A 434,183-nucleotide genomic window follows, 5' to 3' on the forward strand; every position below is an offset into this window, starting at 1 on the left:
GGCGGCGACCAGGCCGGACTTCATCGCCGTGTGGATGCCCTTGATCTTGGCGAAGTTGAGGGTGCCGGCGTCGCAGCCGAGTAGCAGCGCCCCGGGCATGGTCATCTTGGGCAGGCAGTTGGCGCCGCCCTTGGCGATCGCCCGCGCGCCGTAGGCGACCCGCTTGCCGCCCTCGAGATAGCGCTTGAGCTGCGGGTGATGCTTGAGCCGCTGGAACTCGTCGAACGGCGACAGATAGGGGTTGCGATAGCTCAAGTCGACGATCAGCCCCACCATCACCTGGTTGTCGTCGCCATGGTAGAGGAACCAGCCGCCGTGGCCGTCACCCCCGGCCGCCTTGTCGCTGAGCGGCCAGCCGGAGCCATGCACTACCAGGCCCGGCTCGTGCTGTTCGGCGGGGATGTCCCACAGCTCCTTGAAGCCGATGGCGTAGTGCTGCGGGTCGCGGCCGGCGGCGAGATCGAAGCGCTCGATCAGGCGCTTGCCGATATGCCCGCGGGCGCCTTCGCAGAACAGCGTGTACTTGGCGCGCAGCTCCATGCCCGGCATGTAGTTGGCGCCCTCGCTGCCGTCGGCGGCCACGCCCATGTCGCCGGTGACGATGCCGCGCACGATGCCGTCGTCGTCGATCAGCGCCTCCTGGGCGGCGAAACCGGGGAAGATCTCCACCCCCAGGGCCTCCGCCTGCTCACCCAGCCAGCGGCACAGGTTGCCGGCGCTGATGATGTAGTTCTGGGTGCCGTGGCCGACGTTGTGCAGGCTCTTGGGGACCAGCGCGCCGGGCAATTTCTGCGCCTTCTCTGCATCCTTGAGCAGATAGAGATCGTCACGCGTGACCGCGGTCTTCAGCGGCGCCCCGCGCTCGGCCCAGTCGGGGAAGAGTTCGGCCAGGGCGCGCGGCTCGAGCACCGCACCGGAGAGGATATGGGCGCCGACCTCGGAGCCTTTCTCGACCACGCACACGGAGAGTTCGCGCCCCGCCGCCTGGGCCTGCTGCATCAGCCGGCACGCTGCTGCCAGTCCGCTCGGCCCCGCGCCGACGATGACTACATCGAAATCCATGGATTCGCGTTCCAAACCGATTCTCCTTGCTAGCGCTACGGTATTGTCGGCCCGGCCCTCGCGCCGGCCGCGGCCTGTTATGGGGCTTGTGCCCGCGCGTCTCGACGTTATGACGCCGCGCGCTTTGCTTATGCCAAGGCGCGGCTTCGGGCCGCGCTCGATAATGGGCTATCATCGCACTTTTACGCCGCCGTTGTCCCTGATCCGGCCGCGCCGCCGCGGGATGGGACCACTGGCGGATTGACCCCGGCCACGTTTGACGCGAGTCTGTTTCGCGTCAATCGGTTTGGTGGAAGCGTTGCGCGTGTCTTGCGTGACGGCGGGCTTTTGCCTGCCGTCAGGTCAGTGACGTTTTCCGCCTCGCGCCGATCTTTTCTTCAGCCTGCGAGGACATCCATGAAAGTACTCGTCGCGGTCAAACGCGTCATCGACTACAACGTCAAGATCCGCGTCAAGCCGGATCACTCCGATGTCGACCTGACCAACGTCAAGATGGCCATGAACCCGTTCTGCGAGATCGCCGTCGAAGAGGCGGTGCGTCTCAAGGAGCAGGGTGTCGCCAGCGAGATCGTCGCTGTCACCGTCGGTCCCAAGGCCGCGCAGGAGCAGCTGCGCACGGCGCTGGCGCTGGGCGCCGATCGCGCCATTCACGTCGAGACCGAGGCGCGGGTCGAATCGCTGGCGGTGGCCAAGCTGCTCAAGGCGGTGGTCGATGAAGAGCAGCCGGACCTGGTGATCCTGGGCAAGCAGGCCATCGACACCGACAATAACCAGACCGGCCAGATGCTGGCGGCACTCACCGGCATGCCCCAGGGCACCTTTGCCTCGAAGGTCGACGTCAAGGAAGGCAGCGTGGACGTCACCCGCGAGATCGACGGTGGTCTGCAGACGGTGGCACTGACGCTGCCGGCGGTGGTCACCACCGACCTGCGTCTCAACGAGCCTCGCTACGCCAAGCTGCCCGACATCATGAAGGCCAAGAAGAAGCCGCTCGAGAGCAAGACGCCGGAAGCGCTGGGTGTCAGCGTCGAGAGCGGACTCGAGCTGCTCGGGGTCGAGACCCCGGCCGAGCGCAAGGGCGGTGTGAAGGTCGGCTCGGTGGATGAGCTGGTAGAGAAACTCAAGACCGAAGCGAAAGTGCTTTGAAGGGAGCGGCTGGCATGAGCATTCTGATTCTCGCCGAACAGCATGATGGCGAACTGTCAACGGGCACGGCGCACGTGGTTGCCGCGGCACGCGCGATCGGTGGTGACATCGACGTGCTGGTCGCCGGCGAAGGGGTCGACGCCGTGGCCCAGGCCGCTGCCGGTCTCGACGGCGTCAGCCGGGTGCGGGTGGCCGACGACGCGGTCTACGCGCACCAGTTGGCCGAGCCGCTGGCCGAGCTGCTGGTGGCACTGGCCGATGACTACACCCATGTGCTGGCGGCCTCCAGCACCACTGGCAAGAACGTGCTGCCGCGGCTGGCTGCGCTGCGCGACGTGGCCCAGATCTCCGATATCCTCGAGGTGGTCGGCGCCGACACCTTCAAGCGGCCGATCTACGCCGGCAACGCCATCGCCACGGTGCGCTCGAGCGACCCGCTGAAGGTGATCACGGTGCGCACCACCGCCTTCGACGCCGTGGCCGAGGGCGGCAGTGCCGCGATCGAGCCGATCAGCGCCGAGGTGAGCAACGCCAGCAGCTGGTTCGTCGGCGAAGAGCTGGCCCAGAGCGATCGCCCCGAGCTGGGCAGTGCCAAGATCGTCATCTCCGGTGGCCGCGGCATGGGTAGCGGCGACAACTTCAAGCTGCTCGAAGGCATCGCCGACAAGCTGGGTGCCGCCATCGGCGCTTCCCGCGCTGCGGTCGATGCCGGTTTCGTGCCCAACGACATGCAGGTGGGGCAGACCGGCAAGATCGTCGCCCCGGAGCTCTACATCGCGGTGGGCATCAGCGGTGCGATCCAGCATCTGGCCGGGATGAAAGACTCCAAGGTGATCGTGGCGATCAACAAGGACGAAGATGCACCGATCTTCCAGGTGGCCGATTACGGCCTGGTCGGCGATCTGTTCGAGATCCTGCCGGCACTGGAGCAGAAGCTGTAACCCGCGGCTGATCGGGGTTCGAAGCCGGCGCCTCAGGGCGCCGGCTTTTTTGTGCGCGCGAGTCTTCAGGAGATGAAGGTAGGGCTTGGATTCTGATTGATAATTGTTCTTGTTTGTACTAGGTTGTCGTCCTCTAGATCGGTGCCCACTTTTCGACGCTGTCGCACCGCTTTGAGACGGTGATCGTCACGTCTTCAGGCCCACTCCCACGGCTTCAGGCCCAATCGTAAGGAGATCGCGTGGTGTTGCATTCCCCGCGTCAGCGAAGCCACCGCCGGCTCACGGCGCTCTGCTTCGTCGCCGCGAGTCTCGTCGGCGTGGCCGCTCAGGCCCCGGCTCAGGACTCGCTCAGTCAGGCCAGCATCGAGGCGCAGCAGACCCAGGCCGCGCTGCAGCGGCGTATCGACAGCGCCGACGACGCCACGCGCGAAGCCCTCGAGCGGCTGCGGCGTGCCACCCGGCAGGCAGACCGCCTGGAGAGCTACAACGCCGAGCTGGCGCCGGTGGTGGCGGATCAGGCCCGCCGCATCGAGTCGCAGCAACAGGCGCTGGCGCAGATCTCGACCACGCGCGAAGCGCTGCCGGGCGAGATGCGCGAGATGGTCGAACAGCTGCGCGGGATGATCGAGGCCGACATGCCGTTTCTGCGCCAGGAGCGCCTGGCGCGGGTCGATACCCTCGAACAGATGCTCGCCAGCGATGAAACCTCCCAGGCCGACAAGCTACAGAAGATCTTCTCGGTGTGGCGCACCGAGCTCGACTACGGTCGCCAGATGGACCAGTGGAGCGGCCCGCTGACGGGTGAGCGTGCGCCGGGCGCGCAGGCCGGTAGCGACTATGCGCGCCAGGTCGATTACCTGCGGGTGGGGCGCACCGGCTTTTACTATGTCACTCCCGACGGTCAAGTCGGTGGCGTGTGGAAGGTCGCGAGCCAGCGCTGGGAGCCGCTCGATCGCGGTCAGATCGACGAGGTGCGCCGGGGAATCCGTATCGCCCGTGACCAGGCCGCCCCGGCACTGCTGGCGCTGCCGGCGTCCATCAGTGTGGTGCCCGGGCAGTCGCCGCAAGCGGCCGGCGACGAGGCTGGACCAGGCGATGCCCAGACCCCGAGCGCGCCGCAGGAAACGGCACAGGAGTCGGCATCATGAAGCAGCATTCGTTCGTTTCCCGTGGGCAGTCGCTGCTGATCGCGCTGATGCTGGCGGCGCCGGTAGCCCAGGCGCAGGATCCGGCCGCACCCGATGCCCAGGATGCTACCGCCTCCCAGTCTTCTTCCACCCAGGCTCAGGCCGAAGCGCCGAATACGCTGCAGCAGGTGCTGGCGCGCTTCCAGGCCGACAGTCGGGAGGCCGAGGCCCGCGACGATGCGCGTCTGGCCGCGCTGGTGGATGACCGCCAAAAGCTCGATGCGGCAGTGGCGGACGCCGAAAGGCGGCTTTCGGCAGCGCAGGCAAAGCGCGAAGAACTGGAACAGCGCCAGCGCGAGCAGCGCCAGACGCTGGCTGACCTGGGGCAGCAACGTGGCGGCGATGCTGCCGATATCGAGGCGGTGTCGCAGGTGATCAAGCAACAGGCCGGTGAGCTGCGCGATGCGCTCAGCGATAGCTGGCTGACCCTGGGCGGTGCGGCGCAGCTGCCGCCACGGCTGGATGATCGTGGGTTGGTCGATATCGATACCCTCGATCGGCTACGCGGTGATCTCGCTGCGCTGATCGCGGAGAGCGCCCGCGGCGTAAGCTTCGAGGCGCCTGTGGCGGCGGCCAATGGTGATGTTAAGGTGCGCCCGGTGGTGCGTCTGGGCGACAGCGTGGCCTTCAGCCAAGGCGATCTGCTGGCGCGTGACAGCGACGCCAAGCTGCCGCTCGATGTCTTCCCGCGCACGCCCGGCGATGTTCGCGCAGCGCTGCGCGACTTCCAGGCCGGGCAGGGCGAGCGCTTCTTCTTCGATCCCACCGACGGCGAGGTGCTGCAGGCAATCGCCCAGCAGCCCAGCCTGTGGCAGCGCTTTCAGCAGGGCGGCTACGTCGGCTACGTGATCGTCGGGCTGGGCGCCATCGGCCTCCTGGTGGCACTGGCGCAATATCTCTATCTGCTGCGGGTGAGTTCACGCATGCAGCGTCAGCTGCGCGACCCTGAGCGGCTGCGTGATGACAACCCCCTCGGGCGGGTACTCGGGCGCTTCGGTGCGCTGGGCCCGAGTCACGCCCCGGAGGCCCTCGAGGCGCGTCTCGACGAGGCGCTGCTGGCGGAGCAGCCGCGTCTCGAGCGCGGCCAGCCGATCGTCAAGCTGATCGCCGCGGTGGCACCGCTGTTGGGGCTGCTGGGAACGGTCACCGGGATGATCATCACCTTCCAGTCGATCACCGTGTTTGGCACCGGCGATCCGCAGCTGATGGCCGGGGGGATCAGCCAGGCGCTGGTGACCACCGTGCTGGGCTTGATCACCGCGGTGCCGTTACTGTTCGTCAACACCGCGCTGAGCAGCCGTAGCCGGCGGCTTGTCGGGCTGCTCGAAGGGCGCGCCAGCGCGGTTCTGGCCGAGCACCTGGAAGCTGCGGGCCAGGATCAGGAGAGCCATCGTGGCGTTCACGCTTGAGCCGATCCGCTGGCTGATCGACGCCGGCGGCGGGGTCCTGGTAGTGATCATGCTGGTCGCCATGGCGCTGTTCGCGCTGGCGCTGGAGCGTCTGATCTACTGGCGCGTCACTCACCGCCGGGCGCGCCGAGCGCTGATCGATGCCTGGATCCAGCGCCGTGACCACGTCAGTTGGAGCGCGCTCACCCTGCGCGAGGTGTGGACCCGGGAGCTACTGGCCCGGCTGCGCCAGCCGTTGCCCTGGCTCAAGCTGCTGGTGGCGATATGCCCGTTGCTGGGGCTGCTGGGTACCGTCACCGGGATGATCCAGGTGTTCGATAGCCTCTCCCTCAGCGACAGCGGCCAGGCGCGGGCGATGGCCGACGGCGTTGCTCGTGCCACGCTGCCCACCCTGGTGGGCATGGCCGTGGCCGTGGTCGGGCTGCTGTTCGTGTCCCGACTGGAACAGATCATTCGGCGTGAGGACCAGCGACTGCACGATCGCATGGCTCGCGCGGTGGAGGATGCCCATGCGTAGGCGGCGCCTGCGGGAAGCGAGCGACGACGCCACCGGGATCGACCTGACCCCGATGCTCGATGTCGTCTTCATCATGCTGATCTTCTTTATCGTCACCACCAGCTTCATCAAGGAGAGTGGGGTCGAGATCGAGCGGCCGCAGTCGAGCGAGGCGACTGCACGCCCCGACACCCAGGTGTTGGTGGCGATCACCCAGGATGGCGCGGTGTGGGTCGACGGCGAGGCGGTGGACGCCCATCGAGTCGGCGCCAAGGTGGCGGCACTGGTCTCCGGCGATGGCAGCGTGGTGGTCCAGGCCGACCGCCGCTCGACCACGGGTCTGCTGCTCGAGGTGATGGATCGCATTCGCCAGGCCGGGGTCGACAATGTCGCTGTCGCAGCCAATCGGGACGCGGGCTGATGCGCAGGCTCGTGGGTCTGGTCGCCGGTGGCGTGCTGGCGCTGGTGCTGTTTTATCTGCTGGCGCTGCTGGTGGCACCACCCGCGCCGGAGGATCAGGAGATCGTCAGCGCTGCACCGATCGCCATGGTCGACGCGCCGGAGCAGGCGCAGACAGCACCGGCGACGAGCGCAGCAGCGCCACCGCCTCCGCCGACCGCTCCGCCGCCGCCCCCGGCAGCAGCACCGTCACCGGCGCCGACACCTAGCCCGATCTCTGTGCCCGAACCCGAGGTGGCGCAGCCGCAGACCCCGGCGCCGACGCTGGACGCCTCGTTGCCCGAGCTGAGCGAGGCGCGGCCGACGCCGCGACCCAAGCCGCAGCCGCAACCACAACCTCAGCCACAACCTGAATCGCGGCCCGAGCCCAGTCCGCAGCCTAGCCCGTCGCCGGCGCCCAGCACTGCCCAGGCACCGGCTGCGCAGCCGGCACCCAAGGGTACCCAGGCATCACCGCGTGACGTGGGGCAGCTGCAGCCGACCAGTCGGGTCAATCCGACCTACCCGGTGCGGGCGCAGCGGCGTGGCCTGGAGGGCTACGTCGAGGTCAGCTTCGTGATCCAGCCCGATGGGCGCGTGGATAGCGGCAGCTTGCGGGTGATCGACGCCGAGCCGGCTAACGTGTTCGACCGCGCGGTGGAGGAAGCGGTAGCGCGCTGGCGCTTCCCGCCGGCGGACGACGTGCGCCGTGCCACCCAGCGTATCGAGTTCAAACTGCAAGGTTGACCATGGACGCGTCACAGACTGTCATTCCGCCCGCGGGGCCCGCCCTGGCTGTCACTACGGCCGCCGACGCCGTTAAGGGACGGCAGTGCCGGTATGGCGCTGCACTCCTGCTGCTGGCGTTACTGGTGACCACGCCGGTGATGGCCGAAGGGCCGGCCTTGAGTTCCAGCATGATTGCTTCGCTCGAGTCGCTGCAGCAGCAGTTGGCCGCGGGCGACAACGCCGCGGTGGCGTCGCGGGCCGAGGCCGCCGCGGCGCGTCTCGATGGCGGTAATGCCGCCGATCGCTGGGCCCGGGCGCTGTTTCTGCAACTGGAAGCCAGCGCTCTGGCTCGCCAGGGGAAGAGCGCCGTCGCGGCGCAGCGCCTAGCCTCGGCACGCGCTATCGACGAGGTGCCGGCGCCACGGCGGCTGGCCTGGCTGCGCCAGGAGGCGCAGCTGCGTCTCGCCGCCGGGCAGCGCGAGCGCGGGGCTGATCTGCTCACGCGCTGGGTCGAGGCCAGCGGCGGCGACGCCGAGTCGCGCTGGTTGCTGGTGCAAACGCGCGCTGCCCTCGGCGAGTGGCAGGCGGCAGCAAACTCTCTTGATCGCCTGCGCGAATCGGGCAGCGCCTCCTGGGATGCCGAGCAGCGCCAGCTCGCCAGCACGGTCTATCAGCGCAGTGGGCGTTTCGATGACGCCCTGACACTGCTGGGTGACGATGCCGATTCGCCGCAGGTGTGGCGGCGCGCGGCCGGGCTGGCGCAGCGGGCAGGCGACCCCGGGCGCGCGGCGGCGATCTGGGAGAGCGGCTGGCGTCGCGGCGTGCTGACCCGGCCGCAGGATCTGGTGCAACTGGCCGAGCTGCATATCGCCGGTGGAACACCCGCTCGCGCGGGGGAGTATCTGGCGCGCTGGCTGGCGGACGGCGAGCTGCCACGTTCCGAGGCCAATCTACGCCTGCAGGCGCAGGCGTGGAGTGCCGCGCGCGAACATGACAAGGCCCTGGCGGCGTGGCGCGCACTGGCCAATCGGACCGGGAGCGAGGCGGACTGGCGCCAACTGGCCGAGGCCGCCTACGCCTGGGGCGAGTGGCAGGTGGTACTCGACGCCCTGGGTCATATCGTGCCCGCCGACGACGTTGACCGGAATAAAGTCGACCGAAACCAAGTCGACCGGAACGAAGCTGCGCAGAAGACTGGGAGTAGTGATGCGTCGGGGCAGGCTGCCCAGGGGCGCGACTGGCTGCTGATGGGCGTTGCCGCGGTCCAGCTGCAGCGCCCTGAACTGGCGCGCCGGGCGTTGAAGCGGGCGGCGGCGGCAGGGGAGAGCCAGGCCCAGGCTTGGCTGGTGTCGCTGGGCCAAGGCTAGGAACCCCTGCATAAATGCCTGCACGGACTCGGCGTCCCCAGCGCATGACTACGTTGCCCGGTACTCGAAGGCTCGCCTAACCCCATGTTATGTCTCGCGTGACGCGTTGCCTTCGGCAACTTGCCCTGACGGGCCGCCCTACGGGCGTTCTCTACGCGCTGCTTCGAGTCTGCGTTCCGTGCGCCTTGCCCTTCATCTCGTTCGGCGATTTATTCAACGCTTCCCTAGGCGCTCACTCGAGCGTGAAGTCGCTCCACACCGGGGCGTGATCCGAGGGTTTCTCCATGCCGCGCAGCGCGTAGTCGACGCCGGCGGCGCGGGTGGCTTCGGCCAGCGGGTCGGTGACCAGGATGTAATCGATACGCAGACCCCGTTTGGGCTCGCGATCGAACCCCTTGGAGCGGTAGTCGAACCAGCTGAACAGGTCGCTGCTGTCCGGGTGACACAAGCGGTAGCTATCCTTCAGCCCCCACGCCTTGAGCCGCTCGAGCCATTCGCGCTCTTCCGGCTGGAAGCTGGTCTTGCCTTCACGCAGCCAGCGCTTGCGGTTCTCCTCGCCGATACCGATGTCGATATCCTGAGGTGAAATATTGAAGTCGCCCATGATGGCCAGGCGCTCGGCGGGGTCGTGGCGCGCCTCGAGCAGGGCGCTGAGCCCGGCATAGAAGGCGCGCTTGTGCGGGAACTTGGTCGGGTGAGCGACGTTCTCGCCCTGCGGGAAGTAGCCGTTCCACACCGTCAACGGGCGGCCGTCGGGGCCCGTCAGCGTGGCACCGATCAGTCGCCGCTGGGCGTCCTCCGGGTCGTCGGGCAGGCCGTAGTGGACCTGTTCCGGGCGCGCCTTGGTCATCAGCGCGACCCCGTAGTGCCCTTTCTGGCCATGGATGTGGACGTGATAGCCGAGGGCCTCGACCGCTTCGCGCGGAAACTCGCTGTCCTGGACCTTGGTCTCCTGCAGTCCGATCACGTCCGGATCGTGGGCCTCGACCAGCGCCTCCAGCTGATGCAGGCGGGCGCGAATACCGTTGATGTTGAACGAGACCAGGCGCATCAGTCGGTATCCTTATCGCTGGTGTCGGATTTGTGCAGTGGCAGCGGCGCCACGCTCTGGCGCTTCAGCTTGCGCTCGGCCTGGGCCTTGCGCTGTTGATCCTTCTTGGACACGTAACGGCGCGAGGAGGTGACCTCGTCAGGGTTCTCATGTCGCCAACGACGATAGTCCTTGCGCTTACCGGTGCGGATGCTGACCTTGTCGGCCAGGGAGCGGGTCTTCTTTCTGCGAGTCATTCACGCGGCCTTTGCTAGCGGCGCCCGCGGCCTGAGTGCCGGGGCGTTGTCGTCTCATGCCACCCATTCTAACAGGCCCCAACGCGGCTGACAGGCCGGGCTCGCCGCCCGGCTGGCGACGTCACGCACCCAGGCTGGTACACTAGGGGCTTGCCCGCGCCGACGCCGGGCCTTGGCCTGCCGCCAGCGGCGGCACCAGGCGGTGGTGTCGGATCGAGCGCCAGCACTGCTTCGGCGGCTCTCCATACCCGCGCGGGCTTCACCGTCAATCGAATTCGGACATTCGTCATAACTATGAGTGAGTCGGACAACACCCAGGCACCGGCACAGAACCGCAGACCCAAGCGGCGTCGACGCAAGCCTCGTAAATCGCAGTCGCGCAACGCCAACGGCTGGTCGCTGGATCAGTTCCCGGTCGCGCCCGTGGCCGGCCGCTGGCGGTTCCACGATTTCGATCTGCCGCTGGCGCTGATGCGCGCCATCCACGCCGAGGGATTCGAGTACTGCACCCCGATCCAGGCCGAAGCGCTGATGCACACGCTGCTCGGCGGCGACGTGGTGGGCAAGGCGCAGACCGGTACCGGCAAGACGGCCGCGTTTCTGATTTCGATGCTCGCCTATTTCCTCGAGGAGGAGGCTCCGGACGGCCAGAAGCCGGGGACGCCGCGGGCACTGGTCGTCGCCCCCACCCGCGAGCTGGCGCTGCAGATCGAGAAGGACGCCAAGGCGCTGGCGCGCTTCACCACGCTCAACGTGGCGAGCGTGGTCGGCGGCATGGATTACCAGAAGCAGCGCGAGCAGTTGGGCAAGAACCTGGACATCCTGGTGGCCACGCCGGGCCGGCTGCTGGACTTCCAGCAGAAGCGCGACATCGATCTCTCCCAGGTCGAGGTGCTGGTGCTCGATGAAGCGGATCGCATGCTGTCGATGGGTTTCATCCCCGACGTCAAGCGCATCATCCGCTACACGCCCAAGCGTGAAGAGCGCCAGACCTTTTTGTTCTCGGCGACCTTTACCCCGGATATTCTCAACCTGTCCGAGCAGTGGACCCACAATCCGGCCCACGTCGAGATCGAGGTGACCACCGAGAACGCCGCCAACATCGATCAGCGCGTCTATCTGGTCAGCGACAGTGACAAGCGCCGGCTGCTGATCAACCTGCTCAAGCAGGAGTCGATGGAGCGCGTGATCGTCTTCGGCAACCGCCGCGATCTGGTGCGTGAGCTCGATGGACTGCTGCGCGAGGCGGGCATCAACGTAGCGATGCTCTCCGGCGACGTGCCGCAGAATCAGCGTATCAGCACGCTCGAGAAGTTCCGCGAGGGTGAGATCCAGGTGCTGGTGGCGACCGATGTCGCCGGGCGCGGCATTCATATCGAGGATGTCAGCCACGTGGTCAACTACACCCTGCCCGAGGACCCGGAAGACTACGTGCACCGTATCGGTCGTACCGGTCGCGCCGGCGCCAAGGGAGTCTCGATCAGCTTCGTCGGCGAGGAGGACGCGTTCTCGCTGCCCGAGATCGAGGCCTATATCAAGGATAAGCTGCCGTGCGAGCAGCCGCCGGAGTCGATGCTCGTCTGAGGAAACACTGAATAAATGCCTGCGCGAGCGAATCGCTTCGTTGCGTGGTACTCGAAAACTCGCCTAACTTCATGTTATGTCTCGTTTTCTGCGTTCCATGCGCCTTGCGCTTCATCTCGCTCGCCGATGTATTCAGCGCTTCCCTGAGCGACCCCGAACCGACCGCTCTCCCCCGTGAGCGGTCACCTTGCCTTCCCCACACAGGCCGGCCCGTCCGGAACCCGCATGCTCGACGAGACGCTCAAGCAGGAGATTCAGGACGCCTACCGACGTACGCTCGAGGGTCTTGAACTCACGCCGCGCTATGGCCAGCGGCTGATGATCGCAGAGATCGCGCGCACCCTGGCCGGGATCGAGCACGACGATCAGGGGCGGCGTACCTCTCAGGAGCACGTCTGCGTGCTCGAGGCGGGTACCGGTACCGGCAAGACGCTGGCCTATCTGCTGGCGGCGTTGCCGGTGGCCAAGGCGCGCGGCAAGCGGCTGGTGGTGGCGACCGCGACGGTGGCGCTGCAGGAGCAGGTGCTCAATCAGGATCTGCCACGGCTGCGCGAGCACAGCGGGCTCCATTTCGACTACGCCCTGGCCAAGGGGCGCGGGCGCTATCTGTGCGTCGCCAAGCTCGACCAGGCGCTGGAGGGCAGCGAGCCCAATCCCACGCTGTCGCTGTTCGAGCAGACCATCGCGACCGATGCCGGTGGCGACTTCCCGCAGCTGATCCAGGAGATGGCCGACACCTATGCCTCGGGCAAGTGGGAGGGCGACCGCGACAGCTGGCCGGTGGCGATCGATGACCGCGACTGGCGCCGCCTGACCGTCGACCATCGCCAGTGCACCAACCGTCGCTGCGGTCATTTTGGCGCCTGTGCCTACTTCCGCTCGCGGCGGAATCTGGAGCAGGCCGACATCGTGGTCGCCAACCACGATCTGGTGCTGGCGGATCTGGCCCTCGGTGGCGGCATGGTGCTGCCGCCGCCGAAGGAGTGCATTTACATCTTCGACGAGGGGCACCATCTTCCGGACAAGGCGCTGGATCACTTTCACCACCGCTTCGCCGTCAATGGCACCCTGCGCTGGCTGCGCACGCTGAAGAAGTCGCTCACCGAACTGAATACCGCGCTCGCCGCCCAGCCCACGCTGGCGCGTCTGCTGGCGGCCTTTCCCGAGCGCATCGCAGCGCTCGAGCCGAGTCTGGGTGAGGCCTACGCCATGGGTCATCAGATCGCCGGGCTCGAGCAGGGCGCAGGCGACGAGACCCGGCATCATCGCTTCGTCAACGGCCGTGCGCCGGCACCGCTGGTGGCGCTGGCGCAGCAGCTGGTGATTCCCTTCGCGGCGCTGGCACGCGACCTGGAGACGATGACCGAGATCCTGCGCGAGAGCCTGGATCCGGACAAGTCCACCGGACTCCCCCGCGAGCAGGCCGAACCCTGGCTGCCGCTCAGCGCGCTGCTCCACGGGCGCGCGCTGGATGCCCACGCGCTGTGGCAGGCCATGGCCAGCGAGGACCCGCCGGATCAGAAGCCCCAGGCGCGCTGGCTCACCTTCGAGCGCTTCGGCAGCGAGCCCGAGCTGACCTTCTCGGCCAGCCCGGTCTCCGCCGCCGAGACCCTGGCGCGCCACCTGTGGGGAGCCTGCTACGGGGCGGTGGTGACCTCGGCCACGCTGACCGCGCTCAATCGATTCGAACGTCTCCAGGAGCGTGCCGGTCTGGCCAATCGCTACCGCTATCAGCGCCTGCCGAGCCCGTTCGATTACTCCCGCGCCACTCTCAGCGTGCCGCGCGAGGCGGTGGAGCCCGGCGATCCGGTGGCCCACGACCGGGCCATCGTGCAGTTCATCGAGGGGCGCGAGGACGACGAGGCGATCCTGGTGCTGTTTTCGTCGCGCAAGCAGCTCAAGAGCGTCGCCGAGGCGCTCGGCGAGCCCTGGGCGTCGCGCCTGCTGTCCCAGGACCGCCTGCCAAAGCGCGAACTGCTCGAGCGCCATCGCAAGGCGGTGGACGCGGGGCAGGGCAGCCTGATCTTCGGGCTGGCGAGCTTCGCCGAGGGGATCGACCTGCCGGGGCGCTATCTCACTCATGTGGTGATCACGCGGCTGCCGTTCTCGGTACCGGACGATCCGGTAGGGGCGACGCTGGCGGAGTGGATCGAGAGCCAGGGGGGCAATCCGTTCATGCGCATCTCGGTGCCGGACGCCTCGATCAAGCTGGTCCAGGCCTGCGGTCGGCTGATTCGCAAGGAGAATGACAGCGGGCGTATCTCGCTGCTCGACCGCCGGGTGCTGACCCGACGTTACGGCAAGGCGCTGCTGGATGCGCTGCCGCCGTTCCGGCGCGAGATCGAGGGGGTGGTCAGGGAAACCTCCTGATCCGGCAGTTGCTGGCGCCAGTCTGCGCAGCGCCGTTCACTTTTCGTTGCCCTGAAGACCATTTTTCGAGGCTCTGGATTTCGGGGCTCTGGATTTCGAGGCTCTGGAACCCGCTTTCGATACCCTGAAACGCCGACGCCCGCTGTGATCAGCGGGCGTCGGCATGTCAGAACCGGGCTTTTCAGCTTTCGGGCGCGAGTCGCGCCTTGAGCGTCGGTGCGAGCTGCTCGGCCATCTGGGTCAGGCTGCGCTCGGTGGTGGGCCAGTCGATGCAGGCATCGGTGATCGACACGCCATACTCGAGCTGGCTGCGGTCGGCGGGAATCTTCTGCGCCCCCCAGCCGATGTTGGATTCGATCATCAGGCCGATGATCGAGCGATTGCCATCGAGGATCTGGTGAGTCACGTTCTCCATCACCAACGGCTGCAGTGCCGGGTCCTTGTTGGAGTTAGCGTGGGAGCAGTCGACCATCAGATTGGCCTTGAGACCGGCCTTGGCCAGCTCCTGCTCTGCCAGGGTGACGCTGACGCTGTCGTAGTTGGGTTTGCCGTTGCCGCCGCGCAGGACCACATGGCCGTAGGCGTTGCCGCGGGTACGGATCACCGCGACCTTGCCGGCCTGATCGATGCCCAGGAAGTTGTGCGGGCTGGCCACCGACTGCAGCGCGTTGACCGCCACGTCCAGACTGCCGTCGGTGCCGTTCTTGAAGCCGACCGGGCCGGAGAGCCCCGAGGCCATCTCGCGATGGGTCTGGGATTCGGTAGTGCGGGCGCCGATCGCCGACCAACTGATGCAGTCCTGCAGATACTGCGGCGAGATCGGGTCGAGTGCTTCCGTGGCCAGTGGCAGGCCGATCTCGGCCAGATCCACCAGCAGGCGGCGGGCGATGTGCAGCCCCTCTTCGATCTCGAACGAGTCGTTGAGATGGGGGTCGTTGATCAGGCCCTTCCAGCCCACCGTGGTGCGCGGCTTCTCGAAGTAGACGCGCATCACGATATAGAGGCTGTCGCTCACCGCATCGGCCAGCTTACGCAGGCGCCGGGCATAGTCGCGGGCGGCCTCGGGGTCGTGGATCGAGCAGGGGCCGATCACCACCAACAAGCGCGGGTCCTCGCGGTCGAGGATGCGCTGGATGGTCTGGCGGCCTTCGATGACCGTGCGCTCGGCGGCTTCGCTGAGCGGGATGTGCTGCTTGAGCACTTCGGGAGATATCAGAACGTCCTGCGCCAGGACGTTGAGATTGTTGACCTGCTGTTCCGACATGCTGGGCCCGTTGAAATCTGCGATGGTTCGCGCGTGGACGCGTGGGAGATGGCGCCGTCGAGCGACGCGCGTCTGCGTGTAGAGCGCGTACTATGGCGGCTTGGAAGGACAAAAATCAACTTTCCGCAGGCCGTAAAGGCGGACGACACGGCCGTCGACGACTTGATGGCGGGCGCCAAAACGGCAAGACTGGCAGGCTTTCACCGCGTGCCGCCTCCGGCTTTCTGTTAAATGCCGGGGTTCTGTTATAAGTTGCACGCCTGTCACTGAATCGCGAGTCCCACGGCTCCAGGTTGAATCATGAGCGTATTGTCACCGTCATATCTCGATCGTCACCCGCTGGTTCCCCGATGCGCCGCGCCCATGAACCGGTGGAGTGCCTGAATGGGTGCCAGAGAGACCGATCAGCAGCTGGTCGAGCGCGCCCAGAAGGGAGATACCCGGGCCTTCGATCTTCTGGTCAAGAAGTATCAGCACAAGATTCTGGGGCTCATCGGCCGCTACGTACAGGACCATGCCGAGGTCCAGGACGTGGCCCAGGAGGCCTTCATCAAGGCCTATCGGGCCCTCGGCAGCTTCCGAGCCGAAAGCGCCTTCTATACCTGGATGTACCGTATTGCCATCAACACTGCCAAGAACTACCTGGTCTCCCGCGGCCGGCGCCCGCCGGGCAGCGATCTCGACATCGCCGATGCCGAGGTGGTCGACCAGAGCGGGCGGCTCTCTGACATCGAGTCTCCCGAAGCGTCGATTGCCCGCGATCAGCTCGAGTCGGCGGTCTTCGCGGCGATCGACAATCTACCCGACGATCTGCGCACGGCGATCACCCTGCGCGAGTTCGACGGGCTCTCCTATGAGGATATCGCCACCATCATGGAGTGTCCGGTGGGTACCGTGCGCTCGCGTATCTTTCGCGCGCGGGAGGCGGTCGACAGGCATATCCAGCCGCTGCTGGAGCGGGGGGATTCCAGTGTCGCCAATGACGGCTGAGGCGTGTGCAGCGGGCGACGTATTCGATCTGCAAATAAACATGAATCGAAAATGAACTGTCGTGCGCCTGCGGCGTCATAGAGTGTGAAAGAGACACTGATGTCGTTGCCCGGCGACGCTGCCGGCGGCGATCACGGGCAAGGCACTGGCCGAGTGTGAGGGTGTGACTATGAAGCAGTTACGAGAGTCGTTTTCCGCGTTGATGGACGACGAGGGCGACGAGTTCGATCTCCGGCGCGTCTTCAAGCAGATGGAGACGGCTTCCGGCGAGGCGGACACCTGGCGGCGCTACCATCTGGCGCGCAGCATGATGCAGCGCGAACGCGAGGCGGTGGTGGATATCGATATCTCCGCTGACGTGATGGCGGCGATCGCCGATGAGCCGGCCCCTGGTGTGGCCGAGGCGCCGACGGCGTCTCGCCGTCACTCGTTCTCCTTCATGGGCGGTGCGGCGGTGGCCGCGGCGGTCTCGCTGATGGTGATCACTGGCGTGCAGGTCTACAACGGCTTCGGCGGTGATGCCGCCGTACCGGCCGACATCGCTTCCAGCGGTGAGTCGCTCACGCCGGCGGCTGGCGCGCAGCCCGCTTTCGCGCTTCCTTCCGGCGGCGGTGAAAGTGGCGTGATTCCGGCATCGATGCGCGCGCCGGCCTCCAGCGGCATGCCGATCTTCTCGATGGCAGGCGCCGGCACTGGCGGTGGCGAGCAGCGCGGGCTGATGACCATCGGTGATGACGTCATGCTGCCGCTGTTCAGCGCCAGCGGCGACGCCGGCCTGGATCAGGAGCAGGGCGCTTCGCTGCAGTCCTACCTGGCGCGACGCACCCTAGGTAACGGTGACCTGGGGTTGCTGCACGGCTCCGGCAACTACGCCAGCCAGCTTCACGCGATCGACGCCTCTGCCACGCGCTAAGGCGAGGCTTTCGGCGCCAACGGGGCGCGGCCGTCGCATGACGGCCGCGCCCCGCGCGTTTCCAAGTCGCGGGCGCGAGCCCTTACGTTGCCGGATATCTTCCCCTCCCAACGGCAACCGGCGCGCGCCGCGGCGGTAAAGAATCTTTACATCTCGTTGAACTCTTCGGCTTTTTCCGCATCAATGAAGAGGGTGGCGGCGGCATGAAGCCACCGGCGCCGTGTCCTGGGCGGGGTTCATTGTGACCGCGTTATCTCTCGCCGGGGCCGGCCATCGCAAACGTATGGCTCGCGACGAGTCTTCATGGTGTTAGGAGTGTTTAATGGAACGTATGACAAGATGGTTCGCTCCCTGGCTGGTGCTGATGATCGCGCTGCTCTCGACGCAGGCGGCTCGCGCCAGCGATCTGCCGGACTTCACCGCGCTGGTCAAGCAGGCGGCGCCGGGCGTGGTCAACATCTCCACGACCAGCACGGTCAGTGCCGCCGATGATCCCTTCGGGCAGCAGGATGTTCCCGATATCTTCCGCCGCTTCTTCGGCGACCAGATGCCACCGATGCCCGGCGCGCCGGGGGCAGAAGAGGAGCGCAAGTCGCTCGGTTCGGGCTTCATCATTCGCTCCGATGGCTACATTCTGACCAATGCCCACGTGGTCAAGAACGCCGACGAGATCATGGTACGCCTGAACGATCGGCGTGAACTGCCGGCCAAGCTGGTGGGCTCCGACCCGCGTACCGATGTGGCGCTGCTCAAGGTCGATGCCAAGGATCTGCCGACGCTCAAGATCGGCAACTCCGATGACCTTCAGGTCGGCGAGTGGGTGGCGGCGATCGGCTCGCCGTTCGGCTTCGACCACTCGGTCACCGCGGGCATCGTCAGTGCCATCAATCGTACCCTGCCCAGCGACACCTATGTGCCGTTCATCCAGACCGACGTCGCCATCAACCCGGGCAACTCCGGTGGCCCGCTATTCAATCTGGATGGCCAGGTGGTGGGTATCAACTCCCAGATCTATACCCGCAGTGGTGGCTTCATGGGGCTCTCCTTTGCCATTCCGATCAGCGTGGCGATGAACGTGGCCGATCAGCTGCGCACCGAAGGTCACGTCAGCCGCGGTTGGCTGGGCGTGGTCATCCAGCCGGTGTCCAAGGACCTGGCCGAGTCGTTCGGACTCGACGACACCAAGGGTGCGCTGGTCTCCGACGTCAGCGACGACAGCCCGGCCAAGAAAGCCGGTCTCAAGGCCGGCGACGTGATCTTGAGCGTCAACGGGGATGCCGTCGACGACTCCACCACGCTGCCGCGGATCATCGGCAAGTTCGCCCCGGGCGCGGAGATCAAGCTCAAGGTCCTGCGTGACGGCGACACCCGCAACATCGACGTCACCGTGGGCGACTGGCCCGAGTCGCTGAGCGCCGACGGCTCGTCCGGCGGTCAGTCGACCAACGACCAGACCAAGCTGGGTATCGCCATCAGCGATCTGAGCGCCCAGGAGAAGCAGCAGCTCGAGGTCGGCAGCGGTGTCCTGGTGCGTCGAGTCGATCCGCGCGGTGCGGCGGCCGCCGCCGGTATCCAGCCGGGCGACGTCATCGTCAGCTTCGATCAGAAGCCGGTGGATAGCGCGGATGCGCTGATCAAGGCGGTCAAGCAGGTCAAAGGTGATCGTGCGGTGCCGGTGCGCATCTCACGCGACGGCAACTCGCTGTTCGTCGCCCTGCGGCTCAAGGCTCACGACAGCAAAGAGTGACGCTCCAGCCGCGCATGTGCCCGACGAGCCCCGCCCCCGGCGGGGCTCGTCGCGTGTGGCGCGGCAACGGCGCACGCGGTCGCTGTCCTTGGCACAGCCATGTCGGTACAATGCCGCCATTTCGTCATCAACCGCGTAATGCGTAACCCTTCGGGGCGCGACCTTCTGCGCGTACAACGACTGGTAAGGACTCAATGGCAGACGCCGCAAGCAACGAACAGCTCAAGTACATCCGCAACTTCTCGATCATCGCCCACATCGACCACGGCAAGTCCACGCTGGCCGACCGCATCATCCAGGTGTGCGGCGGGTTGAGCGAGCGCGAATTGAAAGAGCAGGTGCTCGACTCGATGGATCTGGAGCGCGAGCGCGGCATCACCATCAAGGCGCAGTCGGTGACCCTCGACTATCAGGCCGAGGATGGTCATACCTACCAGCTCAACTTCATCGACACCCCGGGTCACGTCGACTTCTCCTACGAAGTGTCGCGTTCGCTCTATGCCTGCGAGGGTGCGCTGCTGGTGGTCGATGCCGCGCAGGGGGTCGAGGCGCAGTCGGTGGCCAACTGCTACACCGCGATCGAGCAGAACCTGGAGGTGCTGCCGGTCCTCAACAAGATGGACCTGCCCCAGGCCGATCCGGACAAGGTGGCCCACGAGATCGAGGAGATCATCGGTCTCGACGCCCACGATGCGGTGCAGGTGTCGGCCAAGAGCGGGCTCAACATCGACAAGCTGCTGGAGCGCCTGGTGCGCGACATCCCGCCGCCCAAGGGCGACCGCGAGGGCCAGCTGCAGGCGCTGATCATCGACTCCTGGTTCGACAACTACCAGGGCGTGGTGTCGCTGGTGCGGCTGTTCGATGGCACCCTCAAGAAGGGTGACAAGATCCACATGAAGTCGACCGGGCGCGATTGGGAAGTGACCGATATCGGCTTCTTCACCCCCAAGCAGCACTCCACTGGCATCCTGCGCGCCGGCGAGGTGGGCTTCGTGATCGCCGGTATCAAGGATATCCACGGCGCGCCGGTGGGTGACACCATCACCCACGCCAAGACCAAGGACGTACCGCGGCTGCCCGGTTTCCAGAAGGTCAAGCCGCAGGTCTACGCCGGCATGTTCCCGGTCAGCTCCGATGACTACGAGGACTTCCGCGACGCCCTCGAGAAGCTCGCGCTCAACGACGCCTCGCTCGACTACGTGCCCGAGAACTCGGATGCGCTGGGCTTCGGCTTCCGCGTCGGTTTCCTCGGTACGCTGCACATGGAGATCATCCAGGAGCGGCTGGAGCGCGAGTACGACCTCGACCTGCTGACCACGGCACCGACGGTCATCTACGAGTTGCTGATGGACGACGGCGAGCTGGTCTACATCTCCAATCCTTCGAAGCTGCCCGACCTGGGTAACGTCGACGAGATGCGCGAGCCGATCGTGCGCGCCAATATCCTGGTGCCGCAGGAGTTCGTCGGCAACGTCATCAGCGAGTGCGTCAATCGGCGCGGCGTGCAGCTCGACATGCAGGTACTGGGCAACCAGATGCAGCTGGTCTACGAGCTGCCGATGGCGGAAGTGGTAATGGACTTCTTCGACCGTCTCAAGTCGATCTCCAAGGGCTACGCCTCGCTCGACTACAGCTTCGAGCGCTTCGAGGCGGCCAAGCTGGTGCGTCTGGACATCCTCATCAACGGCGACCGCGTCGATGCCCTGGCGCTGATCATCCATCGTGACCACGCCCATGCTCGTGGGCGCGTGCTGGTCGAGAAGATGAAAGAGCTGATCCCGCGGCAGATGTTCGACGTCGCGGTGCAGGCGGCGATCGGCGGGCACGTGGTGGCGCGCTCCACGGTCAAGGCGCTGCGCAAGAACGTCACCGCCAAGTGCTACGGTGGCGATGTCACGCGCAAGAAGAAACTGCTGGAGAAGCAGAAAGCCGGCAAGAAACGCATGAAGCAGGTGGGGCGTGTGGAGATCCCCCAGGATGCGTTCCTCGCCGTTCTCAAAGTGAATGAGTAGGAAACGGTCTCATGGATTTTTCGTTGTTACTGGTGGTGGCGGTCGCCATCACGGGGCTGGTGTGGTTACTCGATAGTCTTTTCTGGCGCCGTGCCCGTCGTCAGCGTCAGCGCGCCGCCGCCGAAGAGAAGGGCAGTAGCGAGGCGGTGACCTACAAGGATCCGTGGCCGATCGACTACGCGCGCTCGTTCTTCCCGGTGCTTTTGATCGTGCTGGTGCTGCGCAGCTTCGTCGTCGAGCCGTTCCAGATCCCCTCGGGTTCGATGCGCCCGACCCTCAAGGTCGGTGACTTCATCCTGGTCAACAAGTTCGCCTACGGTCTGCGCCTGCCGGTGATCAACACCGAGATCGCCGATCTCGGCGAACCCCAACGCGGCGACGTCATGGTGTTCCGCTTCCCGGAAGACCCCTCGGTCAACTTCATCAAGCGGGTGATCGGGCTGCCGGGCGATCACATTCGCTACGAGAACAAGCAGCTCTACGTCAACGGCAAGCCGGTACCCAAGACCCTGGTCGACGCCGACCCGGCGCAGGCCCCCGGCGAAGAGCTGCTGCGCGAGCAACTGGGGCAGGTCGAGCACGACATCTACAACAACCCGAGCATGCCGGGGCCGCAGATGCGCGAGATCGTGGTGCCCGACCATGAGTACTTCATGATGGGCGACAACCGCGACCACTCCAACGACAGCCGCTACTGGGGCTTCGTGCCGGAGGCCAATATCGTGGGCAAGGCGTTCGCAGTGTGGATGCACTGGGACGGCGGTCTGCCTAGCTTCAGCACGGTGCGCCAGATACACTGAATCGCATAGCGCGAACCGCCCGCGGTGGCTTTTAGAGTTCACTGCAGTCGCGGTATCGCCACGGCGGGTCGACCAACGACCCGACCACGATGCACTCGTAAAGCGGGCGACGGGGCTACCCGCGCCCGCTTTGCGTCGGACAATGAAAATGGGAATGACGTGAGTGATCCTCTGCAAGGCTTCCGGCGACGTATCGGTCACGAGTTTCGTGACCCGTCGCTGCTGGAGCTGGCTCTGACGCACCGCAGTGTCGGCGGTGCCAACAACGAACGGCTCGAGTTCCTGGGTGACTCGATCGTCAATTTCGTGATCGGCGAGGCGCTGTTCAAGCGCTTCCCGGCGGCGCGCGAAGGGCAGCTCTCGCGCCTGCGCGCCGGACTGGTCAAGGGCCAGACACTGGCCGAAGTGGCGCGCGAGTTCGATCTCGGCGCCTGCCTGCGGCTCGGTTCCGGGGAGATGAAGAGTGGCGGCCACCGGCGCGACTCGATCCTTGCGGACGCGCTCGAGGCGGTGATCGGTGCGATCTATCTCGACGCCGGCATGGATGTGGCACGCAGCCGCGTGCTGGCGTGGTTCGGCACTCGGCTCGAGGCGATCGATCTGCACAACACCCAGAAGGACCCCAAGACCCGGCTGCAGGAGTTTCTGCAGTCGCGCCAGCAGGCGCTGCCCCGCTACGAGGTGACCTCGGTGGAGGGCGAAGCGCATGCCCAGACCTTCAGCGTCGAGTGCCATATCGCCATGCTCGGCGAATCGCCGACCCTGGGTGAAGGCACCAGCCGGCGTCTCGCCGAGCAGCAGGCGGCGGAGCTCGCGCTGGCCAAACTCGAACCTACCAAGAGCAAGCGCGGATGACTGAGACCTGCGGCTTCGTGGCCATCGTCGGGCGCCCCAACGTGGGCAAGTCGACCCTGATGAACCGGATTCTGGGACAGAAGGTCTCGATCACCTCACGGCGGCCGCAGACCACGCGGCACCAGATCATGGGGATCAAGACCGTCGACACGGCGCAGTTCATCTACGTCGACACCCCCGGCATGCACCTTCAGACCCGGGATCGCAACAAGGCGATCAACCGCTTCATGAACCAGGCGGCGTCGCAGGCGCTGCGCGACGTCGACTGCGTGGTGTTCCTGGTCGACCGCACGCGCTGGACCGACGAGGACCAGGTGGTGCTCGACAAGCTGGTCCACGTCGAGGCGCCGGTGATCCTGGCGGTCAACAAGGTCGACTGGCTCGAGGACAAGGCCTCGCTGCTGCCGTGGCTGGAGTCGCTCGCGGCGCGCCGCGACTTCGCCGCGATCCTGCCGCTGTCGGCCAAGCATGGCACCAACGTGCCGGAGCTTGAGGCCGAGGTGGCCAAGCGCCTGCCGGAAGGCATGCACTACTTCCCCGATGACCAGATCACCGACAAGAGCCAGCGCTTCCTGGCCGCCGAGCTGGTGCGTGAGAAGGTCATGCGCCAGCTCGGCGACGAGTTGCCCTACCAGATGACGGTGGAGATCGAGGAGTTTCGCGACGAAGGCCGGGTGGTGCATATCAGCGCCTTGATCCTGGTCGAGCGTCAGGGCCAGAAGAAAATCCTGATCGGCGACAAGGGCGAGCGGATCAAGAAGATCGGCACCGAGGCGCGCCAGGAGATGGAGCGCGCTTTCGATGCCAAGGTCATGCTCAACCTGTGGGTCAAGGTCAAGCGCGGCTGGTCGGACGACGACCGCGCGCTGAAGAGTCTCGGCTACGACCTCGACTAGGGTAGGCGCATGCAACCCCAGCCGGCCTACCTGCTGCACAAGCGCGCCTATCGCGAGACCAGCGCGCTGGTCGACGTGCTCACCCTGGAACATGGCCATATCCGTGCCGTGGCCCAGGGCGTGCAGCGTGCCGGCAGCAAGTCCCGCGCCAAGCTGCAGCCGTTTGCGCCGCTGCATCTCACCTGGATCGGCGAGGGCGACCTCAAGCGTCTGCGCATGATGGAGACTACCCAGAGTGCGGTGCTGCTGGCCGGCGAGGGGCTGCTGTGCGGGCTCTACGCCAACGAGCTGCTGACCCGTTCGCTGCCCGTGGGGCTGCCGGTGGGCGAGGTCTTCGCCATCTATGCCTGGACCCTGGAGCGTTTGACCCGGCCCGCCGAGCGCGCCACGGCGCTGCGCCGCCTGGAGATCACCCTGCTCGAGACGCTCGACGCCGAGCCGGTGTTCGCCGATATCGACGAGCGCGCGCTCGACCCCGCCACACGCTACACCTACAGCCCGTCGAGCCGGCGTTTCTCGCCGGTGGCGGCGGACGCGCCGGGCTGGGACGGGCGCACGCTCAAGCTGCTCGCCCGCGGCGACTGGGACGCCCCCGGTCTGGCCGGGCTCAGCAAGGCGCTGACCCGGGCTGCGCTGGCGCCATTGCTGGGGCCGCAGCCGCTGCGCTCGCGCGAGCTGATGCAGCGCCTGAGCCAGCGCCGACGCGGGCTCTCCTGACTCTTGCGTGGGCGTTGGTTCGCCGACCTCGCGTGCCCCTTGCGCTGGCCGAACGCGCCGCTCGCCGCATCCCTTGACTGCACCCCCACGCCTTAACCACAGGAGTTACCTCCCATGCTCACCACCCGCATCCAACTGGGCGTCAATATCGATCATATCGCCACCCTGCGTCAGGCCCGCGGCACTCGCTACCCGGACCCGGTGCAGGCGGCGCTGCTGGCCGAGGAGGCCGGTGCCGACGGCATCACACTGCATCTGCGTGAGGATCGCCGGCATATCCAGGAGCGCGATGTCGAGCTGATCGCGGCGGTGCTCAATACCCGCATGAACCTCGAGATGGCGGTCACTGAAGAGATGATCGCGCTGGCCGAGCGCCTGCGCCCGGCGGATGTCTGCCTGGTGCCGGAGAAGCGCGAGGAGCTGACCACCGAGGGCGGTCTCGACGTGATCGGTGGGCGCGACGCGATCGCGGACGCCTGCCGTCGGCTCGCCGCCGTGGGGTGCCGGGTGTCGCTGTTCATCGATCCGGAGCCGGATCAGATCGCCGCCGCCCAGGCGGTGGGGGCGCCGCTGATCGAACTGCATACCGGCGCCTACGCTGAAGCCCGTGGCGATGCCCGCGGCGTCGAGTACGCGCGTCTCGCCGCGGCGGCGGAGCTGGCCAGCGAGCTGGGGCTGGTGGTCAACGCCGGCCACGGTCTGCACTATCACAATGTCGAGGCGATCGCGGCGATTCCCGGAATCCATGAGCTCAATATCGGCCACAGCATCATCGCCCGCGCGCTGTTCGTGGGGCTCAAGGAGGCGGTGGCGGAGATGAAGCGACTGATGGTCGCCGGCCAGGAGGCCGGGCTGGTAGCACAGCTCGAGTCCTATGATGAGGACCACGACCACGACCACGACCACGACCACGACCACGCTCACTGAGGCAGGCGTTCCCGCCCGATAAGGGCCGTTCGGTGAGCAGGGCGCCGACCGCGCGCGTCAGCGCGGCGTGGGACGCCGCTCGGCCCAGGCGGCGAGCTGGTCGCAGGCATGGGTGAGCTGCATCCACTCGCGCCGGCAGTCGGCCAGCGGTGCCTGCTGCAGGCGGGTCTCCAGCGCGCTGCAGGCGGCGCTCAGTGCGGGCACACCGCAGTAACGGCAGCCGCCCCCGAGCTGATGCACTGCCTCCCTGAGGGCGTCGGTATCCGCGGCCTGCCACGCCTGCGCCAGCGTCAGGCGGTGGTTCGGCAGTTCGCTCAGCAGCAGGGCCAGCAGTTCGTCGGCCAGCGCTTCGCGGCCGCCGCTCAGCTGCAGGGCGAGGTCGGGGTCGACCACCGCCAGCGCCGGCTCGTCGGCGGGCTCGCTGACGCCGGGCAGGTAGCGCATCAGCAGCGCCCGCAGCTGACGCTCGTCGATCGGTTTGGTCAGCAACTGCTGGCATCCGCCGGGCCCCTGCTCGGGCAGCTCGGCGCCGGGGCTGGCGCTCATGGCGACGATCGGCAGGTGCGACCAGCGCCCGCCAAGGGCACGCAGACGGGCAGTGGTCGCGGCGCCGGAAGCGTCGGGCAGGCGCAGGTCCATCAGCACCAGGTCGATGGCGTGGCCGGCGGCCAGCGCCAGCGCCGCTTCGGCGCTGCCCGCCACCAGTGAGCTGGCGCCGACGATCGGGAGCAGCGCATCCAGGTAGTGCTGGCTCAGCTCGTCGTCGTCGACCACCAGAATGCGCGGCTGGTCGCTGTTCGCCTGGCGCCCGGCGGCATCGAGCATGCCCGCCAGGGTGCGCCCCAGGAGATAGCGTGAGATCGGCAGTCGCAGCACGCTGCTGCCGACCGGCAGACGCCACGGCAGCGGCTGGGTCGGCTCGGCGTTGACCACCAGCAGGCAGGGTCTGGCCATGGCGTCGAAGCGGCGCTGCCAGGCGTCGCGCGCCGCCGGCTCGAGATCCTGCTGATCGAGCCCGATCAGCGTCAGCGCCGGCGGCTCGCGGTCCTGTATCAGAGCATCGGCGTGGGTGATCGGCTGCACTCGGGCCGACCAGCGCTTGAGCGCGTAGGCGAGCAGATGATCGAGGCGGGTATGGCGCTGATAGAGGCCGATCCGCGCCTGGCCGAGGTCGAACTCGGCGGGCCTGATGAACGGCTCGCAGGCGCCCAGCGTGACGCTGGCGACCACGCTGTTGCCGTGTCTGCCATCGTTGCCGAGACGTAGCTCGCCCTCCATCTCGCGCGTCAGCCGCCGGCACACGGCGAGACCGCTGCCGCGCCCCGCGGTCTCCATGGGTGCGGCCAGGGCTCGGCGCAGCTGCTCGCGGTCGCTACCCTCGGCACAGCCGGCATCCTTGACGCTGAGCGTCAGGCGTACGCGCTCGGCGTCGCGGCTCGCCAGCGTGACACGTGTCACCACATCACCTGCGGCGCCGTACTTGACTGCGTTGCTGATCAGATTGGTCAATAGCTGACGCAGGGCCACCGGCTGGCCTATCAGGCGCGGTGGCACGTCGTCGTAGACCATGCCCAGCAGGGTGATGCCGCGGGCCTGCGCCAGCGGCGTCTGCAGGCAGTTAACCTCCCACAGCAGATCGGCGATATCGAAGGTGGTCTCCGTCTGCCGGCGGCGCTCGTCGCCGAGCACGTGATCGACGGTATCCAGCAGACCGTTGGAAGCCAGATGGATATGCCGCAGCCACTCGCGCTGACGCGCGTCGAGGGGGCTGTTCTCGAGCAGCCGGCAGAGCCCGAGCACGCCGGAGAGCGGGGCACGCAGTTCGTGACTGACGTAGGCCAGATCGCTGATCTCATTGGCGGAATCGGGCCAGCGAGTGGGTGGGGCATCCGTCGCGATGGGCGCGGGGGGGATCGCTCCCAGGGCCGTCTCGCCGGGCGCGCGCCCGCCGTTGCTCGGGTCGCCAGCTGCTCCGGCGCGCCGATCCGCGGCGTGGTGCAGCGAAGCCCCGTGGCGTCGCCGGGCCACGCCTGCGCCGAGCAGCAGCAGTAGACTCAGACCCGAGAGTGACAGGGTCAGGATGTGGTAGCGCGAGCGCTCATCGATGTCGACCGCGTCGGGGCTCAGGCGAATGTCCAGCCACAGGCGCTGCGGTAGCTGTGCGGGGGTTAGCCAGTCGATCGGCAGCAGCCAGCGCTGTGCGGACTCCGCGTGCCAGCCACGGGCATCGGCGTTCAGCGGGCGTGGCGGCGGACCGGGAGCCTCGCCGCTGTAGTCGACTTCGCTGCCGTTCGTGTTGCGCAGGGTGACGTTGCGGATGTCGGGATCGTCCGAGAGCTGCATCAGGAGCCGGTGAAGGGTGGCGTGATCCTCGTCGCGAATCGCCTCGGTGAGCGTCGGGACCAGCACGCGACTCATCGTTCCCAGGTGTTCTGGCACCCGTTGGCCGCGCGCCTGCTCGAGCTGCCACAGATGGCGCCCGCTCAGGATCAGGACACCGATCACCAGGATCAGCGCAAGACGTGTCAGCCAGCGTGAGAGCATCGGCGGCAACGAACCCCATGATGTCGATTAGGTTGCATCTATCGGCCGATACGGCGCGATCCGTAGCGCGCGCAGGCGAGATGCCCGCCTGACGCTCGCCGCCAGGCGCCGATCGGGTCGCCCGACCGAGCGGTACACGGCTGCCTATTGAACCATCACTACGCGGCGTTGCGAATTCGTTTTGCGTTTTCCAGCGCGTCGCGGCAGGCTAGCGCTGCCCGCCAGGCGCGTGTCCTGCGACCCTCGTGGCAGCGCTGGCCGGTGGTGTGGCGGCCCCGGCTAGTGGCGTGCGACGTCGCGACCCAGGCGGCGCGTCGTGTTCGATATACGCTGCGTTCGATATACTGGGACGATGTTTTTCGCGTTCACCGCCACCGGCGGTGACGGCGCGTCATCTATACCGACTGCTAGGACATCTGCCATGGCATTTCCCACGCTCGCGCAAACCGTCGGCAATACGCCGCTGGTGAGGCTCGCTCGCATCAACGCCGGCCGCGACAACACGCTGCTGGCCAAGCTCGAAGGCAACAACCCGGCGGGCTCGGTGAAGGATCGGCCGGCGCTGTCGATGCTGCGCGAGGCGCAGGCCCGCGGCGATATCGCCCCCGGCGATACGCTGATCGAAGCCACCTCCGGCAATACCGGCATCGCGCTGGCCATGGCGGCGGCGGTGATGGGCTACCGCATGGTCCTGATCATGCCGGAGAACGCCTCCAGCGAGCGCAAGCAGGCGATGGCCGCCTATGGCGCCGAGCTGATCGGCGTGAGCAAGGAGCAGGGCATGGAGGGCGCGCGCGATCTCGCCAATGCGATGATCGCCCGTGGCGAGGGCAAGTCTCTCGACCAGTTCGCCAACGTTGACAACCCGCTGGCGCACTATCGCTCCACCGGCCCCGAGCTGTGGGAGCAGACTGCCGGGCGCATCACCCACTTCGTCAGTTCCATGGGCACCACCGGCACGATCATGGGCACCTCGCGCTATCTCAAGGAGCGCAACCCGTCGATCGAGATCGTCGGCCTGCAGCCGGCGGACGGCGCCAGCATCGCCGGCATCCGGCGCTGGCCCGAGGCTTACCGCCCGAGCATCTTCGAGCCTGCCCGGGTCGACCGCATCCTCGATATCGAGCAGCACGAGGCGGAGCATCACATGCGCCGGCTGGCGCGCGAAGAGGGCATCCTGGCCGGCGTCTCCTCCGGCGGAGCCCTGGCCGGAGCGCTGCGCATCGCCGAGGAGGTCGACAACGCGGTGATCGTGTTCATCGTGTGTGACCGTGGCGATCGCTATCTCTCCACCGGCCTTTACGCCCCGGACGCCTGAGATGGCGATGCTGGGGAAACGCCGCACGCCGGTGCGCAAACGGGAAAGCATGGCCGCCGCCAGCGGGAAAATCGCAGCGCCGGGGTTGTATATCGAGCGCCTGGCCCACGACGGTCGCGGCGTGGCGCGTGCGGCCAGCGGCAAGACGGTGTTCGTCAGCGGCGCGCTGCCCGGCGAGCGGGTCGAGGTGGCGGTGCATCGTGAGCGGCGGCGCTTCGATGAGGCCCACGTGCGCCAGCGCCTGGTCAGCGCGCCCGAGCGGGTCACCCCGCCCTGCGTCTATTTCGACCGCTGTGGCGGCTGTGATCTGCAGCACATGGATATCGCCGCCCAGCGCGAGCACAAGCGCCGGGTGGTGGGTGAGCTGCTCGCCCGGCAGGGCATCGAATCCCCCGGCGAAGTGGGGCTGATCGCCGGCGCCGATGTCGGCTACCGCCGGCGCGCGCGGCTCGGCGTCAAGCGTGACGGCGAGGGGCGCATGCATCTCGGTTTCCGCGCCCGCGGCAGCGACCAACTGGTCGATATCGTCGGCTGCATGGTGCTGACACCGGCGCTCGCCGCACTGCTGGCGCCGCTGCGCGAGCTGCTCGCAACGCTGGCCGTGCCGCGCCATGTCGGCCATCTGGAGCTGCTGTTGGATGACCACGCCGTGCCGGTGGTGGTGGTGCGCCAACTGCGCGAGGTGAGCGAGGACAGTGAGCGCTGGCGGCGCTTCGGCGAGCGCCATGGCGTCGCGGTGGCCCAGCTGCAGGGCCGTGAGCAGCCGCAGCTGCACTGGCTGGGCGCGTCGCCCACGCTGGCGGTGAGGGTGCAGGGCGCCGCCCATGCGGTGACGCTGGCGCTGGCGCCGGGGGATTTCGTCCAGGTCAACGCCGAGATCAATCAGCGTCTGATCGATACGGTCCGCGCCTGGCTGACACCGACACCGCGCATGCGGCTGCTCGATCTGTTCGCCGGCATCGGCAACTTCTCGCTGGCGCTGGCCGGCGAGGTGGCGGCGGTGACCGCCGTCGAGGGCAGCCAGACGATGGTCGAGCGCCTGCGTGCCAACGCCGACGCCAATGCGCTTCCCGCGGTGACGGCGGTGCAGGCGGACCTGAGTGCACCGGACTCGGCTCTGGAGGCACTGCTGGCGGAGCACGACACCTTGATTCTCGACCCGCCGCGGGATGGCGCCGATGCGCTCTGCCGGCGGGTGGCGCAGAGCGAGGTGGCGCAGGTGCTCTACGTCTCGTGTGACCCGGCCTCGTTGGCGCGTGATGCGGCGCATCTGGTGGCCGGTGGCCTGGTGCTGCGACGGCTGGCGATCGCCGACATGTTCCCGCACACCGCGCATCTGGAGTCGCTGGCGCTGTTCACGCGCCCGGAGGTGGCGCTCGGGGCCGGCGGTACCGATCACGATTGACTTGAATCAACGCGCAAGCGACTAGACAGCTATTATCACGAACAACGGAAGCCCGGTGTCGCGGGGCCTGCCGTTCAGCGGCAGGCGGCGGCATCAAGGGGCTCCAGGAGGCGAGGACAGGCATGGTCAAGGTGCGTGAGGATCAGCCGTCGGTCGGCCCCGGCGGTATCGATCTCGAGGGATGGCTCGAGCGGTTGAACGACGAAGTGACGCTGCGTGACCCGCAGCGCATGCGTCAGGCGTGCGAGCTGGCGCGCGCCGTGGGGGAGAACCCGCAGGCGACGGCTCAGGAGAGTGTACCCGGGCTGAGCCTGCTCACCGGTCTGGAGATGGCCGATATCTTAAGCCAGCTACGGCTCGATCAGCCGACGCTGGAGGCGGCGGTACTCTATCGCAGCGTGCGCCGGGGCCTGATCAGCGTCGAGGGCGTGGCCAAGCGCCTGGGGCGGGAGGTTGCGCAGCTGATCGAAGGCGTGCTCAGCATGGCCGCGATCAGCCAGCTGCAGGCGCCCAAGCAGGGGCTCTCCCAGCACAACCAGCAGGAGAACCTGCGCAAGATGCTGGTAACCATGGTCGACGACGTGCGCGTGGCGCTGATCAAGATCGCCGAGCGCACCTGTGCCCTGCGTCAGGTCAAGGATGCCTCGCGCGAGAAGCGCCTGCGGGTGGCGCGCGAGGTGTTCGATATCTACGCGCCGCTGGCACACCGGCTCGGCGTCGGCCAGGTGAAGTGGGAGCTCGAGGACCTGGCCTTCCGCTATCTCCACGAGAGCGAATACAAGTCGATCGCCAAGCAGCTGGCGGAGAAGCGCCTCGACCGCGACCGCTACATCAAGGAGGTGGTCGCCACCCTCGAGACGCTGCTCGAGCGTCAGGGGATCAGCCAGTACCAGGTCGACGGCCGCGCCAAGCACATCTATTCGATCTGGCGCAAGATGCAGCGCAAGCACATCGACTTCTCCCAGGTCTACGACGTGCGTGCGGTGCGCATCCTGGTGCCCGAGATCGCCGACTGCTACACCACGCTGGGGGTGGTGCACTCGCGCTGGCACCATGTGCCCAACGAGTTCGACGACTATATCGCCAACCCCAAGAAGAACGGCTACCAGTCGCTGCACACCGCGGTCTTCGGCCCCGAGAACAAGGTGCTGGAGATCCAGGTACGGACCTTCGCCATGCACGAAGAGGCCGAACTCGGGGTCTGCGCCCACTGGCGCTACAAGGGCACCGATCTCGATCCCAAGAGCCGTAGCTACGAAGAGAAGATCGCCTGGCTGCGCCAGGTACTGGAGTGGCAGGAGGAGGTCGGCGACGTCGGCGACTTCCGCGAAGGGCTCTCCAGCGACGTGGCCCCGGATCGTATCTATGTGTTCACGCCCGATGGTCACGTCATCGACATGCCGCAGGTGGCGACGCCGATCGACTTCGCCTACCGCGTGCACACCGAGATCGGCCATCGCTGCCGCGGGGCCAAGGTCGACGGGCGCATCGTGCCGTTGACCTACCTGCTCCGGACCGGCCAGCAGGTGGAGATCCTCACCGCGACCAAGAGTGCCCCCAGCCGTGACTGGCTCAACCCCAATCTGGGCTACGTGCGCACCTCGCGGGCGCGGGCCAAGATCCAGGCGTGGTTCAAGCAGCAGGCGCGCGAGCAGAACCTGGAAGAGGGCAAGGCGATCTTCGATCGTGAGTTCCGGCGTCTGGATATCGAAGGCATCGATCTCACCCGGCTCGCCGAGACGGTCAACTACACCAGCGCCGAGGACATGTACGCGGCGATCGGCGCCGGCGACCTGCGCATCGGCCAAGTGCTGCACCAGGCGCAGCAGAAGTTCGGCGAGAGCGACGACCAGGAGCAGCTCGACCGTCTGCTGACCAAGCCCAAGCGCCAGCCGTCGCGGGAGGCCGGCGACGGTATCACCGTCCTCGGCGTGGGCAACCTCAAGACGCTGATGGCCAACTGCTGCCACCCGGTGCCCGGCGATCAGATCATCGGCTACATCACCCAGGGGCGCGGGGTCACCATCCACCGCCAGGACTGCGCCAACGTGCTGCAGCTGCGCAGCGAAGAGCCGCGGCGCATCGTCGACGTCGAGTGGGGCGACCGCGCGCGAACCCAGTATCCGGTGGATATCGAGATCGAAGCCTGGGACCGCTCGGGACTGCTGCGCGATGTCACCCACGTGCTCTCCAGCGACCGGATCAACGTCACCTCGGTGAATACCGCCACCGACAAGCACGACAACATCGCGCGCATGCGCATCACCCTCGAGGTCGATGGGCTCGAGGCGCTGGAGCGTATCTTCTCGCGTATCCAGCAGTTGCCCAACGTGATCGATGTCAAACGCCTGCGCCAGGGACAGATCCAGTGAGCCTGACCGACGAGAGCACCGCGACCCAACGCTACACCCTCGACGATCTGCTGACGCTGATGGCGGTGCTGCGCGACCCCCGTGACGGCTGCCCGTGGGACCTCAAGCAGGACTGGGACTCGATCGTGCCGCACACCCTGGAGGAGGCCTACGAGGTGGCCGACGCGATCGAGCGCCGCGCCTTCGCCGAGCTGCCCGGTGAGCTCGGCGACCTGCTGTTCCAGGTGGTCTATTACAGTCAGTTCGCGCGCGAGGCGGGGCGCTTCGAATTCGCCGACATCGTCCACACCCTGACCGCCAAGATGCTGCGCCGCCATCCGCATGTGTTTCCCGACGGCACCCTGACCTCGCGGCGCAGCGATGGCGCCGTCGCCGAGTCCGAGGTCAAGGCGCGCTGGGAAGCGCTCAAGGCCGAGGAGCGCGAGGCGCGTAGCGCTCAGGCGACGCAACGCCCCTCGGCGCTGGATGACATCCCCGCCGCGCTGCCGGCGCTGACCCGCGCGGCCAAACTGAGCAAGCGCGCCGCCGGCCAGGGCTTCGACTGGCCCGACGAGCACGGCGTCATCGACAAGATTCGGGAAGAGCTGGCGGAAGTCGAGTCGGCGCTCGCCGACGGCGATCGCCAGCACGCCCAGGCCGAGGTGGGCGATCTGCTGTTCGCGGTGGTCAATCTGGCACGGCGGCTGAAGTGCGACCCCGAGCAGATGCTGCGGCGCACCAACCACAAGTTCGAGCACCGCTTCCGCCACGTCGAGGATGGCCTGGCACAAGAGGGTGTCACCCCCGGTGATGCCACGCTGGCACAGATGGAGCGCCACTGGCAGGCGGCCAAGGCGCGAGAGCGCCAGCAGGACTAGCCGCGGGAGCGCCAGCAGCAATAGAGGCTGGAGTGCCAGCAGGACTGGCCGCGGGAGCACCAGCATAAATGGGCGTGCGCTAGCCGAACGCGACCGCGGCGCTTGCCCCCGGCAGGAGAATCAGTGCGCGAGGGCGCTTGCCAGGTGTGCCTCGCTTGTGGCTATTCTGGATCATACTGTCTGCGTCATCCGGCTTGTTGCCGGCGCATCTGTCGTCGTCAGGCCGGGCGTCGCCATCGCCCATCGCCGCCCGCAGAGGAACTTTCATGAGTTCAGAGCAAGACACCAGGACGTCGGACCACGACACTTCGCTGCACGAATCGCTCAGGGAAAACGTCAGGCTGCTGGGTGATAGCCTGGGCAGAACCATCGCCAACGACATGGGCGCCGATTTCGTCGATCGCATCGAGGCGATCCGCGCGCTGGCCAAGCAGGGGCGCCAGCGTGCCGAGGCGTCCGATCGCCACGCGCTGATCGACTATCTGCGCGCGCTGCCCGATGACGAGCTGCTGCCGGTGACCCGCGCCTTCAACCAGTTTCTGAACTTCTCCAACATCGCCGAGCAGCACTATCGAGCGCGCTTTCGTCGGGTCGAGGACTACCGCCCCGGCACCCAGCCCGATCTGGGCGAGCTGATCGGACGTATCGCTTCTGCCGGCAAGTCGCCCCGCGAGATCGTCGATGCGCTGGCCGGGATGCGTGTCGATCTGGTGCTGACCGCGCACCCGACCGAGGTCATCCGGCGCACGCTGATCCAGAAGTACGATGCCATCGACGAGTGCCTGAGTCGGATCGAGACCAGCGCTGAACACCCCGAGGTGCTGCAGCGCGCCCAGGGACGGCTCGAGGAGCTGATCGCCCAGTCCTGGCATACCGACGAGATTCGTCATGAGCGGCCGACACCGGTGGACGAGGCCAAGTGGGGCTTCGCGGTGATCGAGAACGCGCTGTGGCAGGCGGTGCCGACTTTCCATCGTGATCTCGATGCGCTGCTGCTCGACGCCACCGGCGAGCGCCTGCCGCTGGACGCCTCGCCGATCCGTTTCGCCTCGTGGATGGGCGGTGACCGCGACGGCAACCCCAACGTCACTGCGGCGGTCACCCAGGAAGTGTTGCTGCTGGGCCGCTGGATGGCCGCGGATCTCTACCTGCGCGATCTCGAGCAGCTGCGTGCCGAGCTGTCGATGTGGCAGGCCAGCGACGCCCTGCGCGCCGAGGTGGGCGACGATCCCGAACCCTACCGCGCCCTGCTCAAGCAGCTCACCACCCGGCTGGAGGCGACTCGCGCCTGGGCCCGCGCCCGGCTCGATGGCGAACCGGTGGCAGATGCCCCGATCATCGAGACCCGCGCCCAGCTGCATGCGCCACTCTTGGCCTGCTACCGCTCGCTGTGTGACGTCGGTCTGGAGACCATCGCCAACGGTGTGCTGCTCGATACCCTGCGCCGGGTCGGGGTGTTCGGGGTGACTCTGGCCAAGCTCGACGTGCGCCAGGATGGCTCGCGCCACGCCCAGTGCCTCGACGAGCTGACCCGTCATCTCGAGCTCGGCAGCTATCTGGAATGGCCGGAAGCGCAGCGCCAGCAGTTCCTGCTCGACGAGTTGGCCTCGCCGCGGCCGCTGGTGCCGCCGCGCTGGACCTGCTCCGCCGAGGCGCGCGAGGTGCTCGACACCTTCCGCGTGATCGGTCGCGAGCAGCGCGAGGCGCTGGGTACCTACATCATCTCGATGGCCCAGCAGCCCTCCGACGTGCTGGCGGTGGCGCTGCTGCTGAAGGAGGCCGGCGAGGGCCTGAATCTGCCCATCGCGCCGCTGTTCGAGACCCTTGACGATCTCGACCGCGCCGGCGCGGTGATCGAGCGGCTGCTGGCGCTGCCGGGGTATCGGGCGATCGCCGGTGACTATCAGGAAGTGATGATCGGCTACTCCGACTCGGCCAAGGACGCCGGCCAGCTAGCGGCGGCCTGGGCCCAGTACCGCGCCCAGGAGCGGCTGGTCGAGGTGTGCCGCGAGGGCGGCGTGGCGCTGACCCTGTTCCACGGCCGTGGCGGTACCGTGGGGCGCGGCGGCGGCCCGGCCCATGCCGCCATCCTGTCGCAGCCGCCGGGTTCGGTGAACGGCAGTCTTCGGGTCACCGAGCAGGGCGAAATGATCCGCTTCAAGTTCGGGCAGCCGGATATCGCGCTGCGTTCGATGGAGATCTACACCTGCGCGGTGCTGGAGGCGACCCTGCTGCCGCCGCCGGCGCCGCAGCCGGCCTGGCGCGAGGAGATGGATCGCCTGGCCGATGTGGCCCACGCGGCTTATGTCGGCGTGGTGCGCGAGAATCCGGACTTCGTCGACTACTTCCGCGCGGTGACCCCGGAGAGCGCCCTGGGCCGCTTGCCACTGGGCTCGCGCCCGGCCAAGCGGCGTCAACAGGGGGGCATCGAGACGCTGCGCGCGATCCCCTGGATCTTTGCCTGGACACAGATCCGGCTGATGCTGCCGGCCTGGCTGGGCAGTGGCGAAGCCTTCGCCACCCGGGTGGCCGAGGAGGGCGGCCTGGCCCGGCTGCGCGAGATGCGCCAACAGTGGCCGTTCTTCCGCACCTACCTGGACATGCTGGAGATGCTGCTGGCCAAGTCCGATGGTCAGATCGCCGCCTACTACGAGGAGCGGCTGGTCGATGCCCCGGCGCTGCGCGAGCTGGGCGGGGCGTTGCGCCAGCGTCTGGTCGACCTGGAAGCGGTGCTGCTGCAGATCCTGGATCAGCGCACGCTGCTCGAGGATACGCCCCTGATCCGTCAGGCGATCGAGGTGCGCAATCCTTACATCGACCCGCTGCACGGGCTGCAGGCGGAGCTGTTGCAGCGTAACCGCGATGCCGACGGCGACATCAGCCCGGCGCTCTCGCGGGCGCTGATGGTCACCATGGCCGGTATCGCCGCCGGACTGCGCAATACCGGCTGAGGCGTGGCGTCGGGCCGGGGCGAGGTGATCGCCCCGTGGGCTGGGCAAAGGGAGATCGCCGATGGAGTTCAAGGACTACTATGCGGTACTCGGCGTCGAGCGCGACGCCACCCAGGAGGAGATCAAGCGCGCCTATCGCAAGCTGGCGCGCAAGTATCATCCCGATGTCAGCCACGAGGCCGACGCTGAGGCGCGCTTCAAGGCGCTGGGCGAAGCCTACGAGGTGCTCAAGGATCCGGAGAAGCGCGCCGCCTATGATGGTCTCGGTGGGCGTGAAGGCGAACGATTCGAGGCGCCGCCCGACTGGGATGCCGGCTTCGAGTTCAGCGGCGGCGGCTATACCCATGGTGAGAGTGCCGATTTCAGCGACTTCTTCGAGACGCTGTTCGGCCGCCGTGGCGCCAGGGGCGGATTCTCAGGCTTCGACGCCGCGGGCGGTTTCGAGCGCGGTGGTCGGGCCCACGGGCACGCGCTGCACGGCGAGGACCACCACGCCAAGGTGTTGATCGAGCTGGAGGATGCCTATCAGGGGGCCACGCGCACGTTGTCGCTGCAGCGCGCCGAGTTCGACCCGCAGGGGCATCTGCGCCCGCGCGAGCGCACGCTCAAGGTGCGGATCCCCAAGGGCGTCAAGGCGGGGCAGCGCATCCGCCTCGCCGGGCAGGGTGGTCCTGGCGCCAACGGCGCCGCCGCCGGCGATCTCTATCTGGAGGTGGAGTTCCGCCCGCATCCGCGCTATCGGGTCGAGGGACGTGACGTCGCCATGACGCTACCAGTGGCGCCGTGGGAGGCGGCGCTGGGCACCACGCTGTCGCTGCCGACGCCGGGCGGCGAGGTGACCCTCAAGGTGCCTGCCGGTTCCCGCGGCGGGCGCCGTCTACGCCTCAAGGGGCGAGGCATTCCCGGCACGCCGCCCGGCGATCTCTACGTCGATCTGACGCTGGTGACACCGCCGGCCGACAGTGAGGCGGTGGCGGCCGCCTATCGCCAACTGGCCGAGGCCAGCGCTTTCGACCCCCGTGCCGACCTGGGAGGTAACGGATCATGACGCGACATCTCTCATCTGCCGATGCCGACTCGGTGCTCGAGGGGGACAACCTCGACGAGCGTCCGCTGCTGACCCTGGGCGAGCTTTGCCGTAGCTGCACCGTGCACGCCGAGTGGGTGATCGAGCTGGTCGACGAGGGCATTCTCACGCCCGCTGGGCGCCAGCGTGAGCAGTGGCGCTTCTACGGCAGCAGCCTGGCCCGCGTGCGCACGGTCCGACGCCTGCAGCGCGACCTGGGGGTCAACCTGGCGGGTGCCGCGCTCGCCCTGGAGCTGATGGAAGAGCTAGAGACGCTGCGCCGGCGCCTCGATGGCGGCCCGGGCTGAGCCCCCGCTCAGCGTCAGGGCCACTCTACGTGTATGGCCGCCGCGCCCCGGGGGCCCCGGCGGTCAGCCTGGGGTGGCGTGATAGCAGGCGCGCAGCCCAGGTACCGCGAGGGCGTGGGTATCGGCGAGCGCTAGCAGTGGCGCGAGAATGGCGTCGCGCTCGGTGCGACGCCCGGCCAGCACGTCCTGGAGCATCGACGAACGGTTGCCAGCGGTGGCCTCGATCACCGCGCTGACCCATCCCTGCCACCCCGCGGCCGGGGGCGCTATCTGTGCTGCCGCCATCAGCTGCGCGATCTCCGCGCACAGCGCTGCGACCTCGGCGCGGAGCGGCGGCTCGGCGAGGGCACCATTGAGTACCCGATGGCGTGCCGTCAGCGTATTGATCACGGCGTTGACCGCCAGCTTGTGCCACAGCTTCTCATCGATGTCGTCGCAGGCGCTGGCTGCCAGGCCTGCGCGGGTGAGGGTCGCGGCGACCGCGGCCGCCATGGCGCGATGCTCTCCGGCCAGATCGCCGAGCCAGGTGTGGCCGGCTGCTGCGTGGACCACCCCGGTTGCCGGCAGCGGCCGGCGATAGGCCGCTTCGGTGGTCGCCGCGCACAGCACCGGGCCCGGCCACTCTCTGCTCAGACGCGGCTGGACGCTGAAGCCATTCTGCAACAGCAGCAGCGGAGTAGCCGGTGCCAGCCGGGCCTGCGCTAGCGCCTGCTCGGCATCGAACGCCTTGGTGGCGACGATCACCAGCGCCGGCGCCGCCGCGGAGGGCGTTAGCGTCCGAGTCTGCCAGTTGCCGTCGGCCGTCTGCAGGTGTACCTGATTCACCGCCCCCTGGCGCCCGCGCAGCATGATCTGCCCGCTATCGCTCGCCGCGGCGAGGCGCGCCGCGAACAGTTGCCCCAGCGCCCCCGCGCCGAGTACCAGCCAGGGCCCCGACGTCACGAGCCGGACCCCTGGGTGCGGCTGCCGCGGCGGCTACGCGGCTTGCGGGTGGTGCCCGTGCCGCTCTTTGTGTCGGTACTGCTCTGGGTGCCAGTACTGCTCTTGGTGCCGCTACGCCGACGCGACTGCCCGCCGCTGCCGCGCTTGGCCGTGTGGCGTTTGCCGCGAGCCGGTTTGGCGGCCTCTGGTGCGGCGCTCTGGCGTGCCGCCTTGAGCGCCTGGTCGAGCTTGCCCGCACTGGCCTGACCGAGCAGCTGGCGCAGGTCCGTGAGCAGGGCGTCGACGAAAGGCTGCGCCGCGGCATTGCCCTCGGCGATGCGGGTCAGACGCTGCTCCCACAGTGCGGTGCGTTCCGGCTGCGAGGCCGCCGGCGGCAGCGAATCGATCAGGGCGTGACCAGTCCGCGAAGCGCGCAGCGCCTTGGCCTCGCGCACCAGATAGCCGCGGGTGAGCAGGGTCTCGATGATGCCGGCCCGCGTCGCCTCGGTACCCAGGCCGTCGGTCTCGCGCAGGGTGCGCTTGACCTCGGGATCATCGACGTAGCGTGCGATGTTCATCATCGCCTTGATTAGACTGGCATCGGTGAACGGCTCTGGCGGGCGCGTCTCGCGGCTTTCGACCTCGGCGCCCAGCACGCGGGCCGTCTCGCCCTGGTGCAGCGCGGGCAGCGTAGGTACGTCGTCGCGGGTGGTGAACAGCGGCTTCCAGCCCGGCTCGAGGATTTCGCGCCCCTTGGCCTGGAAACGCTCGTCGAGAATCTCGAACAGCGCTCGGGTCTCGAAGGTCTCCAGCGGCGGGTAGAACTGCGCCAGCACGTTACGCGCGATGAGCCGGAACAGATTGGCTTCGTCGCGGGTCAGGCGTTCGACATCGGCCGGGCGACCGCTCGGCGCCAGGGCGTGGTGAGCGCCGACCTTGGCATCGTCCCAGGCTTTGGAGCGCCGGGTGAAGTCGGCCCCGCGCACCCACTGTGTGAGTGTCGCATCGTGCTGGCAGGCGCTCGCCAGGGTGCGTGCCGCCTCGCCGTGGTGAGCCGCCGGCAGATAGCGGCAGTCCGAGCGCGGGTAGGTGATCAGCTGGTGCCGCTCGTAGAGCGCCTGACACACGTCCAGCACCCGCTTGGCGGAGAGCCCGAAACGCCGCGCGGCGTCCACCTGCAGCGCCGAGAGCGAGTAGGGCAGGGGCGCCGCCTGGCGCTGGCGGCGCTGCTCCAGCGTCGCCAGCCGGCCCTGACTGCCGGGCAGGCGCGCGGCCAGGGCCTGAGCGGGACGCGGGTCGAGCAGGCGGCTCTGGGCATCCAGCGGCTGGTTCTCGCCGGGCAGCCACCAGGCGCGCAGCTCGCCGGCGGCGACCGCGAGGTCTGCCCATAGTGGATAGAACGGATAGGGTTCGAAAGCGGCGATCTCCCGGTCGCGGCGCACCACTAGCCCGAGTACCGGGGTCTGCACCCGGCCCACCGAGAGCAGGCCGTCGTAACCCGCCTGGCGGCCGATCAGCGTCCACGCCCGGGTCAGGTTGATGCCATACAGCCAGTCCGCCCGCGAGCGCGCCTCGGCGGCGGCGAACAGCGGCTGATAGCGCTGGTTGTCCTCGAGCCGGGCCAGCGCCTTGGCCACCGCCGGGCGGTTGAGATCCTGTACCAGCAGGCGCTGCAGCGGGCCGCGCCAGCCCAGGTAATCGAGCGCCTCCTGCACCAGCAGCTGGCCCTCGCGGTCGGGGTCGCCGGCGTGGACCACGCTGGTGGCGCGCTTGAGCAGTTTGCGCAGCACCGCGAGCTGACCACGGGCCTGGGGGCGCGGTACCAGCTGCCAGCGGCCCGGCACGATGGGCAGGTCGTCGAGCCGCCACTGCTGGTAGCGGGGGTCGTAGGCCTCCGGCGGGGCCTGTTCCAGCAGATGGCCCAGACACCAGCTGACGCAGGTATCCCCGGCTTCCAGATAGCCTTCGCGGCGTACCGCCGGGGCGGGCAGGGCCGCGGCGATGGCCCGGGCCAGGCTGGGCTTTTCGGCGACGATCAGACGCATGCGCGGTTCACTTCTCCAGGTGCCGGCGGGCGCGTACCAGGGCGCGGTACCACTGGCGGTGCGGTGTGCCCACCGCCGGTGGCGCCATGCTCAGATAGCTGACGTTGGGCGTTTCGCTGCGCTCCAGATTGACGTTGGTGAGCATCGTCAGGGTGGCCTCGCGGGCACCGTACTGGCGCTGCAGAAAGGCCATCGCCTCCGGTTCCAGCGCCACCCGATAGTGACGCACCAGCGCCAATGCCAGGGACTCGGCGGTACGCGACAGGTCGGTCTCGATCTCGCGTACCATCGCCGAGCCCATGGCCGCCTTGGCCGCGGCCGAGAGGTTGGGTTCGAGCTGGCCGAAGTCGGCCGCGTTGGAGCTGTTGATGGCGCGCTGTACCGCCGGGCGCGATAGCTGCACGTGGGGCTCCAGAGCGAGGAAGATCTCCACTGCCACACGCTTGGCGGTATCGACGCCGACGCTCAGCTGGGTGTCGCGCTCGGCCTGGCGCAGGCGATCGCGGAAGGTGCCGATGTTGGCCTTCTCCATATAGCGGCCGAGCAGCTTGCACACCTCTGCCTTGGCCTCGTCGTCGAGGGCGATCTTGCTCTCGCGAATGCGCAGACCGCGCCGCCCCGGCCCCAACCGCAGGCGGGTGGTGCTGTCGGAGAGGTTGGCGCTGAGCGCTTCCCAGCGCTCGGCCATGCGCAGGCGGTGAGCATGGCTGCGCCCGACCGACTCGTAGGCGCTGGAGACGCTCTTGTAGAGCTTGATCGCGTTGGTCAGCACCTCGGCGTTGTCGCGCAGCGTCTGGCGCTCCTCCTTACGCCCGTTCTGGATCGCCCGCACCTGGGCGTCGATACGCGCGCTGAGGTCGTCGATCGCCGCCACGCTGTGGGCGAGCAGGGCATCGGCGCGCTGGCCGGAGACGCTCTCGGCCAGCGGCGTGGCGGAGCGTTCGGTGAGATAGGTGTTGAGCGCCTTGAGTCGCGAGAGCCCGGTGGCCTGGGCGATGCGGTGGCGGGCGCGCGCCTCCTCGAGGTTGTCGAAGGCGCGCGCCAGCTTCCAGCGCCCGCGGTACTCGAACGAGAGCACCGGGATCTGGCGGCCGCTGATCAGTTCGAAGGCCAGAATCACCATCTCCTCGACGTCCTGCAGCGTCATCAGCAGGTCGTTGTCGTTCTCGATCGCCGCCATCACGCGTTCGATGAAGTTCTCGTCCCGCGCTACGCCATAGCGCGGGTCGGGGGCGTGCCCCTCGAAGCGCTCGCGCAGCAGGGTGATGGCCTGGGGCGCGAGGTCGAACAGCTCGCCGAACTGCGGTTCGATACGCTCGCGGTAGGTCGTGAAGAGATCGCTGATACGGGCGTGCAGGCCGACCCGGCGGTAGACCTCGATCTGGCCGATCAGGCGCGCGCTTTCGGGGTCGTCGAGCAGCTCCAGCGCGGCCAGCTCGACGCCCGCCGGCGACAGGTCCTGCTTGCGCAGCAGCATGGCCGCGGCCTCGCGGCGACGGGCGTCGCCGTCGAGGCTCTCGACGATCAGGTTGCGCGTCGCCAGCAGCAGTTCCGGCAGGGTCTTGATCACCCGCTCGATGCGCTGCGAGGTGCGCTCGACGCGTCGCCCGCGGGTCAGGTGATGGGTCAGGTTGGCGAGTACGCCGAAGATGCCGGTGATGACCGTGAACGAGATGAAGAAGATGTAGTTCTCGATCGTCGGCGCCTTGCCGTAGCCGAGCAGATAGCCGCCCCAGGCGCCGAGCAGGGTCACCGGACCGGCGGTCCAGAGGATCTGCAGCAGGCTCACGGTCCACGGCACTTTTTCCACCGCGGCGGTGATACGGCGGATCTCGTCGCGCCCTTCACGCTCCAGGCGCACCTGGGGGGTGTCGCTGGCGGTGGCGTGGGATCGGCGGCGAAGCATGGGGGGAATCAACGAGAGCAAGCTTGCTCCTTGCAAACAGCGGCGGACACAGCGGGCGGCGGCTAACTTAGCACCCCAGGTCGAGCCTCGCCAGCGCTGTTGCCGAGCATGCTAGGATGGGGCCAACCGGACGGAGGAACGCCATGCTGACTGCTTGGGTCGAACAGCTGCTGGGCTATGCCAGCGGCGCCCTCGAGACAATTCGCGACAACGAACACTACCCGGCACTGATGGCATGGGCGCGCACGCAGGGCGCCGAGCATTGCGGCGGCAGTCTGGACATGGCACAGGCGCTGGCGCCGATCATCTGGAACCAGACGCCGCTGGTGCGGCGCCAATTCGACTGCGAACCGCTGGCCGAGCCCAGGCCCGATGAACCCTGCTGGTGCGATTCGGGGCGCGCTTACCGCGACTGCTGTCGGCGGGTGAGCCTGCCGAGTGGGGTGCCGGCGCATCTGATGTGGATGCTGTCGCTGCGTGAATGGCGCGGCGAGACGCTGAAGGCCGCGCTGGAGAGCCGCAAGGCGCCGGCGCAGGCGCTGCTCGAAGCGGGTATCGTATCCGCCGAAAGCGGCAACAACGGCCGCGCCCAGCAGATTCTCGAGTCGCTGTTCGCCGGCGAGCGTGACTGGCAGGCGCTGGCCGAGCAGATCGAGCCGGCCTTCGAGATCCTGATCGACCTCTATCAGGAGCGCGGCTTCCTGCGCAAGCGCACGACGCTGATCGAACGCGTCATCGCCAGTGGCCCCGATTTCCTGCGCGCCGCGGCCTACGAGCGACTGTGTCTGATGCATCTCGACAGCGGAGACCTGGCCAGTGCCCGCGAGGCGTTCCAGAGCGCCCAGCGCACTCTGCCGGACTCGCCGTCGCTGGCCTATATCGAAGCCATGGTGCTGCTGCATGAGGGCAACGTGGGCAAGGCGCGCCAACGCGCGGCGTTCTGGTGGCGGCGGCTGGCACGCCAACACCAGGCCGACCCCGATCAGCTCGACTTCATCGCCGAGCTGGCCGACGACCCCGAGTCGACCCTCGCCGAACAGGTGATCAACTCCGAGGAGGCACTGGCCGGGCCGCTGACCGCGCTGCAGGCGCTGCTGCACACTCAGCAGCGGCCGCCGCGGCTGGTGCTGTCGCGTTCGCCGGAGGGGGCGCTGCTCTACGAGCCCAGCCGGCGCGAGGCATCACTCTACGCTGGCTGGATCGAAGCCTGTGAGATCGAGATCGACGAGGACGCCGCGCTCGGATTCCTCGGTGACCCCTGGGTCACTGCGCCGCAGTGGCTTCAAGGGCTGTGTGCCAACCCCGAGTGGCTCGGCGCGCCCAAGGTGATGCAGGCATTGACCCTGGCGCTGGCGAGCCGCTTCGGCAGCCTGCCATGGATGGTCGATACCTTCTTCACCCCTTTGGCCGAGCGCTACGGCGCCTGGCTGACCCAGCTCGAGGATGCCGGCGGCACCTTCTCCTGGCACGACGCTGACAACGCCACGCTGCTGCGCACCGGCCTGGCGCTGGTGATCGGTATGGAGCGTGGCGCCGGGCCCCAGGCGCGGGCGCTGGCGCAGCGGCTTTTAGCGCTGGACGCCGAGGATAGCCTGGGCCTGCGCGAGCTGGTGATCGATCAGCTGCTGCGTGAGGGCAACGACGACCAGGCGCTGGCGGTGAGCGAGGCCGGACCGGAAGGCGCCGACATGCTGGGTGTGCAGATGGGGCGGGTGCTGGCGCTCTACCGTCTGGCGCGGCATGACGATGCGCGTGCGGTACTCGGTGAGGTGTGTGCCGCCAACCCCTATATCGTGCGCGTACTGTGCGAGGATCGCCCGCGCCCGGCGCGCTTGAGCGTCGATATGCCTGAGCCTGGCACCCGCGCCGAGGCGTGGCAATACCGCCAACTGATGCGCGATCAATGGGCGGCCTCGGACGGCGCGCTGGAGTGGCTCTCGCGTCAGCCCTGCGCGCGCGCCGGCGAGGGCCGCCGCAGTCAGTGATCGCCGAGGAGGCCGGCCGCCGCTTCAGCGCGCCGGCGTGTCGCGTGCCCCGCCGAGTGCCGGCAGGCGCCGGCCCAGCCACCAGGCCAGGGCGATCGCCGGGACTCCGAGCAGCCCGCTCAGCACGAAAAAGGGGGCGAAGCCCAGGTGGGCCACGGCAACCCCCGAAAAGCCGCCGATGAACTTGCCCGGCAGCGTCATCAGCGACGAGAACAGTGCGTACTGAGTCGCGGTGTAGGCGCGTGAGGTGAGGCTCGACAGGAAGGCGATGAACACCGTGCTGGCGAGGCCGTTGGCGAGGTTGTCGCCGGTGATGGTGAGTACCAGCAGCGGCAGGCTCTTTCCGCCCAGAGCCAGCACCGCGAACGCCATGTTGGTCAGCGCCACCGCGATACCGCCGATCACCAGCATGCGTGCCAGGCCGTAGCGCACCACCAGCAGCCCGCCGAGCACGCCACCGCCAATGGTCATGGCGACGCCGAACACCTTGGTCACGCTGGCGATCTCGCTCTTGGTGAAGCCCAGACTCAGGTAGAGCGGGTTGGCCATCGCCGCCATCACGATGTCGCCGATGCGGTAGATTGCCACGAACAGCAGCAGGGCGAAGGCCAGGCGCGCGTAACGCTGGAAGAAGTCCGCCACCGGACAAGCCACGGCGGCGATCAGCCATACCCCGGCGCGGCGCTGCCACTCGGGGCGCGAAGCGCCGGCGCGCAAAAAGCGCCTGACCCGTGGATGGAACAGGACCCGGCCCAGCCCCTGCTGGCGCGGCGGCTCGGGACGCAGCAGCACCGTGAGCATGCCGATGCCGACCAGCGCGGCCATGCTCAGATAGGCCACCGACCAGGACGCGGCGTCGGCGATATACAGCGCCCCGGCGCCGGCGACCACGATGCCGATGCGGTAGCCGATGATATAGGTCGATGCCATCGCCGCCTGGATCTCGGCCTCGCCGGATTCGATGCGGTAGGCGTCGATGACGATATCCTGAGTCGCCGCGCCGAAGGCGGTGAGCAGGGCAAAGGCGGCGACCAGCGGCAGATGTCCCAGCGGATCGACCCCGGAGAGCCCGAACAGCCCGGCGGCGATCAGCGCCTGCCCCAGCAGCATCCAGCTACGCCGCTGGCCGAGGGCACGCCCCAGCAGCGGCAGGCGCACGCGGTCGACGATCGGCGCCCAGAACAGCTTGATCGAGTAGAGCATGCCGATCCAGCTGAAGAAGCCGATGGCGGCGACATCGACGCCGCTGTCCTCGAGCCAGGCGGTCAGGGTGGAGAACACCAGGAGATAGGGCAGGCCCGCGGAAAACCCCAGAAACAGCAGGGTGATGACCGGGGCGCGCAGATAGACCCGGCACGATGTCAGCCAGTCGCGTGGCTCGCGTTGCATGCAACCTCCAGACAGGGTCCGCCGCGTCGCGGGCGGACGTGGTGACGCGAAAAATGCTACTCTAGCCGATCGTGTCGCGTCTGGCGCGGGGGATCTGATGACCACGCTTCCCTGCCCGGGCACGCCACGGGATTATGATCGCGATCAGGAAGACGAGCATGACCACGGAGTCGACGAACGACGGTGACGCGCTGCCTCGCTGGTATGTGATCCAGTGCAAGGGTGGTGAGTCGTTTCGCGCCAGCGAACATCTGGACAACCAGGGCTACGAGGTGTTCCACCCGGTGCTGGAAGTCCAGAAGCGCCGCCGCGGCAAGCTGGTCTGGGTAGCCGAGCCGCTGTTTCCCCACTATCTGTTCATTCGCCTCGACCGCCTCGCCAGCAACTGGCGCCCGATTCGCTCCACCCGTGGCGTGCTGCGGCTGGTCGGCTTCGGCCACGAGCCGGTGGCGGTGCAGGATGCACTGATCGCGACCCTGCGCGACCGTGTCGCTGCGGATACCAGCCGCGAGCGCGCCAATGTCTACTACCGGCGTGGCGACCTGGTCGAGATCACCGACGGGCCGTTTCGCGCCCTGCAGGCGATATTCGACGCCCAGAAGGGCGAGGAGCGCGCCATCGTGCTGCTCAACCTGCTGCAGCAGACCCAGCGGCTGGAGCTGCCAGTGGAGGCGCTGCGCAAGCCGGTTTCCTAGGCACTGGCTGAAAAGGACTGCGCTCGCTGACTTGTCGTACAAACCCCAGGGTTGGCAAGCAAAGCCGCCGATATTCTCTCTTTCCAGGAACGATCTTCAGCCACGACTTTCAGGAACGACCCATGACGGCAATGACCATCACCCCCGGACGTGTCGCCACGCTGCACTACCGCTTGAGCGATGCCGACGGGCGCACCCTCGATGACTCCCGCGCGCGCCAGCAGCCGCTGAGCTATCTGCACGGCCACGGTAACCTGTTCGCGGCGCTCGAAGCGCACTTGGCGGATGCCGCGCCCGGCGCGCAGATGCGTGTGACGCTGAGCCCGGCGCAGAGCTATGGCGAGCGCGACGAAGCGCTGGTCAGCGAGACCGCGCGTAGCGCCTTTCCCGCCGACCAGCCGCTGCAGGCGGGCGCGCGCTTCCAGGCCCAGGGGCCGGAGGGGCCGCATACGGTGACGGTGATCGCCGCCGGCGCCGACAGCGTCACCGTGGACGCCAATCATCCGCTGGCCGGCCAGACGCTGAGCTACGAGATCGAGATCCTTGAGGTGCGCGAGGCCACCCGTGCCGAGCGGGTCAAGGGGCATCCGCTGCCGCCGGGCACTTCGCACACCGAGGTCGAGGACCGCAAGCAGGTCTGATCCGACGCCGCTCGCGCGGCGCTCAGCGAACTACCCACCAGCGCTGGTACCACGCCGCCATCACGCGCTCTGGATAGGTGGTGCGCCCAAGGCTGCCGTTGTACCGGGCCAGGGCGCGGGTCCAGTCACCGTTCTCCCGGGCCAGATAGTGGGCGAGGATGGTACAGCCGTAGCGCAGATTGGTGGCGGCGTCCTCCAGATCGTCCCCCGGGCGGCCGATCTCGGCCTTCCAGAACGGCATCACCTGCATCAGCCCGCGCGCCCCGGCGCCCGAGCGGGCCGCGGGGTGAAAGCGACTCTCGACGTCGATCAGTGCCAGCACCAGCGCCGGTGGCAGGGCGACGCGACGCGCTTCGACGTAAATGCGCTGCAGCAGGCGCAAGCGCGCCTGGCGATCGGGGTAGGCAGTGGGGTGACGCCGGGCCAGGCGCGACTGCATGTCGAGCAGCCACACCTGGGCATCGAAGTTATCGCCGCTGTCGGGTTCGGCGGCCATCGCCCGTGCCAGCGCCTGGATCAGCGCCGGATCGGGCGGTGTGTGCGCCGGGTCGATGTCCGCGGCGGGCGCGGCGAGTCGGGAAGGAGGCGATGCCGCGGCCTGGGCCGCGGCGGCAGGCAGCGGGCCGGCCGCCAGCAGCAGCGCTGCCAGCGTGCCGGCGAGGGCTCGCCGGGTTAGGCGATGATCAGCCCAGGCGCTCAGCGAGGAACGCATCGAGATCCTCGACGGCGACCATGGTGACTTCGCTGTCGCGGCGCCCCTTGTACTCCAGCTCGCCGTTGTCCAGGCCGCGGTCGCCGATCACCAGGCGGTGGGGGATACCCATCAGTTCCTGATCGGCGAACTTGACCCCGGGGCGCAGGTCGCGGTCGTCGAGCAGCACATCGATACCCGCGGCGGTGAGGCGGGTGTAGAGCGCCTCGGCAGTATCGCGCACGCGCTCTGACTTGTGCGCGTTCATCGGCACGATCGCCAGTTGGAACGGGGCGATGGCATCGGGCCAGATGATGCCGCCGGCGTCGTGATTCTGCTCGATGGCGGCGGCGACCACGCGGGTGATGCCGATGCCGTAGCAGCCCATGTGCAGGGTGGCGGGCTGGCCGTTGTCACCCAGCACGGTGGCGTTCATCGCCTGCGAGTACTTCTGGCCCAGTTGGAACACGTGGCCGACCTCGATGCCGCGGGTGATGGCGAGGGTGCCCTGGCCGTCCGGCGAGGGGTCACCTTCGACCACGTTACGCAGGTCGGCAACCTCGGGCAGCGGCAGATCGCGCTCCCAGTTGATCCCGAACAGGTGCTGATCGTCGATGTTGGCACCGGCGCCGAAATCGCTCATCAGGGCTACGCTGCGGTCGACGATCAGCGGCATCGGCAGCCCCACCGGGCCCAGCGAACCGGGGCCGGCGCCCACCGCGGCGCGAATCTCGCTCTCCTCGGCCATGGTCAGCGGCGCCTTGACCTGGGGTAGGTGCTCCGCCTTGATCTCGTTGAGCTGATGGTCACCACGCACCATCAGGGCCACCAGGCCACCCTCGGCGCCGTGCACGATCAAGGTCTTGACCGTCTTTTCGATCGGCAGGTCGAACCCTTCGACCAGCGCCGCAATGGTGCGTACGCCGGGGGTGGGCACCTGACGCAGGCTCTCCTGCGGCGCCGCGCGCTCGGCGCCGACCGGGGGCATGGCTTCGGCCTTCTCGATATTGGCGGCGTAGTCCGAGCCGGTGGAGAAGATCACCGCGTCTTCACCGGAGTCGGCGAGGACGTGGAACTCGTGGGAGCCGGTGCCGCCGATCGAGCCGTTGTCGGCGAGCACCGCGCGGAAATCGAGCCCCAGGCGGGTGAAGATGCGCACGTAGGCGTCGTACATCTTCTGGTACGAGCGCGCCAGCCCGGCCTCGTCGACGTCGAAGGAGTAGGCATCCTTCATAATGAACTCGCGCGAACGCATGACGCCGAAGCGCGGGCGGATCTCGTCGCGGAACTTGGTCTGGATCTGATAGAAGTTGGTCGGCAACTGTTTGTAGCTCGACAGCTCGCGCCGCACCAGATCAGTGATCACCTCTTCATGCGTCGGGCCGACGCAGTAGTCGCGCTGATGGCGATCCTTGAGACGCAGCAGTTCGGGGCCGTACTGCTCCCAGCGGCCGGACTCCTGCCACAGCTCGGCCGGCTGCACCGCCGGCATCAGCACCTCCTGGGCGCCAGCGAGATCCATCTCCTCGCGCACGATGCGCTCGACCTTGCGCAGGGTACGCAGGCCCACCGGCAGCCAGGTGTAGAGCCCCGAGGTCAGACGGCGGATCATGCCGGCACGCAGCATCAGCTGGTGGCTGATGATTTCCGCATCCGCCGGCGTTTCCTTGAGGGTCGAGATCTGTAGTTGGCTGGCGCGCATGGCGTGTTCGTTCCTGTATTCAGCAGCGGTGTCCGGGACCGGCGGTGAGCCGGGTGCGGCACGGCGATGAGTCGATCGTGAGCCGGCCAGTATAGAGATGGCAGCCGCCCACGGGGAGGGGGCCGGGTAAAATCCCTGGGCGTCGAGGCGAGTTCGGCCTAGCCACAGGTCTAGCTACCGCTCGGCGAATTCTTTTCTATAGTGAAGGCAGGGTCGCGACCGACATCGCCCGCCGGGCGAGCGGTGGCATTCACGGAAGCCGTCGTTGGCGACCCGCGGCGGTGTGGAGAGGCGCGTCATGATCAACCATGTCTGGGGACTTCTCACGCATCCCAATCGCGAGTGGCAGGAGATCAGCAGCGAGAACGAGACCGTTTCCCACCTCTACGGCCATCACGTGCTGCTGTTGGCGGCGGTGCCCGTCGTCTGCTCGTTCATCGGCACCACGCTGGTGGGTTGGCACTTCGGCACGTCGGAAACCGGCCTGGCGGAGCGCGTGCAGGTGGCGCCCTCCACGGCGGTCCTGCTCGCGATCATCTTCTATGCGCTGATTCTGGCTGCGGTCTGGCTGATGGGTAACGTGGTGCACTGGCTGGCCCGGCGCTATCCGTCGCGGCCGAGCCTCAACCGCTGCGTGGTGTTTGCAGGCTACATGGCGACACCGATGTTTCTGAGCGGTATCGTCGCCCTCTATCCCATCGTCTGGCTGTGCCTGCTCGCGGGTATCGTCGGTCTCTGCTACACCGCCTATCTGCTGTTTGCCGGGCTGCCGTCGTTTCTCGGCATCGACCGCGGCGAGGGCCTGCGCGCCTCCAGTGCGGCGCTGGCGATCGGTATCCTGGTGCTGGAGGCGCTGCTGGCGCTGACCGTACTGCTGTGGAGCTACGGCGCTGCGCTGGTGTGAGTAGGAAGACGCCAGACGCTGGCCTCCTGCTTCTGGCTTCTGGCTCCTGTCTCCCAAGACGCCCGCCACTATAGGCGGGCGTTTTCGTGCCGGCCGGCGGTGGACGTCGAAAGCGCGTTACTTTAGGTTAACGCTCGATCTATACAGGTCAGCGCTCGATCTCCACCGCAGGATTCCAACGATGTCACTGCTCGACCCCAGGCGCGCCGTCGCCACCGCGCTCATCGTCTGTCTGACACTGTCGCTCGCCGGCTGCGGCACGCTGTTCTATCCCGAACGCAAGGGCCAGCTGCCCGGGCGTATCGACCCCGGCGTGGCCATCGCCGACGGCGTCGGGCTGCTCTTCTTCATCGTGCCCGGCGTGATCGCCTACGCCATCGATTTCTCCAACAACACCATCTATCTGCCCAGCGAGGCGGGGGCGGGTATCGATGCCACTCATCTCGACGACCCTGCCGACACCGCCCAGGTCGATGCGCTGCTGGCCTCGCGCGGGCTGCCGCGGGGCTGGCAGGCCGAGGTGGTGCGGGTCGAACGCCCGCGGGACCTGGGCCAGGCGCTGGCCTGGATCGAGGCCTCCCGGGTCGATCTCGCCGCACGCTGAGCGTAGATATCGGTAGCCGCGTCACGTTTGGCGCGGCTGGGCTCTGCTAAGCTCTCAGGCAGGGGCGCGGCGGCGCTCCGACGCTGCCCCGCCACGGTTTGGGGCGGCGGATAATCGCCAACCGGGCTGGCCGCCGCGCTCGACGCCGTCTTGAGAGAGAGCGCATGCGCACCTTCGAGTGTCACTGCTGCCAGCCGCCGACTCGGCTGTTCTTCGATAATACCCGCTGCACCGTGTGCCATGCCGAGGTCGGATGGTGTCCGGTGTGCTCGAGCGTGACCGCGCTGATCCCGCAGGGGGTAGACTATCGCTGCGCCAATCCGGCCTGTGGCGCGACCCTGGTCAAGTGCTTCAACTACGCTCACCACGATGTCTGCAACCGCCTGCTGACGCCGGCGGACGCGGCACGCTACCACGGCCTGTGCGACTGCTGCCGTCACAACACGGTGATTCCCGATCTCTCCATCGAGGGCCATCGCGAGCGCTGGGCGGCGCTGGAGGCGGCCAAGCGACGGCTGTTCTATACCCTGGACCTGATGGGCCTGCCGCACCCGGCGCCTCAGGATGGCGTGGCTCTGCCGCTGCGTTTCGCGTTCATGGCCGATGCGCTTCCCGATGCCGGCCTGTGGCGCAGCGCCGAGGGCAGCGACAAGGTCTATACCGGCCACGCCGAGGGGCTGATCACGATCAACCTCAAGGAGGCCGACGACGTCGAGCGTGAGCGCCTGCGGGTCGACCTCAACGAGCCTCTACGCACCCTGATCGGGCACTTTCGTCACGAGATCGGCCACTACTACTGGGATCTGCTGGTCAAGGGGCAGGACGAGGCGGCCTGCCGCGCCGTGTTCGGCGATCACGACACGCCCACCTACGCCGAGGCGCTGGAGCGCTATTACGCCGAGGGGCCGATGCCCGATTGGCGCGAGCGCCATGTCTCGGCCTACGCCACCATGCATCCGTGGGAGGACTTCGCCGAGACGTTCTCGCTCTACGAGGATGTCGTCTCGGTGCTGGACACCGCCGGCGATCTGGGACTGACCCGAGCCGCTCCGGAGAGCGGCATCGATGCCATGATCCTGGCCTTCCAGCGGGTTGGAATGGGGCTCAACGAACTCAATCGTGAAATGGGACTTCTCGACGTGGTGCCGGTGATCATCACCCCGGCCATCCGCGACAAGCTGGCCTATGTCCACGATCTGGTGATCCGCGCGGCGACGGCGCCGCGCGGGTGAGGGTGGGGCTCAATCGTCGTCGTCGCCGAGGTCGCGCTCCTGGGTGCTGGCACTCTTGACCGGGCGCACCACGAAGTAGGCGCTGGCGATCGCTTCGTGCAGATTGTTGAAGCCGATCTGGAACTCGTCGATGAGCTGGTGCAACTGCTCCGGGGCGCGGGCCAGGGTCTGGACGTCGGCCTCGGCGACCTCGGCGCGCACCAGCGTCGCCACTGCCAGCGGCCGGTCGTGGTTGGGCAGGGTCTGCAGCTCCCAGCTCACTTCCTCCAGGCTGCGCAGCACCGAGCGCGGCAGGTCGTGATCCTGGAGCAGAAAGCGCAGCACGTCGGGTCCGCGCACCCGCAGCCTGACCGCCTGGCGGTACATCTGGTAGGCGGTCAGCGACTTGAGCACGCTCATCCACTGCAGGTGCTCGAACGGGATCAGCTCCTCGGGATTGCGTGGCAACAGGTTGTCCGAGCGCACGTCGAGGATCCGGGTGGTCATGTCGGCGCGCTCCAGATGCCGCCCCAGCGAGAGAAAGGTGCGCGCCTCGGTGTGGCTCAGGGTGCCTTCGATCAGCCCGGTGAGGGTCTGGCAGGCGCGTACCACGCTCTTGAGGAAGGCATCGCGGTGACGCGGCTTGAGCCCGTTCTGGGTCTGCTCCTGGATCTCCAGATAGCACTGATTGATCTCCTCCCAGATCTCCCGCGGTACCACGTCGCGGGTGGTACGCAGGTTCTCGCGGGCGTTGGCCAGGGAGGAGAGGATCGAACCGGTGTGCTCGCGGGACAGGCACAGGAAGTCGATGACGTTGCGCTCGCTACGCTCGCTGTAGAGCGCGTCGAAGGTCTCTTCGCTGCCGGTGATGTCGATCAGGGTCGACCAGCTCAGCGCAGCGCGTGCCGGCATGTCGAGCATCAGGTTGCTGTTGACGCTGATCAGGCGTGCGGTGTCCTCCGCGCGTTCGACGTAGCGGGCCATCCAGTACAGGTTTTCGGCGACACGTGACAGCATGGCTCAATCCTCCTCGGTATCGACGATCCAGGTGTCCTTGCTGCCCCCGCCCTGGGAGGAGTTGACTACCAGTGAATCCTTTACCAGCGCCACCCGGGTCAGCCCGCCCATGGTGACGTGGGTCTCCGGCCCCGAGAGGATGAACGGGCGCAGGTCGACGTGGCGCGGCTCGGGTGCGCCGTCGAACAGGGTCGGTGCGGTGGAGAGTGCCAGGGTCGGCTGTGCCATGTAGTTACGCGGATCGGCCTGGATGCGCTCGGCGAAGGCAGCGCGCTCCTCGGCAGTGGCGCGTGGGCCGATCAGCATGCCGTAGCCGCCGGATTCGTTGGCCGGCTTGACCACCAGCTCGTCGAGATGCTCGAGCACGTAGCGGCGCTCGTCGTCGAACATGCACAGGTAGCTGGGCACGTTGGGTAGCGTCGCCTCCTGGTCGAGGTAGTAGCGAATCAGCTTGGGTACGAAGGCATAGACCACCTTGTCGTCGGCGACGCCGGCGCCTGGGGCGTTGGCCAGTGCCACCTTGCCGGCGCGCCAGGCGCGCAGCAGGCCCGGCGTGCCGAGCATCGAGTCGGGGCGGAACGCCTCCGGGTCGAGGAACAGATCGTCGATCCGCCGATAGATCACGTCGACTCGCTTGAGCCCGTCGACGGTGTGCATATAGACCACGTCCTCGTCGTCGACGATCAGGTCGGAGCCCTGAACCAGTTCGACCCCCATCTGCTGCGCCAGATAGGCGTGCTCGTAGTAGGCGGAGTTGTAGATGCCGGGAGTCAAGACCACGATCTGAGGCTCGTCGCCGGGGCGCGGCGAGAGGCTGGCCAGGGTGTCGTAGAGCTGCGCCGGATAGTCATCCACCGGCAGGATGCGCCCGGTCTGGAATAGCTCCGGCAGCACGCGCTTGGTCACGTTGCGGTTCTCGAGCATGTAGGAGACGCCGGAGGGGACGCGCAGATTGTCCTCGAGCACGTAGACCGTACCGTCGCCATCACGCACCAGGTCGGAGCCGCAGATATGGGCCCAGATCCCGTGGGGTGGGTCGATACCGCGGCATTGGGGGCGAAAATTGACCGACTGGGCCAGAATCTCGCCGGGCAGGATGCCGTCCTTGATCACTTTCTGATCGTGGTAGAGGTCGTCGATGAACAGGTTGAGGGCATCGACGCGCTGCTTCAGGCCAGCCTCGATACCGCGCCACTCGCTGGCGGGGATGATGCGCGGCACGATGTCGAACGGCCAGGCGCGGTCGATGGTGCTGCCTTCGGAGTAGACGGTGAAGGTGATCCCCATGGTGCGGATCGCCACTTCGGCGGCCAGCTTGCGTTCGTTGAGCTCGCGCGGGGTGAAACTCTCCAGCATGTCGCATAGCGGCGCCGCGGCTTCGCGTGGCGCGCCGTTGGCGTCGATCAGTTCGTCGTAGAATTGCTTGCCGGGATACTGCTGCCAATCCACATTGCCCATCGCTCAAGCTCCTGCCGGCGAATCGGTCTGGCCGGTCGTCGTGTTGTTGTAGCGTTATGGCTTGCTGCCGGGCGCGATTCGATCGCCGGCGGCCCAGGTCGCCTCCTGCGACGGATGGGCTGGGGCGAAGAGCTGCCACCTTCCTTTCTGGCGCCGCTCTCTCGGTGCGTTGTCTCGGCCCGTTCCTTCAGCATAGTGAGCGCCAGGCCAGGCTGTCACCTGCGTTGTGCGATGAAGGTGACTGAGTTTTCTCGCCGTCGCGGGCCAGGCGGTGGGTGAGCGATCTGCGGCGCGCAAGACTGCAGCGACAGCACCGCCGGCCGATAAAGCGATCAGAGGTGACGCCGGCGGGTGGTGCGATTAAGCTGGCGCCAGGGCGCGCGGGCTAGGTGCGCGCCGCCGTCGGCCTGGCGTAGCGGGTCGACGCCCTGCGTGAAAATGGACGGGCCGCCCCTGGGTGGCTCGCGTGGTCCGGCAGGAGGCCGGACTCGATGCTGGCCGGATGTGCCCGTGCAAAGGTAGCAAGGCGGCGATGGCTGAGACCGACACCCGCACCACACCCTGGCTCGGTGACTATGAGACCGAGTCGGGCTTTGATCTACTGGTGACCCCGCGCGGTTCGCTGCGGCGACGCTGGCAGCCGCTGCTGGCGGCACTCGAGCGCCTCGACGGCGACACCCTGGCCCAGCGGGTCGAAGAGATTCAGCGCCTGCTGCACGAAAACGGCGTCACCTACGGCCGTTCGGCCGACGACCCGGAGAGTTTGCGCCAATGGCGGCTCGACCCGCTGCCGTTGGTGATCACGCCGACCGAGTGGCAGCATCTGGAGCGCGCGCTGCAGCAGCGCATGCGTCTGCTCGATGCGCTGCTGGCGGATATCTACGGCCCCCGGCGCATGCTCGAGGAGGGTGTGCTGCCGGCCGATGCGCTGTTCGCCAATCCGGGCTTTCTGCTCGCCTGCGACCGTCTCTACGGCAAGCGTGGGCCGGCGCTTTCCCTGCTCGCGGTGGATCTGAGCCGCGATAGCGACGGCCGCTGGTGCGTGCTCGCCGACCACCTGCAGACACCCACCGGCATGGGCTTCGCGCTGGAGAACCGGATCGCCATGGCGCGTGCCTTTCCCGGTGTCTATCGCAACGCGCCGCTGCGTCGTCTGGCGGGCTTCCTCGAGCGTCAGCACCACGCCCTGGGCGCACTCTCGCCGCTGACACTCAACCAACCGCGTATTGCGCTGCTGGCCCCGGGATCGGCGCACGCCAGTCATTTCGAACACGCCTACCTGGCCAACTATCTCAATCTGGCGCTGGTCGAGGGCAGTGATCTGGTGGTGCGCGATGCGCGGGTATGGATGCGCACCCTGGGCGGACTGGAGCCGGTGGACGTGCTGCTCAAGCAGATCGGCGATGCCTGGAGCGACCCGCTGGAGCTGGAGGCCGACTCGCTGATCGGCGTGCCCGGGCTGCTCGCGGCGATTCGCGGTGGGGGTGTCGGGGTGGCCAACCCGCCGGGTGTCGGCGTGCTGGAGAATCCACTGATCGCGGCCTATCTGCCGCGTTTGTGCGAGCGCCTGCTGGGCGAACCGCTGGCGATCTCGGGGCCCGAGTCGCACTGGTGCGGCGAGGCGGCGGGCCTGGCCTGGGCGCTTGCCGACTTCGAGCGGCTGCGCTTTCAGCGCATCGACGCCGGCCACGCGATCAGCGAGCCCAAAAGCCTGGCGCCGGCGGCACAAGCGGCGCTGCGCGCGGCGCTGGTGGCGCATCCCGAGCGCTATGTGGCGTCGCGTCCGCTGGAGGGGGCCACGGCGCCATTCATGACCCACGTCGGCGCCGGGCTGACGCCGGCGACCTTCAATCTGCGCTGCTTCGTGCAGGCGCGCTACGACGATCAGCGCCGGCCGGCGGGCTTCGAAGCGATGCCGGGGGGCGTAGCGTGGCAAGGGCTGCCCGGGGCGGCAATGGCGACGAGTCAGTGCGTCAAGGACGTGTGGGTCAGCGCTACCTCGCCGCAGCCCCACGTCAGCCGGCTGCGACGCGCGTCACAGCCGTTCGTGGTCACCCGTGACGGCGCCGACCTGCCCAGCCGGGTGGCCGAGAGCCTGTTCTGGTTGGGGCGCTACGGTGAGCGTCTGGACGGCCACGCCAGGCTGCTGCGTGAAGCGATCTATCGCCTGATGGAGCAGGATCAGGAAACCCTCGCCGACCCGGCGCTGGATGATCTGCTGCGTCTGCTGGGGCTCGAGCGGGGTCCGGCCGATTCCGCTCAGAACCGCTTCCAGCACGATCGTGAGCAGCTTCTGTCGCTGTTCAAGGAGGGGCATTCTGAGGCGCTACCCAGCTTGCTGGCGCGGCTGGTGGCCAACGGCCGGGCGGTGCGCGACCATCTCGGCGACGACGCCTGGCGGGTATTCAACCAGCTGCATCAGGAGGGCGTGCGGCTGCCGCAGGCGGGCATCCATGAGGGGCGACGCGCGGTGGAAGCGCTGATCACCCAGTCGGCGGCGTTCTTCGGCTTCTGCAACGAGACCATGCCGCACCATTACGGCTGGCGTTTCCTCGATATCGGGCGCTTCATCGAGCGTGCCATGCTCACCCTGCGTCTGCTGCGGGTGGCGCTGATCGAGGCGCTCCAGGTCGCACCCGAGAACGACGGTGGGCCGGCCGCTGGTGATGGCCTGTGGGAAGTGGTACTGGCGACTACCGACAACGCGAGCGCCTACCGCCGACGCTACCGCAGTGAGCTCTATCCGGCGGCGATTCTCGATCTGCTGCTGTTCGATGAGGGCAATCCGCGCTCGATCGGCTATATGTTCAAGCGTCTGGAGCGCCAGATCGCGCATCTACCCCAGCCGCAGGATACGCCCTATCGCAGCGACGAGGCGAGGCTGTTGATTCGCGCGCGGGCCGCGCTGCATCTGGCGGATCTCGATTCGTTGGCCGAGAGCGCGCTGATGCCGCAGGCGAGGCAGGCTCTGGCGAGCCTGCTGGACGCCCTTGCCGAGCCGCTGGCGGCACTGTCCCAGGCGATCGAGTATAGCCACTTCAGCCATGCCGAGGCGCCACGCCAGCTGATTCCGATGCAGGCACCCTGAGCACACCGTGAAGGGCGGAGTGCTTGGCTTTACGACGTGTCGGACGTGATTCTCGGGCATCCAGACAGGCGTCTCGGGTGTCGCTAGAGAGAAGTCTTGGGTATCGCTAGAGAGAAGTCGCGGGTGTCGCTAGAGAGGGAAACGGATTTCATGCGCTATCGCGTCAGCCACAGCACCCGTTACGATTACGCCGCGCCAGTCTCGCTGTGCCACAACGAGGCGCGCCTGACGCCGCGGCGCTTGACCTGGCAGCTCCCCGAACCGACCCGCCTGACGGTGACGCCGGCGCCGGCCGTACTGCAGACGCGGCGCGACGCGTTCGGCAACGAGGTCAACTACTTCAGCGTTCAAGAGGTGCATCAGAGCCTGACCGTGACTGCCGAAACCTGCTTGACCGTCGACGCTCGCCCGCAGCCGCCTTCAGTCGGCGCCTGGGAGGCAGTGCGCGCGGCCAGCCGCGAGCGGGTGGCGTGCCGGCTCTATCAGCTCGACTCGCCATTCGTCACCCGCCACGCGGCGCTTTACGACTTTGCCGCCATCAGCTTCACGCCGGGGCGGCCGCTGCTCGAGGCTGCCGCCGAACTCAATCGGCGCATCTTCGAAGATTTCATCTACGATCCCGACTACACCACGCTGGCGACACCGGTGCTCGACGTGCTCGAGGCGCGCCGCGGTGTATGTCAGGACTTCGCCCACCTGATGGTCGGCTGTCTGCGCTCACTTGGGCTCGCTGCGCGCTACGTCAGCGGCTATCTCGAAACGCGACCGCCGCCGGGTCAACCACGGCTGGTGGGGGCGGATGCCTCCCATGCCTGGAGTGCGCTCTATCTGCCGGGCTGGGGGTGGCTGGAGTTCGATCCGACCAACGGTACGCTGCCCGGTGAGCGGCATCTGATCACCGGCTGGGGCCGCGACTACGGCGACGTGCCGCCGCTGAAAGGGGTGATGAGCGGCGGCGGCTCGCATGTGCTGGAGGTGGCGGTGGATGTGGAGCCGTTGACCACCGACCCCGCCTAAAATCTTGATCTGCGACGAAAACCGGCGATACCCAGCGCCAGCATGCCCGCGACCAGCCCCCAGAATGCCGCGCCGATACCGAACAGGCTCACCCCGGAGCCGGTGACCAGGAAGGTGATCAACGCTGGCTCGCGCTGGGCCTCCTCGCGCAGCGCGCGGTGCAGGCTGCTGGCGATGGTCGGTAGCAGTGCCAGGCCGGCCAGGGCCAAGACCAGCTCCCGCGGGAGGGCGTCGAACAGGCTGCCGATCGAGCCGCCGCATACCGCCGCGAGCAGATAGAAAAGCCCCGCCCAGACCGCAGCCGGATAGCGCCGTGCCGGATCGGCGTGGACGTCACCGCCCATGCAGATTGCCGCGGTGATGGCGGCGAGGCACACGCTGAAGGCCCCGAAGGGGGCCAGCAGCAGCGTGGCTATACCGGTCCAGATCATCAGCGGCGATATCGGGGTGTCGTAGCCCGCAGCACGCAGCGTGGCGACGCCGGGCGCGTTCTGCGAGGCCATGGTGACCACGAACAGGGGCAAGCCGATGCCGAGCAGGCTGGCGAGACTGAAATGGGGCATGACGGCTGACGGCAGCGCGAACGACCAGCGTGCTGCTGCGGTATCGATCTTGCCCAGCGCGGCGGCGCACGCGAGCCCTAGTGTCAGCACCAGCAGGATGGCGTAGCGGGGCAGCCAGCGCTTGGCGATCAGATAGGTCGCTAGCATCACCAGCACCAAAGTGAACTCGTGGCCCAATGAGACGAAGGCATCGACACCGAAGCGCAGCAGCACCCCGGCCAGCATCGCCGCTGCGATCGACTGCGGGATCACCTGCATCAGCCGAGCGAACCAGCCGGTGATGCCGCAGATCAGCACCAGTAGGGCGCAGAACATGAATACCCCGATCGCTTCGTTGAGCGAGCTGCCAGGCAGGCTGACCGCGAGCAGCGCGGCGCCGGGTGTCGACCAGGCGGTGAGAATCGGCTGGCGGTAGCGCAGCGAGAGCCCGATCGAGGTGATGCCCATCGCCAGCCCAAGCGCGCTCAGCCAGGCCCCGATCTGGCTCGGTGAGGCTCCCGCAGCGGCGGCCGCCTGGAAGATGATGATCGCAGAGCTGCTATAGCCGACCAGCACGGCGACGAAGCCGGCCGTGGCGTGGGCGGGGCTGCTGTCGCGCCAGAAGTTGGAGTGGGGCATGGCGAGGATCTCGAAAAGGATTCGTGCGTTATAGCGCACGAGCTCTACGGAAGCAATGTGCGCTATAACGTACATTGCTTCTGGCACGTGCATTGCTTCTGACACGTGCATTGCCGAAGATAGCTGTGCGAACCGCCATGTAACCTAAGAGGGTGTTTACAAAATGCCTGCGCTCGACGATACGGCGTTGAAATCGACCTCAAAGTACTCATTTACACCACGTAAACTCCGTCTTTTCGGCCGATTTCGCCTTGTCTCGCCTTCGCTCGTCGAATTTGTAAACACCCTCTAAGAGGAGTTGTCATGGAAGCCGATCTTGCGGCGCTGGGTCAGCGACTCAAGGCGCGTCGCCAGGCTTGCCGGCTGAGTCTGGACGGTGTCGCCCGGGAGACCGGTGTGAGCAAGGCGATGCTGGGGCAGATCGAACGCGGGGAGTCGACTCCCACGGTGGCTACGCTGTGGAAGATCGCCAGTGGCCTGCGCGTCCCGATGAGTTACTTTCTGGCCCCCGGTCTGGCCCCGGCCAGCCGCTCATCGATCCCCTGGCACCAGGATGCCTCCGGTATGACGGTGCAGCCGCTGTTCGCCTTCGATCCCGGCCTGGGATTCGAGATGTTCGTCATCGATCTTCCGCAGGGCACGCTGAGTGAGTCGCCGGCCCATGCGCCGGGGATCGTCGAGCACGTCGTCGTTATCGAGGGCGCCATGGAGCTCGCGATCGAGGGGCAGTGGCATCGTCTCGAGGCCGGCGATGCCATGCGCTTCGCCGCAGACCGGCCCCACGCCTATCGCAATCTCGACGCGTCTAGGGCGCGAATCCACGACCTGATCCACTATCCGGCGGGCATGTGAGCGTGGTCAGACGTGCATCCTGCAGGGCCTCGGGACGGTACTTGGCGAGCAGCGCCCAGGCGATCACTGCACTCTCGATGTCAGGCTCGCCGCGGTAATCCGACGCTCGGAAGTGCATCTGGAAGGCGCGCAGCACCGCTTGGGTCCGCGCATCGCGCTCGCCGCTGACGGGTAGCGCATAACCGTAAGCGGCAAGCGCCCGCTGCAACTGAGTGAGTGTCGGTGGACAGTGTTCAAAGCGTTGCCGATAGCGGGCGACGCTATCGGCATCCGGCCAGGCGCCGATGCCGGCGGCGTAGAGGCGCTGCCAGGGAAAGGCCGGGCCCGGATCTATCTTGCGTTCTGGGGCGATATCGGCGTGACCGACGATCGCCGTGGGCGGCAGCCGATAGCGCCGAACGATGTCGCCGACCAGCGCAATGACGGCCGCGATCTGCGCCTCGGAGTAGGGCTCCCAGTGCTGCACCGCAGCGTCGTGGTTCGGGCCGCGATTGACGATCTCGATACCGATCGATGAGTCGTTGAGCTGAGTGCGGTCCTCCCAGGCGCTGACGCCGGCGTGCCAGGCGCGCTTTTGCTCGTCGACCAGCTGCCACACCACCGGCTCGCCACCCCGCTCCTCGGGCATGCGCGCGACCACATAGTGCGCGCTGACCCTGGGGCCCATCAGCGTTTTCAGTGCGCGCGGCGCCTCGGAATCGGTGTAGTGCAATACCACGTAGCGCACACGTTCATTGAACGCGCTCGACTGCTGGCGGCGATCTGCCACATAGCCGTCGCGCTGCGCCAGGCCGGAACTGGCACAGCCGGCGATGACGGTGAACAGAGCGGCGAAGACCGCCAGTTGCCAGGTGCGTGCAGGCAAGGTCTTGCATCTCGGAGATATCACGGTGTGTCATTTTCCAAGCTGAAAGTTCCAGCGGTAGTAGTTCCTGGGGGCCGATGTCTGATATTGGCGGCAGTCGGCCGCTAAGGCGCATGGTAGTCGTCTAGCATAGCCCTGGCGGCAACGCTCTACACCAGTCGGTATGCGGGCTTTGCCCATGGCAAAAAAATATGTACCAAATGGTCCACTCGATGGGGTCGAGCGGTATGAGAAAGTTCATTATACAGCGCTACCTGAGTTGCTTTATCTACGTTGCACGGTGGGTATCCGGAAAGCCGCTTATTAACCAGTGGTAAGCAAAAAATATCATTGCAAAAGGGTTGCATGTTGCGATTTTAGCGCAATAATGTGAGGGCCAATCAATCTGCAACGGAACTCAGAATGTCTCTTCTCAGTGACTACGTCAAAAAGGAACAGCTCCTTAAGCAGTTAGAAGAAGAGCTGAAGCGTATGGAAGGTGACCAGCGCCTCAAGGCCGAGCTCGAATTCAAAGAGAAGCTCGAGGCCCTGATGGCGGAGTATGGTAAGTCCGCTTCCGACGTCATCGAACTGCTCAGCCCGCGTCCCAGCAGTGCTGCTGCCAGTACTCAACCCGCAAGCGCTGGCGGTCGTCGCAAACGCAAGCTCAAGATCTACAAGAACCCCAATACGGGTGAAGTGGTCGAGACGCGTGGCGGCAACCACAAAACGCTGAAAGCGTGGAAAGAAGAGCACGGCGGCGACACCGTGGAGTCTTGGGTCGTGCGCACCGAAGAGTGATCCGATTCGACGCCCGGCGAGTGTGGCAGGCAGCTGGAAAGCCTTCTGACACAGCCTTGGCCGTGCTCGAGCAGGTCGCCAGAGAAAGAGCGTCTACCCGATAAGGGTGGGCGCTCTTTGTTGTCAAGCCTTTTCATGTCGTCTCGCTTTTCCAAGACCTTACCGCATCCTTGCCGTCAGTTGGGCACTGAAGCGAACCCCATTTAGGGTGTCTACGCGATAGATGATTTCGCGGCAGAATTCCGCTATGCTTTTCGACGACCCGCTGAAAGCCTGTTGTGGGGGCCGCGTTCGCTCCCGTTTGCGCACGCTCCTGTCTAGAGTGGTTTGTTTAGAGAGGTTCGTCCGGCCGTCACAGGCGTGTTCCTGTTCGGGTCATTCATCTCAACTGCCTACACCTGACGGTGTCTGGCCATTGCTGCCAACGATCGTTACTCTATGCCACGCCAACACATGAACGAACGCGATAAACTCCGTAAGTTCCGAGAATTGGATGATGCTTTCGCGCAGGCGCTACGAGAGCTCGACGGTGGTTCACGTCAAGCCTCTTCGTCCCCCGTCGATGAACGCCCACGGTTCGAAGATCGCCTCCATGCGCTGATGTCGGAGTATGCACTGAGCCAGCAATGCGTGCTCGATATGCTGACGACACTGACCCGGTTGAAATATCTTTCTTGAAGTGCGTACGTGCCGTTTTTAGCCTGATGTGACTTATCTCGCGCTGTTTCCGCCTGGAAACGTAGCGTTGCGTTATGTGAGAGCGTGGCGTTACGTGATGTTATGTGGATACGTAGCGTCGCGGTATGCAAAAACCGGGATTGCGACAACATTTACCGAAGTCCCTTATGCGATTGTCGCGAGTTAAAGTATTCCGCGACGCTAGGTGGCGTTTTATGCAATTGTCCAATAGTTTTAAGCATGTCAGCGCCTGCCTGCCAGCGAACCACTGCCTGCTGGTCGATCCTCTTTCGGCGTTCTGCCAATTGGCCTCGTCGAACCGCCGATAGCGTAGGCCTAGCGGGCGGTGTCTCGCGGTTTCGATCTGCCCGGAGCGCGCCACGCAGACCAAAACCCTTTACCATTGGCACCAGCTATCCTGTGCTCGATGGTCGTCGCGGTAGCGGTATCGCGGCGCTCGGGCGCTCTCATTCGAAGTCGAAGGAACCGCAATGCGAATCACGATTTTCGGCACGGGCTACGTCGGCCTGGTCACGGGGGCCTGTCTGGCGGATGCAGGTCACGACGTCATGTGCATGGATATCGACGAACACAAGGTCGCGCGGCTCAAGCGTGGCGAGATTCCGATCTACGAGCCCGGGTTGGAAGCGCTGGTCACCGAGAACGTGGCCCACGGGCGGCTGACCTTTACCACCGATGTCCGCCAGGCGGTGGCATTCGGGACGCTGCAGTTCATCGCCGTAGGCACGCCGCCCGATGAGGACGGCAGCGCCGACCTGCAGTACGTGCTCGCCGTGGCGCGCTCGATCGGTGAGCATATGGACGCCTACAAGGTGGTGGTCGATAAATCCACCGTGCCGGTGGGCACCGCCGATCGCGTGCACGAGGCGATTGCCGAGACCCTCGCCGGGCGCGGCGTCGAGCTGCCGTTCGATGTCTGCTCCAACCCCGAGTTTCTCAAGGAGGGCGCTGCGATCGAGGACTTCACCCACGGCGCGCGGATCGTGGTGGGGACCGACGCCGAACGCGTCAAGGCGCTCATGCGCGAGTGCTACGCGCCTTACAACCGGCGCGCCGAGAAGCTGATGTTCATGGACGTGCGCAGCGCCGAGCTGACCAAGTACGCCGCCAACGCCATGCTGGCGACCAAGATCAGCTTCATGAACGAAATCGCCAACCTGGCCGAGCGCTTGGGCGCCGACGTCGAGAACGTGCGCCGGGGGATCGGCAGCGACCCGCGTATCGGCTATCACTTCATCTATCCGGGCTGTGGCTACGGCGGCTCCTGCTTCCCCAAGGACGTCCAGGCGCTGTCGCGCACCGCGGCCCAGATCGGTTATCCGGCACAGCTGCTGGAAGCGGTGGAAGCGGTCAACGAGCGTCAGAAGGCCACGCTGTTCGCGAAGCTCGAACAGGCGTTCGATGGCGCCCTGGCGGGCAAGGTGGTGGCGATCTGGGGACTAGCATTCAAGCCCAACACCGACGACATGCGTGAAGCGCCGAGCCGAGCGCTGATGGAAGCGCTGTGGGCCGCCGGTGCCAAGGTGCGTGCCTTCGACCCCGAGGCGATGGAGGAGTGCACCCGGCTTTATGGCGAGCGCGACGACCTGACTTTGGTCGACGCCCGTGACGAGGCGGTGATGGGGGCCGATGCGCTGGTCATTTGCACCGAGTGGAAGTCTTTCCGGACGGTCGATTTCGCTCAGCTCAAGCGGGAACTCACCACGCCGGTAATCGTCGATGGCCGCAATCTGTTCGACCCGCTGGCGGTGCGCGACGCCGGGCTGCTCTATTTCGCTGTGGGGCGCGGCGACTCGCTCGCGCAACAGGCGCCGCGCGCACGGTGATCGCGTGGTGATAGAGAGAGGTACCGCGACCGGCAGGTCGCGGTGGTCTCGACGTCAGGCGGGCTCGGCCTGAGATATCATAGATTTATTATCTATCGACCCACTAAGGACGTCAGCACATGTTGATTCCCGTGGTGCTCGCCGGCGGCGCCGGTACCCGGCTGTGGCCGATGTCGCGGGCAAGCTTTCCCAAGCAGTTCCTGCCTGTGGTAGGGCCGCGCAGCATGCTGCTCGAGACCCTGGATCGCTTCATCAGCCTCGAACCTGCTGATCCTATCGTGGTCTGCCAGGAAGCGCATCGCTTCGTGCTCGCCGAGCAGCTGCGCGAGGCGGGCTGGCGCGCGGAGATTCTGCTCGAGCCGGCGCCGCGCAATACCGCGCCGGCCATTGCCCTGGCCGCGCTGCAGGCGATGGTGCGGGATCCCGACGCCATGCTGCTGGTACTGCCGGCGGATCACGCCATCCGTGACCCCGAGGCGCTGCGCGCGGCGCTGGGGCCGGCCCAGGCGGCGGCTCGCCAGGGCCGGCTGGTGACCTTCGGAGTGACCCCAACCCGCGCCGAGACCGGCTACGGCTATATCGAGGCCAGCGAGTCGCCGAGTGAAGCATTCGCGGTGCCGATCCAGCGCTTCGTCGAGAAGCCCGACGCCGCGACCGCCGAAGCCTATCTCGCCAGCGGCCGCTATCTGTGGAACAGCGGCATGTTCCTGATGCGCGCCGACCGCTATCTGGAGGAGCTGGGCGCACACCGTCCGGACATGCTCGATGCGGTGACCGCCGCCTGGGAGGCGCGCCAGTCGGATCTCGATTTTCTGCGCGTGGCACCGGCGCCCTTCGCCGCCTGCGAAGCCGAATCGGTGGATTTCGCGGTGATGGAGAATACCGCCGAGGGCTGCGTGGTGGCGCTCGACGCCGGCTGGTCCGATGTCGGCTCGTGGCAAGCGCTATGGGAGATCGCCGACAAGGATGCCGCGGGCAATGCGCTCAGTGGCGACGTCATCACCGAAGACGTGCACGGTAGTCTGATCCGCGCCGAGAGCCGCCTGGTCACGGCAGTGGGGGTCGACGATCTGCTGATCGTGGAGACCCCGGATGCGGTGCTGGTGACCCACCGCGAGCAGGCCCAGGAGGTCAAGCGGATCGCCGCGGCGCTCAAGCGCGACAATCGCAGCGAGTGGGATCTCCACCGTCGCGTTCATCGCCCCTGGGGCAGCTACGATGGCGTGCATCGCGCCGCGCGCTATCAGGTCAAGCATATCTGCGTGGCGCCGGGTGGGCGCCTCTCGCTGCAGCAGCACTTCCACCGCGCCGAGCACTGGGTTGTGGTGTGCGGTACCGCACGGGTGACCTGTGGCGACGACACCTTCCTGCTGACCGAGAACCAGTCCACCTATATCCCGCTGGGGGTGGTGCACCGGCTCGAGAATCCGGGCAAGATCCCGCTCGAACTGATCGAGATCCAGAGCGGCAGCTATCTGGGCGAGGACGACATCGAGCGTTTCGACGACGTCTATCGGCGCGACTAGACATCTATCGGCGCGACTAGACGTCTTCGGCGGGCCGTTTGGTGTCGACGGCCCGCGTCTCGCCGTGGCTGGAGGCGCCGCTGCGCTCGGCGGCCGCGGTCAGGTGGTCGACCATCTCGCGCGCGATCAGCGGCAGCGAGTCGTAGTCGCGCATGCCGATCACCAGTTCGCGCTCGGCCCAGGTGTCGCTCAGCGGGACCGTCGCCAGCGACAGGCTACCGCGGTAGGCCGAGACCGCGCGTGCCGGCAGAATGCCCACCCCCATGCCGCGATCGATCATGCGGCAGATCCCCTCGAAGCTGCGCACCTGGATGCGCATGCGCAGCGCGCGCTTCAGGCGCTGGGCGTCCTGCTGCAGCAGACTGTGCAGCGAGGAGTCCTGCTCCAGCCCGATGAAGTCGTAGTCCAGGGTCTCGGCGAAGGCGATGCTGGCGTGCCCGGCGAGCGGATGGTCGCTGGCGGTCACCAGTGCCAGGCGGTCGCGGCGATAGGCGCGGGTCTGCAGCTCGGCGGCGGGAATATGCGCTGAGAAGATGCCGATATCGGTGAGCCCTTCGCGCACCGCGGCGATGATCTCGTGGCTCAGGCGCTCCTGCATGTCGATGCGGATCTGCGGGTAGCGCCAGGTGAAGTCGCTCAGATCCTCGGGCAGGAACTCGATCACCGCTGAGGTGTTGGCGTGCATGCGCACATGCCCGCGGACCCCCACGCTGTACTCGCTCAGATCCGCGGTCAGATGGTCGAGGCTATCGAGCATGTGGCGTGCGTGGTGCAGCAGCGCATGCCCCGCCGGGGTCAGCTCGACGCCGCGGGGGCGTCGGTAGAGCAGGGCGGTCGAGAGCTGCGTCTCGAGATCGCTGATGCGTTTGCTCACCGCCGCCAGCGCCAGGTGCTCGCGCGCCGCCGCCCGGGTCAGGCTGTGCGAGTCGGCGATGGCGATGAACAGGCGCAGGGTGGTGAAATCGAGTCGCTTCATGATGGGCCGCAGGCTGGCGATGGGCCCCCGAGCCTAACTCAGCTTTCGCCTTTGGCGAAGCCTTGCTTGACGATTGCGCAATTGTCGCCGTCGCCGGGCTACGCCATGCTGGCGGGCATCCGCGGCCGGCGCGCGCCACCCTTTATGGTGCCGGCGCCTGTCGCTGCCAATCATGGGAGAAGGCGATGTCGGCAAGCGACGGTGCCCAGGCTCTGGCCGGGCTCAAGGTGATCGAACTGGGACAGCTGATCGCGGGCCCCTTCGCCAGCAAGCTGCTGGGCGAATTCGGCGCCGATGTGATCAAGATCGAGCCGCCCGGCACGGGGGACCCGCTGCGCAAATGGCGCGTGCTGAAGGACGGCACTTCGCTGTGGTGGCACGTGCAGACCCGCAACAAGCGCTCGCTGGCGCTGGACCTGCGCACGGCCGAGGGGCAGGCGGTGGTGCGCCGACTGGTGGCGGAGGCGGACATCGTGATCGAGAACTTCCGCCCCGGCACGCTGGAGCAGTGGGATCTGGGCTGGGAGGCGCTGAGCGAGCTCAATCCGCGGCTGATCATGGTGCGCATCTCCGGCTATGGCCAGACCGGTCCCTACCGCGATCGCCCGGGCTTTGGCGTGATCGGTGAGGCCATGGGCGGCCTGCGCTATCTTTCCGGCCACCCGGACCAGCCCTCGGTGCGGGTCGGTATCAGCATCGGCGACTCGCTGTCGGCGCTCTACGGCGTGATCGGCGCGCTGCTCGCGCTGCAGGAGCGCCAGCGCAGCGGTCGCGGCCAGTATATCGACGTCGCCCTCTACGAGTCGGTCTTCGCCATGATGGAGAGTCTGCTGCCCGAGTACGACGCCGCCGGCGTGGTGCGCGAACCTGCCGGCAGCGCGCTGCCCGGTATCACCCCCTCCAACGCCTATCGCTGCGCCGGCGGCGAATACGTGCTGATCGCCGGCAACGGCGACAGCATCTTCAAACGCTTGATGCAGGCGATCGGGCGTGACGATCTGGCCGCTGACCCGCGCTTCGCCCACAACGACGGTCGCAGCCAGCACGCCGAACTGATCGACGGTGCGATCGAGGCGTGGACCCGTCAGCACCCGCGGGATCAGGTCCTGGACACCCTCGAGAACGCCCAGGTGCCGGTAGGTTACCCCTACACCGCCGAAGATATCGTCGCCGACCCGCACTATCTGGCCCGCGAGATGATCGAGCGCGTGCGCCTGGATGACGGCGCCGAACTCAAGGTGCCCGGGGTGCTGCCCAAGCTGAGCCGCACGCCGGGGCGTATCCACGGCGGCGGCCCGGCGCTGGGACAGCACACCCAGGATGTGCTCGACGAGCTCGGCATCGACCGCGAAACCCAGGCCAGAATGCGCGAGCGGGGGGTGATCTGATGGCTCGCCATACGCTGACGCCGGCCAGCGGCATGCCGCGGGGCAGCGAGCGGGTGACGCTCAACGAGGTAGCACCCCGCGATGGCCTGCAAATCGAGTCTCGATTCGTGCCCACGGCGGAGAAGATCCGCTGGATCGATGCGCTGTCGCGCACCGGAGTGGCCAAGATCGAGGCGACCTCCTTCACCTCACCTAAAGCGATTCCCACGCTGCGCGATGCCGAGGCGGTGATGCAGGGGATCGAGCGCGTCGCCGGGGTCGATTACGCCGTCCTGGTGCCCAACGAGAAGGGCGCCGAGCGTGCCCTGGCGGTGGGTGTCGACGAGATCAATCTGGTGCTCTCGGCCAGCGATAGCCACGGCCGTGCCAATCTACGTATGAGCGCCGAGCAGTCGCTTTCACGCTTCGCCGGCATTGTCGAGCTCACCCGCGACAGCGGGGTCCGGGTCAACGCCTCGATCTCCACCGCCTTCGGCTGTCCGTTCGAGGGCAGGGTGGCGCAGCGACGGGTGATGGAGATCATCGAACGCCTGCTGGCGCTGGGCATACAGGGCATCAGCCTGTGCGATACCACCGGCATGGCCAATCCGCAGCAGGTCGCGACCCTGTGCGGCGCGGTGCTGGCGCGCTGGCCGTGGCTGGCGCTGACCCTGCACGTCCACGACACCCGCGGGATGGGGCTGGTCAACGCCTTCAGCGCCTGGCAGCAGGGGGTGACGCGCTTCGACGCTGCCCTGGGTGGCCTGGGCGGTTGCCCCTTCGCGCCGGGGGCCAGCGGTAATGTGTGCACCGAGGATCTGGCCCACATGTTCGCCCAGATGGGCGTGGAGACCGGCGTCGATCTGGCGCGCCTGCTCGCCGTGGCCGAGGCGCTGCCGGCGCTGGTCGGCCATGCGGTGCCCGGCCAGGTGGTCAAGGCCGGTACCGCCGAGCGGCGCTATCCGCTGCCCACGGGGAGCGAATAGCGAGTCGCGCTGGCCCGGGCGTCGGCGGCGCGATTCAGTCGCTGCCCACGGCTGCGGCATCGCGCACGTGCACCGGCTGCCCGTTGGCCCAGGTAGCAGCCACGGTGCGGTCGTCACCCAGCATCATCAGCGCGAACAGGCGCTCGGCCAGCGTCGTGGCACCGCTCAGGCGGCGCGACAGCAGCGGCGTGGCGTCCGGGTCGAGTACCACGATATCGGCCTCGTAGCCGGGCTGCAGGCTGCCGATCTTGTCCGCCAGATGCAGCGCGCGGGCGTTGCCCAGCGTCAGCCGATAGAACCCCTGCCAGCCGGTCAGCGGCTGGCCCAGCAGTGCTCCCACCTGATACGCCCCCTGCAGCGTGCCGAAACCCGACAGCGAGGTGCCGGCGCCGACGTCGCTGGCCAGCGAGGTGGCCAGCCCGGCGTCGCGGCAGGCCAGGCGGTCCATCAGCCCGCTGCCGAGGAACAGATTCGAGGTCGGGCAGAAGGCGATGTTGGCACCCGGGTCGGCCAGACGGCGGCGCTGCCCGTCATCCAGATGGATACCGTGGGCGAAGGTACTGCGCGGGCCCACCAGGCCGTAGTGTTCGTAGACCTCGAGATAATCGCGCCGCTCCGGGAAGAGTTCGGCGACCCAGGCGATCTCGCCGCGGTTCTCCGACAGATGGGTCTGCAGGTAGAGATCCGGCGCGCTGCGCAGTACCCCGCCCACGGCGTCGAGCTGCTCGCGGGTGGAGGTCGGGGCGAAGCGCGGCGTCAGGGTGTAGGCGAGACGGTCGCGGCCGTGCCAGTCGGCGATCAGCCGTTCGCTGTCGCGCACGCCGCCGAGGGTATCGTCGGTGAGCGCTGCGGGGGCGTTGCGGTCCATCAGGACCTTGCCGGCGAGCATGCGCAGCCGACGCCGCTGGGCGGCGCCGAAGAAGCTATCGACCGAGACCGGATGCGACGAGCAGAACACCTGAGCGGTGGTGGTGCCGGCGCGCAGCAGCTCGTCGAGGAAGCGCTCCGCGGATTGCCGGGCGTGCTCGGCGTCGGCGAAGCGGCACTCGGCGGGGAAGGTGTAGTCGTTGAGCCAGTCGAGCAGTTGGTGGCCGTAGGAGGCCATGATATCGAGCTGCACATAGTGGACATGGCTATCGATGAAGCCTGGCATCATCAGCTTGCCGCGGTAGTCGACCACCTCGATCTCCGGCGGCAGCCGGGCGGCCAGGGCGGCGTAGTCGTCGACGGCGTGGATATGCCCGTCGACGATCCAGATCGCGCCATCCTCGAGATAGCGCGTGGTGTCGGGCAGCGGGGTGTTGTCCTCGCCGGGATCGTCGAGGCAGGTGAACAGGGCGCCGCGGAGCAGTCGGTGCGATTGGGTCATGATGGCAAGGTCATCGTCAGCGGGCAGAGGGGAAGGCATCCCGCAGCGTGGCCGCAGGAATGCCGCGATGGTGATCGTCGTCCGCCTCGGCGGGCGGCGTGGAGAGCGCCAGCAGCTCGGCGGCGACGCTGATGGCGATCTCCTGGGGGCGCTTGGCGGCGCTGGCGGCGAGGCCGATGGGGCAGCGCACCCGCGCCAGATCGGCCTCGCCGAGCCCGGCCCGCCCCAGCGCCGCGCGAAAGCTCGACCACTTGCTGGCCGAGCCGATCAGCCCCAGCGAGGCGAGATCGGCACGCGGCGCCAGGGCAGCCACCAGCCGGCGGTCGAGGGCGTGGTCGTGGGTCATGATCAGCACGTGGCCGTCTCCGACCAGCTCCGCCAGCGCGGCGTCCGAAGCGTCGGCATCGACCGTGTGACAGTGCACGCGGGGGCCGCCGGCGGCACCCTCGAACGCCGTGGCACGGCTGTCGAACCAGTCGATCCGCCACGGCAGCGGTGCCAGTAGAGCGACCAGCGCCTGGCCCACGTGGCCGGCGCCGAACAGGCTCAGATGCTGCTCGGCGCCGGGGAAGTGCTCGATCAGCACCTGCACGCAGCCGCCGCAGCACTGGCCCGAGCGGGCGCCGAGCACGAAGGTCTCCAGATGCGTCTGCGGCGTGGCGGACGGTGTCGCTAGTGCTTCCCGCGCCAGTGCGATCACCTGCTGCTCGAAGTGGCCGCCGCCCAGGGTATCGATCACCTGCCCCGGCGTGATGACCAGTTTGGCTCCGGGCTCCCGCGGGGTCGAGCCGCTGGCGGCGACGATGCTCGCCAGCACGTGGGCCTCGCCCGCCTGCTGCAGGCGATGCAGTGCCGCATGCCAGGGCTCCGGTGCCCACCCGTTCTTGGCCTTGTCGGGGGTGGGTATCATGGCTCGTCTCGCCGGCGCAGGGCCTCGGCCGCCAGCAGCACGCGCTCGGGGGTGGCCGGCGTATCCAGGTCGGGGCTCTCGCGGTAGTCGACCAGGCTGGCCAAGGCGTCGCGCAGCGCCGACCACACCGAGATCGCCAGCATGAACGGCGGCTCGCCCACTGCCTTGGAACGATAGAGGCTGGCCTGGGAGTTGGGGTGGCCCTCCAGCAGCTCGACGTTGAACACCGGTGGCAGGTCGCCGAAGGTGGGAATCTTGTAGGTCGCCGGACCGTCGCTGAGCAGGCGGCCCTCGGCGTTCCACTTCAGCTCCTCGCTGGTCAGCCAGCCCATCCCCTGGATGAACCCGCCCTCCACCTGGCCGCGGTCGATAGCCGGATTGAGCGAGTCGCCGACGTCGTGGAGCACGTCGACGCGCTCGACCCGGTACTCGCCGCTCAGGGTGTCCACGCGCACCTCGCTCACCGCGGCGCCGTAGGCGAAGTAGTAGAACGGGCGCCCCTGGCCGCTGTCGCGGTCGTAGTGGATCAGCGGCGTGGCGTAGAAGCCGGTGGCCGAGAGCGAGACCCGGGCCAGATAGGCGGCCTGGATCAGCTCGCCCCAGGCGACCCGATGGCCGGCATCGCCGTCACCGGCGACCAGCGCGCCCGCCTGCAGTGCCAGCCCCTCGCGGTCCCACTGGAAGTGCTCGGCGGCGAAGTCGAGCAGCCGCCGGCGTATCTGAATCGCTGCATCGCGCGCCGCCATGCCGTTGAGATCGGCGCCGCTGGAGGCTGCGGTGGGCGAGGTGTTGGGCACCTTGTCGGTGCGGGTGGCGCTGATCCGCACCGCCGCCAGATCGAGCCCCAGCTCCCGTGCCACCACCTGGCAGATCTTGGTATGCAGGCCCTGACCCATCTCGGTGCCGCCGTGATTGATCATCACGCTGCCGTCGGTATAGACGTGGAGCAGGGCGCCGGCCTGGTTGAGGTGCTTGGCGGTGAAGGAGATACCGAATTTGACCGGGGTCAGCGCCAGGCCACGCTTGACCACCGAGCTCTGGCGGTTGAACGCGGTGATCGCCTCGCGGCGCTGCCAGTAGTCGCTGCTCTGGGTCAGGCGTTCGACGATGTGGTGCAGCAGCGGGTGCTGGTCGACGCGCTGGCCATAGTGGGTGGTCTCGCGGCCTGGGCGGTAGAGATTGCGCTGGCGGATGGTCAGCGGGTCCTCGCCGCGATGGCGAGCGATATCGTCCATGGCCCGCTCGATGATCATCATCCCCTGGGGGCCACCGAAGCCGCGAAAAGCCGTGTTGGAGGCAGTGTGGGTGCGCGCGCGATGCCCGGTGACGCGTGCCGCACCCAGCGAGTAGGCGTTGTCGGCGTGGAACATGGCGCGGTCGACCACCGCCTCGGAGAGATCCGGTGAGTGGCCGCAGTCGCCGATCAGCTCGATGTCGCCGCCGAGGATCACGCCGTCGTCGTCGATACCCAGGCGGTAGCGGTTGTGGAACGGATGGCGCTTGCCGGTGGCACGGGTGTCCTCCACCCGGGGCAGGCGCAGGCGCACCGCGCGCCCGCTGCGCCGGGCGAGCAGCGCCGCCATGCAGGCCCAGGGTGCGGCCTGGGTCTCCTTGCCGCCGAAGCCGCCGCCCATGCGCCGGTTCTCCACCGTCACTGCATGGAACGGGATATCGAGCACCTCGGCGACCAGCTTCTGGGTTTCGCTGGGGTGCTGGTTAGAGGTGTGGACGGTCACGCCCTCGTCTTCGCTGGGGATGACCAGGCACGCCTGCCCCTCGAGATAGAAGTGCTCCTGACCACCGACGAACTGACGCGCTTCCAGCACGTGGGGCGCCTGCGCCAGTGCCTGGTCCCAGTCGCCGCCGACCTGGCGGTGGGAGGGGCGCACGAACTCACCGGCCGCGGCGGCGGCGACCGCATCGAAGCGTGGCGTCAGCGCTTCGATCTCGACCACGGCGGCGCGCACCGCACGGCGTGCCGCGGCATAGCTGGTGGCTGCCACCGCGAACAGCGGCTGGCCGACATAGCTCACACTGGTCTCGGCGAACAGCGGGTCGCCGGGAAAGACCGGGCCGATATCACGGTGTCCGGGAATGTCGCCGGCGCTGATGACGTCGACCACCCCGGGGCTTTTGGCCACGGCGTCGAGATCGAGCCGGAGCAGGCGGCCGTGGGCGACTTCGCTCAAGCCGACCATGGCATGCAGCGCTCCCGCCGGCGCGGGGAGGTCATCGATATAGTGGGCGCGTCCGGTGACATGCTTGACCGCACTTTCGTGGCGTGCGGCCTGCGGCTGGCGTGACGCGTCGTGGGTGGGTGCGATGGCTTCCCGCGCCAGCGGCTCGTCGCCCTGCACCGGGGCTTCGGCGGCGGGCGCCTGCGGGCGCGTCTCGGCGCTGGAGTGACTGGCCTGCAGACGTTTAGTGAGCGTACGCATCGAGCGCCACCTCCTGAGTATCGTCGCGGCTCGGGTCGAGGATCAGCGCCCAGCGCTCGAGCAGGTTGGTGGCGGCGGTCAGGCGATAGTCGGCGGAGCCGCGCACGTCGTCCAGCGGCGTCAGCGCCGCACGCAGGGCCCGCTTGGCGTCGGCGAAGGTCGCCGCCGTGGCCGGCTGGCCTTCGAGTGCAGCCTCCACCGTGGGCACCCGCAGCGGGGTCGCCGCCATGCCGCCGAAGGCCACGCGCACGTCGTGCAGCCGCGCTCCGGTGTGACGCCAATGGAAGGCGCCGAGCAGGGTCGAGATGTCGTCCTCACGGCGCTTGGAAAGTTTCCATACCCGCAGCTGTGCGTCGTCCTCGGGTCGCGGCAGCCAGATGGCCACGATGCACTCGCCCGGGCGCAGGGCGGTCTTGCGGTAGTCGAGGAAGAACGCCGAGAGCGGCAGTTCGCGTTCGCCCTCGGGGCCTGCCAGTCTCAGCCGCGCCTCGAGTGCCAGCAGTACCGGCGGGGTGTCGCCGATGGGCGAGGCGTTGGCGATATTGCCGCCGACCGTGGCGCGATGGCGAATCTGCGCCGAGCCGAGGCGTTCGAGCAGATGGGCGAAGGCTGGGTAGTGGGTCTGCAGCAGTGGCTCCCACTCGCGGTAGGTGACCGCTGCACCGATCCACCACCCCTTGTCCTCTGCCTCGATGCGGCGCAGCTCGGCGACCTGACTGAGATCGATCACCTCGGGCCACTGTTCGAGCCGTTGGGTGACGCCGAGCCACAGATCGGTGGCGCCGGCCACCAGCGGCGCCTGCGGATGTTCGCGGCGCAGTTGCTTAAGCTCGGCGAGATTCTGCGGCGTGTGGTAGTGCGTGGCGCGGCTGGCGCGACCGAGCGCGCGCCACGCCGTCTCGAGCTCCGGGTCGTCAGTCCAGCTCGGCCGGCTGTCCGGCTGCGTGGCCATGGCATGGGCGGCATCGCGGATCGGGCGGTAGCCGGTGCAGCGGCAAAGATTGCCGCCCAGCGCGGCTTCCAGCGCCTGGGGCGCGAGCGGGGCGGCAGGCGTCTGGCGGCGCGACTCGTGCAGGGCGAACAGCGACATTACGATGCCGGGGGTACAGAAACCGCACTGACTGGCATGGCACTCGACCATGGCGGCCTGGGCCGGATGCAACGCCTCTCCCCGCGCCAACCCCTCCACCGTGACCAGATGGCAGCCCTGAAGCTGATGCGCCGGGGTAATGCAGGCGTTGGCGGTACGCCACGCCGCCGGCGAGTCGGGGTCGGAGATCGCCACGGTACAGGCGCCGCAGTCGCCGGAGGCGCAGCCCTCCTTGGTGCCGCAGTGGCCCAGCGTCTCGCGCAGCAACGCCAGCACGCTGGTAGCGGGGGCTGCCTCCACGCACTGGCGTCGGCCGTTGAGGAAGAATTCGATCATCGCTCACCCCTGGTGGTGTTGTCGTTGTCGTTGTATTGGACGTCAGGCGGCCAAGCCGGCGGGAAGACCGAGCGGTGCGTGACGAGAGTCGGTAAAAACTGACCGATCGGTCAAGTCGCTACAGGTTCTCCGATCGTACGCCCCTAGGCAAGAGGGTTCGGGTAAGATTGCGCGTGGACCTTCGACGATTCAAGGAGAGCGCGTGAGTGATTCGATTGCAGCGGAACCGACGGTTCGCGAGCGCAACGAACGGCGGATCTTCGACGCCGCGGAGCTGGTCTTCGCGCGCCACGGCTATCGTGGGGCCAGCATCCAGGCGATCGCCGCCGCCGCCGAGCTGCCCAAGTCCAATGTGCTCTATTACGTGGGCAGTAAACGCAGGCTCTACGTGGCACTGCTGGAACGCACCATGGCGCGCTGGAACACCGCCCTCAGCGATATCAGCGAAGACGATGATCCGGCCACGGTGATCGAGACGTTCATCCGCAGCAAGATGGCGCTGAGCCAGACGCACCCGCTCAGCTCGCGGCTGTTTGCCAATGAAATACTGCAGGGAGCGCCATTTCTGCAGGAGACCCTTGCCGGCAGCATGCGCGAGTGGGTCGAGTCGCGTGCAGCGATCTTCCGGCGCTGGGCCGAGCAGGGGCGCATGGATCCGGTGGACCCGGTCTGGCTGATCTTCCTGATCTGGTCGGCGACCCAGCACTATGCTGATTTCGAGGCGCAGGTGCTTGGTATCACCGGGCAGGCCGGTCTGGCGGACGCCGATTTCGCCGCCGCCACCGACTGTCTATGTCAGGTCATTCTAAAGGGGTGTGGGCTGACGCGTGGGTGAAAGACCAGAGGGATAAAAACCAGAGGTGTAAAAAGGGGTGCAACAACGACATTGGGGAAGTCAAGCAAGGCCGCGAAGGGGAAACGACGGGAACAAGACGATGAGGCATCGAAAAACGATACGACGGAAGCGAGTCCCTTCGCACTCGACCTCCTGTCGAGTCTCGACCTTGAGCGCCGGCAAGCTCCTTTTGCTCTGGATCGATCCCTGGGCTCTCCCTGGCGCGATCCCTGCCAAAACGCTGCGTCCCTGAGCGGGTTCCTTGGGTGGCATCCTGCCACGGCCATTCTAGCCGAGCGATGAGTCCGTTCGCTAATGACTTTTTCGTTTAAAATCCAATAATTACAAAAAGAAACAGTGCTCGGTAAACGCTTTCTCCGGGCGCCGGGAAGCCGTTGTTTCGGTTAAAGAAAATTCTGCCAACAGTTCTCGTGAGGGGCGCCGTATGGTCCTTGCGCCGCTCACTTCGTGCGGCTCCCCTCGTTTGGTTCTATTCAAACGGTCTGCGCGTGCGGTCCCGGTGACGATCGGCCATTGGGGCGATTCATACCGGCGCTTCGAAGGCGACACTGCGAATCAGCGCGATCACCTCCCGCCCCGGTGTCAGCTGCATCTCGTCGCAAGCCTGCCGGGTCAGGCGCGCGCGCAGCGACTGCTCGCCGACCGTCAGGCGTAGCTCCTGGGCGCTGGGATCGTGGGTCGAAGGGGCGGTGTCGACGATACGTGCGGCGAGGCCGTTGCGATAGCTGGTATCTGCTGGCATCGCCAGGGCGATGGCGACGTCGCGCACGCCGATGCGCAGACGTACCTCACCGCCGAGCGGCTGGTCGATACGCGGCACGCGCAGTGTCTGGCCATCGGCCAGGGTGATCCGGGTCAGCGCGTAGTGTGCATCCTGGGCAGTGATGTTGCCGCACAGGCGTGAGGCGGCGTCGAAGCCGCCCAGGCGACCACCGAGGTCGAGCCGCTGCAGCAGCGCATCGAGCGAGCCGTGCGCCACCAGGCGCCCGCTGTCGATCAGCGCCAGATGGTCGGCGATGGCGGTGATCTCCTGGGTGTCGTGGCTGACATAGAGCACGGGAATGTCGATCTCTCGGGTCAAGCGCATCAGATAGCGCAGCAGCTCCTGCTTGCGCTCGCCATCGAGGCCGGTGAGCGGCTCGTCCAGCAGCAGCAGGCGCGGCTGGGTCAGCAGCGCACGGCCGATGGCGACGCGTCGGGCTTCGCCGCCGGAGAGCGTGCCCGGTAGGCGCTCGAGCAGCGGCTCGATACCCAGTAGCGCGACCAGATCGTCGAAGCGCCCACGGCCTGCCCGCGGCATGCCGTAAGTGAGGTTGCCGCGCACTCGGTAGTGGGGGAACAGGCGCGGCTCCTGGAACACCACGCCGAGTCGACGGCGATGCACCGGCACCGCGATGCCGCGCTGGCAGTGGGTCAGCCACCGCTGATCCAGGCGCACATGCCCGGCGTCCGGGCGGTCGAGGCCGGCGATCAGACGCAGCAGGCTGGTCTTGCCGCTGCCGGATTCCCCGAACAGCGCGGTGACCCCGCTCGCTGCCACCTCCAGCTTCATCTCCAGGGTGAAATCGCCGAGGCGCTTGCGCAGGTCGAGCGAGAGCGCATTGCGGGAGGTCATCGGTCACGCTCCTGCAGGCGCCGCCGGGCGCGGCGAGCGAGCCACTCGGAGGCGATCAGCGAGAGCATCGCGATGGCAATGGAGATCGCGCACAGTCGCGCGGCGGCGGCCTCCTTGCCGGGGGTCTGGATCAGCGTGTAGAGCGCCAGCGGCAGGGTGCGGGTCTCGCCGGGAATGTTCGAGGCGAAGGTGATGGTGGCGCCGAACTCCGACAGTGCGCGGGCGAAGGCCAGCACGCTGCCGGTGAGCAGGCCGGGTAGGGCGAGCGGCAGGGTGATGGTGAACAGCACCCGCCAGCGTCCGGCACCGAGGGTCGCCGCGGCGGCCTCGAGCTTGGGGTCGACCGCTTCCAGCGACAGCCGTACCGCGCGCACCAGCAGGGGAAAGGCCATGACCCCGCCGGCCACGGCGGCACCCTGCCAGGTGAACGGCAGGGTGATGCCGAGACTCGCCTGCAACCAGTGCCCGAGCCAGCCCTGGCGGCCCAGCGTCAGCAGCAGCAGATAGCCCACCACCACCGGTGGCAACACCAGCGGCAAGTGGATGACACCATCCAGCAGTGACTTGCCACGGAAGTCGTGCCGCGCCAGCAGCCAGGCCAGCGCGATCCCGGGGATCAGGGTCCAGCCCACCGCGCTGCCAGCGATCTTGAGGCTCAGCGCCAGCGCCTGCCATTCGGCGTCCGAAAGCACCCGGTTCAGTCGCCGGTGAGCGGGGTGAAGCCGTACTGGCTGAAGATCTGGCGCGCCGCGTCACCGGCCAGCCACTGGCGCAGCGCCTCGGTGGCGGCGCTGGGCGATGGCGTGACCACCGCCATGGGATAGGTGATCGGCGTATGGCTGGCGTCGGGAAAGACGCCGATCTGACGCACGCCGTCGCTGGCCTTGGCATCCGTCTGGTAGACGATCCCCAGCGGCGCTTCGCCGCGCTCGACCAGGGCCATGGCTGCGCGCACGTTGTCGCCGCTGGCCAGGCGTGCCTGCAGCGCCGGCCACTCGCCCAGGGACTCGAGCGCCTGCTTGGCATAGATACCCGCCGGCACGTGGTCGGTATTGCCCACCGAGAGCCGCTCGTCGGGGCCCAGGCGGGTGGCGATAGCGGTGCCATCGCCGGGGGTGAAGGGCGCGATCTCGCTGTCGCGCGGGGCGATCAGCACCAGTCGGTTGGCGAGCAGATCGATACGCTGGTCGACCGTGGCGCCCTGATCGGCGAGCCAATCCATCCACTGCTCGTTGGCCGAGAGGTAGAGATCCGCCGGGGCGCCGTTGGCGATCTGGCGCGCCAGGGTCGAGGAGGAGGCATAGACCGGCACTACCTCGACATCGTGCGACTGCTCGTAGCGGGCGATGGCGCTGTTCATGGCATCGGTGAGCGAGGCCGCGGCGAACACCTGGATGCGCTCGGCGGCGCTGGCGTTGAGCGGAAGCAGTGTCAACAGCAGGGCGCCGAGGGTGGCGGCGGTGCGCAGCGCGGGCATGGCGTTCTCGCTATGTATGTTTGGAAATAACGGGAATGACTATAGACCAGCCGGGCACGAGCGTCGACTCTACTCGCCGGCAGCGAGTAGGGTCGGCAACCGCTGCCCGCTCAGGACTCGGGGGAGGGAGCGTGCGGCGAGCGCAGCAGTCCACGCAGGGCCGCGCTCTCCGGCGCGGCGTCGAGGCGCTGCAGCAGCGCGTGATAATGGGAGATGAGCTCGCGGGCCAAGGGGGTCAGGGTGGCGCCGCCGCGCTGGCTGCCACCGGAGCTGGTGTCGACCAGCGCGGCGTCGAAGTGACGGCTCATGGTCTCCAGCAGCTGCCACGCCTTCTTGTAGCTCAGACGCATCTCGCGGCAGGCGGCGGCGATCGAGCCGTGGCGCTCGATCGCCTCGAGCAGCGCGATCTTGCCCGGGCCGAGCACGATGTCGCGCTCGGCGACCAGACGCAGCTGGAGCTGGGGACGGGGATGATGGGTGCGGGTCATCGAGGTCAAGCCGTGGCTGGGGAGCGAGGACCTACCATAGCACTCGGCTCCGGCCAGACCAGAGCCGAACCAGGCGAGCGCAGCGTCTGGCGCTGCGCTCGCGATCGAGTTCAGGCGGTGCTAGCGACACTCGCGGGGCTCGACAGCCGCCAGCGCAGCCAGTCGATCACCACGAACAGCACCAGGCTCGCCCCCATCACCGGCAGCGCCAGGCCCAGCGCCAGCGCCACCAGCAACACGCCCAGACGCGGCCCCCAGCCGAGCTGTGCGAACAGTGCGCTCAGAGTCTGCGGCGCGGCGCGCGTGCCGCTGGCCGGACGCCGCTGCCACCACATCCGATAGCCCCAGCAGATCAGCGTTGCCAGACTGCCGGCTACTGCCACCAGCACCAACTGATTGGGCAGGCCGAAGAGCACGCCCATATGCAGGTCGATGCCCCAGCGGGTGAGCTTGGCCGCCAGCGGGAAGGTGGAGAAATCGGTACGGTCGAGTACCGCGAAGCTGTGCGGGTCGAGCGCTACCTGGTCTACCTCGGTGGGCCACTCGCGGCCGATCTCGCGCACTTTCCAGGCGCGATCCGCTGCCGGCGGCGGCTGCAATTCGATCTTGCCCGCCATCAGGCCGGCATGGCGGGCTGCGGCCAGCGCGCGGTCGAAGTCGGCGCCGGTGACGCCCGAAGATGTCATGCCCATGCCGCCCGCAGCGTGGTGATGCTCGGCGTGGGGGTCCGCGGCGGCGGCGTCCTGCCCTTTCAGCGTCGTGGAGACACTTGGCGTACCCCAGCCCCAGGCATGGCGCAGTTCGGCGATATTGCCGCCGGCCCATTTCGACCAGGTGAGCCCGGTGGCGGAGAAGAACACCAGCCCCAGCGCGGCGACGATGCCCAGCGTGGCATGGCGTTGGCGCCGACGCTGCGGGCTGGCCGCCGGGGCGCGGCGGGCGCCACGGCGCTGCCACCACAGCACTACGCCACCCAGCGCCAGCAGCCACAGCCAGGAGGCGGCGAGTTCGCTATAGATGCGCCCGGGCTGCCCCAGCAGCAGGCTGCGGTGGAACTGACTGATAGTGGTGCGCAGCGGTAGCGAGCCGCTGGTGCCGTAGGCGGGCATGTCGCCACGCACCGCCAGTGTCACCGGGTCGATGAACAGCGCGCGTTGCTGGAATTCCCCTACGCTGGGGTCATCGAACATCACCCGGGTGGTCTGGCCCGCGGCGGGCGCCGGGCGCACCGCGGCAGGGGCTTGGCTGATGCCAGCCGCGGCCTGGGCGGCTGTGATCTGGCGCGCTAGCGGCTGCGCCTCACCCTTGCTCTGGGTGGTCAAGGCGTCGTGGTAGACCCACTGTTCGAGCTGCGGGGTCAGGGCGTAGGCGATGCCCGAAAGGGCTGCGATCAGCAGAAAGGGTCCCACGAAGAGACCGACGTAGAAGTGCAGCCGCGTGATCATCGCGAGCAGCAGTTGACGAGTGCGGCGGCGCTCGGCCGCTGCCATGGGGGTAGACATGGATATCTCCGAATTGGCGACGTCGGCAGCGCAGCATTGGCGTGCCGACAGAGCCCGACGCAATGCGACGGCGGGCGCTGGAAGTCAGCTCAAGACGAAGGCGCCGGGTGGCGCGCGGGGAGAAAAACGGGCGTGCGGGTCGGGCGGCGCCGCCAGCGGCGTGGGCGCTGAGACGCTGGGGGCGGCGGGCGACACGATGGGCGGCGGTATCACCGCGGGCGTGGCAATACCCGGGGCGTGCAAGAACAGCTCGCAGTAGCCGCAGGCCGCCAAGTGCCAGTGGTCGCTGGCACTGAAGCGCGATTCGGCGCGCATCCCGTGGCCGCCGCTCATGGCGGCGGAGGGCGCGGCAGCGTGATGCGTCGGCGCCTGCAGCGCGTGCAGCGGCATGCCGCCGTGGGCGGGCATCTCCATCAGGCGCTGTGACTGGCTCACCAGCGGACCGACGAACGCCATCAGCATGGCGAATAGCGCCAGCCAGGTCAGCGGTCGGTAACAGTGGTGCCACAGGCGGGTCATGGCCGGAGTCCGTCGCGTCGTCGACCCGCGACTCTAGCGTGTCCGGGCGGTGGCGCCAATCATCGGCGCCAGGGTGTGTAACTATGTCGCAGGCACGGGCTGCTCAATGCGTCACCATCTGGCCGTCGAGGCGATAGCCGTGCTGGTAGATACTCTGCAGACGTACGCCGTGGCGGCCGTCCAGCTCCAGTTTGCGGCGCAGGCGGCTAACGTGGGTGTCCAGGGTTCGCGTGGAGAGACTGCCGTTCTGCCCCCACACGACTTCGAGCAGATGCGCCCTCGACAGCAGCTCTCCGCTGTGGGCGAAAAACAGGCTGATCAAGCGATATTCCCGTTCGGTCAGGGAGACCGGGCTATCGGATAGCAGTACCTGACGCTGATCCGCATCCAGCGCGTAGGGTCCCAGGCGGTAGCGCTCGCGCTCCCTGTTCTGATCCAGCCGACGCGTCAGGGCGTTGACCCTGGCCACCAGCTCCAACGGCCGCAGCGGCTTGCCCAGGAAGTCGTCGGCACCCAGCTCCAGCGCCTTGACCACCGACGACTCCTCGTCATTGGCGGTGATGAACAGGATCGGCCCCTGCCAGCCATCGTGGGTACGCAGATGACTCAGCACATCCATACCGCTGGCATCGGGGAGATACCAGTCGAGAATGATGAGATCGAACCGCTGGCTCTTCAGCGCGCGCTGGAACTCGCTGGCACGGGCATAGGTGTGCACGTGATGACCGGCGCCCTCCAGGCAGATAGTGATGAATGCCTGCTGATCGGGATCGTCTTCCAGCACGCCGATGTGTATCGATGAACTCATGCGACAACCTGTCCTTGAATGATCGTTATCGTTCTCGATCCAGTCTGCCTTAGCGACATACAAGTTCCCAGTCGAACTGGAGAGTGCGAGAGTGCATTACGCTCACGTTTAAACCTTTATCGGCAAGATGCCGATAAAAGTGTGGGTTTGCCAGAACGATATCGCTACTTGGTCGCCGGCTCCCCCGAATTCTGTCTGACATGCGCCGCCATGGGCATGGGCTCGATTGACCGCGTACCGGAGATGGCCCCTCGTGTTACACAACTCAGTGATGTCTCGCTGGAAAGACGTGCTGCCGCTGACCCGTCGATTCTCCGCGGTGATCGTGGTCACGCTACTGTTTCTCGTCAGCACGGTCACCACGGCTGGCATCACCTTGTTGCGCCAGCATACTGGCGGGGAGCATTCGCTGGATGATGTGATGTGGGCGGCCCATCAGTTGAACCGTGATAGCTACAGGGTTGCTCTGCAGATAGAGACGTTGTCTTCCGAGCCCGACTGGGTTGCCCTGCAGCGACAGGTCGATAGCCTGGCGCAACAGGTCGCCAAGCTATCGCTTGAGGCGTCGCTCGAGGCGAGCGAATCGGCGTCTTCCGATGCTGCCGGGCGCGGGGACCTGGCACTGGGCCAAGCGGTGGGGTGGCTGAAGGCGGAGCTGGCCTCGCTCGCATCGCTGCCGTTCTCCCGTCGTCTTGCGGCGATACCCGAACTCCGCAGCATGACCGTGCCCATCCTGTGGGCTTCGCAGGCCCTGGCAATGCGTACTCAAGCCCGGGCCGAGTCGCTGCACCGTTCCGAGCACCATCGACTGTCGCTGCTCTATGTCTTCGTGATGGGCCAACTGGTCATGACGCTGCTCTCTGCGGCCTTCCTGGTCCGAGCGCTGTGTCGCGAGGCGAAAGCGTGGAAACGTCAGCTGCGTGAACTCGAGAGCCAACGGGAGGCGTTGAACGAGGCGCGCCAACGCGCGGAGTCCGCCAGCGTCGCCAAATCGGAATTCATGGCCATGATGAGCCATGAAATACGCACGCCGCTCAACGGGATCGTCGGTATGGCGGATTTGCTGGATGCCGAAATAGGCTCGCGTCAGGGAAAGCACCATCTCGCTGCCTTGAAACAGAGTGCGGGCAGCTTGCAGGTCATCATCAACGATATTCTCGACTACTCGAAGCTGGAAGCGGGTACGCTGGTTCTGGACCTTAGCGCCTTCGATCTCGAGGCGTTCGTCGCCCAGGTTCGTGATGCCTATCGTTACGCCGATACCGGCGTGGCGTTCTCGGCCGCACTCGCTGCCGGACTACCCAGACGCGTCATGGGAGACGTGACGCGTCTGCGGCAAGTGGTGGTGAACCTGCTCGACAACGCATTCAAATTCACGCCGTCTGGCCAGGTGACACTGAGCGTGTGTCGAGAGGGCGAGGGCTGGCTGCGGTTCGAGGTGAGTGACACCGGCTGTGGTATCCCGGCGGAGAAGCGAGATCGCCTGTTCGCGCCATTTTCACAAGTCGATAGCTCGATCACCCGGCGGCATGAAGGTACCGGGCTGGGACTGGCGATATGCAAACGCCTGATCAAGGCGATGCAGGGAGAGATCGGCTTCGAGAGCCGGGAGAATGAGGGCAGTCGCTTCTGGTTTCGCCTGCCGCTGATCGAGGTATCGGCCGAGGATGCCGAGGCAGCAGCGCCAAGACCGCATGATTGGGCCTCGATGGCGCTGCAGCGCTGCCATGTGCTGCTGGTCGAAGACAATCCGATCAATCAGCAGGTGGCCAAGGGGTTGATGGAGTCGCTGGGGCTGCGGGTGACGCTGGCCGACAACGGCAGCACGGCACTGTCACTGATGGCCAGCCAACACGACTCGTTCGATCTCGTTCTGATGGATATGCAGATGCCCGTACTGGACGGCGTGGAGACCACGCGACGCTGGCGTGCCGGCGAGCAGGGCCGGCGTCTACCGATCGTGGCGCTGACCGCCAACGTCATGCCCGAAGATCATCAGCGCTGTTTCGACAGCGGTATGCAGGGGGTGATCACCAAACCCTTTACCCGGGTGAGTCTGCAGCGGGAGCTCGCCAAATATCTACCGAACCACGATGCCGGCGGGCCTGGCGAGAGGCCGATGGCCTCCCCCGGGGTCGATGCGCCGGCATTGCCCCCGGCGGTCGATGTACACGCTGGGGATATCTGTGAATCGACATTGCAGGAGCTTTGCGCATCGCTACCGCAGACGGCGGTCGCCTCGCTCTATCGGCAGTTCTTCCAGCGCCTGTCGGCCCGGTTCGATGCCCTGCGCCAGGCGCTCGAGACTCAGGATATCTCGGCCCTGCAGCGCGAGGCGCACGCCTTGAAGGGAGCGGCGGCAGCGCTGGGATGCCAACGGCTTGCCGCCCTGGCGGCGGGCTGTGAGGGCTTGGCCAAGCAGCGTGCCAGCGAGGGACTGCCTGGTGCTGTCATGGCTCTGATCGACAGCGGGGCGCCAGCGCGGGCGGCCGTGCTCGCCCGCCTGGACATCTCGCTTCCCGAGCTCACGGCCTCGGCCGCGCGGGCGTAAACGGGGTGATCAGATGATGGCACCAGTGGATGAAGTCTTCCTCGGCGAGCGGGCGCGCCAGCCAGAACCCTTGTCCCAGATCATAGCCGGCGGACTTGAGCAGTGCGTGTTGCCCGGGGTTTTCTATGCCTTCAGCGACCACGGTCATACCGAGCCGATGCCCTAGATCGAGGATGGAGAGCGCGATCGCCTCGGCGCGTTCATCCTGTTCGAGACGCGAGATGAAGCTACGGTCGACCTTCAACTCATCGAACGTGAGCCGATGGAGTTGCATCAGCGACGAGTAGCCGGTGCCGAAGTCATCGAGTGACAAGCGACAGCCGCGCTGACGCAGTCCGCTGAGAACATGCTTGGCATAGCCCAGACAGCCCAGCGTGGTGGATTCGGTGACTTCGAGAATGAGGTTTCCGGTAGTGACGCCGTAACGTGCCACCAAGCGATCGAATGTCTCGAACAGGTCGGCGGACCGGATCCATGCCGCGGGCACATTGACCGCTAGGCTGAGATGCCAGCCCAGCCGGCGCCAGCGTTGTAGCTGACGGCAGGCGAGACCGAGCACCCGCCAGGTCAGCTCGACCATCATCTCATGGCGTTCTGCCAGGGGAATGATGACATCCGGAGAGATGACGCCACGACTCGGCTCCTGCCAGCGCAGCAGCGCTTCGACGCCGACCACGCGGTTGAGACGCAGATCGAACTTCGGCTGGTAGACCAGAAACAGCTCCTCCTCGGCCAGCGCCCGCGACAGATCCTCCGCGGTGGGCGCACTGGGTCTGCTGGTGGCCGGTATCAACCAACCTTCTAGCTCCGCGATCAGCTTCGACTTGTGCAGAAAGCCGAGCATGTCGAGACCGCGCTGTTTCCCGTAGCGGATGATGCGAGTGGCAATGTCCTGGTGACAGCCACTGATGACGAGAATGCTGGCGCCGATCTTCAGGTCGAAGAGGTACTCCAGAATATCGAGCCCGGTAAACTCACCCAGGGAGAAATCCAGCAGTATCAGGTCTACCTGCAGTCTGTGGGGGGATCTCGCCAGCTCCTCCAGGCCCGTGGCGGTATCCACGCAGTAGCCGCGCTGGACCAGCAATTGCTCACACAGAGAGCGAATGTCGGCGTCGTCATCGACGACCAAGGCGAGTTTGCGCATGCTGCCTCCCGGAAAAAGCGGTGGCAAACATCGCTATCGAGGCGATGTCTGCCGGTGGCGATATCAGAAGGAGGCCCACTCTTCTTCAGTGCTCACGGGGCTTTTCGCCGATGGGCGCGTGGGATGCTGAGGTGCGACTGGCGCCGCGGGGGCTCGCCGAGGCGCGGGCAGGGTGGGGGCGTCTGCCGTGTCGCTCAGCTTGAAGCTCGCGAGCAGATCGTTCAGCAGCGCAACCTGGTCGCGCATCTCCGAGGCGGCCGCCCGCGACTGCTCCACCATCGACGCATTGTGCTGGGTCATGCTGTCGAGATCGGAAACCGCCGTATTGACCTGACTGATACCCACGCTCTGCTCCTTGGTGCCGGCGCTGATCTCGGCGATGACGTCGTTGACGCGTCTGGCGCTCGTCATGATTTTCTGCATCGCGTCACCCGCCTCGTCCACCAGTTTCGCACCGCTCTGGGTATGCGAGACCGAGGTGTCGATCAGCTCGCGAATCTGAGTCGAGGCGGCGCTGGAGCGGCTGGCCAGGGTCCTGACTTCCTGCGCGACCACCGCGAAACCGCGGCCGTGTTCTCCGGCGCGGGCCGCCTCCACCGAGGCATTCAGCGCCAGAATATTGGTCTGGAAGGCGATGCTGTCGATCATACTGATGATATCGCTGATCTGGGTCGAAGACTGGCGAATATCGTTCATGGTAGCGATGACCGACTGCATGGTTTGCTGACCGGCTTCGGCATCCTCCAGGGTCTCTTGTGTCAGGATGATGGCCTGCTGTGACGAGTCCGCCGTATTTTTGACCGTGGCCGATATCTGTTCCATGGAAGCTGACGTCTGCTGCAGATTCGATGCGGCCTGTTCGGTCTTGGCGGCCAGATTGGTGCTGCCATTGGCGATTTCATTGGCGGCGACATTGACCGATTCCGTGCTACTTCTGACATCCTGGAGGACGCCATCGATACGCGCGATGAAGTCATCGACGCGGTTGGCGAGATCGCCGATCTCATCCTTTCTTTCACTGGCGATACGCGCGGTGAGGTCGCCATCACCCTCGGAGATTTCGCGAACCCGGGCGGTGATCTTACGCAGCGCCCTGGACATCAGTACCGGCCCCGCGAAAGCCAGCGAGATGGCACCCACCAGCACGACGAGGCTGAATATCAGAACGAACAGGCCCTGGACGTCTGCCCACCCCAGCACCTCTTCCTCGACGGCGTGGACCTTCTTGAGTGTGGCAACCTCCGCAACGTCGAGGAGCTCACGCATATCGTTCAGGGTAGCGATAGAGGCGTTGTCTGCCTGATTTATCGCTGCCGTCGACTCGCCGCTCTTGTGTAGTCTCAGCGTTTCCGCGGACGCTGCCGACCAGGCGGAATAGCGTTGCGCGAAGTCTTGGGTAGCCTGGACGATATCCGGATAGTCTTGCATCAGTTTCTGGAAAGCGAGCATCCGGTCCTTGACCTGTTGAGCGTTCTCGCGATACGAAGCTTCCAGTTCAGCCGCGGCGGGCGAATCGGCGGGCACCAGGAGATAGGCCAGCTCCGCCGCCCTGGCTTGGTAGATATCTCTATCGGCGTTGAGTACCGTATTCGTTGCTTCGTTGAAGGTATCGCTGAATTCCATGAGGCGGAATTTCAGCGCTTCGATGAGTCGATAATCCGCGGCACCGATGATGATCAGTGCGATAGGCACCATCAAGAAAGCCAGCGTATATTTCACTCGGATTTGGTGCAGTTTTTCCAACATGGCGTAGGCCCCCTGCGTGAGTAGTGAGGGGGAAGATAAGGCCCGCTGCCATCATTAGTCGACTAGTGTTCTCGAATGTTTACACTTGTTGACAAATTGGCTTTTCCCACCGCTTCCCGGGGATATCGTGAAGCGCTTTCTGCCGGAAATTTTTGCCGGTTGCAATTCTCGCTTTTGGGCGCGCGTCACCCGCGAACATCTCGTCTTTAGTCGGCAATGGCGTGGCCCTCATGGCCCAGCAGCCAACGCTTGCGCTCGAGCCCGCCGGCGTATCCGGTGAGCCGGCCGTTGGCGCCGATCACCCGATGACACGGCACCACGATCGACAGCGGATTGCGGCCATTGGCGGCACCCACCGCGCGGGTGGCACTGGGGCGGCCGATGGCTTCGGCTTGTGCGGCGTAGGAGCGGATCTCGCCGAAGGCGATGGTGGTCAGCGCCTGCCATACCCGGCGCTGGAACTCGGTGCCGGCGGGCGCCAGCGGGAGATCGAAATGAGTGAGTTCGCCGGCGAAGTACGCGTCGAGCTGCTGCGCACAGCGGCCGGTCAGAGTGTTCGGCCTGGCGTCGGCGCAGGGGGCGGTGACGAAGCCGACCCAGGTCAGGCCTGCCTCGCTGGCGCGAATCTCGATCTCGCCCAGTGGCACCCCAGCGGGTGGGGTGTAGCGCTGGCACGCCTCGGCGTGATGGGGGAGCGGGCAGGGGGCGACGAAAGAAAGCGGTGTGTTCATATCACGGTATCCCACAGTTGTAGCGTGAGGTAGCTGCGCCAGGGCGCGGCACGGGCGGGGTCGAGCGGCTGCGGCTGATGCGCTAGTGCGCGACGCAGGCCGACATCGCCATCGAGCCAGACGTCGGGGTCGCTGAGGCCACGGAAGGCCGCAACCTTGGCGGTCCAGGGGCCGATGCCCTTGAGCCGCTGCCAGCTTGCGGGGTCGTCGCCGAGCTCACCATCCCGATAGGCGGTGGCGAAGCGCTTCAGCGTCTCGCGCCGCGCCCCCGGCAGCTTGAGGAAGGCCAGATCGCTGGCGGCGATCGCCGCCGGCGTGGGGAAGCGACGGCGGCCGGCATCATCCTGCTCGCCCAGCTGGTCGATCAGCTGCTGCAGTAGACGGGTGGCGGCGGCAATCGAGATCTGCTGGCCGAGCACCGCACGCACGCCCGCCTCGAATAGATCCCACACCCCGGGCAGACGCAGCCCCGGCCTCGGCGTGAGCCCCGGCAGCGCCGCGGCGAGATGGCCTTCGATCGTCTGGGTATCGGCATCCAGATCGAGCAGCCGGCGCAGGCAGCGGACCACCTCGTCGAGCGCGGCGAGATCGCTCAGCGCCAGGCTGACGGCGAAGGCGTGGCGCTCGGGCAGGTGGCGCGCTGTGAAATGGCCGGTAACCGCGCCCAGGCGGAAGGTGCGTCCGAAGCGCTCGTCATCGATCCACTCCAGCCCGGTGAGCTGATGCAGGGCGTGGAAGTGGCGCAGACGTGACCAGGCGTAGGGCGGGCGATAGGTGAGCGTCAGTGTCAGTGGCGCCTGTGGATCGCCGCGCCGGCGGCGCACCGCGCTGGGGCTGAGGTGCAGCTGGCGCTGGAAGGCGTCATTGAAGCGGCGCAGGCTGCCAAAGCCGCTGGCGTAGGCGATATCGGTGATCGGCAGGGCGGTGTCATGGAGCAGTTGCTTGGCGAACAGGCACTGGCGATAGAGCGCATAGGTCTTGGGCGATACCCCCAGATGACGCTGGAACAGCTGGCGCAGATAGCGCTCACCGATGCCCAGACGCTGACACAGCGCGGCCACGCTGCCGCGCTGCAGGCTACCGGCATCGATCAGCGCCAGCGCCCGGCTCAGGGTGGTATGGGTGCCGCGCCAGGCAGGCGAGCGAGGGGCACTGTCCGGGCGGCAGCGCAGGCAGGGACGGAAACCCGCGGCAGCGGCGGCGATAGCCGAGCCGAAGTAGCGCACGTTCTCCTCGTGCGGGGGCATGACCGGGCAGATCGGACGGCAGTAGATACCGGTGGTGACGACACCGATGAAGAAGCGACCGTCGAAGCGCGCGTCCCGGGCCAGGCGTGCCCGCCGGCACTGCTCGGGGGCGAGCGAGAACGGCGCTTCGAGCTCGCTCGTCTGGGGAGGCGAGGCGTCTAGCCGGGCGGCGTCGGGCAGAGACGTGCTGGCGTCGGTAACGTCGAGTGGAGATGCGTGGTGCATGGATACGAGTCCGGCGAGCCGCAGGTGACCCCAGTGTAGCGCCTGGGAGCGCGCGAACTCGCCGGATTCGGCACCCTAGTCAAACGGCTATCCTTCAGGGCTCATCCCATACTCGATCGTAGTCCTGCCAGTAGTGCCCCATCTCGCGGTCCTGGGTCAGCCCGTAGAGGGTGTAGCGTCGCGCCAGGCGCGCCCCGCCGTCACGCGTCAGCGGCTGCCAGGCGATGGTGGTGGCGCTGCGGCTCGAGGTATCGAAGAAGGCGTCGAACGGAATCGAGACGTAGAAGCCCTTGTCGAAGCTGCCCTCGCCGTAGTCGTCGCCGGCGTCGGTGAAGGTCGACCAGGCGCCCACGCGGACCCCGGAATCGAACTGGCGCGAGAGATCGAAGGTGACTCCCAGATCGCCGGCCAGATAGCGCCCCACGCTGACCTGGGCGAGCACGTCCTCGACCCCGGTCTCGATATAGGCGGTGGCGTGCCCGGTCCAGGTCGAGTAGTCACGCAGGCCGAAGCGCTGGTCGAAGTCGCGCTGTTTGACCCAGTTGAGATCGACGCCGAAGGCGACCCGGCTGTCGAAGGGGCGATAGAGCACCTCGCCGCCGCCGCCGGCGTACATCATCTCCAGCAGGCCGGCGTAGGCCATGCCGTACCAGTTCTCGCCCAGGCGCGCGGTACGCGTGTACTGCAGGTTGTAGATGCCGAGGCTGGTCTGGTCGAGATAGTCGCCGATATGCGTGCGCACCCGCGGCAGTTTGGAGTCGGCGATATAGTCGTAGCGGTCCAGGTTGTCGAACAGGTTGAGCGCCAGCTGGCCGCTGAACCAGCCGTTGGCGTCGGTGCGGTAGTTGGCATCGAGCTTGGCGTAGAGCTGGTAGAGGAAGCCGTCCGGGCCACCGATGTTCTGGTTGAGACCCGGCGCCAGCTGCCAGTCGAAGCCTGCGAGATCGTCGGTATAGAGCCGCTCCCCATCCGGTGCGCTGTCGTCGGGCTGGGTCAGGGCAGAGGCGTAGAGTCCGTAGTGATACTGCTGATCATAGGCGGCCGAGGCGGCGGCGCGACGAAAGGCGTGGCGGTCGTGAACGTCGTCGCGCAGGCCCATGCCAGCGCTTTGCCAGCGGTAGCGGTAGGTGTCGATGTCGTCGGCGGTGTGGTTGTTGAGGATGCGGTTGGCGCGCCCTTCGCTGACCAGCAACGAACGGTAGCGGGTGGCTTCCGCCTCGACCACCAGCTCGTCATCGCGCCGGGTGATGCGATGCACGCGCATCCCGGCATTGGCTTGGAGGTCGCGGCTGACCGCCTGCCAGTCGTCAGTGCTGCGCGGCGGCGGCTCGGCCACCGCGACCGGGCGCGGGTCACCGGTCTTGGCCTGGCTCGCGCCGGCCAGATTGGCACTCAGGGTGAGGCCGAGCATGGCGGTGTCGCCACGCTCCCAGCCCGCCGCTAGCGCGAGACTGTCGCTGAGGCGCCAGCGCGCGCCCAGGTTGAACGGCGAGCGCTGACGCTGAGGGTTGTCGAGGGGCTCCGAGCGGTAGTCGTTGCCGTCGTACTCGAGCTGCAGCGTCAGCGGCTCCCACGGGGTCTGGTACTCGACCCCGCCGAACACGCCGATATCGCCGCTGAACAGATCGCCGAATTCGAAGTCGCCGGCCTCTTCCGGGTTCTCGCTGCGGCGCGAATCGAAGCGTCCGGAGAGCGCCGAGAGCGGGTTGCCGAGCCCGCCGCCGGCGCCGAGATAGCCCCAACCCAGGCCCAGGGTGAAGTCGAGGTCGTTCCAGCGCTTGCTCGCCACCAGATATTCGCTGCCGAACAGCCCGGTACCGCCGAAGTCGCGAAAGCCGAGCGCCAGCGCCGGGGTGTAGCGATCTTCCTGATGCAGTCTGAATTTGAAATCGATGCCCTTGTCGAGGTAATCCCGCTCGGCGTCCCCGGAGGCGCGGTAGTCGCGGTTACCGATCGAGGTATAGCGGAAGCCCGCCTCGAGCCAATCCATCGGCTGCACGCTGACCTGATAGCGCGAATAGGGCGAGACGTGGTTGTAGTGCAGCGAGATTTCGCCCAGCGGCGCCATGCGTGCGCTGGGTGTCTGCATCAGGCCGACACCCCCGAAATCGCTCTGGGACGTGCCGAGTTCGGCCACGGCGTGGGGGGCGGTGGCGAGCAGCAAGGGCAGCGAGAGCCCCATGGCGGGGGTCGCGCGGCGTAGCGTGCGGGAACGGCGGGAGGTTGGAAGCATCATGCTCGGAGCGTCGTCAGTCGGTGGCGGTAGTAGCGCCTGAAGCGGCGTCGGGCGTGAAGGTGTGGCAGGTGTCGCCGGGCAGGCGCGTGGCCAGGAAATCGGGCAGGCTGGCATCGACCCAGCGCGCGCTCACTCCATTCAGGGGCAGTTGCAGCACCACGCGGCTACCCGGCACCAGCGTGGCCGATTGGCGATTCCATGCCGCCATGCCCAGCCGACGTATCCCACCACGTGGGTCGACCAGCGCCAGCTGCTCGCTCTGGGCGCGGGCGGACTCGGGCAGCGCCTCCAGCAGCGCCTCGGTGGTCATGCCGGGGCGCCAGTCGAGCCGCGTCACGCCTTGCGGGGTCCACGCTTCGACCCAGTCCGGGGTCTCGCACCAGCCGAGGCGGTCGAGATCGGCCAGTGCCGGCATCTGGCGCGTGTGTGCCATCAGCCAACTAGGATCGACCCGGCCCGGAATACGTCCGGGCGCTTTGGTGGCTAGCGCCCGCGACCACTCATCGAGTCCGCTGGCCAGCGCTGGCTGTCGCTGCAGTCGGGCCTGCATGGCGAGCCCGTCTAGTTCGGCGCGTAGGCGACGTTGCGTCTGGCGGGTCGAGCTATCGGTGCGCTCGGCACCCACATAGGCGAATGGCCAGTTCACCCGATCGTGGCGCGATAGCGCCGACCACGCCTCCAGCAGTGTCGTTGCCGTAGCCGTTCGGCCCTCGATCTCGATGGTGACGGGGGCCTCGTCGGCCGGCGGCGCGGCCGCGGCATCCAACGCGAGTGCACCCAGCGCCAGCAGGCCCAGCGCAAAGGGGAAAGGGGATCGCATGTGTCGGTCATGTCCCTGACGGTGGATAGGAGCAGCGTGCCGATCCTTCGGCATGTCGTTCACCAGGGGCGGGCGATCTGCCAGGTCAGTGTCGGTGCGTCCGGCCACGGCTGGCCCGCATAAGCCCACAGCCGCCGATCCTCGGGATCGCGCCATAGCGTCGCCTCGGTGATGGCGCCGCCAGCCCAGTGTGATGTTTCCTGGCAGCGCGCCAGTCGGCGCCGTGTCAACGGTAACTCGACGGTTGCCGGTGCCGCGCAATCGAGCGCTACCCGGGCGCTGTCCTGATGCAGATTACCTTCGGCATCCTGCCACTGGCGCTCGATCCGGTAGTGCACTTCGCTGCCAGGCTGACGCCATGGATAGGGCGGTGGCGATGCCTCGTTGGCGTCGAGAATGCGCGTACCCAGCAGCTCGTCGCGCAGCCCGGCGCTGGCCACCGGATAACCATCCTCGAGCGCCAGCGTCGCACCATCGCGGAACTGCCAGTAGGTGGTACTGGCCTGCTGGCTGGCCAGTACCACCAGCCCGCCGTGGCCGGCCAGGTCCAGTGCCAGCGAGGCGTAGGGCAAATCCGCGGCCTGGGCCGCCAGGTCGGGCCCGCGCAGGCTGGCGACGACGTCACTGGGCGAGCGCTGGCTGCCGATGGTGCAGCCCGACAGCACTAGTGCCATGCCGATGAAGAAGACCGCCCGAGGGCGGCCTTCCCGGCAACGCTGAGCCAATACGCTCATCAACGTGTGCCAGTCGTACCGGTGGTGCCGGTGGTACCGGTACCACCACTTCCATCGCTGCCACCAGCGGCGGCCAGCGCGCCCACCGAAGAGGCGGTCGTGCTGGCGCCCATGGCCGAGGCCGTAGACGCGCTGGCGGCGGTGCCCACGCCGGCTGCGCTGCCCGTAGCGACTTCCTGGGCTGCAGCGAGCGAAGAGACCGCCATGAAGGCGACTGCCAAGATGGCTCGCTTCTTCATAGGTAGCTCCTACTAGTTGAGTGGAAAGATAAACGAGTGCGATTGACGCCTCGCCTGTGGTCCGAAGACCGAGGACATTCTTGCCAATATTATGCTGCGGGGCAATCGGAACTTGTCAAATATTTGGGGGCGGGAAGTCTGCTAATAGCGAGGCCGTTTAGGTAGGTGATTTCATTATCGAAAGATGACGATAGTGTGAGGAATAAAATGCGGATTATTGTTGCTAGATCGTAACGATGGGCGCGCTGAGTGCGATCGCAAAGTGAGCTGAATCGTGTCTTTTAGCAATGTTTGAACGTGATTTGTAAAGCGCTAAGCCAACTTGTCAGTGATTGGCGACAACCTTGCCGTTGCGTGCAGGCATGCACCAAAAAGGGCTGATTCGCGGGAGAGGTTGCGACATTATCACGCCGTGCTGCTAGAGGGAGTACGACCAACGTCCAAGCCGTCTGGCGTGGCTCCTGGCGGGGGCAAGCTATTGAAAATCGGCTGCAATAGGGGTCTGTTCGGTGGCTTTCTCCAGTGCTTATGGGCGAGTGGCGAGCTGCTCGAGTGCTCGGGTGCTGCCCCCAATAGGTGCTTCTCGCAGATAACCTGTCGCCATTTCGTTACAGCTGGCTAACGCGAAGAGCAGTGTCAAATACGCAAGAAAATGATTTTTCACTGGTGTCATGCAGTCTTGCCGCCTGCTACGTAATCCTAATGTTTCCGAGGTGTGTCGTTTCATGAAGTTGGCACGACTTTGGCATTGCTTGAATGGAAGCGGGTTGCCGCCAAGGATAGCCAAGCTTAAATCGTGCCGACTTGGGAGATTCATCTTGTAGAAAGGCTTCGGGGAATGCCATGACAACCTCGGGGCGGTAGCGTGTTTAAATTTAAATTCGTCGGGTCTGTGTCGTTTTGACCCGTCGTTTTGACCCATTGAGTCAATGTGCATGTGTCGGACAAAAGGCACGAGTGACGTCGAGCGACAGGGATGGCGCGAATGGCAGAGGCGAGAGGGATGAGACGCAAGAATCGAGAGGTGGGTACGGTCGAAGTCGGGTTGTCGCTAGCTGGGGCGATCAGGTCAGTGGCTGGCAGCGGCCGAGGCCTCGCTGCGTTGCTACTGGTCACCAGCCTTAGCGGCTGTGCTTTCGCCCCGGGCGGTCATATCGGCTATGAGACCGATTCGGCGCCCATCGACGATCTGGTCGATGTCGAGCCGATTACGCTGGGGCTGATTCGTACCCAACAGGCCGGCACGGTGGATGCCGCAAAGCCCGATCCGGCAGCGCTGAGCCGCGCGGCCGAAGGCGCTGGAGATACGTCGTCAGCCCCGTCTTATCAGTATCGTGTCGGGGTGGGCGATGTGCTCTCGGTGACCGTCTATGACCATCCTGAGCTGACCATCCCCGCCGGTGGCGAGCGCCCCAGCACTGAGTCCGGCAGCACCGTCGGCAGCGATGGCACCATCTTCTATCCCTATGTGGGTCGAATGAAGGTGGCTGGGCGCACCGTGGACGCGGTGCGCGACGAGCTGCAGCGGCGGCTGACGGCGTACATCGCCTCGCCTCAGGTCGACGTCAAGGTGGCCGGCTTCAACTCTCAGAAGGTCTATGTGACCGGTGAGGTCGACAAGCCCGGTGTCATGCCGGTCACCAACGTGCCGCTGACGCTGCTCGATGCCATCAATCAGGCGGGCGGCATGCGCGAGAGTGCCAACTGGCATGACGTGGTGCTGACCCGTGGCGACGAGATCGAGCATATCGATGTCCACGCCATGCTCCAGGACGGCGACCTCAGCGCCAACCGCCGCCTGCGGGACGGCGATGTGGTGCACGTCCCCGACCTGGGCAACCAGAAGGTGTTCGTGATGGGCGAAGTGGTCGACCCGGTCTCGCTGCCGATGGGCAATTCGCGGCTGTCACTGACCGATGCGCTCTCCCAGGCCGGTGGTATGAACGAGGCCGAAGCCGATGCCAAGGGTATCTTCGTGATCCGCCAGGCGCCGGCCGCCAGCGGCAAGCTGGCGACGGTCTATCAGCTCGATGCGCGCAATGCCACGGCGCTAGTGTTGGGCACCCAGTTCATGCTCCAGCCCACCGATATCGTCTATGTCACTGCGGCGCCGTTGAGCCGTTGGAACCGGGTGATCAATCAGCTTACCCCGACCATTACCTCGGTCTACCAGGTGACCCGGGCCACGCGTGATTTCGATGAACTCAGGGACGGTAATTGATCGATGTTTCAGCGCATTCTGGTGGTCTGTATCGGCAACGTATGCCGTAGTCCGGTGGCCGCGGCGCTGCTGCGCCAGCGCTTCCCTGGGCGCCGGATCGAGTCCGCAGGTCTGGGCGCACTGGTCGGCCAGGACGTCGATCCTCGCGCCCGATTGCTGGCGGAGCGCAACGGTCTGACCCTCGACGCCCACGTCGCGCGCCAGCTCGATGCCGACATGCTCAAGGACGCCGAGCTGATCCTGGTCATGAGCGAAGGGCAGCGCCGGGCGGTCACCGAGCGCGACCCGGCCGCGACGGGCAAGACGCTGCTGTTCGGGCGCTGGCTCGCCGAGCCCGAGATCCCCGATCCCTACCACAAGAGCGAGAGTGCCTTCGCGCACGTCCACGGTCTGTTGGTGAGCGCTGCCGACGGCTGGATCGGCAAGCTGCCGGAACGATGAAAGGATGCAAGGACCCACGATGACTCACGCCTCGAACGCTCAGTCGGGCACTCAAGCCCCGACGCCCTCCGCGAGCGCGCCGCGCAGCCACGAAGAGATCGATATCCGGCGTCTGTTCGGGATTCTGGTCGATCACAAGAAGTGGGTGCTGGCGAGCGTCGCCGCCTTCGCCCTGCTGGGGCTTATCTATGTCAGCGTGGCGACTCCGATCTATCGCGCCGATGCGCTGGTACAGATCGAGAGTTCCTCACCCGGCAGCAATCCGCTCAAGGAGGTATCGACGCTGCTGGGCCAGGAGCCGCCGACGCTGTCGGAGATCGAGATCATCCAGTCGCGCATGGTCCTTGGACGTGCAGTGGATCTGCTCAATCTCGATATCTCCGTGGCCCCGGTGACGCTGCCGGTGATCGGTGGGCTGCTCGAGCGCCAGCATGTCTCTCGGCCTGGTTTCGCCGCCGGCTGGCACTACGCCTTCAGCGGCGAGTCTATCGCGGTCAGCGAGATGCCGGTGGCCGATGCCTATGAGGGGCAGCCGTTCCGCCTGCGGGTTATCGACAGCTATCACTATCGCCTGTTCGATGCCGACGGCAACGACCTGGGCGAAGGCAAGCTGGGCGAACTGAGCAACTTCGCCGACGGCGGGGTGGCGCTGCGGGTGACCTCGATCGACGCCGGCGCCGGCGCCACCTTCGAGCTGCGCCACGGCTCGCGTCTCGCCGCCATCAATGCCCTGCGCGGGCGCCTTACGGTGGCCGAGGCGGGCAGCGAGACCGGCATTCTGAGCTGGAGCCTTACCGGGCCCGACCCGCAGGAGACCGAGAAGACCCTCAACACCATTGCCGATATCTATTACTCGCAGAACGTTCAGCGCCAGTCCGAGGAGGCCCGTAAGAGCCTAGAGTTTCTCGATGGCCAGGTGCCCAAGATCCGCGCCCAGGTCGATCGCGCGGAGGAGAAGCTCAATCGCTATCGCGAGTCCCAGGACAGTGTCGATCTGTCGCTGGAGACCAAGTCGGTGCTCGACCGTCTGGTCAATCTGGAGGCTCAGCTCAACGAGCTGGATATGAACGAGGCCGAGATCGCCCAGCGCTTCACCAAAAGCCATCCGACCTATCAGGCGTTGCTTGAGAAGAAGGCCCAGCTCCAGCGTGAGCGCGCCAATCTCGACCAGCAGATCAAGGCGATGCCCAAGACCCAGCAGGAGATCCTGCGTCTCAAGCGTGATGCCGAGGTCAACAACGAGATCTACGTGCAACTGCTCAACAAGGTGCAGGAGACGCGGATCGCCGAGGCCAGTACCGTGGGCAACGTTCGCGTGCTCGACTCGGCCCAGGTCTTGGCAACCCCGGTAGCACCCAACAAGCCGCTGCTGCTGGCGGTGGCGGTGATCGTCGGCCTGATCGTCGGCGTCGCCGGGGTGTTCCTGCGCGCGCTCTTCCATCGCGGTATCGAGACCCAGGAGCAGATCGAGGAGACCGGCCTGGCGGTCTATGCGACGGTGCCGCTGTCGGACGAGCAGCGCAAACTCAATCGCCGCGAGCAGCGCGGGCGCCGTGGCACGCGCCGCGATCCGCGCTACCCGCAGGGGCTTTTGTCGCTGCGCAATCCGGCGGACGTCACGGTCGAGGCCCTGCGCGGCTTGCGCACCAGTCTGCACTTCGCGATGCTCGAAGCGAGCGATAACCGCCTGATGATCACCGGCCCCAGCCCCGGCGTGGGCAAGAGCTTCGTCAGCGTCAATCTGGCGGCTGTCTGCGCCCAGGCCGGACAGCGCGTGCTGGTGATCGACGCCGACATGCGCAAGGGGCAGGTGCACAGCGTCTTCGGCGCGACCTCGGAGTCGGGGCTGAGCGACGTGCTCGGTGGCCGTCTGACGCTGGATGAAGTGATCCGCGACGTCGATGAGTGCGAAGGGCTCAACTACGTGGCTCGGGGTATGGCACCGCCCAACCCCTCGGAACTGCTGATGGGGTCGCGCTTCAGTGCCTTCCTCGCTGCGGCGAGTGAACGCTTCGACCTGGTGATCGTCGACTCGCCGCCGATTCTGGCGGTCACCGATGCTGCGATCATCGGCAAGCAGGTCGGCACCTCGCTGATGCTGGTGCGCTTCGAGCGCAATCCGGTCAAGGAGCTGGAGCTGGCGATCGCTCGCCTGCGCACCGCCGGGGTCGAACCGCGCGGCGCCATCCTCAACGCGGTCGAGCGCAAGGCGTCAACCGCCTATGGCTACGGCTACTACCACTACAACTATCAGTGATCCCGCGAGCCGCCATGAAACCCACCACCGTCGATGTCGCCGGAGCTCGGAGCCTGTCTCGTCCGGCGCGGACAAAGGCTGCGAGGGCATATCCATGACGCCTGCGTTCGCGGTGATCCGCACCCGGCTGCGCGGTGAGCTCGTGGTCAACCTCTGCCGCACCTTCGCTGCGCGCGGTGTGGCCGCTCTGGGCACGGTGATGCTCGGGGTGGTGCTGGGCCGTCTCTATGGAGCCCAGGGGGTGGGGCTGTTCGCGCTGGCGCAGAGCTTGATATTCGGTGCCGGCATCATCGCCTGCTATGGCCTCAACGGCTCGCTGATGCGCTATGTCAGCCAGGATAGCGACAGCCCGAATGTACGCCGCTATCTGCGTTGGGCGCTGCTGCGGGCACTCATGCTGAGTGTGCTCTTCGCCGTGGCGATCTGGCTGTTGCGCGCACCGATCGCCGGCGTCTTCGCCGCACCCACCCTGGGTGAGATGCTGCCGGCGATCGCCGTGGCCACGCCTGCTTTCACGCTCTCGTTCGTGCTCGCCGGATTCCTCAAGGGCGCCAATATGCCGGCGCGTGCCAGCCTGCAGGAGAATGGCGCCATCTCGCTGTGGGCGGCAATCGCCATTCTCACGCTGGTGCTCGTCGGCGAGAGCCGTTCGCTGGTGCTGGCCAGTTGGGCCTTCTGCGCTGCCGCCTGGCTGGTCTTTGCCCAGGGCGCGCTGCACACCCTGCGCTGGTTGCGTCGGCATGCCACGGTGGTCAGCGGTGCGCCGGACCTGGCTACGCTGGCCAGCAAGGGCGCCTTCTTTGCCACCGCGCAGAGCTTCATCATGCTCAATCTGTCGATGTTCCTGCAGCAGGTGCTGGGGATGTTCATCGCCGGTGCGCTGTTGAGCCACGTCGACCTGGGGCTGTTCAAGTCGGCGGAGCGGGTGGGCATGATCATCAGCTTCATCCTGCTGGTGATCAATGCGGTTTTCCCGCCGCGCTTCTCGCGGCTCTATCACCAGGGTGACCACCGAGGGCTGGCGCGGCTGGCGCGCCAGAGCACGCGTGTGGCTACGGCCATGGCGCTGCCGCTGGCGCTACTCTGCCTGCTCTTTCCGACCTGGGTGCTGGGCTGGTTCGGGCCCGAATTCGGCGCCGCGGCATCGCTTCTACGCATCATCGCCATCGGCCATCTGGTCAATGTCGCAACCGGTTCGGTGGCTTTCCTGCTGACCATGACCGGGCGCGAGCGGCTGATGCGCAACATCTCGCTGATCTGCGCCACCCTGGGACTGATCGCCTTTCTGGTGCTGATCCCGCTGCTGGGTGCGCTGGGGGCGGCGTTGTCGCTGGCGCTGGTGCTCTCGTTGCAGAACGTCGTCGCGGCGATCTTCGTCTGGCGCGACATGGGCATCGTCATGCTGCCGTTGACGCTGCCTGGGCGTGCGGCGGCCGCTGACACGCCGCGCCGCCACACCCATCCGTGATCAAGACCCATACGTGAGTGAGTAAGACAAGGAGTCTCTCGAGCATGTGCCGATACCCCCACGCGACAGGCAGGGCGATGGAAACGCCCGTTACCTCGTCTGCCGGCGCCTCCGACATTGCCACCGATACCGCCTCGGCGACCGCGACCGAGGCGCCCGAGAATGGTCGCGATGCGTCAGCATGTTTGCCGTTGGCGGCACTGTTGCAGGCGGTGCACGCCGCCGGCGAGCGGGTCATGGCGATCTATCGCGGCGACGCCGAGGTCACCTGGAAGGCCGACGACTCGCCGCTGACAGCGGCCGATCTGGCCGCTCACGAGGCGCTGGTACAGGCGCTCGAACGGCTCGCACCGGGGTATCCGGTGGTCTCGGAAGAGGCTGCCGACGTCACGTTCGAGACCCGTCGCGGCTGGTCGCGCTACTGGCTGGTCGACCCGCTCGACGGCACCAAGGAGTTTCTCAAGCAAAACGGTGAGTTCACCCTCAACGTGGCGCTGATCGAGGCGGGGGTGCCGGTGTTTGGCATCGTCCACGCCCCGGCGCTGCCGGCCGGGCCCACCACCTGGTGGGGCGGAGAAGAGGGCGCCTTCAAGCAGGTCGGAGCGGGCGTGGTCGAGCAGATCCGCGTGCGTGCTTTGCCCGATCCGGCGGCCGAACCCTGGGTGGTGGTGGGCAGCCGCTCCCACGCCGCCGAGGCGCTCGAGAGCTTCTGTGACGGGCTGCCGGCACATCGCCTTACCAGCCTCGGCAGCTCGCTCAAGCTCTGCCTGGTGGCGGAGGGGAGCGCCGATCTCTACCCGCGGCTGGCCCCGACCTGCGAGTGGGACACCGCCGCCGCCCAGGCAGTGGTGCTGGCGGCGGGGGGCGAGGTGCTCGAGGCCGAGACGCTGGCGCCGTTGCGCTGCACCCAGGGCGAGAGCTACCTCAATCCTGCCTTCATCGTCTGCGCACAGCGCGATGAGCGCTGGGAAAGCGCGCTGCAGCGCGCACTGTGACCGTGGCGTGTGCCGCCGCTCGCGATGGCGCGAGTGCCGGCACGCGCGGATAGGGACATCAAACCGTACGGAAACCCTCATGCTGGAAATCACACCGGAACGTCAAACCCACCTCAAGCAGCTCGAGGCGGAGTCGATGCACATCATCCGTGAGGTCGCGGCCGAGTTCCGCAACCCGGTGATGCTCTACTCGATCGGCAAGGACTCCTCGGTGATGCTGCATCTGGCGCGCAAGGCGTTCTATCCGGGGACGCCGCCGTTTCCGCTGATGCACGTCAACACCACCTGGAAGTTCAAGGAGATGATCGAGTTCCGCGACCGCATGGCGGCGAGCGTGGGCATGGAGCTGATCGAACATATCAACGAGGAGGGGCGCGCCGCCGGCATCAACCCCTTCGATCACGGCAGCGCCAAGTACACCGACATCATGAAGACCCAGTCGCTGAAGATGGCGCTGGACAAGTACGGCTTCGATGCCGCCTTCGGCGGCGCGCGACGCGATGAAGAAGCGTCCCGGGCCAAGGAGCGGGTCTACTCCTTCCGTGACAAGCACCACCGCTGGGACCCCAAGAACCAGCGCCCGGAGCTGTGGCGGCTCTACAACGGCAAGGTCAACCAGGGCGAGTCGATCCGCGTCTTCCCGCTCTCCAACTGGACCGAGCTGGATATCTGGCAGTACATCTACCTCGAATCGATCCCCATCGTGCCGCTCTACTTTGCCGCGCCGCGCCCGGTGGTCGAGCGTGACGGCATGCAGGTGATGGTCGATGACGAGCGCCTGCCGCTGGAACCGGGCGAAGTGCCGGAAGAGAAGTGGGTGCGTTTTCGCACCCTCGGCTGCTACCCGCTCACCGGGGCGGTGGAGTCGCGGGCGGCGACGCTGCCCGAGATCATCCAGGAGATGCTGCTGACCCGCACCAGCGAGCGCTCGGGCCGGGCCATCGACCGCGATCAAGCCGGGTCGATGGAGAAGAAGAAACGCGAGGGGTATTTTTAAATGTCACATCAGTCTTCGCTCATCGCCGACAACATCGAGCAGTACCTGCACGAGCACGAGAACAAGGACCTGCTGCGCTTCATCACCTGCGGCAGCGTCGATGACGGCAAGTCGACCCTGATCGGGCGCCTGCTGCACGACTCCAAGATGATCTACGAAGATCAGCTCGCCGCCATCACTCGCGACTCCAAGACCAGCGGCACCACCGGTGACAAGGTCGACCTGGCGCTGCTGGTCGACGGCCTGCAGTCGGAGCGCGAGCAGGGCATCACCATCGATGTCGCTTACCGCTTCTTCTCCACCGACAAGCGCAAGTTCATCATCGCCGACACCCCGGGGCACGAGCAGTACACCCGCAACATGGCCACCGGCGCCTCCACCGCCAGCCTCGCGGTGATCCTGATCGACGCCCGCCACGGGGTGCAGACGCAGACCCGCCGGCACAGCTTCATCGCCGACCTGCTGGGTATCCAGCACCTGGTGATCGCGGTCAACAAGATGGATCTGGTCGACTACGCCGAAGCGCGCTTCGACGAGATCGTCGCCGAGTACCGCGCCTTCGCCGAGAAGCTCGACGCCCGCGATATCCGCTTCGTGCCGCTCTCGGCGCTGGAGGGCGACAACGTCGTCAACCCCAGCGAGCAGATGGATTGGTACGCCGATCCGCCGTTACTCGAGTTGCTGGAGACGGTCGAGATCGCGCACGACGCCAACCTCTCCGATCTGCGACTGCCGGTGCAGTACGTCAACCGCCCGCACCTCGACTTCCGCGGCTACTGCGGCACGCTCGAAGCCGGCATCCTGCGCCCCGGTCAGGCGGTCAAGGCGCTGCCCTCGGGCAAGCGCTCGCGGGTGGCGCGCATCGTCACCTTCGACGGCGACCTCGAAGAGGCGTATCCCGGGCAGGCGGTGACGGTGACCCTGGAAGACGAGATCGATCTTTCCCGCGGTGACTGGCTGGTGGCGGCGGATGCCGAGGTGACCCAGGCCAGCGCGCTGGAGGCGGACATCGTGTGGATGCACGAGAACGCCCTCGAACCCGGTCGGCTCTACGACTTCAAGCTGGGCACCCAGGAAGTGGCCGGGCGAGTGGCCGAGATCGACTATCAGATCGACGTCAACAGCCTGGCGCAGCTGCCGGCGGAGCAGCTGGCGCTCAACGCCATCGGGCGCTGCCGGGTGGAGCTGACCGCGAGCGTGCCGCTGGACGACTACCGGCGCAGCCCGGGGACCGGCAGCTTCGTGGTGATCGACCGGCTGAGCAACGTCACCGTGGGCGCGGGTCTGATCCGCGGCGCGGCGGCGGGCCGCGAGGTGAGCGGCGAGGTCGACTGGCAGGCCTTCGAGGTCGAGTTCAACGCGCTGATCCGCAAGCACTTCCCGCACTGGGAAGCCAAGGACTTGCGCACCGTGCTGCGCGGCATCGGCGACTGAAGCGCGCCGCGACACCGCTAAACCCCACCGCTATGCCAAGCCTCCGGCGCGTCGCCAGACGCCGCCGGAGCGCCTCGATTCACTGCGATCACTCATCGACGGGAGTGCCATGAGCCTGCTGATACAGACCCGCTATCGCCTGAAAAAGAGCCCCCTGGCCAAGTCCTTGATCCTGGGCGTCAACGACCGCCTGCCGCTGGAGGTGAAGGATCGCCTCTATCGTCATCTGGTCGACCCCTATTCGGAGCATGAGGAGAACAACGATGTGGTCTTCGTGCACGTGCCCAAGACCGCCGGCAACAGTATCTTCCAGGCGCTGTTCGGGGTGCCGGCCCACGGCCACGATCCGGCCGAGCGCTATCGCCGCTTCGATGCCGAGCGCTTCGCGCGCTACTACAAGTTCGGCTTCGTGCGCCATCCGTTGGATCGTCTGGTCTCCGCCTACGTCTACCTCGAGAAGGGCGGTATCGGCCGCTACGACCGCGCCTTCCGCGACAAGTATCTGCGCGGCGTGTCCGGTTTCGATGATTTTCTGCGCCGGCTGGCGTCGCGGTCGCGCTATCGCCGCCGGGTGATGCGCTGGGTCCACTTCCGGCCCCAGGCCGAGTTCCTGTGCGACGCCGAGGGCCAGCCGCTGGTCGACTATGTCGGGCGCTACGAGAACATCGATGCCGATTACCGGCGTATCGCCGCCGATCTGCGCATCAGTCGGGTGGCACCGCTGGAAGTGGTCAACGCCACCGCGCGCCGGGACTACCGCGACTACTACGACAGTGAGCTTACCGCGATCGCCTCACGCCTCTATCGGCGCGATTTCGAGATCTTCGGCTACACGCCCTGAGCGCCGCATGACCCCTTCGTACTCATGGACCCGAGACATGCTGGTCATCGATGCCAAGCGCGTTTTCGTGGCGCTGGTGGCGATCTTCGCCATCGCGCTACCCAAGTCGGGTGTCGCCCTCGGCGGCATTCCGCTCAACACCATCTATCTGCTGATCGTGGTGACGTTCCCGATCCTGTTCCTCAAGGCGATGCTGGGCACTGGCAAGCTCTTTCGCCAGGATCGCTACGCCTGCTACGTGTGGCTGCTGGTGCCGTTCTGGCTGCTGTTTCTGGCGGTCACGCTGCTCAACGGGATCGCCAGCGTGGGCATCTACTTCGGCTACGTGATGGCGCTGATCGTGGTGCCGGTATTCGTCTATGTCTGGTCGAAGCGCCTGGGACCCGAGCAGATCGCCTATCTGCTCGTCTGCCTGCGCCACTGTATCCGTTTCGCCGTCGTCTTCGGCCTGGCGCTGTTCCTCTACAAGATCGCCACCGGCCAGTACTTCTCGATCCCCATGCTGACCACCACCTATGGGGCCGAGCTGACGCTGGAGGCGAAGATGAACGACCGCGGCGGCCTGTTCAAGCTCTTCTCGACCTACAACAACGGCAACATCTACGCCGTGTGCATGATCATGCTGCTGCCGCTCTACAGCGTGATCGAGACCCGCCGCCTGTGGGTACTGGGGCTGATGCTGACGATCATGCTGACGCTGTCTCGCACCGCCTGGGCGCTGCTGCTGGTCTACTGCATCTTCGAATATCTGCTCTTCAATCGCGCCATCTCGGTCAAGAAGCTGATCCTGATCTGCTTTGCGCTGTGCCTGGTGGTGCCGGGCATCGTCGGTCTGCTGGGGCTGATGGGGCGCGACGTCACCTTCCTGTTCGACAGCGATCTGGGGGGGCGGGCGGGGTATCTGCAGTACTTCTTCGACGCCGGACTGATCTCACACACGCCGCTCTACTGGTCCTACGAGATTCCCTACGTTTCGATCGCCGAGTTCGTGGGGCTGATCGGTCTGCTGCCGTTTTTGTTGTTCTTCTCCAACGTGGTCATGGCGCGCAGTCTGTTCGACCCCTCGCGCCCCGTGAGCCGCAGTGCCTGTATCGGCTGCGTCATGTACTGGGTGGCCACCTTCTCCGATGCGGCACTGGTCCTGGTGCCGACCTTCATCATCTTTTCTTTGCTGGTAATGCTCTCCTTCAGCGAGTGATCCCATGAAAATCATGCATGTATGCGAGACGGTGACGGGCGGCATCGCCACCTATCTCAACAATGTCGCGGGCGAGCAGCTGCGCCATCCCGATGTCAGCGGGGTCTCCATGGTGCTGCCGGCGGCGCAGCGTGAGGAGATCGCGCTGGGGGATGCGGTGCGTATCCACGACTTCCCCGGCGAGAGTCGGCCGCAGCGTCTGCGCCATCTGGCCACACGGCTGTCGGCGGCGGTGGCGGCCGAGAGGCCGGACGTGGTCCACGTCCACAGCACCTTCGCCGGGCTTGTCTGCCGCGGGCTGCCGCTGTCGCTGCGCGGTGCCAAGCTGGTCTATCAGCCCCACGGGGTGGCCTTCGATCCGCACCGTGTCGGCGGGCTCAAGCGCCGCGCGATCCAGTGGGTGGAGCGTGCACTCTATGCGCGCAGCGATGCGCTGGTGGCGATCTCCGAATACGAGCAGACGCTGCTGAACGCGGCGGGCATGGGCGAGCGCACGCTGCTGATAAAGAACTGCGTGCGCGACACCCGCGAACCGCGTGTCGGTGTCGACAAGGAGGATTTCTACCTGTTCATCGGACGCTTCGACCGCCAGAAGGGGTTCGATCGTCTCTATACCAGCTGGGGTGAAGCCCATGGCGAGCTGCGAGTGGTCGGTGGCAGCGTGGTGGATGCCGGTACGGCGTTCGCGCCCAAGGCGAACATGCATCTGCTCGGCTGGCTCGATAACGCCAGCCTCGACGGCCTGATCGCCCGGGCCAAGGCGCTGATCGTGCCCAGCCGCTGGGAGGGATTCGGCCTCGTGGTCCTCGAGGCCTACCGTAACGCGACCCCGGTGATCTGCTCCAACCGCGGCGCGCTGCCGGAGCTGGTGCGCGATGGCGAGACCGGCCAGGTGTTCGATTTCGACGATTTCGCGCCGTCGCTGGACGCCGCGCTGGCGCGCTTCGAGGCGGGCGACCGCGAGGCCATGGGGCGTCGCTGCCGCGAGCGCTACGAGCGTGAATTCTCGCCCGCCAGCATGAATTCGGCGCTTCTCAAACTCTACCGCTCGAGCGAGCACTGCTATGTATAGTCGGATCCTGATCAATATCTCCAACCCGGAAGACTACCGTTTCTTCAAACGCGTTTTCGCCGCCCCCGGCGCCCAGGCGTGCCGCGTCGATTTCGTGGCCAACAACCTGATCATGTACGTCTACCTGAAGCTCAAGCGCGAGACGGTGTTCATGCCGCGCCGCGGCCATGGCCGGCACTGCCGCGAGGACAACTTCAGCATCAAGACCGGGCGGCTGACGCAGCGCCAGGCGGATCGGGTCTATTCGGGCTTCGCCGATTTCATCGAGCGCGAGCAGCCGCGGCGCGGCTGGGAGCTCTACATTCTCCCCAGCGGCCGGCTGGCGTCGCAGTCGGCGCTGACCGCCCACGCCCGCGCCCAGGGGATCGATGTGCTCTATACGGGTTACGGCAATATCGGCAACAAGACCTTCGCCGATCCCCAGGGCACCGATATGCAGTCCTATCTCTACGCCCATGTGGAGCTGCTCGACGACTATGCGGTCGACCTCGATGCCTTCCGCCGCTGGAAGCGCGACTACACCCAGGCGCGCATGCAGAAGCACGTGATCGGGCAGGCGCGCAAGCTGGACCTGAAGACGGTACTGCAGAAGTGTGTGCAGGTGGCCGGTTGCCGGCTCGAGGCGCTGCTCGGGCTCGCCGGCGAGAACGCCTATGGGCTGTCGGAACTGGCCAAGCTGCGCAAGGCCGATGACGTCGCGCTCGACACCATGGATTGGCAGACACCCTATCTGTTCTTTCCGATGCAGGTGAGCACCGACGCCCAGATCATTCTCAATTACCCCCAGGGCAGCGTGATCGATGGGCTCAAGCGGGCGATACAGATCGCAGCGGAAAGGGGGCTTAAACTGGTGATCAAGCCGCATCCGGCGGAGATCAATCAGGCGATCCCGGCGGTGCTGGCGCGGCTGCGCCGCGAGCATGGCTTCAAGATCGTCAACGAGAACACCTTCCGCCTGCTCGATGGCGCCGAGTCGGTGGTGACGATCAACTCCACCGTGGGGCTCGAGGCCAAGCTGCTCGACAAGCCGGTCACCTTCCTCGGCAACACCTTCTATGCGCAGTTCGACGAGCGCCGCCTGGCGGCCTATGTCGACCATTACCTAGTGAACGAAGACTATTTTCGGGATACTCCGTTCAGCGCGGCGAACTTCGCCAAGCTGATGCAAAGAGCCCGATTGCCCATTCTGGATCGAAGCGAGGTAGCTTGATGAAATCCGTACCCATTGCCGGTCTGACGGTAGCGAACGATGCCCCTTTCACGCTGTTCGGTGGCATCAACGTGCTCGAGGACAGGGAGAGTACGTTGAAGGCGTGCGAGACCTACGTCGAGGTCACGCGCAGACTGGGCATCCCCTATGTGTTCAAGGCCAGTTTCGACAAGGCCAACCGCTCCTCGATCCACTCCTTCCGCGGTGTCGGTATGGACGAGGGGCTCGAGATCTTCGCCGCGGTCAAGCGCGAGTTCGGCGTGCCGGTGATCACCGACGTGCATGAAGTCGCCCAGGCGGCACCGGTGGCCGAGGTCGCCGATATCATCCAACTGCCGGCGTTCCTCGCCCGCCAGACCGACCTGGTGGTGGCGATGGCGCGCACCGGTCGCCCGATCAACGTCAAGAAGCCGCAGTTCCTGAGCCCGGGACAGATGAAGAACATCGTCGACAAGTGTGCCGAGGCGGGCAATCAGCAGATCGTGCTGTGCGAGCGCGGCAGCTGCTTCGGCTATGACAACCTGGTCGTCGACATGCTCGGCTTCCGCGAGATGATGGACGTCAGCGGCAATGCGCCGGTGATCTTCGACGTCACCCACAGTCTGCAGCGCCGCGACCCGTCGAGCGAGGCCTCCGGCGGACGCCGGCGCCAGGCGCTGGAGCTTGCCCGTGCCGGCATGGCCGTGGGGCTGGCGGGGCTGTTCCTGGAAGGGCATCCGGACCCGGATCGCGCTCGCTGTGACGGCCCCAGCGCGCTGCCGCTGGACCAGCTCGAGCCGTTCCTGGCCCAGATCAAGGCGTTGGATGATCTGGTCAAGGGCTTCCCCTCGCTGGAGATCCGTTGATGGCAGGGGGCGGCCAGGCCGATGCGCGCAACGACATCGAGCTCGTGCTGTTCGATGTCGATGGTGTGCTCACCGACGGCACGCTGCTGATCGGTCCCGAGGGCGAGGCGCTCAAGCCGTTCAACGTCCGCGACGGCGTGGCGGTGGGGCTGCTGCGCCAGCACGGGATCAAGAGTGGGGTGCTCTCGGCCAAGTCGAGCCAGCCGCTGCTCACCCGCGCCACCCAACTGGGCATGGACGTGGTCAAGCTCGGCTTCAGTCGCAAGCTGGAGGCGATCGCTCAGATCAGCGCCGAGTGGCAGATTCCGCCGGCGCGCATCGCCTTCGCCGGTGACGACATCATCGATATTCCGGTGATGCGTCGAATCGGCGTCGCCTATGCGCCGGCGGACGCTCATCCGCTGGTACGCAAGGTCGCCACGTATGTGACCGCCAGCCGTGGCGGCCGCGGCGTGGCGCGCGAGATCGCCGAGGATCTGCTCGCGGCCCGGGGGCTGACCCTGGCCGAGATGTACGCCCATCTGCTCGAGGACGATGACGCGCTGGGCGATCTGGTCCAGTAGTCATCCGCCACGGGCCGCACCCACGACCTAGCGACCCCGTCCCCCACGGCGCCTGGCGCCAAACGGAGGCGGGCATTGCGCCGCCAGCGCCCGCTGGCAGCGGCATCGCCGAGGCAGGGCTGAGATCTTCACTCGGCATTGCCTCGAAAGCGGCCAAAGGGCGCGCCTGCGTCCGCCGCTCGATACGTCGGCGCTGATTCCGGCGCGCATTCATTCAGTCATCACGCATTCATCACCCAGGCATCACCCAGTACGACCCCGCGCTATCTCAGCAGACGCCGCCGGCGCGGCGTGCCTTGCCCGATTACGGGCCGGGTGCGTCGCGGCGTGGCCGGGCGTCTCTCAAGCGGGTCATCCCATCGGTCATTCAGCCGCTCATGAGACACATTCATGAGACACATGGAGGTCCCTATGAATCTGACCTATCTCGATACCGCCCGGCAGGTGTTCGCCAAGGAAGCCGAATCCCTGCTCGAAGTCTCGCGCAAGCTCGACAACGACCTGATCTCCGCGGTCGATGCCATCCTGCGCACGCCGGGGCGGGTGGTGGTGTGCGGTATGGGCAAGTCCGGCATCGTCGGGCGCAAGATCGCCGCTACCCTGGCCAGCACCGGTACGCCGAGCTTCTTCATGCATCCCGGGGAGGCCTACCACGGCGACCTGGGCATGGTCACCGAGCACGACGTCTTCCTGGCCATCTCCAACTCCGGTGAGACCGAGGAGGTGGTCAAGCTGATCCCGTTCCTCAAGGACAACGGCAACTATCTGGTGGGGCTGACCGGCAGCCCCGGTTCGACCCTGGCGCAGGCGGCGCACAGTCATCTCGACATCGGTGTATTGGAGGAGGCGTGCCCGCTGCAGCTGGCGCCGACCTCTTCGACCACGGCCACGCTGGCGATGGGCGACGCGCTGGCGGTGACGCTGATGAAGGCGCGCGACTTCCAGCCTGAGAACTTCGCCCGCTTTCATCCCGGCGGCTCGCTCGGGCGGCGTCTGCTGAGCCGAGTCGAGCACGAGATGCGCAGCGACAACCTGCCACTGGTCGAGGCCGACGCCCAGGTACTCGATGTGATCCAGGCGATGTCCCGCGGCCAGCTCGGCATGGCCGTGGTCCGCCACGGCGAGCGCTGGGGAATCATCACCGATGGCGATCTGCGCCGGGCGATCGAGAAGTACGGCGAGCGCGTGTTCAGTCGCCGGGCGTTCGACTTCATGACGCCGCAGGCGTCGCGGATCGCGCCCACTGCCCGGGTCGAGGATGCGCTGGCGCTGATGGACAGCAAGCAGATCAGTGTACTGCTGGTGTTCGACCACGAGCGCCTGGTCGGTGTGTTCAAGAAATGAAGGAGGCGGGCATGCAGGGCAAGGGAGTGCAGGACATGGGAATGCAGGGTGAGAAAGAAAGCGCGTGCATGAGCGACAACACCGTCTGGCATGCCCATCGGGTGGATCGGGCTCAGCGCGAGGCGCTCAACGCTCAGCGTGCCTGCCTGCTCTGGTTCACTGGGCTCAGCGGCTCCGGCAAGTCGACCATCGCCGGGCTGGTCGAGGAGCGGCTGCACCGGTTGGGCAAGCTGACCTATCTGCTCGACGGCGACAACGTGCGCCAGGGACTGAACGGCGATCTCGGCTTCTCCGACGCCGACCGGGTCGAAAACGTGCGGCGCATCGGCGAGCTGTCGGGGCTGTTCGTGGATGCCGGGGTGATCACGCTGTCGGCGTTCATCTCGCCGTTTCGCAGCGAGCGAGCCGCGGTGCGCCAGCGGCTGGCGGCGGGGGACTTCATCGAGGTGTTCGTCGACGCGCCGCTGGCGACCTGCGAGGCGCGCGACCCCAAGGGGCTCTACCGGCGCGCGCGGGCTGGCGAGATCGCTGACTTCACCGGTATCGACTCGCCCTACGAGGCGCCCCAGGCGCCCGAGGTGCATCTGCACAACGACGGCAGCCGCTCGCCGTCGGCGATGGCACAGCAGGTGGTGGACTATCTCGCGGGCCGGCGCTGCGTATGACAGGCCGAGCGTTGGTGGCGTCTGCGGCGATGGCAAGCCAGGTGCAAGCGGTCATTGAGACTCACGCGTCCAAGGAGAACTACGCGTTCAGGGATAACCACGCGTTCAAGGGAGAACCACGATGAAAAGCCTGAATCCGGTCCGGCGTCTGGCGCCGCTGATGGATGTGATGGCCATAGCGCTGGCGGGCGTGCTGGCCAGCGAGGTGCGTTTCGGCAGTGCGCGGCTCGATAGCGGCAACGCGCTGGTGTTGGTGCTGGTGGCGCTGGCGGTGGTGTTGATCAATCTGTTCGGTGGCGGCTACAGCAAGTGGCGCTCGACCCGGCTGCGCAGCCGTATCTACCGACTCTTGTGGGTGTGGGCGGCGGTGTTCGCGGTGCTCGCCAGCCTGCTCTATCTGTTCAAGCTCTCCGAGAGCGTGTCGCGGCAGTGGCTGGTGTTCACCTTCCTGCTGTCGTTCTGCCTGGTGTGCGCGTCGCGGGCGCTGCTGATGATGCTGACCCTCTATCACAACGCCAGCGCCAAGAACCGGCGCAAGGTGTTTCTGGTCGGTCCCGAGGAGAACCTGCTCGATGTGGCACGCTCGCTGCGCCGCCACCGCGAGCAGGGCTATGCGCTCGCCGGTATCTGCCGCGCGCGAGTGCTGCGCAGCCAGAAGGCTCCGCGCCATCTGGCCCAGCGGGTAGAGAAGTCGGGCGCCGACGAGGTGTGGATCTGTCTGCCGGTCTCCGAAGGGGCCCATGTGCGGGCGATCATGTACAACCTGCGCCATCTGCCGCTGGAGATCCGCTTCATCCCGCACTTCGCCGATATCCCGCTGCTCAACCATCGGGTCAGCCAGGTCGCCGGCAATCACGCCTTCGATCTCAGCGTCAGCCCCATCGCCGGCAGCGCGCAGTGGGCCAAACGCCTGGAAGACATCGTGATCGGCGGCTTGATTCTGCTGTTGATCGCGCCGGTGTGCCTGGCCTGTGCGCTGGCGGTGAAGCTGTCGTCGCCGGGTCCGGTGCTGTTCAAGCAGTTGCGCACCGGGGCCAACGGCCACGATGTCCAGGTCTACAAGTTTCGCTCGATGAAGGTGCATCAGGAGTCCGCCGGCCAGGTCTCCCAGGCGACCCGGCGCGATCCGCGCATCACCCGGGTCGGTGCCTTCCTGCGCCGGACCTCGCTTGACGAGCTGCCCCAGTTCATCAATGTGCTGCAGGGGCGCATGTCGATCGTCGGGCCGCGTCCGCACGCCCTGGCGCACAACGACTACTACAAGGATCTGGTCGAGTCCTACATGCAGCGGCACATGGTCAAGCCGGGCATCACCGGCTGGGCCCAGGTGTGCGGCTATCGGGGTGAGACCGACACCCTGGACAAGATGCAGCGCCGGGTCGAGCACGATCTCTGGTACATCAACAACTGGTCGCTGCTGCTCGACCTGAAGATCATCTTTCTCACCGTATTCAAGGGCTTCACCGGTCAGAACGCATACTGATACGGCGCTCTCGACCTTTCATCCGTTACGTTCGAAGGAGCTGAACGTTGGCTAGACACACAAGCTACCTGTACGAGATTCAGGGCTTGCGCGCGGTGGCGGCGCTGATGGTCGCCGTCTATCACATCTGGATCCAGAAGGTCTCCGGCGGTGTCGACGTGTTCTTCGTCGTCGCTGCTTTCTTCATCGTCGGTTCGCTGACCCGCGGCGGCCCACCCACGCTGGGCGGGCTGTTCGACTACTACGCCAAGACCCTGCGCCGGGTGGTACCCAGCGCGGCGGTAGTGATCGTGACCACAGTGGCGCTGTCGCTGTGGTTGATGCCGGATTCGATGTGGCGCAATCAGATCAAGCACGCCCTGGCCTCGACGCTGTTTCTCGAGAACTGGGCACTGGCCTTCACCGCCACCGACTATCTGCAGCAGGGCTCGCCGCCGTCGCCGTTCCAGCAGCTGTGGGCGCTGGCGGTGCAGGTGCAGTTCTACTGCCTGTTCCCGCTGCTGCTGTGGGTGGCGGGTCGCGTCGGCCGTGACCAGCAGGGCTATCGCCGACGGGTGATCGTCGCGCTGGTGCTGATCGGGCTGCTGTCGCTGGGTTACAGCGTCTACATGACCGCGCGCAACCAGCCGTGGGCCTACTTCGATAGCGGCGCGCGGGCCTGGGAGTTCGCCATCGGCGGTTTGCTCGCCTTTGCGGTGACGCGGATGACGCTGTCGCGTCTGGCGGCCAAGCTGCTCGGCTGGGTGTCGCTGGCGGTGCTGCTCACCTTTGCGCTGTTTCTCGAGGTGTCGTCGTCGTTCCCCGGGGTGGTAGCGCTGATACCGGTATTGGCGGCCTGCGGCATCATCGTCGCGGCGCGCAACCAGTGCGACATCTGGCTGCTCAACAATCGCGGCGTGGTGTGGTTCGGCGATCTCTCGTTCGCCTTCTATCTGTGGCACTGGCCGCTGCTCTCCTGCTATCGCTACGCCACCGGCGGCTTCGACGTCGGGCTGCTGCCGGGGCTGGCGATCATCGGCGGCGCCGCGCTGCTGGCGGGCTTGACCACCTGGGGCTTCGAGAACCCGGTGCGCCGTTCGGCGTGTCTGTCGCGTCACAGGTTCGCCACCTATGCGGCCTGCGCTGCACTGCTGGCGCTGCCGATGGCGGCCCTGGGCGGCTGGTATCATGACTACCAGGGGCGCCGCGCCAGCGCCGAGGCGGCACTCGATCAGTTCCTGCACCACGCCCGGCCGGCAGAGGCAGCAGTCTACCCGCCGACCTTGATCGCCAGCATGGATCTGCCACCGTCGTCCCGGGATGGTTGCCATCAGACCGCGACGGATGCCGAGCTGGTGGAGTGCAGCTACGGTGACCCTGACGCCGACAAGACGGTGGTGCTGGCCGGCGGTTCCCACGCCCAGCAGTGGCTGGCGGCGCTCCAACGGGTGGCGGCGCGCGAGCGCTTCCGTCTGGTCACCCTGACCAAGGGCGGCTGCATGCTCTCCCTCGACGCCGATGCCGACTACATGGCGTACCCCTCCTGCCATGCCTGGAACGAGCGGGTGATCGAGCGCATCCGTCAGATCCAGCCCGACTATGTGTTCACCAACTCGACTCGTGGGCAGGGTTCGGCGGAGTACGTGCCCGAGGGCTATCTGGCGGCGTGGCACGCGCTGGCGGAAGGGGGCGTGCGGGTGCTGGCGCTGCGCGACAATCCCTGGTTCGGCTTCGACGTGCCCGAGTGTGTCGATCTGCACGAGGAGGCCGCGGACGCCTGCGCCAAGCCGCGGGATGCGCTGCTCAGTCGGCGTTCGCCCACCGCTGATTATCACCTCGACAACGTCTACTTCGCGGATATCAGCGATCTCTTCTGCGATGAGCGCCTGTGTCGGCCGCTGCAGGGCCAGGTGCTGCTCTACCGCGACGACCATCACATCACCAACACCTTTTCGCAGCTGGCGGCGCCCCGTATCGCCCACACCTTGGCTCAGGCCGAGGCGGCATTCGCGATGGCGGATGCGGGGCACTGGATCGCCGGCGCTTCCCAGGGCAGTCAACCAGCCGAACCCAAGGAGGGATCATGAGTCTGACACGTCGTCGATTCATCACTGCCATGCTGGCCGTGGCCGCGACCCCCGCGCTGCCCGCGCTCTCCGGGCCAATACGCACGCCTTTGGACCGGCGCTCGACGCGGTCGGCATCCGGCGGCCTGCGAATCGTGGGGGAGGCCAACCGGGTCATGCTCGGCTGAGTCGGCAGGCGGCGCCTTCGCTCTGAGCCACTATGCGCCGTCAACGCCCCGCCGAATGCAAGACGCCCGCCGAATCCGGCGGGCGTCTTGCGTTGGTGCCTGGGTGACTGCGGCCGGCGGTGTCAGTCGCCGCCGCGGGCCACGTCGAGGCCGAAGGCGAGTGCGGCATAGCGCCGGGTGCCTCCCTCTTCCAGTGCCTGCACCTGCACAAGAGAGAAGTCGAGGGTGCGATTGTCACCCGCGTCGAGCTGCAGGGCGTCGCCACCCGACTGCCGATTGAGGGCGAGATCGGTGATGCCGCTGTGGGCCGGGATCAGATTGCGCCCGAGGCGGAAGGCGTGGCCGGGGCGGCGCCCGGCCTGGCGCGCATCGCACACGGCGATCGCGGTCTCGACCCCGGGGACGTCGATGCGCAGGTCGTCGAGATCGAATATCGCGGTACCGGCATAGGCGCTCAGCTGCCCGAGTAGCGGCACCACGCCGGCCGGCTGCGGCACTTCTGAGACGATCGCGCCGCCTTTCCAGTAGCCGTAATCGCTGCGGTTGGTGCCCAGCGCCACCAGCACGTCGCCGTCACGCGCGGGACGGGTGAAGGTGAAGCGGCAATCCTTGAGATAGGGCGACTGGGCGTTGCTGTGGCCGCGCAGGTCCATGACCACGTCATGGTGGCTGACGTTGCGATAAGTGACGTCGGCCCAGGAGTCGACGATCACCGCGCCGAAGCCTTCGCCCTCATAGACGAAGGCGCCGGTATCCAGGGTCACGTCCTGGCTGAAGTCAGGGTCCTCGAACCCGGCCAGGCGGCGGAACAGGGTGCGGCCCAGGCCGGGGCCGAACTTGGGCTCTGCCAGGCGCTCGTGCAGGGTGCCGGCGCTGGCGCTCTGACGGGCGACGAAGTTCTTGATCACGTTGCCGCGGGTGGCATAGAAGATCGAGATGCCGAAGTTGGCTGCGTTCTCGGCGTAGAGACCGTCGAACAGACAGTAAGTGCAGCCCTCGAGGTCGAAGGCGGTGTCGCTTACCTCCTTGGCGCTGCAGCCGTAGACCTTGATGTTGTGGGCGTTGTTGAAATAGATCGCGCCATTGGTCCAGCGGCAGTGGACGTCCTGGATGAAGCCGTCGCGCAGGCGCCGCATCCACCTGAGTTCACCGCCCTTGCCGGGGCGCGCCGAGCCGCCCCAGCCGGAGACGTTGCAGTAGTCCATGTGCACGTGGGAGATGCTGAAGTCGCGCACGAAGTTGAGACGCACGGCACCCGCGCGCCTGCTGTCTCCTGGTGAGAGAGTATAGCGACCGGCACCGCCGGAGAGGTCGCTGATACGGATGCGCTCGCTCAGGTCGTCGGGCACCTCGGGGTTGAAACCCGCGGTCACGGCGTTGTCGCTCTCCGGGTCCTCCTCCCGGGTGGAGTAGCGCCCGTTCAGCTCCAGCTCATGGAACACTTTCAGCCCGCCGCAGCGCACGTGATGAATATCGCGGTAGACCGCGTCTCGCACGCAGACCAGGGCCACCGCGCCGCGGCAGAAGTCGCGCGCCTCCAGGGTGAGGCCGCTGACATGGATATCGTGGCTGAAGGCGGCGTCCAGATCGCCCTGCGGCCGCCCCTCGGCCCAGGCGGCGATCACGTGGGGTTCGCGCAGCAGGAACATGCCATCGCGAAAGCCGCTGGCGACATAATCGCTGACCAGGCGGCTGTTGGCGCGCGCGCCGGCGCCCACCAGACGGGTGCCCGAGCGCAGCGCGATACGCCGCTTGCCCAGATAGAGCGCACAGCCCTGGGGCAGATCGGGCAGATACTTGGTGCGGTAGGGGGTCTTGTCCAGAGTTTCCTGGAACCACGCCGATTCGTCGCTGCCGCTGCCCTCGGCGTCAGTGTAATCGGCGCGAAAGCCGACCTTGAGCAGGTCGATGTCGTCGCCGGGCTGGACATAGGCGGCGCCATCGGCGGCCCACAGGGTGAAGCGATGGAAGTCGTCGTGGTGTGGGTGATCAATGGGCAGCCACGCCATCTGATTGGCCTGCCCGGGGTCGTCAAGGGCGACGACGCGCTGTAGCTGGATATCCAACTCGAAGGGGCGGTCGCGGTAGAAGCTGCGGCAGACCAGCCAGCAGCCGTCGGCGACACGGGCACCCGGCCACTCGCGCAGGGTATCCACGCTGTCGACCACCACCAGGCGCTGATCGAGCGCCTGGGCCAGCGGCTGAGTGCCGGAGGCGGAATGAATCTCGCCTTGATCGAAGAACTGGGCGTGCAAGCGCTGCTGCTGGGTGCCATCGCCCACCTCCACCACATAGTGGCCGTTGGGGGCGGCGAACTGGATGCGACCGTCCGCATCGGCGTGGAACGGGTTGGACAGCGGCTGACCACGGCCATCCTCCAGGCCGGCTGCCAGCGTCTCCTCGCCCTGGGGCAGGACGCTGACGGCAGCGCGTGGCAGCGCTCGACCGTCGGCGCGCTGGGCGAAGAAGGTTTTGACTTCCATGGGGCGCACTCTCGCGTCGTGAACTTGCCGAGCATTATCCGCGACTCGCCGCCCGCGCTCTTTTGCGACTTGGTGTGGTTTTGTCAGCCGGTGATGGAGGTGCGTATCCGCCACCGGCAGTGCCCGCGCTAACGCTGGGGAATCAGAGGCCGAAAAGCTGTACCAGGGGTGGCAGCACGAAGGCGGTGACCAGCCCGGAGAGCCCCATGGCCAGGCCGGAGAAGGCCCCGGCAATGGCGCCATAGGTGGAGAAACAGTAAGCGGTCCCGAAGCCGTGGGCGGCCAAACCCATGGAGAAGCCGCGGATGGCCGGATCGGTGACGCGGCCCAGGCGCAGGACCCAGGGGCCGATGATGCAGCCGATGACCCCGGTGAGCAGGACCAGCCCGGCGGTCAGCGAGGGAATACCGCCGATCTTCTCGGCGATGCCCATGGCGATCGGTGATGTCACCGACTTGGGCGCCAGCGATAGCACGGTGGCGTGGGCGGCACCCAGTACCAGGCTGATACCTACCGCCGATACCACCGCAGTGGCGACACCGGCGAGGGTGCCGGCACATACCGGCCACAGCAGGCGGCGTACGCGCTCGCGCTGGTCGAACAGCGGGATCGCCAGGGCCACGGTGGCGGGGCCGAGCAGAAAGTGCAGGAACTGCGCGCCGGCGAAGTAGGTGGGGTAGTCGGTATGGGTGAGGAGCAGAAAGGCGATCAGCAGCGCGATCGACAGGATCACCGGGTGCAGCAGCGGCGTGCCGCCGGCCCAGCGATTGATGCGACTGGCGATGACGAAGGCGATCAGGGTGGCGAACAGATGCAGTAGCGGGCTGGCGGCCAGATAGACCCACACCTGGCCCAGCGGTAGCGGGCTCATGCCTCCTCCTCCTGCGCTGTGCCGTTGCGCTGGGCGAGCCGCTGCATCACCTGACTGGTCACCCACAGGGTCACTGCTGCCGATAGCACCAGCGTGACCAGCAGGATCCAGAACTCCTGCCGGATCAGCCCGACGTGCTCGATCAGCCCGACGCCGGCGGGCACGAACAGCAGGGTGAGGTACTTGAGCAGGCCTTCACCCATGCTGCGCAGACTGGCCGGAACGCTGCCGCGAATGACGAGGCCGATGAGCAGGATCAGCATGCCGATGACCGGGCCGGGAATCGGCAGCGACAGTGCCAGACTCAGCACCTCTCCGAGAAATTGACAGCCGAGCAGAATGCTCATGCCGATGATCAGGGACATGGTGACCTCTTGCGCGCGTGGTGGAAGACGGGGAACAGGCAGAGCGCCTGGAAAGCGGGCTATTGTACGTCGATTGCGGCGATCACCAAGTGCGTCCCGCCGTCCTCCTGCAAGCGATTGATAAAAAAGATGAAAGAAGCGCTTTTCATTTCCGGGAACGCAAGGTAGTATACGCGTCGTTTCGCAGGGTAGCCCACGGGCAAGCCTGGGCGAAGCCGGAGCGTGGCGCAGCTTGGTAGCGCGCTGCAATGGGGTTGCAGAGGTCGCAGGTTCGAATCCTGTCGCTCCGACCAAATCGAGAAAATGGCCAATCGGATTCGCTCCGATTGGCCATTTTTTTTGTGTCGATTTTTCCGTCCAGCCGTTTTGCCATGCGGCTCTCTTTTTGTCCCTCTGTCCGCTGTCCTTCCATCCCGCTGTATGCCGAGGCGCCGACCGTCAGCCGTCGCGCGTCTTGGCTAGAGCCAGAACGCCTCGACCACCGCCACGCTGATCAACGTCACCAGCACGGCGCCGACCAAGTTGAGCAGCAAGCCGGCCTGGATCATCGATTGGATCTTCATCTTGCCGGTGGCGAAGACGATGGCGTTGGGCGGCGTCGCCACCGGCATCATGAAGGCGCAGCTGGCGGCAATCGCCGCGGGCACGGTGATCAGCAGCGGGTCGACGCCCAGCGAGATCGCCAGCGCGCCGAGCAGCGGCAGAAAGGCCGCGGCGGTGGCGGTGTTCGAGGTCAGCTCGGTGAGAAAGATGATCACCAGCACCACGGCGCCGATCAGCAGGAGTAGCGGTAGCACCTCGAACAGGCTCAGCTGATTGGCGATCCAGTCGGCGAGCCCCGAGCTGCTGATGCTGCCGGCCAGTGCCAGGCCGCCGCCGAACAGCAGCAGGATGCCCCAGGGGAGATCCTTGGTGTCCTCCCACAGCAGTAGCGGGCGGTGCGGCTCGTTGCCGCTGGGAATCAGGAACAGGCCCACCCCGGCGATCAGCGCGATCGAGGTGTCGGAGAGCCAGTCCACGCCCATGTCGTTGAGCAGCGGTCGGGTGATCCATGCCAGCGCGGCGAGCAGGAAGACCACGCTGACGCGCATCTCTGCGGCACTCAGCGGGCCCAGCTTGCTCAGCTCGTCGCGGATCACGTTACCGTCCCGGCTGTCGTTCTTGCCGCTGTTCTCGCTGCTGTTGGCACTTGCCTGCAGGCGCAGATCGAAACCGCCGCGGGTCAGCCACCACCAGGCCACGGCCATCATCGCGAGACTCACCGGCAGCCCCACGGCCATCCACTCGGCGAAGCCCAGTTCGATGTTCTGCTCGCTGGAGAGATAGCCGGCGAGGATAGCGTTGGGCGGTGTGCCGATCAGGGTGGCGATGCCGCCGATGCTCGCCGCATAGGCGATCGCCAGCAGCAGGGCGGTGGCGTAGCGTTCGACCTCGCGGGCGTCGGCGCTGGCGAACAGCGACACCACCGACATGCCGATCGGCAGCATCATGATCGCGGTGGCGGTGTTGGAGACCCACATGCTGATGAACCCGGTGGCGAGCATGAAGCCGGCGATCTGCTGGCGTGGCTTTTGACCCATCAGAGCGAGGATACGCAGGGCGATCCGGCGATGCAGATTCCAGCGCTGCATCGCGATGCCGAGCAGAAAGCCCCCCAGGAACAGATAGATTGTCGGGTTGGCGTAGCTGGCGGCAGTGCTCTTGAGTTCGGCAATACCCAGCGCGGGTGCCAGCGGAATCGGCAGTAGCGACGTCGCGGGGATGGGGATCGCCTCGGTGGCCCACCAGATCGCCAGCAGCAGCGCCAGGCCGACACAGTGCCAGGCGGCGGGCGACATCCCGGCGGGTGACGGCAGCAGTAGCGTCGTCAGCACCCAGAGCGGTCCCAGGATCAGGCCGATCCTGGCGGCGAGGGAGGGGGGCGAATGCGCATCCGTGCGAGTGGCGGTCATGACGTCTCTCCGGTTGACGAAGCCATGGATCGAGCAACGGGATGGATGACCCAGAACCGGTCATGCACCCCATTCCCATGCCTCCAGTCTATCAACGGATCGGCACACTGCACCTGGCATGCCGGCTGTCGCCGAGGGTGCGGTATGTGCGGTGGTCTAATATCATGCGCGCACGCCGCGGTCGTCCTCGGATCGGCCGCCCACCCGCAGCACGGCGACGGCGGTAGCGCCGCCGGTGACCTAGGATGACTGCATGAGCGCATCTCTCTATCCCTCTTTCGACGCCTTGGCGTCGCTCTGCCGGCGTGCCGGCGAGGCGATCCTGAGCGTCGCCGCCGGCGGGCTGGAGACGCGCTTCAAGTCCGATGCCAGCCCGGTGACCGACGCCGATCTCGCCGCCCACCAGGTATTGATGGCGGCGCTGCCGACGCTGGGCGATGCCCGTTTGCCGGTGCTCTCCGAGGAGGCGGCCGCCACCCCCTGGGAGACGCGCCGGCGCTGGTCGCGCTACTGGCTGATCGACCCGCTGGATGGGACCAAGGAGTTCATTCGCGGCTCCGACGAGTACAGTGTCAATGTGGCGCTGATTCGTGATCAGCGCCCAGTGCTGGGGGTGATCGCCAAGCCCGGTAGCGGCGAGGTATGGGCCGGCGGCGCTGAATCGGGCGCCTGGTATCAGCCAGCCGCCGGGGCTGCCTGGATTCGACTCGGCGTCGAGTCGTGCACGCCGCCACGGGTGATGGTGAGCCGCCATCACTGCGACGCGCACACCCGGGCGTTTATCGCGCGCCTGCCCGGGGCCCGGGTGGAGGCCCTCGGCAGCTCGCTCAAGTGCTGTCGCATCGCCGCCGGCGAGGCGGATCTCTATCCGCGTTTCGGCCCGACCAGCGAGTGGGATACCGCGGCGGCGCAAGCGATTCTGGAAGGCGCCGGCGGGGCGCTGGTCGATCCACGAGACTGGCAACCGTTGCGTTACAACACCAAGGCGTCGCTGCTCAACCCGGATTTCGTCGCCTGTGCCGACCCCCAGGGAGACTGGCGGGCGGCTTGGCAGGCGGCGCGGTGAGTGCGGCGTCGGCGAAGACAACCGATCGGCTCAGGAGAGTGTGATGTCTGCATGGGGAGTGAGTGCGCTGGCGCTGGTGGCGCTGGCCGTGGTGGTGGGGCTGGCGCTCTACGCCCGCCGACTGTGGCGCGAGGTGCGGCGACGCGAAGCGTTTCGCCGCGACGAGATCGCGCGCGCCAATCGCAACTGCATCGATAGCCTGGCGGCGATCTCGCAAGCGATGCTCGAACGCCAGGTAGACCTGGTCGAGGGCGCCCTGCGCTGCAAGGTACTGCTAGACATCGTCGATCATCAGTTGGTGACACACGAACGCTTCAAGGTGATTGCCGAGGTCCAGGCGCAGGCGGCGCATCTGCGCACGCACGCGGCACGGCGCGAGCTGACGCCGCGCCAGCGCCACCGCGAGGATCTCGCTCGGGTGGCGATCGCCGAACAGTACCAGACTCGGCTGGACGACGCTGCCCGGGCGTTGCAGACGCTATGTGCCGACTGGCCCGAGAAGGGGGCGGCAATCACGCAAGCGGCGTGAACTTTTCGCCGCTACGCTTTGCCAATCTCGTAAATGATGCTAAAAAAGAACAGTGTTTCCGACGCGGGTTTGCATACCGGCAAGGAATCGACAATGCTGTTACGGAGCTGCAAAGAAAAAGGGACAATGGGAACATTGACCGCTACTCGACTCGATGGGTTCCCATCGCGAGAGATTTCTTTGTCGTTGAGGGAGGTGAATGACTTTCTCCCAACGAAATCGGCTTCTATACTCGAAGCCGCTGGGTAACGCCCGTTACGACTAGCGCTGTGTTAAGAAGGAGTCTTACATGAAAAAATCAACGACTGGCCTGCTGCTGGGCTCTGCTCTGGTAGTCGGTCTTTCTGGTTGTGCCAGTTCTGGCATGGAGTCCACCGGTAGCTCTTCCGATCAGGCGTGGTACAACTCGCCGTTCGTCTGTGGCATCGCTGGTGGTCTGATCGGCGGTGGTCTGGGCTACGCAACCAGCGGTAGTTCCGACGAAGACACTGGCGCAGCCGTGGGCGGCGTTGCCGGCGCGACGGCAGGTGCTCTGCTGTGTGCCGACTACTCCTCCAATGTCGTCGACAGCGACGGCGACGGCGTGCCGGACGATCGTGACCAGTGCCCGAACACCCCGGCCGGCGTCGCGGTTGACGCGGTAGGCTGCCCGCTGGACACCGACGGTGACGGCGTGCCGGACTACATGGACCAGTGCCCGGGCACCCCGGCTGGCGTCGAAGTCAACGCCCAAGGCTGCCCGCTGGATTCCGACGGTGACGGCGTGCCTGACTACCAGGACCAGTGCCCGAACACCCCGGCTGGCGCCAAGGTCAACTCTCTGGGCTGTGAAGAGAGCGTCATTCTGCGTGACGTCAACTTCAAGTTCGATTCCGCTGAGCTGACGCCGCAGGCCGAGTCGATCCTCGACGGTATCTCCCAGAAGCTGATGGCCAGCTCCAACGCCAACGCCAAGCTGCGTATCCGTCTCGACGGCTACACTGACTCCGTGGGTCCGGACGCTTACAACCAGAAGCTGTCCCAGCGTCGCGCTGACTCCGTCAAAGCGTACCTGGTCAACAAGGGCTTCAATGCTGACAACATCATGACCTACGGTCACGGTGAGAGCGATCCGATCGCCAGCAACGACACCGCTGAAGGTCGTGCCCAGAACCGTCGCGTCGAACTGGACGAGTGGAAGTAAGCTCGCCACCAGATCGATGTGATCAAGAGGGCGCCTTCGGGCGCCCTCTGTCGTTGTGGGGCAGGTCTGACCGCTGCATCGACGCCTTTCCCCGCCATACCTGCCCGGACAACCGCGTAATCGATGGCGTCGGTGTCTCGGCGCTGCTACGCTAGTGCCCCCAAACTCGCCTCACGGCGATATCGTCAAGTCGACGCCTTTCCGCCGAACATCGGCCTGCCCGTATGCGGGCTGATCGTGGATAGCGACGTCACCGTATCGAACCGTTCACGTGGTCCTTGGTGTGGACCACCACTGAACATAAGGATGTCTTCATGCCTATTGTCACGCTGCCCGACGGCAGTCAGAGAACCTTCGAACATCCCATCAGCATCATGGCGCTGGCCGAGTCCATCGGGCCGGGTCTGGCCAAGGCGTGCATTGCCGGCAAGATCGATGGGGTCGAGGTCGATGCCGCGGATCTGATCGACCATGATGCCGAGGTCGCCATCATCACCGCGCGCGATCCGGAAGGGGTGGATATCATCCGCCACTCCTGCGCTCACCTGATGGGGCATGCGATCAAGCAGCTCTATCCGGCGGCGAAGATGGCGATCGGTCCGGTCATCGACGACGGCTTCTATTACGACATCGACTTTGGCGAGTCGATCTCGTCGGAGGATCTGGAGCAGATCGAGGCGCGCATGAAGGCGCTGATCGACCAGGATTACGACGTCGTGCGTGAGTACGTCGACAAGGCCGAGGCGCTGGCGACCTTCGTCTCGCGTGACGAACCTTACAAGCAGCAGATCGTCGAGGGGATTCCCGATGGCGAGACGATTCGTCTCTACCATCATCAGGAGTACATCGACATGTGCCGCGGGCCTCATGTGCCCAACACCCGGCACCTCAAGGCATTCAAGCTGACCAAGCTGGCCGGCGCCTACTGGCGGGGTGATTCCGCCAACCCCATGCTGACCCGCATCTACGGCACGGCCTGGGCCGACAAGAAAGCGCTCAAGGCCTATCTCCAGCGTCTGGAAGAGGCCGAGAAGCGTGATCATCGCAAGCTGGCGCGGCGCTTCGACTTCTTCCATATGCAGGAAGAGGCGCCCGGCATGGTGTTCTGGCACCCCCGCGGCTGGACCTTGTGGCAGGTCGTCGAGCAGTACATGCGTAAGGTCTACAAGAGCGGCGGCTATCAGGAGATCAAGTGCCCTCAGGTGATGGACGTGTCGCTGTGGAAGAAGTCCGGCCACTGGGACAACTACGCCGAGAACATGTTCTTCACCGAGTCGGAGAAGCGCGAGTATGCACTCAAGCCGATGAACTGCCCCGGCCATGTCCAGGTCTTCAATTCGGGGCTGCGCAGCTACCGCGAGCTACCGATCCGCTACGGGGAGTTCGGCGGCTGTCATCGCAACGAGCCTTCCGGTGCGCTGCACGGTATCATGCGCGTGCGCGCCTTCACCCAGGACGACGGCCACGTCTTCTGTACGCCCGAGCAGATCGAGCCCGAGGTGACTGCTTTCCACCGTCAGGCGCTCAAGGTCTATGCTGACTTCGGCTTCGACGATATCGCGGTGAAGATCGCGTTGCGCCCGGACAAGCGCCTGGGTAGTGACGAGACTTGGGATCGGGCCGAGGGTGCGCTGCGCGCTGCACTCGCCAACTGCGATGTAGAGTGGCAGGAGTTGCCAGGCGAAGGTGCTTTCTATGGTCCGAAGATCGAGTACCATATGAAGGATTGCCTCGGCCGCGAATGGCAGGTCGGTACCATGCAGGTGGATTTCATGATGCCTGGCCGCCTCGGCGCCCAGTACGTGGCCGAGGATGGCTCGCGCCAGACCCCGGTCATGCTGCACCGTGCCATTGTCGGCTCGATGGAGCGCTTCGTGGGTATCCTGATCGAGCACTACGCCGGAGCTCTGCCGCTATGGCTGGCGCCGGTCCAGGCGGTGGTGTTGAACATCACCGATGCACAGCGCGAATACGCCGAAAATCTCCTGAAACGCTTGCGTGAAGCGGGCTTCCGCGTCGAAGCGGACTTGAGGAATGAGAAGATCGGCTTTAAAATTCGCGAACATACGCTGCAGAAGATCCCTTATCTGCTGGTTGTCGGAGATAAGGAAGTCGAATCGGGTGCCGTTGCCGTGCGTACTCGGTCCGGCGAGGATCTGGGCTCCCTGTCGGTAGAGGCGCTGCTGGCGCAGCTCGAACATGCAGGCAAGCCGGATCAGCACTGAGCAGCAACGTGAATCGCCAAACGGAGATCTAACGATCAAGCGTAATAATCAGCGCGGGCGCCCTCAGGAAAAGCGCGCGCCCATCAATGACCGTATTCGTGCAGACGAAGTTCGCCTTATCGATGCCGAGGGCGAGCAGGTGGGGGTCGTCCCCATGCAGGAGGCGCTGGAGCGTGCCGAGGAAGCCGGTATGGACCTCGTGCAGATTTCCAATGCCGATCCCATCGTCTGCAAGATCATGGACTACGGTAAATTCCTCTTCGAGCAGAAGAAGCAGAAATCGGCTCAGAAGAAGAAGACCAAGCAGATTCAGGTCAAGGAAGTGAAATTCCGGCCTGGCACGGACGAGGGTGACTATCAGGTGAAGCTCAAGAACCTGATACGTTTCCTCGAAGGTGGCGACAAGGGCAAGGTCACCCTCCGCTTCCGCGGTCGCGAGATGGCGCACCAGGACATCGGTCGTCGACTGATGGAACGGATCGCCGGCGATCTCGAGGAGATGGCCGCTGTCGAGTCCTTTCCCAAGATGGAAGGCCGGCAGATGATCATGATCCTTGCGCCCAAGAAGAAGTGATCCGCGGGCAAGTCGAACGGGGTGTGGCGCCTATGTGCCACGCCCGGCCTCGGGTTTTCTAAAGAAATCGGATCGGAGTTCTTACTCATGCCGAAAATCAAGAGCAACAGTGGCGCTGCCAAGCGCTTCAAGAAGACCGCCAATGGCTTCAAGCACAAGCAGTCTTTCCGTAGTCACATCCTGACCAAGAAGTCCACCAAGCGTAAGCGTCAGCTGCGCGGTATGAAGCAGGTCCACGCTGCCGACAAGCAGCTCGTGGCCCGCATGCTGCCGAACCTCTGAGCCCCTTTGGTCGACCTTTTTTAACGTCAGGAGAGTACTATGTCTCGCGTCAAGCGTGGTGTCGTCGCACGTCGTCGTCACAAGAAGATCATGAAGCAGGCCAAGGGTTACTACGGTGCGCGTTCGCGCGTCTTCCGCGTAGCCAAGCAGGCGGTCATCAAAGCCGGTCAGTACGCCTATCGTGACCGTCGTCAGCGCAAGCGTCAGTTCCGCGCGCTGTGGATCACCCGTATCAATGCGGCGGCACGCAACAACGGCCTGTCCTACAGCCGTTTCGTTGCCGGCCTCAAGAAGGCGGGTATCGAGATCGACCGCAAGGTGCTGGCCGATCTGGCCGTTCACGAGAAAGCCGCGTTTACGGCGCTCGTCGAGAAAGCCAAGGCTGCATAAGCCGGTCATCCCCGGCCCTTCGCGGGTCGGAGTAATCGCGTGACCGATCCAGGGGAAGAGCAGCCGCTCTTCCCCTGTTTTTTTCCCATACCCTGTTTTTGAGTGCACTGCAGCAGCGATACGCGGTGCGTCAAGAGAGACAAGCGGAGCTCGACGGATGGATCATCTTCCTGCCCTGGTCAACGAGGCGAGTGCGGCCATCGCCGCGGCCGAGGACGCCCAGGCTCTGGACCAGGTGCGTGTGCGCTATCTGGGCAAGAAAGGCGAGATCACGGCGCTGTTGAAGGGGCTCGGCCAGTTGCCTCCGGAGGAGAGGCCGGCTGCCGGCGAGCGCATCAACGAGGCCAAGCAGGCGCTGCAGCAGGAGCTCGAGCAGCGCCGCCAAACCTTGGAGCAGGCGGCGCTGTCGGCACAGCTCGAAGCCGAGCGTATCGACGTCACCCTGCCCGGGCGCGGCGAGGTCAATGGCGGTCTGCATCCGGTGACCCAGACCCTGGAGCGCATCGAGGCGCTATTCCAGCACATCGGGTTCGATGTCGCCGTGGGCCCCGAGATCGAGGATGACTTCCATAACTTCGAGGCGCTCAACATCCCGGCCCACCATCCGGCGCGGGGCATGGCGGATACCTTCTACTTCGACGCCACGCGGCTGTTGCGCACCCATACCTCTCCGGTCCAGGTGCGCACCATGCAGTCGCAGGAGCCGCCGATCCGTATCGTCTGCCCGGGACGCGTCTATCGCAGCGACTCCGATTTGACCCATACCCCGATGTTTCACCAGGTCGAGGGCTTGCTGGTCGACGAAGGGATCAGCTTCGCCGATCTCAAGGGCACTATCGCCGATTTCCTGCAGGCGTTCTTCGAGCGTGACGATCTGCAGGTCCGCTTCCGGCCTTCCTACTTCCCGTTCACCGAGCCCTCCGCCGAGGTCGACATCCAGTGTGTGATGTGCCGCGGCGAGGGTTGCCGGGTCTGCTCGCACAGCGGCTGGCTGGAGGTGATGGGGTGCGGCATGGTGCATCCCGAAGTCTTCCGTCACTCGGGTATCGATGCCAGCCGCTTCACTGGCTTCGCCTTCGGCATGGGGGCGGAGCGTCTGGCGATGCTGCGCTACGGCGTCAACGATCTGCGCCTGTTCTTCGACAACGATCTGCGGTTCCTGCGCCAGTTCAACTGAGTTCTTCGCCAGTCAAGGAGTATCAAGATGAAGTTTTCCGAAGCGTGGCTGCGCGAGTGGGTCTCTCCTCAGCTCGATACCCAGGCCCTGGCGGATGCCATCACCATGGCCGGCCTGGAGGTCGATGCGATCGAGCCGGTCGGGGCGGTTTTCACGGGCGTCGTGGTCGCGGAAGTGGTGGCCAAGGCGCCGCATCCGGACGCCGACAAGCTCAACGTCTGCCAGGTTCAGGACGGCAGTGGCGAGCCGGTTCAGGTGGTGTGCGGCGCGCCCAATGTCGCCGTGGGCCAGAAGGTGCCGTTCGCCCGGGTCGGCGCGGTGCTGCCCGAGGATTTCAAGATCAAGCGCGCCAAGCTGCGCGGGGTCGAGTCCCACGGCATGATCTGCTCCGCCTCGGAGCTGGGGCTGGAGGAGGGGCACTCCGAGGGGATCTACGTGCTGCCCGCGGACGCGCCGGTCGGCAAGGACTTCCGTGCCTGGATGACGCTGGACGACAGCACCATCGACGTCGACCTGACCCCCAACCGTGGCGACTGTCTCAGTCTGCGCGGTATCGCCCGTGAAGTTGGCTGCGTTACCGCGACCCGGGTGGTGGAGCCAAATATCGCGCCGGTGGTGGCGCGCAGCAATGCCCAGTTCCCGGTTACGGTGAGCGACGAAGCGGGCTGCCCGCGCTATCTCGGCCGGGTCATCCGTGATGTCGACCTGAGCGCGCAGACGCCGCTGTGGATGCGTGAACGCCTGCGCCGCAGCGGTATTCGCAGCATCGATCCGGCGGTCGATGTCACCAACTACGTGATGCTCGAGCTGGGACAGCCGATGCATGCCTTCGATCTCGACGTGCTCGAAGGGGGCATCGAGGTGCGCCGGGCCCACGACGGCGAGCGGTTGACCCTGCTCGACGGTCAGGAGGTAGTGCTGGATGGCACCACCCTGGTGATCGCCGACCAGACCAAGGCGCTGGCGATCGCCGGTGTCATGGGGGGCGAAGATAGCGGCGTCGGCGCCGAGACGCGTCATCTGTTCCTCGAGGCCGCCTTCTTCGCGCCGCTTGCGGTCTCGGGCAAGGCGCGTGAATTCGGACTACACACTGATGCCTCCCACCGCTTCGAGCGCGGCGTCGACCCGGACATCACTCGTCCGGCGATGGAGCGTGCCACCGAGCTGCTGCTGGCGATCGTCGGTGGCACCCCGGGCCCGATCTCCGAGGTGCGCAAGCCGGCGCACCTGCCCCAGCGTGACGACGTCGCGCTGAGCCGCGAACGCCTCGCCGCCTGCCTCGACGTACGCCTGCCCGACGAGGAAATCCAGCGTATCTTCCGCGGCCTGGGCATCACCGCGTCGGCGCCCGGCGACCGTTGGCGGGTGCAGATCCCGAGCTGGCGTTTCGATATCGCCATCGAGGAGGATCTGATCGAGGAGCTGGCGCGTGTCCACGGCTACAACCGGCTGCCCGTACGCCGGCCCCAGGCGCGACTGAGCCTGAAGCCGGCCGACGAGGCGCTGCAGCCGCTGCGCCGGGTGCGCCGCCATCTGGTCTCGCGTGGCTATCAGGAGGCGGTGACCTACAGCTTCGTCTCCCCCGAGCTGCAGTCGCTGCTGCTGCCGGAAGCGGTATCGCCGACCCTGGCCAACCCTATCTCCAGCGATATGTCGGTGATGCGTCACAGCCTCTTCCCGGGGCTGCTCAAGGCGCTGACGCACAACCTCAACCGTCAACAGCAGCGGGTGCGCCTGTTCGAGACCGGGCTGGTGTTCCAGGGCGAGCTCGATGCGCTGACGCAGACGCCGATGATTGGCGGTCTGGTGTGCGGTAGTCGCGACGTCGAGGGCTGGGCCGCCGGGCGTGAGAGCGTCGACTTCTTCGATCTCAAGGGCGACCTCGAAAGCCTGCTGGCGCTCGGCGGCTGCGCCGACGAGTGGCAGTTCGTCGCCGCCAGCCATCCCGCGCTGCATCCGGGGCGTACCGCCGAGCTCTATCGGGGTGGCCAGGCCCAGGGCTGGATCGGTGCGCTGCACCCGTCGATCCGGGCGCAGTTGGGCATCAAGCCGGAGGTCTATCTGTTCGAAGTCGCCCAGCAGGCGGTGCTCGAAGGGCGGATCGCGGCCTTCCAGCCGCTGTCGCGCTATCCGGAGGTGCGTCGCGATCTGGCCTTCGTGGTCGATGCCGAGGTAGGCGTGGCACCGCTGCTGGAAGCGATCCGGGCACGTGCCGGTGAGTGGCTCACCCAGTGGCAGCTGTTCGATGTCTACCAGGGGCAGGGGGTTGCCGAGGGGCACAAGAGCATCGCCCTGGGCTTGACCTGGCAGCATCCTTCGCGCACTCTCAATGACGATGAAATCAATCAGTTAATTGCAGCCGTGGTGGACGAAGCCGAGTCCCGTTTCGGTGCCAGGCTGCGCAGTTGATCTGTCGTCCTGTGCGAAGGAGCGATCATGGGAGCGCTGACCAAGGCTGAACTCGCCGAGCACCTGCATACGGAGCTCGGCTTCTCCAAGCGGGAAGCCAAGTACATGGTGGAGACGTTCTTCGAGGAGATTCGTGGCTGCCTACGCGAAAACGAGCAGGTGAAGCTGTCGGGGTTCGGCAACTTCGATCTGCGCGACAAGCGCGAGCGGCCGGGACGCAACCCGAAGACGGGCGAGGAGATACCGATCTCCGCCCGGCGCGTGGTCACCTTTCGACCTGGGCAGAAGCTCAAGGCCAAGGTCGAAAGCTTCGACGGCGAGCTGCAGGACCCCTGAGCAGGGCTCTCACTTCCAAGACCGCCTGCCGGCGACCCCGGCGGGCGGTCTTGCGTTGAGACGGCGTCGGATGAGCCGCCCCGGGCGGGTGTGCTAAGCTCGCGCCCACGGCGGGCGGCGGCTGGTTGCCCGTGCTTTTCACCCATTCTAGACCTAACCCATATGCCCAGACTGAAGATCTACGTTGGAACCGTCTACGGCGGCGCACTCGATGTCGCCGAGCAAATCTCGCCGCTGTTCGAGCAGGCCGGCTACGAGGTCGCCGTGATCGAGCAGCCGACGCTGGCCGATCTGGTCGACGACCGCCCCGATCTGGCACTGTTCTGCCTCTCGACCACCGGCAGTGGGGATTTCCCCGGCGACTTCGTCGCCTTCGTGCGTGCCTTGAAGGAGACACCGCCGGCGCTGAACGGGTTGCGCTACGGCCTGATCGCGCTGGGCGACAGCTCCTATGGCGACACCTTCTGTGGCTCCGGCCGCGCGCTCGACGAGATCCTTGCCGATCTCGGCGCGCAGCGTCTGGGTGAACGCCTGGAGATCGATGCCATGGAGACCTTCATGGCGGATGACGCCGCGCTGCCCTGGGCCGAGGCGTGGATCGCCGAGCAGGGGCTGAGTGCATGAGTGACACCACCACCTCCGCGCGGGCGCTGACTGCGACCCGCTTCAGTACGCTGCTGGGACTCTGGCTGGTGATGCTGCTCTCGCTGCCACGCTACTGGCTGCTCGGTGATCAGACGCGCCTGGCCCTGCTGGGCGCCTTCGTGGTGGCGGTGAGCGTGGCGCTGGCGGCAATCTGGCGGCTGATGTCGACGGCGGAGCGCGGCCGCTGCCCGCGGGCGATCCGTCATCTGCTGATCTGCCTGGTGGCGGGGCTGATAGTGGTGGCCGGCTGGCATCTATTCAGCGCGGCCGGCGTGGTCTGGGCGGTGACGCTCTCTCAGGGTATGGCGCTGGGGCTGGTGCTGCACGTGGTGCTGCGGCTATGGCGGCGTCGCGGAGAGTAGTAGTACGAAAGGGCGCAGGCGCCAGCTGAGACACCAAAGCCAACGGGCGACGGGGAGATCCCCGTCGCCCGTTGGCGTTCATGGCCTTCTGCCCGCGCGGTGTGTGCCGCGCGGGCGCTGACTCAGTTCGGCGCGGCCAGCGTATAGCAGGGCACGTATTCGCTACCTGGTAACTTCATGCGCCCCTGGGCCACGAAGGAGGTGAGCAGGGCATCTAGGCGCTCCATCAGCTCGGGCTCGGCATGCAGGCGGAACGGGCCATGTTCGGCGATCGCGCGCACCCCCGGCTCCTTGACGTTGCCGGCGACGATCCCCGAGAACGCCCGGCGCAGGTTGGCGGCCAGCTCGTGACGCGGCTGGTCGCGATGCAGCGCCAGGCCCGCCATGGCCTGATGGGTCGGTTCGAACGTCTGCTGGAAGCCGCGCTCGATATTGAGACGCCAGTTGAAATAGAAGGCGTCGTTCTGAGTGCGGCGGAATTCGGCGACATCGTCGATGCCGTGGCGCATCTCGCGGGCGACGCTGATCGGGTCGTCGACGATGATGCGGTAGTGACGACGCACCGACTCACCCAGCGTATAGCAGAGAAACTCGTCGATGCGCTGGAAGTAGTCGCTGGCGCTGGCCGGCCCGGTCAGGATCACCGGGAAGGGGATGTCGCGGTTGTCCGGGTGCATCAGGATGCCGAGCAGATAGAGAATCTCCTCGGCGGTGCCGACCCCGCCGGGAAACACCACGATGCCGTGACCCACGCGCACGAAGGCCTCGAGGCGCTTCTCGATGTCCGGCATGATCACCAGCTCGTTGACGATCGGGTTGGGCGACTCCGCGGCGATGATGCCGGGTTCGGAGATGCCCAGATAGCGACCGCCGCGCCGGCGCTGCTTGGCGTGGGCCAGGTTGGCGCCCTTCATCGGGCCCTTCATGGCCCCGGGACCACAGCCGGTGCAGATGTCGAGTTCACGCAAGCCCAGGTGGTAGCCCACCGCCTTGGTGTAGTCGTACTCCTCGCGGCTGATCGAGTGGCCGCCCCAGCACACCACCATGCTCGGCTCGTGGGCGGTACGCAGGGCGCTGGCGTTGCGCAGAATATGGAATACCGCGTTGGTGGCGCCCTCGTTGGTGTCGAGGTCGAAGCGCGGGTTGTTCTGGATCTCGTTGTAGACGTAGACGATGTCGCGCAGGACCGAGGAGAGCTGCTCACGGATGCCGCGGATCATGCGGCCGTCGACGAAGGCGCAAGCCGGGGCGTTGGAGAGCTTCAGGCGGATGCCGCGATCCTGCTGCAGCACCTCGATATCGAAGTCGTGATACGCCTGCATCACCGCCAGACCATCGTCGGTGGGGGTGTCGCAGTTGAGGATCGCCAGCGCGCAGCGCCGCAGCAGGTCATGCAGACCGCTGCCCGACGTGTCGCGCAGGCGATTGACTTCGGATTGGGAGAGAACTTCGAGGCTTCCTTCGGGGGAGACGATGGTGGAGAGCGTCTCGGGCATGGCCGTTTCCTTGCACAGAGAGCGCCCGCCGGGGCGGGCGACATGAGGGATTATTGGGGAGTACGGTCGACGGCGCGCTGCCACAGTGCGGCGATCTGCGCGCGGTCGGCGTCGCTCATACCGTCCTGGGCGAAAGTGCTCTCGAGCCACTGCCAGTAGGTGGCGTCGAAATCTTCCGCCACTACCTCGGCAGGGTCGTAGTCGGCCATCTCCTGGACCAGGCCGATCTGCGGAATCATGTAGCCGAGAGCGAACAGGTCGTTCTCCGCGGCGTTCTCTTCCATCTCGAGCAGGGTGCGCTGGACGGCCTGGGCGCGTTGCGCGAAGGGATCTGACATAGGGCTCTGAACTATCCAAAAAAGGGGATTACGCATGCTAACACGGGTGTTGGAGCGGCGCAGTGACGCCGGCGGCGGTGCGTCTCGGGGTATAAATTGCTATGATGATTCAGAGGCCATGATAACAATCAGCCGTTATCCAGCCACGGTGGCGCGACGTTCTCGCGCGCCTCGACTCTCTTCTGCCCTGCCCGCGTGAGTGAATCGCGTTTTCCATGTTCAACGCCCAGTATTTTCGTACCTTCATGATGCTCGTCGAAACCGGCAGCTTCACCCAGACCGCGGGCAAGCTCGACATGACCCAACCCGGGGTCAGTCAGCATGTGCGCAAGCTCGAGGAGTACCTCGGGCGCTCGCTGCTCAACCGCCAGGGGCGCAAGTTCTCGCTGACCGATGCCGGCCGCCGCGCTTACGACTATGCGGTCAAGCTGTTCGCCGAGCACGAGCATTTTCGCCACTCGCTGGACGACGACTCCCCTGACAGCGGCGAGTGCCGTATCGCCTCGCCGGGCAGCGTGGGGCTGATGTTCTATCCGTTCCTGCTCGGCTATCAGCAGATGCACCCGGGACTCACGGTCAACTACAGCTTCGCCTTCAATCACGAGATCGCCGCCGACGTGCTGGCGGGGCGCTACGACGTGGGCATCGTCACCGAGGTGGGCAAGCAGCCGGATCTGCACTTCGAGGCGTGGCACCAGGAGCCGCTGTGCCTGGTGGTGCCGGCGGATTTCTCCGGTACCACCTTCGCCGAGCTGCAGGCGCTGGGCTTCGTCAACTACACCGACGGCAATACCAACGCCAGTCTGGTGCTGCGCAACAACTTCGGCGGTGAATTCCGCAGCATGACGCATTTGCCGCGTCAGGGATTCACCAACGAAGTGGGGCAGGTGCTGGACGCGGTCGCCCGCGGCCTGGGCTTCACCGTGGTCTCGCGGCCGGTGCTGGAGACCTCGCCCTGGCAGCGTCAGGTACGTGAGCTGCCGCTGGCGCAACCGGTCTATGACACCCTCTATCTGGTCAGCCGTAGTGACGTCGAGCTGCCCAAGCGCTACCGGCAGCTGCTCGAGACCTTCCGTCAGCAGCGCCTCAATTCGCTCTATGGCTACAGCGAGCTGCCGTCTCTGGAGGACGCCTGACAGGGTGTCCAGCGAGAAGAGATGTCTCGCTAGAAGACAGCGCGCATAGCCCGACATCGGTTCGATGGGTTCCCCAGACAAGGCAACGGCCGCTCGATGAGCGGCCGTTGCTTTTTCACGCGTGCCTCTTATGAGCCTGTCGCTTTTGCGCGTATCTCAGACGGCGTCGCGGTAAGCGTCCATCGGCGGACAGCTGCAGATCAGGTTGCGGTCGCCGAAGACGTTGTCGACCCGATTGACCGCCGGCCAGTACTTGGCTTCCCGCGAGGCCTGGGAGGGGAAGGCGCCGAGTTCGCGGGAGTAGGCGCGCTCCCAGTGTTCGGCGGCCAGGTCGGCCATGGTGTGGGGGGCCATCACCAGCGGGTTGTCATCCTTGGGCCAGGTGCCGTCCTCGACCTGGGCGATCTCCTCGCGAATCGCGATCATGGCGTCGCAGAAACGGTCGATCTCATAGCGCGACTCGGACTCGGTCGGCTCGACCATCAGCGTGCCGGCGACCGGGAAGGACATGGTCGGGGCGTGGAAGCCGTAATCCATCAGGCGCTTGGCGATATCCTCCTCGCCGATTCCCGACGCCGCCTTGAGCGGGCGAATGTCGAGGATGCACTCGTGGGCCACGGTGCCATTGGCGCCGCGATAGAGCACCGGGTAGTGGCGTTCGAGCCGCTTGGCGATGTAGTTGGCGTTGAGGATCGCCAGCTCGGTCGCCTCGCGCAGCCCGCGCGCGCCCATCATCTTGATGTAGGCCCACGAGATCGGCAGGATCGAGGCGCTGCCGAAGGCCGCCGCGGAGACCGCGCCGGCAGCCGGGTCGATCCCCTCCTGCGGGGTCACCACGTGGTTGGGCAGATGATGCGCCAGGTGCGCCTTGACCCCGATCGGCCCCATGCCCGGACCACCGCCGCCGTGGGGGATGCAGAACGTCTTGTGCAGGTTGAGGTGGGAGACGTCGCCGCCGTAGTCGCCGGGGCGGCAGAGGCCGACCTGGGCGTTCATGTTGGCGCCATCGATATAGACCTGGCCGCCATGCTCATGGACGATCTGACAGGCGTCGCGGACGCTCTCCTCGAACACCCCGTGGGTCGAGGGGTAGGTGAGCATGATCGCCGAGAGGCGCTCACTGTACTTCTCCGCCTTGGCCTGCAGGTCGCTCAGGTCGATGTTGCCGTCGCGGTCACACTCCACCACCACCACCTGCATCTGCGCCATCGCCGCCGAGGCCGGGTTGGTGCCGTGGGCCGAGCTGGGGATCAGGCAGATATCGCGATGGCCCTCGCCGTTGGCCTGCTGATAGCGGCGAATCGCCACCAGGCCCGCGTACTCGCCTTGGGCCCCCGAGTTCGGCTGCATCGAAATGGCATCGTAACCGGTGATCTCGACCAGAAAGTCGTTCAGTTCGGTGATCATCTGGCGGTAGCCGGCGACCTGCTCGGCGGGCGCAAACGGGTGGATGTTGGCGAACTCGGGCCAGGTGATCGGGATCATCTCGCTGGTGGCGTTGAGCTTCATGGTGCACGAACCCAGCGGGATCATCGCATGGGTCAGCGACAGGTCGCGGTTTTCCAGGCGCTTGAGATAGCGCAGCATTTCCGTCTCGCTGCGAAAGCGCTGGAAGTTGGGGTGGGTCAGGAAGTCGCTGTGGCGTGCAAGCGCCGCGGGAACGCCGGTGATCGCCTCGCGCTGGGCCTGGCGATCGAGCTCGCTCACCGAGAGGCCGTGCTCGTCGCCCAGCAGCACATCGAACAGCTCGGCCAGATCGGCCGCGGTGGTGGTATCGTTGAGACTCACGCCGACTTCGCCGTCGCCGGGATAGCGCAGGTTGAGCTCGCGGGTCAGCGCGCGCCCCTGGATGCGGTGGCTGTCGACGCCGCACAGGGTCAGGGTGTCGAACCAGCTGTCGTGCTTGAGCGCGACACCGTGCTGAGCCAGGCCCGTCGCCAGCAGCGAGGTGAGACGGTGGATGCGAGTGGCGATGGTGCGCAGCCCCTCGGCACCGTGATAGGTGGCGTAGAAGCCAGCGATGTTGGCCAGCAGCGCCTGGGCGGTACAGATGTTGGAGGTCGCTTTCTCGCGCCGGATATGCTGTTCGCGGGTCTGCATCGCCATGCGCAGTGCCGGGCGGCCACGGCTGTCCTTGGAGACGCCGATCACGCGTCCCGGCAGCGAGCGCTTGAGCGCATCGCTGGCGGCGAAGTAGGCCGCGTGCGGACCGCCGTAGCCCATCGGCACGCCGAAGCGCTGGGAGTTGCCGAGCACGATATCGGCGCCCATCTCGCCCGGCGGCTTGAGCAGCACCAGGCTCATCAGGTCGGCGGCGACGCAGGTCATGATCTGACGCTCGCCGGCGGCCGCGATCAGTGCTTCGAGATCCGCCGGGACTTCACCATCGACCCCGGGATACTGCAGCAGGGCTCCGAACACTTCCTCCTCGGCCAGGCGCGCACGCGGGGCGACCACCAACTCGAAGCCGAGATAGGCCGCCCGCGTGCGCAGCACGTCGAGGGTCTGCGGAAGCACGTCGTCGGCGACGAAGAAGCGTTCGCTCTTGTTCTTCTTGTTGGCGCGTCGGCACAGCGCCATTGCCTCGGCGGCGGCGGTCGCCTCGTCGAGCAGCGAGGCGTTGGCGATCGCCATGCCGGTCAGGTCCATCACCATCTGCTGGAAGTTGAGCAGGCCTTCGAGACGCCCCTGGGCGATCTCCGGCTGATACGGCGTGTAGGCGGTGTACCAGCCCGGATTCTCGAGCACGTTGCGCTGGATCACCGGCGGCAGATGAGTGGGGTAGTAGCCTTGGCCGATGTAGCTCTTGAATACCCGATTCTGACGCGCCAGGCCCTTGAGATAGTCGAGCGCCTCCGCCTCACCCTTGGGGCCGTCCAGCGCCAGTTCCCGCTTCAGGCGGATGCCCTGGGGCACGGTCTGCTCGATCAGCGTCGGCAGCGAGGTCATGCCGAGCGTCTTGAGCATAGCGGTGACGTCTTCACCGCTCGGGCCGTTGTGGCGCTTGAGGAAATCGTCGTGGTTGGCCAGCTCGGCCAGGGTGCGGGTATCGGTAGGCATGGTGCGTCCAGCGGATCGGCGGTGGGAGAGGGGCCACCCGGCGGGGCGGGTGGCCGCGACTGGGGCTAGTGGGTCAGTCGTCCTGATCTGCCTCGGCGGCGACCAGGTCCGCGTAGGCCTCGGCGGAGAGCAGTGACTCCAGCTCACCCTGATCGGCCAGCTTGAGCTTGAGAATCCAGCCATCGCTGTAGGGCGAGTCGTTGACGGTCTCGGGGGCATCCTCGAGCGTTTCGTTGACCTCGAGAATTTCACCGGCCAGCGGCGCGTAGAGGTCGGAGGCCGCCTTGACCGACTCGATGACGCCGAATTCGTCACCGGCGTCGAGGTTCTTGCCTGGCTCGGGCAGTTCGACGAAGACGACGTCGCCCAGTGCTTCCTGAGCGTGGTCGGTGATGCCGACAGTGACGCTGCCGTCGCCGTTGTCCAGCACCCATTCGTGGCTATCGGTATAGAGCAGGTTGTTGGGGATATCGCTCATGAGGGTTTCCTATAAGAAACGTGTTTCGGCACAAGAGACTCTGGCGAGCATTATGCATCAATGTTTCGTCAATTGGCATAGGCCCGCGATCGCTGTGATCACGATCGCCGTCGCCACGTCATAGGTTGGGGCGAGAAGGCGCCGGCGTCCAGTGGCAACCGCCCGCTAGAGCCGCGGGTCGCGCCACTGGCGGCTTGCGCCTGCCGACTTCGCGGCGTGGCGGTGGTCGAAAGAGGCGGTGGTGGGGCGCATGCCTCAGCGCTCGTGCGCCTGGCGGTCGAGAGACGCGTTTCTGATCGACGCTTATGTTTCTTATTGGAAACAAGAACGCTTTTCGCGCCTCACCTTTTCGCATAAGGTTAGCCACATCCTCAGTGTCGTCGCTGCTGCACTTCCGATCCGCCACGGGTCTGATTGTGAAGTCGCAGTACAATCCTCTATCGTTGCAGGGTTTTTTCGACACAAGCGTCTGGCAGGTCGCGCCACGACTGGCCGTCGGGGCGCTGGGCAATAACAATCTCAACAGGGGGTTGCCATGGAACTTTTGACCAATATCTTCGGATCCATCAACGGGGTCGTGTGGGGCCCGTTGATGCTGATACTGCTGTTCGGGGTGGGGATCTATCTCCAGCTGGGCCTCAAGCTGCTGCCGATCCGCAAGCTCGGGCTCGGCTTCAGTCTGCTCTGGCAGGGGCGTCGGAGCGCCGACGACGACCGCAACGATGGCGAGATCTCGCCGTTCAATGCGCTGATGACCGCGCTCTCGGCGACCATCGGCACGGGCAATATCGCCGGCGTGGCGACGGCGATCGCGCTCGGCGGCCCCGGGGCGGTGTTCTGGATGTGGCTCACCGCGCTGGTCGGCATGGCGACCAAGTTTTCGGAGGCGGTGCTGGCGGTGCGCTACCGCGAGACCGACTCCCAGGGTAACCATGTCGGCGGGCCGATGTACTATATTCGTAACGGTCTCGGCCGACGCTGGGCGTGGCTCGGCGGGCTGTTCGCCTTCTTCGGCGCGGTGGCGGCGTTCGGCATCGGCAATACGGTGCAGGCCAACTCGGTGGCGGATGCGTTGACCACCTCCTTCGGGGTGCCGGCGTGGCTGACCGGGGTGATCATCATGCTGCTGGCGGGTGCCGTGATCCTGGGCGGTATCAAGCGCATCTCCCAGGTCGCGGGCAAGCTGGTACCGCTGATGGCGGTGGCCTACGTGGTTTCGGGGCTGATCATCCTGGTCATCAACGTCGATCAGATCGGCAACGCTTTCGCGCTGATCTTCAATCACGCCTTCAATCCGATCGCCGCCACCGGCGGTTTCGCCGGCGCTGCCGTGGCCGCAGCGATCCGTTTCGGCGTGGCCCGGGGCATCTTCTCCAACGAAGCGGGCCTGGGTAGTGCGCCGATCGCCCACGCTGCGGCCCAGACCCGCAACCCGGTGCGCCAGGGGCTGATCGCGATGCTCGGCACCTTCATCGACACTCTGGTGGTGTGCACCATGACCGCGCTGGTGATTCTCACCTCGACCCACTGGCTGGACGGCGAGAGCGGTGCCGGCTTGACCTCGCTCTCCTTCGACAGCGCGCTACCGGGGGTGGGCCAGCACGTGGTCGCCATCGCGCTGGCGGTCTTCGCCTTCACCACCATCCTCGGCTGGTCGTTCTATGGCGAGAAGTGCTTCCAGTATCTGTTCGGCGACAAGCCGATCATGCTCTACCGTATCGTCTTCGTGCTCGCGGTGCCGGTGGGGGCCATGGCCAAGCTGGATTTCATCTGGCTGGTGGCGGACACCTTCAACGCCATGATGGCGATTCCCAACCTGATCGCGCTGGCACTGCTGTCACCGGTAGTGTTCAAGCTGACCCGCGATCACTTCGCCGGCAAGACGGTGCTGCCGGGCGAGGATCTCGAACGCCACCGCGACTGATGCCGCGGGCCGCTGCCTCGCGTAGCGGCCCTGTGGCACGGTTTCCTTCTCGACCCGATCTGGAGAATCCTCATGTCCGACCTCAAACAGACACCGCTTCACGCCCTGCATCAAGAGCTGGGTGGCAAGATGGTGCCCTTCGCCGGCTACAGCATGCCGGTCCAGTTCCCCCTCGGGGTCAAGAAGGAGCACGAGCACACCCGTCAAGCCTGCGGCCTGTTCGACGTCTCCCACATGGGCCAGGTGCGGGTGAGCGGGCCGTCGCCGGCGCAGGCGATGGAGACGCTGGTGTGTGCGGACGTGGTGGGTATCCCCGAGGGCGGTCAGCGCTATGCGCTGTTCACCAACAGTGAGGGGGGCATCCTCGACGACATGATGATCGTCAACCAGGGGGATGCGCTCTACGTGGTGGTCAACGCGGCCTGCAAGGATGCGGACGTGGCGCTGATGCGGGTCGGTCTGGGTACCGAGCACGAGGTGGAGGTGCTCGACCGCGCGCTGCTGGCGCTGCAGGGGCCGCAGGCGAGCCAGGTGATGGATCGGCTGTGCCCCGCGGCCTGCGAACTCAGCTTCATGCAGCATGGACGTTTCGAGGTCGACGGTGACACTCTGTGGATCAGCCGCAGCGGTTACACCGGAGAGGACGGCTTCGAAATCTCGGTCGCCGCCGAGGCTGCCGAAAAGCTGGCGCGCTGGTTCCTGGCGCAGACAGAGGTGGCGCCGATCGGCCTGGGGGCGCGCGATTCGCTGCGCCTGGAGGCAGGGCTATGCCTCTATGGCCACGATATCGACGCCACCACTACGCCGGTGGAGGCGAGCCTCGCCTGGGCGGTGGGCAAGGCGCGCCGGATAGGCGGCGAGCGCGAAGCGGGCTTCCCCGGTGCGGATATCATCCTGCACCAGATGCAGGCCAAGGATCACCGGCGCAAGCGGGTCGGGCTGGTCGGCGAAGGGCGGGCGCCGGTACGCGAAGGGTGCGCGCTCTACGATGCCGACGACAACGCCGTCGGCGAGGTCACCTCCGGCAGCTTCGGCCCCAGTGTCGGGGCGCCGGTGGCCATGGCTTACGTCAAGCCCGAGGTGGCACAGCTTGAGACCACGCTCTACGCCGACGTGCGCGGCAAACGCTTGCCGATGCGCGTCAGCCGGATGCCGTTCGTCGAGGCCAACTATCAGCGCTGAGCGCTGGCGGTCAGGCTGAGCCACGATGGCGCCTCGCCCTATTTATACCGTTATCTTATTTGGTCGCGGATAACCTTTCGAAGCCTCCCATTCGGGAGGCTTTTTTGGTTTCCAGGATAAGCACGCAGGGTAACAGGCCGGGGTGTCAGCGCGGCTCGGCTATCGCTGCTCATGATGAGGCGTGTTGAATCGGCTCAGCCGTGGACGCGGCGAAAGGTGAGGCTGATACGCGGACCGGGGATCGCCCGTGGGGCCAGGGCATGCTGCCAGCGGGACTGAACGCCGGGGCCCATCAGCAGCAGGCTGCCGTGGGGCAGCCAGACGTTGAACGCCCGCCGCCCGGGGCCACGGCGACGCTCACGGAAGCGTAGCGGGCGCTCGGCCCCGAGCGAAACCGCGGCGACGATCGGGTCCGGACCCAGCTCCGGCTCGTCGTCGCTGTGCCAGCCCATGCGCTGCTGACCGTCGTGATAGCGGTTGAGCAGCACACTGTTGAACTCGGTGGTCGGCAGTGCGGCCTGGGCCAGGGCTTGCTGCACCCGCGTGGCCAGTTCGGCCACCGCCGGGTGCCAGGCTGTCGGCACCAGCTGGCTGCCGGAGTAGCGGTAGCTGGCTTCGGGATCACCCATCCAGCACTGGGCGCGGGGGATGACATGGTCGCGCCCGTAGACACGGATGGCCGGGCTCTCCCACGCGACCTCGTGAAGCAGTGTCTCGAGCAGCGCGCTGGCCGCCGCCGGGGCGATGAAGGCGTCCAGTCGGGCCAGCAGCGGCTCGGTCTTGAGCCACTGCCACGCCTCGCGGGATGTGGCGCCGGGGCTCAAAGCGGGGGGAAGATCAACACAGCCAGTGCCTGGCTCGACCAGGCGAGCCCGGCGCCGATCAGGCCACCGATCAGCACATCGCTGAGGTAGTGCAGCCCCAGTATCACGCGTGAGGCGGCGATCAGACAGGCCAGGGGGAAGACCACCGGCAGCAGGCTGGGTGTGGTGGTGGCGGTGAGCAGGGTGAACATCACCGCATGCAGGGTGTGTCCGCTGGGGAAGCTGTAGCGGTCCACCGGCGGCATGCTGCAGCGAATGGTCGAGAAGGTGATGTAGGGGCGCTCGCGGCACAGGCGGGTCTTGAGCAGTCGGTAGAGCAGGGCGGCGACCGCGGTGGTCAGCCCCCAGTAGACAGCGATCAGCCAGCCACGGGCACCGTGCCATAGCGGTTGGCACAGGCACAGCAGCACCCATGCCGGCCAGTCGCCCAGCCGGCTGACCAGCCGGAACAGCCATAGCGTCGGCGAGTGGCGCGAGAGCTCGGCGAAGCGGTGGCTGAGCCGGCTCTCGAAGCGATCGAGACGTTCAAACGTGAGACGTGTAGTGCGCGGCAGCATGCTGTGGCCTCTGGACCTGGATCATGTGGGCGAGAAAGCGATCACCGATGTTGGCCCAGCTCAGTGCGGCGGCGCGTTGCCGCGCCTGCCGGCCGAGCCGAGCGTAGAGGGCCGGCTGGCCGCTCAGCTGACTGGCGGCTTGGATGAAGCCATGGCGATCGTCGGCGGCGATCAGGCGCCCATCGACGCCATCGGTGATCAGTTCCTGGGCGGCGGCGTGCTCGAAGGCGATCACGGCCAGGCCGCTGGCCATGGCCTCGGGCACGACGTTGCCGAAGGTCTCGGAGAGCGAGGGGAAGACGAACAGGTCCGCGCTGGCATAGTGTGCCGCCAGCGCCTCGCCGGTCTGAAAACCGGTGAAGATCGCCTCCGGCAGACGTCGCGCGAGTGTCTTGCGTGCCGGGCCGTCGCCCACCAGAACCTGGGTCAGGGCGGGGTTGCTGCGCTGCATCGCCGCCATGCTGTCGGCGAGCAGCTCGATGTTCTTTTCCGAGGCGAGGCGGCCCACGTAGAGCGCCACCGGCTGGTGCGGGCCGACGCCCCACTGGCGACGCAGCTCGGCGCTGCGTTTCTCGGGCGTGTAGCGGCGCGCATCGACGCCGCGGGCGAGCACCGAGACGCGCTGGTAGCCCTGGCGTTCGAGGTGCTGGCGCTGGGCCTGGGTGGGCACCAGGGTGGCTTCGCAGCGATTGTGGAAATAACGCAGGCCGCGCCGGGCGATGGGGATGCTCCAGCCTAGATGATAGTTGCCGGCGTACTGGTCGAAATTGGTGTGAAAACCGCTGACCACGGGGATCTGCAGATCGCGGGCGGCGTTGAGTGCCGACCAGCCGAGCGGTCCCTCGGTGGCGATATAGAGCGCATCGGGGCGCTCCTCGCGCCACAGCTTCAACAGTCGCCGCCGACACGGCAAGCCGATATGCACGTCGGCATAGATCGGCAGCGACATGCCCCTGACATGCACATCGCGTTCGGCCAACTGGTCACGCTCGCCGCCGACCGGCTGCGGGCGGATCACCTGCAGAGTGACGCCCTTGGCGACGAGGTGGTTGGCCAGGTGGCGCAGCGTGTGCGCCACCCCGTTGACTTCCGGAGACCAGGTTTCGCTGACCAGGGCTATCCGCATCACGATCACTCCCTTGCACGGCGCACGACCGCGTTGGCGGCGCGTGCGACCGTGTTGACCCTTCCTAGATCCTGCGTATCGGCAGTGACGTCAATGCGTCAAAGCGATGACGGTTCCATGACAAACCCCGTTGTCGATCAGCGTAGCACGCGCGCGGGATCGATGGGTTTGCCGCCATGACGTAGATCGAACAGCAGATGGTAGTTATTGGCGTTGTCATCGTGGGCGATGTCGCACACCGGATCGCCGCGGTTCACGCTCTGGCCCTCGCTCACCAGCAGTTTGCTGCAGAAGGCGTAGACGCTCTGCATGTTGTCGGCGTGGTGCAGGATCACCACCTGGCCGAGCTGACGCATGCCGCTGGCGAAGCGCACCTTGCCGGCGTTGGTCGCCTTGGCCTGGGCGGGCGCGGTGGTGGCGAGCAGCATCGGTTGCAGCGTGCCGTTGGCATCGCGACCGAAGGGGCGCGCGATGCGGTAATCGGACAGTGGCCATGCCCAGCCGTGCGCCGAGCGCGGCAGTGGGCCCGGGTCGGGCAGACTGCGGCGCGCGGCTGGGGCGCTGGTACGCGCGCCGCTGCTGCGACTGCCGGCACTGCTCAGTGGCACCTGAATCAGCTGGCCCACGGCGAGATTGCTCGGGTCGAGCCCCGGGTTGGCGGTCTGAACCCGCTGCGGGTCGGCGCCGAAGTAGCGAGCGATGCCGTAGAGCGTATCACCACGGCGCACCTGATAGCGGTAGGGGCCGCCACCGGGGGCGCGCTCCTGGCGCGAGGGCAGCATCAGGCGCTGGCCCACCGCCAGGCGACGTGCATCGACGCCGGGGTTGAAGCGCTGCAGACGCAGCAGCGGAATGTCCGCCTGACTGGCGATCTTGCCCAGGGTGTCGCCGCGCTGGACCGTGATCCAGCCGGGGCCGGCGCGACCGTTGCCACCCCCACCGCTGGCGCAGCCGCCGAGCAGCAGGATCAGGGCCAGGAGTAGGAGGAGAGCGCCGCGTCTTTTTCCTGCCACAGGGTGTTGAGCCATGAATAGAAACGTTCCTTGTATTGGGCATCGTCGTAACGGCCCTCGAGCATCCAGTTCGGTCGGTCGAGGCGTCTGACCACCAGCGCGATCTGACCCTCGCGGCCGCACAGGAAGTCCCAGAAGTCGGGTTGCTGGCGCCGGTAGTGCAGGGTGGCGTCGAGAATGCCGTCGAGGCGTTCACCGAGCAGCCCGATCACCTGCGCCACGCCGCCGGCCTTGGGGCGCAGCAGATGCTCGAACGGGCTCGACTGGGCCTGGCGCTTGGCCGCGGTGAAGCGGGTGCCCTCGACGAAGTTGTAGATCGTCATCGGCATCTCGCGGGCGTGGTCGCACATGCGCTGGGTCGCCTGACGGTCGCGCTCGGCGAGTCTGGGGTTGCGCGCCAGGCGCTCGCGGCTATAGCGGCGCATGAACGGGAACTCCAGCGCCCACCAGGCGAGACCGACGATAGGCACCAGGATCAGCTCGCGCTTGAGGAAGAACTTGGGCATCGGCAGGCGCCCGGTGAGCACGTAGAGCATGACGATGATATCGGTCCAGCTGCGGTGGTTGGCGATCACCAGCCACCACTGTGCCGGCGAGAGGCCCTCTGGCAGCTCGTGGTGAATGCGCGGGCGCAACCAGAGGCGGATCCAGACGTTGTTGGTGCGAATCCAGGCCAGGGCGAGCCAATGCAGCCCGCCGAGCACGTGGAGTCGCGCCCGACGCGTGGGCGTGACCAGCTTGACCGCGGTGAGCGCGATCAGCGGGGTGCCCCAGAACAGGGTGTTGGCGATCAACAGCAGTACGCTGACGAGCCCCTTGAGGGTCGACATGCCATGCTCCATCAAAGACTTGGGGCAATGTTACTGGAATGTCGTCGAACTGCACAGATGACCATGGCGGTGTCCGGGTCAAGGGTCAAAATCGTCATGCCATCGGGGTGAGCGAGTGCCGAAAAACTGATCAATCCGAGCGCGATGCCGAGAGGCTCGGCGAGCGTCGCGGCAGGCCACCGGAAATGCACAGCGTTATCCACAGAAGATGTGAATAATTCGTGGCACGCCGCGCCGGGTGGCGTTCGCGAGTCGGAATAGGGTAGGCAAGTTGTTAGAATGCCGCTCCTTTTGCTTCTGCCTCACCCCGCGTGCGGCGGGATGCAGCTCGCCGGCCGTCGATGGTCGCGTGCCGCCATCGCGCCGTCTCGTCATCTATCGGAGGACGTCTTGCGCTCACTGCCTGCGACACTGCCCATTCTGTTCCTGTGCGAGATCAGTTTCCTGCTCGGCCACGGCCTGATCATGACGCTGCTCGGCGTGCGTATGTCGCTCGAGTCGTTTCCGTCACAGATGGCGGGGTTGTTGATGTCCTGCTTCTCGCTGGGTTTCGTCGCCGGTAGCTACTGGCTCGAGAAGCGCATCCGCAGCGTCGGGCATATCCGTGTCTTCGCCGCCTGCGCGGCGCTGCTCGCGGCGACCGCGATTCTCCACGGCCTGTGGGTCAACCCCTGGGCCTGGCTGGTGTGGCGGCTGTTCGGCGGTGCGGCGACCGCCGGCCTGCTGATGGTGATGGAGTCGTGGGTCTCGGGGGAGTCGACCAACGAGAACCGCGGCCGGGTGCTCGGCTGGTATCTGGTGATCTCGACCCTGTCGCTGGCTGGCGGTCAGTGGATGCTCAATGCCGCCGACCCTGGCACCTTCGTGCTGTTCTCGGTCGCCGGCATTCTGTTCGCACTGTCACTGGTGCCGCTTTCGATCCACCGTATTCACGGCCCGCTGCGCGGTCAGCACAGCGCGGCGGCGAAGATCTCGCTGGCCCAGCTGTTCAAGCGCGCCCCGGTGGGCCTGACCGGGGCCTTCGTCGCCGGGCTGATGGTCCAGGCGTTTTTCGCCATGACGCCTTTCTATGGTCAGGAGATTGGCCTGAGCACCGGCCAGACCGCCCAGTTCATGTCGATCACCACGCTGGTGGCGCTGGTCGCCCAGTGGACCCTTGGCCGGGTCTCGGACCGCTTCGATCGGCGCAAGGTGATTCTGTGCATGGCGATCGTGATGACGATCTCCGGGATACTGATCACCTTCGCCGCGCGCTCCAGCTTCTGGCTGCTGGTGTTCGTGGCCAGTTTCCACACCGCCATGCTGCACACACTCTATTCGTTGAGCCTGGCCCACACCCACGACTGGCTGGAGCCGGAGGAGACGATCCAGGCCAATGGCAAGATCCTGATGTGCTACGGCGTGGGCTCGGTGATCGGCCCATTCAGCGCCTCGCTGCTGATGGATATCGCGGGGCCCGATGGGCTGTGGTACTTCCTCGGCGCTGCGGCCCTGTCACTGGCGGCGTTCATTCTCTATCGCCTGTGGCGGCGCGAGCCGGTCAAGACGCCGCAGGAGCAGGAGCCCTACACGCCGATGGTGCCGCTGGTGGAGTCGACCCACTACATCAACGAGCTCGATCCGCGCCATGGACCGATCCAGTACGAGCTCGACCTCGACGGTCACGATTGGGAAGCCGGGCCAGACAGGGAGGCGGCCTGAGCCGGGTGGCCGGTGCCACACGAAAACGCCCGCGACCGAGGAGGTCGCGGGCGTCGTCTTATCGGAGTCGTCGTATCCGGGTCGTCGTTCGGAGCCGGCGCTGAAGGCGGGCCTGCCGAGGACGTCGCGACTCAGGCGTTTTCCGGCATCAGGGCGTGATCGCGGACGTACTGATCGAACTCGGTGAAACCGCCGATATGGGTCTGGTCGACGAAGATCTGCGGCACGGTCTCCACCGGCTTGCCGATGGTCTTCTCCATGTCCGCCTTGGTGATGCCTTCGGCATGGATGTCGATATAGCGGAAATCGAAATCGTCACGCGCCTGCTTGAGCTGTTCGGAGAGCTCCTTGGCACGCACGCAGAAGGGGCAGCCGGGACGGCCAAAAATGACGGTCAACATCGAGCGGTCTCCTGTGAAAAAGGGGAAGACGGAATCCAGGGTGTGGATTGGTAGAGTCAGTGGGGACTTATTCTTTCGTATTAAACCCCCGGTCGCCAATAGCGTCGGCCTACTCGATCCATTGTGCGGGACTATAGTCCCGCTCTCAGACCCGTCGGCTCGGTGTCATATCATGCCGACGCGATAGTTTTCCGACGCTACGGCGGGGCGATCGACCCCGGGGAGATGCTGCTCCCCGGGACGTGGCTCAGTGCCGGAGCCGGCCACCCGCGTCGGCGTGGCGCAGCAGCTCGCCCAGATCGCGGTGGATGTCCGGCGCGCTCACCAGCAGGTTTTCGCCATAGAGGTCGGCCGGCAGGTTGTCCGGGCAGGCGTAGAGGTGGCCGGTGCGCGCACCCGCTTCGCGGGCGATCAGCAGCCCGGCGGCGAAATCCCAGGGCGAGACGCTTTCGTAGTAGGCGTCCAGGCGAGCGCAGGCGACATGGCACAGGTCGAGTGCGGCAGAGCCGTTACGGCGAATATCGCGGCAGGCGCCGAGAACATGGCTGAGACGGCGCACCAGCGGCTCGCGCTTGTCGCGGCCGTAAGGGAAGCCGGTGGCGACCAGGCTGCGCGCCAGGCTATCGGCCTGGCTGCAGCGGATCGCCTGGTCATTGCACCAGGCGCCCTGGCCACGTACCGCGCTGAAGGTCTCGCCCATGAAGGGGGCGTGGACCACGCCCAGCTCGAGTTCGCCATCCACCGCCCAGGCGATGGAGACCGCCACGTGAACGTGGTCGTAGGCGAAGTTGACCGTGCCGTCGATCGGGTCGACGACCCACAGCGGCCCCTCACGTTCGAGCCGGCTGCGGTCGGGGGAGAGCTCTTCGGTCAGCCGGGCCTCTCCGGAGAAGTTGGCCTCCAGCTCATCGGCGATCAACTGGTCGACGGCGACGTCGACGTCGGTGACCAGTTCGTCGCCGCCCTTGTAGCGGTGGGCGTAGTCCTGGGCGCGGCGGGCTTCTTTGATGCGCTCGCCGGCCTGATGGGCAATGCGAATCATCTGTTCCAGACGCTGGGCGTGATCCAAGTGAAACTCCTGCGGGGTCGAAAGCGAATGAAGGCGGAGAGCCGAGCGGCGCTCAGTGGCGCACCGGACGTTTCTGCAGCTTGCGCTGCAGGGTGCGCCGGTGCATGCCCAGCGCACGCGCGGTGGCCGAGATATTGCCGTCGTGCTCCTGGAGCACCTTCTGAATGTGCTCCCAGGTCACGCGGTTGACCGAGGGCGGGTTGTCGGCGATCTCGACGTCGACGTCGCCACTGTCGCGCTCCAGGGCGTGCAGGATCTCGTCGGCGTCGGCCGGCTTGCACAGATAGTTGACCGCGCCGAGTTTGATCGCCTCGACCGCGGTGGCGATGCTCGAGTAGCCGGTGAGCACGATCACCCGGCACTCGGGGGCCACCGCCAGCAGCTCCGGCAACAGCTTGAGCCCGGAGTCCGACTCCAGCTTGAGATCCAGGGTGGCCAGATCCGGCGGCGCCAGACGCGCGGCCTCGAGCGCCTCGGCCTGAGTATGGGCGACGCTCACCTCATAGCCGCGCCGGCGCATGGCGCGCTCCATCACGAAGCAGAACTGATCATCGTCGTCGACGATCAGCAGACGTTCCTGATCACTCATGGCTATCCGTCCTCGATCCTTTTCTTGCTAGTTGATGCATGGAGCGACGGCATGGCCGTCGGGGCAGGCGGCTGGCGCTCAGGGTAGCTCGCCGGCGGTGACCCGCGGCAGTTTGACCTCGGTCAGGGTGCCGCCCTCCTCGTGATTGTAGAGACTCACGCCGCCGCCGAAGCGGTTGATGGTGGCGTGGCTCAGAAACAGGCCGATGCCCATGCCCTTGCTCTTGGTCGAGACGAAGGTGTCGCCGAGCTGGTCGGCGATCGACATCGGCACACCGGGGCCGTGGTCGCGGATATCGATGATCAGCTCCTCGACGTTCCAGTCGAGGCTGGTCACCACCGCTTCCGGGCTGGCATCGGCGGCGTTGTTGAGCAGATTGATCAGCGCCTGCTCCAAGGTGGTGTCGACCGCGATCCACGGCTGACCGCGGCGGCCGACGATCTCCAGTTGATGGTTCACATCCGGGCGCAGCACCAGCCAGCGCTGGATCAGCGACTCCATCCACGGAATGGCGCGCAGTGTCTCCGGCTTTTCCAGACGGCGGCGGTCGGCATTGGCGACCAGGGTTTGCAGGCGCTGCTTGCAGGTGTCGACCTGGCGGCGCAGCAGCTCGATGTCTTCGAGCAGCTGCGGCTGGTCGGCGGCGTCGTGGCGCATTTCGTTGAGCAGTACCGCCATGGTCGATAGCGGCGTGCCCAGCTCGTGTGCGGTGCCGGCGGCCTGGGTCGCCACGGCGAGAATCTGCTCGTTGCGCAGCGCCGCCTCGCGGGTCCGCGAGAGGGTCAGGTCACGCCGGCGCAGGGCGTGGGCCATCTTGAAGATGAAGAAGCTGAGCAGGCCGCCGGAGAGGATGAAGTTGAGCCACATGCCCACGGTGTGCAGCTGGATGCCCGAGACCAGCTCGGCGCTGGCGAGCTGCGGGACCGGCTCGTAGAACAGCATCATGAAGGTGTAGCTGGCGGTGGCGGCGAAGGCGATGATCCAGGCGTAGGACCAGGGCAGGGTGGAAGCGGCGATCGCCAGCGGTACCAGCAGATAGGTGATGAAAGGGTTGGTCGAGCCGCCGGTGTAGTAGAACAACAGGCTCAGGCCGGCGATATCCAGCAGCCAGTGCAGCAGATACTCGGTGTCGGTCACCGCCAGCGGGCGCCCCAGACGCCACCAGGTGGCTACGTTGCACAGCCCCATGGCGACGATCACGCTGATGATCGGCAACACATGCAGCTGGAACTTGAGCACTTCGATGCCGAAGATGATCGCCGCCAGGAAGCCGGTCCAGGTGATGCCGCGCACGATCGTCAGGCGCACCAGATTGCGATTCGGGGTCGAAAGGGGTAGCGCCTGCAACATGATCTCTCCGCAATCGCGATCGGCGATGTCGCCGCGCCGGTGGTCGAATACCCGCCTATGGTAACGCAGCCAGCGAGCTGGCGTGAGCGCGCAGCACCAGTGTCGGCAGGCCGCGTCGGGTTCGCTGTCCCTCAGCCGCTACAACTCGCCGCCGCCAGCGCGTACAATCGCGCCCATTCTGAACCTCTCGATACCCTTTCTACACTCTCGCACGCGCGGCCCACCGGCCGACGTGCCCTGTTTCGGTCAGCGAACTCTTCATGTCAGACATTCAGATAGCCCAGGAAGCGGCACTGCGGCGCACCTTCGCCATCATCAGCCACCCCGATGCGGGCAAGACCACCATCACCGAGAAGATGCTGCTGTTCGGCAACGCGATCCAGCTGGCGGGCTCGGTCAAGAGCAAGCGCGCCGAGCGCCACGCCACTTCCGACTGGATGAAGATGGAGCAGGAGCGCGGCATCTCGGTGACCACCTCGGTGATGCAGTTTCCCTATAACGGGCGGGTGGTCAATCTGCTCGATACCCCGGGACACGAGGACTTCTCTGAGGACACCTACCGCACGCTGACCGCGGTGGATTCGGCGCTGATGGTGATCGACGGCGCCAAGGGCGTCGAGGACCGTACGATCAAGCTGATGGAGGTGTGCCGCCTGCGCACCACGCCGATCCTGACCTTCGTCAACAAGATGGACCGCGAGACTCGCGATCCGGTCGAGGTGATGGACGAGGTCGAGACGGTGCTCAATATCCAGTGTGCACCGATGACCTGGCCGATCGGCATGGGCCGGGCGTTCAAGGGCGTCTATCACCTCTATGACGACGTCGTGCACCTCTACACCCAGGGCCAGGGCAACCGGATTCCCGAGGACAAGCGCATCGAAGGCCTCGACAGCGAAGAGGTGGATCGGGTGCTGGGTGCGAGCGTGGCCGAGGAGCTGCGCATGGAGGTGGAACTGGTGCGCGGCGCGTCGCACGAATTCGATCTCGAGGCCTACCGCCGCGGCGAACTGACGCCGGTCTACTTCGGGACCGCCATGGGCAACTTCGGGGTGCGCGAGATGCTCAACGGCTTCGTCGAGTTCGCCCCGGCGCCCCAGCCGCGGGAGACCGACGCCCGTGAAGTGGTCTCCGACGATGGCCGCTTCTCCGGCTTCGTGTTCAAGATCCAGGCCAACATGGACCCCAAGCACCGCGACCGGGTCGCCTTCCTGCGCATCTGCTCGGGCAAGTACGAGCGCAACATGAAGATGCGCCACGTACGCATCGGCAAGGACGTCAAGATCGCCGACGCCCTGACCTTCATGGCTTCCGATCGGGCCCATGTCGAGGAGGCCTGGCCGGGCGATATCATCGGCCTGCACAACCACGGCACGATCCAGATCGGCGATACCTTCACCGCCGGTGAGGACATGCGCTTTCTCGGTATCCCGCACTTCGCCCCGGAGCTGTTCCGCCGCGTGCGGCTGCGGGACCCGCTCAAGATGAAGGCGCTGCAGAAGGGGCTGCAACAGCTCTCCGAGGAGGGCGCGACCCAGGTCTTTTTGCCGCTGGACAACAACGACCTGATCGTTGGCGCGGTGGGGACACTGCAGTTCGACGTGGTCGCCCACCGGCTCAAGGAGGAGTACAAGGTCGACTGCCTCTATGAGCCGGTCAATGTCCATACCGCGCGCTGGATCTACTGTGACGATGCCCGCAAACTCGACGAGTTCAAGCGCAAGGCGAGCCTCAACCTGGCCTACGATGGCGGAAACTATCTCACCTATCTGGCGCCGACCCGGGTCAATCTACAAATGACTCAGGAGCGCTGGCCGGATATCACCTTCCGCGCCACGCGTGAGCACTGATAGCGCGAGCACCGATGGCTCGAAAAGCGACAGCGCGAGCCGCTGGCAGGCCAGGCGTGGCCAGCGCTGAGCCATCAGCGACGCCGCTCGCTTGTCGCCCGTCGGCGCCTGGGCCATGCTGTCGGCGTGGGACACGCAACAAGGGAAGGGCGCGCTCGGCCGGCGGGTGCGCCTCGTAGCGCGTAATCGACTCAGTCAAAGGGAACGTCGATGGCTTCCAAGTTTCTCAAGGAGTTCCGCGAATTCGCGGTCAAGGGCAATGTCGTCGACATGGCCGTGGGTATCATCATCGGTGGTGCCTTCACGCTGATCGTGCAGAGCCTGGTCAAGAACGTCATGAACCCGCTGCTGGGGTTGCTGATCGGCGGCGTGGATTTCTCCAACTTCTTCGTCGTGCTCAAGGAGGGCGCCACGCCCGGGCCCTATCTGTCGCTGGCGGCGGCGCAGCAGGCAGGCGCGGTGACCCTGGACTACGGGCTGTTCCTCAACGCCGTGATCAGCTTCGTCATCGTCGCCTTTGCGGTCTTTCTGCTGGTGCGCACCATCAACCGGCTCAAGCGCGAGGAGGCGGTGGCCCCCAAGGCGCCCACCGACAAGGCCTGCCCTTACTGCTTCATGACCATCCCGATCAAGGCGACTCGCTGCGGCCACTGCACCGCTGACCTGCCCAGCGAGGAGCGCACCACGTCCTGACGATGCTGTTCGACGCCCACTGTCATCTCGATTTCGCCGCTTTCGACGCCGACCGCGGGGCTGTTTTCGCAAGAGCCCACGCGGCCGGCGTCAGGCGTTTCATGGTGCCGGGCACGACGCGCGCACGTTGGCCGGCGGTCAGCGCACTGGCGGCCCGTGACGATGTGAGCGTGGGGCTGGGGCTGCACCCCTATTTCATCGATGACCACCGCGACGAGGATCTCGACGCGCTGGAAGAGGCGTTGACGCAGCGAGGCGAGGTGGTTGCCATCGGCGAGTGCGGTATCGATGCCCGCTTCGAAGAGACGCTGCCACGCCAGTGGCAGCTGTTCGAGGCCCAGTTGCAGCTGGCCAAGCAGCACCGGCTACCGCTGGTGATCCATTGCGTGCACGCCAACGACCAGGTGGCCAAGCGGCTGCGGCAGCTGGCGCTGCCCGCGGGGGGGCTGATCCATGCCTTTGCCGGCAGCGCGCAGCAGGCCAGTCGTTTCGTCGATCTCGGCTACCATCTGGGCCTGGGTGGCGCTGCCACCCACGCCCGCGCCCAGCGGCTGCAGCGGGCCATTGCCGCGCTGCCCGACGACGCCTTCGTGCTCGAGACCGACAGCCCCGACATGCCGCCGGCCGGGCGCCACGAGCAGCGCAACGAGCCGGCCAATCTCACCGAAGTGTTGACCCGGGTCGCCGCGCTGCGCCGCCGACCCGAGGCCGAGGTCGCCGCCCAGGCCTATGCCAATACCTGTCGCCTGTTCGCCTGCGCCTAGCCCGCGAGATCATGATCCGCGGCGTTGGCCGCTGTCACGCCTGGGCGGGCTCGCTGGCGGCGGCCAGAGTCTCCGGGTCGAGGCGTTCGAGGGGGTAGGGCAGCGGTGCGCGTGTCAGCTCGCGGCCCTCGACCTGGAGCGGCTCGTCGTCCGCTACCGCAGTGTTGATCACGATCAGCAGCTGGCAGCCGTCGCCGCTGGGGTCGGTCTCCGCCTGGCACACTTCGCCGACACGTTTGTCCTGAGCATCGCGAATCTCGCTGCCGAGCACTGGCGGCGTGTCGCCGGCGAGCCGTGCCACTCCCAGACGGCGCTTCACCTGGCCGCGGAAGTGTGCGCGCGCCACCACCTCCTGCCCGGTATAGCAGCCCTTGCGGAAACTGATGCCACCCAGTGCCTCCCAGTTGATCATCTGCGGCAGATAGCTGTCGCTGTGTGCCTGGGTCAGCCAGGCCAGGCCGGCGGCGATATCGGCGCGCAGCCAGCGGTCGGTACCTTTCAGCGCCACCTCGGCGGTCAGCGCCGCCCATCGTGTCTCGGCCTGATCCGCGGGCAGCGCCACTAGCCAGCGCGGCTGGGGCCCGGGATGGCGCACCACCACGCTGGCGTCGTCATGCGTCATGTGCCAGGCGCTCGAGGGCCAGGTGGCGGCAATCGGCGTGTCGCCGACCACGCCCAGCAGCACGAGATCGTCTCGGGCGGCCAGGCTCATCTTGTAGAACGGCGCGTACTTGTCGAGCTGCTGCTTGAGCGGCGCGACCAGCGAGGCGTGCAGCACCAGCCAGTAGTGCTCGGGTGCCACCTTGAGCAGCTCGGCATTGGCCAGCACCCGCCCCTTGGGGGTGCAGAACACCGTCAGTGGCGCCAGGGTGCCATTGGCATGCTCTACGTTGGCGCTGGTCTGCCCCTGCAGAAAGCGCGCGGCATCGGCGCCACGGCACTCGAGCACCGCCAGATGGGTTAGCGGCACCAGCGCCGGGGCGTCATCCGCTCGATGTGCGTCGTCGGGGAACTGCCAATGCAGCGCGTCGCGTGGCTGGCCGCCCTGGGCTTCGAGATGCGCCGTCCAATCGTGCATCGGGTCACTCCGGTGGTCATGGTGAGTGGGGGTCGCGGATCACGATCACCAGAGGCGATCGGGGCGGGCGCTCATGACGCCCGACAATGGCCCCAACATGGCGGCGATGGTGGCACATTGCAACGCTGGCGAGGCGCTGAAGTGCTATTCTCATCGATGGTTTCGAATTCATTCTGCGGTTAGCGAGTCATCCATGTCCCGAATCAATCTGGCCCTCGAAGGCGTCACCACGCCCGAGGATCTCAATCGTGTCACCACGGCGCTGATGATGGTCGACGGCGTCGAGAGCGTCGATATCGGTCGCGACTGGGCCGAGGTCGAAGGCAGTGCAACTCGCGCTGCGCTGATCAAAGCCGTCAGCGAGCTGAAAAAGGGCTACGTTGCCCGCTAAGACCTCATCAGCGCGATCATCGCGTGCGCCGCCCTTGAAGCGAACGGCTCTGGACCCTACCTAACGATCATGAACAAACCCTTCAAGATTCACTCCAAGTACCGCCCCGCGGGTGACCAGCCGGCCGCCATCGAGGGGCTGGTACGTGGGCTCGGGGCGGGGCTGTCGCACCAGACGCTGCTCGGGGTCACCGGGTCGGGCAAGACCTTCACCGTCGCCAACGTAGTCGAGACACTGCAGCGTCCGACCATCGTGCTGGCGCCCAACAAGACCTTGGCGGCGCAGCTCTACGGTGAGTTCAAGAGCTTCTTCCCCGACAACGCCATCGAGTACTTCGTTTCCTACTATGACTACTACCAGCCGGAAGCCTATGTGCCGTCGTCGGACACCTTCATCGAGAAGGATGCCTCGATCAACGACCATATCGAGCAGATGCGGCTATCGGCGACCAAGGCGCTGCTCGAGCGTCGCGACGCGCTGATCGTGGTCTCGGTGTCGGCGATCTACGGTCTGGGCGATCCCGAGCAGTACATGAAGATGCGGCTGCACTTCAACCGCGGCGAGCAGATCGACCAGCGCCAGTTCCTGCGCCGCCTCGCCGAGCTGCAGTACACGCGTAACGACGCCGACTTTCGCCGGGGTACCTACCGCGTGCGCGGCGATGTCATCGATATCTTCCCGGCGGACGCCGAGGACGAGGGCGTGAGGGTGGAGCTGTTCGACGACGAGATCGACTCGATCCGGCTGTTCGACCCGCTCACCGGCGAGGTGCGAGGTCAGGTGCCGCGCATGACCATCTACCCCAAGACCCACTACGTCACCCCGCGCGACACCATTCTCTCGGCCGTGGATGCGATCAAGCAGGAGCTGGCCGAGCGGCTCGACTATCTGCGTAAGCACGAGCGGCTGGTCGAAGCGCAGCGGCTCGAGCAGCGCACCCTCTACGACATCGAGATGATGCTCGAACTGGGCTACTGCAACGGTATCGAGAACTACTCGCGCTATCTTTCCGGTCGCGAGCCGGGGCAGGCGCCGCCGACCTTCTTCGACTATCTGCCCGACGATGCGCTGCTGTTCATCGACGAATCCCACGTCAGCGTGCCCCAGGTGGGCGGCATGTACAAAGGCGACCGTTCGCGCAAGGAGACCTTGGTGGAGTACGGCTTCCGCCTGCCCTCGGCGCTCGACAACCGTCCGATGCAGTTCGAAGAGTGGGAGAACATCCTGCCGCAGACGGTGTTCGTCTCGGCCACGCCCGGCCCCTACGAGCAGGCCCACGCCGGGCAGGTGGTGGAGCAGGTGGTGCGCCCCACCGGGCTGGTCGACCCGCAGATCGAAGTGCGCCCGGCGTCGACCCAGGTCGACGATCTGCTCTCCGAGATCCGCCTGCGCCTCGAGGTCGATGAGCGGGTGCTGGTGACCACGCTGACCAAGCGCATGGCCGAGGATCTCACCGAGTATCTCGACGAGCACGATGTGCGGGTGCGCTATCTGCACTCGGACATCGATACGGTAGAACGGGTCGAGATCATTCGCGACCTGCGCCTGGGCAAGTTCGACGTGCTGGTGGGGATCAACCTGCTGCGTGAGGGCCTGGATATCCCCGAGGTGTCGCTGGTGGCTATCCTGGATGCCGACAAGGAGGGTTTCCTGCGCGCCGAGCGCTCGCTGATCCAGACCATCGGCCGCGCCGCACGTAACGCCAACGGCAAGGCGATCCTCTATGGTGACCGAGTCACCGACTCGATGCGCCGGGCGATCGACGAGACCGAGCGTCGCCGCGCCAAGCAGATTGCCCACAACGAGGAGCACGGCATCGTTCCGCGTACGGTGACCAAGTCGGTCGCCGATATCATGGAAGGGGCCCAGGCGCCGGGGCGCAAGGGTGGCCGCAAGCGTGCCGAACAGCGCGTCGCCGAAGCGCCTGGCAGCTACACCCGCGACGAGCTGAGTGCGATGAGCGCGCCGCAGCTGACCAAGGAGATCGGCAAGCTCGAGGATCGCATGTTCGAGGCGGCGCAGAACCTGGAGTTCGAGCAGGCCGCCAAGCTGCGCGATCAGTTGCAGACGCTCAAGGCGCGTCTGCTCGAGCTGGGTTGAGAGGCGAGGGTAGTGCATGCCGGAAGGACCCGAGATTCGGCGCGTCGCCGACCGCCTCGGCAAGCTGCTGGTCGACGCGCCGCTGTGCGAGGTGTGGTTCGCTTACGCCGACCTCGCGCAGCAGGCACCAGCGCTTGCCAAAAGCCGCGTGGCGGCGGTGGATAGCTGGGGCAAGGCGCTGCTGATCACCTTCGCCGATGATCAGGTGCTCTATTCTCATAACCAGCTCTATGGCGTGTGGAAGGTGCACCGGCGCGAGCGCGAGCCGGACACGGGGCGTGTGCTGCGGGCGCGATTGGTCACGCCGACCCACGCCGCCAGCCTCTACAGCGCTTCGGACATCTCGCTGTGGACCCGCGATACCCTCGACCAGCAACCGTTCCTGGCGCGCCTGGGGCCGGATCTGCTCACCCATGACGTCAGCCCCGAGCAGATCGTCGAGCGTCTGATGCTGCCAGCGTTTCGCCGCCGCGGGCTGGGCGGACTGCTGCTGGATCAGGGCTTCTACGCCGGTATCGGCAACTATCTGCGCTCAGAAATCCTTTTCTATGCCGGGCTGCCGCCCAAGATCAGCGCCGAGCGACTGTCGCCGCGCAAGCGCCGGCGTCTCGCCGAGGTGATGCTGCGCACCGTCGCCCAGGCGTATCACGAGGCCGGGGTGACCAACCGGCCGACCTGGCGTCGACGTCTGCAGCGCCAGGGGCTCAAGCGGGCGCGCTGGCGGCATGCGGTGTTCAACCGCGCCGGCTTGCCGTGCCACGCCTGTGGCAGCGAGATCGTCAAGCTCATGGTCGCCTCCCGGCGACTCTACCACTGCCCGCACTGCCAGCCCGATTCGCCTGCCGCCTGATCTCCCCCCGGCTTGTCTGACCGAGAAAAGACCTGTGAACATCCAGATTTATACCGTTATCTTGAATCGCCAAAAAACGATCCAACCTGCCGATCGTCATCAATTGCGGTAAGATGCCGGCCACCCGAATACCCGCTACCCACGCCGAACAGTGGGAGCAGTCACCGTGATAGCAGGAGTGCCGTGATGACCGTGATCCGTCAGGAGGATCTCATCCAGAGCGTGGCCGATGCGCTGCAGTACATCTCTTACTACCATCCCAAGGATTTCATCGATGCCATGCACGCGGCCTACCAGCGGGAGGAGAACCCCGCGGCTCGCGATGCCATCGCCCAGATCCTGATCAACTCGCGCATGTGCGCTACCGGCCACCGGCCGATCTGCCAGGACACCGGCATCGTCACCGTTTTCGTCCATGTCGGCATGAACGTGCGCTGGGAGTGCGAGCTGAGCCTGGATGAGATGATCAACGAAGGCGTGCGGCGCGCCTATACGCTGCCGGACAACGTCCTGCGCGCCTCGGTGCTGGCGGACCCGGACGGCAAGCGCAAGAATACCGGTGACAACACGCCGGCGGTGATCCACCACAAGCTGGTGCCGGGCGATCGCGTCGAGGTGCACGTGGCGGCCAAGGGCGGCGGCAGCGAGGCCAAGTCCAAGTTCGCCATGCTCAACCCGTCCGACAGCGTGGTCGACTGGGTACTCGAGCAGCTACCCAAGATGGGTGCCGGCTGGTGCCCGCCGGGCATGCTGGGCATCGGCATCGGTGGCACCGCGGAGAAGGCGATGGCGCTGGCCAAGGAGGCACTGCTCGACCCCATCGACATCCAGGCGCTGCAGGCGCGTGGTGCCAGTAACCGCGCCGAGGAATTGCGTCTGGAGCTGTTCGACAAGGTCAATCAGAGCGGCATCGGCGCTCAAGGGCTGGGCGGTCTGACCACGGTGCTCGACATCAAGGTCAAGGACTATCCGACGCATGCCGCCAACAAGCCGGTGGCGATCATTCCCAACTGTGCCGCCACGCGTCACGTGCATTTCACGCTGGATGGCAGCGGGGCGGCCGCACTGCCGGCACCCAAGCTCGACGACTGGCCCGAGATCACCTGGGAAGTGGGCGAGGGCGTGCGCCGGGTCGATCTGGATACGCTGACCCCGGAGATGGTGCGCGAGTGGCAGCCGGGCGATACCGTGCTGCTCTCGGGCAAGCTGTTGACCGGGCGCGATGCGGCGCACAAGCGCATGATCGACATGCTGGCCAAGGGCGAGTCGCTGCCGGTGGATCTGAAGAACCGCTTCATCTACTACGTCGGCCCGGTCGATCCGGTGGGTGACGAGGTGGTCGGTCCGGCGGGCCCCACCACGGCGACACGCATGGACAAGTTTACCCGCACCCTGCTCGAGCAGACCGGGCTGCTGGGCATGGTCGGCAAGGCCGAGCGTGGCCCGCTGGCGATCGAGGCGATCCGCGACAATCAGGCGGTCTACCTGATGGCCGTCGGCGGTGCCGCCTATCTGGTCGCCCAGGCGATCAAGAAGGCCGAGGTGATCGCGTTCGACGATCTGGGCATGGAAGCGATCTACGAGTTCGAGGTCGAGGACATGCCGGTCACCGTGGCGGTCGATCATCTCGGCACCTCGGTGCATCAGACCGGCCCGGCCAAGTGGAAGGAGATCATTGCCGCGCGGGGCTGAACGAACGCGAGGCAGAGCGGGCGGGCGCCGCGATGGCGCTTGTCCCGATGACGAGAGGGCCCTGGGGCTCTCTCGTTTTTTTTGGGTATGATGGCCGGATCGATCAATTCGACAGGAGTCGGTGCATGGCGCAGGGCAGCGTGGAGTCTCGGCAATGACATGGATCATCGGCACGCTGCTGTTTCTGTGCCACGTGGTGGGCACCATCTCCGCTGTCTTCGCGCTGATGTCCAGCCGTACCTCCCAGGGTGCGGTGGCCTGGATCATCACGCTGGTGCTGTTTCCCTACTTCAGTGTCCCGATCTTCTGGATCTTCGGCCGGCCGCGCTTCTACGGCTATGTGTCGGCACGCGGCGAGCGCGATACCGTGCTGCGCCAGGTACTCAAGCGCTACCGCCCGCACATGGATGATTACGTTTCGCGCCCGGAGGCGGTGAGCGGGCGCATCCGCGCGGTGGAGCAGCTGGCGATGATGCCGATGACCCGCGGCAATCGGGTCGAGCTGCTGATCGACGGCGAGCGCACCTTCGACAGTCTTTTCGCCGGCATCGACCAGGCCGAAGAGTACATTCTGGTGCAATTCTTCATCGTCCGCGCCGATGAGATCGGTCTTGCCTTCAAGCGCAAGCTGATCCATCAGGCCGAGCACGGGCTCAACGTCTATTTCCTGTACGACGAGATCGGCAGCCGCGGCCTGCCCGGTGGCTATCTGCGTGACCTGGAGGAGGCCGGGGTGCGGGTCTCGGCGTTCAACTCTTCGAGGGGCTGGCGCCACCGCTTCCAGGTCAATTTCCGCAATCATCGCAAGATCGTGGTGGTCGACGGTCGCTCTGGCTGGACCGGCGGGCTCAATGTCGCCGACGAGTACCTGGGCCGGGTCGAGCGCTACGGTGCCTGGCGCGATACCCATCTCAAGCTGGAAGGGCCGAGCGTGCTGGCGCTGCAGGAGGCGTTCTGGGAGGACTGGTACTGGGCCACCGGCGATATTCTCGCCCTCGGCTGGCGTATCCATCATGTCGCGGAGGCGGCCCAGCACGTGGCGATCGTGCCCTCCGGACCCGCCGACGGTCGCGAGACCGCGAGCCTGCTGGTCCAGCACGCCATTCACGGCGCCCGCCACCGGCTGTGGGTCACCAGCCCCTATTTCGTACCCGATCACGGGGTTCAGGACGCGCTGATCCTGGCCGCGCTGCGTGGTGTCGACGTGCGCGTACTGATCCCCGAGCGGCCGGATCATCTGCTGGTGTTCCTGTCGGCGTTCGCCTTCCTGCCCGAAATGATCCGTAACGGCGTCAAGATCTACCGCTATCAGCCGGGTTTTCTGCATCAGAAGACGCTGCTGGTCGATGATCACACTGCCATGGTCGGTACCGTGAACCTGGACAATCGCTCGTTCCGGCTCAACTTCGAGGTGACCGCCTACGTGCCCGACAAGACCTTCGCCGCCGAAGTGACAACTATGCTGGAGCAGGATTTCGCGCATAGCCGCGAGGTGACCGAGCGCGAGCTGGCAGCGCGGCCGCTGTGGCGCAAGGTGGTGTCGCGGGCGACCTACCTGCTGTCGCCGGTCCAGTGAAGGCCTTACCGACTCTGATACCCAAGCGCAGCTGCGTCGGCCGGGACCGGCGCGTGAAACCCATCGTCAAGGAGTCCCCTTGAACCTAGAGACCAAATGGCTGGAAGATTTCGTGGCGCTCGCCAATACGCGCAGCTTCTCCGCCTCGGCACGCCAGCGCCACGTGACCCAGCCCGCCTTCAGCCGCCGTATCCGCTCGCTGGAGCAGGCCGTCGGTGCGACTCTGGTCGACCGCTCGACCACGCCGGTCAGCCTGACCCCGGAAGGGCAGCTGTTTCTGGTGACGGCGCGCAACATGGTCGAGCAGCTCAACGACAGCCTGGCCCACCTGCGCGGCCTGGCGATGGACAACGAGGCGCTCGACATCGTTGCCGCCCACTCCCTGGCGCTGGCCTTCTACCCGCAGTGGATCTCGCGACTGCAGAAGGGCGTGGGTGAGCTGCCCACACGGCTGGTGGCGATGAACGTGGGGGATGCCATTCATGTGCTGCGCGAGGGCAACTGCGATCTGATGCTGGCCTATCACGACCCCTACGCCACCATGCAGTTGGATGCCGAGATCTTCCCCTCGTTCTCGATCGGGCAGGTCAAGATGCTTCCGGTGAGCGTGCCCAAGGCCAATGGCGAGGCCAAGTTCTCGTTCGACGGCGAGGGCTCGATCCCGTTTCTGGCCTATACCCAGGGCGCCTTCCTCGGCCGCAGCGTGCGCATGCTGCTGAAGAACGAACCCGCCCGCATGCGCCTCAAGACGGTCTACGAGACCGCGATGGCGGAGGGGCTGAAGGGCATGGCGCTGCAGGGGGTGGGGCTGGCCTGGATTCCTGATTTCTGCATTCGCGAGGAGCTGGCCAACGGCAAGCTGGTGCGCGCCGCGGGTGAGAGCTGGGACATTCCGCTGGAGATCCGCCTCTACCGCTGCTCGCTGGTGCACAAGCCCGGCGTCGAGAAGCTGTGGAAGCGCATGATGAAGCTGCCGAGTGACTTCCTGCGCGCCTGATCCCGGGCGGGAGGCACGCTCGGGGCGCCTTGGGCTGCTAGACTGGCCAGACGAGCGTCGCGCGCTGTGTACAACGCCTGCGCCAGCATGGGCTGGACAGAGTGGCGGGATGGCGCCGCGGGGCCCATGACGACGAGACGGGAAAGGATGCCGTGACGATGGTGAAGAGCGTCAAGTACTGGTTCAACGTGATTCGCGATTCGATCAAGCTGTGGCTCGATCGTAACGCCTTCAGCTACGCCGGGTCGCTGGCGTTCTACACCCTGTTCTCGCTGGCGCCGACGGTGATCATCGCGGTCACCGTGGTGGGGCTGTGGCTGGGCGAGGACGCTGCCCGCGGCGAGATCGTCGCCCGCCTGCAGGATACCCTCGGCCCCGCCGCGGCCAAGGCGATCGAGGATGCCGTCGCACAGTCGAGCATCCAGGCGTCGGGCATTCTGCCCACCGTGGCCGGCTTCGTCACGCTGCTGATCGGGGCGACCACCGTCTTTGGCCAGATGCAGTTCTCGCTCAACACCATCTGGGGCGTGGCCCCCAATCCCGATCGCAACAGCCTGTGGCTGTTCGCCAAGAAGCGCCTGCTGTCGTTGGCGGTGGTGCTGGCGATCGGTTTCGTGCTGCTGGTGTCGCTGGTGCTCGGGGTCATCGTCCAGGCCACCTTCAGCTACGCCGGTGGCTGGGTGCCGGGTAGCGTGATGCTGCTCGAACTGGCGCAGTTCGCGCTCTCGCTGGCTGTGGTGACGCTGTTCTTCGCCGCCATCTTCAAGGTGCTGCCGGACGTGGTGCTCTCCTATCGTGACGTCTTCCTGGGCGCCCTGGTGACTGCGGTGCTGTTCATGCTGGGGCGCAATGCGATCGCCGCCTATCTCGCCCACACTGCCACGGCATCCACCTATGGGGCCGCTGGGTCGGTGGTCCTGGTGCTGCTGTGGGTCTACTACTCGTCGCTGATCCTGCTCTACGGTGCGGCCTTCACGCGAACCCACGTGGTGTCGAAGGGCCGCCGGGTGATTCCACGCAATACCGCGGTACTGGTACGCCACGAGGTGCTGCGCAAGGAGACCGTGGAGCAGGAGGCGCCACCAACACCAATGTCAATGCGCAAGCAGCAGGAGGAGGCCTCACATGACCAAGCGCACGATTCGAGCCCGGGTGAGCGGTCACGTGCAGGGCGTGGGCTATCGTGAGTTCGTGCGCCGCCACGCCGAGCGCTGGGGGCTCACGGGGCATGCCATCAATCAGGAAGACGGTGCGGTCGAGGTGATCGCGTGCGGCGAAGCGACCGCCATTGCCGAGCTGATCGATCTGCTGTGGGAAGGGCCGCCGGCAGCGGACGTGATCGAGGTGAGCGTGGAGGAGGCCACGCTGATCGCCCCGGCGAGTTTCACCACTAGTTGAGGGAGGCGGCCGCCAGCGACGTACTCTATAAGGCGCTTAGAACGCCTTTTACAACCGCTAGACGACATGGGCTTATCCGGCGGCAGGGCGTCGCGAGGGCGCTGTGAACCCCTCCCTGGGCGCTACCTTTGCCATCCCTGGCAAAGGCCCCTCGCTTTGCCCTGCCCCCGGCGCCCATCGCTAGAGCGTTTCGAAATCGGCTGTTAGGTGCCCGCGGTCAGCGTCTCGACGATCCACTCGACCACCGCCGGGCCATCGGCGTTCATGCACACCTCGGCAGTGGCGTCGCGCGTCCAGCGTGCATCCACGAATTCTCGTGTCTGCGGGGCCAGGATCGTCTGCCCTTCGGCCAGCCCTTCGGTGACCACGCTGAGCGTACCGCGGGTGGTGGTGAACAGCTCCGGACGCAGCAGCCAGGCCAGGGCACAGCTATCGTGGGGGCAGCAGCCATCGATACCAAGCGCCTGCTGATAGAAAGCGCGATAGAAGGCGTAGCTCTCTCCCAGTACCCGCCCCAGTTTGCCTTGAGCCTCGACGATCCGCGCCATGCTGTCGGGGTCGAGCACGCAGCGATGGGTGGCGTCGAGCCCCACCAGGGTCAGCGGCCAGCGCGCCTCCAGTACCGCCTTGGCGGCGTGCGGATCGTTGAAGATATTGGCTTCGGCGACCGGCGTTACGTTGCCGCCCTCGCGGATCGAACCGCCCATCACCACCACCTGCTTGACCTTGTCCACCAGCGATGGGTCGAGCTGCAGCGCCGCGGCCAGGTTGCCCAGCGGCCCGACCGCCACCAGCACCACTTCGCCCGGGCGCGCGTTGACCTGTTCGACGATGAACTGGGGTGCGCTCTGGGCCAGCGCCTGGGTGCTGATGTCGGGCAGGGCGATGTTGCCCAGGCCGTTGTCGCCGTGGATATGCCCCGGCGGCGGGTTCTTGGGCTTGACCATGGGTGTGGCGGCGCCCTGGGCGACGGGGATCTTTTGCCCGCCCAGCTCGGCCAGCAGCAGGGCGTTGTGGGTCGCGACCTCGATGGTGACGTTGCCGAAGGTGGTCGTCATCCCCAGCAGCTCGATCTCCGGGTGGGCCAGGGCGATGGCGATGGCCTGGGCGTCGTCGACACCCGGGTCGGTGTCGAAAATGATAGGCGTGGTCATGCTCTCTCTCGATACGGATAACGATGGATTGGCCCCGGCGCTCGCTGCCGGGGCCTCGGGGTCAGGCGCGCTCGATACGTAACGGCGGCAGGCTTTCGAGCGCTGACTCGACCGCTGCGGCCAGCGGAATGCTCGGCGCCGCGCCGGCCTGCTGTACGCACAGGGCCGAGGCCGCGCTGGCCAGTCGCAGGGCCTGTTCGACGTCGTCGCCGCGCTGGCGTGCGGCCATGAAGTAGCCGATGAAGGTATCGCCGGCCGCGGTGGTGTCGACCGCCTCGACCTGGTGCGCCGAGGCGCGGATGCGCTCGCCGGCGAGCTGATGGCAGACGCCGTCGCGCCCCAGGGTGAGCACGATCTCCACCTCGGGCAGACGCTCGGCTAGGGCGTTGAGCAGCGTATCGACCTCGCTCTCTTCGTCGAGCTCGACCAGCGCTGCGGCCTCGCCACGGTTGAGAAACAGAATACGGCACAGCGACAGTGGCAGAGCAGCCACTTCCGGGCCCAGCGGCGCCGGATTGAAGGCGATCGCCAGACCGCGTTCACTGGCCAAGCGGATGATGCGTTCGGCGGCGTTGCACTCATTCTGCATCAGCAGCCAACTGTCGTCGTCGGCGGCGCCGATGAGCGCCTCGAGATGCTTGTCGCTGAAGCCGTGGTTGGCGCCGGGGTAGAGAATGATCGCATTCTCGGCGTCGTCGTCGACCTGAATCAGCGCGTGACCGCTGGCGTCGGCGGTCAGCTCCACATGGGCGGTGTCGACGCCCGCCTTGGTCAGCGGCTCCAGCGCCCAGCGATCGGCCTGTCCCAGGCGGCCCCAGTGGGCCACCTGGCCACCGGCGCGGGCCAGCGCCAGCGACTGGTTGGCGCCCTTGCCGCCGAGCACCTGACGAAAGCCGGTACTGGACAGCGTCTCGCCGGGGCGCACCAGGTGCGGTACGCGATAGACGTAGTCGATATTGATCGAGCCGTAGTTGTAGATCATGGCTAACTCACTGCTGGAGAATCTGGGTCAATGCCGCCAGGCGCGAAGATTGTCGGCGGTCAGGGTCACCACGCGCTGTCGTGCCTCGGGGCTGATCCAGGCATTGTGCGGGGTGACGATGAGATTGAGCGGCTCGTGCAAGGCGTCGAGCAGGGCATGGCCCTCCCGCGGCGGCTCGCTCGGCAGGCTATCCACCGCGAGTCCGCCGAGCCGGCCCTGACGCAGCGCCTCGAGCGCGGCGTGCTCGTCGATGATACCGCCGCGGGCGCAGTTGATCAGCAGCGCCTCGGGTTTCATCGCCGCCAATGCCTGGGCATCGATCAGGCCGCGGGTGGCCTCGGTCAGCGGGCAGTGCAGGCTGAGCACGTCCAGCTCGCCCAGCAGATCGGCGAGCGGCGGGCGCGCGTCACTGGCCTCGTTGCCGGGGCGCGCTGCGAAGGTCACGCGCATGCCGAAGGCTTCACCCAGCCGGGCCACCGCGGAGCCCAGCTCACCGCTGCCGACGATCACCAGGTGCTTGCCGGCGAGCTGCAGCGTGGGCTGATCGAGCAGGCAGAAAATCTCGCTGCGCTGCCAGGCACCGTCGCGCAGCGCGGACTGGTAGTGCGGCAGGCGCGCGGCCAGTGCCAGCATCAGCATCAGGGTGTGCTGGGCGACGCTGGCGGTACCATAGGCGGTGACGTTGCGCACGGCGATGCCACGCCGCTCGGCGGCCTGCGTGTCGATATTGTTGGTACCGGTGGCGAGCACGCAGATCAGAGCCAGATCGGGCAGGGCGTCGATCAGCTCGGCGTCGAGCACCACCTTGTTGACCAGTGCCACCTGGGCGCCGGCAAGGCGCTCGCGGCGCTGCTCGGGGGCGGTCAGCGCATGGACCTCCAGGTCGTCGACCAGCGCGCGCAGCGGGCTGAGATCGATATCGTCACCGAGTGACGCGGCGTCCAGCAGAACGGCTTTCATGCAGGCTTCCTCTCTCCAGCGTGCGGGCCCCGTACTCTCCGTCCGGGCCGGGGCCACAGTCGCCACGTCGCGGCGGGCGACAGCGATTTCCTGAGCCGGTAATATTGCCCGCGACCGGCCGCTGCGCGCTATACTATGCGGCTTTCGAACACGGCTTGGAAAGGGCGCGCGGCAGTGCGTATCGATTCCGGCTTGGAAAGCCCGTGCGTCGCCCCTATTTGCCTGGAAGATCGCCCGGCTGTCTGGATGCGTGTCGGAATGGCCTGGGCGAGCGCAAGGGGCGCAGCGGCTGCGCATCGCGATCATCGATGCCGTTATGCCGCTGCGACGTGGCGCGACTCGATCGCGCATCTTTGAGAGAGTGACACGACCATGCCCATCTACGAGTACGAGTGCAAAGCCTGCGGCCATCGTCTGGAGAAGCTCCAGAAGATCAGCGCCGCGCCGTTGACCGACTGCCCCGCCTGTACCGAGCCGACGCTGTCGCGCCTGGTATCGGCCGCCGGGTTCCGGCTCGCGGGTGGCGGCTGGTACGAAACCGATTTCAAGTCGGGCAGCAAGAAGAACCTCGCCGGTGACAGCGCCAGCAAGCCAGCGTCGAGCGAGAGCGGCAGCGCCAAGCCTGCCGGTGAGAGCAAGGCTTCGGCCTGAGCCATAGCATTCATAACACAGGATCCCTCATGCGCAGTCATTATTGCGGCCAGTTGAATGAGTCATTGATCGATCAAGAAGTCACGCTTTGCGGGTGGGTGCATCGCCGCCGCGATCACGGTGGGGTCATCTTCCTCGATATGCGCGATCGAGACGGTGTCGCTCAGGTGGTGGTGGATCCCGATACGGCGGAGGCCTTCGCCACCGCCGATCGCGCGCGCAGCGAATACGTGCTGCGGATTCGCGGGCGCATTCGCCTGCGTCCCGAAGGCACCCAGAATCCCAACATGCCCACCGGCCTGATCGAAGTGCTGGCCAAGGACGTGGAGGTACTCAATACCGCGGCCACGCCGCCGTTCCAGCTCGACGAGCACGGCAAGGTCGGCGAAGAGGTGCGTCTCAAGTATCGCTACGTCGATTTGCGCCGTCCGGAGATGATCGAGAAGCTGCGCCTGCGTTCACGGATCACCCACAGCGTGCGCGCCTATCTGGAGGGCGAGGGCTTTCTCGACATCGAGACCCCGATCCTGACCCGCGCCACCCCCGAAGGGGCGCGCGACTATCTGGTGCCCAGCCGTACCCACGAAGGCCACTTCTTCGCGCTGCCGCAGTCGCCACAGCTGTTCAAGCAGCTGCTGATGGTGTCGGGCTTCGATCGCTACTACCAGATCGCCAAGTGTTTCCGTGACGAGGACCTGCGCGCCGATCGCCAGCCCGAGTTCACCCAGATCGATATCGAAGCGTCGTTCATCGAAGAGCGCGACATCATGGGTATCACCGAGACCATGGTGCGCCAGCTGTTCCAGGACGTGCTCGACGTGACGCTACCCGAGTTTCCGCGCATGCCCTACAGCGAGGCGATGCAGCGCTACGGTTCCGACAAGCCGGACCTGCGTATTCCGCTGGAGCTGGTCGACGTCGACGACCTGATGCAATCGGTCGACTTCAAGGTCTTCTCCGGCCCGGCCAAGGCCGACGACGGCCGTGTCGCTGCGCTCAAGATCAGCGGCGGGGCCAAGCTCTCGCGCAAGGAGATCGACGACTACACCAAGTTCGTGGGTATCTACGGTGCCAAGGGCCTGGCCTGGATCAAGGTCAACGAGCGCGCCAAGGGGCTCGACGGGCTGCAGTCGCCGATCGTCAAGTTCATGGAAGGCGTGATCGAGGAGCTGCTCGACCGTGTGGGCGCGGAGGATGGCGATATCGTCTTCTTCGGCGCCGACAAGGCACGGGTGGTCAATGAGGCGCTGGGCGCGCTGCGCGTCAAGCTGGGCGAGGATCTCGATCTCTACACCGCCGACTGGGCGCCGCTGTGGGTGGTCGACTTCCCCATGTTCGAAGCCGACGACAACGGCCGCCTGGCCGCGCTGCACCACCCGTTCACCGCGCCTTCCTGCGCGCCGGAAGCGCTCAAGGCCTCGCCGGCTACGGCGCTGTCGCGGGCCTATGACATGGTGCTCAACGGCACCGAACTGGGTGGCGGCTCGATCCGTATCCACGACCAGGAGATGCAGCGCGTGGTCTTCGACGTGCTCGGCATCGGCAAGGAAGAGGCGGAAGAGAAATTCGGCTTCCTGCTCGACGCGCTTAAGTTCGGTGCGCCGCCCCACGGTGGCCTGGCCTTCGGCCTCGACCGCCTGGTAATGCTGATGACCGGTTCGCGTACCATTCGCGACGTCATTGCCTTCCCCAAGACCCAGAGCGCTGCGGACCTGATGACCGACGCCCCGGGCGAGGTGAGCAAGGAGCAGCTGCGCGATCTGCACATCCGTCTGCGTCCCAAGGCCAAGCCGGAGAGCGCCGGCGAATAATATCGCCCGGCGTTCGACGTGCCCCGAACCGGCGCCCCGCGAGGCGCCGGTTCTTTTATGCGTGGCGGCTAGGGGATACGCTGCCGGGTGATACGCCCAATCGCGCGGCATACCCCTCGAGTCGCCCCCGTAGGCGCCGAACGGAAAAGGTGAACCCAGCATGAAGCGCACGACGGAGCGAGCGATGATCATCCGCATGACGCACAGGGGCCAAAGCGCGATGGCGAGGCCAAGGCGATGATTCTGCTGGGTATCGACCCGGGCTCGCGTGTTACCGGCTACGGCTTAATCGACGTCGACGCGACGCGACCCCGCTACGTCGCCAGCGGCTGCATTCGTATCTCCGGTGACGATCTGGCGCAGAAGCTGGCCCAGGTCTATGCCGGCGTCGCCGAGCTGATCGGGCGCTACCGACCTCAGGAGTTCGCCATCGAGCGGGTGTTCATGGCCAAGAATCCTGACTCCGCGCTCAAGCTGGGCCAAGCCCGCGGCACCGCGATCGTCTGCGCCGCCAACCACGGCCTCCCGGTGCACGAATACGCCGCGCGTCAGATCAAGCAGGCGGTCACGGGCACCGGCGGCGCCGAAAAGGCCCAAGTCCAGCATATGGTGACGGCGCTACTCACGCTGGACGCGTTACCCCCCGAAGATGCTGCCGACGCGCTGGCCATCGCGCTCACCCACGCCTACGCGCGTCAGGGGCTGGTAGCGACCAGCAGCCGCCGGCGCAGCAGCGGCAGCGCTGGCCGCAACCGCTGGCGCGACTTCAGGCCGGAGTGAGAGAAGGGGAAGAATCCAATGTGCCAGTCCCATTCACGAGTGACAGGCACGCGGCTATGAGCGGCCGAAGCGCTCTAGCTGCATCTCGCGCAAACGGCTGAGCGTGCGGCGAAAGGCAAATTCGAGGTAGCCCTGGGTGTACAGCTCATCCAACGCCACCTCGGCCTCGATGCACAACGGCACGCGGCGGTCATAGCACTCGTCGACCAGGGCGATGAAGCGGCGCACCGCATCGTCGTTCTGGGCCAGTGCCGGCAGTTGCCGATCGCCGGCATCGACCCGCTCGGCAGCATCCTCGGTGCCACGGGCAATGCGCCCCGCGCGTGGCTCGCCCCCCAGGCGCGGCACCTCGCCCAGCAGGATGGCCGGAAAGCGCCCGCACAGTTCGATGAAATCCGGCGCGGCCAGCGCCTGTTCGCATAGATCACTGAAGCGGCACCACAGCGCTGCCGGGCTGTGGCCCAGATTGGCGATATGCCGATGGCTCAGTTCGACCGGCTCATGGCTGACCACCTGGCCCGCGCTCAGGCGGGCGAACAGCTCAAACAGCGCCTGGGGCTGCTGCACCCAGTAACGCTGCACCTCAGCGCCGGGGTGCAGGCGATGATCCTGCTCACCGTCCACGGCCACCACCTGCATGTGCGCCTCCAATGCGGCAATGGCTGGCAGGAAACGCTCGCGGTTGAAACCGTCGGCATAAAGCTGATTCGGTGGCTGATTGGAGGTGGCCATCAGCACCACGCGCTGCTGTACCACCAGGCTGAGCAAGCGGCCCAGCAACATGGCATCGCCGATATCGCTGACGAACAGTTCATCGAAGCACAGCACGCGCACCTCGCGTCCCAGCTCCTCGGCCAGCAGGCGCAGTGGGTCGGCATTACCGGTGAGCTGGAACTGACGCCGATGCACCCACTGCATGAAGTGATGGAAATGCTGGCGCCGCGCCGGCACACGCAGAGCGTTGTAGAAGGCGTCCATCAGCCAGGTCTTGCCGCTTCCCACCGGGCCCCAGAGATACACGCCGGGCGGGCATTCGCCACGATGCGTGGCCTCGAAGCACCGTTGCAGCGCTGCCACTGCCCGGCGCTGGGCAGCATCGGCGACGAAGCCTGCGGTCAAGGCTTGTTCATAAGCAGCCCGCGGGGATCCCGGTGATGTCTCTGGCGCGTTCAACGCAGCACCCGCCGGCTTTCGTCGAACTGCGTCGGCCAGTCGCGCCGGGTGAATACCTGGCCGGTTTCACGCACCCGGCGCACCTCGGCCAGATCCAGCTCGGCGATCAGCCAGCGGCTGTGCGTAAGGCTCAGCGCTTCGCTCTCGGCGATCACCCCGTTGGCCGGCATGCCGTAGTCCGACGGCACGTAGAGCGCGGCGCGGCCGATATTCTCGTCCAGCGCCGGTGACCAGGGCGCCAGGCCGACCGTGGGTGACTGCAGCACGGCAATCTGGTTCTCCAGCGCGCGCGCCTGGGCGCCGATCCGCACACGATAGAAGCCCGCCTCGGTGTCCGTACAACTGGGCGCCAGGATCAAGTCCACCCCGGCCTCGGCTAGGGTGCGCGCCAGCAGCGGAAACTCGTTGTCGTAGCAGATCAGGATGCCCAGCTTGCCCAATGCCGTGTCGAACACCTTGAGCCCGCTGCCGGCGGCGATCTGCCATTGCTCCAGCTCGAAGCGGGTCATCATCAGCTTGTCCTGGCTGCCCAGGCAGCCGTCCGGGCCGAAAAGCCAGGCGCGATTGCGGTAGAGGCCGTCGTCATCCCGCACGGCTACCGAACCGGGTTGCAGATAGATCTGCAGCCGCCGCGCCAGGCTCTCGCACAGTTCCAGCCAGCGCGGCAGCAGCACCTGGATGCCGGCGATGGAGCCGTGCAGGTCGCTGCGCTGGGCCTCTGGCAACTGGCCCGTGAGCACCATGCCGGCGTATTCCGGTAGCAGCAGCAGCTCGGCACCCTGGTCGGCGGCGGCCTCGCACAGCTCGGTCAGGTGTTCGGCATAGGCTTCCCAGCTCGTCAGCAGATCGATGTGATATTGGCAGGCGGCAACCTTGATCATGAGGTGAGTTCCTTGAGCCAGAACGACATGGGCTTGGCCGACTCCTCGGCTTCGTCCAGATCGCGCCAATGATACTGGGTGTGCAGTTCGGGATGATGACGATAGCCGCGGCGTGCCCAGAAGGCGTCCAGCGGCTGGTAGTCGGCTGGCCGGCGCGGGTGGTCGGCCGGGCGCTGCACGGCGCAGAAGGCGCACCAATCGAAGCGACCCAGCCGCCGCGCATGCGCCTCGCGCTCGGCGAAGAAGCGCACGCCCAGACCACGCCCGCGCCAGGCCGGCAACACCACCGACTCGGCGCAGTAGAAGATGCGCGCAGGATCCCAGCCCGCCGAGAGGAACGGCTGCTGGAATTCCAGGGTTTCATCGGCCAACGGCAGTGCCGTGGACGCACCGACCACGCGGCCCGCGTCCCGCACCAGCACGCACAGGCTGTCCGCGCTGCGCACGTAGGTGTCGAGATACTCGGCCTCATAGTCGAGGCTGCCGTCGTAGAGGTAGGGAAATTCGCGGAAGACCGTGATCCGCAAATGCGCCAGGTCTTCGACATGGGGTGCAATCTGCGGCCCCCGGAGCAGTTCGATATCCATCTGGAGTCGTTCGCCAGCAGCAGGGTGACGCCGGCGGCTATGCCGGCTGGAAGGCGCGAACTTATCATGCGAGCCAACCCATCACTAAGGAAGCGCTGAATAAATCGACGAGCGAGATGAAGCGCAAGGCGCATGGAACACAGAACACGAGACATAACATGGGGTTAGGCGAGTGTTCGAGTACCACGCAACGCAGCGATTCGATCGCGCAGGCATTTATGCAGTGGTTCCCTAACCACGCTACGCAAGGAACCTAGCCATGACCGCCACCGAACTGGTTCAGGCCTACTACGCCGCCTTCAACGCCGGCGACATGCCCGCCTTTCTCGACCTGCTGGACGAGGATGTGGTGCACGACATCAATCAGGGCGAGCGCCAGATCGGCAAGGCTACCTTCGCCGCCTTCATGGGCAAGATGAACCGCTGCTACCGCGAGCGCCTGGCCGATATCGTGGTGATGCAGAACGCCGCCGGCGACCGCGCCGCTGCCGAATTCGTGGTGCACGGTGAGTACCTGGCCGACGACGAAGGCCTGCCGCCGGCCAACGGCCAGACCTACGTCCTGCCGGCCGGCGCCTTCTTCGAGATCAAAGGCGGCAAGGTCGCGCGCATCAGTAACTACTACAACCTCAATGAGTGGGTGGCACAGGTGGGCTGAATATCGCCAGGCAGGGGGCCATGTAGCAGCTAGTCAGCCGATTCGGCGATGCGTATAGTGGACGCCGTCACGGAAAGGACGTTGAATGGAATGATTGGACGCCTGCACGGCACCCTGCTGGAAAAGCTCCCTCCCTGGATCGTGGTCGACGTCAACGGCGTCGGTTATGAACTCGAAACCTCGATGACGACACTGGTCGCGCTACCCGCCGTGGGCGAGGAGGTCCGCCTCTATACTCACCTGAGCGTGCGCGATGATGCGCATCTGCTCTACGGTTTCGGGCGTGACGAGGAGCGCCAGCTGTTTCGCGCGCTGATCAAGGTCAACGGCGTGGGGCCGAAACTCGCCCTGGCGATCCTTTCCGGCATGGATCGCGACGCCTTCGTCGGCTGCGTCATGGAAGGCGACAGCAAGGCGTTGACCAAACTACCGGGCGTGGGCAAGAAGACCGCCGACCGCTTGATCGTCGAGATGCGCGATCGCTTTCCCCACTGGCAGGAAGAGCAGGGGTCGCTGCTGGAGATGCCGCGCCAGCCCGTGGTCAAGCCGCGGGACCCGTTCGCCGATGCCGAGGCGGCGCTGGTATCGCTGGGCTACAAGCCGACCGAGGCGTCGCGCATGCTGTCCGGGCTCGACGAGGGCCTGCCTACCGAGGCCCTGATCAAGGCGGCGCTGGCGCGCCAGATGGCCGGGTAAGCCGACATGATCGAACCCGATCGTCTTATCGAAGCCTCGCCGCGACAGGGTGAGCAGCAGGCCGATCACGCCATTCGCCCGCGCCGGCTGGGTGACTACATCGGTCAGCCGCGGGTGCGCGAGCAGATGGATATCTTCATCTCGGCGGCGCGCAATCGCGGTGACTCGCTCGATCACACCCTGGTCTTCGGCCCCCCGGGGCTGGGCAAGACCACGCTGGCCAATATCATCGCCACCGAAATGGAGGTCGATATCAAGTCGACCTCGGGCCCGGTGCTGGAGCGGGCCGGCGATCTCGCCGCCATGCTCACCAATCTGCAGCCGGGCGATGTCCTCTTCATCGACGAGATTCATCGGCTGTCGGCGGCGGTCGAGGAAGTGCTCTATCCGGCGATGGAGGATTTCCAGCTCGACATCATGATCGGCGATGGCCCCGCGGCGCGGTCGATCAAGCTCGATCTGCCGCCGTTCACGCTGGTCGGTGCCACCACCCGTGCAGGGCTCTTGACCTCGCCGCTGCGCGATCGCTTCGGCATTGTCCAGCGTCTGGAGTTCTACGCCATCGACGAGCTGAGCGAGATCGTCGCGCGTTCGGCGCGGCTGCTCGGGGTGCCCGCCGACGCCGCCGGGGCGCGTGAGATCGCGCGCCGCGCCCGCGGCACGCCGCGTATCGCCAACCGCCTGCTGCGGCGCGTGCGCGACTTCGCCGAGGTGAAGGGCGACGGTACCCTGAGCGCGCTGATCGCCGATCAGGCGCTGAACATGCTCAACGTCGATAGCCACGGGCTCGATCACATGGATCGCCGTCTGCTGCTGGCGATGATCGAGAAGTTCGACGGCGGGCCGGTAGGGGTCGACAGTCTGGCGGCGGCGATCAGCGAGGAGCGCGACACCATCGAGGACGTGATCGAGCCCTATCTGATCCAGCAGGGGTTCATGATGCGCACCACGCGGGGGCGGGTGGTGACCCGTTCGGCGTACACCCACTTTGGCCTGGCGCCGCACGATCAGGCACCCGAAGGGGGCGAGAGCGGGTGAGCGAATTTCTCCTGCCGCTCAAGGTGTATATCGAAGACACCGACGCCGGCGGCATCGTGTACTACGTTAACTATCTGAAATTCATGGAGCGTGCCCGCAGCGAGTGGCTGAATGCCCGGGGCTTTGCCCAGCGCGAGCTGCTAGAACAGGGCGTACAGCTGGTGGTGCATAACCTCAGCTGTCGCTACGCACGCCCGGCGCGGCTCGACGATCGGCTGGAAGTGAGTGCCGTCGTCGAGCAGCTCGCCGCCTGCTCGGTGCGATTCACCCAGGCGGTGCGGTATCGCGGGGATACATTATGCGAGGCGGTGGTCGATATAGCATGCGTCGACACGCAGAGCCTGAAACCCAGGCGGTGGCCACAGGCGCTTCGCGCGGTGCTGACGCCAGACATTCATAGCCAGTGATTCGAGGATTCACGTGAACGACTCCATGTCCATCCCCCATCTGATCATGAACGCCAGCCTGGTCGTCCAGGTGGTCATGCTGCTGCTGCTGGCCGCTTCGGTCGCCTCCTGGGTGGTGATCTTCCAGCGCAGCTTTGCGCTGGCGCGGGCCAAGAAGGCGCAGCGCGAGTTCGACGAGCGCTTCTGGTCCGGCATCGATCTCAACGAGCTCTATCAGGACGTGCCGGAGAACCATGAAGCCCAGGGTGCCGAGCATGTCTTCCGCGCCGGCTTTCGCGAGTTCAATCGGCTGATGCCCAAGACCCGCAGCAGCGAGGCGGTGCTCGATGGCGTTCAGCGCTCGCAGCGCGTGGCACTGTCACGCGAAGAGGATCGTCTCAACGCCAACCTGACGCTACTGGCCACGGTGGCCTCGGCAAGCCCCTACATCGGCCTGTTCGGTACCGTATGGGGCATCATGGGGTCGTTCCAGAGCCTCTCCATGGCCCAGCAAGCCACGCTCTCCACGGTCGCGCCGTGGATCGCCGAGGCGCTGGTGGCGACCGCCATGGGCCTGTTCGCGGCCATCCCCGCGGTGATCTTCTACAACCGTCTCTCTTCCATCGCCAGCCGTCTGCTCGGCGAGTACGAAGATTTCGCCGAAGAGTTCCACTCGATCCTGCACCGCAATCTGCAGGGTCGCGGCAGCAGTCAGTCGGCCTGAGCCGGAGGTGAGTCATGGGTGGACCCTATAGCCGACACCACCGGCGCAAGCCGATGGGCGAAATCAACGTCGTCCCCTTCATCGACGTCATGCTGGTGCTGCTGGTGATCTTCATGATCACCGCGCCCATGCTGACTCAGGGCGTCAAGGTCGACCTGCCGCAGGTCACCTCGGAGCCCATCGATACCCAGGAGCAGGAGCCGATCATCGTCTCGGTCGACAATAAAGGCGAGTACTACATCTCGCTGGGTGACAAGGACAAGCCGGTGACCCTGCAGACCGTGGGTGATCAGGTGGTGGCGATTCTCGAGCGCAAGCCCAACACGCCGGTCATGGTCCGGGGCGACAAGAACGCCTCCTACGGTCAGGTGGTGACGTTGATGAGCACGTTGCAGATGGCCGGCGTGGCGAACGTCGGGTTGATTTCCGAACCGCCCTCGGGTGACAACAAGGGGTAAGGAGTCAGCATGGCGAAGCGAACGCGCCGTGTCGGCTACGGCTTGCCCGTCGTCCTGGCGATCGGGGTGCACATTGTGGCCCTGCTGTTGACGATGTTGCGACTGCCGGAGAGCGAGCCGATCCCTAGCTCCTCTTCGGTGGTGCAGGCGACGCTGGTCAGTGATGTGACCGCGACCGACAAGGCTCAATATGCCAAGGAGGCCAAAGCGCGTGCGGCCAAGCGCCAGGCCGAGGAGGCCGCGCAGCAGGCTGCCGAGCAGCAGGCGCAGGAAGCCGCCCGTGAGCAGGCCGAACAGCAGGCGGCACAGGCGCAAGCCGAACAGCAGGCAGCGGCCGATGCTGCTCGTGCCGAGGCTCAGCGGCGTCAACAGGCGGCCGAACAGGCAGCCGCGGAGCGCGCCGAAGCGGCACGTCAGCAAAAGGCGGCAGAAGCCGAGCAGCAGCGGCAGGTGCAGATCCAGAAGCAGAAGGCCGAAGCGGCCAAGAAGCAGGCCGAAGCCGAGAAGCAGCGCCAGGCCGAAGAGGCCAAGAAGAAAGCCGAGGCCGAGAAGCAGCGCCAGGCGGAAGAAGCTAAGAAGCAGGCCGAGGCCGAGAAGCAGCGCGAGGCAGAAGAGGCCAAGAAACAAGCCGAGGCCGAGAAAAAACGCGAGGCAGAAGAGGCCAAGAAGAAAGCCGAGGCGGAGAAGAAGCGTCAGGCCGAGGAAGCCAAGAAAAAGGCCGAGGCCGAGAAGAAACGTCAGGCGGAAGAGGCCAAGAAGAAGGCCGCAGCGGAGGCCAAGAAAAAGGCCGAGGCCGCAGCCAAGGCGGCGAGCCAGAACGCGCTCAATGACTCGATTGCCAACGAAGAGGAGCGTATTGCCAATGCGCAGCAGTCGAATCAGGCCTCCAACAGCTTCATCAATCTGGTCAAGCGTGCGGTCGAGGATCAGTGGCACTTGCCGCCCAACGCCGATGGTTCGCTGGTGACGCAGGTCCGAGTGCGGCTGGGGCCGTCAGGGGAGCTGCTCGCGGCGACCGTGACCCGCAGCAGTGGCAACCCCAGTTTCGACCGCTCGGCGACGCAGGCGGTAGAGGCGGCGGCACCGTTCCGTGAGCTGCAGCAGCTGGATGCCGGACTGCAGCGACGGTTCCGCGATTTCAATCTTAAGTTCACACCCGGGGATATACAGTGATGAAACAACGGATGTCTCAAAGCTTGCGACGACTGGCGGCTGCCTGGCTGGCATCGCTCGTCGCGCTGTGCCTGGCGGCGAACGCCCAGGCCCAGAATCTCACCATCGAGATCACCCGCGGCAGCGACCAGGCGATTCCGATCGCCATCGTGCCGTTCGAGTCCCAGGCGGCGGGCGGTCTGCCTCAGGATGTGGCGCAGATCGTCAGCGATGACCTCGAGCACAGCGGTCAGTTCGAGCCGCTCAGCCGCAGTGCGCTGATCTCGCTGCCGAGCAGCAGCAAGGACGTGTTCTACGATGACTGGAAGCGGGTCAACGCGCGCTATCTGGTGGTCGGCAAGATCGAGCCCCAGGGCAGCGACTATCGCATCCAGTACGAACTGATGGATATCGCCGGCGGCAAGCGCATGCTCGGCGAAACGGTGACCTCCAGTGCCAGCGACCTGCGCGCCAGCGCCCACTACATCAGCGACCAGATCTTCGAAGCGATCACCGGTATTCGCGGTGCCTTCTCGACCCGTATCGCCTACGTGGCAGCCTCGGGCAGCGGTGACAACGCGCGCTATGCGCTCTACGTCGCCGATGCCGATGGTTACAATGCCCAGCAGGTGCTTTCATCCGACGACCCGATCCTGTCGCCGGCCTGGTCGCCTGACGGCAGCAAACTCGCCTACGTCTCCTTCGAGTCCGGCAACTCCGCCATTTACGTGCAGAACGTGGCCACCGGTGAGCGCCTGCGCCTGACCTCTTTCCCGGGTATCAACGGTGCGCCGGCGTGGTCGCCGGACGGGCGCAAGATGGCGATGTCGCTGTCCAAGGATGGCCAGCCGGAGATCTACGTGATGGATCTGGCCTCGCGTCAGCTCACCCGCTTGACCAACAACCGCGCCATCGAGACCGAGCCCGACTGGTCGCCGGACGGGCGCTCGCTGATCTTCACGTCCGATCGTAGCGGCGCGCCCCAGCTCTATCGCATGCCGGCCAGCGGCGGCGAGGCTCAGCGCGTCACGTTCACCGGCAGCTACAACTCCGATGGGCGCTTCTCGCCGGACGGCAAGGCGCTGTTCATGATCACTCGCGACGAAAACGGTTTTCATGTCGCAAAACAGGACCTGGACACCAGCCGTGTAACAGTCTTGACTGATACACGTTGGGATGAATCACCTAGTGTCGCACCGAACGGCACCATGGTAATCTTCGCGACGCAACAAGGGTCGCAAGGGGTGTTGGGGGCAGTCTCTTCCGATGGACGCGCGTCCTTCCGGCTGCCCTCACAACAAGGTGACGTGCGGGAACCCGCATGGTCACCATATTTGAACTAAACGACGAAAGTCGACTGTGTCATTCGACATCCGAGCAAGGAGATGACAATGCAATTCAAGACTTACGCCAAGACGCTAGCGGTCGCGCTGTCACTGGCAGTGGTTGCGGGCTGTTCCAGCAGCGGCGGCACCCAGGAAGGGAACATGGATGGCACCTCCGGCAACATGTCCGGCCAGGGCATGACCTCCGGTCAAGGCGCAAACGGTTCGCAGATGAACGCCAACCAGCAGCGTCCCAGCGTCGACACGATCTACTTCGCGTTCGACAGCGACGAAATCCGCCCGGAGTTCGAATCCGTTCTGCGCGGCCACGCTCAGTACCTGATGGCCAACCCGAGCGTCAACGTGACGCTGGAAGGCTATGCCGACGAGCGCGGCACGCGTGAATACAACCTGGGCCTCGGCGAGCGTCGTGCGCAGTCGGTCGAGCAGTACCTGACCGTCCAGGGCGTGTCCCCGTCGCAGATCTCCATCGTCAGCTACGGTGAAGAGCGTCCTGCCGTTCAGGGCCACACCGAAGAAGCCTACGCGAAGAACCGTCGCGTCGTGTTCGACTACAAGTAATAGTCGACGGAGATCAGCATGAAACACGGTCTGAAAAGACTGTGCGGCGCGGGAGCCTTGGTGCTCCCGCTGTCCGTATGGGCTCAGCAGCCGGTCGTGGATGACCTCACCGGTCAGTCGTCCGGCGGTTTCTACAGTCAGACGCAGGCGCGCGAAAGCGGCGGCGGCACCCTGACGATCCTCAACGAATTACAGGACAACCGCCAGCAGATCCAGCAGCTGCGCGGGCAGGTCGAGGAACTGCGCTATCAGCTCGATCAGCTGAAGCAGCAGACTCAGCAGCAGTATCTCGATCTCGATGACCGTCTCTCGGGTAGCGGGAGCGGCAATGGTGGTGACATGTCGGGCAGTAGCGTCGACACCGGCGCGGCGAGTCAGGTCACCGAAAACAGTGGGGCGGCAGGCAGCAGCGCCGGAGCAGCCAGCGCCACGACCGCTGACAGCGGTGCCGGCGCACCGGCAGCAGGTGGCAGTGGCGATGGGCGTGATGCCTACCAGGCCGCCTTCCAGCAGGTACAGGCGCGCCAGTTCGACGCTGCCATCAGCTCGTTCAAACGCTTCATCGCCGATTATCCGCAGTCGAGCCTGATCCCCAATGCTCACTATTGGCTCGGCGAACTCTACTCGGCGCAGTCGCAGCTCGACGCTGCTGCCACGGCCTTCAACACCGTCATCGACGACTACCCGCAGAGCAGCAAGGTACCCGATGCGCTCTACAAGCTGGGTCTGTTGAAAGCGCGTCAGGGCGACACCGCGGGCAGCCGTGAACTGCTCAAGCGCGTGCAGAGCGACTATCCCAAGAGTAGCGCCGCGCAGATGGCAGGGGATTTTCTCAACCAGCTGGGCAACTGACGTAGATTCACGCCGGCCAGAGGCGCGAGGCGGCCGGGCCGATGGTCGGCGACTCGGTGACTTGCCGCCCTACGCGCCTCGGTGTCAGCGAGTGCGATCGCTTATCACCAGAACCAAGAGGAGATGAACCATGCCTTGTCATAGCGACTATCAGGCGCCCGCGGATCTGCTCGCGGGTAAGGTGATTCTGGTGACCGGGGCGAGCGCCGGCATCGGGCGGGCAGCGGCCATGGCCTATGCCAGGCACGGTGCCACCGTGGTGCTGCTCGGGCGTAGCCTGAGCCGATTGGAAACGGTGTATGACGCCATCGAAGCGGCCAAGGCGCCGCAGCCGGCGATCTTCCCGCTCAATCTCGAGAGCGCCACGGCGCAGGACTTCGGGGTCGTCGCGGCCAAGCTCGAGCAGGCCTTCGGGCGGCTCGACGGTCTGTTGCACAATGCCAGCCTGCTGGGGGAGCGCAAGTCGGTCGCCGACTCCGATCTCGAGGTCTGGGCACAGGTGATGCAGGTCAACTTCACCGCCAGCCTCGGTTTGACCCAGGCCCTGTTGCCGCTGCTCGAGGCGTCCACTGACGCCTCGGTGGTGTTCACCTCGTCCAGCGTGGGACGGCGCGGGCGTGCCGAGTGGGGCGCCTACTCGACGTCCAAGTTCGCTACCGAGGGCCTGATGCAGATTCTCGCCGACGAGTATCGTGACTCGGCGCTACGCTTCAACTCGATCAATCCCGGCGGTACGCGCACCGCCATGCGCCGTGCGGCCTATCCCCAGGAAGACCCGCAGCGCGTACCCACGCCGGAATCGATCATGCCCACCTATCTCTGGTTGATGGGCTGTGAGAGTCGCGGCACCACCGGCGAAGCTTTCGACGCCCAGCCGCCGCGGCAGTGAGCCGCGGCGGTGGACAGAGGTGGTGTCACGCCGATGACGCAGCCTGACCGTTCCCTCGCTGGCCAATCATGCTAGCCATTCACTCTCGCTCTCACTCTCATTCTCATTCTGGCCACAGCCGCACCAGCACCTTGCCCGAGGTCTGGGCATCCTTGGCGATCTTGAACGCCTCGACCGCGTCATCGGCGGCGAGTTCATGCGTGATCACCTGATCGAAGCGCGCGTCCCGGTCGAGCAGCTCGATCGCTTCGTCGACCTCGTCGTTGAAGCGGAAGCAGCCCCGTAGCTGAATCTCCTTGGAGATCAGCGTCGCCAGCTCCAGCGGCTGGGGGCCGGCACCCATCATGCCGATCTGGGCGATCACCCCGGCACGCCGCACGGCGCGGATGGCGACATCGATCGACGCGGGCACGCCTGAGCACTCCAGCGCCACATCGAATGCCTCTGCCGCCGGCTCCGCCTCGCCGATGCGTACGGTGGCGTGTACGCCGAGTGCCCGCGCCCGGGCCAGCGGCCCCTCGAAGACGTCAGTCGCGGTGACCTCGCTCGCGCCCTTGGCCAGCGCCGCGGCGGCCACCAGCAGGCCGATCGGCCCTGAACCGCAGACCAGCACGCGCTTGCCCTCGACGCCGCCGGCGATACGAATCCCGTGTAGTGCCACCGCCAGCGGCTCGGTCAGTGCCGCGCGCTTGAGCGGCAGCGTCGCCGGCAGGGGGCGGATCATGCTGCGCTTGACCACCAGATATTCGCTCATGCCGCCCTGGGTGTGCGGCGTGGTCGAGGCCGACCCGAGATAACCGCCGCGTGGCCACAGATGCGGATGCTGCTCCAGCCCCGGCTGGCATTCACCGAAGGTGGCTGGATGGAAAGTCACCGGGGTGCCCGCAGCCAGCGCTCCGCTGGGGTCGAGATCCACCGTGCCAGAGAGTTCATGCCCCGGAATCAGCGGCTCACGCACCACGAAAGCACCGTTGGCGCCCTCGTGGTAGTAGTGCAGATCGGAGCCGCAGATACCGCCCCAGGCAATGCGCACGCGCACCTCGTCGTCGCCCGGTTCCGGGGTGTCCCAGGCCTCTGCTCGCAGATCCTGCTTGCCATGTATCACCAGCGCTTTCATGCCCTTGTCGCTCCTGTATGACGCCGCCGGCCCCGGTGCGATGCCAGGCACCCGGCGTTAATGAATGAATCAGGCTTTCGACAGCCAGATCGTCGGCGGTCGGCTCGTAGGCCTTCGAGACTCAGACCACGGAGGTCATGCCGCCGTCGACGAAGATGTTCTGGCCCGAGACGAAGGCCGAGGCGTCCGAGCAGAGATAGACCAGGGTACCCACCAGCTCTTCGACGTTACCCCAGCGCTGGGCCGGCGTGCGCGTTTCCACCCAGCTGTTGAAGGCCTCGTCCTGCCACAGCGCGGTGTTCATGTCGGTCTTGAAGTAGCCCGGCGAGATGCAGTTGACCTGGATATCGAAGCGCGCCAGATCGGCGGCCATGCCCTTGGTCAGCATCACCACGCCGCCCTTGGAGGCGGCATAGGGGGCGATGGTCTGGCGTGCCAGCTGCGACTGCACCGAACCGATATTGACGATCTTGCCCGACCCGCGCTGCGACATGCGCCCGACCAGCGCACGCGAGACATAGAAGGCGCTGGAGAGGTTGGTGGCGAGCACCGCATCCCAGTCGGCGGGATCGAACTCGGTGAACGGGGCGCGCCGCTGGAGCCCGGCGTTGTTGACCAGGATATCCGGCGTGCCCAGGCTCGCCGTCAGCCCATCCAGCGCCTCGCGCACGGCGGCGCTGTCAGTGACATCGAAGGTCACGCTGTCGACGTCGGCACCGGTCTCGGCGCGGATCGCCTCGGCGGCGCGGGCCACCGCCTCGGCCTGGCGCCCGTGCACGATCACACGCGCTCCCTGGCGTGCCAGCCCCAGGGCCAGGGTGAATCCCAGCCCCCGTGACGAACCGGTCACCAGGGCCAGGCGGCCGCTGATATCGAAAAGCTTCATGCAGTGTCTCCCGATGCGGTGTTTAGCGATAGGTACAGACATCGTGTGATCCGCCATCAGACCCGGATTGCGCCCCCGGTTTCAAGCACCGGGAGGCGGGCTGCCTGAGACGAGATACTCGAACCAGACCGCGACCAAAGGCGGGGTTACGTCGATAGCCTAGCATTGTACAGTCCGCTGAACGACGTTCAGCTCATTGGACAATGGTCGCGCTCGCGACAGCCAGAATGGCGGCCCGAGAGAGGTCTGAGAGAGGCCCGAGAGCCGCGCGCCGAAGACCCTAAAGCCAAGACCGTAAAGCCAAGACCGCGAACCTACACGACACGAGGAGCGAGCCATGCAGCAGACACCAGCGCCGGCGGCGGGGGGCCACGCAAATCCATCGGCGAGCCACAAGCTGAGAGTGGCGGTGGCCACGCCGTTGAGCGAAACGCTGTGCGCCATGATCGAAGCCCGCGAGCCGCGTCTCGAGCTGATCCGTGATCAGGCGCTGTTGCCGCCCATGCGTCATCCCGCGGATTTCGCCGGCGACCCCAGCTTCCAGCGCAGCGCCGAGGCCCAGGCGCGCTTCGAGACGCTGCTCGCCGATGCCGAGGTGCTCTACGGCATTCCCGATCTCGACCCGGCGGCACTGGCACGTGTGGTCGTGGCCAACCCGCGCCTGCGCTGGGTCCATCTGATGGCCGCGGGAGGCGGTGGCCAGGTCAAGGCGGCGCGACTCTCCCGCGAGCAGCTCGACCGGGTCGCTTTCACTACCTCGGCCGGGGTGCACGGCGGGCCGCTGGCCGAGTACGCGCTGTTCGGCGTGCTCGCCGGCGCCAAGCAGCTGCCACGGGTACAGGCTCAGCAGCGCGCACACCACTGGAGCGGGCGCTGGGCGATGGGGCAGGTCAGCGAACAGACCGTGCTGCTGCTGGGGCTCGGCGGGATCGGCCGCGAGGTAGCGCGCAAACTCTCGCTGCTGGGCGCGCGGGTGATCGGCGTCTCGCGCCATGGCCGGGCGGTCGAGCACGTCGACGAGATCGTGGCCCCGGAGGATCTGCACGCGGCAGCGGCACGCGCCGACGCCGTGGTCTGCTCGCTGCCGGGCACCGCCGCCACCGAAGGGCTGGTGGATGCGGATTTCCTCGCCGCGCTGCCTCCGGGTGCCACCTTCGTCAACGTCGGCCGCGGCACGGTGGTCGACGAGCCGGCGCTGATCGAGGCCCTGCGCGCCGAGCATCTGGGTCTGGCAGTGCTGGATGTCACCGCCAGCGAGCCGCTGGCCGCCGATTCGCCGCTATGGGATCTGCCCAATGTGCTACTGACCCCGCATACCGCTGCGCTCAACGCTGCCGAGGATCGCCTGATTGCCGAGCTGTTCGTCGACAACGCGCGGCGCTATCTCGACGGCCAGCCGCTGCGCAACCGCGTCGATACGGTGGAGTTCTACTGATGGCGGGGGAGGCCGAGCGCAGCCCGGCGGTGACCCGGGCGATCCGCGTGCTGGCGCTGCTGGAGCAGGCGGGTGACACCGCGCTGGGGGTCAGCGAGATGGCGCGGCAACTGTCGGTGGCGCGTTCGTCGCTGTTCAACATCTGTCTGGCGCTGGAGGCCGAGGGGCTGATCGCGCGCAGCGCCGGGGGCTACCGCCTGGGACGGCGCCTGGTCGAGCTTGGCGGGGCCTATCTGCGCGGCGTCGACCCGGTCCAGGCGTTCTATCAGGCGTGCAACGAGACCCCGCTGCTGCACGACGAGATCTGCCAGCTGGCGGTGCTCGACGGCACCGAGGTGCTCTATCTCGCCGCCCACGCCGGGCGTATGCCGCTGCGCATGACCGCGAGCATCGGCAGCCGTTTTCCGGCCTCGATCACCGCGGTGGGCAACGCGCTGCTGGCGCGCCTCGACGATGCCGAGATTCGGCGGCGTTTCGCCGACCCGGCGACTCGCCCGGGCTGGACCGAGCGCTCGGTCACCGAGCTCGAGGCGCTGGTGGCCAAGATCGCCCGGGTGCGCGAACGCGGCTACGGCCGTGACCTGGGCGAGGTCTTTCCCGGGGTGCGCGGGCTGGCGCTGGTGGTGGCGCCGCAATACAGCGGCGAGCAGGCCTATGCCCTTGGCACCTCACTGATGGAAGAGCGCTGTGACGATGCGCTGGAGGCGGACGCCGTGGCGGCGCTGGATGCCATGGCGCGGCGTATCGCCAACCCCATGAACCTGGCCGCCGACCCCCACGATAGCGCCATGCGCGGTGCCCGCGACGCCGCGCGCTGAACATCCACTGATCGAGGAGTGAACGAGATGTCGTCTGCCATCGATGACGCCTCTGTCGAGAGGCCGAATGACACTGAGGCGGCCAGTTTCGAGCGCGTCTTCGCCCGCCCCGGCAAGCGCCGGGTCGGCATGCTCGGCCTGGGCAACATGGGCATGCCCATGGCGCGCAATCTGCTGGCCGCCGGGGTGGCGGCGCAGGTGAGCGTGTATGGGCGCTCGCCCGACAAGCTGGCGCCGCTGATCACTGCCGGCGCCCAACTGGCAGAGACACCGCGGGCGCTGGCCACTGCCAGCGACGTGCTGATCACGGTGCTGCCCGATCTCGACCCGCTGCGCGAGCTGCTGTGGGGCGAGCAGGGCATCGTCGCCGGTGCCGGCGAGGCGCTGCTGATCGTGATCTGCTCCACCTCGTCGCCCCAGGGCGTGCGCGATCTGGCCGCCGAACTCGAGTCGGCGAGCGCGGGGCGTGTTCGCCTGCTCGACGCGCCGCTCTCCGGGGGTACCGACGGCGCCGACGCCGGGCGGTTGTCGATCATGGTCGGCGGCGAGGTGGCGCTCTTCGAAGCGGCGCGGCCGCTGCTGGCGAGCCTGGGCACGCCTTTGCATCTGGGCCCTCTGGGGGCGGGCGAGGTGGCCAAGGCGTGCAACCAGATGGTGGTGGCTTCGACCATGGTGGCCCTGTCGGAGGCGACGGTGATCGCCGAGCGCGCCGGGCTCGATGTCGCCTCGCTGCTTGAGTGTCTGGGCGGCGGCTATGCCGGCGGGCGCCTGCTGGAAGCGCGTAAGCAGCGCCTGATCGACAAGGTTTACACCCCCACGGGAGTGGCCCGCTACATGATCAAGGATCTTGCCTTCGCGCGTGACGAGGCGGAGCGCGGCGGGGTAGTGACGCCACAGCTGGCGACGCTCTCGCGGCTGTTCGACGATCTCGGCGAGCGTGGCCTGGGGGATCAGGATCTGTGCGTCACCCAGCGCTACATCGATGAACTGGATCGCCTGCCCTGAACGCGAGCGCCGCGCCCGGGCGCGGCGGGAGGAGCCGAGATGACGACACTGAAGGCGTTCTGGCGCGGTATCGAATGGATCATCGCGCTGTTGATGTTACTCACCATGGTGCTGGTCTTCGTCAACGTGGTGCTGCGCTATGGCTTCTCCTCGGGGTTGCGCTCGGGGATCGAGCTGTCGCGGCTGGGCTTTGTCTGGATCGTGATGCTCGGCGCCTCGCTGTGCCTCAAGGAGGGCGAGCACCTGGCAGTGTCCGAACTGTTTGATCGTCTGCCGCGGGGGCTGCGCAGAATCGTCGGGCGGCTCGCGTGGCTGGCGATTCTGGTCGCCTCGCTGATGCTGCTGGTCGGCTGCTGTCGCCAGACCATGGCCAACTGGCACAACATCTCGCCGCTCACCGGGCTGCCCACGGCGCTGTTCTATCTCGCCGGCGTGGTCTCGGGAGCGCTGATGAGCGTGACCGCCGCCCTCGGCGCCGTACTGCCCGGGGGGCCTGACGCACCGGGGGCACCGGAAGCCCACCATCACGCCAGCGCAGCCGAGGAGACACGGCCATGACTCTGGGACTCTTCCTGGCGGTGCTGATCGGCACCATTCTGCTGCGCCTGCCGGTGGCGTTCGCGCTGCTCGCGGCGGCGGTGGCGCTGATGCTGCACATGGGGCTGTTCAGCGCCGACATCCTGGCCCAGTCGCTGATCAACGGCGTCGATAACTTCGCCCTGCTGGCGATTCCATTCTTCATGGTCGCCGGCGAAGTGATGGCGGTCGGTGGGCTCTCCGATCGCATCGTGCGCCTGGCGATGACGCTGGTCGGCCACTGGCGCGGCGGTCTCGGCTATGTCGCCATCCTCACCTCGCTGCTGCTGGCAGGGCTTTCCGGCTCGGCGGTGGCGGATGCGGCGGCGCTGGTCAGTATCCTCTATCCGATGATGCGCAAGAGTGGCTATCCGGCTTCGCGCTCGGTGGGGCTGCTGGCCGCCGGCGGCATCATCGCCCCGGTCATCCCGCCGTCGCTGCCGCTGATCATTCTCGGGGTGGCGGGCAACCTGTCGATCGCCAAGCTGTTCATCGGCGGCATCGTGCCGGGTCTGTTCATGGGGCTGGCGCTGATGATCACCTGGCGGGTGATGATGCGCCGCTCGGACCTGGCCCCACAGCCCCGCGCCAGCCGCGGCGAGCGTCTCAAGGCGCTGCGCGAGAGCGTGTGGGCGCTGCTGCTGCCGTTGATCATCATCGTCGGTATCCGCTTCGGCGTGTTCACCCCGACCGAAGCCGCGGTGGTCGCGGCGGTCTACGCCATTCTGGTCTCGGCGCTGGTCTACCGCGAGCTGAGCCCGCGCAAGCTGCTCGGCGTGCTGATCCGGGCGGGGCGTTCGACGGCGCTGGTGATGTTCCTGGTGGGCGCGGCGATGGCCGCCTCCTGGGTGATCACCATCGCCCAGCTGCCGCAGCAGCTTGCCGCCATGCTCGGGCCGCTGGTCGAGCATCCAATCCTGCTGATGGCGGCGATCATGCTGGTGGTACTGCTGGTGGGCATGGTCATGGATCTGGCCCCGGCGATCCTGATTTTGGTGCCGCTGTTCATGCCGCTGGTGATCCAGGCCGGGATCGACCCGATCTATTTCGGCCTGATGTTCGTGATCAACTGCTGCATCGGCTTGATCACGCCGCCGGTGGGCACCGTGCTCAACGTGGTCTGCGGGGTGGGCAACACCTCGATGAGCGAAGCCGTGCGCGGCGTATACCCCTTCGTACTGGTCTATATCGGTCTGCTGGCGCTGTTCGTGCTGGTGCCGCAGATCATCACGGTGCCGATGCATTGGCTGATCGGCTAGGCAAGAGCAAGGAGACGATGACAATGAACAAGAAACTGCTGGGAATGGCATCCATGCTGTGCGGTCTGGCGCTGCTGTCGACCACCGCCACCGCAGCCACCACGTTGCGTTTTGCTCACCCCGCGCCGCAGAGCGACCTGCAACAGGTGCTGGCCGAAGCCTTCAAGAAAGAGGTGGAGCGCGAGAGCGACGGCGAGCTTCAGGTACAGATATTTCCCAACGGCCAGCTCGGCAACGATGCCCAGATGATCGACGGCACCCGTTCGGGGATCATCGATATCACGCTGTCGGGGCTCAACAACTTCACCGGCCTGGTGCCGGAAGCGGCGGCTTTTACGCTGCCGTTCATGTTCCCGGACCATGAGGCCGCCTACCGCGCGCTGGATGGCAAGCCGGGGCAGCAGGTGATGGCCAAGCTCGGCGAGTTCGGTCTCGAGGGGCTGGCGTTCCCCGAGAACGGGTTTCGCGAAATGACCAACAATCGTGGCCCGATCCGCGAGCCCAAGGACCTCGAGGGCCTGCGCATGCGCGTCAACAACTCCATCGCGCTCAACGACATGTTCGAGCTGCTCGGCGCCAACCCGCAGCAGATTCCGGTCAACGAGCTCTACACCGCGCTCGAAACCGGTGTCGTCGACGCCCAGGATCACCCGCTGGGGATCGTGGTGTCGTTCAACTTCAATGAGGTGCAGAAGTATCTATCACTCACCAATCACGCCTATGCCGCGCTGACGCTGGTGATGAACAAGCGGCGGTTCGACGGCCTGACCCCGGCGCAGCAGCAGATCGTGCGCAAGGCGGCGTCGGACGCCACCCGCATGCAGCGAGAGATGAACATCCAGCGCAGCGAATCCATGGTCCGCGAGCTCGAGCAGAAGGGCATGCAGGTGAACCGGGACGTCGATACCACAGCCTTCCAGCAGGCGGTGAAGCCGGTGTGGGACAAGTTCATCGAAGCGCACGGCGAGGCGATGATCGACGCCATTCAGCAGGCCTCCGGCCAGGCACAGTCTGACGCAGAGACCCAGAGCTGAGGTCGGCTCGCGGAGCCGAAGTGAGTGCAAAACGCCGGCTTCCCGCATCGCGGGTGGCCGGCGTGCCGCTAGTAACTATACCTCGATGAGGGCGGAGGCCAGCGCCGAGCCGCTCTCGAACCAGCGATCCGCCGGCCAGTCGGCGGTAGGCTCGTCTTCGGGGATATAGCCGTAGCGCACGGCAACCGCGGTCATACCGGCGCGCTGGGCCGCTTCCATGTCACGCCGATGATCGCCGATATACCAGCAATCCGCCGGGGCGACGCCCAGCTCGCGGGCCGCGAACCACAGCGGCTCCGGGTCGGGCTTGCGCACCGGCAGATCGTCGGCGCACACCAGGACACCGGGGCTCAGCGCCAACGCTTCCACCAGCGGCGCGGCATAGCGGCGCGGCTTGTTGGTGACGATTCCCCAGGGGCGCCCGTTCGCCTGCCACGTTTCGAGCAGCGGCATCAGCCCGTCGAACACGCGGCTGTGCTCGGCCACCGCCTCACCGTAGCGTGCCAGCAGATAGTCGCGCGCCGCGGCGTGATCGGGGTGCTCCAGCGACAGCCCCAGGGCCAGGGTGACCAGGGCGCTGCCGCCGTTGGAGACCTGGGCACGCAGGGTCTCATAGGGCAGGGGAGCCAGGCCGTGGTGGTCTCGCAGGCGGTTGGTCGCCGCCGCCAGGTCCGGCGCGGTGTCGACCAGGGTGCCGTCGAGATCGAACAGCAGGCCGGCGGGCGGTGCCGGCTGGCTCATGCCGACGTCTCCGCAGGGTAAGGCTCGTCGTTTTCTCCGGCCTCGCCGCCGCCCCACTGGGGGGTGACGTGGACCATGTAGTTAACCGACACGTCGTGTGGGTCGAGACGATAATGGCGGGTGAAGGGGTTGTAGGTGAGCCCGGTCTGGTCGCGCAGGCGCAGCCCGTGCTCGCGGCACCATGCCGAGAGTTCGGAGGGCCGGATCAGCTTGTGGTAATCGTGGGTGCCTCGCGGCAGCAGCCTGAGCACGTATTCGGCGCCGATGATGGCGAAGACGTAGGACTTGGGATTGCGGTTGATGGTCGAGAAGAAGAGGTGGCCGCCGGGCTTCACCAGCTTGGCGCAGGCTTCCACCACTGCGCCCGGGTCGGGCACGTGCTCGAGCATTTCCAGACAGGTGACGACATCGAATTCGCCCGCATGGGCCTCGGCCATCGACTCAACGCTTGCGTGGCGGTAGTCGACCTCGACCCCGGACTCCTGCTGGTGCAGGCGTGCCACCGCCAGCGGCGCTTCACCGAGATCGATGCCGACGACATCGGCACCGCGCTGGGCCATGGCCTCGCTGAGAATGCCGCCGCCGCAGCCGACATCCAGCACGCGCTTGCCGGCCAGTGCCACGTGGCGATCGATGAAGCCCAGACGCAGCGGGTTGATATCGTGCAGCGGCTTGAAGTCGCCTTCTCGATCCCACCACCGGCTCGCCAGCGCGTCGAACTTGGCGATTTCGGCGTGATCGACGTTGTCGTGTTGCGATTGTGCCATGCAGAGATTCCTTGCACTCGAGAGACTGACAGTGCCCCGGGCCGGGGCAGCATGGGCGTCGCCGCCATCCTGGCGGCGGCGCCTGGCGAATTGGAGGCATAGTCTACTATGGACGCAGACGTTGCTGGGCGCCATGCGGGGATAAAACCCCAGGGCGTTCGCTCGCAAGACGCTGTTACGCGACACCGGGTGTCGACATTCTGCGACTGTGCTTTCGGCGCTCGCGCCGTTAAGCTACGGCGACAGGGGTCAGACGACCCGATAGCGATCGACACGCTTTTGCACGCGGCGCGAAGCAAGGGTTCGTACGAACTATCACACCCAGGAAGGGAAGGAATAACACGATGATTCGCAAGGCTGTATTGCCCGTTGCCGGCTTCGGCACCCGCTGCCTGCCGGCGTCCAAGGCGATCCCCAAAGAGATGATCACCATCGTCGACAAGCCGGTGATCCAGTACGTGGTGAGCGAGGCGGTCAAGGCAGGGATCAAGGAGATCGTGCTCGTCACCCATTCGTCCAAGAGCGCCATCGAGAACCACTTCGATAAGCACTTCGAGCTCGAGACCCAGCTCGAGGCCAAGGGCAAGCAGGCGCTGCTCGACGAGCTGCGCAACATCATTCCCGACGACGTCAACATCATCAGCGTGCGCCAGCCGGAAGCGCTCGGTCTGGGCCACGCCATCCTGTGCGCGCGCCCGGTGGTCGGCGACGAGCCTTTTGCAGTGCTGCTGCCGGACGTGCTGATCGACGACGACAACGCGCCGCAGAACGATCTGGCCGGGATGATCGCGGCCTATGAGGCGAGCGGCAAGGCGCAGATCATGGTCGAGACCGTGCCCCATGAGCTGACCTACAAGTACGGCATCGTCGCACTCGAGGGTGACGAACCGGTTGCAGGGCAGAGCGCGCCGCTGACCGGCGTGGTCGAGAAGCCCAAGGTCGAGGAGGCGCCGTCGACGCTGGCGGTGATCGGGCGCTATCTGCTACCCGGCGAAATCTTCCCGCTGCTGGCCGAGACCCGGCCGGGCGCCGGTAACGAGATCCAGTTGACCGACGCCATCGAGGCGCTGCGCCGTGAGTCCGGTGCCGAGGCCTACCGCATGCAGGGCCAGACCTACGACTGCGGCAGTCAACTGGGCTATCTGGAAGCCACCTTGGCGCTGGGGCGCAAGCACCCGACACTGGGTGAAGGTTTCCGCGAATTGGTCAAGCAATACGCAGCCGAGGAATAACGCCATGCGGGTGGTCGTACACGGTAGCGAACTGGCAGCGGCCACCGCCGCTGCGGCACTCTGCTCGGTAGGGCATCAGGTGACCTGGATGCCCCATGCCGACTTTCCCTGGGAGAGCCTCTCCCGGGCGGACTGGCTGATCAGCGAGCCGGGCTTGAAGGATCAGATTCTCGCCGGCGAAGCCTCAGGGCAGCTCACCATTGTCGATCGGGTGGGTCCGGAGAGCGATGCCGAGGTGCACTGGCTGGCGCTGTCGCCGGATCAGCGCGAGGCCGCCGAGCGCTATGTCGAGGAGGTGCCAGGGCGGCAGACGACGCCCCTGGTGATCGTCAACAACTCGACCTTCCCCGTGGGGCAGACCGAAAAGCTGGAAGCGCGGCTGGGCCACGCCAGCCAGATCGCCGTGGCGCTGCCGGATCGGCTTGAGGAAGGGCGTGCCTGGGACACCTTCACCCGCCCGGCACACTGGCTGCTGGGTAGCGAGGACGAGTGGGCGACCCAGCAGATCCGTGAGCTGCTGCGCGCCTTCAGCCGGCGTCACGAGGTCTATCAGCTGATGCCGCGCAAGGCCGCCGAGCTGACCAAGCTGGCGATCAACGGCATGCTGGCCACGCGTATCAGCTTCATGAACGAGCTGGCGGGGCTCGCCGACTCCCTCGGGGTCGACGTCGAGTATGTGCGCCAGGGCATGGGCGCCGATACCCGTATCGGTTTCGAGTATCTCTATCCCGGCTGTGGTTTCGGCGGCCCCAACTTCTCCCGCGACCTGATGCGGCTGGCCGATGTGCAGCACTCCACCGGACGCGAGTCGCATCTGCTCGAGCACGTGCTCGACATCAACGAGAGCAAGAAGGAAACGCTATTCCGCAAGCTGTGGAATCATTTCCAGGGCGAGCTGGAAGGGCGCACGATCGCCATCTGGGGCGCGGCCTTCAAGCCGGGTACCGCGCGTATCGACCAGGCACCGGTGCTGACCATCCTCGAGGCGCTGTGGGCCCAGGGCGTCAAGGTCAAGCTCCACGATCCGGCGGCCCTCCACGCGCTGGCGGAACTCTATCCGGCGCATCCGCAGCTCGAACTCGTCGAGGGCGACTTCTACGCCGCCTGCGAAGGCGCCGACGCGCTGATGCTGGTCACCGAGTGGAAGTGCTACTGGAACCCGGACTGGCGCCGTCTGCTGCAGGCGCTGAAGACGCCGCTGATCCTCGATGGGCGCAATATCTTCGATCCCACCTACGTGGCTTCCCGCGGTTTCGTCTATCGCGGTATCGGCCGTCGCGCCTGACGCTACCCACGGCCACCGCCGATGACGGTGGCCGTGGCCTCATTCGGCGTGTGGCATGGCCTGCGCGCTCACGGGTGACAGGCCGAGCAGCAGCGTGACCGTTTCCCAGTTGAGCCGCGACCACAGCGCCGTGAAGTAGGCGCTGCGGTCGTCGCCGAAGTCGATGCGATACGCCTCCTCACACAGGGCGATGGCCAGCAGCGGCTTGATCCCCGAGGGCATGTCCCCCGCAGGCGTCTCCCTCAGTGTCAGGGTTTCGTCCGAGGCCACGCCCAGCCAACTGAAGCCTCCTGACGCGGACGCGACCACGCGCTGTCTCCAGGTCGACTCGAACCGTTCCCAGTCACCGAAATCGTGTGCCAGCCGGGCCTTCAACCCTGCCTCGGGCGCTGCCGGACGCGCCGCCAAGCCGTGCCAGAACAGCGTCATGCCCCAGGCCTGGACCGCCGCCGGGCGCAGCTGCGCGGGGCCTTCGGCGGCAAGCGTCGCCAACGAGCGCGGGTCATCGGCGGCCAGGGCCGCGTTCAGGGTCGTCAACTGCTGACGGTGATAGTGGCTGTAGAGCAGATCGATCTGGGCCCGTGACAGCGCCGGCTCCAGCGAGTGGCGCTCGAAGGGTAGCGCGGGGAGTTCGAATCGGACGTCGGGCGTCGCTGTCGTCGGCATGGGGCTCCTGGTGGTAGCGGTGAAGCGTGTGGGTGAGAGATCATGTGCCTGTGGCATGTGGTTTTAACTGTGGCCGTGAAACGCGCTGGCTAGCATGCCTGGCAAGCGCTGCCAAGCCTAGGCTTGCGGGGCGCTTTCACGTAACGTGACGCAGTGAGCGCCGGGGTCGCCCGCGTCGGCTGCGCGGCGCTCACCCCAGATCTCAAAGGAGACGCTGAATCCAGCATGCAGCGTCTCCCAAGTCTGCATCTTCATCGTTAAGGTACAAGACGGCAATGCCCCCCAATTCCGACGAGGCGCGCACCGCGCAGACGATCGTTCCCGACCGCGGCGATATGAGCGGGCGCCGCGCTGGCCCGCGTGGCAGCCATGGCGCTGGTGCGTCTGCCGGGCGCCGGCCACCGCGGGTCTGGCCCTTGTGGTGCCTGACGCTGCTGCTCGGCGGCGCGCTCGCCGCCGGCGGCTGGCAGTACTGGCAGGACCGGCAAACCTTCGAGGCGCGACTCGCCAAGCTCAATCAGCGCCTCGACGCCACGGGCAATACCCTGGACGCCTCGGGCGAGAGCCTGCGCGGCGAGTTCGACCGCCTACGCGGTCAGCTCGAGGCCACCCGCGCCGCTGTCGGCAGCCTCGAGACCCGGGTCGCCCAGGGTTCTAGCGACGATCTCGAGACGCGCCTGGCCGCGCTGAAGAGCGGCCTGGACGACCAGCAGGGCGTCATCGCGGCGCTGCAGACCTCGCTCTCGGCGCTGGAGAGTACCGCCAAGGATGCCCGTGCGACGCTGGCCACCCGCCTGCAGACGCTGAGCGACGCCCAGCAGCAGCAGGCGACACGGCTTGCCGAACAGGATCAGACCTTGGACGAGAACGCCAAGTCGGATCAGGCGCTGGTGGCGCGAGTGGACACGCTGGCCCAGACTCAGAAGGCGCAGGCCGAGGCACTCGAGGCGGCGCCCGGTGCAGATCTGTCAAAGCGCGTCGATCAATTGAGCACTCAGCTGGCCGACATCGACCAGCGGGTCGACGATGTCGCCGCGCGCAAGGTGCCCTCGGCGCAGTCGATCGAGCAGTTACGTAGCGCCGTGGCGGAACTTCGCCAGGGTCAGACCGCTCTTAGTGCAGGGATCGAATCGCTGCAGTCGCGCCTTGCCAATCTGCCCAAAGGAGTTAGCAGCGCGCAGATAAAGACCTTGAACGAGCGCATCGCCTCCCTGGAGGCGAGCCGTGCCCAGCTGACGCGGCGCGTCACCGGTCTGATCACCGACGTTTCTCAACTGCAGCGCCGCGGAGGCTGATGCATGCCCCAGCTCAAGGTCCTACGGACGGGACTGACGCTACTCACGCTACCCATCGTCACACTCCCCCTTGCAAGTCAGGCCTGGGCGCTGGATGTGGAGGTGAAAGGCATCAGCGGCGCGCCGGCCGACAATATCGTCAATATCCTCTCCGAGCTGGAACCTGACAGCCAAGCCACCCGCGAGCGCCTCGACGGCGTGGTACGTCAGCGCGCCGAGCAGGCGCTGCAGGCTTACGGCTACTACGGCGCGACCCTGGCCACTCACTACCCGGACAAGGACAACGCGCGGGTGGTGATCGACGTCAAGCCCGGCGAGCGCACCCGCATCACCCAGGTCGATGCCGAGCTCGAGGGCGATGCCCGCCAGGATGACGCCTTCACCAAGGTCATGGTGGACAACCCGCTCAAGGTCGGCGATCCGCTGGTGCACTCGCGCTACGATGGCTTCAAGAGTCGGCTCTCGACGCTGGCGCTGGAACGCGGCTATTTCGATGCGCGATTCAGCCAGCAGCGTATCGAGGTCCGCCCCTGGGAGGAGAGTGCGCGCATCTATCTCGAGCTCGACAGCGGCACCCGCTACCGCTTCGGCCACGTGCACTTCCGCGGCAGCCAGATCGAGCCCGAGCGGCTGCGCAACCTGGTGCCGTTCGCCCCGGGCGACCCGTATATCGCCGGCGACCTCGCCACGCTCAATCAGAACCTCGGCCAGACCGACTGGTTCCGTGGTGTCGCGGTGCGCCCGCGGGTCAACGAGGATACGCCCTCGTTCGCGCCCAGCCTGTGGTGGCAGGAGGCGACCGGGCGCGATACCACCGCGGACACCTCCCGCGTGCTCGGCGGCCCGGGGCTGCGCGCCGCGCGCGAGCTGACCGATAGCCAGCCCAAGATAGTGCCGGTGGATGTCGAAGTGACCCCGGCCGATCGCCATCAGTTCGAGGTGGGTATCGGCTACGCCACCGACGTGGGCCCGCGTACCCAGTTCTCGTGGACCATGCCGTGGCTCAACCGCTACGGCCACAGCCTGACCAATTCGCTCTATCTCTCTTCGCCGGAGCAGCGCTTCTCGGGCGAGTACACCATTCCCCTGGCCAACCCGCTGCGCGATAGCTACCACCTGCGCTACGGCCTGGAGAGCGTCGACAACGAGGACACCAAGAGCTTCGAGAGCTCGGTGCAGCTGGCGCGGCACTGGGAGTTCGCCAATGGCTGGAGTCAGGATCTCTACTGGCAGACCACCTACGAAGACTTCACCCAGGCCGATCAGGACGACGCGGTACTGCTGCTCTATCCCGGGATCAGCTGGTCACGCACACGCAAGCGCAATCCGACCTTCCCCAGCTGGGGGGACCGGCAGCAGCTCACGCTGGAGTGGTCGGACCCCGCCTGGGGCTCGGACGCGCGCTTCGTTAGGACCACCTTCAGCACCCAGTGGATTCGTATGCTGGGCAGCGAGAACCGCTTCCTGTGGCGCCTCGGTGGCGGCGCCATGGCTACCGATACCTTCGACAAGGTGCCGCCATCGCTGCGCTTCTTCGCCGGTGGCGACCAGAGCATCCGCGGCTACAGCTATGAGAGCCTGTCACCGGAGAACGCCGACGGCGAGCTGCTCGGCGGCCAGCAGATGCTCACCGGCAGCCTCGAGTATCAGCGCCACCTGAGCGGCAACTTCTGGGGCGCGAGCTTCATCGACAGCGGCAACGCCTTCGACGACTGGTGGCCGAACACGCTCAAGACCGGTGCCGGTCTGGGCATTCGCTGGATATCACCCGTGGGGCCGATTCGCTTCGATATCGCCCATCCGTTTGACGACGAGGAGGACTCTTGGCGTCTCCATTTCTCCATCGGACCGGAGTTCTGATTCGGCTCGCGTTCTGGCTGCTACTGTGGCTGCTGGGACTGGTACTGCTGCTCGCGGGCGTGGCGCTGTCATCCTGGGGCTCGCAGTGGCTATTCGAGCAGGCGCAGTCGCGCGGGTGGGTTCAGGCAACGCGCTTCGAGGGCGCGCCGCTCGACGAGTTGACCATCGACGATCTGGCGCTCGACGCCGGCCCGCTGTCGCTGCGGGTGGCGCACCTGCACCTCGCATGGGGTGACGACTGCCTGTGGAAAGGGCGGCTGTGCCTCGACGACCTCACGCTTTCCGGTGCGCGCATTCGCCTGGCGGCCAGCGAGACCCAGGCGCCGCCGCCGCAAGAGGACAGCGGTGGGGCGCTGGGGCCGATTGCGGTGCCGCTGCCGATCGAGATCCGTCAGGTACGTCTGAACGACGTGGGGGCCGAACTCGCCGACGGCACCGCGCTGCACTGGGATCACTTCCAGACCGGCGCCAGCATGCAGGGCAACCGGCTGACGCTGTCGCCGACGACCCTGGCGGGCGTCGATATCACGCTGCCTGCGGCCACCGATGACGGTCTATCGAAGACGCTGGCGCAGGCCTCGCTGGGCGATGGCGTGATCAGCCCCGCGGCGCTGGCGGCGGCCGAGAGCCTCTACCCGTCGACATCCCCGGCGCGCGCCGCCACGGCGTCAGCCAGTGCGAGCGAGGCGTCCGACGGGCGGACGCCAGCGACGGCCGGCAGCAAGGTAAGCGCCGATCAGACACCGTCTAGCGCCACACCGTTGCAGACATTACCCCCGCTGGTGCTGTCGCCGCTGACGCTGGCCGCGGCGGCCAATGTGGCGGCGGCGACGGACACCGCCGATCCGCGGGTCGCGGCAATCGAGGACCAGCTCCAGGCGCTGCGCCAACAGTTGCCCAAGTTTGCGCTGCCGCTACAGCTGGAGGTGCCCAGTCTGACGATCCGCGACGTCAGCCTGAACGGGCCCACGCCGCAGCGGCTCGATCGCCTGACGTTGTCGTTGGCGGCGGTCGATCGCCAGTTGGAGATTCGTCGCCTGACCCTCGATTCGCCGGATGGCCAGGCCGAGCTCAGCGCCCGGGTCGAGCTCAGCGGTGACGTGCCGATCGCGCTGTCGCTGCGTAGCCGTATCACCCGCGCCCCTCTCTATGGCCAACAGACCACCCTCGACGTCTCCGGCACGCTGGCCGATCTGGACCTGACGCTGCATACCCGCGGCGTCGCCGAGGCCACGTTGAAGGCGCGGCTGCAAGCCTTTGCCCCGGGGCTGCCGTTCACCCTCGAGCTGAACGGCCAGGACCTGCGCTGGCCGCTCGCGCAGCAGCCGTTCGCCGCGTTCCGCGCGCTCCCCGGCGCGCTCAATGCCAGTGCCATCCGTAGTGCCCGCGATCTCGCCGGCGTCGCGCCAGCGCCTGCGTCGGCGCCACAGTATCGGCTCGACAGGCTGGCACTGTCGCTGTCGGGGTCGTTGGCGGCCTACCAGGCGCGGCTCGATCTCGCCGGGCAGGGCCAGGGCCTGCCGCCGGTCACCCTCGGCGTGCGTGGTGAGGGCGACCTGCAGGCATTCCACTGGCAGCCGCTCGAGGTCGCCAGCGACGGCGGCGAACTGCGCAGCCAGGGTAGCGTGCGCTGGTCACCGCTGCTCTCGGCCAACTTGAGCCTCGACCTCAGCCGGCTGCCGCTGGAAGCCTTCACCCAGGCCGTCACCGGGCAGCTCAACGGTCAGGCCCGGGCCGCCTTCGCCATGGGCCACGACGGCGGCTGGCAGCTGGCACTGCCACAGCTCGACATCGACGGTCGCCTGCAGCAGCGCGAGCTGCGCCTGGCGGCGAGCCTCGACGGCAACAGCGACATGGCCTGGCACATTCGCCAGCTGGACCTGCGTCAAGGGCGTAACCGGGTAACGGCGACAGGCAGCATCGACCACACGTTGAACATCGACGGGCGTATCGACGCTCCTGCGCTGGGCACGATTCTGCCTCAGCTGGCCGGCGCGCTGCGCGGCCAGTTCCAGGGTCGTGGCACGCTCGACAAGCCGAGCGTGACGCTCGACCTCAACGGCAGCGGCGTTGCCTATGGCGACAATCGCGTGGGGCAGCTGGCGCTGAAGGCCAATAGCACCGGCACTGCGGACCCGCAGTTCGACGTCGATCTGCAGGCGGCGGATATCGCCGCCGCCAATCAGCAGATTCGCCGCCTCGAGCTGGGTCTCGACGGGCGGCTGTCGCAGCATAAGCTGTCACTCGACGTCACCGGCGGCGAAGGCCTGCCGGCATCGCAACTGGCATTGCGCCTGCGTGGCGGCCTGGACGACGCGCATCGCCACTATCGTGGCGCCCTGGCGTCGCTATCGGCGGCCACCGACTATGGCGATCTCGCGCTGCGCGACGCGCTCGATTTTAGCGCCGACCTCCAGGCCGCCAGTGTGACGCTGGCACCATTCTGTCTCGATCGCCGCCAGGGCGGCGCGCTCTGTCTGACCGAACGCATGACCGCCTCGGCCGACCAGGGACGGGCCGCGCTGTCGCTGGACGAGATTCCGATGGCGCTGCTGGATGACTTCATGCCCGAGGGCTGGCGGGTCGCCGGCAGCACCGCCGGCAAGCTCATCGCCAGCTGGTCGCGCGGTGGTCAGGCCTGGACCGCCAAGGCCGATATCGACGCCCAGGCCCAGGTCTCCGGGGTCGATGCCCGCGGGGCACCGTGGCAGGTACCGGCGGCGCGGGTGGCGTTGACCCTCGACGCCGATCAGCAGCGTGCGCGAACCGATGTCACCCTGAATCTTGCCGATGCCGGCCAGGTGCAGCTGCAGGCGCAGATCGACGACCCCGCCGGTGAGGGACGCTTGCAGGGCCGGCTCGCCGTCGATGATCTGCGTTTCTCGCCTTACCGCCCGCTGGTCGCAGGCATCAGCCAGCTGGAAGGGGCCATCAATGGTGACGTGGCGCTCGGCGGCAGCATCGCCGAGCCGGCGCTGAACGGCAACCTGGTGATCGACGGGGTCAAGGTCAAGGGGGGTGTGTCGCCGGTGGCGGTGACCGATGCCCGGCTGACGCTGGCGCTGGCCGGCCAGTCCTCGACCCTCGACGGCTACGTGCAGAGTGAGGATGGACGCTTGGCGCTAAGTGGTGATGCCGACTGGCAGGACCCCGCCGAGTGGCGCGCCAACGTCAATATCGACGGCAAGGAGCAGCCGATTCTGGTCGCCATGCCGGCCTACGGCCGCCTGCGCATCGCGCCGGACCTGCAGATCCGCGCCACGCCGCAGCGGCTGCAGGTGCGTGGCGATGTCAACGTGCCCTGGGCGCGCCTCGAGATCGGCCAGCTGCCGGCCTCGGCGCAGGTACCCAGCAGCGATACCGTGATCATCACCGAAGAGCAGGATCGCCAGCAGCAGGCAGCGGCCGCCGCGCGCGCCAACGACGAGGGGGCGGGCACTGCCCAGGCCCTGGCCGAGGCCGGCATGCAGCTCGATATCCGCGTCAAGCTGCACCTGGGGCCGGACATGAAGCTCGAAGCCTACGGGCTGAAGTCCGGGCTGCGCGGCGAACTCGAGATTCGCCAGGGCACCGGACCGGTGCAACTCTACGGCGATGTCAATCTGATCGGTGGCACCTATACCTCCTTCGGTCAGGATCTGATCATTCGCCAGGGGCAGGTGATCTTCAGCGGACCGGCGTCGCAGCCCAACCTGCAGTTCGAGGCGATCCGTAACCCCGACACCACCGAAGACGACGTGATCGCCGGGCTGCGGGTGACCGGCCCGGCCTCGGCGCCGCGTCTGACCATCTTCTCCGAGCCGGCGATGAGCGAGAGCCGCGCGCTCTCCTACATCCTGCGCGGGCGTGCGCCGGACGACAGCGGCGGCGGTGACGACGCCTTGACCTCGGCGCTGATCGGGCTGTCGTTGTCGCAGACCGGCAGTGCCGTCGGCAAGGTGGGCGAGAGCTTCGGGGTGCAGGATCTGAGCCTCGATGCCTCCGGCTCCGGCGACGATAGCCAGGTCGTGGTCAGCGGCTATGTCTTCGATGACTTGAAGGTGAGCTATGGCGTCGGCATATTCTCTCCCATCGCCGAGCTGACCCTGCGCTACCGCCTGATCCAGAATCTCTATCTGCAGGCGGTATCGGGGGCGTCACAGGCGCTGGATCTCATCTACACCTTCAGCCTGGGCCGCAGCGGCGGCCCCTGAGGATCGCGGCCACGCGCCGGCGCGGATGGGCAGGCTAGACATGCCGCCCACCCGCGACCACCAGGAGACACACCATGTTCAAGCAACGTCCCGCTACGCTACCCGATGCCAGCCAGGCCCTGCCGGGGCGCGACACGCCGCTGGCCATCAGCGGTGTGCATCGGGTCAACGGCGCCTCGATGGTGCCGCCGTTTCCCGCCGGCAGTCAGGAGATCGTGCTGGGTCTCGGCTGCTTCTGGGGCGCCGAGCGGCTGTTCTGGGAGCTCGATGGCGTACTGGTCACGGCGGTGGGCTATGCCGGCGGCATCACCCCTAATCCGACCTACGACGAGACCTGCACCGGGATGACCGGCCACGCCGAGGTGGTGCGGGTGGTGTTCGACCCCCAGCGGCTGTCGCTCGAGCAACTGCTGGCGGTGTTCTGGGAAGCCCACGATCCGACCCAGGGCATGCGCCAGGGCAACGATCTCGGCACCCAGTATCGTTCGGCGATCTATATCCTCGACGACGACCAGCGCGAGATCGCCGAGGCGAGCCGCGATGACTACGCCGAGGCGCTGGCCGCGCGCGGCCTGGGGCCGATCACCACCGAGATCGCCCCGCTGGAGACCTTCTATTATGCCGAGGAGTATCACCAGCAGTATCTGGCCAAGAATCCCAACGGCTACTGCGGGCTGAAAGGCACCGGCGTGAGCTGCCCGATCTCGGCCTGAGGAACTTCTCTACCCGAGGCCGATCAAGCACCGATCAACGCCTACCCATGCACGGGGCCGGTTAGACCGGCCTCGCTCAGCGATGCACGACTCTCTCCGCACTCGTCTTTCTGCACTTCTCTGCGCTGCGTTCACGCCTCGCGCTACTCAGCGATCCTCGAGCGCCGAATGCGGCGCCGGCGTCAGCGGCACCTACCGCTGCGGTATCCATGTCAGCAACTGCTGGCCAACGCGGCGCGATAGCCACGAGCTGAAGTGCCCGTCACGTCGCTCGATATAGCCTACGTGGCCGCCATGGCGCGCCACTTCCACACGCGTGCTCGCCGAGGGCACGGCAATTCGCGCCAGTAGATCGCTGGGCATGAACGGGTCGTCACTGGCATGCAGGATCAGCGTGGGCACCTCGATCTCGCCCAGCAGCGGGCCGGCCGAGGCGCGGCGATAGTAGTCGCTGGCCGAGGTGAAGCCGTGCAGCGGGGCGGTCACCGCGTCGTCGTAGTCCCAGAAGGTGCGCAGGGCGGCGAGCCGTTTGGGCGTCAGCGCCAGCGGGAAGGGGGCGCTGGCCATGCGCATCGCTACCTTGCGCTTGAGCTGGCCCAGCAGATAGCGCTGGTAGAGCCGTGCGGCACCACGATCCAGGGCATCGGCACAGGCGGCCAGATCGAGCGGGGCGTTGATGGCGATGGCGCCACTCAACCCCAGGTCGTCGCGGCCCTGTTCGGCGACCAGCTTGAGCAGCATGTTGGCACCCAGCGAGACGCCGGCGGCGACCATCGCCGCGTGGGGATAGCGCTGGGCGAGCAGGCCGATGAGCCAGTAGGCGTCCGCGGTATCGCCGGAGTGGTAGGCGCGGGGCAGGCGATTGGGCGCCGCCCCGCAGCCGCGGAAGTGCATCAACAGGGGCCGAAAGCCGAGCGTGCTCGCCTGGTAGAGCAGTTCACGCGCATAGGGTGAATCGAACGACCCTTCCAGGCCATGGAACAGCAGGAAGATCGGTGCCTCTGGATCCCGAGGGGCCGGTTCCGCCCAGGCCAGCTCGACGAAATCGCCATCGGGGAGATTGACCACTTCGGTGCGCTGAGCCAGCGCACGTTTGGGCAGCAGGCGCGGCAGCAGGGTCTGCAGATGGCGGTTGCGCAGTGCGGCGGGCGGATCGAAGGCCGCGGAGAACGCCCACGGCTGCCTGTCGGTCGCCATCACCGCGCGTCGAGCGCCGAGGCCGGGGTCAGGTTGGTATGCCCCTCGGCGGTGATCAGAACGTTGTCCTCGATGCGAATACCTCCGTGATCGGTGAGCCGGTCGACCCGATCCCAGTCGACCGCCTGGCGCTCGCTACCCTCGCGGAAGGGGGCGAGCAGGAACGGAATGATGTAGAGCCCGGGCTCGATCGTCACCACCATGCCGGGCGCCAGTGTCCGCGTCAGGCGCAGTGCCGGGTCAGGCGTCGGCGGTGGCAACGGGGTGCCGCTGGCATCACGCTGAAGACCACCGACATCGTGCACCTGCACGCCGAGGCTGTGGCCCAGGCCGTGGGGGCAGAAAGCCCGCGTCAGGCCGCTGGCCACCGCGGCCTCGGCGCTGCCCCGGACGATCCCGGTATCAGCCAGCAAATCGCCCAGGTAGTGGTGCATGCGCTGGTGCAGGTCGACGAAGTCGACTCCCGGCGCCAGCTCGGCGATCAGGCGTTGTTGAAACGCAGTGACTCCTTCGATCAGCGCCGCGAAAAGCGGGTCGGCATCGAGTGCCGCCCAGGTACGCGTGATGTCGGCGCAGTAGCCGGCGTGGCGGTGTCCGGCATCCACCAACAGCGAACGCAGAGGGTCCGGGGCCTCGGTGGCGTAGTGCTGGTAGTGCAGGGTAGCGGCGTGGGCGTTGATGCCGACGATGTTCTGATAGGGCAGTTCGCTTTCGCGCTGACGCGTAGCCGCGAGGTAGGCGAGTTGGATATCCAGCTCGCTGGCGCCGGCGGCGAACGCCTCGCGGGCCGCGGCGTGGCCGGCCAGGGCCTGCCGGTTGGCTAGGCGTAGGCAGTCACTCTCGTAGTCGTCCTTGTAGAGCCGCAGCTCATCCAGCGCGTGCAGCAGGCTGGGCGGATTGAGCGTGGCGGTGGCGGGCACGGCATCTTCAGGTACGTCGCCGAGCACCGCTACACGGGGGTGGGCGCCGATCAGCGCCCCCGCCGTGGTCGGCTGGGAGAGTGGGGTAGGATCGAGACACGCGGCGCGCACCCCCTGTGGCGGGGGTGTCGGCAGATGCCAGAAATCGGTCGGCGCGTAGTAGAACCAGCGCGGCGTGGTGCCGGGGGCGATCCACAGCCACTCATGCTGGTGGTGAGGGGCGCCGGTCCAGTGAACGAAATGCCCGAAAGCGCTGAAGCTGCTCTCCTGGTCATCGCCATGTTGAGGGCGAGCGTGGCCGCTGTAGATCAGCGCGGCATCGAAACCGCTGTGTTCGAGAAGCTCGGCGTAGGCTTGCTGCAGGCGGTCGAGGTGAGCCCGGTGGGCGCTATCGCGATCGGTGGAGGTCATCGAGTCCTTCCTGAAGTTGGGCCAGCGTGTCGTGAAGTGCCGGATGGCGGCCATCGTGACGAAAATAGAGACGAATCGACAGCGGCACGTCCCAGCGACGGTCGCCGGCGCGGGTCAGTTCGCCCTGGGCCAGCGCCTGGCGCACGGTGCGGAAGGGCAGCCAGCCCAGGCCATAGCCCTGCAGCACTAGCTCGCGGATATTGGAGGTCTGCACGCTCTCGTTGAGGGTACTCAGATGGACCTCCTGGCGCGAACGGTCACAGTGTGCCCTGAGCGCGGCGGCGATCAGTCCACTGGCATGATAGGCGATATGCGGCAGCGGGCGGCGCTTGTCACCGGGCAGGCTGAAGCGTGGCATGCCGGCGCCATCGGCGGCGCTCACCGGTACCAGCAGCTCCTCGCCCAGCGTCAGGTAGCGCAGGCCGCTCAGATCCAGGTCCAGGGCCATGCGCCCCTCGGGCCAGTAGCAGAGCGCCAGATCCACCTCGCCGCGTTCGAGCGCTTCGACATAGTCGCCGATCAGCCAGCTGGTGGCGCGCAGATAGGGCTCGATCCGGGCGTGGAGTGCGTGCTGCTCGAGCCACCCGGGCACGAAGTGGGTGAGCAGGCTCTGCGGTGCCGCCAGTCTGAGGCGCCGGGTGGCGTCGTGATGCAGATGCTGCAAGCGCTCGCGGGTCACCCGCACCCGCTCGGTGATCTGCTTGCACAGCGTCAGGAACTCTTCACCCGCCGGGGTCAGGCTGAGCGGCATCGTCTGGCGGTTGACCAGGGTCGCGTCCATCGCCTCCTCGAGCAGCTTGATGCGGCGCGAGAAGGTCGGCTGCGTCACGTTCTGCTGTTCGGCAGCCCGGGAGAAGTGGCGGGTTTCGGCCAAGACGATGAAGTCTTCCAGCCAGCGTAGTTCCATGCGGCTCTCTGTGATGAATCGAATTCAAGGGCGTGGCGCCGTCATGATCACGGTCGCGGGTGCGCCTCCGTGTCCATCCGGACCGCGTCCGCGTCGACGGTATGGCAGGCGACCGCGTGGCCGTCGCCAAGTGACGCCAGGCGTGGCGGTTCCCGCGCGCAGCGTGGCGTGGCCAAAGGGCAGTGCTGACGGTAGACGCAGCCCCCCGTGATCGATAAATCAGCGGACGTGTCGGTGCTGGCGGCGATGTGCTGAGCGCCAGCATCGTCGAAACGTGGCCGCGCTGCCAGCAGCGCCCGGGTGTAAGGGTGGCGTGGTGCAGCGAAGATCTGCGCCGCCGGCCCGACCTCGCACAGCGTGCCGCGGTAGAGCACGGCGACATGGGTCGCCAGATACTCGATCACGGCGAGATCATGGCTGATGAACAGATAGGTCAGGCGGCGGGCGAGCTGGGTGTCGACGAGCAGGTTGAGCACCTGAGCCTGGACCGAGAGATCCAGCGCCGACAGCGGCTCGTCGGCAACGATCAGTTCCGGTGAGACGCTCAACGCCCGGGCGATGGCCACGCGCTGGCGCTGTCCGCCGGAGAGCTCGTGGGGGTAGCGCTCACCCCAACCGCGATCGAGCCCGACGTCGCTCAACAGGGCTTCTACCCGCTCGCGCACCTGCTGGCGCGATGATTCCGGGAAGTGCACGCGGATCGGTTCTTCCAGTGCCTGGGCGATACGCAAGCGGGGATTGAGCGAGGCATAGGGGTCCTGAAAGATCATCTGCATGCGCCGGCGATAGCGCTGGCGCTGACGATCCTCGAGATGATCGATGCGCGTCCCTGCATAGTGCACCTCGCCTGCTTCTGGGGTCAGCAGCCCCATGATCAGGCGGGCCAGGGTCGACTTGCCGCTGCCTGACTCGCCCACCACGCAGAGCGCATCGCCGCGCCAGAGTGTCAGGCTGACCGCGTCCAGGGCCTGGATCTCCATAGGCCGGCGCCGGCCGAACACGCCCCGTGGCAGTCGATAGCGATGGCTCAGCCCGCGCACCTCGAGCAGCGGCTGCGTGATATCCGCGGGCTGGCCGAGGTCGCCGAGCGCGGATGCCGGGGTAGATGCGAGCGTGGAACGCATCTCAGCCGAGCGATTCATCGTGCACCTCCGTGGCGTCGATCGCCTCGTGATCGGTCATCTCGTGGTCGATCAATTGCGCCACCCAGTGGCAGGCGACTTCGCTGCCGCCGCTGGGGATGAGCCCGGGGGATATCCCCTCGCAGCGCCGGCGCAAATCGTCGTCCCCTGCATGACGGTAGCGGCAGCGCGGATGAAAGGTGCAGCCGGTGGGCGCTGCGCCAGGCGCGGGCGGGCTGCCGGGAATCGGGCGCAGCGGCGCCCGCGGCGGATACATCTGCGGCAGGGCATCGACCAGCGCCTGGGTGTAGGGGTGCTGGGGGTCGTTGATCACTTCGCGCGTCGGCCCGCTTTCGACCACCCGACCGGCATACATCACCAGCACGCGCTGGGTCAGCTGCTGGATCACCGCGAGATCGTGGGAGATGACGATCAGGCTCAGGTCGAGGGTCCGGCAGAGTGAGGTGAGCAGGGCGACGAGTTCGCCCTGAGTGGTGACATCCAGCGCGGTAGTGGGTTCGTCGGCGATGATGATGTCCGGGTCCAGCAGCAGCGCCATGGCGATCACCACGCGCTGACACTGGCCACCGGAGAGCTGGTGCGGATAGCGTGAAAGCTGACTCTCCGGCGCCTCGAGACCTACCTGGTGTAGCCGATGCAGCACCATCCTGCGCGCCAGACGTCGGGAAAGACGCCGATGGGCGCGCAGGGTCTCGTGCATCTGCTGGCCCACGGTGAACAGCGGATCGAGCGTCGCGCGAGGGTCCTGGAATATCACCGCCATGCGTCGGCCTCGAATGGCGCGCCAGCGCCGCTCGGAGAGTGTGGTCAATTCGCGCCCCTCGAGGCGGATGCGGCCGCTGGCGATGCGACCCGGTGGCGCCAGCAGATTGACCAGACTGAAGCCGAGCACCGACTTGCCCGCACCGGACTCACCGACGATGCCCAGACACTCGCCGCGCCCCAGGCGAAAGCTCACCCCGGCCACGGCCTCCAGCACCGTCCCGGGCAGCGTGAAGTGCACGCTGAGATCGTCGACTTCCAGCAGTGCCATGCGCGCTAGCCTCCCCTCGAGCTGGGTGCGACGGGCGTCCGATACGGGTCGAGATGCTCGCGCCAGGCGTCACCCAGCAGATTGACCGCCAACACCGTCAGCACCAGATAGGCCCCGGGCAGCAGAGTGATCCACCAGGCCCCGGACTGCAGATAGTCGAACCCGGACTTGATCAGCGACCCCAGCGACGGTTGGGTCTCGGGCAGACCCAGGCCGAGGAAGGAGAGCGCTGCCTCGGCCATGATCGCCTGTCCGATCTGGGACCCCGAGATCACCAGCAGCGCTGGCAGGGTATTGGGCAGCAGATGACGCAGCACGATACGGGTAGCCGAGAATCCCAGCACCCGCGCCGCCTCGATGTAATCCTTACGCTTTTCTGCCATCACGCTGGCGCGCACCGTGCGCGCATAGAGCGGCCACTCGCTGACACCGATAATCAGGATCAGCAGCCAGATACCGTAGTGGCCGTAGAAGGCGCCGCCGAAAGCGGCCTTGACCACGGCCCCGATCACGATTGCCATCATCAGCGTGGAAAACGCCAGCTGGACGTCCGCCCAGCGCATCAGCAGGGCATCGAGGCGCCCACCGCGATAGCCGGCGAGCAGCCCGAGGGTCACGCCCAGCAGCAGTTGCAGCAGTACCGCGCCGAAGCCGATCGCCAGCGACACCCGTGCACCGTAGAGCATCAGCGAGAGCAGGTCGCGTCCCTGAATATCGGTACCCAGTGGATGGCCGGGCAGGCTGCCGGCGAGCCACCCAGGCGGGCGCAGGGAGTCGCGCAGCTCGACCTGGGAGAGATCGTAGGGATCGCTGGGCGCGAGCCAGGGAGCCAATAGCGCCGCCCCCGCCAGGAACACGAACAGACCCAGGCATAGCCATAGCCGGCGACGCTGCGCGAGGCGGCGCAGCGCGCTTGTCAGCGGCCCCGACGACGCCTTCGAGGAGAGCGAATTCACTGCATCCCCCCTGGCGCCACGACCCGAGGATCGAGCAGCCGGCAGCAGAGATCGACCAGAGTGTTGATCAGTAGAAACAGCACGCCGGCCACCAGCAGATAGGTCACGATCAGCGGGCGGTCGCCGCGCTCCACCGCATCGAGAAACATCAGCCCCACGCCGGGCCACTGGAACACGCTCTCGACCAGCAGGGTATAGGCCATCAGTGAACCGAGCTGGATGCCGCCCAGGGTCACCACCGGTAGCAGCGCGTTCTTGAGCGCATGGCGGGCGTAGATCCGCCATGGTGACAACCCGCGAGCGCGGGCGAAGCGGATATAGTCGCTCGCCAGCACGCGGCGCATCTCGGTATGGATCAGACGCACGAATAGCGGCAGCATGCCCACGGCCAGCGACAGCGCCGGCAGGGCGAGATAGGTGAGCCCCTGCCACGAGGCGAAGTTGGTCGCCCAGCCGCCCCACAGCGCTACCGGATTGCCGCGCCCATAGGCGGGCATGCCACCGAGGCTGGCCAGCCAGCCCGCGGAGTCGCCGGACGCAGCGCTGGAAAGGCCCAGCGAGAACACCTGGATCAGTAGAATGGCGGTCAGGAACACCGGCAGCGAGACGCCCAGTGCCGCCAGGCGCAGGATCAGACGCGCCCCGGCGGCGTGTGGCTTGATCGCGCTGTAGATTCCCAGCGGCACGGCGAACAGGGCGGTGAGCAGCCCGCCGGCAAAGACCAGCTCCAGGGTCGCCGGCAGGTAGCCGAGCACCACCTCGAGCGCCGGGCGATGGAAAAAGCTCGAGGTGCCGAAATCCAGCCGCAGCAGCTGCCCCAGGAACTGCGGATAGCGACGCCAGGCAGCGCCGCTGCCGTCCGCATCCGCGCCGGGCAGGGCGTCGCGCAGCAAGAAGGCGATCAGACTGATCGCCAGCAGTACCCCTATCGCCTGCAGCAAGCGCTTCAACAGAAAGCGCGTCATCGACATCCAGCGTCTCTCCTTTCCCCAGCGCGTACGCTCAGCGGCTGTGGGTCTCTGTGGCGCGCGGTGTCACCACCACATCGCCCAGGTACGGCATATTCATGACGTTGAGCACCGGCTCGATGGCGACCCGATCTGACGCCGCCCAGGCCAGATTCTGCCAGTAGAGCGGGATGAACGGGGCGTCGGCGTAGACCATCGCTTCGGCCTGGCGCAGCATGCTGGTGCGCCGGCGCATGTCGGTCTCGCTGTTGGCCAGCGCGACCAGCGAGTCGAGCTCCGGGTTGCAGTACTCGCTGGCATTGTACTGGCCGGTGCCGCTGCGGCTATCAGGGCAGAAGGTGAGGTATTCGAAGAAGTTGGCCGAGTCGCCGGTGTCCGAGTACCACCCCATCATCATGATATCGGCGGCGCGACGGTCGTACTCCGTCCAGTACTGATTCTTCGGCAGCGTCTTGAAATCGACCCGGATATGGATCTTGGCCAGCATCGCCGCCACGGCCAACGCCACCTGCGCGGTCTGGGCATCGTTGACATAGCGGTTGTTGGGCGCCATCAGGGTGACTTCGAAGCCATCCGGATAACCGGCCTCGCGCATCAGCCGTCGGGCCTTGGCCAGATCGTAGCGTGGGGTGAGCTGTTCGTCGTGCCCGGCATACCCTTCAGGGGACATCTGCGCCGCCGGGGTGACGAACCCCTCGAGCAGGTGCTTGGCGATCGCGCGCTGATCGACGGCGTAATTCATCGCCAGGCGCACGCGGCGATCGCGGAAAGCCGGCACCCGGCGTTGATTGAGCTGCAGCAGGGTGATGCGTATCCCGGGCATGGTGATCAGATCGATCCTTGGCGCATGCTCGAGGCGGCTCAGGGCGGTGGCCGGCACCGGTGCGATGAAGTCGACATCTCCGGCCAGCAGGGCGGCCACCCGGGTCGCACTCTCACCGATCGCCACCTCGGAGAGGTGCTCGACATTGCCTGGCGAGGCGTGATCCCAATAGTCGGGGAAACGTGTCAGCTCTATCCGCGCGCCGGGTTGAAAGCGGGTGACCTCGAACGGCCCGGTACCCGACATATGGCGCGAGGCGAAGGTATCGCCACCCTTGACGATCGCCGCCTTGTCCTGACTCTGGCTGTCAGCGGTAGTCGCCGCTCGCTCGCCACTGTAGAAGCGGCTATCCATGGGAAAGATGTAGGTCGCCAGGTTGAGCAGCAGCGGAAAGGGGCTGCGCGTATGCAGGTCGACGGTGGCATCGTCGACCACCGTGACGTCGACGATGGGGGCGAAGATCGCCTTGAAGTCGGGGCTGCGCTTGAGCCGCGCCACGGTCCAGGCGACATCGCGCGCGCTGAACGGGTTGCCACTGTGGAAATGCACCCCGCGGCGCAGATGCAGGCGCAGCGTGGTGTCGTCCAGACGCTCCCAGGACGTGGCGAGACGCGGCTCGAGCCCCAGGTGGCGGTCCCAGCGAACCAAGGGGTCGAACACCAGGTGCGCCAATCTTAGCACGCCCACCGTGAGCTGCTCATGAATATCCAGCGATACCGGCAGGGTGTCGTAGGCCACATCGAGGGTGACATCGTCGGCACGGGCCGTCGCCGAGAGCGCGCAGACGCAGAGCAGGAGCGCGCTCAGGAGACGCCATCGTCGCGCCTTGAAAAGAGCAGCCTGCCGGGCTTCGAACCGGTTGCTGTTGCGCATGCGTGCCTCATCGAAGTGCTTGTCTATTGTCATCGATCGGCGACGTGGTGATCGCTCCGGTCGCTCAGCAGGCGCCTGGCATGATGCGGATGGTGCCGGTCTGGTCGGCACGCGATACGGTGCAGCCGAGATCGTTGACGCGGCCATCCTTGAGCCCGTAGACCCAACCGTGTACCGACAGCGGCTGTTCGCGCTCCCAGGCGCGCTGGATGATCTTGGTCCGGCACAGATTGGCGACCTGCAGGCGGACGTTGTGCTCACACAGGCGGTCCACCTGCTCATCCAACGGCAACGCCTCGAGTTCGCGCTTGTGCTGCTGGTACAGCTCACTGACGCTGTGCAGCCAGTAGTCGACGATACCGTGCTCGCCGCCGGTGATCGACGCCTTGACCCCACCGCAGCCGTAGTGGCCGACCACCATGATGTGCTTGACCTTGAGCACGTCGACGGCGAACTGCACCACCGAGAGGGCGTTCATGTCGTTGTGATAGATCAGATTGGCGACATTGCGGTGAACGAAGACCTCGCCCGGCGGCAGATCGACGATCTGGTTGGCGGGTACGCGGCTATCGGAGCAGCCGATCCACAGATAATCGGGGTTCTGCTGCTGGGAAAGGCGCGTGAAGAAATCGGGATCCTGCTGCTGGATGCTGTCCGCCCATTGACGGTTCTGCTTGAGGAGCGTGTCGATGCTCATGGAGGTCACCTGAAACCTGAAGGGAGACGGACGCTGGACGCCGCACGAAGGGAAGAATTCTAGGCTATTCCGATCGGTATGCGTAGTGAGATGCCCGGGAAAGGGGTATTGGGCCATGTCGAGAGGAGCAGGTGAGATACCCGGGGAGCCCTCGCGTGAGCCGACTATGCTGGAGCGATGACCGGGTTGGCGGGCGGGTCGCATTGGCTGGATATATGGCCCTGATAGGCAAGGTCTTTCCCGCCCCACGAACTGGGCTGGTATGATCGCGACAACATTTCTCAAGGAGTCAGACAGTGGCGAGTTACGATTACGACCTGTTCGTCATCGGCGCCGGTTCCGGCGGCGTGCGTGCCGCGAGAACCGCGGCGGCAAATGGGGCGCGCGTGGGGGTGGCCGAAGATCGCTACCTCGGCGGTACCTGCGTCAATGTCGGTTGCGTGCCGAAGAAGCTCTACTCCTACGCCGCTCACTTCCATGACGCCTTCGAGGATAGTGCCGGGTTCGGCTGGACCCTGCCGCAGGCGCCCAGCTTCGACTGGGCCACGCTGCGCGACAACAAGGTCGCTGAGATCGCGCGTCTCAACGGGATTTACGGGCGGCTGCTCGACAACGCCGGCGTGACCCTGATCAACGGTCGCGCCAAGGTCGTGGATGCCCACAGCGTGGAGATCGACGGCGAGCGTATCAGCGCCGAGAAGATCCTGGTGGCAGTGGGAGGCTGGCCCTGGGTGCCGCCGTTCGAAGGCAGCGAGCTCGCCATCAGCTCCAACCAGGTGTTCGATCTCGAACGCTTCCCCGAGCGCTTCCTGGTGCTGGGCGGCGGCTACATCGCGGTGGAGTTCGCCAGTATCTTCAATGGCCTGGGGGCCGAGACTCATCTGATCTATCGTGGCGACCTGTTCCTGCGCGGATTCGATCAGGAAGTGCGCGAATTCACCCGCGACGAGATGGCCAAGAAGGGCGTCAACCTCCACTTCGAGGCCAACATCGAGCGGATTCGTCAGGTCGACGGCGGTCTGGAAGTGACCCTGACCAATGGCGAGAGCCTCGAGGTCGATGCGGTACTCGCGGCGACAGGCCGCCGGCCGCATCTGGAAGGGCTAGGGCTCGATACCCTCGCCGTGACGCTGAACGACGATGGCACGCTCAAGGTCAATGAGCGTTTCGAGACATCGATTCCGTCGATCCTGGCGATTGGCGATGTCACCGGCGGTCCGGAGCTGACCCCCGTGGCGCTGGCGGAGGCGATGCATCTGGTGGCGCATCACTTCGTCGATCACCAGGATGGCAGCACCCCGGGGTCGCTCGATTACGACGATATCGCCACCGCCGTCTTCTGCCACCCCAATATCGGTACCGTGGGGCTCTCTGAGGAGGCCGCGCGTGAGCGCTATGCAGCAATTCGGGTCTACAGCGCCGACTTCCGGCCGATGAAGCACACCCTCTCCGGAAGTGATGAGCGCTGCCTGATGAAGCTGATCGTCGATGACGAGAGCGATCGCGTGGTTGGCGCCCACATGGTCGGTGAAGAAGCCGGCGAGATCATCCAGGGTCTGGCCATCGCCGTCCGCGCTCGGCTGACCAAACGTGACTTCGACGCCACCGTGGGTATCCACCCGACCGCGGCGGAAGAGTTCGTCACCATGCGCAGCGTCACCCGCCGCTGAACCTCCCAGCACAGTGCACATCGACGGCCACCCACGGGTGGCCGTTTGCGTTGGCGGACGGTCGTCCGCCGTCTCCTCCGTGATCCTGCCCCGGGCGTTTTTTCCCTGCTGGTCTAGACTGGAAGCTGCGATTGACGGTGTCTCCAAGACGCTCGCCAATATGACATAACCATTGTTTATTGAAATCGGATGGGTGGATAACCTGCCGTTTGAAGCAGGCGCGACACCTTGTTATCCTGTTAAGACATTAGTCATGGCGATGGACAAGATGACCAATCCCAACCCGGCATTCACCCCTTCGGCGGATCTGGCAAGACCTACGGTGGCAGACGCGGTGGTCGGTAAGCCCGACATGCCGCTGTTCATCCGCAAGCCGACCACGGAGGACGGCTGGGGGATCTACGAGCTGGTCAAGGCGTGCCCGCCGCTCGATGTGAACTCCGGCTATGCCTATCTGCTGCTGGCAACGCAGTTTCGCGACAGCTGCGCCGTGGCGACCACCGAGGAGGGCGAGATCGTTGGTTTCGTCTCCGGCTACGTCAAGGCTGCCGCTCCCGATATCTACTTTCTGTGGCAGGTCGCGGTAGGCGAGAAGGCGCGCGGTACGGGGCTGGCCCGCCGCTTGGTGGAGGCGGTGCTGAGCCGCCCGGAGCTTGCAGGCGTCAATCATCTCGAGACCACCATCACCCCGGACAACCAGGCGTCCTGGGGGCTGTTCAAGCGGCTGGCGGACCGCTGGCAGGCACCGCTGATCAGCCGCGAATACTTCTCCACCGATCAGCTCGGCGGCGAACACGATCCGGAAAATCTCGTCCGTATCGGTCCGTTCGATCCGCAGCACATCTGACTTCCGGCGCCGGCAGCCGGTCATTCCACGCTGCCGGGCCGTCTCCAAGCTTCATCACTTGCACATCATCAGCCAGGGAGGTTGCATGCAGACCCAGATTCTCGAACGTATGGAGTCCGAGGTACGGACTTATTCGCGCTCTTTCCCGACCGTCTTCACCAAAGCCAAGGGCGCGCGTCTGACCGACGAGGCCGGGCGCGAGTACATCGACTTTCTCGCCGGTGCCGGTACGCTCAACTACGGCCACAATCACCCCAAGCTGCAGGAAGCGCTGGTCGACTACATCACCAGTGACGGCATCACCCACGGGTTGGACATGTGGTCCCAGGCCAAACGCGACTATCTGGAAACCCTGGAAGAGGTGATCCTCAAGCCGCGCGGTCTCGACTACAAGGTGCATCTGCCGGGGCCGACCGGCACCAACGCGGTCGAGGCGGCGATCCGCCTGGCGCGTGTCGCCAAGGGCCGTCATAACATCGTCACTTTCACCAACGGCTTCCACGGCGTGACCATGGGGGCGCTGGCGACCACCGGTAACCGCAAGTTCCGCGAAGCCACCGGTGGCATCCCCACCCAGGGCGCCAGCTTCATGCCGTTCGATGGCTATCTGGGTGATGGCAACGACACCCTCGACTACTTCGAGAAACTGCTGGGGGACAACTCCGGCGGCCTCGACGTGCCCGCCGGTGTCATCGTCGAGACCGTGCAGGGCGAGGGCGGTATCAATCCCGCCGGCCTCGACTGGCTGAAACGCCTGGAGAGCATTTGCCGGGCCCACGACATTCTGCTGATCGTCGATGATATCCAAGCCGGCTGCGGGCGTACCGGCAAGTTCTTCAGCTTCGAGCACGCCGGTATCGTACCCGACATCGTGACCAACTCGAAGTCGCTCTCGGCTTACGGTCTGCCGTTTGCCCATGTGCTGATGCGCCCCGAGCTGGACAAGTGGAAACCGGGCCAATACAACGGCACCTTCCGCGGCTTCAACATGGCTTTCGTCACCGCCGCTGCCGCGTTCAAGCACTTCTGGAGTGATGACAAGCTCGAGCGCGACGTCCAGCGCAAGGGCCGTATCGTCGAGGAGCGCTTCACCAAGATCGCGGCTTGGCTGACCGAGCGCGGCCATGAAGCAAGTGAGCGCGGCCGTGGTCTGATGCGCGGTATCGACGTGCGCAAGGGCGAGATCGCCGACAAGATCACCGCCAAGGCGTTCGAGAACGGCCTGATCATCGAGACAGCCGGCCATGACGGCCAGGTGATCAAGTGCCTGTGCCCGCTGGTGATCAGTGACGAAGATCTGCTCGAAGGGCTGGATATTCTCGAGCGCAGCGTGGAAGAAGCCATTGGTTGAGACATGACGTCTCTGGCCGGCGCGGGCGCCGGGTTCACGGATGCCGCGCCGGGTAAGTGTCACCCCGGGGCTTGTCTCGCGCAGGCAGACCCCGAGTTCATCCCCAAGGAGCAGAATCGATGATCGTACGTAACCTGGAAGAGTGCCGTAAGACCGAGCGTTTCGTCGAAGCCGAGAACGGCAACTGGGACAGCACCCGTCTGATGCTGGCCGACGACAATTGCGGTTTCTCCTTCAACATCACCCGGATCCACCCGGGCACGGAAACCCATATCCACTACAAGAACCATATCGAGGCGGTGTTCTGCTACGAGGGCGAGGGTGAGGTCGAGACCATCGCCGATGGCAAGATCCACACCATCAAGGCCGGCGATATGTATCTGCTCGATCAGCACGACGAGCACTGGCTGCGTGGCAAGGAGAAGGGCATGACCGTGGCCTGCGTCTTCCTGCCGGCGCTGACGGGCCGCGAAGTCCACCGCGAAGATGGCTCTTACGCGCCGCCGGAAGCGTGATCTGCGCGCCTGACGGACGTAACGAAAAAGCAGTACCAAAAAAGACGGGCAGCCCTGGGGCTGCCCGTCTTTCTATTACCACATATCTATTACCACCTACTAGCACGTTACTGCTCGCCAACGAAGGGCTGGTGCGAGAGCGCGCCTCAACCCAACGCCAGCGACACGATCGACTCCGCCATCGGCAGGCGGCTGTCGACCGACATCATCACGCTCAGCGCGGTGACCACCATGATCGAAAAGCCGAACACCTTGCGGGCCCAGGCCTGATCATCCTCCGCGCGGTAACCGCGCAGGGTGATCACTAGCCAGTAGAGACCCACTGCGACGGCCACGATCGCGTAGATCCAGCCGGTGTAGCCGGCCACGCTCAGCATCACCGACGCCACCACGAAGAGTGCGGTATAGATCACGATATGCCGCTTGGCCACCCCGATGCCGCACTTGACTGGCAGCACGGGAATCGACGCCGAGGCGTAGTCGTTGAAGCGGAAAATCGCGATCGCGTAAGAGTGGGGCATCTGCCAGATACTGAAAATGATCAGCAGCAGCAGGGCGCCCAAGTCGAACTGACCGCTGACGGCGCAGTAGCCGATCACCGGTGGCGAGGCCCCGGAAAGACTCCCCACCAGCGTGCCGTAGACCGAATGGCGTTTCAGATAGAGGCTGTAGGCACCAACGTAGATCGCGAACCCGAAGGCAGCGAAGCCGGTGGCCAGTGCCGTGGTCTGCCACGCCAGTAGACCGAAACCGAGCACACCCAGTACGCCACCCATCAACAGTGCGACCGGAATCGAGATCTGACCGGTGACCATGGCGCGCGACCTTGTGCGCGCCATGTGCTGGTCGATGTCTCGATCGATCACGTTGTTGAAAACGCAGCCGGAGGCCACGACCAACGAGGTGCCGATCACCGCAGCAAAGAACAGCAGGGGATCGAAACGGCCACCGGCGGCCAAAAAATAGCCGCCGATGACTGTTACGAGGTTACCGAAGATGATGCCGGGCTTGGTCAGCAGCAAGTAGGGCTTGAGGGCCATTTGCGTGCTTAGTTCAGCATCATGTTGACGTGGATGTTGTGCATGATCCATAGGGAACCACCAATGATCAGCCCCAGGATACCGACCGTGAAGACGATGGCGATGAAGTTCCAGCCGCCTTCGGCCTTGGTATTCAGGTGCATGAATAGGACCAGCTGCACCAGCACCTGCGCGATGGCGGTGACCACCACGGTCACCATCATCACCGGGACGCTGAAGCCACCGGCCATGACCACACCGAACGCGATCAGCGTCAGTACGATCGAGAGGACCAAGCCGATGAAGTACGACTTGTAGCTGCCATGGCTGGCGCCGTCATGAGAGGTATGGATATCGCTCATGGTTACATGGCTCCAAACAGGTAGACGAAGGAGAAGACGCAGATCCAGACGATGTCCAGGAAGTGCCAGAACAGGCTCAGGCACAGCATGCGCGGCTTGGTGACGCTGTCGAGACCGCGGCGCGAGATCTGGATGAACATGGTCGCGATCCAGATCAGACCGAAGGTCACGTGCAGACCGTGGGTGCCGACCAGGGTGAAGAAGGACGACAGGAAGGCGCTGCGATCCGGGCCATGGCCTGCGACGATGAGGTGATGGAACTCGTACACCTCCATCGCGACGAAGCCGAAGCCGAGCAGGAAGGTCACGGCCAGCCACTTGAGCACGGCACCGCGATCACCGGCGTTCTGAGCCAGCACGGCGAGGCCGAAGGTGAAACTACTCACCAGCAGCAGGAAGGTCTCGACCAGCACGAAGGGCAGCTCGAAGATCTCCTGTGAGGTCGGGCCGCCGGCGGTGGCGGTGCCCAGAACCCCGTATGTGGCGAACAGCGATCCGAAGATCACCAGGTCGCTCATCAGGTAGATCCAGAAGCCGAACACCTTCATCGCGCCGGCATCGTGGTGCTCATGCCCGTCGTGGGCATGAGCGTCGTGGTTAGTCAGGGTATCGGTTGCCATGGTTACGCCTGCATCTCCAACCGTTTGTGGTATTCACGCTCGGTCTTTTCGACCTCGGCAGCGGGGATGTGATAGTCCACGTCATCGTTGTGGATACGCACCATGAAGGTCACGAACATGCCGATGGCGCCGACGGCGACCAGCCACCAGATGTGCCACACCAGGGCGAAGCCGAAGATCAGGCTGAACAGCCCCAGGATCGGACCTTCGTTGGTGTTCTTGGGCATGTGCACGTCTTCGAAGTGGGTCGACAGCTCACGCTTGAAGCCACCCGGCTGCTGCTTCATCTCCCAGTAGCTGTCGATGGAGTGAACCTCCGGCAGATGGGCGAAGTTGTAGTTCGGGGGCGGCGAGGAGGTGGACCACTCCAGGGTGCGGGCATCCCACGGGTCGCCGGTGACGTCGCGGTTCTTCTCGCGGTCGCGGATACTCACCACGAGCTGGATCACGATGCAGGCGATACCCAGGGCGATGATCACGGCGCCCACCCAGGCGACGATCATCAGCGGCTGCCACTCGGTCTGCTCGTAAGACTGCATGCGACGCATGGCACCGAAGAAGCTCAGCGCGTAGAGCGGCATGAAGGCCATGTAGAAGCCGACCAGCCAGCACCAGAAGGAGCGCTTGCCCCATTTCTCGCTCAGGGTGAAACCGAACGCTTTCGGGAACCAGTAAGTGAAGCCAGCCAGCATGCCGAAGACCACGCCGCCGATGATGACGTTGTGGAAGTGGGCGATGACGAACAGGCTGTTGTGCAGCACGAAGTTGGCGCCCGGCACGGCCAGCATGACACCGGTCATGCCACCCAGGGTGAAGGTGATGATGAAACCGATGGTCCACAGTACCGGCGCGGTGAACTCGAGACGCCCGCGGTACATGGTGAACAGCCAGTTGAAGATCTTCACACCCGTGGGTATTGCGATGATCATCGTCGTGATGCCGAAGAAGGCGTTGACGTTGGCACCGGCACCCATGGTGAAGAAGTGGTGCAGCCAGACGATGAACGACAGGAAGGTGATCGCCACCGTGGCCCAGACCATGGTCTTGTAGCCGAACAGACGCTTCTTGGTGAAGGTCGAGATGACCTCGGAGAAGACACCGAACGCCGGCAGGATCAGGATGTACACCTCGGGGTGGCCCCAGGCCCAGATGAGGTTGACGTACATCATCTGGCTGCCGCCCATGTCATTGGTGAAGAAGTGCATCCCCAGATAGCGATCCAGCGTGAGCAGGGCGATGGTCGCGGTCAGGATCGGGAACGACAGGATGATCAGGACGTTGGTGCACAGCGCCGTCCAGGTGAAGATCGGCATGCGGAACAGGGTCATGCCCTTGGTGCGCATCTTCAGGATGGTGACGAAGAAGTTGATACCGGTCAGGGTCGTCCCGATACCCGATATCTGCAGTGACCATATCCAGTAGTCGACCCCGACGTCCGGACTGTACTGCAACTCCGATAGTGGCGCGTAGGCGAGCCAGCCGGTCTTGGCGAACTCACCGATGACCAGCGAGACGTTGACCAGAATGACGCCGGCAGCGAACAGCCAGAAGCTGACGTTGTTCATGAACGGGAAGGCAACGTCGCGGGCGCCGATCTGCAGCGGCACCACCAGGTTCATCAGACCGATGACCATGGGCATGGCGACGAAGAAGATCATGATCACGCCGTGGGCGGTGAAGATCTGATCGTAGTGGTGGGGCGGTAGATAGCCCTCGGCACCCCCGGCCGCGATGGCCTGCTGAGTACGCATCATGATCGCATCGGCAAAGCCGCGGATCAGCATCACCAGGGCGACCAGGAAGTACATGATCCCGATCTTCTTGTGGTCGATGGAGGTGATCCATTCACGCCACAGATAGCCCCACTTGCGATAGTAGGTAACGAGCCCGACGACCAGGGCGCCGACGATTCCGATGACCGTCGCCGTGACCATGATGATCGGCTCATGGTAGGGAATCGAATCTAAGCTGAGTTTTCCGAACATGACGTTACTCCGCTGCCTGCGCACTCATGGGCATTGAAGGCTCCTGTGCTTGGTTGTGCTCGCCATGGCTCTGCGGACCACCGTGACCAGACTTGTAGCTTCTGATCAGGTCGCCGTAGAAGTCGGGCGAAACCTGCGAGAAATATTGCACCGGCGCGCCGATGGTCGGCTGTGCCAGCTTGTTGTAGTCGTCCGGGAACATCATCGTGTTTGGCGACTGCTTGACCTTGTCGACCCAGGCCTGGAAATCGGCTTGCGACGTCACGTGGGCGTCGAACAGCATTTCCGAGAAACCTTCGCCGCTGTAGTGGGTCGAACGACCACGGAAGGTGCCGATCTCGCTGCCTTCGAGATAGACGTCGTTGTTCATCCCGGCCATGGCGTAGATCTGGCTGCCGAGGTTGGGAATCATGAACGAGTTCATCACCGTGCCCGAGGTGACCCGGAAGTGCACCGGCGTATTCACCGGCATGGCCAGCTCGTTGACCGTGGCGATGCCTTGCTCGGGATAGATGAACAGCCATTTCCAGTCGAGCGAGATCGCATCGATGGTCATGGTTTCGTCTTCACTGGCGATCGGCTTGTGCGGATCGTAGGAGTGCGACGTCTGCCAGGTGAGGATCCCCAGGAAGAGGATGATGACGCATGGGATGGCCCATACGAACAGCTCGATGACGTTGGAGTGCTCCCAGTTCGGCGTGTACTTGGCCGCCAGGTTGGTGCCACGATACTTCCAGGCGAACAGGATGGTCATCACGATGACCGGAATGACCACGATCAGCATCAAACCGAAAGCGGTGATGATCAGTGACTTGAGCCCCTGACCAACAGGACCACTCGGGTCCATCAGTGCCGAACCGCAACCGCTCAACAGCAGTGGCACGGTCAGCCACGTCATCACACTCAAATACTTGAGGGAGTTCCTTTTTCTCATCTCACGACCCCAGTGGAGGAAAGCTTTTGGCCCTGCAACATCGGCTAGCGGCCTGCATCATACGCCGCTCGCCAGGGCTGACAACTCGAATGACGAGAACCGCCGTTGCCATCGGCCTCGACAAGTCGCCAACGAAGTAGGGATTTCGCGGACGACATTGTACCTAAAAAAACCTTGCCCAGCAGGCCGGTGGCGGCAAAGTGCCGCGTGTGTGGCGATTTGTCGCACTGTTTTTCTTACTATCTGTCGCACCACCTGTAGCAGCCGTCGACATCGGGCGACGCAGGCTGTGTGGCGGTGCCACTCAGACTAGTCCATCGGCACGCGACGTGCGCCCTGAAGGCCAGCGCAGTCGACAGGTCGGACCCGCGGCATTAGACGCAGAGGAAAAACGGCGCCCATGGTGTCGAGATGCCAACACTCGGATCAGACCCGTGTGCGCCGTAGTGGGCTGTTGATTAGCTGTTCCGGTGACTGGACATTGGCCACCCTCACCCCGCGCGGCCTGTATTTCGCATAATATATATTATGTTAAATACACTATGCGAAGGTTTTTCCGACTGTTGCTGACAGCGGCTGGCGTCGTCTTCCTGATTCCCGCCGTCGCCCTTCAGATCAGCACCCTTGCGAGCATTCAATGCTTACCCTCGCGCGCGCGAAGCCTCTGGCCAGGTGCTCGGTGGCTCTGCTCAAGGTGAGCGCGTAGAATGATGAATTCTTTGTACAACGGCTCGGGATTGTCGATGATCGACTCGGATGCCCTGCTCAGACAGGCAGACCAACAGTGCCAGGAACGCGGCGTGCGCTTCACGCCGATCCGGCGCCGCGTGCTCGAACTGATATCCGCCACGCCCGGCGGGCTCAAGGCTTACGATCTGCTCGACCGGCTCTCCGACGAACACGCTGCGGCGCGTCCGCCGACCGTCTACCGCGCGCTCGACTTTCTCATCGAGCAGGGTCTGGTGCATCGCATCGAATCGCTCAATGCCTATATTGCCTGCCCGTGTCCGGAGCATGTGCATCGCTTCCAGCTATTGATCTGTCGCCACTGTGGTCGTGTCGAGGAGCTGCATCAGGAAGCGGTTGGCGAAATACTGGCGAGTACGGCGCGGGAGCGCGGTTTTACCATTCAGCGCCAGACCATCGAGCTGCTGGGTACCTGCGATGCCTGTCGCGACGGCGCCGAGCGCGCCTGATTGTCCGCGAACACCCCGCGAATCCATCCCTTTGATCTTATTCGGCGAAAGCCTATTTACCCCAGTCAACGAGAGACGCCATGTCACGCCTGTTTGACGATCTGGAGACCGCAGCCCCCGGCACTCGGGTGGCGCTGGACGAGCTGGTCGAGAACGCCCGCTGGAACGCCGACGGCCTGATGCCGGCGATCGCCCAGCAGCACGATAGCGGCGAAGTGCTGATGATGGCGTGGATGAACGCTGCCGCCCTGCGCGAAACCCTGCACACCGGCCAGGTCTGCTACTGGTCGCGCTCACGCCAGACCTTCTGGCGCAAGGGCGAGACCTCTGGCCAGCGCCAGCGGCTGGTCGAGGCGCGACTCGACTGTGATGGCGACACCCTGCTGCTCAAGGTCGAGCAGACCGGCCCCGCCTGCCACACCGGGCGGCGTGACTGCTTCTACATTCGGCTATCGGAAGAGATCGGCGAGGTCGATCGTGAACCGCTGATCGCCCCCGAGGCGCTCTACGGCAAGCCACGCTGATCGTATGCTGCGCCGCCTGGCCGCTGCCCTGATGACCGGGATGATCCAAGGCTATCGTTACCTGATCAGCCCCCTGCTCGGCCCCCGCTGCCGCTTCTGGCCGACCTGTTCCAGCTATGCGCTGGAGGCGATCAAGCTGCACGGGCCTTGGCGTGGCGGCTGGTTGACGCTAAAGCGGTTGGGCAAGTGTCACCCGTTCCATCCGGGAGGCGTCGACCCGGTGCCCGAGCCGCGTCGTCGCTGCAGCTGCGCGGCTCGCGAGCCGTTCCGCGACGGCGCTATCCAAGACACTCCGGTTCATGACACCCACGATGGCACACGCGACGGCAGTTGCCAGAGAACAGCTGACGCCACGGCAGCCTCCGAACACGACAAAGACCGCGACGCGCGCTGACGAGTGCAGGCGATGTCGCGGCGCGGCGGCTTAGGCGGCCTGAGCCTCACGCGCAGTGGCATGAATACGCTCGAGCATCGCATGCAGCCCGTTGCTGCGGGTGGGTGACAGATGCTTGTCCAGCCCCAGCTCGGCGAGGAAGGTCGGCTGGCTGTCGAGGATCTCCTGCGGTTCGCGATCGTCGTAGATGCGCAACAGAATCGCGATCAGCCCGCTGACGATCGCCGCATCCGAAGTGGCGCGGAAACGTAACCGCCCTGCTTCCGGTGTCGCGGTCATCCACACGTTGGACTGACATCCTTCTATCTTGTGCGCCGGGGTACGGTCCGCTTCCGGGAACGCCGGCAATTGGCGCCCCATGTCGATGACGTACTGGTAGCGATCCATCCAGTTGTCGAACATCGAGAATTCTTCGAGCAGTTCGGCCTGGGCCTGTGCGATGCTCATGGGCTCTCCTTGGTTGTCGATCGCGCCATTATAGAGGCTGTGACCGGCCGACCCCAGCCACACCTGCAGCCCGCGCATTATGACTCGATTTTACGTATCGTTTTTACGTAAATGGCCTATGCTGTGAGCAAGACCATCGTCAGTGGCCCAGCGCCCTGCCGGTGGCAAGCGTGAAGGCGCCGCAGAAGCGCTTCCAAGACGCTATCGAAGATACGAAATCATCAAGACAGGGAGCACACCCATGGCCCGTAACGGCATCCGCTACGACGATGTCTGTCGCGCGATCGAGACGTTGAAACATCGCGGTGAGACGGTCAGCGTACAGAAGATTCGCGACTTCCTCGGCACCGGCAGCTACACCACCATCAGCGATCACTTGCGCGAATGGCGCCTGCGCCAGGATACCGGCGCGGTCAACAGCATTCCGCGTAACCACGAGCGCCCGGAGCTGCTCGAAAGCTGGGTCGCCGACATCTGGGACAAGGCGCAGCAGGCCGCCTATGAGAAGCTCGCGGTCTATCGTCAGCAGGCCGACGAGCAGATTCTCGACGCCAACGAGGCCAGCCAGGCCGCACAGCGCCAGTGCGAGGATGCCGAACAGCGTCTCGCTGCGCTCAACGAGCACATGCTCATCGTCCAGGAGCGGCTCGAGAACAAGACCAACGAAGCCGCCCATCTGCAGGCGGAACTACAGGCACTGCAGGCCCAGCAACAGCAGCAGCAGAAACGGCTGAACCAGCTGGAGCAGACCTGCCAGCGCCACCAGCAGGCGCTGGAACAGGCCGAGCGCCAGCATCGCGAAGCCTTGGCCAAGCAGCAGCAGACGCACCAGACCAAGCTGGCCCAGGAAGAGAAACGCCACGAAGCCGCCGAGAGTCGCCTGATGACGCTGCTCGACGAGGCGCGCCAAGAGCGGCTCAAGCAAGAGAAGCAGTACGAGCAGCGTCTAGCGACGCTGGACCAGCGCAGCGAGCGGCTACAGATCGATCTCTCCGAGCAGCGGCGCCAGTACACTCAGCTGCAGGAATCACTGCGCGCGGACAAGGTGCACACCGAGCAGCTCGAGAGCGAGCGCCGTCTCAGCGACGATCGACAGCAGACGCTGCAGCAGGAGAAGCAGCGCCTGGAGGCCGAACTCAAGAACCTGCGCGCGGCCAACCGCGAGCTGCATGAGCGCCTCTCCCGCGCCGCCCTGCCCCCGACCGCCGTTTGAGCGCTGGCCTGGCGCCCAGGGGCTTTCGCCAACAACCCGCTCGAAAGCACATGAAAAAAGCGCTCTGGCGAGCGCTTTTCGAGACAGCCTTGGCGGTCCGGCGGTAGCCGCCGGACCTGGCCTGATCGGTAGTAGGCCTTATCAGTAGTAGGCGTTGGTGGTATCGGTATGGTCGGTGACGTCACGGATGCCGGCGAGCTCGGGAATCCGCTCCATCAGCGTGCGCTCGACGCCCTCCTTCAGCGTCAGGTCGACTGCAGCGCAGCCCTGACAGCCGCCGCCGAACTGCAGCACGGCGACCTGCTCTTCGGTGAGCTGGATCAGACGAATCTCGCCGCCGTGCGCCGCGAGCCCGGGGTTGATCTCACTGTAGAGGATGTAATTGACGCGATCCTCCAGCGGGCTGTCGGCGTTGACCTTGGGCATCTTGGCGTTGGGCGCCTTGATCGTCAGCTGCCCGCCCATGCGGTCCGGATTGAAGTCGACCACGGCCTCTTCCAGGAACGGCACGCTGTTCTTGTCCAGGAAGACATCGAACTTCTCCAGCGTGAGGCGCTCGTCGCTGGGCTCTTCTTCGCCCGGGCGGCAGTAGGCCAGGCAGGTCTCGGCATAGGGCGTGCCCGGCTGGGTGATGAAGACCCGCACCGCGATGCCCTCGACGTTCTGCTTGGCCAGCAGTTCGGCCAGGTACTCCTGCCCGCTTTCGGTGATCTGAATCGGTTGGCTCATGTCGCTGCGAACTCTGCTTGAGACGTAGTGGAACGAGATGGCGTGACGCTGGGCTTCGATCTCGTGGATGGTGACCATGGTAGAAAAAAGTGGGCACCAAGACAATCCCGAGTGATTTAGTCAGGAAAGTATCGGTACGCTACCGACAGTCCCGGCCAGTCTCGCCCGCCCGCGCTTTCTGCTACCCTGTGGCCCCCGCCGTGCTCGACTGAGCCAGGGGCGCGCGAGCGCGCATCCACCCCCTCTTTTACGAGCCGTTTTGCCGCAGGAGATCCGCATGGCCGTTCACCGCAGACCGTCGTTCGAGGCGCTGAGTCAGACCCTCGCAGCACGCATCGTGATTCTCGACGGCGGCATGGGCACCATGCTTCAGGAGTACCGCCTCGACGAGGCCGATTTCCGCGGCGATCGCTTCGCCGACTGGCCCAGTGAACTCAAGGGCAACAACGACCTGCTGACCCTGACCCAGCCGGCGGTGGTCGGTGCAATTCACCGCGCCTATCTGGAAGCGGGCGCCGATATCGTCGAGACCAACACCTTCAACGCCACCCGGCTGTCGCAGTCGGACTACGGCATGGAGGCACTGGTCCCCGAGCTCAATCGCGAGGCCGCCCGCCTGGCCCGTGAGGCCTGCGATGCGGTAGCCGCCGAGAGCGGCGTGCCGCGCTACGTGGCCGGGGTCCTCGGCCCCACCTCGCGTACGGCGTCACTCTCCCCCGATGTCAACGATCCGGCCAAGCGCAACGTCACCTTCGACGCCCTGCGTGACAACTACACCGAAGCCGCGAGCGCGCTGATCGAAGGCGGTGCCGATCTGATCCTGATCGAGACCATTTTCGACACCCTCAACGCCAAGGCGGCGATCTATGCTTTAGAGGCGCTGTTCGAAGCCCGCGGCGAGCGGCTGCCGGTGATGATCTCCGGCACCATCACCGATGCCTCCGGACGCACCCTCTCAGGGCAGACCACTGAAGCGTTCTGGAATGCGGTACGCCACGCGCGACCGCTGTCGGTGGGGCTCAATTGCGCCCTGGGCGCGGAGGAACTGCGCCCCTATCTCGAGGAGCTCTCGCTCAAGGCCGATACCTTCGTCTCCGCGCACCCCAATGCCGGCCTGCCCAACGAGTTCGGTGAGTACGACCAGAGCGCCGAGGAGATGGCCGCGATCGTGCGCGAGTTCGCCGAGAGCGGCATGCTCAACGTGATCGGCGGCTGCTGCGGCACCACGCCCGAGCATATCGCCGCGGTCCGGCGGGCGGTCGACGGCCTGGCGCCGCGGCGCATCCCCGAGCGCCCCGCGGCCTGCCGCCTCTCGGGGCTCGAGCCGTTCAACATCGAGGCGCAGTCGCTGTTCGTCAATGTCGGCGAGCGCACCAATGTCACCGGCTCGGCGCGCTTCAAGCGCCTGATTCAGGAGGAGGACTACACTACCGCCCTGGAAGTGGCGCTGGAGCAGGTCGAGAACGGTGCCCAGGTGATCGACATCAACATGGACGAGGGCATGCTGGAGTCGCAGGAGGCGATGGTGCGCTTCCTCAACCTGATCGCCGGCGAGCCCGATATCGCCCGGGTGCCGATCATGGTCGACTCCTCCAAGTGGGAGATCATCGAAGCCGGTCTCAAGTGCATCCAGGGCAAGGCGATCGTCAACTCGATCTCGCTCAAGGAGGGCGAAGCGTCGTTCCGCCACCAGGCCACCGAGTGCCGGCGTCACGGCGCCGCCATCGTGGTCATGGCGTTCGATGAGCAGGGCCAGGCCGACACCTTCGCGCGCAAGACCGAGATCTGCGAGCGCGCCTATCGGCTGCTGGTGGACGATATCGGCTTCCCCGCCGAGGACATCATCTTCGACCCCAACATCTTCGCCATCGCCACCGGGATCGAGGAGCACGACAACTACGCCGTCGACTTCATCGAAGCCACCCGCTGGATCCATGAACATCTGCCCCATGCGATGATCTCCGGCGGGGTGTCCAACGTGTCGTTCTCTTTCCGCGGCAACAATACCGTGCGCGAGGCGATCCACTCGGTCTTCCTTTATCACGCGATCAAGGCGGGCCTGACCATGGGCATCGTCAACGCCGGCCAGCTGGCGGTCTACGACGACCTTCCCGCGGCCCTGCGCGAGGCGGTCGAGGATGTCGTCCTCAATCGCCGCAGCGATGGCACCGAGCGGCTGCTCGAGATCGCCGAGCGCTATCGTCAGAGCGAAGGTGGCGGTGCCGCCGGCGGGCCCAAGAAAGAGGATCTCGAGTGGCGCGGTTGGGCGGTCGACAAGCGTATCGAGCACGCCCTGGTCAAGGGCATCACGGCCTATATCGAAGAGGATACCGAAGCCGCGCGGGCGGCGGCCGAGCGCCCCATCGAGGTGATCGAAGGCCCACTGATGGACGGCATGAACGTGGTCGGTGACCTCTTCGGCGCGGGCAAGATGTTCCTGCCCCAGGTGGTCAAGTCGGCCCGGGTGATGAAGCAGGCGGTGGCCTATCTGATCCCCTACATCGAGGCGGAGAAGTCCGGCGAGAGCCAGTCCAAGGGCAAGATCGTGATGGCCACGGTCAAGGGCGATGTCCACGATATCGGCAAGAACATCGTCGGCGTGGTCCTGCAGTGCAACAACTACGAGGTGATCGATCTCGGCGTGATGGTCCCCGCAGAGAAGATCCTCAAGACCGCCCGCGATGAGGGCGCCGATATCATCGGTCTCTCGGGGCTGATCACACCCTCGCTCGACGAGATGGTTCATGTGGCCAAGGAGATGCAGCGCCAGGGCTTCACCCTGCCGCTGCTGATCGGCGGCGCCACCACCTCCAAGGCCCACACCGCGGTGAAGATCGCCCCGCAGTATGCCGAGCCGGTGATCTACGTCAGCGACGCCTCGCGCGCCGTGGGCGTGGCCAGCCGCCTGCTCTCGCCCACGCTCAAGCCGGATTATGTCGCCGAGATCCGGCGCGAGTACGATCAGGTGCGTGAACGCAACGCCAAGCGCCGGCCCAAGGCGGCCGACCTGGGCTACGCCGAGGCGCGCCAGCGTCGATTCCAGGCGGACTGGCAGAACTTCACCCCGGTAACGCCGGCACAGCCCGGTCTGACGGTGTTCGACGACTACGATCTCGAAGAGCTGGTCCCGCGCATCGACTGGACCCCCTTCTTCATGACCTGGCAGCTGGCGGGCAAGTATCCGCGTATTCTCGACGACGAAGTGGTCGGCGAAGCCGCGCGCAACCTGTTTCGCGACGCCCAGGCGATGCTGCGCCGGCTGATCGACGAAAAGCATCTGCGCGCGCGCGGCGTGATCGGGCTGTGGCCGGCCAACAGCGTCGACGACGACGTCATCGAGGTCTATGCCGACCCGCAGCGCTCACGGGTCGTCGAGCGCCTTCATCATGTGCGTCAACAGAGCACCAAGGGGCGCGACGGGCTCTGCTACAGCCTGGCCGACTTCATCGCCCCGCGCTACGCCGCGGATGGCCGCGAGCGCGATCAGCTCGACTGGATCGGCGGCTTCGCCGTCACCACCGGACACGGCGCGGACGAGCTGGCCAAGCGCTATGAGGCGGCCGGCGACGACTACAACGCGATTCTGGTCCAGGCCCTGGCCGACCGCCTCGCCGAGGCGTTTGCCGAGCGCCTGCACGAGCGCGTGCGCAAGGAGTTCTGGGGCTACGTGCCCGAAGAGACGCTGGACAACGACGCCCTGATCGCGGAGAAATATCAGGGGATCCGCCCTGCCCCGGGCTACCCGGCGTGCCCCGATCATACCGAGAAGGCGACGCTGTTCCGGCTGCTGGATGCCACCGAGCACAGTGGCCTCACCCTGACCGACAGCTTCGCCATGTGGCCCGCGGCGGCGGTCTCCGGCTGGTACTTCGCGCATCCGGCGTCGAAGTACTTCTCCACCGGCAAGATCGGCCGCGATCAGGTCGAGGTGCTAGCCGCGCGCAAGGGGCTCACTCTGCCCGAGATGGAGCGCTGGCTGGCGCCGGTGCTCTCTTATGATCCGGACGACGCGGTAGCGCCGGCCGCCCAGGCGTCATGAGTGGAACCCGGCGGCTAATAACGCTTAAGCAACAAATTATGATCATTTATTCTTTTGTAGAATAAAGCAGAGGCGCTAAGGTGCCCTTGTTGGCAATCCATGACTAGCAGGATTCGGCCCGATGTATCGCTACGATGCCTATGACCAGACGCTCGTCGACGAGCGCGTGAACCAGTTTCGCGACCAGATGGATCGCTACCTCGCCGGTAAGCTGGGTGAGGAAGAATTCCGTCCCGTTCGCCTTCAGAACGGTCTCTATATTCAACGCCATGCGCCGATGCTGCGTATCGCCATCCCCTACGGCATGCTCAGCAGCGAGCAGCTGCGCGCGCTGGCGGCGATCACCCGCCGCTACGACCGCGGCTACGGCCACTTCACCACGCGCCAGAACCTGCAGCTCAACTGGCCGGCGCTGGAAGACGTGCCCGAGATCCTGGCCGATCTGGCCAAGGTGCAGATGCACGCCATCCAGACCAGCGGCAACTGTATCCGCAACACCACCAGCGACCAGTTCGCGGGTATCGCCAAGGACGAAGTGGTCGATCCACGGCCCTGGTGCGAGCTGATCCGGCAGTGGTCCACCCTCCACCCGGAGTTCGCCTATCTGCCGCGCAAGTTCAAGATCGCGGTGACCGGCGCTACCGACGACCGCGCGGCGATCCATGTTCACGACATCGGCCTGCGGCTGTGGCTCGACGATGCCGGCGAGCTGCGTGTACGCGTGCTGGCCGGGGGTGGCATGGGGCGCACGCCGATGATTGGTGAAGTGGTGCGCGAGGATCTGCCGTGGCAGCACCTGCTCACCTATCTCGAAGCGATCGTGCGCGTCTACAACCAGTTCGGCCGCCGCGACAACAAGTTCAAGGCGCGCATCAAGATTCTGGTCAAGGCGCTGGGCATCGAGGAGTTCACCCGTCGCGTCGAGGCCGAATGGGCGCATCTCAAGGATGGCTCGCAGACCCTCAACGAGGCCGCCGTCGAGGCTGCCCGGGTCCACTTCCCCGAGCCGGCCCGCCGCCCGGTCGACGAAGCCGCCATCGCCGAGTACGAACGGCTCCGACAGGACAACCGCGCCTTCGCGCGCTTCGTCACCAACAACGTGATGGATCACAAGGTACCGGGCTACAAGGCAGTCACGCTGTCGTTGAAACGCCGCGAGGCGGCCCCGGGCGATATTACCGCCGATCAGATGGACGCGGTGGCAGAGCTCGCCGAGCGCTACGGCTTCGGTGAACTGCGCGTCACCCACGAGCAGAACCTGGTGCTCTCCGATGTGCCGGTGGACGAGATCGAGACCCTGTGGCAAAAGCTCGATGCGCTGAGCATGGCCAACCCCACGGTAGGCACGCTCAACGACATCATCTGCTGCCCCGGCGGTGATTTCTGCTCGCTGGCCAACGCGGTATCGATCCCGATTGCCCAGGCGATCCAGGAGCGCTTCGAGGACCTCGACTACCTCTACGACCTGGGGCCGATCGATCTCAACATCTCCGGCTGCATGAACGCCTGCGGTCACCACCATGTGGGCAATATCGGCATTCTCGGCGTCGACAAGAAAGGCGAGGAGTACTATCAGATCTCGCTGGGTGGCAACGCCGACGACGACGTTTCGCTGGGCAAGATCCTCGGCCCGTCGTTCTATCGCGAAGACGTGCCCGGGGTCATCGACAAGGTGCTCCAGGTCTACGTCGAGAAGCGTCTCGACGACGAGCGCTTCCTGGATACCTATCGCCGTGTCGGTCACCAGGCTTTCAAGGAGCGGGTCTATGCCTGAATCGGATACCTCACTCGAAGCACGCGAAGTCGTCACGACTCGCGCGCCACTGATCAAGCTGGGTCAGCAGGTCGAGGACACCTGGGTGCTGTCGCGCGATACCGAGACGCTACCCGATAGCCGTCCGGCGATCGTGCCGTTGGCGCTGTGGCAGGCGCACAGTGAAGACGGCGAGCTGGCGCCCTGGCTGCCCAGCGATACCGAGCTGACGCCGGCGCTGGCCGCCACCCTCGAGCAGGCGGCGCTGGTCGCGATCGACTTCCCCGCTTTCACCGATGGCCGCGGCTATACGCTGGCCCGGCTGCTGCGCGAGCGTTTCGGCTACGCCGGCGAGATTCGCGCCATCGGCGATGTGCTCATCGATCAGCTCTACTACATGAGCCGCTGCGGCTTCGATGCCCTGGCTCTGCGCGAAGATCAGGATATCGAAGCGGCGCTGCGCGCGCTCACCGCGTTCAGCGTCAGCTATCAGCCGGCGGTGGATCTCCACGAGCCGCTGTTCGCCCGCCGTCTGCGCGAGCATCGAGCCGGCTGAGCCTGGCTCGGCAACGCAAAAACCCCGGTACAAACCGGGGTTTTTTATGGTCTTGCGCTGACTCGCACGTCCTCTCTAGCCGCGGCGCTTCTGCTGGCGCTCGCGGTTGGCGGCGCGGGCGCGCTCCGACTTGCGCAGCATCACGAAAGTCGCGCCGAGCCCGCCCTGCTGCGGTGGCGCCGAGGCAAATGCCTGCACCTCCTCGAACTGCTGCAGCCAGTGATGGAGATAGGAGCGCACGACGTTGGCACGCCCGTTGTCCTCGCTGGAACGCCCGTGCACGACCAGCACACTGCGCAGATCGTGGGCGTAGGCGTCCTTGAGAAAGCCAAACAGCGCGCGCCGACACTCGAGTACCGGCATGCGCATGATGTGCAGACGCGCCTCGGCGGCGTAGCCACCATGGCGCAGGCGTTCGAGCACGCCGATCTGGATACCGTCGCGGCGGTACTCGATCGGATCGTGGGCGCCGACCAGGTCGACGAACTCGTCGGAGAGAAAATCGTGCTCGTCGGCGAGCCCCTGCTGTGCACTTTCGCGGCGGGCCAGCTGCGCTTCCGAGGGCACTGCGCGCCGTCGCTCGACCCGGGCCTTGTCGCCCCCCTTGGTCAGCGGGCGAACGTCATTGCCCAAAGCTTGTCGGAAGGCCTGATGCTCGTTGGTGGCATGACTCATGGTGGCGCTCCTCCTGTAATCGGCTCGGGCACCCCGCACCGCGGGCGATGGGGTGGCACCACGTGATGACTGACATACGGCGTGGTGGCACATGGCTGACAAGCGCATCAGCCTCTTCGAATGCTAGCACGAGGATCGACGCCTGCCTCAATCCGTGAGCGTAGACTCCCGCCATCGCGCGGGCACCGCTATGCTCCAGGGGTATGCCGCCCCGGTCATCGTATCGACCAACCCAAACTCACGCTCAGGAACCCCGATACACCCATGCTACGTACGCTGAAATGGATTTTCGTCGCGCTCCTGGTGCTGCTGGCCACGGCAGCCGGCTGGTTCTGGTACACCTACAAGAGCCCCTACGGCTATCACCCTGTCGAGCCGGCGATGGTGGATACACGCATTCCGCGCCAGGATGTCTTTGTCTACGGCACTTTGCGCCAAGGCTGGATTCGCTGGCTGGTCACCGGTCGCGCCGGAGATAGCCGCCCCGCTACGCTGGCTGGCTACCGCAAGCAGGATCTCGACGTCATCGCAGATGACGAGGGTCAGGTCGACGGCGAGATCATCAGCGTCACGCCGGACGAATTACGCGCGCTCGATCGCTACGAACGCGTTGGCGTCCGTTACCAGCGCGAAAGCGTCAAACTCGAAGACGGCAACATCGTCTGGATCTATCGACTCATCGATAAGTAGATGCCCATTGCCAAACAAAAGATAACGGTATAAATAAAGCAACACAGAACGCCTCCCAGGGCTCCTGGTTTGAGACCGATCCGGGGCGAACGTACAATACCGTTTCTTCCCCGATCGGACCTGCAGGCGCCATGGCCACGCTCACGCTCTACCACAACCCGCGCTGCTCCAAGTCACGCGAAGCCCTGTCGCTGCTGGAATCGAGACGTATCGATGTCACCCTGCACCGCTATCTGGACGATCCGCTCGACCGCGAACAGCTCGCAGCGCTGGCCCGCCGCCTGGGTGACGACGCCCCGCTGATGCTGCGCCGCGACGAGTCGGAGTGGCGCCAGTTGGGCATCGACGACCCGACCCTAGCGCAGATCCTCGATGCCATTGCCGAACACCCCCGTCTGCTGCAGCGTCCCATTGCCGATGATGGCGAGTACGCGGTCATCGGGCGGCCGCCGCAGGCCGTGCTGCAGCTGATCTGAACGCCGCTCGACGCTTCTCCGACAAGGCTTGTCCCAAAAAGGGCCACCCCCCACTACGCCACCGACTCCCGAGGAGATCCAATGAGCTCTGACAGCGCTACCCGAGGCACCGACCTGCCCTACGTGCTGGTGCTCTACTATTCGCGCCACGGCGCGACCCGGACCCTGGCCGATGAGTTGGCCAAAGGCGTCGACAGCGTGGCCGGCATCGAGGCGCGTCTGCGCACCGTGCCGGCGGTCTCCCCGGTCAGCGAGGCGACTGCGCCGGCGATTCCCGAGGAGGGGGCTATCTACGTCGAGGAGGACGATCTACGCCAGTGCGCCGGTCTGGCCCTCGGCAGCCCCACCCGCTTCGGCAACATGGCCGCGCCGCTCAAGTACTTTCTGGATACCACCAGCGGTCTGTGGATGAACGGTGTCCTGGTGGATCGCCCGGCCACCGCCTTCACCTCCACCGCGAGCCTGCACGGCGGTCAGGAGAGCACCCTGCTGACCATGCTGATCCCGCTGCTGCACCACGGCATGGTCTATGCTGGTGTGCCCTACAGCGAAACCCGCCTGGTCCATACCCGCAGTGGCGGCACGCCCTACGGCACCAGCCATGTCGCCGGCGCCGACGGCTCGCGTGAAGTCGACGACGACGAGCGCCACCTGGCCCGCGCCCAAGGCCGGCGCATCGCCGAGCTGTCGCTGGGCCTGAAGCGGATGCGGGAGGCGCGCGGATGAGTGAGCGACCCGCAGCCGACGTTTCTGCCGATGCCTCGTCAGACGCCTCGATCAAGGCACGCCGTGGCGTGTGGATCGCCTATCTGGTGCTGCTGGCGCTGCTGATCCTCGGCGGCGTCTGGCGCTACTCACAGGCTCACGCCGAAGCCGCGGCCCTGGTGGTCCGGGCGCTGCCGCTGGTGCTGTTCCTGCCGACCCTGCTGCTGCGCCGCCGGCGTGGCCATCTGTGGCTGACCGCGGTGGGTCTGCTCTACCTGGCCCAGGGCGGGTTGATCATGGCCAACGGCGGCGTGTCAGCGCTGGTGATCGCCGAGATGCTGGCCGCGGCGGCGCTCGCGGTCTGTGCCTTCCGCTATTTCCGTAGCCAGAGCCCGCGCCAACCCCCTGCCTCATGAGGCCATCCGGTGCGCTGATCCTGGCCATGCTGGCGCTCAGCGTCATCGCCAGCCTGCTCGACTGGCCGCTATGGCCGGCGGCGATCCTCGCCTGGCTGGCGACCCTGCGCCTGCTGCGCGGTCTACCGCGCGCCTCACGCCGGCAGGCAGGACTGCTGCTGGCCGCGGGTATCCTATTGTGGGGAATCGCGCTGGCGCGAGGTACGCCGTACCCGCTATGGCACGCCTTCACCACCAACCAGACCTTGCTGATGATGTTCGCCGGGGTCAGCTTCCTGACTCTGGCGACCCCGGCAGTGCGTAGCGATGAAGCGCGCAGCGGCAGCCGTCTGGGGACGCTGCTGGGCGCGCATCTGTTCGGCGCAGCTATCAATCTTTCGGTGGTGTTTCTGTTCGGTGAGCGCATGCAGCGCGACGGCCGCCTCAACCGCACCCAGGCATCGATCCTGGGGCGCAGCTTCGCCGCCGCCGCGACCTGGTCACCCTTCTTCGTCGCCATGGGCGTGGCGCTGACCTACGCGCCCGGGCTCGACTATCTGGCGCTGCTGCCCTGGGGCCTGCTGGCCGGTGCGGCACTGTTGCTGGTCAATCTGGCCGACGTGGCGCGCCTGGACGAGCCCTTTCAGGGCTACCCGATCGAGCGCAGCGCCCTGCTGCTGCCCTGCCTGCTGGCGCTTGCGGTGATCTCCCTCCACCTGCTGTGGCCGGCACTCTCGATTCCGCTGATCATTGCCCTGGTGGCACCGCCCTTCGCTTTACTGCTGATGCCGCGTGACGACCGCCGCACGCGGCTGCGACGCCATTTCACCCAAGGGCTGCAGGGCTTGGCGCCACAGTTCGCCTTGTTTCTTGCCGCCGGGGTCATCTCCACCGGGTTGACAGCACTGCTGGCGAGCCTGCCCCAGAGTCTCGACCTGCCGCTGTCGCACTTCGGCCACTGGCAGGCATGGTTTGCTCTGGGGCTGATCGTGGCCATCGCCTTCACCGGGGTGCATCCGCTGATCGGTATCGCCACCCTGGCGCCACTGGTGGCACCGTTGCAGCCCGATCCGACGCTGCTCGGCATGCTGTTTCTGATGAGCTGGGCACTGGGCACCGGCAGCAGCCCGCTCTCCGGCAGCAACCTGGCGATCTGCGTGCGCTATGGCATCAAGGCGCGCCACATGTTGCGCTGGAATCTGGCCTACGCGCTCGCCGGCTGGCTCGCCTGTGGCGCGGTTTTCGCGCTGCACGCCGCCGCGGCATGATGCCGCCCGCGCGAGGAACGCCTTGACGTCGGCCACCGGGCTGCAATGATGACAGTCAAAGACACGCCAACGGAGAACCATCATGAGCGACCTGGCCGGCCTGCGCCGCGATTACGAGGGCGAGTCCCTGGCACCCGAGCACACCCCTGACGATCCGATGGCGCTGTTCGACCACTGGCTCGAGCAGGCGATTGCCAGTGAGGGGCTAGACGCCAATGCCATGACCCTGGCCACGGTCGACGGCGCCGGCTATCCGCACGCGCGTATCGTGCTGCTCAAAGGGGTCGATCCCGACGGCCTGCTGTTCTACACCAACTACCAGAGTCAGAAAGGCAACGAGCTGGCCCACGTCGCTCAGGCCGCGCTGGTGTTCTGGTGGCCCGGCCTGCAGCGTCAGGTGCGGGTCGAGGGGCGCGTGGAGAAGGTCACGCTCGAACGCTCGGACGACTATTTCGCCAGCCGCCCGCGCAAGAGTCAGCTGGCGGCCTGGGTCTCCCAGCAGAGCGTGGAGATTCCCGGGCGTGACTGGCTCAAGGAGCGCCTGGCGCGCTTCGAGCAGGTGTATGCGGACAAGGACGTCGAGCGCCCGCCGCACTGGGGTGGATACCGTGTGGTGCCGCAGGCGATGGAGTTCTGGCAGGGGCAGCGCAGCCGCCTGCACGACCGCGTGCGCTACTCACGCCACGACGAGCACGACGCCACCTGGCACCGCACTCGCCTAGCGCCCTGAGGCAGGCGTCACCGGGAGCGCCCCACTGGGCCGATAGCGCCAGTCAGAAAAGAAACCGCCCGGTCGTCATGACCGGGCGTTCTCGTTCGGACTCGGGCGCCAGCTTACTCGGCAGTGCCTTCGGTCCACTTCTTGACCAGCTCAGGATGCTCGCTGACCCACTTCTTGGCGTTCGCGTACGGGTCGCTACCCGGCTCCTGGTTCATCAGCATCACCTCGCTCATCTGCTCCGGCGTCCAGTAGAAGTTGTCGAGGATCGCGTAAGCCTGCGGCATGCGCTCCTTGAGCCCCTTGTGAACGACGGTGTCGATGTGCTCGGCGTCACCATAGGCTTTCTTGGGATCTTCGAGATACTTCAGGTCCCAGCGCGCGAACATCCAGTGCGGGGTCCAACCGGTGACCACGATGTCCTCATGGTTCTTGATCGCATTGCCCAGCGCCGAGGTCATCGCCGCGCCGCTGCTCGACTGCAGCGAGAGGTCGTCGATGCCGTAATCTTTCATCGCTTTTTCGGTCATCGACATCAGGCCGGCACCCGGATCGATCCCCACGATCTTGTCATCGAACAGATCGGCATTGGCGTTGAGATCGGCGATCGAAGAGACCTTCTCGTAGGTGTACTCGGGCACTACCAGCCCCAGCTTGGTGCCATCGAGATTCGGACCGAGGTCTTCGACCTTGTCCTTCACCTTGGCCAGATAGTCGCCGTGGGTGGTCGGCAACCAGGCGGCGACAATGGCATCGGCATCGCCGGTGCCCACCGCTTGCCACATCACCGCGGCGGAAAGCGAATCCATGTTGACCTTGTAGCCCTCCTGCTCGAGCACCGCGCGCACCACGTTGGTGGAAGCGACTTCGGAAGCCCACTCCACATAGGCGAGATTGATCGTGCCCTTGTTCTCCTGGGCCTGGGCGGCACCCGCACTGAGACTGATCCCCGCGGCCATGGCGAGCATGGTGTAACGAACCGATTGCGACAGTAGATTGCGTGTCATCGACTTTCCCTTCTTGTGCTTGGTTTGGCTTGACGTACTGACTTGCTTGACGCACTAACGCTCGGTACTGATCCGGGTCGCGGCTGGGCCGTGACCCGGGGCTGCCGGTAGCAGCGCTCGCGGCGGCCTAAGCCGACGCGCCGAACCCGGCTGGCCACGCCGCCGGCTGCGGCCGGCGGCGCAGCGTCACTTGGCCCGCTTGCGACCGCGGAAGGACTGCGTCAGACGGTCCAGCAGCATGGCCATGATGACCACCGCGAGACCCGCCTCGAAGCCGTCACCCGGGCGCAGGCGCTGGATCGCCCGCCACACTTCGCTGCCCAGACCGTTGGCACCGATCATGGCGGCGATCACCACCATCGACAGCGACAGCATGATGGTCTGGTTGATCCCGCCCATCAGCGTCGGCAGCGACAGCGGCAACTGCACCTTGACCAGCTTCTGGGTCCGTGTCGAACCGAAGGCGTCGGCGGCCTCGACCAGCTCCGTGGGCACCTGACGAATCCCCAGGGTGGTGAAGCGGATCGCCGGCGGCATCGCAAAGATGACCGTGGCGAAGATGCCGGAGACCGAACCGATACCGAAGAACGGAATCGCCGGGATCAGGTAGACGAAGGCCGGCATCGTCTGCATGAAATCCAGCACCGGCATGATGACACGATAGAAGCGATCGGAGACCGCCGCCAGAATGCCCAGCGGCAAGGCGATCACCACCGCCACCAGGGTGGCGATCACCACCAGGGTGAGCGTCTGGATCATCGGGTTCCACAGACCCAGGTTCCAGATCAGCGCCAGACCCAGGGCCGCCCCGATGGCGAGCCGATGTCCGCTGAGCCGCCAGCACAGCAGCACGATCAGCCCCAGCAAGGCCCACTCCGGCAGCCACATCAGGCCGTCGTTGAGCAGATTGATGCCCGCCTGGGTGGTGCGCGAGATGGCCCGCGTCACCCCGGAGAACTCGGTGGTCAGAAAGTTCAGGCCGCTCTCGATCCAGCTACCGAGCGGGATTCTTGGAATCTCGAAGTCCATTTATGCCTCTCCCGCCGTCGCCAGTTGTTCGAGTACTGCGCCCTTGACCACTACACCGAGCAGCCGCTGCTCCTCATCGACCACGGCAATCGGACAGTGGCGCTTGGTAAACATGGAGTAGAGCCGGGAGAGCGATTCGTCCGGCCCGACGCTGGGATAGTCGTCATCGATCAGATCACGAATCGAGTCCGAGCCAGCCTTGGCCGCTTCATCGGCCTTCTCGGCATCGACGACGCCCAGCAGCTTGCGTTCGCGGTCGATCACATAAATCGAGTCGAGACTGCTCTCGACCATCTTGCGCAGCACGGTACGCGGACCGTCTTCGATGCGGGCAGTCGCCCGTACCGGGCGCATGGCCCGACGTGCCGTCACCACCCGCGATCTGTCGACCCCCTGGGTGAAGCGCGCCACGTAGTCGTCGGCCGGAGAGGTGAGAATCTCCTCAGGCGTACCGATCTGCACTACCTCGCCATCGCGCAAGAGGATGATGCGGTCACCGATATTGAGCGCCTCGTCGAGATCGTGGGTGATGAAGATGGTGGTCTTTTGCATGCGGTGCTGAAGCTCGATCAGCTCCTGCTGCATGTCACGCCGAATCAGCGGGTCCAGCGCCGAGAAGGCTTCGTCCATCAGCAGCACGCTGGAGTCGTTGGCCAGCGCGCGGGCCAGGCCGACGCGCTGCTGCATGCCGCCGGAGAGCTGATTGGGGTAGGAGTCCTCCCAGCCCTCGAGCCCGACCTGCTTGAGCGCATCGGCCGCTTTCTTGGCCCGCTCTTCCTTGGGAATGCCGCGAATCTCGAGCCCATACTCGGCATTCATGCGCACGGTACGGTGGGGAAACAGCGCGAAGTTCTGGAACACCATCGAGAAGTGCTTGCGACGGCACTGCAGCAGCGCCTTCTCGCTCAGTTGGGGGATATTCTCCCCATCGATGATGATATCGCCCTCGGTGGGCTCGATGAGACGGTTGAGACAGCGGATGAGGGTGGACTTGCCTGACCCCGAGAGCCCCATGATGACCAGGAGCTCGCCCTCATGGACGTCGAAATCGATGTTGGAAAGGCCGAGTGTCTGCCCCGTTTGCTCCAGAATCTGGGACCGGTTGAGCCCCTGGTCACGTAGTTGGAGCGCTTTCTTGGTGTCGCTACCAAACACCTTGCTCAAGTTACGAACTTGAATCTTGGCTTGCTGTGCGTTTGTCATTTTGTGGCCTGGTTTGGCTGAGCAAAAAGGTCCCGCGCGAGTGTCACCAAAAGGCCGCCGAAGACACACTGTGTTGCTTTGGATACGCAGTGTTTCTGATGGCTTACACGCGCTCGGCCCGGTCGCATCATACGAAATTATGAAAAACCCTTCAAACGACGATGATTTGTAATTGGAAACTCATTCAAGGCGTCATTTCTGCTGGCGCACGATAGCGTGGCGCTCGGTCCCTCCCCTTCGTCTGCGCTAGCCCTCCCGGGCTCCGTACGAAAACCGCCTGCGCTCGCCGGCTTTTCGTCACAACCCTGGATGGCAACATCGCCGGCATCGACGCGACGCATCGCGTCTCGGCCGGCATCAATCCAGCGCCGCCTCCAGACGGTGGCGCTGCCATTCACTCTGCGGCGCATTGAGTTTCAGCGTCGCCTCGATCACCCCCTCCTCGAGATTGGTGACGAGCGTGAATCCCAGCTGCTTGAGCAGCCGTCGCATGGGCTGGTTATCGGTCATGACGGTACCGACCATGACCAGGGTGCCCACCTGCCGGCTGTAGCGAATCATCTTCTCCATCAGGAGTCGGCCGAGTCCGATTCCGTGGAGATCATCACGCACGATGATCGAGAATTCGGTACGGATATTGTCGGGGTCGTTCCACACTCGAACCACGCCGAGCATCTCTTCACGGCCTCTCTTTTCCGCCGCCATTTCATGCCCCTCGTCGGCCTCTCCGGGCGGCAGGCGGCGAACCGCAATGAACGCCATCTGGCGGTCGTAATTGATCTGGCTGAGCTGGGCCAGTTCGCGCATCGACAGCACCGCCTTGTGATGGAAATAGCGGTAGCGAATGCTCTGCTCCGAGAGCCGGGTGTGGAACTGGGTGATCAGTGGGGCGTCTTCGCCGCGGATCGGGCGCACCTCGACCTCGCTACCCGCCAGCGTCACCGTCTCACGCAACTCTTCGGGGTAAGGCATGATCGCCTGCACCGCGCGCTCGCCCAGATCGAGGGCGAAGTCGACCGCAGTGAGCCCGTCGCGATTGAGCAGCAAGGGGTTGAGTTCGAGCCCCTTGAGCCGTGGCAGATCCGACGCCATCTGCGACAGCTTGACCAGCAGCTGGGCGACCTGGGTGATCTCCGCCGCGGCATCCTCGCTGTGGGCGCGAATCAGCCGCCCGGCACGGGTGCGATCGATCAGCTCCTCGGCCAGGCGCATGTTGAGCGGGGGCAGCGCGATCTGGCGATCCGCCATCACGTCGATCTTGTAGCCGCCGCTGCCGAAGACGATCACCGGACCCAGCTCGGGGTCGCGGGTGATCCCGGCGCTCAGCTGCCAGGAGCCCTTGCCGCGCTGCATGGTCTGCAGGCAGTAGCTGTAGATGGGACTCTGCGGCAGCGTCTCGGCGATCCGCTCTCCCAGCCGCACCACCGCATCGACCACGCTGCCGGGCTGCTCCAGGTCCTGCGCCAGCGCGCTGGTCTGACGCGAGGCTTCCCGCCAGTAGCGAAACGGCTCGCAGTTGTCGCGATGCACCACCTTGACCGCCCATGGGCCCGGCAGTGTCTGGGTGGCGCGCTCGGCCTCCTCGAAATCCGCCACATAGCGACTGGGCGCACTCTCGATGCCGTAGGCGGCGAGCACCTGGGCCGTCTCTTCATGCGTCAGGCGGTCGCGCCCGCGGCTCAGCGACGCGTCGATCAGGGCATGGCAGCGTTGGCGGATCTCGGTGTTGGAGTCGAACGGCAGCGAAGGCGGCGTCTCGTGGAGCAGCGCCTGGACCCGGCGATAGCGCACCAGGTGCAGGAAGGCACGTACCGCTTTCTCCGGCGACAGGTAGCTGGGAATCCCGGCGCGATTGAAGGCCGCCCGGGCCGCCAGCGCCTCCTTGAGGCCCATCCAGCTCACCAGCAGCCGATGACGATAACGTTGCCGGGCCGTGATCAGCGCCTCGGCGGTGGCTTGCGCCGGTGCCAGCCGGGTCGGCGCGTGGAGCACCAGCACCGCATCCACCTGGGGGTCGCGGGTGACGATATCCAGCGCCGCCAGATAGTCTGCGGGGGTTGCCGAGCCGCCGAGATCGATCGGGTTGCGCCCCGGCCGGCTGACGTCGAGCCCCGCCTCAAGCAGTGCAGCCACCGTGGTCTCGCCGAACTCCGCCAGCTGGCCCCCGCCGTCGATCAGTTTGTCGATCGCCAGCAGCGCCGGCCCCACGCCGTTGGAGACGATCGCCAGCCGGTCACCGCGCGGCGGCTTGAGTCGGGAGAGCGTCTCCAGCGCGTCGAACAGCTCGTCGGAGTCCTCCACCCGCACCACGCCGGCCCGCGCCAGGGCGGCCTCGATCACCGCATCGCGGCGTTCGATACCGGGCGTTTCCGGTAACTGGTCCAGGGTGGCCTGGGGCGTACGCCCGCTCTTGATCGCCAGCACCAGACGGTTGCGCGAGGCATCGCGCAGGGCGGTCATGAAATGGCGCGCATTGCGGATACTTTCCAGGTGCAGCAGCAACGCCCGGCACTTGCTGGAGAGATTGAGATAGTCGATGACATCGGGCAGGCGCACGTCGAGGCTGTCGCCAAGGGTGACCAGGTGCGAGAACCCCACTTCGCGCCCCGCCGCCCAGTCGATCATGGCATTGCCGAGCATGCCCGACTGCCCCAGGTAGGCGACGCTGCCATCGGCGATCGGCTGCGCGGCATAGGTGGCGTTGAGCCGCCAGGAGGGCACCGCCACTCCCAGGCACTCCGGCCCCAGCACGCGCATGCCCGAACGCCGGGCGGCCTTTTGCAAGCGCCCACGCAAAGACGCCTCGCGTTCGAGCGAGGCGCCTCCGGAAAGAATGAGTGCCGCACGCACCCCGATCGCACTCAAGTCGTCGATCACCTTGGGCAGGCTGCGTAGCGGCGAACAGATCACGGCCAGATCGGGCGGGCGTGGCAGATCGGCAATGCGGCGCAGGCACTCGACACCGTGCACGTCGGCGTAGCCGCGCGGATTGACCGCCCAGAGCGGCTTGTCGAACTGCCCTTCCAGCAGGTTGCGCAATACCACTCCTCCCAGCGACTCGGGCTTGGGGGACGCTCCGATCACGACCAGTGACTGGGGCGCGAAAAATCGACGCAGGAATTGCGTGGCCACGGTGGACCTCACGGCTCGGGTTATGGTTATTTCAACCCTACACGCTCAGCGCTCCCGCGTTGAGCCCTGGTCTGGATTTAGCCATACCGCCCGAACCCATGGGGGTCGGTACCCCAGCATGCCAGCGCCCCGGAGGGTCGAAACCGCCGATGATCACGTCGTACCTCACTCACCCCGACTTCGCTCGGCACGACATGGGCGGCTCGCATCCGGAAGCGCCCGTGCGCCTGGAGGTGATTCGCAAGCGCCTGATGCTCAGCGGCCTGCTGCAACAGACCATGCAGTCGGAGGCGCCGCCGGCGAAACCGCTCGCTCTGGCGCGCGTTCACGCCCCAGACTACCTGGAAACACTCGCGTGCCAGCGTCCCCAAAACGGCTTGCAGACGCTGGATAACGACACGCGTATGGGCCCGTGGACGCTCGAAGCGGCGGCGCTTGCCGCCGGTGCCGCCATCAAGGGTGTCGACCTGGTCTGCGGTAATCGCGCCGACAACGTCTTCTGCGCCGTGCGCCCCCCCGGGCATCACGCCGAACGTGCCCTGGCGATGGGCTTTTGCTTCTACAACAACGTCGCCGTCGCCGCGGCGCATGCGCGTGCCGTGCATGGCCTGGAGCGTATCGCCATCCTCGATTTCGACGTCCACCAGGGCAACGGCACCCTGGACATCTTTCACGACGACCCGAGCGTGCTGATTTGCAGCAGCTATCAGGAGGCGTTCTATCCCTGGCGCTACCTCGAGGGCGACTGGCCCAACGTGGTCAACACCCCGCTGCCCGCCGGTACCGCCAGCCGTGACTTCCGCCTGGCAATCGAGCGTGACTGGCTGCCGGCACTGGAGCGCCACCGCCCGCAGCTGGTGCTGCTCTCCAGCGGCTTCGATGCCCACCGCGACGACCCGCTGGGTGAACTGGCGCTGGAGCACGGCGACTTCTACTGGATCACCCACCTGGCGATGGACATCGCCCGCCGCTACGCCGGGGGCAAGCTGGTATCGGTACTCGAGGGCGGCTATCACCCCAAGGCGCTGCCGCTGAGTGTAGAGGCGCACCTCACCGCGCTGCTCGGCCAGCCGTATCCGGGTTAGATTGTCCTTCCACGCTAGACCGTCTGTCTGGACGAGACCGGTTATCTCGAAGAGACAGACAGGCACCCCGGCGACGCTCTCGTCACGCGCAGCGTCGTCATGTGGCAGAGCCGGGCCGTGGCGCTGTGATATTCTGGGCCCAAACCGACCCAGACAGAGATTTTCATGGCCGCCAGCAACGATCAGGATGCCGCGCTGCGCATCGCCTCGGGCCGCAAGCCCTTCGTCGAGCCCCTGCGCCTGGGTGAACGGCTCAAGCAGATTCGCCTCTCCAATCAGTGGACCCTGGGCGACGTCAGCGCACGCACGGGGCTGGCGCGTTCGACCCTGTCCAAGATCGAGAACGACCAGATCTCGCCCACCTTCAGCGCGGTGCAGAAGCTGATCACCGGGCTGGGCATCGATCTGCCGCAACTGCTGACCCCGGCCAAGTCGCGCTCCCACTCCCGCGGGCGGCGCGATCTCACCCCTAGTGGCGATGGCAAGCAGCACCCCACCCCCACCTACGAACATGAACTACTCTCTTGGCAGCTGGCGCAGAAACGCATGGTGCCGTTCAAGACCATCGTGCGGGCACGCCGCTTCGACGAATTCCAGGAGTGGGTGCGCCACGCCGGCGAAGAGTTCCTGATGGTGCTGGAGGGCGAGATCCTGATCTACACCGAGTTCTACGAACCGCTCGCCATGGCCACAGGCGATTCGCTCTACTTCGACAGCGACATGGGCCATGCGCTGGTCTCCACCAGCGACACCGATGCCGTAGTGCTGTCGGTCTGCACGCCGGGCGAAGGTGACTAGTCAGGCGACGACGATGGCCTGGACACGCCTTCTCGTCTGCTTTTACCGCGTTCTCAGTCCTGTCTTCCCGATCCGAGGAGCCCCTACCGATGCAACATCTCGATGACGCCACGCGTACCGAACTCGAGGCGGCCGCTTTCCGCCGCCTGCTGCGCCATCTCGACGCCAACAAGGACGTACAGAACATCGACCTGATGATCCTTGCCGACTTCTGCCGCAACTGCCTCTCCAAGTGGCTGGTGAGCGCCGCCGAAGAGCGCGGCGAGACGCTCGACTATGAAGCCGCGCGCGAATACGTCTACGGCATGCCTTACTCAGAGTGGAAGGCCAACCATCAGGCGCCGGCCAGCGATGCGCAGCTGGCCGCACTGGAAGCACGCCAGCAGCGCAAGACCAACGGCGGAGCGGACGCATGAGCGAGGCGCTGATCCCGCTGTCGATCGCGGTGCTGACCGTCTCCGACACCCGCGATGAGCAGAGCGACCGCTCCGGCCAGACCCTGGTCGAGCGGCTCGAAGGGGCCGGCCACCGGCTGGCCGAAAAGCGCATCGTGCCGGATGACGTCTATCGTATCCGCGCGGTCGTCGCCACCTGGATCGCCGACCCCGAGGTGCAGGTGGTGCTGACTACCGGTGGCACCGGCTTCACCGGGCGCGATTCGACCCCGGAGGCGATTGCACCGCTGCTCGACAAGCATATCGAGGGCTTCGGCGAGCTGTTCCGCCAGGTCTCGTTCGAAGAGATCGGCAGCTCCACGGTGCAGAGCCGCTGTCTCGGCGGCCTGGCCAATCGCACCGTGATCTTTGCCCTGCCCGGCTCCACCGGCGCCTGTCGCACCGGTTGGGACCGCATCCTCGGCGAGCAGCTCGACAGCCGCCACCGCCCGTGCAACTTCGCCAATCTGGTGATTCCGGAACGAGGCACCCACACACATGGCTGAAACGACACCCCCGCTGGAGAGCGTCGAGCGCGCCCGGGAAGCCCTGCTCGACGGCGTGACCCCATTGGGCGCCGAGCGCATCGCCTGTGCCGAAGCGGCCGGCCGCGTGCTGGCGCGGGAGGTGGCCGCGGCGCTTGACGTGCCGCCTGCCGACAACAGCGCCATGGACGGCTACGCCCTGGCCAGCGGCGACTCCGGGGGCGCCCTGCCGATCTCGCAGCGCATCGCCGCCGGCCAGGCGCCGCAGCCGCTGGCACCTGGCACCTGCGCACGCCTGTTCACCGGCAGCGAGATACCGCCCGGCGCCGACTGCGTGGCGATCCAGGAAAACGTTACCCTCGAGGATGGGCTGGCACGCATACCCCCCACCCAGCCGGGCCAGAACGTGCGCCGCCGCGGGCTCGACGTCAGTGTGGGCAGCCGCCTGCTCAGTGCCGGCACCCGCCTGGGCGCCGCCGCCCTGGGTCTGCTTGCAGGCCAAGGGCTAGAGACTGTCGAGGTGGTGAGGCGCCCACGGGTGGCGCTGCTGCTGACCGGGGATGAGATCGTCGAACCGGGACAGCCGCTGGCGCCGGGGCAGATCTATAACAGCAACGGGGCGATGCTGGCGAGCCTGATCGCGCGCTTCGGCGGCGAGCTGGTGGCCCAGGTGCGGGTCGCCGACAGTTTCGATACCACCCGCGCCCGGCTCGCCGAGGCGGCGGCACTGGCCGATGTGATCGTCACTACCGGCGGGGTCAGTGTCGGCGAGGAGGATCACGTCAAACCGGCGCTGGAGCAGCTCGGTGAGCTAACGCTGTGGCGCCTGGCCATGCGCCCGGGCAAACCGCTGGCACTGGGGACCATCGGCACCACGCGGGTGGTCGGCCTGCCGGGCAACCCGGTATCCAGCTATGTCGGCGCCTGGCTCTATCTGCGCCCGCTGCTGGGCGCACTGATGGGATGCACGGATCAACTGGAGCTGCCACGGGTCCCCGCCGAGGCGGATTTCAGCACCCGCACCGAGGGCCGCCGCCACTATCTGCGCGCCACCCTGGCATTCGAGGGCGAGCGCATCGTGGCGCGGGCCTATCCGGAACAGAGCTCCGCCGTGCTCACCTCCTGCGCGGCCACCAACGCCTTCGCGGTGATTCCGCCGCACAGCGACATCTCTCCCGGCGATCGGGTCGAATGCCTCTGGCTCGAAGCCTGACCCAGGCGCAGAAACAGAAGCCGTTTGAAGACAGCCGGCGAGCCGCTGGGCTCGCCGGCGCTAGCTTACGTTGACGACCGATTCAGCGATGGCAGCTCCCGGCTCACATCACCGATCAGCCGGCAAAGCGCGCCTGCATCTCCGGCCACAATCGCGCAAATGCCGCCTCGAGCCTTGGATACTCGTCATCCAGCCAGAGGGTCAGTTCCGCCAGCCGATTGGGGCCGCGGAGCCGGCTGCCGATACCGGCAATCGCGCGGCAGGTGAAGGCGAAATCGGCATAGCGCGCCAGCCAGTCACCCTCGATCATCGCTGGTACCAGGCGCCCCAGCCGGTCCGGCGCCGGAGCCTTGCCGAGCACGCGATAACAGCGGATGACCAGCTGACGATCGGGATGGCAGGCGGCGAGGAAGTGATCCCACACCAGATCCAGCGCAATACCCACGAAGCGCCGCTGTGCGGCCGGGGCGCTGGCACGCAGCGCCATCACCTCGGGGTGGCAGTCGATGGCGGCATCCACCTGGCGATGGTGACGGATACCTGCCGCCACCGCTGCCGGCCACGCCGCCAGCTGCTGCCCCTTGACGCCATCGGCGATCAGATTGCCCAGCAGGAAATCGTCACTGCCGTGGCGAGCGAGCTCGGCATGGGCGAGAAAGTTCATCGCTTGGCGCTCATGTACGATCGCTCATGCGGGGTCACAGGCAGTTGGTCGGCTTGGGCAACCCGGCCAGACGTGCGCCGACCTTGGCCGGGCTCTCCGGGAAAAGCCGCATCAGATAGATCGAGCTGCCCTTCTCTTCGCCCAGTGCCTGGCGCACCGCCTTGACCAGCGGGCGCATCGCCGGCGCCGCCTCGTAGCGCTGGTAGAAGTCGCGCAGCACCGTCAGCACCTCCCAGTGCGCGGCGCTCAACGCGCGCCCCTCCTCACTCGCCAGTGCCTCCGCCACCGCCGGCGTCCAGTCGGCAAGCGAAACCAGATACCCTTCGGGGTCGAGCGCGATCTCGCGCCCCTCGACCGTTATCGTGCGTGCCGTCGTCGTCATCAGAACCAGCTCAAGCTATGGGGGAAGGTCGCCGTCAACGCGACGAAGCCTGCCATATCGACCAGTGCCACATCGTCACTCAGACGCCCCAGCAGGCCGCGTGATTCGGCGTCTTCCGAGAGCACCGAGACGCGCCCGCCGAAAGCCGCCAGGCTGGCTGCGGCAGCGGGCAGTGCGGCGTAGCAGGCATCTTCGATCAGTAGCAGGTGATCGTCGGCACCGAACGCCTCGCTCAAGTCCCAGTAGAGACCGTCGAACTGGGGCGAGCGGTTGAGCAGGTGCAGCATCATCGAAATCTCCTCGCTCAGAAGAGCAGCGTGCGCGGCTGCGCGTGGACCAGGCGTTCGAGCGCATCGGCCTCGAGCAGTTGCACCGGCAGCATGAGATCCGCCGGCGTGAGCCCGCGGGCGCGCAGAGCGCTCGCGCTGACCCAGAGCCGCTCGATATCGTACATCTCCAGCATGGCCAGCTGCGCATGGGTGCCCTTCTGGCCCAGTGGCCCGGCACGCTGACCCTCGATTAGCGCAAAGACACCGTCACCCTGGAACAGCAAACCCACTGACTGGCCGAAGGCCGCCGCCACCAGCGCGACATCGACGCCCTCGCGCAGCCAGCTGCTGCCGTGGGGCGGATGGCGCAGGATCACCAGCAAATCGAGCGGCGTTATCGGGGTGGCGGCGGCCAGCGCCGCCTCATCGTCTTGCATGGCACGTACTCTGACACTCAATCTCGGACACTCAATCTGTGACAGTCACTCGTCGGTCGGCGCTCAGGGGGCAAAGGTGATCACGCGATCGTTGGCCTGCATCGCATCGACCAGCTGCCCCAGGCCGGTCAATACGAACGGCGGCTCGAGGTTATGCGCCTCGCGACCGTGGCGCTGGCCCTCCTCGGCGTTCATCAGGCCACGACGCAGGCCCGCCGCAATGCACACTAGCAGCTCAGTGCCATGTTCCTGGGCCAGCGCGCGCCAGCCCTCGGCCAGGTGCACCTCGTCCTGCGGCGGCGCCATCAGCGTCGAGGCGTTGTGCACGCCATCGCGGTAGAAGAATACGCTCGACACCCGGTGGCCCTGAGCCACCGCCGCCTGGGCGAAACGCAGCGCCGAGAGCGCACCCTGCTCGCTGTAGGGCGCGGCGTGTACCAGCAGCGCATAGCTCAACACGTCGTAGGGCCTATCGATCAGGAGAAAAGCCGCATCTTACCAAAGCCGCCCCCACCACCAAACCTCAACCCCAAACGCAGAAAACCCCACCGAAGTGGGGTTTTCATTCAGCGATTGTACCGGTCATTGCCCGGCGCGCGGATCAATCGTCGGACATCACACCCAGAATCGACAGCAGGCTGATGAACAGGTTGTAGATCGACACGTAGAGCGTGATGGTGGCGAGAATGTAGTTGGTCTCGCCCGCACGGTGAATGATCTCACTGGTCTGGAACAAGATCGCCGCCGACGAGAACAGCACGAAGCCCGCCGACACCGCCAGCGCCAGACCCGGGATGTTGAAGATCAGCGCCGCGACCATCGCCAGCACCAGCACGATGGCACCCGCCACCATGAAGTTGCCCAGGAAGCTGAAGTCCTTGCGCGTGATCAACGCCACCGCCGACAGCCCCAGGAAGGTGGCCGCGGTCATGCCCAGCGCGGTCATCACCAGCTGCGCCCCATTGGGGATGGACAGGTAGAGATCGATGATCGGCCCCAACGTGAAGCCCATGAACCCGGTGAACGCGAAGGTCGCCAGAATGCCGGCAGACGAGTTGGCGGTCTTGTGCACCAGGAACATCAGGCCATAGGCACCGATGAAGAAGATGAAGATGTTGATCTGTGTGACGCCCAGCGCCATCGCGACGCCCGCGGTCACGGCAGAGAACATCAGGGTCATGGCCAGCAGCATGTAGGTGTTGCGTAACACCTTGTTGGTGCTGGCCACGCTCGATCGACGCTCGGTGACGTCGTGCGATGTGCGGTAGTCCATACGTATCCCCTCGGTTATGTCGATTACACCCATGGACCAGAATGCCCTTGCAAAGTTCCCCTGACAAGCGTAAACGGCACCGCCGGAAGTGAAATAACCCTTTGAAAGCTAAAGAACCTGTTGACGACCGAGGGAGAGCTGGTACTATCTCCCGCCGTAAGCCGGAGGGATGGCAGAGCGGTTGAATGCACCGGTCTTGAAAACCGGCAAGGGTTAACGCCCTTCCAGGGTTCGAATCCCTGTCCCTCCGCCACTTTTTCTTTAAGGGTCAGCTACTTAGCTGGCCCTTTTTCTTGCCTGAGACCTTTTGGAAACGCCGTTTCTATAACGCCTATAACGATCACCGTTATAGAGCTTGCGCCGGACCGGTGCTTAAACGCTTGTTGCTAGACGAAAGTCGCACTCCCCCTCGCCGGTTCTCCTGCAGACATGCAATATTTTCATGATCGCCACGAGCCGGGCTGTTGCCTGGCCCCGCTCCGTTTTCACCCACCAGATCCCCAAAGAATCATTTGCCTCTCCAGGGCTTTCTCTGAATACTGTATGCACATACAGTTTATTAGGGAAGGCCATGAATCATGTCCCGCATCCAACTCATCGGCCAGGCGCCGAGTAGCCCGCCCCGTCTCGACATCCCCTGCCCTGAGGTGCTGGCCCGCGCCGGCATCGCCGGTTTCGCTAGCCCTGCCGAGGACTACGCCGGGCGCTCCTTCGACCTCAATGAACGCTTCATCAAGCACCAAGCCGCAACGTTCATCTTCCAGGTGGCTGGCGATTCGATGGAGGAGTACCGCATCTACGAAGGCGACTTCCTAGTCGTCGATCGCTCGATCACGCCCCGCCCCGGGCATATCGTCGTCGCCCTGGTCGAGGGCGAGCTGACGGTGAAGAAGTGGATCACCCGCGGGCAGTGGGAACTGCTGTGCTCCGGCGGCGATCGCTATCCCCCGATCCCCATGAACGACGTCGAGACTCAGATCTGGGGCGTGGTGCGCTCCGGGCATGTCGAGTTCTGCGTATGATCGCCATCGTCGACTGCAACTCGTTCTACGTGAGCTGCGAGCGGCTCTTTCGGCCAGAGCTCAATGGCTGCGCCGTCGGTGTCATGAGCAACAACGACGGCTGTATCATCGCCCTCAGCAATGAGCTGAAGGCCCTGGGCGTGAAGATGGGCACGCCCGCCCACTACCTGCGCGATCAAGTCCGCCGCGGCGAAATCACGCTCTTCTCAAGCAACTATGAACTCTATGGGGACATCAGCCAGCGCGTGCAGGCTGTGCTCGAAGAATTCAGCGCTGGCATCGAGCCCTACAGCATCGACGAGTGCTGGGTCGATTTTTCCGGCTTCGCTCCCGGCCAGCTCGAAGACCACGCCCGCGAACTGCGCCGCCAGGTGAGGCAGTACACCGGCATCCCGGTGTCGATCGGCGTCGCGCCGACGCGCACGCTGGCCAAGGTCGCCAACCGCGCTGCCAAGAAGATCGCCGGCTTCGGGGGCGTCTGTGTGCTCTACCCAGACAGCCCCCAGACCAAGGGATTACTGCAGCGCTTCGAGCTGAGCGACGTCTGGGGCGTCGGCCGCCGGCTGGTCGATAAGCTCACCGCCATGGGCATCGAAACAGCGTGGGACCTGCGCAGCCAGAACGCCAAGGAGATTCGCCGGCGCTTCTCGGTCACACTCGAACGCACCGTGCTCGAGCTGCAGGAGACACCCGCGATCGAGATGATGGGAATGGATTTCGCCCGCGAGCGGATCATGACCAGTCGCAGCTTCGGCCGGCTCACCAACGACCTGAGCGAGCTGCGCGAAGCAATACGGCAGCACGCCCAGCGCAGCGCCGAAAAGCTGCGAAAACAGGGCTCGCTTTGCCGCGCCGTGCTCGTATTTCTGCGTACCAACCCCCACCGCCAGGATCTCGCCCAGCACAACCCCAGCATGATCGCAGAGCTGGACACCCCTACCGACGATAGCCGCGTGATTGCCGCCGCCGCGATCCGTACGCTGGCGCGGTTGCACGCGCCGGGGCGCCTCTACATGAAAGGTGGTGTGATGCTGATGGAGATCTGCGACCGGGGTAGCGAGCAACTATCGCTTTTGGGTAGCGTGCAGAGCGATGCCCAGCGCCAGCGTAGTGAGAAGCTGATGGACGTGATGGATGCGCTGAATCAACGGATGGGACGTGGCACGGTCAGGATCGGCTCACCCAGCGCCGGCGCCGCCTGGCACCTGCGCTGCGCGCATAGGTCGCCTAGGTACACTACGCGATGGGAGGAAACGCCTACCGTAAAGTGGTAAAAAAGAACGGAGTATAAGTAAAATCACTCTAGCACCTACCTTTAGGCCTTCATAATGCCACACGCAAAAAATGTCAAAAAAGCAAAATTCTTAATTAAAAAGATGCGCACAATGATTCACGCGCACATATCCCATCATTACTCCCGCCACATCAGGCCACAAAAAAATGAGATTTTAAAATACTCAACCTATGCTTTGCTATTTCTTGCAATATGCTTGCTCATTAAAAGCGGCGTCAAACTTGGGGACCTAGCAGACGTCGGCCTATTAATCGTCGCAGTAGTGGCACTAAAAATCACCAAAGAGCAATCTTTGGAATGGCGTAGGAAAGAGTGCGCAAGCATATTTTCTGACTGCCTTGAAAACTTAGAACCAGTAGAATCCCCATTAACGATAATGGTTAACGACAGCCAGATCGGGTCAGGCAGGAGCTTGCCAGAAATATATGAAATGCTAGAGCTACCCTACATCTGCAAGGATAAAGAATTAAAAACCATAAGAAGGGTAATAGATGGTCTGCGCCATGCAAAAATACACATGGACGAACTAAAAAAAAGAAACTCACTGGAAACGATGGTCGCACTACTAGAGAACCTGATAGTATTAAACAAGTACATCATGAGCAATAATACCAACTACCCTTTGGACGGCCACTATTTGACATCATACGAAGAAAAAAGAAGGGAAATAAAAATCTTGTATGAGAGGCTCAACCTGTTCATCTTTGGCCAAGAAACGCCTTTAAGCAATGCCATTCAGAAAGATAGAGACTTGGCATTAAAGAGGTAGAAGCATACAACCCCGTGCCAAAGCCCAAATAAATCATGATTGATTCATCCCCTTATTGGATCATGATTAGCGCCGCGTTGCAGCGCGGCGCCAGCTAGTTTTAAGTGGCAAATAGGCCGCTACATGTCGCAAACTCGTCCGCTGTCGGCAATCTGATCCACCCTCGTCGGGCCGAGCCCATCGACGCGAGATAGATCGCTCACGCTGGCCCATGGCCTCCCAGCAATGATATCGGCGGCCCGGGCGGGCCCGACATTCGGGAGCTCGTCGAGCTCCGAAGCCGACGCGGTGTTGAGATCGATGCACGTCTCCGAAGGGTGTTCGCCCTCCGACACACCAGACATCTCGGTGACGCTGTCGAATCCAGCCGTGGCGCTGCCCGTTGTCAGGAAAATCGGAGCGTGGTCCGAGACGATATCGCGTGCGGTAACATGGTCGATACCAAGCATCTCTGGGAACTTTACGATACCTGCACTGCCGATGTGCAGCGCGTCGGGGTCGAACCAGAAATTGTCGTAGAGGCTGGAATAAACGCCGTTCGTCTCACTCAGCGTAGTCGCCCCTGACGTGATTGCCGGCCGGGCGCCGGCGTCGCGCAGCGGCTGCCAGGAGGCGTCTGTCGGAGGCATGTTGAAATCCCCCGTGATCAGCCGATCACTACCCGGATACACTTCATGCATCCAGGTCCAGATATCCGCCAAGTCTCGGATCTCAGGCGTCCGGTCAGAGCGGCCATCGCCATAGGTGATATGGACTGTCGCGATTGCGATCTTCTCTCCGGTCCCCTTGTCTCGGAACTCGGCCAGGTATGGCTCTCGCGCAAAGTTGTCGGCCGAGTCCAGATAGCTCAGAGCACCCTGCGTGTACTCGACTGCGCTGTCACGCCAGACGAAAGCATAGCTCTCGGTGTAGGAGCTGCGGCCTACCTGGTCTGAGGTCATCGCCGACCATCCCTCCCCGGTCTGGCGCTCCAGCTCGTGCTCCAGATTTGTGATGGCTTGATCGTTCATCACTTCCTGGAGCGCCCAGAGGTCCGCGCCCTTGGCCACATCGGCAACGGCATCCAGGCGCTTGCCGTTGTTCCAGCCGAAGTGAAGCAGATTCCAGCTACCGATGGTGATATCCGCCGAGGCGGCTGGTGAAGCCGCCAGGGCGGCGGCGAGGAACGATGCGAGTATAGCGCGGTGATGCATGAAGCCATCCAGATCGGAGAATTGCCACGTAGCAATCTATCTGATCAGCCATTGGACATCGAGCACTATGCATTGAGAAGATGTGTATGAGGCGGAGCCAGCCCCCTGGCTGCGACATGATCCGCACCCATTTATAACAAACCACATTTGAAGCACAAAGACCACCATAAATATTTGCACATAGACATTCAAAGGAACGAAAGAAAAATGATTCGCAAGTTAGCTGCCCTATTACTACTCACGCCTTCGATAGCGCTGGCTCAAGACATAGAAAGATTCATTCCGGCAGAAAAAGCGCTGGGGCTGATACAGAGCGCAGAAATTTACGTAGAGGATGATGTCGACGGAAATTGCTGGACGAACAAAAGTGAGATCCAGAAGAAGGCTAGGCTTACACTAGAGAGCAATGGAATACCTGTATTCCAAGAGCCAATGAATGGGATTTTCCCCACAGTGGCAAGAGTGGTAATAAGAGGCGTAGCATATAAACTCGAAGGCCCGAATGCCTGCATCGGCTCGATCGGAGTCACCATCTCAGACGCTGGGGCCAGGTATGTCGGGAAAACAGTCCTTGTGGGAGATACGTTCTATTACAGGGTTCAAAAAATATTTTCTTCAGGAAGCACCCTGAACAACCAGTTTTCTGAATATGCTGATGGCGCCATTTCGGATATAGCGGCAGGCATCATATCCGCCAGAAGAGACCCAGATGTAATCGAGACAGCCAAAGAGTACAAGCAGCGCCTAGATATTTCATCTCTTATCACATTAGAAGAGGCTGAAAAAAGGGCTGAAAAGAGTAAGTAGGGCTTAGCCTAAACAACAAAGAGGCACATACAATGCCAATGCCGCCACCCGATGTCGCCTTCGGATTGATATTCGGCCTGCCGTTGCTTGCCCTGCTAGTCATGACTGTCGTTCCGCCATCATGGCAGAACGTCCAGGGCTGGTTGCTGATCAGCTTCATCGGTATCCCCGGGTTTCTGATCGTGGTGGCATTGGCTGTAAACCTGCCGATGCTGCTGTTCGGTGCACTGTTCCTTGGCGGCGTTGCCGCCGCCAAGGTGAAACGCTGATCAACTGCCGGCGCGCTGCTCAAGGATCTTCTCGCCCAGAATCTGCTGGATCCGGTTCTTGAGCGCGGTGAGCCGATCGATTCGTTGCCGCTTCAGCTCGCCATCGAGGTTAGATCGACGAATCGCCTCGATCTGCTTGCGCACATCGTTGAGCTTGCGCTGCGCACGCATCAGCGGTTTGCGTAGCTTCAGCACGTCGGCCTTGCTTCTGGCCAGGGCGCGGGCCTCCTCAAGCCGCCCCATCTCGCCCATCTCCTTGACGTCGGCATAGGCGCGCTCTGCCTCACGAAGGCCGTCATAGAAAACGGTGCCGTATCGGGTATAGCGCGGCTCGTCGCCCAGATTGGTGTAGAAGCGCCGGATAGGCTGGTACTCGTACCAGCGCTTCGCGGGCTCGTCCTTACCGTCAAACACGTTCCAGGCCACGTCGAGCGACCCAGCCGCCCAGGCGCCAACTTGCCCCAGATAGCCCTGAATCAGATAGTCGACCTGCAGCGGCGACAGTGCCGCCGGATTGGTCTCGGGATTCCCGATCGCCCCAAGGGTGTGGTTGAGCGCCCAGCTTGTGCCGCGCGCGACCCGGGACGTGCTATCGCGCCGGCGCAGCATGGGTGAAAGGCGCTGATCCCCCATCCCCTCGATCGGCCGATCGGTGAACGAATCACGGTTGGCGTAGACATCCAGCGCCGGCTGCATCATCTGCGGCACCGGGCTGAATGCGAACGTTCCAGTCAGCATATGGCCCATCCGCTGGGCAAAGAGTGCGCCAGTCGCTTCGTCGTCGACGAACTGCTGCGTGATTCGCTCGGCCATCGTAGCGATCGCCCCAACCTCGAATGGCTTGGGAATGAAGAACGCCTGATCGCCCACCTTGAAGAACCAATAGGTGTCCTTCTGCCAGTCCTCCAGCTTCTGATAGTCCTCGTCGTCACGGTTGTTCAGGTAGAGGGCAATGGTGGCCAGCGTGGTAACGCCCGCCACGGACCAGAAGCGCGCAGCGGCCTGCTTGTCGCTCACCCCGGCCTGCCCTTTCCCGAACGCCGCACCGAGTACGTTAGCGCCGGGCTTGATGCCGCTACGGTAGATCTTGTCGAGCCCTTGGATGCGGGCATTCAGGAACGGGACGATGTCAGTCAGGATGCGCACCGCCGGCCAGGCGCCGCGGGCGCTGAAGTCGATCAGGTCTCGAGCTTCGAACGCAGCCTTGAGCTTTCCATAGTCCTGGTTCTGATCGTAGATCGCTGCGCGGTTGACGTTCTCGACGAAGTTGTTGACGTCGCCCCACTTCGCCCACCCGGCCCGGATCAGCTTCGCCGGCGCGGCAACGACAGACGACCTTGAGCCCGGGACACCGACAACCTTAGCGTCGCGCAGATTGCGCGTGAGCTGAGCGCGCAGCTCGTCAGGGTTGTTGCCGTAGAGGTGGCCGAAGTGGAAGCTGCCGCCAGCCGCCAGCATGCGGGCCCGCTTTTTCTGATCGCGCAGTGTGCCCGCGCCGTCGTAGATATTCTTGAAGACGTTGGCGCTAACCTCATTGGTGGCCACCGCCTGCAGGGTGTCACGCATCAGGTTGGCGGCGATGAACTGCGGCGTGGTGGTGGTCATGTTGGTGAAGACGCGCTTGAAGCCGCGCATGATCTTCATGATGGCGTTGTTCATGCCCGGGTGCGCGAGTGCCGAGACCGCGCTGAATACCATCGGGTCGTTGATCTCGTAGAAAGTCTTCCTGCCGCCCTGCATCACGAACGTCGATTTAGTGGTGTCGCGCCCGCTCTCGGGCACGACATGCGCGATGCCCATGGCCTCCGCATTGGTCATTGCCTGCTGCGCGGCCTGGTTCTTGAGACTGGCATCGAGCAGATGATGGAAGTTCATCATCGTGTTCTGCAGCAGGTCGTTGATGTTGTCGGTACCGCCCTTCAGCCGCTTGTAGGCCTGCTGCCGGGAGAGTCCGCTGGTACAGAGCTGCACATTGACGTCTTTGTCGTCCTTGAGCCGGTAGAACGGCACATAAAACTCATCACGCCACATCGCCCGCTGATCGGGACGAATCACGCCAGACTGCTCGGCGATAGCCAGGACGTCGTCGCGGTACTGCTGGAACTCGTCGAAGGCTTTCTGGTAGCGCTCGCGCCGGCTACTGCCGTCGGCCAGCCGCCCTTCGTTGAGTTGCATGCCGGCACGAATCTCCGCTTCCGTGAACAGGAACTCCCGACCCTCGCCCGCCAGCTTCGACGAGCGGTTGGCGGCGATCCACATCATGAAGCGCTCGATCTCCGCTGGCCGGCCGAGCTGGCCCAGCACGGCGCCAAGGCCCTTGGCGTCGTCGTCGCGGATGTCGATGACTTTCTGGTCGGGGTCGAGATAGATGCGGCCATTGTGAAGCATGGCATGCAGTGCGCCGCTGGCAGCGTTCGACATGCGGGCCAGCACCCAACTGGAGCTGGTGATGTCCTCGGCGAGCGCACCATCCTTGCCGAAGCGCTTCTCGTCCAGCTCCTTGAGCGCGGCGTACTGATCGACCATCCCCTGGCGAATGCGCAACATGGCGCGGCGAGTTAGGTCGCGATACCAGTCCATGGCACGTCGAGTCGCGGTTTTCGAGCCGAACTTAGCCATGAAGTCGCGCTGTTCGGCGTCCAGATCGTCGAACTGGTCGGCGGTGGGCTCGCGCCGCGGGCGCAAGCTGTACAGAGAGGGGTCTAGAGGTGCTTCAGGTCCGGATCGACTGCCAGTTGCTCCCTCGCCCAGGCCATCGACGTTTGCATCTCGGAGCGCAGGGATTCGATCTCGGAGTTCGTCAGGCGATAGACGTCCGCGCTCGAACGTGAGGAGCGTTCGGGCTTCTGACTGGGTGAGGCCTTCGAAGCCGTAGCCGAAGGCGGCACGCCATTGGTCTTCAACGGAACCGAATCGGTCACGGACCTGGTCCAAAGTGGCGGGATCTACGGCAATTTTCCGCGAGAACTGCTTACCGGTCAACGCGGCAACACCGAGCACCCGGCCGCCCTGGTCTTCGATGTGGGTCTTGAGCTGTGCCAGGGTGCCGCCCTGGGTCAGCGTGTCATCGATCAGCAGATAATCGCCATCGGTCACATCGCCATCGAACGTCGGCTGCCGCTGCAACCGCTCCATCGCATTGGCGCCGGTACGCGAAACGCGCTCACGTTGCGCAAGGGTGTCGACCGTCTCGATGCCGAGGCGATTAGCCAGCACCTCAGCAGTCATCGCGGGGATCCGATTGCGTCCGGCGCTTTCCTGAGCGAGCACAGGCACGATGCGCGGTTGAGAGCCGGCGGGGATCAGGCCGCGGACCTGTTCAACGAACTCGGGCGTGACGGCATCGCGAGCAAGGCGCAGCGCAGCCCTGTCGTCGCCGGCCTTCGCCGCCTCGTAATCAGGATGTTGGCTCGCCCAGCGAAGAGGATGCGCCAACACGGCATTGGGAAAGTCGTCTTGCCAGCCCCGACGCGAATACCGTTGCTCGCTGTCACCGCGGCCTGTTGCCTGGCTCCGTAGGAAATCGCGCGAGCGCTCGCCCAGCGCCAGAACGTCGGTATAGGTCCAGTCCATCGCCGGGAACAGCCGGCGCAGCAGCTCACGAATCTTGGCCACGGCGCGCTGCCACACCTTGGGGCGATACCCTTTTTCCAGAAGGTGGGCGACCATCTCCTCTGCAATCGCTACCTGATCATCGGGATCGTTGCGATCGAGATGGGTGTAGGTGTCGAGCACCTCCTGCAGCGCCTCACGGCCGCGCTTGTCGTGAGGCAGTGACCTGTAGAGCTGGCGCATCACCGGTACGATCTCGTCGCCAAGCACTCCACGAATACCCTTGTGGCCTACGGCCTCGTGCACAGCGGTCTGGATCGCTTGCTGCAGTGAGTCATTGTTACCGGCGACGAGGTAGAGCTGATCGCCGATATACAGCCCGCGCACCTCGTCGGCGTCTACGCCATCCCGCAGCATCTGCAACTGAGAGGCCAGCGGCAGTTCTGACGTGGAGCCGATGACGCTGATGTCGCCGAGCTGGTCACGCATGCCTTCGAGCGCATCAATAACCTGGTCAACGCTTGGGGGCTCCCACCCTTGGCGATCACCACTACTCTCGCGCTTCGCGTACATCTGCTCGCCGTGGTCCGTGACTCCACCACGCTCGATAAGCCGCTGGGCCTCCTGCAGGGCGCCATTTGGCCCGGCAAGCTGGCTAACAGCCTGGCCACTGGCGTCGATCACCTCATACAGGCCATCGTGGACCTTGGCGATTCGATATTGGCCCACTTCCGTGTAGCTCCTGGCGCTGCGAGACTGCCCCGAGTAGCCGGTGTATTCGAGCGGCTTGTTTCGGCGCCTCGCTGTCGGAATCTCATTGTCCGGTTGGCGGCGACCGGGAATACCGGCTTGCGCACGGTCGCTCTCCCGGCGGCTCTGATCGGAGCCGGCCGGCTCGCTAAGTGCTTGGCTCGCATGATCTTGGGCCAACTGCTTCGCTTCACGCACGGAGTTGCCAGTGGCGAAATTGTCACCTCGCTGATAAGCCTGTTGGTCTTTGAACACCATCAGCATAGGGATACGTTCACCGCCGACCTGGAATCCATGATCAACGATCAGGTTGCCATTACTTCCGTCCCAAACCCGGCTCTTGCCTCGTCGCTGCCAGGTTATCGGTGCATTCGTTGATGGCCGCTCACGACCCGATTCGCGGGAAGATTCAGCGCCATTCGAGTCCGTAGCGTTGGTGCTCGCGCGAGATGCCGCCCTGTCTCGCGCGCGCTGCTCGATCCGCTGACGCGCTTCAGCGCGCTGCTGGGATTGGCTTGGCAAAGCCTGCATGAGGTCGTTACGACGGGCGAGTTCATCATCTGTCGCGAAATGTGTTCGAGGCAGGTAGATATTTGAGCCAGCGCCCCGCATTCCCTGGTTATATCGCTCGTCGAGCCTACTTGTGAGGGCGTCCAGTTCTGCCCGGATCTCGCCTGGCGACATCTGCTGGGCGATCTCTGCCGCTCGGCGTTCAGAAGCGGGGGTGTGTTCCTCCTCTAGGGTCGCATCGCGCCCGCCTGCTCTCGGTGCAGTGCGCTCACTGTCACGATCAACCAGCTCCTGCTCGTCGTAGGTCGACAGCAGCGAATCGTCTAACCCCGGCTCTTCTGAAGGTGCTTGGGCACGATCAGCTTCTTGCCCTGAGGCCGTCTCGCCTGAGCCTGTGCGATCCCCTCTCGTAGCGTCTCCGCCACCGCCGGGTTGTCCGTCGTCCGTCGCAAGTGGATCTTGTCGCGTGGCTGCATGGGTGATGTCCTCGTTAGATACCGGGTCGTCGAAGAGCGCGCCGTTGCGCTGACTCTCGGCACGGCGCCGCGTGGCAGCGGCGATCATCGCGAGCGAGTCGGCCAGTCCGCGGCGACTGCGCGCGTTGTTGGCCATGAACATGGCAAGCGCCGCTGTATCGCGCGGCACAGCCTGAGCAAAGGCGTCGTTTTGCCCAACTAGCTCACGTACAGCCACCCCAGAGGTGCGCGCCTGCCGCACGACACGCACGGCATCAACGACCGTGTCGATCATGGCCGCGGCTTGCTCGCCACCGTAATCGCGCGCGACAGCGAAGTCGGGCGCAGCCGATTGTAGCGCCAGGGTGAGGTTACGCAGACTGCCTTGGCGCTCGGTGACCATCTCCAGCATGTCGGGCGAGGGTCGACCCTGCTCGTCGGCATAGCCCTTGGCGAACACGGCGCGCAGCATGCGCTCGCCGAGCTCTGCCGATGGCATGCCATCGCGGCCACGATAGCGGCTGGCCTCGTTGTTGCCGAGGCGCTGGGCGAAGCGTCGCGTGAACGCGCGATTGGATGCCGCCAAAGGGTCGCCGCTCTCGTCAGTGGTCCACTCTGCCATGTCCTCGGCACTCAGCCGGTCAGCATCCGCCACTGCCGTCTCGAAAGGGGTCATGCTGGCCACGTCTGCCTCGTTGGCCCGTCGGGCGAATTCAGCGCGGTCGATACTCCCCGTGCGCTCCCGCACCAGCACCGGGTTGCGCATGCCGTTCACCACCTCGGGGTCGATGCCGAAATCCTGAGCGCGCTGCTGCACGAACTGCCGATAGCGCCGCGCCTGCGGGCTGCCACTGCGGTAGGCCTGGGCGATGGCCATGGTGCGACCATTGCCGGATTCGACGACGCCATCCGGGCCGACGATCGGCGATCCGCTGCCGGCATCCATGGACTCGGCCAGACGCTCGGGGTTGAGCCGCGCGGCGATGTTGCGAACCTGCACCTGGCTGTTCTTGCCAGTGCGATCGCGCGGCTGCAGCTCAGCGGGAAATGCCGGGTTCACTGCGCCGTCGGGATCGTTGGACGGCGTCAGCTCGTCGAGGTCCATGACGCGGTAGCGGACCGGAACCGGCGTGTTGTCTGCCAGATAGGCCTGCGCGCGCCGGCCACTGGTCTGCTCCCGGCGGCGGTGTCGGGGCGTGTCGGCCGCCTGGGTCGGGTCGTAGCTGCTCTTGGGCGCTTCGCTCGCCGTATCTGTAGCGCGAGCACCGGCGAACGGCTGATCCATACCAGTATTTGCATTGCCTCGGCGCGCGACAGGCCCGTCGCCATAGATCAGGCTTTCCCCGGTTTCCTGATCACCCTGGCGAAGCCGCGCGGCGGGCTGGGAAAGGCGCTCGTCTGGCGTGCCGTCCAGCATCTCACCGCGCCGCGGCGCCGGCCCGGCCGCCGGCGGCCGGCCCGCCGCCTCAAGCTCTCCGTCGAACTCATAGGGCACGGGAAAGGACGCCGGGCGCTCCGGCATCAGCGACTCAGGGTCACCGTAAATCTCGCGATGGATGTCGAGCCCGCGCTGGCGCAGACGTGACCCCATTTCCCGGTCGCCAGCGGCGTCGCGCTCCATGGCGCGCACGAAAAGTGCCTTGGCATTGCGCAGCCTGGCCGCGTCCTCGTCGGCCCCCACCTTCTCGGCAACGCGGATATCGTTGTCGATGCCAAGCCGCCGCTCGCGAGGGTTGGGGATGGTGCCGGTGTCATCGGTGGCTTGCGCTTCTCCGGGCGGGGTATCGGCTGCGCGCAGCTCGTCGAGGGGCACGAACGACTCTTGCCCGTCGCGCTCCACTCGGGCATAGCGCCGACCAGCCTCATCGGGCTCCGGTTCGATGCCGCGGATACGCACGGGCAAGTCGTGGTCGGCGTTTTGCCAGACGGCGGCGCCCTCTTCGCCGAACTGCTCGCTCACCTCAGCCCGGGAGCGTTCGTCAGCACGGCGACGCTCAAACCACTGGCGCGCCTCCGCATCCAGATCAGCCTGGTGCTGCTCCTCAGCGGCAGCGATGTCCTCCGGTCCGCGCTCACGCACCAGATCATCAGGTGTCGGCATCCGCCGGCTTGGTAGCCTCTCGCCCATGGCGGCCCCCAGACCGGCATGCCCGCCACCAGCCACGGCGCCGAGCACGACGTCGCCGAATGTGCCATCCGTGGTGTCACGGTTGCCGCCAGTGGCCTGGTTCTGCGCCGCGCGCCCGGTGACAGTCTCGGCGGCTTCCTGCGCCCCTTCCGCCGGCGCGTCGACGGCCAGGCCATAACCCAGTCGCCGGCCGACACCGCCGCCGATGGCCTTTTGGAACGGCCCCAGGATGTAATGGGTCAGCGCGCCGCCGCCAGCAGCGACAGGCGCAGCGCCGGCAAATGCCGCGCCCCGAGCGGCGGCCGCCGTCTGGCGTCGTGCCTCCTGCGGCTCCAGGCCCTGGCTCACCAGATCGCGATACATACCGGAGTTCTTCGACAGGTCGTCATCGCTCTGCTGCATGACGTACTGCTCAGCGTCCTCGCCGGCGGCGCCCCCGCCCTGAAGCCCACCGACGCCGGCCATCGCGAGGCCGCGCGCCTGGCTGCCCGGCGCCAGCAGCGCGGCAGCCTGGGGTGCAAACTGTCCAATCAAGTTGGCAATCTGCATGCCGTAGCCCGCGGCGCTGGGATCATCGCCCAGGCTCCAGGATGACGGATCAGTGATGTCGCCTTGCGGTGTGCTGTCGGCTCGCGCCTGTTTCGCCGCCTCGGATTGCCGCTCACGCAGGGCGTCACCGCCATCCTGGAAGTAATCACCGACACCGCGTGCGGCTGAGGCTGGGCTATGACCACCCAGCGCCCGGTCGCCAGCATCGATAGCATCACCTAGCCCGATAGAGCGCAGCCCTCGATCGACCCATTGGCCACCTTGGTCGAGCAGCTCCCCTGCGCCCTGCAAGACTGCCCCGGTGCCCTCCTCGAGCCCGGCGCCGAACTCATTGACGTAATCCATGACGCCGACACCCTCAGAGGCATTCTCCTGCTGTCCGAAGACGTCGCGCTCTGTGCGAGTGAAGAACGCGCTTTGCACCTCCGCCAGCAGCGCGGCTGGCGCGTTGGGGCGGATCTCACGATCGAAGAAAGCACCCCGCACCGCTTGCCGCTGGGTCGCGTCCAGCGCCTGAAATTTCTCGCTCTGGGCGACCTGATCCCACTTGCCTGCCACGGGCAACTCCTAGATTCCGAGGTCGTTGAGGAACGCGTCAGCGTCGAAGTCGCCAGTCGAGCGCGCGCCAGTGTCACGCGAAGCGGGGCCGCTCGTTCCGCGAGGCAATTGAGCCTCGCCCGCGCCGCGCTGGCGATCGCCGCCGGGGCTCCATGCGTCTTGCGCGAGTTGATCGCGACGGCGAACCAACTCAGCGCGTTCATTAAGAAGCTCCTGTGATGCTGGCCCAACGCCGGTATCGCCTTTAGAGGCCTGGATCGCTTTATCGAGATCGCTGATCTGTCTGCTCATGAACTTGAGCTGATCCAGCCGCCGCGAGTAACTGCTGTCGCGGGATGGTTGCGATGTCATCTCGTATGCCGACTGGATGTCGGGTGCGATGCCCTGCTGCACGAGCCACTGCGCTTCCTTCATCGAGGACGTCGGCGCATAGCCACTGGTGCCGCCGCGCTGAGGCGCGCGCCCTACTACCGAGCTCATCTCGCCGGTGCGAGTGTTGCGTTGCAGCAGGCTGCCGCCGGGGCCTTGCACGGTCTCCCAACGATCCTCTCGCGCCGCCTCCGGCAGGAAACCAAGCTGACGGCCGTAGGCCAGTGCCCGCTGCCGGGCCTCCGGGGAGAGCGCGCCGCGGAGCTGCTGGTATCCCGCCACCTGGTTGATGATGTCGCCGACGTCGGTCTGCATGACCTCGTCGTCCTCGCCGGCTTTGCCGCGGTTGCGCGTCATGGGCGCGGTGTAGCGATTCCCGTCCTCGTCTTCGACGTCCAGGTCGATCGCCACGGTGCCCGGATTCTGGCCCGGGATCATGGCGCGGATGCGCTTCTTGGCGCCGTGCCCGCGGTTGATGCGCGGCCCAAACAGCGCGTTGACCGCTTGCAAGGACTGGGCGTCGTTGATGTCGGCCGGGTCGTTGGGGTCCATCACGCGGCGCGCCTGATCGATGGCCTGGCCCACCTCGTCGCTGGCGACATGCCACGGCGCCATCCAGGGGTTGCGCTTGAAGGCTTCGAGCTGCTGCTCGTCCAGGTCCTGGCCGGCGGCGAGCCGCGCATACCCGCTCTGCGCGATCATCTTGTCCTGCTCGAGCTGGTGCGCTTTCTGCTGCTGGGCGAACTCCTGCTCACGCATGTCCAGCCCGCGGGCATATTGCTGCGTGCGGGCTTCGTCGTAGCGCTGCTGACGCTCCTGGTTGTTGATCTGCATGCCGAGGCCGAGGCCCTGGGCCAGCCCGTCGGCGAGCCCTCGCGTGTCCAATCCAGCCATGCCGTCCTCCTAGAAAAGTTCGCTGGCCAGCAGCCCGACACCGGCGCCGATGGCCATGCCGGCCGGGCCCCCCATCGCACCGAATTGGGCGCCCGCCATGGCGCCGACGCCGGCACCCATGCCGATCATCTGGGTCTTCTGCTGGCGCGCTGCCTGCTCCATCTGATCGCCGAGCGCCTTGTCGCGGCGCTGATCGCCGGCGATGTCGGAGAGCCCCTGAAGTGCCTCGCCTTCCATCTGGTCGCGCAGGCCGAGTAGTCCGTAAGCCATGTGTCGCCTCCCGGCGAGTTACTGGTTGAGCACCTGATCGGGGATGTTCGAGAGCCCGAGCCCGCCGCCGAGGATGGCGTTCTGGCGATCTTGGGCCGAGACCCGGGCGAGGTTGGCAGCCGACGCCGTGCTCGCCGTCTGCGCGATGTTGGCCCGCCGCGAGTTCGCCTGCTGCTGGCGCGGGGTCATGTCGATCCCGTATCCCTGCCGCTGCATTTGCTGCGCCTTCTCGCTGTTCTGGTAGGCGTTGGTCATCGAGTCAGCAGCCTGCTGGGCGGCGTTGCCCGGCACAGCGGAGTCGGTGGCGTAATCGCCCAGCGTCTCGACGTACGGCAGAAAGCGGGCACGGTAGTCCTCCCACTGCGCCCGCGAGAGCTGGCCGAATAGCTTCGAGGCGCCCTGATCGCCCGCGAAGGCCTGGCCGGCGTCCACAAGCTGCATGCCAGACGACTGCTCGGTGCTGGGCATCGAGAGCCCGAGGCTGTTCTGTGTGCGTGTCACCATGGGTCACCTCAGTAGAGCTTCAGGCCTTGGCCTGGCGCGTAATCGGGCTGTGCTGTTCCGCCCATGGCGAGCCCCTGGCCCGCGGAAGGCAGATAGGAGCTGCCAGCCATGCCCGCGGCAGTGCCGAGAAGTTGGAGATTCGCCGAGCCGCGGTTGTAGCTCGTCGCGGCATCGCTTCGCGCATCCGCCGCGGCCTGACTGGCGACGCCGGAAAGGCCAGCCTGGGCCTGGGTGGATTGCCCCTGGCCCATGGCCAGGATGTTCGAGAGCCCGGTGAGCTGCTCGCTCTCCTGCGAGAACTGCCCGCGGCCGGCCGTTTCACCGCCGGCATGGGCAGCATCGAGCGAAAGGCCAGACACAGCAGCGCCGTAACGCCCGCTGCTGGGATCGATGCCGCCCTGGGTCAGCGCCCGGTCTGCCTGAGCGGTCGTCTCGGACAGCGCCTGCATCTGCCCCTGGTTGGCCTGCCCGCGGATGTAGCCCATCTTGCTGTCGGAGGTCATCTCGCCGACCGCATCCATGTAGCTATCCTCGAGCGGCGCCAGGTTCTGCTGGGCGTAGTTCCACTTCTCTGCCGCGACCTGGGCGAGGGCCCGCTGCTCGGGGGTGTCCTTGACGCTGGTGTCGCTCTTGCCGCCGCCCACGCTCATTGGTTGGACTCCTGGCAAGCGACTGTGGCGGGCTCGCTGGGGTCGCTGCCGTCAGTCTCGGCATCGGCCAGGCCAAGCCCAGACAGGTAGCCGTGGAGCCGCTCGTCGTGGAAGTATTGCCGGATCACCGGGCCGACCTCGCGCATCCAGTCGTAGCCGCCGACGAGGCGCGCGCACTGGACCACGACGCCGGCGAGCTGGTCGCGCATGACGAACGCCAGCGTGGCATCGTGCTGCTGGCCGGTCCGCTCCAGCACGGTGCTATCCGTCCAGTCTTGCAGCGCACTGGCCAGCAGCGGGCGCAGATAGGTCTCGTTCTGGCGATAGAAAGGGTTCTCGGGTAGCTCGATCAAAGCTTCCCAGTAGCTGCGGATGACGTCGCCAGCACTGACGCGGGTGTCACCATCCACGATGTCGTCGAGCGTCTGAGAGATACGGCCCAGCGCCTCGCAGAAAGCGACGGCGGGCTGGACGTTGCGCAGGACGTTCTGAAGGAACTGCTGTTCGGTAGTGTTCATGGGCATCCTCACGATGTGCCATTGCGACGAGTGTATCAGCGCAGCGATGTGTCGCTGATCACTCGACCAGGATCAGCCGGTTGTTATGGCCCTCGATACGGCCAGACGCCACGGTCCCATTCGTGACCCTCCCCAGCGCGCTCATGTAGTCGGGTGGAAATTGCTGCGGCCCGAACGGCTGGGATGATCGGGTGTATTGCGACAACGTCTCTTCGAAGCACACCGCCCAATCGCTCAGCCTGTGCGAGTAGCGACTGAGGTAGTCGGTGGTGCTGTGATGCGTCATGGCCAGCGTCTTGCGGCAGAGCACGGCGCGGGTCGTATAGGTCCACCAGCCGACGATGACCCAATCACGGATCGGCTGATCTTCGAAGTACTCGACGGTGACCCAGTCACAAGTCCTCACCCGCTGGTAACCACTGCCCGGGACATACTGGTACTCGTACCAACACTGATACTCCCGGCGAGTGCGACGCACCTTGCGGGTGCCTGTTTGCTGGTAGCGTCGATCAGCCTGGGTGGTCGCGGTGACCTGGGTTGTGTACTCGAACGCGGGGACCGCCGGCGCGTTGAACACGTAATAGTGCCCACCGGCAAGGTATCCGGTGCCGCCGAGCTCGCTGCGCGAGTCGCGCACATCGGCATAGCGGTGGTCGGAGTGGAACACCTGTTGGCCGCCGGCGTTGCGGATCTCGACGCCCCAGCCACCGCTGATCGGCGTGGCAGGCTGGTAGGTGCGCCAGTACAGCGTGCCCGCGCCTCGCACGTAGACCCGCACACCGGTGGTCCCCTGGCCGTCGGACAGATAGCTGAGCAGGGCCACATCGAGCCCGGGGTGGCGCGCAGCCACCACCAGCGACGGCACCCCGCGCGGCTCGATCTGGATGTCATGGATGCCCTCGCCAACGCGCCGGGCGCCACTCCCGCGGTACACCAGGTTGTCGAAGTCGTCATCGATCGGCAGCCGGCCGTTGATGCCGTTGACCAGTGCGCCCCAGCTCATGCGTCACTCCGGCACATAGGCGAACACCACGATACGGCTGGCACTGCGCATCGGCCGCGCCCAGTCGGCCAGGCCGTTCACGTAGTCCAGATCGGCCTGCGTCAGCCCCGGCTCCCAGCTGAGAACCTTGGCCCGACTGTCGTAGGTCAGGCGGTGGCCGACATGGCGCATGTACTGATCGCTGTCGAGCGGGATCGCCTGCGCGGTGAACTCCATGTTCTGCGGCACATTCAGCGCGATGCTGCCGCTGTGCCACGACTCGACGTCGCGCTGCAGGATCAGCTTCGTCAGCCGGGTGGTCAGCTCGAACCCCAGCTCGCCGCCCGGCGCCCAGGTGCGAATCCCGAAGCTCATAGGCGGCCGATCCTGACGCGCAGCGTGCCGCTCTCGTCGTAGACGGAGATGCGGTCACCGCGCTGCTCAAGCCGGCCGCCCTGGCCGGTGGAGTTCATCTCCATCTCACCGTTGCGATACAGCGCCCAGGCCGGGCGCCCGTTCTGGCCTGTCTTGGCCGACTTCATGTCGCCGAGCACCTGGGCAAAGTTGATGCGCAGCGAGTCGACGTCGATGCTGTCGGCGCGCAGCAGGCCGCCCAGCGTCGTGATCGGCTTGCCCGACTTGTCGGTCAGCTTGCCGATGGTGATTGGCCCAAGCTGCCCTTCCTGGATCGAGCCCTGCTTGATGCGGGCGTGATTGATCCACGTCTCGTCGCCGTCGACGATGAAGGGGCGGACCTTGTTCTGGTTGGTGCGCCCGACGTAGAACCGGTCGGCATCGAACCCTGCCGTGACAGTCCGGCCATCGTTGAAGACGCCGAAGCCGCCCACCAGGCCGTTCGCTTGCACCTGCACGGTCCAGCGCGCGCCGAGCTCAACGAGCTTTCCGTCGATGCGCTTCACGTCTGCGGTCATGTCCTGGCGCACCGCCGCGACGTCTTTGCCCAGCGAGGCCTGGGCGTCCGTGATTCTCTGCGACAACGCCTGATCGGCCTGCGTCAGCGTCTTCTCCGTGGCCTGCAGGCGGGCGTTCACGCTGCCGGTGCCGATACCGTCGATCAGGTCGATGCGCTGGCTCAGCGTCTTGGCCAGCACGCTCTCGTTGATCTTCCCGGTGATCGATCGCAGCATGTAGTCGGTGTCGGGGATCAGCTCGGCGTAGGTACCATCGCCGCTGTTGGGCGGGCCCTCCACACCTGCGGTCGATGTGAAGGTGACCCAGTAGTAGAAGCCGCCGCCCTTCTCCGGGTCACCGACGTCCCGCAGATAGTCGCTATAGACCATGCCGGAATCGCGGCCGACAACGATCGCGTTGGCGAAGTTGTCGACCTCGCTGCGGTAGATCGTGGTCAGTGCATGATTGCCGTAGAGCGTCTGCGGCACGTCCCAGGTCAGGAAGATCAGGCCGAAGCTGCCCACGGCCGCGAACCCGGTCGGGCGCGGCGGTGTCGCCATATCCTCGACAACGGGTGTCGGGATCGCGTCGCCGGGAACCAGGCTGCCCGTGCCACCGGGACCTCGAAACTTCAGGATGCCGGTGTCGTAGAGGTCGCGCAGAGTCAGCTTGCGATCGAGCTTATTGCCGCGCGAGCCCTCGCCGACCTCGACGATCTCCTTGAGCGCCTGCAGGAACGCCCGCGACTTGGGGTCAACGCCGGCATCGACGTTGGGCAGCGTGCGCCGCCGGGTACTAGTTGCCATGCGTACCTCACGGTAGGCAGTCGGGATTCAGGGAAGCTCGCTGGCGCTCGTTGCGAGGTGCGCGGCGTAGATCTCGCCGGTGGTCTCGAGTTCGGTCTGCCACTCGCGGCACAGCGCGAAGCCGGCGGGCAGGCGGACCATGCTGGCGCTCTCGATTTGCGTCTCGAGCACCGACTGGCCGTCGGCGAACAGCCGCATCATGACCGGGTACTCGGCAGCGATGACCTTGGCGCAACTGAAACCGCCGGCGCCGGGTGCCACCTGGGTGATCGGCGAGCGCCACCGCAGTGCCAGCCGTTCACCCTCACCCCATGCCACCAGCCTGTCGTCCTGGATCAGGTAGAAGACGTCACGCTGGTCGTCGTAGTAGCCGGCCTCGGCCTGGACATCGAAGCTGTCGATGCCATCGCCGGGCGCGAACGCGATGCAGCCCTCGTCGTGGAAGGCGTAGTAGCGGCCATCGAACCGGTAGCAGTGCATGGTCGCCGGGTTGAGGGCCGCCCACTGCTCGCGCGAGAAGACGTTGCCAGTGACCAGCTTGGCCTCGCTTCCCCCGGCGGCGACGATACCGTCAGGCGAGGCGTACAGCGCATATCCTCCCATGCTGACGACCGAGGCCTTGGCGACGCAGGACTGCTGCACGTCGAGCCGCTGTTGGGCCATGGCCGCCGGGTCGGTGCCAGTCACCAGTGACGGCTGCCCAGTGGTCAGCACCACCAGGCCGCCCGGGATAGTGGCGATGGCCACCACGGGGTCGCTGAACGCCAGCTCGTAGGCCGCCGGCCAGGCGTGGGGCCGGTACGGTACGCAGAAGCCGACGGTGTTGCCGTAGAAGCCGGCGAGCATGCCATTGCCCATGTCGGTCAGGCCGCGCATCTCGGGTGCCGGCATGTCCCATTCGGTGCTGGGCAGAACCAGCCCCAGCTCCTCAGAACGCACCGCATCGCGATAGGTCTTGGTGCCGACCGGCACGTCAGCGACGTACTGGTACTCGTTGCCGGACTCGGACCGGTAGAGCCGCATCGCCGTGATGTTGTTGTTCGACGACGGCGTATCGGGCAGCGTTACGATCACGTCGCCCCCCTCTGGCAGGTCATCGGCCGCATCCCAGCGCGTCACCATCTGCGACGCCGTGCTGGGCGCACTCTCCTCGCCGTAGTTGGTGATGCAGGTCACGACGTAGACAGTGTCGACCGCGGTCAGCGGCGGCCAGTCTATCGCCTCGTCATCGGGCCGAACTCGGTCGTCTGGCTGGGCGGCGCTCGGCGCGCCCTCCGGCGCCGGCACGCCAAGCTGGTAGCTGGCCGAGGGGTATGGACCAGCGCCGCGGGTCAGTATGTCGATGCCGCCCATTTTCGGCGCCCCGTCACCGGTCCAGTAGACGCGGGAGTGCGCGTCATTGGCGATCGGCGAGCGCACCGCGTCGACATCCTTGCCGCGATCCCACGTGAACCAGAACCCCGCGCCATCATTGCCGGCGTCGTAGCGGTAGAGGTTGCCAGGGCGGGAGACGCCATTCAGATCGCCGGACGGCGCTGGTCCTCGCTCGGCCTTCAGCGTGCCATGCCGCCGGTAGGCGTTACGGGAGACCGCGGCCGCCTGAGAGATGCGCGGGTCGATCAGCGGCGTCTCACCCTGAAAGGGCCCGGTGTGACTGATCAGCATGGCCTAGCGCGCCCCGCTTTCGACCCAGACCGCGGCCTGCGCCTCGCCGGCCAGGCGCATTGCCTCGCGAAGCTCCGCACGGCTGGCCTGAATCACGGTATTGTCCGCCAGCACCCACGGCATGGCTTCGCCGTCATCCAGCCCGGCAACAGCACGCGCCATCCGGTTCTGGCTCACCTCGTCGCCGTCGAAGGTATGCCCGGCCGACGTGGTGACCTGGATGCGCTCCACTTTCTCCGAACGCCCAGCCTTAAACGCCGAGCGCTCTCGCTCAGCTTGGGCTGCAGCGACTTCGGCGGCGGTCGGGGCCGGTGTGGTCTTGAACGTACCCATCAGATCTTGATCTCCCTCTCTTGGGTCAGCGCCTCCCAGTCGGCGAGTCGCGCTTCGAAGTCAGCTTCGGTTTCGGGACGGTAGTCGATGACCTCTCCGGCATCGTCCATTACCGGCGTGTGCTGCATCTCGCGTTCCGGGCGCGGGCCGTACCAGCCCAGCGCCCACACTGTGACTTCGCCGCCGGATTTCTCAGCGCGTAGGATCGGGCAAACCGGCAGCACATCGCTGGCGAAGCCGTCGAATTCGCCATCGGGGGCGTCGGTGAAATCGAAGGTGTCGGTATGCTCGCCGATGGTAACAGTCAACACCGGCCCGGCTGCCCGGTATTGAGCGGTATTGTCGCTTCGCTGGGGTAGTATGATCAGCTTCATGGCTCTTTACTTCCACCTCCCTGTAGCTTGCAGGAGCACATAGGCTGCCGCGTTTTCTTCAAAAAAAGGTGCAGAAATGTCTGTCTTGAACACATCCACAAAGACATACTGATTACTAGATTTGCTTATCAATGCCACCTGAACGCCATCTTTGTCATACGAGGGGTATATCTTTTTATCGGAACCACCCGGGACATTGCTGTTGGCATATTCCATTGTTGCGAACGGCCGCGGGTTAATCACCGCGTACGGATATGTCCAGCGAAACTGCAAATAGCGCTCTGAGGACGACGACCTAACTGCCATCGCCTCGAACGTCATCACCAGCGAACCATCAGCGTACTTGATGTAACGACCGTTGCTGTTCTCGCCGCTCTCGATGACGCCTGGTAGACCTGCGCCGACAGAGCCGACCATATTTTTGTTATTGACGAAGGTAAGCGCTTCAATACCGCCGTCAGCGGTTTTCCGCAGCGTGTATAGCGCCGTACTATCTGGAACAATCCACACCGCGTTAATCAGCGAGCCTGACTTACGGGTTAGAGCAATACCACCATAGTAGTTGGACGACCCTGGCAGGCCTTCTGTATTCGCGCCATTGAATTGAAAGAACGTGCCATATTCAGGCAGATTAGCCGGATTTGTGATGATTTGAGACCCTGCAGAGCCAATGCCAAAAGCCCCGACCTCCATCAGTTCACTAGCTGCCGTCCCCACATTCCGTGTCGCCGCCGTGCCCATCTCCTGACCGCGCACAGTATCCGCATCCACGCCCGACCCGGCTCCATCTACCGTCAGCAGCTTGGCGAGCACGTCCTCTGCCGTGTACGCACCCGAGTCCAGCTTCTTGGCGATCTGAGCACTCACCGTTGCGGCAAAGTCAGCATCGTTGTTCAGTGCGCTGGCGAGCTCCTTGAGCGTGTCCAACTGGCCGGGGGAGGAATCGACCACCCCAGCCACCGCATTTTTTATCTCGCCACGCAGCCCGGCGAGATCGACACCCTGCAAGGTGCTGGCATTGAGCCCTGAATCATCGCTGTCGACCGTCAGCAGCATCGCCAGCAGCTCTGCCGGATTGAACTCGGTAGCGTTCAGCTTTCGCGCCAGACCGCTATCGGCGTGAGCGATGGCGTCGCTCAAAAGATCGCGAAGTGACTGCGCGGTGAGGCGCGCTTCGACCCGCTCGCCAGCTGTATGGATGCGCTCGGGAAACTCGAAGCCGCGCTCGACTGTCAGGTTGAGCTCGCCCGACTGGCCGCTGGTCACGGCTGTCACGCGCACCACCTCGATGTTCTCGCCGTAGCGCGTGGTATCGCTGAACAGCGTCAGGAGAAAATAGTCGCCGTCGGCCAGTGCGCTGGGCAGGTTATCGGGGTCGCGCACGCGGATAACGGTCTCGCCGGCGGAGATCGACTTCGCCAGCACCGCACGGGCATTGTTGAGGAATAGCTGGGGCATGGTTTACATCTCCACCACGATGATGAGTAGTTCGACTTCCTTGATGCGGCTCCGCGTGTAGATCAGCAGCGTGAGCTTGTACGACTGGCCACTGGCACCCCCGGCGACCCAGACCTTGATCCGGTCGGGCTCGACGCTCCGCTGCGTGACCGCAATACCCGCCGGTGTTTCGATCTCCACCCCGGTAATCTCGTCTTCGGGCTCAAGCCAGTCGGTGAGGATGACGTCGTAATCCAGGTGGTCGCGGGGCTGTTTTCTGAAGCTCTTCATGCGACGCGGTACTCTCGGCTGGTGTAGGGCACGGTCAGTAGCCGCTGATCCGCGGTCAGTCGAAGCGTGCGACGACTGTTGGCCGCGCGGGCGGCATTGATCTTGAAAGTGGTGCGGTCGATAACGACACGCGTAGTGGCCACCGAAGCGCCCCGCCAACTGAGGCCGCCGCCGTTGAGCATCATGCTGCCCAGCGGCCCCTCCCCGACCTGCTGCAGCGCCCATGTGTCGACGTAGTGCAACCGACGAGCCGCGGCCGTTGTGACGGCATCCGCTGAAGCGTGCCCTTCGGCGCGGATGACGACGTTGCGTGGCACCAGTGGTCGGATATCTGCCTGTGACAGAGCATGCTGAGGTGTGGCGCGAACGGTCACGATCGCGGCGTCGCCGGTCGCCATGGCGCCAGCGTCGACTGGGGTGGCAACGGCACTGTGTTCCTGTCGCGGCGCTCCTATGGACTGAGCATCAGCCGTCGCATCGGCGCCCACCATCCAGCGCGCCACATTGATCTCGGCGCGCAGGGTGACGCCGCCAACGCTGATCGAGCTGCCACGGGCGTAGGCATAACGTACCGGCCGAGCGGCGGCATCCGCGGTGGCGGCAGCGGCACCCCGCCCATCGGTGATGACTCGGGCGATGGCTGGCACCATCTTGGCAACAGCACTCGCACTGCCTGACGCGAGCTGCGCAGTCCAGCGGATGCCGTTACCTGCGCTGACAGCCAGTGCCTCAGCAACACTTTCAAAGCGCCGCATGACCGTCGGTTCAAACGCGGAAACCCTTGCCGCGGCCGGGAAGGACATTCGGGCGGCCACCCAATGGGTAGTAGTGCCAAGCGCACCGGTCGCGACTGCCGTGGCCACTGCTCTGCCCCCAAAATCTCGAGCGATCAGGACTCCGTCGATGCGGCACTCGGTATAGGTCGGGCGTGTGATGGGTACGGCCACTGCCCAGCGCACCGCCCCCCCAGAAGCGACGGCTCGCGCTCGTGCGCTACCAACGGCATAGGCATAGCGAACGTCGTCACGGATGACGTCGCACACCCCGAAACTCTCCGCACGACCGACGGCCATGCCACCAGTATCGTGATGGGTCGTGGCGTTGATGCCGGACACAGCCTGCCCAATGGCTCGATCCGGTCTCGATGCCCGCGCCACGATGATGGCGCTGGGATCGATCGAGCCAATGGCATAGGCACGCGTGAACCCGTAGCCGAGGATGGCGTTGGGCACAGCACGCGTGAAGGCGCGGGCGATTGCCGAGCCGCCAGCACTGACTTGGTGAACGTGGAGACGCCGGATTCTGGCTTCGTCGGCAAACGACAGGCCTAGGGCCCGCATCGGGCGGGCGCGCATCCAGCGGGTAAGGTCGTAAGCCAGGGGAGTAAGAGTGGCCGTGCCGATAATGGCCAGCGCACTAGGCTCTATGAGCCGGGTGGCGAGCACCTGCGGTTCGAGATTGATGCCAGCAGTGGCCACCGCCCGGGTGTCATACGATGGGGCGCCGTTGAGCATGGCGCCGTTGAGCGCACCATCACCTGCGGGAATGCTGTCGCCGCGTAGCCTGGCGTAGCGGGTCGATACGGCCGCCGAGCCCGCCCGGGCCACGGCCATCCCTTTGGCCGGCACAAGCCTCACAGCCGACCCACCGGCTGTGGCGGACGCCGCAATAGGGTGCGTGCCGGCGCTGCTGATCCGCCACCCGTCGGCCGGTTGGGCCAGGCAGGTTGCCATGGCGACACCGGACATGCCGGCAACAAGGCGGCAATCACCCTGGGCCGATGCATCAGCTGACGCCCTACCGATCGCCCTCACCACCCGCGTGGCGCTGCCGACAGCGGTAGCACGCGCGGCCACCGGCACACCCTCACCGTGCGTGTAGCGCCGCGAGGCGTTGATCGCGACGTTGTTAAGCAGAACGGCGGTCGTCATCGTAGGCGTTTAGCGCAGCACGACCTGGATACCGCCGACATCGATCGACAGCACGTCATTGATCTGCAGCGTCTTGGCGACGGTGAACGGCGCGTGATAGAGCAGGTTGCCGCCCGACTGAGCGTCGTAGATTCCGTAATGCGACACGGTGACCTGGCCGTCGGCCACCGGCGGAAACTGCACCAGCTTCGCATTGCTCGACATGGTGCCGTCGCCACTCGCGGTGGGCGCTGTCCAGCCCGACTCGATGCTGCCGCCCTTGGCAGCATCCTGGCGCAGATAGCCGGAGTCCGACACTTCGTTGCCGGTGTTGCTGTCGGTGGGATCGCTGGTGAACAGCGCGATATAGATCGTCGACGGCACGGCCAGCGCGGCGCCGCGCAGGGTATGGCCGAGGATGCCTTCTTCGAGATAGTCACTGAATGACGACATGGTGCGTTACCTCACGGTAAGTTGCTGGTTTTTCAAATGAAGCGGCGCATCTTTACGCATGCACCGCCAATTCCATGCCCAAGGCTAGAGAGCTGCCGGGCGCTGGCCTTGGCGCGCTCGAAATTGTCACGGTAGTGGCGAGCCATATCTGGGTCGCGCCATGGCTGGGGCATGACGAGCAGCCGGTAGCGGGCACCGTCGCAGAACGCCTCGCCCCATCGGTCGCATACCACTGCAGGCGGCATTTCACCCACTGTCGGCCGACAAGCCAGGCTGCCGTATAGAACAGACTCGCTAGGCCGCCGGTCGAAGTGAATCGAGGTCGCCGAGACCTGGGAGAACCCCTCTCCCTGCCGTCGCTCGCCCCCCTCCAGAGCGAGGCTGAGGATGCGCAGCGGCTCCCCCTCGTCAGACAACACCTCCGGGTAGTCGGTATTGGCAGCAACGACGACAGGCTGGCCCTCAACCACCCAAGCATCCGCATCGGTGCAGAACGCCCGCGCAGCCCATGCAAGCGCATCGCGCACCGTCATCAGCGGCGCTGTAGGCACATCGACACTCACCATTTGCGTCATCTCGACGAGATTCATGCGCGGCTCCGCGGCGGGTTCGAAGAGCCGTCAGGCGCGTTGGGCGACAACGCCCGGTCGATCTCGACCTTCTGTCCCAGCGCGGTCGATACCGCCTGTAGATGCATCTGGGCGCGATTGAGGTTGGCGGCGTGCTCAGCGTCCTTGCTGTAGGCGCGGAACAGGATGTAGTCGGTCAAGCACGGTGCGTAGCTGTCCGGCAGCCGAATCGGCTCGCTGGCGAGGCCCTGCAGCCCTTTGCCGACGTCATGTGGCTTCGGCACCGCGGAGTAGATCAGCTCCACCTCGGCGCCATTCGCTGCCGGCGGATAGACATAGAAGTGCGTCGGATCCTGATCATCGAACACGTACTGCTCGATATCGACGCTCTTCGGGTCCGCGTGCCAGCTCCGCCGGGTGGTATCGAGCGCACGTCGAGTCGTGATCATGATCCCCATCATCAGGCTTGATGCCGTGGTATTGCGCACCACGTCAATCAGCCGGAGACCATCAGCCGGAATCTCCTGCCGAGTGCCTTCTTTGAGTTTGAGCGTCGCGTTGACGCTCGATGCATCCGGCTTCACCTGGGTGACCGCCTGGTAGCCCTCGTTGAGCCAGCCGATCAGCTCTTCGTTAGCCCAGCGCGTGCCGGCGGCCGTAACTTCCTGCAGCACGAGCTTGGTGTTGTTGATCACGGTCCCGACGGTGGTGACGGCCATGCATCAGACCTCACGCATGTGCGGCAGATTGGCGAGCGCTGCCGTCCAGACGAGTCGCCGTCCGTTCTGGGTGTTCTCCAGCATGCGGTTGCGGCGCTCGCTGCCGCTGCCAGCCACAGCGCCAGCCTCGGCACCCTGCGTTGCCGGGTTGACCTTGGGCTTTCGCGGGAGCTGCTCGGCGGTCGGCACGTGCTCGTCTGTGGGGCCGCCAGTAACCGGTGCGTCGTCGGTCGGTGTCGGCGAGCTGTCCGCTTGGGCGTCGGACGTTTCCGCGCTCTGCTCGCCGCTCCCTTCGCCCTGGCCTGCCTCGTCCCCAACGCTGTCGGCATCTTCGCCGGCGTCGCTATTGGAAGACGTATCGGCAGCCTCGACAAGGTCGGCCCGAATGCTCTCGATACCGCGACGCTTGTCGACGTCGACGCCGAGATGCTTCTTGCCCAAGGCTTCGAGTGCCTCCTTGGACTCCGCGACTTCGAGCTGCTCGACCAGTTGGTCTTTGGTCAGTTCGGTCATGCGTCCTTCTCCTATGGATGCAGAGAGGGGGCGCCCGGAGGCGCCCCGACGGTCACGCGCGAGCGGCGTAGAGATGGCCGACGGCATCTTGGTCGATGACCTTGGAGCCGAAGACGTTCAGGCCGCGCACCAGCTTCCCGAAGTCACTCGGGTTCGGGAGCGTCTCCATCTCGGTCATCTGCGAAGCGAAGGTGAGACCCTTCTTGTGACCGAAGAAGACGTTCGTGGCCTTTTTGCTGGCCCCGGCGTCATCGACGATCGACAGGTTGTTGGAGATGTAGACGGTGAAGCGGTCGAGCATGCCGACCTTGCCGTTGCGGAACACCGACGTGCTGTCGCCCATGACCGATGCGTCGCGCAGGTCGGACTTTTTGAGCATCCCGTTCAGCCAGGCCGGCAGGATCAGGTAACGGTTCTCGTCCGGTACGTTCTGCTCGTCCAGGACGGAGCCGCAATCGACCAGCACATCCAGGATGTTGTTGCGGTCGATCAGCACCGGCGCGCCGGCTTCGCCAAGCTGGTACCCGCCGGACTTGGCACCGGCCTGGTTGCCAGCGTTCTCGGGGGCGGCATCGGCGTAGTGCTTGCCCAGCAGCGCGGTGTCGATCTCGATCTTCATCTGCTGTCCGGCATCATCGGACCAGTCGTCCATCAGCTTGATGTCCGACTGATACGCATCGACGTCGTTGACCTCGAAGGCGAAGTACTTGGCCTGATCGATCTGGAGCTCCACCTTGTCGCTGGTCGGCTTCTCGTACGTGAGGCCGCCGCCGACCTGGTAGTCGCGGATGGTGATGCCGGGTGTGGTGCGGATCTGGACGGTGTCGCCCTTCTGGCGAATCTCGCCCTCGTAGTCGGTATTGGCGATCTCGCCGTAGCACGTGCGTGCGTACAGCTTCTCGATCATCTTGCCCGACCAGATTTCGGGGATGAATCCGGCGCTGGAGCCGGAGCTATAGTCAGGGTGCGTCGCGGCGCGAGTCGGACCTGCCATGTGTCTATTCCTTGAGTGACGCCGTCACGGCGTGACTACCGCGCTCGCTTAGTGGACGCGGCCTTGCTGCTGTGCGGCAAAGATGTCGGCTTCGACACGCTCGCCCTCTTCTTTCGAGTACCGGCCTTGCTGACGATCACGGTAGAACTGGGAGATTTCCTCCCGAGTCCAGACCTTTTCGGCCGCCGGCGTCTGGGTGCTGCGGGTCTGACGGGGCTGCACCTGGTCTTCGGGAATCTCCCGCTTGCCGGATGAGGCCCCGTCACTGTGGGTTGAGGACTGCGTGCCGCTGGAGTAAGCGTCGAAGATGTCCGCTACCCGGTCCGCGTCGAGCTGCTGCTGGGCGTCGGTCAGCAACTGCTGGCGCATGACGCCAGAGAAGCGGTCGACGTCGCCGAGCCACTGCAGGAACCCCGGGTCTTTGTTGATCTCGCTCAGGCGCGGCACACGCTGAGAGAGGCGCTCCCAGAATTGCGCTTCGAGATCGTCGTTGCGCGCCTGGTCTTCCTGCTGCAGGCGCTGCTCGATTTTCTCGACACGCTCGTCGCTGGGGCTCGCCTTCGGCAGCTTGTGCTCGATGAGTGAGTTCAACGCGTCGACCAGGTCGGAGCCGTATTCCTCCTTGAGCTGATCCAGTTTGGTCACTTCGCCGGCCGTTAGATTGCCGTTCGCGTGGCCACCGGACTGCTCCATCTGGGCGATCCGCTCGTCGCGCTGGCGCAGCGTCTCTTTCAGCGTACGATTCTCATCGGTCGCGGTACGGAGCCGGCCCTCGCTGACATTGAAGCGGTGACGCCAATAGGCGGCGCCCTGCTCGCTGTCGGCCTGGGGCTGGTGTTCCGCCTGACGCTGGTCAGTGGGCGGCGTGTCGTCCTGGGAGTGCTGGCCGTCGTCGGTTTCCTGCGAGTGTTCGGAAGCCGGGGGCGCGACGTTGGCCTGGTCGTCGGCTGCCTCGGAGTTTCCGAGCTGCTGGAAATGCCGTGCAGCGGCATCGGCTTGTTCCTGGACGCGATGGGGTAGAGACATCTTCGGTTCCTTCGGTGAGCCGGCATCGCCGGTGTTCACGGTTTGGGGTCAGTGTTCGGCCGCGATGGCCTGCGCGGTCGAGCTGCCCACGCGTGAGCCGTCTCGCTGAAACGGCTCAGGCGTGAGGCCGGCGGCCATCCGCCGGCGACTGCGATCAGTCCCGAGCGCACTCTGGCGCCCGGTCCAGAATATCAAGCCAGTCCCGAAGCGCTGACGCCCGCCCCTGCTGGTGGTTGAAATGCTCTGCTTGAGACATTTCCAGCGCGTCCCGGGCCTGCTCCCGCTGGCGCTGGAGAAGCCCCACCAAGACCTTGCCCTCGTCGCTCTGGCGCAATCGGGCCAGCGCCTTCCACTCCTGTTTGCTGATGTCCATGCTCCTTCGCCTCGCTTACGAGCTTGAGGATCTCAGCGAGTAGCCGCCGCTGCTCCAGCGGGGCCATCGCCTGATCGTGTTGGGTTTCTGCCTGGGTCTGCTCGGCCTCCGCCTGAGCTTTCGCCGCGTCGGCCTGCTTCTCCTGAGCCTCGATTTGCTGATTCTGCTGTTCCGCCTTCTGGGCGGCCTGCTGCGCCTGGTTCTGCTGCGCCATCCTGGCCTCGATCTCCCGGTCATCCGGCACCAGGTCAGGCATGTCGAGCTGCTCAGCGAGCGCGCGCAGCAACCGCGCCCGGCCAGGCACGCCGATGATCCCCATGTCGGTCTCGTTCGCCGTCATACCCAGGAACTGCTGTCGTGCGACCTGTGTCTGTTCGCGCTGCAGCATGGCGCTGGAACCGCGGGGAACGGCTTTGCAGTCGCCCTTGATGCTCTGGTCGTCGCTGTACTGCATGTTGAACAGCCACAGGCCTTGAATGACCCGTCGGATCACGCCGCGGTCGATATGCCTTATTGCGTCCTTGATGCCTTTGTTCGCGCTCTCCATGAGCATCGACAGGCCCGATGCCGTGTTGCCGGCGCCGCCGATCTTCTCGTTGCCATAGGTGTAGCGCGGGATGTTCGTCGCATCGTCCGCCTTGACCTCGAACTTCTCGTAGACGCCCATCAGCTCCGCGGCATTGCTCGGCGGCGCGAAGAACCGCACCGCCGGGTCGTTGTTCACCATCGACCCCTTCGTGCGCCAGACCTTCCACGGGTGGAACGACGTGATGTCCTCGCCGGGCTGAATGCGATCGGTGTTGACGTCGACCTGCGGCCCGGACGAAATAGCGAGGTTGTTGATCAGGCTGCGCGCCGTGGCGTTGCAGGTGTCCTGAATGTCGGCCATCAGCTCGGCAATGGCCTGCCCCCAGAAAGACCCCGGCACGGGCTGATAGCTGGCTTTGTGGTAGGGACGTGAGCCCAGCGGATCGCGATTGATGACGCAGCGCACGACGTGCTGACCGATCAAGATGGCCTCCACTTCGTACTCGGCCAGCGGATCGTCGATCAGCGCCGGATCGAGCCCCCACTGCAGCAGCGACAGCCCCTGCGCACTCCCCCAGTACTGGATGCCGTCGATGGTCTCGCTGCCGCTCAGCCACTCATGGCCACGCCCTTCGAGTGTCTGGCGCTCGCTGTCGGTCCAAAGCCAATCACGAAGCCCGCCCTGGCCGTAGTCCTTGAGCACGGCTTCCAGCGCGTCGTCGCTGTAGCCCCGCACTCCGCGAAGCTGGTTGAGGTGCGCCCGGGTGTAGCGGATACGCTCGATCAAGTAGGCGCCGTCGTCGCAGCTCGTGCTATCCGGCGAGGGGTAGAGGTCGAACGGCGAGACCCGATCGAACTCGGGCCGCACTTCGGTGCTCTTGATCGGCGTCCAGCCCTCACCCCACACCAGCGCTGGTACGCGGCGCATCATCGGCCCTTTGAGCACGGCGCCCGGGTAGGTCACGAAGTCGTCGATGAAGGCCTCGATTCCTTCGATCCAACCACCTTCAGCAAGCTGATCCGCAATCAGGTCTTCGTGGCGGTCGGCGGCTTTCCGGGCGCGCTTCTGCACCTCGGCGCGCAGATCCTCCTTGGCACTCTCCAGCATCGCCTCGGCCTGTCCAGGGCCGACCTGCTGACCATTGGCGGCGAGCTGCTGAAGCTGCTGGGCTACCTGCTGCTGGAGCTGCTGCACATAGGGCTGAGGGATGTCGGAGACGGGGGTCGGGTCGAGCCCCCACGGGCGTTCGTGCGCGGGCATCAGCACGTCGCGAATCCACGCAGCTGCTGCGCGGATCTTCGTCGCGGTGAGCATCATGTAGATGTCCGAGCCGCCCTCGTTGCGGATCGCGGCGAGCTTGGTCTGGTCGTACTCGCCCTTACGCCGGCGTAGACAGTCCAGCATCCGATGCTCGACGTCCGCCTTCGACGTCTTGGCATTCTCCCAGCACTTGCGAATGTGGCCGGCCAGCGACTGCTCGACCATATCGCGGCGGCGCCGCGCCTCTTCCTGCTGCTGGCGCTCGGCTTCCTGCTCCTCAGCCAGCAAGTCGGCGCTGCTGCGATACTGGAGCAGCCCCAGCGACTGCCGATCAGCCATGGTTCGCCCCCAGCGCGCGATAGATCGCGTCGGTGGCGTGCTGCTTCTTCACGCGGAGCTTCTGAGCGTTGCGATACATCGGGCCCAGGTGCTTCAGCAGGTCGTTGATGTAGCCCGCGGGGTCGACGCGAAACTCGGCGAGCTTGATGTTGATCTCGGCGCCAAAGTCGCCGGGCAGCCGCCACGAGAGGCGACAGATAGGCTCATGCTTCGTCGCGCCCCAATGGGCATAGCCGAAGTCGACCTGGACGTTACCGACGTCCTGGCGTACATCGGGATGGGGTACGGCGATCGCGGCAAGCTCGGGGGCGACGTACTGCGCGACGCGCGCGGCTTCCTGCTTTTCGCGGTCGATGGTGTCGGTCTGGATGCGGCCGACGATCTGGATGTCTTCGCTCACGCTCACGTGTGTGCTCCCCAGCGCTGTCGCGCGGATTGTTGGTTACTGCTCGGGGCGTTAAACCCGCCGCCGAACCCGGCTCGCTCGAAAATGTCGGACCGTGCCAGCGTCTCGAACGCCTTGGCGCCGTGGGATGCCCAGTCATGCCGTGGCCTGTCCTTGTAGACGCCGAGCTTGTCGTCCCACTCTCTGCGGTAATTGTCGAGGCAATCGACACCTTGCGAGCATTGGTCCTCGGCAATCCAGCACTGGGGCAGAAACGCACGGACGGCCTGGCGGCCTTCGGCCATCGTCGTAATGCGGGGGATCACGGTGAACTGGATGCCGTAGCCCTTGGCGACGTCGACCCGGCTCTTGCCTGTACCGATCTCCTTCACCGCCAGGTCGTGCGGGCCGAAGTGGCCGCCATAGCGGTAGGGTTTCTTGTTGAGCAGGTCGGCGTAGTACTCGATGCCCTCGCCGCTGTCTTCGAGATAGTCGATCAAGTGAATCTCGCGCCCGACGACCTGGGCGAACCAGATCGCCATACTGTCGTTCATACCCAGATCCCAGGCGGTGAACACCGGCAGCGCGGGGTTATGCTGCACCTTTGTCGTGATGCGGCCGTTCTTGCGCAGGAAGAGCATCTGCTGCAGGTAGTAAGCGCCCTCGGCCGACTGCTCGAACGCTTCCTCCGGGCGGGACGGGTACTCGCGCTTCATGTCGTCCTGGAGCGTCTCGGCCTTCTTCGCGTACCAAGCCTGCTGCCCTGCATCGGTCTTGATGCCGTATTTCAGATCGAGCTGCTCGAAGTACTCGCGAATCCACTGCGGCACGACCACGCCGTCTGGGTTGATGCGATAGGCCGGGTCTTGCCACCAGGGGAAGAAGTGAAACTGGAAGTCCAGCTCGGTCGGGGCTCTGCCCATCTGCTGGAGCTGCTGGGCGCCTTGGGCATAGTCGAAGAAGTAGCCCTCACGCCCCTCTGCCGTGCTCTCGATCGTGATTTTGTTGCCGACCCCGACCGCCTCGAACGCACCGGTGACGATCTCCTTGGCCTTATCGGGGTACTTGCGGCAGATCTTGCCGAACTCACTAACGTGCAGGCGCTGGAGCGTGCCGCCGCGGTAGGACGTCGAGACCTTGATGCTCGAGCCATTGTCGAAGCGCATCGACTCGCCCTTGTCGTTCACCGGGCGCGGCAGCTTGAGGCCGATCAGCTTGAAGATGGCCAACCACTGATCGTCGATGTTCTCGAAGGCGAAGCGGATCTTGTTGTGGAAGATGTCCTTGGCGTCGTCGAGCTTGTGCGCGATGCACCCTGCCGAGTAGTTGGCCGTGAACAGGCAATCGTCGAGCGCGTCGATCATCTCGAACGTCGTGAACCCGAGCTGCCGCGCTTTCAAGATCAAGTCCCAGTAGTGGGCGTTGACGAAGCGCTCGCGCTGGGCGAGGTTCGGCCGAAACCGACGCACCTTCCCGTTCTTGTCTTTGATGCGGTACAGGGCATTGAGCCGAAACCACTTCAGGCTTAGCGCATAGATCAGGTCGGCGCGCTCGGTGAGACGGCCTTCGCGGTACAGCCGCAGAAACCGGTCCGCTCGCTTCACCTCCCGGGTGCGATCACTCATCGGCTTCCTGGGCGGCCAGCTCACCCATCAGGTCCTGGAGCGACTTGCCCTCACCTTCGCCGGTGTCGACGTCCAACCCGTACGACACGCGCTCCATCTTCACGACGCGCTCAAGCGCGCCCGTACCGTGACCGATGCACTTTCCGACGTAGTCCAGGTCGAGGTCGATCTCGGCGATGTCGCCGGTCTTGAGCTGCACCTCTCGCGTCCCGCGGTCGAGCTGCTCGGTCAGCCGCCGGATGAAGCGTTCGTTGATGCCGCGCCACTGCGCCAGCGCCTCACGGTGGCCGTGAACCACTGACGCGTTCTCGGTGGCCGCGCGCTCGACGATGTCGCACTCCGGCGTATCGGGCAGGTCGCTCTCGTTGCGCGTGAGCTTCTCGCGCGTACGCTGCTGCACCGCCTGGGTCAGATCCTTTTCCCAGCCTTCCTCGCGCGCCTTGCGCGCCACCTGGGTCTTGCTCGGCCCGTGCTTGTCGGCGAGCTGCTGCAGCGAGAATCGGCCGGTGCGGTAGTCGGCCTCCACCGTCTCCCAGTCGTAGCGTTTGCCCTTTGGCTTGGCCATGTGCTACCAGAACGCCTCTCGGCGTGCTGCTCCTTGCTTTACTTTGAAATGAAATGAACCCTACTCTGGCCTTTCATAACGAGTCGACGAACGGGGGATTATACAATGCCTGACTATGTTTCCTACGTACTCACAGTCTGGGGTGTTGGTGTTACTGCATACATTTCTCACGCGGGTCGCATACAAACAAAACAGCACCATTACGTAAACCTCCGAACGACGATTGCGCAGGAGCTCAGAGCAGAAGGGCGTAAAACTTCCTCAGACCCAAACTATCTGAAATACTTGCTATCGGAATACAGCAAAGAAAAAATCGCTCCCAAGCATGTAGCGTTCGTCTATCAGAAAGGATGCCTAAAGAAAGGCTTAGGCCATCTGGAAAAAGCATCAAACCTCCTTTCACTGGACCCTTATAAAGCCAAGTTCTTCCTGAGACGTCAAAGCTTGGCCAGATATGAGCGAAACCGAAATTGGTGGTTCGGGGGATATATCTTTATCGCCATAATGACCGTCATTTACCCAGCAGCCTTAAAACATTTTGTAGACACCACAGGCTTAACTCTCACAATGAAGCTCTTGCAACCAGCCGGCTTGATTTGCATTCTACTTTTCAGCTTCTTGGTCGCAGCCGTTGCCAAGAAAAAAGTTGATCGCGTTCGTAGCCTCAAGTTCTTGCTGGAGTTATAAAGCTCGACTGCTACCGCCCAGAAAGCCGGGTCTTAACTGCATCCATCAATGTCACCGGCTTCGCGCCCGTCCGATCCAGGTGCTTCTCGGTCGTCCGGGCGTTGATATTCACGCCCAGCACGGTACCCATTGCCACGATCAACGTGATGATGCCGTCCATAGCCGATGGGAGTTGACTGGGCTCGCGCAGAACAGTGACGACCAGAGCCACAGCCATCGCGCCGAACGAGAACGCCAGGACCCAGCCAACAGCCGGGCGCCAACCGCTCTTGAACCAGCCCTCGGCGCCCAACTCGGCCCGCATCGTGGCGTTGACCTCGCTCAGCCGCTTCGTTTCCTCGGCGGCCTGCGCCTGCTCTGCCTGCAGGCGCATCGATTCCAGCTCGCGCCGGTGCTCGTTGTTGATCCGCACCAGCTCTGCGCGCTTCTCGGGGTCTTTCGTCGCGGCGATCAGCGATGCCGGGTCTTCGTCGATACCCAGCATGCTGGCAATCATGGTCACTGCCCCGGCCGTTATCCCGCCGGTGGCCGGGCCGCCAAGAGCGGTGGCCACCGCCGGCGCCACCTTCGCGACCTCAGTCGCTGCCGACTTCCAGTCGATCATGAGCCGCCCCTCCCGATCAGGTCGGTGATGATCTCGGAGCCCGCGGAGAGACAGGCGCCCAGGGCCACCAGCAGCACGGCACCGACCATCGACCAGCGCTGGGACGACACCTGGTGCCGACTATCGCCCGTCGATCCAGCGACGGCCGTTGCCAGCTCCAGGTCGCGGATGCGCTGGGCGTGGTCGTCGAGGCGCCCTTCCTGCTTGCCCATCTCGGTCGCGTGGACGTTCTGGCGCTCTTCCATGCGCGTCAGGCGGTCCAGGATCTGCGTATTGATCGAGCGGAGATCGTCGATCGAGGTTTCGATGCGGTCGAGTTGCGACCCTTGCCTTGGCACTTCAGACATAGCCACGTGCGCTCCCAGTAGCCATGCGGCTACCGCATGTCCCAGCGGGCCGGGCCGCTGGTCCGCGTGTCGACGTGGGTGAACGTCCGGTATCGGCCAAGACTGGCCGACGGGAATTCGCTCGCGATCCAGTCGTGAACGGTATCGGGCGAGACGTCCTGGACGGCGATGTCAGCAGCGCGGCCGAGAACGTGCTGGCTGTGGGTGGCGCCGCCGATGGCACGGTTGTGCTCGGGGCAGCGGCAACCGCTGTTGATCGTGACGGGGACGCCGAAGTGGTCGCGCACAGCCTGGACGATGGCCAGGGTGCTCACGTCGACGGTATCGAAGCCGCACCCGCAGTGGCAGGCGAACTCGGCGCGACGGAAATGGGGGCTTACTTGAGAGATGTCCATGGTCCCTCTGTCTCCCGACAGTGGTTAGGAATGATGACGCCTCACGGCGTGGCCAGGGACTATGGTACGGGGTTTAGAGCAGGGTGATTAACGCATAGTGACAACTACATCAGCCAGAGGTTACCCTCCTAGGCTGTGATCCACATCCAAATGTACAGTCCAAAAATGATGAAAAAAAAGTATTTCCTGAAAGCCATTGCCACTGACCTTCGAATCTTAGATGAAATCCATACACTATATTCAGAGGAGTACAGCAAAAAACTCAAATCAAATCCAAAAGACATATCCTACGTTGAGCATTTTTTAAAAATCGATACAGATAAGATAGCAAAAAACCTAAAGCTGCCACGTTCGTACGTTTTTGGAAGACTCATGTTCGTGCTTCATGTAAAACATGCCCTTAAGGATAAAGACGATCGAACTATCAATTTGCTCTGGATCAACGAAACTGACATTGAAGTCAATTTCCCAATGCTGGAGTCTGTTTTAGCCGACATGAGAGACAAAGCGTGGCGTGATAAGCGCTCAGCGGCGATACAGTGGAGCGGGTGGATATTCGGGTTGATCGCGACTGTAATCGCAATTGCTGGCTTTTTTTCTAACGCAAATAAGGAAGCAACTTCTCAAGTCGCCATAACTCAAATCCCAAGCATTGAGATTCAGTCATCGAGGAAAGAAAGCGATTGCTTGGTTACCGGATTTAAGACTGGCCCCTACTTAAACCTATCTTGCCGCTAAAGCATTACAGAAAACATTACATCACCCGAAGACCATCAAGAATCCGGCTTTTAATCAGGAGGGGCGCATTATTTGTATCTGCTGTCTATCATTGAATTATTAGGTTGCGCTTTTTGTCGTTCTCGGTAACAGGCATCGCGCTTCCGCTTCACAGCCTTCCGGACCCATAGGCCCGCGACCAGCGGCAAGCCCATCAGCACAAGCAAACCGACCGCCATGCCAAGCCCTCCACCCATCATATTCAGCCCGTGGGTGGTGCCTGATCCGCTGAGACCTGAGAAAAGACCAAAGATGCCCAGAATCACTATCGTCGCTGCCGCCAAGCCGCACCTGTCTGGCGTGAGCCCCAGAATGACACGGTGCTTCGCCCTATCGAACGCGCTCTTTACCATCTTCATTATGAAATCCTGGTCTCAGGGACGCCAGTCACGATCATATGCCAGTGCCCTACGGAACGGAACGGCACACCGTACCGTGTGCCGTTCCGCCGTACCCTCGTTGACACTAAATGGGCTATGGTAGCCACAGGGCGCGACCAGAGAGGGCGATATATGGGCTGCGAGCTAAGTAAGTTTGTGCTAAACGGTGAAGATCTGACGGCGGAAGCTAATGACTTCGCGCGACATCTAGGGCTCGAAGAAGTGGCACCCGGCAGAATAGCCCGGTATTTTCTTGCCGAACTCTATATTCATACCTTCTTGACTGAGACCATCGACCCGCGGCGGGTAGTCAAGGAAATAGCTTCACTTGAAGGCAAGGGCCTCACGCAAACGAAGCCCGCGGCCGCTTTTAAAGGCCCGGTTCTAAAGGGCCTATGGCACAAGCACCATCAGCAGATTGGAGTGCCAGCCCTTGCCATGAACGTCCTCAACGAAGGACGACAAGACAAGTGGAAGCACATCGAAAAACACCTTCAGTCCCTGGAGGGGCTGGCGATCACAGACACCCAGGCATGGGACTTAGCCGGCGCGCTGTCGGAAGAGGTCGTACGGGGAGGTCTAAATCGTCGCATTGAACGCCAAGCGCTAACCGGCGAGTGGTTCATTTTCACTAAGTACGAAGAGCTGAATTATTACCTCTGCCTCGGTAAGCATGAAGACGATGATGAGGAACTGAGGTTGCGCGCTATTAACAGCATAAACAACCACTTCCCTTTTCTCCGTCATCTCCTAAGTTGATACGATTGGCTGCGAAGTCAGCAGCTTCTGACATCTCGATCCACGTCCCAGTCTCCGCCTGCCGATCCACCTCCGGCGGCTCCAAGATCACTCGTCGCGCGTACTCGCCACGGTCATCCGGCAGCACACCGGCGGCGACAAGCCCATCTTCCAGGTACTTCGGGCTCAAACTGTAATTACTGGTGTCCCTAGGCCGGACGCCCTTGCCCAATCTGGGGGCGGAATGTCAGGTCCACCGGCACGGCGTACCGTAACGACGTCGTCCATCTTACATGCTATTTGACGCGCTCCACACCCTGCCATTTTTTCCTTAGGAGAGCTTTGAGCTCTGATTTTCCGCGAGCTACGAACTCTTCCTCGGTCTCATCTTGTTCAGGCGTACCCAAACGCTCACTGAGTTCGCACATCAGCTCTTTGTCTCCTGCCATAGCAGCAGCGACTTCCATCGCCTCGTTCTTCTGGCTATATTCCGGCAGCTTAGCTGAAACCAAATCGACAGCTTTTTTCTCTGCGACAGCGGGAAGATTGGTTTCTGAACCTAGCCTGCGTGGATAAAGAAATTCATGGAGCTTCATAAACGTTCTCCTTAGGAGGATCTTGACGAGCATCGGATTTCTTATTAACTCGATAGAGAGCCGCAAAGATGGCGCCGAAGGCTTCAGTAACCGCCTCCAGGATCTTTTCCTGCTTATCTTCGGGAAGCTTCTTAAAAGTGTCAAACAGAGCTAGTACGAAATGAAAAATAGAGCTAAGTATCCGAAACATGGCGTCGTCCGATTTATGTGTTCTCAGCCAATATCGGCAGAATGGCGAGTTTCTTTAGCGACCTGAACTGCTTCTGCAGCTGCAATCTCAACCCACCTCCCAGTCTCCGCCTTCCGCCCCCCCCCCGGGCGGTTCCAGAATCACACGCCGGACTTACTCACCGCGATGATCCGGCAGCACGCCGGCGGCGACAAGCCCGTCTTCCAGGTGCTTCAGGCTCAGGCTGTAGCTGCTGGTGTCCCTGCGCCGAACGCTCTTGCCCAGTCTAGGGCGAAACGTGAGGCCCACCGGAACGACGACGCGGCCGATACCGGCACGGCGTACCGCATTGCGTACCAGTAGGTGGCAGGCGTCGACCTCGCGCTTTCTGGCAGTCCAGTGCTGCCGGGTGTTTGTGCTGCTAGCGATGTACGGCACGGAGACCACGATTGGCGTCACGACTTCCCCCCTTTGATGCTGATCACGCCGAGCTCCACCAGCCGGCGCCAGGTGCGTGTCTGGGCGCGACGCAGATACCATTCACGGTGCTCTTTCTCCCCTAGCGGCCAAGCCACTCGCCCATCGATCACATCGTGACATGCGGCACAGGCATAGCAGCCAGAGAGGTCGTCGGACTTGCGTGACAGCCCATGGGACTCGTCTGGCAGGTGGGCAAGCACTGTGGTGTCGGTACGGCTGGCACAGACGCCGACGATCTGCAGGGTGCACTGCTCGCCCCGGGCGGCGTTGCGGATCGCCGGGGACTCGATGCGGGTGCGCTTGAGCATCAGGCAGCCTCCTTGACCATCGCGTCTGCCATCGCCTCGACCTCCTCTGCGGTGCAGCTCGGCCAGTAGGTCCGTGCGATGTAGCCGCACAGCGCCGAGACGAACTGGAAAAACTGGCCCTGGTCCATGCTGTCGAAGGCCATAGACCGCGGCTGCCGGTGCTCGAGCGCGCCACCACCAGGAATCTCGATGTAGCTGATATCGCATTCGACGCCGGACTCCCGCTGGAGCTTTTTCAGGGCGTCGTGCTGGCCCAGCCCTTCGAAGGCATCGATGTGCTCGACGCAGAGCCCGCCGATCGCGTGAGCCAGCCGGTGGAACTGCTGGTTGCGCGGCTGGGTGAGGTCGGCACGCAGCACATTGCCGATCGTGACGCCGCGCTCCCGGATGACCTGCTGGTCGGTCCCGCTCGCCGGCACCAGCGCGGAGACCACCGCCCCGGTGCGCGGGTCGATCATCTGCATGGCGCGCAGGTAGACGGGCTGGCGCTTGCTGTTGCGTTTGGCGTTGCTCATACCAGCGTCTCCCCTGTGTGCTCGCACCATGCCCGGCGCGCCCGGGCCCAAGCGCCGGCGAACTGTCGGACGCTGACTGTCTGCTCATCGGCGAAGAAGCCGGCCGCCGCGGTCTCGAACTGCTGCGCGCGCTGGCGCAGCTCATGATCGGCCGGCAGTCCATCGGTATCGGCTCTCTCCCACATCCGGGCGCCCAGCTCTGTCTGTGGCGTCATGCAGCCCTCCTGGTGGTCTCCCAGCCTCTCACCTGCCCGCGTACCAGCCGCTCCGGCGAGCGCTGGAGCCAGCAGCGATACGTGCAAGCGTTGAGCCGTTCCCGCATCAGGCGCCCTACCAGGTCCTCGCCCACCGGCATCCGGTACTGGCTGGTCAGCTCCGCGGCCATGCGGGCCACCGTGTAGTCCAAGACGCACATGTCGTAGATGTCCTCGACCATCCGATCATGGATCACCGCAAGGGCGTCACGGCGCAGCCGGGAGAGTTGCAGATACGATGCCTTGCGCTTGATCGCCGAGAGCGTGCGGCGCCGGCCGGGCAGCGCGAGCTGTATCTCGCGAACCGTCCAGCCGGGCAGCGGATAGTGCTCGACCAGGAAATCCAGCTCGGCGGTGTGCCAGCGGTTGTCGATCGAGTTCATGCCGCGTCGCCTCCCAGCGTTTCGTTCAGCCAGTACCTACGATCCGTGCCGCTGTCGTCATCCGCCACCGGATAGCCCTTCTCCCGTAGCCCGTCGATCGCTGCGAGGATCTCTCGCGTCTCCGGGTGCCAGCCGGCGCGCATTATGGTCTCCGCGGCAATCTGGTGGACGTTCACCGGCTCGGCGTGGCGCTCGAGACACCGGAGCGTGAGCATCTGCAGGTCGAGTTTCTGGGTCATGCGGCACCTCGATTGCTGGACATGTTGGCGATCAGGCCCGACAGCGCGTCATTGCTCAGGCGCTTCACGTCGGTGCCGTTGGACTTGATGTCGCGGCCGCACTCGATAACGCGAGTGGCGCGGGCGCTATCCCCGATCAGCGCCATGTCGCGCCCGGGCAACTGGCCGCGGGTGTGGTTACCGATCAGGGCGTTCTGCTGGGTCGCCGCCCCGGGCAGGAAGCGCGGCCAGGTCTCCGGGGGATGAATGGCGTAGGTCCGGTACTGGGCCTCGAAACGCTGGCGCAGCCACACCAGGTCCTTCTCGGTGTCGGCGGTTGCGACCGAGGTCCAGCCGCCCATGCGCTCCAAGGCGGAGTGGATCAGCGGGTCGTCGAAGGCCACATCGCGGTAGTGGCCGACGCTGCGGATAGCCCGCTCGACCTTGGCCCAGGCCTGCAGCGTCCGGCTCTGGCTGTCGCCGCGGGCGAACTTGATCACGTCGCCGGGCTTGGGCGGGAACTGGCCGGTGTCCGGGCTCTGGATGTGCAGGGTCAGCGCCCGCTGCACTTCGTCCAGGTCGAGCTGCTGCAGCGCACGGAACACCAGCTCGATCGTCCCGGGCGTTACGCTGCGGTTGTAGATCTCCTGGGCCTGGCTCCAGACCGCGGCGAAGCGCTCGAAGTCGGTATCCATCATCACCAGTGCCCTCCCTGGTCGAGCAGGTCATCGATGGGGCCGGCACTGGCCCGGGCCTCCACGGCGCGGCGGATCGCTTCCTGGTTCTGGGCGTGAAGCCGCTCGGCGGCGTTCATCGGGCCGCCCTGGCGCTGCTGCTGGGCAAGCCGGCGTTCGAGCCAGTCCGCTTTGACGCCCTGCCAGCCGGCCAGGACGGTTTCGTCCAGCGCCTGGTCGGGTGTCAGGTCAGGTATGCGTTCGGCGGCGCGGATTGCCTCGTTGACGTTGAGCACCAGTGCTCGCTGGGTCAGGGGTTTTTTGAGCGCCCGGCGGTGGTCGATGAATCCCTCGATGGCTTCGCGGGACACGCTGCTGGGCAGCGCCGTGAGATCGAGTGCCGGTTGAGATTTTCGAGCCGGCGGCTTGGCGGGTTTTTCGGGCGGCTGCCCTTCCCCCTCGACCGAAGGGAGAGGGGGTTTGTCTTTCATGTCTTTAGAAGCGTTACCATTTTGGTAAGACTCAGATTTACCGTTTTGGTAAGAGTCATACCGTTTTGGATCGGGGTCGCCAGTTTGGTAACTCTCGGGCGCTTTGGCCTGGCGCGGGGGCGGTGTTTTCCGGCTGGTCTCGGCCACCTGCCACTCGTCGGCGCGCTTGTTGAGCGAGACAGCGGCACGGCTTCCGCCGTGGCGGTGGATCACGTTCTTGGCGACCAAGGCGGCCAGTGTTTGGCTTGCCTTCGTGGCCGGCATACCCGTCAGCTCGGCCAGAATGCCGCCGGTGACGCGCGCCTGTTTGCGATTCCAGCCGTAGGTGAAGCGGATCACGGCCAGCACGACACGCATCTCGCGCAGCGTGAACGGGGCGGCCATGACCAGCTCCAATAGCTCGTTGGCGATCCGGGTGTAGCCGTCTTCCACCTGGGGGCTCCTCGCCGGCCTATCAGGGCCTGGCTGTCCGTCATCTCGACGGTCGGGAAACTGGATTACTGTCGCTGCGTGTGTCATATTCGTCCTCAAGATCTCGCGAGAGCCCCGGCACATGGTCCCCACCACCGCCGGGGCTTTTTCGTTTCTGTCTTCCCTACCCCAAGGACTTCGCACACTCTCGGAACTGCCAGGGCCGCGAACCCTGGTTGTCACGGATAGCGAAGCTGCTCGCTGATCCCTCGTTGCTAGCGCGATATCAGCGAGCGCCTGGCAAGGCGCTATGCAAGTCCAGGTCTTCCATGACCTGGCCGGTCCGGTCGCTGATCCACGGGGTTCGCCGTGAAAAAGCGCCTAAACATCGAGATCAAGCTCGACGTGGCCAAGACGATTTCAGCGGTAGCAACGCTGATCCTCGTCCTCTATCACGTCCTCTGATCTCACAAGCCCCGGCCAGGCATCCCTACTGCTCGACTACCCGTAACCGCGGCCGCTTCGAATCCGCCTGCAGCGAGTAAAGCTGCCGGCCAACCTCACCGGTCTGGTCCAGGTAGCTGTCGATGAAGTGGTTCTCGACGCTGACGCCACGCTGCGCGGCCTCACGTTCGAGCTCCATGCGCCCTTCCGGGCTCATCATTCCCAGCGCCCCGCGAATGTCTGCGAGAGTCATGGGCTACTCCCCGGCCCTCTCAGGCCGTTTGCTGTTGCACTACCCTGGCGGCGAGCCGCTCGGTCATGCGTTGGTCGACGATCTGAGCCATCAGCGCTTGCGTGATGTCGCGCTGGAGGTCATCCCAGTTCTGGCCGGTGTCGAGAATGTCGACGAGCGCGGCCTGGCGCTTCTCCGCCATGTCCATGCCGAGCAGCACGAATTCGCGGATGGTGTGCGACAGCACACCGCCGTGGCGTTTTTCGGCATGGCGTTCGAGGCGGTCGAACTCCTCATCGGTGAGACGGGTCTTCACCGGGTTGTCGAGGTGCTCGCCCTCGGCCTTGCAGCGCCGGTCTTCGATGAAGCGTGAATGCATTGACGTGGTCCTTCTGTCGATTGCGGTGACACGCGGGCCTCACGGACGGCGTAAGGGGTTAGGCGGCCTTCTGGTCGCCGAAAATGTCAGGGCGAAGGCCCTGGATGGTGAGCTCACCGAAGGAGGCCTCTTGCAGGCGCTTGGCCATTCCCAAAGACGCCTTCCGATGACCACCTGCCAGCTGCCAGATGTAGCCGACCGACGTGCCGGCATTGGCGGCCAGCGTCTCCCGCTCTTCGGCTGTTGTGCGCTTCAACCAATCCTGCAGTTGTCGAGACATGAGTAGTCCTCCTTGCTCCGCCAAATGTTAGCTTTAGGCTAACTTTAACGCAACCAAAGGTTAGCATGGGGAGTATTTATCGCGGTGCTAAACATGGGCAATCTGTGTGCCATGGACATCTACGAAATCAGAAAGGCCAATCTGCTGGGGCTCATGCGCGGCAGAACTCGCGCGGCGTGCGCTGAGCGCTGGGACACGTCTGGCTCAACGTTGAGTCAGATCACGTCAGCCAATGCCGTGAGGAACCTTGGTGACCGTCTGGCGCGGAAGATCGAGGCCGCAGAGGGATTGCCGCCCGGGTGGATGGATCACATCCATGAGAGGAAAGATGCTAACCCCGCAGCTTCGAATATCATCAGCCTTCGCCCGGGCAAGTCCGCGGAAGATGAGATTAAGTTCGTCGATACGGAGATTGTCGAGGACGGTCGCCCTCTCTCTTACGATGAAGTCGAGCTACCGATGTACCGGGAAGTCGAGTTCTCGGCCGGCGATGGTCGCACCCAGGTTGTCGAGAACGGTGGCCACAAGATGAGGTTCAGCCTGTCTCGTCTGGCGCGAGCAGGCGTGCAGCCACACAACGCAGCATGCGCTACGGCGAACGGCACTTCTATGGAAACGACGATCATGAACGGCAGCCCGATCGCGATCGACAAAGGGTGCCGTCATGTCATCGACGGCAAGATATATGCGCTAGATCACGGCGGCCTACTACGCATCAAGCGCCTCTACCGCCTGCCCAACGGTGCGCTGCGAATCGTCAGCGACAACAGCGACGAATACCCGGCAGAGATCAACCCAATGCGCGGTCCCGACGCTCCGAGGATCATTGGGCGAGTTTTTTGGTGGGAGAATTTCGACTAACGGGAGGCGCATGAAAAAACTCATCATCGCTGCGGCAGCAGTCGCCTGGGCGATCGCAATACCAGCCATGGCCTGGGATGGCTTCGACTGGAAGACAGCTTCGGGCGTAGAGATACAACAAGGCCATCTTGTGTGCGGAGGAAAATTCATTGAAATCTACGACTTGCGTACCGGCCAGTATCACGATGTTAAAGTCGAACGGATAGAGAGCACCATCCGTGGCGCAGAAGTCGAGGTATACGACTACACCACTAATACCTACCGCACGTTCGAAATGGAAGATTAAGCGTTCTGGACGATTCCGAGCGACTTTCTGCGCGGCGGCGATGATGTGGGTTAAGGAGGTAAGCCGCCTATGAGTGAGATCGAGCGCCAGGCTAGTGCCTTCGGCCTGAGCTAGCACAGCCCACGACTACCGGAAACTCGCCGCCTGGCGGGTTTTCTTCGCCTGTAATCTGCCGATCCGCAATGATCGCATTTTTTCGCATAGAATCTTCACTACCGGCCATCAGCCCGCCATTGGCGGGCTTTTTCTTTGCGCTAACAAAAAATGTTAGCTCCGAGCTATTGACTGAATGTTTAGCTATACGCTAACTTTGCTAACACGGCGGCGCAAACAGGTCGCTCGGCCCTACCAGGCCACGCTCTTTAACAGCTCAGGATCTCCACCCCATGGGACCAATGGGGCTCGCGCCGCCTCCAGCAGAGGCTCGAAGTGCAACAGCAGGCGCGGGGGCACGACCGACCAAGCGGACGCCATGCGACCGAGGGCCATGGCGTGACGGGGATGGCTCCCCACGGCAGAAAGCGATGCCGGGTCGTGTCACAACGGATCGCCCTGGATTCAGGGCGCATCCCCAAGCGGCTTCGCTGAGGCTGCTTCGGGATACAGAACAGAGGGAGAAAGGCATGGCAAATAAAGCAGACGAACTAACCGAGAGTCTGGTGCAGGTTATCTGGATTGACACGTTTGGCTGCCCGGCTGGCTGGGAATTCCGGGAAGAGCTGAATCCCGGCTACACCCGTGTAAAAAGCGTGGGCACGGTAATGGCAATCAGCGACGACTTCGTGTGTCTGGCACCGCACGTAAGCCAGCCAGCGGGCGATGGGGCTACACAGGTGGCGGGACACATCACTGTGCCCCGCCGGTCGATACTCGAGATCAACAAACTCGAGCTGGGCCGAAGCTTTACCGCTTTTTCTTGTCTGGCGCCTGAGTGAGAGCGGAGGCCGCCGCGGACTTCGCAGCCTTTGAGGCTTTCGGGTCTCGCAGGGTCTTAGACGCAGCAGTCGCAGCCTTGCTTGAGGTTTTTTCGTTTCTAGCCATCGGGACTTCTCCCAATAGATGCGCGGGAAATTCCGCCCTTCCAAATTACTGGGAAATCTAACTCTAGCCAATATCAACAACAGGAAGAAATTATGGCAACTCCATTTAACAGCCCGAATTGGCACTGGGAGCGGCTTGGATACACCGTCGATCGATTCCGGCGCCGCGGCGGCGGCCGGCTCATCCGCATCGTCCGCGACCCACATGGCCGCGTGGTGCTACACGACGCCAGCTATGAAGAAGAGATGGCCTATATCAGCTCCCTCAACGACGACGCCGCCTGAGCGTATCAGGCGGCATCGATGAGCGCTCTTGTCGCACCGCCCCGCCGGCGGGAGCGCTCATCGATGCCTCTGCATCTCCGCCCCCTTGGCGGCCGCCACCCGGCCGCCCTTTTTCCAGCCTGTGATGATCGGCGTGACGCTTCAGCGAGTCGCAACGCCGATCCTCATCGGATCGGTCCCCTGCTTGCCCGGCCATCTGCCGGGCTTTTTTCTTCTTGAGGTCCAGCCATGACCAATACCGCAAAAGTAGCCCGGCAACGGCTGGGCCTGTCCGAGCGCGCGCCCGAATCACGGCTCGCGCGATTCCGCCGCCGGCTGACGCAGAAACGCGCCGGCAATGAGCCCCGCATCGAACTCTGGAGGGTTTCATGAGTACCGTCGAAATCGACTTGGCCCGCCACGAGCGTGCCGAAAGCCGCCGAGCTGCCGACGAAGAGCGGTTCTGGAGTGAGCACAACAACGCCCTGGCACTGCTCGACGCCGGCCAAGACTACGACAGCCGCTGCGACCAAGAGACCGTCGAAGAGCTGCTGGGCGCCGAGGACGAGCGGTTCTGGCAACTGGTGCGGACACTGCGCACGGCGGCATCGCCAACTGAGCGGGACGCCGCGGCGCGGCAGCTACAGCAGCACTGCAACCGTGTCGTCGACGACATGGTCACCCGATATCTCGAGCGCCGCGCCAAGGCGGCCTAATCCAGTCCGCCGGCGCGCTGGACACCCATCGGAGAGTCACATGATCACCATCGAAGAAGCACGCGACGCGCTGCTGGCAAACGGCCGCGTCTCGACCCGAGATATGAGCGAAGACGTCTGGTTAGCGCTGCGCGGCGACGGCATTGGCGCCAGTGAAGCCGCGGCAGCGATCGGTATCAGCGAGCACCGCACGCCATTCGAGATTGCCGAGCGAAAGCTCGGCTTCGCCCAGGAAGACGGCGACGCCAACTACCGGCGCCGCATGAAGATGGCCATGGGTCATGTCATGGAGCCGGTGACCGCCGGGCGGTTCGCCGAGGCGACTGGCTTTAACGTCCAGCAGTGTCACGCCATGCAGGCGCACCCCGACCACCCCTGGATGCTGGCCAACATCGATCGCCGCATTGTCGGCGTCACCGAAGCCCAGTCGGCCTGGCTGGAGCTCCTGCTGGGACGCACCGTCAGCGGCCCGGGCGTCGCGGAACTCAAGAACGTCGAGTTCGCCTACGGCTGGGGCAAGCCGGACAACGTCCAGACGACCGGCGGCCTGTGCACCAGCGGAGAGATTCCCGAAGACTACTTCGTCCAGGTCCAGCACCAGCTCGCCGTCACCGGCTACGAGTGGGGGTTTCTGGTCGTAACCATCGCCGGCTGGGAAACCCGCTGGTATCCGATCGCCCGGGACGAAGCACTGATCGCCGACATCATCGAGCTCGAGGCCGAGCTGTGGGAGACGATCCAGCGCGGCGAGCTGCCGGCGATCGACCCGGAACACCCGAAAGCCGTGAAGCTGTTCCAGCGCCTCTACCCCGGCACCGATGGCAGCGTCATCCGTCTGGACGCCCTGCAGCATTGGCGCCAGGTCGAGGAAGACGCCAAGGCCAAGATCAAAGACCTAGAGACCACCGCGCGCGTCGCCCGGGCCCACATCCTCGAAGCCATGGGCAATGCCGCGGTCGCCGCCTTCGCAGATGGCTCCTGCTACCGGCGCAAGAAAGTCGAGCGCGCGGGCTATGAGGTGAAGCCGAGCAGCTACATCGACTGCCGCGTGGCCAAGCTCAACAAGGCCGAGCGCGAGCAGCTCGACAACAACGATCAGGGAGAAGCCGCATGACCATCGACACCCAAGTCGCCCAGAAAGAGCAACCGATCAACGCGCCGGCCACCACCGAGGCCGACCTGGCCCCACAGAGCGTCCGCGACCAGTTCATGCAGGCCATGACGCCGCGCACCTTCGATGACGTGTGGCGCATGTCGGACATGATCGCGCAGAGCGATCTGGCGCCTAAGGACTACAAGGGCAAGCCGGGCAACGTGATGATCGCCTGGCAGACCGGCGTCGAGCTGGGCATCACCAGCCCGCTGCAGGCTATCCAGAACATCGCAGTGATCAACGGCCGCCCCACCATCTGGGGCGACATGATGCTCGCCATCTGCCGTGCTGCGCCGGCGTGGAGCGAGGCCGACTTCGCAGAGTGGATCGAAGGTGAAGGCGCCCAGGCCGTCGCTCACTGCACCGTGCGCCGGCGGCCGAATGGCAACGTCGCCCATTACACCTTCGGAGCCCAGGATGCGAAGGACGCTGGGCTGATCGGCAAGCAAGGGCCCTGGCAGCAATACCCGAAACGCATGATGCAGATGCGGGCCCGGGCCTTCGCCCTGCGTGACACGTTCACGCCAGAACTGAAAGGCATTCGGATGGTTGAGGAAGAGCGAGACGTCACGCCAGAGCGGGCCGACGACCAGCAGCCCCGCCAGGCCACCGGCGGCGCCACGGCGAGCAAGGTCGGCGACAAGCTGCGCGGGCGCCGCGAGCGGCAGCAGGCTCGCCAGACCTACGAGGCACAGACGGAGACACCGGCCACTGAATCAGGCGAGCCCATCACATGCGCCTATGTCTGCGAGCAGATCAAGCATGCCTCCACGCCGGAAGCGCTCAAAGCGGCAACGGACCTGGCTCAGCACATCCCCGAGCGTGACCGGGGCGTCGTGAATGAGGCGTACAAGGGGCGGATCGCCGAGCTGCGTCAGGTGAGCGAGGCGTGACATGGCAACCTACAAACCCCACGACAGCTACCGCCCGTGTAAGCGGGTGGAGCTTCGTCTAGCAAATGGCACCGATGTGTTCCAGCGCATCGGTAAGAATCAACGAGCTACTGTGCTTCTAGTTACCGGGCCGTGAGCTGTTGATGTGCATTTTAAGAAAAGGCGAAAAAAACAACCCAACCTAAAGACGCCACTATAATAAAGTAGTAGTGAATGAATTTTGCCTGATATTCAAACCAATACAACCAAAACCAGTAAGACTTAAGCTCATAGAGCTTTTTGAACCGCTGATATTTGGCGCGATGATAATCGTTTAAATTATGGTTTTCATATGAACGAAGAATAGCATCGTATCTTTCACGAAGTTTTTCGATCTCGCAATAATCACCTTGGTGCAAAACCCTTTCCATCAGCCGCGCTAATGCATTCAATTCTATTGCACAATCGTGCATCCTCTCTGAGCGCATTCCAAATCTATAGCCGCTAGATGAAATAGAGAGAATGAGCGCCAAGAAAGAGAAAATTATCTGGAGCTTTACTAAAGCATCATCTGTCCCGGGAACACCCAAAGTCATCACGGATGATACAATCAGGGCAAATGACAAGGAAGAAATGCTCCACATGCCTAATTCACCGTGAAGTTTTAACCGCTCTGAAGCTTTGAATCTAGATACGGTAGTCATGACTACCGCTCGATATAGATGTTCGCTAGCCGACTCGTCCATTATTCACCCCATGTATTGATTGCGCTCGCCTTGAAGCTTTGAATTTAGACCACTTAAAAGGCTGTTGCCGACCTGCTTGGCAGACCTTTACTTCTTTTGGTGGATGGCAATTGACCTAAATTGAGCAGGCGCCCCATTGGAACCAGTACAAAACTAGTTGCAAAACACGAGAACCAACAAGCAAAAGAAATCATCCAAATGCCATTTTTACTAAACACATGCCCTTGCCAGCACCACACAAGAAAAGATCACATGAGTCTTATAACAGCCTCTGCCATGGCTTTATAGGTTTCTTTTTTCATGTGATGAGTGCCATATGGGGCTTGACCAAAACTCGCGAAGGAGTCCAAGTGTATCAAGAAACGCTCCAGCTTATCCACATGCAAATACGGCTTATCTGGGTCAAAAAATATGGCGACTCGAAGAGAGACTCTCTTATAAGGCTGTATCATGACCTTTGAACTAAGCGGAATAAAAGAGAGACGCTTAGAAGCAATTACAAGATCCAATACAGCCTCTTCTAGTTTCGAAACGTCGATGCAACTCTCACGTGTCAAATCCTGAATCTTAGAGATTGCATCAAACGCCCCCCAAACCGGGTTGATTTCGCTCATTGAACTATAAGGCATTCTATAGCTCAAACTCTCCGGGGAGTTATGCTCAAATATTTTTCCGTATAGTATGCCGTCTTCGATGGGAGCAAGTTGAAACTCTCGTTCAAGAGATCGGCATAGCTTGCCAAATTCTTCTTTGTGCTTGTAAAAGTTGGAAAAGGTATTGTTTGCCTCCATGGCTGTTATCTGTCGCTTCGTCTGTTCTGAGCGGTGAGCAGAAGCCACAAGAGCTACGGCCGGAAACATCAGAGCTGCAATAGCCAACGGGACTCTAAACACGCTTGCCATTTCATTTATCCACTCGAAACCGGCTGAATAGTATAGCGTCGACGTTGAACCAATGTATCCCGCCATTAAAAGCGAGGCTGCAAGAGGTATAAGAAGAGATATCCAAAATAGACGAAGCTCAAAAAGGGATAGATTTTTGCGCATATCGCCCTCCAGTCTGTAACAACTCCAAAGCAGCTTAAACGACCGCCAGCACAACAGCTAGCGCTAAGGCCCCGAGCCATAGCCGTGGTGCTGCACCATCGGAGTCAGCCATGCCGATCTACCTGCCGACCCGGCGGCATTGCCGCTGCCGGGTGTGTGGCGCGCGCCAGACGAAACCCATGCATCCCGACGAATACGTGCGCGGGCCGCGGTGCCGCAACTGCCGCCGGGGCAACACGCTGCGCATCGACAAGTGGGCCGACGCCAAGCCCTGGCGCCAGCAGGTCTGCCGCTGCGACGGCTACCACTTCCCGCACCGGCGCGGCTCGCTCTGGTGCTACTACAACCCCGACTACCCGATGGATGCAGATCGCCGGCTGTTTGCCTGAGGAGGTCAATGGATGCCAAGAAGGAAGAGCGTCTCCGTCTCCTGAGCGCGATGACATCCTTAGCTCTCATGTCAACAATATCAGCTTGGACCAAACCCCCGAGTCCCAGAGAAACGCCCGCGATTTGTCTCAAACAAGCGGTAGTAGCTAGTCCAGTAGATATTCGTATTGTTGAGGAAGAAGCGCAAACTCTCCCCAGGCAACATGCTGTATGCAAAGCCCAACGCCGCTAATTTTAATGGACCCATACATAATAATAACTCTACCAATGGCACTGGCATTTACACCATGCTCTTCACAGCTCGAGTTGGATTGCTTAAAGAAAAAATCAGCAAACTCTCCGTCAGAAGAATATCGAAGCTGAACCATACGAGTATAACCAGGACCTTTGTAAAAACTACTGACATTCTCAACCCTACCGTAGTAAAGGGATGGAGTCGCATTTGTTTCGTTCAGTGAGAGGACTGGCTTTATAATCTCTCTCAGGCGTTGAGGATAGATGCGCTCAGGCAAAATGAAGTATTTCTCATAGTTTCTATCAAACCCACGGCAAATGCCTCTTACGGACGTAAACTTGCTGGGCAAGTGAAAATTCTGTCCTCTATACCTCGATATAGGATAAGGTGAAACAGGGCCATCCTCATCCTCTACAGCACTTTGATCGTAGCTGCCTTTAGCCTCGTCTCTAGCTTCTGGCCTTTCTTGCAAGAAACCATGAATCACAGCAAGCTGATCGTTTTCAATTGCTCGGCGTGCATCTTCTTCAGTATCAAACTTCAGACCTTGAGATCTGACTGATCTATTTGGACAAGAGACCTCATAAGAAGGCAGATGTTTAAAGTGTGCCGATCGCCCATTGCTAAAAAAAGACTTGTCTCTAGGAGAGCGTGAAAGCGGAGTAAAGCAGAGAGGGCAAAAAACACATCCTTCCATATCTGCCCCAAACTCCTCCACTGTAATAAGCTGGTGGTGCGCTCTCAACTCACCAATGTTTTTACGGTCATACTCCCATTCAGAGTTGAACCACGCATACTCCATTTTTAGAGCCATATCACCCCACCCCCGAATCAAGATTTTGCCCTAGACCCACATTATTACAGAAAGCTTACGAACGTAGTAATATACTAAGGGAGTATTTTTAATGTATTTCAAGCATCTGAATTCCTACCGCGTGCACGGGGCTGGCGTCATCGAACTCGATGCTCTCGAAACCGCTATGGCCGAATTTTCGTTTCGCCCCGTCTCGCCGCGCGAGGTACACCGGGTCGGCTGGACCGCCCCGGGCGGCCGGGGTAGCGAGCGGCGCGTGCACGAGATCCAGGGCCACCGGCTGCTGTCGATGCTGCGCCAGGAGCGACTGATGCCCGCGTCGGTAGTCAATGAAGAGGTCGCAGAGCGCGCCGAGGCGCGTGAGCAGGCAGAGGGCCAGCCACTGCCACGGCGCGAGCGCCTGCTGCTCAAGGAGCAGGTGATCGAGGAGCTGCTGCCGCAGGCCTTCACCCGCACCCAGCGCGTCGAGCTGTGGTGGGACACCCGCCGCCAGCTGATCGGCATCAACACCTCCAGCCGCAAGCGCGCGGAAGAGGTGCTGGATCTGCTGCGCCAGACCCTGGGCTCGCTCAAGGTCACCCCGCTGGCGACCCGCACGCCGCCGTCGCGTGGTATGACCCAGTGGCTCAGCGACGCCAGCAGCCGACCCGCCAGCCTGCTTCTGGGCGATCGCACGGAACTGCGCGCCGCAGAGGATGACGGCGTGCTGGGTGCGCGCCAGGTCGACCTCGACAGCGAGGAGATCCAGACGCTGCTAGAAGGCGGCCGCCAGGCCAGCAAGCTCAGCATCGGCAGCGAGGGCCTGCTGCGCGCCGTGCTGCACGACGACCTGGCGCTGAAGTCGCTGCAGTTCGATGACGCCCTGCTTGACGAGGCCAGTCAGGCGGATGACGGGGACGATCCCGTGATAGCGCTGGAGACCGATTTCGCGCTCATGTCCCAGGCGCTCGCGACCTTTACCGAACAGCTTATCGAGTGGTTGGGCGGTGAAGCCAATCCCAGCGCCTCCAACGAGACGCCGTGATGGTAGAGGCGCTTCAACAGACGCCGGTGACGGCCGGCACAGCATCAACAGGAACCGCAATGGACGACACCGAAGCCTATTGGCAGTTGGCAGAGCGCAACGACGAGCTGGAGCGCGAGAAGGCCGCCCTGGTCATCGCAATGGTCCGCCAAGAGGAAGAGATCGAGCGCCTTCAGCACCACGCCCGTGATCTGGAGTGGCAGGTCAAGAACATCCGCCAGGCCATCGCCGACTGACTCCACCCGCCCTACTCCATAGCTCACCAACAGCCGGCGCCACGCCGGCTTTTCTATAACTGCGCGGCCCTGTCAGGTCGCGAGAAAGGAGGACATCATGCCTGCACTCTTCCTCGCGCCCGAGGAACTCGTTGAGCTGACCGGCCGTAAGCGTGGCAAAGAGCAGCGCGAGGCACTCGACACCATGGGCATCCGCTGGAAGGTAAACGCCGCCGGCGAGACGCTGGTCGGCCGTCGTCACGTCGAAGAGGTGTTCTGCGGCGCCGAGGCGCAGACATCCAGCGATCGGAAGAAACCCAACCTAGAGGCATTGGATAGGAAGGCTTCGTGAGCAAGATCGGAATCCCCCGGGTCTATTGGAAGGACGGCGCCTGGCGCTTCAAATGCAACCAGCGCCAGGCCTCCCTGGTCGGCAAGACATGGATCAAGCTCGGAGTTACCGAAGACGAAGCCAGGGTGGCTTTCTCCGAATGGGAGGGCCGGCTATTCCCGCGCGCCGGGATGGGCCGGCTGTTCGACCGATACGAAGCCGAAGTGATTCCGCAGAAGCGCAGCCCGGCAACGCAGAAGTCGAACCGCGATGAGCTCAAGCGCCTGCGCGCCGTGTTCGCCGAGTGCGAGGCGAGCGACATCACTGTCCACGACGTCTATGCCTACCTGGACAAACGGAGCCAGACATCGCCAACACAGGCCAACCACGAGCTGTCGCTGCTGAAGCATGTCTTCAAGTACGCTCAGCGCTGGGGCGTTCATGAACATAACCCGGCGGCGCCAGTCGAGAAGCTCAAGGTCGCGCCAAGAGACCGGTACGTGACGGACGCCGAATTCGCCCTCTTCCTGAAATACACGACGCCCTGGGTTCGCCACTACGCGATGTTCAAGTACATCACCGGCCTGCGCCAGCGCGATATCCTGTCGCTGCGCATCGACCAGCTACAGGTCGACGGTATCGTCATGCGTGCCAGCAAGACGGGGAAGCAGTTCGTGATACCGTGGACTGATCAGCTCCGACGCATCGTCGCCTGGGTGAAAGCGAGCAACAAGCGCCAGGGCCCCACCCTGTTCTGTGATCGCAACGGCAACGCCTATAGCAAGGACTCCTTCCACACGCGATGGCAATGGGGGATGCGCAAAGCGATGAAGGAAGGCGGTCTTAGAGAGCGCTTCACCGAGCACGATCTCCGCGCCAAGCACGCCACCGATGCAGAGCGACAAGGCATCGACGTCACAACGAACTTGCAGCATTCCGACAAGCGCACGACCCAGGTCTACCTCCGACAGAAACAGGTGCTGTCGGTAACCGCGCTCGAGCTGGAAGGCGGAGATTTCCTATAACCTCCGACGCCGGAAAGCTGATCGGAAACCACCAGAACCGCCCTTCTATAACGAGCTTCCGTTATAGACGCTACCAATAGGGCCTTGATTCCTATAGAAAATTGGCTAATTGAATCCCGGTCTTGAAAACCGGCAAGGGTTAACGCCCTTCCAGGGTTCGAATCCCTGTCCCTCCGCCACTTTTTCCTCAAGGGTCAGCTACTTAGCTGGCCCTTAGTTTTTTCTAACCTGGTCAAAAAGTGACCAAAAGTGCAACGGGTGCAACGGGTGCAACGCCTACCGTTGCACCACCTCCATCACAGCCCTTCGATCTACCCCGGCGGCTCCTGAATCGAGCGCCGCACATATCCACCACGGTCATCCAGCAGCACGCCGTCGGCGACAACCCCGTCTGGCTGGTGTTCAGGATAAAGTGGTAATTGCTGGTCTCCCTGCGCCGAACACCTTTGCCCAGCATAGGGCGAAGCATGAGTTACACGGGCAGCCGATGCCGCCGAGACGTACCGCATCAAGGACCAGCACGTGAGGCGCGGCAAAAGACCAATGTGCTATTGGCATCGTAAAATCCCAGTGTAATGCTCTAATAGCGCCCAGAAGAAGCGCTATAAAACCTACACGCAGGGAAGCAACATGAAACCGCTAATGATCACCGTGCTGCTCAGCATGGTCGTGGCCGCCACGGCTTTGGCCGCAGAAAACCGTGCCGAGCCCCAGCCATCCCAAGTATTCATTCAAGAGATCGCCTTTGAAGGCGAGTGCCCGGCCGTCGCCCCGGAGTTCTCCACACTCACCGCGGACGATGGACAACTGCTGGCCCAAGGCTGCTGCAAGGTCTGTCGTAAGGGCAAGGCCTGTGGCAACAGCTGCATCAGCAGGAACTACACCTGCCATCGACCACCGGGCTGTGCCTGCGACGGATGACTTTCCCCTACCCCAGTTGCGCTTCGATCACGCTCTTGTCGACCACCGATTGAACACTGACGATCTTGCCATCGCGGAAGGTGTAGAAAACGTTCTCGGCGAAGCGAACCCGCCGGCCATTGACCCCCAGGCCGAGAAAGGTGCCTCGCGGAGTGCAGTCGAACGCCAACCGGGCAGCGATGCGCGGTGGTTCGACCACCAGCAGCTCGATGGTGAAGTGCAGATCCGGGATGGCCGCGAAATCCTGCTCCAGCATCTCGCGATAGCCGTCGAGCCCCAACTGGCGGCCGTTATGAGTCACGGCTTCGTGGACGAATCGCCCCAGCGTGTCCCAGGCTTGGCGGTTCAGGCAGTCGATATAGCCGTGGTAGAGATCGGCAAGGTCGTCTCGGTGCATCGTGGGGCTCCGTGGTGCCACAGCTGCGTAGCGAGGCGTGAGTCAGTAGCCCACGCAGTCTGGCATGGCACTGCGGCGACGGCGAGTCGCTTTACGAACAAGCACTTGAAGCATGAATTCTGGTAACAAAACGCGTCAGGAGTGCTACGCTTCCGGGCAGTCCCCGGTGAAGCCTCCATGTGTCGTCTGCTACCTCTCATTCTGATCTGCTGCCTGCTGGCCGGCTGTGTTTCGGCGGTGCCGCGCCTGAGTGCGACGAATTTCCTCAGAGACAGCCGTACCTGTGAGCGCCAGACGCACCAGATCGCCGGCGAGCCGGAGTACCAGGCGTGCATGGGCCGGCTGGGCTGGCCGGACCCGCAGAGTCAGAGCGCACGGATTCAGAACGACACCAGCAGCGCCAATCGCGACCAGGACTTGCTCAACGAGGCGGTCAACGGGTTACAGTTTGGATTACAGTGGGATCTCGATCCCGACTAGCACCATGAGGTTTGCTACCCGCCAGCCTCCACCGATCATGACGCCAAACGGTCATAGGTGGGCGTTAGGCTGATCCAGGGCAAGCTTGTGCGGTCGCGGACACCACTCCCCATACCGCAACGTCGCCACCCTTAACAATCGCACCCTATACAGTGGCATCGAGTGAGCTACGCTCAACGTTCATCTCTTGCGCGAGGATTCCAGCATGGCAGAGCCTTTCATCGAAGTGCGAAAGACCCTCAAGCCGGGCAGCCACAATCAGGTCTGCTACGAAGTCTTCGACGGCGATACCGGCGGTAGCCTCGGCTATTTCGACGAGGAGTCGCAGGCCCAGCACCGCGCGGCGCGCATGAACGGCATGATCGAGCGTGAGACCGGCAAGCAGCTGAGCCGCCCGTCGCTGGATGCCGAGGTCGAGTAGGCCGCCGCCAGCACTTTCCTTTTTCAGGAAGCGCTTACTTCAATAAGCACTTCAAGCACTTCTCTCAATAAGCGCCTCCCACTCAGGCCCGGGCCATCTCCACCTGGGTCTTCGTGTACCTGGCTTGCCGGAATAGCTTGGTTTTCGAGAAAGCCTGGTTTCCCGAGACAGCCTGGCTGGCTGTCAGTGATAGAGCCTGAGACCGACTCGCGTCACCCGGTTGCCTTCCATCTCGCTGACCACCCAGTGGAAGCCGTGCCAGTCGACGTCGTCGCCTACCACCGGATGGCCACCGACGCGTAGCGCCACGAACTCGCCCAGCGTCATCTCCTGCTCCCCCGGGCTGAGGGTGAGACCGTAGGCGTTGGCCACGTCCTGCATCAGCGCTTCGCCGTCGAGCGAGAAGGTGCCGAAGAAGGCGCGCTCGCGCTTGAGCTTGGCTTCACCGTTGAACAGCCGGTTGAGCGACGGCAGATCGCCGGTGCGCCCGATCAGGCAGATCACGTCTTCCAGGCGCAGCCGGGTGCTGCCCTTGGGGTGGAGCATGGCATGCTGGCGAAAAATGGCCGAGATCAAGGTGCCCGAGGGTAGCCGCAACAGGCGAATGGGCACGTCGTCGAGCGACTCGTTCTCGACCTTGTAGACGAACATCTCGTAGTCGTTCTCGGGCAGCACGCCGAGCTGGCCGCGGCGGTCAGGCGTGGTGCTCTCGGGTAGTGCCACGCGCATCCAGTGGGCGAATCGCGCCAGGGTCGACCCCTGCAGCAGCAGCGAGATCAGGACCACGAAGAAGGCCACGTTGAAATAGAGCGCCGAGTTTTCGACGCCGCTGATCACCGGGAAGATCGCCAGCACGATGGGCACCGCGCCGCGCAGCCCGACCCAGGAGATGAAACACAGCTCGCGCCAGCGGAAGTTGAAGAACGGCAGCAGCGAGGCGAGTACCGCCAGCGGCCGCGCCACCAGGATCAGCGCCACCCCCAGGATCACGCTGGGCACGGCGTAGTCGATCATTTCGGACGGGGTGACCAACATACCCAGCACCAGGAAGAGCCCGATCTGACTCAGCCACGCCAGGCCGTCGTGGACCGGCAAAATATGCGTCAGGTGACGCCCGGGCTGATTGCCGATCATCAGCCCGGTGAGATAGATCGCAAGGAAGCCACTGCCGCCGATGGCGCTGGTAGCGCCGAAAATGCAGAACCCCAGCGCCAGGGCGAGCAGCGAGTAGAGCCCCGGCGCAAGATCGAGCCAGCGCAGCATCTTGGCCGAGATCCAGCCACCGCCGAGGCCGATCGCCAACCCCACGCCGAACTGCAGCACGAAGCGCATCAGGGTGTCGCTCAGCCCGCCTACGCCACCGGTGAGCATTTCCGCCAGCGTGATGGTAAGAAAGATCGCCATCGGGTCGTTGGTACCCGACTCGATCTCCAGGGTGGCACCGACACGCTCGTTGAGATTGACGCCCTGCCCCTTGAGCATCGAGAAGACCGCCGCAGCGTCGGTGGAGCCGACGATCGCCCCCACGAGCAGCCCCTCGATAAGACTGAGATCGAGCAGCCACATCGCCAGCAGGCCGACGATACCGCTGGTGAGAAAGACACCGATGGTGGCCAGCGACAGCGCCGGCTTGAGCCCCACGCGGAAGGTCTGGAAGCGGGTGCGCAGGCCGCCGTCCAGCAGGATCATGGCGAGCGCCAGGTGGCCGATCAAGAAGGCTTGCGAGTAGTCATCGAACTGCAGGCCGAGCACGCCCTCCTCGCCCGCGAGCATGCCCAGCCCGAGGAAGAGTACCAGCAGCGGCACGCCGATCCGTGAGGAGACACGGCTGGCGAGGATGCTCAGCGCGATCAGCGCGCCGCAAACGAGAAACAAGCTATTGATCGAGTCCACGAGACTATCGTCGATATCCGTAAAGAAAAATTCAGTATGCCATGCCGCGACCCGATTGCGCCGGGAGTAACGCCGATTTTTTTATCTTTTTCATATGCCTAGAGCCAATGGGGAAACTCCTTCAGGGATAGGCTCAGAGGCCCCAGCACGCCGAGGGTCAGGATGACCGCGCGCATGCCATCTCGATAGGCATCGAGCGACGGCAAGTGCTCGGCGCCGTAAGCCTCGACGAAGGCCTCACGCTGTGCCGCGTTCTCGAGCATCAGCTCGAGCAAGCACAGATCGAACTCCAGCGGTGCCCATACCAGCGCCTCCCAATCGGCCCAGTAGCCATCCAGTCCGCCGAGCAGGAACTGGTCGGGACGCAGGTCGGGCAGGCTCCAGACCGCACGGCTCGGCCGCGGCCAGTCCAGACTGACTAGCTCTAAGGGATCGAGCGCACCGCGGCTGGCGACGAAGGCTCGCGCCGCCCGCGGCCAAGCGTCGAGCGCATAAACGCCGCTCGCCGGATGCCCCCACCCTGGCAGCGCGTCACGGTGGAGTCGCCGCAGTTGCCGCCCCAACTGGCCCGCAAAGGCGGCATCCATCCGCGCTGCCGGCGCCTGACGCCAGGGCAGGCTCCATAGCGGCGCACCCTGTAGCCGTCCCAGCCAGATCAACGGCAGCGGTGCCAGCGGCAGATGCTGCGGCAGCGAACCTGCCAGCGCCGGCAGCTCATGGGCATGGCGCCAGCGATCGACACCGAACAGCTCGCGCATGCCGTGCCAGAACGGATCGCTTTCGGCATCGGTACGGGCCAGCTTGTAGAGCTTGGGCGAGAGCTCTTCACTGCGCCACAGCCAGTTGGCGCTGTCGGCGAAGCGCAGCGGCAGCGGCGTCAGCGCCACCCCGGCATAAAGCGAGACCCGGCGCGTGAGTTCGGCGTCGGCCATGGGCAGAACATCTGGCAAGATCGCGACTCCTCTCGAGTTCGGTGCATCAGGGGCGAAGGTGGGCAGCGGCTTCCGGGCGGCGTACAATCGGCGCTCACTGGATAGGGGTGCCCGCCGGACGGGCTGAGAGTGCAGCGCACAACCCTGGAACCTGAACCGGTTAGCACCGGCGGAGGAAAGGCCAGCCTGCCCGCGCATGATGCCCCCGCCGTTGCAGCCCCGTCATGGGAGTGGTCATGTCACCACCCGGGCTGGACATTCGCCGCGCCTCGCTCACCTTCGGCGCCCGGCCATTGTTCCACGATCTCGCCGTCGAATTCGACGCCGGCAGCTGGACCTGCCTGCTCGGGCGCAGCGGCTGCGGCAAGAGTTCGCTGTTACGCATGATCGCCGGCCTCGCCCTGCCCGACCGCCATCACATCGAGTGCACGACCAGCGACGGCCAGCCGCTGCGGGGGCGCTTGGCGTGGATGTCGCAGCAGGATCTGCTGGTGCCTTGGCTTCGGGTCATCGGCAACGTGATGCTGGGCACCAAATGGCGCGGCCGGCGAGCGGGGCCGACAGCCCCGGAGGCGCGTGAGCGCGCACTGGCGCTGCTGGCCCGCGTGGGCCTGGCGGACAAGGCCGATGCCTGGCCGGCGGCACTCTCCGGCGGTCAGCGCCAGCGTGTGGCACTGGCGCGCACGCTGTACGAGGATGCCGGGGTGGTCCTGATGGATGAGCCCTTCTCCGCGGTCGACGCGATTACCCGGCTCGAGCTCCACGATCTGGCCAGTGAACTGCTCGCCACCCGCACCGTGATCATGGTCACCCATGACCCGCTGGAGGCGCTGCGGCTCGCCGACCGCCTGCTGGTGCTGCAGGGCGAGCCGGCGCAGGCGGTACCGCTGGCGGCGCCCACCGGCCAGCGGCCGCGGGCGCTGGACGATCCGCAACTGCTGGCCCATCAGGCCGAACTGGTGGCGCTGCTGCGGGAGCCGGCACATGTCTGAATCGACTTCGATCCAGAGAGTCCGGCCCAGTCTGGCGCGTCAACTCCACGCCCCGGCGCGGGCGCTACTGGCGCTGGCGCTGCTGCTCGCCGCCTGGCAGGCGGTCGTCAGCCTCACCGGCGTGCCACGCTACATTTTGCCGTCGCCGCTGGCAGTGGTGCGGGCGCTGCTCGATCAGCGCGCGCTGCTGGCCCATCACGCCCTGGTCACCGCGACCGAGATCTTGGGCGGCTTCATCGGTGGCGTGCTACTGGGGTTGGCCACGGCACTACTACTGGCACGCTTTCGGCCGCTGCGGCGCACCCTGCTGCCATTGCTGCTGATCAGCCAGGCGATACCGCTTTTCGCGCTGGCGCCGATCCTGATGCTGTGGCTCGGCTATGGGCTGTGGCCCAAGATCCTGATGGCCATGCTGATCATCTATTTCCCGATCGCCTCCACCGGCTACGACGGCCTGCGCCAGACCCCGCAGGGGTGGCTCGACCTGGCCACCACCTTCGGTCTGTCACGCCGTCAGACGCTGCTGCGGGTCCAGCTGCCGGCGGCGCTGCCATCCCTCGCCTCGGGGCTGCGCATGGCCGCCAGCGCGGCACCGATCGGCGCGGTGATCGGTGAGTGGGTCGGCGCCAGCCAGGGCCTGGGCTATCTGATGCTCAACGCCAATGCGCGCCTGCAGATCGACGTGATGTTCGCCGCCCTGGTGGTGCTGGTGGCGTTCGCGCTGGCGCTCTATTTCGGCGTCGACGCGGCGATCCGTGCGGCGATGCCCTGGCACCGCGATCGCCTGGAGGCCAACGTATGAAACCCGCCCCGAAACCATGCGATCACACATCGACAATAACCCCAACCAGAGGGAACCTGCGCATGCCCACGCTATCTCGAACCATCCCCGCCACACGCGAACCGCGCCGCCCGGCGCTGCTCGGCCTGATCCTGCTGATGCTGGCTACGCTGCTGCCACTTCACGCCCAGGCCGATGACGACGCGTTGGTGCCCCCCAAGATGATTCCGCTGAGCGTGATGCTCGACTGGTACCCCAACCCGGTGCATGCGCCGATCCTCGTGGCCAAGCAGCTTGGGCTGTTCGCCAAGCGCGGACTGGACGTGGACATCCAGTCGCCGGCGGACCCCAGCGTGCCGCCCAAGCTGGTCGCCGCAGGGCGCATCGACCTGGCGCTCAGCTATCAGCCGCAGCTGCATCTACAGGTCGATCAGGGGCTGCCGGTGGTGCGCATCGGCACGCTGATCGCGACCCCGCTCAACGCCCTGCTGGTGCGCGCCGACAGCGGTATCGACGATCTCTCCCAGCTCGCCGGCAAGAAGATCGGCTACTCGGTTGGCGGGGTCGAAGAAGTGCTGGTGGCGGCGATGCTCGAGCACCACGGGCTGACCCTGGACGACGTCGAGATGGTCAACGTCAACTTTTCGCTGACGCCGGCGCTGATCAGCCAGAAGGTGGACGCGGTTACCGGGGCCTTCCGCAACTTCGAGCTGGCACAGATGAAGCAGGAAGGCGTCGAGGGCAAACCGTTCTATATCGAGGAGGAAGGCGTTCCCACTTACGACGAGCTGATCTTCGTCGCCAACCGCGACACCCTGAATCAGCATCGCGACGCCTATCGCCGCTTCATGGACGCGATCGGCGAAGCCACCGCCTGGATCATCAATCATCCGGATGAGGGCTGGCAGCGCTTCATCGCCTACGACCCGTCGCTGGACACCCCGCTCAACAAAGCGGCCTGGAACGCCACCCTGCCGCGCTTTGCGCTGCGCCCGGCGGCGCTGGACGTCAAGCGCTACCGCGACTTCGAGGCCTTCCTGCTCGAGCGCGGCCAGATCAAGAGCCAGAGCCCGATCTCGCGCTTAGCGGTCGATCTCAACGCGCCCTGATGCACGATCGGCCAACGCGAACGGAACCGGCCGAGGTAAACGGAATCAGCTAAAGTGGGGAGCATGAGCTCCCCCATGCCCCTCTACGACCCTCGCCGCGATCCCGCAGCATCGCTACCGAGTACCGGTATCGATACCCTCGATGGCCTGCCATCGCGCACCGGCGTCTACGTCTTCTTCGGTCACAACGACCTGCCGCTCTACGTGGGCAAGAGTCTCGACATTCGCACACGCGTACGTACCCACCTGCGCGATCCCGCTTCCGGGCGTCACCGCCATATGCTCGAGCAGACCCAGCGTATCGCCTGGATTCTGACCAGCGGTGACCTTGGCGCGCAGTTGCTTGAGGCTGACCTGATCAAGCGCTGGGTGCCGCTCTACAATCGCCAGCTGCGTCGCCGGGTCCGGCTGATCAGTTGGGACTGGCCGGAGGGTGAAGCGCGTCCCGAACTGAGCGATGGCCAGTGGGTGGTCACCGCGCGCTCACGCTTCTACGGGTTGTTCCGCAATCGCCATACAGCCCGCGCCACGCTCAAGGACATCGCCACAGAGCAGGGCCTGTGCCTACGGGTGCTGGGGCTGGAGACCGGGCGCGGGCGCTGTTTCGGCTATCAGCTGGGGCGCTGTCGCGGTGCCTGCTGCGGCGAAGAGAGCCTGGAGAACCATACCCGGCGCGCCAGGGCGGCAATGGAGCGGCTACGCATCGAGAACTGGCCGTGGCCCGGCCGGGTGGCGTTTCGCGAACGCAGTGACAGTGGCGAGATCGGGCTGCACGTGGTCGACCACTGGCACTACCAGGGCAGCGTCAGCGATCTCAACCAGCTCGAGGTACTACCCGACAACCGCGGTTTCGATATCGATACCTACCGGATCCTCAACCGCTTCCTTGCCGCCCAACTCGACAATCTCGATATCATTCCGGTGGAGGGAGAGGCCAACGACAGCGATTGAGCGCCAAAGGCTTACAGGCTGACAAGCCCAGGCCAGCGACGCACCAGCGGTGGCGAGCCAGTGCCGACTCAGATAGCGGCGAAAAAGCGCGACAGCGCCTGCTGAAACGCTTCCGGCTGCTCGGCGTGGAGCCAGTGCCCCGCTCCCTCCAGCGTCTCCCAGGTCGCTTCGGGCATCACCGCTGCCACCGCCTCACGGTAAGCATCGCGCACATAGGGGGAGTTACCGCCGCGCAGCAGCAGCACAGGCCCAGGGTAAGCGCCCTCGCCATCCGGCGCGGCGATAATGTTCTCATAGCCGTCGGCAATCTCATCCAACCCCACCCGCCAGCGCAGAATACCCTCGTCGTCGCGCACCAGATTGGTAGCCAGAAACTGGCGCGTGGCAGCGACATCCACGCTTTCGGCCATCAGCGCGTCGGCCTCGCGGCGCGATTCGGGCCGGCCCTCGACAACCCGGCGCATGGCGGCAAAGATCTCGTCGTGACCATGCTCATAGGGTACCGGGGCGATATCGGCGACGATCAGGCTGGCCACCGCTCGGGGCCGCTGCCGAGCGAGGGTGATCGCCACCTTGCCACCCATGGAATGCCCCAGCAGATCGAACTGCGCGATCTCGAGCGCGTCGAGCGACTCGGCGACATCTGCTGCCATCTGCGCGTAGCGCATCCCCGGCGCATGCGGCGACCGCCCGTGATTGCGCAGATCGAGTGCCACCACGCGGCGCGTCTGCTGCCACTGCTTGATATGCGAGCGCCAGTTGTCGGCGCTCCCGAACAGGCCATGCAACACGACCAGAGGACGTGTGGGGTCATCGGCATCGACGGTGCCGGTATCGATACAGTGCAGTTGCAATCTGGCTCTCCTTTTATTCCACCACTGCCGGCCTGCTATCACTCGCCGGCTTTCCACCACTGCCGGCTTTCCACCACTGCCGGCTTTCCACCACTCGCTGGCTTTACACCACTCGCTGGCTTTACACCACTCGCTGGCTTTACACCACTCACTGGCTTTCGGCCGCCGACCCGCCTATCTGCCGGTCTTTCGATGACCGGGTTGGCGCTGTCGCGGCGTGGCGTTTCTTGATGCGAATCGTAAGAATAACAGAGCGCCAGGCGGACCGTGCCTCGGCCCGCCAGCTCACCACCTCAGCGTCGCGGCAGGCCCGGCAGTGATTCATCGCGGCCACTGAGCACGACCCGCCCCAGCCAGGCCAGCAGTACACCGTAGAGCGGCAGGAAGAACAGCAGGCTGATGGTCAGCTTCACCGCGTAGTCGAACCAGGCGATATCCACCCAATGCTCGCGCATGAAGGCGTCGGGACCGTGCCAGAAGGCGATCGCAAAGAACGCGAAGGTATCGGCCAGATTGCCGAGAATGGTCGACAGCGTCGGCGCCACCCACCAGGCGCGCAGGCGACGCAGGCGATCAAAGACATGGATGTCGAGCAGCTGCCCCAGCACGTAGGCCATGAAGCTGGCCAAGGCGATACGCCCAACGAACAGATTCCACTGCCCCAGCGCTTCGAAGCCTTGGAAGCGGCCCTGCTGGAACAGCACCGATACCGCGTAAGAAACCATCAGCGCCGGCACCATCACCCCAGCGATGATGCGCCGCGCCGCCGACTTGCCGAACAGCCGCACGGTGAGATCCGTCGCCAGGAAGATGAACGGGAAACTGAACGCCCCCCAGGTAGTATGCAGCCCCCACAGCGTGAACGGCAGCTGCACCAGATAGTTGCTGGCGGTGATCACCGCGACATGAAACGAGACCAGCCACAAAAGCGTCTGGCGAATCTGACTTTCGTCGAGTTTGAGCATGAAAGAACCTTTTTCGTCTGCCGGTCGGCCGAGGGGTAAGGGAACCCTCAGTGACATCGTTGCCGCCTGTCGCGGCTTCGGGCGGCATCGGCGGGGGCGGCATTATAGGGAACCCTCTTGATACCAGACCAGATGGACCACTAAAAAAACTTTGTAACTTAACGTTACAAAGGTTAATATAAGAAATGAATGTAACAGATTGTTCAGCGCCGGCCCTGCGAATTCGGACTTCACATATGACGGAACAGACACTCTCGGAAACTCAGTTCGGGCCCGCCACCGCGACCCTGAAGGCGATGGCCAACGAAAGTCGGCTACGCATTCTGTGCCTGCTGATGGCCGGGGAACGCTCGGTGACCCAGATCAACCAGCAGATGGCGCTGAGCCAGTCGGCACTGTCGCAACACCTCGCCGTGCTGCGCCAGGAGAGACTGGTCACCACACGGCGCAGCTCGCAGATCATCTACTATTCACTCAACGGTGATACCGCAGGCCGGTTGATCGCTACCCTCGCCGATCTAGGTATGGGCTAGCCACTCGGGAACGACCACAGGCAGGCACTGCGGGGCGATGGCTTCAACGCCTCGACTCGCGTGCCAATCTGTTTCGCGTAAAGCGCGGCGGGTCAAGTTCACCCCCAGCGCTCAGTGGCGCTCCCAACCCAGGCGACCTAGCCGCTCCAGTATCCGATCCAGCGTGCGCTCAGCGCCTGATTCCACGCCCTTGGTCAGACGACCGGCGAGGCCACGACGACTTGCCAACGAGACATGCAGCACGCGTGCCTTGCTGGATATCTTCTCCAGCAGGTAGGCGTCACTGGTGCCGACGGCATCCACCAACCCCTTGGATTGCGCCTCGCTACCGTACCAGATCTCACCGGTCGCCACCTGCTCGAGGTCGAGCTGCGGACGCCGCTCGCCGACATAGCGCTTGAACAGGTCGTGGGTCGACTGCAGATCCTCGAGAAACTTGGCCCGCCCCTCCTCGCTGTTCTCGCCCAGCACGGTCAGGGTGCGCTTGTAGCGTCCCGCGGTCAGCAGCTCGACGTCGACGTCATGCTTCTTGAGCAGCCGATGCACGTTGGGAATCTGCGCCACCACCCCGATCGAACCGATCACCGCGAAGGGCGCCGCGATCAGATGATGGGCACAGCACGCCATCATGTAACCGCCGCTGGCCGCGACCTTGTCCACGCATACCGTGAGTCGCGCGCCAGCCTCGCGCAGGCGGTCGAGCTGCGCCGCTGCCAGGCCGTAGCTGTGCACCAGCCCACCGCCCGAGGTCAGCCGCAGCACCACTTCGTCGCCCGATTCCAGCTGGGCGATCAGCAGCGACACCAGTTCGGACAGCGCAGGCGTCGCCGAGGCCTTGAGGTCGCCCTCGAAATCCAGTACCCAGATCCGATCGTCCACAATCGCCTTGGCGGCCTGCTTCTCTTCACGCTTGAGTCGCTTGGCCAGTTGGCGCTGTCCTGACTTGGGCGTCGCCGCCAGCTGCAGCTGACGCCGACGTCGGGAGAATCGTGCATCCAGCGAGGTCACCCGCAGCTGGCCGCCGCTATCGCCATCGCCGCGGCGTCTGCCGCGCGCCACGAGTGCCAGGACCAGCGCCAGCGCGACGACGAGTGTCGCCGTCTTGGCCAGAAACATACCGTACTCCGCCAGCCATCCGATCACGTCCCGCTCCTTATATGATCTAACACTAATTCAAAACCTGTCCGACCCACGCCTTGTACACGGCCCTCCGCGCCAGGCAAACGCCGACACCTCCCACGAGCAGCCGGGAATCGGCTTGAGAAACCGTAACTTGCATAACGTCAGGCGCAGTGGTTTGCTTGTCCCAAAGCCAATGGAGGGCCATCATGGATGACGACCAGCTGATCGCCAAGCTGCAACGCCGCTTCGACCCCGCGGCCGCCGGCGACCTCAACGCAACCTATCAGTTTCTGCTGCACGACGCCGACGATCATCACCTGGTGATCGAAGGTGGAAACCTCAACGTCCACGCCGGTCACCACACGGCCCCCGATGTGACCATCGAGAGTGACACCGCAACCCTGATCGCCCTGATCAAGAAAGAGCTCAATGCCATGCAGGCGCTGCTCGGCGGTCGGGTCAAGGTCAAGGGCGATATCGGCCTGGCTGCGCGGCTGCCCAAGCTGTTCGGCAAGCGCAACGACTAGGCGCTCTTTGACAAGAGCCCTCGGCGCCAACGGCGCTCGCCGACTGCTCGGCCAGCCCGTGGTCGGCGTTTGACACCGACAGTCTCTCAGCGGGTCGCCACCGCGCGCCGATGAGTCTCGATCAACTGGCGCGAGATCGAGTAGCTGGGTGGCAGCTCCGGCGGGCGCTCCGGCGTGAACCAGGCCGCATCGGCAATCTCGTGGCCGTCGATGCGAATACGTCGACTGGTCGCCTCGGCGAAGAAGCCCATCATCAGCGAGTGCGGGAAAGGCCATGACTGGCTCTTGAAGAAACTGACCCGCCCCACCTCGACGCCGACCTCCTCCATCACCTCGCGGCGCACCGCCGCCTCCACCGCCTCCCCGGGCTCGATGAAGCCTGCAAGCGTCGAGTAGCGTCGCGGTGGAAAACGCGGGCTACGCGCCAGCAGCATGTCGCGGCCAAAGGTCACCAGGGTGATGATACAGGGCGAGATACGCGGATAGGCACGCAGACCGCACTGCTCGCAGCTCATCGCAAATTCGTGCGCCAGACGCTGGGTCGGGTGGCCGCAGCGCCCACAGAAGCGGTGGTCGCGCTCCCAGTGGCTGACCTGCAACGCGGTCGCCAGCAGTTCGCTCTCGGCCGGCGATATCTGCGCCAGCCAATCCCGCGCCGCGGGCCATGTCTCGTCGCCGGTCTCGATCGACAGCGCCACCGGCTCGTCGTGCCAGAAGCCGAGGCGCAGAGCCTGCGGCGGCCAGGCTACGTCGCGTTCGAGCACGCTCTGGCCGTCGCTGCCCGGCGCCACGCCCTGGGTATTCATACGGATAAGCCAGCCCCGTCGCACATCCGCGGGAGGCAGCTCGCGACGCAGCATCAGGAGGCGGCCCCGTCACCGTTCAGCGCATCCCAGCGGCACTGGCCGGCGGCTTGACGGATCTGCGCCAGACGCTCGCGGTGCGCCTCCCATTCGGCATCGCTGGGCTGCGCCACGACCAGCGGCGTGGCCGCCCGATCGAGCTTGAGATGGGTCCCGGCGCTGCTCTCTTCACGGCTTTCGCTCTCTTCGCTGCCGGCCAGCGAGAGCGCCGTCTGGCCGCCGGTCATGGCGAGGTAGACCTCAGCCAGAATCTCCGAGTCGAGCAAGGCGCCGTGCAGCACGCGCTGGCCATTGTCGATGTCGTAGCGCTTGCACAACGCATCCAGGCTGTTGCGCTGCCCCGGGTGCATCTGCCGCGCCATCTTGAGGGTGTCGAGCACGCTGCAGTGCTCGGCCACCGGACCCAGCACCGGCTCGCCCCGGGCGGCCTTGAGCAGGCGGAACTCGTGGTCGAAGAAGCCGACATCGAACGGCGCGTTGTGGATCACCAGCTGGGCGCCGCGCATGAATTCCCACAGCTCGTCGGCGATCTGCGCGAACACAGGCTCGTTGGCCACCCGCTCGTTGGTGATCCCGTGGATCTCGATCGCCTCGGCCTCGATGTGACGCTCGGGATTGACGTACTGATGATAGGTACGTCCGGTGAAGCGGCGGTTGATCAGCTCGATCCCACCGATCTCGATGATACGGTGCCCCTCGCGCGGGTCGATCCCGGTGGTTTCCGTATCCATGACGATTTGGCGCATGTGGCTCTCCTCGCTCTCAAGCGCTCGATCTGTAGTAGCTATATCTGTAAGTAGCTATATCTGCAGTAGCACCAGCGCTCACACGCTGGGGCCTTGGGTTGGCGCGGGTCAGTCGCCAGCGATCACCGCGTCGATCGCCTCGTTGACCAGCCGGTCAGCCGCCTCGTTACCGGGGTGACCGCTGTGGCCCTTGACCCAGTGCCACTCGATGCGATGACGCTGGGTCTCCGCCAGCAACTCACGCCACAGCTCGGCATTCTTCACTGGCTCTTTGGAGGCGGTCTTCCAGCCACGCTTCTGCCAGCCGTGAATCCACTCGGTGATCCCCTTGCGCAGATACTGGGAGTCGGTCCACAGCGCCACCTGACAGGGGCGATCGAGGGCCCTCAGCGCCTGGATCGCCGCCATCAGCTCCATGCGATTGTTGGTCGTATGGCGCTCGCCGCCCTTGAGTGACTTCTGGTGCTGGCCCGAGACCAACAGTGCCCCCCAGCCGCCGGGACCGGGGTTACCGCGGCAACCGCCGTCGGTGTAGATGGTGACCTGAGGCGGATTGGCCTGAGACGTGGCGTCAACGGCGGAGTCAGATGAAGAGGAAGCTGGCAAAACGTGAATTCTCTCTGGCGTATTGACCCACCGGCGACATGCATCGATGGGTAGTTCGACCGCACCATCGGCGTCGGGCGATCGGTGGCTGGCAGCGCCCCGGCACTCTCGGATCAAGCGCCGTGCGACGTCTCCAGGCGTCGCACGGCGGCATCTTGCAGCGGCGACGCTGAGGGGGAGCTGGGGGTGCTGGCAGCGTCCCGAGCCGGCGGTTGGTGGCGCGCCAACCCCAGCCAGGCACCGGACTTGGCCCCTACCAGGGTCGGCTCGCGCAGCGCGATTGGTTGCACCGGCAGCGCCCGGCGCCGAGCGACCAGCAGATAAGCCTGACCCAGCGGCACGTTATAGCGCCGGCCGAATACCTCCAGCCGACGGCTACATACCGAACGCCAGGGCAGTCGGAAGCCGCAGTAGTCTACTCGCTCGATCTCGAAGTCGACAAACTCGAGCCAGTCGCGCAGCCGCCGAGGGCTGCGCCAGGCGTGTTGCCACGGCGGCTGATGCCGGCGCGGGGAGCCAACCGTCGGGGCGTAGGGGTGCCAACCGAAGACCACGAGCCGACCATCGGCGCGGGTCACCCGAGCGGCTTCCTGTAGTACCTGATGGGGGCGCTCGACCGCCTCGAGCAGATGATGGACCACGGTCAGGTCGAGGCTGTCATCGGCCAGCGGCAGGCGATCCGGCGCGCAGATCAGGGTATTGGGCTGGCGCGCCAGCGCCGCGCTAGGCGCCCACTCCAGCGCGTGGCGGATCGGGCTCATGTCGCTGATCAGTGGCGCCATCCCGAGCTGGAGACTTAGCACGCCATGGCGCTGCTCGCAGTGGGGGCCGAGACAGGCACGCTCGGCCTGCCACAGCGCGTTACCGGGCCCGGAAGCCCAGAATTGGCGGCCGCGCCGGACCGCTTCGGCGAGCCGTTGCTGCGTAGACGTGATTGACACGGGCGCCTTAACTCCCCAAGGTTATCGCTTTTTTGAGCGGTACGCGGTGGAACCGGCCGGATGGATCCGTGTCTCAGCGAGGTCGAGCGGACCGAACCCTTCGACGCCACCCCGTCGACAATGCCTTCACCATTGATGAATGCTTTGTCATCGACAACCGCCTTTCGCCGACAACCGCTCCATCGTCGCAAGAGGATGACACATGCTGAGCGTGAAGCCGATTCCCGCGCTGGACGACAACTATATCTGGCTCCTGCGTCAGGACACCACCGATGCCGTTGCCGTGGTCGACCCGGGCGACGCGACGCCGGTGATCGAATGGCTCGAGCGCGAACAGCTGCGCCTCGAGAGCATCTTGATCACCCATCACCATCATGATCACACCGGTGGTCTGGGTGAACTGATCGAGCGCTATGCTCCGCGGGTCTACGGGCCCGAGAATTCGCGCATCGAAGGTATCGATCAGCGCCTCGGCGAGGGCGACGAGTGCCGCGTACTGGGACGTCGCTTCGAGGTCTCGAGCGTTCCCGGACACACCCTCGACCATATCGCCTTCTATGCCCCAGGCACACCTGGGCTGCTATTCGCCGGTGACACCCTGTTTTCCGCCGGCTGCGGACGTCTGTTCGAAGGTTCACCGGAACAGATGCGTCACTCCCTGGCCAAGTTCGATGCCCTGCCGGACGACACCCTGGTGTTTCCGGCGCATGAGTACACGCTGGCCAATCTCGCCTTCGCCAGCGCCGCCGAGCCGGACAATGCGGCCCGCGACGCTTATCGTCAGGAGTGCGAGCAGGCGCGTCGCCTCGACCGGCCAACGCTGCCAACCACGCTGGGTCGCGAACGCCAGGTCAACCCGTTTTTGCGCCTCGACCAGCCCTCGCTGCGCCAGACGCTGAGCGAGCAGGGCCCCTGCGCCAGCGCGGCGGAAGCCTTCGCCACCCTGCGTGGCTGGAAAGATCGTTTTTGAACGCTGCCCGCCGACACGGCGTCTCGACCGGCGACGCGGGCGGCGATTGATACCCAAGGATGTCTGCTGCATGAATGCCCGATCGCGACGCCGCTATCTGGTCATCGGCCTGACCGGTAGCCTGCTCTGCTCGGTACTACCGGTAGCGGCCTGGGCCGACGCCGGCCAGCGTCAGTCCGCCCAGCCACGCCCAGCCACCTTTTGGTCGGCACTGCGTCTGACCGAGAAACACTCGGCCGATGCCTGGGACACCCTGCGCCGCGGCTTCGCGCTCTCCCACGAGACCGATAACCCGCGTGTTGCCCACTGGCTCGAGTGGTACCGTGAGCATCCGCACCACGTCGAGCTGATCGCCGAGCAGGCCCGCCCCTGGCTACACTGGGTCACCCAGCGACTCGCCGCCAATCACTTGCCCACCGAGATCGCCCTGCTGCCGTTCATCGAGAGCGGCTACGACCCGACCGCCACCAATCCCGGCGGTGCCACCGGGCTGTGGCAGTTCATGCCCGCCACCGGTGATGCCATGGGGCTCTCGCGTACCGCCTGGTACGACGGCCGGCGCGACGTGGTCGCTGCCACCGACGCCGCCATGCGCTATCTGCGACAGCTTGCCGACCGCTGGTATGACGGCGACCTGCTGCTGGCACTAGCCGCCTACAACGCCGGCGCCGGCACCGTCAACGCAGCGCGCGACGCCGCCGCCAACCGCGGCGAGCCGATCGACTACTGGCACCTGCGCCTGCCCAGCGAGACCATGGATTACATTCCACGGCTGCTGGCGCTGTCGGAGGTGATTGCCAAGCCCGCTGACTACGATGTCGCACTGCCGTCGATTCCCGACCGCACGCCGTTCGTCAAGGTGCCCACCGACGGACCGCTGACGCTGTCGCTGGCGGCCGAACTATCCGGAGTCGATCCACACACCCTGCGCGAGCTCAATCCCGGCTTCAAGCGCGCCTCGACCCGGCCACGCGAGGATGCCAGCATCCTGGTGCCGGTGACGGCCAAAAAACGCTTCCTGGCCAATCTCGCCAATCTGCCGGCTTCCCAACGCACGGTGCTCGAGCGCTATGTGGTCAAGCGTGGCGATACCCTTTCCGGTATCGCTGCGCATTTCGCCACCAGTGTCGGCGAAATCCGGCACGAGAATGGGCTCCACGGGAGTACCATCCGCGTCGGCCAGACCCTTTCGGTACCGGCCCGCGCGCTCGCCAGCAATTCGCGCTGAGATCGCTGGCCAGCCCGTAGCGCGGATCGGGGGCTGCCAGGGGCATCGACGCGCACATGCCGTTTGCGTACAAAGGTCTGGGATTCGGGTATAAATCACGGCCAGACAACGACGAGTACGGGAGCACGCATGCGAGGGAAGCGGCTACAAGATGCTAGCTGGAGAAGCGCCCTGGCGCTGGGCGCGCTGCTGATGCTGATGGCGACCAGCGGCGTTGCCGACACCCTCCCAGTGCCTACGGTGCATGCGCTGGCGCTCTACGACGATCCGGCGCTGCCAGCGAACTTCGACCACTTGCCTTACGCCAACCCCGATGCGCCCAAGGGTGGCACCCTGCGCCGGGCCGCCAGCGGCAGCTTCGACTCGACCAACCCGTTCATCATCCAGGGCACCCCCGCCAGCGGGCTCGAGCAGATCTACGACACCCTGATGGCCTCCAGCGCCGACGAGCCCTTCACCATGTACGGGCTGCTCGCCGCCGGGGTGCGGCTCGACCCCGACCGCCACTGGATCGAGTTCGACCTGCGCCCGGAGGCACGCTTCCACGACGGCACCCCGGTCACCGCCGCGGACGTGGTGTTCAGCTTTCGCCTGCTGCGCGACAAGGGCTCGCCCTTCTATCGCGCCTACTATGCCGCCGTCGACTCGGTCACCGCGCTCGACACCCATCGCGTGCGCTTCGACTTCCCCGACAACGATTCCCGCGAACTGCCGCTGATTCTGGGCCAACTGCCGGTGCTGCCCAAGCACTACTGGCAGGGGCGCGACTTCACCCGCCCGACCCTCGACAAGCTGCTCGGCTCCGGCCCCTACGCCATCGCCGATGTCGACCCAGGCAGGCGTATCGTCTATCGCCGGGTCGACGACTACTGGGGGCGCGATCTACCGATCAACCGCGGCCGCTACAACATCGATCGACTGGTCTATGACTACTTCCGCGACCAGTCAGTGGCGCTGGAAGCCTTTCTGGCCGGCGCGCTCGATCTGCGCCTGGAGAGCAGTGCCAAGAACTGGGCCACCGCCTACGACACCCCGGCAGTGGCGGACGGTGCGATCCGCCGGGTGATCGTCCCCGACGGGCAGCCCGCCGGTATGCAGGGCTATATCATCAATACCCGCCGCCCGGCACTTTCCGCCCCCCGCGTGCGCCATGCGCTCAACCTGGCCTTCGACTTCGACTGGCTCAACCAGCACATCTTCTACGGTGCCTATCGCCGCACCCAGAGCTATTTCCAGAACTCCGAGATGGCCGCCAGCGGCCTGCCCGGCCCGGCGGAGCTGAAGCTGCTGGCACCCTACCGCGACCAGCTCCCTGCGGCGGTATTCGACCAGCCGCTGCCGATGGCCCAGCCCGAGGGACTGCGCCCGCGCCTGCGCCAGGCCCTGGAGCTGCTGCGTGAGGCGGGCTACGAGGTACGCGACGGGGTCATGGTCGAGTGCCAGAGCGGGCGTCCGCTGACGCTGGAGTTCTTGCTCTACGATAGCCAGTTCGAGCGCATCACCCAGCCCTTCGTGCACAACCTGGCCCGGCTCGGCATCCAGAGCCGCATCCGCGTGGTCGACGTCAACCAGTACCTGAGCCGGCTGCGCCAGTTCCAGTTCGACCTGATCGTCGGCAGCTATCCGCAGTCGGCCAATCCGGGCAACGAGCAGCGTGACTTCTGGACCAGCGCCTATGCCGAGACCCCGCAGAGCCGCAATCTTGCCGGGGTCAGCGATCCGGTGGTCGACGCGCTGGTCGACGATCTGATTCGCGCCGACAGCCGCAGCGCGCTGGATACCGCCGCCCGCGCCCTCGACCGGGTTCTGCGCTGGGGCTTCTATGTGGTGCCGCAGTGGAACTTCGACGGCACCCGGGTGGCGCTGTGGAACAAGTTCGGTTACCCGCAGCCGTTCCCGCGCTACACCCCGGATTTCAGCGTATGGTGGGTCGATCCGAACCGCGCCCCGGCGATCACCGCGCGTCAGCGCGGGCAGGAGTGAACACATCCATGGCCAGCTATGTTCTGCGTCGCCTGCTGCTGATGATTCCCACGCTGCTGGGGATTCTGCTGCTCAATTTCGTGATCGTGCAGGCGGCACCCGGCGGCCCCATCGACCAGATGATGGCGCGCTTCGAGGGCTTGAGCAGTAACGCCAGCACCGGCCTGGAAGGCGGCGGAGGGGATAGCGTCGGCGGACAGCGCGGTATGCGCGCGGCGGGTATCGACGAACAGCTGCGCCAGCAGTTGACCCAGGAATTCGGCTTCGACAAGCCGGCCTGGGAGCGTTTCGCGCTGATGCTGCGCGACTATGCCACCTTCGACCTCGGCGACAGCCTGTTCCGCGGACGACCGGTGCTCGACCTGATTCTCGATCGCCTCCCGGTATCGATCTCGCTGGGGCTGTGGACCACGCTGCTGGTCTATTTGATCTCGATCCCGCTGGGGATTCGCAAGGCGCTGCGCCACGGCAGCGCCTTCGACGTCTGGTCATCGGGGGTGGTGATCGTCGGCTACGCCATCCCCGGCTTCCTGTTCGCCATCCTGCTGATCGTGGTGTTTGCCGGTGGCAGCTACCTGAACTGGTTCCCCCTGCGCGGGCTGACCTCGGCCAATTTCGACGAGCTTTCGCTATTCGGCAAGATACAGGACTACTTCTGGCACATCACGCTGCCGGTGGCCGCCTCGGCGATCGGCAGTTTCGCCACCCTGACCATGCTGACCAAGAACAGCTTCCTCGACGAGATCCACAAACAGTACGTGCTCACCGCACGCGCCAAGGGCGCCTCCGAGCGCCGCGTGCTCTACGGTCACGTTTTTCGCAACGCCATGCTGATCATCATTGCCGGCATGCCGGCGGCACTGATCGGCATCTTCTTCACCGGCTCGCTGCTGATCGAGGTGATCTTCTCGCTCAACGGCTTAGGGCTGCTGGGCTTCGAGGCCGTGATGCAGCGCGACTATCCGCTGATCTTCGGCACCCTCTACCTGTATACCCTGATCGGCCTGCTGCTCAAGCTGATCTCGGATCTCACCTATGTCTGGGTGGATCCGCGTATCGATTTCGCTACCCGAGAGGCATGATGAGGGACATGAGAAACAACGTGATCCCACCCGTGCATGCCGAGGCGTCGCGCCAGCGCCGCTTGCGGCTCTCCCCCATCGCGCGCCGGCGTCTGCAGATCTTCCGCGCTAGCCGTCGCGCGCACGTTTCGCTCTGGTTGTTCGCACTCCTGTTCGTGGTGAGCCTGGGCGCCGAGCTGATCGCCAATGACAAACCGCTGGTGATGCAGTACCAAGGCCACTGGTATGTACCGCTGCTGGTGGACTATCCAGAGACCGAGTTCGGCGGCTTCCTGCCCACCACCACCGACTATCGCGATCCCTTCGTGCGCCAGCAGATCGAGCGTCACGGCTGGGCGCTGTGGCCCCCGGTACCGTTCTCCTACCAGACTCTGGATCGCGATATTCAGGGCCCGGTGCCCTCGCCGCCCAGCCTGCGCCACTGGCTCGGCACCGACGACCAGGGCCGCGATGTCTTCGCCCGCGTGCTCTACGGCTTTCGCCTATCGGTCGCCTTCGCTCTCGCTCTGACCGTGGGCTCGATCGTGCTCGGGGTGCTGATCGGGGGTGTGCAGGGCTACTACGGTGGCAAGGTCGATCTGCTCGGTCAGCGACTGATCGAAATCTGGTCGGGTCTACCGGTGCTGTTCCTGCTGATCATCCTGGCCAGTCTGGTCGAGCCCAACGTATGGTGGCTGCTGGGCATCATGCTGCTGTTCTCATGGCTGGGGCTGGTCGATATCGTGCGCGCCGAGTTCCTGCGTGCGCGCAACCTGGAGTACGTGCGCGCGGCACGGGCCCTGGGCCTGCCTTCACGGCTGATCATGTGGCGCCACGTACTGCCCAACGCCATGGTCGCCACCCTCACCTTCATCCCGTTTCTGTTCACCGGTGCCATCACCACCCTGACCGCGCTGGATTTCCTCGGCTTCGGCCTGCCGCCCGGTTCGCCGTCGCTGGGCGAGCTGGTGGCCCAGGGCAAGAACAATCTGCAGGCACCGTGGCTCGGCATCACCGCCTTTCTCTCGCTCAGCGTGATGCTGTCGCTGCTGGTATTCATCGGCGAGGGGTTGCGCGACGCCTTCGACCCGCGCCATATCGTCGTCACCGCCAAGCCCGGCGCGATTACCGACAACACTGACAGAGCCGATAGCGCGAGGGCCTTGCCATGAATCATACCCCGCTGCTCTCCCTCGAGGGCCTGGCGATTCGCGTCGGCGGCTTTCAGGCCGTGACCCGGCTCGATCTGGAGGTGGCGCCGGGCGAAACCGTCGCCGTGGTCGGCGAGTCCGGCTCCGGCAAGTCGGTCAGCGCCCTCGGCGCGCTGGGGCTACTGCCGCCCGGCAGCGAGGTCAGCGGGCGGCGCCACTTCGCCGGAGAAGACCTGGCGCGCCTCACCGCGCGGCAGTGGAATGCCCTGCGCGGCGGGCGCATCGGTTTCGTGTTCCAGGAGCCGATGACCTCTCTCAACCCACTGCACACGGTGGGCAAGCAGCTGCGCGAGAGCCTGCGCCTGCATCAGGGCCTACGCGGTGAGCGCGCCACACGGCGCTGCCGCCAACTGCTCGAACAGGTGCGCCTGCCGCGGGTCGAGGAGCTCCTGGCGGCACGTCCGCATCAGCTCTCCGGCGGCCAGCGTCAGCGGGTGATGATCGCCATGGCGATCGCCAACGACCCGCAACTGTTGATCGCCGACGAGCCGACCACCGCCCTCGACGTCACCGTGCAGCAAGAGATACTTGCCCTGCTCGGCGAGCTGCGCCGGGAGCACGGCATGGGCATCTTGCTGATCAGCCACGATCTCAACCTGGTGCGCCGCCATGCCGACCGGGTGGTGGTCATGCATCGCGGCCAGGTGGTCGAGAGCGGCCCGACGACGCGGGTATTCGACGCGCCCGCGGCGGACTATACCCGCGCCCTGATCGACGCCACGCCCGCCGGCACGGCACCGGCGCCGCCCGCCAATGCCCCCACGCTGCTGGCAGCGCGCCGTCTCGGAGTCGAGTTCCTGCGCCCGAAACCCCTGCTGCGGCCGCGGCCGCCGGCCTTCGTCGCCCTGGAACCGCTCTCGCTCAACCTGCGTCAGGGCGAGACGCTGGGCCTGGTGGGCGAATCCGGCTCGGGCAAGAGCACCCTTGCCGCCGCTCTGATCCGGCTGCTGCCTGCCCACGGGGAGATCGAGTTCGACGGTGAACGCCTCGACCGCCTCAAGGGCAACGCCCTGCGCCGACGCCGTCCGCAGTTCCAGATCGTGTTCCAGGACCCCTACGGCTCGCTGTCACCGCGTATGCCGGTCGCCGATATCGTCAGCGAGGGTCTGCGCTTCCATCACCCGGAACTGGATGAGGCCACGCTGACGACACGCGTCGCCGAAGCGCTGGCCGAGGTCCATCTGCCGGCGGACTGCGCCCAGCGCTATCCACATGAGTTCTCTGGGGGCCAGCGCCAGCGCATCGCCATTGCCCGGGCGCTGATTCTCAAGCCACGCCTGCTGGTGCTGGACGAGCCCACCTCGGCGCTGGACCGCAGCGTGCAGAAACAGCTGATCGAGCTGCTGCGCCAGGTGCAGGCGCGCCACGGCATCAGCTATCTGTTCATCAGCCACGATCTCGCCGTCGTGCGCGCCATGGCGCACCAGATCCTGGTACTCAAGGAGGGTTTGGTGGTGGAGAGCGGCGAGTGTGCCCAGGTACTCGATGCCCCGACCAGCGACTACACCCGGGCCCTGATCGCCGCGGCCGCTCTCGACTAACGTGAAAGCGGTATGCCGCGGAGCTCATATGAGGGATAAAGGACAGGCAGAAAAGATAACGGTATAAACTGCAAAGTCCGAACTCGCCGACGCAGGAAGATGCGGCCTAAAAGGCCGCGATCTCCTCCGGACGCAAATGCCGGCACTCACCGGGTTCGAGCATCGGGTCGAGGCTGAGCGGGCCGATCGATTCGCGATGCAGCGAGGTCAACGGATAGCCAACCGCCGTCATCATCCGCCGCACCTGGTGATAGCGCCCCTCGGTGACGCCGATCAGCACCTCGTGCGGGCCCACCCGCTCGAACGTCGCCGGCCGGGTCGGCTTCTCTTCGCCCTGCAGCGTGATGCCCTTCTCGAACTGCTGCGCCACCTTGGCGGCGACACTCTCCGACATCGCCTCGGCAATCTCGCCGCGATAGCGTTTGATGCAGGCGCGGTTGGGCGAGGTGACCCGGTGGGTCCATTGGCCATCGTCGCTGATCAGCAAGAGCCCCGAAGTGTCGACGTCCAGCCGCCCTACCGGGTGCAGGCGCTCGATCTGTTCGATCTCGATCAGGCTCATCACCGACGGGTAGTGCGCCGGGCGCAGCGAGCACTCTACCCCGACCGGCTTGTGCAACATCAGATAGCGCCAGCCGACCCGCGCCAGCGGCGCTCCCTGCCAACGAACGTCCTGGGTATCCGAGACCTGACGCGAGGCGTCGCGCACGACCTCGCCATCGACACTGACTTCCAGCTGACGCAGGGCACGCTTGGCCTGGCTGCGCGTCAGCTCGGTGGCTTCACTGAGAAATCTATCCAACCGCATGAATTCGAGACTTTCCTTGGGGCGGCGGGCTCATAGCCAGCCGCGATACTTGAAGTAGAGATAAGGCGAGACCCCAGACAGCGCCATCAGCCCGATCGCCAGCGGGTAGCCGAAGCTCCAGTCGAGTTCGGGCATCACGTGAAAGTTCATCCCGTAGATACTGGCGATCATGGTCGGCGGTAGAAACACCACCGAGGCAATCGAGAAGATCTTGATGATCTGGTTCTGCTCGATGTTGATGAAGCCCTGGGTGGTATCCATCAGGAAGTTCACCTTGTCGGATAGGAAGGTGCTGTGGGACATCAGCACCTCGACGTCCTGCAGCGCCTCCTTGGCCTGCTCCTGCAGCTCGGCGTGATAGCGCAGATGGCGAATGAGGAAGTAGAGCGAGCGTTGGGTATCCATCAGACACAGACGGATCTTGCCCACGCTATCCTCAACCTTGGCCAGCCGATCGATCGCCTCTTCCAGATCGGCATCCTCGATCTCCAGCACCATATGGCTGACCTGCTCGAGGTCGCGGTGCATGTCTTCGATGCTGTCGGCAAGATTCTCGACCTTCTGTTCGAACAGCGTGACGATCAGCGACTGCGGCGAGTGGGCCTCGGTCTGGCCACGCCGCGCGCGCAGCCGGAACAGGCGAAAATCGGCCAGGTCGTCCTCACGCAGCGAAAGCAGACGCTGCGACTGCAGGATGAACACCACGGTGTTGGTCTGATGCTTGCCCTCGTTGCGTGACAGAAACAGCGAGTGCACGTGCAGGCCATCGGTATCGGTGAAGAAGCGCGCCGAGGATTCGATCTCCTCGATATCGGTATTGGCCGGCAGCTCCTCGGCGAGGAATGGCTTCAGCGCCTCGCGATCGTCGTCATCGAGGTCATAGGCATCGATCCAGTTGGCCTCCAGCAGGCGTTCGGCGATGGGGCCTTCGCTGAGCTCTTGAAAATCGTTCTGGTCGAGGCGAAAGGTTCGGATCATTGCCCATCCTTACTCTGCAGGTCATCGTCGAAGTCGGTCAACGCAAAGGCATCTGCGTCTCTCCAGGCGGGGAAGGTATCGCGAAACGATGACAATGCCGCGGCCGACAGGGTCACCGTCTCGACGAAAGGCGCCTCGGGCGGATGATCCACCAGCGGGTCGCCCTTGAAGTCCACGGCCAGCGAGTCGCCGCTGTAGGCCAGACCGTTGCCATCCTGGCCGACGCGATTGACGCCGACCACATAGCTCAGGTTCTCCACTGCCCGCGCCTTCAGTAGTGTACGCCATGGGCGCCGCCGAGGCGCCGGCCAGTTGGCTACGCACAGCAGCAGATCGTACTCGAACGCCTCGCCCTGAGGTGGCTGCTGGCGCAGCCAGACCGGAAAGCGCAGGTCATAGCAGACCGCAAGCAGGATCCGCAAACCACGATACTCGACCACCCGACGCCGGCTACCAGCGGCGTAGTGGCGCGGCTCCTCCCCCATGCGAAAGAGATGACGCTTGTCGTAGGTCAGCGTGCGGCCGCCGGGCTCGGCCCAGACCATGCGGTTGTAGGCTCGCCCACCCTCGGTGATCGCCAGACTCCCGGTGATGGCACAGCCACGCTCGCGCGCCTGCTGCTCGAGCCAGGCCAGCGAAGCGCTTGACCCGGCGGGCTCGGCCAGCGCTTCGGCGTTCATGGTAAAACCGGTGGCGAACATCTCGGGCAGCACGATCAGGTCGGTCTGCGTCGAATCCAGCGTCCCCATCCGGGCTTCGAGCAGCGCCCGGTTGGCCGCCGGATCTTCCCACTGGAGCTCCGTCTGGATCAGCGTGATGCGCAGGTCGCTCATGGGTATCTCCTTGTTCGTGCCGGGATTCTGGACCATTTTCGCACCCGAAGCGTGCCACGGACATGATAGATTACCGAGCCGCCACCACGAACAGCCAGAGACTCACCGCCATGCCAGCCGCCAACCGCCATGCCACGCCACCCGCGACGCCAACGGAGAGCGCCACCGCACAGCGTCGCGAGGCGCGTCGCGGCGTCGGCTTCGGACTGGCCGCCTACGGTATCTGGGGCTGCTTTCCGCTGTTCTTCGCCCTGTTCGACGGCGTGCCGGCGGGAGAGATCCTGATCCACCGCATTCTGTGGTCTTGCCTGTTCCTGGCGCTGGTGATCACCCTGATGCGGCGCTGGGCACCGGTGCGGGCGGCTTTCCACCAGCCCCGCCGGCTGTTGCCGGTACTTGGTTGCGCGCTATTGATCGGGCTCAACTGGGGGCTCTACATCTATGCGGTGGAGAGCCAGCACGTGCTTCAGGCCAGCCTGGGCTACTTCATCACCCCGCTGGTCAACGTCGCTCTCGGCATGCTGATACTCAAGGAGCGGCTGAGCCGCTGGCAGGGTGTGGCGATCGCCCTGGCCCTGATCGCGATCCTGATCCAGCTCGTGATGCTGGGCCGCCTGCCCTGGATCAGTCTGGTGCTGGCGGCTACTTTCGGCACTTACGGGCTGCTGCGCAAGCAGGTACCTCTCGACGGCTTGTCGGGGCTGTTTGCCGAGACCACCCTACTGCTGCCCTTCAGCCTCGTCGCTCTGACCTGGCTCATGGCCCAGAATGCCTCCCACTTCGGCATCGCACTGACCAACACGACTCTGCTAGTGGTCAGCGGCGTGCTAACTACCCTGCCGCTGCTGGCGTTCGCCGGTGCAGCCCGACGCTTGCGCCTCTCCACCGTGGGCTTTCTGATGTATATCAACCCGACGCTGCAGTTCGCCCTGGCGCTATGGGTGTTCGACGAGCCCTTGTCGCTGACCCAGTTGACCACCTTCGTGCTGATCTGGATCGGGCTGGCCTGCTATTCGCTCGACGCCTGGCGGGGAAGAAGCCCGCGCTGACGCCTGAACGCGCCACGACGATACGCGACAAGCCGGCCCTCCAACGCAAAGCGCCCGCCGCTGAAACCAGCGGCGGGCGCCATGGCAGCGCGTGAATAGCGCTAGGGTGTGTACGAAAAGTCGCCGAACGCAGGCAGTTTTCGTGCAGGGCCTAGATCTGCATGCTCATGACATCTTTATAGGCAGTCACCAAGCGGTTACGCACCTGCACGCCCATTTCGAAGGAGACGCTGGCCTTCTGCATGTCGATCATCACGTCGTTCAGGGCGACGTCGGGGTCACCGGCCTGGAACGCCATCGCCTGCTGGTTGGCGCTCTGCTGCATCTGGTTGATCCGTCCGATCGAGGCCTGAAGCTCGCCGGCGAAGCTGCCGGGCTGATCGGGAGCGGCCGTAGCACCGGCACTCTGCCCGGCGGCCTGGTTGGACAGCGCCTGCATCTGCTGCAGCGCGGCCTGAATGGCGGGAACACTCATGCGGGTTTCCTGTAAAAGAGTTGCCTGATGACGAAGGCCCGATCGCCAACGCCATGGCGCCACGCGATGGATGGGACGCTCGCAGACTAGCAGCCAGGGTCGCCATGCCATCGCGCTAAATGCGCGCGAAAACAGCGGCTTTTCCTGTCTTCGCGGTTTACGTTCAAACACATAATGGCTGCCATCACACCTATGCCCCCGCACCGGGGCCATCCCGTGCTCGCGAGCCGGGTCCCGGTGCGGGACGAGCAGTCCGCGATGCAGGGAACGGAAAAACCGTATGTCGTCGAGTCAAATCACGGTCGCTGAGCGGGGCGCGGCATGAGCACGGCCACGTCGCCCAACGACACTCAGGCAGCCGGCGCGCAGTCGTCATCGCGCGCCGGTGCCGCGCAGAAGCCCGGTCGCGACTGGCTGAGCAAACTGCAGGGTAACCCGCGTATCCCTCTGATCGTCGCCGGCGCCGCCGCGCTGGCGATCGTCGTCGCGCTGCTGCTGTGGGCACGCGCGCCCGATTACCGAGTGCTCTATTCGACGCTCACCGACGCCGACGGCGGTCGCATCATTACCCAGCTCGATGCCATGGGCGTACCCTATCGCTTCAGCGAGGGCGGCCAGGCGCTGCTGGTGCCGGCCGACCAGGTGCGCCCGCTGCGTCTCAAACTCGCCGAGCAGGGTCTACCTCAGGCCAGCGGCGTCGGCTTCGAGCTGATGGACAATCAGGCTTTCGGCATCAGCCAGTTCGCCGAACAGGTCAACTACCAGCGCGCGCTGGAAGGTGAACTGGCCCGCACCATCGCCACGCTCGGCAGTGTCGAGCGTGCGCGGGTGCATCTGGCCATGGCCAAACCCTCGGTATTCGTGCGCGAGAGCGAACCCGCCAGCGCCTCGGTGGTGGTCGACCTGCAACCCGGGCGCGTGCTCAGCCCCGGCCAGGTCAACGCCATCGTGCACATGGTCTCGAGCAGCGTCCCCGAACTGGCTACCAATGCGGTCACCGTGATCGATCAGAACGGCGACCTGCTGACCCGCGATCAGGGCGACGGCACGCGGCTCGATGGCACCCAGCTCGACTACGTGCACAACCTGGAAAAGACCTACGCCGAGCGCATCGAAGCGATCCTCGCACCCATCGTCGGCGCCAAGAACGTCAAGGCCCAAGTGACCGCCCAGGTCGACTTCGCCCAGCGCGAGCAGACCGCCGAGCGCTACGGGCCCAACCAGGGTGCCAACGAGGCTGCGGTGCGCAGCGAGCAGAACAGCGCCTCTTACCAGAGCGATGCCGACCTCGCCATGGGCATCCCCGGCGCGCTGAGCAACCAGCCCCCAGGCACTGCGGCGTCGCCGATCAATGCACCAGGCACCCAGGCCAACGCTAACGGTGGCAATAACAACGCTGGTAACAACAATGCCGCCAACAACAATGCCGGCAATAACAATGGCAACAATGCCGGCAATAACAATGGCAACAACAATGCCGGTCAGGATCAGACCACCCAGAATGGTAACGCTCAGACTGGGCAGATGCGCCGCGACAGCACCATCAACTACGAGGTCGACCGCACGGTCGAGCACGTCAAGCAGCACAGTGGCGCCCTCGAGCGCCTGTCGGTCGCCGTGGTGGTCAACTACCGCGAGACCACTGGTGAGGATGGCCAACCCAAGACTGTCGCTCTGAGCGATGCGGAGATGGATCAGATCCGCGGTCTGGTGCGCCAGGCCATGGGCTACTCTCAGGCCCGCGGCGATGATCTCGCGGTGGTCAACAGCCCCTTCCAGACCAGCGAACCCACCTTTACCCCAGAACCCTGGTGGCAGTCGCCTGAGATCTGGAGTCTGGGCCAGAGCGTGCTGAAGTATCTGCTGGTCGCACTGGTCGCCATGTTCCTGTGGTTCAAGGTGGTCAAGCCGCTGGTTCGGCGCCAGACCCGCGATGCCCAGCCCGCCGCTTTCAATGCGCCCTCGGGCGTCTCGGGCGCGGCCGGCGCCGCCAGCTACCAGCAGGTGAGCGAAGCCGACGGCGATGACGAGCCCGCTCCCGTCAATTCGACTCGTGAGCGCAGTCGTCGCCGCTCCTCCGGCTACGAGCAGGACCTGAAGGACGCGCGCGAGATCGCCCAGGAAGATCCTCGTCTGGTGGCGATGGTGGTCAGAAGCTGGATGGAGGACAAGTCATGACGACGCAGATGACCGGCGCCCGCCGCGGCGCGATCCTCCTGCTCTCGCTGGATGAAGATAGCGCGGCCGAAGTATTCAAGTATCTCTCTTCCCGCGAGGTGCAGGAGATCAGCCAGGAGATGGCACAGCTCGGCCAGGTGTCGCACCAGGACATGGCCGATGTGCTGCGCGACTTCCATAACGAGGCCGAGCAGTTCACCGCGATCAACCTGCACACCAATGATCACATTCGCTCGGTGTTGACCAAAGCGCTCGGCAGCGAACGCGCCAGCAGCCTGATAGAGGACATTCTGGAGAGCTCCAACACCGCCTCCGGGATCGACTCGCTCAATCTGATGGAAGCCTCGATGGCGGCCGAACTGATCCGCGACGAGCATCCGCAGATCATCGCCACCATCATGGTTCACCTGGATCGCAACCAGGCGGCGGACATTCTGGAGCTGTTCGATGACAAGCTGCGCAACGATGTGATGCTGCGTATCGCCACCTTCAGCGGCGTGCAGCCGGCGGCGCTGCAGGAACTGACCGAGGTACTCAGCTCGATGCTCGACGGCACCAACCTCAAGCGCAGCAAGATGGGCGGCGTGAGAACCGCTGCCGAGATCCTCAACCTGATGAACTCCTCTCAGGAAGAGCAGGCTATCGACGTGGTCCGCTCGCACAGCGAAGACCTGGCGCAGAAGATCATCGACGAAATGTTCCTGTTCGAGAACCTGCTCGATATCGACGACCGCGGCATCCAGCTCATCCTGCGCGAGATCGAGACCAACTCGCTGGTCATCGCCCTGCGCGGTGCGGAAGAGGCGCTCATCGACAAGTTCACCCGCAACATGTCCCAGCGCGCGGCCCAGCTCATGCGCGAGGATATGGAGAACCGCGGCCCGGTGCGCCTGTCCCAGGTGGAGAACGAACAGAAGGCGATTCTCGGCGTGGTGCGGCGCCTGGCCGACTCCGGCGAGATCGCCCTGAGCGGTGGCGACGATGGCTACGTCTGATCGGCGCCGCGGTGCGAACTCGTACGCCGACGGCGAGCGCTGGCACCGCTGGCAGATGGGCGAACTCGAGCGCCAGCAACCGGCGCCGGCCGGCCATGCCAAAGGCGAGCACGCCGAGTCCGCAGCCGCTCAGCAGCAGAGCGCCAAGGCGGCAGCACTGCGCGCCGAGGCCGAGCTGGCACGCAATCAGGGCTACGAGGCGGGTCACGCCGAGGGGCATGCGAAAGGCTACCGCGACGGCTACGCCGAGGGTCTCGCGGCCGCCAACGCCGCCGCCGAACTCGAATTCCACAAGCGCGTATCGTTACACCTGACGCCGCTTGCCGGCTTGGCCCAGAGTTTCCGCGAGGCCCTCGCCCAACTCGATGACGAAACCGCTAACCAACTGGTGGAACTGGCGCTGATTACCGGCCGCCAGCTAGCCGGGGAGTCGCTGGCCGCCAATCCCGAGCATATCCTGAGCGTGGTGCGCGAGCTGCTCGAGGCGGACCATAGCCTCAATGGCAAGTCGCGCCTGTGGTTGCACCCGGATGACCTTACCCTGGTCAGTGCGGCGATCGGCGACACCCTCGAGGCCAGCGGCTGGGAGTGCTGTGCCGATCATGCGCTCGAGCGCGGCGGCTGCCGCGTGACCAGCGCCAACGGCGGGCTGGACGCCAGCCTGGGCACCCAGTGGAAGGCGATTCTCGACCAGCGCCGGCGACGCCAATCATCCGCGCCGGATGCCGGGGCAGATCCCGACACATCCGACACATCCGACGCACCCGATGCCGCAGATCACGATGAGTGAGACTGACACCACCACTCCCGACGCCGCACGTCACCAGCACCACTGGCGGCAGACACTGGAGAAGGTGCGCCATCGCATCGAGGCGCTGTCGCACTATCGCCACGAAGGACGTATCACCCGCGCCACCGGTCTGGTGCTCGAGGCGGTGGGCCTACGCCTGCCGCTGGGCAGCGCCTGCCTGATCGAGCTATCGAACCAGGGTGACGAGCGTTTCGCCGAAGCCGAGGTGGTCGGCTTTGCCGGCGACAAGCTGTTCTTGATGCCCTTGGCGGACACCAGCGGGCTGCTGCCCGGGGCGCGGGTGCTGGCGCTGAGCGGCAACCGCCTGGATATCGCCAGTGCACGCCGCTTTCCCCTCGGCGAAGGGCTATTGGGGCGGATCGTCGATGGCAACGGGCGCCCGCTCGACGCCCGTGGCCCGCTCGATCTCACCCCGCACGCACCGTTGGAGACGCCGCCGATCAACCCTCTGGCCCGCGCCCCCATAGAGTCCGCCATCGATGTCGGCATCCGCGCCATCAATGGCCTGTTGACCATCGGACGCGGCCAACGCATGGGTCTGTTCGCCGGCTCCGGCGTGGGTAAGAGTGTCCTGCTGGGCATGATGGCACGCTTCACCAACGCCGACGTCATCGTGGTCGGCCTGATTGGCGAGCGTGGCCGCGAGGTGCAGGATTTCATCGAGAACATCCTCGGTGAAGAGGGGCTGGCACGCGCGGTGGTGGTGGCTGCGCCGGCGGACACTTCCCCGTTGCAGCGTATGCAGGGGGCCGCCTACGCCACCCGTCTGGCCGAGGACTTCCGAGACCAGGGGCGCAACGTACTGCTGATCATGGACTCCCTCACCCGCTACGCCATGGCCGCGCGTGAGATCGCACTGGCGATCGGCGAGCCGCCGGCGACCAAGGGCTATCCGCCATCGGTGTTCGCCAAGCTGCCGGGGCTGGTCGAACGTGCCGGTAACGGCAAGCGCGGCGGCGGCTCCATCACGGCTTTCTATACCGTGCTCACCGAAGGCGACGATCAGCAGGACCCCATCGCCGACTCGGCGCGTGCGATCCTGGACGGCCATATCGTGCTCTCGCGGGCCCTGGCCGAGAGCGGCCACTATCCGGCGATCGACATCGAAGCTTCGATCAGTCGTGCCATGCCGGCGGTGGTCAGCGGCAAGCGGCTGCGCCAGGCGCAGCGCTTCAAGCAGTTGATCTCGCGGTATCAGCGTAACCGCGACCTGATCAATGTCGGCGCCTACGTCAGCGGCCAGGACCCGCAGCTCGATCGCGCGGTCACGCTCTACCCGCGCCTGGAGGCCTTTCTTCAGCAGGGCATGGACGAGATTTCCGACATGGCGCATACGCTGGCAGAGCTGGACCGTCTGCTACCCGAGACCGACTAGGCACCGGTAAAGGAACCTGCCGGAGCCGAACCACCCTCCTCGCCTGCTGAATAACCCCCCTCTAAACACGCTAATCGACGCTTTGCTCTGGCCAGCCGTGACCGACAATGGCATTCGGTCACGGCTCTCTCATCGCGTGACGTCCGGATCACGGAGGTACGATTTTGGCCAATATGCAAGCCATGGCGATGCTGCGCGATCTCGCGCGAGACAGCAGCGACAAGGCGGTCAAGGATCTAGGGCAGCTGCAGCGCCAGCGCCAGGAGGCCGAGACGCGCCTGGAACAGCTCTTGCAGTATCGCGAAGAGTATCAGCACAAGCTCCACGCCAGCCTGACCGAGGGCGTCTCCTCGACCCAGTGGCGGGACTTCCAGCAGTTTCTGGGTTCGCTCGATAGCGCCATTGCCCAGCAGCGCCGGGTGCTCAGCGAGCAGGAGTCCAGGGTCGAGAGCGGCGTGACCCGCTGGCGCGGGGAGCAGCGCAAGCTCAACGCCTACGATACGCTCTACGCCCGCGGCGAGCGTGATCAGCTACAGCACCACGCACGCGCAGAACAACGACATAGCGACGAGATGGCAGCCCAGCTGCGTCGACGTCAGCAGGATAACGGCCGCACCTACTAGCCGGTCAGTAGTTGGCGGCAGTCAGGCGGTAGCGGGGCACAGACCCCGACACTCACAGCGAGATGACGACGCGCATGGACGTGACACCGATTCCCCGTATGACCGCTGCAGGCGATAAGGCAGCGAGTGCCAAGTCGAGCGGCGAGGCGTCGTCATCGACGAGCTTCGCGGCAGCGCTGACCCAGGCCGGCGCTCAGCCGCGCTCGCCGTCGGACGCTAGCACCGCCTCGGGCGCTAGCGTCGCCGATGCTACTGGCGGCCGCGAAGCGCGCCCCGATACCGCCCAACTGCCCGGCGACACCAACGCTCGGCTGTCCGCCGATCAGGCCGACACCCTCGCCAAGCTGACACTCGCGGACACGGCCAATGCCAGCGGCGACGACATCGCCGAGGCACTGAGCGCACTGCGTACAAAAGCTGCCGGCACTCATGGCGGTGACATTGCCGAGGAACTGAGCGCGGTAGGTTCGCAGGCTAGCGGCAACGACATCGCCGACGCGCTGAGCGCACTCCTCGAGAAAGGCGCTGGTGCCACCGACGACGCCATTACCCAGGCGCTGACCGGCGCAGACGGTCAACCGGGGGCGGACAACGGACAAACCGACGCACTGGCACTGGCCGCGCTGTTCGCCGGCCTGCAGCCACTGGGCGCCAGTAGCGATGCACGCCTGCCGGCGGAAGCCCGTGCCGGGCAGCTCCTGACGTCTGTTTCCTCGAGCACCTCCACAGCGAAGGGCCTCGCAGGTTCGACTAACATGCTGGCCTCTGCCATCGGGCTCGCTACCCGCGACCTCACAGGTCGAGCGCCCGCCGACGACGGCGAAGCAGCACTTACCAGTGCCCGCGCGCTGTCGTCCGCGCTGGATTCAGCGGCGGCTCAGCGCCATGGCGACACCCTGGCCCAGCGCGACACGAACGCTCGTGGCGAGTCGCCACTCGCCGCCCTGCTAACGCGCACGGCGGCAGGGCAACAGGCACAGGCACAAGCAGCCGCTGGTACGGACGCACCTTTGACCGCGGAGCAACTGGCCGCGCGCGCCCAAACTGCGCCCCAGGGGGTAGAGCTGTCCGCGCTGAGCCGCGGTCACGGTACATCTACCGAGGCCACCGCGGGCTTCGCCGGCCAGTTGCAGCAGCAGAGCGGCTCACCGATGACGATGCCACCCAGCGGAGCGCCCGCGGCCGTACCGAGTCACACTCTGCCGGTCGCGGTTCAGTCACCCCAGTGGCCAGCCTCGTTGGGCCAGCAGGTGCTGCAGATGCAGCAGCGTGGCGACAACCAGATGCAACTGAAGCTGCACCCCCGCGAGCTCGGCGCCCTGAGCGTCAGCCTGAATGTCCAGGACAATCAGGCCCAGCTGCAGATTCTCTCCGCACACGCGCCGGTACGGGCAGCCGTCGAAGCCGCCCTGCCCCAGCTACGTGAAGCGCTGGCCCAGAGCGGTATCGCTCTTGGTGAAGCGATGGTCGGCGACCACGGGCAATTCCAGCGCGAACAGCAGGAAAGCGACGGCCGTGGCGCCTCGGGCAGCGCGCTCGGCACCAGCGGTCTGGCCACACTCGACGAACCGGCCGATGCCGCTACCGCAACGCTGAACACGCTGCTCGGCGCCCGCGGCAATATCAACCTTTATGCCTGATCCGCGCTGCCGATAACACGGGTGCCGGCACTCGCCGGCGCCAACCTTGCTGTCGTGCGAGTCATAAGGGGTCGCCCTGTCTGAAAGGCGCAGTTAGCGCAGGGGATGGGGCCCTTTTCCAGCGATGACCGGACACCGCGACAGCGCATAATCCGCTGCAACTTTCCAGGATTCCTATTCATGGCAGATGCAATGGCTGCACCTCAAGCCGCGCCACGCAAGAAACGCTCGCGCCTGATCATCGGTCTGTTGATCGTGCTGCTGGCCGCCGCCAGTTCAGCCGCGGTCTACTTCTTCCTCGACTCGAAAAGCGGTGCGGAAGACGTTGCTGCTGTCGAGGAGAAACCGGCCGAACCGCCGACACCGATCTTCGTCACCATCGCTCCATTCACCGTCAATCTGCAGAGCGACTATGGCGACCGTCTGCTGTATGTGGGGCTGTCGCTGCGGGTCGGCGATCAAGCCACCAGCGATTTCCTGGTCCAGCACATGCCCGAAATCCGCAGCCGGCTGCTGATGCTGCTGTCAGGCAAGAGCGCTGAGGAGCTGATCAAGCCGCAGGGCAAGGTCGAGCTGAAGCAAGAGATTCTCGGCCTGTTCGACAAGCCGATCACCACGCCGCAGCCCGAGCTGTCGATCGACGACGTGCTGTTCTCCGATTTCATCGTGCAGTAGGCGGCGCCAGGTTACCCATGTCCCAAGACGATTTGCTGTCGCAGGAAGAGATCGACGCCCTCCTCAACGGCGTCAGCGGCGACGACGACAAGCAAGCCGAAGAGACGCCCGGCGAGAAGCGCACCCGTCCGTTCGACCCGGCCAATCAGCACCGGGTCATCCGCGAGCGGCTGCAGTCGCTGGACATCATCAACGAACGCTTCGCACGCCTGTTCCGGGTCGCGCTGTTCAACCTGATCCGGCGTAGCGCCGATATCACGGTGTCCGGCGTGCGCTATCAGAGCTACAGCCAGTTCGCACGCAACCTGCCGGTGCCGACCAACCTCAACCTGATCAGCCTCAAGCCGCTGAAGGGCACCGCGCTGCTGGTGTTTCCGCCCAGTCTGGTATTCATGGTGGTCGACAACCTATTCGGTGGCGACGGCCGCTTCCCCACCAAATCGGACGGGCGCGAGTTCACCGCCACCGAGCAGCGCATCATCCAGCGCCTGATGTCGCTGGCGCTGGACGGTTACGGCGACGCGTGGAAGTCGGTCTACCCGCTGGAGGTCGAGTACATGCGCTCGGAGATGCAGGTGCGTTTCGCCAACATCACCAACTCACCCAACGAGATCGTGGTCAACAGTACCTTCCATCTCGAAGTGGGCAACCTGGCCAGCGACTTCAACATCTGCATTCCGTTCTCGATGATCGAGCCGATCCGCGACGTGCTGTCGAGTCCGATCGGCGTCTACGGCAGCAACGACGCCCAGTGGGAGTCGCGCATGGCCGGCGAGATTCGTCAGACGGAGGTCGAGCTGATCGCCGACTTCGCCGATATCGATGCCACCCTGGGCGAGGTCATGGCGCTGGAAGTCGGTGACGTCCTGCCTATCGACCTGCCGCAGGTTCTCGACGTGCGGGTCGACGGCGTGCCGGTCATGGCCTGCGAATATGGCACGCGTCAGGGCCAACGCGCTCTGCGCGTCAAGCATCTGATCGACCATGGTACCTATTCCGCCATGAAGGATTTCGACAATGAGTGACGACAACAAGCCCGGCTCCCCGGCCGACGACGCCAAGCCAAAGGATGAGCAATCCCAGGCGGAGACACAGGAAGACGCCGAAGATCTCTGGGCCGCCGCCATGGCCGAACAGGGCGTCGAGCCAGAGCCCGAGCCCGAGCCCGAGCCGCAGCCTGCCCCCAAGCCGGCACCACGGCCGGAGCCCAAACCGGCCAAGCAGAGCAAAGACAGCAACGATGCGTCCTTCGTCAGCGCCGCCGACGAGCGCACGATGTTCCAGTCGTTCGACGAGGGCGGTCCGTCGCACCCGACCCGTGATCTGAACATCATCATGGACATCCCGGTGAAGCTCTCGGTCGAGCTCGGACGCACGCGCATCACCATCAAGCAGCTGCTGGAACTCGCCCAGGGCTCGGTGGTGGAGCTCGACGGCCTGGCCGGAGAGCCGATGGACATCCTGATCAACGGCTATCTGATCGCCCAGGGCGAGGTCGTGGTGGTCGAGGACAAGTACGGCATCCGTATCACCGAGATCATCACCCCCTCCGAGCGCGTGCAGAAACTCAACCGATGAAGGAAGACCTTGCCCGCCAGGCCGAGCCACTGGTCGGTGGCGCCGGCAACGACATCGGCCTGCTGATGATGGGCAAGACCGCCGTCTCACTGCTGGTGGTCATCGCCATCATCCTGCTCTGCACTTGGCTGCTGAAGCGCCTCGGCAGGCAGCGCCGCGGCGGCGGCGGGCACCTGCGCGTGGTCGCCAGCACCTCGGTAGGCCAGCGCGAGCGCGTGGTCATCGTCGAGGTCGAGAATCGCTGGCTGGTGCTCGGCGTGGGCAGCGGCCAGGTCACCAAACTCGACACCCTGGACTCGCCGCCCGTACCGCCATCCGCGCCCGAGGCACCGGCAGGCCCGCCGCTCACGGGTAGCTTCGCCAGCCGCCTGCGCCAGGCGATGCAGCACAACCTGCGCCAATCCCTCAAGCCGCGCCACCCCCGGGAGGACGAGTCGTGAGTGCACGCCCCCGCCTCCCTGGCGTCTCCCTCGCGCTAATCGCTATCGCCCTGCTGATGACGCCAGCGACGCAAGCGCTGGCCCAGGCCCTTCCGGGTATCGTCAGCGAGCCGCTGAGCGACGGCGGGCAGCGCTGGTCGCTCAGCCTGCAGACGCTGCTGTTCCTGTCATCGCTGGCTTTCTTGCCCGCCCTGTTGCTGATGATGACCTGCTTTACCCGCATCATCATCGTGCTGGGGCTGCTGCGTACCGCCATGAGCACGCAGTCGTCACCGCCGACCCAGGTGCTGATCGGCCTGGCCCTGTTCTTGACCTTCTTCGTCATGTCGCCGGTGCTCGACCGCGTCTACCAGGACGCCTGGCAGCCCTATGCGGCGGAGCAGATCTCGCTGGAACAGGCGCTCGATCGGGGCAGCCAGCCGATCCGTGAATTCATGCTGGCGCAGACTCGCAAGAGCGATCTGGCGATGTTCGCGCGAATCGCCAAGATCGGCGACATGCAGGGGCCAGAGGATGTGCCGATGCGCATTCTGGTACCCGCCTACGCCACCAGCGAGCTCAAGACGGCGTTTCAGATCGGCTTCACGATTTTCATTCCGTTTCTGATCATCGATCTGGTGGTGGCCAGCGTGCTGATGTCACTGGGGATGATGATGGTGCCACCGGCGACGATCTCGCTGCCGTTCAAGCTGATGCTGTTCGTGCTGGTGGATGGCTGGCAGCTGCTGATCGGTTCGCTGACCCAGAGCTTCTACATGAGTTGACACGCATGGCCACCGCAGTGGCCGGCCCGGAGGTGTGCAATGACGCCCGAAATGGTAATGAGCCTGGCCTACCAGGGAATGAAGCTGACGCTGATGATGGCCGGCCCCCTGCTGCTCACGGCACTGCTGATCGGCCTGCTGGTGAGCCTGTTCCAGGCCGCGACCCAGATCAACGAAATGACGCTGTCGTTCATCCCCAAGATCCTCGGCGTCTTTACCGCCCTGATCATCTCCGGCTCGTGGTTGATCCAACTGCTGAGCAATTTCACCATCGAACTGCTGACGAACATTCCGCAGATGGTCAACTAAGCCGTCTCGCATGATCGATATCACCAGCGCCCAGTGGCAGGCCTGGCTGCAGCTGTTCGGCTGGCCCAGCGTGCGTATCCTGGCATTCCTGGCCGCCTCGCCGATCTGGAGCTGGTCGAGCGTGCCGCGCCAGTTCAAGCTGCTGTTCGGTGTGGCCATGGCCTTTGCCATCGCGCCGTCGCTGCCGCCGATGCCCAATGTGCCGCTGTTCTCGCTGGAGAGCGTCGGCATCATGCTACAGCAGATTCTGATCGGGGCCGCCATGGGCCTGGTACTGCGGATCATGATCGCGGTGGTGATCAACGCCGGCGAATACATCAGCATGCAGATGGGCCTGGGCTTCGCGACCTTCTTCTCGCCGGACTCGGGCACCAACACCATGGTGCTGTCGCGCTTTCTGGAGATGATCACGCTGCTGATGTTCCTGGCCTTGAACGGCCACCTGATCACCCTCGAGATCCTGGCCTGGACCTTCGAGGTGCTGCCGGTGGGTGCGACCTCGATCGACTTGAGCTTTGCCGAGACGCTGGCCCGCTGGGGCGGCACCATCTTCACCTCGGGACTGCTGCTTGCCCTGCCTGTGGTCGCATCTTTGCTGCTGATCAATCTGTCGCTGGGGATTCTCAACCGTGCCTCACCGCAGCTGACGATCTTCTCCATCGGCTTCCCCATGACCCTCACCGCCGGTCTGGCGATGATTCTGGCGCTGACCCCCAACCTGGGTGGCTTTCTGAGCGACCTGTTCGAGCACCAGCTGCAGTTCATGCAGGGCATGATCGAACAGATGGCCGGCACTGGCTGATGCCCAAGCGCCCTCCCCCCTCGGCACTAATCCAGAACGTCGACAGAGAGGGTGTTTACAAAATGCCTGCGCTCGGCAATACGGTGTTAAAATCGGCCTCAAAATGCTCATTTACCCCCGTGTAAACTCCGCTTTTTCGACCGATTTTGCCTTGTCTTGCCTTCGCTCGCCGAATTTATAAACACCCTCAGAAAACGCCGATCAAAACATCGACCGAATACGACGACGCCCGGCTGCGAAGCGAAGCGCTTTGCAGCCGGGCGTCGTATCGAGCCCACCGAACCTGATGCCGTGACTCAGATGGCGTTATCCCAAATGACGTCACAATCCGCGTTCGTCAAACCAGGTCGAACAGCGAGGTGCCCTGGAGGTTCATGAACGACTTCTGTGCCGCCTGCAGCCCGACCTGACGCAGCACATATTCGGAGACGGCCGAGTTGTAGTCGAGATCGATCAGATCGCTCTTGGTCTGGGTATAGGCGACATTGCGATCGTTACCCACGGTATCCAGCACGTCTAGCTCGTTGAGACGGGCCCCTACCGAAGCACGCACGGTCAGCACGTTATCCAGCGCGTTGTCCATCTCGCGGCTGGTCGTAGAAAGCGTATTGGTGAAGGCCGCCTGCGCCTGATCGGAATCGATCGGGGTCTCCAGCACACCGAGCATCTTCTCGAGCGCGCCGAAGACGTCGGGATTCATATCCTGCGCCCGGCCCATGGTGAGCGTATCACCATCCGCCGGGCGTCCCTCGAGCTTGAGACGTACGCCACCGACCTCGATCGCACCGCTTTTACCGTCGTAGGTGCCGCTACCGCCCGGGCCGCCGCTCACGTTGTAGTCGTAGGTACCGTCACCATTGTCACTGAAGCTGATGTCGAAGGTGCTGCCATAGCCGTCTGCCGTGCTGTCGATGATTTCAGGCCCAGTGAAGGTGAGCGAGCCATCATTGTCGTCTCCCGCCCGGGCCAGATAACCGGCACCGGAGGCCACGCGCTGAAACACTTCATCGCCGGTATTGCCCACCGCCATCAGGCGTGAAGGGCCGACCTTCTGCTCGCGACCCTCGGCGGCGCCCTGGTAGCTGATACCGCCATTGGTCTCGACAAAAGGCGCCGCGCCATCCTTGTAGCCGCCAAAGAGATAGTTGCCGCTACCATCGGTGGCATTGGCCTGCCCCACCAGCGCTTCATAGACGCCGCGCAGCTCGGTGGCCATGGACTGGCGAGCGGCATCGTTCAGTGTGCCATTGCCAGCCTGTACCAATAACTCTTTGGCCCGGCTCAGCGCATCGGTCACGCTGTTTAGCGAACTCTCTTCCTGGCTCAGCGCGTTGCGCACGGTGATGCGGCTGTCTGACTGCTGATTGTTGGTCGCCATCGACTGCGAGACACCGACCGCACGCGCTGCCGCCTGGGGGTCGTCCGATGGGCGCACGACGCGCTTGCCGGAGGCGATCTTCTCGCCGATCTCCATGAACTGGCCCTGCTGCCGGTTCATCGAACTGACGCTGCGCTCGAACATGATGACGGTGCTGACGCGCATGACACTCTCCTGACTGGGTGCCCGCGGCGGGCACGCGCTTGGTCGATTCGGTACACGGCCTTCTCCCTGGAAGGGCGAAGGCCAAAGACTTAACTTCTCAGGCCGAGAATCGTGTCGAGCACCGAGGTGCCGGCGTCGATGATCTTGGCGTTGGCGGTGTAGTACTGCTGATAGCGCAGCAGGTTGGCGTACTCCTCGTCCAGGTTGACCCCGGAATCGGCCTGCTGGTAGCTGTAGAGCTGGTCAGCCAGCCCCTGCTGGGTGGTGAGGTTGGCATTGACGATCGCCGACTGATTGCCAACGTCGCTGACCAGTGCCGCGTAGGCACCGCTGAACGTGGCCTGCCCCCCCACCAGCTTCTGGTTCTGCAGATCTAGCAGCTCGAGAGCATTGCCGTTGTCACCGCTACCGCCATTGGCACTGGCAGCTGCCGCAAAGAGGCTGGTGTCAGTGAAGGCGATGTCGAAACCCGCCGCGGCATTGCGCGTCGGCTGTACCAGAAAAGTATCGCCATCGGCCGGCGTACCGCTTGGCGTCACCGAGACACCACCGAAGACCAGATCACCATCGGCGTTGGTTGCGATGGTCGATGTCTCGCCGCTGGTCAGGTTCTTCAGCTGATAGTCGTCGCTGGCGCTCTGATAGGTAAGCCTGTAGTCGTCGGCGCTCACCGGCGCCGTGTCACTGTAGCTGGCACTCATGGTGACGCTGGAAGCGTTGCGGGTATTGGCCTGGGCACTTGGCGAACCGATCGAGAAGAACTTCTCGCCCGGCTCGCCCTCAAGATCGAAGCCCTGTTCCTGCACCGCATTGAAGCTGCTCGCCAGGCTGGCAGCCAGCTGGCCGAGCTTGTTCTGCGCGCCATCCAGCGTGTCATTGCGAAAACGCAACAGGCCGCCGAGCTCACCGCCCTGAATCACTGAGGCATTGAGCTGGCGCACACCACCGGTGGCGTTGCGGTAGCCGACCGACTGATTGGCGCTGTCCTCTTCGCCGGCGATGGCGCGCAACTGGTAGCTCTTGTTACCCGCTACCAGCGGCAGACCGTTGGAGAGCGACACCTGATAGGTGGAGCCATCCTGGATGGTCACATCGACATCCACCAGCTTGCTCAGATCGCCGACCAGCTTGTCACGCTGATCGAGCAGCGCATTGGGCTCTTCACCCGTCTTGGCCCGCGCCAGCGTGATCTGCTTGTTGAGATCGGCGACCTGGCCGCTGAGATCGTTGACCTGGGAGACGACGTTGCCGATCTGGCCGTTGACGCCGTCACGCATGTCCTGAAGATACGTATCGAAGGCCCGAAACTGGGCCACCATGCTCTGTGCCGTACCCAGTACGCCCTCACGGGCCGCTGCATCCGACGGCGAACCAGAGAGATCCTCGAGGCTGGAGAAGAACTTCTGCATCAGCGTATTGAGGCCGGAATCGCCATCCGCCAGCAGATCATCGACCTGATTGATCTGCTGCTGATAGGTCTCGAGCGCTGTCTCGCGGCTATTGGCCTGATTGAGCTGGCCACTGATATAGGCGTTGTACTGGCGCTGAACGCCGTTCACCTGAACACCAGTACCCATCTCACCGCCGCTGGCGTTCTCGCCGAGCTGGACCAGCTGGCGATTGTAGCCATCGGTATAGACGTTGGTGATGTTGTTACTGGTGGTGGAGAGCGCGGACTGCGCCGCGCCCAAACCGCTCAATCCAATCGAGAACAGGCTCATGTCGAATCCCTGTCAGACGCCATACCACATGGCGAGTTGCAATCACGTTGAGATCTTTATCGGCGCCATCGCAACGCGCTTTAACGTTACGCATGTTGATTTCGCAATGTTTTGTAATCGGTCTTGCCGGCACCAGGCGCCCGGCATCGCGATCAGAACAGCGTGGTCGGCGCCCGCGCCAGCGAGTAGGGGTCGGAGGCCGCGGCAAGCGTTGGCTCGGCGGATACCGACGCCAGATCGCCCAATTGACCGATGATCCGATTGAGTTTGTCGGCATAGTTGGGATCGGTGGCGTAGCCGGCCCGCTGGATGGCGTGAGCTGCCTGCTGCGGCGAGGTGGCGGCGACCACGTTGCTATAACGCGGGTTATCCCCGATCAACGCCGCGTAGTCGGCAAAGGCATCGGCGTAGGAGTCGTAGACGCGGAAGCGATCCACGGTCTGGATCGGCCGGCCATTGACATACTCGGTGGTGGCGATATCGGTGGTTTTGCCCTGCCAGGCGCTGCCTGCCTTGATCCCGAACAGGTTATGACTGTTGTCGCCAGATTCCGTGGGAATCTCCCGCTTGCCCCAGCCCGTCTCCAGCGCAGCCTGGGCGAGAATCAGCTCGGCGGGCACGCCGGAAGCCTGCTCGGCGCGCTTGGCCGGTGCCGCCAGTTTGGCGAGGAAGTCGGCAACATGTGCAGCGCGCCCGGCAAACTGGGTCGCCGCGCCGGCAAGACTGGCCGCCGATGTTGCAAGCTGACCTGCGGCTTCTCCCGGCGTCACGTCGCCCTCCTGTTGCACCATGGCCGTCGGCGAACGTAGTGCGTTCGTCAGCGGGGTGGGGATGCCACGCGGAATCCCGGCGATCAGCTTGCCGATATCCTCCTGCTGCGACTGAACCGGCTGGGTGCCGGGCAAGCCGCTGCGCTCGAGCTGCGTCACCAGCTGCTCGGCCAGGCCGAAGCCCTTGCCGGCCAGCTGCTGGGACCACTGCTGGTCCTGCATAGACTGCAACATATCGCCCTGCTGGCTATGCAGCAGATCCGACTTGGGGGTGGCTTCGCGCATGCTCTTGAGCATCATCTGCAGGAACACCGCTTCGAACTGCTTGGCGGCCTCCTTCAGGCTGCCTTGAGGCGAATGACCAGCGCTGTACTTGAGCTTCTGGATACCCTGGACATCCAGCGCAAACTGCGACGAGAGGTCGTTGCCGGTCATCAGATGATCTCCAGTTCGGCGTTCAGCGAGCCGGCGGCCTTGAGCGCCTGCAGGATCGACATCAGATCCTGGGGTGAAGCGCCCAGCGCATTCAGCGCATTGACCACGTCCATCAAATCGGCACTGGTCTGCACCATCTGCAGCGCGCCGCCCTCCTGCTGCACGTTGATATTGGCGTTGGGTACGATCGCCGTCGTGCCTCCGGATAGCGCGTTGGGCTGACTCACCTGCGGGTTGGAGTCGATCACCACCGAGAGATTGCCGTGAGCGACCGCCGCACGATTGAGCGTCACCGTATCCGACAGCACCACCGAGCCGGTACGCGAATTGACGATCACCTTGGCTGGCCCGCGGTCGGCAGTCACGTCGACCCCCTGAACACGCGCCAGAAAGTTGACTCGTGCATTGGGATCCGCCGGTAACTGCAGCCGTACGGTACGGCCGTCCAGCGCCGCAGCGACCGGCGCGCCGAACTCCTGATTGATCGCTGTCACCACACGCCGCGCATTCTCGAAATCCGAGCGCTTGAGGAACATGTCTAGAGAACCATCGGCGGCTCCCAGACGCACCGGCACCTCCTGCTCGACGAGACCGCCGCCAGGGATACGCCCCGCTGCCTGGTGGTTAATCGCCACGCTGCTGCCTCCGGCCTGGGCGCCGACGCCACCGACATAGACGTTGCCCTGGGCCAACGCGTAGACACGGCCATCTGCCCCTTTCAGCGGGGTCATCAGCAGGGTGCCGCCGCGCAGACTGTTGGCGTTGCCCACCGAGGAGACGGTGACATCGATCTCCTGCCCCTGACGCGAAAACGGCGGTAGCTGGGCGGTGACCATGACCGCCGCCACGTTGCGCAGCTGCATATTGGTACCAGCCGGGACAGTCACGCCGAGCTGCGACAGCAGGTTGACGATACTCTGCCCGGTGAACGGCGCCTGGGTGGTCTGGTCCCCTGTACCATCGAGGCCGACCACCAGGCCATAGCCCACCAGCGGGTTGTCGCGCACGCCGGCGAAGTTGGCCAGATCCTGAATCGGCTGAGCCTGGACGCAGGCAGTGGCTGCCAGGGTCACGACGAGGAGCAGCCAACGAGAAAGACGGGTACGGCAGCGGCAGAGCAGTTTCATAAGCATCAGAACGGCGCGATGTTGAGGAAGAAACGCTGCAACCAGCCCATGGTCTGCGCCTCGTTGATGTAGCCGTCGCCGACATACTCGATACGGGCATCGGCGACCTGAGTCGACTGCACGGTGTTGGAGCCGCTGATCGAGCGCGGGTTGACCACCCCGGAGAAGCGGATGTACTCGGTGCCCTGATTGATCGCGATCTGCTTCTCGCCCCGCACCTTGAGGTTGCCGTTGGCGAGCAGATCGTAGACCGTCACCGTGATGGTGCCGGTAAAGGTATTGTTGGCGTTGGCGCCCCCCGATCCGTTGAAGACATTACTGCCCTCGACATCGGTGCCGTAGTCCTCGAGCACGCTGAGCGGGCTCGGTACTTGGTTGACGGTCAAGCCGATGGTGCCGTCGCGCGATGCCTGCGCTGCAGAGCTCTTGCTCGCGCTCACCTGCTCGTCGAGCACGATGGTGATGATATCGCCGACCTGGCGCGGGCGCCGATCCTCGAACAGCGGCTGGAAGCCGAAGCGCGCCTGATAGATCGACCCGTTGGCCTGAGAAGGCGGCGTCGAGGGGATCTCGACCGGCGACGAATTCTCGACCACCGAGTGGCGCGGTATCTGAGCACAGCCGCTCAGGCCCACGAGCAGGCAGAGCAGCACGATACGGTGGCTGCGAAAGCCGCCCTTGGTCAGCAGCCGCCAGGTGCGCAACAGCAAAGATCCCATGAATGCTTGGCCTCGGTTACAGCTGGCTCAGACGCGCGAGCATCTGATCGGAGGTCTCGACGGCCTTGCTATTGATCTCATAGGCGCGCTGGGTCTCGATCATGCTGACCATCTCCTCGACCACGTTGACATTGGAAGTCTCCACGTAGCCCTGATAGACCGTGCCAGCGCCTTGCAGACCCGGGGTCAGGCTGGTGCTAGGACCGGACGCATCGGTTTCGAGATAGAGGTTCTGGCCAATGCTCTGCAGACCGGTCGGGTTGATGAAGGTAGAGACCATGATCTGCCCCACCTGGTTGCTCTGCGAGGTCCCCGGCTGAGTGACCGAAACCGTGCCATCCTGGGCCACGGTGATCGACAGCGCGTTCTGCGGGATGGTGATCGGTGGATCCACCGGATAGCCGCCGGCGGTCACCAACTGGCCGTTCTGGTCGACCTGAAAGCTGCCATCGCGCGTATAGCCAGTGGTGCCGTCAGGCATCTGCACGGCGAAGAACCCTTTACCGTTGATCGCCAGATCGCGCGAGTTCTCGGTATTCTGCAGCCCACCCTGAGTGTGCAGACGCTCGGTGGCCACCGGACGCACACCGGTACCCACCTGCATGCCAGAGGGCAGCGTGTCGACGACCGACGACTGAGCACCGGGCTGGCGCACGTTCTGATAGAGCAGATCCTCGAACACGGCGCGCGAACGCTTGAAACCATTGGTCGAGACGTTGGCCAAGTTGTTGGAGATGACGTCCAGCTTGACCTGCTGCGCTTCCAGCCCGGTCTTGGCGGTCCAGAGTGATTTGATCATGATGGCATTCTCATAGTCGTGAGCTCGGCGCCAAGCGGGCTCAGGTCAGCGACAGCAGGCTATTGGCACGCTGCTCGTTTTCGTCCGCGCTCTCGATCATCTTCATGTGCATGTCGTAGCGGCGGGAGGAGTCGATCATCGAAATCATCGCATCGGTGGGCGTTACGTTGCTGCCCTCGAGTGCGCCAGGGATCAGCCTGAGGGTATCGTCCGCTGGCACCGGGTTGGCGTTCTGCTGCCCCGGTGGAGGAGTCATACGAAACAGCCCATCTTCGCCACGAACCAGATTCTCATTGCCGGGTGCCACCAATTTGAGCTTGGCCAGCGGGGCGATGGAGTCAGGATTCTGGCCCGGCTCGAGCACGCTGATCGAGCCGTCCGCGCCGATGGTGACATCCGCGCCGACCGGGATCACGATGGCCTGACCGTTATCGCCCATCACCGGGTTGCCGAGCGAGGTCAATAGCCCAGTGGCATCGACCTGCAGGTCGCCGCGTCGGGTATAGGCTTCACCGCCGCCGGGCGGCTGCACCGCCAGCCAGGCATCACCTTGCAGCGCCACGTCCAGGCTGCGCCCGGTGGTGCTGATGTTGCCCTGGGTGAAGTCGGACCCTGGCGTGGTCATCATCGACGCGACGCGTGTGGGTAGACGCGCCTCCCCTTCGATCGGGACGGCGCGCATCGCCATCAGCTCACCGCGGAAGCCCGGGGTCGACACGTTGGCCAAGTTGTTGTTGACCACCGCCTGTTGCGCCATGGTCTGGCTGGCACCGCCGCCGGCAGTGTAGAGAATTCGGTCCATCTTGAGGCCCTCGACAGGGCCGGCGTCACTGCATGCTCACGCATGCAGCGATCAGCCGGCTGGGTGCTGACATCAACGCAGGTTGACGACGGTCTGCAGCACCTGGTCCTGCGTCTTGATGGTGTTGGAGTTGGCCTGGAAGTTGCGCTGGGCAATGATCAGATTGACCAGCTCCTGGCTCAGATCGACGTTGGAGGCTTCCAGCGTGCCCGACTGCAGAGCACCGAAGGACCCGCTGCCAGCCACACCCACCACGGCCTGGCCGGAAGCGGTGGTCTCCTGCCACAGGTTATCGCCGATCGGCTGAAGGCCCTCGACGTTGGCGAAGTCGGATAGCACCACACGGCCCAGAGCGACGCTTTGGTCGTTGGAGTAGCTGCCACGAATGGTGCCATCCTTATCGATGCTGACCCCGACCAACTGGCCTGCGGCATAGCCATCCTGATTGGGCGAGTTGATCGCGTAGGACTGCTCGGTCTGGGTAGAACCGGCGAAATCGAAATCGAAATCCACGGCATTGGCGCCGTTATTGGGATCGAAGTTGATCGCCAACGTCGAGGGATCGTTGGTCAGGCGGCCATTGGCATCGAAGTCGAGGTTGCCACCGCCGGCGTTGGCGACAGTGCCATCATCCAGCGCCACCCGCGAATCGACACGCCACTGATTTTCGCCAGTCTTGGTGAAGTAGAGCTGCAGGTTGTGCGACACGCCCAGCGAGTCATAGACCGTGGTCGAGGTGCTGTAGTTGTAGGTGTCCGGATTGTTGGCATCGAAGTTGGCAGCGATGGTGTCACCACTGGCATCGAGATCGATCGTCGCGGAGGCATTGGCGGTCGCCTTAGCGGTGATCGAACCGCTGGGGATCTGGATCACTTCCGGCTGGCCGCCGGTCGGCAGCGTTGCAGCAACGTTGGGGTCGTTGAAGTTGCGCACGTTATAGCCCATCAGCGTGCCGCCTTGGGCGTTGGCCAGATAGCCTTCGGTGGTCATCGTCAACTGGCCGTTGCGCGAGTAGCCGACCTGATTGCCCTGCTGGAAGCGGAAGAAGCCGTCGCCGCTGATCCCCAGGTCGAGGTTGCGGTTGGTGGTCTCCAGCGTGCCGTTACCGAAGTCCTGCAGCACGCCGGCGACGCTGGTGCCCAGCCCGATTCTGCTGCTGGCGTAGACATCGGCGAACTGGACCGTGGAGCTCTTGAAGCCCTTGGTCTGGGAGTTGGCGATGTTGTTGCCGATGGCGTCGAGCTGCTGCGACGCTGCGTTCATGCCGCTGAGCGCTTGTGAAAAGCCCATGTTCGAATCCCTGCGTTAGCGTTGCGGGCCGATCGCCGGGATGGCGATCGAGGTGCGTATCGAGAAAAGCGTGCTGGCGTCGCTGGTCAGAGAATCTGACGAACTTCGCCCAGCGTCACCGGACTGCGGTTGAAACCGAGGTCCAGCTTCACGCCGTCGTCACCCTGCATCACACCGTTGACGAGGGCGTAGTTGAGAACCTTGGGCGATGTGCTGCTGTCGCCATCCAACACTTTCATCTCCACCGTATAGGTGCTGTCGCTGGCGGCCGTAGAGCCATCCTCGAGCTTGCCGTCCCAGGTGAAGCTATGCACGCCGGCATTCAGCGCGCCGGTCGAGAACGAACGCACCACCTGACCGTTGGCGCCTTTGATGGAGACCTGCAGATCACCGACGGCCTGATCCAGATCGACCCCGATCGGCGTCGTGGCCACGGCACCGCTGTTGGCATCGGCATTGCCCACCAGAATCCGATCCCCGGGCACCATGACACCCTTGCCGATCAGCGCGGTCGCCTGGAGCGCTTTGCCGGCATCGATCTGCTCGGTGATCGCCTGGAGGCTGTCGTTGAGCTTGTTGATGCCGCTGACCGTATTGATCTGGGCCAACTGCGCAGTCATTTGCGAGTTGTCCATCGGATTGGTCGGATCCTGATTCTTCAACTGCGTGACCAGAAGCGTCATGAAGCGATCGTTGAGCTCGCTGCCCGAATTGGCATCGGCCGTCTTACTCGTGGACGCGGTACCGTTGATGTTGGCGAGCGTGCTGCCGCCGATGACTGGACTGGACATACCGTTTCTCCTTGGCGCCCGCCCCACGATGGGAGCCGCGGCAGCCTGGGGCTGCGCCTTAGGCTCAGCCTTCGCCGATGGTGAGAGTCTTGGTCATCAACGTCTTGGCGGTATTCATCACCTCGACGTTGGCCTGGTAGGAGCGCGACGCCGAGATCATGTCTACCATCTCGTTGACGGGGTCGACGTTGGGTAGCGACACGTAGCCCTGCGCATCTGCCAACGGATGCCCGGGGCGGTACTCCTGGCGCAAAGGTGTGGTGGTATCTTCCACCACGCGGTCGACGCGCACCCCACCCGGGCCGCGGCCGTCCTGCCCCAGCGCCTGAAACATGACCTGACGCGCGTGATAAGGCTTGCCGTCGGGCCCGGCTACGCTGTCTGCATTGGCCAGGTTACTGGCGGTCACGTTCATGCGCTGGGAGTTAGCCGTCAGCGCCGAGCCTGAAATTTCGAAAACACTGAACATCGACATCGGTTTACTCCGGTTGCATCGCTTTCTTCAGCCCCTGGATCCGACGGCTGACGAAGGTGACGTCCGCCTGGTAGCGGACCGAATTATCGGCGAAAGCGGCACGCTCGCGGTTCATGTCGACGGTGTTGCCGTCGAGGCTAGGCTGGTCCGGCACGCGATAAAGGAGGTCGTCGACACCCGAGAAGCGCGGCCCCTCGGCGGCGATATGCCGGCTGGACGTGCGGTTCAACGAGAGACCGCCCTCGCCTGCCGAACGCCCCTGCTGCATGACCCGATCGAGCTCGGCACGAAAGTCGAAGTCGCGCGCCTTGAAGTTGGGCGTATCGGCATTGGCTATGTTGTTGGCCAATACCTTCTGGCGCTCGGCGCGCAGGTTAAGTGCCTCCTGCTGATAACGCAGCGCACTCTCCAACTTGTCGAACATGCCGATGACCTCCTGATATGGCCGGACGGTAGATGAGCTCATGAGGGCTCGTCGCCGCCTGCTTTCTTGGACAGGGTGGAGAATAGCGGTGAGTTACGCATGGTAAACTCGTAAACAGACCGTCAATTGCGCGTCATTTCCTGCGATGACGCCACCACCCTCGCTTTACAATCGCTCTCCATGATGGAAAGAACCGCACGGACCGAGTGCGACAGGCGCACCTCGTGGCCGAGTTCTTTCAGAATGCCGACACCAAGCCTGCAGCGGGATCCACCCCATGACAGCGACTAGATCGGAAGGCCCAAAAGATGCTTGGCTCGCGCGCCGCCCCCGCCTGCGTCGCCTGCTGCTGACCGGGGCTGGCATGCTGCTACTGACACTCTTTGGCCTTGCTCTTTTGCCACTACCTTCTATCGCGCAGGCGCAGGCGCAGGCGCAGGACACCGACCCGCTGGCTGCCAGCGTCAAGCGTTTTCTACTCACGCAGACGCGCTCGCTCGGTGATCAGGTCAGCATCGAAATTCATGACAACACCGCCCGCCTCGGCCCCTGCGCGGCACCGGAGCCGTTTCTGCCGCGACCGGGAACGCCTCAGGGCCGCGTCACGGTCGGGGTCAACTGTCAGGGGGAAGGGCGTGCTCGTTACGTTCAGGCGACGGTATCGGCTAGCATCAGGCACCTGGTGGCAGCACGTACGCTCGAACCCGGGGACCCCATCGACGCCACGGCACTGCAATGGCAATCCTCGGATGTCACACGCCTGCAGCGCGGTTATCTCAGCGCCATGTCCGATGCGACCGGATGCGTAGCCACGCGGCGCATCCCTGCCGGGGCGACTCTCACCAACGCCATGGTAAGGCAGCCCTGGCTGGTCAAGCGTGGCGACACCGTGGCGCTGGTTGCCCAGGGGCCGGGGTTCCGCGTCAGCCGCAGCGTCGAAGCGCTGGAGAATGGCGGCATGGGCAACACCATCCGGCTCAAGACCGAAGGCAACCAGATCCTGCAGGGCCAGGTCATCGGTCCCGATCAACTGCGCGTCAACTTCTAGCGCGGCACGATGGCTGGAGCGACACAACTCGCATACGCAATTGCAAACTTTTTTGACAAAACTCTGCGTGGCCGGCTTTCAGTTTCGGCCATGGCTGCCGATAATCCTTGCAAGCGGGCCAAGGCCCTACCCTATCGGCAGCACATGACCGTGGGCATCGCCCAGAGGTGACGACATGAAGATCGACCAGACAAACTCGCTGACGCGCCTGACGCAGAGCGACGCCCTCGACCCGAAGCGCAACGCCAAGAGTGCCGAGAGCGCTGCAGCGCCGGCGGGTTCCAAGACCACGCTGAGCCAGATCGACACCCAGAACACCAGCGGTGATATCGACACAGCCCGGGTCGACGAGATCCGCCAGGCAATCGCCGATGGCTCGCTGCAGCTCGATACCAGCAAGATCGCCGATGGTCTGATCCAGAGCGTGCGTGACATGCTCGACGAGCGCGGCTGAACAGTCAGCCGCCCTATTTGGCATACCCCTTTCGAGAGCCTTAGATGAACGTCAAAGATCTGCTCACCGAACAGCTGCATCAGCTCGAACAGCTTCTGGAGACGCTGACGGCAGAACGGGAGTGCCTCAAGGAGGGTCGCGCTGACGGCGAGGTTCTCAACACACTCGCTACCCACAAGCAAGCTCAACTTGCCGAACTGGAGCGCCTCGAGCATCTGCGACGCGATGCGCAACAAGCTCAAGGCCTCGGCGATGGCGCCCGCGGTGCCGAGCAGCTAGCCGATATTCACGACGCTGATCAGCTCTGGGGGCAGATTCGCCAGCAGGCGGATCGCTTGAAGCAGATGAACCGTCTCAATGGCTTTGTCATCTCCCAGCGCATGGAACATAACCAGCGCGCGATCGATTTTCTTGAGCGCGCCGTGGGTGGCAGCGTCTATGGCCGCAACGGCCAGGCCAAGCCCAAGAACTTCAGTGGTATCAGTTCCCGCGCCTGATCCATTGCCGTATGCCATATTCCTTTTGACGGCAATCTTGGAGACGCTGTCTGGGTGCCCAGTTCATATGACTTTCGTCTTTTGAGCTGATCTGAATCACGCACATTGGCAAACTTGCTGTTCACTAGTGGCACTCGAATTCCTGTCTCTATCCCCTATTGCCCCTTCTATTTCTCTAGCGAAACACCCCCTACCACTTCAGCGAAACACCCCCTCCCTTACAGCGGAATACTCCGCAACAAGGATGTCGGTGGTGGAGCCTGTCTCGCAGCATTGCTGGCAAGCGACTGTTTTCGCAGGAGACTCACACGAGACCCTGAATGGAACCGCATCACCCCGCACCACGTAGGCCTCGACACATTTTTTCACAAAAACCGCAAATCTTTCTCTAAAGCTCCCCGGGGTAGCGCCGATAAATGGGACAACGGCCAAGGGGCCGTTGCAGCAGGATCCGACAGCCATTCGACGTTCTGCGGATCAGGCCCAAATCGCCCTCTCACTATGAGAAAGGAATACGACAATGGCAGTTATCAATACCAACATCACCGCACTGATCGGTCAGAACAACCTGAACAAGTCGCAGAGCCAGCTCTCGACCGCCATGGAGCGTCTCTCCTCCGGCCTGCGTATCAACAGTGCCAAGGACGACGCCGCCGGTCAGGCCATCGCCAACCGCATGAGCAGCCAGATCACCGGTCTGAACCAGGCTAGCCGTAACGCCAATGACGGCATCTCGCTGTCGCAGACTGCCGAAGGCGCCCTTGACCAGGTCAACGACAACCTGCAGCGTATCCGTGAACTGACCGTTCAGGCTCAGAACGGTACCAACAGCGCCGACGACATCGACTCCATCCAGAAGGAAGTCAACCAGCGTCTGGAAGAGATCAACCGCGTCACCGAACAGACCACGTTCAACGGCACCAACGTCTTCAAGACCAGCGCCAGCAGCTCTTCGTTCAGCATCCAGGTCGGTGCCAACGATGGCGAAACCATCAGCATCACCATCGGCGGCGCCAGCGCTTCCGGCACCTCGACCAACGCTAGCAGCGGCTGGAACATGTACTCGGCCACTGCGGCTGCCGGTGCGTCGGCTGCCAACGGCGGCACCCGTTCGGTCAGCACCAGCGGCTTCGACGTGCTCGCCACCGACGCGCTCAAGATTCTCGACAACAAGCTCAACAACGTCGACACCGAGCGCAGCAACCTGGGTGCGGTCCAGAACCGTTTCGAAACCGCGATCGACAACATCACCACCACCTCGACCAACCTGTCGGCAGCCCGTTCGCGCATCGAAGATGCCGACTACGCCACCGAAGTGTCGAACATGACCCGCGCGCAGATCCTGCAGCAGGCTGGCACCTCGGTCCTGTCCCAGGCGAACCAGACCCCGCAGACGGTCCTCTCGCTGCTGCGTTAATCCCTCCTCAGGGAGTGATGGAAGGCCGGCATCTTGCCGGCCTTTTTCGTTGTCTATCCGCTACACCAGAGTCCGCGACCGAGAATGGCGCCGCCAAGGGCAACTATTCGCCGCTTCGCCCTTCTCAAGACATGGGAAGCTTGAAAGACTCCTCACCTTCTGTCGGAACACTGCTGCTCATGAACCATAGCCAAAACGTCCCCGCCCCACTACAAAAGCGCTTCATGGACCTCTATCGGCAAGGTGACCATCAGCAAGCCAGGCAGGAAGCCGAGTCATTGGCACAGCGCTACCCGCAGGATGCCTTCTCCTGGAAGGCATTGGGCAATAGCCAGTTGCAGACTGGCGACGCTGCCGGCGCGCTATCGTCGCTGGAGCAGGCCAGGACGCTGACCCCGGCGGACCCACTGGTATTGACGGCGCTGGCTAAAGCGTACTTCAAGCAGGGTCAGAAGGAGCGCGCCTTCGATCTACAGACCCGCAGCCTGGAGATCGACGGTGACAGCGCGCAGGCGCACTTCAACATGGCCAACATGTGCTATGAGATCGGCGCCTATCCCCGCGCGGAAAAGCATCTGGCACAAGCCGAGAAGGCAGGACATCCGGAAGCGGAAGTTCTGGCCATGCGCAGCATCCTGTTTTCACTGCATTTCGAGTTCCAGAAGGGCCTAGAAGCGTTAGAGCGCCTACACACGCTCAAGCCGGAAGATCCCTCGGTGCTCAACACGCTCGGCAACTACCACAAGGATATGACCGACTTCGCGGCGGCGGAGCGTTACTACGCTCAGGCACTGCGGCTGAGCCCGCAGTACTACACCGCTTACTCCAACGGGCTGCTGAACGATCACTACAACCCGACGGCCTCCGCCGAGGGCATCCTGGCCAAATCCAAGGCGTGGAAGGATCACTTCACGCCGCCGCGGCTGTTATCGCATGATGCCAAGGACCGCACCGCCGATCGTCCGCTCAAGGTCGGACTTCTCTCGAGCAACCTCAGGGTTCATCCGGTCGGCTGGATGGTGAGCAGTGCTCTGGAGAACCTTGCCAGCGATATCGAGCTCTACGCCTACACTGACAACGATGCCCACGATCCGATTGCCGAAAAAATCAAACGGCGCTGCCATTGGGTACCTAGCTATCATCTGAGTCATCAGCAGCTCGCCGATAGAATCGTCGCCGACGATATCGATATCCTGATCGATCTGGCGGGTCACGGCGCCCAGAGCCGACTCCCGGTCGTCGACATGAAGCCGGCACCGATCATCATCAAATGGGTCGGCATGCAGATCAGCAGCATGGGCATGGCGGCGTTCGACTATTTCTTGAGCGACCCGTATGAAACCCCGCCCGGGGTGGATCATCTCTATACCGAAAAGCTGATCCGGCTGCCCAATGACTATATCTGCTATACGCCGCCCGCCTATACCCCCGCGATCACGTCGCTGCCGGCCATCAGCAACGGTTACGTGACTTTCGGTTGCTTCAACAACCCTGCCAAGGTCAACGATGTCATGCTGGCCGAGTGGGCCAAGCTGATGCACCAGGTGCCCGGCAGCCGCCTGTTCCTGAAAGGCGGTCAGTACACCAGTCCCGACGTGTGCCAACGCATTCTGTCCACCCTCGAGCATCACGGCATCGAATCCGAGCGCGTCCTGCTCGAGGGGCCCTCGGACCATGAAACGCTGCTCAAGAGTTACAATCGTGTCGACATCGCCCTGGATACCTGGCCCTACTCCGGCGGTCTGACGACCTGCGAAGCGCTGCTGATGGGCGTTCCCGTGGTCACGCATGCCGGGCCGACCTTCGCCGGACGGCACAGCGCCACGCACCTGTCGAATACCGGTATGCCAGAGCTGGTCACGGATAGCTGGGAAGCTTTCCGCGAGCGAGTGGTCGAACTCGCGTCCGATCTGCCGAGCCTGGCGGTGATCCGCGCGGCGCTGAGAACTTATCTCGAACACTCTCCGATCTGCGACGCGCCCAAGTTCGGCCGCCATCTGCGCAAGGCACTGAGAGCCGTCTGGCAGCGCTATTGCGAAAGCGCAGAGCCGGCCGCCCTCACCTTCGATGGCCATGGACGCGCTTATTTCGAGGATCGCGACGAGCCGGTGGAAGTGCCCCGTCCGCCCATACTCGAGACGGATGATGGCTTCGGCTGGCCGCTCGAGGAGCCGCTCATCGCCATCGACAACGGTGGCCAGCTACTGAACGATGAGAACGTCGAGAAACTGCTGCGAGACGAACGCCTCGAATTGATCGTGTTCGACCCGTCAGCGGATGCGGCTCATCACCCCATGAGCCGTGCCGAGCGCGTGCATTACTATGCCGGCCATGGCCTGGGCACGGGCTCACCGGCCACCCTGTTCACGCCAAGCCCCAATGCGCCGAGCCCATTGCCGCGCGAGCAGCGACAGGGGCAGGTAGCGACCGAGCCCAGCGCTTTCGACACCCTGGCTCTGGACAGCATCGAGGGCTTGCCGGCTCTGGACTGGCTGGTGCTGGACGATACCAGTGATGCTGCCGACATTCTGAGCCATGGCAGTCGGTCGCTGGCCGCGGCACTGCTGATTCAGGTCAAGATCACCTTCCAGCCGACCCACGAGCGCCAGCCCGACCTCGGCGAAATTCAGCGCTGGGCCAAGGAGCACGGCTTCCGCCTCTATCACCTGCACGATCAGCAACATCGCAGCGCTCTGCCCATGGATGAGATCCATGCCGACGTGGCCGCCTCCGAGCTGTGGTCCGCCCAGGCGCTACTGCTACCCGACCAGACGCGCATGGCCAGTCTGAGCGATAGCCAGCGGATCAAGCTGGCTTTCCTGCTGCACGTCATCTATGGATTCAAGGATGCGAGCGGCAGCTTGCTGCATCACCTGGATGCAGCGCTGGCCCGTCGCTATCTCGACAGGTTCTTGTCTTCGGAGAGTGACGCGCTACAGGCCGAGTCACACGCGACTCAGGGCGAACCCACCCCGCGACAGACAATTGATATGGCGCCAGACGACGTTCAGCGCCGCCCCCTGGAACACTTACGCAGCGCCCTTGGGCATCGCAAGCTATGTCTGATCGACACCGGCAACCAAGCCAATCACGGCATCATCAAGCGCGGCATGCACGGGATGTTCCGCACGCTGCAGGGTGCCGGATGTCCCGTGGAGTGGGTAAATGCCGATAACATCGGTCCCAAGACCATACTCAATCTGGCCACGTCTGCAGACCATGTCTTGCTGGGGGGCAATCGCTACTTCGACTTCTCGCTCAATATCAGCGGCTATGGCAGCAGCAATGTCTTTCACAGTTATGGACACCCCATCATCGGCGCGGTCAATGACCATCCTTATGCCGATTTCATGCTCGATAGGATGCGCCACGCCTCGCCGAGCGGACTATTTGTCGCGCGCGCCTCGCTGAGTAGTGAGCTTGCTTTCGTCAGACCCGATATCTCGTTCATATTCAGCCCGACAACGGAGTCGTCCCCCGAGGCGTGGGAAGGCGGCGACAGACCACACCGCGAACGGGATATCGATATTCTGGTACCGATGAATCTCAGCTACGCACCGCGTGCTGATGTTCTATATAACGACCTGTTGGATAAAGCCACGGATTATGGCGATGACTATGTCAAGCTCGTGAATGAGGTGCTCGAGCAGTTCACCGATTTTTCACGCCCGCTACTCTCGGTCTTTCGGGACGCTTACCAGCGTATTTTCGGATACGAATGGCAAGTCTACTACCCCTGGTCGGAAGAGGACGAGCGCCTGTTGGGCCTGCTCAGCCTGATCGACGATGTGAGCCGTGGTCGCGCCAGGCTCAAGGCCATCGAAGTGCTGGCGCAGATGCCATCATCGGCCAATATTGTCGTGCTAGCGCCAGAGGTCGCTCGGCAAGTACTAGGCAGATTCGTCGGTATCGACGCCATTCGCCACTGGCAGTTCATCGGCGAGAAAACCTTCGATGAGCTTCAGGCTCTGTATACACAGGCTCGCTATGTGCTCAACGTCTCACCGACTTATCACGATTGGCTGCACGAGCGCATACGGCATGCGGCTATTTCAGGCTGCGCGATTCTTTCCAATCTAACGCAACGCGCCGATCAGTTTTTCAATCAGGGCCAGGATATTCTGTTCTTCGAGCGCACCTCACAGGGAGCTATCTACTCGAAAGACCCAAGGCATAGCGAGTCACTGGGCTTTGCCGCGCGTGATAAAGTCATGACCCAGCTGCCCAGCGAGAAGGAAACCTTCGCTAACGCCATCGATGCTTATGCCGATTATCTTGAGCGGTTCGACAGCCAATTGACCGGCACGGGCGGCCTGGAAAACAGACAGCAGGCCCTGAAGCTGCCCGACGCCCCCTTTATGAGCGGCGCAGAGAAGGCACTCTTCCGCGATGCGCTGAGGTCCGCGCACAGCTACTTCGAATTTGGTTCGGGCGGCTCTACCGTCTGGGCTATCGAGAACGGCTTGGTAGTGGAAGGTGTCGAGAGTGACGGTAAGTGGATAGATGCCCTGAAAGCCAAACTCGGCGAGAAGTGCCGTTTGACCTACATCGATATCGGCCCAACTGGCGCTTGGGGTTTCCCCACCTCGAATGCGGCAATCGAAAACTATGGCAACTACAGTCGCCACATCCTCAATTTTGCTGCGACATTCGATTTGACACTGATCGATGGCAGATTCCGAGTTGCTTGCGTCGTGGCGACCGTGATTCACATCATGAACACGGCCGACGATATCAGCAAGCCCCGGATTTTCATCCACGACTTCTGGAATCGCCCCCACTATCACATCGTGCTCGACTATCTGCAGCCGCTACGCCGGGTCGATACCGCGGGACTCTTCAGCGTCAGGCCAGGCCTCGCCATCGAGGAGCTCGAGAAAAGGCTTGCCGAATACCTCAATGATCCCCGTTAATCCAAAACCCTTTATCAAAAGTAACCCGGCCGGGCATGAAATTGCCCGGCGGGATCAAGACCCGCTATACACTCACACTCAACGAACTCAACCTCTCTAATCAGAAATCGGTAGCTTGACACAATCCCTAGACCCAAAGGCTCAAATAGCGAAGAGTCGCTGATAGTCGCCGAAACGAGAGAATCCAAGACTCTCGAAGAACCTCATTGGCCAACCGTAACAACTCGTGAAATAGCCATAGGGTAGCGCATTGGCAGCGGGCTTCGGTTCGATGTCGGTATCGAGCATGAATGTCAGCTCTTCAAGGGTACTGGGCTCGTAAACGGCATCCAGGCCGCTGTAGATGGCAGTACCCAGCATGATGCTCGGCACCCCCATATAGGCCGCCTCGACACCCGCCGTCGAGAAGAAGCAAAGAACCTTGGCAGCGTCCTGCATGAGATCGTAAGAGCTGACGGCGGAATCGCTCTGAATGACATCCACATTGTCCCCCGCTAGACCATGCCAGTAGTCGAAGTCGCGACGACAGATGCCCGCTTGGTTGGGATGATTGCGAATGATCAATTGATAGCGAGACTGATTGGCAGCCCAGTTTATCAACCAAGCGACGGCCTCGCGCTGGGTCGCAAAGATAGTGGACAGCTTGATCCTGGGGTCTAGAGAGGCATATTCATCTTCGCTAGAAGCGAAATAGACAACGTACTCACGTCGTCTGGCCGGTGTCTCGGCAAACTTCTCGGAAAATGAATTGGTTCTTTGCTCTTCGAAAAAAGCCTCCGCCTTCTCCACCTTCAGTGGGTCACTGGATGCCTCCCAAAAAGTCTTGACTACAGCAGACATGGCCCCGAAATCATGTATGCGACAAGACTGGACCCTGAGCATTGTCCCGGCATTCATTCTTTCATAGTAGACAACCTGCTGCCCGATTCGCTCCAGTATCAGTGTTTGCGGGTAAGTATTATATGAGCGACCATTATAGATATAAACAGAGTCGTCAGGCTCCAGGCCAATCGACTGTACACTGGCCTCAAAATGCTCCACAAAGAGTATTGCCTGAAAAAGATAAGACTTGACTTCTGACCAGCAGCTATCGATATCTAGCGAGACACAACGATAGCGCGAGATAAGGTTAGAAACAATGGCCAAACCAATATTGAGACCACGATAGGTGACAGCTCTCAACTCTTCGACATCAGTCACCGAGCGCAGTATATCGTCGACCAGAACCGGCTTCTCTATGGAAGACGCGTTAGGTGTACTTGTAGTTTGATAATATCCCTGATGATCTCCAAGAATTTGGGAGGCGATTGACCGAACAGCATTAAGCCGTTCAGCATCCCGCTCCCCCACAGTTACCCACGGGATAATCTGAAAGCCACCTTGCTCGCGGAGTCTATGCAGCATCTCCAGAAAAGTCCCGAAGACCTGGTAGTTCCTCAGGTCGCTACAAAAAACAAAAGCCTTCTTCGGCATGAGCTATTTCCTGAAACTGTCAATGGTGCTTTGCATATCGTGACGTGGATACCAACCATACTCTTGATGGGCTTTAGCGCTGGAGATAACCAGGTCATCAGGCACCTCCTCAGCATTCGCCGCCATGACTCGATAACTCGCCCCCAACCTCTCTACCGCAGCATCGAGAACCTCTTCCAGAGAAGGTGTGCTGCCGGGGCCTATATTGATTATGTCGAAGAAGCCATGCTGTGACTCTCGCATTGTAAAATGAAGCAGCGCATCGACAGCGTCTCTATAGTCGATCTTACTGATCCGACGCGAGAGGTGCCTTGCCGGCACTTCACCGCCATCCGCCAATATCGACATCATGGATGAGTAAGCTTCCTGTTCAACTAGCGCATCCAGTGGCCCCATGACGGAAGAGAGTCGCATGATCGTGAATCGTGTTTCCCGGGTCATCTGTGAAAGCGATTTTATGTGATCTTCCACGAGTACTTTGGCTTGAGCGTAAGAGCTTTCCGGTCGTAGCAAAGACGCCTCAGACAACACGTCTTTTGAATTCCCGTAGACACTTTGAGAAGAGACGAAGATGATCTTCGCAGGCGCCACACGCAAGCAGGCCTGCAAGAATTTCATACTCGTCTGAGTGGCGGCAAAATGATCATCAGACCCGTGATGAGGTCTGGCAAAGGCACCATGGAGCACTACATCGATACCGCGCAAATCTGCCACTCCGGAGAGCAGCTCTTCGAAGCAATAAGCCTGCCTGATACCCTGCCTTTCGTTGCGGTGTCGATCGACGGTATAGACTTCAAGGTCGTTTTCAGAGAGCAGCCGATCCAACAAGAGTCCCCCGAGCAATCCGGTACTACCCGAGAGCAACACCCTCTTCGCCACCGATACCCCACCGCAACGCCCCGAGTCAGAGACTGGCCGAAGCGATGGGGGCAGATCGATCTTTTTACTCGCGACCTGCCTGACACCAGCATGCTTCGACGATAGATGGGGTCGCAGACAAGGCTGCTTCATCAACAGCCCCATGACCACATATTCGACCTCGTTGAAACCGAGCTTGGCTCTGAGCCCAGTGATGCCGGTAAAACGCGGATTGATTTCGAAGACTTTAAAACCTGCGTCCGTCATGCGCCCTTGTACATTGATGGGGCCAAAAGCGCCCCATCGGCGCATCGATCGACAAAAGGCCTCGATAAAGGGGTTGAGTGGTGTCGGGTCGAGTGGAAATATCTCGATCGGCACGCCATTGGCTAGACGGTTGGTCGTGGCACAGCAGACCTGCAATGTTGAACTTTGATCGAAAATCAACTGTAAGGAGATCTCACTGACCTGCCGATTCTCTCCACGTAGCAAACTGCTTCTGTACTCAACGGCGAGTTCGTCGTCACTAGCAGGCATGGCGATTTCTTGATAGATGTGATTTCCATCATCATCGATCGCAGTCAAATCCCGCCGATCCGCAATGACACTAATACTTTTAGATGCATACCCTGATCGCGGCTTCCTGATGAGTGGAAAAACATCCTCTCCAGCGTCGAGCAACTGTTGATACGTATAGCTCCGCACAAAAAACGGCGCAGCTTCTTGAAACGCCGCCGTATAGCTATATTTATCTCTGCACATCGCAATGAGTGCTTCCGGCGCAGCCAGCACGCCAATACCGTGCCCCCCAAGTTTCTCTCTATTTTTTGCCAGCACGTACGCCTCATCGTCGTGCCCAGGGATGAGTAGCGTGATATTTTCTTCTGCCGCGACCTCGATCAGTCTCTCTATATAGCCGTCATCGTGGTAACCCGGGATCAGCCGGCTGCGATCGCACTCTGTCGCGCCGAACGCCGAGGGAGTGTTTCCCAAGCCAACCGTTTGAACGGCACCAGGCTTGAATAGCTTGCATGAGTCAATCACCGACTGCCCGACACCACTACCAATTGAACAAATGCCGATTACAAACTTATCCATACGACACCTCATTCCGAGAAGCTTTGACAATCTGGCAGATGAATTCGACCTGTTCTTCAGAAAGAGAAGCCGACATTGGCAAGCAAATCACTTCATCCGCAGCACGGCTTGCGTGACTCAAGGATGACGGTGTCAGGCTTTCTCCCCCGCGATACACCGAGTGGTCGCTAATGAGCGGATAAAAGTAGCGCCGCGCGTAGATATCCTGCGCTCGCAAGCGCTCGTACAGTTCATCCCTACTCAATCCGTAGCCACGACCGACTCGCACAGGAAAATAGGCATAGTTGGAGACGGCCTGCCGATGAAAGTCCGGTAGATAGATACCGCCGATATCTTTCAAGCAATGTCTATACAAGCGATCTACTGCCGCGCGACGGCGTATCGCACCATCGATATGCTTTAGCTGCAGCAAACCAAAAGCGGCGTTGATCTCGCTCATCTTGCCATTGATACCCGATGCCACCACCGTCGTCTCGTTGACGATGCCGAAATTCTTGAGGTTATCGATATGGCGCTTGGTCTTGGCATCAGGACAGACTATGGCGCCGCCCTCGAAAGTGTTGAAGACCTTGGTGGCGTGGAAGCTGATCGCGCTCAGATCACCATGACGCAGAATGCTGCCGCCTTCGTCCTCGACACCGAAGGCATGCGCGGCGTCGTAGATCACCTTTAGGTTGTAGGTATCGGCAATCTCCTGGATCGCTGCGACATCGCAGGGGTTGCCGTAACAGTGCACGGGCATGATCGCGGTCGTTCGCGGCGTGATGGCCGCCTCGATCTTCTCGGGGTCGAGATTGAACGTCTGCGGATCGATATCGACGAAGACCGGCGTGATGCCGTTCCAGAGCAGAGAATGTCCGGTAGCCACGAACGAAAACGGCGTAGTGATCACTTCGCCGCCGATTCTGAGCGCCTGCAGCGCGGTAAGCAGCGCAATGGTGCCGTTGTTGAAGAGCGCGATCTCCGGCACGCCCAGGTAATCACGGAGCGCTGCTTCGAGCTGCTGGTGCATCGGCCCGTTGTTGGTCAGCTTCTTGCTCGCCCATATCTGCTCGAGATAGGGGATGAACTCGTCAAGCGGTGGCAGGTAGGGCTCGGTGACATAGATGGGCTTGTCGTTCATGAATTACCTTTTCTCAGACACCCGCCAGCCACGCGAATATCGTGAGCTGACTGGCCCCTGTTGATCTCGGCTATGGCTACTCTTCGAGAAACTCGAGCAGATAACGTCCGTAACCATTCTTGGCGAAGACTTTGGCGGCCGCGGCCAGCTCGCTATCACTCAGCCAGCCTTGCCGCCAGGCGATCTCTTCCAGGCAAGCAATCTTGTAACCTTGGCGTTTCTCGATCGTCTCGACGAACTGCGAGGCTTCTAACAGGCTTTCGTGGGTACCAGTGTCGAGCCAGGCGAAGCCACGCCCCAATAGTTGAACGTGCAAGTCACCTCGCTCGAGATAAGCGCGATTGACGTCGGTGATTTCCAACTCGCCTCGAGTCGAAGGCTTCAGTAGCTTGGCGATATCGATGACGTCGTTGTCGTAGAAATAAAGTCCGGTGACGGCATAATGGGAGCGAGGCTCGCTAGGCTTTTCTTCGAGCGACAATACACGGCGTTCCGCATCAAACTCGACCACCCCGAAACGCTCTGGATCCTTGACCTGATATCCGAACACCGTGGCGCCGGAGCCGCATTCCATGACTCGTTTTAATTTGGGGCTGAACGCCTGTCCGTAAAAGATGTTATCGCCAAGCACCAGGCAGACATTGTCCTGGCCGATGAAGGACTCCCCGATGAGAAACGCCTGTGCCAACCCCTCGGGCCGAGCTTGCACAGCGTATTGCAAATCGATGCCAAAGCGCACACCGTCGCCCAGCAAACGTTGGAAGTTGTCTCGATCTTCTGGCGTGGTGATGATCAGGATATCGCGAATCCCCGCCAGCATGAGCACCGACAGCGGATAGTAGATCATCGGCTTGTCGTAGATCGGTAGTAGCTGCTTGGAGACACCCATGGTGATCGGGTGCAGACGGCTACCGGCACCGCCAGCCAGCACGATACCCTTGTAGCGCGTCATGCCGGCGTCCCCAGTCGGGACAAGTCCAGCCCATCAACGCCCTGCCGACTCCACCAGTTCGGATGTGCCAGATACCAGGCGACCGTTGCGCGCAATCCACTCTCGAATCGTTCTCGGGCGTGCCAACCCAACTCTCGCTCGAGTTTGCTGGAATCTATGGCATAACGCCGATCATGACCCGGCCGATCTTTGACGAATCGAATCTGGCGTGTATAGGAGGCACCCACGCCACCCAGCGGACGCCATTCGTCGAGTAGTTCACAGATCGACTGCACCACGGCGAGATTGGTGCGTTCGTTATTGCCACCGACATTGTAGGTCTCACCAACTCGACCCCGCGTGACGATCTCGACGAGCGCTTGGGCATGGTCATCGACGTAAAGCCAGTCACGTATCTGCTGGCCGTCGCCGTAGACAGGCATGTCGGCGCCACGCAGTCCCGAAAGGATCATCAACGGTATCAATTTCTCTGGATACTGGAACGGGCCGTAGTTATTGGAGCAGTTGGAGACGATGACAGGCAGCCCATACGTTCGATACCAGGCCTTGACCAAATGGTCGGCTCCCGCCTTGCTGGCCGAATAGGGTGAACTGGGGGCATAGGGAGAGCTTTCGTCGAAGCGCGTCGTGCGGTCTGCGCCGAGATCACCGAACACCTCATCGGTGGAGACGTGGTGAAAGCGGAACGCCTTACGTCGTGCAGGGGAGAGCCCACGCCAATGGCTTCGCGTCACCTCCAGAAGCGTGGCCGTGCCAAGGACATTGTGATGCACGAACGAGAGTGGATCGTCGATGGAGCGGTCGACATGCGTCTCCGCAGCCAGATGCATGACAGCATCAGGCGAATGGCGCCCGAAGACCTGCTCCAGAGCCGCGCGATCGTTGATATCGATCGGCTCCATCCAGTAACGGCCAACGTGCTCACCAGCGAGACTACTGTCCGGGCACGAGGCATAGCCGAGCTTGTCGATGTTGACGACGCTATGCTCGGTAGCCGCCAGCAGGTGCCGAACCAAAGCCCTGCCGATGAAACCCGCGCCGCCCGTGACCACTATTTTCATGCCGCACCCGTCGAGAATTCTCCACCGACTGCCAGCATGCCCGCATCGGCGACGAACGTTGCGGTGAATAAGTGCCTATACGCTCTCTAGTTCGTCGCTTATCGATGACCAGCGATCAACGGCCGACGCGCGGGCATCAAAAGCAAGCGACCGATGAGTGACAAGCGCACCAGGGAGCCCCAGACACGCGCTCTATCTTTATTCGGCCGCTCGGCCAGCGTTGGCGCCGCCTGTTTCTTGTATCTCTTCTCTCTCTTCAGCCTCTGCGCGGCTCTCCGGCGCCGGCTTCACCGAGCTGTCGCGGTGCTCGGCGCCAAACGCCTCGCGCAGCACGGCGTGCTCGGCGTTCATATCGATGTTGCCGTGGAAGGCAGCGCCATCCTCGAGGATCAGTCCGGGCGCGTAGAGCTCGCCCTGCACCTCGGCCGTGGCTTTCAACGTGATCCGCTCGGCAGCGATCAACTGCCCTTCGACTCGCCCTTTCACCGTGATTTCTTGGGCAATCAGGCGACCCTCTACCTGGCCATCACTGCCGACCGTCACCGCATGATGAGGAAAGCTGACATCACCGACGATTCGGCCTTCGATCAGCAGGTCCTCGTCGCCGTTGACATCGCCACGAATCGTAGTCTTGGCGCCAATTCGCGACATGCCGTGTAGCGTTTGGGTAGGCTCGTTACCACGAACCGGGGCGCTGGCTGCGTCACTCGAGTTGGTCTGGCGGAGCGCTTGGCTGGATTTCGGAAACATCGGACAGCTCTCGATCAGGGGTTGGCGATATCCGGGCGCATGCCGCCCGAACGCTGAATCAATACTTCATCGGCGATCGTGTAGATATCTTGATTACGGGTAACCTCAATCACCCGCTCCGCCCGACGCGCTACTCACTCCTTTCGAGGATCGCCACTACCCTGACGTTGATGATTCGACAGGCGCAATGGTTAACGTCTCGGCATGCCACCGGAACGCCGCGGACACCTTCAGATTTGCCTATCAGCGCCGATACAAGGTTCAAGTACTCCGATCAAGATGGTGGGCGGAACCCACCCTGCACTTTGCCATCGCCGGGGGGCCGACGAGGGCGCCCGAACGGTCGCGGCTCTTGGCTTATTGAACGAACACGAATAAAGGCGCGTCTCGAGCACAGGAAGAGGACAGCATGGATTTGGGAGAGTGGCTTCTACTGGGCGGCCTGAGCTGCTGTCTGCTGCTGCTGGTCGATGGCTACCGTCGAGCTCGCCGGCGGCGTGAGCACGTGCTGTCAGCGGCAGCATCTTCATCGCGACCAACACGCCAGATCGAAAGCGGGCGTGCCGAGCCTGATCGAGCGCCGGCCGTAGTGGAAGCGCCCTCTGCCCCTTCGCCCGCCCCGTCTCCAGCGCCGGCCGGCTCGTCATCCAGCCTCGAGAGTCACGCAGCAGCGACGTTGATCGGGTCCAGCATGACTGTGATCGGCGATATCGACTGCGCCGAACCGATCCATATCGAGGGCCGGCTCGACGGCATATTGGCCGCCGATGAACACCACGTCGTCGTCGGCGCACAGGCCGAGGTCGGCCCGCAGTTGAGTGCTGGCACGCTGCACATTGCCGGTCAGGTATCGGGTGAGCAGCGTGTGCGGGGTACGGCGATGATCGTCTCTGGCGCACGAGTGCAAGGCACGCTCACGGCGCATCGCTTGCAATGTGACGAGGGCGCGACCCTGTCAGGGAGCATCAATGTCGGCGACCATCGCTTGGGCGACCCGCGGCATTGAAGCGATCACTCAACGAAAATGGCTGACAGCGGCTGAATGCTGGCAGCAGAGGCCTCTGATCCAAGTATCGCAACGGAGTGACAAGCCATGCCCAGCCCCATCGATCTCAACACACTATCGCTCAACCTGGGAACCGGGAGCTCGCCGCAGCAGCGCCTCGATACCCTGATGCAGCAGGCGCGGCAGAATCTGCCCTTCGCTCAGGAGGCCAGTGCAGCCGCTAACGATGAGGAACGCAAAGGCAAGGGCTACTTGAGCGACCAGATCAACGAGCTCAACGCCGTGATGTATCAGTACGGCCTGCGCTTCGAGCTGAGTGACTTCGACAGCCAAGTGATCACACAGGTCGTCGACCGAGCCACCGGTGAGGTCATCCGTCAGATCCCCTCGGAAGAAATGCTGCGCATCGCCCAGGCCTTCGCCGATGACCAGGGTCGCCTGGTCGACGCCTCGGCCTGACGCCAGGGTCGGCCTCTCCCGTCATCGGTCTGCTCAACTGAGGCGACACAACGTCTTGGAGCGCGGGACATCACCCGCAGGCTTGAGCTTGCGAACTCGTCGAATCGCGCCTCAGCGCTTACGCTGAGGTTACGACTGATGGCCGAAGGAGCGGCGAGTGATGGCGCGATGGGTGGTGAAATGCATGATGACATGGGTGGTGAAACGAAGAACGCCATCGATGGCGCGCGCGCTGCGTGCCCTGCGAAGCTTTAGGGGAAGCGGTGCCTGGCTACTGCTGAGCCTGGCGCTGGGCGGCTGCTCGACCTATGTCAACGCGCCCGACGATGCCGGCGCCGCGACAACCCGCACCCCAAAGGGACTCGACTACCAGGTTCTGCATGACCAGCGCTTCACCCCGACGGACTGGCCGCAGGCGCTGATGGCGGATGTCTATCTACCCGATACCCCTGGCACCGAGCTGCGCCCGGCAGTGATGATGGTTCACGGCGGTGGTTGGGAGGGGCGCTCGAAAGACGACATGACCCCGATCGCCAAGCGCTTCGTCCGCCACGGCTACGTGGTGATCAACGTCAGCTACCGTTTCGCCCCAGAGTTCCGCTTCCCGGCACAGCTGCACGATCTCCAGCTGGCGCGTCACTGGATCGACGCCCACGCCAGCGAGTGGCGGATCGACCCGGATCGCATCGCCGGCCTGGGCTACTCCTCCGGCGCCCACCTGGTCAGCCTGCTCGCCCTGGTGGCCGGCACCGACAGCCCGCTCGATCGCCCCTACGGTGGCCAAGACACCGGCTTCGCCGCGGTCGTCTCCGGAGGCACCCCGGCAGATCTACGGCTCTGGGACAGCGGCCGATTGCTGATCCAGTTGCTGGGTGGCACCAAGGAGGAACTCCCTGAGGCCTATGCCGCCGCATCGCCGCTGACCCATGTCCACGCTGGTGCCCCGCCCTTCTTCCTGTTCCATGGCACCTGGGACGACCTGGTGCCGCCCGAGCACGCCCGGGTGCTGTTCAGCGCCCTGCAATCACATGGCGTCCACGCCGAGCTCTACTGGATGCGCTGGCGCGGCCATATTACCGCCTTCCTGCTGCGTGGCGATGCCGAAGCGGCGGCGCTCGATTTTCTCGCCCGCGAGATGCCGGCCAATTGAGCACGTTCAGCGGCGGACCGCTTGCATGCACTCCGGCGAGCGCGCACCATTATCGCTTCCAACGATAAGCTTATGAACAGAGGCCGAAAACACGATGAGCCGATGGCGCCGATGGCTCGCTAGCGAGCCCCGCGAACGGATTCGGCTGCGCGCGCGCATCGCCGGCTATTTTCCCATCACCACCTGGCTGCCCTACTACAATCGTCATCTGCTCGGCGAGGATCTGATCGCGGCGGTCATCGTGACCCTGATGGTGATACCGCAGGCGCTGGCCTATGCCATTCTCGCCGGGTTGCCGGCGGTCGCCGGGCTCTATGCCAGTATGCTGCCGCTGATCGCCTATACCCTGTTCGGCACCAGCCGCACCCTCGCCGTCGGCCCCATGGCGATCGTCTCGCTGATGACCGCCGCGGCGCTGTCACCGCTGTTCGTGCCCGGCAGCGTTGCCTACAGCCAGGGGGCGGTCACCCTGGCGCTGCTCTCGGGGCTGATTCTGGCACTCATGGGGCTGCTGCGGCTGGGTTTCTTCGCCAACTTCCTGAGTCACCCGGTGGTCTCGGGCCTGCTGACCGCCTCGGGCGTGCTGATCGCCGCCAGCCAGATCGCCAGCCTCATGGGGATCGGCGGCTCAGGCTTCACGCTGCTCGATCAGCTATTGCACATCCTGCGCCAGCTAGACCAGTTGCACTGGCCCACGCTGGGCCTGGGACTGAGTGCGCTGATCTTCCTGCTACTGATGCGCCGCGCCGCGCCGTTGCTGCGCCGCCTGGGGCTTGCCGCCGGCACCGCCACCTTCATCGTGCGCCTGGGCCCGGTGATGGCGGTGACCATCACCACGCTACTCTCGTGGACGCTCGACCTGCCCGCCCTGGGCGTGGCCGTGGTCGGCGAGATTCCCGCCCACCTGCCGCCGCTCAGCCTGCCCTCGCGCGACCCGTCAGTGTGGCGCGAACTGTTGCTGCCGGCCTTTCTGATCAGCGTGGTGGGCTTCATCGAGTCGGTATCGCTGGCGCAGATGCTGGCCGCGCGGCGGCGCGAGCGCATCTCGCCCGATCAGGAGCTGATCGGCCTGGGCAGCGCCAACCTCGCCGCCGCCTTCACCTCGGGCATGCCGGTCACCGGCAGCTTGTCGCGGACCGTGATCAACTTCGATGCCGGTGCGCGGACCCCCGCCGCCGGCGCGCTGGCGGCGCTCGGCGTGGGCCTGGTGATCCTGTGCCTGACGCCGCTGATCGCCTATCTGCCGATCGCCACCCTGGCCGCCAGCATCATCGTCTCAGCGATGACCCTGGTCGACCTGCCCGGGCTCAAGCGAACCTGGCGCTACTCACAAAGCGACTTCGCCGCCATGCTGATCACCATCGTGCTCACCTTCCTGGAGGGCGTCGAGGCTGGCGTGATGGCAGGGGTGGGCGTGTCGCTGGCGCTCTATCTGTATCGCACCAGCCGTCCGCACACCGCGGTGGTGGGCCGGTTGCCGGGCACCGAACACTTTCGCAACGTGCGCCGCCACGAGGCCGAGATCGATGCCGAGATCGCGCTGCTGCGGATCGACGAAAGTCTCTATTTCGCCAATGCGCGCTATCTCGAGGATACCGTCTACGCGCTGATCGCCGATCGCCCGGCCATGCGCCACCTGGTGCTCATCTGCTCGGCGGTCAACATGATCGACGCCTCGGCGCTGGAGAGCCTGGAAGCGATCAATGCGCGTCTGGCCGACTCCCAGATCGCGCTCAACCTGGCCGAGGTCAAGGGTCCGGTGATGGATCGGCTCAAGAAGAGCGACTTTCTCGACCACCTGAGCGGCGAGGTCTACCTCAGCACCTACGCTGCCTGGACCGAGCTGCGCCACCGCCTGGACGACGAGGCCCGAGCCAGCGCCGAATCACCGGACGCCGCCAGTTGACGTTTTAGGCATCGGCGAACCCACCGCCGATGACATGCCCCGGTCTCTCCAGCCCTTCGCGACGACGCAGGATCGGCAGCAGCAGATAACAGGTCGCCAGCGGACGGCGGTCGGTCTTGCCCAGTGGGCTCTTCTCACGCGAGTAGGGGCGATTGTCCGCGGTCAGCGTGGCATACCAGCCGCCACGAGCGCCGTCGATCATATGCTGGCCGCAGTAGTCGGCGATGCGATCGTACCAGCGCCAGTAGCGCGGCTGCCCGGTGGCATCGGCGAGCAGCGCCGCGGCCGCCAGGCTCTCCGCCTGCACCCAGTGCTGCTTGTCCCGATTGACCACCTCGCGGCGCATGTCCACGCCGCTGACCAGCCCGCCATGCAAGGTATCCCAACCCGCCTCCATCGCGCCGACAAATAGCGATCCGGCGGTGTCCAGCAGCCAGCCGCGCGCACTCGGCGCCCACGCCGCGAGTCGCGTCATCAGCTTGGCCCACTGGGCGAGATGGCCGACCTGGAAGCCCCAGGGGCGGTAGCGATCATCGGGGCGGTCACGGTGCAGCTCGAAATCCACCCGCCAGTCGCGATCGAAGTGCTCCCATAGCCAGCCGCCGGCGAGCGGTGCCAACTGCTGCCAGACGCTGCGGGTCACGCTCAACGCCCGCGCCAGAGGCTCGTCATGGCTGCTCACTGCCTGGCAGGCCAGCAGTGCCTCACACATCTCCAGGTTGGCAAGTTGACTGCGATAGGTCGCGAGCCGCCAGCGCGCATCCGCCGAGTCGGCGTAGCGTGCGCTGCCGGTTTCGTAGAGATGTTTGTCGATCAGTGCCCGCACCCGCGCAAGCCCCGCTGCCGCCTCGCCGATGCCGGCGTCCAGGGCTACCGCGTAGGCCTCGAGCACCCGCGCCAGCCCCAGACAGCGCTGGGTCTCGTCTTCCGGCGTGGCGCCGTCGAGCAGCCAGGCGTAGCCCTGGGTTCGCGTCTGGTAGTGATGCTCTTCGAGAAAACGCAGACCGTGGCGCGCCCAGTGCAGATACTCCGGCTCGCCGCGATACACCGCGTAGCGCGCATAGTTGATCACGAAGCCGGCGCTGGAGAGCAGATGGCGACGCTGGGGCTGAAGCCGTTCGCCACTATCGGTGAAGGCGTGGAAGAAGCCTGCCTGGGTATCGATGCACCGCGGGTGATAGAACCCCATCAGACTATCGATGTGATGAGCGACTTGTGAGGCTGAGGTCAACGGCATGGGCAAAGCATCCTTAGGATCGCTCCGTCTGGTTTAGCCTGCCGGCCCGTGCGATGCAATGCGCCTCTGGTCGTGCTTCTCAAGACGTCGATATTTTCGTTCAATATCGATATCTCATCTTCACTCATCGTCTCGGCCGACTCGCCATGCCATCCGACACACCCCAGGGCGCTACCAGCGCCGCGCCTCAGAGTGCCGAAGCCGCCTACGCCGCCCTCAAGCGCGATCTCGTCCGGGGCCACTACGCCCCGACGGAGAAGCTGCTGATGAACGAACTCAAGGCGCGCTACGCCATCGGTGTGGGGCCACTGCGCGAAGCGCTGACCCGCCTGGTGGGCGAGCGCCTGGTGACCAGTGTCAACCAGCGCGGCTACCGCGTCGCGCCGATGTCGCTGAGCGAGCTCGAAGCGCTCTACGATGCGCGTGCCGAACTCGAGGGCCTGCTTACCCGGCTGGCCATCGAACGCGGCGATGACGCCTGGGAGGCGGCGATCCTGGCCGCAGCGCATCGCCTGTCTCGGGTCAGCGAGCTGCACTCGGGTGATGACATGCTCGATCTTTGGGATGCCCGCCATCAGGCGCTGCATGCGGCAATCGTCGACGGCTGCGGCTGCCCACCGCTACTGCAGGCACGCGAGGCGCTGTTCGATCAGGCCCAGCGCTATCGCCACCTGTGGCTGCATCAGACGGTCTTCTCGGCCGAGGCGCTGGCCGCCAAGCGAGTCGAACACGCGGCACTGATCGAGCGCGTTCTGGCACGCGACGCCGAGGGTGCCGCGGGCGCACTGCGTGATCATCTGCTGACGCCAGTGGCGATCATCCAGCGGCGGCTGACGGAGCGTGGCTGGGCGTAGACGGCACGTGGCCGGGACCGAACCAAACGAGGCTGGGCCCGAATCAAGCGAGTCTGGGACCGAATCAAGCGTAGCTGGGAATAGACGACATCAGCCGATCACGCCACGCTCGCGCAGCGCTTCCCAGTCCGCGGCGCCAGGGCCCAGCCACCCTTCGAGCACGGCGAGGGTATGCTCGCCCAGCCGCGGCGGCATACCCGAGGCACCCAGGCGCTCGCCATCCAGCTTGATGGGGTTGCCAACCAGACGCGCGACGCGGCCATCGTCGCCACGGCGTTCGATCTGCATCCCGCGATGGCGTACCTGCGGATCGTCGAACACCTGATCCAGGGTGTTGATCGGCCCGCTCGGCACGCCTGCTCGCTCCAGCGCCAGCAGCCAATCGTCGCGACGTCGCTCGACCAGGCGCGCCGCCAATTGCACCACCAGCAGCTCGCGGTGCGCCACCCGGGCGGCGTTGGTGGCAAAGCGCGGGTCGTCCGCCAGCGCCGCCAACGAAAGCACCTCGCACAGGCGCCGGAACTGGGCGTCGTTGCCCACGGTGATGATCAGATGGCCATCGGCGGCGGCGAACGCCTGATAGGGCACGATATTGGGATGAGCGTTGCCCAGGCGCTGGGGCACATCAGCGCTGGTGAGATAGTTGAGCGCCTGATTGGCCAGCACCCCAACCTGGACGTCGAGCAGCGCCATGTCGATATAGGCACCCTTGCCATCGTGTTCACGCCGGCGCAGTGCCGCCAGGATGGCGTTGGCGGCATACAGCCCGGTAAAGATATCGGTGAGGGCCACACCCACCTTGGTCGGCTCGCCGCCGGCCGCATCGGGCTGCCCGGTGAGGCTCATCAGCCCGCCCATGCCCTGGATCAGGAAGTCGTAACCCGCTCGCGCGGCATAGGGGCCATCCTGACCGAAACCGGTGATCGAGCAGTAGACCAGGCCGGGGTTGTCCGCCTGGAGGCTGGCGTGATCGAGCCCGTAGGCCGCCAGCCCGCCCACCTTGAAGTTCTCGATCAGCACGTCGGCGTGAGCCGCCAGCTGGCGCACCAACGCCTGGCCCTCGGGGTCGGCGAGATCGATCGCCACCGAGCGCTTGCCGCGGTTGGCACTCAGGAAGTAGGCGGACTCCCGGGTCCCCGGCAGCCAGGGCGGCCCCCAGCCGCGGGTATCGTCACCCCGCCCGGGACGCTCGATCTTGATCACCTCGGCGCCCAGGTCGGCCAGTTGCTGGGTACACCAGGGGCCTGCCAGCACCCGCGACAGGTCGAGCACGCGCAGGCCGGCGAGCGGCGGTTGGGCGTCACTCATGGTCTCACCCGAACGCCTGAATGCCGGTCTGGGCACGCCCCAGGATCAGCGCATGGATATCGTGAGTACCTTCGTAGGTGTTGACCGTCTCCAGGTTGAGCATGTGGCGGATCACCCCGAACTCCAGCGAGATACCGTTGCCGCCGTGCATGTCGCGGGCGGTGCGCGCGATGTTCAGCGCCTTGCCGCTGTGGTTGCGCTTGATCAGCGAGATCATCTCCGGCGTCGCCTTGCCGGCATCGAGCAGCTGCGCGACACGCAGACACGCCTGCAGGCCCAGCGCGATTTCGGTCTGCATGTCGGCCAGTTTGAGCTGGATCAGCTGGTTGGCCGCCAGCGGCCGGCCGAACTGCTGGCGGTCCAGGGTGTACTGACGCGCCGCGTGCCAGCAGAACTCGGCGGCGCCCAGCGTGCCCCAGGCGATACCGAAGCGCGCCTTGTTGAGACAGCCGAACGGCCCGCTCAGACCAGCGGCACCGGGCAGCAGCGCCTCCTCGTCGACGAAGACATCGTCGAGCACGATCTCGCCGGTGACCGACGCCCGCAACGACGCCTTGGCCTGGATGGTAGGCGTTGAGAAACCCGGTGCGCCGCGCTCGACCAGAAAGCCTTTGATGCGCCCCTCATGGGCATCGGATTTGGCCCAAACCACCGCCACATCGGCGATCGGGCTATTCGTGATCCACATCTTCTGGCCGCTGAGCCGGTAGCCGCCGTCGACCTTGCGCGCCCGGGTCTGCAGGCTGCCCGGGTCGGAACCGGCGTTGGGCTCGGTCAGCCCGAAGCAGCCGACCAGCTCACCGCGCGCCAGCCCCGGCAGCCAGCGCTGCTTCTGCGCCTCACTGCCGTAGGCCTCGATCGGATACATCACCAGCGACGACTGCACGCTCATGGCCGAGCGGTAGCCGGAATCGACCCGTTCCACTTCGCGAGCGATCAGCCCATAGGCCACGTGGCTGGCCCCGGCGCCACCGTAGGCTTCACTTACGGTCGCGCCGAGCAGGCCCAGCTCGCCCATCTCCGAGAGAATCTCGCGCTCGAAGCGCTCCGACTCGAACGCCTCCAGCACCCTGGGCTGCAACCGTGTCTGGCAGTAGTCCCGCGCCACCTGCTGGATCTGACGCTCTTCATCGTCGAGCTGCTGGTCGAAGAGCAGCGGATCGTCCCACTGAAAACCGGACATTGCACACGCCTCCTGGCGCTATGTCGAAAGGAGAGAATGGCGCATGAAGACAGCGCCTTGGCAAAAGCCTACGCCAGGGCTGACAGAAGGGATATGCGAAAAACGTCGATATTCCATATGAAATATCGACGTTTTCATCGGGTCACCGAGACTGCGTGGCATTCAAGACATCGGCTGCAACGCGGCCCCCTGAGCGCCGGGTACCAGTCGCCAGCAGCTATCGCACGCCGGGAGCGCGGCCGGTTCATGCGCCAGCAGCAGCGCGGTGCGCCCGGCCAGCCAGTGCGACAGCGCCGCCTTCACCAGCTGTGCGGTCGACGCATCCAACCCGCTCAGTGGCTCGTCGAGAATCACCAGCGGCGAGTTGCGCAGCATCACCCGCGCCAGCGCCACACGGCGGGCCTGGCCACCGGAGAGCTGACGCCCCTGCTCGCCGACCCAGGTCTCTAGTCCCTGGGGCAGCGCCTCGGCCCACTCGCGCAGGTCTACCTGCTCGAGCACCGCCCATAGCTGGGCGTCGCTAGCGGCAGGGTCGCCCATGCGCAGATTGGCCGCCAGCGTGTCGTGGAACAGCTCGCTGCGCTGGGTGAGGTAGCCGATACGCGCGCGCAGCGACTCCGGCGCCAGTTCGGCGATCTCATGGTCATCGAAGCGCAAGTCGCCGATATCCGGGTCGAAGGCGCGCACCGCCAGCTGCGCCAGCGTCGACTTGCCGCTGCCGGAGGCACCGATCACCGCGATCTGCTGCCCCGGTGCCAGGACGAGATCGACCCCGCGCAGAACCCAGCGCCCGCCCTGGCACAACCCGACATCGCGATAGATCAGACTCGGCGCGGCACCACCGCCCTGCAGCGTCATGCCCGCCTGCTCGGGCGCCAGCGCGGTCTGGGCATTGAGGCGCTCCGCCGCGCGCTGGGTCGCGCCGAGCTGGGTGAACGCCATCGGTAAACCACCGAGGCCCTCCGCCACCGCCAGCGTGCCCAGGGTCAGCATCACCATCTGGGCGCCACTCAGCGCAGCGCTCGACAACGCCGCCAGGCCGAGTGCGAGTACACCCACGGCGGCAAGCTGAATCACCAGCGTGGTCAGCGCATTGGCTGCAGCCGTGCGCTTGCCCAGTTGGCGCTGATCGTCGAGCAGGCCCTGCTCTTCGGCCCGCCAGTGGCCCAGATGCGTTTCCAGCGCACCATAGGCGGTGAGTTCGGCCAGCCCTTCCACCTGCTCCACCGCGCGCACTCGCAGCGCTTCCTGGCGATCCACCCGACGATGACTGGCACGCCAGCCCCACACCGCGCAGCCCACCGTCAGCGCCAGCCACAAGGGCACCAACAGCCCCAGCAGCAGCCAACCCGCCGCGGGCAGGAACAGCATGGCGAACAGGGCGAAACCGAGAATCGCCGCCAGCGCCACCAGCGGCGGTGCCAGCAGGCGCAGATAGAGGTTGTCGAGGGTGTCGATATCCGCGGTGAGACGATTGAGCCACTGCGCGGCGCGGGCACGGGAGAGCGTGCGCGCATCCAACCGCACCAGCCGCGCGAACACCCCACCACGCAGATCCGCCAGCAGGCGTAGAACGGTGTCGTGGTTGTAGAGCCGCTCGAGATAGCGACTCGCGGTGCGCGCCACGGCGAAGGCGCGCACCCCACTGCCCGGCGCGAAGACATCGAAGAACACCGGTACGGAGAGCGCCGCCACCGCGGTGGCGGTGATGAACCACCCAGACAGCGACAGCAAACCCAGCGCGCTCACCAGTGTGGCCAGCATCAACGCAGCGCCAAGCCACAGCCGACCACGCCGTGCACCGAGCACGCCGAGCCAGGGGCGCAGGCTGCGATAGAGATGCGTCACTCCAGTTGCCAACGGACTCATGAATTCGAGGCCTCCTGCCACAGGGTGCCGGGTGCGGTGATCAAGCGGCCGCCATCGAGGGCGAGCACGCGATCGGCCATCGCCATGAGCGCCGGATGATGGGTCGCCACCACCAAGGTGCGACCGCTGGCGGCGAGCCGCTGGAGCGCGACCACGACCACGCGCTCGGTCTCTGGATCGAGGGCGGCGGTAGGCTCGTCGAGCAGCACCAGGCGTGCCGGCGACAGGAAGATCCGCGCCAGCGCCAGCCGCTGCCCCTCGCCCCCGGAAAGCCCCACACCCCGCTCGCCCAGTGGCGTCTCGAGGCCGTGCGCGGCGGCGCGCAGCCAGTCACCCAGCCCGGCCTCTTCCAACGCTTCATGCAGCGCGGTGTCGCTTGCCGTCGGCGCTACCAGACGCAGATTCTCGGCGAGTGTGCCCTGGATGATCAGCGGACGCTGGTCGAGCCAAGCGATCGCCGGCCCGGGTGCCACTGCGACCCGGCCGCAGTCGGCGGCGACGAAGCCGGCAATCAGCTGCAGCAGGCTAGACTTGCCGCTGCCGGAGGGGCCGACCAGGGCCACCACCTCGCCGGTTTCCACACGTAGCGAAAGCGGCCCCAGCACCCGCTGGCGGCCGACATGACTGAGTTCGACAGCCTCCAGCTCCACCGCCGCCGTCACTGGCGCACTCGGCGTTGGCGCCGCTGCCGAGTCCGACTCTGGCACCGGCTCGTCGAGCAGCGCCATCAGCCCTTCCGCCGCCCCCAGCGCCGAGGCACGATCGTGGTAGTGCTGCGACAGCGTGCGCAGCGGCTGAAAGAACTCCGGCGCCAGCAACAGGATGAACAGGCCGCTGAACAGATCCAGCTCGCCGGCCGGGCCGTAGTCGATATAGCCCAGCAGGCCGAGACCGATATAGATCGCCACCACGGCGACGGAGACGGCGGCGAAGAACTCGAGCACCGCCGAGGAGAGAAACGCCACGCGCAGGGTGCGCATGCTGCGCCGCCGGTAGTCATGGGCGACGTCGCTCACTTCGGCGGTGGCGCGCTCGCCAAGGCCGAACAGCTGCAGCGTGGTGATCCCGCGCACGCGGTCGAGAAAGTGGCCGGAAAGCCGCGTCACGGCGCGAAACTGCGCCTCGTTCAAACGTTGCGCGCCCATGCCGATCAGCGCCATGAACAGCGGAATCAGCGGTGCGGCGATCAGCAGCCAGACCGCGGCCAGCCAGTTGAGCCACGCCACCACCGCCAGATAGAGCAGCGGCACCGCCAGCGCCAGCATCACCTGAGGACGAAAACGCGCGTAGTAGCCCTCCAGCGACTCGACCTGGTCGACCAGCTGGCTGGCCAGACCGGCACTGTGCCGGGAGGCCAGGCGCACCGGGCCGAGCGCGTGGAGCTTGGCCAACAGCTGCGCACGCACGGTGCGCTTCACTGCCAACCCGCAGGCCTGGCCGCTCACTTCCTGCCCCCACTGGGCGGCGGCGCGCAGCGTCAACGCCAGCCCCACCACCAGCAGTGCCGGCCACAGCTCGGCGATGCCCCGCCCCGCGATCACAGCCTGGGCGACGATCCAGGCGAGCCCGCCCAACTGAACCAGCGTGACCACGGCGGCAAGCAAACCACAGCCCAGCGCACGCCGGTGCCACGGCCGAATGGCCGTGGCCTGGGCCTCCAGCCACGCCCGCGACGGATTGCGCGGACGTGAGCTGGCACCTGAACGCGACGCTCGGCTCAATGGTAGCCCTCGCCGACGCGCACCTTGCCGCGGAATACCCAGTAGGACCAGGCGGTATAGACCAGCACGATCGGCAGCACGAAGAGCACCCCTATCAGCAGGAAGAACTGCGACTCCGGCGCCGAGGCGGCATCCCACAGGGTGATCTGCGGCGGCACCACATAGGGCCAGCGGCTGACGATCAGCCCCAGATAGGTGCACACGAATAGCCCCAGGGTGAGCAGGAAGGCACCGCCTTCACGGCCGTGGCGGTTGCACAGGAAGATCCCCAGCGCGCATAGCAGCGCCCCACCGGGCAGCAGCCAGATCACCTGCAGGTGGTCGAACCAGCGCTCGAACACACCGCGGTCGATCCACGGGGTCCACAGGCTGACGATGGCGAACACCGCGAGCACACCCAGCAGCAGCTTGGGCACCAGCGCCCGCGCCCAGTCACGCACGTGGCCTTCGGACTTGAGCACCAGCCAGGTCGCCCCCAGCAGCGCATAGCCGACCACCAGGCCGAAGCCGGTAAGGATGGTGAACGGCGTCAGCCAGTCGAGAGCACCACCGACATAGACCCCATTGGCGGTCTCGAAGCCCTGGATATAGGCGCCGACGACGCAGCCCTGGGCAAAAGCCGCGAGGAACGAGCCACCAGCGAAGGAGAGACTCCAATAGCGCTTGGAGCGGTGCGACTTGAAGCGGAACTCGAACGCCACGCCGCGGAAGATCAGCCCCGCCAGCATCAGGAACACGCCCAGGTAGAGCGCCGGCAACAATATGGTGTAGACCAGCGGAAAGGCGCCGATCAGCCCGGCACCGCCGAGTATCAACCAGGTCTCGTTGCCGTCCCATACCGGCGCCACCGAGTTCATCATCACATCGCGGGCATCCTCGTCCGGCGCGAACGGGAAGAGAATACCCAGGCCCAGGTCGAAGCCATCCATGAGCACGTACATGATCACGCCGACCGCGATGATGACCGCCCAGATCAGAGAGAGATCGAACATTTGCATGCGCTTAGCTCCTGGAGGCCGAAGTGTGGCCGTCGAACGGCACGTGGGTGGCGGAGAGCGGCCGCGCCGGGCGATCCGCGTCGTGAATCTCCTCGTCCGGATCGAGCTCGTCGAGCCCCTGGCGAATCACCTTGAACAGGTAGTAGACCCCGGAGACGAAGATCACCGCGTAGACCGTGATGTAGCCGATCAGCGTCACCAGCACCATCCAGCCGGAGAGCGACGGCGTCACCGCATCCTTGTAGGAGAGCACGTTGTAGACCAGCCACGGCGAACGTCCGATCTCGGTGACGAACCAGCCCGAGAGCACAGCCAGGAACGGCGCCAGGCTCATGAACTGCAGCCCGCGCAAATAGAACCGCGAGGTGTAGAGGCGCCCGCCCTTACGCAGGAACAGCCCGGCCAGCGCGAAGGCGATCATCAGAAGCCCCATCGCCACCATCACCCGGAAGCTGTAGAACACCATCCACACCGGCGGCTGCTGCGACTCGGGAATCTCCTTGAGCCCCGGCACCACGCCGTTGGGATCGTGTCGCAGGATCAGGCTGGCGCCGTTGGGGATGCCGATCTCCATGCGGTTGGCCTGCAGCTCGCGATCCGGCAGCGCGAACAGCAGCAGCGGCACGTTGGACTGGGTATCCCAGTTGCCCTCCATCGCCGCCACCTTCATCGGCTGGTGCTCGAGCGTGTTGAGACCGTGCTCGTCGCCGACGAAGGCCTGCAGCGGCGCCAGGATCAGCAGCAGCCACAGTGTCATCGACAGCGCCCGGCGGTGAGCCTCGACGTCACGCCCGCGGATCAGGAACCAGGCGCTGACACCGCACACCACGAAACCGCCGGTAAGGAAGGCCGCCAGCGCCATGTGCGCGAAGCGATAAGGGAAGGATGGCGTGAACATCGCCTCCATCCACGAGGTCACGTGGGCCACGCCCTCACGAATCTCGAAGCCCTGCGGAGTCTGCATCCAGCTGTTGGAGACCAGAATCCAGAAGGCCGAGATGAAGGTGCCCACCGCCACCATCAGCGCGGCGAAGAAGTGCACCGAAGGCGACACCCGGTGGCGGCCGAACAGCAGCACGCCGAGAAAGCCCGCCTCGAGGAAGAACGCCGTGATCACCTCGTAGCTGAGCAGCGGCCCGATGATGTTGGCCGCGAAGCGTACGAAGTTGCTCCAGTTGGTACCGAACTGAAACGCCATCACGATGCCCGAGACCACGCCGATACCGAACACCACGGCGAAGATCTTGGTCCAGAAGTAGCCCAGGCGATCCCACACCGCGTTGCCGGTAGCGACATAGAGCCCCTGCAGCACGGCGACATAGGAGGCCAGGCCGATGGTGAACACCGGAAAGATGGCGTGGAAGGAGACCACGAAAGCGAACTGCAATCGTGAGAGTAGGATGGGATCTAGTGCCATGGCTGGCTCCTCGGATGCGTGAGAGCGTCGCGAAGCGGCTTGACGGATGGGGCCATCCGCGCCGCCGGGCGCGCTCCCTCTATAGTGACCGGCCGTCGAGGTCGGCGGAGATCGACCCTTGCAGGTCTTGGCAACGATGATACGAGCGCTGACAGCCGCTCACACGATGTCGCAATGTCGCAGCCCTGCCGCAGGTCCTGAGCAAACATTAGGCAATTCTGCTAAAAGCCGCCAACCACGCGGCCTGGCGCCGACCACCCCAGGGTCAGCGCGTCCCGCATAGCCCTTGGGGTGCGACAAAATGCCAAGTCCTGGCGCTTGCCTTTGTCGGCCCTGGCTGGAGAACCCTCGGCCTCACACCAGTACGGTGGAGACCAGCCAGACGGTGTAGGCGATGAAGCTGGCCAGCAGCGCCCCGCCTTCGAGGCGATTGATCCTACCCTGGCGGCCACGCAGACCGATGCCAAAGACCAGCAGCGCCAGGGTCAGCCCCGCCATCACCGGCCAGTCCCGGGTCACCACCACGGTGTCGACGTCGATCGGGTGGATGATCCCTGCCAGCCCCACCACCGCCAGCGTGTTGAAGAAGTTGGAGCCCACCACGTTACCGAGCACCAGATCGTGCTCACCCTTGCGCACCGCCACCAGCGACGAGGCGAGCTCCGGCAGCGAGGTGCCGATCGCCACCACGGTGAGGCCGATGACCAGATCGCTGACCCCCAGCGCCTGGGCGATGCTCACCGCCCCCCATACCAGCAGCCGCGAGCTGGCGATCAGCAGCACAAGCCCGGCAAGGGTCCAGAACAGGCCGCGCTTTAAGCTCATGGCGTGCTCTGCGGCGTGACTCTCGACGTCGACTGCCAAGGTATCGTCATCCTGACGCCGCGCGCGCAGCACGCTGTAGATCAGGTAGAGTGCCAGCAACCCCAGCATCAGCACGCCGTCGCCGCGCGAGATATCACCATCGTGCAGACACCAGAGCGAGACCAGGGTCGCCACGCCGAGCAGCGGCAACTCCTGGCGGATGACCTGCGAGTTCACCATCAGCGGACTGATCAGCGCCACCAGCCCGACGATCAGGCCGATATTGGCGATATTGGAACCATAGGCATTGCCCAGGGCCAAACCCGGATTGCCCTGGCTCGCCGCCAGTGCCGAGACCATCAGCTCCGGCGCCGAGGTGCCGAAGCCGATCACCAGCATGCCGATCAGCAGCGGTGGCAGCCCCAGATGGGCCGCGGTGGAGGCGGCACCCTCGACGAAACGATCGGCACTCCATACGAGCAGCGCCAGTCCAATGATGATTGCCCCTAGAGCCAGCATGGCTATCCTTCTCCTTAGCGATCCATTCGAGCGCACCCGGGGGTGCGCACTTCTCTCATCGACGCCGTGTAAAACGATCGCCGTGTAAACGTTTGTTCTTCTAGGGCACTAACGCCTTGACCTACTATAGTATCGGAGCTCAACGGTATCGAAATGCGGCCGTCTCGAAAGACACAGGAACCCAGCACGGCTCATGCCCAGCGGGAGCGCATCTGCGCTGCTTTCACCAGCGCTCCGACAACCCAGCAAACATGCATGAATGTATGTATTCCGGTAACATGACGATCCGGCACGACCGCGACTCGAAGGAAGCTTGATTGGCCTCTCTGCGTATCGACCACCCCGTCGCCAAGGACACCGCGCCGTGGCGCCCCGCCATGCGACGCCGGCGGCTGCGTGCCTGCCACGAGTGCGACCTGCTGGTGGCACTACCACCACTGCGTCCCCATCAGCGCGCCAACTGTCCGCGCTGTGGCCATACCCTGAGTCACCGCCACGCGCGGCCGGCCCAGCGCAGTCTGGCGTTGGCGATCACCGCGCTGATCGCGCTGATCGCGGCGCTGAGCTTTCCCTTCATTCGCTTCGAGGCACGCGGTGTCAGCAACGCCATTCAGTTGACCGATACCGCGATCAGCCTGGTCGACTTCCACGAACCCTTCGTGGGTATTCTGGTACTTCTCACCGTCGTGGTGCTGCCGGTGTTCTACCTGCTCAGCGTGATCTGGTTGCAGATCGGCCTGCTGCGCCGCCGACCACTGCCGCGCAGCAGGCGCATCGCCCGCGCTCTAGTGCAGCTGTCGCCCTGGATGATGGCGGATGTCTTCGTGATCGGCGCCCTGGTCAGCCTGATCAAGATCGCGGGCATGGCATCGGTCGATCTGGGGCTGTCGTTCTGGTCGTTCTGCGCCTTCGCCCTGCTGCTGCTGTGGACCTCGCGCTCGCTGGATATCGACTGGATGTGGTTCTCGCTTGCCGGCGAGCCGCCTGCACCGGAGAACTGCCGGCTCGGTGAGCCAGCGGCGGCGCAGGGTGTGACCGGTTGCCCCACCTGCGGCCTGGTCAATCGATTGAGCCACTTCGGCCGCGGACGCTGCACGCGTTGTGGCGAGCGGCTGCGCTTTCGCAACGCACACAGCCTGCAGCGCACCTGGGCCCTGCTGATGGCAGCGGTGATCCTCTATATCCCGGCCAACCTCTATCCGATCATGACCACCACCTCGCTGGGCAGCGAGACCCCGTCCACCATCATTGGCGGGGTGCTGATATTTCTCTCCCATGGCGACTGGCCGATCGCGCTGATCATCTTCACCGCCAGCGTGGTGGTACCCATCGGCAAGATTCTGGCCATGGCGTGGCTGTGCATCGTGGTCCGCAAACGTGGCCAGCTCAGCTACCGGCACAAGCGGCTCAAGCTCTATCGCATCACCGAGTTCATCGGCCGCTGGTCGATGATCGACGTGTTCGTGGTGGCCATCCTGGTCTCGCTGGTGCATGCAGGCTCGCTGCTGGCCATCACCCCAGGTCCGGCGGCGCTCGCCTTCGCCTCGGTGGTGATCATCACCATGCTGGCGGCGATCACCTTCGATGCACGCCTGATCTGGGATACGCGCGACGTTCAGCCCCACATGCCAGCGGCGCTCAAGCGCCAGTCCCCCTACTCTCCGGTCAAGGAAGCCGACGATGTCTGATTCGCTGCAGCGCGCCAAGCGCTTGTCCCAGTCGCGCCTGTCGCCGATCTGGATCGTGCCACTGCTGGCGGCGCTGATCGGTGCCTGGATGGTCTGGGACAACTTCTCCAGCCGTGGCCCGCTGGTGACCCTGGACATGGAGAATGCCGAAGGCATCGAGGCCGGCAAGACGCTGATCAAGACGCGCAACGTCGAGGTCGGACACGTCGAGAGCGTGCGCCTCTCCGACGATCTGTCCCACACCGTGGTGACCGCACGCATGTCCAGCGACGCCGGGCGCATGCTCAACAGCGATACCCGCTTCTGGGTGGTCAAGCCGCGTATCGGCCGCGAGGGGATCAGCGGGCTGGGTACGGTGCTCTCGGGTGCCTACATCCAACTGGCACCGGGCAAGAGCGACAAATACCAGGATCACTTCGACGTGCTCGATCAGCCGCCGGTAGCTCCGCCCGATGCACCGGGGCTGCGCATCAATCTGGTCAGCCAGGTGGGTAACTCGCTCAGCGCCGGCGACCCGGTCACCTATCAGGGCTACACCGTGGGTCGGGTGGAGAGCACCGACTTCGACCCCGAGAAACGCGAGATGCGCCACCGTCTGTTCATTCAGGCACCCTACGATTCGCTGGTGACGGACACCACCCGCTTCTGGAGCGCTTCGGGCATCGACGTTCAGCTCAACTCCGAAGGCGTCAGCGTCAATCTGGACTCGTTCGAAACCCTGATCAGCGGCGGAGTCACCTTCGGTGTGCCCGAGGACGTGACCCAGGGCAATCCGGCCAAGCAGAACGCCACTTATACCCTCTACAACAGCGAAGAGAGTGCCCGCGAAGGCACTTACGATCAGTACGTCGACTACGTGCTGCTGGTCGATGACACCGTGCGCGGCCTGAGCCGCGGCGCCCCGGTGGAGTATCGCGGCGTACGTGTCGGTACCGTGGTCTCGGTACCCTGGCACTTCACCGCACCGCAGCCGGATAGCCTCAGCCAGTTCGCGATCCCGGTGCTAATCCGGATCGAACCGCAGCGGCTGGAGAGCGGTGAGGACATCAACAAAAAGATCGATGATCAAGAGGTGCGCGAGCGATTCGAGAAGATGTTCAAGGATCTCGGTCTGCGCGCCACGCTCAAAGCCGGCAATCTGCTCACCGGCGCGCTCTTCGTCGACCTCAACTTCAGCGACGATGCGCCCGCCTACAAGCCGATGACGTTCGACGGCAAGCCGGTCTTCCCGACGGTCTCCGGCGGCTTCGCGCAGATCGAACAGAAGGTCTCTAACCTGCTCGACAAGCTCAACAATCTTAAAGTCGAGCCGATCCTGTCGAGTCTGGACAAGACCATGCAGACCTCGCAGAAGACCCTCGAGCAGGTGCAGCAGATCGCCGAGTCGGTCAATGCGATCGTCTCCGACCCGGCCACCCAACAGCTGCCGGGCAGCGTCAACGATACTCTCGAGGAGCTGCAGAACACCTTGAACGGCTTCTCCTCCGGATCGTCCGGCTACCGCCAGCTCAATGACACGCTCAAGCAGCTGGAGCAGCTGATGCGCGACCTACAGCCGGTGGCGCGCACGCTGAGCGAGAAACCCAATGCCCTGATCTTCGATCGTGAGGTTCAGGCCGATCCCACGCCGAGGGCCGCACCATGAGATCGTCTCCTGAGACACCGTCCACCACATCGACGCGCAAGATGCCGCGCTGGGCGCAGATACGAAAACTGCATCCAGGCCGCAGCGCCCTCGGCCTGCTGCTGGTCGCCGGTCTGTTCACCCTGGCCGGCTGTGCCGGCACGCCCAGCACTCCCAGCCGCTATGTCCTGCCGGCGGCCGGCGACGTGACACCGGTGACCGGCGTCAGCACGCCGACGCTGGTGGTGCAGCCGGTGGCGATCTCGAGCTATCTGGATCAGGAAGGCATCGTGATGCAGTTGAGCGATATCGAGCTCAATAGCGCCAATCAAAACCTGTGGGCCGATAGCCTGGGCAGTCAGTTGACCCGTAACCTGCGCCAGACCCTGACTCAAGCGCTGCCGCAGACCCTGGTACTGGGGACGGGCAGCAGCAGTGACGCACGTCTCAGCGTCGAGGTGGATCGCTTCCAGGGGCGCTACGACGGTCAGGCGGTGGTATCGGGCGAGTGGCAGTTACGCGAGGGCAACCGCGTGGTGCGCCAGGCGCCCTTCAACGTCACCCGGCCGCTCACCGCCGATGGCTATCCGGCGCTGGTGCGCACCCTGGGCGAGGCCTGGCAGGCGGTCGGTGAGCGCATTGCCAGCGAACTAGCGCACCCGAGCAGCACCGGCCAGCACAGCGGCGAGGCCCCCTGAGTTCGACTCCACCCTGTGAGCCCGACTGAAAAGACACCGCACCAGAAAAGCAGCGACCCGGGCGAAGAGAGACTTCGCCCGGGTCGCGGGATGCGTATGGTCGGCCGCCAGCGCGGCCACCGCCGGGAAACGGCCAGGGTTTGGACGAAAAGTCAGCGAGCGCAGGTCGTTTTCGTATAGAGCCTAGTTGACCAGGCGGCTACGCAGGCGCGCGACCGCCTGGCTATGCAACTGACACACGCGGGATTCACTCACACCCAGCACCGCGCCAATCTCCTTGAGATTGAGCTCCTCCTGATAGTAGAGCCCCAGCAGCAGCTTTTCGCGCTCCGGCAGTGCATCGATCGCCGCCATCAGGCGCTCGCGGTTGTCGCCATCGAGCAGCGCCTCGAAGGGCGAAGGCGGCCCGCCTTCGCTGACCGCGCCCACCCCGTTCTCGCTGTCGCTCTCATCGTAGGCGAGCAGGAAGCCGTTGTTGGCGTCTGTCAGCAGCTGGTGGTACTCGCTCTGGGAGATGCCCATCTCCTGAGCGATCTCGCGCTCTTCGGGCGTGCGCCCGAGCCGCTGCTCCAGACGTCCGACCGCCTGATCGAGGGCCCGCGCATTACGCCGCACGCTGCGCGGCATCCAGTCACGGCTGCGCAGTTCGTCGATCATCGCCCCGCGAATACGCTGATTGGCGTAGGTGGAGAAGCTGGCGCCATGGGCGTTGTCATAGCGCCCCATGGCATCGAGCAGCCCCACCATGCCGGCCTGGATCAGGTCATCGAGTTCGACACTCGCGGGCAGCCGGACCTGCAGCGAGAGAGCGTGTCGCCTCACCATCGGCATGTACTGTTCGATCATTGCCCGCTGATCGATTTTGCCCTGTACGGTATACATCGCATCGCCTCGTGATTAACCCGTCCGGCCCGACGCAAAAGCGGTGCCAGTCGATCCATTATGCGTCGCCGGGGCCAGCGCTAGCCGTCAAATTCCCGGGCTCGGAGACGCTATTTTGCCTTTTTACCGCCCGTTAAGGGTGCCCCACGAAATCCACCATGATCTGGCCGTGGCTGATCACCGCGCGCGTCCCACTGCGCGGACGCAGACGAAACTCGAACCGCAGCGGCTGCGCGGCATCACGGCCGGCGAAGCGCCGGGTGCTGCCATGGGTCGTGTCCAGCGCCACACAGAGCTCTGCCTGGCACAACTTGGCCTCCAGCCCCTGCACCGGACCCTCGACGTCGAAACGCCAGGACACGCGGGTCACACTGGCCTGGCCGAGATGCGCCGGAGGCATGACCTGATCACTGCTCAGCGCGCGTTGACTGGCCACCACCACCTGTCGTGGCAGCGCGCCGACCCAGGAGCCCGCTGCCGCGGCAACCGCTTCACTCGTTCCCAGCGTAGCGCACAGCGTAAGCGCCAGAGACATCAGCGCCGCGCGAGGCATCAGCCGTTGCCACCGATGGTAGCGGTGACTCGCAGCGAGCGATCATCGGGTATCTCGGCCTGGGAGAGCACCACCAAAGACTTGATCTGGCGCCGCAGGAAACGCGCCAGTAGCGCCCGTAGGCCGTGCTGAACCACCAGCACCGCGGGCTCGTCACGGCTCTGCTGGCGCTCGACCGCGGCGGCAGACTGCTTCATCAGAGTGTCGGCCAAGCCCGGTTCGAGCGCCCCACCATTGTTGAGCGCCTGGGTCAGCACCTGTTCGAGACGCGGCTCGAGACCGATGACGTGCATCGGCTCGTGCCCGGGGAACCACTGCTGAGTGATGGCACGACCCAGCGCCACGCGAACGATTGCGGTGAGCTCGTTGGCATCGGTCTGCTGCGGCGCGAACTCGGCCAGCACGTCGAGGATGGTGTGCATGTCGCGGATCGGTACGTCTTCGGCGAGCAGGTTCTGCAGGATACGTTGTACCGTGGTGAGCGGAACGAGCTTGGGCACCACGTCCTCGACCAGCGATTTCTGCTGCTCGGAGACCTTGTCCAGCAGCTGCTGCACCTCGGCACGGCCCAGCATGTCATCGGCGTGCTCGTGCAGCAGATGGTTGAGATGGGTCGCCACCACGGTGCTGGCGTCGACCACCGTATAGCCGTAGATCTGTGCCCGCTCGCGCTGGGCGGTGTCGATCCAGTAAGCCTTGAGACCGAAGGCCGGGTCTTCGGTCTCGACGCCGTCGATCGCCCCGGACACCTGCCCCGGGTCGATCGCCAGCCAGCGTCCGGGGAACGCTTCGGCACGCCCGATCTCGACCCCCTTGAGGGTGATCACGTAAGTGTTGGGGCTGAGCTCGAGGTTGTCGCGGATATGTACCACCGAGGGCAGGAAGCCGACGTCCTGGGCGAACTTCTTGCGTACACTCTTGATCCGCCCCAGCAGCTCGCCCTGCTGGCGCTGATCGACCAGCGGGATCAGCCGGTGCCCGACCTCGAGCCCCAGCGTGTCGACCAGCTGCACATCGTCCCAGCTCGCCTCCGGGGTTTCCTGCACCGCGGCGGGCGCCTTCTCCTCCACCCGCTGTGCCGCCTGCTGCTGATTCTGGCGCGACAGCCACCAGCCGAGACTGCCGAGGGCGATCGCGAACAGCAAGAACACCAGGTTGGGCATGCCGGGGATGACCCCGAGCAGCGTCATCACGCCGGCGGCGAGATACATCACCCGCGGATTGTTGAACAGCTGGCTGAGCAGCTGCTGGCCGACGTCCTGGTCGGTGTTGACGCGAGAGACCGTGACACCCGCGGCGGTGGAGATGACCAGTGCCGGAATCTGCGCCACCAGGCCGTCACCCACGGTGAGCAGCGTATAGGTCTTGGCCGCTTCGGCGAACGGCATCCCATGCTGGCCGATCCCGATCATCAGCCCGCCGATCAGGTTGATCACCATGATCAGGAGCCCCGCCATGGCGTCACCACGCACGAACTTGCTGGCACCATCCATGGAGCCGTAGAACTCGGACTCCTGGTTGAGTTCGCTGCGCCGCCGACGCGCGTCCTCTTCACCGATCAGACCGGCGTTGAGATCAGCGTCGATGGCCATCTGCTTGCCCGGCATGGAATCCAGGGTGAAGCGCGCGCCAACCTCGGCGATACGCCCAGCCCCCTTGGTGATGACCATGAAGTTGATCACCACCAGGATCAGGAACACCACCAGCCCCACAGCGAAATTACCGCCGATCAGGAACTCGCCGAAGGCCTCGATCACCTTGCCCGCAGCGTCTCCCCCTTCGTGCCCATCCATGAGGACGACTCGGGTCGAGGCCACGTTGAGTGACAGCCGCAGCAGGGTCGAGAACAGCAGCACCGCCGGAAAGGCGGCAAAGTCGAGCGGCTTCTCGGTGAACATGCTGACCAGCAGCACCATGATCGAGAGCGCGATATTGAAGGTGAAGAAGAGATCGAGCGCGAACGGCGGCAGCGGCAGGATCATCATGCTCAGAATCATGATGATCAGCACCGGGCCGGCCAGCAGCTTCAACTGTGAGTTGCCGGCCATCTGCTGCCGGCCGAACCACTGGGTCAGCGCGTTCATTCACCCTCCTTGGGGGCATCCGTTCCGTCGCCGCGATCGTCTAGACTCGGCGGGACGGGAAGATCGTGCGGCGTCGGTGGCGTCTCGCCACCCTCGCTCGCTACCTGTTTGAGTCGGAACGCCCAGGCCAGTACCTCGGCGACCGCGGTGTACAGATCGGCCGGAATCTCGTGGTCGAGATCGACGTGCCGGTAGAGCGCACGCGCCAGCGGTGGTGCCTCCAGTCGCGGAATACCGTGCTCATCGCCCAGTTCGCGAATGCGCGCAGCGACCTCGTCAGCACCTTTCGCCACTACGCGAGGCGCCGCCATCGAGGTCTGTTCATAGCTCAGCGCCACGGCATAGTGGGTCGGGTTGGTCACGATCACGTCGGCACTGGGCACCTTGCTCATCATGCGCCGCCGTGCCATTGCCTGCTGCTGCGAACGAATGCGCCCCTTGACGTGGGGGTCGCCCTCGCTCTCCTTGTGTTCCTGCCGAATGTCTTCACGACTCATGCGCAGCTTCTTGTGGTGACTCCAGATCTGGTAGGGGACATCGATCAGGATCACCACGATCATCGAGGCCACGATCAGCCCGCAGCCTATCGCCGCCATGCGCATCGCCGTGGCCAGCGCCTGCTGTATCGGCAGCTCCATCAGCCCGAGCAGGTTGCCCTTGTGCGACCACAGATAGTAGACGCCGACCCCACCGACCAGCGCCGACTTGGCAATCGCCTTGGCCAGCTCGGCCAGCGCCTGGGTCGAGAACATGCGCTTCAACCCCTTTAGCGGATTGAGCTTGCTGAGCTGCGGCGCCATCGACTTGGCCGACAGCAGCCAGCCCCCGAGCAACGTGTGCCCGAGTACCGCCGCCACCGCGAACAGCAGGAACAGCGGCAGCAGCACGATCAGCGTACTCTGGCCCAGGGTCCAGACATGGCTGAGCGTGCGCGAAGTGTCGAAGATCATGCCGCGATCGAATATGAACGACTGTTCCATCACCATGCCCAGGTCGTCGTACAGGTTGTGTCCCATGAGCCACAGCCCGCCGACACCACAGACCAGCAACAAAAAGGTGGCGAGCTCACGCGAGCGCGCGACCTGCCCTTCCTCGCGCGCCTTCTGCAGGCGTCGAGGTGTCGCTGGTTCGGTCTTTTCCTGATCGCTGTCGTTCTGCTCGGCCAAGCGGACTCCGCCATGGTGAGGCGCATCATCGCGTGGACGACATTTTGCGTGGCGGCGGGGAAAGTCAAAGGCAGAAATAGCACGGCCAAGTGGCGGCTATTTCTCGTGCGAGCAGCGCTGAACGACCGCGCCCTTGTCCAACGCCGCGGCGTGGGAGGTCAGCGATGAGATGTCAGCTGCGAGATATTAGCTGCGAGATGCAGGCCGGCGAAACGCTATCGATAGAACGGCCTGCCGAGGGAAGCTGCCGCGCCCCCCAATGGGGCCGCGGCGTCGGTTCAGAAGCCTAGGCTGTCCAACAGGTCGTCGACCTGATCCTGGTTGCTAACCACATCCGCGGCCTGAGGGTTGATCTGAGGGCCGTTGAGCAGCGAATTCGACTGCTTGGCCGCGACGGACGCCGAGAGCTCGCGCCGTTCGGCGCTGTCCGGCGCGTTGTCGATCAGCACCTGCAGCAGTTGCTGTTCGATCTCGCGGATGACGTCCATCATCTTCTTGATCACCTGGCCGGTGAGATCCTGGAAGTCCTGGGCCATCATGATCTCGAGCAGTTGCGCATTGGTAGCGCTGGTCTGCTTGGGTACCGCCTGCAGGTAGCTACGGGTGTCGGTGACCAGCGCCTTGGCCTCGTCGAGCTCCTTGGGCTCGGCGAACCAGGCATCCCAGCGCTTGTCGAGCGCCAGCGCTTCGCTCTCCAGCGAGTTCTGGATCGGCTGCGCCTGGTCGATGGCATTGAGCGCTCGTTCGGCGGCCTGCTCGGTCATCGACGCGACGTAGCTCAGGCGATCGCGGGCATCGGGAATCGCCTGGGCCGCGCGCTCGACCTCCTTGTCCAGGCCCAGCTCGCGCATGTTGTCCCGCAACATGCGCGTGAGATGGCCGATGCGACGAATAAGATCGTCGGGAGCCGCCGTCTCCTGAGGGTTGGCACCGCTCATGATCTACCCTCCTGTGGCGTCATTTGCCCAGTTTTTCGAAAATTTTGTTGAGCTTCTCTTCCAGCGTGGCAGCCGTGAACGGCTTAACGACGTAGCCGTTGGCGCCGGCCTGGGCCGCGGCGATGATGTTCTCTTTCTTGGCCTCTGCCGTGACCATCAGCACCGGCAGTGAAGACAGCGCCGGATCCTGGCGGATCTCCTTGAGCATTTCGAGGCCGTCCAGATTGGGCATGTTCCAGTCCGAGACTACGAACTCGAAGCCACCAGCGCGTAGTTTGGTCAGCGCTTCCTGGCCATCTTCCGCCTCTTCGACGTTCTCGAACCCGAGTTCCTTGAGCAGGCTGCGCACGATTCGGCGCATGGTCGGGAAGTCATCCACGACCAGAATGCTCATGTTCTTGTCAGCCATCGTCTTTCCTCAATCCTTTTCAATACGCGGGCGGTTGCCCTGATTATCGGCAACCGCGCCGTCAGCTTTAAACCCGCTGTGCGCGACCGGAGGCGTGCATCTGCTGTACCAGGTGGCGCGCGATCTCCGGCAGCGACACGATCTCTTCGGCGCCCCCAAGGGCTATCGCCTCCTTGGGCATGCCGAACACCACGCAGCTGGCCTCGTCCTGAGCTACGGTATGCGAGCCGGCCTGACGCATCTTGAGCAGCCCCGCGGCGCCGTCCTTGCCCATACCGGTGAGGATCACCCCGAGCGCGTTGCGGCCGGCGCAGTTGGCCGCCGAGTCGAACAGGACGTCGACCGAGGGACGATGGCGATTGACCGGCGCGGTATCGTCCAGTGCGATCACGTAGTTGGCCCCGGAACGCGCCAGGCGCATGTGCCAGTCGCCGGGAGCAATGTAGACATGCCCGGGCAGCACCCGCTCGCCTTGTTCGGCCTCCTTGACCGTGACCCGACACAGGCGATCGAGGCGCTCGGCAAAAGAGCGGGTGAAACCGCTGGGCATGTGCTGAGTCACTAAAATCGCCGGACTGTTGGCGGGCAGCGGTTCGAGCACCTGGCGAATCGCTTCGGTACCGCCGGTCGAGGCGCCGATGATGATCAGCTTCTCGCTCGACAGCATCGGCGCCTTGAGCGCTTCGCGGGACACCGACGGTGCCGCAGCCTCGGGCTGACGACGCGGCCGCGACTGCGCCGCGGCACGGATCTTGTCGGCGATCATGTCGGCATACTCGAGCATCCCTTCACGAATGCCCACCTCTGGCTTGGCGACGAAATCCACCGCCCCCAGCTCTAGCGCACGCAGGGTGATCTCGGAGCCGCGCTGGGTCAGCGAGGAAACCATCAGTACCGGCATGGGGCGCAGACGCATGAGACGTTCGAGGAAGTCGAGCCCATCCATGCGCGGCATCTCGACGTCCAGGGTCAGCACATCCGGGTTGTGGCGCTTGATCAGATCACGCGCCACCAGCGGATCGGGCGCAGTGGCCACGACCTCCATGTCCGGCTGCGACTCGATGATCTTGGTCATCAGGTCGCGAATCAGCGCCGAGTCGTCGACGCACAGTACCTTGATTCGAGGTTTCATGCCGGGCGCCCTCCTCGCGCGGCGCCGGCGACGGCATTCGCCGCCAGCGTGTAAATGGTCTGACCGCGCAGGCGGAATGTCTGATTCAGAAACGAAAAGTTCTCGGAGTGACCGGCAAACAGCAGGCCATCCGGTTTCATCTGCGAGGCGAAGCGGCGCAGGATCGCCGACTGCGTCTCCTTGTCGAAATAGATCATGACGTTACGACAGAAAATGATGTCGAACGGGGCATTCAACGACCACTTGTCGGTGACCAGGTTGAGCGTGCGGAAATCGATCATCGACGCCAGCTCCGGCCGCACCCGCGCCTTGCCCGCGCGCGCGCCGCTGCCGCGCTGGAAAAAACGCCGGCAGCGCGTCTCACCGAGTTTCTCGACCGCTTCCAGCGGGTAGATCCCCTGGCGCGCGGTATTGAGCGCTTCGGTATCGATGTCAGTGGCCAGAATCTTGACCTGGGAGGCCGCCGAACCCAGCGCCTCCTGCACGGTCATCGCCAGCGAGTAGGGCTCTTCACCGGTAGAGGCACCGGCACACCAGATCTTGATACTCGGACCGCGGCGCTTGATCTCTTCCGCCAGCACGGGGAAATGGTGGGCCTCACGAAAGAAAGCGGTGAGATTGGTGGTCAAGGCGTTGGTGAACGCCTCCCACTCGTCGGATTCCGGGCGCGCATCGAGGTGCGCCAGGTAGTCGCCGAAGCGAGTCATGCCGTGTAGCCGCAGGCGCTTGGCCAGACGGCTATAGACCATCTCGCGCTTGTTATCGGCCATGACGATACCAGCGCGCCGGTAGATCAACGCCCGCACCCGCTCGAAGTCGCGCACGGTGAAATCGAGATCGCGAGAGAAGCTCGCCGGGGCATCGGCTGCTTCCGAATTGGCAGCAGCAAACATGGTCTGATCGTTTTTCAAAATGCCTCCCACTCCCCTGTATCGTTACCGCTGGCCGGGCGAGCCCGGGGCTTGTCGCTCGACACCAACGCCGGGGCAGCACGTTTCGACGCTGTTGGGTTAGGTGCCAGACGCGGCTCTTGGCCACCGCCGGGCACACGTTCTTTACCACTACCGGCAAGCCGGAAAACCGAGATGGAGCGCGCCAGGCTGTCGACGCTGGTGCGCAGCTCGGCCGCGGACGCCGCACTGGTCTGCACACGCTGGGCGTTCTGCTGTGTGACTTCGTCCATCTGCGCCACCGCCTGGCTGATCTGCTGAATACCGCTGGTCTGCTCTTCGGAAGCTGCCGATATTTCACTGATGATGTCATTGACCCGAGTCACCGCATCGACGACCTCGCCGATCGCACCTTCGGCCTCACGTACCAGATCCGCGCCGTGCCCCACTTCATGGGTCGAGCTATCGATCAGTTTACGAATCTCCTTGGCAGCTTCGGCACTGCGACTCGCCAGACTGCGCACTTCACCTGCCACCACCGCAAACCCGCGGCCCTGTTCTCCGGCTCGCGCCGCCTCGACCGAAGCGTTGAGCGCCAGAATATTGGTCTGGAAGGCGATCGAGTCGATCACCCCGACGATGTCCCCGACCTTACGCGAACTGTCGGTGATGCGTCCCATGGTGTCGACCACCTGCCCCATGACCTCGCCGCTGCGTCGGACCGTGTCGGTAGCGCCACCCGCCAGTTGGCTCGCCTGGCGCGCGTTGTCAGCGTTCTGCTTCACCGTCGCGGTCATCTGCTCCATGCTGCTCGCGGTCTGCGCCAGGGAGGCGGCCTGCTGCTCGGTCCGCGTAGAGAGATCCTCGTTACCCTGGGCGATGTCTTGGGTCGCCGGACGCACCACCGCCACGTTGGCATCGACATCCCCGACGATGGTTCCCAGGCTCTGGCGCATGCCATTGAGCGCAATGATCAACTGCCCCAGTTCATCCTTGCTCCGCTGGTTGAGCTCGGCGCCGAGGTTGCCCGAGGCGATCTGACGGGTGAAGTCGAGCGCCTCGCGCACCGGCCTGAGCGCCGCCCGGATCGTGGTCACCCCGATCAACAGCAGCACCAGGGCGCCGGCCAGCAACAGCCCGATCAACACCATCAAGGCTTGGTGCTGAGCCGATTCAGCGGCCGCCACCATCTCTGTACCGCTGCGCCGCTTGGCCTCCACCAGCGCGTTGAGATCGGCGCTGGTCTTGTCGCTGTCCGCCTGCAGTACGTCGTTGAAGGCCACGTAGGACTGATAGAAGTCGCCGCTCTCCAGTGCCTTCATCACCGCGCCCAACCCCTGCTCCTGATAGCGCTGAAGGTCGGCGGCGAACGTCTCGGCAGCGGCTGACTGATTCTCCGGGCGACCTTCATAGTAGGCTTGCCAGGTGGATTGCAATTCGCCGGTCAAGGCATCGACCTGGGTCTTGATCGGTGCCAGATCGGCGGCCATGGGGTTGCTGACCGGCTTCGACACCAGATCGCGTCCCTTCGACATCAACTGATCGATCTTCTGCAGACGCGCCAGATCGCCCATGCCCTGCTCGGCGAGGGTCTGCAGACGCTCGCCGCTGGCATTCAGCGCGTATACCGCAAGCCCCCCACTGGCCCCCAGGATCAAGAGCGCAAATACCATCATTGCGATCAGACGACCCTTGAGCGATCTCAGATTGAAACGTCTGACGGCCGCCACCGCGCCACGCCGCTGTAGACGTCCCTGCTGCAAGCGGTAGCCACGGCCGCGACCGGCGAGCATGCGCGGATAGACGGCCTCGGCGAGCTTGCGCTCTTCGTCGCTGGGCTTGACCCGTACCGAGGTATAACCAACCACCTCATCGCCGTCGATGATCGGCGTCACCGTCGACTGCACCCAGTAGAAACTGCCATCCTTGCAGCGGTTCTTGATCACCCCGGTCCAGGCCTTGCCCTGTTTGAGGGTCTGCCAGAGATCGGCGAAGGCCGCCGGCGGCATGTCGGGATGACGCACGATGTTGTGAGGCGCCCCGAGCAGCTCTTCATAAGCGAAACCACTGACGCGCACGAAGGCCGGGTTGGCATAGGTGATCCGGCTATCGAGGTCGGTGCGCGAAATCAAATAAGCGTCGTCGTCCAGCGGGACTTCCCGATCGATCACGGGTTGATTGTTTCGCATGACAGTTTCCCCGGTATTGTTTCGGATCCGGTGATGCGCGGTTAGCGCCTCCCGGACCCGCTTTATTAGTCGTACTAGCTATCGGCTCAGCCGTGCCAAACTTTAGCGAATGCCCCGCCGGCAAACGGCCTCAGGCCATGGCCGGAGATGCCGCCAGACGCGTCCGCGCCGCGGGCTGTTGCCCGATACGCGCGTCACCGCTGGCACCGTCGGCAGCCTGCACACGATAGAGTTCCAGCGCTGCCTCAAGACGCTTGGCCTGCTCGACCAGGGACTGCGATGCACTGGCGGTCTGCTGTACCAGACTGGCGTTCTGACCGGTGACCTGGTCGAGTTCGGAAATCGCCTGATTGACCTGCTCGATGCCTCCACGCTGCTCGCGCGAGGCGCCCGCGATCTCGTCCATCAGGCCGCTGACGCTGGATACCGAGGCTACGATCTCCTCCATCGCCGTCCCGACCTTGCCGACCAGATCGACACCGGTATCCACCTGCTCACCGGCAGTGCCGATCAGTCCACGAATCTCGCGTGAGGCATCGGCACTACGGCTGGCCAAATTGCGCACCTCTTCGGCGACCACGGCAAAGCCGCGACCGGCGGTACCCGCGCGCGCGGCCTCGACCGAGGCGTTGAGCGCCAGAATATTGGTCTGAAAGGCGATGTTGTCGATCATGTCGACGATCTCGGCCATCCGGCGCGAACTCTCTTGGATCTTGGCCATGGTCGCTTCGACATCGTGCATCATGGCGCCACCCTGTTCCGCCCGCTGTCGCGTCTGCGCCGCAGCCTGAGTGGCAGCATCGGCGTTGTCGGCGTTGTGGCGTACGGTCTGGGTCAACTGCTCCATGCTCGACGCGGTCTCGACGATGGCCGCCGACTGCTGGTCAGTGCGCACCGCGAGATCTTGGTTACCGCTGGCAATTTGACCGGCCCCCACGTTGACCCACTCGGCGCTGGCACGGACATCGGCAAAGGTGTCGTTGAGCCGCCGGCGCATGCCCTCGATGGCGTGCAGCAGGCTACTGTCGTCACCAGCCTTGAGCATCAGGGGCTGCGTGAAATCACCCCCGGCAATGCGCTGGACACGCTCGCGCGCGTGGCCAGGGTCGCCGCCCAGACGCGACAGCACATTGCGAATCACCCAAGCCACGACCAGCGACAGCACACCGCCGATGGCCAGGATCAGCCCCAGATAGACCATCAGACCACGCATGATGATGGCGTCGATGTCATCGACGTAAACCCCGGTGGCGATCTGCCAGTCCCACGCCGGGATGCGCATGACATAGCTCAGCTTGTCGAACATCTTGTCCCCGCCGCTACGCCGCGATACATAGCGCACCAGCCCACCGCCTGACTGCTGCCCTGCCGCGAGCATGTCGCGATAGAGGTAGTTGCCATTGGGATCCTGATAGTCGCGCATACTGCTGCCGACGTCGCGGCGCGGGTGATAGACGATATCGAGATTGGAATCGAAGACGAACAGATAGCCATCGGCACCGAAACTGAGATGAGAGAGATCGGCAATGGCACGCTGCTTGGCTTCCTGCTCGCTCAACTTGCCCTGCTGCGCCTGATCGACGTAGCTGTCGACCAGCTTCGTGGCGCTACCGATGAAGTACTCGAGACTCTGGATGCGCTGCTCGAAGAGATTGGCGCGCATGGAGTAGAGCGACCATCCAGCCACGAAGATCAGCCCGATCCACATCAGAATCAGGGTCGCCCAGAGTTTGCGACGCATGGTCCACTCACGAAGATTCAACATGTGCTTATATTCCTGAAGGTTGACGAGTACCACTGCTCGAGATGTGAGCCGTCGATAGCATGACGCCCGCACACACCGGGGCTATCGCGTATATCGGCTAATAAAGCGATGTCTTAAACCACTAAAGCGATGTCTTGATCCATTAAAGCGACGTCTCGAACCACGCCTGGGTATCGACCAGCCGTGAATCGACCCCTCCCTGGCCCATCACCGCAGATGCCCCGATCGCCTGATTGACATGGACCCCTGAAAGCCGAGAACGTGGGCATCAAACACAAAACCGCAGCCGAGGCTGCGGTCTTGATCTGCATGGCGCTGGCGAGAGCTCAACCCTGCGTGGCGGTGCGGTCGACCAGTTGCATCTCTTCGTGAGTCAGCAACTTCTCGATGTCCACCAGGACCAGCATCCGATCGTCGAGGCTGCCGATACCGTTCAAGTAGTCGGAAGAGAGCGTGACGCCGAACTCGGGGGCCGGCTTGATCTGATCCGGCGTGAGGCTCATGACGTCGGAGACGCCGTCGACCACGATACCCACGATGCGATCAGCCACGTTGACCACGATGACCACGGTCTGACCGCCATACTCGACGTTTTCGAGATGGAATTTCAGGCGCAGGTCGATGATCGGCACGATCACGCCGCGCAGGTTGGTCACGCCCTTGATGAACTCGGGCACGTTGGCGATCCGAGTGACGTTCTCATAGCCGCGGATCTCCTGGACCTTGAGGATGTCGACCGCATACTCCTCGTCGCCCAGGGAGAAGACCAGATATTCGTTGCTGGCTGCCTCGCTGACGATGGCCGCCACGCTCGCTTGTGCTGTCATGCTGGCTGTACCTCCACTGAATGATGGTGTTTCGCCTGATGGCGCTGCTGGGACTTGCGCCGATCGAGGCGATGCAAGTCGGCGATGTCGAGAATCAGGGCGACGCTGCCGTCACCCAGAATGGTCGCCGCGGAGATACCCGGCACCCGGCGATAGTTGGTTTCCAGGTTCTTCACCACGACCTGCTGCTGACCGATCAGGTCATCGACCAGCAGCGCATAGCGGCGGCCCTCACCCTGGACGATCACGGCGATCGCTTCGGTTACCGTGGTCTTGGCACCCGGAATGTCGAGCGCATGGTGCAGCGTGATGATGGGCAGGTACTCGTCGCGAACCTTGAGCACCTGGTCATCGCCGGCCATCGAGTAGATATCCTCGTCCAGCGGCTGCAGCGATTCGAGCACGGCGTTGAGCGGCAGCAAAAAGGTCTCCTCGCCACAGCGGATCGACATACCGTCGAGGATGGCGAGCGTCAGCGGCAGCACGATTCGCGTATTGGTCCCTTTGCCCGGCTGGCTCATGATCTCGACGTGGCCGCCCATTTCCTGGATGTTGCGCTTGACCACATCCATGCCCACACCGCGACCGGAGACGTCACTGACCTGCTCGGCGGTGGAGAAGCCCGGCGCGAAGATCATCTGCCAGACATCATCGTCACTGATGTTATCCGGAATGGTCAGGCCGTTGGCGCGCGCCTTGGCCAGGATCCGATCGCGGCTGAGCCCGGCACCGTCGTCGATAACCTCGATCAGGATATTGCCGCCCTGATGCTGGGCCGAGAGCGTCAGCCGCCCCGTACGCGACTTACCTGCGGCCTCGCGCTTGTCCGGCGATTCGAGACCATGGTCGAGACTGTTGCGCACCAGGTGCGTGAGCGGATCGATGATGCGCTCGATCAGGCTTTTGTCGAGCTCGGTCGATTTACCCTCGGTGACCAGCTCGACTTCCTTGCCCAGCTTGTCGGCCAAGTCGCGCACCAGCCGCGGAAAGCGGCTGAAGACGTAGTCCATCGGCATCATGCGCACCGACATGACCGCCTCCTGCAGGTCGCGCGCGTTGCGCTGGAGCAGGTTCATGCCATTGACCAGCGGACCGTGGGAGACGATATCCATGTCGCTGGCGGTCTGTTCGAGCATCGACTGAGTAATGATCAACTCGCCCACCAGATTGATGATCTGGTCGACCTTGTCGACGGGCACCCGAATGGTGCCGGATTCACCGCCCTTGGCCTTGGCCTTGGGCGCTGCCTTCGCCTTGGCGCCACCCGGTGCAAGCGGCTTGGGCGCCGCCGCGCTCTCTCCAGCACTCGCCCCGGTCGAAGGTGCACTGGCCTGGCTCGGCTCGGCGGCGGCAGGCTCGACATCGGCCGAGCTGGAAGCCGGCGCGCTCGTGCTGGCCGGGGGCACCTCAGCAGTGGCAGAAGATGCCTCGATCTGCAGTTGCTCGGGCTCGATGATGAAGCACAGTACCGCCTCGATATCGCTCTGGGATTCAGAACTCTCGAGAGTGACCTGAAAGCGCGTCTCGTCACCGGATTGGGCACCGATGTCACCGAAGTGCTTGAGCTCATCGACCAGCAGCTCACGATCCTTGGCACTCACCCCAAGCAGCGTGATGGTGAGCTGACGCGCCCCAGAAGCCGCCGACTCACTGGCGTCGGGGGCTGCAGACTGGGTCTCGGGCTCGGGCTCGGGTTCCGCAACAGGCGCCGGCGCGACAGCCGGCGTTTCCGCCGCCGCAGAGACGGCGTTGCGCAGACCCAGCTCGTCCTGTGCGATCTGCTGGAGGATGCGACAGATGCGCTCGAACGCTTCGGCATCGGGTTCATTGCCGTTGCGATAAGCATCCAGTTGATCGTGAAGCATGTCTTTGGTTTCCAGGAACGTGTCGACGATGTCGCGCCGCAGGGTCAATTCGCCACGCCGGGTATAGTCGAGAAGATTCTCCAGGATGTGCGTCGTCTCCTGGAGCACCGTGAAGCCGAACGTCCCAGCACCGCCCTTGATGGAGTGCGCTGCGCGAAAGATGGCGTTGAGATCCTCGACATCGGGATCGTCCACGTCCAGCTCGAGCAGCAGGCGTTCCATGTCCGCAAGAAGCTCCTCGGCCTCTTCGAAGAACGTGTCGTAAAAATCACTTATGTCCATTATGAAGCACCCAAGCCATTGATAATGCTGGCACGATAGCGAACTCGGCACGGCCTAACCGCTTGCACCAACGCCCGTTCATGGCAACCCGTGCGCTGAAAAGCGTCGTTACCTGCCACTATCGGCAGCGCATGCGGATTGTTTAGGTGTTGGCGTTAAATACCCGTCTCTGCGGGTCACCCGGCGGGCGAAAGACCCGGCACGGGAGGGAATGGAGTCAGACATGGCGCCCGCCAAGCGACCGATCGGCCAGCAGCGAGTCCAACATCGGGACCCGCGGGCCCTCTCGACGCCCTCACCAGGATGTCTCGGGCCAGGCCCGATAGCCGCTCACGCACAGAAACCAAGGCCGCCTATCTGGACTGGGCGCCACCTGCCGGCGTGGCGGTAGCAGCCGGTGCGGCGGGCGTCTGCCCCCCCGGCGTGGCGGCCTGGCCAACTGACGGTGTTGGCACCGCAGGTGCCGCATCGCTACCCGGCACGCCGGTGGTAGCCGGCACTGCGGGAGTCGCGTCATTACCCGGCACGGCGATTGCCGGCGTCGGAATCTCGCCGCCACCGTCAGACTGTCCCTGCCCATCGAGCGGGTTGGGCAACGCCGACTCGTCGCGCTGCTCGATCGCCCGTGAGGCACGGTTATCGAGTACGACGATGCTGATGCGACGGTTGACGGCGTCAGTCGGGTCGGTGCCCGGCAGGGTGACGCGCGAGCCCATGCCGGCAACGCGCAGCAACTTGTCGGGCGACAGCCCGCCGGCGATCAGCTCGCGTCGCGAGGCGTTGGCGCGGTCGGCGGAGAGCTCCCAGTTGCTGTAGCCTTTTTCGCCCCCGGCATAGGGCAGCGCATCGGTATGTCCGCTGATACTGATCAGGTTGGGCATCTCGTTGAGCACAGGCGCGATCTTGTGCAGGATCTTGACCATGTAGGGCTCCAGCCGATCGCTGCCGAGCTCGAACATCGGCCGCTGATCGCTATCGACGATCTGCACGCGCAGTCCTTCAGGGGAGAAGTCCATACGCAGCTGCGACTGCAGCTGACGCAACTGGGGGTCATTACGAATCACACTGCTCAGGCGATCACGCAGGGCACGTAGCATGCGCTGCTCGTCGCTGGGGCGGGTCTGCTGACGCACGTCGATCCGACGCACCTCTCCCTTACTGGCAGTGGGGTCGGCGCCGCCACCGGGGATGGCACTGCTACTGGCGGTATTCTTGTCGCCCCCCGTCAGCGCCACCGCCAGCGGGGTGCGGAAGTACTCGGCAATACTCTCGAGTTCGTTCTCACTGACGGTCGAGAGGATCCATAGCACCAGGAATAGCGCCATCAGCGCGGTCATGAAGTCGGCGTAAGCGATCTTCCAGGAGCCACCATGATGACCCGCCTTCTGTACACGCTTGCGCTTGACGATGATCGGGCGCCGCTCACCCCCTGCACTCATGAGTTGTCCGTCCCTGTGCCTCTCAGAGTCTGGCCGCTGGAGCGCACGTGCTCTTCCAGTTCACTGAACGACGGCCTCACCGCCGTAAACAGCGCCTTGCGCCCGAATTCCACCGCCAGCTGAGGCGCAAGACCGTTGAGGCTGGCCATCAGCGTCACCCGGATGCACTGCAGCATCTTGGTCGCTTCACTCACTTGGAGATTGAGATGGTGAGCCACCGGGGTAACGAAACCGTAGGCCATCAGAATGCCGGCAAAGGTACCCACCAGTGCCTGGGCGATCATCTGCCCCATCATTGCCGCCCCCTGATCTGCAGCACCCAGGGCGTGCACCACACCCATGACCGCGGCCACGATGCCGAACGCGGGTAGGCCATCGCCGACCGCGGATAGCGAATGCGCCGGCACCTCGGCCTCGTGCTGGAAAGTCTCGATCTCGTGCTCCATCAGCGCGTCGATCTCGAACGGGTCCATGTTGCCGCTGACCATCAGCCGCAGATAGTCGGTCAGAAATGCCATGATCATGGGGTCGGAGAGAATCTTGGGATAGTCGGCGAAGATCGCGCTCTCCTGGGGCGAGTCGATATCGCGCTCGATCGCCAGCATGCCGTCGCGACGCGCCTTGGTCAGCAGGCGGTACTGGAGCGCCATCAGCTCCATGTACATCATCTTGTTGTAGCGCTTGGTGCGCTTGAGCTTGGAAAACGATTTCAGCGTCGCCTTGATCGCCTTGCCGTTGTTGGCACAGATGAAGGCACCGACCGCGGCGCCCCCGATCATCACGAACTCCCAGGGCTGTATCAGCGCTCCCAGGTGGCCGCCGATCGCCGCATAACCTCCGAAGACGCTACCGATGACGACGATGTAACCGATTAAAATCAACACGAGGCATGCTCCTGGGGATGATACATGGCGAATCTGACCTTTCTATCGGCAGATGCCAGGCCCCACTTGAGGGCGACCGGTACAGAAAGCCGACAACCCTTGCGTATTCCTACCTATGACCGACCCCAACCATCAAACGCAAAACGGGCCCTCGAAAGGGCCCGTCGGGATCGCAGCACGCGTTTCAGCGTGAGGCGGCACGCCGCAGCGGCGGCAGTTGTTCAGTGTCGCCCCCAGACTCCTCGCCGACACTACGCTTGGCCTTGCGCGTCTTGCCGGCCCGGGAAGGCGGCTGGCAAATGCCACAGATATAGTCGCGTGTCGGGCTGTGGGCGTGAGCGACGAAATCCCCACCGCATCCCTGGCAGCGTGAGAGCTGCAATAGATCGCTCTCGAAGAAGCGCACCAGGGTCCAGGCGCGGGTCAGTCCGAGCGTGGGCTCCGCCTGATCCAACTGGACCTGCTCCAGGTAGAGCCGGTAAGCCTTGACGAAGGCGCTCATGCGCTCGCAGCCAAGCTCATCGTTGAGACGACGGTAAATGTTGTAGAACAACGAAGAATGGATATTGGGCAGCCAAGTGACGAACCAATCCGCCGAAAACGGCAGCATGCCCTTCGGCGGCGACATACCCTTGACTTCCTTGTACAGCTTGATAAGTCGGCCACGGCTCAACGCGGTCTCGGTCTCGAGTACCTGCAGACGAGCCCCCAGCTCGATTAGCTCGATAGCCAGCTGAACCTGCAGCATCTCCCCCACCAGGCTCTTGTCACTCATGACTCAACCCTCCTGGGATGACGGCAGCGCAATACGATTGGCCCCCGCCATCAGCAGCGCGGCGTGAGTCTGGCTGAGCCCCTGAGCGCGCGGATTGTTGAGCAACAGATCGAGCTGACGCGCGTCGGAGAAGCGCAGATGACAAAGCAGCTGATTGGTGCGCGACAGTTGGGTCAGCTGCTTGATCGAAAGGCCCGCGATGGCGTCTGCCATCTCGGCATCGAGATTCAAGCGAAACATGGCCGTTTCGCGGTCTTCATTGAGCAGCCGCTGAACCAGCAGCAGATAGGACAGATTGAGGTCCTGTATGTCTTCGAGGCAGCCATTCTTGTGCATGTCTGGGATCCCTGCGTATGGGTTTTTGTCGGCGCCCGTGCTGCCGGACGCTCCGCCTGCTCGTAAGCCATTCATGCTTACATCAGATCTTTGTGATGGATATAGTGTGCAACTTTTGGATGAAAAAAATCAACCTTTGTTACTAAATTTTTCTTAGAGTAACGTTTTTTGTGGTGCAAGCACCCTTCTTCATGCTGGAAGTGACTGATTGTTCTAGATGTTTAGAAGAGGTTAGCGCTCTCACGTTACAAAATGATGAGCCGCCAATCGGGCACCAAGCCCGCGGATACACCTAGATCTAACGGACTTCCGCCGACAGCGCGGCGTCATCGACCTGGGCAATCCACACCAAGAGCTCTGCGACCACCTGGTAGAGCGACTCCGGGATGCGCTCGTCGAGGTCGACCTGCATCAGCAGGGCAACCAGCTCGGGCGCATCGTGCACGAAGATGCCTGCAGCGCTGGCCGAGGCGATGATGCGTTCGGCCACGTCGCCATACCCCTTGGCGACCACCCTCGGCGCATCGTGACGCTCGCCAGAGTAGGCCAGGGCTACGGCACGTTTACGCGCATCGCTGTCGCTCATGCCCGCTTCTCCTCGGCCATGTCGAGATCGACGCGCAGCTGCCTTGCGTTGAGCTGCTCGCGCAGCGCCGGCAACGCCTCGACGATGCGCTGCTGCGCCTGCGCATCGCCCGCGGCAATCACGATGCGCCAGTGATCTGCGGCAACGCTCTCCAGCTCGACCTCGATCTCGCCCAACCGCGGCAGCGTCAGACGGATCTCGCCACGCCATTGACGCTGAGACTGTTCACGTTCGCCGGAGCCCTCCGATTGCTCATGCGATTCATGGTAGGGCATCTCCGTGAGCATGAAGAACATCGGCATGCCCGGCAGCAGTTGCCCTTCCCAGCGCAGTGTCGGCGACGCCATCAGCTCGAGCTGATGACGCACCAACGACTGTAGATGCTCGGGCGGCTGCTGCGACAACTGATGCAGATGCCTCGGCAACACAGAGTCTTCACCCGCGGCGACTTGTGTGCCGCCGCCCAGCGGCGACGAAGCCGTAACGCCGGCAGCCGGCCGCGCTGCGACCTGAGTGCCATCTGCCCGGTACGCCCCAACCCCACCACTGGGCGAAGTACCGGCCGGAGAAGCACTTGCTGGAGTCGTGCTCACACCACCGCGCGCTGCCGCGGAGGCCATTGAAGAGGCGCCCCCGGCGTGTCCATCACCGCGAGGAGCAGAACCGGAAGACGACGCCCCCGGGCGCTCCAGCAGCAGGGAGCGCCATGCCGCCAGCAGTGGCGAAAAGGCAGCCTGGGGCTGCGGCGTGGGACGAAAACTGAGCCCCATCCAAGCCTGAGGCTCTTGCCAGAGCTTGGCCATCGGGTAACTACCCTGCAGCCAGCGCGACAGATGGGACTCATAGAAGACCCCGCTCCCGCTGATACTATTGGCCAGCGCACTGGCTACTGATTCTGCACTTGGGTTACGCGCCGACAACAGCGCAGAGGCAGCAGTGATGGTAGAGCTTTGTGCCACCGGGTGGCGTGCCAGCAGTTGAGATATCTCCACCGCGGCGCGGCTCAATGAGGTTTGCGCCGAGGCCAGCGGCGCCGCTCTTTCCGATGTGAGTAGCGCCTGACGGCCCGTGGCCGAGCGCGCCAGGTCACCCTCGGGCGCGATCAGCCTCGGCTGACTCTGGCCATGCAGGCGCGAGTCGCTGCGGGCAGGTTGTATCGCATCGAAAGAGGCCTTGGGCGAGACCGGCGCCGGCTGATCCCGGAGCACGGGAATATCCACCCGCTTGCCCAGCACCTGGTGCAGCAGGGTGTCCAGAATCGGGGTAATACCGCTCACATGCTGCCGTCGGGCGCGTTGAAGCGAAGGCGCGTGGAGACACCGCCACGCCCACCCTGATAAGCCTGCCCCAGCGCTTGCTGGCGTCGCGAGTTGCCGATCATCTGCGACAACTCCTCGCGGCGGGCGTCGAGCAGACGCCGTGTTTCGGCGTCCTGGGTCAGGATCTGCTCGAGCAATTGAAGCTGATCCTGGCGCTCACTCTCGCTCAGAGAGCCCGAGGCGCCAATCACGCGCACCCGATCCAGCTCCACCGCATAGCGGGCCTCCTGCTGGATCAACGCTTCCCAATCCTGAGACCGGGCATAGCCCAACATGACGCTGGAGACTTCCAACAGCTCGCGGTAACGCACCACCACGGACTCATGCTCCGCCATTCGACCTCCTACGCTCACGAGGTAGCTCCGGCAGCGCGCAGTTCGCGCCAGCCCGAACCGAGATCATCGAGGATAGCCGCAGCCTGAACCAACGGCGCAGCGTCGTCCCGCAGGTTCGCCTGCAGCAGTAGACGCGATACGTAATCGTAAAGACGCGCCAGATTGGTCGCGATCTCGCCGCCCTTCTCATGGTCAAGGGCTGCGGACAGGCCGTTGTTGACGATGTCGATCGCCTTGGAGATCGCCGCGCCCTTAGCCACACGATTACCATCCTGCAGGTGCAACTGGGCACTGCTGATGGCCGCCTGGGCACCATCGAACAACATCACGATGAGCTGATGCGGATCGGCAGACATCACCGCCGACTCCACTCCTACTCTCGCGTAGGCACCTGCGCCCCGTCGATTGGTCATCATCATGCTAGGCACCTATCACTACTGGGTTTGTGCACTGAGCGCGCTGAACTGTTGGGTCAGGTAGCTGCTCATGGAGTTCATCTGCGATACCAGAGAATCAAGCTGGCTGAACTGCTTGCGATAGCGATCGATGGTGCTGGAGATCGAATCCTGCATGCGCGAATAGCGGTCGCTGAGACTCTCCAGCGTCGAGTCGATACCATCGGTCGCCGCCTCCAGCGAGCCGCCGCTGTCGAGAATCGTCCCCATGGTCTTGTCGAAGCTGGCGGCGAAACCGCTTTCGCCGTCTGCCCCGGCAAAGAACTGGCTGACGCCATCGGTGTTATCGGTCAGCGCCTGGTCGAGCTTGTCGCTATCGATCTTCAGCGTGCCGTCGAGCTGGCGTTCGATGCCCAGATTGGACAGCAGGCTATAGCTGCCTCCATCATCGTTCGGCGTACTCAGGGCACCACGCAGCCGCGACTCGATCGTGCGCATGGTGGAGTCGCCCAGCAGCAGGCCTGCCGTATCGGTATCCGCGTTGTACGCGGTGAGCGTATCGGCGGTCTTCTGCACCGCGTTGTAAGCATCGACGAACGCCTTCACCGACGCGTTCATCGCCTCGGTATCCTTGGACACTGTCAGCGTCGCCGGACTGTCGGTGGTAGCGTCGAGCTTGAGCGTTACCCCCTGAACGGCCTCCTCGACGGTATTCGTCTGACTCTCGATGTCGATGCCGTTGACCGTGAGCTTGGCGTTCTGCGCATCCACCTTGGTCTCGAAGCTGAAATCATCGTCGCTGGAGAAGGAGATGCTCGAGTCAGTACCGGTCTCGTCGGAGGTCATCACCAGGCGATAGCCGGTACCATCATTGATGATGGAAGCACGCGCACCGCTATCCTTGGCGTTGATGGCATCACGGATATCGCTGAGCGAATCGCCGTCGGCGTAGTCGACATCGATCTGGTCGCCACTGCCGACGGTGAAGCTCAGGGTGCCGCTAAGGCCAAGATTGTCGGACTTGCTATCGAAGCCCTTCGAGGCAGAGGACTGCGCCTGGGCCAGCTGCGACACCTCGATCTTGTAGCGCCCAGCCTCTGCACCCTCACTGGTGGAAACGCTCACTGCACTACCGGTGATCTCGCTACCGACAGCGGTGAAGGTGGCAGGATCGCCGAGTTTGCTGGCAGCGTCGCGCAGCGCACTGAGCGAACTCTCCAGCTTGCCGAAAGCCGACAGCCTGGTCTTGTAGCTGCTCTGCTGCGCAGCGATCGGTTCGAGCCGCTTGTTTTCGGCTGCCTGGAGATCGCTGAGCAAGCCGTTCAGATCCAGGCCGGAGCCGATACCCAGGGACGCTATGCTAGCCATGATGCCTCTCTCGTTCTGGATGCCATTTCTACCACGCCGGGCTCACTTATAGCGGCTGAACAGGCGTGATTCGGGTCGTCTTATCACATGATCGGCCGACGACACACAAAACTTTAGCATTTACTGCAACGTCTTCATGTCGCCACGAGGTCTTGCCGGCAGGAGACGATGCCGTCACGAGCGAAAGGCGCGGCGGCGCCTTTGCGTAACGCGCGGGTGGCCAGAGGATGGCCGAATAGGCGATCATAGGCGGCTGACGATTCGTCATTAATGGAGAAGACATGGACGCGAACTCCCTCTACGCCGACTACCGCCTGTGGCAGCGCTTCCAGCGCCAGGATCAGCTGTCGCGCGAGCATCAGGCAGCCGTGCGCAAGCTGGCAGAGACCGGAGCCATGGCGTCTCGTGTCACCGAGGCTTACCGCAGCATGGCGGACCGCGGCGCCAAGGAGGGCGCAAGCTATCGCACCCTGTTCCAGCGCCAGCGTGAGAATGGCGACAATCTGGCCTGCGAGGGCTGGCTTTTCGTGCGCCGAGTACTCACCGAAGGCGGCACCACACGTATCCGCGCCACCCTGTTCGAGGGGTTCACGCTCGAGCAAGGGACGCTGACGCCCTCCCCAGATACGGGCGTCAAGATCACGCTGGACATCTATGACGAACTGCTGATGCAGAACAGCCTCAAGCTCGGCTGTCGTACCGATCGCCACGACGACGCACGCGATACGCGCTTCATCACCTTCCTGGATAGCGTACGTGGCGACCTGCAGCAGCGCGGCTGATATTGCGCCGCCCCCTTATCGACCGATCTGCCGCCGTGTGAGCGACGTCACCGCGGCAGGCCGGCAGCGCTCTTCCTTTATTAAGATACATCTCGATTCAGACACTTAGATACTTCTCGATTCAAACACTTGCCGGGAGATTTTCGATGGACAAGACACCCCACCCCTCCAAGGTCCACTTCACCGCGCTACCGCTGGCTAGCCTCGATGGTGTCAGTGGTATCGTACAGCCCGAAGCGCCAACGCACAGCGTCACGCTGGAGAGCCCGGCAGTGCTGCTGGTTACCGACTTCAGTATCAGCCGACCGCACACGCTGCCGACTTCGAGCTCCGTCGATCAGGCGCTGGAGACCATGAAGCAAGCCGGTGTGCGGCTGCTGATGCTGATCAATCCCGAAGGCCGTTTCACCGGCGTGGTCAATGCCCGCGAGCTGATCGGCGGCCGTCGCGTCACGCTGGCCATGCAGCAGCATCAGATCGGCCGCGACGAGGTAACGGCGGAAATGATCCAGACACCGCGCAGCGAGCTGCACGCCCTCTCCTACAGCCGAGTCTCACACGCCAGTGTCGGTGATTTGGTCGAGACTCTGAAATCCTCCGGCGATCAGCACGTTCTGGTCACCGAACCGGACGGCCAGAGCGGTGAGCGCATTCGCGGCATGATCTCCGCCTCCGATATCAGTCGTGCGCTGAGTGTCGATCTCAACCATCCGCCGGAAGCGCGCACCTTCGCCTCGATCTGCAAGGTGATCCGTGGTTACGACCTCTGACACAGCGTCGCGGCCGCTGCTCGTCATCTACGCAGGCGGCACCATCGGCATGCAGGCGTCTAGCCGCGGGCTGATCCCCGCCGGCGACATGGCGGCACGGTTGGAGGCGGCGCTGGCGACGCTGCCGCCGCTGCGGCGGCGTGCGCTGCCAGCCTACGCGCTATGGGAATCACCCGAGCCGATCGACTCCAGCAGCGCGACTTTTGCCGACTGGTCGGCGCTCGCTGCGCTGATCGCGGCGCAGTACGAAGACTATGCCGGTTTCGTCATCCTCCACGGCACCGATACCCTAGCCTGGTGCGCCTCGGCGCTGGCCTTTCACTTGCAAGGGCTGACCAAACCGGTGGTGGTGACCGGCTCGCAGCGCCCGCTGGGCCAGCCCGACAGCGATGCGCTGGACAATCTCGAAGCGTCACTGGCTTTCGCCGCCGCTCCGGGATGGCGCGAAGTCGGCCTGTGCTTTCATGGCCGGCTGCTGCGCGGCTGCCGTGCGCGCAAGTGGTATACCCGTGACGACACCGGCTTCGAAAGCCCCAACTGGCCGCTGCTTGGAGAGCTGGTGGATGGTATCGCTGCCCTCTATCCCGCGCGCGCCTGGCGCGACGAAGGCGCGCCACGCTTCGAACTATCGGCACGGGACCCGGCGCCCCAGATGGTTCGCGTGACGCTGTGGCCCGGTATCGATGCCACACTGGTCGAACGTTGGCTCGAGGCACCTCAAGTAGACGCTGCGGTACTGGAGTGCTGGGGTAGCGGCAACCTGCCTGACGACCCCGCGCTGATCGGCGTGCTAGCGCGCGCTGTCGCCGAGGGCAAGCCGCTGGTCGCCCTCAGCCAGTGCCCGATCGGCGGCGCCGCTCCCGGCACCTACGCCAGCGGCCAGATTCTCAACGACATCGGCGTCATGTCGGGTGATGACATGACCGTCGAGGCCGCCTGCAGCAAACTGACGCACCTGCTCGCCCAGGGCCTGCCCCAGGAAGAGCTCAGACGCCGCTTCCTCACCCCGCTGGCCGGCGAGCGCGGCGCATTCACGCCACAGGTTGATAACGCATGACGCCTCCTTCGACGCCCGCCTCGGCCGACCCCGCCGTGGTGATCTACTCCGGCGGCATGGACTCGTTCACCGTGCTGCATCGCGCGCTGCGCGAAGGCTACGCGGTCCACGCGCTGTCGTTCGACTATGGCCAGCGCCACGCCCGTGAGCTGGAAGTCGCACGCCATGTCTGCCAATCGCTCGACGTACCCCACCGCGTGGTCGACATCCGCGCCATCCACCAGCTGATCGGCAACTCGGCGCTGACCGACACCAGCCGTGAGCTGCCCAAGGGTGATTACGGCGAGGAGAACCTCACCGCCACGGTGGTGCCCAACCGCAACATGATCCTGCTCTCGCTGGCGATCGGGCACGCCGTCAACATCGGTGCTAGCAAGTGCTTCTACGGTGCCCATGGTGGCGATCACGTGCTCTATCCGGACTGCCGTCCGGCATTCGTCGAGCGCATGAATGATGTCGCCGCGATTGCCAACTTCGAAGCGGTCGAGATCGTCGCCCCCTATCTGCACGCCGACAAGACGCGCATCCTTGCCGACGGACTCGCCATGGGCCTTGACTACGCCGACACCTGGACCTGCTATCTGGGCCAGGCTCAGGCCTGCGGCGAGTGCGGTAGCTGCCGCGAACGTCTGGGCGCGTTCGAGAGCCTAGGGATGACGGACCCGCTGCCCTACGCCACCTCCTGACCATCGCCAGATCGAGACACCCGCTTCATGTATAGCGTCAAGGAAGCCTTCTACACGCTCCAGGGCGAAGGCGCCCAATCCGGACGCGCCAGCGTTTTCTGCCGCTTTACCGGCTGCAATCTGTGGTCCGGGCGCGAGGTCGACCGCGCGCGGGCGCAGTGCACGTTTTGCGATACCGACTTCATCGGCACCGACGGCCAGAACGGCGGCCGCTTCGCCGATGCCGAGGCGCTGGCCACCCACCTCGCGGCACTCTGGCAGGGCCCTGTAGATAGCCATTCGGACAGCTCTTCGAACAGCTCCTCGAATAGCCCCGAATCACGCCGCTACGTCGTGTTCACCGGCGGCGAACCGCTACTGCAGCTCGACGCGACACTGCTCGCGGCGATGCACGCGCGCGGCTTCGAGATCGCCGTGGAGACCAACGGCACCCTGCCGGTGCCCCCCGGCGTCGACTGGATCTGCGTCAGCCCCAAGGGCGACAATAAACTGGTCCAGACCCGCGGCGACGAGCTCAAACTGGTCCACCCTCAGCCGGGCGTGGACCCCGAGCGCTTCAGCGGACTCGACTTCACTCACTTCTTCCTGCAGCCGATCGACCCTGAACCCGGGCGCATCGCGACAGACCGCGCTCCCATGGCCAGCGTGGTCGACTACTGCCTGCGCCACCCCCAGTGGCGCCTGTCGCTGCAGACGCACAAAATCGCTGGAATCGATTGATGACCCTGTTCGTGAACAACCTGACCAATATCGACGCCTCGATCTGGTCACCGCAGCTCGGCCTGATGGGGGCGAGCTGGCACGTCGACGTCGAACTCGATGGCGAGCTCGGCGAGGATGGCATGCTGTTCGACTTCGGCGAGGTCAAGCCATGGATCAAGTCGCGTCTGGACGCCGGCCTCGATCACACCCTGCTGGTGCCCGCTCAGGCTACCGGCGTCAAGGTCGAGGAGTGCCTGGAAGGGCTGCATGTGAGTGCCGAACTCCCCTACTCGTTCGAAGTGCGCGCACCGCGCCAGGCCTTCACCCTGCTGCCCTGGGGCGAGATCAACGCCGAACGTCTCGGCGCCTATCTCAGCCAGGAGTTGAGCAAGCGCCCGCCGCCACGGGTGGAGGCAATCCGCGTACGCCTGCGCGAGGAGCTTCCCGACGGCGCCATCTACACCTACAGCCATGGCCTCAAGCACCACGCCGGGAATTGCCAGCGCATCGCCCACGGCCACCGCTCGCATCTGCGCATCTGGCGTGACGGCCAGCGCGACCCGGAGCTCGAGGCCCACTGGTCACGACAGCTCGACCACAGCTATCTGGTCGACGAAGAGGACGCGGTCAATCCACGCGAGAGCGGACCGCTCAAGGTGCGCTATCGCAGCGCCCAGGGCCAGTTCCAGCTGCGTCTGCCGCGGGAGCGCTGTCATATCCTGCCCGCGCCCACGACGGTGGAGCATATCGCCGCCTGGCTCGCCCGGCAGATCGCTCAGGCCAGCGGCGCGCATATCCGGGTGCAGGCGTTCGAAGGCATCGATAAGGGCGCCCTGGCCCAGCATCGCGGCGAGCCGAGCCCCGCATGAGCAACTGTCGTCCCGGCTGCGGCGCTTGCTGCATCGCCCCGTCGATCACCTCCCCCATCCCCGGTATGCCACAGGGCAAGCCCGCGGGGGTGCGCTGCGTCCAGCTCGATGACGACAATCTCTGCCGACTGTTTGGCGATCCCCGCCGCCCTGCGGTATGCGCCCGCTTCGACTTCGACATCGAGCTGTGCGGCGACAGTCGCGAGCAGGCGCTGCAGCTGATCACACGGTGGGAGCACGCCACGCAGTAGCCAGGCGTGGCAGAGAGCGCGGCACGCCGCATGCCGGAGACCCGCGCGGCGCCGGCGATCCGCACGGCGCCAGCAGTCGTAATACATGCACGCACGCCGTGAGAGACCTTTGCCATGCAAAAGGCCTCGGCCGCAGATAGCAGCCGAGGCCCTTCACCTCATGGTGGCAATTGAAAGATAACGGTATAACTTCAGACGTCAGCGGCACTGGCGTCGAGTCGTACCAACATCTTGCCCTCGTTGTCACCGGAGAAGAGCTTCAGAAACGCTTCCGGCGTCCGCTCGAGCCCCTCGATCACGGTCTCGCGATAGCGCATCTTGCCGGCGGCAACCTGCGGTGCCACCTCGGCCAGGAACGTCGGATAGTGGGCCCAATGCTCGGCGACGATGAATCCCTCCATGCGCGCCTTGCGAAATAGCAGCCGGTTGAGATTGCGCGGCCCGTCCCCCGCCTGGGCGTCGTTGTAGCGGTCGATCAGCCCGCACACCGCGATGCGCGCGTGGTCACGCAGATTGGCCAGCGCCGCGTCCAGCAGCGGCCCGCCGACGTTCTCGTAGTAGACGTCGATACCCTCCGGCGCCGCCTCGGCCAGCGCCTGGGTCAGCGCCTCGACATCCTTGCCGCGGTAGTTCACCGCCCGCGCGCCAAGCCCCTCGAGCCATTCGCACTTGGCATCGCTGCCGGCGACGCCAACCACCTGGCACCCTGCAGCGAGCGCCAGCTGCACCGCCAGCGAGCCCACCGCGCCGGAAGCCGCGCTGACCAGCACCCGATCTCCCGGCTGCATCTGTGCGATCCGGTTGAGCCCGGTCCAGGCGGTCATGCCGGGCATGCCGAGCACCCCGAGATAGGCCTGAGGCGGCACATCGTGCTCGGGCAGCGGTTCGACCTGATCGGCCGACAGCTGAGCCACATCGCGCCACCCCGCCATATGGCGGACGAGATCGCCCGACGCATAGCGCGAATCCTTGGAGGCCACGACCTCTCCGACGGCTCCGCCATCCATCGGCGCATCGAGGGCGTAGGGTTCGACGTAGGTGGTGACGCCACTCATGCGTCCGCGCATGTAGGGATCGACCGACAGCCACAGATTACGCACCCGCACCTCGCCCTCGGCCAAGGGCGCCAACGACTGTTCACGCAGCGCGAACTGATTCTCACGCGGCAGGCCCTGGGGAATCTCGGTGAGTGCGATATAACGACTGGTAGCCATAAACGAAAAAGCCCTCCTGGCAAGTAGATACGTCGATCTAGCCTAGGAGGGCATACGCTTTCCGGCAAGCCATGCGCTTGCCGGAAAGCAAGCGCCGGGTGCGGGCACCCGGCGCTCGCAGACACAGCTCATTGCTTCTCGATCTTCGCCTCGCTCTGCAGCGACTCGCTCAAACCTTGAATGGCGTTCTGTGCCTTGATGCGCTGAGCCAGGCGACGGGTGAAGTCGGCGCTCTGGGCATCGGGCTTGCCGGCCATCACCTTGTCGAGCGCCACGATGGCGACGGCGTCGGGCAGCTCGACGCTGGTGTAGCTGGCACCCTCGGCAGCCGGGCGCGGCAAGCCGAAGGCCGCCTCCAACACCGGCTGGGGCACACCGTCGGCGCCGTCACGAGTGACCGCATCGACACGCTGCCAATTCAGCCCGGACACCGTCTCGCCCTGTTTCAGGCTGGCCACCGCCTGCTCGGCCTGGGCCTTCAAGCGCTGGCGCGTCATCTCAGCCTTGACCGCTGCGGTGACCCTGTCGCGCACCTGGTCGAGCGGCAGCACGCTGGCATCGCGATGGTCGACCACCCGCAGTACCACGCGCTGCTGGGCGTCGGTCTCGATGGCTTCGCTGTTGTAGCCATCCTCGAGCACATCCGGCGAGAACGCGGCGGCGATCACGTCGGGGTTGGAGAGCACGCCTTCACCGCCGCCATCGCGCGAGAACCAGTCACTACTTTTCAGTGGCAGCCCCATATCCTTGGCCACACTGGCCAGATCATCGGCTTCATAGGCATCATTGGTCAGTTTCTGGACCGCCTCGTTGAAGGCATCCTGCGACTGCGCCAACTGAACCTCCTTGACCAGCGCCGCCCGGTCCTTCTCGAAGCTGGGGATCTCGATGTCGGTCACCTTGATCAGATGCAGGCCGTAGTCCGACTTGACGATCTGAGAGACCTGCCCTTGATCCAGCGCGAAGGCAGCGTCGTCGAAGGCCTCACCGAAAAAGCCCTTTTGAATGACACCAATGTCACCGCCCTTGGCCGCGGAGGAGCTGTCATCCGAGTAGGTCTTGGCCAGCTTGGCGAAATCTTCGCCTTTGTCCAGCTTGGCCTTTACCTCCTCGAGCCGCGCGCGTGCCTGCTGCTCGGTGCGGTCGCCATCACCGTAGGTGACCAGGATGTGCGAAACCCGACGCGGCGCAGCCTTGCGATCCTGCTCGTAGGCCTGGCGCAGCTCGGCATCGGTCACCTCGACGTTGTGCGCCAGGTCCTGCTGATTGAGCACCAAGTAGTTGACCTTGACCTGCTCCGGGCGCCGGAAATCGTCCTGGTGCGCCTCATAATACTGCTGGATCTCGGCGTCGCCCGGCGTCACCGGCTCGGCCAGATCGTCAGGCGTCAGCCGCGCGTAGCGAAAGCTACGCTGCTGCTGCTGCAGCGCGGCGAGGCGCTGCTGCTCGCCGGGCAGCACGAAGGCCGACACCGCCAGGCCCTGCTGGATCTGGCGCCGCAGGGTGTCAGCGCGCAGCTCGCGACGAAACGCCGCCGGCGTATAGCCAGCCTGGGCCAGGCGAGTGGTGAACAGCTGGTCAGAGAAGCGGCCCTGTTGATCCTGGAACTCGGGCAGCGACACGATGATCTGATCGAGCTGGGTATCGGAGACGAACAGACCACCCGCCTCGGCGTACTGGTCCAGCGTCTTCTGACTAATCAGCTGGTCGAGCACCTGGGCACGATACTGGCGCTCCTGCTCCGGCGGCACCTGGCCCGAGCGAATGCCCCGCTGCACCTGGGTCTCCACCGCCTGGCGACTGATCGCCTCGCCGTTGACCTTGGCCACGTCGTTGCTGCCCGACTGGAAATAACTGACCAGTGACTCCGCGCCAAACAGCGCAAAGGTCACGATGATGGCCCCCACGATGACCTTCGCCACCCAGCCTTGGGAGCCTTCACGAATTTTCTGCAGCATGCTGTCCTCGCATGTCGGTAACCCTATCTTCGGGGCGAATCGTACACCGCCGCACACGACCAATGCATCCCTATCGCGCGAGCCTCAAGCCGCTATGGCAAGGGCAGCGCCCGTGGTCGTCGCACGCCGTCACGCCTTGAAAGGCGGTCATAAAAAAAGCGCATCGCTGAGGCGATGCGCTTACATGGTTACGGACCTGACCGTGCGTAACAGCCGCAGCTAAGTCACCCGCGGGAACAGGGCCCGTATCACGCGGCAAACTTAGTTTACAGCGTCCTTGAGCGCCTTGCCCGCCTTGAAGCTGGGCACCTTGGCAGCACTGATGTTGATCGGCTTGCCAGTCTGCGGGTTACGGCCGGTGCGTGCAGCACGCTCCTTGACCGAGAAAGTCCCGAACCCAACCAGTGCCACGGAGTCGCCGTTCTTCAGGCTGTCGGACACGGACTCGATCATGGCGTCGAGTGCACGCGTCGCAGCTGCCTTGGGAATGTCGGCAGACGCGGCAATGGCTTCGATCAGCTCGGATTTATTCACACTTCACCCCTTGACTGTGTACAAAATTGAGAGGAAATCGACGCGCAATCTCTAACTGCGATAGCGATCACAACAAGTGGGCATTTTATAGCAATGCTCCAATTATGCTGTCAATCAAGATCTCGAGAAAAACCGCGTCACGTCTGACTTCACGCCTCGAATTCTCGCCGGAATTCGATCAATGTGTGCTGACATTGGCCTGCGATGAAGCGGCATCGTCGGCACGCTTTTCATCGGCTTCCAGCGGGTTCGTCAAGGCCACCGCCAGCACTTCGTCGATCCATTTCACAGGACGGATATCCAACGCGCTCTTGATGTTGTCAGGCACCTCTTTGAGGTCCCGACGATTCTCTTCGGGAATGAGCACGGTCTTTATACCACCGCGCCGTGCAGCCAGCAATTTCTCCTTCAGGCCGCCGATCGGCATCACTTCGCCGCGCAAATTGACTTCGCCGGTCATGGCGACATCGCAGCGAACGGCGCGCCCGCTGTAAGCCGAGATCATCGCGGTGACCATGCCGATACCGGCGCTGGGGCCATCCTTGGGGGTGGCGCCCTCAGGCACATGGATATGCAAGTCTTCCTTCTCGAAGCGCTCTGGATCGATACCCAGCTGTGGGGCCCGCGCGCGCACCACCGTATGGGCAGCGCTGACCGACTCCTTCATCACGTCACCCAGCGAGCCGGTCTTGTTGAGACGACCCTTGCCCGGAGTCACAACGGATTCGATATAGAGGAGTTCGCCACCCACCGAGGTCCATGCCAGGCCGGTGACGCGCCCCACCTGATCGTCCTGGTCGGCCAGACCGTAGCTGTAGCGGCGCACGCCGGCGTAGCGATCAATATCTGCTGCTGCCAGAGTCTGACCCGCCTGGGCACCCTGGCCCTTCTCCGCTTCCAGGCGCTCGCGCAGCACCTTGCGGCACACCTTGGCGATCTGCCGCTCGAGCTCGCGCACACCCGCCTCACGAGTGTAGTAGCGAATCAGCTCGAGTACCGCCTCGTCACCGAAAGTCAGCTCCTGGTCCTTGAGCCCGTTGGCCTTGAGCTGCTTGGGAATCAGGTAGCGCTTGGCGATGGCCAGCTTCTCGTCTTCGGTGTAGCCCGGCAGCCGGATCACCTCCATGCGATCGAGCAGCGGCCCAGGGATATTCATCGAGTTGGCAGTGCAGATGAACATCACATCGGAGAGATCGTAGTCGAGCTCCAGATAGTGATCGTTGAACTTGTCGTTCTGCTCCGGATCGAGCACCTCGAGCAGCGCCGAGGCAGGGTCACCACGGTGATCCATGCCGATCTTGTCGACCTCGTCGAGCAGGAACAGCGGATTGCGCACCCCGGCCTTGCTCATGCGCTGGATCAGCTTGCCCGGAAGTGACCCGATGTAGGTGCGCCGATGGCCGCGAATCTCGGACTCGTCGCGCACGCCACCCAGGGCCAGACGCACGTAGCGGCGATTGGTCGCCCGCGCAATCGACTGCCCCAACGACGTCTTGCCCACGCCCGGCGGACCGACCAGACACAGCACCGGGCCCTTGAGCTTCTTGACCCGCTTCTGCACCGCGAGATACTCAAGGATGCGCTCCTTGACCTCTTCGAGGCCATGATGATCCTCGTCGAGCACCTTGGCCGCCAACGGCAGATCATGCTTGACCCGGGTGCGCTTCTTCCACGGTACCGAGAGCACCCAGTCGAGATAGGAGCGCACCACCGTGGCCTCGGCAGAGGTCGGCGACATCATCTTGAGCTTGTTGAGCTCCTGAGTCGCCTTGTCCACGGCCTCCTGCGGCATGCCCGCTTCCTGGATGCGCTGCTCGTACTTCTCGGCCTCGTTGGGCACGTTCTCGAGCTCGCCCATCTCCTTCTGGATGGCCTTCATCTGCTCGTTGAGATAGTACTCGCGCTGGGACTTCTCCATCTGGTCCTTGACCCGCGACCGGATCCGCTTCTCGACCTGCAGCAGGTCGATTTCGGACTCGATCAGTGCCATCAGGTGCTCGATGCGATCGCGCACGCGATCCATCTCCAACAGCTCCTGCTTGTCATCGATCTTCAATGACAGATGTGCGCAGATGGTGTCGACGAGACGGCTGGGATCCTCGATCTCCTGCAGTGAGGAGAGCACCTCGCTGGGCACCTTCTTGGACAGCTTCACATACTGCTCGAACTGATTGAGCAGCACCCGAACCAGCGACTCCTGCTCGCGCTCGCTGAGCGGCTCGCTGTCGCGCGGCGTGGCATCGGCAGCGATATAGCCACCCTCTTCCTCGACCACGCGCTGCACGTCGACGCGGAAGGCGCCTTCGATCAGCACCTTCACCGTACCATCGGGCAGCTTCAGCAGCTGTTTGATATCGGCGACGGTACCGACGCCGAACAGGTCATCGGCACCCGGGTCGTCATGCGCCGCTTCACGCTGGGCGACCAGCAGGACGCGCTTGTCGCTCTCCATGGCCGTCTCGAGCGCACGGATCGACTTCTCGCGTCCGACGAACAGCGGGATGACCATCTGCGGATACACCACCACGTCGCGCAGCGGCAGCAGCGGAAGTTTGAGTGTCTGGTCTGAGCTCTGCGCCATTACAGCATTTCCTCGACAAACGTTCGGATGGGTGAGCCACCAGAGCGGCAATAGCGGGGTACGTGGGGGCGAGTCCGCCGGGTTCCAAGGGGGAAGCGACCTTGACCTGACACGATGATGTCATGCCCCCGACATCAAAGGGACACGCCAACGCCGCTGCACGGCCGAGGGCATCGTGGTCCCGGCAGGCAAGCGGTCCCGACATGCAAAAAGGGGCCCCTGAGGGCCCCTTCCCTGAGTCGAGACGTCAACGCGGAGGCGTCAGCCGTCCTTGTTGGCGACCCGGCTCTCTTCCTGCTTGGAGTAGATCAGCAGCGGCTCGCTATCACCCGAAATGACGGACCCATCGATTACCACCTTGGTCACACCTTCGAGAGACGGCACGTCGTACATCGTCTCCAGCAGCACCGATTCCAGAATCGAGCGCAGACCACGAGCACCGGTCTTGCGCTCCATCGCCTTGTGCGCCACGGCGCGCAGCGCGTCCTCACGGAAGTCGAGCTCGACGTTTTCCATCTCGAACAGGCGTGAGTACTGCTTGACCAGCGAGTTCTTGGGCTCGACGAGAATCTGGATCAGCGCCTCTTCGGTCAGCTCTGTGAGCGTGGCGATCACCGGAAGACGACCGACGAACTCGGGGATCAGGCCGAACTTGACCAGATCTTCGGGTTCGACATTGGCCAGCACGTCACCGACGCCCTTGTCGCTCTCTTTACTCTTGACCGTGGCGTTGAAGCCGATGCCGCCCTTCTCGGCGCGATCGCGGATCACCTTGTCCAGACCGGCGAAGGCACCGCCGACGATGAACAGGATATTGCCGGTATCGACCTGCAGGAACTCCTGCTGCGGATGCTTGCGCCCGCCCTGGGGAGGCACCGAGGCGGTAGTGCCCTCGATCAGCTTGAGCAGCGCCTGCTGGACCCCTTCACCCGAGACGTCACGGGTAATCGACGGGTTGTCCGACTTGCGCGAAATCTTGTCGATCTCGTCGATGTAGACGATGCCGCGCTGCGCCTTCTCGACGTCGTAGTCGCACTTCTGCAGCAGCTTCTGGATGATGTTCTCGACATCCTCGCCGACATACCCTGCTTCGGTGAGCGTGGTCGCATCGGCGATGGTGAACGGCACGTTGAGCAGCCGCGCCAGCGTCTCCGCCAGCAGGGTCTTGCCGCTGCCGGTCGGACCGATCAGCAGGATGTTCGATTTGCCCAGCTCGATGTCGTCATTCTTGCCACCACTCTTGCCGCCGCCACGCAGCCGCTTGTAGTGGTTGTAGACCGCCACCGACAGCACCATCTTGGCGCGATCCTGGCCGATGACGTAGTCATCCAGCGTATTGCGGATCTCACGGGGTACCGGCAGGCGATCCTCATCGCTCTCGGCGTCGGCTTCCAGCACCTCTTCGCGGATGATGTCGTTGCACAGATCGACACACTCGTCACAGATGTAGACGGACGGACCTGCGATCAGCTTGCGCACCTCGTTCTGATTCTTGCCGCAGAACGAGCAGTAGAGCAGCTTGCCGTTGTCGTCTTTGCCTTTACCGTCGGCCATTCGTGTACCTCGTCAGGACGGCGATGCCGAGCATCGCCGTGTGAAACCTTGACTCAAAACGCTATCAGGATACCGGGCGCTTATCCAGCTTGGCGTCGATCAGCCCGTACTCTACGGCCTGGTCGCCATCCATGAAATTGTCACGGTCGGTGTCCTGGGCCACCTTGTCGATATCCTGTCCGGTGTGATCGGCCAGAATCCGGTTGAGCTTGTGACGAATCGTCAGAATCTCCCGGGTATGGATCTCGATGTCGGAAGCCTGCCCCTGATAGCCGCCCAGCGGCTGGTGAATCATCATGCGCGAGTGCGGCAGACAGTAGCGCTTGCCCTTGGCGCCCCCGGTCAACAGGAGTGCCCCCATGCTCGCCGCCTGACCGATACACACGGTCGATACGTCCGGCTTGATGAACTGCATGGTGTCGTAGATCGACATGCCCGCGGTGACCGAGCCACCAGGAGAGTTGATGTAGAGGTGGATATCCTTGTCCGGATTCTCCGACTCCAGGAAGAGCAGCTGCGCCACCACCAGATTGGCCATGTAGTCTTCGACTTGGCCGACCAGGAAGATGACACGCTCCTTGAGCAGCCGGGAGTAGATGTCGTAAGACCGCTCGCCGCGCGCACTCTGCTCCACGACCATCGGAACCAGGCCGCCGGCATTACTGATGTCGAACTCGTTACGCATCGCGATTTCCTTGCATCTGGTGAGTGTCACACTCCTCTAGGCGGTGGCCGCGAACCCACTTTGCCGCCGCCAACCACCGCCGAACCCCGGCATCTTGCCGGGGCCCGTCGCTTACCAAGCAGCGTTTATGCTTTGGAATCGCTCTCTTCGCTCTCATCTTCATCGGCCGCGTCGTCCGATTGTTGAGCGGACTGCAGCACATCTTCATAGCTCATGCTCACGTCTTTAACCTGGGCCTGCGCCAGCAGCTTGTCAACGGCCTTGTCTTCGAGCACCGCGGACTTGATCTGGTTCTTGAGCTCGTCGTTCTTGAGATACTGCTCGATCACCTGCTCCGGCTGCTGGTACTGGGTCGCCAGCTCCTCAGCGCGGGCACGGATCTCGTCGTCGCTCGCCTCGAGTTCGTTCTGCTTGATCACTTCGGCCAGCAGCAGGCCGACCTTGACCCGGTTGCGCGCCTGATCGGCGAACAGCTCATTGGGCAGCTGGCTGACGTCGAAATCTTCGCCCAGGCCGAACTGCTGTGCTGCCTGACGCTTGAGACCATCGGTCTCCTGGTCGATCAGCGACTGCGGCACGCTGACTTCGTTGGCCGCCTGCAGCGCCTCGAGCACCTGCTGCTTGACGCGATTCTGCGTGGCCTGATTGACCTCGCGCTCCATGTTGCTCTTGACTTCGGCGCGGAACTTGTCGAAGTCACCATCATCGACGCCGAACGCCTTGATGAACTCGGCATCGACTTCCGGCATCGTCTTGGCCGACACCTCGTGCACTTTGACCGCGAAGGTCGCTTCCTGACCGGCCAGATGCTCGGCCTGGTAATCTTCCGGGAAGGTCACCTGGATGCGCTTCTCTTCGCCGGCGCTGGCGCCCACGAGCTGTTCTTCGAAGCCCGGGATGAAACGGTTGGAGCCCAGCTCCAGTTCGTGCCCTTCGGCGGCGCCGCCCTCGAACGGCTCGTCACCGAGGAAGCCCTCGAAGTCGATCTTGACCTGATCGCCCATCTCGGCGCCACGCTCGACCGGCTGGAACTCGGCGCGCTGGGTGCGCAGGGTCTCGATCATCTGATCGATGTCGGCTTCGGTGATCTCGGTCTGCGGACGCTCGACCTCGGTACCGGCGATGCTCTGAAGCTCGATCTCCGGGTACACTTCCAGCGTGGCCACGAACTCGAGATCCTTGCCGTCCTGATTGACGGTCGGTTCGATCGAGGGGTAGCCGGCCGGGTTGAGGCTCTCTTCGGTGATGGCGCGCACGTAGTGCTGACGCATCAGCTCACTGACCACTTCGTTGCGCACGTCCTGACCGAAACGCTGGCGCACGACGGCCATCGGGATCTTGCCTTGACGAAAACCATTCAGACGAACGCGCTTGGCGGTGTCTTGCAGACGAGCGGCAACGGCCTGATCGACCTCGCTCGCCGGCACCTGGACGGTGATGCGACGTTCGATCTGGGATGTCGTCTCAACGGAAACTTGCATAGATGATCCTCTACCGACGGGAGCGTTCTGTGATTGCAACTTCAAAAAATAAGGGAGAGATTCTATGAATCCCCATGCCTACTGGCAAGCAGACTTGCCGCCTACATTGGGCTGAAGCGCCCGAAAACCAAGGGGCAGCGGCGAAAAACGCCAGAATAAAAGGATGACTCCTCACCACCGACAGACGATCGCCGCCTTCAGACAGCGACAGACCGCACGAGGCAGACCGCCTCGGTCACGGCATAGACCACGCAAAAGCGCGACGTTCGGACATATCGATCCACGCCGCAGGCGCCAAGGTGAGCACGAGCCGAGGTCAATGCAGGCCAAGGTCAGTGCGGGCCGAGATCAATGCGAACGAGAACAAGGAGAAGAACCACAAGGACATCTGAAGGGACAGAAAT

Annotated in this window: 408 protein-coding genes, 2 tRNA genes, 2 pseudogenes and 1 riboswitch (1 of these 413 running past the window's edge); of the genes and pseudogenes, 208 read left to right on the top strand and 204 right to left on the bottom strand. The window is 64.9% G+C overall.

From position 1 onward, the window contains the following. A protein-coding gene (locus J0A90_RS00480; protein WP_207037301.1) for an electron transfer flavoprotein-ubiquinone oxidoreductase crosses the window boundary here: on the bottom strand, nt 1-1,062 show its 5' portion. The gene continues 594 nt to the left of window position 1, outside the view; only the first 1,062 of its 1,656 coding nucleotides appear in the window; the start codon lies at nt 1,060-1,062; its stop codon lies beyond the left edge, outside the window. A 396-nt stretch (nt 1,063-1,458) separates the two neighbouring features. Between J0A90_RS00480 and J0A90_RS00485 the strand changes: the two genes are divergently transcribed. The 8 genes from J0A90_RS00485 to J0A90_RS00520 all read left to right on the top strand — a co-directional run bounded on the left by J0A90_RS00485 (nt 1,459) and on the right by J0A90_RS00520 (nt 8,775). Next, entirely contained in the window at nt 1,459-2,208 is a 750-nt protein-coding gene (locus tag J0A90_RS00485; RefSeq protein WP_035470609.1) for an electron transfer flavoprotein subunit beta/FixA family protein, read from the top strand. Between the two features lie 14 nt (nt 2,209-2,222). Beyond that, nucleotides 2,223-3,149 carry an electron transfer flavoprotein subunit alpha/FixB family protein gene (locus tag J0A90_RS00490; RefSeq protein WP_207037275.1) on the top strand — a complete coding sequence of 309 codons (927 nt, stop codon included), beginning with the start codon at nt 2,223-2,225 and terminating at the stop codon, nt 3,147-3,149. Nucleotides 3,150-3,391: 242 nt separating this feature from the next. Beyond that, nucleotides 3,392-4,297, top strand: a complete 906-nt coding sequence (locus J0A90_RS00495) for a DUF3450 domain-containing protein (protein WP_233076376.1) — start codon at nt 3,392-3,394, stop codon at nt 4,295-4,297. Beyond that, a complete protein-coding gene (locus tag J0A90_RS00500; RefSeq protein ID WP_233076377.1) occupies nt 4,294-5,745 on the top strand; it encodes a MotA/TolQ/ExbB proton channel family protein in 1,452 nt (483 codons plus the stop codon). The genes J0A90_RS00495 and J0A90_RS00500 overlap by 4 nt, the downstream gene beginning before the upstream one ends. A 49-nt stretch (nt 5,746-5,794) precedes the next feature. Beyond that, the gene (locus J0A90_RS00505; RefSeq protein WP_106420702.1) at nt 5,795-6,262 is read left to right on the top strand and encodes a MotA/TolQ/ExbB proton channel family protein; all 468 of its coding nucleotides are present in this window, start codon (nt 5,795-5,797) and stop codon (nt 6,260-6,262) included. After that, nucleotides 6,255-6,662, top strand: a complete 408-nt coding sequence (locus tag J0A90_RS00510; protein ID WP_207037274.1) for a biopolymer transporter ExbD — start codon at nt 6,255-6,257, stop codon at nt 6,660-6,662. The genes J0A90_RS00505 and J0A90_RS00510 overlap by 8 nt, the downstream gene beginning before the upstream one ends. Then, complete coding sequence (locus J0A90_RS00515; RefSeq protein WP_207037273.1) at nt 6,662-7,426, top strand: energy transducer TonB; 765 nt, start codon at nt 6,662-6,664, stop codon at nt 7,424-7,426. The genes J0A90_RS00510 and J0A90_RS00515 overlap by 1 nt, the downstream gene beginning before the upstream one ends. 170 nt (nt 7,427-7,596) lie before the next feature. Beyond that, on the top strand, nt 7,597-8,775 hold the full coding sequence (locus J0A90_RS00520; protein WP_207037272.1) for a lipopolysaccharide assembly protein LapB: 1,179 nt from the start codon (nt 7,597-7,599) through the stop codon (nt 8,773-8,775). Nucleotides 8,776-9,007: 232 nt separating this feature from the next. On the opposite strand, the gene xthA is transcribed toward J0A90_RS00520, so the two are convergent. Together xthA and J0A90_RS00530 are read right to left on the bottom strand one after the other, a co-directional pair. After that, a complete protein-coding gene (gene xthA, locus J0A90_RS00525; RefSeq protein WP_207037271.1) occupies nt 9,008-9,826 on the bottom strand; it encodes an exodeoxyribonuclease III in 819 nt (272 codons plus the stop codon). After that, complete coding sequence (locus tag J0A90_RS00530; RefSeq protein WP_207037270.1) at nt 9,826-10,062, bottom strand: hypothetical protein; 237 nt, start codon at nt 10,060-10,062, stop codon at nt 9,826-9,828. The genes xthA and J0A90_RS00530 overlap by 1 nt, the downstream gene beginning before the upstream one ends. Nucleotides 10,063-10,356: 294 nt before the next feature. On the opposite strand from J0A90_RS00530, the gene J0A90_RS00535 reads away from it, so the two are divergent. Both J0A90_RS00535 and dinG read left to right on the top strand, forming a co-directional pair. Continuing rightward, the gene (locus J0A90_RS00535; protein WP_233076378.1) at nt 10,357-11,646 is read left to right on the top strand and encodes a DEAD/DEAH box helicase; all 1,290 of its coding nucleotides are present in this window, start codon (nt 10,357-10,359) and stop codon (nt 11,644-11,646) included. 225 nt (nt 11,647-11,871) lie between these two features. Beyond that, on the top strand, nt 11,872-14,016 hold the full coding sequence (gene dinG / locus J0A90_RS00540) for an ATP-dependent DNA helicase DinG (protein WP_207037268.1): 2,145 nt from the start codon (nt 11,872-11,874) through the stop codon (nt 14,014-14,016). A 181-nt stretch (nt 14,017-14,197) separates the two neighbouring features. On the opposite strand, the gene J0A90_RS00545 is transcribed toward dinG, so the two are convergent. Next, nucleotides 14,198-15,280 carry a 3-deoxy-7-phosphoheptulonate synthase gene (locus J0A90_RS00545; RefSeq protein WP_207037267.1) on the bottom strand — a complete coding sequence of 361 codons (1,083 nt, stop codon included), beginning with the start codon at nt 15,278-15,280 and terminating at the stop codon, nt 14,198-14,200. Between the two features lie 384 nt (nt 15,281-15,664). Here J0A90_RS00545 and rpoE point away from each other — a divergent pair, with 384 nt between their 5' ends. From rpoE to pdxJ, 9 genes are all read left to right on the top strand, one after another. Next, on the top strand, nt 15,665-16,270 hold the full coding sequence (rpoE, locus tag J0A90_RS00550; protein WP_207037266.1) for an RNA polymerase sigma factor RpoE: 606 nt from the start codon (nt 15,665-15,667) through the stop codon (nt 16,268-16,270). Nucleotides 16,271-16,439: 169 nt separating this feature from the next. Next, complete coding sequence (locus J0A90_RS00555; RefSeq protein ID WP_207037265.1) at nt 16,440-17,183, top strand: sigma-E factor negative regulatory protein; 744 nt, start codon at nt 16,440-16,442, stop codon at nt 17,181-17,183. 322 nt (nt 17,184-17,505) lie between these two features. After that, entirely contained in the window at nt 17,506-18,930 is a 1,425-nt protein-coding gene (locus J0A90_RS00560; RefSeq protein WP_207037264.1) for a DegQ family serine endoprotease, read from the top strand. Between the two features lie 194 nt (nt 18,931-19,124). Continuing rightward, entirely contained in the window at nt 19,125-20,942 is a 1,818-nt protein-coding gene (gene lepA, locus J0A90_RS00565) for a translation elongation factor 4 (protein WP_207037263.1), read from the top strand. Between the two features lie 11 nt (nt 20,943-20,953). Next, a complete protein-coding gene (gene lepB, locus J0A90_RS00570; RefSeq protein WP_207037262.1) occupies nt 20,954-21,742 on the top strand; it encodes a signal peptidase I in 789 nt (262 codons plus the stop codon). A 159-nt stretch (nt 21,743-21,901) separates the two neighbouring features. Next, nucleotides 21,902-22,597, top strand: a complete 696-nt coding sequence (gene rnc / locus J0A90_RS00575) for a ribonuclease III (RefSeq protein ID WP_207037261.1) — start codon at nt 21,902-21,904, stop codon at nt 22,595-22,597. Beyond that, nucleotides 22,594-23,493: a GTPase Era gene (gene era / locus J0A90_RS00580; protein ID WP_035470005.1), complete on the top strand. Its 900-nt coding sequence runs from the start codon at nt 22,594-22,596 to the stop codon at nt 23,491-23,493. The genes rnc and era overlap by 4 nt, the downstream gene beginning before the upstream one ends. Before the next feature lie 9 nt (nt 23,494-23,502). After that, on the top strand, nt 23,503-24,210 hold the full coding sequence (gene recO / locus J0A90_RS00585; RefSeq protein ID WP_207037260.1) for a DNA repair protein RecO: 708 nt from the start codon (nt 23,503-23,505) through the stop codon (nt 24,208-24,210). Between the two features lie 114 nt (nt 24,211-24,324). Beyond that, complete coding sequence (gene pdxJ, locus J0A90_RS00590; protein WP_207037259.1) at nt 24,325-25,137, top strand: pyridoxine 5'-phosphate synthase; 813 nt, start codon at nt 24,325-24,327, stop codon at nt 25,135-25,137. 57 nt (nt 25,138-25,194) lie between these two features. Here the strand turns inward: pdxJ and J0A90_RS00595 are convergent, their stop codons facing one another. Continuing rightward, nucleotides 25,195-27,681, bottom strand: a complete 2,487-nt coding sequence (locus J0A90_RS00595; RefSeq protein ID WP_207037258.1) for an Hpt domain-containing protein — start codon at nt 27,679-27,681, stop codon at nt 25,195-25,197. A 421-nt stretch (nt 27,682-28,102) separates the two neighbouring features. Here J0A90_RS00595 and cysM point away from each other — a divergent pair, with 421 nt between their 5' ends. The 7 genes from cysM to J0A90_RS00630 all read left to right on the top strand — a co-directional run bounded on the left by cysM (nt 28,103) and on the right by J0A90_RS00630 (nt 37,958). Then, entirely contained in the window at nt 28,103-28,999 is an 897-nt protein-coding gene (gene cysM, locus J0A90_RS00600; protein WP_207037257.1) for a cysteine synthase CysM, read from the top strand. A 7-nt stretch (nt 29,000-29,006) separates the two neighbouring features. Next, nucleotides 29,007-30,404 carry a TRAM domain-containing protein gene (locus tag J0A90_RS00605; RefSeq protein WP_233076381.1) on the top strand — a complete coding sequence of 466 codons (1,398 nt, stop codon included), beginning with the start codon at nt 29,007-29,009 and terminating at the stop codon, nt 30,402-30,404. A 122-nt stretch (nt 30,405-30,526) separates the two neighbouring features. Continuing rightward, nucleotides 30,527-32,776: a GTP diphosphokinase gene (gene relA, locus J0A90_RS00610; RefSeq protein ID WP_207037255.1), complete on the top strand. Its 2,250-nt coding sequence runs from the start codon at nt 30,527-30,529 to the stop codon at nt 32,774-32,776. Then, nucleotides 32,773-33,633, top strand: a complete 861-nt coding sequence (gene mazG, locus J0A90_RS00615; RefSeq protein ID WP_370635702.1) for a nucleoside triphosphate pyrophosphohydrolase — start codon at nt 32,773-32,775, stop codon at nt 33,631-33,633. The genes relA and mazG overlap by 4 nt, the downstream gene beginning before the upstream one ends. Nucleotides 33,634-33,899: 266 nt before the next feature. Next, nucleotides 33,900-36,584 carry a phosphoenolpyruvate carboxylase gene (gene ppc / locus J0A90_RS00620; RefSeq protein ID WP_207037254.1) on the top strand — a complete coding sequence of 895 codons (2,685 nt, stop codon included), beginning with the start codon at nt 33,900-33,902 and terminating at the stop codon, nt 36,582-36,584. Nucleotides 36,585-36,645: 61 nt separating this feature from the next. Next, nucleotides 36,646-37,632 carry a DnaJ C-terminal domain-containing protein gene (locus J0A90_RS00625; RefSeq protein ID WP_207037253.1) on the top strand — a complete coding sequence of 329 codons (987 nt, stop codon included), beginning with the start codon at nt 36,646-36,648 and terminating at the stop codon, nt 37,630-37,632. Beyond that, complete coding sequence (locus J0A90_RS00630) at nt 37,629-37,958, top strand: chaperone modulator CbpM (protein ID WP_207037252.1); 330 nt, start codon at nt 37,629-37,631, stop codon at nt 37,956-37,958. Before J0A90_RS00625 ends, J0A90_RS00630 begins: the two co-directional genes overlap by 4 nt. 63 nt (nt 37,959-38,021) lie before the next feature. Here the strand turns inward: J0A90_RS00630 and J0A90_RS00635 are convergent, their stop codons facing one another. Genes J0A90_RS00635 through J0A90_RS00645 form a run of 3 tightly spaced genes read right to left on the bottom strand, consistent with a single transcriptional unit; the run spans nt 38,022 to nt 42,830 of the window. After that, nucleotides 38,022-38,900: a 2-dehydropantoate 2-reductase gene (locus J0A90_RS00635; RefSeq protein WP_207037251.1), complete on the bottom strand. Its 879-nt coding sequence runs from the start codon at nt 38,898-38,900 to the stop codon at nt 38,022-38,024. Next, on the bottom strand, nt 38,897-40,924 hold the full coding sequence (locus J0A90_RS00640) for a DNA topoisomerase III (RefSeq protein ID WP_207037250.1): 2,028 nt from the start codon (nt 40,922-40,924) through the stop codon (nt 38,897-38,899). The genes J0A90_RS00635 and J0A90_RS00640 overlap by 4 nt, the downstream gene beginning before the upstream one ends. 7 nt (nt 40,925-40,931) lie before the next feature. Continuing rightward, nucleotides 40,932-42,830 carry a hypothetical protein gene (locus J0A90_RS00645; protein ID WP_207037249.1) on the bottom strand — a complete coding sequence of 633 codons (1,899 nt, stop codon included), beginning with the start codon at nt 42,828-42,830 and terminating at the stop codon, nt 40,932-40,934. A 143-nt stretch (nt 42,831-42,973) separates the two neighbouring features. On the opposite strand from J0A90_RS00645, the gene J0A90_RS00650 reads away from it, so the two are divergent. After that, nucleotides 42,974-44,815 carry an SEC-C domain-containing protein gene (locus tag J0A90_RS00650; RefSeq protein ID WP_207037248.1) on the top strand — a complete coding sequence of 614 codons (1,842 nt, stop codon included), beginning with the start codon at nt 42,974-42,976 and terminating at the stop codon, nt 44,813-44,815. Nucleotides 44,816-44,839: 24 nt separating this feature from the next. Here J0A90_RS00650 and J0A90_RS00655 read toward each other — a convergent pair whose 3' ends face one another. After that, nucleotides 44,840-46,204 (bottom strand): MFS transporter, encoded by a 1,365-nt coding sequence (locus J0A90_RS00655; protein WP_207037247.1) that lies wholly within the window; start codon nt 46,202-46,204, stop codon nt 44,840-44,842. 158 nt (nt 46,205-46,362) lie between these two features. Between J0A90_RS00655 and rfaH the strand changes: the two genes are divergently transcribed. Both rfaH and J0A90_RS00665 read left to right on the top strand, forming a co-directional pair. Then, entirely contained in the window at nt 46,363-46,899 is a 537-nt protein-coding gene (gene rfaH / locus J0A90_RS00660) for a transcription/translation regulatory transformer protein RfaH (RefSeq protein WP_035469994.1), read from the top strand. A gap of 131 nt (nt 46,900-47,030) precedes the next feature. Beyond that, a complete protein-coding gene (locus J0A90_RS00665) occupies nt 47,031-47,540 on the top strand; it encodes a peptidylprolyl isomerase (protein ID WP_207037297.1) in 510 nt (169 codons plus the stop codon). Nucleotides 47,541-47,562: 22 nt separating this feature from the next. On the opposite strand, the gene J0A90_RS00670 is transcribed toward J0A90_RS00665, so the two are convergent. Both J0A90_RS00670 and J0A90_RS00675 read right to left on the bottom strand, forming a co-directional pair. Then, nucleotides 47,563-48,252 (bottom strand): lytic transglycosylase domain-containing protein, encoded by a 690-nt coding sequence (locus J0A90_RS00670; protein ID WP_370635703.1) that lies wholly within the window; start codon nt 48,250-48,252, stop codon nt 47,563-47,565. Beyond that, nucleotides 48,224-49,933, bottom strand: coding sequence for a proline--tRNA ligase (locus J0A90_RS00675; protein ID WP_207037246.1), 1,710 nt, complete (start codon nt 49,931-49,933; stop codon nt 48,224-48,226). The genes J0A90_RS00670 and J0A90_RS00675 overlap by 29 nt, the downstream gene beginning before the upstream one ends. 298 nt (nt 49,934-50,231) lie before the next feature. On the opposite strand from J0A90_RS00675, the gene J0A90_RS00680 reads away from it, so the two are divergent. The 3 genes from J0A90_RS00680 to J0A90_RS00690 all read left to right on the top strand — a co-directional run bounded on the left by J0A90_RS00680 (nt 50,232) and on the right by J0A90_RS00690 (nt 52,673). After that, nucleotides 50,232-50,837: a Yip1 family protein gene (locus tag J0A90_RS00680; protein ID WP_207037245.1), complete on the top strand. Its 606-nt coding sequence runs from the start codon at nt 50,232-50,234 to the stop codon at nt 50,835-50,837. A gap of 181 nt (nt 50,838-51,018) precedes the next feature. After that, nucleotides 51,019-51,441 (top strand): hypothetical protein, encoded by a 423-nt coding sequence (locus J0A90_RS00685; RefSeq protein ID WP_207037244.1) that lies wholly within the window; start codon nt 51,019-51,021, stop codon nt 51,439-51,441. Between the two features lie 164 nt (nt 51,442-51,605). Then, nucleotides 51,606-52,673: a putative zinc-binding metallopeptidase gene (locus J0A90_RS00690; protein ID WP_207037243.1), complete on the top strand. Its 1,068-nt coding sequence runs from the start codon at nt 51,606-51,608 to the stop codon at nt 52,671-52,673. A 9-nt stretch (nt 52,674-52,682) separates the two neighbouring features. Here the strand turns inward: J0A90_RS00690 and J0A90_RS00695 are convergent, their stop codons facing one another. After that, entirely contained in the window at nt 52,683-53,669 is a 987-nt protein-coding gene (locus J0A90_RS00695) for an alpha-E domain-containing protein (protein WP_207037242.1), read from the bottom strand. Between the two features lie 3 nt (nt 53,670-53,672). Continuing rightward, complete coding sequence (locus J0A90_RS00700) at nt 53,673-55,127, bottom strand: circularly permuted type 2 ATP-grasp protein (RefSeq protein ID WP_207037241.1); 1,455 nt, start codon at nt 55,125-55,127, stop codon at nt 53,673-53,675. A gap of 532 nt (nt 55,128-55,659) precedes the next feature. On the opposite strand from J0A90_RS00700, the gene J0A90_RS00705 reads away from it, so the two are divergent. Both J0A90_RS00705 and J0A90_RS00710 read left to right on the top strand, forming a co-directional pair. Continuing rightward, complete coding sequence (locus tag J0A90_RS00705) at nt 55,660-58,215, top strand: circularly permuted type 2 ATP-grasp protein (RefSeq protein ID WP_207037240.1); 2,556 nt, start codon at nt 55,660-55,662, stop codon at nt 58,213-58,215. Nucleotides 58,216-58,365: 150 nt separating this feature from the next. Next, the gene (locus J0A90_RS00710; protein WP_207037239.1) at nt 58,366-59,232 is read left to right on the top strand and encodes a transglutaminase family protein; all 867 of its coding nucleotides are present in this window, start codon (nt 58,366-58,368) and stop codon (nt 59,230-59,232) included. Here J0A90_RS00710 and J0A90_RS00715 read toward each other — a convergent pair. Then, a complete protein-coding gene (locus J0A90_RS00715) occupies nt 59,229-60,413 on the bottom strand; it encodes a benzoate/H(+) symporter BenE family transporter (protein WP_207037238.1) in 1,185 nt (394 codons plus the stop codon). The two genes, J0A90_RS00710 and J0A90_RS00715, sit on opposite strands and share 4 nt — an antisense overlap. Nucleotides 60,414-60,716: 303 nt before the next feature. Here J0A90_RS00715 and J0A90_RS00720 point away from each other — a divergent pair, with 303 nt between their 5' ends. Further along, complete coding sequence (locus tag J0A90_RS00720; RefSeq protein ID WP_207037237.1) at nt 60,717-61,265, top strand: helix-turn-helix domain-containing protein; 549 nt, start codon at nt 60,717-60,719, stop codon at nt 61,263-61,265. On the opposite strand, the gene J0A90_RS00725 is transcribed toward J0A90_RS00720, so the two are convergent. Beyond that, nucleotides 61,219-62,130: an N-acetylmuramoyl-L-alanine amidase gene (locus J0A90_RS00725; protein ID WP_207037236.1), complete on the bottom strand. Its 912-nt coding sequence runs from the start codon at nt 62,128-62,130 to the stop codon at nt 61,219-61,221. The two genes, J0A90_RS00720 and J0A90_RS00725, sit on opposite strands and share 47 nt — an antisense overlap. A 402-nt stretch (nt 62,131-62,532) precedes the next feature. On the opposite strand from J0A90_RS00725, the gene J0A90_RS00730 reads away from it, so the two are divergent. The 4 genes from J0A90_RS00730 (at nt 62,533) to J0A90_RS00745 (ending at nt 66,961) form a co-directional block, all read left to right on the top strand. Continuing rightward, nucleotides 62,533-62,910 carry a histone-like nucleoid-structuring protein, MvaT/MvaU family gene (locus tag J0A90_RS00730; protein WP_207037235.1) on the top strand — a complete coding sequence of 126 codons (378 nt, stop codon included), beginning with the start codon at nt 62,533-62,535 and terminating at the stop codon, nt 62,908-62,910. A 453-nt stretch (nt 62,911-63,363) separates the two neighbouring features. Continuing rightward, a complete protein-coding gene (locus J0A90_RS00735) occupies nt 63,364-63,588 on the top strand; it encodes a hypothetical protein (protein WP_207037234.1) in 225 nt (74 codons plus the stop codon). Between the two features lie 491 nt (nt 63,589-64,079). Next, the gene (locus J0A90_RS00740) at nt 64,080-65,435 is read left to right on the top strand and encodes a UDP-glucose/GDP-mannose dehydrogenase family protein (protein WP_207037233.1); all 1,356 of its coding nucleotides are present in this window, start codon (nt 64,080-64,082) and stop codon (nt 65,433-65,435) included. A gap of 119 nt (nt 65,436-65,554) precedes the next feature. Beyond that, a complete protein-coding gene (locus J0A90_RS00745) occupies nt 65,555-66,961 on the top strand; it encodes a mannose-1-phosphate guanylyltransferase/mannose-6-phosphate isomerase (protein ID WP_207037232.1) in 1,407 nt (468 codons plus the stop codon). A gap of 16 nt (nt 66,962-66,977) precedes the next feature. Here the strand turns inward: J0A90_RS00745 and J0A90_RS00750 are convergent, their stop codons facing one another. Then, nucleotides 66,978-67,937, bottom strand: coding sequence for a LysR family transcriptional regulator (locus J0A90_RS00750; RefSeq protein WP_207037231.1), 960 nt, complete (start codon nt 67,935-67,937; stop codon nt 66,978-66,980). A gap of 185 nt (nt 67,938-68,122) precedes the next feature. On the opposite strand from J0A90_RS00750, the gene J0A90_RS00755 reads away from it, so the two are divergent. Together J0A90_RS00755 and J0A90_RS00760 are read left to right on the top strand one after the other, a co-directional pair. Next, a complete protein-coding gene (locus J0A90_RS00755) occupies nt 68,123-69,325 on the top strand; it encodes a CaiB/BaiF CoA-transferase family protein (protein WP_207037230.1) in 1,203 nt (400 codons plus the stop codon). After that, on the top strand, nt 69,325-70,290 hold the full coding sequence (locus J0A90_RS00760) for a hydroxymethylglutaryl-CoA lyase (RefSeq protein ID WP_233076382.1): 966 nt from the start codon (nt 69,325-69,327) through the stop codon (nt 70,288-70,290). The genes J0A90_RS00755 and J0A90_RS00760 overlap by 1 nt, the downstream gene beginning before the upstream one ends. 34 nt (nt 70,291-70,324) lie before the next feature. Here J0A90_RS00760 and guaD read toward each other — a convergent pair whose 3' ends face one another. The 4 genes from guaD to xdhA are packed head-to-tail and all read right to left on the bottom strand — an operon-like array spanning nt 70,325 to nt 76,433. Next, entirely contained in the window at nt 70,325-71,659 is a 1,335-nt protein-coding gene (guaD, locus tag J0A90_RS00765) for a guanine deaminase (RefSeq protein WP_207037229.1), read from the bottom strand. A gap of 16 nt (nt 71,660-71,675) precedes the next feature. Next, nucleotides 71,676-72,569 (bottom strand): xanthine dehydrogenase accessory protein XdhC, encoded by an 894-nt coding sequence (gene xdhC / locus J0A90_RS00770; RefSeq protein ID WP_207037228.1) that lies wholly within the window; start codon nt 72,567-72,569, stop codon nt 71,676-71,678. Further along, nucleotides 72,566-75,007, bottom strand: a complete 2,442-nt coding sequence (gene xdhB / locus J0A90_RS00775; RefSeq protein WP_207037227.1) for a xanthine dehydrogenase molybdopterin binding subunit — start codon at nt 75,005-75,007, stop codon at nt 72,566-72,568. Before xdhB ends, xdhC begins: the two co-directional genes overlap by 4 nt. Beyond that, a complete protein-coding gene (gene xdhA, locus J0A90_RS00780) occupies nt 74,991-76,433 on the bottom strand; it encodes a xanthine dehydrogenase small subunit (RefSeq protein WP_207037226.1) in 1,443 nt (480 codons plus the stop codon). The genes xdhB and xdhA overlap by 17 nt, the downstream gene beginning before the upstream one ends. Nucleotides 76,434-76,635: 202 nt before the next feature. On the opposite strand from xdhA, the gene J0A90_RS00785 reads away from it, so the two are divergent. After that, nucleotides 76,636-77,268, top strand: a complete 633-nt coding sequence (locus J0A90_RS00785) for a TetR family transcriptional regulator C-terminal domain-containing protein (RefSeq protein ID WP_207037225.1) — start codon at nt 76,636-76,638, stop codon at nt 77,266-77,268. 544 nt (nt 77,269-77,812) lie between these two features. Here J0A90_RS00785 and modC read toward each other — a convergent pair. From modC to J0A90_RS00820, 7 genes are all read right to left on the bottom strand, one after another. Then, the gene (gene modC, locus J0A90_RS00790) at nt 77,813-78,904 is read right to left on the bottom strand and encodes a molybdenum ABC transporter ATP-binding protein (RefSeq protein WP_207037224.1); all 1,092 of its coding nucleotides are present in this window, start codon (nt 78,902-78,904) and stop codon (nt 77,813-77,815) included. Then, nucleotides 78,901-79,596 (bottom strand): molybdate ABC transporter permease subunit, encoded by a 696-nt coding sequence (modB, locus tag J0A90_RS00795; RefSeq protein WP_207037223.1) that lies wholly within the window; start codon nt 79,594-79,596, stop codon nt 78,901-78,903. The genes modC and modB overlap by 4 nt, the downstream gene beginning before the upstream one ends. A 5-nt stretch (nt 79,597-79,601) precedes the next feature. Then, nucleotides 79,602-80,381, bottom strand: a complete 780-nt coding sequence (modA, locus tag J0A90_RS00800) for a molybdate ABC transporter substrate-binding protein (RefSeq protein ID WP_207037222.1) — start codon at nt 80,379-80,381, stop codon at nt 79,602-79,604. 110 nt (nt 80,382-80,491) lie between these two features. After that, nucleotides 80,492-80,869 (bottom strand): winged helix-turn-helix domain-containing protein, encoded by a 378-nt coding sequence (locus tag J0A90_RS00805; RefSeq protein ID WP_207037221.1) that lies wholly within the window; start codon nt 80,867-80,869, stop codon nt 80,492-80,494. Nucleotides 80,870-80,979: 110 nt separating this feature from the next. After that, a complete protein-coding gene (locus tag J0A90_RS00810) occupies nt 80,980-82,371 on the bottom strand; it encodes a PepSY domain-containing protein (RefSeq protein WP_233076383.1) in 1,392 nt (463 codons plus the stop codon). Between the two features lie 84 nt (nt 82,372-82,455). Then, nucleotides 82,456-82,890, bottom strand: a complete 435-nt coding sequence (locus J0A90_RS00815) for a DUF2946 domain-containing protein (protein WP_207037220.1) — start codon at nt 82,888-82,890, stop codon at nt 82,456-82,458. Between the two features lie 103 nt (nt 82,891-82,993). Next, on the bottom strand, nt 82,994-83,698 hold the full coding sequence (locus J0A90_RS00820) for a response regulator transcription factor (protein ID WP_233076384.1): 705 nt from the start codon (nt 83,696-83,698) through the stop codon (nt 82,994-82,996). A gap of 319 nt (nt 83,699-84,017) precedes the next feature. On the opposite strand from J0A90_RS00820, the gene J0A90_RS00825 reads away from it, so the two are divergent. Beyond that, nucleotides 84,018-86,249: an ATP-binding protein gene (locus tag J0A90_RS00825; protein WP_233076385.1), complete on the top strand. Its 2,232-nt coding sequence runs from the start codon at nt 84,018-84,020 to the stop codon at nt 86,247-86,249. On the opposite strand, the gene J0A90_RS00830 is transcribed toward J0A90_RS00825, so the two are convergent. The 8 genes from J0A90_RS00830 to J0A90_RS00865 form a co-directional block, all read right to left on the bottom strand. After that, entirely contained in the window at nt 86,224-87,396 is a 1,173-nt protein-coding gene (locus J0A90_RS00830; protein WP_207037218.1) for an EAL domain-containing protein, read from the bottom strand. The two genes, J0A90_RS00825 and J0A90_RS00830, sit on opposite strands and share 26 nt — an antisense overlap. A 63-nt stretch (nt 87,397-87,459) precedes the next feature. Then, a complete protein-coding gene (locus J0A90_RS00835; protein WP_207037217.1) occupies nt 87,460-89,142 on the bottom strand; it encodes a methyl-accepting chemotaxis protein in 1,683 nt (560 codons plus the stop codon). 206 nt (nt 89,143-89,348) lie between these two features. After that, a complete protein-coding gene (locus J0A90_RS00840; RefSeq protein WP_207037216.1) occupies nt 89,349-89,873 on the bottom strand; it encodes a methylated-DNA--[protein]-cysteine S-methyltransferase in 525 nt (174 codons plus the stop codon). Further along, nucleotides 89,870-91,345 carry an AlkA N-terminal domain-containing protein gene (locus J0A90_RS00845; RefSeq protein WP_207037215.1) on the bottom strand — a complete coding sequence of 492 codons (1,476 nt, stop codon included), beginning with the start codon at nt 91,343-91,345 and terminating at the stop codon, nt 89,870-89,872. The genes J0A90_RS00840 and J0A90_RS00845 overlap by 4 nt, the downstream gene beginning before the upstream one ends. Before the next feature lie 94 nt (nt 91,346-91,439). After that, nucleotides 91,440-93,581: a YjbH domain-containing protein gene (locus J0A90_RS00850; RefSeq protein WP_233076386.1), complete on the bottom strand. Its 2,142-nt coding sequence runs from the start codon at nt 93,579-93,581 to the stop codon at nt 91,440-91,442. Between the two features lie 13 nt (nt 93,582-93,594). After that, nucleotides 93,595-94,401, bottom strand: a complete 807-nt coding sequence (locus J0A90_RS00855) for a capsule biosynthesis GfcC family protein (protein ID WP_207037214.1) — start codon at nt 94,399-94,401, stop codon at nt 93,595-93,597. Between the two features lie 59 nt (nt 94,402-94,460). Further along, nucleotides 94,461-95,135, bottom strand: coding sequence for a YjbF family lipoprotein (locus J0A90_RS00860; RefSeq protein WP_207037213.1), 675 nt, complete (start codon nt 95,133-95,135; stop codon nt 94,461-94,463). Further along, the gene (locus J0A90_RS00865; protein WP_207037212.1) at nt 95,135-95,374 is read right to left on the bottom strand and encodes a hypothetical protein; all 240 of its coding nucleotides are present in this window, start codon (nt 95,372-95,374) and stop codon (nt 95,135-95,137) included. The genes J0A90_RS00860 and J0A90_RS00865 overlap by 1 nt, the downstream gene beginning before the upstream one ends. A 1,102-nt stretch (nt 95,375-96,476) precedes the next feature. Here J0A90_RS00865 and J0A90_RS00870 point away from each other — a divergent pair. From J0A90_RS00870 to J0A90_RS00955, 18 genes are all read left to right on the top strand, one after another. After that, nucleotides 96,477-97,595: a polysaccharide export protein gene (locus J0A90_RS00870; protein WP_233076387.1), complete on the top strand. Its 1,119-nt coding sequence runs from the start codon at nt 96,477-96,479 to the stop codon at nt 97,593-97,595. 3 nt (nt 97,596-97,598) lie between these two features. After that, nucleotides 97,599-98,036 carry a low molecular weight protein-tyrosine-phosphatase gene (locus tag J0A90_RS00875; protein WP_207037210.1) on the top strand — a complete coding sequence of 146 codons (438 nt, stop codon included), beginning with the start codon at nt 97,599-97,601 and terminating at the stop codon, nt 98,034-98,036. Between the two features lie 19 nt (nt 98,037-98,055). Further along, the gene (locus J0A90_RS00880) at nt 98,056-100,293 is read left to right on the top strand and encodes a polysaccharide biosynthesis tyrosine autokinase (protein ID WP_207037209.1); all 2,238 of its coding nucleotides are present in this window, start codon (nt 98,056-98,058) and stop codon (nt 100,291-100,293) included. A 94-nt stretch (nt 100,294-100,387) separates the two neighbouring features. Then, a complete protein-coding gene (locus J0A90_RS00885) occupies nt 100,388-101,761 on the top strand; it encodes an oligosaccharide flippase family protein (RefSeq protein ID WP_207037208.1) in 1,374 nt (457 codons plus the stop codon). A 77-nt stretch (nt 101,762-101,838) separates the two neighbouring features. Continuing rightward, nucleotides 101,839-102,756 carry a 3'(2'),5'-bisphosphate nucleotidase CysQ gene (cysQ, locus tag J0A90_RS00890; protein ID WP_207037207.1) on the top strand — a complete coding sequence of 306 codons (918 nt, stop codon included), beginning with the start codon at nt 101,839-101,841 and terminating at the stop codon, nt 102,754-102,756. Between the two features lie 79 nt (nt 102,757-102,835). Next, nucleotides 102,836-103,753: a sulfate adenylyltransferase subunit CysD gene (gene cysD, locus J0A90_RS00895; RefSeq protein ID WP_233076389.1), complete on the top strand. Its 918-nt coding sequence runs from the start codon at nt 102,836-102,838 to the stop codon at nt 103,751-103,753. Further along, complete coding sequence (gene cysN, locus J0A90_RS00900; protein ID WP_233076393.1) at nt 103,754-105,187, top strand: sulfate adenylyltransferase subunit CysN; 1,434 nt, start codon at nt 103,754-103,756, stop codon at nt 105,185-105,187. 109 nt (nt 105,188-105,296) lie between these two features. Beyond that, complete coding sequence (locus J0A90_RS00905) at nt 105,297-106,028, top strand: sulfotransferase family 2 domain-containing protein (RefSeq protein ID WP_207035386.1); 732 nt, start codon at nt 105,297-105,299, stop codon at nt 106,026-106,028. Between the two features lie 37 nt (nt 106,029-106,065). Beyond that, nucleotides 106,066-107,226, top strand: a complete 1,161-nt coding sequence (locus J0A90_RS00910) for a hypothetical protein (protein WP_207035388.1) — start codon at nt 106,066-106,068, stop codon at nt 107,224-107,226. Between the two features lie 4 nt (nt 107,227-107,230). After that, nucleotides 107,231-108,298 (top strand): glycosyltransferase family 4 protein, encoded by a 1,068-nt coding sequence (locus J0A90_RS00915; protein ID WP_207035390.1) that lies wholly within the window; start codon nt 107,231-107,233, stop codon nt 108,296-108,298. Next, nucleotides 108,291-109,508, top strand: a complete 1,218-nt coding sequence (locus J0A90_RS00920; protein WP_207035392.1) for a hypothetical protein — start codon at nt 108,291-108,293, stop codon at nt 109,506-109,508. The genes J0A90_RS00915 and J0A90_RS00920 overlap by 8 nt, the downstream gene beginning before the upstream one ends. Beyond that, on the top strand, nt 109,508-110,353 hold the full coding sequence (gene kdsA / locus J0A90_RS00925; protein ID WP_207035394.1) for a 3-deoxy-8-phosphooctulonate synthase: 846 nt from the start codon (nt 109,508-109,510) through the stop codon (nt 110,351-110,353). The genes J0A90_RS00920 and kdsA overlap by 1 nt, the downstream gene beginning before the upstream one ends. Continuing rightward, nucleotides 110,353-110,916: an HAD family hydrolase gene (locus tag J0A90_RS00930; RefSeq protein WP_207035396.1), complete on the top strand. Its 564-nt coding sequence runs from the start codon at nt 110,353-110,355 to the stop codon at nt 110,914-110,916. Before kdsA ends, J0A90_RS00930 begins: the two co-directional genes overlap by 1 nt. A gap of 411 nt (nt 110,917-111,327) precedes the next feature. After that, nucleotides 111,328-112,260 carry an SIS domain-containing protein gene (locus J0A90_RS00935; RefSeq protein ID WP_207035398.1) on the top strand — a complete coding sequence of 311 codons (933 nt, stop codon included), beginning with the start codon at nt 111,328-111,330 and terminating at the stop codon, nt 112,258-112,260. 11 nt (nt 112,261-112,271) lie between these two features. Continuing rightward, the gene (gene cysC, locus J0A90_RS00940; RefSeq protein WP_255701941.1) at nt 112,272-112,925 is read left to right on the top strand and encodes an adenylyl-sulfate kinase; all 654 of its coding nucleotides are present in this window, start codon (nt 112,272-112,274) and stop codon (nt 112,923-112,925) included. Nucleotides 112,926-113,046: 121 nt separating this feature from the next. Next, the gene (locus tag J0A90_RS00945) at nt 113,047-114,408 is read left to right on the top strand and encodes an undecaprenyl-phosphate glucose phosphotransferase (protein WP_207035400.1); all 1,362 of its coding nucleotides are present in this window, start codon (nt 113,047-113,049) and stop codon (nt 114,406-114,408) included. A gap of 47 nt (nt 114,409-114,455) precedes the next feature. After that, nucleotides 114,456-116,474: an acyltransferase family protein gene (locus tag J0A90_RS00950; RefSeq protein ID WP_207035402.1), complete on the top strand. Its 2,019-nt coding sequence runs from the start codon at nt 114,456-114,458 to the stop codon at nt 116,472-116,474. Beyond that, nucleotides 116,471-116,641, top strand: coding sequence for a hypothetical protein (locus J0A90_RS00955; RefSeq protein WP_207035404.1), 171 nt, complete (start codon nt 116,471-116,473; stop codon nt 116,639-116,641). Before J0A90_RS00950 ends, J0A90_RS00955 begins: the two co-directional genes overlap by 4 nt. 122 nt (nt 116,642-116,763) lie before the next feature. Here J0A90_RS00955 and J0A90_RS00960 read toward each other — a convergent pair whose 3' ends face one another. The 3 genes from J0A90_RS00960 to J0A90_RS00970 form a co-directional block, all read right to left on the bottom strand. Next, entirely contained in the window at nt 116,764-119,124 is a 2,361-nt protein-coding gene (locus tag J0A90_RS00960; protein WP_207035406.1) for a right-handed parallel beta-helix repeat-containing protein, read from the bottom strand. Between the two features lie 142 nt (nt 119,125-119,266). Continuing rightward, nucleotides 119,267-119,995 carry an LrgB family protein gene (locus J0A90_RS00965; RefSeq protein WP_207035408.1) on the bottom strand — a complete coding sequence of 243 codons (729 nt, stop codon included), beginning with the start codon at nt 119,993-119,995 and terminating at the stop codon, nt 119,267-119,269. Further along, entirely contained in the window at nt 119,992-120,360 is a 369-nt protein-coding gene (locus tag J0A90_RS00970) for a CidA/LrgA family protein (RefSeq protein WP_207035410.1), read from the bottom strand. Before J0A90_RS00970 ends, J0A90_RS00965 begins: the two co-directional genes overlap by 4 nt. Before the next feature lie 216 nt (nt 120,361-120,576). Here J0A90_RS00970 and J0A90_RS00975 point away from each other — a divergent pair. After that, a tRNA-Pro gene (locus J0A90_RS00975) sits at nt 120,577-120,653 on the top strand. A 165-nt stretch (nt 120,654-120,818) separates the two neighbouring features. On the opposite strand, the gene J0A90_RS00980 is transcribed toward J0A90_RS00975, so the two are convergent. Next, nucleotides 120,819-122,312 (bottom strand): DASS family sodium-coupled anion symporter, encoded by a 1,494-nt coding sequence (locus J0A90_RS00980; RefSeq protein ID WP_207035412.1) that lies wholly within the window; start codon nt 122,310-122,312, stop codon nt 120,819-120,821. A gap of 253 nt (nt 122,313-122,565) precedes the next feature. Here J0A90_RS00980 and cysQ (J0A90_RS00985) point away from each other — a divergent pair, with 253 nt between their 5' ends. The 12 genes from cysQ (J0A90_RS00985) to J0A90_RS01040 all read left to right on the top strand — a co-directional run bounded on the left by cysQ (J0A90_RS00985) (nt 122,566) and on the right by J0A90_RS01040 (nt 133,490). Further along, nucleotides 122,566-123,378, top strand: a complete 813-nt coding sequence (gene cysQ / locus J0A90_RS00985) for a 3'(2'),5'-bisphosphate nucleotidase CysQ (protein ID WP_207035414.1) — start codon at nt 122,566-122,568, stop codon at nt 123,376-123,378. A 43-nt stretch (nt 123,379-123,421) separates the two neighbouring features. Further along, a complete protein-coding gene (locus tag J0A90_RS00990; protein ID WP_207035417.1) occupies nt 123,422-123,907 on the top strand; it encodes a DUF2489 domain-containing protein in 486 nt (161 codons plus the stop codon). Nucleotides 123,908-124,196: 289 nt separating this feature from the next. Next, nucleotides 124,197-125,090 (top strand): OmpA family protein, encoded by an 894-nt coding sequence (locus J0A90_RS00995; protein ID WP_207035419.1) that lies wholly within the window; start codon nt 124,197-124,199, stop codon nt 125,088-125,090. 314 nt (nt 125,091-125,404) lie between these two features. Further along, nucleotides 125,405-127,315, top strand: a complete 1,911-nt coding sequence (thrS, locus tag J0A90_RS01000) for a threonine--tRNA ligase (RefSeq protein WP_207035421.1) — start codon at nt 125,405-125,407, stop codon at nt 127,313-127,315. Beyond that, nucleotides 127,290-127,889, top strand: a complete 600-nt coding sequence (infC, locus tag J0A90_RS01005) for a translation initiation factor IF-3 (protein WP_207035423.1) — start codon at nt 127,290-127,292, stop codon at nt 127,887-127,889. Before thrS ends, infC begins: the two co-directional genes overlap by 26 nt. Before the next feature lie 87 nt (nt 127,890-127,976). Beyond that, entirely contained in the window at nt 127,977-128,171 is a 195-nt protein-coding gene (rpmI, locus tag J0A90_RS01010; protein ID WP_035470931.1) for a 50S ribosomal protein L35, read from the top strand. Nucleotides 128,172-128,210: 39 nt separating this feature from the next. Next, complete coding sequence (gene rplT, locus J0A90_RS01015; protein ID WP_035470930.1) at nt 128,211-128,561, top strand: 50S ribosomal protein L20; 351 nt, start codon at nt 128,211-128,213, stop codon at nt 128,559-128,561. A 157-nt stretch (nt 128,562-128,718) separates the two neighbouring features. Further along, nucleotides 128,719-129,738 carry a phenylalanine--tRNA ligase subunit alpha gene (pheS, locus tag J0A90_RS01020; protein WP_207035425.1) on the top strand — a complete coding sequence of 340 codons (1,020 nt, stop codon included), beginning with the start codon at nt 128,719-128,721 and terminating at the stop codon, nt 129,736-129,738. Nucleotides 129,739-129,765: 27 nt separating this feature from the next. Next, nucleotides 129,766-132,147 (top strand): phenylalanine--tRNA ligase subunit beta, encoded by a 2,382-nt coding sequence (gene pheT, locus J0A90_RS01025; protein WP_207035427.1) that lies wholly within the window; start codon nt 129,766-129,768, stop codon nt 132,145-132,147. Nucleotides 132,148-132,174: 27 nt separating this feature from the next. Next, complete coding sequence (ihfA, locus tag J0A90_RS01030) at nt 132,175-132,483, top strand: integration host factor subunit alpha (RefSeq protein ID WP_035470927.1); 309 nt, start codon at nt 132,175-132,177, stop codon at nt 132,481-132,483. Between the two features lie 162 nt (nt 132,484-132,645). After that, entirely contained in the window at nt 132,646-133,107 is a 462-nt protein-coding gene (locus J0A90_RS01035; RefSeq protein ID WP_207035429.1) for a flavodoxin domain-containing protein, read from the top strand. Next, nucleotides 133,104-133,490: a hypothetical protein gene (locus J0A90_RS01040; protein WP_207035431.1), complete on the top strand. Its 387-nt coding sequence runs from the start codon at nt 133,104-133,106 to the stop codon at nt 133,488-133,490. Before J0A90_RS01035 ends, J0A90_RS01040 begins: the two co-directional genes overlap by 4 nt. Before the next feature lie 122 nt (nt 133,491-133,612). On the opposite strand, the gene ppnN is transcribed toward J0A90_RS01040, so the two are convergent. Further along, nucleotides 133,613-134,986: a nucleotide 5'-monophosphate nucleosidase PpnN gene (gene ppnN / locus J0A90_RS01045; RefSeq protein ID WP_207035433.1), complete on the bottom strand. Its 1,374-nt coding sequence runs from the start codon at nt 134,984-134,986 to the stop codon at nt 133,613-133,615. A gap of 50 nt (nt 134,987-135,036) precedes the next feature. Next, a complete protein-coding gene (locus J0A90_RS01050; protein WP_207035435.1) occupies nt 135,037-135,324 on the bottom strand; it encodes a YfcL family protein in 288 nt (95 codons plus the stop codon). Nucleotides 135,325-135,539: 215 nt separating this feature from the next. Between J0A90_RS01050 and J0A90_RS01055 the strand changes: the two genes are divergently transcribed. Beyond that, nucleotides 135,540-136,460, top strand: coding sequence for a LysR family transcriptional regulator (locus J0A90_RS01055; protein WP_207035437.1), 921 nt, complete (start codon nt 135,540-135,542; stop codon nt 136,458-136,460). Between the two features lie 156 nt (nt 136,461-136,616). On the opposite strand, the gene gcvP is transcribed toward J0A90_RS01055, so the two are convergent. Both gcvP and gcvH read right to left on the bottom strand, forming a co-directional pair. After that, on the bottom strand, nt 136,617-139,520 hold the full coding sequence (gcvP, locus tag J0A90_RS01060) for an aminomethyl-transferring glycine dehydrogenase (RefSeq protein ID WP_207035439.1): 2,904 nt from the start codon (nt 139,518-139,520) through the stop codon (nt 136,617-136,619). Nucleotides 139,521-139,593: 73 nt separating this feature from the next. After that, on the bottom strand, nt 139,594-139,998 hold the full coding sequence (gene gcvH / locus J0A90_RS01065; RefSeq protein ID WP_207035442.1) for a glycine cleavage system protein GcvH: 405 nt from the start codon (nt 139,996-139,998) through the stop codon (nt 139,594-139,596). A 535-nt stretch (nt 139,999-140,533) separates the two neighbouring features. Between gcvH and J0A90_RS01070 the strand changes: the two genes are divergently transcribed. Both J0A90_RS01070 and gcvT read left to right on the top strand, forming a co-directional pair. Next, nucleotides 140,534-141,922, top strand: a complete 1,389-nt coding sequence (locus J0A90_RS01070; RefSeq protein ID WP_207035444.1) for a sodium:alanine symporter family protein — start codon at nt 140,534-140,536, stop codon at nt 141,920-141,922. 72 nt (nt 141,923-141,994) lie between these two features. After that, nucleotides 141,995-143,104, top strand: coding sequence for a glycine cleavage system aminomethyltransferase GcvT (gene gcvT / locus J0A90_RS01075; RefSeq protein WP_207035446.1), 1,110 nt, complete (start codon nt 141,995-141,997; stop codon nt 143,102-143,104). Between the two features lie 194 nt (nt 143,105-143,298). On the opposite strand, the gene J0A90_RS01080 is transcribed toward gcvT, so the two are convergent. The 5 genes from J0A90_RS01080 to J0A90_RS01100 form a co-directional block, all read right to left on the bottom strand. Further along, nucleotides 143,299-143,928 carry an alpha-ketoglutarate-dependent dioxygenase AlkB gene (locus tag J0A90_RS01080; protein ID WP_233076398.1) on the bottom strand — a complete coding sequence of 210 codons (630 nt, stop codon included), beginning with the start codon at nt 143,926-143,928 and terminating at the stop codon, nt 143,299-143,301. Continuing rightward, nucleotides 143,925-144,485 (bottom strand): phosphatase PAP2 family protein, encoded by a 561-nt coding sequence (locus J0A90_RS01085; protein WP_207035447.1) that lies wholly within the window; start codon nt 144,483-144,485, stop codon nt 143,925-143,927. The genes J0A90_RS01080 and J0A90_RS01085 overlap by 4 nt, the downstream gene beginning before the upstream one ends. Then, complete coding sequence (locus J0A90_RS01090) at nt 144,454-145,611, bottom strand: glycosyltransferase family 1 protein (protein WP_207035449.1); 1,158 nt, start codon at nt 145,609-145,611, stop codon at nt 144,454-144,456. The genes J0A90_RS01085 and J0A90_RS01090 overlap by 32 nt, the downstream gene beginning before the upstream one ends. Before the next feature lie 137 nt (nt 145,612-145,748). Further along, nucleotides 145,749-146,639 (bottom strand): M23 family metallopeptidase, encoded by an 891-nt coding sequence (locus J0A90_RS01095; protein ID WP_207035451.1) that lies wholly within the window; start codon nt 146,637-146,639, stop codon nt 145,749-145,751. Further along, nucleotides 146,579-147,454 (bottom strand): acyltransferase, encoded by an 876-nt coding sequence (locus J0A90_RS01100; protein WP_207035453.1) that lies wholly within the window; start codon nt 147,452-147,454, stop codon nt 146,579-146,581. Before J0A90_RS01100 ends, J0A90_RS01095 begins: the two co-directional genes overlap by 61 nt. Nucleotides 147,455-147,844: 390 nt before the next feature. Between J0A90_RS01100 and J0A90_RS01105 the strand changes: the two genes are divergently transcribed. Next, the gene (locus tag J0A90_RS01105) at nt 147,845-149,155 is read left to right on the top strand and encodes an MFS transporter (protein ID WP_207035456.1); all 1,311 of its coding nucleotides are present in this window, start codon (nt 147,845-147,847) and stop codon (nt 149,153-149,155) included. Nucleotides 149,156-149,286: 131 nt separating this feature from the next. On the opposite strand, the gene J0A90_RS01110 is transcribed toward J0A90_RS01105, so the two are convergent. The 4 genes from J0A90_RS01110 to J0A90_RS01125 form a co-directional block, all read right to left on the bottom strand. Next, nucleotides 149,287-149,556 (bottom strand): GrxA family glutaredoxin, encoded by a 270-nt coding sequence (locus J0A90_RS01110; RefSeq protein WP_106420240.1) that lies wholly within the window; start codon nt 149,554-149,556, stop codon nt 149,287-149,289. Nucleotides 149,557-149,803: 247 nt separating this feature from the next. Further along, nucleotides 149,804-150,625, bottom strand: coding sequence for an inositol monophosphatase family protein (locus tag J0A90_RS01115; RefSeq protein WP_233076400.1), 822 nt, complete (start codon nt 150,623-150,625; stop codon nt 149,804-149,806). 52 nt (nt 150,626-150,677) lie between these two features. Beyond that, entirely contained in the window at nt 150,678-151,214 is a 537-nt protein-coding gene (locus tag J0A90_RS01120; protein WP_207035458.1) for a response regulator transcription factor, read from the bottom strand. 78 nt (nt 151,215-151,292) lie between these two features. Next, on the bottom strand, nt 151,293-152,564 hold the full coding sequence (locus tag J0A90_RS01125; RefSeq protein ID WP_207035460.1) for an ATP-binding protein: 1,272 nt from the start codon (nt 152,562-152,564) through the stop codon (nt 151,293-151,295). 260 nt (nt 152,565-152,824) lie between these two features. Between J0A90_RS01125 and J0A90_RS01130 the strand changes: the two genes are divergently transcribed. The 3 genes from J0A90_RS01130 to J0A90_RS01140 all read left to right on the top strand — a co-directional run bounded on the left by J0A90_RS01130 (nt 152,825) and on the right by J0A90_RS01140 (nt 155,871). Beyond that, entirely contained in the window at nt 152,825-154,414 is a 1,590-nt protein-coding gene (locus J0A90_RS01130; protein WP_207035462.1) for a peptide chain release factor 3, read from the top strand. A gap of 210 nt (nt 154,415-154,624) precedes the next feature. Continuing rightward, on the top strand, nt 154,625-155,107 hold the full coding sequence (mscL, locus tag J0A90_RS01135; protein ID WP_207035464.1) for a large-conductance mechanosensitive channel protein MscL: 483 nt from the start codon (nt 154,625-154,627) through the stop codon (nt 155,105-155,107). A 2-nt stretch (nt 155,108-155,109) separates the two neighbouring features. Beyond that, the gene (locus J0A90_RS01140; protein WP_207035466.1) at nt 155,110-155,871 is read left to right on the top strand and encodes a TatD family hydrolase; all 762 of its coding nucleotides are present in this window, start codon (nt 155,110-155,112) and stop codon (nt 155,869-155,871) included. Between the two features lie 34 nt (nt 155,872-155,905). Here the strand turns inward: J0A90_RS01140 and J0A90_RS01145 are convergent, their stop codons facing one another. Beyond that, nucleotides 155,906-156,949 carry a folate-binding protein YgfZ gene (locus J0A90_RS01145; RefSeq protein WP_207035468.1) on the bottom strand — a complete coding sequence of 348 codons (1,044 nt, stop codon included), beginning with the start codon at nt 156,947-156,949 and terminating at the stop codon, nt 155,906-155,908. Between the two features lie 193 nt (nt 156,950-157,142). On the opposite strand from J0A90_RS01145, the gene J0A90_RS01150 reads away from it, so the two are divergent. The 8 genes from J0A90_RS01150 to J0A90_RS01185 all read left to right on the top strand — a co-directional run bounded on the left by J0A90_RS01150 (nt 157,143) and on the right by J0A90_RS01185 (nt 165,953). Next, nucleotides 157,143-157,340, top strand: coding sequence for a hypothetical protein (locus J0A90_RS01150; protein WP_207035470.1), 198 nt, complete (start codon nt 157,143-157,145; stop codon nt 157,338-157,340). Nucleotides 157,341-157,409: 69 nt separating this feature from the next. Next, the gene (gene uvrB, locus J0A90_RS01155; protein WP_207035472.1) at nt 157,410-159,440 is read left to right on the top strand and encodes an excinuclease ABC subunit UvrB; all 2,031 of its coding nucleotides are present in this window, start codon (nt 157,410-157,412) and stop codon (nt 159,438-159,440) included. A 16-nt stretch (nt 159,441-159,456) separates the two neighbouring features. After that, on the top strand, nt 159,457-160,290 hold the full coding sequence (gene nei, locus J0A90_RS01160) for an endonuclease VIII (RefSeq protein ID WP_207035474.1): 834 nt from the start codon (nt 159,457-159,459) through the stop codon (nt 160,288-160,290). A 186-nt stretch (nt 160,291-160,476) separates the two neighbouring features. Then, on the top strand, nt 160,477-161,982 hold the full coding sequence (locus tag J0A90_RS01165; protein WP_207035476.1) for a fumarate hydratase: 1,506 nt from the start codon (nt 160,477-160,479) through the stop codon (nt 161,980-161,982). A 154-nt stretch (nt 161,983-162,136) separates the two neighbouring features. After that, nucleotides 162,137-163,558: a cardiolipin synthase gene (gene cls, locus J0A90_RS01170; RefSeq protein WP_207035478.1), complete on the top strand. Its 1,422-nt coding sequence runs from the start codon at nt 162,137-162,139 to the stop codon at nt 163,556-163,558. A 79-nt stretch (nt 163,559-163,637) separates the two neighbouring features. Continuing rightward, nucleotides 163,638-164,555 (top strand): LysR family transcriptional regulator, encoded by a 918-nt coding sequence (locus J0A90_RS01175; RefSeq protein ID WP_035470884.1) that lies wholly within the window; start codon nt 163,638-163,640, stop codon nt 164,553-164,555. A 158-nt stretch (nt 164,556-164,713) separates the two neighbouring features. After that, entirely contained in the window at nt 164,714-165,742 is a 1,029-nt protein-coding gene (locus J0A90_RS01180; protein ID WP_035470882.1) for a YihY/virulence factor BrkB family protein, read from the top strand. Beyond that, a complete protein-coding gene (locus tag J0A90_RS01185; RefSeq protein WP_207035480.1) occupies nt 165,681-165,953 on the top strand; it encodes an acylphosphatase in 273 nt (90 codons plus the stop codon). The genes J0A90_RS01180 and J0A90_RS01185 overlap by 62 nt, the downstream gene beginning before the upstream one ends. Nucleotides 165,954-166,156: 203 nt before the next feature. Here J0A90_RS01185 and J0A90_RS01190 read toward each other — a convergent pair whose 3' ends face one another. The 3 genes from J0A90_RS01190 to J0A90_RS01200 all read right to left on the bottom strand — a co-directional run bounded on the left by J0A90_RS01190 (nt 166,157) and on the right by J0A90_RS01200 (nt 169,049). Then, entirely contained in the window at nt 166,157-167,107 is a 951-nt protein-coding gene (locus tag J0A90_RS01190) for a nucleoside hydrolase (protein ID WP_207035482.1), read from the bottom strand. A gap of 61 nt (nt 167,108-167,168) precedes the next feature. Further along, on the bottom strand, nt 167,169-168,089 hold the full coding sequence (locus J0A90_RS01195) for a ribokinase (RefSeq protein WP_207035484.1): 921 nt from the start codon (nt 168,087-168,089) through the stop codon (nt 167,169-167,171). A gap of 27 nt (nt 168,090-168,116) precedes the next feature. After that, nucleotides 168,117-169,049 (bottom strand): D-2-hydroxyacid dehydrogenase, encoded by a 933-nt coding sequence (locus J0A90_RS01200; RefSeq protein WP_207035486.1) that lies wholly within the window; start codon nt 169,047-169,049, stop codon nt 168,117-168,119. A gap of 372 nt (nt 169,050-169,421) precedes the next feature. On the opposite strand from J0A90_RS01200, the gene J0A90_RS01205 reads away from it, so the two are divergent. The 3 genes from J0A90_RS01205 (at nt 169,422) to ruvC (ending at nt 172,291) form a co-directional block, all read left to right on the top strand. Then, on the top strand, nt 169,422-169,700 hold the full coding sequence (locus J0A90_RS01205) for an FmdB family zinc ribbon protein (protein WP_035470871.1): 279 nt from the start codon (nt 169,422-169,424) through the stop codon (nt 169,698-169,700). A 29-nt stretch (nt 169,701-169,729) separates the two neighbouring features. After that, complete coding sequence (gene aspS, locus J0A90_RS01210; RefSeq protein ID WP_207035488.1) at nt 169,730-171,511, top strand: aspartate--tRNA ligase; 1,782 nt, start codon at nt 169,730-169,732, stop codon at nt 171,509-171,511. A gap of 237 nt (nt 171,512-171,748) precedes the next feature. Next, nucleotides 171,749-172,291, top strand: a complete 543-nt coding sequence (ruvC, locus tag J0A90_RS01215) for a crossover junction endodeoxyribonuclease RuvC (RefSeq protein ID WP_207035489.1) — start codon at nt 171,749-171,751, stop codon at nt 172,289-172,291. A 54-nt stretch (nt 172,292-172,345) separates the two neighbouring features. Here ruvC and zapE read toward each other — a convergent pair whose 3' ends face one another. From zapE to J0A90_RS01230, 3 genes are read right to left on the bottom strand one after another with little or no spacing between them, the layout of a single operon-like run. Then, nucleotides 172,346-173,410: a cell division protein ZapE gene (zapE, locus tag J0A90_RS01220; protein WP_233076402.1), complete on the bottom strand. Its 1,065-nt coding sequence runs from the start codon at nt 173,408-173,410 to the stop codon at nt 172,346-172,348. A 50-nt stretch (nt 173,411-173,460) separates the two neighbouring features. Further along, on the bottom strand, nt 173,461-174,345 hold the full coding sequence (locus J0A90_RS01225) for a carbon-nitrogen hydrolase family protein (RefSeq protein ID WP_207035493.1): 885 nt from the start codon (nt 174,343-174,345) through the stop codon (nt 173,461-173,463). Beyond that, entirely contained in the window at nt 174,342-174,932 is a 591-nt protein-coding gene (locus J0A90_RS01230; protein WP_207035495.1) for a GNAT family N-acetyltransferase, read from the bottom strand. Before J0A90_RS01230 ends, J0A90_RS01225 begins: the two co-directional genes overlap by 4 nt. A 259-nt stretch (nt 174,933-175,191) precedes the next feature. Between J0A90_RS01230 and J0A90_RS01235 the strand changes: the two genes are divergently transcribed. The 11 genes from J0A90_RS01235 (at nt 175,192) to J0A90_RS01285 (ending at nt 183,692) form a co-directional block, all read left to right on the top strand. Beyond that, complete coding sequence (locus J0A90_RS01235) at nt 175,192-175,590, top strand: nuclear transport factor 2 family protein (RefSeq protein ID WP_207035497.1); 399 nt, start codon at nt 175,192-175,194, stop codon at nt 175,588-175,590. A gap of 90 nt (nt 175,591-175,680) precedes the next feature. Continuing rightward, complete coding sequence (ruvA, locus tag J0A90_RS01240) at nt 175,681-176,286, top strand: Holliday junction branch migration protein RuvA (protein WP_207036112.1); 606 nt, start codon at nt 175,681-175,683, stop codon at nt 176,284-176,286. 6 nt (nt 176,287-176,292) lie between these two features. Continuing rightward, nucleotides 176,293-177,324 (top strand): Holliday junction branch migration DNA helicase RuvB, encoded by a 1,032-nt coding sequence (gene ruvB / locus J0A90_RS01245; protein WP_207035499.1) that lies wholly within the window; start codon nt 176,293-176,295, stop codon nt 177,322-177,324. Beyond that, complete coding sequence (ybgC, locus tag J0A90_RS01250; RefSeq protein WP_207035501.1) at nt 177,321-177,731, top strand: tol-pal system-associated acyl-CoA thioesterase; 411 nt, start codon at nt 177,321-177,323, stop codon at nt 177,729-177,731. The genes ruvB and ybgC overlap by 4 nt, the downstream gene beginning before the upstream one ends. A 25-nt stretch (nt 177,732-177,756) precedes the next feature. Beyond that, nucleotides 177,757-178,434, top strand: a complete 678-nt coding sequence (tolQ, locus tag J0A90_RS01255) for a protein TolQ (RefSeq protein WP_207035503.1) — start codon at nt 177,757-177,759, stop codon at nt 178,432-178,434. 14 nt (nt 178,435-178,448) lie between these two features. After that, complete coding sequence (gene tolR / locus J0A90_RS01260; RefSeq protein ID WP_035473426.1) at nt 178,449-178,892, top strand: protein TolR; 444 nt, start codon at nt 178,449-178,451, stop codon at nt 178,890-178,892. A 9-nt stretch (nt 178,893-178,901) separates the two neighbouring features. After that, entirely contained in the window at nt 178,902-180,065 is a 1,164-nt protein-coding gene (tolA, locus tag J0A90_RS01265; RefSeq protein ID WP_207035505.1) for a cell envelope integrity protein TolA, read from the top strand. Between the two features lie 11 nt (nt 180,066-180,076). After that, nucleotides 180,077-181,387, top strand: a complete 1,311-nt coding sequence (gene tolB, locus J0A90_RS01270) for a Tol-Pal system beta propeller repeat protein TolB (protein ID WP_207035508.1) — start codon at nt 180,077-180,079, stop codon at nt 181,385-181,387. 48 nt (nt 181,388-181,435) lie between these two features. Beyond that, on the top strand, nt 181,436-181,951 hold the full coding sequence (pal, locus tag J0A90_RS01275) for a peptidoglycan-associated lipoprotein Pal (RefSeq protein ID WP_106420215.1): 516 nt from the start codon (nt 181,436-181,438) through the stop codon (nt 181,949-181,951). A gap of 18 nt (nt 181,952-181,969) precedes the next feature. Next, nucleotides 181,970-182,803, top strand: a complete 834-nt coding sequence (gene ybgF, locus J0A90_RS01280; RefSeq protein ID WP_207035510.1) for a tol-pal system protein YbgF — start codon at nt 181,970-181,972, stop codon at nt 182,801-182,803. Between the two features lie 130 nt (nt 182,804-182,933). After that, nucleotides 182,934-183,692 (top strand): YciK family oxidoreductase, encoded by a 759-nt coding sequence (locus J0A90_RS01285; RefSeq protein WP_207035512.1) that lies wholly within the window; start codon nt 182,934-182,936, stop codon nt 183,690-183,692. Between the two features lie 103 nt (nt 183,693-183,795). Here the strand turns inward: J0A90_RS01285 and J0A90_RS01290 are convergent, their stop codons facing one another. Beyond that, on the bottom strand, nt 183,796-184,809 hold the full coding sequence (locus tag J0A90_RS01290; RefSeq protein ID WP_207035513.1) for an L-idonate 5-dehydrogenase: 1,014 nt from the start codon (nt 184,807-184,809) through the stop codon (nt 183,796-183,798). Nucleotides 184,810-184,930: 121 nt separating this feature from the next. Further along, nucleotides 184,931-185,695: a glucose 1-dehydrogenase gene (locus J0A90_RS01295; RefSeq protein ID WP_207035515.1), complete on the bottom strand. Its 765-nt coding sequence runs from the start codon at nt 185,693-185,695 to the stop codon at nt 184,931-184,933. 337 nt (nt 185,696-186,032) lie between these two features. Between J0A90_RS01295 and J0A90_RS01300 the strand changes: the two genes are divergently transcribed. Genes J0A90_RS01300 through J0A90_RS01325 form a run of 6 tightly spaced genes read left to right on the top strand, consistent with a single transcriptional unit; the run spans nt 186,033 to nt 191,822 of the window. Next, on the top strand, nt 186,033-187,130 hold the full coding sequence (locus J0A90_RS01300; protein ID WP_207035517.1) for a D-2-hydroxyacid dehydrogenase: 1,098 nt from the start codon (nt 186,033-186,035) through the stop codon (nt 187,128-187,130). After that, the gene (locus tag J0A90_RS01305) at nt 187,130-187,948 is read left to right on the top strand and encodes an IclR family transcriptional regulator (RefSeq protein WP_207035519.1); all 819 of its coding nucleotides are present in this window, start codon (nt 187,130-187,132) and stop codon (nt 187,946-187,948) included. Before J0A90_RS01300 ends, J0A90_RS01305 begins: the two co-directional genes overlap by 1 nt. 27 nt (nt 187,949-187,975) lie before the next feature. Further along, on the top strand, nt 187,976-188,953 hold the full coding sequence (locus tag J0A90_RS01310; RefSeq protein WP_207035521.1) for an NAD(P)-dependent oxidoreductase: 978 nt from the start codon (nt 187,976-187,978) through the stop codon (nt 188,951-188,953). Between the two features lie 39 nt (nt 188,954-188,992). Then, on the top strand, nt 188,993-189,511 hold the full coding sequence (locus tag J0A90_RS01315) for a TRAP transporter small permease (RefSeq protein WP_207035523.1): 519 nt from the start codon (nt 188,993-188,995) through the stop codon (nt 189,509-189,511). Further along, a complete protein-coding gene (locus J0A90_RS01320) occupies nt 189,508-190,788 on the top strand; it encodes a TRAP transporter large permease (RefSeq protein ID WP_035473411.1) in 1,281 nt (426 codons plus the stop codon). The genes J0A90_RS01315 and J0A90_RS01320 overlap by 4 nt, the downstream gene beginning before the upstream one ends. Before the next feature lie 23 nt (nt 190,789-190,811). Then, complete coding sequence (locus tag J0A90_RS01325) at nt 190,812-191,822, top strand: DctP family TRAP transporter solute-binding subunit (RefSeq protein ID WP_207035524.1); 1,011 nt, start codon at nt 190,812-190,814, stop codon at nt 191,820-191,822. A gap of 75 nt (nt 191,823-191,897) precedes the next feature. Here the strand turns inward: J0A90_RS01325 and J0A90_RS01330 are convergent, their stop codons facing one another. After that, a complete protein-coding gene (locus tag J0A90_RS01330; protein ID WP_207035527.1) occupies nt 191,898-192,563 on the bottom strand; it encodes an HAD-IA family hydrolase in 666 nt (221 codons plus the stop codon). Beyond that, nucleotides 192,560-193,330, bottom strand: a complete 771-nt coding sequence (gene ubiG, locus J0A90_RS01335) for a bifunctional 2-polyprenyl-6-hydroxyphenol methylase/3-demethylubiquinol 3-O-methyltransferase UbiG (protein WP_207035529.1) — start codon at nt 193,328-193,330, stop codon at nt 192,560-192,562. Before ubiG ends, J0A90_RS01330 begins: the two co-directional genes overlap by 4 nt. A gap of 344 nt (nt 193,331-193,674) precedes the next feature. Here ubiG and galU point away from each other — a divergent pair, with 344 nt between their 5' ends. Both galU and J0A90_RS01345 read left to right on the top strand, forming a co-directional pair. Then, nucleotides 193,675-194,562, top strand: a complete 888-nt coding sequence (gene galU / locus J0A90_RS01340) for a UTP--glucose-1-phosphate uridylyltransferase GalU (RefSeq protein ID WP_207035531.1) — start codon at nt 193,675-193,677, stop codon at nt 194,560-194,562. Between the two features lie 4 nt (nt 194,563-194,566). Next, nucleotides 194,567-195,847: a nucleotide sugar dehydrogenase gene (locus J0A90_RS01345; protein ID WP_207035533.1), complete on the top strand. Its 1,281-nt coding sequence runs from the start codon at nt 194,567-194,569 to the stop codon at nt 195,845-195,847. A gap of 39 nt (nt 195,848-195,886) precedes the next feature. On the opposite strand, the gene J0A90_RS01350 is transcribed toward J0A90_RS01345, so the two are convergent. Next, nucleotides 195,887-196,513 carry a superoxide dismutase gene (locus J0A90_RS01350; protein WP_207035535.1) on the bottom strand — a complete coding sequence of 209 codons (627 nt, stop codon included), beginning with the start codon at nt 196,511-196,513 and terminating at the stop codon, nt 195,887-195,889. A 275-nt stretch (nt 196,514-196,788) separates the two neighbouring features. On the opposite strand from J0A90_RS01350, the gene J0A90_RS01355 reads away from it, so the two are divergent. The 4 genes from J0A90_RS01355 to msrA all read left to right on the top strand — a co-directional run bounded on the left by J0A90_RS01355 (nt 196,789) and on the right by msrA (nt 204,574). Beyond that, nucleotides 196,789-197,808, top strand: a complete 1,020-nt coding sequence (locus J0A90_RS01355; RefSeq protein WP_207035536.1) for an ATP-binding protein — start codon at nt 196,789-196,791, stop codon at nt 197,806-197,808. Between the two features lie 3 nt (nt 197,809-197,811). Further along, nucleotides 197,812-199,668, top strand: coding sequence for an autotransporter assembly complex family protein (locus tag J0A90_RS01360; protein ID WP_207035538.1), 1,857 nt, complete (start codon nt 197,812-197,814; stop codon nt 199,666-199,668). Further along, on the top strand, nt 199,632-203,861 hold the full coding sequence (locus J0A90_RS01365) for a translocation/assembly module TamB domain-containing protein (protein WP_233076404.1): 4,230 nt from the start codon (nt 199,632-199,634) through the stop codon (nt 203,859-203,861). Before J0A90_RS01360 ends, J0A90_RS01365 begins: the two co-directional genes overlap by 37 nt. Before the next feature lie 74 nt (nt 203,862-203,935). Beyond that, nucleotides 203,936-204,574, top strand: coding sequence for a peptide-methionine (S)-S-oxide reductase MsrA (gene msrA / locus J0A90_RS01370; RefSeq protein ID WP_207035540.1), 639 nt, complete (start codon nt 203,936-203,938; stop codon nt 204,572-204,574). A gap of 192 nt (nt 204,575-204,766) precedes the next feature. Here msrA and J0A90_RS01375 read toward each other — a convergent pair whose 3' ends face one another. From J0A90_RS01375 to can, 9 genes are all read right to left on the bottom strand, one after another. Then, nucleotides 204,767-205,771, bottom strand: coding sequence for a hydrolase (locus J0A90_RS01375; protein ID WP_207035542.1), 1,005 nt, complete (start codon nt 205,769-205,771; stop codon nt 204,767-204,769). Next, nucleotides 205,771-207,102 (bottom strand): Xaa-Pro dipeptidase, encoded by a 1,332-nt coding sequence (pepQ, locus tag J0A90_RS01380; RefSeq protein WP_207035544.1) that lies wholly within the window; start codon nt 207,100-207,102, stop codon nt 205,771-205,773. The genes J0A90_RS01375 and pepQ overlap by 1 nt, the downstream gene beginning before the upstream one ends. Continuing rightward, a complete protein-coding gene (locus J0A90_RS01385; RefSeq protein WP_207035546.1) occupies nt 207,080-208,009 on the bottom strand; it encodes a LysR family transcriptional regulator in 930 nt (309 codons plus the stop codon). The genes pepQ and J0A90_RS01385 overlap by 23 nt, the downstream gene beginning before the upstream one ends. A gap of 47 nt (nt 208,010-208,056) precedes the next feature. Beyond that, nucleotides 208,057-209,151, bottom strand: coding sequence for an oligopeptide/dipeptide ABC transporter ATP-binding protein (locus J0A90_RS01390; RefSeq protein WP_207035547.1), 1,095 nt, complete (start codon nt 209,149-209,151; stop codon nt 208,057-208,059). Beyond that, nucleotides 209,135-210,184, bottom strand: coding sequence for an ABC transporter ATP-binding protein (locus J0A90_RS01395; RefSeq protein WP_207035549.1), 1,050 nt, complete (start codon nt 210,182-210,184; stop codon nt 209,135-209,137). The genes J0A90_RS01390 and J0A90_RS01395 overlap by 17 nt, the downstream gene beginning before the upstream one ends. Nucleotides 210,185-210,189: 5 nt before the next feature. Further along, nucleotides 210,190-211,104: an ABC transporter permease gene (locus J0A90_RS01400; RefSeq protein ID WP_233076637.1), complete on the bottom strand. Its 915-nt coding sequence runs from the start codon at nt 211,102-211,104 to the stop codon at nt 210,190-210,192. Between the two features lie 32 nt (nt 211,105-211,136). Then, the gene (locus tag J0A90_RS01405; RefSeq protein WP_370635707.1) at nt 211,137-212,111 is read right to left on the bottom strand and encodes an ABC transporter permease; all 975 of its coding nucleotides are present in this window, start codon (nt 212,109-212,111) and stop codon (nt 211,137-211,139) included. A gap of 31 nt (nt 212,112-212,142) precedes the next feature. Beyond that, nucleotides 212,143-213,804 (bottom strand): ABC transporter substrate-binding protein, encoded by a 1,662-nt coding sequence (locus J0A90_RS01410; RefSeq protein WP_207035553.1) that lies wholly within the window; start codon nt 213,802-213,804, stop codon nt 212,143-212,145. 64 nt (nt 213,805-213,868) lie between these two features. Next, nucleotides 213,869-214,501 (bottom strand): carbonate dehydratase, encoded by a 633-nt coding sequence (gene can / locus J0A90_RS01415; RefSeq protein WP_035473387.1) that lies wholly within the window; start codon nt 214,499-214,501, stop codon nt 213,869-213,871. A 296-nt stretch (nt 214,502-214,797) separates the two neighbouring features. On the opposite strand from can, the gene gorA reads away from it, so the two are divergent. The 4 genes from gorA to J0A90_RS01435 all read left to right on the top strand — a co-directional run bounded on the left by gorA (nt 214,798) and on the right by J0A90_RS01435 (nt 218,884). Then, nucleotides 214,798-216,171 (top strand): glutathione-disulfide reductase, encoded by a 1,374-nt coding sequence (gene gorA, locus J0A90_RS01420; RefSeq protein WP_207035555.1) that lies wholly within the window; start codon nt 214,798-214,800, stop codon nt 216,169-216,171. 268 nt (nt 216,172-216,439) lie between these two features. Beyond that, nucleotides 216,440-217,018 (top strand): diaminobutyrate acetyltransferase, encoded by a 579-nt coding sequence (gene ectA / locus J0A90_RS01425; protein WP_106420690.1) that lies wholly within the window; start codon nt 216,440-216,442, stop codon nt 217,016-217,018. An 85-nt stretch (nt 217,019-217,103) separates the two neighbouring features. Next, nucleotides 217,104-218,369 (top strand): diaminobutyrate--2-oxoglutarate transaminase, encoded by a 1,266-nt coding sequence (gene ectB, locus J0A90_RS01430; protein WP_207035557.1) that lies wholly within the window; start codon nt 217,104-217,106, stop codon nt 218,367-218,369. Nucleotides 218,370-218,488: 119 nt separating this feature from the next. After that, complete coding sequence (locus J0A90_RS01435) at nt 218,489-218,884, top strand: ectoine synthase (RefSeq protein ID WP_035473384.1); 396 nt, start codon at nt 218,489-218,491, stop codon at nt 218,882-218,884. A gap of 146 nt (nt 218,885-219,030) precedes the next feature. On the opposite strand, the gene cyoE is transcribed toward J0A90_RS01435, so the two are convergent. From cyoE to cyoA, 5 genes are read right to left on the bottom strand one after another with little or no spacing between them, the layout of a single operon-like run. Continuing rightward, the gene (cyoE, locus tag J0A90_RS01440; protein WP_207035559.1) at nt 219,031-219,924 is read right to left on the bottom strand and encodes a heme o synthase; all 894 of its coding nucleotides are present in this window, start codon (nt 219,922-219,924) and stop codon (nt 219,031-219,033) included. An 8-nt stretch (nt 219,925-219,932) separates the two neighbouring features. Further along, nucleotides 219,933-220,265 (bottom strand): cytochrome o ubiquinol oxidase subunit IV, encoded by a 333-nt coding sequence (gene cyoD, locus J0A90_RS01445; protein ID WP_035473382.1) that lies wholly within the window; start codon nt 220,263-220,265, stop codon nt 219,933-219,935. Between the two features lie 2 nt (nt 220,266-220,267). Next, entirely contained in the window at nt 220,268-220,885 is a 618-nt protein-coding gene (cyoC, locus tag J0A90_RS01450; RefSeq protein WP_207035561.1) for a cytochrome o ubiquinol oxidase subunit III, read from the bottom strand. Between the two features lie 2 nt (nt 220,886-220,887). Beyond that, nucleotides 220,888-222,870, bottom strand: coding sequence for a cytochrome o ubiquinol oxidase subunit I (cyoB, locus tag J0A90_RS01455; protein ID WP_035473379.1), 1,983 nt, complete (start codon nt 222,868-222,870; stop codon nt 220,888-220,890). A gap of 4 nt (nt 222,871-222,874) precedes the next feature. Continuing rightward, nucleotides 222,875-223,768, bottom strand: coding sequence for a ubiquinol oxidase subunit II (gene cyoA, locus J0A90_RS01460; RefSeq protein ID WP_233076405.1), 894 nt, complete (start codon nt 223,766-223,768; stop codon nt 222,875-222,877). A gap of 779 nt (nt 223,769-224,547) precedes the next feature. On the opposite strand from cyoA, the gene J0A90_RS01465 reads away from it, so the two are divergent. From J0A90_RS01465 to yidD, 3 genes and pseudogenes are all read left to right on the top strand, one after another. After that, complete coding sequence (locus tag J0A90_RS01465) at nt 224,548-225,000, top strand: transcriptional repressor (RefSeq protein ID WP_035473375.1); 453 nt, start codon at nt 224,548-224,550, stop codon at nt 224,998-225,000. 80 nt (nt 225,001-225,080) lie between these two features. After that, the gene (hisI, locus tag J0A90_RS01470) at nt 225,081-225,524 is read left to right on the top strand and encodes a phosphoribosyl-AMP cyclohydrolase (protein ID WP_207035565.1); all 444 of its coding nucleotides are present in this window, start codon (nt 225,081-225,083) and stop codon (nt 225,522-225,524) included. Between the two features lie 31 nt (nt 225,525-225,555). Beyond that, nucleotides 225,556-225,774, top strand: a pseudogene (gene yidD, locus J0A90_RS01475) (membrane protein insertion efficiency factor YidD); the annotation flags it as partial. Between the two features lie 174 nt (nt 225,775-225,948). Here the strand turns inward: yidD and J0A90_RS01480 are convergent. Continuing rightward, nucleotides 225,949-226,365, bottom strand: a complete 417-nt coding sequence (locus J0A90_RS01480) for a SufE family protein (RefSeq protein ID WP_207035567.1) — start codon at nt 226,363-226,365, stop codon at nt 225,949-225,951. A gap of 241 nt (nt 226,366-226,606) precedes the next feature. On the opposite strand from J0A90_RS01480, the gene J0A90_RS01485 reads away from it, so the two are divergent. Then, nucleotides 226,607-227,578, top strand: a complete 972-nt coding sequence (locus J0A90_RS01485) for a DNA-binding protein (protein ID WP_207035570.1) — start codon at nt 226,607-226,609, stop codon at nt 227,576-227,578. 141 nt (nt 227,579-227,719) lie between these two features. Here the strand turns inward: J0A90_RS01485 and nfuA are convergent, their stop codons facing one another. After that, entirely contained in the window at nt 227,720-228,307 is a 588-nt protein-coding gene (gene nfuA / locus J0A90_RS01490) for a Fe-S biogenesis protein NfuA (protein ID WP_035473477.1), read from the bottom strand. Between the two features lie 277 nt (nt 228,308-228,584). Here nfuA and metH point away from each other — a divergent pair, with 277 nt between their 5' ends. From metH to J0A90_RS01505, 3 genes are all read left to right on the top strand, one after another. Next, nucleotides 228,585-232,346: a methionine synthase gene (gene metH / locus J0A90_RS01495; protein ID WP_207035572.1), complete on the top strand. Its 3,762-nt coding sequence runs from the start codon at nt 228,585-228,587 to the stop codon at nt 232,344-232,346. Between the two features lie 121 nt (nt 232,347-232,467). Beyond that, entirely contained in the window at nt 232,468-234,120 is a 1,653-nt protein-coding gene (locus tag J0A90_RS01500) for a nitrite/sulfite reductase (RefSeq protein ID WP_207035574.1), read from the top strand. Continuing rightward, nucleotides 234,113-234,655 carry a DUF934 domain-containing protein gene (locus J0A90_RS01505; RefSeq protein WP_207035576.1) on the top strand — a complete coding sequence of 181 codons (543 nt, stop codon included), beginning with the start codon at nt 234,113-234,115 and terminating at the stop codon, nt 234,653-234,655. The genes J0A90_RS01500 and J0A90_RS01505 overlap by 8 nt, the downstream gene beginning before the upstream one ends. Nucleotides 234,656-234,730: 75 nt before the next feature. Here J0A90_RS01505 and smrA read toward each other — a convergent pair whose 3' ends face one another. Next, on the bottom strand, nt 234,731-235,330 hold the full coding sequence (gene smrA / locus J0A90_RS01510) for a DNA endonuclease SmrA (RefSeq protein WP_207035578.1): 600 nt from the start codon (nt 235,328-235,330) through the stop codon (nt 234,731-234,733). A 264-nt stretch (nt 235,331-235,594) separates the two neighbouring features. On the opposite strand from smrA, the gene J0A90_RS01515 reads away from it, so the two are divergent. The 6 genes from J0A90_RS01515 (at nt 235,595) to pdxH (ending at nt 239,594) form a co-directional block, all read left to right on the top strand. Next, nucleotides 235,595-236,020 (top strand): gamma-glutamylcyclotransferase family protein, encoded by a 426-nt coding sequence (locus tag J0A90_RS01515; RefSeq protein WP_207035580.1) that lies wholly within the window; start codon nt 235,595-235,597, stop codon nt 236,018-236,020. 131 nt (nt 236,021-236,151) lie between these two features. Further along, on the top strand, nt 236,152-236,496 hold the full coding sequence (gene arsC / locus J0A90_RS01520; RefSeq protein WP_207035582.1) for an arsenate reductase (glutaredoxin): 345 nt from the start codon (nt 236,152-236,154) through the stop codon (nt 236,494-236,496). A gap of 81 nt (nt 236,497-236,577) precedes the next feature. Continuing rightward, nucleotides 236,578-237,222: an NAD(P)H:quinone oxidoreductase gene (wrbA, locus tag J0A90_RS01525; RefSeq protein ID WP_207035584.1), complete on the top strand. Its 645-nt coding sequence runs from the start codon at nt 236,578-236,580 to the stop codon at nt 237,220-237,222. Further along, a complete protein-coding gene (locus tag J0A90_RS01530; RefSeq protein ID WP_207035586.1) occupies nt 237,219-237,617 on the top strand; it encodes a DUF2069 domain-containing protein in 399 nt (132 codons plus the stop codon). Before wrbA ends, J0A90_RS01530 begins: the two co-directional genes overlap by 4 nt. Further along, nucleotides 237,614-238,864: a hypothetical protein gene (locus J0A90_RS01535; protein ID WP_233076406.1), complete on the top strand. Its 1,251-nt coding sequence runs from the start codon at nt 237,614-237,616 to the stop codon at nt 238,862-238,864. The genes J0A90_RS01530 and J0A90_RS01535 overlap by 4 nt, the downstream gene beginning before the upstream one ends. Nucleotides 238,865-238,943: 79 nt before the next feature. Next, nucleotides 238,944-239,594 carry a pyridoxamine 5'-phosphate oxidase gene (gene pdxH, locus J0A90_RS01540; RefSeq protein ID WP_207036122.1) on the top strand — a complete coding sequence of 217 codons (651 nt, stop codon included), beginning with the start codon at nt 238,944-238,946 and terminating at the stop codon, nt 239,592-239,594. A gap of 104 nt (nt 239,595-239,698) precedes the next feature. Here pdxH and J0A90_RS01545 read toward each other — a convergent pair whose 3' ends face one another. From J0A90_RS01545 to J0A90_RS01560, 4 genes are all read right to left on the bottom strand, one after another. Further along, nucleotides 239,699-240,589, bottom strand: a complete 891-nt coding sequence (locus J0A90_RS01545; RefSeq protein ID WP_207035588.1) for a glycine betaine ABC transporter substrate-binding protein — start codon at nt 240,587-240,589, stop codon at nt 239,699-239,701. 186 nt (nt 240,590-240,775) lie between these two features. Further along, complete coding sequence (locus tag J0A90_RS01550) at nt 240,776-241,618, bottom strand: proline/glycine betaine ABC transporter permease (RefSeq protein ID WP_207035590.1); 843 nt, start codon at nt 241,616-241,618, stop codon at nt 240,776-240,778. Continuing rightward, a complete protein-coding gene (locus J0A90_RS01555) occupies nt 241,619-242,821 on the bottom strand; it encodes a glycine betaine/L-proline ABC transporter ATP-binding protein (RefSeq protein WP_207035592.1) in 1,203 nt (400 codons plus the stop codon). 357 nt (nt 242,822-243,178) lie between these two features. Further along, on the bottom strand, nt 243,179-245,953 hold the full coding sequence (locus J0A90_RS01560) for a bifunctional acetate--CoA ligase family protein/GNAT family N-acetyltransferase (RefSeq protein ID WP_207035594.1): 2,775 nt from the start codon (nt 245,951-245,953) through the stop codon (nt 243,179-243,181). 149 nt (nt 245,954-246,102) lie between these two features. Here J0A90_RS01560 and J0A90_RS01565 point away from each other — a divergent pair, with 149 nt between their 5' ends. The 5 genes from J0A90_RS01565 (at nt 246,103) to glp (ending at nt 249,968) form a co-directional block, all read left to right on the top strand. Continuing rightward, entirely contained in the window at nt 246,103-247,038 is a 936-nt protein-coding gene (locus tag J0A90_RS01565; protein ID WP_207035596.1) for a histone deacetylase family protein, read from the top strand. 165 nt (nt 247,039-247,203) lie between these two features. Next, on the top strand, nt 247,204-247,836 hold the full coding sequence (locus tag J0A90_RS01570; RefSeq protein WP_106420174.1) for a helix-turn-helix domain-containing protein: 633 nt from the start codon (nt 247,204-247,206) through the stop codon (nt 247,834-247,836). Nucleotides 247,837-247,925: 89 nt separating this feature from the next. Further along, a complete protein-coding gene (locus tag J0A90_RS01575; RefSeq protein ID WP_207035601.1) occupies nt 247,926-248,252 on the top strand; it encodes a DUF1244 domain-containing protein in 327 nt (108 codons plus the stop codon). Beyond that, nucleotides 248,249-248,776, top strand: coding sequence for a molybdenum cofactor biosynthesis protein B (gene moaB, locus J0A90_RS01580; protein WP_035473338.1), 528 nt, complete (start codon nt 248,249-248,251; stop codon nt 248,774-248,776). The genes J0A90_RS01575 and moaB overlap by 4 nt, the downstream gene beginning before the upstream one ends. Further along, the gene (gene glp / locus J0A90_RS01585) at nt 248,769-249,968 is read left to right on the top strand and encodes a gephyrin-like molybdotransferase Glp (protein WP_207035602.1); all 1,200 of its coding nucleotides are present in this window, start codon (nt 248,769-248,771) and stop codon (nt 249,966-249,968) included. Before moaB ends, glp begins: the two co-directional genes overlap by 8 nt. Nucleotides 249,969-250,083: 115 nt before the next feature. Here glp and J0A90_RS01590 read toward each other — a convergent pair whose 3' ends face one another. The 6 genes from J0A90_RS01590 to J0A90_RS01615 all read right to left on the bottom strand — a co-directional run bounded on the left by J0A90_RS01590 (nt 250,084) and on the right by J0A90_RS01615 (nt 252,993). Continuing rightward, nucleotides 250,084-250,632: an ACP phosphodiesterase gene (locus J0A90_RS01590; RefSeq protein ID WP_207035604.1), complete on the bottom strand. Its 549-nt coding sequence runs from the start codon at nt 250,630-250,632 to the stop codon at nt 250,084-250,086. Nucleotides 250,633-250,666: 34 nt separating this feature from the next. Continuing rightward, nucleotides 250,667-251,014: a TusE/DsrC/DsvC family sulfur relay protein gene (locus J0A90_RS01595; RefSeq protein ID WP_207035606.1), complete on the bottom strand. Its 348-nt coding sequence runs from the start codon at nt 251,012-251,014 to the stop codon at nt 250,667-250,669. After that, nucleotides 251,014-251,304 carry a sulfurtransferase complex subunit TusB gene (gene tusB, locus J0A90_RS01600; protein WP_035473330.1) on the bottom strand — a complete coding sequence of 97 codons (291 nt, stop codon included), beginning with the start codon at nt 251,302-251,304 and terminating at the stop codon, nt 251,014-251,016. Before tusB ends, J0A90_RS01595 begins: the two co-directional genes overlap by 1 nt. 14 nt (nt 251,305-251,318) lie before the next feature. Then, nucleotides 251,319-251,720 (bottom strand): sulfurtransferase complex subunit TusC, encoded by a 402-nt coding sequence (gene tusC, locus J0A90_RS01605; protein ID WP_207035608.1) that lies wholly within the window; start codon nt 251,718-251,720, stop codon nt 251,319-251,321. Between the two features lie 63 nt (nt 251,721-251,783). Then, entirely contained in the window at nt 251,784-252,179 is a 396-nt protein-coding gene (gene tusD / locus J0A90_RS01610) for a sulfurtransferase complex subunit TusD (protein ID WP_353057322.1), read from the bottom strand. Nucleotides 252,180-252,321: 142 nt separating this feature from the next. Then, nucleotides 252,322-252,993 (bottom strand): Bax inhibitor-1/YccA family protein, encoded by a 672-nt coding sequence (locus tag J0A90_RS01615; protein ID WP_207035610.1) that lies wholly within the window; start codon nt 252,991-252,993, stop codon nt 252,322-252,324. 163 nt (nt 252,994-253,156) lie between these two features. On the opposite strand from J0A90_RS01615, the gene J0A90_RS01620 reads away from it, so the two are divergent. From J0A90_RS01620 to J0A90_RS01635, 4 genes are all read left to right on the top strand, one after another. After that, a tRNA-Ser gene (locus tag J0A90_RS01620) sits at nt 253,157-253,246 on the top strand. Between the two features lie 325 nt (nt 253,247-253,571). Next, nucleotides 253,572-254,015, top strand: a complete 444-nt coding sequence (locus J0A90_RS01625; protein WP_207035612.1) for a LexA family transcriptional regulator — start codon at nt 253,572-253,574, stop codon at nt 254,013-254,015. After that, a complete protein-coding gene (locus J0A90_RS01630) occupies nt 254,012-255,289 on the top strand; it encodes a Y-family DNA polymerase (protein WP_207035614.1) in 1,278 nt (425 codons plus the stop codon). Before J0A90_RS01625 ends, J0A90_RS01630 begins: the two co-directional genes overlap by 4 nt. Before the next feature lie 111 nt (nt 255,290-255,400). Further along, on the top strand, nt 255,401-256,078 hold the full coding sequence (locus J0A90_RS01635; RefSeq protein WP_207035616.1) for a hypothetical protein: 678 nt from the start codon (nt 255,401-255,403) through the stop codon (nt 256,076-256,078). A gap of 119 nt (nt 256,079-256,197) precedes the next feature. On the opposite strand, the gene J0A90_RS01640 is transcribed toward J0A90_RS01635, so the two are convergent. After that, nucleotides 256,198-257,271 carry a helix-hairpin-helix domain-containing protein gene (locus tag J0A90_RS01640; protein WP_207035618.1) on the bottom strand — a complete coding sequence of 358 codons (1,074 nt, stop codon included), beginning with the start codon at nt 257,269-257,271 and terminating at the stop codon, nt 256,198-256,200. 207 nt (nt 257,272-257,478) lie between these two features. On the opposite strand from J0A90_RS01640, the gene J0A90_RS01645 reads away from it, so the two are divergent. Both J0A90_RS01645 and J0A90_RS01650 read left to right on the top strand, forming a co-directional pair. Beyond that, nucleotides 257,479-258,078 carry a hypothetical protein gene (locus J0A90_RS01645; RefSeq protein ID WP_207035620.1) on the top strand — a complete coding sequence of 200 codons (600 nt, stop codon included), beginning with the start codon at nt 257,479-257,481 and terminating at the stop codon, nt 258,076-258,078. Between the two features lie 32 nt (nt 258,079-258,110). Then, nucleotides 258,111-258,347, top strand: a complete 237-nt coding sequence (locus J0A90_RS01650; RefSeq protein WP_207035622.1) for a hypothetical protein — start codon at nt 258,111-258,113, stop codon at nt 258,345-258,347. Here the strand turns inward: J0A90_RS01650 and J0A90_RS01655 are convergent, their stop codons facing one another. The 25 genes from J0A90_RS01655 to J0A90_RS01775 form a co-directional block, all read right to left on the bottom strand. Continuing rightward, nucleotides 258,348-266,849: an LPD38 domain-containing protein gene (locus tag J0A90_RS01655; protein ID WP_207035624.1), complete on the bottom strand. Its 8,502-nt coding sequence runs from the start codon at nt 266,847-266,849 to the stop codon at nt 258,348-258,350. A 9-nt stretch (nt 266,850-266,858) separates the two neighbouring features. After that, on the bottom strand, nt 266,859-268,112 hold the full coding sequence (locus J0A90_RS01660) for a hypothetical protein (protein ID WP_207035626.1): 1,254 nt from the start codon (nt 268,110-268,112) through the stop codon (nt 266,859-266,861). A gap of 9 nt (nt 268,113-268,121) precedes the next feature. Next, the gene (locus J0A90_RS01665) at nt 268,122-268,382 is read right to left on the bottom strand and encodes a hypothetical protein (protein ID WP_207035628.1); all 261 of its coding nucleotides are present in this window, start codon (nt 268,380-268,382) and stop codon (nt 268,122-268,124) included. 18 nt (nt 268,383-268,400) lie between these two features. Continuing rightward, nucleotides 268,401-268,886: a hypothetical protein gene (locus J0A90_RS01670; protein WP_207035630.1), complete on the bottom strand. Its 486-nt coding sequence runs from the start codon at nt 268,884-268,886 to the stop codon at nt 268,401-268,403. A gap of 8 nt (nt 268,887-268,894) precedes the next feature. Continuing rightward, nucleotides 268,895-269,536, bottom strand: a complete 642-nt coding sequence (locus tag J0A90_RS01675) for a hypothetical protein (protein WP_207035632.1) — start codon at nt 269,534-269,536, stop codon at nt 268,895-268,897. Continuing rightward, a complete protein-coding gene (locus J0A90_RS01680; RefSeq protein WP_207035633.1) occupies nt 269,533-270,054 on the bottom strand; it encodes a hypothetical protein in 522 nt (173 codons plus the stop codon). Before J0A90_RS01680 ends, J0A90_RS01675 begins: the two co-directional genes overlap by 4 nt. 58 nt (nt 270,055-270,112) lie before the next feature. Next, entirely contained in the window at nt 270,113-271,057 is a 945-nt protein-coding gene (locus J0A90_RS01685) for a hypothetical protein (protein WP_207035636.1), read from the bottom strand. Between the two features lie 3 nt (nt 271,058-271,060). Further along, nucleotides 271,061-271,411 (bottom strand): hypothetical protein, encoded by a 351-nt coding sequence (locus J0A90_RS01690; protein ID WP_207035637.1) that lies wholly within the window; start codon nt 271,409-271,411, stop codon nt 271,061-271,063. Then, nucleotides 271,408-272,754, bottom strand: coding sequence for a hypothetical protein (locus tag J0A90_RS01695; RefSeq protein ID WP_207035639.1), 1,347 nt, complete (start codon nt 272,752-272,754; stop codon nt 271,408-271,410). The genes J0A90_RS01690 and J0A90_RS01695 overlap by 4 nt, the downstream gene beginning before the upstream one ends. Before the next feature lie 27 nt (nt 272,755-272,781). After that, nucleotides 272,782-274,419, bottom strand: coding sequence for a hypothetical protein (locus J0A90_RS01700; protein ID WP_207035642.1), 1,638 nt, complete (start codon nt 274,417-274,419; stop codon nt 272,782-272,784). A 3-nt stretch (nt 274,420-274,422) separates the two neighbouring features. Next, nucleotides 274,423-274,752, bottom strand: a complete 330-nt coding sequence (locus tag J0A90_RS01705) for a hypothetical protein (protein WP_207035644.1) — start codon at nt 274,750-274,752, stop codon at nt 274,423-274,425. Continuing rightward, nucleotides 274,752-275,126, bottom strand: a complete 375-nt coding sequence (locus J0A90_RS01710) for a hypothetical protein (RefSeq protein WP_207035647.1) — start codon at nt 275,124-275,126, stop codon at nt 274,752-274,754. The genes J0A90_RS01705 and J0A90_RS01710 overlap by 1 nt, the downstream gene beginning before the upstream one ends. 6 nt (nt 275,127-275,132) lie before the next feature. Beyond that, a complete protein-coding gene (locus J0A90_RS01715) occupies nt 275,133-276,584 on the bottom strand; it encodes a hypothetical protein (RefSeq protein ID WP_207035649.1) in 1,452 nt (483 codons plus the stop codon). A gap of 3 nt (nt 276,585-276,587) precedes the next feature. Next, entirely contained in the window at nt 276,588-276,854 is a 267-nt protein-coding gene (locus J0A90_RS01720) for a hypothetical protein (protein ID WP_207035651.1), read from the bottom strand. Next, a complete protein-coding gene (locus J0A90_RS01725; protein ID WP_207035653.1) occupies nt 276,851-278,785 on the bottom strand; it encodes a hypothetical protein in 1,935 nt (644 codons plus the stop codon). Before J0A90_RS01725 ends, J0A90_RS01720 begins: the two co-directional genes overlap by 4 nt. A gap of 9 nt (nt 278,786-278,794) precedes the next feature. Beyond that, nucleotides 278,795-279,217 carry a hypothetical protein gene (locus tag J0A90_RS01730; RefSeq protein ID WP_207035655.1) on the bottom strand — a complete coding sequence of 141 codons (423 nt, stop codon included), beginning with the start codon at nt 279,215-279,217 and terminating at the stop codon, nt 278,795-278,797. Between the two features lie 32 nt (nt 279,218-279,249). Beyond that, complete coding sequence (locus J0A90_RS01735; RefSeq protein WP_207035657.1) at nt 279,250-279,807, bottom strand: hypothetical protein; 558 nt, start codon at nt 279,805-279,807, stop codon at nt 279,250-279,252. Further along, the gene (locus J0A90_RS01740) at nt 279,804-280,505 is read right to left on the bottom strand and encodes a DUF6682 family protein (protein WP_207035659.1); all 702 of its coding nucleotides are present in this window, start codon (nt 280,503-280,505) and stop codon (nt 279,804-279,806) included. The genes J0A90_RS01735 and J0A90_RS01740 overlap by 4 nt, the downstream gene beginning before the upstream one ends. A 3-nt stretch (nt 280,506-280,508) precedes the next feature. Further along, nucleotides 280,509-281,018, bottom strand: coding sequence for a hypothetical protein (locus tag J0A90_RS01745; protein WP_207035661.1), 510 nt, complete (start codon nt 281,016-281,018; stop codon nt 280,509-280,511). Nucleotides 281,019-281,070: 52 nt separating this feature from the next. After that, the gene (locus J0A90_RS01750; RefSeq protein WP_233076407.1) at nt 281,071-282,012 is read right to left on the bottom strand and encodes a hypothetical protein; all 942 of its coding nucleotides are present in this window, start codon (nt 282,010-282,012) and stop codon (nt 281,071-281,073) included. Nucleotides 282,013-282,060: 48 nt separating this feature from the next. Further along, entirely contained in the window at nt 282,061-283,038 is a 978-nt protein-coding gene (locus J0A90_RS01755) for a hypothetical protein (RefSeq protein WP_207035662.1), read from the bottom strand. Nucleotides 283,039-283,229: 191 nt separating this feature from the next. Continuing rightward, nucleotides 283,230-285,539, bottom strand: a complete 2,310-nt coding sequence (locus J0A90_RS01760) for a hypothetical protein (RefSeq protein ID WP_207035664.1) — start codon at nt 285,537-285,539, stop codon at nt 283,230-283,232. Beyond that, nucleotides 285,532-285,945, bottom strand: a complete 414-nt coding sequence (locus J0A90_RS01765) for a hypothetical protein (RefSeq protein WP_207035666.1) — start codon at nt 285,943-285,945, stop codon at nt 285,532-285,534. Before J0A90_RS01765 ends, J0A90_RS01760 begins: the two co-directional genes overlap by 8 nt. Beyond that, the gene (locus J0A90_RS01770) at nt 285,942-287,549 is read right to left on the bottom strand and encodes a terminase (protein ID WP_207035669.1); all 1,608 of its coding nucleotides are present in this window, start codon (nt 287,547-287,549) and stop codon (nt 285,942-285,944) included. The genes J0A90_RS01765 and J0A90_RS01770 overlap by 4 nt, the downstream gene beginning before the upstream one ends. Further along, a complete protein-coding gene (locus J0A90_RS01775) occupies nt 287,542-288,114 on the bottom strand; it encodes a hypothetical protein (RefSeq protein WP_207035671.1) in 573 nt (190 codons plus the stop codon). Before J0A90_RS01775 ends, J0A90_RS01770 begins: the two co-directional genes overlap by 8 nt. Before the next feature lie 105 nt (nt 288,115-288,219). Between J0A90_RS01775 and J0A90_RS01780 the strand changes: the two genes are divergently transcribed. Beyond that, nucleotides 288,220-288,801, top strand: coding sequence for a hypothetical protein (locus tag J0A90_RS01780; RefSeq protein ID WP_207035673.1), 582 nt, complete (start codon nt 288,220-288,222; stop codon nt 288,799-288,801). A gap of 10 nt (nt 288,802-288,811) precedes the next feature. Here the strand turns inward: J0A90_RS01780 and J0A90_RS01785 are convergent, their stop codons facing one another. From J0A90_RS01785 to J0A90_RS01795, 3 genes are read right to left on the bottom strand one after another with little or no spacing between them, the layout of a single operon-like run. Next, on the bottom strand, nt 288,812-289,405 hold the full coding sequence (locus J0A90_RS01785) for a 3TM-type holin (protein WP_207035674.1): 594 nt from the start codon (nt 289,403-289,405) through the stop codon (nt 288,812-288,814). After that, nucleotides 289,402-289,758: a hypothetical protein gene (locus tag J0A90_RS01790; RefSeq protein ID WP_157958974.1), complete on the bottom strand. Its 357-nt coding sequence runs from the start codon at nt 289,756-289,758 to the stop codon at nt 289,402-289,404. The genes J0A90_RS01785 and J0A90_RS01790 overlap by 4 nt, the downstream gene beginning before the upstream one ends. A gap of 23 nt (nt 289,759-289,781) precedes the next feature. Then, nucleotides 289,782-290,147 carry a D-Ala-D-Ala carboxypeptidase family metallohydrolase gene (locus tag J0A90_RS01795; protein ID WP_207035676.1) on the bottom strand — a complete coding sequence of 122 codons (366 nt, stop codon included), beginning with the start codon at nt 290,145-290,147 and terminating at the stop codon, nt 289,782-289,784. Nucleotides 290,148-290,282: 135 nt separating this feature from the next. Here J0A90_RS01795 and J0A90_RS01800 point away from each other — a divergent pair, with 135 nt between their 5' ends. Then, nucleotides 290,283-290,885, top strand: coding sequence for a hypothetical protein (locus tag J0A90_RS01800; protein WP_207035678.1), 603 nt, complete (start codon nt 290,283-290,285; stop codon nt 290,883-290,885). Between the two features lie 68 nt (nt 290,886-290,953). On the opposite strand, the gene J0A90_RS01805 is transcribed toward J0A90_RS01800, so the two are convergent. Beyond that, on the bottom strand, nt 290,954-291,283 hold the full coding sequence (locus J0A90_RS01805) for a hypothetical protein (protein WP_207035680.1): 330 nt from the start codon (nt 291,281-291,283) through the stop codon (nt 290,954-290,956). A gap of 153 nt (nt 291,284-291,436) precedes the next feature. Between J0A90_RS01805 and J0A90_RS01810 the strand changes: the two genes are divergently transcribed. Next, nucleotides 291,437-292,063: a hypothetical protein gene (locus tag J0A90_RS01810; RefSeq protein WP_207035682.1), complete on the top strand. Its 627-nt coding sequence runs from the start codon at nt 291,437-291,439 to the stop codon at nt 292,061-292,063. 275 nt (nt 292,064-292,338) lie between these two features. Here J0A90_RS01810 and J0A90_RS01815 read toward each other — a convergent pair whose 3' ends face one another. The 13 genes from J0A90_RS01815 to J0A90_RS01875 form a co-directional block, all read right to left on the bottom strand. Next, nucleotides 292,339-292,638 (bottom strand): hypothetical protein, encoded by a 300-nt coding sequence (locus J0A90_RS01815; RefSeq protein ID WP_207035684.1) that lies wholly within the window; start codon nt 292,636-292,638, stop codon nt 292,339-292,341. Next, the gene (locus J0A90_RS01820) at nt 292,625-292,828 is read right to left on the bottom strand and encodes a hypothetical protein (RefSeq protein ID WP_233076409.1); all 204 of its coding nucleotides are present in this window, start codon (nt 292,826-292,828) and stop codon (nt 292,625-292,627) included. Before J0A90_RS01820 ends, J0A90_RS01815 begins: the two co-directional genes overlap by 14 nt. Nucleotides 292,829-292,981: 153 nt before the next feature. Further along, complete coding sequence (locus J0A90_RS01825; RefSeq protein WP_233076411.1) at nt 292,982-293,266, bottom strand: hypothetical protein; 285 nt, start codon at nt 293,264-293,266, stop codon at nt 292,982-292,984. Beyond that, entirely contained in the window at nt 293,263-293,595 is a 333-nt protein-coding gene (locus J0A90_RS01830; protein WP_207035685.1) for a nuclease domain-containing protein, read from the bottom strand. Before J0A90_RS01830 ends, J0A90_RS01825 begins: the two co-directional genes overlap by 4 nt. Continuing rightward, nucleotides 293,595-294,110 (bottom strand): hypothetical protein, encoded by a 516-nt coding sequence (locus J0A90_RS01835; RefSeq protein WP_207035687.1) that lies wholly within the window; start codon nt 294,108-294,110, stop codon nt 293,595-293,597. Before J0A90_RS01835 ends, J0A90_RS01830 begins: the two co-directional genes overlap by 1 nt. Further along, nucleotides 294,107-294,325: a hypothetical protein gene (locus J0A90_RS01840; RefSeq protein WP_207035689.1), complete on the bottom strand. Its 219-nt coding sequence runs from the start codon at nt 294,323-294,325 to the stop codon at nt 294,107-294,109. Before J0A90_RS01840 ends, J0A90_RS01835 begins: the two co-directional genes overlap by 4 nt. Next, on the bottom strand, nt 294,322-294,747 hold the full coding sequence (locus J0A90_RS01845; RefSeq protein WP_207035692.1) for a hypothetical protein: 426 nt from the start codon (nt 294,745-294,747) through the stop codon (nt 294,322-294,324). Before J0A90_RS01845 ends, J0A90_RS01840 begins: the two co-directional genes overlap by 4 nt. Next, nucleotides 294,744-294,986, bottom strand: coding sequence for a hypothetical protein (locus tag J0A90_RS01850; RefSeq protein ID WP_207035694.1), 243 nt, complete (start codon nt 294,984-294,986; stop codon nt 294,744-294,746). The genes J0A90_RS01845 and J0A90_RS01850 overlap by 4 nt, the downstream gene beginning before the upstream one ends. After that, on the bottom strand, nt 294,983-295,663 hold the full coding sequence (locus J0A90_RS01855; protein WP_233076413.1) for a DUF6475 domain-containing protein: 681 nt from the start codon (nt 295,661-295,663) through the stop codon (nt 294,983-294,985). Before J0A90_RS01855 ends, J0A90_RS01850 begins: the two co-directional genes overlap by 4 nt. Next, nucleotides 295,663-296,562: a replication protein gene (locus tag J0A90_RS01860; RefSeq protein WP_207035698.1), complete on the bottom strand. Its 900-nt coding sequence runs from the start codon at nt 296,560-296,562 to the stop codon at nt 295,663-295,665. Before J0A90_RS01860 ends, J0A90_RS01855 begins: the two co-directional genes overlap by 1 nt. A 469-nt stretch (nt 296,563-297,031) precedes the next feature. After that, nucleotides 297,032-297,238: a hypothetical protein gene (locus J0A90_RS01865; protein WP_207035700.1), complete on the bottom strand. Its 207-nt coding sequence runs from the start codon at nt 297,236-297,238 to the stop codon at nt 297,032-297,034. Between the two features lie 19 nt (nt 297,239-297,257). Continuing rightward, nucleotides 297,258-297,596 carry a hypothetical protein gene (locus J0A90_RS01870; protein WP_207035702.1) on the bottom strand — a complete coding sequence of 113 codons (339 nt, stop codon included), beginning with the start codon at nt 297,594-297,596 and terminating at the stop codon, nt 297,258-297,260. 58 nt (nt 297,597-297,654) lie between these two features. Further along, nucleotides 297,655-297,876: a hypothetical protein gene (locus tag J0A90_RS01875; protein ID WP_207035704.1), complete on the bottom strand. Its 222-nt coding sequence runs from the start codon at nt 297,874-297,876 to the stop codon at nt 297,655-297,657. Between the two features lie 111 nt (nt 297,877-297,987). Between J0A90_RS01875 and J0A90_RS01880 the strand changes: the two genes are divergently transcribed. The 8 genes from J0A90_RS01880 to J0A90_RS01915 all read left to right on the top strand — a co-directional run bounded on the left by J0A90_RS01880 (nt 297,988) and on the right by J0A90_RS01915 (nt 303,089). Continuing rightward, nucleotides 297,988-298,737: a helix-turn-helix transcriptional regulator gene (locus J0A90_RS01880; RefSeq protein WP_233076415.1), complete on the top strand. Its 750-nt coding sequence runs from the start codon at nt 297,988-297,990 to the stop codon at nt 298,735-298,737. Between the two features lie 10 nt (nt 298,738-298,747). Then, nucleotides 298,748-299,023: a DUF5334 family protein gene (locus J0A90_RS01885; protein ID WP_207035708.1), complete on the top strand. Its 276-nt coding sequence runs from the start codon at nt 298,748-298,750 to the stop codon at nt 299,021-299,023. Nucleotides 299,024-299,646: 623 nt separating this feature from the next. Beyond that, nucleotides 299,647-299,958, top strand: coding sequence for a hypothetical protein (locus J0A90_RS01890; RefSeq protein ID WP_207035710.1), 312 nt, complete (start codon nt 299,647-299,649; stop codon nt 299,956-299,958). 198 nt (nt 299,959-300,156) lie between these two features. Then, on the top strand, nt 300,157-300,348 hold the full coding sequence (locus J0A90_RS01895) for a hypothetical protein (RefSeq protein ID WP_207035712.1): 192 nt from the start codon (nt 300,157-300,159) through the stop codon (nt 300,346-300,348). A gap of 228 nt (nt 300,349-300,576) precedes the next feature. Beyond that, a complete protein-coding gene (locus tag J0A90_RS01900; protein WP_207035714.1) occupies nt 300,577-300,720 on the top strand; it encodes a hypothetical protein in 144 nt (47 codons plus the stop codon). Continuing rightward, complete coding sequence (locus J0A90_RS01905) at nt 300,717-301,043, top strand: hypothetical protein (protein WP_207035715.1); 327 nt, start codon at nt 300,717-300,719, stop codon at nt 301,041-301,043. The genes J0A90_RS01900 and J0A90_RS01905 overlap by 4 nt, the downstream gene beginning before the upstream one ends. Before the next feature lie 40 nt (nt 301,044-301,083). Next, nucleotides 301,084-302,157, top strand: a complete 1,074-nt coding sequence (locus J0A90_RS01910) for a YqaJ viral recombinase family protein (RefSeq protein WP_207035717.1) — start codon at nt 301,084-301,086, stop codon at nt 302,155-302,157. Then, nucleotides 302,154-303,089: a hypothetical protein gene (locus tag J0A90_RS01915; RefSeq protein WP_207035720.1), complete on the top strand. Its 936-nt coding sequence runs from the start codon at nt 302,154-302,156 to the stop codon at nt 303,087-303,089. The genes J0A90_RS01910 and J0A90_RS01915 overlap by 4 nt, the downstream gene beginning before the upstream one ends. Before the next feature lie 152 nt (nt 303,090-303,241). Here J0A90_RS01915 and J0A90_RS01920 read toward each other — a convergent pair whose 3' ends face one another. Then, on the bottom strand, nt 303,242-303,814 hold the full coding sequence (locus J0A90_RS01920) for an SLATT domain-containing protein (RefSeq protein ID WP_255701962.1): 573 nt from the start codon (nt 303,812-303,814) through the stop codon (nt 303,242-303,244). Nucleotides 303,815-304,062: 248 nt separating this feature from the next. Next, a complete protein-coding gene (locus tag J0A90_RS01925; protein ID WP_207035723.1) occupies nt 304,063-304,860 on the bottom strand; it encodes a hypothetical protein in 798 nt (265 codons plus the stop codon). A gap of 179 nt (nt 304,861-305,039) precedes the next feature. On the opposite strand from J0A90_RS01925, the gene J0A90_RS01930 reads away from it, so the two are divergent. After that, on the top strand, nt 305,040-305,249 hold the full coding sequence (locus tag J0A90_RS01930) for a hypothetical protein (protein ID WP_207035725.1): 210 nt from the start codon (nt 305,040-305,042) through the stop codon (nt 305,247-305,249). A gap of 147 nt (nt 305,250-305,396) precedes the next feature. Here the strand turns inward: J0A90_RS01930 and J0A90_RS01935 are convergent, their stop codons facing one another. Next, the gene (locus tag J0A90_RS01935; RefSeq protein WP_207035727.1) at nt 305,397-306,299 is read right to left on the bottom strand and encodes a hypothetical protein; all 903 of its coding nucleotides are present in this window, start codon (nt 306,297-306,299) and stop codon (nt 305,397-305,399) included. Nucleotides 306,300-306,390: 91 nt separating this feature from the next. Between J0A90_RS01935 and J0A90_RS01940 the strand changes: the two genes are divergently transcribed. The 5 genes from J0A90_RS01940 (at nt 306,391) to J0A90_RS01960 (ending at nt 309,815) form a co-directional block, all read left to right on the top strand. Beyond that, the gene (locus tag J0A90_RS01940; RefSeq protein ID WP_233076417.1) at nt 306,391-307,323 is read left to right on the top strand and encodes a recombination-associated protein RdgC; all 933 of its coding nucleotides are present in this window, start codon (nt 306,391-306,393) and stop codon (nt 307,321-307,323) included. 59 nt (nt 307,324-307,382) lie between these two features. Then, a complete protein-coding gene (locus tag J0A90_RS01945; protein WP_207035729.1) occupies nt 307,383-307,559 on the top strand; it encodes a hypothetical protein in 177 nt (58 codons plus the stop codon). A 97-nt stretch (nt 307,560-307,656) separates the two neighbouring features. Further along, nucleotides 307,657-307,890 (top strand): DUF4224 domain-containing protein, encoded by a 234-nt coding sequence (locus tag J0A90_RS01950; protein ID WP_207035731.1) that lies wholly within the window; start codon nt 307,657-307,659, stop codon nt 307,888-307,890. Then, the gene (locus tag J0A90_RS01955; RefSeq protein ID WP_207035734.1) at nt 307,887-308,894 is read left to right on the top strand and encodes a tyrosine-type recombinase/integrase; all 1,008 of its coding nucleotides are present in this window, start codon (nt 307,887-307,889) and stop codon (nt 308,892-308,894) included. The genes J0A90_RS01950 and J0A90_RS01955 overlap by 4 nt, the downstream gene beginning before the upstream one ends. Nucleotides 308,895-309,536: 642 nt before the next feature. Continuing rightward, complete coding sequence (locus J0A90_RS01960) at nt 309,537-309,815, top strand: hypothetical protein (RefSeq protein WP_233076419.1); 279 nt, start codon at nt 309,537-309,539, stop codon at nt 309,813-309,815. Nucleotides 309,816-309,822: 7 nt separating this feature from the next. Here J0A90_RS01960 and J0A90_RS01965 read toward each other — a convergent pair whose 3' ends face one another. Next, the gene (locus tag J0A90_RS01965; protein ID WP_207035737.1) at nt 309,823-310,212 is read right to left on the bottom strand and encodes an ester cyclase; all 390 of its coding nucleotides are present in this window, start codon (nt 310,210-310,212) and stop codon (nt 309,823-309,825) included. A gap of 177 nt (nt 310,213-310,389) precedes the next feature. Between J0A90_RS01965 and J0A90_RS01970 the strand changes: the two genes are divergently transcribed. Both J0A90_RS01970 and J0A90_RS01975 read left to right on the top strand, forming a co-directional pair. Beyond that, nucleotides 310,390-310,692: a hypothetical protein gene (locus J0A90_RS01970; protein ID WP_207035739.1), complete on the top strand. Its 303-nt coding sequence runs from the start codon at nt 310,390-310,392 to the stop codon at nt 310,690-310,692. Between the two features lie 205 nt (nt 310,693-310,897). After that, nucleotides 310,898-311,113 (top strand): hypothetical protein, encoded by a 216-nt coding sequence (locus J0A90_RS01975; protein ID WP_035473317.1) that lies wholly within the window; start codon nt 310,898-310,900, stop codon nt 311,111-311,113. Between the two features lie 183 nt (nt 311,114-311,296). On the opposite strand, the gene J0A90_RS01980 is transcribed toward J0A90_RS01975, so the two are convergent. After that, the gene (locus J0A90_RS01980) at nt 311,297-313,006 is read right to left on the bottom strand and encodes a potassium/proton antiporter (RefSeq protein ID WP_035473314.1); all 1,710 of its coding nucleotides are present in this window, start codon (nt 313,004-313,006) and stop codon (nt 311,297-311,299) included. A 98-nt stretch (nt 313,007-313,104) separates the two neighbouring features. Continuing rightward, the gene (locus J0A90_RS01985; protein ID WP_207035741.1) at nt 313,105-313,956 is read right to left on the bottom strand and encodes a hypothetical protein; all 852 of its coding nucleotides are present in this window, start codon (nt 313,954-313,956) and stop codon (nt 313,105-313,107) included. 75 nt (nt 313,957-314,031) lie between these two features. Further along, nucleotides 314,032-314,134, top strand: a riboswitch (TPP riboswitch). Nucleotides 314,135-314,174: 40 nt separating this feature from the next. Between J0A90_RS01985 and J0A90_RS01990 the strand changes: the two genes are divergently transcribed. The 4 genes from J0A90_RS01990 to J0A90_RS02005 all read left to right on the top strand — a co-directional run bounded on the left by J0A90_RS01990 (nt 314,175) and on the right by J0A90_RS02005 (nt 317,771). Then, nucleotides 314,175-314,930, top strand: a complete 756-nt coding sequence (locus J0A90_RS01990) for an ABC transporter ATP-binding protein (RefSeq protein ID WP_207035743.1) — start codon at nt 314,175-314,177, stop codon at nt 314,928-314,930. After that, nucleotides 314,923-315,732: an ABC transporter permease gene (locus tag J0A90_RS01995; protein WP_207035745.1), complete on the top strand. Its 810-nt coding sequence runs from the start codon at nt 314,923-314,925 to the stop codon at nt 315,730-315,732. The genes J0A90_RS01990 and J0A90_RS01995 overlap by 8 nt, the downstream gene beginning before the upstream one ends. A gap of 62 nt (nt 315,733-315,794) precedes the next feature. Beyond that, entirely contained in the window at nt 315,795-316,820 is a 1,026-nt protein-coding gene (locus tag J0A90_RS02000) for an ABC transporter substrate-binding protein (protein WP_233076421.1), read from the top strand. A 75-nt stretch (nt 316,821-316,895) separates the two neighbouring features. Next, nucleotides 316,896-317,771 (top strand): GIY-YIG nuclease family protein, encoded by an 876-nt coding sequence (locus J0A90_RS02005; RefSeq protein ID WP_233076423.1) that lies wholly within the window; start codon nt 316,896-316,898, stop codon nt 317,769-317,771. 68 nt (nt 317,772-317,839) lie between these two features. Here J0A90_RS02005 and J0A90_RS02010 read toward each other — a convergent pair whose 3' ends face one another. Together J0A90_RS02010 and J0A90_RS02015 are read right to left on the bottom strand one after the other, a co-directional pair. Further along, nucleotides 317,840-318,625, bottom strand: a complete 786-nt coding sequence (locus J0A90_RS02010; RefSeq protein ID WP_207035749.1) for an alpha/beta fold hydrolase — start codon at nt 318,623-318,625, stop codon at nt 317,840-317,842. Nucleotides 318,626-318,918: 293 nt separating this feature from the next. Further along, a complete protein-coding gene (locus J0A90_RS02015; RefSeq protein WP_207035751.1) occupies nt 318,919-319,590 on the bottom strand; it encodes a 7-cyano-7-deazaguanine/7-aminomethyl-7-deazaguanine transporter in 672 nt (223 codons plus the stop codon). A 236-nt stretch (nt 319,591-319,826) separates the two neighbouring features. Between J0A90_RS02015 and J0A90_RS02020 the strand changes: the two genes are divergently transcribed. Beyond that, complete coding sequence (locus J0A90_RS02020; protein ID WP_207035754.1) at nt 319,827-320,123, top strand: helix-turn-helix transcriptional regulator; 297 nt, start codon at nt 319,827-319,829, stop codon at nt 320,121-320,123. A gap of 111 nt (nt 320,124-320,234) precedes the next feature. Here the strand turns inward: J0A90_RS02020 and sohB are convergent, their stop codons facing one another. After that, on the bottom strand, nt 320,235-321,266 hold the full coding sequence (gene sohB, locus J0A90_RS02025; protein WP_207035756.1) for a protease SohB: 1,032 nt from the start codon (nt 321,264-321,266) through the stop codon (nt 320,235-320,237). Nucleotides 321,267-321,451: 185 nt separating this feature from the next. On the opposite strand from sohB, the gene J0A90_RS02030 reads away from it, so the two are divergent. Further along, the gene (locus tag J0A90_RS02030) at nt 321,452-321,772 is read left to right on the top strand and encodes an SCP2 sterol-binding domain-containing protein (protein ID WP_207035758.1); all 321 of its coding nucleotides are present in this window, start codon (nt 321,452-321,454) and stop codon (nt 321,770-321,772) included. Nucleotides 321,773-321,858: 86 nt separating this feature from the next. Here J0A90_RS02030 and nudC read toward each other — a convergent pair whose 3' ends face one another. From nudC to J0A90_RS02050, 4 genes are all read right to left on the bottom strand, one after another. Next, nucleotides 321,859-322,632, bottom strand: coding sequence for an NAD(+) diphosphatase (gene nudC / locus J0A90_RS02035; RefSeq protein WP_207035760.1), 774 nt, complete (start codon nt 322,630-322,632; stop codon nt 321,859-321,861). Continuing rightward, nucleotides 322,632-323,381: a DNA polymerase III subunit epsilon gene (gene dnaQ, locus J0A90_RS02040; RefSeq protein ID WP_207035762.1), complete on the bottom strand. Its 750-nt coding sequence runs from the start codon at nt 323,379-323,381 to the stop codon at nt 322,632-322,634. Before dnaQ ends, nudC begins: the two co-directional genes overlap by 1 nt. A 108-nt stretch (nt 323,382-323,489) precedes the next feature. Beyond that, a complete protein-coding gene (rnhA, locus tag J0A90_RS02045) occupies nt 323,490-323,987 on the bottom strand; it encodes a ribonuclease HI (RefSeq protein ID WP_207035764.1) in 498 nt (165 codons plus the stop codon). Nucleotides 323,988-324,100: 113 nt separating this feature from the next. Then, a complete protein-coding gene (locus J0A90_RS02050; protein WP_207035766.1) occupies nt 324,101-324,928 on the bottom strand; it encodes a methyltransferase domain-containing protein in 828 nt (275 codons plus the stop codon). A gap of 202 nt (nt 324,929-325,130) precedes the next feature. Here J0A90_RS02050 and gloB point away from each other — a divergent pair, with 202 nt between their 5' ends. From gloB to J0A90_RS02080, 6 genes are all read left to right on the top strand, one after another. Continuing rightward, a complete protein-coding gene (gene gloB / locus J0A90_RS02055; protein WP_207035768.1) occupies nt 325,131-325,898 on the top strand; it encodes a hydroxyacylglutathione hydrolase in 768 nt (255 codons plus the stop codon). 70 nt (nt 325,899-325,968) lie between these two features. Continuing rightward, nucleotides 325,969-327,126: a transglycosylase SLT domain-containing protein gene (locus tag J0A90_RS02060; RefSeq protein ID WP_207035770.1), complete on the top strand. Its 1,158-nt coding sequence runs from the start codon at nt 325,969-325,971 to the stop codon at nt 327,124-327,126. Nucleotides 327,127-327,255: 129 nt separating this feature from the next. Continuing rightward, the gene (locus J0A90_RS02065) at nt 327,256-329,109 is read left to right on the top strand and encodes an extracellular solute-binding protein (RefSeq protein ID WP_207035772.1); all 1,854 of its coding nucleotides are present in this window, start codon (nt 327,256-327,258) and stop codon (nt 329,107-329,109) included. A gap of 8 nt (nt 329,110-329,117) precedes the next feature. Beyond that, on the top strand, nt 329,118-330,191 hold the full coding sequence (locus J0A90_RS02070) for a microcin C ABC transporter permease YejB (protein WP_207035773.1): 1,074 nt from the start codon (nt 329,118-329,120) through the stop codon (nt 330,189-330,191). Between the two features lie 8 nt (nt 330,192-330,199). Further along, nucleotides 330,200-331,342 (top strand): ABC transporter permease, encoded by a 1,143-nt coding sequence (locus J0A90_RS02075; RefSeq protein ID WP_207035775.1) that lies wholly within the window; start codon nt 330,200-330,202, stop codon nt 331,340-331,342. Beyond that, nucleotides 331,339-332,922 carry an ABC transporter ATP-binding protein gene (locus J0A90_RS02080; protein ID WP_207035778.1) on the top strand — a complete coding sequence of 528 codons (1,584 nt, stop codon included), beginning with the start codon at nt 331,339-331,341 and terminating at the stop codon, nt 332,920-332,922. Before J0A90_RS02075 ends, J0A90_RS02080 begins: the two co-directional genes overlap by 4 nt. 106 nt (nt 332,923-333,028) lie before the next feature. On the opposite strand, the gene J0A90_RS02085 is transcribed toward J0A90_RS02080, so the two are convergent. From J0A90_RS02085 to J0A90_RS02095, 3 genes are read right to left on the bottom strand one after another with little or no spacing between them, the layout of a single operon-like run. Continuing rightward, entirely contained in the window at nt 333,029-333,730 is a 702-nt protein-coding gene (locus J0A90_RS02085) for a pseudouridine synthase (RefSeq protein WP_207035780.1), read from the bottom strand. Between the two features lie 30 nt (nt 333,731-333,760). Beyond that, the gene (gene corA / locus J0A90_RS02090; RefSeq protein WP_035473287.1) at nt 333,761-334,708 is read right to left on the bottom strand and encodes a magnesium/cobalt transporter CorA; all 948 of its coding nucleotides are present in this window, start codon (nt 334,706-334,708) and stop codon (nt 333,761-333,763) included. Next, entirely contained in the window at nt 334,705-335,541 is an 837-nt protein-coding gene (locus J0A90_RS02095; protein WP_207035782.1) for an amidohydrolase, read from the bottom strand. Before J0A90_RS02095 ends, corA begins: the two co-directional genes overlap by 4 nt. 110 nt (nt 335,542-335,651) lie before the next feature. Here J0A90_RS02095 and rarD point away from each other — a divergent pair, with 110 nt between their 5' ends. Beyond that, nucleotides 335,652-336,590 carry an EamA family transporter RarD gene (gene rarD / locus J0A90_RS02100; protein ID WP_207035784.1) on the top strand — a complete coding sequence of 313 codons (939 nt, stop codon included), beginning with the start codon at nt 335,652-335,654 and terminating at the stop codon, nt 336,588-336,590. Nucleotides 336,591-336,741: 151 nt separating this feature from the next. On the opposite strand, the gene fliE is transcribed toward rarD, so the two are convergent. Then, on the bottom strand, nt 336,742-337,065 hold the full coding sequence (gene fliE / locus J0A90_RS02105) for a flagellar hook-basal body complex protein FliE (RefSeq protein WP_207035786.1): 324 nt from the start codon (nt 337,063-337,065) through the stop codon (nt 336,742-336,744). 321 nt (nt 337,066-337,386) lie between these two features. Between fliE and fliF the strand changes: the two genes are divergently transcribed. The 13 genes from fliF to fliR all read left to right on the top strand — a co-directional run bounded on the left by fliF (nt 337,387) and on the right by fliR (nt 349,255). Then, the gene (fliF, locus tag J0A90_RS02110; protein ID WP_207035788.1) at nt 337,387-339,243 is read left to right on the top strand and encodes a flagellar basal-body MS-ring/collar protein FliF; all 1,857 of its coding nucleotides are present in this window, start codon (nt 337,387-337,389) and stop codon (nt 339,241-339,243) included. Continuing rightward, entirely contained in the window at nt 339,240-340,238 is a 999-nt protein-coding gene (gene fliG / locus J0A90_RS02115) for a flagellar motor switch protein FliG (RefSeq protein ID WP_035473277.1), read from the top strand. The genes fliF and fliG overlap by 4 nt, the downstream gene beginning before the upstream one ends. Next, complete coding sequence (locus J0A90_RS02120; RefSeq protein ID WP_207035789.1) at nt 340,225-341,028, top strand: flagellar assembly protein FliH; 804 nt, start codon at nt 340,225-340,227, stop codon at nt 341,026-341,028. The genes fliG and J0A90_RS02120 overlap by 14 nt, the downstream gene beginning before the upstream one ends. Beyond that, on the top strand, nt 341,021-342,424 hold the full coding sequence (fliI, locus tag J0A90_RS02125) for a flagellar protein export ATPase FliI (RefSeq protein WP_207035791.1): 1,404 nt from the start codon (nt 341,021-341,023) through the stop codon (nt 342,422-342,424). Before J0A90_RS02120 ends, fliI begins: the two co-directional genes overlap by 8 nt. Nucleotides 342,425-342,597: 173 nt before the next feature. Further along, nucleotides 342,598-343,047, top strand: coding sequence for a flagellar export protein FliJ (gene fliJ / locus J0A90_RS02130; RefSeq protein ID WP_035473275.1), 450 nt, complete (start codon nt 342,598-342,600; stop codon nt 343,045-343,047). A 98-nt stretch (nt 343,048-343,145) separates the two neighbouring features. Continuing rightward, on the top strand, nt 343,146-344,687 hold the full coding sequence (locus tag J0A90_RS02135; protein ID WP_207035794.1) for a flagellar hook-length control protein FliK: 1,542 nt from the start codon (nt 343,146-343,148) through the stop codon (nt 344,685-344,687). 180 nt (nt 344,688-344,867) lie between these two features. Then, nucleotides 344,868-345,362 carry a flagellar basal body-associated protein FliL gene (fliL, locus tag J0A90_RS02140; RefSeq protein ID WP_207035796.1) on the top strand — a complete coding sequence of 165 codons (495 nt, stop codon included), beginning with the start codon at nt 344,868-344,870 and terminating at the stop codon, nt 345,360-345,362. A gap of 17 nt (nt 345,363-345,379) precedes the next feature. Continuing rightward, nucleotides 345,380-346,387, top strand: coding sequence for a flagellar motor switch protein FliM (gene fliM, locus J0A90_RS02145; protein ID WP_207035798.1), 1,008 nt, complete (start codon nt 345,380-345,382; stop codon nt 346,385-346,387). Next, the gene (fliN, locus tag J0A90_RS02150; RefSeq protein WP_207035800.1) at nt 346,380-346,940 is read left to right on the top strand and encodes a flagellar motor switch protein FliN; all 561 of its coding nucleotides are present in this window, start codon (nt 346,380-346,382) and stop codon (nt 346,938-346,940) included. The genes fliM and fliN overlap by 8 nt, the downstream gene beginning before the upstream one ends. Then, nucleotides 346,937-347,380 carry a flagellar biosynthetic protein FliO gene (fliO, locus tag J0A90_RS02155; RefSeq protein WP_207035802.1) on the top strand — a complete coding sequence of 148 codons (444 nt, stop codon included), beginning with the start codon at nt 346,937-346,939 and terminating at the stop codon, nt 347,378-347,380. Before fliN ends, fliO begins: the two co-directional genes overlap by 4 nt. A gap of 56 nt (nt 347,381-347,436) precedes the next feature. Continuing rightward, nucleotides 347,437-348,144, top strand: a complete 708-nt coding sequence (fliP, locus tag J0A90_RS02160; RefSeq protein WP_207036130.1) for a flagellar type III secretion system pore protein FliP — start codon at nt 347,437-347,439, stop codon at nt 348,142-348,144. Between the two features lie 39 nt (nt 348,145-348,183). Further along, on the top strand, nt 348,184-348,453 hold the full coding sequence (gene fliQ, locus J0A90_RS02165; protein WP_035473267.1) for a flagellar biosynthesis protein FliQ: 270 nt from the start codon (nt 348,184-348,186) through the stop codon (nt 348,451-348,453). A 10-nt stretch (nt 348,454-348,463) separates the two neighbouring features. Continuing rightward, nucleotides 348,464-349,255 carry a flagellar biosynthetic protein FliR gene (gene fliR / locus J0A90_RS02170; protein ID WP_207035804.1) on the top strand — a complete coding sequence of 264 codons (792 nt, stop codon included), beginning with the start codon at nt 348,464-348,466 and terminating at the stop codon, nt 349,253-349,255. Between the two features lie 337 nt (nt 349,256-349,592). Here the strand turns inward: fliR and flgL are convergent, their stop codons facing one another. From flgL to flgB, 11 genes are all read right to left on the bottom strand, one after another. Continuing rightward, on the bottom strand, nt 349,593-350,798 hold the full coding sequence (gene flgL / locus J0A90_RS02175; RefSeq protein WP_207035805.1) for a flagellar hook-associated protein FlgL: 1,206 nt from the start codon (nt 350,796-350,798) through the stop codon (nt 349,593-349,595). A gap of 89 nt (nt 350,799-350,887) precedes the next feature. Further along, nucleotides 350,888-352,519 (bottom strand): flagellar hook-associated protein FlgK, encoded by a 1,632-nt coding sequence (gene flgK, locus J0A90_RS02180; RefSeq protein ID WP_207035807.1) that lies wholly within the window; start codon nt 352,517-352,519, stop codon nt 350,888-350,890. Between the two features lie 152 nt (nt 352,520-352,671). Continuing rightward, nucleotides 352,672-353,724: a flagellar assembly peptidoglycan hydrolase FlgJ gene (gene flgJ, locus J0A90_RS02185; RefSeq protein WP_207035809.1), complete on the bottom strand. Its 1,053-nt coding sequence runs from the start codon at nt 353,722-353,724 to the stop codon at nt 352,672-352,674. After that, on the bottom strand, nt 353,724-354,851 hold the full coding sequence (locus J0A90_RS02190) for a flagellar basal body P-ring protein FlgI (protein ID WP_207036132.1): 1,128 nt from the start codon (nt 354,849-354,851) through the stop codon (nt 353,724-353,726). The genes flgJ and J0A90_RS02190 overlap by 1 nt, the downstream gene beginning before the upstream one ends. A 5-nt stretch (nt 354,852-354,856) precedes the next feature. Then, on the bottom strand, nt 354,857-355,570 hold the full coding sequence (locus tag J0A90_RS02195) for a flagellar basal body L-ring protein FlgH (protein WP_051895933.1): 714 nt from the start codon (nt 355,568-355,570) through the stop codon (nt 354,857-354,859). A gap of 16 nt (nt 355,571-355,586) precedes the next feature. Next, on the bottom strand, nt 355,587-356,369 hold the full coding sequence (gene flgG, locus J0A90_RS02200) for a flagellar basal-body rod protein FlgG (RefSeq protein WP_035473254.1): 783 nt from the start codon (nt 356,367-356,369) through the stop codon (nt 355,587-355,589). A gap of 40 nt (nt 356,370-356,409) precedes the next feature. Further along, complete coding sequence (locus J0A90_RS02205) at nt 356,410-357,171, bottom strand: flagellar basal body rod protein FlgF (RefSeq protein ID WP_207035811.1); 762 nt, start codon at nt 357,169-357,171, stop codon at nt 356,410-356,412. Between the two features lie 72 nt (nt 357,172-357,243). After that, the gene (gene flgE / locus J0A90_RS02210; protein ID WP_207035813.1) at nt 357,244-358,461 is read right to left on the bottom strand and encodes a flagellar hook protein FlgE; all 1,218 of its coding nucleotides are present in this window, start codon (nt 358,459-358,461) and stop codon (nt 357,244-357,246) included. A gap of 86 nt (nt 358,462-358,547) precedes the next feature. Next, the gene (locus J0A90_RS02215) at nt 358,548-359,252 is read right to left on the bottom strand and encodes a flagellar hook assembly protein FlgD (RefSeq protein ID WP_207035814.1); all 705 of its coding nucleotides are present in this window, start codon (nt 359,250-359,252) and stop codon (nt 358,548-358,550) included. A 64-nt stretch (nt 359,253-359,316) separates the two neighbouring features. After that, a complete protein-coding gene (flgC, locus tag J0A90_RS02220) occupies nt 359,317-359,727 on the bottom strand; it encodes a flagellar basal body rod protein FlgC (protein WP_207035816.1) in 411 nt (136 codons plus the stop codon). 4 nt (nt 359,728-359,731) lie between these two features. Beyond that, a complete protein-coding gene (flgB, locus tag J0A90_RS02225; protein WP_207035818.1) occupies nt 359,732-360,151 on the bottom strand; it encodes a flagellar basal body rod protein FlgB in 420 nt (139 codons plus the stop codon). 364 nt (nt 360,152-360,515) lie between these two features. On the opposite strand from flgB, the gene flgA reads away from it, so the two are divergent. From flgA to J0A90_RS02250, 5 genes are all read left to right on the top strand, one after another. Then, nucleotides 360,516-361,199: a flagellar basal body P-ring formation chaperone FlgA gene (flgA, locus tag J0A90_RS02230; protein WP_207035820.1), complete on the top strand. Its 684-nt coding sequence runs from the start codon at nt 360,516-360,518 to the stop codon at nt 361,197-361,199. A gap of 175 nt (nt 361,200-361,374) precedes the next feature. Next, complete coding sequence (gene flgM, locus J0A90_RS02235; RefSeq protein WP_207035822.1) at nt 361,375-361,653, top strand: flagellar biosynthesis anti-sigma factor FlgM; 279 nt, start codon at nt 361,375-361,377, stop codon at nt 361,651-361,653. Between the two features lie 44 nt (nt 361,654-361,697). Next, nucleotides 361,698-362,150 carry a flagella synthesis protein FlgN gene (locus tag J0A90_RS02240; protein ID WP_207035824.1) on the top strand — a complete coding sequence of 151 codons (453 nt, stop codon included), beginning with the start codon at nt 361,698-361,700 and terminating at the stop codon, nt 362,148-362,150. Nucleotides 362,151-362,670: 520 nt separating this feature from the next. After that, complete coding sequence (locus J0A90_RS02245; protein ID WP_207035826.1) at nt 362,671-363,567, top strand: flagellin; 897 nt, start codon at nt 362,671-362,673, stop codon at nt 363,565-363,567. Between the two features lie 140 nt (nt 363,568-363,707). Beyond that, on the top strand, nt 363,708-368,480 hold the full coding sequence (locus tag J0A90_RS02250) for a tetratricopeptide repeat protein (protein WP_233076427.1): 4,773 nt from the start codon (nt 363,708-363,710) through the stop codon (nt 368,478-368,480). A 141-nt stretch (nt 368,481-368,621) separates the two neighbouring features. Here the strand turns inward: J0A90_RS02250 and J0A90_RS02255 are convergent, their stop codons facing one another. From J0A90_RS02255 to J0A90_RS02280, 6 genes are all read right to left on the bottom strand, one after another. Further along, nucleotides 368,622-369,953, bottom strand: a complete 1,332-nt coding sequence (locus J0A90_RS02255; protein ID WP_207035830.1) for a hypothetical protein — start codon at nt 369,951-369,953, stop codon at nt 368,622-368,624. A gap of 3 nt (nt 369,954-369,956) precedes the next feature. Further along, nucleotides 369,957-371,909 (bottom strand): NAD-dependent epimerase/dehydratase family protein, encoded by a 1,953-nt coding sequence (locus J0A90_RS02260; RefSeq protein WP_207035832.1) that lies wholly within the window; start codon nt 371,907-371,909, stop codon nt 369,957-369,959. Beyond that, nucleotides 371,902-373,032, bottom strand: coding sequence for a DegT/DnrJ/EryC1/StrS aminotransferase family protein (locus J0A90_RS02265; protein ID WP_207035834.1), 1,131 nt, complete (start codon nt 373,030-373,032; stop codon nt 371,902-371,904). The genes J0A90_RS02260 and J0A90_RS02265 overlap by 8 nt, the downstream gene beginning before the upstream one ends. A gap of 76 nt (nt 373,033-373,108) precedes the next feature. After that, nucleotides 373,109-373,984 carry a glucose-1-phosphate thymidylyltransferase RfbA gene (gene rfbA / locus J0A90_RS02270; RefSeq protein WP_207035836.1) on the bottom strand — a complete coding sequence of 292 codons (876 nt, stop codon included), beginning with the start codon at nt 373,982-373,984 and terminating at the stop codon, nt 373,109-373,111. Then, on the bottom strand, nt 373,981-375,045 hold the full coding sequence (rfbB, locus tag J0A90_RS02275; RefSeq protein WP_207035838.1) for a dTDP-glucose 4,6-dehydratase: 1,065 nt from the start codon (nt 375,043-375,045) through the stop codon (nt 373,981-373,983). The genes rfbA and rfbB overlap by 4 nt, the downstream gene beginning before the upstream one ends. 198 nt (nt 375,046-375,243) lie before the next feature. After that, nucleotides 375,244-375,795, bottom strand: coding sequence for a polymer-forming cytoskeletal protein (locus J0A90_RS02280; protein WP_207035840.1), 552 nt, complete (start codon nt 375,793-375,795; stop codon nt 375,244-375,246). 409 nt (nt 375,796-376,204) lie between these two features. Here J0A90_RS02280 and J0A90_RS18650 point away from each other — a divergent pair, with 409 nt between their 5' ends. The 4 genes from J0A90_RS18650 (at nt 376,205) to J0A90_RS02300 (ending at nt 380,316) form a co-directional block, all read left to right on the top strand. Beyond that, nucleotides 376,205-376,801 (top strand): polymer-forming cytoskeletal protein, encoded by a 597-nt coding sequence (locus tag J0A90_RS18650; RefSeq protein ID WP_255701965.1) that lies wholly within the window; start codon nt 376,205-376,207, stop codon nt 376,799-376,801. An 87-nt stretch (nt 376,802-376,888) separates the two neighbouring features. Next, nucleotides 376,889-377,260, top strand: coding sequence for a flagellar protein FlaG (locus J0A90_RS02290; RefSeq protein WP_207035843.1), 372 nt, complete (start codon nt 376,889-376,891; stop codon nt 377,258-377,260). A 220-nt stretch (nt 377,261-377,480) separates the two neighbouring features. After that, entirely contained in the window at nt 377,481-378,410 is a 930-nt protein-coding gene (locus tag J0A90_RS02295) for an alpha/beta hydrolase (protein ID WP_207035845.1), read from the top strand. Between the two features lie 94 nt (nt 378,411-378,504). Next, nucleotides 378,505-380,316: a SulP family inorganic anion transporter gene (locus J0A90_RS02300; protein WP_207035847.1), complete on the top strand. Its 1,812-nt coding sequence runs from the start codon at nt 378,505-378,507 to the stop codon at nt 380,314-380,316. A gap of 4 nt (nt 380,317-380,320) precedes the next feature. On the opposite strand, the gene J0A90_RS02305 is transcribed toward J0A90_RS02300, so the two are convergent. Then, nucleotides 380,321-381,553 carry an AGE family epimerase/isomerase gene (locus J0A90_RS02305; RefSeq protein WP_207035849.1) on the bottom strand — a complete coding sequence of 411 codons (1,233 nt, stop codon included), beginning with the start codon at nt 381,551-381,553 and terminating at the stop codon, nt 380,321-380,323. A 146-nt stretch (nt 381,554-381,699) separates the two neighbouring features. Here J0A90_RS02305 and csiR point away from each other — a divergent pair, with 146 nt between their 5' ends. Beyond that, nucleotides 381,700-382,407 carry a DNA-binding transcriptional regulator CsiR gene (gene csiR / locus J0A90_RS02310; protein ID WP_207035851.1) on the top strand — a complete coding sequence of 236 codons (708 nt, stop codon included), beginning with the start codon at nt 381,700-381,702 and terminating at the stop codon, nt 382,405-382,407. Nucleotides 382,408-382,497: 90 nt separating this feature from the next. Here the strand turns inward: csiR and J0A90_RS02315 are convergent, their stop codons facing one another. From J0A90_RS02315 to J0A90_RS02345, 7 genes are all read right to left on the bottom strand, one after another. Beyond that, nucleotides 382,498-383,715 carry a CaiB/BaiF CoA-transferase family protein gene (locus tag J0A90_RS02315; protein ID WP_207035854.1) on the bottom strand — a complete coding sequence of 406 codons (1,218 nt, stop codon included), beginning with the start codon at nt 383,713-383,715 and terminating at the stop codon, nt 382,498-382,500. Between the two features lie 4 nt (nt 383,716-383,719). Then, the gene (locus J0A90_RS02320) at nt 383,720-384,898 is read right to left on the bottom strand and encodes an acyl-CoA dehydrogenase (protein ID WP_207035855.1); all 1,179 of its coding nucleotides are present in this window, start codon (nt 384,896-384,898) and stop codon (nt 383,720-383,722) included. A 162-nt stretch (nt 384,899-385,060) separates the two neighbouring features. After that, nucleotides 385,061-386,767: a thiol reductant ABC exporter subunit CydC gene (cydC, locus tag J0A90_RS02325; protein WP_207035857.1), complete on the bottom strand. Its 1,707-nt coding sequence runs from the start codon at nt 386,765-386,767 to the stop codon at nt 385,061-385,063. Continuing rightward, the gene (cydD, locus tag J0A90_RS02330) at nt 386,764-388,488 is read right to left on the bottom strand and encodes a thiol reductant ABC exporter subunit CydD (RefSeq protein WP_207035859.1); all 1,725 of its coding nucleotides are present in this window, start codon (nt 388,486-388,488) and stop codon (nt 386,764-386,766) included. Before cydD ends, cydC begins: the two co-directional genes overlap by 4 nt. Further along, nucleotides 388,485-389,486 (bottom strand): cytochrome d ubiquinol oxidase subunit II, encoded by a 1,002-nt coding sequence (gene cydB, locus J0A90_RS02335; protein ID WP_207035861.1) that lies wholly within the window; start codon nt 389,484-389,486, stop codon nt 388,485-388,487. The genes cydD and cydB overlap by 4 nt, the downstream gene beginning before the upstream one ends. Before the next feature lie 4 nt (nt 389,487-389,490). After that, the gene (locus J0A90_RS02340) at nt 389,491-390,903 is read right to left on the bottom strand and encodes a cytochrome ubiquinol oxidase subunit I (protein WP_035471750.1); all 1,413 of its coding nucleotides are present in this window, start codon (nt 390,901-390,903) and stop codon (nt 389,491-389,493) included. Between the two features lie 354 nt (nt 390,904-391,257). Continuing rightward, a complete protein-coding gene (locus tag J0A90_RS02345) occupies nt 391,258-392,226 on the bottom strand; it encodes a calcium/sodium antiporter (protein WP_207035863.1) in 969 nt (322 codons plus the stop codon). Nucleotides 392,227-392,603: 377 nt separating this feature from the next. Between J0A90_RS02345 and J0A90_RS02350 the strand changes: the two genes are divergently transcribed. From J0A90_RS02350 to J0A90_RS02360, 3 genes are read left to right on the top strand one after another with little or no spacing between them, the layout of a single operon-like run. Next, entirely contained in the window at nt 392,604-393,914 is a 1,311-nt protein-coding gene (locus tag J0A90_RS02350; protein WP_207036135.1) for a paraquat-inducible protein A, read from the top strand. Beyond that, nucleotides 393,907-395,559, top strand: coding sequence for an intermembrane transport protein PqiB (pqiB, locus tag J0A90_RS02355; protein WP_207035865.1), 1,653 nt, complete (start codon nt 393,907-393,909; stop codon nt 395,557-395,559). Before J0A90_RS02350 ends, pqiB begins: the two co-directional genes overlap by 8 nt. Next, on the top strand, nt 395,556-396,236 hold the full coding sequence (locus J0A90_RS02360; RefSeq protein WP_207035867.1) for a membrane integrity-associated transporter subunit PqiC: 681 nt from the start codon (nt 395,556-395,558) through the stop codon (nt 396,234-396,236). The genes pqiB and J0A90_RS02360 overlap by 4 nt, the downstream gene beginning before the upstream one ends. A 183-nt stretch (nt 396,237-396,419) precedes the next feature. On the opposite strand, the gene J0A90_RS02365 is transcribed toward J0A90_RS02360, so the two are convergent. The 21 genes and pseudogenes from J0A90_RS02365 to fliD form a co-directional block, all read right to left on the bottom strand. Next, a complete protein-coding gene (locus J0A90_RS02365) occupies nt 396,420-397,118 on the bottom strand; it encodes an RNA polymerase sigma factor FliA (RefSeq protein ID WP_207035869.1) in 699 nt (232 codons plus the stop codon). Nucleotides 397,119-397,251: 133 nt separating this feature from the next. Further along, complete coding sequence (locus tag J0A90_RS02370) at nt 397,252-397,653, bottom strand: flagellar protein FlhE (protein WP_207035872.1); 402 nt, start codon at nt 397,651-397,653, stop codon at nt 397,252-397,254. A 17-nt stretch (nt 397,654-397,670) separates the two neighbouring features. Continuing rightward, nucleotides 397,671-399,755 carry a flagellar biosynthesis protein FlhA gene (flhA, locus tag J0A90_RS02375; RefSeq protein ID WP_207035873.1) on the bottom strand — a complete coding sequence of 695 codons (2,085 nt, stop codon included), beginning with the start codon at nt 399,753-399,755 and terminating at the stop codon, nt 397,671-397,673. Continuing rightward, on the bottom strand, nt 399,752-400,921 hold the full coding sequence (flhB, locus tag J0A90_RS02380) for a flagellar biosynthesis protein FlhB (protein WP_207035875.1): 1,170 nt from the start codon (nt 400,919-400,921) through the stop codon (nt 399,752-399,754). The genes flhA and flhB overlap by 4 nt, the downstream gene beginning before the upstream one ends. Before the next feature lie 278 nt (nt 400,922-401,199). Continuing rightward, a complete protein-coding gene (gene cheZ, locus J0A90_RS02385) occupies nt 401,200-401,859 on the bottom strand; it encodes a protein phosphatase CheZ (protein WP_207035877.1) in 660 nt (219 codons plus the stop codon). A 19-nt stretch (nt 401,860-401,878) separates the two neighbouring features. Beyond that, nucleotides 401,879-402,268, bottom strand: coding sequence for a chemotaxis response regulator CheY (cheY, locus tag J0A90_RS02390; protein WP_035471732.1), 390 nt, complete (start codon nt 402,266-402,268; stop codon nt 401,879-401,881). A gap of 67 nt (nt 402,269-402,335) precedes the next feature. Next, nucleotides 402,336-403,400 (bottom strand): chemotaxis response regulator protein-glutamate methylesterase, encoded by a 1,065-nt coding sequence (locus J0A90_RS02395; protein WP_207035879.1) that lies wholly within the window; start codon nt 403,398-403,400, stop codon nt 402,336-402,338. Further along, on the bottom strand, nt 403,397-404,293 hold the full coding sequence (locus tag J0A90_RS02400) for a CheR family methyltransferase (protein WP_051895780.1): 897 nt from the start codon (nt 404,291-404,293) through the stop codon (nt 403,397-403,399). The genes J0A90_RS02395 and J0A90_RS02400 overlap by 4 nt, the downstream gene beginning before the upstream one ends. A 14-nt stretch (nt 404,294-404,307) precedes the next feature. Continuing rightward, entirely contained in the window at nt 404,308-406,479 is a 2,172-nt protein-coding gene (locus J0A90_RS02405; RefSeq protein WP_207035881.1) for a methyl-accepting chemotaxis protein, read from the bottom strand. 130 nt (nt 406,480-406,609) lie between these two features. After that, nucleotides 406,610-408,244 (bottom strand): methyl-accepting chemotaxis protein, encoded by a 1,635-nt coding sequence (locus J0A90_RS02410; RefSeq protein ID WP_207035882.1) that lies wholly within the window; start codon nt 408,242-408,244, stop codon nt 406,610-406,612. 326 nt (nt 408,245-408,570) lie between these two features. Beyond that, nucleotides 408,571-409,071: a chemotaxis protein CheW gene (gene cheW / locus J0A90_RS02415; RefSeq protein ID WP_035471726.1), complete on the bottom strand. Its 501-nt coding sequence runs from the start codon at nt 409,069-409,071 to the stop codon at nt 408,571-408,573. After that, a complete protein-coding gene (gene cheA, locus J0A90_RS02420) occupies nt 409,068-411,218 on the bottom strand; it encodes a chemotaxis protein CheA (RefSeq protein WP_207035884.1) in 2,151 nt (716 codons plus the stop codon). Before cheA ends, cheW begins: the two co-directional genes overlap by 4 nt. 353 nt (nt 411,219-411,571) lie before the next feature. After that, complete coding sequence (motB, locus tag J0A90_RS02425; RefSeq protein WP_207035885.1) at nt 411,572-412,657, bottom strand: flagellar motor protein MotB; 1,086 nt, start codon at nt 412,655-412,657, stop codon at nt 411,572-411,574. After that, nucleotides 412,654-413,541 (bottom strand): flagellar motor stator protein MotA, encoded by an 888-nt coding sequence (motA, locus tag J0A90_RS02430; RefSeq protein WP_207035887.1) that lies wholly within the window; start codon nt 413,539-413,541, stop codon nt 412,654-412,656. Before motA ends, motB begins: the two co-directional genes overlap by 4 nt. Before the next feature lie 184 nt (nt 413,542-413,725). Beyond that, the gene (gene flhC, locus J0A90_RS02435) at nt 413,726-414,316 is read right to left on the bottom strand and encodes a flagellar transcriptional regulator FlhC (protein WP_207035889.1); all 591 of its coding nucleotides are present in this window, start codon (nt 414,314-414,316) and stop codon (nt 413,726-413,728) included. A 3-nt stretch (nt 414,317-414,319) separates the two neighbouring features. Beyond that, nucleotides 414,320-414,652, bottom strand: a complete 333-nt coding sequence (flhD, locus tag J0A90_RS02440; protein WP_207035890.1) for a flagellar transcriptional regulator FlhD — start codon at nt 414,650-414,652, stop codon at nt 414,320-414,322. A gap of 298 nt (nt 414,653-414,950) precedes the next feature. After that, the gene (locus tag J0A90_RS02445) at nt 414,951-415,370 is read right to left on the bottom strand and encodes an EscU/YscU/HrcU family type III secretion system export apparatus switch protein (protein WP_233076639.1); all 420 of its coding nucleotides are present in this window, start codon (nt 415,368-415,370) and stop codon (nt 414,951-414,953) included. Continuing rightward, a pseudogene (locus J0A90_RS18735) lies at nt 415,277-416,041 on the bottom strand (flagellar hook-length control protein FliK); the annotation flags it as partial. The pseudogene J0A90_RS18735 and the gene J0A90_RS02445, both read right to left, overlap by 94 nt. 470 nt (nt 416,042-416,511) lie before the next feature. Then, a complete protein-coding gene (locus J0A90_RS02455; RefSeq protein WP_207035897.1) occupies nt 416,512-416,892 on the bottom strand; it encodes a flagellar protein FliT in 381 nt (126 codons plus the stop codon). A 14-nt stretch (nt 416,893-416,906) separates the two neighbouring features. After that, nucleotides 416,907-417,305 carry a flagellar export chaperone FliS gene (fliS, locus tag J0A90_RS02460; RefSeq protein ID WP_207036137.1) on the bottom strand — a complete coding sequence of 133 codons (399 nt, stop codon included), beginning with the start codon at nt 417,303-417,305 and terminating at the stop codon, nt 416,907-416,909. Between the two features lie 21 nt (nt 417,306-417,326). Further along, a complete protein-coding gene (gene fliD / locus J0A90_RS02465) occupies nt 417,327-418,655 on the bottom strand; it encodes a flagellar filament capping protein FliD (RefSeq protein ID WP_207035899.1) in 1,329 nt (442 codons plus the stop codon). Nucleotides 418,656-418,936: 281 nt separating this feature from the next. Here fliD and J0A90_RS02470 point away from each other — a divergent pair, with 281 nt between their 5' ends. The 7 genes from J0A90_RS02470 (at nt 418,937) to J0A90_RS02500 (ending at nt 423,772) form a co-directional block, all read left to right on the top strand. Next, complete coding sequence (locus J0A90_RS02470) at nt 418,937-419,437, top strand: hypothetical protein (protein WP_207035901.1); 501 nt, start codon at nt 418,937-418,939, stop codon at nt 419,435-419,437. A gap of 146 nt (nt 419,438-419,583) precedes the next feature. Next, the gene (locus J0A90_RS02475; protein WP_207035903.1) at nt 419,584-420,207 is read left to right on the top strand and encodes a CBS domain-containing protein; all 624 of its coding nucleotides are present in this window, start codon (nt 419,584-419,586) and stop codon (nt 420,205-420,207) included. Continuing rightward, a complete protein-coding gene (locus tag J0A90_RS02480; protein WP_233076429.1) occupies nt 420,191-421,264 on the top strand; it encodes an asparaginase in 1,074 nt (357 codons plus the stop codon). Before J0A90_RS02475 ends, J0A90_RS02480 begins: the two co-directional genes overlap by 17 nt. Continuing rightward, nucleotides 421,261-421,950, top strand: coding sequence for a 7-cyano-7-deazaguanine synthase QueC (gene queC / locus J0A90_RS02485; protein WP_207035905.1), 690 nt, complete (start codon nt 421,261-421,263; stop codon nt 421,948-421,950). Before J0A90_RS02480 ends, queC begins: the two co-directional genes overlap by 4 nt. Nucleotides 421,951-421,977: 27 nt before the next feature. Beyond that, nucleotides 421,978-422,670 (top strand): 7-carboxy-7-deazaguanine synthase, encoded by a 693-nt coding sequence (gene queE / locus J0A90_RS02490; RefSeq protein ID WP_207035907.1) that lies wholly within the window; start codon nt 421,978-421,980, stop codon nt 422,668-422,670. Next, nucleotides 422,670-423,521 (top strand): 6-carboxytetrahydropterin synthase, encoded by an 852-nt coding sequence (locus J0A90_RS02495; protein ID WP_207035909.1) that lies wholly within the window; start codon nt 422,670-422,672, stop codon nt 423,519-423,521. Before queE ends, J0A90_RS02495 begins: the two co-directional genes overlap by 1 nt. After that, a complete protein-coding gene (locus tag J0A90_RS02500; protein ID WP_207035911.1) occupies nt 423,518-423,772 on the top strand; it encodes a YkgJ family cysteine cluster protein in 255 nt (84 codons plus the stop codon). Before J0A90_RS02495 ends, J0A90_RS02500 begins: the two co-directional genes overlap by 4 nt. A gap of 191 nt (nt 423,773-423,963) precedes the next feature. Here the strand turns inward: J0A90_RS02500 and J0A90_RS02505 are convergent, their stop codons facing one another. From J0A90_RS02505 to tig, 7 genes are all read right to left on the bottom strand, one after another. Next, complete coding sequence (locus J0A90_RS02505; RefSeq protein ID WP_207035913.1) at nt 423,964-424,986, bottom strand: NADP-dependent oxidoreductase; 1,023 nt, start codon at nt 424,984-424,986, stop codon at nt 423,964-423,966. Nucleotides 424,987-425,114: 128 nt separating this feature from the next. Further along, entirely contained in the window at nt 425,115-426,944 is a 1,830-nt protein-coding gene (locus J0A90_RS02510; protein ID WP_207035915.1) for a SurA N-terminal domain-containing protein, read from the bottom strand. Between the two features lie 261 nt (nt 426,945-427,205). Then, complete coding sequence (hupB, locus tag J0A90_RS02515; RefSeq protein ID WP_035471690.1) at nt 427,206-427,478, bottom strand: nucleoid-associated protein HU-beta; 273 nt, start codon at nt 427,476-427,478, stop codon at nt 427,206-427,208. A 178-nt stretch (nt 427,479-427,656) separates the two neighbouring features. After that, nucleotides 427,657-430,059 carry an endopeptidase La gene (gene lon / locus J0A90_RS02520; RefSeq protein WP_207035916.1) on the bottom strand — a complete coding sequence of 801 codons (2,403 nt, stop codon included), beginning with the start codon at nt 430,057-430,059 and terminating at the stop codon, nt 427,657-427,659. A 261-nt stretch (nt 430,060-430,320) separates the two neighbouring features. Further along, complete coding sequence (clpX, locus tag J0A90_RS02525) at nt 430,321-431,613, bottom strand: ATP-dependent Clp protease ATP-binding subunit ClpX (RefSeq protein WP_207035918.1); 1,293 nt, start codon at nt 431,611-431,613, stop codon at nt 430,321-430,323. Nucleotides 431,614-431,677: 64 nt separating this feature from the next. After that, nucleotides 431,678-432,298 (bottom strand): ATP-dependent Clp endopeptidase proteolytic subunit ClpP, encoded by a 621-nt coding sequence (clpP, locus tag J0A90_RS02530; RefSeq protein ID WP_035471683.1) that lies wholly within the window; start codon nt 432,296-432,298, stop codon nt 431,678-431,680. A 125-nt stretch (nt 432,299-432,423) separates the two neighbouring features. Next, the gene (tig, locus tag J0A90_RS02535) at nt 432,424-433,779 is read right to left on the bottom strand and encodes a trigger factor (protein WP_207035920.1); all 1,356 of its coding nucleotides are present in this window, start codon (nt 433,777-433,779) and stop codon (nt 432,424-432,426) included. Nucleotides 433,780-434,183 lie beyond the last annotated feature (404 nt).

The sequence above is a fragment of the Salinicola sp. DM10 genome (assembly GCF_017306975.2).
GTDB lineage: Bacteria > Pseudomonadota > Gammaproteobacteria > Pseudomonadales > Halomonadaceae > Salinicola.

Coding starts and splice junctions, on each gene's coding strand:
- fliG (WP_035473277.1), top strand. CDS start 339,240: ATGACGACGCAGATGACCGGCGCCCGCCGCGGCGCGATCCTCCTGCTC.
- metH (WP_207035572.1), top strand. CDS start 228,585: ATGGCCGTTCACCGCAGACCGTCGTTCGAGGCGCTGAGTCAGACCCTC.
- J0A90_RS02240 (WP_207035824.1), top strand. CDS start 361,698: ATGAACGTCAAAGATCTGCTCACCGAACAGCTGCATCAGCTCGAACAG.
- ubiG (WP_207035529.1), bottom strand. CDS start 193,330: ATGGCACAATCGCAACACGACAACGTCGATCACGCCGAAATCGCCAAG.
- nei (WP_207035474.1), top strand. CDS start 159,457: ATGCCGGAAGGACCCGAGATTCGGCGCGTCGCCGACCGCCTCGGCAAG.
- J0A90_RS00930 (WP_207035396.1), top strand. CDS start 110,353: ATGGCAGGGGGCGGCCAGGCCGATGCGCGCAACGACATCGAGCTCGTG.
- J0A90_RS01480 (WP_207035567.1), bottom strand. CDS start 226,365: ATGAGCATCGCACAGGCCCAGGCCGAACTGCTCGAAGAATTCTCGATG.
- mscL (WP_207035464.1), top strand. CDS start 154,625: ATGGCTTCCAAGTTTCTCAAGGAGTTCCGCGAATTCGCGGTCAAGGGC.
- J0A90_RS01500 (WP_207035574.1), top strand. CDS start 232,468: ATGTATCGCTACGATGCCTATGACCAGACGCTCGTCGACGAGCGCGTG.
- J0A90_RS02030 (WP_207035758.1), top strand. CDS start 321,452: ATGGATGACGACCAGCTGATCGCCAAGCTGCAACGCCGCTTCGACCCC.
- J0A90_RS00980 (WP_207035412.1), bottom strand. CDS start 122,312: ATGACCGCCACTCGCACGGATGCGCATTCGCCCCCCTCCCTCGCCGCC.
- J0A90_RS00915 (WP_207035390.1), top strand. CDS start 107,231: ATGAAAATCATGCATGTATGCGAGACGGTGACGGGCGGCATCGCCACC.
- J0A90_RS01530 (WP_207035586.1), top strand. CDS start 237,219: ATGAGTGAGCGACCCGCAGCCGACGTTTCTGCCGATGCCTCGTCAGAC.
- pheS (WP_207035425.1), top strand. CDS start 128,719: ATGGATCATCTTCCTGCCCTGGTCAACGAGGCGAGTGCGGCCATCGCC.
- J0A90_RS02075 (WP_207035775.1), top strand. CDS start 330,200: ATGAGAAACAACGTGATCCCACCCGTGCATGCCGAGGCGTCGCGCCAG.
- J0A90_RS02205 (WP_207035811.1), bottom strand. CDS start 357,171: ATGGACCGAATTCTCTACACTGCCGGCGGCGGTGCCAGCCAGACCATG.
- J0A90_RS01840 (WP_207035689.1), bottom strand. CDS start 294,325: ATGACGCCACAGACAGAGCTGGGCGCCCGGATGTGGGAGAGAGCCGAT.
- J0A90_RS00815 (WP_207037220.1), bottom strand. CDS start 82,890: ATGACCCGCCTGTGGCACCACTGTTACCGACCGCTGACCTGGCTGGCG.
- J0A90_RS01820 (WP_233076409.1), bottom strand. CDS start 292,828: ATGTTTCGGATACTTAGCTCTATTTTTCATTTCGTACTAGCTCTGTTT.
- J0A90_RS01900 (WP_207035714.1), top strand. CDS start 300,577: ATGACCAATACCGCAAAAGTAGCCCGGCAACGGCTGGGCCTGTCCGAG.
- J0A90_RS01915 (WP_207035720.1), top strand. CDS start 302,154: ATGACCATCGACACCCAAGTCGCCCAGAAAGAGCAACCGATCAACGCG.
- J0A90_RS02215 (WP_207035814.1), bottom strand. CDS start 359,252: ATGTCCAGTCCAGTCATCGGCGGCAGCACGCTCGCCAACATCAACGGT.
- J0A90_RS00645 (WP_207037249.1), bottom strand. CDS start 42,830: ATGCTTCGCCGCCGATCCCACGCCACCGCCAGCGACACCCCCCAGGTG.
- J0A90_RS01570 (WP_106420174.1), top strand. CDS start 247,204: ATGGCCGCCAGCAACGATCAGGATGCCGCGCTGCGCATCGCCTCGGGC.
- J0A90_RS00810 (WP_233076383.1), bottom strand. CDS start 82,371: ATGTCTACCCCCATGGCAGCGGCCGAGCGCCGCCGCACTCGTCAACTG.
- J0A90_RS01565 (WP_207035596.1), top strand. CDS start 246,103: ATGATCACGTCGTACCTCACTCACCCCGACTTCGCTCGGCACGACATG.
- dinG (WP_207037268.1), top strand. CDS start 11,872: ATGCTCGACGAGACGCTCAAGCAGGAGATTCAGGACGCCTACCGACGT.
- can (WP_035473387.1), bottom strand. CDS start 214,501: ATGAGCATCGACACGCTCCTCAAGCAGAACCGTCAATGGGCGGACAGC.
- J0A90_RS01890 (WP_207035710.1), top strand. CDS start 299,647: ATGGCAAATAAAGCAGACGAACTAACCGAGAGTCTGGTGCAGGTTATC.
- J0A90_RS00515 (WP_207037273.1), top strand. CDS start 6,662: ATGCGCAGGCTCGTGGGTCTGGTCGCCGGTGGCGTGCTGGCGCTGGTG.
- ppnN (WP_207035433.1), bottom strand. CDS start 134,986: ATGCCCGAGACGCTCTCCACCATCGTCTCCCCCGAAGGAAGCCTCGAA.
- J0A90_RS00995 (WP_207035419.1), top strand. CDS start 124,197: ATGAAAAAATCAACGACTGGCCTGCTGCTGGGCTCTGCTCTGGTAGTC.
- J0A90_RS01990 (WP_207035743.1), top strand. CDS start 314,175: ATGTCACCACCCGGGCTGGACATTCGCCGCGCCTCGCTCACCTTCGGC.
- J0A90_RS02020 (WP_207035754.1), top strand. CDS start 319,827: ATGACGGAACAGACACTCTCGGAAACTCAGTTCGGGCCCGCCACCGCG.
- J0A90_RS01040 (WP_207035431.1), top strand. CDS start 133,104: ATGAGTGACACCACCACCTCCGCGCGGGCGCTGACTGCGACCCGCTTC.
- nudC (WP_207035760.1), bottom strand. CDS start 322,632: ATGCTGCGTCGCGAGCTGCCTCCCGCGGATGTGCGACGGGGCTGGCTT.
- J0A90_RS01700 (WP_207035642.1), bottom strand. CDS start 274,419: ATGCTGATCAGTCACACCGGGCCCTTTCAGGGTGAGACGCCGCTGATC.
- cyoC (WP_207035561.1), bottom strand. CDS start 220,885: ATGGCAACCGATACCCTGACTAACCACGACGCTCATGCCCACGACGGG.
- J0A90_RS00845 (WP_207037215.1), bottom strand. CDS start 91,345: ATGCACCACGCATCTCCACTCGACGTTACCGACGCCAGCACGTCTCTG.
- J0A90_RS00835 (WP_207037217.1), bottom strand. CDS start 89,142: ATGTTGGAAAAACTGCACCAAATCCGAGTGAAATATACGCTGGCTTTC.
- J0A90_RS01355 (WP_207035536.1), top strand. CDS start 196,789: ATGCCCCCCAATTCCGACGAGGCGCGCACCGCGCAGACGATCGTTCCC.
- J0A90_RS02340 (WP_035471750.1), bottom strand. CDS start 390,903: ATGGCACTAGATCCCATCCTACTCTCACGATTGCAGTTCGCTTTCGTG.
- ruvB (WP_207035499.1), top strand. CDS start 176,293: ATGATCGAACCCGATCGTCTTATCGAAGCCTCGCCGCGACAGGGTGAG.
- J0A90_RS01150 (WP_207035470.1), top strand. CDS start 157,143: ATGTCCCGAATCAATCTGGCCCTCGAAGGCGTCACCACGCCCGAGGAT.
- motB (WP_207035885.1), bottom strand. CDS start 412,657: ATGAGTGCAGGGGGTGAGCGGCGCCCGATCATCGTCAAGCGCAAGCGT.
- hisI (WP_207035565.1), top strand. CDS start 225,081: ATGTCACGCCTGTTTGACGATCTGGAGACCGCAGCCCCCGGCACTCGG.
- J0A90_RS00535 (WP_233076378.1), top strand. CDS start 10,357: ATGAGTGAGTCGGACAACACCCAGGCACCGGCACAGAACCGCAGACCC.
- J0A90_RS00760 (WP_233076382.1), top strand. CDS start 69,325: ATGGCTCGCCATACGCTGACGCCGGCCAGCGGCATGCCGCGGGGCAGC.
- J0A90_RS01405 (WP_370635707.1), bottom strand. CDS start 212,111: ATGTCGATGACGCGCTTTCTGTTGAAGCGCTTGCTGCAGGCGATAGGG.
- J0A90_RS01230 (WP_207035495.1), bottom strand. CDS start 174,932: ATGGATATCGAACTGCTCCGGGGGCCGCAGATTGCACCCCATGTCGAA.
- flgC (WP_207035816.1), bottom strand. CDS start 359,727: ATGTCGATGTTCAGTGTTTTCGAAATTTCAGGCTCGGCGCTGACGGCT.
- J0A90_RS01290 (WP_207035513.1), bottom strand. CDS start 184,809: ATGAAAGCGCTGGTGATACATGGCAAGCAGGATCTGCGAGCAGAGGCC.
- J0A90_RS00485 (WP_035470609.1), top strand. CDS start 1,459: ATGAAAGTACTCGTCGCGGTCAAACGCGTCATCGACTACAACGTCAAG.
- J0A90_RS01995 (WP_207035745.1), top strand. CDS start 314,923: ATGTCTGAATCGACTTCGATCCAGAGAGTCCGGCCCAGTCTGGCGCGT.
- flhC (WP_207035889.1), bottom strand. CDS start 414,316: ATGAGTGACAAGAGCCTGGTGGGGGAGATGCTGCAGGTTCAGCTGGCT.
- J0A90_RS01845 (WP_207035692.1), bottom strand. CDS start 294,747: ATGAACTCGATCGACAACCGCTGGCACACCGCCGAGCTGGATTTCCTG.
- J0A90_RS01685 (WP_207035636.1), bottom strand. CDS start 271,057: ATGAGCTGGGGCGCACTGGTCAACGGCATCAACGGCCGGCTGCCGATC.
- J0A90_RS01880 (WP_233076415.1), top strand. CDS start 297,988: ATGGACATCTACGAAATCAGAAAGGCCAATCTGCTGGGGCTCATGCGC.
- rfaH (WP_035469994.1), top strand. CDS start 46,363: ATGACCACGGAGTCGACGAACGACGGTGACGCGCTGCCTCGCTGGTAT.
- J0A90_RS00520 (WP_207037272.1), top strand. CDS start 7,597: ATGATTGCTTCGCTCGAGTCGCTGCAGCAGCAGTTGGCCGCGGGCGAC.
- tolB (WP_207035508.1), top strand. CDS start 180,077: ATGTCTCAAAGCTTGCGACGACTGGCGGCTGCCTGGCTGGCATCGCTC.
- cysC (WP_255701941.1), top strand. CDS start 112,272: ATGCAGGGCAAGGGAGTGCAGGACATGGGAATGCAGGGTGAGAAAGAA.
- gcvP (WP_207035439.1), bottom strand. CDS start 139,520: ATGCCTACCGATACCCGCACCCTGGCCGAGCTGGCCAACCACGACGAT.
- J0A90_RS00730 (WP_207037235.1), top strand. CDS start 62,533: ATGTCTCTTCTCAGTGACTACGTCAAAAAGGAACAGCTCCTTAAGCAG.
- uvrB (WP_207035472.1), top strand. CDS start 157,410: ATGAACAAACCCTTCAAGATTCACTCCAAGTACCGCCCCGCGGGTGAC.
- J0A90_RS02095 (WP_207035782.1), bottom strand. CDS start 335,541: ATGAGCGACCTGCGCATCACGCTGATCCAGACGGAGCTCCAGTGGGAA.
- J0A90_RS01785 (WP_207035674.1), bottom strand. CDS start 289,405: ATGATCGACTGGAAGTCGGCAGCGACTGAGGTCGCGAAGGTGGCGCCG.
- rarD (WP_207035784.1), top strand. CDS start 335,652: ATGCCAGCCGCCAACCGCCATGCCACGCCACCCGCGACGCCAACGGAG.
- J0A90_RS00710 (WP_207037239.1), top strand. CDS start 58,366: ATGCGCTATCGCGTCAGCCACAGCACCCGTTACGATTACGCCGCGCCA.
- J0A90_RS00850 (WP_233076386.1), bottom strand. CDS start 93,581: ATGATGCTTCCAACCTCCCGCCGTTCCCGCACGCTACGCCGCGCGACC.
- J0A90_RS00905 (WP_207035386.1), top strand. CDS start 105,297: ATGAGCCTGCTGATACAGACCCGCTATCGCCTGAAAAAGAGCCCCCTG.
- J0A90_RS01465 (WP_035473375.1), top strand. CDS start 224,548: ATGATCGACTCGGATGCCCTGCTCAGACAGGCAGACCAACAGTGCCAG.
- J0A90_RS02410 (WP_207035882.1), bottom strand. CDS start 408,244: ATGTTGAATCTTCGTGAGTGGACCATGCGTCGCAAACTCTGGGCGACC.
- J0A90_RS01410 (WP_207035553.1), bottom strand. CDS start 213,804: ATGCGCAACAGCAACCGGTTCGAAGCCCGGCAGGCTGCTCTTTTCAAG.
- J0A90_RS00680 (WP_207037245.1), top strand. CDS start 50,232: ATGATCAACCATGTCTGGGGACTTCTCACGCATCCCAATCGCGAGTGG.
- J0A90_RS00920 (WP_207035392.1), top strand. CDS start 108,291: ATGTATAGTCGGATCCTGATCAATATCTCCAACCCGGAAGACTACCGT.
- ybgF (WP_207035510.1), top strand. CDS start 181,970: ATGAAACACGGTCTGAAAAGACTGTGCGGCGCGGGAGCCTTGGTGCTC.
- J0A90_RS00970 (WP_207035410.1), bottom strand. CDS start 120,360: ATGTCCCTGATCATCGGCATGAGCATTCTGCTCGGCTGTCAATTTCTC.
- J0A90_RS01650 (WP_207035622.1), top strand. CDS start 258,111: ATGCCAATGCCGCCACCCGATGTCGCCTTCGGATTGATATTCGGCCTG.
- J0A90_RS01905 (WP_207035715.1), top strand. CDS start 300,717: ATGAGTACCGTCGAAATCGACTTGGCCCGCCACGAGCGTGCCGAAAGC.
- cyoD (WP_035473382.1), bottom strand. CDS start 220,265: ATGAGCGATATCCATACCTCTCATGACGGCGCCAGCCATGGCAGCTAC.
- tig (WP_207035920.1), bottom strand. CDS start 433,779: ATGCAAGTTTCCGTTGAGACGACATCCCAGATCGAACGTCGCATCACC.
- J0A90_RS02305 (WP_207035849.1), bottom strand. CDS start 381,553: ATGCCGTTGACCTCAGCCTCACAAGTCGCTCATCACATCGATAGTCTG.
- J0A90_RS02085 (WP_207035780.1), bottom strand. CDS start 333,730: ATGCGGTTGGATAGATTTCTCAGTGAAGCCACCGAGCTGACGCGCAGC.
- J0A90_RS00860 (WP_207037213.1), bottom strand. CDS start 95,135: ATGAGCGTATTGGCTCAGCGTTGCCGGGAAGGCCGCCCTCGGGCGGTC.
- J0A90_RS02005 (WP_233076423.1), top strand. CDS start 316,896: ATGCCCCTCTACGACCCTCGCCGCGATCCCGCAGCATCGCTACCGAGT.
- J0A90_RS01345 (WP_207035533.1), top strand. CDS start 194,567: ATGCGGGTGGTCGTACACGGTAGCGAACTGGCAGCGGCCACCGCCGCT.
- J0A90_RS01725 (WP_207035653.1), bottom strand. CDS start 278,785: ATGACGACCGCCGTTCTGCTTAACAACGTCGCGATCAACGCCTCGCGG.
- J0A90_RS00750 (WP_207037231.1), bottom strand. CDS start 67,937: ATGAAGCGACTCGATTTCACCACCCTGCGCCTGTTCATCGCCATCGCC.
- fliI (WP_207035791.1), top strand. CDS start 341,021: ATGAGTGAGACTGACACCACCACTCCCGACGCCGCACGTCACCAGCAC.
- J0A90_RS01190 (WP_207035482.1), bottom strand. CDS start 167,107: ATGACCACGCCTATCATTTTCGACACCGACCCGGGTGTCGACGACGCC.
- J0A90_RS00685 (WP_207037244.1), top strand. CDS start 51,019: ATGTCACTGCTCGACCCCAGGCGCGCCGTCGCCACCGCGCTCATCGTC.
- J0A90_RS01325 (WP_207035524.1), top strand. CDS start 190,812: ATGAACAAGAAACTGCTGGGAATGGCATCCATGCTGTGCGGTCTGGCG.
- J0A90_RS02505 (WP_207035913.1), bottom strand. CDS start 424,986: ATGGCTACCAGTCGTTATATCGCACTCACCGAGATTCCCCAGGGCCTG.
- J0A90_RS01675 (WP_207035632.1), bottom strand. CDS start 269,536: ATGAGCGTGGGCGGCGGCAAGAGCGACACCAGCGTCAAGGACACCCCC.
- J0A90_RS01695 (WP_207035639.1), bottom strand. CDS start 272,754: ATGGCAACTAGTACCCGGCGGCGCACGCTGCCCAACGTCGATGCCGGC.
- J0A90_RS01720 (WP_207035651.1), bottom strand. CDS start 276,854: ATGAAGAGCTTCAGAAAACAGCCCCGCGACCACCTGGATTACGACGTC.
- J0A90_RS01320 (WP_035473411.1), top strand. CDS start 189,508: ATGACTCTGGGACTCTTCCTGGCGGTGCTGATCGGCACCATTCTGCTG.
- arsC (WP_207035582.1), top strand. CDS start 236,152: ATGGCCACGCTCACGCTCTACCACAACCCGCGCTGCTCCAAGTCACGC.
- J0A90_RS00805 (WP_207037221.1), bottom strand. CDS start 80,869: ATGACCCGCACCCATCATCCCCGTCCCCAGCTCCAGCTGCGTCTGGTC.
- J0A90_RS00555 (WP_207037265.1), top strand. CDS start 16,440: ATGAAGCAGTTACGAGAGTCGTTTTCCGCGTTGATGGACGACGAGGGC.
- J0A90_RS02255 (WP_207035830.1), bottom strand. CDS start 369,953: ATGCCGAAGAAGGCTTTTGTTTTTTGTAGCGACCTGAGGAACTACCAG.
- dnaQ (WP_207035762.1), bottom strand. CDS start 323,381: ATGCGCCAAATCGTCATGGATACGGAAACCACCGGGATCGACCCGCGC.
- rpmI (WP_035470931.1), top strand. CDS start 127,977: ATGCCGAAAATCAAGAGCAACAGTGGCGCTGCCAAGCGCTTCAAGAAG.
- cheW (WP_035471726.1), bottom strand. CDS start 409,071: ATGACAGCACAAGCGAGCGTGGCGGCCATCGTCAGCGAGGCAGCCAGC.
- J0A90_RS01930 (WP_207035725.1), top strand. CDS start 305,040: ATGCATCCCGACGAATACGTGCGCGGGCCGCGGTGCCGCAACTGCCGC.
- J0A90_RS01130 (WP_207035462.1), top strand. CDS start 152,825: ATGTCAGACATTCAGATAGCCCAGGAAGCGGCACTGCGGCGCACCTTC.
- J0A90_RS01895 (WP_207035712.1), top strand. CDS start 300,157: ATGGCAACTCCATTTAACAGCCCGAATTGGCACTGGGAGCGGCTTGGA.
- J0A90_RS00885 (WP_207037208.1), top strand. CDS start 100,388: ATGACGCCTGCGTTCGCGGTGATCCGCACCCGGCTGCGCGGTGAGCTC.
- J0A90_RS01145 (WP_207035468.1), bottom strand. CDS start 156,949: ATGCACGATTGGACGGCGCATCTCGAAGCCCAGGGCGGCCAGCCACGC.
- J0A90_RS01775 (WP_207035671.1), bottom strand. CDS start 288,114: ATGGCCAAGCCAAAGGGCAAACGCTACGACTGGGAGACGGTGGAGGCC.
- J0A90_RS01395 (WP_207035549.1), bottom strand. CDS start 210,184: ATGGCACTGCTGGAAGTCGACGATCTCAGCGTGCACTTCACGCTGCCC.
- J0A90_RS01795 (WP_207035676.1), bottom strand. CDS start 290,147: ATGGACATCTCTCAAGTAAGCCCCCATTTCCGTCGCGCCGAGTTCGCC.
- J0A90_RS01870 (WP_207035702.1), bottom strand. CDS start 297,596: ATGCATTCACGCTTCATCGAAGACCGGCGCTGCAAGGCCGAGGGCGAG.
- J0A90_RS01165 (WP_207035476.1), top strand. CDS start 160,477: ATGACCGTGATCCGTCAGGAGGATCTCATCCAGAGCGTGGCCGATGCG.
- J0A90_RS01935 (WP_207035727.1), bottom strand. CDS start 306,299: ATGGCTCTAAAAATGGAGTATGCGTGGTTCAACTCTGAATGGGAGTAT.
- tolA (WP_207035505.1), top strand. CDS start 178,902: ATGGCGAAGCGAACGCGCCGTGTCGGCTACGGCTTGCCCGTCGTCCTG.
- fliO (WP_207035802.1), top strand. CDS start 346,937: ATGAAGGAAGACCTTGCCCGCCAGGCCGAGCCACTGGTCGGTGGCGCC.
- J0A90_RS02345 (WP_207035863.1), bottom strand. CDS start 392,226: ATGCTGGCTCTAGGGGCAATCATCATTGGACTGGCGCTGCTCGTATGG.
- flhA (WP_207035873.1), bottom strand. CDS start 399,755: ATGAACGCGCTGACCCAGTGGTTCGGCCGGCAGCAGATGGCCGGCAAC.
- J0A90_RS01745 (WP_207035661.1), bottom strand. CDS start 281,018: ATGACCGAACTGACCAAAGACCAACTGGTCGAGCAGCTCGAAGTCGCG.
- xthA (WP_207037271.1), bottom strand. CDS start 9,826: ATGCGCCTGGTCTCGTTCAACATCAACGGTATTCGCGCCCGCCTGCAT.
- cheY (WP_035471732.1), bottom strand. CDS start 402,268: ATGGCTGACAAGAACATGAGCATTCTGGTCGTGGATGACTTCCCGACC.
- pheT (WP_207035427.1), top strand. CDS start 129,766: ATGAAGTTTTCCGAAGCGTGGCTGCGCGAGTGGGTCTCTCCTCAGCTC.
- lepA (WP_207037263.1), top strand. CDS start 19,125: ATGGCAGACGCCGCAAGCAACGAACAGCTCAAGTACATCCGCAACTTC.
- cysD (WP_233076389.1), top strand. CDS start 102,836: ATGCTGGAAATCACACCGGAACGTCAAACCCACCTCAAGCAGCTCGAG.
- J0A90_RS01965 (WP_207035737.1), bottom strand. CDS start 310,212: ATGCACCGAGACGACCTTGCCGATCTCTACCACGGCTATATCGACTGC.
- J0A90_RS01315 (WP_207035523.1), top strand. CDS start 188,993: ATGACGACACTGAAGGCGTTCTGGCGCGGTATCGAATGGATCATCGCG.
- J0A90_RS02070 (WP_207035773.1), top strand. CDS start 329,118: ATGGCCAGCTATGTTCTGCGTCGCCTGCTGCTGATGATTCCCACGCTG.
- J0A90_RS01085 (WP_207035447.1), bottom strand. CDS start 144,485: ATGCTGCCGCGCACTACACGTCTCACGTTTGAACGTCTCGATCGCTTC.
- J0A90_RS02470 (WP_207035901.1), top strand. CDS start 418,937: ATGGACGCGAACTCCCTCTACGCCGACTACCGCCTGTGGCAGCGCTTC.
- cyoB (WP_035473379.1), bottom strand. CDS start 222,870: ATGTTCGGAAAACTCAGCTTAGATTCGATTCCCTACCATGAGCCGATC.
- queC (WP_207035905.1), top strand. CDS start 421,261: ATGACGCCTCCTTCGACGCCCGCCTCGGCCGACCCCGCCGTGGTGATC.
- J0A90_RS00530 (WP_207037270.1), bottom strand. CDS start 10,062: ATGACTCGCAGAAAGAAGACCCGCTCCCTGGCCGACAAGGTCAGCATC.
- J0A90_RS01330 (WP_207035527.1), bottom strand. CDS start 192,563: ATGAGCCAGCCGGCACCGCCCGCCGGCCTGCTGTTCGATCTCGACGGC.
- smrA (WP_207035578.1), bottom strand. CDS start 235,330: ATGAGTCATGCCACCAACGAGCATCAGGCCTTCCGACAAGCTTTGGGC.
- J0A90_RS00605 (WP_233076381.1), top strand. CDS start 29,007: ATGCTGGGGAAACGCCGCACGCCGGTGCGCAAACGGGAAAGCATGGCC.
- corA (WP_035473287.1), bottom strand. CDS start 334,708: ATGATCCGAACCTTTCGCCTCGACCAGAACGATTTTCAAGAGCTCAGC.
- J0A90_RS01755 (WP_207035662.1), bottom strand. CDS start 283,038: ATGTCTCTACCCCATCGCGTCCAGGAACAAGCCGATGCCGCTGCACGG.
- J0A90_RS01770 (WP_207035669.1), bottom strand. CDS start 287,549: ATGAGTGATCGCACCCGGGAGGTGAAGCGAGCGGACCGGTTTCTGCGG.
- tolQ (WP_207035503.1), top strand. CDS start 177,757: ATGTCCATCCCCCATCTGATCATGAACGCCAGCCTGGTCGTCCAGGTG.
- J0A90_RS00700 (WP_207037241.1), bottom strand. CDS start 55,127: ATGGGCAATGTGGATTGGCAGCAGTATCCCGGCAAGCAATTCTACGAC.
- ectB (WP_207035557.1), top strand. CDS start 217,104: ATGCAGACCCAGATTCTCGAACGTATGGAGTCCGAGGTACGGACTTAT.
- J0A90_RS01855 (WP_233076413.1), bottom strand. CDS start 295,663: ATGATGGATACCGACTTCGAGCGCTTCGCCGCGGTCTGGAGCCAGGCC.
- J0A90_RS01815 (WP_207035684.1), bottom strand. CDS start 292,638: ATGAAGCTCCATGAATTTCTTTATCCACGCAGGCTAGGTTCAGAAACC.
- relA (WP_207037255.1), top strand. CDS start 30,527: ATGGTCAAGGTGCGTGAGGATCAGCCGTCGGTCGGCCCCGGCGGTATC.
- rpoE (WP_207037266.1), top strand. CDS start 15,665: ATGGGTGCCAGAGAGACCGATCAGCAGCTGGTCGAGCGCGCCCAGAAG.
- J0A90_RS02120 (WP_207035789.1), top strand. CDS start 340,225: ATGGCTACGTCTGATCGGCGCCGCGGTGCGAACTCGTACGCCGACGGC.
- J0A90_RS01090 (WP_207035449.1), bottom strand. CDS start 145,611: ATGCGGATAGCCCTGGTCAGCGAAACCTGGTCTCCGGAAGTCAACGGG.
- J0A90_RS01705 (WP_207035644.1), bottom strand. CDS start 274,752: ATGGGTACGTTCAAGACCACACCGGCCCCGACCGCCGCCGAAGTCGCT.
- J0A90_RS01735 (WP_207035657.1), bottom strand. CDS start 279,807: ATGAATCTCGTCGAGATGACGCAAATGGTGAGTGTCGATGTGCCTACA.
- J0A90_RS00755 (WP_207037230.1), top strand. CDS start 68,123: ATGTCGGCAAGCGACGGTGCCCAGGCTCTGGCCGGGCTCAAGGTGATC.
- fliS (WP_207036137.1), bottom strand. CDS start 417,305: ATGACCAATCGACGGGGCGCAGGTGCCTACGCGAGAGTAGGAGTGGAG.
- J0A90_RS01645 (WP_207035620.1), top strand. CDS start 257,479: ATGATTCGCAAGTTAGCTGCCCTATTACTACTCACGCCTTCGATAGCG.
- J0A90_RS01305 (WP_207035519.1), top strand. CDS start 187,130: ATGGCGGGGGAGGCCGAGCGCAGCCCGGCGGTGACCCGGGCGATCCGC.
- J0A90_RS00830 (WP_207037218.1), bottom strand. CDS start 87,396: ATGCGCAAACTCGCCTTGGTCGTCGATGACGACGCCGACATTCGCTCT.
- J0A90_RS02510 (WP_207035915.1), bottom strand. CDS start 426,944: ATGCTGCAGAAAATTCGTGAAGGCTCCCAAGGCTGGGTGGCGAAGGTC.
- J0A90_RS01630 (WP_207035614.1), top strand. CDS start 254,012: ATGATCGCCATCGTCGACTGCAACTCGTTCTACGTGAGCTGCGAGCGG.
- ruvC (WP_207035489.1), top strand. CDS start 171,749: ATGATTCTGCTGGGTATCGACCCGGGCTCGCGTGTTACCGGCTACGGC.
- rfbB (WP_207035838.1), bottom strand. CDS start 375,045: ATGAAAATAGTGGTCACGGGCGGCGCGGGTTTCATCGGCAGGGCTTTG.
- J0A90_RS01940 (WP_233076417.1), top strand. CDS start 306,391: ATGTATTTCAAGCATCTGAATTCCTACCGCGTGCACGGGGCTGGCGTC.
- queE (WP_207035907.1), top strand. CDS start 421,978: ATGTATAGCGTCAAGGAAGCCTTCTACACGCTCCAGGGCGAAGGCGCC.
- tusC (WP_207035608.1), bottom strand. CDS start 251,720: ATGCAAGACGATGAGGCGGCGCTGGCCGCCGCCACCCCGATAACGCCG.
- J0A90_RS00945 (WP_207035400.1), top strand. CDS start 113,047: ATGAAAAGCCTGAATCCGGTCCGGCGTCTGGCGCCGCTGATGGATGTG.
- J0A90_RS00840 (WP_207037216.1), bottom strand. CDS start 89,873: ATGAACACACCGCTTTCTTTCGTCGCCCCCTGCCCGCTCCCCCATCAC.
- J0A90_RS01110 (WP_106420240.1), bottom strand. CDS start 149,556: ATGTTGACCGTCATTTTTGGCCGTCCCGGCTGCCCCTTCTGCGTGCGT.
- ihfA (WP_035470927.1), top strand. CDS start 132,175: ATGGGAGCGCTGACCAAGGCTGAACTCGCCGAGCACCTGCATACGGAG.
- J0A90_RS00665 (WP_207037297.1), top strand. CDS start 47,031: ATGACCATCACCCCCGGACGTGTCGCCACGCTGCACTACCGCTTGAGC.
- J0A90_RS00960 (WP_207035406.1), bottom strand. CDS start 119,124: ATGGAAGTCAAAACCTTCTTCGCCCAGCGCGCCGACGGTCGAGCGCTG.
- wrbA (WP_207035584.1), top strand. CDS start 236,578: ATGAGCTCTGACAGCGCTACCCGAGGCACCGACCTGCCCTACGTGCTG.
- ppc (WP_207037254.1), top strand. CDS start 33,900: ATGAGTTCAGAGCAAGACACCAGGACGTCGGACCACGACACTTCGCTG.
- J0A90_RS00560 (WP_207037264.1), top strand. CDS start 17,506: ATGGAACGTATGACAAGATGGTTCGCTCCCTGGCTGGTGCTGATGATC.
- J0A90_RS01385 (WP_207035546.1), bottom strand. CDS start 208,009: ATGGAACTACGCTGGCTGGAAGACTTCATCGTCTTGGCCGAAACCCGC.
- J0A90_RS02400 (WP_051895780.1), bottom strand. CDS start 404,293: ATGTTTGCTGCTGCCAATTCGGAAGCAGCCGATGCCCCGGCGAGCTTC.
- flgB (WP_207035818.1), bottom strand. CDS start 360,151: ATGTTCGACAAGTTGGAGAGTGCGCTGCGTTATCAGCAGGAGGCACTT.
- J0A90_RS01960 (WP_233076419.1), top strand. CDS start 309,537: ATGATCACCGTGCTGCTCAGCATGGTCGTGGCCGCCACGGCTTTGGCC.
- flgL (WP_207035805.1), bottom strand. CDS start 350,798: ATGCGCGTCAGCACCGTCATCATGTTCGAGCGCAGCGTCAGTTCGATG.
- flgE (WP_207035813.1), bottom strand. CDS start 358,461: ATGGGCTTTTCACAAGCGCTCAGCGGCATGAACGCAGCGTCGCAGCAG.
- cysM (WP_207037257.1), top strand. CDS start 28,103: ATGGCATTTCCCACGCTCGCGCAAACCGTCGGCAATACGCCGCTGGTG.
- J0A90_RS02065 (WP_207035772.1), top strand. CDS start 327,256: ATGCGAGGGAAGCGGCTACAAGATGCTAGCTGGAGAAGCGCCCTGGCG.
- J0A90_RS01660 (WP_207035626.1), bottom strand. CDS start 268,112: ATGGCTGGATTGGACACGCGAGGGCTCGCCGACGGGCTGGCCCAGGGC.
- J0A90_RS01590 (WP_207035604.1), bottom strand. CDS start 250,632: ATGAACTTTCTCGCCCATGCCGAGCTCGCTCGCCACGGCAGTGACGAT.
- J0A90_RS00740 (WP_207037233.1), top strand. CDS start 64,080: ATGCGAATCACGATTTTCGGCACGGGCTACGTCGGCCTGGTCACGGGG.
- cyoE (WP_207035559.1), bottom strand. CDS start 219,924: ATGGCCCTCAAGCCCTACTTGCTGCTGACCAAGCCCGGCATCATCTTC.
- J0A90_RS01690 (WP_207035637.1), bottom strand. CDS start 271,411: ATGAGCTTCGGGATTCGCACCTGGGCGCCGGGCGGCGAGCTGGGGTTC.
- J0A90_RS01095 (WP_207035451.1), bottom strand. CDS start 146,639: ATGGCTCAACACCCTGTGGCAGGAAAAAGACGCGGCGCTCTCCTCCTA.
- J0A90_RS01640 (WP_207035618.1), bottom strand. CDS start 257,271: ATGCATCACCGCGCTATACTCGCATCGTTCCTCGCCGCCGCCCTGGCG.
- J0A90_RS00545 (WP_207037267.1), bottom strand. CDS start 15,280: ATGTCGGAACAGCAGGTCAACAATCTCAACGTCCTGGCGCAGGACGTT.
- lepB (WP_207037262.1), top strand. CDS start 20,954: ATGGATTTTTCGTTGTTACTGGTGGTGGCGGTCGCCATCACGGGGCTG.
- cyoA (WP_233076405.1), bottom strand. CDS start 223,768: ATGACGTGGCTGACCGTGCCACTGCTGTTGAGCGGTTGCGGTTCGGCA.
- cheZ (WP_207035877.1), bottom strand. CDS start 401,859: ATGAGCGGTGCCAACCCTCAGGAGACGGCGGCTCCCGACGATCTTATT.
- tusB (WP_035473330.1), bottom strand. CDS start 251,304: ATGATGCTGCACCTGCTCAACCGCTCGCCCCAGTTCGACGGTCTCTAC.
- J0A90_RS01730 (WP_207035655.1), bottom strand. CDS start 279,217: ATGTCGTCATTCAGTGACTATCTCGAAGAAGGCATCCTCGGCCATACC.
- flgJ (WP_207035809.1), bottom strand. CDS start 353,724: ATGACCGGCAACGACCTCTCGTCGCAGTTTGCGCTGGATGTCCAGGGT.
- clpX (WP_207035918.1), bottom strand. CDS start 431,613: ATGGCCGACGGTAAAGGCAAAGACGACAACGGCAAGCTGCTCTACTGC.
- modA (WP_207037222.1), bottom strand. CDS start 80,381: ATGCCCGCGCTGCGCACCGCCGCCACCCTCGGCGCCCTGCTGTTGACA.
- pdxJ (WP_207037259.1), top strand. CDS start 24,325: ATGCTCACCACCCGCATCCAACTGGGCGTCAATATCGATCATATCGCC.
- J0A90_RS01185 (WP_207035480.1), top strand. CDS start 165,681: ATGACCAAGCGCACGATTCGAGCCCGGGTGAGCGGTCACGTGCAGGGC.
- kdsA (WP_207035394.1), top strand. CDS start 109,508: ATGAAATCCGTACCCATTGCCGGTCTGACGGTAGCGAACGATGCCCCT.
- J0A90_RS18650 (WP_255701965.1), top strand. CDS start 376,205: ATGGATTTGGGAGAGTGGCTTCTACTGGGCGGCCTGAGCTGCTGTCTG.
- flgM (WP_207035822.1), top strand. CDS start 361,375: ATGAAGATCGACCAGACAAACTCGCTGACGCGCCTGACGCAGAGCGAC.
- J0A90_RS01945 (WP_207035729.1), top strand. CDS start 307,383: ATGGACGACACCGAAGCCTATTGGCAGTTGGCAGAGCGCAACGACGAG.
- infC (WP_207035423.1), top strand. CDS start 127,290: ATGCAGGCAAGCCGGATCAGCACTGAGCAGCAACGTGAATCGCCAAAC.
- rfbA (WP_207035836.1), bottom strand. CDS start 373,984: ATGACGCGCTACAAGGGTATCGTGCTGGCTGGCGGTGCCGGTAGCCGT.
- J0A90_RS02265 (WP_207035834.1), bottom strand. CDS start 373,032: ATGAACGACAAGCCCATCTATGTCACCGAGCCCTACCTGCCACCGCTT.
- J0A90_RS01125 (WP_207035460.1), bottom strand. CDS start 152,564: ATGTTGCAGGCGCTACCCCTTTCGACCCCGAATCGCAATCTGGTGCGC.
- J0A90_RS02280 (WP_207035840.1), bottom strand. CDS start 375,795: ATGTTTCCGAAATCCAGCCAAGCGCTCCGCCAGACCAACTCGAGTGAC.
- J0A90_RS01545 (WP_207035588.1), bottom strand. CDS start 240,589: ATGACACGCAATCTACTGTCGCAATCGGTTCGTTACACCATGCTCGCC.
- J0A90_RS00990 (WP_207035417.1), top strand. CDS start 123,422: ATGTCTGCATGGGGAGTGAGTGCGCTGGCGCTGGTGGCGCTGGCCGTG.
- J0A90_RS00650 (WP_207037248.1), top strand. CDS start 42,974: ATGCTGACTGCTTGGGTCGAACAGCTGCTGGGCTATGCCAGCGGCGCC.
- J0A90_RS02370 (WP_207035872.1), bottom strand. CDS start 397,653: ATGTCTCTGGCGCTTACGCTGTGCGCTACGCTGGGAACGAGTGAAGCG.
- J0A90_RS01970 (WP_207035739.1), top strand. CDS start 310,390: ATGTGTCGTCTGCTACCTCTCATTCTGATCTGCTGCCTGCTGGCCGGC.
- flgK (WP_207035807.1), bottom strand. CDS start 352,519: ATGAGCCTGTTCTCGATTGGATTGAGCGGTTTGGGCGCGGCGCAGTCC.
- cydB (WP_207035861.1), bottom strand. CDS start 389,486: ATGCAAATGTTCGATCTCTCTCTGATCTGGGCGGTCATCATCGCGGTC.
- fliQ (WP_035473267.1), top strand. CDS start 348,184: ATGACGCCCGAAATGGTAATGAGCCTGGCCTACCAGGGAATGAAGCTG.
- fliE (WP_207035786.1), bottom strand. CDS start 337,065: ATGAGTGTTCCCGCCATTCAGGCCGCGCTGCAGCAGATGCAGGCGCTG.
- J0A90_RS02000 (WP_233076421.1), top strand. CDS start 315,795: ATGCCCACGCTATCTCGAACCATCCCCGCCACACGCGAACCGCGCCGC.
- J0A90_RS02365 (WP_207035869.1), bottom strand. CDS start 397,118: ATGTATACCGTACAGGGCAAAATCGATCAGCGGGCAATGATCGAACAG.
- fliP (WP_207036130.1), top strand. CDS start 347,437: ATGACGCCAGCGACGCAAGCGCTGGCCCAGGCCCTTCCGGGTATCGTC.
- cysN (WP_233076393.1), top strand. CDS start 103,754: ATGTCACATCAGTCTTCGCTCATCGCCGACAACATCGAGCAGTACCTG.
- J0A90_RS00955 (WP_207035404.1), top strand. CDS start 116,471: ATGAGTCTGACACGTCGTCGATTCATCACTGCCATGCTGGCCGTGGCC.
- flhD (WP_207035890.1), bottom strand. CDS start 414,652: ATGCACAAGAATGGCTGCCTCGAAGACATACAGGACCTCAATCTGTCC.
- J0A90_RS01505 (WP_207035576.1), top strand. CDS start 234,113: ATGCCTGAATCGGATACCTCACTCGAAGCACGCGAAGTCGTCACGACT.
- thrS (WP_207035421.1), top strand. CDS start 125,405: ATGCCTATTGTCACGCTGCCCGACGGCAGTCAGAGAACCTTCGAACAT.
- J0A90_RS01865 (WP_207035700.1), bottom strand. CDS start 297,238: ATGACTCTCGCAGACATTCGCGGGGCGCTGGGAATGATGAGCCCGGAA.
- J0A90_RS02300 (WP_207035847.1), top strand. CDS start 378,505: ATGAGCCGATGGCGCCGATGGCTCGCTAGCGAGCCCCGCGAACGGATT.
- J0A90_RS01035 (WP_207035429.1), top strand. CDS start 132,646: ATGCCCAGACTGAAGATCTACGTTGGAACCGTCTACGGCGGCGCACTC.
- J0A90_RS02135 (WP_207035794.1), top strand. CDS start 343,146: ATGACCGCTGCAGGCGATAAGGCAGCGAGTGCCAAGTCGAGCGGCGAG.
- recO (WP_207037260.1), top strand. CDS start 23,503: ATGCAACCCCAGCCGGCCTACCTGCTGCACAAGCGCGCCTATCGCGAG.
- J0A90_RS00715 (WP_207037238.1), bottom strand. CDS start 60,413: ATGCCCCACTCCAACTTCTGGCGCGACAGCAGCCCCGCCCACGCCACG.
- fliD (WP_207035899.1), bottom strand. CDS start 418,655: ATGGCTAGCATAGCGTCCCTGGGTATCGGCTCCGGCCTGGATCTGAAC.
- J0A90_RS01625 (WP_207035612.1), top strand. CDS start 253,572: ATGTCCCGCATCCAACTCATCGGCCAGGCGCCGAGTAGCCCGCCCCGT.
- J0A90_RS00875 (WP_207037210.1), top strand. CDS start 97,599: ATGTTTCAGCGCATTCTGGTGGTCTGTATCGGCAACGTATGCCGTAGT.
- J0A90_RS02395 (WP_207035879.1), bottom strand. CDS start 403,400: ATGAAACCTCGAATCAAGGTACTGTGCGTCGACGACTCGGCGCTGATT.
- gcvT (WP_207035446.1), top strand. CDS start 141,995: ATGTCCGACCTCAAACAGACACCGCTTCACGCCCTGCATCAAGAGCTG.
- fliN (WP_207035800.1), top strand. CDS start 346,380: ATGAGTGACGACAACAAGCCCGGCTCCCCGGCCGACGACGCCAAGCCA.
- J0A90_RS00640 (WP_207037250.1), bottom strand. CDS start 40,924: ATGCGTCTGATCGTCGCCGAAAAGCCCAGCCTGGCCCGGGCCATCGCC.
- J0A90_RS00500 (WP_233076377.1), top strand. CDS start 4,294: ATGAAGCAGCATTCGTTCGTTTCCCGTGGGCAGTCGCTGCTGATCGCG.
- J0A90_RS00675 (WP_207037246.1), bottom strand. CDS start 49,933: ATGCGCGCCAGCCAACTACAGATCTCGACCCTCAAGGAAACGCCGGCG.
- J0A90_RS01740 (WP_207035659.1), bottom strand. CDS start 280,505: ATGGCCGTCACCACCGTCGGGACCGTGATCAACAACACCAAGCTCGTG.
- J0A90_RS01205 (WP_035470871.1), top strand. CDS start 169,422: ATGCCCATCTACGAGTACGAGTGCAAAGCCTGCGGCCATCGTCTGGAG.
- rplT (WP_035470930.1), top strand. CDS start 128,211: ATGTCTCGCGTCAAGCGTGGTGTCGTCGCACGTCGTCGTCACAAGAAG.
- J0A90_RS02350 (WP_207036135.1), top strand. CDS start 392,604: ATGCGACGCCGGCGGCTGCGTGCCTGCCACGAGTGCGACCTGCTGGTG.
- J0A90_RS00820 (WP_233076384.1), bottom strand. CDS start 83,698: ATGAGTTCATCGATACACATCGGCGTGCTGGAAGACGATCCCGATCAG.
- J0A90_RS01615 (WP_207035610.1), bottom strand. CDS start 252,993: ATGGACTACCGCACATCGCACGACGTCACCGAGCGTCGATCGAGCGTG.
- J0A90_RS01285 (WP_207035512.1), top strand. CDS start 182,934: ATGCCTTGTCATAGCGACTATCAGGCGCCCGCGGATCTGCTCGCGGGT.
- J0A90_RS01885 (WP_207035708.1), top strand. CDS start 298,748: ATGAAAAAACTCATCATCGCTGCGGCAGCAGTCGCCTGGGCGATCGCA.
- msrA (WP_207035540.1), top strand. CDS start 203,936: ATGTTCAAGCAACGTCCCGCTACGCTACCCGATGCCAGCCAGGCCCTG.
- J0A90_RS00490 (WP_207037275.1), top strand. CDS start 2,223: ATGAGCATTCTGATTCTCGCCGAACAGCATGATGGCGAACTGTCAACG.
- J0A90_RS01300 (WP_207035517.1), top strand. CDS start 186,033: ATGCAGCAGACACCAGCGCCGGCGGCGGGGGGCCACGCAAATCCATCG.
- J0A90_RS02475 (WP_207035903.1), top strand. CDS start 419,584: ATGGACAAGACACCCCACCCCTCCAAGGTCCACTTCACCGCGCTACCG.
- J0A90_RS01195 (WP_207035484.1), bottom strand. CDS start 168,089: ATGATCTACAACTACGGCTCGATCAATATCGACTACGTCTATCGCGTA.
- J0A90_RS00670 (WP_370635703.1), bottom strand. CDS start 48,252: ATGCGTTCCTCGCTGAGCGCCTGGGCTGATCATCGCCTAACCCGGCGA.
- J0A90_RS01535 (WP_233076406.1), top strand. CDS start 237,614: ATGAGGCCATCCGGTGCGCTGATCCTGGCCATGCTGGCGCTCAGCGTC.
- cysQ (WP_207035414.1), top strand. CDS start 122,566: ATGAGCGCATCTCTCTATCCCTCTTTCGACGCCTTGGCGTCGCTCTGC.
- gcvH (WP_207035442.1), bottom strand. CDS start 139,998: ATGAGCGATATCCCCAACAACCTGCTCTATACCGATAGCCACGAATGG.
- J0A90_RS01780 (WP_207035673.1), top strand. CDS start 288,220: ATGCCTGACTATGTTTCCTACGTACTCACAGTCTGGGGTGTTGGTGTT.
- J0A90_RS01595 (WP_207035606.1), bottom strand. CDS start 251,014: ATGACGACGACGGCACGCACGATAACGGTCGAGGGGCGCGAGATCGCG.
- cheA (WP_207035884.1), bottom strand. CDS start 411,218: ATGGACATAAGTGATTTTTACGACACGTTCTTCGAAGAGGCCGAGGAG.
- J0A90_RS02495 (WP_207035909.1), top strand. CDS start 422,670: ATGACCCTGTTCGTGAACAACCTGACCAATATCGACGCCTCGATCTGG.
- J0A90_RS02260 (WP_207035832.1), bottom strand. CDS start 371,909: ATGGATAAGTTTGTAATCGGCATTTGTTCAATTGGTAGTGGTGTCGGG.
- J0A90_RS01875 (WP_207035704.1), bottom strand. CDS start 297,876: ATGTCTCGACAACTGCAGGATTGGTTGAAGCGCACAACAGCCGAAGAG.
- J0A90_RS02295 (WP_207035845.1), top strand. CDS start 377,481: ATGGCGCGCGCGCTGCGTGCCCTGCGAAGCTTTAGGGGAAGCGGTGCC.
- J0A90_RS01550 (WP_207035590.1), bottom strand. CDS start 241,618: ATGGACTTCGAGATTCCAAGAATCCCGCTCGGTAGCTGGATCGAGAGC.
- nfuA (WP_035473477.1), bottom strand. CDS start 228,307: ATGAGCCAACCGATTCAGATCACCGAAAGCGGGCAGGAGTACCTGGCC.
- J0A90_RS01360 (WP_207035538.1), top strand. CDS start 197,812: ATGCCCCAGCTCAAGGTCCTACGGACGGGACTGACGCTACTCACGCTA.
- fliL (WP_207035796.1), top strand. CDS start 344,868: ATGGCAGATGCAATGGCTGCACCTCAAGCCGCGCCACGCAAGAAACGC.
- modC (WP_207037224.1), bottom strand. CDS start 78,904: ATGACCTCCCGCAATGCGCTCTCGCTCGACCTGCGCAAGCGCCTCGGC.
- J0A90_RS00655 (WP_207037247.1), bottom strand. CDS start 46,204: ATGCAACGCGAGCCACGCGACTGGCTGACATCGTGCCGGGTCTATCTG.
- J0A90_RS00735 (WP_207037234.1), top strand. CDS start 63,364: ATGAACGAACGCGATAAACTCCGTAAGTTCCGAGAATTGGATGATGCT.
- J0A90_RS00910 (WP_207035388.1), top strand. CDS start 106,066: ATGCTGGTCATCGATGCCAAGCGCGTTTTCGTGGCGCTGGTGGCGATC.
- lon (WP_207035916.1), bottom strand. CDS start 430,059: ATGGCGCAGAGCTCAGACCAGACACTCAAACTTCCGCTGCTGCCGCTG.
- J0A90_RS01435 (WP_035473384.1), top strand. CDS start 218,489: ATGATCGTACGTAACCTGGAAGAGTGCCGTAAGACCGAGCGTTTCGTC.
- pqiB (WP_207035865.1), top strand. CDS start 393,907: ATGTCTGATTCGCTGCAGCGCGCCAAGCGCTTGTCCCAGTCGCGCCTG.
- fliF (WP_207035788.1), top strand. CDS start 337,387: ATGAGCACGGCCACGTCGCCCAACGACACTCAGGCAGCCGGCGCGCAG.
- tolR (WP_035473426.1), top strand. CDS start 178,449: ATGGGTGGACCCTATAGCCGACACCACCGGCGCAAGCCGATGGGCGAA.
- J0A90_RS02245 (WP_207035826.1), top strand. CDS start 362,671: ATGGCAGTTATCAATACCAACATCACCGCACTGATCGGTCAGAACAAC.
- J0A90_RS02320 (WP_207035855.1), bottom strand. CDS start 384,898: ATGTCCGGTTTTCAGTGGGACGATCCGCTGCTCTTCGACCAGCAGCTC.
- flgG (WP_035473254.1), bottom strand. CDS start 356,369: ATGATCAAATCACTCTGGACCGCCAAGACCGGGCTGGAAGCGCAGCAG.
- J0A90_RS02315 (WP_207035854.1), bottom strand. CDS start 383,715: ATGAGTGACGCCCAACCGCCGCTCGCCGGCCTGCGCGTGCTCGACCTG.
- J0A90_RS01680 (WP_207035633.1), bottom strand. CDS start 270,054: ATGAACACTACCGAACAGCAGTTCCTTCAGAACGTCCTGCGCAACGTC.
- J0A90_RS00510 (WP_207037274.1), top strand. CDS start 6,255: ATGCGTAGGCGGCGCCTGCGGGAAGCGAGCGACGACGCCACCGGGATC.
- era (WP_035470005.1), top strand. CDS start 22,594: ATGACTGAGACCTGCGGCTTCGTGGCCATCGTCGGGCGCCCCAACGTG.
- fliR (WP_207035804.1), top strand. CDS start 348,464: ATGATCGATATCACCAGCGCCCAGTGGCAGGCCTGGCTGCAGCTGTTC.
- cysQ (WP_207037207.1), top strand. CDS start 101,839: ATGGAAACGCCCGTTACCTCGTCTGCCGGCGCCTCCGACATTGCCACC.
- J0A90_RS01140 (WP_207035466.1), top strand. CDS start 155,110: ATGCTGTTCGACGCCCACTGTCATCTCGATTTCGCCGCTTTCGACGCC.
- J0A90_RS01920 (WP_255701962.1), bottom strand. CDS start 303,814: ATGGACGAGTCGGCTAGCGAACATCTATATCGAGCGGTAGTCATGACT.
- J0A90_RS02060 (WP_207035770.1), top strand. CDS start 325,969: ATGAATGCCCGATCGCGACGCCGCTATCTGGTCATCGGCCTGACCGGT.
- J0A90_RS01200 (WP_207035486.1), bottom strand. CDS start 169,049: ATGAAAGCCGTTCTGCTGGACGCCGCGTCACTCGGTGACGATATCGAT.
- J0A90_RS01350 (WP_207035535.1), bottom strand. CDS start 196,513: ATGCCGACGACAGCGACGCCCGACGTCCGATTCGAACTCCCCGCGCTA.
- fliM (WP_207035798.1), top strand. CDS start 345,380: ATGTCCCAAGACGATTTGCTGTCGCAGGAAGAGATCGACGCCCTCCTC.
- cydC (WP_207035857.1), bottom strand. CDS start 386,767: ATGAGTCCGTTGGCAACTGGAGTGACGCATCTCTATCGCAGCCTGCGC.
- pal (WP_106420215.1), top strand. CDS start 181,436: ATGCAATTCAAGACTTACGCCAAGACGCTAGCGGTCGCGCTGTCACTG.
- J0A90_RS02405 (WP_207035881.1), bottom strand. CDS start 406,479: ATGCGAAACAATCAACCCGTGATCGATCGGGAAGTCCCGCTGGACGAC.
- J0A90_RS01750 (WP_233076407.1), bottom strand. CDS start 282,012: ATGGCAGGTCCGACTCGCGCCGCGACGCACCCTGACTATAGCTCCGGC.
- J0A90_RS01830 (WP_207035685.1), bottom strand. CDS start 293,595: ATGCTCAAGCGCACCCGCATCGAGTCCCCGGCGATCCGCAACGCCGCC.
- J0A90_RS01070 (WP_207035444.1), top strand. CDS start 140,534: ATGGAACTTTTGACCAATATCTTCGGATCCATCAACGGGGTCGTGTGG.
- J0A90_RS01975 (WP_035473317.1), top strand. CDS start 310,898: ATGGCAGAGCCTTTCATCGAAGTGCGAAAGACCCTCAAGCCGGGCAGC.
- ruvA (WP_207036112.1), top strand. CDS start 175,681: ATGATTGGACGCCTGCACGGCACCCTGCTGGAAAAGCTCCCTCCCTGG.
- pepQ (WP_207035544.1), bottom strand. CDS start 207,102: ATGACCTCCACCGATCGCGATAGCGCCCACCGGGCTCACCTCGACCGC.
- galU (WP_207035531.1), top strand. CDS start 193,675: ATGATTCGCAAGGCTGTATTGCCCGTTGCCGGCTTCGGCACCCGCTGC.
- J0A90_RS00865 (WP_207037212.1), bottom strand. CDS start 95,374: ATGAAGAAGCGAGCCATCTTGGCAGTCGCCTTCATGGCGGTCTCTTCG.
- J0A90_RS01810 (WP_207035682.1), top strand. CDS start 291,437: ATGGGCTGCGAGCTAAGTAAGTTTGTGCTAAACGGTGAAGATCTGACG.
- J0A90_RS01805 (WP_207035680.1), bottom strand. CDS start 291,283: ATGAAGATGGTAAAGAGCGCGTTCGATAGGGCGAAGCACCGTGTCATT.
- cls (WP_207035478.1), top strand. CDS start 162,137: ATGACATGGATCATCGGCACGCTGCTGTTTCTGTGCCACGTGGTGGGC.
- J0A90_RS00695 (WP_207037242.1), bottom strand. CDS start 53,669: ATGCTGTCACGTGTCGCCGAAAACCTGTACTGGATGGCCCGCTACGTC.
- J0A90_RS02455 (WP_207035897.1), bottom strand. CDS start 416,892: ATGGCGGAGCATGAGTCCGTGGTGGTGCGTTACCGCGAGCTGTTGGAA.
- J0A90_RS01235 (WP_207035497.1), top strand. CDS start 175,192: ATGACCGCCACCGAACTGGTTCAGGCCTACTACGCCGCCTTCAACGCC.
- J0A90_RS02190 (WP_207036132.1), bottom strand. CDS start 354,851: ATGAAACTGCTCTGCCGCTGCCGTACCCGTCTTTCTCGTTGGCTGCTC.
- xdhA (WP_207037226.1), bottom strand. CDS start 76,433: ATGATCGAATTCTTCCTCAACGGCCGACGCCAGTGCGTGGAGGCAGCC.
- csiR (WP_207035851.1), top strand. CDS start 381,700: ATGCCATCCGACACACCCCAGGGCGCTACCAGCGCCGCGCCTCAGAGT.
- J0A90_RS00630 (WP_207037252.1), top strand. CDS start 37,629: ATGACGCGACATCTCTCATCTGCCGATGCCGACTCGGTGCTCGAGGGG.
- guaD (WP_207037229.1), bottom strand. CDS start 71,659: ATGACCCAATCGCACCGACTGCTCCGCGGCGCCCTGTTCACCTGCCTC.
- J0A90_RS01575 (WP_207035601.1), top strand. CDS start 247,926: ATGCAACATCTCGATGACGCCACGCGTACCGAACTCGAGGCGGCCGCT.
- J0A90_RS01485 (WP_207035570.1), top strand. CDS start 226,607: ATGGCCCGTAACGGCATCCGCTACGACGATGTCTGTCGCGCGATCGAG.
- J0A90_RS01910 (WP_207035717.1), top strand. CDS start 301,084: ATGATCACCATCGAAGAAGCACGCGACGCGCTGCTGGCAAACGGCCGC.
- J0A90_RS01390 (WP_207035547.1), bottom strand. CDS start 209,151: ATGAATCGCTCGGCTGAGATGCGTTCCACGCTCGCATCTACCCCGGCA.
- J0A90_RS00965 (WP_207035408.1), bottom strand. CDS start 119,995: ATGAGCCCGCTACCGCTGGGCCAGGTGTGGGTCTATCTGGCCGCCAGC.
- J0A90_RS01100 (WP_207035453.1), bottom strand. CDS start 147,454: ATGTCGACCCTCAAGGGGCTCGTCAGCGTACTGCTGTTGATCGCCAAC.
- J0A90_RS01760 (WP_207035664.1), bottom strand. CDS start 285,539: ATGGCTGATCGGCAGTCGCTGGGGCTGCTCCAGTATCGCAGCAGCGCC.
- flgA (WP_207035820.1), top strand. CDS start 360,516: ATGCTGCTACTGACACTCTTTGGCCTTGCTCTTTTGCCACTACCTTCT.
- J0A90_RS01225 (WP_207035493.1), bottom strand. CDS start 174,345: ATGATCAAGGTTGCCGCCTGCCAATATCACATCGATCTGCTGACGAGC.
- ectA (WP_106420690.1), top strand. CDS start 216,440: ATGACCAATCCCAACCCGGCATTCACCCCTTCGGCGGATCTGGCAAGA.
- J0A90_RS02195 (WP_051895933.1), bottom strand. CDS start 355,570: ATGGGATCTTTGCTGTTGCGCACCTGGCGGCTGCTGACCAAGGGCGGC.
- J0A90_RS01375 (WP_207035542.1), bottom strand. CDS start 205,771: ATGGCGACCGACAGGCAGCCGTGGGCGTTCTCCGCGGCCTTCGATCCG.
- J0A90_RS02080 (WP_207035778.1), top strand. CDS start 331,339: ATGAATCATACCCCGCTGCTCTCCCTCGAGGGCCTGGCGATTCGCGTC.
- J0A90_RS01555 (WP_207035592.1), bottom strand. CDS start 242,821: ATGACAAACGCACAGCAAGCCAAGATTCAAGTTCGTAACTTGAGCAAG.
- glp (WP_207035602.1), top strand. CDS start 248,769: ATGGCTGAAACGACACCCCCGCTGGAGAGCGTCGAGCGCGCCCGGGAA.
- gloB (WP_207035768.1), top strand. CDS start 325,131: ATGCTGAGCGTGAAGCCGATTCCCGCGCTGGACGACAACTATATCTGG.
- xdhC (WP_207037228.1), bottom strand. CDS start 72,569: ATGATACCCACCCCCGACAAGGCCAAGAACGGGTGGGCACCGGAGCCC.
- moaB (WP_035473338.1), top strand. CDS start 248,249: ATGAGCGAGGCGCTGATCCCGCTGTCGATCGCGGTGCTGACCGTCTCC.
- J0A90_RS00855 (WP_207037214.1), bottom strand. CDS start 94,401: ATGCGATCCCCTTTCCCCTTTGCGCTGGGCCTGCTGGCGCTGGGTGCA.
- J0A90_RS01050 (WP_207035435.1), bottom strand. CDS start 135,324: ATGTCAGATCCCTTCGCGCAACGCGCCCAGGCCGTCCAGCGCACCCTG.
- J0A90_RS01635 (WP_207035616.1), top strand. CDS start 255,401: ATGATTCACGCGCACATATCCCATCATTACTCCCGCCACATCAGGCCA.
- J0A90_RS01310 (WP_207035521.1), top strand. CDS start 187,976: ATGTCGTCTGCCATCGATGACGCCTCTGTCGAGAGGCCGAATGACACT.
- clpP (WP_035471683.1), bottom strand. CDS start 432,298: ATGCGTAACGAGTTCGACATCAGTAATGCCGGCGGCCTGGTTCCGATG.
- J0A90_RS00505 (WP_106420702.1), top strand. CDS start 5,795: ATGCTGGTCGCCATGGCGCTGTTCGCGCTGGCGCTGGAGCGTCTGATC.
- J0A90_RS00745 (WP_207037232.1), top strand. CDS start 65,555: ATGTTGATTCCCGTGGTGCTCGCCGGCGGCGCCGGTACCCGGCTGTGG.
- J0A90_RS00705 (WP_207037240.1), top strand. CDS start 55,660: ATGGCTGAGACCGACACCCGCACCACACCCTGGCTCGGTGACTATGAG.
- J0A90_RS01120 (WP_207035458.1), bottom strand. CDS start 151,214: ATGAGTGATCAGGAACGTCTGCTGATCGTCGACGACGATGATCAGTTC.
- J0A90_RS02290 (WP_207035843.1), top strand. CDS start 376,889: ATGCCCAGCCCCATCGATCTCAACACACTATCGCTCAACCTGGGAACC.
- J0A90_RS00720 (WP_207037237.1), top strand. CDS start 60,717: ATGGAAGCCGATCTTGCGGCGCTGGGTCAGCGACTCAAGGCGCGTCGC.
- J0A90_RS01515 (WP_207035580.1), top strand. CDS start 235,595: ATGCTACGTACGCTGAAATGGATTTTCGTCGCGCTCCTGGTGCTGCTG.
- J0A90_RS02360 (WP_207035867.1), top strand. CDS start 395,556: ATGAGATCGTCTCCTGAGACACCGTCCACCACATCGACGCGCAAGATG.
- J0A90_RS01665 (WP_207035628.1), bottom strand. CDS start 268,382: ATGGCTTACGGACTACTCGGCCTGCGCGACCAGATGGAAGGCGAGGCA.
- J0A90_RS01670 (WP_207035630.1), bottom strand. CDS start 268,886: ATGGTGACACGCACACAGAACAGCCTCGGGCTCTCGATGCCCAGCACC.
- J0A90_RS01925 (WP_207035723.1), bottom strand. CDS start 304,860: ATGCGCAAAAATCTATCCCTTTTTGAGCTTCGTCTATTTTGGATATCT.
- J0A90_RS01715 (WP_207035649.1), bottom strand. CDS start 276,584: ATGCCCCAGCTATTCCTCAACAATGCCCGTGCGGTGCTGGCGAAGTCG.
- xdhB (WP_207037227.1), bottom strand. CDS start 75,007: ATGCGTACGCTCACTAAACGTCTGCAGGCCAGTCACTCCAGCGCCGAG.
- J0A90_RS01295 (WP_207035515.1), bottom strand. CDS start 185,695: ATGAAGCTTTTCGATATCAGCGGCCGCCTGGCCCTGGTGACCGGTTCG.
- fliJ (WP_035473275.1), top strand. CDS start 342,598: ATGCAAGCCATGGCGATGCTGCGCGATCTCGCGCGAGACAGCAGCGAC.
- J0A90_RS01055 (WP_207035437.1), top strand. CDS start 135,540: ATGTTCAACGCCCAGTATTTTCGTACCTTCATGATGCTCGTCGAAACC.
- J0A90_RS00935 (WP_207035398.1), top strand. CDS start 111,328: ATGAATCTGACCTATCTCGATACCGCCCGGCAGGTGTTCGCCAAGGAA.
- J0A90_RS02015 (WP_207035751.1), bottom strand. CDS start 319,590: ATGCTCAAACTCGACGAAAGTCAGATTCGCCAGACGCTTTTGTGGCTG.
- J0A90_RS00595 (WP_207037258.1), bottom strand. CDS start 27,681: ATGCTCTCACGCTGGCTGACACGTCTTGCGCTGATCCTGGTGATCGGT.
- J0A90_RS02500 (WP_207035911.1), top strand. CDS start 423,518: ATGAGCAACTGTCGTCCCGGCTGCGGCGCTTGCTGCATCGCCCCGTCG.
- J0A90_RS01950 (WP_207035731.1), top strand. CDS start 307,657: ATGCCTGCACTCTTCCTCGCGCCCGAGGAACTCGTTGAGCTGACCGGC.
- J0A90_RS00625 (WP_207037253.1), top strand. CDS start 36,646: ATGGAGTTCAAGGACTACTATGCGGTACTCGGCGTCGAGCGCGACGCC.
- J0A90_RS01180 (WP_035470882.1), top strand. CDS start 164,714: ATGGTGAAGAGCGTCAAGTACTGGTTCAACGTGATTCGCGATTCGATC.
- J0A90_RS00690 (WP_207037243.1), top strand. CDS start 51,606: ATGCGCACCTTCGAGTGTCACTGCTGCCAGCCGCCGACTCGGCTGTTC.
- J0A90_RS01710 (WP_207035647.1), bottom strand. CDS start 275,126: ATGAAGCTGATCATACTACCCCAGCGAAGCGACAATACCGCTCAATAC.
- J0A90_RS01835 (WP_207035687.1), bottom strand. CDS start 294,110: ATGAGCAACGCCAAACGCAACAGCAAGCGCCAGCCCGTCTACCTGCGC.
- J0A90_RS00880 (WP_207037209.1), top strand. CDS start 98,056: ATGACTCACGCCTCGAACGCTCAGTCGGGCACTCAAGCCCCGACGCCC.
- aspS (WP_207035488.1), top strand. CDS start 169,730: ATGCGCAGTCATTATTGCGGCCAGTTGAATGAGTCATTGATCGATCAA.
- J0A90_RS01850 (WP_207035694.1), bottom strand. CDS start 294,986: ATGACCCAGAAACTCGACCTGCAGATGCTCACGCTCCGGTGTCTCGAG.